Source organism: Nonomuraea sp. NPDC050310 (assembly GCF_040655795.1).
Lineage (GTDB): Bacteria > Actinomycetota > Actinomycetes > Streptosporangiales > Streptosporangiaceae > Nonomuraea.
This window is the reverse complement of sequence record NZ_JBFAKP010000003.1, coordinates 115,344-565,213: the sequence shown is the minus strand read 5'-3', so window position 1 is coordinate 565,213 and position 449,870 is coordinate 115,344. Positions and strand designations below refer to the sequence as shown.

At 72.3% G+C, this 449,870-nt stretch carries 418 protein-coding genes, 1 tRNA gene, 1 other RNA gene and 1 pseudogene (2 of these 421 cut by a window edge); 212 read left to right on the top strand and 209 right to left on the bottom strand.

Going from position 1 to position 449,870, the window contains the following annotated elements; genetic code table 11:
* From AB0I67_RS12295 to AB0I67_RS12255, 9 genes are all read right to left on the bottom strand, one after another.
* On the bottom strand, nt 1-1,324 hold the 5' portion of the coding sequence (locus AB0I67_RS12295) for a carboxyl transferase domain-containing protein (protein ID WP_357922185.1). The gene continues 80 nt to the left of window position 1, outside the view; 1,324 of the gene's 1,404 nt are visible here — the first part of the coding sequence; its start codon is at nt 1,322-1,324; its stop codon lies beyond the left edge, outside the window.
* A gap of 22 nt (nt 1,325-1,346) precedes the next feature.
* Nucleotides 1,347-2,579 carry a beta-ketoacyl-ACP synthase II gene (gene fabF, locus AB0I67_RS12290; RefSeq protein WP_357921803.1) on the bottom strand — a complete coding sequence of 411 codons (1,233 nt, stop codon included), beginning with the start codon at nt 2,577-2,579 and terminating at the stop codon, nt 1,347-1,349.
* A gap of 36 nt (nt 2,580-2,615) precedes the next feature.
* The gene (locus AB0I67_RS12285; protein WP_357921800.1) at nt 2,616-2,855 is read right to left on the bottom strand and encodes an acyl carrier protein; all 240 of its coding nucleotides are present in this window, start codon (nt 2,853-2,855) and stop codon (nt 2,616-2,618) included.
* A gap of 60 nt (nt 2,856-2,915) precedes the next feature.
* A complete protein-coding gene (locus AB0I67_RS12280; RefSeq protein WP_357921797.1) occupies nt 2,916-3,872 on the bottom strand; it encodes a beta-ketoacyl-ACP synthase III in 957 nt (318 codons plus the stop codon).
* Nucleotides 3,869-4,786 (bottom strand): ACP S-malonyltransferase, encoded by a 918-nt coding sequence (locus tag AB0I67_RS12275; protein ID WP_357921795.1) that lies wholly within the window; start codon nt 4,784-4,786, stop codon nt 3,869-3,871. The genes AB0I67_RS12280 and AB0I67_RS12275 overlap by 4 nt, the downstream gene beginning before the upstream one ends.
* A gap of 103 nt (nt 4,787-4,889) precedes the next feature.
* A complete protein-coding gene (locus AB0I67_RS12270; protein ID WP_357922182.1) occupies nt 4,890-6,050 on the bottom strand; it encodes a helix-turn-helix domain-containing protein in 1,161 nt (386 codons plus the stop codon).
* A gap of 121 nt (nt 6,051-6,171) precedes the next feature.
* The gene (locus AB0I67_RS12265) at nt 6,172-6,603 is read right to left on the bottom strand and encodes a DUF350 domain-containing protein (protein WP_357921792.1); all 432 of its coding nucleotides are present in this window, start codon (nt 6,601-6,603) and stop codon (nt 6,172-6,174) included.
* Entirely contained in the window at nt 6,600-7,757 is a 1,158-nt protein-coding gene (locus AB0I67_RS12260; protein WP_357921789.1) for a glutathionylspermidine synthase family protein, read from the bottom strand. The genes AB0I67_RS12265 and AB0I67_RS12260 overlap by 4 nt, the downstream gene beginning before the upstream one ends.
* A complete protein-coding gene (locus AB0I67_RS12255) occupies nt 7,754-8,149 on the bottom strand; it encodes a hypothetical protein (RefSeq protein WP_357921786.1) in 396 nt (131 codons plus the stop codon). The genes AB0I67_RS12260 and AB0I67_RS12255 overlap by 4 nt, the downstream gene beginning before the upstream one ends.
* Before the next feature lie 73 nt (nt 8,150-8,222).
* On the opposite strand from AB0I67_RS12255, the gene AB0I67_RS12250 reads away from it, so the two are divergent.
* The 3 genes from AB0I67_RS12250 to AB0I67_RS12240 all read left to right on the top strand — a co-directional run bounded on the left by AB0I67_RS12250 (nt 8,223) and on the right by AB0I67_RS12240 (nt 10,628).
* On the top strand, nt 8,223-9,245 hold the full coding sequence (locus tag AB0I67_RS12250) for a PHP domain-containing protein (RefSeq protein WP_357921783.1): 1,023 nt from the start codon (nt 8,223-8,225) through the stop codon (nt 9,243-9,245).
* 190 nt (nt 9,246-9,435) lie between these two features.
* Nucleotides 9,436-10,161 carry a YafY family protein gene (locus AB0I67_RS12245; RefSeq protein WP_357921780.1) on the top strand — a complete coding sequence of 242 codons (726 nt, stop codon included), beginning with the start codon at nt 9,436-9,438 and terminating at the stop codon, nt 10,159-10,161.
* 104 nt (nt 10,162-10,265) lie between these two features.
* Nucleotides 10,266-10,628, top strand: coding sequence for a VOC family protein (locus AB0I67_RS12240; protein ID WP_357921777.1), 363 nt, complete (start codon nt 10,266-10,268; stop codon nt 10,626-10,628).
* Nucleotides 10,629-11,029: 401 nt separating this feature from the next.
* Here AB0I67_RS12240 and AB0I67_RS12235 read toward each other — a convergent pair whose 3' ends face one another.
* From AB0I67_RS12235 to aceE, 3 genes are all read right to left on the bottom strand, one after another.
* Nucleotides 11,030-12,559 (bottom strand): alpha/beta hydrolase, encoded by a 1,530-nt coding sequence (locus AB0I67_RS12235; protein WP_357921774.1) that lies wholly within the window; start codon nt 12,557-12,559, stop codon nt 11,030-11,032.
* Nucleotides 12,560-12,679: 120 nt separating this feature from the next.
* Complete coding sequence (locus AB0I67_RS12230) at nt 12,680-14,422, bottom strand: serine protease (RefSeq protein ID WP_357921771.1); 1,743 nt, start codon at nt 14,420-14,422, stop codon at nt 12,680-12,682.
* Nucleotides 14,423-14,512: 90 nt separating this feature from the next.
* Nucleotides 14,513-17,257 carry a pyruvate dehydrogenase (acetyl-transferring), homodimeric type gene (gene aceE, locus AB0I67_RS12225; RefSeq protein WP_357921769.1) on the bottom strand — a complete coding sequence of 915 codons (2,745 nt, stop codon included), beginning with the start codon at nt 17,255-17,257 and terminating at the stop codon, nt 14,513-14,515.
* A 304-nt stretch (nt 17,258-17,561) separates the two neighbouring features.
* On the opposite strand from aceE, the gene AB0I67_RS12220 reads away from it, so the two are divergent.
* The 7 genes from AB0I67_RS12220 (at nt 17,562) to AB0I67_RS12190 (ending at nt 20,625) form a co-directional block, all read left to right on the top strand.
* Nucleotides 17,562-17,744 carry a DUF1918 domain-containing protein gene (locus AB0I67_RS12220; RefSeq protein ID WP_357921766.1) on the top strand — a complete coding sequence of 61 codons (183 nt, stop codon included), beginning with the start codon at nt 17,562-17,564 and terminating at the stop codon, nt 17,742-17,744.
* A gap of 10 nt (nt 17,745-17,754) precedes the next feature.
* The gene (locus AB0I67_RS12215) at nt 17,755-18,159 is read left to right on the top strand and encodes a YjbQ family protein (protein WP_357921763.1); all 405 of its coding nucleotides are present in this window, start codon (nt 17,755-17,757) and stop codon (nt 18,157-18,159) included.
* 70 nt (nt 18,160-18,229) lie between these two features.
* On the top strand, nt 18,230-18,658 hold the full coding sequence (locus AB0I67_RS12210) for a DUF3052 domain-containing protein (protein ID WP_357921760.1): 429 nt from the start codon (nt 18,230-18,232) through the stop codon (nt 18,656-18,658).
* Nucleotides 18,655-19,086: a peroxiredoxin gene (locus tag AB0I67_RS12205; RefSeq protein ID WP_357922179.1), complete on the top strand. Its 432-nt coding sequence runs from the start codon at nt 18,655-18,657 to the stop codon at nt 19,084-19,086. The genes AB0I67_RS12210 and AB0I67_RS12205 overlap by 4 nt, the downstream gene beginning before the upstream one ends.
* Nucleotides 19,087-19,095: 9 nt before the next feature.
* Nucleotides 19,096-19,413: a hypothetical protein gene (locus tag AB0I67_RS12200; RefSeq protein WP_357921757.1), complete on the top strand. Its 318-nt coding sequence runs from the start codon at nt 19,096-19,098 to the stop codon at nt 19,411-19,413.
* Between the two features lie 177 nt (nt 19,414-19,590).
* Nucleotides 19,591-20,532: an ROK family protein gene (locus AB0I67_RS12195; RefSeq protein WP_357921754.1), complete on the top strand. Its 942-nt coding sequence runs from the start codon at nt 19,591-19,593 to the stop codon at nt 20,530-20,532.
* A gap of 18 nt (nt 20,533-20,550) precedes the next feature.
* Nucleotides 20,551-20,625 (top strand) — tRNA-Val (locus tag AB0I67_RS12190).
* 93 nt (nt 20,626-20,718) lie between these two features.
* Here AB0I67_RS12190 and AB0I67_RS12185 read toward each other — a convergent pair.
* Nucleotides 20,719-20,937 carry a hypothetical protein gene (locus AB0I67_RS12185; protein ID WP_357921751.1) on the bottom strand — a complete coding sequence of 73 codons (219 nt, stop codon included), beginning with the start codon at nt 20,935-20,937 and terminating at the stop codon, nt 20,719-20,721.
* A 1,281-nt stretch (nt 20,938-22,218) separates the two neighbouring features.
* Between AB0I67_RS12185 and AB0I67_RS12180 the strand changes: the two genes are divergently transcribed.
* Nucleotides 22,219-22,611, top strand: coding sequence for a VOC family protein (locus tag AB0I67_RS12180; RefSeq protein WP_357921748.1), 393 nt, complete (start codon nt 22,219-22,221; stop codon nt 22,609-22,611).
* A 53-nt stretch (nt 22,612-22,664) separates the two neighbouring features.
* Here the strand turns inward: AB0I67_RS12180 and AB0I67_RS12175 are convergent, their stop codons facing one another.
* Entirely contained in the window at nt 22,665-23,264 is a 600-nt protein-coding gene (locus AB0I67_RS12175; protein ID WP_357921745.1) for a TetR/AcrR family transcriptional regulator, read from the bottom strand.
* Between the two features lie 51 nt (nt 23,265-23,315).
* Between AB0I67_RS12175 and AB0I67_RS12170 the strand changes: the two genes are divergently transcribed.
* On the top strand, nt 23,316-24,245 hold the full coding sequence (locus tag AB0I67_RS12170) for an alpha/beta hydrolase (protein WP_357921742.1): 930 nt from the start codon (nt 23,316-23,318) through the stop codon (nt 24,243-24,245).
* Here AB0I67_RS12170 and AB0I67_RS12165 read toward each other — a convergent pair.
* Nucleotides 24,242-24,970, bottom strand: a complete 729-nt coding sequence (locus AB0I67_RS12165) for a LysR family substrate-binding domain-containing protein (protein WP_357921739.1) — start codon at nt 24,968-24,970, stop codon at nt 24,242-24,244. The two genes, AB0I67_RS12170 and AB0I67_RS12165, sit on opposite strands and share 4 nt — an antisense overlap.
* Before the next feature lie 54 nt (nt 24,971-25,024).
* Here AB0I67_RS12165 and AB0I67_RS12160 point away from each other — a divergent pair, with 54 nt between their 5' ends.
* The 5 genes from AB0I67_RS12160 to AB0I67_RS12140 all read left to right on the top strand — a co-directional run bounded on the left by AB0I67_RS12160 (nt 25,025) and on the right by AB0I67_RS12140 (nt 28,733).
* Entirely contained in the window at nt 25,025-25,399 is a 375-nt protein-coding gene (locus AB0I67_RS12160; RefSeq protein WP_357921736.1) for a DUF5997 family protein, read from the top strand.
* Nucleotides 25,400-25,446: 47 nt separating this feature from the next.
* Nucleotides 25,447-25,812: a DUF393 domain-containing protein gene (locus tag AB0I67_RS12155; RefSeq protein WP_357921733.1), complete on the top strand. Its 366-nt coding sequence runs from the start codon at nt 25,447-25,449 to the stop codon at nt 25,810-25,812.
* Between the two features lie 48 nt (nt 25,813-25,860).
* On the top strand, nt 25,861-27,294 hold the full coding sequence (locus tag AB0I67_RS12150; protein ID WP_357921730.1) for a carboxylesterase family protein: 1,434 nt from the start codon (nt 25,861-25,863) through the stop codon (nt 27,292-27,294).
* 84 nt (nt 27,295-27,378) lie between these two features.
* Nucleotides 27,379-27,594 carry a hypothetical protein gene (locus AB0I67_RS12145; RefSeq protein ID WP_357921727.1) on the top strand — a complete coding sequence of 72 codons (216 nt, stop codon included), beginning with the start codon at nt 27,379-27,381 and terminating at the stop codon, nt 27,592-27,594.
* 23 nt (nt 27,595-27,617) lie between these two features.
* On the top strand, nt 27,618-28,733 hold the full coding sequence (locus tag AB0I67_RS12140; RefSeq protein WP_357921724.1) for an HEXXH motif-containing putative peptide modification protein: 1,116 nt from the start codon (nt 27,618-27,620) through the stop codon (nt 28,731-28,733).
* Between the two features lie 6 nt (nt 28,734-28,739).
* Here the strand turns inward: AB0I67_RS12140 and fxsT are convergent, their stop codons facing one another.
* Nucleotides 28,740-31,271, bottom strand: coding sequence for an FxSxx-COOH system tetratricopeptide repeat protein (fxsT, locus tag AB0I67_RS12135; RefSeq protein ID WP_357921722.1), 2,532 nt, complete (start codon nt 31,269-31,271; stop codon nt 28,740-28,742).
* A 165-nt stretch (nt 31,272-31,436) separates the two neighbouring features.
* Between fxsT and AB0I67_RS12130 the strand changes: the two genes are divergently transcribed.
* Complete coding sequence (locus tag AB0I67_RS12130) at nt 31,437-32,360, top strand: SIR2 family protein (protein WP_357921719.1); 924 nt, start codon at nt 31,437-31,439, stop codon at nt 32,358-32,360.
* On the top strand, nt 32,357-34,120 hold the full coding sequence (locus AB0I67_RS12125; protein WP_357921716.1) for a hypothetical protein: 1,764 nt from the start codon (nt 32,357-32,359) through the stop codon (nt 34,118-34,120). The genes AB0I67_RS12130 and AB0I67_RS12125 overlap by 4 nt, the downstream gene beginning before the upstream one ends.
* A gap of 32 nt (nt 34,121-34,152) precedes the next feature.
* On the opposite strand, the gene AB0I67_RS12120 is transcribed toward AB0I67_RS12125, so the two are convergent.
* Genes AB0I67_RS12120 through AB0I67_RS12100 form a run of 5 tightly spaced genes read right to left on the bottom strand, consistent with a single transcriptional unit; the run spans nt 34,153 to nt 38,438 of the window.
* Nucleotides 34,153-35,187: a hypothetical protein gene (locus AB0I67_RS12120; protein ID WP_357921713.1), complete on the bottom strand. Its 1,035-nt coding sequence runs from the start codon at nt 35,185-35,187 to the stop codon at nt 34,153-34,155.
* The gene (locus tag AB0I67_RS12115; protein ID WP_357921710.1) at nt 35,184-35,693 is read right to left on the bottom strand and encodes a sigma-70 family RNA polymerase sigma factor; all 510 of its coding nucleotides are present in this window, start codon (nt 35,691-35,693) and stop codon (nt 35,184-35,186) included. Before AB0I67_RS12115 ends, AB0I67_RS12120 begins: the two co-directional genes overlap by 4 nt.
* A 29-nt stretch (nt 35,694-35,722) precedes the next feature.
* Nucleotides 35,723-36,052, bottom strand: a complete 330-nt coding sequence (locus AB0I67_RS12110; protein WP_357921707.1) for a YciI family protein — start codon at nt 36,050-36,052, stop codon at nt 35,723-35,725.
* A 56-nt stretch (nt 36,053-36,108) separates the two neighbouring features.
* Complete coding sequence (locus tag AB0I67_RS12105) at nt 36,109-37,458, bottom strand: rhamnulokinase family protein (protein WP_357921704.1); 1,350 nt, start codon at nt 37,456-37,458, stop codon at nt 36,109-36,111.
* Entirely contained in the window at nt 37,455-38,438 is a 984-nt protein-coding gene (locus AB0I67_RS12100) for a LacI family DNA-binding transcriptional regulator (RefSeq protein WP_357921703.1), read from the bottom strand. The genes AB0I67_RS12105 and AB0I67_RS12100 overlap by 4 nt, the downstream gene beginning before the upstream one ends.
* Before the next feature lie 127 nt (nt 38,439-38,565).
* On the opposite strand from AB0I67_RS12100, the gene rhaI reads away from it, so the two are divergent.
* Genes rhaI through AB0I67_RS12085 form a run of 3 tightly spaced genes read left to right on the top strand, consistent with a single transcriptional unit; the run spans nt 38,566 to nt 42,721 of the window.
* Nucleotides 38,566-39,696, top strand: a complete 1,131-nt coding sequence (gene rhaI, locus AB0I67_RS12095; RefSeq protein WP_357921701.1) for an L-rhamnose isomerase — start codon at nt 38,566-38,568, stop codon at nt 39,694-39,696.
* The gene (locus tag AB0I67_RS12090; RefSeq protein ID WP_357921699.1) at nt 39,693-41,678 is read left to right on the top strand and encodes a bifunctional aldolase/short-chain dehydrogenase; all 1,986 of its coding nucleotides are present in this window, start codon (nt 39,693-39,695) and stop codon (nt 41,676-41,678) included. Before rhaI ends, AB0I67_RS12090 begins: the two co-directional genes overlap by 4 nt.
* Before the next feature lie 26 nt (nt 41,679-41,704).
* The gene (locus AB0I67_RS12085; RefSeq protein WP_357921696.1) at nt 41,705-42,721 is read left to right on the top strand and encodes a D-cysteine desulfhydrase family protein; all 1,017 of its coding nucleotides are present in this window, start codon (nt 41,705-41,707) and stop codon (nt 42,719-42,721) included.
* Here the strand turns inward: AB0I67_RS12085 and AB0I67_RS12080 are convergent.
* Nucleotides 42,660-43,388: a TylF/MycF/NovP-related O-methyltransferase gene (locus tag AB0I67_RS12080; protein WP_357921693.1), complete on the bottom strand. Its 729-nt coding sequence runs from the start codon at nt 43,386-43,388 to the stop codon at nt 42,660-42,662. The two genes, AB0I67_RS12085 and AB0I67_RS12080, sit on opposite strands and share 62 nt — an antisense overlap.
* Before the next feature lie 114 nt (nt 43,389-43,502).
* Nucleotides 43,503-44,024 (bottom strand): tetratricopeptide repeat protein, encoded by a 522-nt coding sequence (locus AB0I67_RS12075; protein ID WP_357921690.1) that lies wholly within the window; start codon nt 44,022-44,024, stop codon nt 43,503-43,505.
* A gap of 158 nt (nt 44,025-44,182) precedes the next feature.
* Between AB0I67_RS12075 and AB0I67_RS12070 the strand changes: the two genes are divergently transcribed.
* From AB0I67_RS12070 to AB0I67_RS12020, 11 genes are all read left to right on the top strand, one after another.
* Nucleotides 44,183-45,535: an MFS transporter gene (locus AB0I67_RS12070; protein ID WP_357921687.1), complete on the top strand. Its 1,353-nt coding sequence runs from the start codon at nt 44,183-44,185 to the stop codon at nt 45,533-45,535.
* Between the two features lie 91 nt (nt 45,536-45,626).
* Nucleotides 45,627-45,908 carry a metal-sensitive transcriptional regulator gene (locus AB0I67_RS12065; protein WP_357921684.1) on the top strand — a complete coding sequence of 94 codons (282 nt, stop codon included), beginning with the start codon at nt 45,627-45,629 and terminating at the stop codon, nt 45,906-45,908.
* A 150-nt stretch (nt 45,909-46,058) separates the two neighbouring features.
* Nucleotides 46,059-47,441, top strand: a complete 1,383-nt coding sequence (locus AB0I67_RS12060) for a PLP-dependent aminotransferase family protein (protein ID WP_357921681.1) — start codon at nt 46,059-46,061, stop codon at nt 47,439-47,441.
* Nucleotides 47,442-47,503: 62 nt separating this feature from the next.
* Nucleotides 47,504-48,241: an SDR family oxidoreductase gene (locus AB0I67_RS12055; RefSeq protein WP_357921678.1), complete on the top strand. Its 738-nt coding sequence runs from the start codon at nt 47,504-47,506 to the stop codon at nt 48,239-48,241.
* Between the two features lie 75 nt (nt 48,242-48,316).
* The gene (locus AB0I67_RS12050; RefSeq protein WP_357921675.1) at nt 48,317-48,940 is read left to right on the top strand and encodes a hypothetical protein; all 624 of its coding nucleotides are present in this window, start codon (nt 48,317-48,319) and stop codon (nt 48,938-48,940) included.
* Nucleotides 48,933-49,586: a class F sortase gene (locus AB0I67_RS12045; RefSeq protein ID WP_357921672.1), complete on the top strand. Its 654-nt coding sequence runs from the start codon at nt 48,933-48,935 to the stop codon at nt 49,584-49,586. The genes AB0I67_RS12050 and AB0I67_RS12045 overlap by 8 nt, the downstream gene beginning before the upstream one ends.
* 9 nt (nt 49,587-49,595) lie before the next feature.
* The gene (locus tag AB0I67_RS12040) at nt 49,596-51,026 is read left to right on the top strand and encodes an amidohydrolase family protein (RefSeq protein ID WP_357921669.1); all 1,431 of its coding nucleotides are present in this window, start codon (nt 49,596-49,598) and stop codon (nt 51,024-51,026) included.
* A gap of 41 nt (nt 51,027-51,067) precedes the next feature.
* Entirely contained in the window at nt 51,068-52,261 is a 1,194-nt protein-coding gene (locus tag AB0I67_RS12035) for an extracellular solute-binding protein (protein WP_357921666.1), read from the top strand.
* Nucleotides 52,258-53,088: a sugar ABC transporter permease gene (locus AB0I67_RS12030; protein ID WP_357921663.1), complete on the top strand. Its 831-nt coding sequence runs from the start codon at nt 52,258-52,260 to the stop codon at nt 53,086-53,088. The genes AB0I67_RS12035 and AB0I67_RS12030 overlap by 4 nt, the downstream gene beginning before the upstream one ends.
* A complete protein-coding gene (locus AB0I67_RS12025; RefSeq protein ID WP_357921660.1) occupies nt 53,085-53,900 on the top strand; it encodes a carbohydrate ABC transporter permease in 816 nt (271 codons plus the stop codon). The genes AB0I67_RS12030 and AB0I67_RS12025 overlap by 4 nt, the downstream gene beginning before the upstream one ends.
* A gap of 49 nt (nt 53,901-53,949) precedes the next feature.
* On the top strand, nt 53,950-55,872 hold the full coding sequence (locus tag AB0I67_RS12020) for a Xaa-Pro dipeptidyl-peptidase (RefSeq protein ID WP_357921657.1): 1,923 nt from the start codon (nt 53,950-53,952) through the stop codon (nt 55,870-55,872).
* Between the two features lie 534 nt (nt 55,873-56,406).
* Here the strand turns inward: AB0I67_RS12020 and AB0I67_RS12015 are convergent.
* Nucleotides 56,407-57,063, bottom strand: coding sequence for a hypothetical protein (locus tag AB0I67_RS12015; protein ID WP_357921655.1), 657 nt, complete (start codon nt 57,061-57,063; stop codon nt 56,407-56,409).
* Entirely contained in the window at nt 57,060-57,602 is a 543-nt protein-coding gene (locus AB0I67_RS12010) for a SigE family RNA polymerase sigma factor (RefSeq protein WP_357921652.1), read from the bottom strand. Before AB0I67_RS12010 ends, AB0I67_RS12015 begins: the two co-directional genes overlap by 4 nt.
* A 225-nt stretch (nt 57,603-57,827) precedes the next feature.
* Here AB0I67_RS12010 and AB0I67_RS12005 point away from each other — a divergent pair, with 225 nt between their 5' ends.
* From AB0I67_RS12005 to AB0I67_RS11990, 4 genes are all read left to right on the top strand, one after another.
* Nucleotides 57,828-58,367, top strand: coding sequence for an RNA polymerase sigma factor (locus tag AB0I67_RS12005; RefSeq protein ID WP_357921650.1), 540 nt, complete (start codon nt 57,828-57,830; stop codon nt 58,365-58,367).
* Nucleotides 58,368-58,414: 47 nt separating this feature from the next.
* Nucleotides 58,415-58,882, top strand: coding sequence for a peroxiredoxin family protein (locus AB0I67_RS12000; protein ID WP_357921647.1), 468 nt, complete (start codon nt 58,415-58,417; stop codon nt 58,880-58,882).
* Between the two features lie 319 nt (nt 58,883-59,201).
* The gene (locus AB0I67_RS11995) at nt 59,202-59,642 is read left to right on the top strand and encodes a DUF1203 domain-containing protein (protein WP_357921644.1); all 441 of its coding nucleotides are present in this window, start codon (nt 59,202-59,204) and stop codon (nt 59,640-59,642) included.
* A gap of 165 nt (nt 59,643-59,807) precedes the next feature.
* Entirely contained in the window at nt 59,808-60,884 is a 1,077-nt protein-coding gene (locus tag AB0I67_RS11990; RefSeq protein ID WP_357921641.1) for a phosphotransferase, read from the top strand.
* Nucleotides 60,885-60,909: 25 nt separating this feature from the next.
* On the opposite strand, the gene AB0I67_RS11985 is transcribed toward AB0I67_RS11990, so the two are convergent.
* The 4 genes from AB0I67_RS11985 to AB0I67_RS11970 are packed head-to-tail and all read right to left on the bottom strand — an operon-like array spanning nt 60,910 to nt 65,255.
* Entirely contained in the window at nt 60,910-62,499 is a 1,590-nt protein-coding gene (locus AB0I67_RS11985; RefSeq protein WP_357921639.1) for an MFS transporter, read from the bottom strand.
* A 19-nt stretch (nt 62,500-62,518) separates the two neighbouring features.
* Nucleotides 62,519-62,968, bottom strand: a complete 450-nt coding sequence (locus tag AB0I67_RS11980) for a hypothetical protein (RefSeq protein WP_357921636.1) — start codon at nt 62,966-62,968, stop codon at nt 62,519-62,521.
* On the bottom strand, nt 62,935-64,434 hold the full coding sequence (locus tag AB0I67_RS11975; RefSeq protein ID WP_357921633.1) for a hypothetical protein: 1,500 nt from the start codon (nt 64,432-64,434) through the stop codon (nt 62,935-62,937). Before AB0I67_RS11975 ends, AB0I67_RS11980 begins: the two co-directional genes overlap by 34 nt.
* Nucleotides 64,435-64,460: 26 nt before the next feature.
* A complete protein-coding gene (locus AB0I67_RS11970; RefSeq protein WP_357921630.1) occupies nt 64,461-65,255 on the bottom strand; it encodes a DUF4253 domain-containing protein in 795 nt (264 codons plus the stop codon).
* Between the two features lie 56 nt (nt 65,256-65,311).
* Between AB0I67_RS11970 and AB0I67_RS11965 the strand changes: the two genes are divergently transcribed.
* Entirely contained in the window at nt 65,312-65,914 is a 603-nt protein-coding gene (locus tag AB0I67_RS11965) for an HAD-IA family hydrolase (RefSeq protein ID WP_357921627.1), read from the top strand.
* Here the strand turns inward: AB0I67_RS11965 and AB0I67_RS11960 are convergent.
* The gene (locus AB0I67_RS11960; protein WP_357921624.1) at nt 65,908-67,017 is read right to left on the bottom strand and encodes a TIGR03118 family protein; all 1,110 of its coding nucleotides are present in this window, start codon (nt 67,015-67,017) and stop codon (nt 65,908-65,910) included. The genes AB0I67_RS11965 and AB0I67_RS11960 overlap by 7 nt on opposite strands.
* A gap of 80 nt (nt 67,018-67,097) precedes the next feature.
* Between AB0I67_RS11960 and ppgK the strand changes: the two genes are divergently transcribed.
* Nucleotides 67,098-67,832, top strand: a complete 735-nt coding sequence (ppgK, locus tag AB0I67_RS11955; RefSeq protein ID WP_357921621.1) for a polyphosphate--glucose phosphotransferase — start codon at nt 67,098-67,100, stop codon at nt 67,830-67,832.
* Between the two features lie 59 nt (nt 67,833-67,891).
* Nucleotides 67,892-68,362, top strand: coding sequence for a VOC family protein (locus AB0I67_RS11950; protein ID WP_357921618.1), 471 nt, complete (start codon nt 67,892-67,894; stop codon nt 68,360-68,362).
* Between the two features lie 24 nt (nt 68,363-68,386).
* On the opposite strand, the gene AB0I67_RS11945 is transcribed toward AB0I67_RS11950, so the two are convergent.
* Nucleotides 68,387-70,183 carry a BTAD domain-containing putative transcriptional regulator gene (locus AB0I67_RS11945; RefSeq protein WP_357921615.1) on the bottom strand — a complete coding sequence of 599 codons (1,797 nt, stop codon included), beginning with the start codon at nt 70,181-70,183 and terminating at the stop codon, nt 68,387-68,389.
* A 202-nt stretch (nt 70,184-70,385) separates the two neighbouring features.
* Here AB0I67_RS11945 and AB0I67_RS11940 point away from each other — a divergent pair, with 202 nt between their 5' ends.
* From AB0I67_RS11940 to AB0I67_RS11930, 3 genes are all read left to right on the top strand, one after another.
* Entirely contained in the window at nt 70,386-70,814 is a 429-nt protein-coding gene (locus AB0I67_RS11940) for a hypothetical protein (RefSeq protein ID WP_357921612.1), read from the top strand.
* A gap of 98 nt (nt 70,815-70,912) precedes the next feature.
* The gene (gene hrpA / locus AB0I67_RS11935; protein WP_357921609.1) at nt 70,913-74,761 is read left to right on the top strand and encodes an ATP-dependent RNA helicase HrpA; all 3,849 of its coding nucleotides are present in this window, start codon (nt 70,913-70,915) and stop codon (nt 74,759-74,761) included.
* 19 nt (nt 74,762-74,780) lie between these two features.
* The gene (locus AB0I67_RS11930; RefSeq protein WP_357921606.1) at nt 74,781-75,434 is read left to right on the top strand and encodes an HAD family hydrolase; all 654 of its coding nucleotides are present in this window, start codon (nt 74,781-74,783) and stop codon (nt 75,432-75,434) included.
* 100 nt (nt 75,435-75,534) lie between these two features.
* Here the strand turns inward: AB0I67_RS11930 and AB0I67_RS11925 are convergent, their stop codons facing one another.
* From AB0I67_RS11925 to AB0I67_RS11910, 4 genes are all read right to left on the bottom strand, one after another.
* Nucleotides 75,535-75,855 carry a DUF5709 domain-containing protein gene (locus tag AB0I67_RS11925; RefSeq protein WP_357921603.1) on the bottom strand — a complete coding sequence of 107 codons (321 nt, stop codon included), beginning with the start codon at nt 75,853-75,855 and terminating at the stop codon, nt 75,535-75,537.
* 35 nt (nt 75,856-75,890) lie between these two features.
* Nucleotides 75,891-76,436: a hemerythrin domain-containing protein gene (locus AB0I67_RS11920; RefSeq protein ID WP_357921601.1), complete on the bottom strand. Its 546-nt coding sequence runs from the start codon at nt 76,434-76,436 to the stop codon at nt 75,891-75,893.
* 41 nt (nt 76,437-76,477) lie between these two features.
* A complete protein-coding gene (locus AB0I67_RS11915; protein WP_357921599.1) occupies nt 76,478-78,013 on the bottom strand; it encodes a gamma-glutamyltransferase in 1,536 nt (511 codons plus the stop codon).
* Between the two features lie 463 nt (nt 78,014-78,476).
* Complete coding sequence (locus tag AB0I67_RS11910) at nt 78,477-79,487, bottom strand: hypothetical protein (RefSeq protein ID WP_357921596.1); 1,011 nt, start codon at nt 79,485-79,487, stop codon at nt 78,477-78,479.
* A 121-nt stretch (nt 79,488-79,608) separates the two neighbouring features.
* On the opposite strand from AB0I67_RS11910, the gene AB0I67_RS11905 reads away from it, so the two are divergent.
* The 3 genes from AB0I67_RS11905 to AB0I67_RS11895 all read left to right on the top strand — a co-directional run bounded on the left by AB0I67_RS11905 (nt 79,609) and on the right by AB0I67_RS11895 (nt 86,412).
* The gene (locus tag AB0I67_RS11905) at nt 79,609-81,699 is read left to right on the top strand and encodes a M6 family metalloprotease domain-containing protein (RefSeq protein WP_357921593.1); all 2,091 of its coding nucleotides are present in this window, start codon (nt 79,609-79,611) and stop codon (nt 81,697-81,699) included.
* A 63-nt stretch (nt 81,700-81,762) separates the two neighbouring features.
* Nucleotides 81,763-83,781, top strand: a complete 2,019-nt coding sequence (locus AB0I67_RS11900) for an AAA family ATPase (protein ID WP_357921590.1) — start codon at nt 81,763-81,765, stop codon at nt 83,779-83,781.
* Nucleotides 83,782-83,880: 99 nt separating this feature from the next.
* On the top strand, nt 83,881-86,412 hold the full coding sequence (locus AB0I67_RS11895; protein ID WP_357921587.1) for a tetratricopeptide repeat protein: 2,532 nt from the start codon (nt 83,881-83,883) through the stop codon (nt 86,410-86,412).
* A 28-nt stretch (nt 86,413-86,440) separates the two neighbouring features.
* Here AB0I67_RS11895 and AB0I67_RS11890 read toward each other — a convergent pair whose 3' ends face one another.
* Nucleotides 86,441-87,259: a hypothetical protein gene (locus AB0I67_RS11890; RefSeq protein WP_357921584.1), complete on the bottom strand. Its 819-nt coding sequence runs from the start codon at nt 87,257-87,259 to the stop codon at nt 86,441-86,443.
* Between the two features lie 122 nt (nt 87,260-87,381).
* Here AB0I67_RS11890 and AB0I67_RS11885 point away from each other — a divergent pair, with 122 nt between their 5' ends.
* The gene (locus AB0I67_RS11885) at nt 87,382-88,158 is read left to right on the top strand and encodes a tyrosine-protein phosphatase (protein WP_357921581.1); all 777 of its coding nucleotides are present in this window, start codon (nt 87,382-87,384) and stop codon (nt 88,156-88,158) included.
* Between the two features lie 66 nt (nt 88,159-88,224).
* On the opposite strand, the gene AB0I67_RS11880 is transcribed toward AB0I67_RS11885, so the two are convergent.
* Entirely contained in the window at nt 88,225-88,596 is a 372-nt protein-coding gene (locus AB0I67_RS11880; RefSeq protein WP_357921579.1) for a RidA family protein, read from the bottom strand.
* Between the two features lie 53 nt (nt 88,597-88,649).
* Complete coding sequence (locus AB0I67_RS11875; RefSeq protein WP_357921576.1) at nt 88,650-89,363, bottom strand: VOC family protein; 714 nt, start codon at nt 89,361-89,363, stop codon at nt 88,650-88,652.
* A 114-nt stretch (nt 89,364-89,477) separates the two neighbouring features.
* Here AB0I67_RS11875 and AB0I67_RS11870 point away from each other — a divergent pair, with 114 nt between their 5' ends.
* The gene (locus tag AB0I67_RS11870) at nt 89,478-90,950 is read left to right on the top strand and encodes a serine/threonine-protein kinase (RefSeq protein ID WP_357921573.1); all 1,473 of its coding nucleotides are present in this window, start codon (nt 89,478-89,480) and stop codon (nt 90,948-90,950) included.
* A 208-nt stretch (nt 90,951-91,158) separates the two neighbouring features.
* Here AB0I67_RS11870 and AB0I67_RS11865 read toward each other — a convergent pair whose 3' ends face one another.
* Nucleotides 91,159-91,338 carry a DUF1508 domain-containing protein gene (locus AB0I67_RS11865; RefSeq protein ID WP_357921570.1) on the bottom strand — a complete coding sequence of 60 codons (180 nt, stop codon included), beginning with the start codon at nt 91,336-91,338 and terminating at the stop codon, nt 91,159-91,161.
* A 142-nt stretch (nt 91,339-91,480) separates the two neighbouring features.
* Here AB0I67_RS11865 and AB0I67_RS11860 point away from each other — a divergent pair, with 142 nt between their 5' ends.
* Complete coding sequence (locus AB0I67_RS11860) at nt 91,481-91,765, top strand: DUF6401 family natural product biosynthesis protein (RefSeq protein ID WP_357921568.1); 285 nt, start codon at nt 91,481-91,483, stop codon at nt 91,763-91,765.
* 54 nt (nt 91,766-91,819) lie between these two features.
* On the opposite strand, the gene AB0I67_RS11855 is transcribed toward AB0I67_RS11860, so the two are convergent.
* Nucleotides 91,820-92,689 (bottom strand): hypothetical protein, encoded by an 870-nt coding sequence (locus AB0I67_RS11855; protein ID WP_357921565.1) that lies wholly within the window; start codon nt 92,687-92,689, stop codon nt 91,820-91,822.
* 134 nt (nt 92,690-92,823) lie between these two features.
* On the opposite strand from AB0I67_RS11855, the gene AB0I67_RS11850 reads away from it, so the two are divergent.
* Genes AB0I67_RS11850 through AB0I67_RS11840 form a run of 3 tightly spaced genes read left to right on the top strand, consistent with a single transcriptional unit; the run spans nt 92,824 to nt 95,668 of the window.
* The gene (locus AB0I67_RS11850; protein WP_357921562.1) at nt 92,824-93,264 is read left to right on the top strand and encodes a hypothetical protein; all 441 of its coding nucleotides are present in this window, start codon (nt 92,824-92,826) and stop codon (nt 93,262-93,264) included.
* 53 nt (nt 93,265-93,317) lie between these two features.
* Nucleotides 93,318-94,823: a multicopper oxidase family protein gene (locus tag AB0I67_RS11845; protein ID WP_357921560.1), complete on the top strand. Its 1,506-nt coding sequence runs from the start codon at nt 93,318-93,320 to the stop codon at nt 94,821-94,823.
* Nucleotides 94,820-95,668: a F510_1955 family glycosylhydrolase gene (locus AB0I67_RS11840; protein WP_357921558.1), complete on the top strand. Its 849-nt coding sequence runs from the start codon at nt 94,820-94,822 to the stop codon at nt 95,666-95,668. Before AB0I67_RS11845 ends, AB0I67_RS11840 begins: the two co-directional genes overlap by 4 nt.
* On the opposite strand, the gene AB0I67_RS11835 is transcribed toward AB0I67_RS11840, so the two are convergent.
* Nucleotides 95,658-96,440 carry a DeoR/GlpR family DNA-binding transcription regulator gene (locus tag AB0I67_RS11835; protein WP_357921555.1) on the bottom strand — a complete coding sequence of 261 codons (783 nt, stop codon included), beginning with the start codon at nt 96,438-96,440 and terminating at the stop codon, nt 95,658-95,660. The genes AB0I67_RS11840 and AB0I67_RS11835 overlap by 11 nt on opposite strands.
* Nucleotides 96,441-96,489: 49 nt before the next feature.
* Here AB0I67_RS11835 and AB0I67_RS11830 point away from each other — a divergent pair, with 49 nt between their 5' ends.
* The gene (locus tag AB0I67_RS11830) at nt 96,490-98,436 is read left to right on the top strand and encodes a DUF5107 domain-containing protein (RefSeq protein ID WP_357921552.1); all 1,947 of its coding nucleotides are present in this window, start codon (nt 96,490-96,492) and stop codon (nt 98,434-98,436) included.
* 67 nt (nt 98,437-98,503) lie between these two features.
* Here the strand turns inward: AB0I67_RS11830 and AB0I67_RS11825 are convergent, their stop codons facing one another.
* The 7 genes from AB0I67_RS11825 to AB0I67_RS11795 form a co-directional block, all read right to left on the bottom strand.
* The gene (locus AB0I67_RS11825) at nt 98,504-99,526 is read right to left on the bottom strand and encodes a Gfo/Idh/MocA family oxidoreductase (protein ID WP_357921549.1); all 1,023 of its coding nucleotides are present in this window, start codon (nt 99,524-99,526) and stop codon (nt 98,504-98,506) included.
* On the bottom strand, nt 99,519-100,424 hold the full coding sequence (locus AB0I67_RS11820) for a PAC2 family protein (RefSeq protein WP_357921546.1): 906 nt from the start codon (nt 100,422-100,424) through the stop codon (nt 99,519-99,521). Before AB0I67_RS11820 ends, AB0I67_RS11825 begins: the two co-directional genes overlap by 8 nt.
* A gap of 101 nt (nt 100,425-100,525) precedes the next feature.
* On the bottom strand, nt 100,526-101,551 hold the full coding sequence (locus AB0I67_RS11815; RefSeq protein ID WP_357921543.1) for a hypothetical protein: 1,026 nt from the start codon (nt 101,549-101,551) through the stop codon (nt 100,526-100,528).
* A gap of 152 nt (nt 101,552-101,703) precedes the next feature.
* Complete coding sequence (locus AB0I67_RS11810; protein WP_357921540.1) at nt 101,704-103,827, bottom strand: AAA family ATPase; 2,124 nt, start codon at nt 103,825-103,827, stop codon at nt 101,704-101,706.
* Between the two features lie 222 nt (nt 103,828-104,049).
* Nucleotides 104,050-104,886, bottom strand: a complete 837-nt coding sequence (locus AB0I67_RS11805) for an ABC transporter permease subunit (protein WP_357921537.1) — start codon at nt 104,884-104,886, stop codon at nt 104,050-104,052.
* Nucleotides 104,883-107,411, bottom strand: coding sequence for an alpha/beta fold hydrolase (locus AB0I67_RS11800; protein ID WP_357921534.1), 2,529 nt, complete (start codon nt 107,409-107,411; stop codon nt 104,883-104,885). Before AB0I67_RS11800 ends, AB0I67_RS11805 begins: the two co-directional genes overlap by 4 nt.
* 62 nt (nt 107,412-107,473) lie before the next feature.
* Nucleotides 107,474-107,881, bottom strand: a complete 408-nt coding sequence (locus tag AB0I67_RS11795) for a PaaI family thioesterase (RefSeq protein ID WP_357921531.1) — start codon at nt 107,879-107,881, stop codon at nt 107,474-107,476.
* Nucleotides 107,882-107,933: 52 nt separating this feature from the next.
* On the opposite strand from AB0I67_RS11795, the gene AB0I67_RS11790 reads away from it, so the two are divergent.
* The gene (locus AB0I67_RS11790) at nt 107,934-109,235 is read left to right on the top strand and encodes a cytochrome P450 (protein WP_357921528.1); all 1,302 of its coding nucleotides are present in this window, start codon (nt 107,934-107,936) and stop codon (nt 109,233-109,235) included.
* Here the strand turns inward: AB0I67_RS11790 and AB0I67_RS11785 are convergent.
* Nucleotides 109,180-110,355, bottom strand: a complete 1,176-nt coding sequence (locus AB0I67_RS11785; protein WP_357921526.1) for an MFS transporter — start codon at nt 110,353-110,355, stop codon at nt 109,180-109,182. The two genes, AB0I67_RS11790 and AB0I67_RS11785, sit on opposite strands and share 56 nt — an antisense overlap.
* Nucleotides 110,356-110,549: 194 nt before the next feature.
* Here AB0I67_RS11785 and AB0I67_RS11780 point away from each other — a divergent pair, with 194 nt between their 5' ends.
* On the top strand, nt 110,550-111,512 hold the full coding sequence (locus AB0I67_RS11780) for a helix-turn-helix domain-containing protein (RefSeq protein ID WP_357921525.1): 963 nt from the start codon (nt 110,550-110,552) through the stop codon (nt 111,510-111,512).
* Here AB0I67_RS11780 and AB0I67_RS11775 read toward each other — a convergent pair.
* Entirely contained in the window at nt 111,467-111,991 is a 525-nt protein-coding gene (locus AB0I67_RS11775; RefSeq protein ID WP_357921522.1) for a GNAT family N-acetyltransferase, read from the bottom strand. The two genes, AB0I67_RS11780 and AB0I67_RS11775, sit on opposite strands and share 46 nt — an antisense overlap.
* A 21-nt stretch (nt 111,992-112,012) precedes the next feature.
* Between AB0I67_RS11775 and AB0I67_RS11770 the strand changes: the two genes are divergently transcribed.
* Complete coding sequence (locus tag AB0I67_RS11770; RefSeq protein WP_357921519.1) at nt 112,013-113,179, top strand: hypothetical protein; 1,167 nt, start codon at nt 112,013-112,015, stop codon at nt 113,177-113,179.
* On the opposite strand, the gene AB0I67_RS11765 is transcribed toward AB0I67_RS11770, so the two are convergent.
* Together AB0I67_RS11765 and AB0I67_RS11760 are read right to left on the bottom strand one after the other, a co-directional pair.
* Nucleotides 113,137-114,183: a CopD family protein gene (locus AB0I67_RS11765; RefSeq protein ID WP_357921516.1), complete on the bottom strand. Its 1,047-nt coding sequence runs from the start codon at nt 114,181-114,183 to the stop codon at nt 113,137-113,139. The two genes, AB0I67_RS11770 and AB0I67_RS11765, sit on opposite strands and share 43 nt — an antisense overlap.
* The gene (locus AB0I67_RS11760; RefSeq protein WP_357921513.1) at nt 114,180-114,920 is read right to left on the bottom strand and encodes a copper resistance CopC family protein; all 741 of its coding nucleotides are present in this window, start codon (nt 114,918-114,920) and stop codon (nt 114,180-114,182) included. The genes AB0I67_RS11765 and AB0I67_RS11760 overlap by 4 nt, the downstream gene beginning before the upstream one ends.
* A 51-nt stretch (nt 114,921-114,971) precedes the next feature.
* On the opposite strand from AB0I67_RS11760, the gene AB0I67_RS11755 reads away from it, so the two are divergent.
* Nucleotides 114,972-115,739: a methyltransferase domain-containing protein gene (locus tag AB0I67_RS11755; RefSeq protein ID WP_357921511.1), complete on the top strand. Its 768-nt coding sequence runs from the start codon at nt 114,972-114,974 to the stop codon at nt 115,737-115,739.
* Nucleotides 115,740-115,773: 34 nt separating this feature from the next.
* Nucleotides 115,774-117,018, top strand: a complete 1,245-nt coding sequence (locus AB0I67_RS11750; RefSeq protein WP_357921508.1) for an MFS transporter — start codon at nt 115,774-115,776, stop codon at nt 117,016-117,018.
* Nucleotides 117,019-117,139: 121 nt separating this feature from the next.
* Here the strand turns inward: AB0I67_RS11750 and AB0I67_RS11745 are convergent, their stop codons facing one another.
* Genes AB0I67_RS11745 through AB0I67_RS11730 form a run of 4 tightly spaced genes read right to left on the bottom strand, consistent with a single transcriptional unit; the run spans nt 117,140 to nt 121,038 of the window.
* Nucleotides 117,140-117,352 (bottom strand): hypothetical protein, encoded by a 213-nt coding sequence (locus AB0I67_RS11745; RefSeq protein ID WP_357921506.1) that lies wholly within the window; start codon nt 117,350-117,352, stop codon nt 117,140-117,142.
* Nucleotides 117,353-117,381: 29 nt separating this feature from the next.
* Nucleotides 117,382-118,305, bottom strand: coding sequence for a diiron oxygenase (locus AB0I67_RS11740; RefSeq protein WP_357921503.1), 924 nt, complete (start codon nt 118,303-118,305; stop codon nt 117,382-117,384).
* 58 nt (nt 118,306-118,363) lie between these two features.
* On the bottom strand, nt 118,364-119,713 hold the full coding sequence (locus AB0I67_RS11735; RefSeq protein WP_357921500.1) for a HAMP domain-containing sensor histidine kinase: 1,350 nt from the start codon (nt 119,711-119,713) through the stop codon (nt 118,364-118,366).
* Nucleotides 119,714-119,718: 5 nt separating this feature from the next.
* On the bottom strand, nt 119,719-121,038 hold the full coding sequence (locus tag AB0I67_RS11730; RefSeq protein ID WP_357921497.1) for a HAMP domain-containing sensor histidine kinase: 1,320 nt from the start codon (nt 121,036-121,038) through the stop codon (nt 119,719-119,721).
* Between the two features lie 186 nt (nt 121,039-121,224).
* Between AB0I67_RS11730 and AB0I67_RS11725 the strand changes: the two genes are divergently transcribed.
* The 3 genes from AB0I67_RS11725 to AB0I67_RS11715 are packed head-to-tail and all read left to right on the top strand — an operon-like array spanning nt 121,225 to nt 124,829.
* On the top strand, nt 121,225-122,364 hold the full coding sequence (locus tag AB0I67_RS11725; RefSeq protein WP_357921494.1) for an acyl-CoA dehydrogenase family protein: 1,140 nt from the start codon (nt 121,225-121,227) through the stop codon (nt 122,362-122,364).
* Nucleotides 122,361-123,362: an acyl-CoA dehydrogenase family protein gene (locus tag AB0I67_RS11720; protein WP_357921491.1), complete on the top strand. Its 1,002-nt coding sequence runs from the start codon at nt 122,361-122,363 to the stop codon at nt 123,360-123,362. The genes AB0I67_RS11725 and AB0I67_RS11720 overlap by 4 nt, the downstream gene beginning before the upstream one ends.
* Nucleotides 123,363-124,829 carry an AMP-binding protein gene (locus tag AB0I67_RS11715; RefSeq protein ID WP_357921488.1) on the top strand — a complete coding sequence of 489 codons (1,467 nt, stop codon included), beginning with the start codon at nt 123,363-123,365 and terminating at the stop codon, nt 124,827-124,829.
* On the opposite strand, the gene AB0I67_RS11710 is transcribed toward AB0I67_RS11715, so the two are convergent.
* Together AB0I67_RS11710 and AB0I67_RS11705 are read right to left on the bottom strand one after the other, a co-directional pair.
* Nucleotides 124,780-125,694 carry a carboxymuconolactone decarboxylase family protein gene (locus AB0I67_RS11710; protein WP_357921485.1) on the bottom strand — a complete coding sequence of 305 codons (915 nt, stop codon included), beginning with the start codon at nt 125,692-125,694 and terminating at the stop codon, nt 124,780-124,782. The two genes, AB0I67_RS11715 and AB0I67_RS11710, sit on opposite strands and share 50 nt — an antisense overlap.
* Complete coding sequence (locus tag AB0I67_RS11705) at nt 125,691-126,890, bottom strand: FAD-binding oxidoreductase (RefSeq protein WP_357921482.1); 1,200 nt, start codon at nt 126,888-126,890, stop codon at nt 125,691-125,693. The genes AB0I67_RS11710 and AB0I67_RS11705 overlap by 4 nt, the downstream gene beginning before the upstream one ends.
* A gap of 122 nt (nt 126,891-127,012) precedes the next feature.
* Here AB0I67_RS11705 and AB0I67_RS11700 point away from each other — a divergent pair, with 122 nt between their 5' ends.
* Together AB0I67_RS11700 and AB0I67_RS11695 are read left to right on the top strand one after the other, a co-directional pair.
* Entirely contained in the window at nt 127,013-128,089 is a 1,077-nt protein-coding gene (locus tag AB0I67_RS11700) for a sensor histidine kinase (RefSeq protein WP_357921479.1), read from the top strand.
* Nucleotides 128,086-128,730, top strand: a complete 645-nt coding sequence (locus tag AB0I67_RS11695; protein ID WP_357921476.1) for a response regulator transcription factor — start codon at nt 128,086-128,088, stop codon at nt 128,728-128,730. The genes AB0I67_RS11700 and AB0I67_RS11695 overlap by 4 nt, the downstream gene beginning before the upstream one ends.
* On the opposite strand, the gene AB0I67_RS11690 is transcribed toward AB0I67_RS11695, so the two are convergent.
* From AB0I67_RS11690 to AB0I67_RS11655, 8 genes and pseudogenes are all read right to left on the bottom strand, one after another.
* Nucleotides 128,714-129,805 (bottom strand): C45 family peptidase, encoded by a 1,092-nt coding sequence (locus AB0I67_RS11690; protein ID WP_357921473.1) that lies wholly within the window; start codon nt 129,803-129,805, stop codon nt 128,714-128,716. The two genes, AB0I67_RS11695 and AB0I67_RS11690, sit on opposite strands and share 17 nt — an antisense overlap.
* 3 nt (nt 129,806-129,808) lie before the next feature.
* Nucleotides 129,809-130,780, bottom strand: a complete 972-nt coding sequence (locus AB0I67_RS11685) for a WYL domain-containing protein (protein ID WP_357921470.1) — start codon at nt 130,778-130,780, stop codon at nt 129,809-129,811.
* A gap of 43 nt (nt 130,781-130,823) precedes the next feature.
* Nucleotides 130,824-132,155, bottom strand: a pseudogene (locus AB0I67_RS11680) (Nramp family divalent metal transporter).
* Nucleotides 132,156-132,293: 138 nt separating this feature from the next.
* Complete coding sequence (locus AB0I67_RS11675; RefSeq protein ID WP_357921467.1) at nt 132,294-133,028, bottom strand: GNAT family N-acetyltransferase; 735 nt, start codon at nt 133,026-133,028, stop codon at nt 132,294-132,296.
* Nucleotides 133,029-133,058: 30 nt separating this feature from the next.
* A complete protein-coding gene (locus tag AB0I67_RS11670; protein ID WP_357921465.1) occupies nt 133,059-133,895 on the bottom strand; it encodes a peptidylprolyl isomerase in 837 nt (278 codons plus the stop codon).
* A gap of 83 nt (nt 133,896-133,978) precedes the next feature.
* Nucleotides 133,979-135,079, bottom strand: coding sequence for a M20 family metallopeptidase (locus tag AB0I67_RS11665; protein ID WP_357921462.1), 1,101 nt, complete (start codon nt 135,077-135,079; stop codon nt 133,979-133,981).
* On the bottom strand, nt 135,076-136,104 hold the full coding sequence (locus tag AB0I67_RS11660; protein WP_357921459.1) for a dipeptidase: 1,029 nt from the start codon (nt 136,102-136,104) through the stop codon (nt 135,076-135,078). The genes AB0I67_RS11665 and AB0I67_RS11660 overlap by 4 nt, the downstream gene beginning before the upstream one ends.
* 57 nt (nt 136,105-136,161) lie before the next feature.
* Nucleotides 136,162-137,616: an NAD(P)/FAD-dependent oxidoreductase gene (locus AB0I67_RS11655; RefSeq protein WP_357921456.1), complete on the bottom strand. Its 1,455-nt coding sequence runs from the start codon at nt 137,614-137,616 to the stop codon at nt 136,162-136,164.
* A gap of 101 nt (nt 137,617-137,717) precedes the next feature.
* Between AB0I67_RS11655 and AB0I67_RS11650 the strand changes: the two genes are divergently transcribed.
* From AB0I67_RS11650 to AB0I67_RS11620, 7 genes are all read left to right on the top strand, one after another.
* Nucleotides 137,718-138,527, top strand: a complete 810-nt coding sequence (locus AB0I67_RS11650) for a Nif3-like dinuclear metal center hexameric protein (protein WP_357921453.1) — start codon at nt 137,718-137,720, stop codon at nt 138,525-138,527.
* Between the two features lie 110 nt (nt 138,528-138,637).
* On the top strand, nt 138,638-139,378 hold the full coding sequence (locus AB0I67_RS11645; RefSeq protein WP_357921451.1) for a C4-type zinc ribbon domain-containing protein: 741 nt from the start codon (nt 138,638-138,640) through the stop codon (nt 139,376-139,378).
* Nucleotides 139,379-139,380: 2 nt separating this feature from the next.
* Nucleotides 139,381-140,634 carry a bifunctional RNase H/acid phosphatase gene (locus AB0I67_RS11640; protein ID WP_357922176.1) on the top strand — a complete coding sequence of 418 codons (1,254 nt, stop codon included), beginning with the start codon at nt 139,381-139,383 and terminating at the stop codon, nt 140,632-140,634.
* 142 nt (nt 140,635-140,776) lie between these two features.
* An RNA gene (gene rnpB / locus AB0I67_RS11635) (RNase P RNA component class A) lies at nt 140,777-141,167 on the top strand.
* 168 nt (nt 141,168-141,335) lie between these two features.
* Complete coding sequence (locus AB0I67_RS11630) at nt 141,336-142,391, top strand: hypothetical protein (RefSeq protein WP_357921449.1); 1,056 nt, start codon at nt 141,336-141,338, stop codon at nt 142,389-142,391.
* A gap of 61 nt (nt 142,392-142,452) precedes the next feature.
* Nucleotides 142,453-143,247, top strand: coding sequence for an alpha/beta hydrolase (locus AB0I67_RS11625; RefSeq protein WP_357921446.1), 795 nt, complete (start codon nt 142,453-142,455; stop codon nt 143,245-143,247).
* Nucleotides 143,244-144,017, top strand: coding sequence for a MerR family transcriptional regulator (locus AB0I67_RS11620; RefSeq protein WP_357921444.1), 774 nt, complete (start codon nt 143,244-143,246; stop codon nt 144,015-144,017). Before AB0I67_RS11625 ends, AB0I67_RS11620 begins: the two co-directional genes overlap by 4 nt.
* A gap of 256 nt (nt 144,018-144,273) precedes the next feature.
* Here AB0I67_RS11620 and AB0I67_RS11615 read toward each other — a convergent pair whose 3' ends face one another.
* The 4 genes from AB0I67_RS11615 to AB0I67_RS11600 form a co-directional block, all read right to left on the bottom strand.
* Nucleotides 144,274-145,281 (bottom strand): NAD-dependent epimerase/dehydratase family protein, encoded by a 1,008-nt coding sequence (locus tag AB0I67_RS11615; RefSeq protein WP_357921441.1) that lies wholly within the window; start codon nt 145,279-145,281, stop codon nt 144,274-144,276.
* On the bottom strand, nt 145,278-147,671 hold the full coding sequence (locus AB0I67_RS11610) for a SulP family inorganic anion transporter (protein WP_357921439.1): 2,394 nt from the start codon (nt 147,669-147,671) through the stop codon (nt 145,278-145,280). Before AB0I67_RS11610 ends, AB0I67_RS11615 begins: the two co-directional genes overlap by 4 nt.
* A 114-nt stretch (nt 147,672-147,785) precedes the next feature.
* Nucleotides 147,786-149,150 carry a hypothetical protein gene (locus tag AB0I67_RS11605; RefSeq protein ID WP_357921436.1) on the bottom strand — a complete coding sequence of 455 codons (1,365 nt, stop codon included), beginning with the start codon at nt 149,148-149,150 and terminating at the stop codon, nt 147,786-147,788.
* Between the two features lie 179 nt (nt 149,151-149,329).
* Nucleotides 149,330-149,938: a YbhB/YbcL family Raf kinase inhibitor-like protein gene (locus AB0I67_RS11600; protein WP_357921433.1), complete on the bottom strand. Its 609-nt coding sequence runs from the start codon at nt 149,936-149,938 to the stop codon at nt 149,330-149,332.
* Nucleotides 149,939-150,091: 153 nt separating this feature from the next.
* Here AB0I67_RS11600 and AB0I67_RS11595 point away from each other — a divergent pair, with 153 nt between their 5' ends.
* Nucleotides 150,092-150,601, top strand: coding sequence for a PH domain-containing protein (locus tag AB0I67_RS11595; RefSeq protein ID WP_357921430.1), 510 nt, complete (start codon nt 150,092-150,094; stop codon nt 150,599-150,601).
* Entirely contained in the window at nt 150,598-152,049 is a 1,452-nt protein-coding gene (locus AB0I67_RS11590; RefSeq protein WP_357921427.1) for a PH domain-containing protein, read from the top strand. Before AB0I67_RS11595 ends, AB0I67_RS11590 begins: the two co-directional genes overlap by 4 nt.
* A 215-nt stretch (nt 152,050-152,264) precedes the next feature.
* Here the strand turns inward: AB0I67_RS11590 and sepH are convergent, their stop codons facing one another.
* Entirely contained in the window at nt 152,265-155,069 is a 2,805-nt protein-coding gene (gene sepH / locus AB0I67_RS11585; RefSeq protein ID WP_357921424.1) for a septation protein SepH, read from the bottom strand.
* A gap of 383 nt (nt 155,070-155,452) precedes the next feature.
* Between sepH and AB0I67_RS11580 the strand changes: the two genes are divergently transcribed.
* Nucleotides 155,453-156,361, top strand: coding sequence for a hypothetical protein (locus tag AB0I67_RS11580; RefSeq protein WP_357921422.1), 909 nt, complete (start codon nt 155,453-155,455; stop codon nt 156,359-156,361).
* Nucleotides 156,362-156,366: 5 nt separating this feature from the next.
* Here the strand turns inward: AB0I67_RS11580 and AB0I67_RS11575 are convergent, their stop codons facing one another.
* Together AB0I67_RS11575 and AB0I67_RS11570 are read right to left on the bottom strand one after the other, a co-directional pair.
* Nucleotides 156,367-157,644: a D-arabinono-1,4-lactone oxidase gene (locus AB0I67_RS11575; RefSeq protein ID WP_357921421.1), complete on the bottom strand. Its 1,278-nt coding sequence runs from the start codon at nt 157,642-157,644 to the stop codon at nt 156,367-156,369.
* A gap of 48 nt (nt 157,645-157,692) precedes the next feature.
* Nucleotides 157,693-158,409: a polysaccharide deacetylase family protein gene (locus tag AB0I67_RS11570; protein WP_357921419.1), complete on the bottom strand. Its 717-nt coding sequence runs from the start codon at nt 158,407-158,409 to the stop codon at nt 157,693-157,695.
* Between the two features lie 143 nt (nt 158,410-158,552).
* Between AB0I67_RS11570 and AB0I67_RS11565 the strand changes: the two genes are divergently transcribed.
* Nucleotides 158,553-159,740 (top strand): lytic murein transglycosylase, encoded by a 1,188-nt coding sequence (locus AB0I67_RS11565; protein ID WP_357921416.1) that lies wholly within the window; start codon nt 158,553-158,555, stop codon nt 159,738-159,740.
* Here the strand turns inward: AB0I67_RS11565 and AB0I67_RS11560 are convergent.
* The gene (locus AB0I67_RS11560) at nt 159,731-160,657 is read right to left on the bottom strand and encodes a ferrochelatase (protein ID WP_357921413.1); all 927 of its coding nucleotides are present in this window, start codon (nt 160,655-160,657) and stop codon (nt 159,731-159,733) included. The two genes, AB0I67_RS11565 and AB0I67_RS11560, sit on opposite strands and share 10 nt — an antisense overlap.
* 38 nt (nt 160,658-160,695) lie before the next feature.
* On the opposite strand from AB0I67_RS11560, the gene AB0I67_RS11555 reads away from it, so the two are divergent.
* Both AB0I67_RS11555 and AB0I67_RS11550 read left to right on the top strand, forming a co-directional pair.
* A complete protein-coding gene (locus AB0I67_RS11555) occupies nt 160,696-162,672 on the top strand; it encodes a S9 family peptidase (RefSeq protein ID WP_357921411.1) in 1,977 nt (658 codons plus the stop codon).
* On the top strand, nt 162,669-163,442 hold the full coding sequence (locus AB0I67_RS11550; RefSeq protein ID WP_357921408.1) for an inositol monophosphatase family protein: 774 nt from the start codon (nt 162,669-162,671) through the stop codon (nt 163,440-163,442). Before AB0I67_RS11555 ends, AB0I67_RS11550 begins: the two co-directional genes overlap by 4 nt.
* A gap of 69 nt (nt 163,443-163,511) precedes the next feature.
* Here the strand turns inward: AB0I67_RS11550 and AB0I67_RS11545 are convergent, their stop codons facing one another.
* Nucleotides 163,512-163,679, bottom strand: coding sequence for a hypothetical protein (locus AB0I67_RS11545; protein WP_357921405.1), 168 nt, complete (start codon nt 163,677-163,679; stop codon nt 163,512-163,514).
* 170 nt (nt 163,680-163,849) lie between these two features.
* Here AB0I67_RS11545 and AB0I67_RS11540 point away from each other — a divergent pair, with 170 nt between their 5' ends.
* The 5 genes from AB0I67_RS11540 (at nt 163,850) to AB0I67_RS11520 (ending at nt 167,648) form a co-directional block, all read left to right on the top strand.
* Nucleotides 163,850-164,503, top strand: a complete 654-nt coding sequence (locus AB0I67_RS11540) for a response regulator transcription factor (RefSeq protein ID WP_357921402.1) — start codon at nt 163,850-163,852, stop codon at nt 164,501-164,503.
* Nucleotides 164,500-165,792: a HAMP domain-containing sensor histidine kinase gene (locus tag AB0I67_RS11535; RefSeq protein WP_357921399.1), complete on the top strand. Its 1,293-nt coding sequence runs from the start codon at nt 164,500-164,502 to the stop codon at nt 165,790-165,792. Before AB0I67_RS11540 ends, AB0I67_RS11535 begins: the two co-directional genes overlap by 4 nt.
* Before the next feature lie 284 nt (nt 165,793-166,076).
* The gene (locus tag AB0I67_RS11530; protein ID WP_020542847.1) at nt 166,077-166,376 is read left to right on the top strand and encodes a DUF4193 domain-containing protein; all 300 of its coding nucleotides are present in this window, start codon (nt 166,077-166,079) and stop codon (nt 166,374-166,376) included.
* A gap of 213 nt (nt 166,377-166,589) precedes the next feature.
* Nucleotides 166,590-167,369: a hypothetical protein gene (locus tag AB0I67_RS11525; RefSeq protein WP_357922173.1), complete on the top strand. Its 780-nt coding sequence runs from the start codon at nt 166,590-166,592 to the stop codon at nt 167,367-167,369.
* Nucleotides 167,370-167,417: 48 nt separating this feature from the next.
* A complete protein-coding gene (locus AB0I67_RS11520; RefSeq protein WP_357921396.1) occupies nt 167,418-167,648 on the top strand; it encodes a hypothetical protein in 231 nt (76 codons plus the stop codon).
* Between the two features lie 30 nt (nt 167,649-167,678).
* On the opposite strand, the gene AB0I67_RS11515 is transcribed toward AB0I67_RS11520, so the two are convergent.
* The 3 genes from AB0I67_RS11515 to paaI are packed head-to-tail and all read right to left on the bottom strand — an operon-like array spanning nt 167,679 to nt 169,919.
* Nucleotides 167,679-168,251: a TetR/AcrR family transcriptional regulator gene (locus AB0I67_RS11515; protein ID WP_357921394.1), complete on the bottom strand. Its 573-nt coding sequence runs from the start codon at nt 168,249-168,251 to the stop codon at nt 167,679-167,681.
* A 4-nt stretch (nt 168,252-168,255) separates the two neighbouring features.
* On the bottom strand, nt 168,256-169,554 hold the full coding sequence (paaK, locus tag AB0I67_RS11510; RefSeq protein WP_357921391.1) for a phenylacetate--CoA ligase PaaK: 1,299 nt from the start codon (nt 169,552-169,554) through the stop codon (nt 168,256-168,258).
* Nucleotides 169,551-169,919 carry a hydroxyphenylacetyl-CoA thioesterase PaaI gene (paaI, locus tag AB0I67_RS11505; RefSeq protein WP_357922170.1) on the bottom strand — a complete coding sequence of 123 codons (369 nt, stop codon included), beginning with the start codon at nt 169,917-169,919 and terminating at the stop codon, nt 169,551-169,553. The genes paaK and paaI overlap by 4 nt, the downstream gene beginning before the upstream one ends.
* Before the next feature lie 99 nt (nt 169,920-170,018).
* Between paaI and paaN the strand changes: the two genes are divergently transcribed.
* The 8 genes from paaN (at nt 170,019) to AB0I67_RS11465 (ending at nt 177,375) form a co-directional block, all read left to right on the top strand.
* Entirely contained in the window at nt 170,019-171,659 is a 1,641-nt protein-coding gene (paaN, locus tag AB0I67_RS11500; RefSeq protein ID WP_357921388.1) for a phenylacetic acid degradation protein PaaN, read from the top strand.
* Nucleotides 171,656-172,480, top strand: a complete 825-nt coding sequence (locus tag AB0I67_RS11495) for a 3-hydroxyacyl-CoA dehydrogenase family protein (RefSeq protein WP_357921385.1) — start codon at nt 171,656-171,658, stop codon at nt 172,478-172,480. Before paaN ends, AB0I67_RS11495 begins: the two co-directional genes overlap by 4 nt.
* Nucleotides 172,477-173,385 carry a 1,2-phenylacetyl-CoA epoxidase subunit PaaA gene (gene paaA, locus AB0I67_RS11490; RefSeq protein ID WP_357921382.1) on the top strand — a complete coding sequence of 303 codons (909 nt, stop codon included), beginning with the start codon at nt 172,477-172,479 and terminating at the stop codon, nt 173,383-173,385. Before AB0I67_RS11495 ends, paaA begins: the two co-directional genes overlap by 4 nt.
* Nucleotides 173,382-173,654 carry a 1,2-phenylacetyl-CoA epoxidase subunit PaaB gene (gene paaB, locus AB0I67_RS11485; protein WP_357921379.1) on the top strand — a complete coding sequence of 91 codons (273 nt, stop codon included), beginning with the start codon at nt 173,382-173,384 and terminating at the stop codon, nt 173,652-173,654. The genes paaA and paaB overlap by 4 nt, the downstream gene beginning before the upstream one ends.
* A complete protein-coding gene (gene paaC, locus AB0I67_RS11480; protein ID WP_357921376.1) occupies nt 173,651-174,301 on the top strand; it encodes a 1,2-phenylacetyl-CoA epoxidase subunit PaaC in 651 nt (216 codons plus the stop codon). The genes paaB and paaC overlap by 4 nt, the downstream gene beginning before the upstream one ends.
* Nucleotides 174,295-174,753 carry a 1,2-phenylacetyl-CoA epoxidase subunit PaaD gene (gene paaD / locus AB0I67_RS11475; RefSeq protein WP_357921373.1) on the top strand — a complete coding sequence of 153 codons (459 nt, stop codon included), beginning with the start codon at nt 174,295-174,297 and terminating at the stop codon, nt 174,751-174,753. The genes paaC and paaD overlap by 7 nt, the downstream gene beginning before the upstream one ends.
* Nucleotides 174,754-175,761, top strand: a complete 1,008-nt coding sequence (locus AB0I67_RS11470) for a 2Fe-2S iron-sulfur cluster-binding protein (RefSeq protein ID WP_357921370.1) — start codon at nt 174,754-174,756, stop codon at nt 175,759-175,761.
* Nucleotides 175,762-175,989: 228 nt separating this feature from the next.
* Nucleotides 175,990-177,375 (top strand): trehalose-6-phosphate synthase, encoded by a 1,386-nt coding sequence (locus tag AB0I67_RS11465; RefSeq protein WP_357921367.1) that lies wholly within the window; start codon nt 175,990-175,992, stop codon nt 177,373-177,375.
* Here the strand turns inward: AB0I67_RS11465 and AB0I67_RS11460 are convergent.
* Nucleotides 177,356-177,640 carry a DUF4235 domain-containing protein gene (locus tag AB0I67_RS11460; RefSeq protein WP_357921364.1) on the bottom strand — a complete coding sequence of 95 codons (285 nt, stop codon included), beginning with the start codon at nt 177,638-177,640 and terminating at the stop codon, nt 177,356-177,358. The two genes, AB0I67_RS11465 and AB0I67_RS11460, sit on opposite strands and share 20 nt — an antisense overlap.
* Before the next feature lie 42 nt (nt 177,641-177,682).
* Between AB0I67_RS11460 and valS the strand changes: the two genes are divergently transcribed.
* On the top strand, nt 177,683-180,160 hold the full coding sequence (valS, locus tag AB0I67_RS11455; protein WP_357921362.1) for a valine--tRNA ligase: 2,478 nt from the start codon (nt 177,683-177,685) through the stop codon (nt 180,158-180,160).
* A gap of 17 nt (nt 180,161-180,177) precedes the next feature.
* Here the strand turns inward: valS and AB0I67_RS11450 are convergent, their stop codons facing one another.
* Nucleotides 180,178-180,696 carry a winged helix-turn-helix domain-containing protein gene (locus tag AB0I67_RS11450; protein ID WP_357921360.1) on the bottom strand — a complete coding sequence of 173 codons (519 nt, stop codon included), beginning with the start codon at nt 180,694-180,696 and terminating at the stop codon, nt 180,178-180,180.
* 54 nt (nt 180,697-180,750) lie between these two features.
* On the opposite strand from AB0I67_RS11450, the gene AB0I67_RS11445 reads away from it, so the two are divergent.
* A complete protein-coding gene (locus AB0I67_RS11445) occupies nt 180,751-181,995 on the top strand; it encodes an MFS transporter (protein WP_357921358.1) in 1,245 nt (414 codons plus the stop codon).
* Here the strand turns inward: AB0I67_RS11445 and AB0I67_RS11440 are convergent.
* Nucleotides 181,973-184,126 (bottom strand): DUF6351 family protein, encoded by a 2,154-nt coding sequence (locus AB0I67_RS11440; RefSeq protein ID WP_357921355.1) that lies wholly within the window; start codon nt 184,124-184,126, stop codon nt 181,973-181,975. The genes AB0I67_RS11445 and AB0I67_RS11440 overlap by 23 nt on opposite strands.
* 101 nt (nt 184,127-184,227) lie before the next feature.
* On the opposite strand from AB0I67_RS11440, the gene AB0I67_RS11435 reads away from it, so the two are divergent.
* From AB0I67_RS11435 to AB0I67_RS11405, 7 genes are read left to right on the top strand one after another with little or no spacing between them, the layout of a single operon-like run.
* A complete protein-coding gene (locus AB0I67_RS11435; protein ID WP_357921352.1) occupies nt 184,228-185,379 on the top strand; it encodes an AI-2E family transporter in 1,152 nt (383 codons plus the stop codon).
* Nucleotides 185,380-185,390: 11 nt separating this feature from the next.
* Entirely contained in the window at nt 185,391-185,936 is a 546-nt protein-coding gene (locus AB0I67_RS11430) for a PaaI family thioesterase (RefSeq protein ID WP_357921349.1), read from the top strand.
* Nucleotides 185,933-186,373, top strand: coding sequence for a dUTP diphosphatase (gene dut / locus AB0I67_RS11425; RefSeq protein ID WP_357921346.1), 441 nt, complete (start codon nt 185,933-185,935; stop codon nt 186,371-186,373). The genes AB0I67_RS11430 and dut overlap by 4 nt, the downstream gene beginning before the upstream one ends.
* A 59-nt stretch (nt 186,374-186,432) precedes the next feature.
* On the top strand, nt 186,433-187,065 hold the full coding sequence (locus AB0I67_RS11420) for a DUF3710 domain-containing protein (RefSeq protein WP_357921343.1): 633 nt from the start codon (nt 186,433-186,435) through the stop codon (nt 187,063-187,065).
* A 27-nt stretch (nt 187,066-187,092) separates the two neighbouring features.
* Entirely contained in the window at nt 187,093-187,476 is a 384-nt protein-coding gene (locus AB0I67_RS11415) for an OB-fold nucleic acid binding domain-containing protein (RefSeq protein WP_357921341.1), read from the top strand.
* Nucleotides 187,473-188,156 (top strand): DUF3159 domain-containing protein, encoded by a 684-nt coding sequence (locus AB0I67_RS11410; RefSeq protein ID WP_357921338.1) that lies wholly within the window; start codon nt 187,473-187,475, stop codon nt 188,154-188,156. Before AB0I67_RS11415 ends, AB0I67_RS11410 begins: the two co-directional genes overlap by 4 nt.
* Before the next feature lie 18 nt (nt 188,157-188,174).
* Nucleotides 188,175-190,283, top strand: coding sequence for a protein kinase (locus AB0I67_RS11405; protein ID WP_357921335.1), 2,109 nt, complete (start codon nt 188,175-188,177; stop codon nt 190,281-190,283).
* Between the two features lie 125 nt (nt 190,284-190,408).
* Here AB0I67_RS11405 and AB0I67_RS11400 read toward each other — a convergent pair whose 3' ends face one another.
* Together AB0I67_RS11400 and AB0I67_RS11395 are read right to left on the bottom strand one after the other, a co-directional pair.
* Entirely contained in the window at nt 190,409-191,068 is a 660-nt protein-coding gene (locus AB0I67_RS11400) for a TrkA family potassium uptake protein (RefSeq protein WP_357921332.1), read from the bottom strand.
* Complete coding sequence (locus AB0I67_RS11395; protein ID WP_357921329.1) at nt 191,068-191,733, bottom strand: TrkA family potassium uptake protein; 666 nt, start codon at nt 191,731-191,733, stop codon at nt 191,068-191,070. The genes AB0I67_RS11400 and AB0I67_RS11395 overlap by 1 nt, the downstream gene beginning before the upstream one ends.
* A 49-nt stretch (nt 191,734-191,782) precedes the next feature.
* Here AB0I67_RS11395 and AB0I67_RS11390 point away from each other — a divergent pair, with 49 nt between their 5' ends.
* Both AB0I67_RS11390 and AB0I67_RS11385 read left to right on the top strand, forming a co-directional pair.
* Nucleotides 191,783-193,798, top strand: coding sequence for an APC family permease (locus AB0I67_RS11390; protein WP_357921326.1), 2,016 nt, complete (start codon nt 191,783-191,785; stop codon nt 193,796-193,798).
* Nucleotides 193,799-193,807: 9 nt separating this feature from the next.
* Nucleotides 193,808-195,049: a class I SAM-dependent RNA methyltransferase gene (locus AB0I67_RS11385; protein ID WP_357921324.1), complete on the top strand. Its 1,242-nt coding sequence runs from the start codon at nt 193,808-193,810 to the stop codon at nt 195,047-195,049.
* A 15-nt stretch (nt 195,050-195,064) separates the two neighbouring features.
* On the opposite strand, the gene AB0I67_RS11380 is transcribed toward AB0I67_RS11385, so the two are convergent.
* From AB0I67_RS11380 to AB0I67_RS11365, 4 genes are read right to left on the bottom strand one after another with little or no spacing between them, the layout of a single operon-like run.
* Nucleotides 195,065-195,661: a response regulator transcription factor gene (locus tag AB0I67_RS11380; RefSeq protein WP_357921322.1), complete on the bottom strand. Its 597-nt coding sequence runs from the start codon at nt 195,659-195,661 to the stop codon at nt 195,065-195,067.
* Nucleotides 195,658-196,788: a histidine kinase gene (locus AB0I67_RS11375; RefSeq protein WP_357921319.1), complete on the bottom strand. Its 1,131-nt coding sequence runs from the start codon at nt 196,786-196,788 to the stop codon at nt 195,658-195,660. Before AB0I67_RS11375 ends, AB0I67_RS11380 begins: the two co-directional genes overlap by 4 nt.
* A complete protein-coding gene (locus AB0I67_RS11370; protein ID WP_357921316.1) occupies nt 196,785-197,882 on the bottom strand; it encodes a histidine kinase in 1,098 nt (365 codons plus the stop codon). The genes AB0I67_RS11375 and AB0I67_RS11370 overlap by 4 nt, the downstream gene beginning before the upstream one ends.
* Before the next feature lie 10 nt (nt 197,883-197,892).
* The gene (locus AB0I67_RS11365; protein ID WP_357921313.1) at nt 197,893-199,065 is read right to left on the bottom strand and encodes a hypothetical protein; all 1,173 of its coding nucleotides are present in this window, start codon (nt 199,063-199,065) and stop codon (nt 197,893-197,895) included.
* A 78-nt stretch (nt 199,066-199,143) separates the two neighbouring features.
* On the opposite strand from AB0I67_RS11365, the gene AB0I67_RS11360 reads away from it, so the two are divergent.
* The 5 genes from AB0I67_RS11360 (at nt 199,144) to mug (ending at nt 206,342) form a co-directional block, all read left to right on the top strand.
* Nucleotides 199,144-200,058 carry an LLM class F420-dependent oxidoreductase gene (locus tag AB0I67_RS11360; protein WP_357921310.1) on the top strand — a complete coding sequence of 305 codons (915 nt, stop codon included), beginning with the start codon at nt 199,144-199,146 and terminating at the stop codon, nt 200,056-200,058.
* A 50-nt stretch (nt 200,059-200,108) separates the two neighbouring features.
* The gene (locus tag AB0I67_RS11355) at nt 200,109-201,755 is read left to right on the top strand and encodes a 3' terminal RNA ribose 2'-O-methyltransferase Hen1 (RefSeq protein ID WP_357922167.1); all 1,647 of its coding nucleotides are present in this window, start codon (nt 200,109-200,111) and stop codon (nt 201,753-201,755) included.
* Nucleotides 201,748-204,309 carry a polynucleotide kinase-phosphatase gene (locus AB0I67_RS11350; protein WP_357921307.1) on the top strand — a complete coding sequence of 854 codons (2,562 nt, stop codon included), beginning with the start codon at nt 201,748-201,750 and terminating at the stop codon, nt 204,307-204,309. Before AB0I67_RS11355 ends, AB0I67_RS11350 begins: the two co-directional genes overlap by 8 nt.
* Nucleotides 204,310-204,395: 86 nt before the next feature.
* Nucleotides 204,396-205,799 (top strand): sugar porter family MFS transporter, encoded by a 1,404-nt coding sequence (locus tag AB0I67_RS11345; RefSeq protein ID WP_357921304.1) that lies wholly within the window; start codon nt 204,396-204,398, stop codon nt 205,797-205,799.
* 30 nt (nt 205,800-205,829) lie between these two features.
* Entirely contained in the window at nt 205,830-206,342 is a 513-nt protein-coding gene (gene mug, locus AB0I67_RS11340) for a G/U mismatch-specific DNA glycosylase (RefSeq protein WP_357921301.1), read from the top strand.
* On the opposite strand, the gene AB0I67_RS11335 is transcribed toward mug, so the two are convergent.
* Both AB0I67_RS11335 and AB0I67_RS11330 read right to left on the bottom strand, forming a co-directional pair.
* Entirely contained in the window at nt 206,339-207,052 is a 714-nt protein-coding gene (locus AB0I67_RS11335; protein WP_357921298.1) for a DUF1707 domain-containing protein, read from the bottom strand. The genes mug and AB0I67_RS11335 overlap by 4 nt on opposite strands.
* A 7-nt stretch (nt 207,053-207,059) precedes the next feature.
* A complete protein-coding gene (locus AB0I67_RS11330; protein WP_357921296.1) occupies nt 207,060-207,791 on the bottom strand; it encodes a PadR family transcriptional regulator in 732 nt (243 codons plus the stop codon).
* A gap of 403 nt (nt 207,792-208,194) precedes the next feature.
* Between AB0I67_RS11330 and AB0I67_RS11325 the strand changes: the two genes are divergently transcribed.
* The gene (locus AB0I67_RS11325; protein WP_357921293.1) at nt 208,195-208,923 is read left to right on the top strand and encodes a metal-dependent hydrolase; all 729 of its coding nucleotides are present in this window, start codon (nt 208,195-208,197) and stop codon (nt 208,921-208,923) included.
* A 64-nt stretch (nt 208,924-208,987) separates the two neighbouring features.
* Here the strand turns inward: AB0I67_RS11325 and AB0I67_RS11320 are convergent, their stop codons facing one another.
* Nucleotides 208,988-209,488 carry a hypothetical protein gene (locus tag AB0I67_RS11320; protein ID WP_357921290.1) on the bottom strand — a complete coding sequence of 167 codons (501 nt, stop codon included), beginning with the start codon at nt 209,486-209,488 and terminating at the stop codon, nt 208,988-208,990.
* 302 nt (nt 209,489-209,790) lie between these two features.
* On the opposite strand from AB0I67_RS11320, the gene acnA reads away from it, so the two are divergent.
* Nucleotides 209,791-212,517, top strand: a complete 2,727-nt coding sequence (gene acnA, locus AB0I67_RS11315) for an aconitate hydratase AcnA (protein ID WP_357921287.1) — start codon at nt 209,791-209,793, stop codon at nt 212,515-212,517.
* A gap of 64 nt (nt 212,518-212,581) precedes the next feature.
* Here acnA and AB0I67_RS11310 read toward each other — a convergent pair whose 3' ends face one another.
* Nucleotides 212,582-213,310 carry a neutral zinc metallopeptidase gene (locus AB0I67_RS11310; RefSeq protein WP_357921284.1) on the bottom strand — a complete coding sequence of 243 codons (729 nt, stop codon included), beginning with the start codon at nt 213,308-213,310 and terminating at the stop codon, nt 212,582-212,584.
* A gap of 100 nt (nt 213,311-213,410) precedes the next feature.
* Here AB0I67_RS11310 and AB0I67_RS11305 point away from each other — a divergent pair, with 100 nt between their 5' ends.
* Complete coding sequence (locus AB0I67_RS11305) at nt 213,411-214,130, top strand: sulfite exporter TauE/SafE family protein (RefSeq protein WP_357921281.1); 720 nt, start codon at nt 213,411-213,413, stop codon at nt 214,128-214,130.
* A gap of 48 nt (nt 214,131-214,178) precedes the next feature.
* Here the strand turns inward: AB0I67_RS11305 and AB0I67_RS11300 are convergent, their stop codons facing one another.
* The 3 genes from AB0I67_RS11300 to AB0I67_RS11290 form a co-directional block, all read right to left on the bottom strand.
* Entirely contained in the window at nt 214,179-214,793 is a 615-nt protein-coding gene (locus AB0I67_RS11300; protein ID WP_357922164.1) for a neutral zinc metallopeptidase, read from the bottom strand.
* 260 nt (nt 214,794-215,053) lie between these two features.
* Nucleotides 215,054-215,887 (bottom strand): neutral zinc metallopeptidase, encoded by an 834-nt coding sequence (locus tag AB0I67_RS11295; protein ID WP_357921278.1) that lies wholly within the window; start codon nt 215,885-215,887, stop codon nt 215,054-215,056.
* 47 nt (nt 215,888-215,934) lie between these two features.
* Nucleotides 215,935-216,714 carry a neutral zinc metallopeptidase gene (locus AB0I67_RS11290; protein ID WP_357921275.1) on the bottom strand — a complete coding sequence of 260 codons (780 nt, stop codon included), beginning with the start codon at nt 216,712-216,714 and terminating at the stop codon, nt 215,935-215,937.
* A gap of 179 nt (nt 216,715-216,893) precedes the next feature.
* On the opposite strand from AB0I67_RS11290, the gene dxs reads away from it, so the two are divergent.
* Nucleotides 216,894-218,762 carry a 1-deoxy-D-xylulose-5-phosphate synthase gene (gene dxs / locus AB0I67_RS11285; RefSeq protein ID WP_357922161.1) on the top strand — a complete coding sequence of 623 codons (1,869 nt, stop codon included), beginning with the start codon at nt 216,894-216,896 and terminating at the stop codon, nt 218,760-218,762.
* 267 nt (nt 218,763-219,029) lie between these two features.
* On the opposite strand, the gene AB0I67_RS11280 is transcribed toward dxs, so the two are convergent.
* The 5 genes from AB0I67_RS11280 to AB0I67_RS11260 all read right to left on the bottom strand — a co-directional run bounded on the left by AB0I67_RS11280 (nt 219,030) and on the right by AB0I67_RS11260 (nt 222,769).
* The gene (locus AB0I67_RS11280; RefSeq protein ID WP_357921272.1) at nt 219,030-219,500 is read right to left on the bottom strand and encodes a hypothetical protein; all 471 of its coding nucleotides are present in this window, start codon (nt 219,498-219,500) and stop codon (nt 219,030-219,032) included.
* 33 nt (nt 219,501-219,533) lie between these two features.
* On the bottom strand, nt 219,534-220,325 hold the full coding sequence (locus AB0I67_RS11275) for a metalloregulator ArsR/SmtB family transcription factor (RefSeq protein ID WP_357921270.1): 792 nt from the start codon (nt 220,323-220,325) through the stop codon (nt 219,534-219,536).
* 51 nt (nt 220,326-220,376) lie between these two features.
* The gene (locus tag AB0I67_RS11270; protein ID WP_357921267.1) at nt 220,377-220,985 is read right to left on the bottom strand and encodes a cysteine hydrolase family protein; all 609 of its coding nucleotides are present in this window, start codon (nt 220,983-220,985) and stop codon (nt 220,377-220,379) included.
* Between the two features lie 78 nt (nt 220,986-221,063).
* On the bottom strand, nt 221,064-222,050 hold the full coding sequence (locus tag AB0I67_RS11265; protein WP_357921265.1) for a GlxA family transcriptional regulator: 987 nt from the start codon (nt 222,048-222,050) through the stop codon (nt 221,064-221,066).
* Nucleotides 222,051-222,112: 62 nt separating this feature from the next.
* Nucleotides 222,113-222,769, bottom strand: coding sequence for a VTT domain-containing protein (locus AB0I67_RS11260; RefSeq protein ID WP_357921262.1), 657 nt, complete (start codon nt 222,767-222,769; stop codon nt 222,113-222,115).
* 86 nt (nt 222,770-222,855) lie between these two features.
* Here AB0I67_RS11260 and AB0I67_RS11255 point away from each other — a divergent pair, with 86 nt between their 5' ends.
* The 6 genes from AB0I67_RS11255 (at nt 222,856) to AB0I67_RS11230 (ending at nt 229,609) form a co-directional block, all read left to right on the top strand.
* Entirely contained in the window at nt 222,856-224,331 is a 1,476-nt protein-coding gene (locus AB0I67_RS11255) for an amino acid permease (protein ID WP_357921259.1), read from the top strand.
* Nucleotides 224,332-224,438: 107 nt separating this feature from the next.
* Nucleotides 224,439-225,563: a substrate-binding domain-containing protein gene (locus tag AB0I67_RS11250; protein ID WP_357921256.1), complete on the top strand. Its 1,125-nt coding sequence runs from the start codon at nt 224,439-224,441 to the stop codon at nt 225,561-225,563.
* A 74-nt stretch (nt 225,564-225,637) separates the two neighbouring features.
* A complete protein-coding gene (locus AB0I67_RS11245; RefSeq protein ID WP_357921253.1) occupies nt 225,638-226,405 on the top strand; it encodes an ATP-binding cassette domain-containing protein in 768 nt (255 codons plus the stop codon).
* Entirely contained in the window at nt 226,402-227,628 is a 1,227-nt protein-coding gene (locus AB0I67_RS11240) for an ABC transporter permease (protein ID WP_357921250.1), read from the top strand. Before AB0I67_RS11245 ends, AB0I67_RS11240 begins: the two co-directional genes overlap by 4 nt.
* Before the next feature lie 34 nt (nt 227,629-227,662).
* The gene (locus AB0I67_RS11235; protein WP_357921247.1) at nt 227,663-228,868 is read left to right on the top strand and encodes an ROK family transcriptional regulator; all 1,206 of its coding nucleotides are present in this window, start codon (nt 227,663-227,665) and stop codon (nt 228,866-228,868) included.
* Nucleotides 228,869-228,940: 72 nt separating this feature from the next.
* Nucleotides 228,941-229,609, top strand: a complete 669-nt coding sequence (locus AB0I67_RS11230; RefSeq protein ID WP_357921244.1) for a hypothetical protein — start codon at nt 228,941-228,943, stop codon at nt 229,607-229,609.
* Here the strand turns inward: AB0I67_RS11230 and AB0I67_RS11225 are convergent.
* From AB0I67_RS11225 to AB0I67_RS11210, 4 genes are all read right to left on the bottom strand, one after another.
* Nucleotides 229,597-229,977, bottom strand: a complete 381-nt coding sequence (locus AB0I67_RS11225) for an SSI family serine proteinase inhibitor (RefSeq protein ID WP_357921241.1) — start codon at nt 229,975-229,977, stop codon at nt 229,597-229,599. The genes AB0I67_RS11230 and AB0I67_RS11225 overlap by 13 nt on opposite strands.
* Before the next feature lie 111 nt (nt 229,978-230,088).
* Nucleotides 230,089-232,179, bottom strand: coding sequence for a 3-hydroxyacyl-CoA dehydrogenase NAD-binding domain-containing protein (locus tag AB0I67_RS11220; RefSeq protein ID WP_357921238.1), 2,091 nt, complete (start codon nt 232,177-232,179; stop codon nt 230,089-230,091).
* Nucleotides 232,176-233,378, bottom strand: a complete 1,203-nt coding sequence (locus AB0I67_RS11215) for a thiolase family protein (protein WP_357921235.1) — start codon at nt 233,376-233,378, stop codon at nt 232,176-232,178. Before AB0I67_RS11215 ends, AB0I67_RS11220 begins: the two co-directional genes overlap by 4 nt.
* Nucleotides 233,379-233,511: 133 nt before the next feature.
* Nucleotides 233,512-233,823 carry a transcriptional regulator gene (locus tag AB0I67_RS11210; RefSeq protein ID WP_357921232.1) on the bottom strand — a complete coding sequence of 104 codons (312 nt, stop codon included), beginning with the start codon at nt 233,821-233,823 and terminating at the stop codon, nt 233,512-233,514.
* Between the two features lie 89 nt (nt 233,824-233,912).
* Between AB0I67_RS11210 and AB0I67_RS11205 the strand changes: the two genes are divergently transcribed.
* Genes AB0I67_RS11205 through AB0I67_RS11180 form a run of 6 tightly spaced genes read left to right on the top strand, consistent with a single transcriptional unit; the run spans nt 233,913 to nt 242,115 of the window.
* Nucleotides 233,913-235,310 carry an MFS transporter gene (locus tag AB0I67_RS11205; RefSeq protein ID WP_357921229.1) on the top strand — a complete coding sequence of 466 codons (1,398 nt, stop codon included), beginning with the start codon at nt 233,913-233,915 and terminating at the stop codon, nt 235,308-235,310.
* Nucleotides 235,307-236,716 (top strand): FAD-dependent monooxygenase, encoded by a 1,410-nt coding sequence (locus tag AB0I67_RS11200; protein ID WP_357921226.1) that lies wholly within the window; start codon nt 235,307-235,309, stop codon nt 236,714-236,716. The genes AB0I67_RS11205 and AB0I67_RS11200 overlap by 4 nt, the downstream gene beginning before the upstream one ends.
* A gap of 33 nt (nt 236,717-236,749) precedes the next feature.
* Nucleotides 236,750-237,757 (top strand): LacI family DNA-binding transcriptional regulator, encoded by a 1,008-nt coding sequence (locus AB0I67_RS11195; RefSeq protein WP_357921223.1) that lies wholly within the window; start codon nt 236,750-236,752, stop codon nt 237,755-237,757.
* A complete protein-coding gene (locus tag AB0I67_RS11190) occupies nt 237,754-238,524 on the top strand; it encodes a sugar phosphate isomerase/epimerase (RefSeq protein WP_357921220.1) in 771 nt (256 codons plus the stop codon). Before AB0I67_RS11195 ends, AB0I67_RS11190 begins: the two co-directional genes overlap by 4 nt.
* Before the next feature lie 3 nt (nt 238,525-238,527).
* Nucleotides 238,528-239,466 (top strand): alkaline phosphatase family protein, encoded by a 939-nt coding sequence (locus AB0I67_RS11185; protein WP_357921217.1) that lies wholly within the window; start codon nt 238,528-238,530, stop codon nt 239,464-239,466.
* 51 nt (nt 239,467-239,517) lie between these two features.
* Nucleotides 239,518-242,115 carry a PEP/pyruvate-binding domain-containing protein gene (locus AB0I67_RS11180; protein WP_357921214.1) on the top strand — a complete coding sequence of 866 codons (2,598 nt, stop codon included), beginning with the start codon at nt 239,518-239,520 and terminating at the stop codon, nt 242,113-242,115.
* Nucleotides 242,116-242,161: 46 nt separating this feature from the next.
* On the opposite strand, the gene AB0I67_RS11175 is transcribed toward AB0I67_RS11180, so the two are convergent.
* From AB0I67_RS11175 to AB0I67_RS11150, 6 genes are all read right to left on the bottom strand, one after another.
* Complete coding sequence (locus AB0I67_RS11175) at nt 242,162-243,166, bottom strand: hypothetical protein (RefSeq protein ID WP_357921212.1); 1,005 nt, start codon at nt 243,164-243,166, stop codon at nt 242,162-242,164.
* Between the two features lie 54 nt (nt 243,167-243,220).
* Nucleotides 243,221-244,051 carry a sugar phosphate isomerase/epimerase gene (locus tag AB0I67_RS11170; RefSeq protein WP_357921210.1) on the bottom strand — a complete coding sequence of 277 codons (831 nt, stop codon included), beginning with the start codon at nt 244,049-244,051 and terminating at the stop codon, nt 243,221-243,223.
* Nucleotides 244,048-245,145: a dihydrodipicolinate synthase family protein gene (locus AB0I67_RS11165; protein ID WP_357922158.1), complete on the bottom strand. Its 1,098-nt coding sequence runs from the start codon at nt 245,143-245,145 to the stop codon at nt 244,048-244,050. Before AB0I67_RS11165 ends, AB0I67_RS11170 begins: the two co-directional genes overlap by 4 nt.
* 32 nt (nt 245,146-245,177) lie before the next feature.
* Nucleotides 245,178-246,305 (bottom strand): Gfo/Idh/MocA family oxidoreductase, encoded by a 1,128-nt coding sequence (locus tag AB0I67_RS11160; protein ID WP_357921208.1) that lies wholly within the window; start codon nt 246,303-246,305, stop codon nt 245,178-245,180.
* Nucleotides 246,306-246,413: 108 nt separating this feature from the next.
* A complete protein-coding gene (locus AB0I67_RS11155) occupies nt 246,414-247,628 on the bottom strand; it encodes a ribonuclease D (RefSeq protein ID WP_357921205.1) in 1,215 nt (404 codons plus the stop codon).
* Nucleotides 247,629-247,641: 13 nt separating this feature from the next.
* Entirely contained in the window at nt 247,642-248,226 is a 585-nt protein-coding gene (locus AB0I67_RS11150) for a DUF3000 domain-containing protein (protein WP_357922155.1), read from the bottom strand.
* 492 nt (nt 248,227-248,718) lie between these two features.
* Between AB0I67_RS11150 and hemE the strand changes: the two genes are divergently transcribed.
* Nucleotides 248,719-249,666, top strand: a complete 948-nt coding sequence (gene hemE / locus AB0I67_RS11145) for a uroporphyrinogen decarboxylase (protein WP_357922153.1) — start codon at nt 248,719-248,721, stop codon at nt 249,664-249,666.
* Here hemE and AB0I67_RS11140 read toward each other — a convergent pair.
* Together AB0I67_RS11140 and AB0I67_RS11135 are read right to left on the bottom strand one after the other, a co-directional pair.
* Nucleotides 249,651-250,421, bottom strand: a complete 771-nt coding sequence (locus tag AB0I67_RS11140; protein ID WP_357921202.1) for a TSUP family transporter — start codon at nt 250,419-250,421, stop codon at nt 249,651-249,653. The two genes, hemE and AB0I67_RS11140, sit on opposite strands and share 16 nt — an antisense overlap.
* Before the next feature lie 66 nt (nt 250,422-250,487).
* On the bottom strand, nt 250,488-251,462 hold the full coding sequence (locus AB0I67_RS11135) for a DUF4349 domain-containing protein (RefSeq protein ID WP_357921199.1): 975 nt from the start codon (nt 251,460-251,462) through the stop codon (nt 250,488-250,490).
* Nucleotides 251,463-251,551: 89 nt separating this feature from the next.
* Here AB0I67_RS11135 and hemG point away from each other — a divergent pair, with 89 nt between their 5' ends.
* The 3 genes from hemG to AB0I67_RS11120 are packed head-to-tail and all read left to right on the top strand — an operon-like array spanning nt 251,552 to nt 254,233.
* Nucleotides 251,552-252,931, top strand: a complete 1,380-nt coding sequence (hemG, locus tag AB0I67_RS11130) for a protoporphyrinogen oxidase (RefSeq protein WP_357921196.1) — start codon at nt 251,552-251,554, stop codon at nt 252,929-252,931.
* Entirely contained in the window at nt 252,928-253,620 is a 693-nt protein-coding gene (gene hemQ, locus AB0I67_RS11125) for a hydrogen peroxide-dependent heme synthase (RefSeq protein WP_357921193.1), read from the top strand. The genes hemG and hemQ overlap by 4 nt, the downstream gene beginning before the upstream one ends.
* A gap of 55 nt (nt 253,621-253,675) precedes the next feature.
* A complete protein-coding gene (locus AB0I67_RS11120) occupies nt 253,676-254,233 on the top strand; it encodes a hypothetical protein (protein ID WP_357921190.1) in 558 nt (185 codons plus the stop codon).
* 1 nt (nt 254,234) lies between these two features.
* On the opposite strand, the gene msrB is transcribed toward AB0I67_RS11120, so the two are convergent.
* Nucleotides 254,235-254,636: a peptide-methionine (R)-S-oxide reductase MsrB gene (msrB, locus tag AB0I67_RS11115; RefSeq protein ID WP_357921187.1), complete on the bottom strand. Its 402-nt coding sequence runs from the start codon at nt 254,634-254,636 to the stop codon at nt 254,235-254,237.
* Nucleotides 254,637-255,011: 375 nt separating this feature from the next.
* Here msrB and ligD point away from each other — a divergent pair, with 375 nt between their 5' ends.
* Entirely contained in the window at nt 255,012-256,025 is a 1,014-nt protein-coding gene (gene ligD, locus AB0I67_RS11110) for a non-homologous end-joining DNA ligase (RefSeq protein ID WP_357921184.1), read from the top strand.
* Nucleotides 256,026-256,030: 5 nt separating this feature from the next.
* On the opposite strand, the gene AB0I67_RS11105 is transcribed toward ligD, so the two are convergent.
* Genes AB0I67_RS11105 through AB0I67_RS11090 form a run of 4 tightly spaced genes read right to left on the bottom strand, consistent with a single transcriptional unit; the run spans nt 256,031 to nt 261,283 of the window.
* Nucleotides 256,031-256,930: a permease-like cell division protein FtsX gene (locus AB0I67_RS11105; RefSeq protein WP_357921181.1), complete on the bottom strand. Its 900-nt coding sequence runs from the start codon at nt 256,928-256,930 to the stop codon at nt 256,031-256,033.
* Nucleotides 256,931-256,945: 15 nt separating this feature from the next.
* The gene (locus AB0I67_RS11100) at nt 256,946-258,946 is read right to left on the bottom strand and encodes an acyl-CoA dehydrogenase (protein WP_357921178.1); all 2,001 of its coding nucleotides are present in this window, start codon (nt 258,944-258,946) and stop codon (nt 256,946-256,948) included.
* Between the two features lie 40 nt (nt 258,947-258,986).
* Complete coding sequence (locus AB0I67_RS11095) at nt 258,987-259,841, bottom strand: tetratricopeptide repeat protein (RefSeq protein ID WP_357921176.1); 855 nt, start codon at nt 259,839-259,841, stop codon at nt 258,987-258,989.
* 8 nt (nt 259,842-259,849) lie between these two features.
* The gene (locus AB0I67_RS11090; RefSeq protein WP_357921173.1) at nt 259,850-261,283 is read right to left on the bottom strand and encodes an aldehyde dehydrogenase family protein; all 1,434 of its coding nucleotides are present in this window, start codon (nt 261,281-261,283) and stop codon (nt 259,850-259,852) included.
* An 81-nt stretch (nt 261,284-261,364) separates the two neighbouring features.
* On the opposite strand from AB0I67_RS11090, the gene pgeF reads away from it, so the two are divergent.
* Nucleotides 261,365-262,066, top strand: a complete 702-nt coding sequence (gene pgeF / locus AB0I67_RS11085; protein ID WP_357921170.1) for a peptidoglycan editing factor PgeF — start codon at nt 261,365-261,367, stop codon at nt 262,064-262,066.
* Between the two features lie 7 nt (nt 262,067-262,073).
* Here the strand turns inward: pgeF and AB0I67_RS11080 are convergent, their stop codons facing one another.
* The 3 genes from AB0I67_RS11080 to AB0I67_RS11070 are packed head-to-tail and all read right to left on the bottom strand — an operon-like array spanning nt 262,074 to nt 264,291.
* Nucleotides 262,074-262,424 carry a hypothetical protein gene (locus AB0I67_RS11080; protein WP_357921167.1) on the bottom strand — a complete coding sequence of 117 codons (351 nt, stop codon included), beginning with the start codon at nt 262,422-262,424 and terminating at the stop codon, nt 262,074-262,076.
* A gap of 26 nt (nt 262,425-262,450) precedes the next feature.
* Nucleotides 262,451-263,596: an ATP-dependent DNA ligase gene (locus AB0I67_RS11075; protein ID WP_357921164.1), complete on the bottom strand. Its 1,146-nt coding sequence runs from the start codon at nt 263,594-263,596 to the stop codon at nt 262,451-262,453.
* On the bottom strand, nt 263,593-264,291 hold the full coding sequence (locus AB0I67_RS11070; RefSeq protein ID WP_357921161.1) for a pyrimidine reductase family protein: 699 nt from the start codon (nt 264,289-264,291) through the stop codon (nt 263,593-263,595). Before AB0I67_RS11070 ends, AB0I67_RS11075 begins: the two co-directional genes overlap by 4 nt.
* Nucleotides 264,292-264,424: 133 nt before the next feature.
* On the opposite strand from AB0I67_RS11070, the gene AB0I67_RS11065 reads away from it, so the two are divergent.
* Nucleotides 264,425-264,820 carry a hypothetical protein gene (locus AB0I67_RS11065; RefSeq protein ID WP_357921158.1) on the top strand — a complete coding sequence of 132 codons (396 nt, stop codon included), beginning with the start codon at nt 264,425-264,427 and terminating at the stop codon, nt 264,818-264,820.
* Nucleotide 264,821: 1 nt separating this feature from the next.
* Here AB0I67_RS11065 and glgX read toward each other — a convergent pair whose 3' ends face one another.
* Both glgX and AB0I67_RS11055 read right to left on the bottom strand, forming a co-directional pair.
* Nucleotides 264,822-266,942: a glycogen debranching protein GlgX gene (glgX, locus tag AB0I67_RS11060; RefSeq protein WP_357921155.1), complete on the bottom strand. Its 2,121-nt coding sequence runs from the start codon at nt 266,940-266,942 to the stop codon at nt 264,822-264,824.
* Nucleotides 266,943-266,993: 51 nt separating this feature from the next.
* Nucleotides 266,994-267,422: an OsmC family protein gene (locus AB0I67_RS11055; RefSeq protein WP_357921152.1), complete on the bottom strand. Its 429-nt coding sequence runs from the start codon at nt 267,420-267,422 to the stop codon at nt 266,994-266,996.
* A 181-nt stretch (nt 267,423-267,603) separates the two neighbouring features.
* Here AB0I67_RS11055 and AB0I67_RS11050 point away from each other — a divergent pair, with 181 nt between their 5' ends.
* A complete protein-coding gene (locus AB0I67_RS11050; RefSeq protein WP_357921150.1) occupies nt 267,604-268,164 on the top strand; it encodes a sigma-70 family RNA polymerase sigma factor in 561 nt (186 codons plus the stop codon).
* Nucleotides 268,164-269,054 carry a maleylpyruvate isomerase family mycothiol-dependent enzyme gene (locus tag AB0I67_RS11045; protein WP_357921147.1) on the top strand — a complete coding sequence of 297 codons (891 nt, stop codon included), beginning with the start codon at nt 268,164-268,166 and terminating at the stop codon, nt 269,052-269,054. The genes AB0I67_RS11050 and AB0I67_RS11045 overlap by 1 nt, the downstream gene beginning before the upstream one ends.
* Nucleotides 269,055-269,077: 23 nt before the next feature.
* Here the strand turns inward: AB0I67_RS11045 and AB0I67_RS11040 are convergent, their stop codons facing one another.
* Nucleotides 269,078-270,436 carry an ankyrin repeat domain-containing protein gene (locus AB0I67_RS11040; protein ID WP_357921144.1) on the bottom strand — a complete coding sequence of 453 codons (1,359 nt, stop codon included), beginning with the start codon at nt 270,434-270,436 and terminating at the stop codon, nt 269,078-269,080.
* A gap of 80 nt (nt 270,437-270,516) precedes the next feature.
* On the opposite strand from AB0I67_RS11040, the gene AB0I67_RS11035 reads away from it, so the two are divergent.
* Complete coding sequence (locus tag AB0I67_RS11035; protein WP_357921141.1) at nt 270,517-271,203, top strand: DUF1707 domain-containing protein; 687 nt, start codon at nt 270,517-270,519, stop codon at nt 271,201-271,203.
* 5 nt (nt 271,204-271,208) lie between these two features.
* On the opposite strand, the gene AB0I67_RS11030 is transcribed toward AB0I67_RS11035, so the two are convergent.
* The 16 genes from AB0I67_RS11030 to AB0I67_RS10955 form a co-directional block, all read right to left on the bottom strand.
* Nucleotides 271,209-271,943, bottom strand: coding sequence for an alpha/beta hydrolase (locus tag AB0I67_RS11030; protein WP_357921140.1), 735 nt, complete (start codon nt 271,941-271,943; stop codon nt 271,209-271,211).
* Nucleotides 271,940-272,590 carry a GntR family transcriptional regulator gene (locus AB0I67_RS11025; protein ID WP_357921137.1) on the bottom strand — a complete coding sequence of 217 codons (651 nt, stop codon included), beginning with the start codon at nt 272,588-272,590 and terminating at the stop codon, nt 271,940-271,942. Before AB0I67_RS11025 ends, AB0I67_RS11030 begins: the two co-directional genes overlap by 4 nt.
* Nucleotides 272,575-273,171 (bottom strand): malonic semialdehyde reductase, encoded by a 597-nt coding sequence (locus tag AB0I67_RS11020; RefSeq protein ID WP_357921135.1) that lies wholly within the window; start codon nt 273,169-273,171, stop codon nt 272,575-272,577. Before AB0I67_RS11020 ends, AB0I67_RS11025 begins: the two co-directional genes overlap by 16 nt.
* Complete coding sequence (locus AB0I67_RS11015; protein ID WP_357921133.1) at nt 273,168-274,040, bottom strand: dihydrodipicolinate synthase family protein; 873 nt, start codon at nt 274,038-274,040, stop codon at nt 273,168-273,170. Before AB0I67_RS11015 ends, AB0I67_RS11020 begins: the two co-directional genes overlap by 4 nt.
* A gap of 1 nt (nt 274,041) precedes the next feature.
* Complete coding sequence (locus tag AB0I67_RS11010) at nt 274,042-274,752, bottom strand: ABC transporter ATP-binding protein (protein WP_357921130.1); 711 nt, start codon at nt 274,750-274,752, stop codon at nt 274,042-274,044.
* Nucleotides 274,749-275,150 (bottom strand): VOC family protein, encoded by a 402-nt coding sequence (locus AB0I67_RS11005; protein ID WP_357921127.1) that lies wholly within the window; start codon nt 275,148-275,150, stop codon nt 274,749-274,751. The genes AB0I67_RS11010 and AB0I67_RS11005 overlap by 4 nt, the downstream gene beginning before the upstream one ends.
* Nucleotides 275,151-275,161: 11 nt before the next feature.
* The gene (locus AB0I67_RS11000; RefSeq protein ID WP_357921124.1) at nt 275,162-275,908 is read right to left on the bottom strand and encodes an ABC transporter permease; all 747 of its coding nucleotides are present in this window, start codon (nt 275,906-275,908) and stop codon (nt 275,162-275,164) included.
* Nucleotides 275,905-276,435 (bottom strand): VOC family protein, encoded by a 531-nt coding sequence (locus AB0I67_RS10995; RefSeq protein ID WP_357921122.1) that lies wholly within the window; start codon nt 276,433-276,435, stop codon nt 275,905-275,907. Before AB0I67_RS10995 ends, AB0I67_RS11000 begins: the two co-directional genes overlap by 4 nt.
* 10 nt (nt 276,436-276,445) lie before the next feature.
* Nucleotides 276,446-277,411 (bottom strand): ABC transporter substrate-binding protein, encoded by a 966-nt coding sequence (locus tag AB0I67_RS10990; RefSeq protein ID WP_357921119.1) that lies wholly within the window; start codon nt 277,409-277,411, stop codon nt 276,446-276,448.
* A 2-nt stretch (nt 277,412-277,413) separates the two neighbouring features.
* The gene (locus tag AB0I67_RS10985; protein ID WP_357921116.1) at nt 277,414-278,295 is read right to left on the bottom strand and encodes a fumarylacetoacetate hydrolase family protein; all 882 of its coding nucleotides are present in this window, start codon (nt 278,293-278,295) and stop codon (nt 277,414-277,416) included.
* A 168-nt stretch (nt 278,296-278,463) separates the two neighbouring features.
* Complete coding sequence (locus AB0I67_RS10980; protein ID WP_357921113.1) at nt 278,464-279,270, bottom strand: sirohydrochlorin chelatase; 807 nt, start codon at nt 279,268-279,270, stop codon at nt 278,464-278,466.
* Nucleotides 279,252-279,980, bottom strand: coding sequence for a phosphoadenylyl-sulfate reductase (locus AB0I67_RS10975; RefSeq protein ID WP_357921110.1), 729 nt, complete (start codon nt 279,978-279,980; stop codon nt 279,252-279,254). The genes AB0I67_RS10980 and AB0I67_RS10975 overlap by 19 nt, the downstream gene beginning before the upstream one ends.
* Nucleotides 279,977-280,120, bottom strand: coding sequence for an Insertion element protein (locus tag AB0I67_RS10970; protein ID WP_357921107.1), 144 nt, complete (start codon nt 280,118-280,120; stop codon nt 279,977-279,979). Before AB0I67_RS10970 ends, AB0I67_RS10975 begins: the two co-directional genes overlap by 4 nt.
* On the bottom strand, nt 280,117-281,787 hold the full coding sequence (locus AB0I67_RS10965; protein ID WP_357921104.1) for a nitrite/sulfite reductase: 1,671 nt from the start codon (nt 281,785-281,787) through the stop codon (nt 280,117-280,119). Before AB0I67_RS10965 ends, AB0I67_RS10970 begins: the two co-directional genes overlap by 4 nt.
* Nucleotides 281,788-281,899: 112 nt before the next feature.
* The gene (locus AB0I67_RS10960; RefSeq protein WP_357922150.1) at nt 281,900-281,983 is read right to left on the bottom strand and encodes a putative leader peptide; all 84 of its coding nucleotides are present in this window, start codon (nt 281,981-281,983) and stop codon (nt 281,900-281,902) included.
* A 91-nt stretch (nt 281,984-282,074) separates the two neighbouring features.
* Nucleotides 282,075-282,716 (bottom strand): hypothetical protein, encoded by a 642-nt coding sequence (locus AB0I67_RS10955; RefSeq protein WP_357921102.1) that lies wholly within the window; start codon nt 282,714-282,716, stop codon nt 282,075-282,077.
* Between the two features lie 211 nt (nt 282,717-282,927).
* On the opposite strand from AB0I67_RS10955, the gene AB0I67_RS10950 reads away from it, so the two are divergent.
* From AB0I67_RS10950 to AB0I67_RS10925, 6 genes are all read left to right on the top strand, one after another.
* Nucleotides 282,928-283,710 carry a TIGR03084 family metal-binding protein gene (locus AB0I67_RS10950; protein WP_357921099.1) on the top strand — a complete coding sequence of 261 codons (783 nt, stop codon included), beginning with the start codon at nt 282,928-282,930 and terminating at the stop codon, nt 283,708-283,710.
* Nucleotides 283,711-283,776: 66 nt separating this feature from the next.
* Entirely contained in the window at nt 283,777-284,154 is a 378-nt protein-coding gene (locus AB0I67_RS10945) for a YccF domain-containing protein (protein WP_357921096.1), read from the top strand.
* Nucleotides 284,155-284,202: 48 nt separating this feature from the next.
* The gene (locus AB0I67_RS10940; protein WP_357921093.1) at nt 284,203-285,144 is read left to right on the top strand and encodes a YihY/virulence factor BrkB family protein; all 942 of its coding nucleotides are present in this window, start codon (nt 284,203-284,205) and stop codon (nt 285,142-285,144) included.
* Nucleotides 285,145-285,251: 107 nt separating this feature from the next.
* Nucleotides 285,252-286,502 carry a serine hydroxymethyltransferase gene (glyA, locus tag AB0I67_RS10935; protein ID WP_357921090.1) on the top strand — a complete coding sequence of 417 codons (1,251 nt, stop codon included), beginning with the start codon at nt 285,252-285,254 and terminating at the stop codon, nt 286,500-286,502.
* A gap of 197 nt (nt 286,503-286,699) precedes the next feature.
* Entirely contained in the window at nt 286,700-287,800 is a 1,101-nt protein-coding gene (rsgA, locus tag AB0I67_RS10930) for a ribosome small subunit-dependent GTPase A (RefSeq protein ID WP_357921087.1), read from the top strand.
* Nucleotides 287,801-287,919: 119 nt separating this feature from the next.
* On the top strand, nt 287,920-288,585 hold the full coding sequence (locus tag AB0I67_RS10925; RefSeq protein ID WP_357921084.1) for a phosphoribosyltransferase family protein: 666 nt from the start codon (nt 287,920-287,922) through the stop codon (nt 288,583-288,585).
* Between the two features lie 5 nt (nt 288,586-288,590).
* On the opposite strand, the gene AB0I67_RS10920 is transcribed toward AB0I67_RS10925, so the two are convergent.
* Nucleotides 288,591-288,938, bottom strand: coding sequence for an ATP-binding protein (locus AB0I67_RS10920; RefSeq protein ID WP_357921080.1), 348 nt, complete (start codon nt 288,936-288,938; stop codon nt 288,591-288,593).
* 250 nt (nt 288,939-289,188) lie between these two features.
* On the opposite strand from AB0I67_RS10920, the gene AB0I67_RS10915 reads away from it, so the two are divergent.
* Together AB0I67_RS10915 and AB0I67_RS10910 are read left to right on the top strand one after the other, a co-directional pair.
* A complete protein-coding gene (locus AB0I67_RS10915) occupies nt 289,189-290,082 on the top strand; it encodes a helix-turn-helix transcriptional regulator (protein ID WP_357921077.1) in 894 nt (297 codons plus the stop codon).
* An 88-nt stretch (nt 290,083-290,170) separates the two neighbouring features.
* Nucleotides 290,171-290,404 (top strand): DUF397 domain-containing protein, encoded by a 234-nt coding sequence (locus AB0I67_RS10910; protein WP_357921074.1) that lies wholly within the window; start codon nt 290,171-290,173, stop codon nt 290,402-290,404.
* 24 nt (nt 290,405-290,428) lie between these two features.
* Here AB0I67_RS10910 and AB0I67_RS10905 read toward each other — a convergent pair whose 3' ends face one another.
* The 4 genes from AB0I67_RS10905 to AB0I67_RS10890 are packed head-to-tail and all read right to left on the bottom strand — an operon-like array spanning nt 290,429 to nt 293,791.
* Entirely contained in the window at nt 290,429-291,028 is a 600-nt protein-coding gene (locus tag AB0I67_RS10905) for a response regulator transcription factor (protein ID WP_357921071.1), read from the bottom strand.
* Complete coding sequence (locus AB0I67_RS10900) at nt 291,025-292,125, bottom strand: histidine kinase (RefSeq protein ID WP_357921068.1); 1,101 nt, start codon at nt 292,123-292,125, stop codon at nt 291,025-291,027. The genes AB0I67_RS10905 and AB0I67_RS10900 overlap by 4 nt, the downstream gene beginning before the upstream one ends.
* Nucleotides 292,126-292,160: 35 nt before the next feature.
* Nucleotides 292,161-292,889: an ABC transporter permease gene (locus tag AB0I67_RS10895; RefSeq protein WP_357921065.1), complete on the bottom strand. Its 729-nt coding sequence runs from the start codon at nt 292,887-292,889 to the stop codon at nt 292,161-292,163.
* A 2-nt stretch (nt 292,890-292,891) separates the two neighbouring features.
* Complete coding sequence (locus tag AB0I67_RS10890; RefSeq protein ID WP_357921062.1) at nt 292,892-293,791, bottom strand: ABC transporter ATP-binding protein; 900 nt, start codon at nt 293,789-293,791, stop codon at nt 292,892-292,894.
* A gap of 122 nt (nt 293,792-293,913) precedes the next feature.
* Here AB0I67_RS10890 and AB0I67_RS10885 point away from each other — a divergent pair, with 122 nt between their 5' ends.
* Together AB0I67_RS10885 and cydB (AB0I67_RS10880) are read left to right on the top strand one after the other, a co-directional pair.
* Nucleotides 293,914-295,290, top strand: coding sequence for a cytochrome ubiquinol oxidase subunit I (locus tag AB0I67_RS10885; protein ID WP_357921059.1), 1,377 nt, complete (start codon nt 293,914-293,916; stop codon nt 295,288-295,290).
* Between the two features lie 8 nt (nt 295,291-295,298).
* Nucleotides 295,299-296,288, top strand: a complete 990-nt coding sequence (cydB, locus tag AB0I67_RS10880) for a cytochrome d ubiquinol oxidase subunit II (RefSeq protein ID WP_357921056.1) — start codon at nt 295,299-295,301, stop codon at nt 296,286-296,288.
* A gap of 188 nt (nt 296,289-296,476) precedes the next feature.
* Here the strand turns inward: cydB (AB0I67_RS10880) and AB0I67_RS10875 are convergent, their stop codons facing one another.
* The 3 genes from AB0I67_RS10875 to AB0I67_RS10865 form a co-directional block, all read right to left on the bottom strand.
* Nucleotides 296,477-296,788: a WhiB family transcriptional regulator gene (locus AB0I67_RS10875; protein WP_357921054.1), complete on the bottom strand. Its 312-nt coding sequence runs from the start codon at nt 296,786-296,788 to the stop codon at nt 296,477-296,479.
* Between the two features lie 101 nt (nt 296,789-296,889).
* Nucleotides 296,890-297,804 (bottom strand): sucrase ferredoxin, encoded by a 915-nt coding sequence (locus AB0I67_RS10870; RefSeq protein WP_357921051.1) that lies wholly within the window; start codon nt 297,802-297,804, stop codon nt 296,890-296,892.
* A gap of 102 nt (nt 297,805-297,906) precedes the next feature.
* Nucleotides 297,907-298,587, bottom strand: a complete 681-nt coding sequence (locus tag AB0I67_RS10865; RefSeq protein WP_357921048.1) for a TetR/AcrR family transcriptional regulator — start codon at nt 298,585-298,587, stop codon at nt 297,907-297,909.
* 71 nt (nt 298,588-298,658) lie between these two features.
* Here AB0I67_RS10865 and AB0I67_RS10860 point away from each other — a divergent pair, with 71 nt between their 5' ends.
* On the top strand, nt 298,659-300,452 hold the full coding sequence (locus AB0I67_RS10860) for an ABC transporter ATP-binding protein (protein ID WP_357921045.1): 1,794 nt from the start codon (nt 298,659-298,661) through the stop codon (nt 300,450-300,452).
* Nucleotides 300,449-302,215, top strand: coding sequence for an ABC transporter ATP-binding protein (locus tag AB0I67_RS10855; protein WP_357921042.1), 1,767 nt, complete (start codon nt 300,449-300,451; stop codon nt 302,213-302,215). The genes AB0I67_RS10860 and AB0I67_RS10855 overlap by 4 nt, the downstream gene beginning before the upstream one ends.
* Here the strand turns inward: AB0I67_RS10855 and AB0I67_RS10850 are convergent.
* The 3 genes from AB0I67_RS10850 to AB0I67_RS10840 form a co-directional block, all read right to left on the bottom strand.
* Nucleotides 302,173-302,928, bottom strand: a complete 756-nt coding sequence (locus AB0I67_RS10850) for a GNAT family N-acetyltransferase (protein ID WP_357921039.1) — start codon at nt 302,926-302,928, stop codon at nt 302,173-302,175. The two genes, AB0I67_RS10855 and AB0I67_RS10850, sit on opposite strands and share 43 nt — an antisense overlap.
* A 79-nt stretch (nt 302,929-303,007) precedes the next feature.
* A complete protein-coding gene (locus AB0I67_RS10845; RefSeq protein ID WP_357921036.1) occupies nt 303,008-304,510 on the bottom strand; it encodes a glycerol-3-phosphate dehydrogenase/oxidase in 1,503 nt (500 codons plus the stop codon).
* On the bottom strand, nt 304,507-305,010 hold the full coding sequence (locus tag AB0I67_RS10840) for a helix-turn-helix domain-containing protein (protein ID WP_357921033.1): 504 nt from the start codon (nt 305,008-305,010) through the stop codon (nt 304,507-304,509). Before AB0I67_RS10840 ends, AB0I67_RS10845 begins: the two co-directional genes overlap by 4 nt.
* A gap of 52 nt (nt 305,011-305,062) precedes the next feature.
* Here AB0I67_RS10840 and AB0I67_RS10835 point away from each other — a divergent pair, with 52 nt between their 5' ends.
* Both AB0I67_RS10835 and AB0I67_RS10830 read left to right on the top strand, forming a co-directional pair.
* On the top strand, nt 305,063-306,610 hold the full coding sequence (locus AB0I67_RS10835; RefSeq protein ID WP_357921030.1) for an FAD-binding oxidoreductase: 1,548 nt from the start codon (nt 305,063-305,065) through the stop codon (nt 306,608-306,610).
* 19 nt (nt 306,611-306,629) lie between these two features.
* Nucleotides 306,630-308,246, top strand: a complete 1,617-nt coding sequence (locus AB0I67_RS10830) for a serine/threonine-protein kinase (protein ID WP_357921027.1) — start codon at nt 306,630-306,632, stop codon at nt 308,244-308,246.
* Nucleotides 308,247-308,309: 63 nt separating this feature from the next.
* Here AB0I67_RS10830 and AB0I67_RS10825 read toward each other — a convergent pair whose 3' ends face one another.
* Complete coding sequence (locus AB0I67_RS10825) at nt 308,310-308,699, bottom strand: hypothetical protein (RefSeq protein WP_357921025.1); 390 nt, start codon at nt 308,697-308,699, stop codon at nt 308,310-308,312.
* A gap of 126 nt (nt 308,700-308,825) precedes the next feature.
* On the opposite strand from AB0I67_RS10825, the gene AB0I67_RS10820 reads away from it, so the two are divergent.
* Both AB0I67_RS10820 and AB0I67_RS10815 read left to right on the top strand, forming a co-directional pair.
* Nucleotides 308,826-310,316 (top strand): metallophosphoesterase, encoded by a 1,491-nt coding sequence (locus tag AB0I67_RS10820; RefSeq protein WP_357921023.1) that lies wholly within the window; start codon nt 308,826-308,828, stop codon nt 310,314-310,316.
* Nucleotides 310,317-310,355: 39 nt separating this feature from the next.
* Nucleotides 310,356-311,927, top strand: a complete 1,572-nt coding sequence (locus tag AB0I67_RS10815; protein ID WP_357921020.1) for a bifunctional 3'-5' exonuclease/DNA polymerase — start codon at nt 310,356-310,358, stop codon at nt 311,925-311,927.
* A gap of 130 nt (nt 311,928-312,057) precedes the next feature.
* On the opposite strand, the gene AB0I67_RS10810 is transcribed toward AB0I67_RS10815, so the two are convergent.
* From AB0I67_RS10810 to AB0I67_RS10785, 6 genes are all read right to left on the bottom strand, one after another.
* Nucleotides 312,058-313,317 (bottom strand): MFS transporter, encoded by a 1,260-nt coding sequence (locus AB0I67_RS10810; RefSeq protein WP_357921017.1) that lies wholly within the window; start codon nt 313,315-313,317, stop codon nt 312,058-312,060.
* A gap of 53 nt (nt 313,318-313,370) precedes the next feature.
* A complete protein-coding gene (locus AB0I67_RS10805; RefSeq protein ID WP_357921014.1) occupies nt 313,371-314,186 on the bottom strand; it encodes an MOSC N-terminal beta barrel domain-containing protein in 816 nt (271 codons plus the stop codon).
* 15 nt (nt 314,187-314,201) lie between these two features.
* The gene (locus AB0I67_RS10800) at nt 314,202-316,475 is read right to left on the bottom strand and encodes a protein kinase (protein ID WP_357921011.1); all 2,274 of its coding nucleotides are present in this window, start codon (nt 316,473-316,475) and stop codon (nt 314,202-314,204) included.
* Between the two features lie 132 nt (nt 316,476-316,607).
* Nucleotides 316,608-317,987, bottom strand: a complete 1,380-nt coding sequence (locus tag AB0I67_RS10795; RefSeq protein WP_357921008.1) for a DUF1116 domain-containing protein — start codon at nt 317,985-317,987, stop codon at nt 316,608-316,610.
* Entirely contained in the window at nt 317,984-319,513 is a 1,530-nt protein-coding gene (locus AB0I67_RS10790) for an FdrA family protein (protein ID WP_357921005.1), read from the bottom strand. Before AB0I67_RS10790 ends, AB0I67_RS10795 begins: the two co-directional genes overlap by 4 nt.
* Complete coding sequence (locus AB0I67_RS10785) at nt 319,510-320,364, bottom strand: DUF2877 domain-containing protein (protein WP_357921002.1); 855 nt, start codon at nt 320,362-320,364, stop codon at nt 319,510-319,512. Before AB0I67_RS10785 ends, AB0I67_RS10790 begins: the two co-directional genes overlap by 4 nt.
* A gap of 109 nt (nt 320,365-320,473) precedes the next feature.
* On the opposite strand from AB0I67_RS10785, the gene AB0I67_RS10780 reads away from it, so the two are divergent.
* The 8 genes from AB0I67_RS10780 (at nt 320,474) to AB0I67_RS10745 (ending at nt 329,477) form a co-directional block, all read left to right on the top strand.
* A complete protein-coding gene (locus tag AB0I67_RS10780) occupies nt 320,474-322,063 on the top strand; it encodes a PucR family transcriptional regulator ligand-binding domain-containing protein (RefSeq protein WP_357920999.1) in 1,590 nt (529 codons plus the stop codon).
* Between the two features lie 10 nt (nt 322,064-322,073).
* Nucleotides 322,074-322,283, top strand: a complete 210-nt coding sequence (locus AB0I67_RS10775; RefSeq protein WP_357920996.1) for an RNA-binding S4 domain-containing protein — start codon at nt 322,074-322,076, stop codon at nt 322,281-322,283.
* Between the two features lie 91 nt (nt 322,284-322,374).
* Entirely contained in the window at nt 322,375-323,676 is a 1,302-nt protein-coding gene (locus tag AB0I67_RS10770) for a solute carrier family 23 protein (protein WP_357920993.1), read from the top strand.
* A 201-nt stretch (nt 323,677-323,877) separates the two neighbouring features.
* The gene (locus AB0I67_RS10765; protein WP_357920990.1) at nt 323,878-325,236 is read left to right on the top strand and encodes a solute carrier family 23 protein; all 1,359 of its coding nucleotides are present in this window, start codon (nt 323,878-323,880) and stop codon (nt 325,234-325,236) included.
* Entirely contained in the window at nt 325,233-326,105 is an 873-nt protein-coding gene (locus AB0I67_RS10760) for an FAD binding domain-containing protein (protein ID WP_357920987.1), read from the top strand. Before AB0I67_RS10765 ends, AB0I67_RS10760 begins: the two co-directional genes overlap by 4 nt.
* A gap of 67 nt (nt 326,106-326,172) precedes the next feature.
* Nucleotides 326,173-326,661 carry a (2Fe-2S)-binding protein gene (locus AB0I67_RS10755; protein WP_357922148.1) on the top strand — a complete coding sequence of 163 codons (489 nt, stop codon included), beginning with the start codon at nt 326,173-326,175 and terminating at the stop codon, nt 326,659-326,661.
* Nucleotides 326,658-329,012 (top strand): aerobic carbon-monoxide dehydrogenase large subunit, encoded by a 2,355-nt coding sequence (gene cutA, locus AB0I67_RS10750; protein WP_357920984.1) that lies wholly within the window; start codon nt 326,658-326,660, stop codon nt 329,010-329,012. Before AB0I67_RS10755 ends, cutA begins: the two co-directional genes overlap by 4 nt.
* Before the next feature lie 57 nt (nt 329,013-329,069).
* On the top strand, nt 329,070-329,477 hold the full coding sequence (locus AB0I67_RS10745) for a hypothetical protein (protein ID WP_357920981.1): 408 nt from the start codon (nt 329,070-329,072) through the stop codon (nt 329,475-329,477).
* Here the strand turns inward: AB0I67_RS10745 and cydB (AB0I67_RS10740) are convergent.
* The 3 genes from cydB (AB0I67_RS10740) to AB0I67_RS10730 form a co-directional block, all read right to left on the bottom strand.
* On the bottom strand, nt 329,470-330,354 hold the full coding sequence (cydB, locus tag AB0I67_RS10740) for a cytochrome d ubiquinol oxidase subunit II (RefSeq protein WP_357920978.1): 885 nt from the start codon (nt 330,352-330,354) through the stop codon (nt 329,470-329,472). The genes AB0I67_RS10745 and cydB (AB0I67_RS10740) overlap by 8 nt on opposite strands.
* A gap of 2 nt (nt 330,355-330,356) precedes the next feature.
* On the bottom strand, nt 330,357-331,727 hold the full coding sequence (locus AB0I67_RS10735; protein WP_357920975.1) for a cytochrome ubiquinol oxidase subunit I: 1,371 nt from the start codon (nt 331,725-331,727) through the stop codon (nt 330,357-330,359).
* Nucleotides 331,728-331,930: 203 nt separating this feature from the next.
* Nucleotides 331,931-332,806, bottom strand: a complete 876-nt coding sequence (locus AB0I67_RS10730; protein ID WP_357920972.1) for a polysaccharide deacetylase family protein — start codon at nt 332,804-332,806, stop codon at nt 331,931-331,933.
* Nucleotides 332,807-332,874: 68 nt separating this feature from the next.
* On the opposite strand from AB0I67_RS10730, the gene AB0I67_RS10725 reads away from it, so the two are divergent.
* The 3 genes from AB0I67_RS10725 to AB0I67_RS10715 all read left to right on the top strand — a co-directional run bounded on the left by AB0I67_RS10725 (nt 332,875) and on the right by AB0I67_RS10715 (nt 335,349).
* Nucleotides 332,875-333,627 carry a carbon monoxide dehydrogenase subunit G gene (locus AB0I67_RS10725; protein ID WP_357920969.1) on the top strand — a complete coding sequence of 251 codons (753 nt, stop codon included), beginning with the start codon at nt 332,875-332,877 and terminating at the stop codon, nt 333,625-333,627.
* A 123-nt stretch (nt 333,628-333,750) separates the two neighbouring features.
* Complete coding sequence (locus AB0I67_RS10720; RefSeq protein ID WP_357920966.1) at nt 333,751-334,647, top strand: hypothetical protein; 897 nt, start codon at nt 333,751-333,753, stop codon at nt 334,645-334,647.
* 42 nt (nt 334,648-334,689) lie between these two features.
* On the top strand, nt 334,690-335,349 hold the full coding sequence (locus AB0I67_RS10715) for a DsbA family oxidoreductase (RefSeq protein ID WP_357920964.1): 660 nt from the start codon (nt 334,690-334,692) through the stop codon (nt 335,347-335,349).
* A gap of 28 nt (nt 335,350-335,377) precedes the next feature.
* Here AB0I67_RS10715 and AB0I67_RS10710 read toward each other — a convergent pair whose 3' ends face one another.
* On the bottom strand, nt 335,378-336,049 hold the full coding sequence (locus AB0I67_RS10710) for a thymidine kinase (RefSeq protein WP_357920961.1): 672 nt from the start codon (nt 336,047-336,049) through the stop codon (nt 335,378-335,380).
* Nucleotides 336,050-336,162: 113 nt separating this feature from the next.
* Between AB0I67_RS10710 and AB0I67_RS10705 the strand changes: the two genes are divergently transcribed.
* From AB0I67_RS10705 to AB0I67_RS10690, 4 genes are read left to right on the top strand one after another with little or no spacing between them, the layout of a single operon-like run.
* Nucleotides 336,163-336,540 (top strand): hypothetical protein, encoded by a 378-nt coding sequence (locus tag AB0I67_RS10705; protein WP_357920958.1) that lies wholly within the window; start codon nt 336,163-336,165, stop codon nt 336,538-336,540.
* Between the two features lie 60 nt (nt 336,541-336,600).
* Nucleotides 336,601-338,619 (top strand): hydantoinase/oxoprolinase family protein, encoded by a 2,019-nt coding sequence (locus tag AB0I67_RS10700; RefSeq protein WP_357920955.1) that lies wholly within the window; start codon nt 336,601-336,603, stop codon nt 338,617-338,619.
* Nucleotides 338,603-340,420, top strand: coding sequence for a hydantoinase B/oxoprolinase family protein (locus tag AB0I67_RS10695; protein ID WP_357920952.1), 1,818 nt, complete (start codon nt 338,603-338,605; stop codon nt 340,418-340,420). Before AB0I67_RS10700 ends, AB0I67_RS10695 begins: the two co-directional genes overlap by 17 nt.
* 5 nt (nt 340,421-340,425) lie before the next feature.
* On the top strand, nt 340,426-341,295 hold the full coding sequence (locus AB0I67_RS10690; RefSeq protein ID WP_357920949.1) for a Gfo/Idh/MocA family oxidoreductase: 870 nt from the start codon (nt 340,426-340,428) through the stop codon (nt 341,293-341,295).
* Here the strand turns inward: AB0I67_RS10690 and AB0I67_RS10685 are convergent.
* Nucleotides 341,292-341,843 (bottom strand): AAA family ATPase, encoded by a 552-nt coding sequence (locus tag AB0I67_RS10685; RefSeq protein WP_357920946.1) that lies wholly within the window; start codon nt 341,841-341,843, stop codon nt 341,292-341,294. The two genes, AB0I67_RS10690 and AB0I67_RS10685, sit on opposite strands and share 4 nt — an antisense overlap.
* Nucleotides 341,844-341,900: 57 nt before the next feature.
* Here AB0I67_RS10685 and AB0I67_RS10680 point away from each other — a divergent pair, with 57 nt between their 5' ends.
* A complete protein-coding gene (locus AB0I67_RS10680) occupies nt 341,901-343,076 on the top strand; it encodes a CoA transferase (RefSeq protein WP_357920944.1) in 1,176 nt (391 codons plus the stop codon).
* Complete coding sequence (locus AB0I67_RS10675; protein ID WP_357920943.1) at nt 343,073-344,548, top strand: carboxyl transferase domain-containing protein; 1,476 nt, start codon at nt 343,073-343,075, stop codon at nt 344,546-344,548. Before AB0I67_RS10680 ends, AB0I67_RS10675 begins: the two co-directional genes overlap by 4 nt.
* Before the next feature lie 169 nt (nt 344,549-344,717).
* Here AB0I67_RS10675 and AB0I67_RS10670 read toward each other — a convergent pair whose 3' ends face one another.
* The 5 genes from AB0I67_RS10670 to AB0I67_RS10650 are packed head-to-tail and all read right to left on the bottom strand — an operon-like array spanning nt 344,718 to nt 348,523.
* Nucleotides 344,718-345,104 (bottom strand): hypothetical protein, encoded by a 387-nt coding sequence (locus tag AB0I67_RS10670; protein ID WP_357920940.1) that lies wholly within the window; start codon nt 345,102-345,104, stop codon nt 344,718-344,720.
* Nucleotides 345,101-345,547 carry a hypothetical protein gene (locus AB0I67_RS10665; protein ID WP_357920937.1) on the bottom strand — a complete coding sequence of 149 codons (447 nt, stop codon included), beginning with the start codon at nt 345,545-345,547 and terminating at the stop codon, nt 345,101-345,103. The genes AB0I67_RS10670 and AB0I67_RS10665 overlap by 4 nt, the downstream gene beginning before the upstream one ends.
* Before the next feature lie 9 nt (nt 345,548-345,556).
* The gene (locus AB0I67_RS10660; protein WP_357920934.1) at nt 345,557-346,351 is read right to left on the bottom strand and encodes a carbon-nitrogen hydrolase family protein; all 795 of its coding nucleotides are present in this window, start codon (nt 346,349-346,351) and stop codon (nt 345,557-345,559) included.
* Nucleotides 346,352-346,361: 10 nt separating this feature from the next.
* On the bottom strand, nt 346,362-346,853 hold the full coding sequence (locus tag AB0I67_RS10655) for a hypothetical protein (protein ID WP_357920932.1): 492 nt from the start codon (nt 346,851-346,853) through the stop codon (nt 346,362-346,364).
* Complete coding sequence (locus AB0I67_RS10650) at nt 346,850-348,523, bottom strand: RyR domain-containing protein (RefSeq protein WP_357920929.1); 1,674 nt, start codon at nt 348,521-348,523, stop codon at nt 346,850-346,852. The genes AB0I67_RS10655 and AB0I67_RS10650 overlap by 4 nt, the downstream gene beginning before the upstream one ends.
* A 70-nt stretch (nt 348,524-348,593) precedes the next feature.
* Here AB0I67_RS10650 and AB0I67_RS10645 point away from each other — a divergent pair, with 70 nt between their 5' ends.
* A complete protein-coding gene (locus AB0I67_RS10645) occupies nt 348,594-350,537 on the top strand; it encodes a hypothetical protein (RefSeq protein WP_357920926.1) in 1,944 nt (647 codons plus the stop codon).
* Between the two features lie 4 nt (nt 350,538-350,541).
* On the opposite strand, the gene AB0I67_RS10640 is transcribed toward AB0I67_RS10645, so the two are convergent.
* The 3 genes from AB0I67_RS10640 to AB0I67_RS10630 are packed head-to-tail and all read right to left on the bottom strand — an operon-like array spanning nt 350,542 to nt 354,265.
* A complete protein-coding gene (locus AB0I67_RS10640; RefSeq protein WP_357920923.1) occupies nt 350,542-351,708 on the bottom strand; it encodes an amidohydrolase in 1,167 nt (388 codons plus the stop codon).
* Complete coding sequence (locus AB0I67_RS10635; RefSeq protein ID WP_357920920.1) at nt 351,705-352,535, bottom strand: DUF418 domain-containing protein; 831 nt, start codon at nt 352,533-352,535, stop codon at nt 351,705-351,707. The genes AB0I67_RS10640 and AB0I67_RS10635 overlap by 4 nt, the downstream gene beginning before the upstream one ends.
* A complete protein-coding gene (locus AB0I67_RS10630) occupies nt 352,532-354,265 on the bottom strand; it encodes an alpha/beta hydrolase (protein WP_357920917.1) in 1,734 nt (577 codons plus the stop codon). The genes AB0I67_RS10635 and AB0I67_RS10630 overlap by 4 nt, the downstream gene beginning before the upstream one ends.
* A gap of 26 nt (nt 354,266-354,291) precedes the next feature.
* Here AB0I67_RS10630 and AB0I67_RS10625 point away from each other — a divergent pair, with 26 nt between their 5' ends.
* Nucleotides 354,292-355,464, top strand: a complete 1,173-nt coding sequence (locus AB0I67_RS10625) for a pyridoxal phosphate-dependent aminotransferase (protein ID WP_357920914.1) — start codon at nt 354,292-354,294, stop codon at nt 355,462-355,464.
* A 12-nt stretch (nt 355,465-355,476) separates the two neighbouring features.
* Here the strand turns inward: AB0I67_RS10625 and AB0I67_RS10620 are convergent, their stop codons facing one another.
* Entirely contained in the window at nt 355,477-356,406 is a 930-nt protein-coding gene (locus AB0I67_RS10620; protein WP_357920911.1) for a LysR substrate-binding domain-containing protein, read from the bottom strand.
* 117 nt (nt 356,407-356,523) lie between these two features.
* Here AB0I67_RS10620 and AB0I67_RS10615 point away from each other — a divergent pair, with 117 nt between their 5' ends.
* Together AB0I67_RS10615 and AB0I67_RS10610 are read left to right on the top strand one after the other, a co-directional pair.
* Complete coding sequence (locus AB0I67_RS10615; protein WP_357920908.1) at nt 356,524-357,075, top strand: peroxiredoxin; 552 nt, start codon at nt 356,524-356,526, stop codon at nt 357,073-357,075.
* Nucleotides 357,076-357,078: 3 nt separating this feature from the next.
* A complete protein-coding gene (locus AB0I67_RS10610) occupies nt 357,079-357,615 on the top strand; it encodes a carboxymuconolactone decarboxylase family protein (protein WP_357920907.1) in 537 nt (178 codons plus the stop codon).
* Between the two features lie 56 nt (nt 357,616-357,671).
* On the opposite strand, the gene AB0I67_RS10605 is transcribed toward AB0I67_RS10610, so the two are convergent.
* Nucleotides 357,672-358,346, bottom strand: a complete 675-nt coding sequence (locus AB0I67_RS10605; RefSeq protein WP_357920904.1) for an alpha/beta hydrolase — start codon at nt 358,344-358,346, stop codon at nt 357,672-357,674.
* 114 nt (nt 358,347-358,460) lie between these two features.
* On the opposite strand from AB0I67_RS10605, the gene arcC reads away from it, so the two are divergent.
* Together arcC and AB0I67_RS10595 are read left to right on the top strand one after the other, a co-directional pair.
* On the top strand, nt 358,461-359,381 hold the full coding sequence (gene arcC / locus AB0I67_RS10600) for a carbamate kinase (protein ID WP_357920901.1): 921 nt from the start codon (nt 358,461-358,463) through the stop codon (nt 359,379-359,381).
* Nucleotides 359,365-360,474 (top strand): ring-opening amidohydrolase, encoded by a 1,110-nt coding sequence (locus tag AB0I67_RS10595; protein ID WP_357920898.1) that lies wholly within the window; start codon nt 359,365-359,367, stop codon nt 360,472-360,474. Before arcC ends, AB0I67_RS10595 begins: the two co-directional genes overlap by 17 nt.
* Nucleotides 360,475-360,599: 125 nt before the next feature.
* Here the strand turns inward: AB0I67_RS10595 and AB0I67_RS10590 are convergent, their stop codons facing one another.
* The 3 genes from AB0I67_RS10590 to AB0I67_RS10580 all read right to left on the bottom strand — a co-directional run bounded on the left by AB0I67_RS10590 (nt 360,600) and on the right by AB0I67_RS10580 (nt 362,608).
* On the bottom strand, nt 360,600-360,977 hold the full coding sequence (locus AB0I67_RS10590) for a nuclear transport factor 2 family protein (RefSeq protein ID WP_357920895.1): 378 nt from the start codon (nt 360,975-360,977) through the stop codon (nt 360,600-360,602).
* Between the two features lie 9 nt (nt 360,978-360,986).
* Entirely contained in the window at nt 360,987-361,247 is a 261-nt protein-coding gene (locus tag AB0I67_RS10585) for a DUF3303 family protein (RefSeq protein ID WP_357922146.1), read from the bottom strand.
* 164 nt (nt 361,248-361,411) lie between these two features.
* On the bottom strand, nt 361,412-362,608 hold the full coding sequence (locus AB0I67_RS10580) for an ROK family protein (RefSeq protein WP_357920892.1): 1,197 nt from the start codon (nt 362,606-362,608) through the stop codon (nt 361,412-361,414).
* Nucleotides 362,609-362,712: 104 nt separating this feature from the next.
* Here AB0I67_RS10580 and AB0I67_RS10575 point away from each other — a divergent pair, with 104 nt between their 5' ends.
* The gene (locus tag AB0I67_RS10575; RefSeq protein WP_357920889.1) at nt 362,713-363,885 is read left to right on the top strand and encodes an MFS transporter; all 1,173 of its coding nucleotides are present in this window, start codon (nt 362,713-362,715) and stop codon (nt 363,883-363,885) included.
* Here AB0I67_RS10575 and AB0I67_RS10570 read toward each other — a convergent pair.
* A complete protein-coding gene (locus AB0I67_RS10570) occupies nt 363,882-364,316 on the bottom strand; it encodes a DUF1579 family protein (protein WP_357920886.1) in 435 nt (144 codons plus the stop codon). The genes AB0I67_RS10575 and AB0I67_RS10570 overlap by 4 nt on opposite strands.
* A gap of 79 nt (nt 364,317-364,395) precedes the next feature.
* Between AB0I67_RS10570 and AB0I67_RS10565 the strand changes: the two genes are divergently transcribed.
* Nucleotides 364,396-365,133 (top strand): metalloregulator ArsR/SmtB family transcription factor, encoded by a 738-nt coding sequence (locus tag AB0I67_RS10565; protein ID WP_357920883.1) that lies wholly within the window; start codon nt 364,396-364,398, stop codon nt 365,131-365,133.
* A gap of 58 nt (nt 365,134-365,191) precedes the next feature.
* Here the strand turns inward: AB0I67_RS10565 and AB0I67_RS10560 are convergent, their stop codons facing one another.
* The gene (locus AB0I67_RS10560; protein WP_357920880.1) at nt 365,192-365,635 is read right to left on the bottom strand and encodes an RpiB/LacA/LacB family sugar-phosphate isomerase; all 444 of its coding nucleotides are present in this window, start codon (nt 365,633-365,635) and stop codon (nt 365,192-365,194) included.
* Between the two features lie 32 nt (nt 365,636-365,667).
* Here AB0I67_RS10560 and AB0I67_RS10555 point away from each other — a divergent pair, with 32 nt between their 5' ends.
* The 7 genes from AB0I67_RS10555 to AB0I67_RS10525 are packed head-to-tail and all read left to right on the top strand — an operon-like array spanning nt 365,668 to nt 370,869.
* Nucleotides 365,668-366,240, top strand: a complete 573-nt coding sequence (locus AB0I67_RS10555) for an SseB family protein (RefSeq protein ID WP_357920878.1) — start codon at nt 365,668-365,670, stop codon at nt 366,238-366,240.
* 20 nt (nt 366,241-366,260) lie between these two features.
* The gene (locus AB0I67_RS10550) at nt 366,261-366,908 is read left to right on the top strand and encodes an A24 family peptidase (protein ID WP_357920875.1); all 648 of its coding nucleotides are present in this window, start codon (nt 366,261-366,263) and stop codon (nt 366,906-366,908) included.
* Nucleotides 366,909-366,952: 44 nt separating this feature from the next.
* Nucleotides 366,953-368,134, top strand: coding sequence for a chorismate synthase (aroC, locus tag AB0I67_RS10545; RefSeq protein WP_357920872.1), 1,182 nt, complete (start codon nt 366,953-366,955; stop codon nt 368,132-368,134).
* Nucleotides 368,134-368,631, top strand: coding sequence for a shikimate kinase (locus AB0I67_RS10540; RefSeq protein ID WP_357922143.1), 498 nt, complete (start codon nt 368,134-368,136; stop codon nt 368,629-368,631). Before aroC ends, AB0I67_RS10540 begins: the two co-directional genes overlap by 1 nt.
* Nucleotides 368,628-369,698: a 3-dehydroquinate synthase gene (gene aroB, locus AB0I67_RS10535; RefSeq protein WP_357920869.1), complete on the top strand. Its 1,071-nt coding sequence runs from the start codon at nt 368,628-368,630 to the stop codon at nt 369,696-369,698. Before AB0I67_RS10540 ends, aroB begins: the two co-directional genes overlap by 4 nt.
* Entirely contained in the window at nt 369,695-370,111 is a 417-nt protein-coding gene (gene aroQ / locus AB0I67_RS10530) for a type II 3-dehydroquinate dehydratase (protein WP_357920866.1), read from the top strand. Before aroB ends, aroQ begins: the two co-directional genes overlap by 4 nt.
* Entirely contained in the window at nt 370,108-370,869 is a 762-nt protein-coding gene (locus AB0I67_RS10525; RefSeq protein WP_357920863.1) for an SGNH/GDSL hydrolase family protein, read from the top strand. The genes aroQ and AB0I67_RS10525 overlap by 4 nt, the downstream gene beginning before the upstream one ends.
* A 146-nt stretch (nt 370,870-371,015) precedes the next feature.
* Here AB0I67_RS10525 and AB0I67_RS10520 read toward each other — a convergent pair whose 3' ends face one another.
* The 3 genes from AB0I67_RS10520 to AB0I67_RS10510 form a co-directional block, all read right to left on the bottom strand.
* Nucleotides 371,016-373,760: a BTAD domain-containing putative transcriptional regulator gene (locus AB0I67_RS10520; protein ID WP_357920860.1), complete on the bottom strand. Its 2,745-nt coding sequence runs from the start codon at nt 373,758-373,760 to the stop codon at nt 371,016-371,018.
* A gap of 108 nt (nt 373,761-373,868) precedes the next feature.
* Entirely contained in the window at nt 373,869-374,300 is a 432-nt protein-coding gene (locus tag AB0I67_RS10515; RefSeq protein ID WP_357920857.1) for a nitroreductase family deazaflavin-dependent oxidoreductase, read from the bottom strand.
* A gap of 9 nt (nt 374,301-374,309) precedes the next feature.
* Nucleotides 374,310-374,825 (bottom strand): hypothetical protein, encoded by a 516-nt coding sequence (locus AB0I67_RS10510; RefSeq protein ID WP_357920854.1) that lies wholly within the window; start codon nt 374,823-374,825, stop codon nt 374,310-374,312.
* A gap of 100 nt (nt 374,826-374,925) precedes the next feature.
* Between AB0I67_RS10510 and AB0I67_RS10505 the strand changes: the two genes are divergently transcribed.
* Nucleotides 374,926-375,645: a DUF1707 domain-containing protein gene (locus AB0I67_RS10505; protein WP_357920851.1), complete on the top strand. Its 720-nt coding sequence runs from the start codon at nt 374,926-374,928 to the stop codon at nt 375,643-375,645.
* Between the two features lie 73 nt (nt 375,646-375,718).
* On the opposite strand, the gene AB0I67_RS10500 is transcribed toward AB0I67_RS10505, so the two are convergent.
* The gene (locus tag AB0I67_RS10500) at nt 375,719-377,704 is read right to left on the bottom strand and encodes an ATP-dependent DNA helicase (RefSeq protein ID WP_357920848.1); all 1,986 of its coding nucleotides are present in this window, start codon (nt 377,702-377,704) and stop codon (nt 375,719-375,721) included.
* A 213-nt stretch (nt 377,705-377,917) separates the two neighbouring features.
* Here AB0I67_RS10500 and AB0I67_RS10495 point away from each other — a divergent pair, with 213 nt between their 5' ends.
* From AB0I67_RS10495 to AB0I67_RS10485, 3 genes are all read left to right on the top strand, one after another.
* Nucleotides 377,918-379,354, top strand: a complete 1,437-nt coding sequence (locus AB0I67_RS10495; RefSeq protein ID WP_357920845.1) for a hypothetical protein — start codon at nt 377,918-377,920, stop codon at nt 379,352-379,354.
* An 89-nt stretch (nt 379,355-379,443) separates the two neighbouring features.
* Entirely contained in the window at nt 379,444-380,766 is a 1,323-nt protein-coding gene (locus AB0I67_RS10490; RefSeq protein ID WP_357920842.1) for a CapA family protein, read from the top strand.
* A 34-nt stretch (nt 380,767-380,800) separates the two neighbouring features.
* A complete protein-coding gene (locus tag AB0I67_RS10485; protein WP_357920839.1) occupies nt 380,801-382,333 on the top strand; it encodes a Na+/H+ antiporter in 1,533 nt (510 codons plus the stop codon).
* Here the strand turns inward: AB0I67_RS10485 and AB0I67_RS10480 are convergent.
* Nucleotides 382,330-382,596, bottom strand: a complete 267-nt coding sequence (locus AB0I67_RS10480) for a UBP-type zinc finger domain-containing protein (RefSeq protein ID WP_357920837.1) — start codon at nt 382,594-382,596, stop codon at nt 382,330-382,332. The genes AB0I67_RS10485 and AB0I67_RS10480 overlap by 4 nt on opposite strands.
* 121 nt (nt 382,597-382,717) lie before the next feature.
* Between AB0I67_RS10480 and AB0I67_RS10475 the strand changes: the two genes are divergently transcribed.
* From AB0I67_RS10475 to AB0I67_RS10430, 10 genes are read left to right on the top strand one after another with little or no spacing between them, the layout of a single operon-like run.
* A complete protein-coding gene (locus AB0I67_RS10475; protein ID WP_357920835.1) occupies nt 382,718-383,503 on the top strand; it encodes an ABC transporter ATP-binding protein in 786 nt (261 codons plus the stop codon).
* The gene (locus AB0I67_RS10470) at nt 383,491-384,255 is read left to right on the top strand and encodes an ABC transporter ATP-binding protein (protein WP_357920832.1); all 765 of its coding nucleotides are present in this window, start codon (nt 383,491-383,493) and stop codon (nt 384,253-384,255) included. Before AB0I67_RS10475 ends, AB0I67_RS10470 begins: the two co-directional genes overlap by 13 nt.
* The gene (locus AB0I67_RS10465; protein WP_357920830.1) at nt 384,252-386,096 is read left to right on the top strand and encodes an AMP-binding protein; all 1,845 of its coding nucleotides are present in this window, start codon (nt 384,252-384,254) and stop codon (nt 386,094-386,096) included. Before AB0I67_RS10470 ends, AB0I67_RS10465 begins: the two co-directional genes overlap by 4 nt.
* Nucleotides 386,093-386,980: a branched-chain amino acid ABC transporter permease gene (locus tag AB0I67_RS10460; RefSeq protein WP_357920827.1), complete on the top strand. Its 888-nt coding sequence runs from the start codon at nt 386,093-386,095 to the stop codon at nt 386,978-386,980. The genes AB0I67_RS10465 and AB0I67_RS10460 overlap by 4 nt, the downstream gene beginning before the upstream one ends.
* Nucleotides 386,977-388,128 carry a branched-chain amino acid ABC transporter permease gene (locus AB0I67_RS10455; protein WP_357920824.1) on the top strand — a complete coding sequence of 384 codons (1,152 nt, stop codon included), beginning with the start codon at nt 386,977-386,979 and terminating at the stop codon, nt 388,126-388,128. Before AB0I67_RS10460 ends, AB0I67_RS10455 begins: the two co-directional genes overlap by 4 nt.
* A gap of 13 nt (nt 388,129-388,141) precedes the next feature.
* The gene (locus AB0I67_RS10450; protein ID WP_357920821.1) at nt 388,142-389,446 is read left to right on the top strand and encodes an ABC transporter substrate-binding protein; all 1,305 of its coding nucleotides are present in this window, start codon (nt 388,142-388,144) and stop codon (nt 389,444-389,446) included.
* Between the two features lie 39 nt (nt 389,447-389,485).
* Entirely contained in the window at nt 389,486-389,863 is a 378-nt protein-coding gene (locus tag AB0I67_RS10445) for a hypothetical protein (protein WP_357920818.1), read from the top strand.
* Between the two features lie 57 nt (nt 389,864-389,920).
* Nucleotides 389,921-390,259 carry a DUF202 domain-containing protein gene (locus AB0I67_RS10440; RefSeq protein WP_357920815.1) on the top strand — a complete coding sequence of 113 codons (339 nt, stop codon included), beginning with the start codon at nt 389,921-389,923 and terminating at the stop codon, nt 390,257-390,259.
* A 1-nt stretch (nt 390,260) separates the two neighbouring features.
* Nucleotides 390,261-390,590, top strand: a complete 330-nt coding sequence (locus AB0I67_RS10435) for a DUF202 domain-containing protein (protein ID WP_357920809.1) — start codon at nt 390,261-390,263, stop codon at nt 390,588-390,590.
* Between the two features lie 58 nt (nt 390,591-390,648).
* A complete protein-coding gene (locus AB0I67_RS10430) occupies nt 390,649-390,957 on the top strand; it encodes a hypothetical protein (protein ID WP_357920806.1) in 309 nt (102 codons plus the stop codon).
* Here AB0I67_RS10430 and AB0I67_RS10425 read toward each other — a convergent pair.
* Nucleotides 390,954-392,087 (bottom strand): type III PLP-dependent enzyme, encoded by a 1,134-nt coding sequence (locus AB0I67_RS10425; RefSeq protein WP_357920804.1) that lies wholly within the window; start codon nt 392,085-392,087, stop codon nt 390,954-390,956. The two genes, AB0I67_RS10430 and AB0I67_RS10425, sit on opposite strands and share 4 nt — an antisense overlap.
* Nucleotides 392,088-392,225: 138 nt before the next feature.
* Here AB0I67_RS10425 and AB0I67_RS10420 point away from each other — a divergent pair, with 138 nt between their 5' ends.
* On the top strand, nt 392,226-393,686 hold the full coding sequence (locus AB0I67_RS10420; protein ID WP_357920802.1) for a saccharopine dehydrogenase C-terminal domain-containing protein: 1,461 nt from the start codon (nt 392,226-392,228) through the stop codon (nt 393,684-393,686).
* Between the two features lie 40 nt (nt 393,687-393,726).
* Here the strand turns inward: AB0I67_RS10420 and AB0I67_RS10415 are convergent, their stop codons facing one another.
* From AB0I67_RS10415 to AB0I67_RS10400, 4 genes are all read right to left on the bottom strand, one after another.
* On the bottom strand, nt 393,727-395,556 hold the full coding sequence (locus tag AB0I67_RS10415; protein WP_357920799.1) for an ABC transporter ATP-binding protein: 1,830 nt from the start codon (nt 395,554-395,556) through the stop codon (nt 393,727-393,729).
* The gene (locus AB0I67_RS10410; RefSeq protein ID WP_357920796.1) at nt 395,553-397,238 is read right to left on the bottom strand and encodes an ABC transporter ATP-binding protein; all 1,686 of its coding nucleotides are present in this window, start codon (nt 397,236-397,238) and stop codon (nt 395,553-395,555) included. The genes AB0I67_RS10415 and AB0I67_RS10410 overlap by 4 nt, the downstream gene beginning before the upstream one ends.
* Nucleotides 397,239-397,623: 385 nt before the next feature.
* Nucleotides 397,624-398,439: an aminoglycoside phosphotransferase family protein gene (locus AB0I67_RS10405; RefSeq protein ID WP_357920793.1), complete on the bottom strand. Its 816-nt coding sequence runs from the start codon at nt 398,437-398,439 to the stop codon at nt 397,624-397,626.
* 131 nt (nt 398,440-398,570) lie between these two features.
* Complete coding sequence (locus tag AB0I67_RS10400) at nt 398,571-399,470, bottom strand: RNA polymerase sigma-70 factor (protein ID WP_357920790.1); 900 nt, start codon at nt 399,468-399,470, stop codon at nt 398,571-398,573.
* A gap of 155 nt (nt 399,471-399,625) precedes the next feature.
* On the opposite strand from AB0I67_RS10400, the gene AB0I67_RS10395 reads away from it, so the two are divergent.
* Entirely contained in the window at nt 399,626-400,120 is a 495-nt protein-coding gene (locus tag AB0I67_RS10395; RefSeq protein ID WP_357920787.1) for a carboxymuconolactone decarboxylase family protein, read from the top strand.
* Here the strand turns inward: AB0I67_RS10395 and AB0I67_RS10390 are convergent.
* Nucleotides 400,029-402,065: an FAD-dependent oxidoreductase gene (locus AB0I67_RS10390; protein ID WP_357920784.1), complete on the bottom strand. Its 2,037-nt coding sequence runs from the start codon at nt 402,063-402,065 to the stop codon at nt 400,029-400,031. The two genes, AB0I67_RS10395 and AB0I67_RS10390, sit on opposite strands and share 92 nt — an antisense overlap.
* A gap of 200 nt (nt 402,066-402,265) precedes the next feature.
* Here AB0I67_RS10390 and AB0I67_RS10385 point away from each other — a divergent pair, with 200 nt between their 5' ends.
* Nucleotides 402,266-403,099, top strand: a complete 834-nt coding sequence (locus AB0I67_RS10385; protein ID WP_357920781.1) for a hypothetical protein — start codon at nt 402,266-402,268, stop codon at nt 403,097-403,099.
* Between the two features lie 14 nt (nt 403,100-403,113).
* Here the strand turns inward: AB0I67_RS10385 and AB0I67_RS10380 are convergent, their stop codons facing one another.
* Entirely contained in the window at nt 403,114-404,100 is a 987-nt protein-coding gene (locus AB0I67_RS10380; protein ID WP_357920779.1) for a S8 family peptidase, read from the bottom strand.
* A 72-nt stretch (nt 404,101-404,172) separates the two neighbouring features.
* The gene (locus tag AB0I67_RS10375) at nt 404,173-405,291 is read right to left on the bottom strand and encodes a ferritin-like domain-containing protein (protein ID WP_357920776.1); all 1,119 of its coding nucleotides are present in this window, start codon (nt 405,289-405,291) and stop codon (nt 404,173-404,175) included.
* A gap of 76 nt (nt 405,292-405,367) precedes the next feature.
* Here AB0I67_RS10375 and AB0I67_RS10370 point away from each other — a divergent pair, with 76 nt between their 5' ends.
* Entirely contained in the window at nt 405,368-406,000 is a 633-nt protein-coding gene (locus AB0I67_RS10370; protein ID WP_357920773.1) for a TetR/AcrR family transcriptional regulator C-terminal domain-containing protein, read from the top strand.
* 102 nt (nt 406,001-406,102) lie between these two features.
* On the opposite strand, the gene AB0I67_RS10365 is transcribed toward AB0I67_RS10370, so the two are convergent.
* Nucleotides 406,103-406,666 carry a transglycosylase SLT domain-containing protein gene (locus AB0I67_RS10365; RefSeq protein ID WP_357920770.1) on the bottom strand — a complete coding sequence of 188 codons (564 nt, stop codon included), beginning with the start codon at nt 406,664-406,666 and terminating at the stop codon, nt 406,103-406,105.
* Between the two features lie 334 nt (nt 406,667-407,000).
* Complete coding sequence (locus AB0I67_RS10360; RefSeq protein ID WP_357920768.1) at nt 407,001-407,411, bottom strand: transglycosylase SLT domain-containing protein; 411 nt, start codon at nt 407,409-407,411, stop codon at nt 407,001-407,003.
* Between the two features lie 193 nt (nt 407,412-407,604).
* On the opposite strand from AB0I67_RS10360, the gene AB0I67_RS10355 reads away from it, so the two are divergent.
* Nucleotides 407,605-408,090: a glutathione peroxidase gene (locus tag AB0I67_RS10355; protein WP_357920765.1), complete on the top strand. Its 486-nt coding sequence runs from the start codon at nt 407,605-407,607 to the stop codon at nt 408,088-408,090.
* 4 nt (nt 408,091-408,094) lie between these two features.
* Here AB0I67_RS10355 and AB0I67_RS10350 read toward each other — a convergent pair whose 3' ends face one another.
* Nucleotides 408,095-408,577 carry a nucleoside deaminase gene (locus tag AB0I67_RS10350; protein WP_357920762.1) on the bottom strand — a complete coding sequence of 161 codons (483 nt, stop codon included), beginning with the start codon at nt 408,575-408,577 and terminating at the stop codon, nt 408,095-408,097.
* 23 nt (nt 408,578-408,600) lie between these two features.
* The gene (locus tag AB0I67_RS10345) at nt 408,601-409,650 is read right to left on the bottom strand and encodes a LacI family DNA-binding transcriptional regulator (protein ID WP_357920759.1); all 1,050 of its coding nucleotides are present in this window, start codon (nt 409,648-409,650) and stop codon (nt 408,601-408,603) included.
* Between the two features lie 158 nt (nt 409,651-409,808).
* On the opposite strand from AB0I67_RS10345, the gene ugpC reads away from it, so the two are divergent.
* Both ugpC and AB0I67_RS10335 read left to right on the top strand, forming a co-directional pair.
* Nucleotides 409,809-411,026, top strand: coding sequence for a sn-glycerol-3-phosphate ABC transporter ATP-binding protein UgpC (gene ugpC / locus AB0I67_RS10340; protein WP_357920758.1), 1,218 nt, complete (start codon nt 409,809-409,811; stop codon nt 411,024-411,026).
* A 146-nt stretch (nt 411,027-411,172) separates the two neighbouring features.
* A complete protein-coding gene (locus AB0I67_RS10335) occupies nt 411,173-411,772 on the top strand; it encodes a hypothetical protein (RefSeq protein WP_357920756.1) in 600 nt (199 codons plus the stop codon).
* Nucleotides 411,773-411,785: 13 nt separating this feature from the next.
* Here the strand turns inward: AB0I67_RS10335 and AB0I67_RS10330 are convergent, their stop codons facing one another.
* The 8 genes from AB0I67_RS10330 to AB0I67_RS10295 all read right to left on the bottom strand — a co-directional run bounded on the left by AB0I67_RS10330 (nt 411,786) and on the right by AB0I67_RS10295 (nt 417,537).
* Nucleotides 411,786-412,316, bottom strand: coding sequence for a DinB family protein (locus AB0I67_RS10330; RefSeq protein ID WP_357920754.1), 531 nt, complete (start codon nt 412,314-412,316; stop codon nt 411,786-411,788).
* A gap of 47 nt (nt 412,317-412,363) precedes the next feature.
* The gene (locus AB0I67_RS10325) at nt 412,364-412,906 is read right to left on the bottom strand and encodes a hypothetical protein (protein ID WP_357920751.1); all 543 of its coding nucleotides are present in this window, start codon (nt 412,904-412,906) and stop codon (nt 412,364-412,366) included.
* 39 nt (nt 412,907-412,945) lie between these two features.
* Entirely contained in the window at nt 412,946-414,868 is a 1,923-nt protein-coding gene (locus AB0I67_RS10320; protein ID WP_357920748.1) for a multicopper oxidase family protein, read from the bottom strand.
* Nucleotides 414,865-415,290, bottom strand: a complete 426-nt coding sequence (locus AB0I67_RS10315) for a hypothetical protein (RefSeq protein WP_357920745.1) — start codon at nt 415,288-415,290, stop codon at nt 414,865-414,867. The genes AB0I67_RS10320 and AB0I67_RS10315 overlap by 4 nt, the downstream gene beginning before the upstream one ends.
* Before the next feature lie 173 nt (nt 415,291-415,463).
* Nucleotides 415,464-415,919, bottom strand: a complete 456-nt coding sequence (locus AB0I67_RS10310; RefSeq protein WP_357920743.1) for a carboxymuconolactone decarboxylase family protein — start codon at nt 415,917-415,919, stop codon at nt 415,464-415,466.
* Nucleotides 415,920-415,968: 49 nt separating this feature from the next.
* Entirely contained in the window at nt 415,969-416,433 is a 465-nt protein-coding gene (locus AB0I67_RS10305) for an Rrf2 family transcriptional regulator (protein ID WP_357920740.1), read from the bottom strand.
* Nucleotides 416,434-416,469: 36 nt separating this feature from the next.
* Nucleotides 416,470-417,219: an SDR family oxidoreductase gene (locus tag AB0I67_RS10300; RefSeq protein WP_357920737.1), complete on the bottom strand. Its 750-nt coding sequence runs from the start codon at nt 417,217-417,219 to the stop codon at nt 416,470-416,472.
* 30 nt (nt 417,220-417,249) lie between these two features.
* The gene (locus tag AB0I67_RS10295) at nt 417,250-417,537 is read right to left on the bottom strand and encodes a carboxymuconolactone decarboxylase family protein (RefSeq protein ID WP_357920734.1); all 288 of its coding nucleotides are present in this window, start codon (nt 417,535-417,537) and stop codon (nt 417,250-417,252) included.
* Between the two features lie 180 nt (nt 417,538-417,717).
* On the opposite strand from AB0I67_RS10295, the gene AB0I67_RS10290 reads away from it, so the two are divergent.
* The 4 genes from AB0I67_RS10290 to glnII all read left to right on the top strand — a co-directional run bounded on the left by AB0I67_RS10290 (nt 417,718) and on the right by glnII (nt 423,694).
* Entirely contained in the window at nt 417,718-418,410 is a 693-nt protein-coding gene (locus AB0I67_RS10290; RefSeq protein WP_357920731.1) for a hypothetical protein, read from the top strand.
* Between the two features lie 9 nt (nt 418,411-418,419).
* The gene (locus AB0I67_RS10285) at nt 418,420-421,368 is read left to right on the top strand and encodes an AAA family ATPase (protein WP_357920728.1); all 2,949 of its coding nucleotides are present in this window, start codon (nt 418,420-418,422) and stop codon (nt 421,366-421,368) included.
* 96 nt (nt 421,369-421,464) lie between these two features.
* Nucleotides 421,465-422,529 (top strand): hypothetical protein, encoded by a 1,065-nt coding sequence (locus AB0I67_RS10280; protein ID WP_357920725.1) that lies wholly within the window; start codon nt 421,465-421,467, stop codon nt 422,527-422,529.
* 145 nt (nt 422,530-422,674) lie between these two features.
* Nucleotides 422,675-423,694, top strand: a complete 1,020-nt coding sequence (gene glnII / locus AB0I67_RS10275; RefSeq protein WP_357920723.1) for a glutamine synthetase — start codon at nt 422,675-422,677, stop codon at nt 423,692-423,694.
* Between the two features lie 70 nt (nt 423,695-423,764).
* On the opposite strand, the gene AB0I67_RS10270 is transcribed toward glnII, so the two are convergent.
* From AB0I67_RS10270 to AB0I67_RS10240, 7 genes are all read right to left on the bottom strand, one after another.
* Entirely contained in the window at nt 423,765-425,060 is a 1,296-nt protein-coding gene (locus tag AB0I67_RS10270; protein WP_357920720.1) for a CehA/McbA family metallohydrolase, read from the bottom strand.
* Between the two features lie 93 nt (nt 425,061-425,153).
* Nucleotides 425,154-428,759: a tetratricopeptide repeat protein gene (locus AB0I67_RS10265; protein WP_357920717.1), complete on the bottom strand. Its 3,606-nt coding sequence runs from the start codon at nt 428,757-428,759 to the stop codon at nt 425,154-425,156.
* A complete protein-coding gene (locus tag AB0I67_RS10260) occupies nt 428,756-430,168 on the bottom strand; it encodes a hypothetical protein (RefSeq protein ID WP_357920714.1) in 1,413 nt (470 codons plus the stop codon). Before AB0I67_RS10260 ends, AB0I67_RS10265 begins: the two co-directional genes overlap by 4 nt.
* 1 nt (nt 430,169) lies before the next feature.
* A complete protein-coding gene (locus AB0I67_RS10255; RefSeq protein ID WP_357920711.1) occupies nt 430,170-431,246 on the bottom strand; it encodes a hypothetical protein in 1,077 nt (358 codons plus the stop codon).
* Nucleotides 431,247-431,349: 103 nt separating this feature from the next.
* Nucleotides 431,350-432,450 (bottom strand): hypothetical protein, encoded by a 1,101-nt coding sequence (locus AB0I67_RS10250; RefSeq protein ID WP_357920708.1) that lies wholly within the window; start codon nt 432,448-432,450, stop codon nt 431,350-431,352.
* Nucleotides 432,451-432,495: 45 nt separating this feature from the next.
* Nucleotides 432,496-434,031 carry an aldehyde dehydrogenase family protein gene (locus tag AB0I67_RS10245; RefSeq protein ID WP_357920705.1) on the bottom strand — a complete coding sequence of 512 codons (1,536 nt, stop codon included), beginning with the start codon at nt 434,029-434,031 and terminating at the stop codon, nt 432,496-432,498.
* Between the two features lie 42 nt (nt 434,032-434,073).
* A complete protein-coding gene (locus AB0I67_RS10240; protein ID WP_357920702.1) occupies nt 434,074-437,292 on the bottom strand; it encodes an NACHT domain-containing protein in 3,219 nt (1,072 codons plus the stop codon).
* A 125-nt stretch (nt 437,293-437,417) separates the two neighbouring features.
* Between AB0I67_RS10240 and AB0I67_RS10235 the strand changes: the two genes are divergently transcribed.
* The 5 genes from AB0I67_RS10235 to AB0I67_RS10215 are packed head-to-tail and all read left to right on the top strand — an operon-like array spanning nt 437,418 to nt 445,310.
* A complete protein-coding gene (locus AB0I67_RS10235) occupies nt 437,418-438,752 on the top strand; it encodes an SWIM zinc finger family protein (RefSeq protein WP_357920699.1) in 1,335 nt (444 codons plus the stop codon).
* Nucleotides 438,749-440,167 carry a DUF5691 domain-containing protein gene (locus AB0I67_RS10230; RefSeq protein ID WP_357920696.1) on the top strand — a complete coding sequence of 473 codons (1,419 nt, stop codon included), beginning with the start codon at nt 438,749-438,751 and terminating at the stop codon, nt 440,165-440,167. Before AB0I67_RS10235 ends, AB0I67_RS10230 begins: the two co-directional genes overlap by 4 nt.
* Nucleotides 440,164-441,231: an AAA family ATPase gene (locus AB0I67_RS10225; RefSeq protein ID WP_357920693.1), complete on the top strand. Its 1,068-nt coding sequence runs from the start codon at nt 440,164-440,166 to the stop codon at nt 441,229-441,231. The genes AB0I67_RS10230 and AB0I67_RS10225 overlap by 4 nt, the downstream gene beginning before the upstream one ends.
* Nucleotides 441,232-441,259: 28 nt before the next feature.
* On the top strand, nt 441,260-444,190 hold the full coding sequence (locus AB0I67_RS10220) for a DUF5682 family protein (RefSeq protein WP_357920691.1): 2,931 nt from the start codon (nt 441,260-441,262) through the stop codon (nt 444,188-444,190).
* On the top strand, nt 444,183-445,310 hold the full coding sequence (locus tag AB0I67_RS10215) for a VWA domain-containing protein (protein WP_357920689.1): 1,128 nt from the start codon (nt 444,183-444,185) through the stop codon (nt 445,308-445,310). The genes AB0I67_RS10220 and AB0I67_RS10215 overlap by 8 nt, the downstream gene beginning before the upstream one ends.
* Before the next feature lie 91 nt (nt 445,311-445,401).
* Here AB0I67_RS10215 and AB0I67_RS10210 read toward each other — a convergent pair whose 3' ends face one another.
* Entirely contained in the window at nt 445,402-446,820 is a 1,419-nt protein-coding gene (locus AB0I67_RS10210) for an MFS transporter (RefSeq protein ID WP_357920687.1), read from the bottom strand.
* A 99-nt stretch (nt 446,821-446,919) separates the two neighbouring features.
* Between AB0I67_RS10210 and AB0I67_RS10205 the strand changes: the two genes are divergently transcribed.
* The 3 genes in view from AB0I67_RS10205 to AB0I67_RS10195 are tightly spaced (at most 48 nt apart) and all read left to right on the top strand, a layout consistent with a single transcriptional unit that may run on beyond the window.
* A complete protein-coding gene (locus tag AB0I67_RS10205) occupies nt 446,920-447,630 on the top strand; it encodes a TetR/AcrR family transcriptional regulator (RefSeq protein WP_357920684.1) in 711 nt (236 codons plus the stop codon).
* A gap of 48 nt (nt 447,631-447,678) precedes the next feature.
* Nucleotides 447,679-449,037, top strand: coding sequence for an MFS transporter (locus tag AB0I67_RS10200; protein ID WP_357920681.1), 1,359 nt, complete (start codon nt 447,679-447,681; stop codon nt 449,035-449,037).
* A gap of 13 nt (nt 449,038-449,050) precedes the next feature.
* Nucleotides 449,051-449,870: the 5' portion of an enolase C-terminal domain-like protein gene (locus AB0I67_RS10195; RefSeq protein WP_357920678.1), read on the top strand. Its footprint extends 155 nt past the window's final position; 820 of the gene's 975 nt are visible here — the first part of the coding sequence; the start codon lies at nt 449,051-449,053; its stop codon lies beyond the right edge, outside the window.

The window sequence follows — 449,870 nt, the reverse complement described above, 5'->3', positions numbered from 1 at the left end:
CGGGCTTGACGACCTCGTCGATGACGCCGAGCTCCTGGGCACGTTCCAGGCCGCCGGCCTGCTCGGCGTGCTCCTCCGCCAGCCGCCGCTCCAGCTCGGCCCGCTCCTGCCCGGGAGCCGCGGCCAGCTCGCGCCGCTTCAGGACGCGTACGGCGGCCACGGCGCCCATCACGGCGACCTCGGTGGTCGGCCAGGCGAAGACCTTGGTCGCGCCCAGCGCCCGCGAGTTCATCGCGATGTAGGCCCCGCCGTACGCCTTGCGGGTCACCAGGGTGACGCGCGGCACGGAAGCCTCCGCGAAGGCGTGCAGCAGCTTGGCGCCCCGGCGCACCACGCCCTCGTGCTCCTGCGAGACGCCGGGCAGGTAGCCGGGCACGTCCACCAGAACGACCAGCGGCACCCCGAACGCATCGCACATGCGCACGAACCGGGCGGCCTTCTCCGCCGAGGTGGCGTCGAGGCAGCCGCCGAGCCGCAGCGGGTTGTTGGCCACGACGCCGACCGTACGGCCGCCGAGCCGGCCCAGCGAGGTGACGACGTTCGGCGCCCACTTGGGGTGCAGCTCCAGGCCGGGCTCGTCCAGCAGCCCGTTGACCAGCGGCTTGACGTCGTAGGCGCGGCGCGGCGAGTCGGGGAGCAGCGAGGAGAAGTCCACCTCGGCCACCTCGGCGGTGCGGACGCGGCCCTGGTGTCCCAGGAGGACGGCCAGCCGCCGGGCCTTGAGATAGGCCTCCGGCTCGGTGGGGGCGACCAGGTGCACGACGCCGCTGAGCTTGCTGTGCGGCACGGGACCGCCGAGCGAGGCGGCGTCCACGTCCTCGCCGGTGACGCTGCGGACCACGTCGGGCCCGGTCACGAAGATGCGGCCGGACTCGGCCAGGATGACCACGTCGGTGAGCGCCGGCCCGTAGGCGGCGCCTCCGGCGGCCGGGCCGACGACGACGGAGAGCTGCGGCACGACGCCGGAGGCCTTCGTCATCGCGGCGAAGACGCGGCCCACCGCGTGCAGGGAGTCGACCCCTTCGGCCAGCCGGGCGCCGCCCGAGTGCCAGATGCCGATGACCGGCACCCGCTCGCGGACGGCGACGTCGTAGGCGTGGACGATGTGCTCGCAGCCCTCGGCACCCATCGCGCCGCCCTGGATGCGGGCGTCGCTGCAGAAGGCGACGACGGGCACGCCCTCGACGCGGCCCGCCGCGGCGTAGACGCCACTGCGGTCCTCGGGCGCGAGCAGGCGGACCGAGCCCTCGTCGAGGAGGGCGGTCAACCGGACGAGCGGGTCGCGGGGATCGGCGGGCTCCTCGTCGGAGCCCGCCGGGAGCACCCGGCTGCCCGCGACCGTCACGTCAGGCGCCCTGGAAGACGACGGTGACGTTGTGGCCGCCGAACCCGAAGGAGTTGTTGATCGCGGCGAGGTCGCCGTCCGGCAGCGCGCGGCTCTGGCCGTGGACCAGGTCGACCTCGATGCCGTCGTCGGGGTTGTTCAGGTTGATGGTCGCCGGGACGATGCGCTCGCGCAGGGCCAGGACGGTGAAGACCGACTCGATGCCGCCGGCGCCGCCCAGCAGGTGGCCGGTCATCGACTTGGTCGAGGTGACCAGCGGGTGGGTGCCGATGGCCTTGGCCACCGCCTGCACCTCGATCACGTCACCGGCCGGCGTGGAGGTGCCGTGCGCGTTGAGGTGCTTGATGTCCTGGCCGCTCAGCCCGGCGTCCTTCAGGGCCATCGTCATCGCCATGCTGATGCCGCGGCCCTCGGGCTCGGGCTGGGTGATGTGGTGGCCGTCGGAGGAGTAGCCGACGCCGGAGGCGTAGGCGTGGATGCGCGCGCCGCGGGCGCGGGCGTGCTCCTCGGACTCCAGGACGACGATGCCCGCGCCCTCGCCCAGGACGAAGCCGTCCCGCTCGCGGTCCCACGGGCGGGAGGCGCCCTGCGGGTCGTCGTTGCGGGTGGACATCGCGCGCGCCGCGGCGAAGGCGGCGATGTTGAGCGGGTGGATGGCCGCCTCGGTGCCGCCGGCGACGACGACGTCGGCACGGCCGGAGCGGATCATGTCCATCGCGTAGCCGATGGCCTCGGCGCCGGAGGCGCAGGCCGACACGGTCGCGTGCACGCCCGCCATGGCGCCCAGGTCGAGCCCGATCCAGGCGGCCGGGCCGTTCGGCATGAGCATCGGGACGGTGAAGGGCGAAAGGCGGTTCCAGCCCTTCTCCTTGAAGACGTCGTAGGCCGAGAGCGTGGTGCCGATGCCGCCGATGCCGCTGGACACCACGACGCCGAGCCGCTCGGGGGCGACCTCGGGCTTGCCCGCGTCGGCCCAGGCCTCACGGGCCGCGACCAGGGCGAACTGCTCGCTCCGGTCGAGCCGGCGGGCCTCCGGCCGGGGGAGCACCTCGGCCGGGTCGACGGCGGCCATGCCCGCGAACTTCACGGGGACGCTGTCGACCCAGTCCTCGGTGATGCTCTCCACCCCGGACCGACCGGCGAGGAGCGCCGACCAGGTCGAGGTGACGTCTCCGCCCAATGGCGTCGTCGCGCCAAGCCCGGTGACGACGACTCGTGCCCGGTTCGCACTCACGTGGTTACGCTCCTTGCTGGTCAGAAATGGGGTTGATCAGGCGTTGATGAAGTTGATGACGTCCTTGACCGTCTTCAGGTTCTTGAGCTGGTCGTCGGGGATCTCGACGCCGAACTCGTCCTGAGCGGCCACGGCGATCTCGACCATGGACAGGGAGTCGATGTCGAGGTCGTCCACGAAGCTCTTCTCCGGGGTGACCTCGGACGCCGGGATCCCGGTGATCTCGTTGACGATCTTGCCGAGGCCCTCGAGGATCTCCTGCTCGCTGACTGCCATGTCGGTGGTTCTCCTTTGGTTGAATATTCGGTCCGTACGGCATGCGTCGCCGTACGAAGCCTAGGGAATCTCGATCACTTGCCCGGCGTAGGTCAGACCCGCGCCGAACCCGAGCAACAATGCCAGACCTCCGGACTGGACCTCACCCCGCTCGATCATCCTGGAGATGGCCAGCGGGATGGAGGCGGCCGAGGTGTTGCCCGCGAGCACGATGTCTCGGGCGATCACCGCGTCATCGGCGCCGATCTTGCGGGCGATCGCCTCGATGATGCGCAGGTTGGCCTGGTGAGGGACGAAGGCGGCCAGCTCCGACGGGTCGACCCCGGCTCGCTCGCACGCCTCCTTGGCCACCGGGTGGAGCGAGGTGGTCGCCCACCGGAAGACCGTCTGCCCTTCCTGGTAGAGGAAGGAGTTGCGGTCCGCGACGCTGATGACCTCGGCCTTGTCGCCTGAGCTGCCCCAGACGACCGGGCCGATGCGCGGAGTGTCGGAAGGGCCGACGACCGCGGCGCCGGCGCCGTCGGCGAAGATCACCGCGGTGGCGCGGTCGGTCCAGTCGACCCACTGCGACAGCTTCTCCGCGCCGATGACCAGCACGTGCCGGGCGGCGCCGCCGCGCACCGCCGCCGAGGCGGTGGCCAGCGCGTAGCAGAAGCCGGCGCAGGCGGCGTTGACGTCGAAGGCGCCGGGGGAGTCGATGCCGAGGCGGTGGGCGACCGTGGCCGAGACGTTGGGGATCTGGGTCTCGCCCGTGCAGGTGGCGACGATGACCAGGTCGATGTCGGCCGCCGACAGGCCGCTGGCGGCCAGCGCCTTGGCGGCGGCCTGGGTGGCCATGTCGGCGAGGGACTCCTCGGGACCGGCGACGCGGCGTTCCTTGATCCCGACGCGGGACTGGATCCACTCGTCGTTGGTCTCCATGGTCTTGGCGAGGTCGTCGTTGGTGACGATGCCGGCCGGCTGGTAGCCGCCGAACGCCAGGATCCGTGCCCCTGCCGCGACGTCGGGAATCCTCACTTGACCAGCTCCTTAGCCGCTTCGAGATCGTCGGGTGTCTTCAGTGCCACGGTCTCGACCCCGCGCAGCCCGCGCTTGGCCAGACCGGTCAACGTACCGCCGGGCAGCAGCTCGATCATCCTGGTGACGCCGAGCGAGGCCATGGTCTCCATGCAGAGGTCCCAGCGGACCGGGTTGCTGACCTGGTCGATGAGGCGGGCGACGAAGTCGGCGCCGCTCTCCACGACCGTGCCGTCGCGGTTGGACAGGACCTTGATCCGCGGGTCGCGCGGGGTGAGCTCGGCCGCGGCGGCGCGGAGGTCGTCCACGGCGGGGGCCATGTGGCTGGTGTGGAACGCTCCCGCCACCTGGAGCGGGATGAGCCGGGCCCGGGCGGGCGGCTCCTCCTTGAAGGTGGCGAGCTGCTCCAGCGTGCCGCCGGCGACGATCTGGCCGGCGCCGTTGATGTTGGCGGGGGTCAGGCCGTGCTTGTCGATCGACTCGAGCACGTCGGTGCCGCCCAGGACGGCGGTCATGCCGGTCCGGGTGACGGCGGCGGCGCGGGCCATGGCCTGGCCGCGCTCGCGGACGAGGCCGAGGGCCTCCTCCGGGGTCAGGACGCCGGCCAGCGCGCCCGCGGCCAGCTCGCCGACGCTGTGCCCGGCCAGCAGGTCAGGGGTCGCGCCCTTGCCGTCGGCCGACAGGCTCAGCCCGAGCGTCTCGGCGGCGGCCAGCGCGGCGGCGACCAGCAGCGGCTGGGCGACGGCGGTGTCACGGATCTCGTCGGCGTCGGCGGTGGTGCCGTAGGCGATCAGGTCCAGCCGGACGATCTCCGACCAGGCGGACAGCCGGTCGGCGACCCCCGGCAGGTCGAGCCACGGGGTCAGGAAGCCTGGAGTTTGGGCGCCTTGGCCAGGCGCGACGATGACGAGCACAAAATCCACCATGCACTGTGGAAGTCCGACACGAGGATCACGATCCGTACGAACTTTGTCCCGTCGATTTTGTAGGGAACCTACAGTGGGGCTTGCTCGGGGGCTAGGTTAGTGACCGCCATGTTATGGGTTTGGCGCCCATGCTCCGTTGCGCCTCGGTCGGGGCGTTCTCGGCGAGTCGCCCGAGAATGAGACCCACCTGGAGGGTGAAGGCCGAGCGGCCCTCGGTCGGCTGGTAGCCGGTCAGTTCGGTGATCTTCTTGAGCCGGTACCTGACGGTGTTCGGATGCACGAACAGCAGCCGGGCGGTGGCCTCCAGCGAGGTGCCCTGCTCCAGGTAGGTGGCCAGCGTGTCGAGCAGCGGGGTGCCGGCCAGCGGCAGGTAGACGTTCTCCACGAGCTGCTCGCGGGCGTCGAGGTCGCCGTCCAGCGCACGCTCGGCCAGCAGGTCCTCGGCGTGCACCGGGCGCGGCGCGTCCGGCCAGCCGCTGGAGGCGCGCAGCCCCGCGATGGCCGCCCGCGCGCTGCGGGTGGCGGCGTGCAGGTCGGGCACCTCCGGGCCGATGACGATGGGTCCCGGCCCGAACTGCCGCACCACGTGCTTGGCCGCCTCGTCCACGCTGCCCGCGCCGCCCACGATCACGATCAGCCGGTCGGCCTGGACGCCGGCCAGCAGGTCGAGCCCGATGCGCCGGCCGCGCTCGCGCAGCCCGTCGATCACGGCGCGCGGGTCGTCGTCGGGCGCCTCTCCGGCGATCACCACCACGGGGGAGGAGGTCCAGCCGAGCGCCGCCGCCCACGAGTGCAGGCCGTCGTCGACCTCGCCGCGCACCAGCGCGTCCACGATCAGCGCCTCCAGCCGGGCGTCCCACGCGCCGCGCACCTCGGCCTCGCGGGCGTAGACCTGGGCCGCGGCGAAGGCGACGTCGCGGGTGTAGCGGAGCATGGCCTGCTCGAGCTGGTCGCGGCCGTCGGGCGCGGCCAGGTCGTCCACCTGCGCCTCGACCACCTCGACGATCATGCGGATGATGTCGACGGTCTGCTGGAGCGAGATCGAGCGCTTCAGCTCGCGCGGGGCCGTGCCGAAGAAGGCGATGCTCGGCGTCGGGCGGCCCTCCCCGGCGTGCTGGAACCACTCCACGAAGGCTGCGATGCCCGCCTGGGCCACCAGGCCCACCCAGGACCTGTCCTCCGCGCTCAGGGCGCGGAACCAGGCCAGGCGCTCCTCCATGCGGCCCATGGCCGCGGTGCCCAGGGCGCCCATGTTGCGCTCCAGGCGCCGGGTGGTGTCCAGGCGGGTCTGTTCTTGGTCCTTCACGCTACTAAGAGTGCCAGCCTGTTCGCGATGACCGGAACAGCGGTTACGGTCACGCCGCCGGGGCGGCTCAGATGACCGCGACCGCGGTGATCAGGCCGATCGCCAGGTGGGTGGTGGCCAGCAGCTTCGCGCCCGGCTGCAGCTCGGCCTCCGCGGCCAGCTCGCGGATCGAGATGCCGATCAGCTTGTCGAAGACCACCATGGAGATGGTCTGGACGGCGATGCCCACCAGGCCGAAGACCGCCGTCGCGGCCAGGCCCTCGGCCAGCCGGCCGCCGGAGGCGAAGATCGAGGCGGCCACGATCAGTCCGACCGCGGCCAGGCCGCTGGAGGTGAGCAGGGTGGCGTTGGGGTTGCGCTCGACCTTGATGATCTGGCTGAGCTTGCCGGGGATCGCCCAGTCGATGACGTAGAAGCCGATGATGAGCAGGATCAGGCCGACGGCGGCGTACGCGGCGATCGCGCCCGCACCCCGGGCGAGGGTCTCGAAGATGGTCATGGTTGCTCTATTCGATGGGGTACGAACGACGAGGTGTCATCGGTGATCAAACCACTGGTCTCACGGATTCCCAAGCCTGCGGACTCGTCGGCGACCATCCAGGCGCCCAGCACCGGGTGCTGGCCCTCGAAGTCGGGCAGCGGCTCGAAGGCCTGGTGGACGTAGCCCTCGACGCCGTAGGAGCCTGGCGTCTCGATCGTGCCCTGCGGGGTGACCACGCGCATCGACGCGCCCTCGCGGCCGAGCAGCGGCTTGGCGATGTACGACGACAGCTCGCGCGGGCCGTCGAGGTAGGCGGGCAGCAGGTTGGGGTGGCCGGGGTACAGCTCCCACAGGATCGCCAGCAGCGCCTTGTTCGACAGCAGCGTCTTCCACAGCGGCTCGATCCACGTGGTCGAGGCCGCGTGCCGTACGGCATGCTGGCCGAACCCGTCGCCCAGCATCCACTCCCACGGGTAGAGCTTGAACGCCGAGCGGATCACCCGGCCCTCCAGGTCGACGAAGCGGCGGTTGGCGGGGTCCCAGCCCACGTCCTCCATCGCGATCTCCAGCGCGTACAGGCCCGCCTGCGTGGCGGTGTCCTGGAGGTAGGCCACGGTCATGGCCTCCTCGCCGGTCTCGTCGCGGTTGGTCCAGGCGAAGTGGGTGGGGCCGGTGGGCAGCACCAGCTCGCCCCAGCGCTCGATCAGCCGCTCGTGGATGGAGTTCCACTGGTCGTCGGCGGGGAAGACGTCCTGCTTCCAGAACCACTGGACGACCGAGGCCTCCAGCAGCGAGGTCGGGGTGTCGGCGTTGTACTCCAGCAGCTTGGCCGGGCCGTCGCCGTCGTAACGCAGGTCGAAGCGGCCGTAGACGTGCGGGTCGCGCCGCTGCCACGACTGGGCGATCTCCGGGGCCGCCCACGCCGGGATGGCGAAGTCCTTGAACCGGTCACGCTCGATGACGTGCTCGACCGCGGCCAGGCACATCCGGTGGAGCTCCTCGACCTGCTCCTCCAGCGCCTCGACCTCGGCCAGGCTGAAGACGTAGTGGACCGACTCGTCCCAGTACGGCCGGGGCGACCCGGTGGGGTGGGCGACGCGGTGGAAGGCCAGGCCCTGGCTCTCGACGATCTGCTCCCAGCCCTCGCGGGGGGCCGAGCGGGCTCTTCTCAACTGCCGCTGCCCCCGCGTCCGCCGAAGCCGCCGCGCTGGATCGTGGTGCCCTGCCGGGTGTTGATCGTCACGCCGGACGGGCGGATGGTCGTGCCTCTGGCCACCCGCGCGCCGATGCGCGTGCCGGCGTAGTACCACAGGAAGGCGCTGCCGGCCCCGCCGCGGTAGTGGGTGGTGTCGCAGAAGTCGTCGTCGACCACGGCGTAGGACCCGTCGGGCTGCATGGTGCTGGTGTCCACGCAGTCGGCCGTGACCTCTTCGTCGTCGTCCATCTGCGCGGCGCAGAAGCCGATGAGCAGCACGCCCACGGCCCCCACGATGGTCAGCTTCACGACCTTGGAGGACTTGCCGGACTTGGGCGGCGGCGGCTGCTGAACGGTCTGATTTGTCATCGTGCTCCCGACACTCTGTGCCTCAAGCCTACGCCTGCTTCAATGAAGGTACGGCTCCTGCTTGCATGGTGCTATGAGACCACTTGCGGCCCTTGAGGAGATCGCCCTCCTGCTGGAAGAAGCAGGTGAGGCGGCTCACCGGGTCCGCGCCTTCCGGCGCGCGGCCGCCGCCATCGCCGACCTGCCCGACGACGAGCTGGTACGGCTGGCGCACAGCGGCGAACTGACGGGGCTGGCGGGCATCGGCAAAGTCACCTCATTGGCTATAAACGAGGCACTCGACGGCCAGGTTCCCACCTACCTGCGCCGCCTGCGCGCCACGGCCGAGGTCGACCTGGGCTCCGCCGCGGGCGAACTGCGCGCGGCGCTCAAGGGCGACCTGCACAGCCACTCCGACTGGTCGGACGGCGGCTCGCCGATCGCCGAGATGGCCGCCGCCGCGCAGGACCAGGGGCACGCCTACCTCGCGCTCACCGACCACTCGCCCCGGCTGACCGTCGCCAACGGCCTGTCGCCCGAGCGGCTGCGCGAGCAGCTCCGCGTGGTGGCCGAGCTGAACGAGCGGCTGGCGCCGTTCCGCATCCTGACCGGGATCGAGGTGGACATCCTCGCCGACGGGCGGCTCGACCAGGAGCCGGAGCTGCTGGCGCGGCTCGACGTGGTGGTGGCCAGCGTGCACTCCCAGCTCCGGATGGACCGCGAGTCGATGACCCGGCGCATGGTCACCGCCATCGCCAACCCGCACGTGGACGTGCTCGGCCACTGCACCGGACGGATCGTCAAGGCCGGGAGCCGGCGGGGCGGGCTGCGGCCGGAGTCCGACTTCGACCCCGAGCTGGTCTTCGAGGCCTGCCGGCGGTTCGGGGTGGCGGTCGAGATCAACTCGCGGCCGGACCGGCTGGACCCGCCCAAGCGGCTGCTGCGGCAGGCGTACGAGTGGGGGTGCCTGTTCTCGATCGACTCCGACGCGCACGCGCCCGGGCAGCTCGCCTGGCAGCGGTTCGGGTGCGAGCGGGCGGCGCTGTGCGGGGTGGGGGCCGACCGGGTGGTGAACACCTGGGCGGTGGCCGACCTGCTGGCCTGGACCACCTCCTGAACCTCTCGCCGGAGCTCTGGCGGGCTGTACGCCCGGCGGGTTTGTACGGCGGGGCGGCCCGGCGGGGTGTCCGGGGTGTCCGGCGGGCTTGTACGGCGGGGCCGCGCGGCGGGTATCCGGTGGGGGAGAAGTGCCTGGCCACGGCTCCTGAACCGGGCAACTGTCGGTGGCGCGGCGTAGCGTCGCGCATGTGAACCGTACCGACCGGCTCTACGCGCTCGTCGAGGACCTGCGCGCGATCTCCCCCAGGCCACGCTCGGCACGAGAGCTGGCCGAACGTTACGGCGTGAGCGTGCGGACCATCGAGCGCGACATCATCGCCCTGCAGGGATCCGGCGTCCCCATCTACGCCGAGGCGGGCCGGCGGGGCGGCTACGCGCTGGACAAGGCGATGTCGCTGCCGCCGCTCAACTTCACCCCGGCCGAGGCCGTGGCCATCGCCCTCGCCCTGTCGCGGGCCGGTGACCAGCCCTTCGGGCAGCAGGCCCGCTCGGCGTTGCGCAAGGTCGTGGCGGCGATGCCGGGACGGGAGGGCGAGCTGGCCAGGGAACTGGCCCGCCGCGTGCAGGTGATGGCGCCCGCCGAGCCGGTCGAGGAGGTCCGCCCCCTGGGGCCGGCCGGGGTGTCCCGCTCGATCGAGGACGCTTTACTCCACCGGCGCGTCCTCAAGCTCGAATACGCCGACCGCAAGGGCATGCTGACCGTCCGCGACGTCGAACCCGGCGTGTTCCTGGGCGGCCGGGGCGGGTTCTGGTACCTCGTGGCGTGGTGCCGGCTCCGGGACGACGTGCGGGTCTTCCGGCTCGACCGGATCATGTCCGCGCTGGTCACCCCCGAGCGGGCGCCGGACCGGCCGTTGGAGGGCTACGTCTCGGACGTCCCGGAGATGCTCGTCCAGGGCGCGGTGCTCGACTAGATTCTCGAGAAGTCAATCGAAAACACCGACATAGTGCTGTCGCTTGGCCGTCATATCGTTCTCTTGTTCGAGGAAAGTCGTTCGTTCAAGAGGGAGGGACGGTCATGGACAACACCGTCACGTGGTTCGAGGTCGCCACCGATGACCCGGCCGGGGTCGAGCAGTTCTACGGCGACCTGTTCGGCTGGACGTTCGCGCCCGCCGACGGGCCGATCGACTACCGGACGATCAGCTACCCCGGCGGCGGGCAGCCGGCCGGAGGCCTTTACAACACCGAGGGCCGCTTCCCCAACCACGCCCTCTTCCACGTGCAGGTCCCCGACGTCGCCGCCGCCTGCGCCCGCTCGGAGTCACTCGGCGGGAAGGTCTTGTTCCAGGAGATCGGGGGCGAGGGGCCGGGCACCGACTTCGCCTACGTCAGCGACACCTCGGGCAACCTCTTCGGCATCTTCCACCAGCGCTCGTGACCCCCGGGCCTCCCGTTCCCCTCCGACCCAGCTCCCCCACGCTCCAAGCCCCGCTGCAACGGTGACCCGCTGCAACGGTGACCCGAGAGCACGGGTTCCCCAGCGTCGGTCCGCAGCCTTCTGACCCGCGACGTGGATGTCCGCCGGCCGGCGTTCCCCCGCCCGGCCTTCCCCCGGACCCGTTCGTCGCGTCCTGACCCGGGCTCGCCGCCCCCCGCCGAGCGGCGGCGCGCCCGGGTTAACCCCCTCGCCCCCATCCACCTCAGCCTCAGGCTCCCCAGCCTCAGGTTCACCCGAGCCCCCGGTCCACCCGAGTCCCGGGTCCCCCCGGCCTCAGGTCCACCCCATCACCCGGGCTCACCTCATCCCCCGGCTCCTGGGCGAGCGGCCTGGGGAAGCCGTCAGGCGGCGCAGGTGGTGGCGGCGGCGGGGACCTTGCCGTCCAGCAGATAGGAGTTGACCGTCTTCATCACGCACGGGTTCCCGCTCAGGTAGGCCCCGTGCCCCTCACCCTCGAAGGTGACCAGCACAGCGGTCTTGAGCTGCTCGGTGAGCTTGGGCGCCCACTCGTACGGCGTCGCCGGGTCCCCCTTGCCGCCGACGACGAGGATGGGCCCCGACCCGGTGGCGTCCACCCGCTTGGCCTCGTCGCTCCCCGGCACCGGCCAGACGCTGCACAGCGAGCCCGCCCCCGCACTGCCGAACAGCGGCGAGATCTTGAGCGCCGCCTCCTCGGTTCGGAGCAGCGTCTCCCGGTCCGGCCGCTCGGCGCTGTCCACGCAGGTGATCGCCGGGAAGGCGCTCATCTGGGTGTTGTACTGCCCGTCGGCGGTCCGCCCGGTGTAGGAGTCGGCCAGGTACATCAGGCCACCTCCGTCGCCCTGCGTGGCCTGCGCGAGCGCCTCCTCCAGCAACGGCCAGCTGTACTCGGAGTACAGCGCCGCGGCGATCCCGGTGGAGGCCAGACCCTGGGTGAGCTGCCGCCCGCGCACGGCCAGCGGCTGGCCGACCAGCTTGGTCATCAGCGCCGCGATCTTGTCGTCGGCGGCATCGACGGTCTTGCCGAGCTGGCAGCCCTCAGCCACGCACGCCTTGAGGAAGCTCTCGTAGGCCTGCTGGAATCCCTTGGTCTGGGCGAGGGTGCGCTCCTCGAAGCTGACCGTCGGGTCGAGCGGCGCGTCGAGCACGGTCCGCCCGACCTGGGCCGGGAAGAGCGTCGCGTAGACGCCGCCGAGCTGCGTGCCGTACGACATGCCGAAGTAGTTGAGCTTGGCGTCGCCGAGGGCGGCGCGCAGGCGGTCCATGTCCTTGGCGGCGTTCACCGTGCCGACGTAGGGCAGGACCTTGCCGGAGTCCTGCTGGCAGAGCCCGGCGAAGGTCTTGTTGGCCGCCTCGTTGCGGGTGCGGGTCTCGGCGTTGGCGGGCAGCGTGTTGAGCGCCATGAAGGTGTCCATCTGCTTGCCGTCGCCGCACCGCACCCCGTCGCTGCGCTCGACGCCCCGCGGGTCGAAGCTGACCAGGTCGTAGCGGGCGTTGAGCGGGCCGAAGGCCTTGGCGGCCTGGGCGAGGGTGTCGACGCCGGAGCCGCCCGGGCCGCCGAAGTTGAAGACGAGCGAGCCGATGCGCTTGCTCTTGTCGGTGGCCGCGACGCGGATGAGGGCCAGGTTGAGCTGCTCGCCGTCCGGCTTGGCGTAGTCGAGCGGCACCGCCAGCTTGCCGCACTGCAGGCTGGGGTCGGGCTTGGCGGGAGTGCCGCCGTCGGGGCGCGTGAGGTCGGTGCACGCGCCCCACTCGATCTGGCCGCCCTGGGCGGACGTGGCGGGCGGTTGGGTCCCGGCCGCCGACGGCGTGGGTGTGCCGCTGGTTCCGGCGCTGCTGCCGCAGGCGGCCACGGTGACGAGCACCGCGGTGGCGGTCAGGAGTCTGCGCATGGTCTTCCCCTCTCTCAGGGGGGAAGTTCTACCCACAATACGAGTGAGGCGGCGAGCACCCCTCCAGAACTCGCCGCCTCATTCCTCAAAGACGGAGCCCCCGGTTGTCTATGACGCGATTCAGCCACCGGAATTTTGCTGGCGGCGCAGATCGGCAAGCTTACGCTCAAGCTCGGCGATCTCCTGCTGACTCGGATCATAGGGGGACGGCTGGCGCCGCACGTACTGGGTCTGCACCGGCTGCTGCCCGGACTGCGGGTGGTCCGGCTGCGGCGGGTACTGCTGCGGGTACTGCGGCGGCTGCGGCTGGGAGTGCGGCTGCTGCTGGTAGGGCGCCGGCGGAAGCTGCCGCGCGGGCTGCTGCTGCAGCGGCGCGTGCTGGCCCGGCCCGCCCGGCACCTGCGGCGGCGACCACGTGCCGGGCTGCCAGCCGGGCGGCGGTCCCTGCACGACCGGCGGCCGGGCCGCCGAACGCCGGCCGCGGCGCTTGAGGATCATCAGGAAGAGCAGCCCGAGCACGACCAGCAGCAGGATGCCGCCGCCGAGCACGATCCAGAACCACATCGGCTGCGGCGTCTGGTCCTTGCCCGAGGTGATCGCGAGCTGGGTGTCGGTGATGTACTTGGCCACGTAGGAGTGGTTCGGCTGCAGCGCCTGGACCTCACGGAACTTCGGCAGCGCCGCCTCGTAGTGGTGGCGGAAGAAGTCGTCCAGCGCCTCGTTGTACTTCGTGGTCGTCGCCGAGACCGAGGGCTGGATGTTCTTCTCGTTCAGCTTCTCCTTGACCACGCTGACCGGCAGCACGAAGCTCTCCGACTCCGAGCTGGTGCCGTTGGCGTCCACGGTGCCGGCGATCAGCATGCCGATCACCTTGCCGTTGGCCGCGAAGACCGGTCCGCCGGAGTTGCCGTGGTAGGAGGGGGCCTGGGTCTGGATGTACGGCACGCCGGACTTGGTGGCCCGCATGGCGTTGAACGGGCCCTCCGTGAGCGCGGGCTCCAGGCGCGACTCCAGGCTGAAGAAGTCGGTGTTGGTGACCAGGCCGGGGAAGCCGCTGATGTAGAGCGTGTCGCCGGTGCGCACGTCGGAGTCCTCGCCGAGGGAGACCGTCGGCAGGTTCTTCTGCCCGTTGATCTTCAGCAGGGCGAAGTCCTTGCCCGGGTAGTCCTCACCGACCGAGACGAGCTCGGCGGGCACGAACTTGGCGCTCTTGTCCACGCCGCCGCCGGGGAGCGTCTGGACCACGTCCAGGCTCTGCTGCAGGCCGGTGATCTGCAGGTTGGTGGCGTTGAAGGTGGCGAAGATCTGCGCGGCGAGGTTGAGCAGCTCGGGGTCGGCGCTCTTGCCGAGGTCGGCGACGAGCGCCTTGGCGTCCTCGTCGTTGAACTTCTTCAGCGCCTGGGTGGAGAACTGGGTGGCCAGGGCGCGCTCGCTGAGCTGCACGCAGTGGGCGCCGGTGACCATGTACCCGTCCGGGGTGACCCACCAGCCGGTGCACATGCCGCCCACCTCGCCGTCCACGGTGCGGTACGGCTCGATGGCGGTGAGGTACTGGTCCGGGTTCTTGGCGATCTGCTGGAAGGCCCAGCGCATGATGCTCTGCTCGTCGGAGGGGATCTTCCCGGCGAGGGCCTGCTGCCCGGCCTGGGTGCCGATCTCCTCGAGGGCCGCCTGGTTGAACTGCGGCGTGGGGACGCTCACCTTGGCCGTGTAGGTGAGGCTGGTGAGCATGATGGCGGGGTGCGTCTGCGCGGCGATCCTGGTGCCGGTCGGGACCGGGGGCGGATCGTCGGCCATCGCGGGTCCGGCGGAGAGTCCGACGGTCAGGGAAGCCGCCAGGAGAATGCTGACATAACGGTTCACAGCCTCCAACCCTCGCGAAGACGACTTGGCGCTCGCTTGTGAGAGGCTTGGACGGCCCTTGGATCCAAGGGCCGTCCAGGTCAGCGCAGGTCAGACGCCCATCGACTCGGCGTCGTTGCTCTCGGCGCCACCGGCCTCGGTGACACCGTTCTTCAGGTGGTACTTCGCGATCGCCTCGCGCAGCACCTCGGCCTGCAGCTCGCCGCGCTTGACGAGCTGCGTGAGGACCGCGAGCGTGATCGAGGCGGCGTCCACGTGGAAGTGGCGGCGCAGCGCCGAGCGGGTGTCGGACAGGCCGAACCCGTCGGTGCCCAGCGAGCTCCAGTCGCCCGGAACCCACTGCGCGATCTGGTCCTGCACAGCGCGCATGTAGTCGCTGACGCCGACGAACGGCCCGCTCGCCCCGCTGAGCTTCTGCGTGACGTACGGCACGCGCGGCTCGGACTCGGGGTTGAGCAGGTTGTGCTCCTCGGCGGCCAGCGCGTCCCGGCGCAGCTCCGACCAGGAGGTCGCCGACCAGACGTCCGCGGAGACGTTCCAGTCCTCGGCCAGCATGCGCTGCGCCTCGACCGCCCACGGTCCGGCGACGCCGGAGGCCAGGATGTTGGCCTTCAGGCCCTCCTTGTCGCTGGGCGCGTAGAGGTAGAGGCCCTTGAGCAAGCCCTCCACGTCCAGGTTGGCCGGCTCGGCGGGCTGCACGTACGGCTCGTTGTAGACGGTGAGGTAGTAGAACACGTTCTCCGGCTGCTCGCCGTACATCCGCCGCAGGCCGTCCTTGATGATGTAGGACGTCTCGAAGGCCCAGCTCGGGTCGTAGGAGAGCGCGGCCGGGTTGGTCGAGGCGATCAGCGGCGTGTGCCCGTCCTCGTGCTGCAGGCCCTCGCCGTTCAGCGTCGTACGGCCGGCGGTGGCGCCCAGCAGGAAGCCGCGCGTCATCTGGTCGGCGGCCTGCCACATCTGGTCGCCGGTCCGCTGCCAGCCGAACATCGAGTAGAAGATGTAGAACGGGATCATGTGCTCGCCGTGCGTGGCGTAGCTGGAGCCGACGGCGGTGAAGCTGGCCATCGAGCCGGCCTCGTTGATGCCCTCGTGCAGGATCTGGCCCTGCTCGGACTCCTTGTAGCTGAGCAGCAGCTCCCGGTCGACGGCCTCGTAGGTCTGGCCGTGCGGGTTGTAGATCTTCGCGGTCGGGAACATCGCGTCGAGGCCGAAGGTGCGGGCCTCGTCGGGGATGATCGGCACGATGCGGTGGCCGATCTCCTTGTCCCGCATGAGGTCCTTGAGCAGGCGCGCGAAGGCCATCGTGGTGGCGACCGACTGCTTGCCCGAGCCCTTGGCGAACTGCTTGTAGACCTCGTCGCCGGGGAGCTTGAGCGCCTTGGCCCGCACGACGCGCTTGGGCAGCACGCCGCCGAGCGCCGCGCGGCGCTCCTTCATGTAGGCGATCTCTTCGTCGTTCTCGCCCGGGTGGAAGTAGGGCGGCAGGTCGCCTTCCAGCGCGGAGTCGGGGATCGGCAGGTAGAGCCGGTCGCGGAACTCCTTGAGCTCGGTCTTGCTGAGCTTCTTCATCTGGTGGGTGGCGTTGCGCGCCTCGAAGTCCTTGCCCAGCGTCCAGCCCTTGATGGTCTGGGCGAGGATGACGGTCGGCTGGCCGACGTGCTCGCGGGCCGCCTTGAAGGCCGCGTAGACCTTGCGGTAGTCGTGGCCGCCGCGCGACAGCTTGCGGATGTCGTCGTCGGTGAGGTGCTCGACCATCTTGCGCAGGCGGGGGTCGCCGCTGAAGAAGTTCTCGCGGATGTACTCGCCGGACTCGACGGAGTAGGTCTGGAACTGGCCGTCGGGCGTGGTGTTCATCTGGTTGACCAGCACGCCGTCGACGTCGGCGGCCAGGAGCGGGTCCCAGTCGCGGCCCCAGACGACCTTGATGACGTTCCAGCCCGCGCCGCGGAAGAACGACTCGAGCTCCTGGATGATCTTGCCGTTGCCGCGCACCGGGCCGTCGAGCCGCTGCAGGTTGCAGTTGATGACGAAGGTGAGGTTGTCGAGCTCCTCACGCGCGGCGATGCCGATGGGGCCGAGCGACTCGGGCTCGTCCATCTCGCCGTCGCCCAGGAAGGCCCAGACGTGGCTGCGGCTGGTGTCCTTGATCTTGCGGTTCAGCAGGTAGCGGTTGAACCGCGCCTGGTAGATCGCGCCGATCGGGCCGAGGCCCATGGAGACGGTCGGGAACTCCCAGAAGTCGGGCATGAGCCGCGGGTGCGGGTAGCTGGGCAGGCCGTGGAAGCCGTGCGACAGCTCCTGCCGGAAGGCGTCGAGCTGCGCCTCGTTGAGGCGGCCCTCCAGGAAGGCGCGGGCGTAGATGCCCGGCGCGGCGTGGCCCTGGAAGAAGACCTGGTCGCCCGACTCGCCGTGGTCCTTGCCGCGGAAGAAGTGGTTGAAGCCGACCTCGTAGAGCGAGGCGGCGCTCGCGTACGTGGCGATGTGCCCGCCGACGTTCGTGCGGGCGTTCGCGCGGGAGACCATGACGGCGGCGTTCCACCGGACATAGGCGCGGATGCGCCGCTCCACGTGCTCGTCGCCGGGGAACCAGGGCTCGCGCTCCGGCGGGATCGTGTTGATGTAGTCGGTGCTGCGCAGGCCGGGCACGCCGACCTGGTGCTCACGCGCCCTCTCCAGGAGGCGGAGCATCAGGTAGCGGGCCCGGGTTCGGCCCTCCGTCTTGACGACGTTGTCGAGCGACTCGAGCCACTCGTTGGTCTCGCTGGGGTCGACATCAGGTAGCTGGCTGGGTAGGCCGTCGCTGATGATCGAGAAACGCTGGCGTCCGGAAGCCACTGGGTCTCGCCTTCCGAGGTGGACGGATGTCTGCTTGTCGTGGGTCGTCTTCCATCCTGGTCTCTGGCTGCGGAAAGTGCGACTCTACTCACCGGTAACCAGAACGTCCCTGCTGGCAGGACCAGTAAGGTGGCCTAGACCACCGATGGTAGGACGAATCCCCGCAAAGGTTACACGTAGCCACCCGTTTAACAAGACCGCAAAACCTACGAAAATTCTCAACGTTCCGTATGGTTCGGCGGATCATGGTAGCTGTCGCATTTAGGGCCTTTCCTTCGGCCGCCTGCCGTACCAGATTGAAGAGATGAACGCGACGGTAGGAGACCGGCTCCTGATGCACGGCAACGTCGTCGGGCGGAAGGACCGAGCCGGGGAGATCGTGGAGATCCGCGGGCCGGACGGCGGCCCCCCGTACCTGGTGCGCTTCGACGACGGGCATACCGGGCTGATCTATCCCGGACCGGATGCCGTGCTGCAGCCCAGGTAGAATCGTCTTCGTGAGATCAGAGGTCGTCAGGCTGACCACGGGGTCGCACGAGGCGGTGCACGACATCACCGGCCGGTGCGCCGAGTTCGTGCGCGGTGCCGGCGACGGGCTGCTGCACGTCTTCGTGCCGCACGCCACCGCGGGCGTGGCCCTGATCGAACTCGGCGCGGGCAGCGACGACGACCTGCTCTCCGCGCTGCGCGACCTGCTGCCGGCCGACTCCCGGTGGCAGCACAGCCACGGGTCGCCCGGGCACGGCCGATCTCACGTGATGCCCGCCTTTATCCCCCCATACGCGACCGTTCCCGTTCTCGGCGGACGGCTCGCGCTTGGCACCTGGCAGTCCATCGCCGTCGTCGATCTGAACGTGGACAACCCTGAGCGTGAGGTCAGGTTGTCGTTCATCGGCGGTTGACCGTTGACGACTGAGGGTCACAGCGTGTGGACTGTCCCGAAGCGATAACCGCATACCAGGAGGGATACAAGTGAGCGCGACCGCGGGTCAGGCGCAGGGCGAGCGCGGCCTGGCCGAACGACTCGGACTCAAGCCGGGTCAGGTGGTGCAGGAGATCGGTTGGGACGAGGACGTCGACGACGAGCTTCGCGAGTCCATCGAGAACCTGACCGGCAACGAACTGCTCGACGAGGACACCGACGACGTCGTGGACGTCGTGCTGCTGTGGTGGCGTGACGGTGACGGCGACCTGTTCGACGTGTTGAGCGACGCCATGCGAGGTCTCGCCGAAGGCGGCCAGATCTGGCTGCTGACTCCGAAGGCCGGACGAGACGGCCACGTGGAGCCGAGCGACATCGGCGAGGACGCCGCCACCGCGGGTCTCTCGCAGACCAGCAGCATCTCCGCTGCGCCCGACTGGTCCGGCACGAGGCTGGCCACGCCCAAGGGGCGACGCTGACCGTCGCGCCCGACTTCGAGCTGAAGGACCAGCACGGCGCGCCCGTCCGGCTCTCCGGGCTGCGCGGCCGCCGTGTCGTGCTGGTCTTCTTCCCTCTGGCCTTCACCGGGGTGTGCCAGGGCGAGCTCACCGAACTCGCCGAACGACGCGACGAGTTCCCGGCCGACGTCGAGATCCTGGCCGTCTCGGTCGACTCGCTGTTCACCTTGCGTGCCTGGGCGGACCAGAAGGGCTTTCCCTTCCCGCTTCTCTCCGATTTCTGGCCACACGGACAGGTCGCGCGGGCGTACGGTGTGTTCGACGATGACAAGGGGGTCGCCCGGCGGGGGACCTTCGTCATCGACGGCGACGGCGTGATCCTCTGGTCGATCGTCACCCCGATCACCGAGCCACGTGACGTCGGCGCGTATCTCAAGGCCTTGTCGTAGGAGGTTCCCATGCCCTGCTATCGCTGCGGGGCCCGGCAGACGGACCCCGTGCGCGGCGCCTCGCCCTGGCGGCGGGGGGTGAGCAACGAGGTGCAGGTGCTGATCTGCCCCGACTGCCAACGGCTGCACGACCTTGCCCTCGACACCTGCTCCACCTGTGCCTCCACGGCGCTCATCTGCCGGCTCGGCGAGGTGGAGTGCCGGGGGTGCGGTGCGGTACGGCAGGCGTCGGGGGGCGCGGGGGAGCGGCGCGAACTGGTCACCACGGTGCCTGGGTTGTCGGCCGAGGTCGAGGCGGCCCTGGAGCGCGTCCTCGGCCGCCGCTGACGCTCTGCCGGCTTCCTGCGTGCCGCGGCCCTCGTGGGCCGGCTTCGACTTCGCGGGCTGGGCTCCTGGTGGGACCCTGGGGAAACGGGTGCTCAGCCCCATTTCGTGACATGCGCTATCTTCTGGTGTCGTGAGCGGACTCCTGCCTGGGTCCCTCGCGCGCCTGAAGGAGAGCACGTGAGTTCGTTCGTTGTCGCCCTCGATGTCGGTGGTACGTCCATGAAGGGCGGCCTGGTCGACGAGACCGGCGTCGTGTTGCTGACCGAGCGCCGGCCCACCCCCCGGGGCGAGGGCGGCCACGCGGCCGTCGAAGCGATCCGCACCTTCGTGAGCGACCTCGCCGCCTCCGGCGACGGCACCCCCTCCGGCGTCGGCGTCGCCGTACCCGGACTCGTCTCGCCCGGCACCGCCCACTACTCGGCCAACATCGGCTGGCGCGACGTCCCCGCCACCGCCTTCACCGCGCTCGACCTGCCGGTCATCCTCGGCCACGACGTCCAGACCGGCGGCCTCGCCGAGAGCGTCCTGGGCGCCGGACGTGGCGTCTCCGACTTCCTCTTCCTCCCCATCGGCACCGGCATCGCCGGCGCCATGATCCTTCGCGGGGCACCGTACGGCGGAGCCTCCGGCTGGGGCGGCGAGATCGGCCACATCCCCGTCTTCCCCGACGGCGAGCAGTGCGCCTGCGGGCAGTTCGGCTGCCTGGAGCAGTACGCCTCCGCCTCTGCCGTCGGCCGCCGCTACTCCCAGCGCTCCGGCCTCCCCGACGTCCGCGCCGAGCAGGTCGTCGCCTCGGACGACCCCCTGGCCATCGAGGTCTGGGACGAGGCCGTCGAGGCCCTCTCCCTCGCCCTGGCCACCTACACCCTCCTCCTCGACCCCTCGGTCATCGTCCTCGGCGGTGGCCTGGCCGAGGCCGGCCCGGCCCTCTTCGACCCGGTCCGTACCCGCCTCGTCAAGCGCCTCGCCTTCCGCGACGCCCCGCCCCTCGTCCCGGCCGCCCTCGGCGTCGACGCCGGCATGCTCGGCGCCGCCCTCCTCGGCTGGCGCGCCGCCGGCCATCCCGCCATCGGCGAGGGCTGGAGTTTGGATGTGCGATCGGGGCCTGTCGTGTCGTAAGGTGTAGTGCCGATCAGGGGACGGTTAGCTCAGCGGTAGAGCATCCGCCTTACAAGCGGAGGGTCACTGGTTCGAACCCAGTACCGTCCACCAGCGCATCGAAGCCCAGTAGCTTGACTGCTACTGGGCTTTCGCGTCATCGGCTCGCACGGGGCTGGTGGGTTTCTGGCCGGCTTCCCACGCAGCTCAGCTCGTGGCGTTGGCGGCCATGAAGAGCAGGACAACGCCGACGGCGACACCGGCAACGGCCATCGCGCCAAGGGTGCTGACCGGTTTGGACTCCTTCGTGTTCTTGCTCGCATGCTGGATCAGCGCAGCCAGCACGACCCAGCCAATCGCTGCGAAGGCCAAAAGGTAGGCAGCGCCGTAGGTATCGGTCAAGCTGCGGGTGATCTCATCTCTCATGGTGCGTGTGATCCTTTCGGAATCGCCGGCAAGGGACAAGACCGTGCCGACCCCCGCCGCCCTAGGGCGGTATCCGGCAATAGCGCTTTATGGCGGCGCGGCGAGCTGCGACAGGGTGTCCCCGGAGTGCCGTCGAGGGCTCTTCGTTGGCGTCCCAGATCCGGCACGGGGATGAACTGGACGTCGGCTGTCGTCATGGGACCGGGCAGCTCTCAGAATCAATGCGACTTGACGGTCTCCGGTGCACCGAGGCCCTTGTCGGAACGTGCCCGCGGGGGTGGTGCGGGAGTCCCCACACTCATAGGCTGCTGGTCTTGATCTTCGGAAGGTGCCAGGTGCGTAAAGTCGCTGCAGCCATCGCCATCGTCTTGCCTCTGGCGGGTTGTGTGCCATTGGGTGGGGTCGTGGAGCGGCGTCAAAGTGTTTTCGATTTACCTCCGAGCACACGGGCTCTTGCGGATCTCACGCAGGGGGTCAAGGGCAAGGTGCTGCTTCATCACATCGACGATCAAGGCATAAGCCAGGGCTGGACGAAAAGACTCAGGATGGGGACATCGTTTTGGGTCCAACTTGATTGCGTCGGGGTGACTGGAACGATGATCGTCCGCATTGGAGGGTCTCAGGTTCCTCATCGGTGCTCTTCAAAGGGACCCCGCGGTATACGGATCAGCGCATCCCCTGACACGGTTGCTCTTCGTGAGGTCACGGTGGAGGTGCCGGACAAGGCCAAGTGGGCCGTTCTCATTTGGAAGCTTCCGAAGGCCAGGTAGGGGCCAAGCGGTCGTTTTCTGAAGCCGGTGAACAGGGGTGGAACGGTCACCCTGTCGGGCTCCTGCAAGCTCCAAGGGTGGTCCGTGTGGCTTGAGTCGCTTGCCGTACAGATGGAAGAGCAACAGGTTCGTGCACGAGCTTCAGGGATGATGGGTTATCCAGCCGGGAATCGGATTGACCTTGGATGGCGGTTGGTGCAAGGACCGTGGGCTGAGGGCGCTACGTCGCGAGGGGCGTTTCCGGGGCTAGAGGATCTCGGACAACAGGGTTCGGCGTTGGTGGGGTGGCCAGTGATCACGACAAGGTCACCGCTCTTCTCAAGCGATGGAGAGACCTCAAGCGGTGAGTGAGGAGTTCCCGGCCGAGAGTCCGAGCGCTGGTCGAATACGGTTCCAGGCGGGTGTGGTGCTGCTCGTCGCGATCACCTGCCACCTGTGGAAGCTCTTCTGCGGTGCAGACGAGGGCGTGGAGCTCCCGGGAAATCACGGAACGTAGCGATACCATCACCGCATGAGCGGAAGAGTCGTGCACTTCGAGATTCCTGCTGACAACGTCGACCGGGCCAGTGCGTTCTATCGGGAGGCCTTCGGGTGGCAGCTTCAGCCGGTGCCCGAGATGGACTACACCATGGTCATGACCACGCCCATCGACGAGCAGGGCATGCCGACCGAGGCCGGGGGGATCAACGGCGGGATGTTCGATCGGAGCGGCGAGGGGGGCAAGTTCAAGACGCCGGTGATCGTGATCGACGTGTCGAGCGTCGATGAGGCGCTGGAGAAGGTCGAGTCACTCGGCGGCCAGGTCGTCTCGCCCAAGATGGCGGTCGGGGACATGGGCTTCGCCGGCTACTTCACCGACTCGGAGGGCAACATCATGGGGTTGTGGGAGTCGGCGCAGGGCTGACCTGTGAACGGTGGAAAGGCGATCTCCCTGGGTGGGAGGTCGCCTTTGGCGTGTCAGTGGTGGATCAGGGCCTCGACGAGGGGGCGGATGGTGGTTTCCATGTCCTGGCGGGCGGCGGTCGGGTCGGGGGCGGCGCTGATGTAGAGGGCGGCCTCGTCGGCGACGGCGAGGAGGAGGTGGGCCAGGGGCCGGGCGGGGAGCGGGGAGAGGGTTCCGTCGCGCATGCCCTGGGCGAGGACGTGCTCGATGAGGCCGAGGATGTGCGGCTGGCAGATGTCGCGCCAGCGGGCCCAGCCCAGCACGGAGGGGCCGTCGATCAGGACGATGCGCCGCACCTCGGGACGCTGGCAGGCGTCGAGCCAAGCCCGGAGGCTGGCCATCATCAGCGTGACGAAGTCGGCCTCGGCGTCGACGGCGGCGGCGAGCTGGGTGGTGACCTCGCCTTCCACGTCCGCGAGGACGGCGGCGAAGAGTTCGGTCTTGTCGCCGAAGTGGTGGTAGAGCGCGCCACGGCTGACGGCGGCGTCGCGGACGATGGCCTCGGTGCCGACGCCGGCGAATCCGTGCTCGGCGAAGAGCCTCCGGCCTGCGGCGATGAGGGCGGTGCGGGTGGCGGCGGTGCGGTCCGCTTGCGTGCGGCGGGATATTTGCATACAGTCTGTCCGTAAGTTACATGCAGGTTGTATCTTTCTGAGGATTCTCGCATGCCGATCATCGAGCTTCCGCAAGGACCTGTCAGTTACCGAATCGCCGGGCCGGAGAACGCGCCGGAAAAAGGTGAGGTGGCCGCGCCGCCGGTGGTGTTCGTGCACGCGTTCTTGGTGGACGGCTCGGTCTGGTCCGCCGTCGCCGAACGGCTGGCCGAGCAGGGGATCCGCTCCTACGCCCCCGACTGGCCCCTCGGGGCCCACCGCACCCCGCTCAAGAACGACGCCGACCAGTCGCCGCGCGGCGTGGCGGGCCAGATCCTCGCCTTTCTGGAGGCGCTCGACCTGCACGACGTCACCCTCGTCGGCAACGACACCGGGGGAGCGCTCTGCCAGTACGTGCTCGACCTCGACGCCCGGCGGATCGGGCGGGTCGTGCTCACCAACTGCGACGCGTTCGACACCTTCCCGCCCTTCCCGTTCAACGTGATCTTCCGGCTGCTCGGCGGGGAAGGCCGGATGTGGTTCAACCTGCAGCCCATGCGCTGGCGCCTCTTCCGGCACTCGCCGCTCGGCCTGGGGCTGCTCGCCAACAAGCTGGACCCGGTCCAGAGCAGGAGCTGGATGGAGCCGAGCCTGAGCAGCCGGGAGATCCGGCGCGACGCCACCCGCTTCCTGCGGGCCATCGATCCGAAGGAACTGCTCGACGTGTCCACCCGGCTCAAGGAGTTCGCCGGGCCGGTGAAGATCGTCTGGGGGATGGCCGACCCGGCGTTCAAGCCCGCGCTCGGCCGGCGGCTGCGGGCGGCCTTCCGTGACGCCACGCTGGTCGAGGTGCCCGGTGCGCGGACCTTCGTCCAGCTCGACGCGCCCGACGTGCTCGCTGCGGAGATCGCCGCGCTGGCTCCGCCGTACGGGCAGGAGACAGGGTACGGCGAAGCGCAACGGGCGGCGGCTCCGGCGAGTAGGGCGCGATCGCTGGGTTAGCGGGGTCGGGGGCCCTTCTTCTTGCCCTGGTTGCTCTGTCGGCCGGGCGGCACGGACCGGCGGTTGGGCGCGGGCTTGCGCTGAGCCGGCTTCTTCCCGGCGGCGGCCGGCGGGGTACGGCCGCGCGAGCTGTTGGCCGTACGGCCGCGGACGATCCCGATGAAGTCCTCCACCAGGTCGGTCGTCGCCTCGGCCGGCCAGGCGAGCGCGACCTGCGACTGCGGGCAGTCCAGGACCGGCCGGTAGGTGAGGTCGCGCCGGTGGTACAGCCGGGCCAGCGACTGCGGCACCAGCAGCAGCCCAGCCCCGGACGCCACCAGCTCGACCGCCTCGGCCGTGGTCTCGGGCCGGGTGAAGGCGGGCTGGCCCGGACGGGACGGCCACTCGATGGTGTCGTCCAGCGGGTGGAAGACGTCGTCGTCGGCCAGGTCGGCGACCTCCACCTCGTCGGCCGCGGCCACCGCGTGGTCCTTGGGCACGACGACCACCGTGGTCTCGACGTACAGGGGGATCACGCTGAGCCCCTCCCGGTCCACCGGCAACCGGACGAACCCCGCGTCGGCCCCGCCGTTCCGCAGCAGGTCGGCCACCTCGCCGACGGTGGCCGCGACCAGCGTGAGCGGCACGTCGGGCAGCCGCTCCGTCCAGACGTTCACCCATTTGGCCGGCGTCACGCCGGGCACGTACGCCAGCCGGAACGTCCTGCCGCTCTCCCCATCAGTCACCTCACCAGGGTATCGATGTCAAGGGGACCGCCTCCGACTGATTACCCTTGACCCATGACCTCGCTCAAGCCCAAGACGACCCAGACGATGAAGCCCGCGACCGCGGCCAAGAAGCTGGGTGTCCTCCTGTCGGCCACGCCGGCCGAGTTCCAGGAGGGCGTGGTCTCCCGGGACGAGCTCAACGCCATGCAGGCCACCCCGCCCGCCTGGCTCACCGACCTGCGCCGCAACGGCCCCCACCCCCGGCAGGTCGTGGCCGCCAAGCTCGGGGTCTCCATCTCCGGCCTGGCCCGGGCGGGCATCACCGAGCCGCTCACCACCGCCGAGATCGACGCGCTCAAGGCGGAGAACCCGGAGTGGCTGGAGCGCGAGCGGACCATCCAGGCCGAGGCCCGCAAGGAAGCACTCCGTCTCAAGGACCGAGCCTGACGAACCTGCCGGGCGGCCCTGGGAGGAGTCTGCGTAGACTCCGGTACATGGCCCCTGTGCTGGTGTTCGACGGTGATTGCGGCTTCTGTGCCACCTGTGTCCGCTTCGTCGAGCGGCGGTTGCGGACCTCGGCGCGGATCACCGCCTGGCAGTTCGCCGACCTGGGTGAGCTGGGCGTCACCGCCGAGCGGGCCACCTACGAGCTGCTGTGGATCGACGGCCCAAGGGTGTACGGCGGAGCCCAGGCGGTGGCGAAGCTGCTGATCGACGCCGGGCTGCCGTGGAGCCTGGCGGGCTGGGCGCTGCGGGTGCCGCCGCTGCGGTGGGTGGCGCACGCCGTGTACCGGCTGGTGGCGCGGAACCGGCATCGGCTGCCGGGCGGGACGCCGGCCTGCGCGTTGCCGCCGAGATGACTCTCCAGAGCGAGCAGAATTATGCTCTAAAGCGCTATGGTTATACGTATGAGCAACGATGACGCAGTCGTGGTCCCCACCGCCTCCGGCCTGGTCAAAGGGATGAAGACCACCCAGGGCGCGCGCTTCCTCGGCATCCCCTACGCGAAGCCCCCGGTGGGTGAGCTCCGCTTCGCGGCTCCCCAGCCGCCGGAGCCCTGGCAGGAGCCGCTGGAGGCGTACGAGTACGGTCCGACCGCCCAGCGCAAGCCGCTGTCGGAGATGACGATCATCCCCGAGCCCAGCATCCCGGGCGAAGGCATCCTCAACCTCAACGTCTTCACCCCGGACGTCACCGGCAAGCGCCCGGTCCTGGTGTGGATCCACGGCGGCGGCTTCGTCGGCGGCTCGGCCGCGAGCCCGTGGTACGACGGCGCGTCGTTCAACCGGGACGGCGTCGTGCTGGTCTCGGTCGGCTACCGGCTGGGCGTCGAGGGCTTCCTGCACCTGGAGGGCGCGCCGGACAACCGGGGCGTGCTCGACTGGGTCGCGGCCCTGGAGTGGGTGCGCGACAACATCGCCGCCTTCGGCGGCGACCCCGCGCAGGTCACCATCGCCGGGCAGTCCGCCGGTGGCGGCGCGGTGCTCACCCTGCTGGCCACGCCCGCCGCGCAGGGGTTGTTCCGGGCGGCGATCTCGGTCTCCGGCGCGGTCATGCACGAGCAGGACCGCGCCGCCGGGCTGCGGGTGGCCGAGCTGTTCACCAGGCGCACCGGCGTGCCCGCCACCGTCGAGGCACTGCGCGGCCTGACCGACGACGAACTGCTCGCGCTGCAGGACAAGCTGACCGCGCCCGGACCCGACAACGTCCTCCCGCTGACCGTCGCGCCGTTCGCCGACGGGCAGGTCGTGCCGGTCCCGGTCCGTGACGCCCTGCGGTCCGGGGCGGCCGGGCGAGTCCCGCTGGTGCTCGGCTTCACCAGGGACGAGTTCAGCATGATCCCGATGCCGGACGAGCACGCGTTGCCCGTCCTGGCCGGGTTCGGGCTGGTCGGCGAGCGGGCCGAGGCCTTCGCCGCGCACTACGGGCCGGGGCGGCTGCTGGGGCAGGCGCTGACCGACGGGCTGTTCCGGTCCTTCGGCGTGGACCTCGCCGACGGGCGGGCCGAGCAGGGGTTGCCGACCTGGCTGTACGAGTTCGACTGGAGCTCGGGGGAGGCGGGCGGGTTCCTGCCGGGGGACCTGGCGTTGCACTGCCTGGACCTGCCGTTCGCCTTCGACCTGCTCGGCGCGCCCGGTGTGGCGGCGGTCGCGGGGGGCAATCCGCCGCAGGCGCTGGCCGATGCCATGCACGGGGCCTGGGTGTCGTTCATCCGCGACCTCGACCCGGGGCGTTCGTGGCCGCGCTACACCGTGGAGGAGCGGGCCACCATGATCTGGGACGTCGAGCCTCAGGTCCGTCCCGATGCGCTCGGCGGGGTGCGGGAGCTCTGGGGGCGGTAGCCGTACCGGATCACCGGGCGGGCGTATCTTCGGGGCGAGTGGGCGGCGTATCATCCCGGTTAACGGGGTTCTAGGAGGGCCTGGATGGCGGCTGCGAGTCTTGATCCCGGCGAGGGGCTGGTCGATCTCACCCGGATGTCCCTGTCCGAGCTCGCCGAGCTGGACGACGACGTCGTGGCCCGAGCGGTGGACCGGCTGGTCGGCCGCTGCGACACCGGCGACCGCCTCTGGCAAGCCGACCCCACCCCGCCCCGTGACCGCCCCCAGGAAGCCGACTTCGCCCCGCCCGGCGGCCGGTGATCCACCGGCTCGACGAGACCGAGGTGACCGAGCTCGCCACCGGCCGCCCCTCCGTGGCGACCGTACGCAAGCTCACCCAAGCCCAGCGCAGCAAACAACGCCTGCTGCTGGAGGCCGTCCGCCGGGGCTGCCCGGCGGCCGAGCCCGCCTTCACCCTCCTGGCCGAGGTGGAACACACCGAACCCCGCCTGGTTGCCAAGCTGCTGGACCTCCCGCAACTAGGCCTCTGGGCGGTCGAGGGCCTGGCCCGATTACGCCGGGGCGAGACCCCCGACCCCGGCTACCTGAACGCGGTCGCCGCGGTGGCCGCGATCCGCGCGCACCGCCCCTGCGACCTCCCCGGAGACCCCCTGCTCCTGCCCGGCGTGGGCCGGTGGGCCGACGGCCGCTGGACCCCCGTGCCCCGCCTGACCCTGGCCGGCGACGGCCTCGAACTCCGCCTCGCCGTCGACGCCCTCGACCCCCGCTTCGCCGTCTTCGGCGACCGCCTCACGCCCGGCCCCGCGGAGCTGGAGACCCTCCGGGCGAGACTCGCCGAAGCCTGGCACCTCCTCGTCCGCCTCGACCGCAGGGCCGCCGCCGCCCTGGCCGCCGGCGTCCGCACCCTCGTGCCCCTGCGCGAACCGGGAGCGGGTGCGAGCTCCGGCTGGGCCTGGGGCACCGTCGCCCTCTACGTCCCACCCGACCCGGTACGGCTGGCCGAAGCCCTCCTGCACGAGTTCCAGCACCTCGTGCTCGGCGCCGTGGACGACCTGGCCCCGCTGACCAGCCCGGCCGACACCTCCCGCCGGTACGTGCCGTGGCGCGCCGACCCCCGCCCCGTCGCCGGCGTGCTCCAGGGCTGCTACGCCTTCCTGGCCGTCACCGCGTTCTGGCGCCGGATCGTGCGCACCGGCCCCCCGCCCGGCCGCCGGCAGGAGGCCGAGACCGAGTACGCCCGCTGGCGCGAGGCCACCCACGCCACCGCCGAGGCCCTGGCCGAGGGGCCCGGCCTCACCCCGGCCGGCGAACAGTTCGCCCGGGGCATCGCCCGCCGCATCCGCCCCTGGCTGGCCGAGCCCCTGCCCCCCGAGTCCGTACGGCAAGCCGAGACCCTGCGCCACGCCCACCACGAACGCTGGCGCCTGACCCAGGAGTGACCCCGATCAGTCGCTCATCGGCTCGATGTCCACGTTGATGCGATTGTGCTGCTGGAACAGCCGGACGTCGGGATGGTCGGGCAACAGCGAGCCCTGGTAGGCCGCCAGCGTCTCGGCCCGCAGCTCGGCCGCCCCCCGCTCGTCGCGGTCGGCGCGCCGGTCCAGGGAGAGGTTGGCCATGATCGCCAGGGTCATCCAGTGCTCGGCCCCGCGCGACCTGCGGCTGAGTTCGAGGATCTCCTCGCCCAGCTCGCGCGCCTCCGCGCTCTGCCCCATGACGGCCAGGTCGCTGGCCAGGTTGGTGCCCGCCAGCAACGAACTCGGATGCTCCGGGCCGAGCATGCCGATCAGCCCCTCGCGGGCGCGCCGGTCCAGCTCGGAGGCCCGGACGGGATTGCCGCGCAGGCGCACCACCACGGCGAGGTTGACGCAGGTCCCCCACGTGTTGGGGTGGTCGCGCCCGGCGATCCGCTCCCACCCGGCGAGCGTCTCCTCGCCGAGCTTCTGCGCTTCGGCCAGGTCCTCCACGCAGCGGTAGTCGTTGATCGTGTTGGTCGCCGCCTGGAGCGTCTGCCGGTGCAGCGGCCCGAACAGGCTGCGGTGCCGCCGCAGCGCCATCGTCGCCTGCTGGAAGGCGTCGGGGTAGTACCCCATCCGGCGCAACGCCACCGACAGGTCGAGCGCGGACAGGAGCCGGAAGAGGTTCCACGGCTCGTGCTTGCTCTCCATGATGTCGTTGACCTCGGTGATGAGGTCGAGGGCCTCCTCGTAGCGGCCGAGGCGGCGAAGATCGCGGGCGATGCCGAACTTGGAGATCAGGGTGGCCTTGGCCTCCGGGCCGATCGTCCGCAGCCGCTCGGCGAGGTTCTCCTGGTCCTGTTGCAGCGCCTCCTCGAAGCGGCCCAGGCAGCGCAGGTTGATCGCGATGTTGTTGCGCAGCCATAGGACGCTCTGGTCCTCGTGGCCGAACTCGCGGGTGTAGGGGGCAAGGAGGCTCTGGTCGAGGTCGAGCGCCTCCTGGTAGCGGCCGAGCATGCGCAGCACGACGCTGTAGGCGTGCGCGCAGTTGAGCGTGATCGGGTCGGTCTCGCCGTACACGCGGCGCAGCCGGGCGAGGGTGTCGGCGGTGAGGCTGTGGGCTCCGGGCCAGTCGCCGTCCTTGCGCCGGGCGATTGCCACCTGCAGGGCGAGCGCCAGCGTCTGGCGGTCGTCGGGGCCGAACCGCTCGGTCCAGACCTCCAGGGTCGGCTCGCCCAGGCGCAGGCTCTCCTTGTAACCGCCGTGCGCGTGCAGGGCCTGGACCTGGTTGATGATCAGGCGGCGGAGCTGCGGCATCGCGGAGGTGAGCGCGCCGCTGGGCACCAGGTGCTGGCGCGAGCGCTGGTACAGCAGCTCGGCGTCCTCGCGGTCGGGGGAGCTCGGGTCGGAGGCGGCCAGCAGGAGGTGCGCGTGGTTGGTCGACTCCCGGGCGGCGGCCGGGTCCTCGCGCTCCAGGCGGTCCTTGGTGATCGCCTGGACGACCCGGTGGAGCTGCACGATGTTGCGGGCGGCGTCCATCTTGACCAGCGAGAACCTGGTCAGCTCGCGCACCGCGCGGCGGTAGGCGGACATGCCGCTGAGCGCCTGGTCGAGCGGCGAGGGCAGGTCCTTGGTGACCGTCGGCTGGACCAGGATCTCCGCCGAGATCGGTTCGGGCGAGATGAACGCCAGCAGGGTGAACAGCGCTCGCGCCTCCGGAGACAACCGGGCGCTGGCCAGGCTCCAGGTGGTCGCCACCGCGCGCGGGTAAGGCATGTCGAGCGCTTCCGAGGTCAGCTCGCTGGCCCCCTTGCGGAAGGCGGCCACGTAGTCGGCGGCCGACGACCCGGTCTCGACGAGGTAGGCGCCGGCGTGGTCCACCGCGAGCGGCAGGTTGCCCAGCTCGGCGGCGAGCAGGGTGGCGTCCTCCTCGCTCATCCCGGGCACGCGCTTGCGCAGGAAGGCGATGGTCTCGCCGGTCTCGAACTCGCCGACCTCGATGCCGGTCAGGTTGAGCGCCTTGCGCCAGTGCTGGTCGCGCGAGGTGATGATCACGTGCCCGCCGCCCCGGGGCAGGTAGGGGGCGACGTCGGCGGCGGTCTGGGCGTTGTCGAAGACGAGCAGCCAGTCGCGGAACGGATCGCGGGCGTAGAGGGCGTCGAGGACCATGTCGGTGGAGATGTCGCGCTCGGCCGGGGTGAAGTCGGTCAGCCGCATCCGCTTGCCCAGCGCGATGAGCGAGTCGACGATGGTCTCCTCCTGCTCGGCGCGGATCCACCAGACGAGGTCGTACTGGTCGCGGAAGCGGTGCGCGTACTCCGTGGCGATCTCCGTCTTGCCGATCCCGCCCATGCCGTACACGGGCTGGGCGGGCTGGCTGAGCAAAGCCTTCTCGTGATCGACCAGCCGGGTGCGAAGTTCGGCCAGTTCGCGCTCGCGGCCGGTGAAATTCACGTTGTGAAAGGGAACCTCTCGGCCCCAGACCACCCTGCGGGAGCGGGGGATTCCGGCTTCGCTCATGGTCCGACGATACCCCTGCGGACCTGTTTCTGAAGATCGAAACGATCCAGGCGCGGCTGCCCGGCGTATTTTCGTGATAAGACGCCTTTTATAGCTGTGTCGAGCTCGCCAGATTGACTACTCAGGGTGATTAATGGAACCTCGAAGTATCGGGCTGCTGCGGTCATGAGGGAGGCGGATCGTCATGCGGACGCGTGGAAGTTGCTCATCGGCGACTTGCGTCGCGGCGACTGCGTCCCCTTTCTCGGCGCCGGGGTGAGCGTGAAACGCCTGCCGCTCGGGGGAAAGCTCGCCGCCAAGTGGCACGCGAAGGTGGAGTGCCCGCTGGATGAGTCGGCCAGTCTTTCCTCGGTCATGCAATATGCGGCGACGATTACCTACCGTGACCCGAATCGGCTCAAAAGGGAGTTTGTCGAGGAAGAGGGGTTCGCGAACGTGCAGCCCCCGGACCCGCAGAGCGACTATCCGGTGCACTCGCTCCTGGCCCAGCTCGATCTTCCTCTCTACGTGACCACGAATTACGATGACTTCATGTATCTGGCACTCCGCCAGGAGCGTGGCAAGAACCCCTCCTGGGCGTTGTGCCCGTGGTATTCGGACGACCCGGAAGAAGTGCCGGACAGCCCCTTCCACGACCCGCACTACGTGCCGACGCCGAGCTCGCCTCTCGTCTTCCATCTGCACGGCCACCACAGCGAGCCGCGCTCGCTGGTGCTCACCGACGACGACTACATCGACTTCATGGTCCGCCTGGCCGACGACGCCTCCCCGCGCAGCCTCGCCCGCGCCCAGCCGCTGGCCATGCTGCCCGGCCCGATCAGGCTCCGGCTGCGCAAGTCCCCGCTGCTCTTCCTCGGCTACAGCCTCAGCGACTGGAACTTCCTGGTCCTGTTCCGCACCCTGATGAAGGGTCTCAGCCACGGGCAGCGCCGTGAGCACGTGAGCGTGCAGATCGACCCCGACGAGCGCATCTCGCCCGAGCGGCGGCGCTTCTTCGACCAGTACTGCGCCGACCAGCGGATCAGGGTCCTCTGGGAGAGCCCGGAGAGCTTCACCGCCCACCTGCGTTCGGCGCTGGAGGTCGCGTGACCCTAGGCCCCTACCTCGGTCCCCGCCCGTACGGCGAAGCCGACGCCGACGTCTTCTTCGGCCGGGACCTGGAGATCCGCCAGCTCCGCGAGGCGTGGCTGGCCGAGCGCCTGGTCGTCCTGCACGGACCGTCAGCCGTCGGGAAGACCTCCCTGCTCAGGGCGGGAGTCGTCCCGCGGCTGAGCCGGGAGCCCGGGGTCCGCGTCCTGCCGGTGGGCCGGGTCGTCCACCAGGCCGCCCGGCCGCTGGCCCGCTCCGGCCCGCACAACTCCTACCGCTACGCGCTGCTGAGCGGTTGGGCCCGGCCCGGCCCGGCGCCCGAGCCCGGCACCGGGCTGGTGGAGTTCCTGGAGCGCGTCCTGGCCGGCGGCGAGGACGACGACCTGCTGCTGGCGATCGACCAGTTCGAGGAGGTCTTCACCGCGATGCCCGCCCGGCTGGCCGAGCGCGAGGACTTCCTGGCCGAGCTGGGCCGCGTGGTCCGCGAGCTGCCGGTCAACCTGCTGCTCACCGTCCGCGACGATCAGCTCGGCGTGGTGACCTCCCACGAGTGGCGGCTGTCCGGCGGGCACCCGATCACCCGCCTGCGACTGGAAGGTCTCACCCGGGACGGAGCGGTGGCCGCGGTGACCGGGCCGCTGGCCGGCACCGGCCGGCGCTTCGCCGCGGGCAGCGCCGAGCGGCTGGTGGAGCGCATGCTGGCGAGCACCTACGTGGACGCGCTCGGGGAGTCGGTGACCATCCACCGCGACCGGGTCGAACCGCTGCTGCTCCAGCTCGAATGTGTCAGACTCTGGCGCACGCTGCCGCCGGACGTGATGGTGGTGGAAGGCGGTGACGAGGTGGGGCCGGGCGACGCGAGGGCGGTCATGGCGGAGTTCTACACCGAAGCGGTGCGGGAGGTCGCGCTGCTGACCGGGCGGTCGGAGCCGGAGATCCGCCGATGGGTGGCCCAGACCTTCATCACCGAGCACGGCACGCGCGGCACCGCCTACCGGGGGATCGCGCTCACCGCCGACATGCCGAACGGGGTCGCCGACGCGCTGGTCGAGCGGCACGTCCTCACCGCCGAGCAACGCGCCTCCGCCACCTGGTACCAGCTCGGGCAGGATCTGCTGGCGGCAGCCGTACGGCATGCCGACAGCGGGCAGGTGACCACCGCGCGGGCCACGCCGGCCGACTACCGGTCGGCGGCCGAGGCCGCGTTCGGCGAGGGCAACTTCGACTCCGCCCGCCGCTTCGCCCAGACCGCCGCCCAGCAGTACCGCGCCAGCGGCGACGAGTTGCGCGCGGCGCACGCCATGGCGCTGAGCGGGACCATCGCCCGGGTGGAGGGCGATCTGGTGTCGGCGCGCGACAGCTTCACCGCGGCCAAGTCGGAGTTCGAGACGATCGAGGACCGGCGCTCGGCCGCCCGCATGCTGGCCGAGCTCGGCCGGATCGCGCTGGCGCTGGGCGAGCCTGCGGAGGCCGGTGAGCTGTTGCAGCGGGCGGTGGAGCGGCTGCCAGGGGATCTCGGGCTCCGGATGGAGCTCGGTCACGCCCTGCTGCGGAGCGGGGCGGCGATCGACGCGCTGGCGGTGTTCAACCAGGCCGTCGACCTGAGCCCGATGGCCGGGTCGGGCTATGCCGGACGCGCCTGCGCCCGCCTGGCGCTCGGGGAGCGCGAGGCGGGCGAGGCCGACCTGGCCCGGGCCGTACGGCTCGGGCTGGAGCCGGCGGACCGCGAACTGCTGCGGGAGTTCGGCGCGGAAGCCTGATCCGCCTGGCGGGCGGGACTCCAGCCCGGGGATCAGGGACGGGCGCCCAGGGTGTCCACCCAGCCGGAGGAGAGGATGGCGACCTTGCGGCCGCTGACCTGGGCCGCGCGCACCGAGGTGCCGGCGCGCTTCTCGGGGACGTCCGGGCCGGTGTAGGTGAAGGCGAGCAGCTTGGCGCCGGTGGGGTCGACGGTGAGCTGGACCGGGCTGCCGGCCAGGCCGATCTGGACGCCGGAGCGGCCGGCCGGGTCGGTGACGCCCTGCTGCATGGTGAGGCCGGGCTGGGCGGCGAGCAGGCGCAGAACGGCGGCACGCGTGGCCGGGGTGGCGGGGGAGTCGAGCAGGAAGCGAGCGGCGCCCAGGACGAAGGCGGGGTAGGTCTCCGCGCGCGCCTCGGCGGCGGCCTCGGCGGGGAGGTCCTCGCCCCGGCCCTGGTAGGCGTCGCGGAGCCAGCGGTCGAGGGCCGCCTGGCCGCTGGGCAGGGCGGCGACGTCGGCGTCGCTGACGAGCGCGCCGCCGATCGCGGTCTTCAGCAGCATGGGCCCGTGGTCGAGGCTCTTCTCCTCGGGCAGGGCGGCGCCGGGCCGGGCGGGCAGGTATTCGGCGTCCTTGCCGGTGACCAGGCGGCCGCCACGCGGGCTGCTCCAGACCTCGTCGGTGACGGCGAGCACCCCGCCGCCCTTGACCGGGTCGTAGGTGCGGGTGCTGGAGAACCAGTAACGGGCCGAGGCCGCGGGCGTCTTGGCGAGGGTCTCGGCGCCGGCCAGCAGGAAGGAGCGGGCGTCGACGGTCTCGGCCGGGGCCGGGACGGCCGCCACGCCGGCCGATCCGCCAGGACTCGCCACCGATGGGGGAGCGGTCGCGGGGGAGCTGCTGACCACGTACGGCACGCCGACCGCCGCGGCGGCGGCCAGGCCGAGCCCGGCCTTGAGCAGCCGCGCGGGCAGCGGGGACCGGGGCCGCCGGGCGGCGAAGGCGGCCGCCAGGTCACGCTCGCGGCGCAGCCGGTGGCTATCCTCGGTGAGGGCGTCGGGGCGCAGGCTGAGCATCAGGTCGTCGGGGGTCATCGTCGTTCCTCCAGGGTGAGTGCGGCTCGGTCGAGCGCGTGCGACAGGCGGCGGCGGGCACGGTGCAGGCGGACGGCGAAGGCCTTGGCCGAGCAGCCCGCCACGCGGGCCGCCTCGGCCGGGGTCAGCCCGTACCAGCTCGCCAGGACCAGGGCTTCGACGTCCTGGTCGCCGAGTTCGGCGAGGGCGGCCAGGGCGGCCTCGCGCTGGGCGACGCGTTCTGCGACGTCGTCCTCGGGCGGAGGGGCCAGGTCGGCCAGCCGGGTGGCGAGGGCCTGCCCGCGCAGCCCGGAGTCGCGCTGCTTGCGCAGCAGGTTCCGGGCCACGCCGAGCAGCCACGGCAGCGCGGGGTCGGGGACCTCGCGCAGCCGTCGCCAGGCGATCAGGAAGGTCTCGCCCGCCACGTCCTCGGCGGCCTGCCGTTCGGCGCGCAGCAGCGCGTAGCCGAGGACGCCGCGGTAGTGCCGGTCGTAGAGCTCGGTGAAGCGTTGTTGGGGTTGGTCCACACCCATAAGTCCCTGGAGGGGCCCGCGGATTACAGCGTTCCGAAAGCTCGTACCTCGATCCGGCCGCCGCGTGCCATCGGGTGGGCGGCGGCGACCTCGACGGCTTCGTCGATCGAGGCGCATTCGAGGATGTCGTAGCCCACGATGACCTCACGGGTCTCGGTGAACGGCCCGTCGGAGACGAGCAGCCTGCCCTCGCGCACCCGGACCGTCCTGGCCTCGGCGGGGGCGGCCAGGACGTCGCCGTCGAGGCGGCGGCCGAGCTTGTCGTTCTCGCCCACCCACTGCTCGATGTCGGGGTAGGCGCTCTGGTCGGTGTCGGGCGCGAGGTCGGTGCAGACGAACATCATGAACTTCATGCTGACTCCTTCGAGGTGTCGTTTCACCAGCATGACGAAGGGGCCGGACCGCTTTTCTACACCGGCGGGAAAAAACTCCGGGGTTCGTAGGCGACGATCTCCTGCGTCTCGCGGACCAGCGCGCGCATCTCGGCCAGCCCGCCGACCTTTCCGGCGGCCCGCAGTTGCACCAGCAGGTTGCCCAGCGCGGTGGCCTCGGCGGGGCCGGCGAGGACCGGCAGGCCGCAGGCGTCCGCGGTGAGCTGGCACAGCAACGCGTTGCGCGCCCCGCCGCCGACCAGGTGGATCACGTCCACCTCCTGACCGGACAGCCGCTGGGCGTCGCGCAGCGCGTCGCGGTGGGCCAGGGCGAGGCTGGCCAGGACGCAACGCACGGTCTCCGCGGGGGTGCGCGGCTCGGGCCGCCCGGTGCGGCGGCATTCGGCGGCGATGCGCGCGGGCATGTCGCCGGGGGCCAGGAAGAGCCCCGGATCGACGACCGCCCGGGTGGGCAGCTCGGCCGCGGCGGCCAGCAGGGGGCCAAGCTCGGGATCGCCCCACTCGCGCAGGCACTCTTGCAGGATCCACAGGCCCATGACGTTGCGCAGGTAGCGGACGGTGCCGTCGAGACCGGCCTCGTTGGTGAAGTCGGCCAGCCGGCTCTCCTCGGTCAGCACCGGCGCCGCCAGCTCGACCCCGGCCAGCGACCACGTGCCGCACGACAGGTAGGCGAAACGCGGCCCCTCGGCGGGGACGGCGACGACCGCGGAGGCGGTGTCGTGCGAGGCGACCGCGACCACCGGCGTGCCCGAGGCGGTCGTGCCGATGGTGTCGCCCGGGTGCCGGAGCGCAGGGAAGAGCCCGGCGTCGAGGCCGAGCCGGCCGATCAGCTCGGCCGACCACCGGCGGGTGCGGGCGTCGAGCAGGCCGGTGGTGGAGGCGTTGGTCACCTCCGCGCCGCTTTCGCCGGTCAGGTGGTGCGCGATCAGGTCGGGGACGAGCAGCATGGTCGCGGCCTGCCGTACCAGAGGGTCGGCCCGGAGCTGGTAGAGCGTGTTGAAGGGCAGGAACTGCAGGCCGGAGCGGGCGTAGAGCTCGGCGTCGCCGAGTTCGGCGGCCACCTGCTCGCGCACCCCGTCGGTACGGCTGTCGCGGTAGGACACCGGGTCGGCCAGCAGCCTGCCGGCGGCGTCGAGCAGCCCGTAGTCGACCGCCCAGGAGTCGATGCCCAGCGAGGTCAGCGGCCCCGCGGCGGCCAGCCCGGCCTCGATCTCGGCCAGCAGCCGGGGCAGGTCCCAGCGGAGCGCTCCGCCCCGCCGCAGCGGGCCGTTGGGGAAGCGGCGCACCTCGACCGGCCGCAGCCGTTCGTCGGCGACGATCACGCGCCCGCTGGAGGCGCCCAGGTCGACGGCGGCGAAGGTGGTCATGGGGCCGACTCCCTGACGACGAGTTCGGGCTGGAACATGATCTGCCGGTGCGCGTGCGTCTCGGGGTGGTCGCACTCGTCGAGCAGGAGCTCGGCGGCGACCTGCCCGAGGCGGCGGATGGGCTGGCGGACGGAGGTGAGCGCGACGACGGAGGCCCCGGCCAGGTCGATGTCGTCGTAGCCGACCACCCGGACCTGCTCGGGGACGCGGACGCCGGCTTGGAGCAGGCCGCGCAGCAGGCCCAGGGCGAGCAGGTCGTTGGCGCAGAAGACCGCCTCGGGCAGCGGTCCCGCGGCGAGCAGGTCGGCCGCCGCCCGCTCGCCGCCGCGCGCGTTCATGGCGGGGACGATCAGCTCGGTCACCGGTGCTCCGGCCCGGCGCGCGCCGTCGAGGCGGTCGCGGCACTGCCGGATGCCGAGCGGGCCGCTGACGTAGGTGAGCGCGCGGGCGCCGGAGGCGAGCAGGTGGGTGGCGGCCAGGGTGCCGCCGGCGACGTCGTTGACCGCGACCGCGCACTGGTCGGGCCGGTGCGCGGGATGGTCGACGAGCACGACGTTGATGCCGCGTTCGCGCAGCAGGTCGAGCTGGTGCAGCTCGTCGCCGACCGGGGTGATGAGCACGCCGCCCACCCGCTGTTCGGCCAGCACGCGCAGCACGCGTTCCTGCTTGGCCGGGTCGGCGGCCGAGTTGGCCAGCAGCACCGCGTACCCCTCGGCGCTGGCGACGTCCTCCGCCCCGGCGGCGACCTCGGTGAAGAACGGGTTGGCGATGTCGATCACGGCCAGCCCGAGCGAGCGGCTGCGCCCGGCGCGCAGCGAGGAGGCCGAGCCGTGCCGGACGAAGCCGAGCTCCTGCACGGCGCGTTCCACGCGCAGCCGGGTCTCCTCGGCGACCTTGCCGGGCCGGTTGAGCACGTTGGAGACCGTGCCGGCGGAGACGCCCGCGCGGGCGGCAACGTCCTTGATGGAGACGTCCTTCATCGGGCCTCTTGAAACGTGTTAAGGAATCGAGCAGTGGGAGGCAGGATAGCGGCCCCGATTGACACCTGCCAGTCAGCCGCTCTAGCCTCGGCGCATCTGTTAAAACGTTTTTACACGAGGTGATGCGATGAGCCTGGACGAGCTCGCCGTCGAGACCTGTTCGTGGGCGTTCGGCAACTCCGGCACCCGCTTCAAGGTCTTCGCCCAGCCGGGCGTGCCGAGGGATCCGTACGAGAAGCTGGCCGACGCCGCCCAGGTGCACGCCTACACCGGCGCCGCCCCCAGCGTCGCCCTGCACATCCCGTGGGACCGGGTCGACGACTACGCCCACCTGGCGCGGTACGCCGGGGAGCTCGGCCTGCGCATCGGCGCGATCAACTCCAACACCTTCCAGGACGACGGCTACCGCCTGGGCAGCGTCTGCCACCCGGACCCGGCGATCCGCCGCCAGGCCGTCGACCACCTGCTGGAGTGCGTGGACATCATGGACGCCACCGGCTCGCCTGAGCTCAAGCTCTGGTTCGCCGACGGCACCAACTACCCCGGCCAGGACGACATCCGCGCCCGCCAGGACCGCCTGGCCGAGGCGCTGGCCGAGGTCTACGGGCGGCTCGGCGAGGGCCAGCGCCTGCTGCTGGAGTACAAGCTGTTCGAGCCCAGCTTCTACACCACCGACGTGCCGGACTGGGGCACCGCCTACGCGCACTGCCTCAAGCTCGGGCCGAAGGCGCAGGTCGTGGTGGACACCGGCCACCACGCGCCGGGGGTGAACATCGAGTTCATCGTGGCCTTCCTGCTGCGCGAGGGCCGGCTGGGCGGGTTCGACTTCAACTCGCGCTTCTACGCCGACGACGATTTGATGGTCGGCGCAGCCGACCCCTTCCAGCTCTTCCGCATCCTGGCCGAGGTGCTGCGCGAGCCGTCCGGCGGCATCGCCTTCATGCTCGACCAGTGCCACAACATCGAGCCCAAGATCCCCGGTCAGATCCGCTCGGTGCTCAACGTGCAGGAGGCGGCGGCCAAGGTGCTGCGCATCGACCGCGCGGCCCTGTCGGCCGCGCAGCGTGAGGGCGACGTGCTGGCGGCCAACGCCGTGCTCATGGACGCCTTCAACACCGACGTACGGCCCGCACTGGCCGAGTTCCGTGCGGCCAAGGGCCTCGACCCGGACCCGATGGCGGCCTACGCCAGGTCCGGATATTTCGCGAAGATCTGCGCCGAGCGGGTGGGCGGCGCGCAGGCAGGGTGGGGAGCATGACGCGACCGCAGGACGAGCTGCTGGAGCGGGCGCACCGGCTGGGCGCCGACCCGCGCAACACCAACTACGCCGGCGGCAACGCCTCGGCCAAGGGCGAGGCGCCCGATCCTGTCAGCGGCGAGCCGATCCCGCTGATGTGGGTCAAGGGCTCCGGCGGCGACCTCGGCACGCTGACCGAGGCCGGTCTGGCCGTGCTGCGGCTCGACCGGCTGCGGGCGCTGGCCGGCCGCTATCCCGGCGTCGAGCACGAGGACGAGATGGTCGCCGCCTTCGACTTCTGCCTGCACGGCCGGGGCGGCGCCGCGCCCTCCATCGACACCGCGATGCACGGCCTGGTGGACGCCCCGCACGTCGACCACCTGCACCCCGACTCCGGTATCGCGCTGGCCTGCGCCGCCGACGGCGAGGAGCTGACCCGGCGGATCTTCGGCGAGCGGGTGGCGTGGGTCCCGTGGCGGCGGCCCGGGTTCCAGCTCGGCGTCGACATCGCCGCGATCAAGGCGGCCAACCCGGCGGCCATCGGCTGCGTCCTGGGCGGCCACGGCATCACCGCGTGGGGCGAGAGCTCCGCCGAGTGCGAGGCACACTCCCTGGAGATCATCCGCACCGCCGAGTCCTACCTCGCCGAGCACGGCCGGCCCGACCCGTTCGGCCCGGTGGTGCGCCAGACGCTGCCCGAGGCCGAGCGGCGGATCCGCGCCGCCGAGCTCTTCCCGGTGCTGCGCGGCCTGGCCTCCAGCGCCCACCCGGTCGTCGGGCGGTTCACCGACAGCGCCGAGGTGCTCGACTTCGTCTCCCGCGCCGAGCTGGAGCGGCTGGCCGCGCTGGGCACCTCCTGCCCCGACCACTTCCTGCGCACCAAGGTCGCGCCGCTCGTCCTCGACCCGGAAGCCGCGATCGAGCCCCAGTTCGAGGCCTACCGCGCGGCCTACACCGCCTACTACGAGCGCCACGCCGTGCCCGGCTCGCCGCCCATGCGCGGCGCGGACCCGGCGATCGTGCTGGCGCCCGGCGTCGGCATGTTCTCCTTCGGCAAGGACGCGCAGACCGCCCGGGTGGCCGGCGAGTTCTACGTCAACGCGATCAACGTGATGCGGGGCGCGGAGTCGGTCTCCCGCTACCGGCCGATCGAGGAGGCGGAGAAGTTCCGCATCGAGTACTGGGAGCTGGAGGAGGCCAAGCTGCGCCGCATGACGCCGCCGAAGCCGCTGGCCGGGCGGGTCGCCCTGGTCACCGGCGGCGGCTCGGGCATCGGCGCGGCCACCTGCCGGCGGCTGGCCGCCGAGGGGGCCTGCGTGGTGGTCGCCGACCGTGACCCGGCCGCCGCCGAGAAGGTCGCCGCCGAGCTCGGCGACGCGCTGGCCGTCCGCATGGACGTCACCGCCGAGTCCGAGGTCGTCGAGGGCGTACGGCAGGCGGTCCTCGCCTTCGGCGGCCTCGACCTGGTCGTCAACAACGCGGGCCTGTCGCTGTCGCGCCCGCTGCTGGAGACGACCGTCGCCGACTGGGACCTCCAGCACGACGTGATGGCCCGCGGCTCCTTCCTCGTCTCCCGCGAGAGCGCCCGTGTGATGATCGCCCAGGGGCTGGGCGGCGACCTCGTCTACATCTCCTCCAAGAACGCCGTCTTCGCCGGGCCCAGCAACCTGGCCTACGGCGCGGCCAAGGCCGACCAGGCCCACCAGGTCCGGCTGCTCGCCGCCGAGCTGGGCGAGCACGGCATCCGGGTCAACGGCGTCAACCCCGACGGGGTGGTGCGCGGCTCGGGCATCTTCGCCTCCGGCTGGGGCGCCAACCGCGCGGCCGTCTACGGCGTGCCGGAGGCCGAGCTGGGCGCCTTCTACGCGCAGCGGACGCTGCTCAAGCGTGAGGTGCTGCCCGAGCACATCGCCCAGGCGGTCTTCCTGCTCACCCAGCTCTCCCACACCACCGGGCTGCACATCCCGGTGGACGCGGGCGTGGCCGCCGCCTTCCTCCGCTGAGGCCGCCGGGCTGGCAGAGTGGCGGCATGCGAGACAGTGACGACGCCCTGCTCCCCATCGCCGGCACGCCGCTCCACCGGCTGCCCGGCCTGGCCGGTGAGCTCGGCCTGAGCGACCTGTGGGTCAAACGCGAGGACCTGACCGGGCTGGCCGGCGGCGGCAACAAGGCGCGCAAGCTGGCCGCGCTGGTGGCCGAGGCCCGGCGGCAGGGGTGCGACCACCTGGTCACCGGGGGCGGGGCGCAGAGCAACCACGCCCGGATGACCGCGGCCGCGGCCAACGTCGCCGGGCTGGGCTGCGACCTGGTCCTGACCCGGCTGGCCGCGGAGCCGGTCGCGAGCGGGAACGTGCTGCTCGACGAGGTGCTCGGGGCCCGGGTGCGGTGGCTGGAGGGGGCGGCTCTGCCGTACGAGGAGCTGGAGGAGGCGATCCGGGCGCGGGCCCGGGAGCTGGCGGAGCAGGGGCGCAAGCCGTACGCGCTGCCGATCGGCGGCTCCAGCCCCGAGGGCGTCGCCTGCTACGCCGAGGTGGCCCGCGAACTGGACGAGGCGCTGCGCCCGGACCTGGTGGTCGTGGCCAGCGGCTCGGGCGGGACGCACGCCGGGCTCGTGGCGGGACTCGGTGAGCACGCCCGCGTGCTCGGGGTGGACGTCGGCGCCCGCCCCGATCTGGCGCGGGCGGTCGAGGAGCTGGCGGCGCAGGTGGCCGCGCGCACCGGCCGGCCCGAGCCGACCGGCCGGTGCGCCCTGGACACCGGCCGGATCGGCGCGGGTTACGGCGAGCCGACCGGCCCGGCGCTGGAGGCCCTGCTGCTGGCGGCCCGCACCGACGGGCTGCTGCTCGACCCGGTCTACACGGCCAAGGCGATGGCCGGGCTGGTCGCGGCGGTCCGCGAGGGGCGGATCGCGCGCGGCGACCGGGTGGTCTTCCTGCACACCGGCGGGCTGCCGGGGCTGTTCGCCACGCGTTACGCGGGCTGGCTCACCACTTCGACGCCAGCCGGCGGCGCCACCGGGTCGGGAGCAGGGGCGGCGACTTCTTGAGCGTCCGGCTGCCGATCACCTGGAACAGGGCGCGGCGGTCGGTCATCGCGCCCTTGCCGCTCGGCTCGCGGCCGAACAGCGCCAGCAGCGCGGTTCTGGTGCCGGTGCGCTCCTGCCAGTCGCGGAAGGCGCGGAACTCGGCCGGGTCCTCGCCCAGGAACTCGTCGAACAGCAGCAGGCTGCCGCCGGTGAGCATCGGGGTCAGCCAGTCGAGCACGCAGGTGGTGGCCGACTCCAGATCGGCGTCCAGGTGGGCGAGGCTGATGGTGCCGATCTCGGCGGCCAGGGCCGGCGTCAGGGTGTCCTCGAAGAAGCCGTCGACCACGCGCACCCCCTTCAGCCGGGGGATCGGGGTGGCGAAGGTGCCGGCGGGAAGGTGCTCGTAGCCCTCGGGCAGGCCCTGGAAGGAGTCGAAGGCGTAGATGCGCTTGCGGCGCTGGCGCAGGTCCCATAACCGGGCGCGCCACAGCTCATCGCGGATCACCCGCGTCGAATAGCCCTTCCAGACGCCGAATTCGGCGATGTGCCCCGGGACCGAGCGCGAGAGCTGGACGGCGAGTTCGAGAACCTGAGCACGTGCAGGAAAAGTGACTTTTGACCGCGATTCATGCCAATCGCCGGGATTGCCGCGGAACCATTCATCGAGCAGTTGCTGATCATCGGCCATCAACGTCTCCCATGATCGGAGGGGGAAAGGACGATGATGTCATGAAAGCGGCGATTTGAATGGCGAAAAAGACATACATGGGAATGGCTCACCTTTAGTCGGTGCGCATTCACGCTACGCCGCGGGCGGGGCCTCCACCTCGATCAGGATCGCCACCGCCTGCGGGCTGCCGAGCCCCGACGCCGACTCCGCCAGCGCGAGCGCCCGCCGGTACCACGCCTCGGCCTGATCGTGCTCGCCCGCGCCGCGCCGGGTCGCGCCCAGCTCGTTCAGGACCAGCACCGCGTCGAGCGACTCGGGCTCGACCGCGTCCAGCGCCTGGCGCAGCTCGCGCTCGGCCTCGCGGTGCCGGCCTGAGCGCCGGTGGACGCGGCCGAGGGCGATCCGCACCTGCGCCCACAGCCGCGTCGCCTCCGGGCCGCACTCGCCGGCCAGCAGCCCGAGGGCCTCCTCCAGCCGGGGCAGGGCGTGGTCGGGGCGCGGCGTCTCGGTCGTCAGCAGGCCCTCGACCAGCAAGGCGGAGGCCAGGTGCAGCCGTGACGCGGTCCGAGCCGCGCCGACCGCGTGCCGGGCGCGTTCCAGGGCTCCGTCGCCGTGCCGGTGCAGGACCGGCGCCTCCGCGAGTCTCACGCTCATGGCTCCAGCAAAGCCGCCGGGACGCCTGCCGTACCAGGACCACTCGGCCGGGAGAAGCGCGGCGGAGCGGTCCGGCGTTGCAAACCCTAGGGGGGTATGTTACGTTCCCCGTCATCGAATCAAGGTACCCCCATGGGGTATGAGGGAAGGAGACGGCCATGTCACCCGATCCGCGTCGCTGGTGGGCCCTGCTGGTGCTCGCCGCCGCGCAGTTCATGGTCATCATGGACACGTCGATCATCGGCGTCGCGCTGCCGGACATGCAGCGTGACCTCGGGTTCACCGACAGCGGCCTGCAGTGGGTGTTCAACGCCTACGTAGTGGCCTTCGGCGGGCTGCTCCTGCTGGGCGGGCGCCTGTCCGACCTGTTCGGCGCCCGCAAGATCTTCTCCATCGGCTGGCTCGTGCTCGTCGCCGGCTCGGTGGTCGCCGCGGCGGCCGGGACGGCGTGGGTGGAGATCCTCGGCCGCGGCATCCAGGGCGTCGGCGGCGCGCTCATCGCGCCCGCCTCGATGACCCTGCTCATGATGCTCTTCGGCGGCCAGCCCCGCGAGCTGGGCCGGGCCATGGCCCTGTACGGCGCGGCGGCCCCCGCGGGCGGCACGGCCGGCGTCTTCCTGGGCGGCGTGATCACCGAGTACCTGAGCTGGCCCTGGGTCTTCATCATCTACGTGCCGATCGGCCTGGCCACCCTGGCCGCGGTCCCGGCGCTGCTCCCGGCGACCAAGGGCGGGCGCGGCTCGGTCGACCTGCTCGGCGGCCTGGCCGCCACGGCCGGCATCGCGCTGCTGGTCTTCGGCATTGTCGGCGAGAACTGGGCGGCCGTCGGCGGCGGCGTGGTGCTGCTGGCCCTGTTCCTGCTGCTGCAGCGCAGCATCCGCACCCCGCTGATGCCGCTGTCGATCTGGCGCGCCCCGGGCCTGGCCCCGGCCAACCTGGCGATGACGCTGCTGGGCGCGGCGTGGATCCCGATGTGGTACTTCCTCAACCTCTACCTGCAGCAGGGGCTCGGCTTCGGCGCCTTCCCGAGCGGCGCGGCGCTGCTGCCGATGACCGTGGCCATCATGATCTTCATGATCGGCATCACCTCCCGTCTGCTGGCCCGCTTCGGGGCCAAGCCGCTCATCGTGCTCGGCCTGCTGGTGCTCGCGGCCGGTGTGGCGTGGCTGTCCTTCGCCCGGCCCGGCGGCTCATTCGTGGTGGACGTGCTCCCGGCCAGCCTGGTGGCGGCGATCGGCATGTCGCTGGCCTACATCCCGGCGATGATGTCGGCGATGTCCGGCGCGAAGCCGGAGGAGGCCGGTCTGGCCTCGGGCATCGTGAACACCACCTACAACGTGGGTTCGGCGCTCGGCCTGGCGGTCATGACCGCGATCGCCACCTCCTCGGCCGGCTTCTCCGGCGCCTTCACCGGGGCGGCCGTGACCGCGCTGGCCGGCGCGGTGCTCTCGATGGTGTTCATGCGCCGGCCGCGACCGGTGGGGGCGGAGGCGGAGCCCGCGCGTGTGTGAGACCGTTCGGGAGGCGGGCGCGGCAGTCCGCCTCCGGAATACGGTAGGGGGGTACGGTGTTATGCTGCACAACCGGGGAGAGGACGGGGCGATGGCGGGATACACCACCAACAAGCAGGACCACAACCGGCGGCTGCGCCGGATCGAAGGCCAGGTCCGCGGCCTGCAGCGCATGGTCGAGGACGACAAGTACTGTATCGACATCCTGACCCAGGTCTCCGCGGCCAGCAGCGCGCTCCAGTCCTTCGCCCTCTCCCTCCTGGAGGAGCACCTGGCGCACTGCGTCGCCGAGGCGGCGGCCAAGGGCGGCCCCGAGGCCGACGCCAAGGTCAAGGAAGCCAGCGACGCCATCGCGCGGCTCGTCCGCTCGTAACCCCACCGCTCATGGGCCACTCGCCCGGGCACGCCGCCCGGCCGGTGGCCCTGGTGCGTTCACCGGCCAGGTTGTCCTCGCGTGCCGGGCGATGGAACGGGATGTCACGCCCCTTGGTGGAAAGCTCGGCCGGCGACGGGGGAAGACGACATGCGCAGCCCAAGGAGGCTTCTGGTACCGATCCATCTGGACCGCGAGGGGGATCGGCCGCTGCAGGACCAGCTCGCCGCACAGCTTCGCGAGGCCATCGACGCCGGACGGCTGGGACAGGGGACCCGCATGCCGTCCACGCGGACGCTGGCCGGGATCCTGCGGGTCTCGCGCGGCGTCGTGGTGACGGCTTACGAGCGGCTCCACGCCGCCGGGTACGTGACCGGCAGAACAGGCTCGGGGACCTACGTGGCCCGGCGCGGGGCGAGCACCGGTCCGGGCGCGGTCCACGAGCCGGACGAACTGCCGCTCATCAGCCTCGAACCCGACCGGCCGAGCCCGGAGGGCTTCCCGCTGGCCGCCTGGCGCGCGGCCTGGCGGCGGGCCAGCCACCACGCGCCGCCGGTCGAGGACCTGCCCGCCGCGGGCCTGCCCGAGCTGCGCGCCGCCGTGGCCGGCCACCTGCGCGACTCGCGCGGCCTGGTCACGGACGGGCACGAGGTGATCATCACCCTCGGCTACGGCCACGCGCTCCAGCTCCTGCTCAGCGCGGCCGGCGCCCGCCTGGTCGCGGTCGAGGACCCGGCCCCGCCGCCGGTCCGGGCCGCCGTCCGCCGGCACGCCCGCGTGCTGCCGCTGCCGGTGGACCGCGACGGCGCCCAGGTCGGCCTGATCCCGAAGGACTGCGACGTGGCCGTCGTCATGCCCGAGCGCAACGACCCGCTGGGCGTGCGGATGTCGCGCGAGCGCCGCCGGGCGATGGCCGAGCACGGCTGCCTGGTCCTCGAACCCGGCTTCGACGGGCACGCCGACGCCTCGCTCGGCCCCGAGCCGAGCATCCTCAGCCTCGGCGACCCCGGCCGCACCGCGATGATCGGGACCTTCGGCGCCCTGCTCACCAACGCCCTGCCGATGGCCTACCTGCTCGTCCCGCGCCGGCTGGCCCCGCTCATCCGTGCGCAGATCGCGGCGGCCGGCGAGCAGCCCGCCTTCCTCGCCCAGCGCGCGCTGGCCGACCTGCTGGCCACCGGCTGCGTCGCCCGGCGCATCGACCGGCTGTCGGCGCTGTACGCGGCTAAGCGCACGCTGGTACGGCACGCGCTGGCCGGCCGGCCCGGCGTACGGCTGGCCGGGGCCGACGGCGGCTCCTCCGTGACCCTCCTGCTGCCCGAGGACCTCCCGGCCGAGCGCTTCGCCGGGCTGCTGCGCGAGCGCAACGTCCAGGTCGCGACGCTGGACCGCTACTGCGACGCCCGGCCGCGCAACGGGCTCGTGCTCGGCTACGGGCACCTGGACGACATGGCGTTGCACCGGGCCCTGCGCGTCCTCACCAGAACCCTCGCCGAGCAGGGGCTCCCCGGCTTCCGCCACGATGCCGCCTGAACCACCGTTTTCAGCCCTGATGGTGATATCTGGCGCTATCTTGCCCTCATGGAGGTAGGTCGGTGACGGATCGTCGGCTCGCGGAACAGGTCGCCCTCGTCGTCGGCGCGGGCCGGGGGATCGGCCGCGCGATGGCCCTGGCGCTGGCCGGGGCCGGAGCCAAGGTGCTGGTCACCGCCCGCACCCGGGACGAGGTGGAGGAGACCGCCGAGTTCGCCCGCGGCGTCGCCCTGGTCGGCGACGCGGCCGACCCCGGGCACGCCCGCGCCGCGGTGGGACGCGCCATCCGGCTGCACGGGCGGCTCGACCTGCTGGTCTGCGCCGCCGGGCGGCTGGGCGCGGTCGGGCCGCTGAGCCTCACCGACCCGGCGCAGTGGTGGCGCGACGTGGAGGTCAACCTGCGCTCGGCCATGCAGTTCACCCGCGAGGCGCTGCCGTACATGACCGAGCGCGGGCAGGGCCGGGTGGTCTACCTGGCCGGCGGCGGCGGGCCGTACCTCACCGCCTACGGCGTGGCCAAGCAGGGGCTGAGCTTCCTGGCGCGCAGCGTCGACGAGGAGGTCGGCAAGAGCGGCGTGCGGGTCTTCGAGCTGTTCCCCGGCACGGTCGACACTCGGCTCGGGCGCCGCTTCGCCGAGTCGGAGGAGGCCAAGCTCTGGCTGCCCGGCCTGGTCGCCTCGGTGACCGCGCGGCGGGCCGGCCCGGAGGCGGCGGCCACCGCGGTGGTCCGGCTGGCAGCGGGGGAGCTCGACCACCTCGCCGGCGGGCTGGTGCGAGCCGATGCGCTGGACGAGGGGTGAATGCTTGATCACTCTCGGTGAAGATTTGCCGTTGGCGGGACGGGAGTGACCGGTGGGGCCGGGTAGAAGCCCGGCATGGGCTTTCTCTACCGTGCGGTGGTCACCGCGGCGGTCCTGGTCACCGGCGTGGCGGGACCGGCGGCGGCGGACGTGGACATCTCTCCTTACAAGGTCGAACCGGGCGACAGCGTGCGCATCACCGTCGACTACGACTTCGGCCCCGACTGCGGCGACTCCGAGTGCGGCGATGACGAGTGCGGCGACAGCGGATGCGGCGACGACGAATGCGGCGTCGCCGAGCTGATCGCCGAGTCCGAGGCGTTCGAGGAGGAGGGCGTGGTGCTGCGGGACCGCGGTGACGTGGCGGTCGGGCGCGCCGACATCGACTGGGACGCCGAGCCCGGCCGCTACGACGTGGAGGTCTCCTGCGACGGCGGCTCCTACGTCGACTCCGGGACGCTGATCGTGGTCGGCGGCTGGGGGCCGGACACCGGAGGCGGCGGCCTGGCGCTCACCGCGCGGGACACCGCCACCGCGACCAACGCCGCGACCAGCGCCGTGGCCAACACCGCGACGAGCGCCGAGCCCGCCGGCGTGCCCGGCGCGCTGCTGGCCGGCGGCGGGGCCCTGCTCCTGCTGGCCGGAGCCGCCGCCGGGTCGGTGATCGTGGTCCGCCGCCGCGCCCGCGGACGTGGCTGAGCGAACGGTCCCGGGGATTCTGGCTGAGCGGGTGGTGCTGGCGACGGCGGGTGTCGCGGTGCTGGTGCTCGGGCTGGGTGGGTGCAAGCCGGCCGGGCGGGCTCCGGCGCTGACGCTGCCGGCCACGGTGCAGGCGCGTGGCTGGCCGTCGCCGGCTCCGGGCGGGTCGCGGCTGGTCCGGCCGCTGCGGGTGCTGGTGCCCGCGGTCAAGGTGGACGCCCCGGTGCTCGCCGTGAACAGCGGCGACAAGGGCCGGCTGCAGGCCCCGCCGCTGGGCGAGGCCAATCTGGCCGGCTGGGACCGGCAGAGCCCGGTGCCCGGTCAGCCGGGCGCGAGCGTGCTGGTCGGCCACCTGGACACCAAGACAGGACCGGCCGTCTTCGCCAGGCTGCGCCAGGTCAAACCCGGCGACACCCTGGCCGTCCTGCGCTCCGACGACCGGGTCGTGGTCTTCCGCGCCACCGGCACCGAGCAGATCGGCAAGGCCGCCTTCCCGGTGCACAAGGTCTTCGCCGGCTCGGCCGCGCCCGCCATCCGGCTGGTGACCTGCGGCGGCCGGTACGACCACGCCAGGCACTCCTACGAAGACAACCTCATCGTGTACGGCGAGCACGCCGGAACCTTCCGGGTGGCCGACCTGCGATAGTGGTATACCGTGAGCACCCTCATCAAAGCCTCCCATGTCGTCGGCTTCGACGGCACCGACCACGTCATCCACCGCGACGGCTGCGTCGTCTACTCCGGCGACACCGTCGTCCACGCCGGCGGGCCGTACGACGGGCCCGTCGACGAGGTGATCGACGCCGGCCTGGCCCTGGTGGGGCCGGGCTTCATCGACCTCGACGCGCTGGCCGACATCGACCACGCCATCCTCGACACCTGGCACGGCCCCGGCACCGCCGGCGGCCTGGCCTGGTCGGAGGACTACTTCGCGCGGCGGCACGCGGTCTTCCCGCCGCACGACACGCTCTTCATGCGCGAGTACGCGCTCACCCAGCTCATCCGCAACGGCATCACCACCGCGATGCCCATCGCCGCCGAGACGCACAGCGCCTGGGCCGAGTCCTACGAGGAGTTCGCCGGCGTCGCCGAGATCGCCGGGCGGCTCGGCCTGCGCATGTACCTCGGCCCCTCCTACCGCTCCGGCGTGCCCGTGCTGCGCGCGGACGGCAGCCGCGACGTGCTCTGGGAACCCGAGCTCGGCGAGCGCGGCCTGGCCGACGCGATCCGCTTCGCCCGCGACTTCGACGGCGCCCACGACGGGCGGCTGCGCGGCGTCCTGCTGCCCTGCCGCATCGAGACGCTCACCCCCGGCCTGCTGCGCGCCACCGCCGAGGCCGCCGCCGAGCTCGACTGCCTGGTGCGCCTGCACTGCATGCAGGGCGAGACCGAGCTGGCCCTGCTGTCCCGCTGGTACGGCAAGCACCCGCTGGAGGTGCTGGAGGAGGCCGGACTGCTCGGCCCGAGGCTGATCGTCCCGCACGCCCGCTACCTCGACCCCGGCCAGGTCGGCCGGCTCGCCGCGCTGGCCGGGATCGCGCACTGCCCGCTGACCTCGGTGCGCTACGGCGACGCGCTGCACGACTTCGACGCCTACCGCGCGGCGGGGGTCAACGTGGCGCTGGGCACCGACTCCTTCCCGCCGGACATGATCCGCAACATGGACTACGGCAACAACCTGGCCAAGCTGGTCACCGGGCGGCTCGACGCCGGCTCGGCGGCCGACTACTACCGGGCGGCCACCCTGGGCGGCGCGCGGGCGCTGGGCCGCGAGGACCTCGGCCGGCTGGCGCCGGGCGCCAAGGCGGACCTGACGGTGGTGGACCTGTCCGGGCCCCGCGTCGGGCCGGTGGACGACCCGATCCGCACCCTGCTGATGAACTGCGGCGGCGCCGACGTCACCACCGTGGTCATCGACGGGCGCGTCGTCATGCGCGACCGGGTGATCCCGGGCGTGGACGAAAGCGCGATGCGGGAGCGGGCCCAGGACTACTTCGACCGGATGAAGGCCGCCTACTCCGAGCGCGACCACCTCCGGCGGCCGGGTGCGGAGCTGTTCCCGGCCTCGTTTCGCGAGGTCAGCTGAGCCCTCGTCATAGCCGGCGAATCGCTGGGCAGCGGGGTGGCATGCCCCGCCGTACCGCAGCCCTGGTCGCCCTCTCCCTCCTGCTGACCGGCTGCGGTGCGGACGGCCGGGTGACCCTGGACTTCTTCCAGTTCAAGCCCGAGGCGACCGAGGTCTTCGACCGGATCATCGCCGGGTTCGAGCGGGAGCACCCGGGCATCCGGGTCGTGCAGAACCACGTGCCGAACGCCGAGACGGCGGTGCGGGCCCGGCTGGTGCGCGGGGACGTGCCGGACGTCCTGGCGCTCAACGGGTCGAGCGTGTTTGGGGAACTGGCACGGGCCGGGGTCTTCCACGACTTCTCCCGCCACCCGGCCCGCGAGGCGATCAACCCGGCGGTGCAGCGCATCCTCGACGACCTCGGCACCCACCGGCCCGGCGAGGTCAACGGGCTGCCCTTCGCCAGCAACGCCAACGGGATCATCTACAACAAGTCCCTGTTCGACGCGCACGGCGTGCGCCCGCCCACCTCGTGGCCGGACCTGCTCACGGCGGCCCGCCGGTTCGAGGCCGCCGGGGTCACGCCCTTCTACCTCACGCTCAAGGACGCCTGGACGGCGCTGCCCACCTTCAACGCGCTGGCCGCCAACCTCGCGCCCGGCGACTTCTTCGCGCGGCGGGCTGCCGGCCGTACCAGCTTCGGCGCGGCCTACGGCGAGGTGACCGCGCGCCTGGCCGAGCTCTACCGGTACGGCCAGCCCGACCGCTTCTCACGCGGCTACGACGAGGGCAACCGCGAGTTCGCTCAGGGCCGGTCGGCCATGTACCTGCAGGGCAGCTACGCCATCCCGGCGATCAGGAAGGCCGGGCCGCGCTTCGAGATCGGCACCTTCAACCCCCACGACAAGCTGGTCGCGGGCGTGGACGTGGCGATCACCATGCCGCGCGAGCCGCGCCGGCCGAAGGAGGCCGCGCTCTTCGTGGACTACCTGATGCGCCCCGCGGTGCTGCGCGCCTACGCCCGCGAACAGGTCGCCGTGCCGCCGCTGCGCGAGGCCACGCCCGACGACCCGGCCCTGCAGGGCGTGATGCCCTTCTTCGCCGAGGGCCGGCTGACCGGCTACCCCGACCACCAGATCCCGCTGGCGGTCGGGCTGGAGCGGATCATCCAGCAGTTCCTGATCGACGGCGACCGGCGCGCCTTCCTGGCCGAACTGGACAGCGAGTACGACAAGGTCATGGAGCGCCGCTCATGAGGACGTACTACTGGATGGTCTTACCCGCGCTCGTGCTCTTCCTGCTCTTCCACACCGTGCCGGTGCTGCAGGGGCTCTACTACTCCTTCACCGACTACCCGGGGTACGGCGAGCACGCCTTCGTCGGCCTGCGCAACTACCTCAACCTGGTCAAGGACGACCGCATCCTCGACGCCTACCTGTTCACCTTCAAGTTCGCGCTGGTCGCGACCGTCCTGACCAACGTGCTCGCGCTGGCGGTGGCGCTCGGGCTGAACGCGCGCATCCGGTTCAGGACGGCGCTGCGCGGGATCTACTTCATCCCGAACGTCCTGGCGATCCTGATCGTCGGCTACATCTTCAACTACCTGTTCGCCAACTCGGTGCCGGCCGTCTTCGGCGGCACGAACATCCTGGCCGACCCCGCGCTGGCGTGGATCGGCATCGTCCTGGTCGCGGTGTGGCAGGCGGTCGCCTTCAACATCGTGATCTACCTGGCGGGCCTGCAGACCATCCCGGCCGACCTGCACGAAGCCGCGATGATCGACGGCGCGGGCACCTGGCGGCGCTTCCTGTCGGTGGTCTTCCCCCTGATCGCGCCGTTCTTCACCATCAACATGGTGCTCTCGCTCAAGAACTTCCTGCAGGTCTTCGACCACATCGTCGCCCTCACCAACGGCGGGCCCGGCACCTCGACCACCTCGGTGTCGCTGCTCATCTACACCGGCGGCTTCCAGGGCGGGGAGTACGCCTACCAGACGGCCAACGCGATCGTCTACTTCGTGGTGATCGTGCTGGTCTCGCTGGTCCAGCTCAGGATCCTGCAACGCAGGGAGGCGACGCTGTGAAGCCGCGCTGGTGGCTGACCGCCCTGATGGCCGCGGGCTCGCTGACCGTGCTCGTGCCGCTCTACTTCACCGCGGTCACCGCGCTCAAGACCCCCGCCGAGCTCGCCGGCGCCGGATTCGACCTGCCGGACAGCCCCGCCTGGGGCAACTTCGCGCAGGCCTGGGAACTCACGAACTACCCCAAGGCCGCGCTCAACAGCGCGCTGATCACCGTCGGCGCGGTGGCGCTCACCCTGCTCACCAACTCGATGGTCGCCTACGCCATCGCGCGCAACTTCCGGCGTCGGCTGTTCAAGGGGCTGTACTACTACTTCGTCTCCGCGCTGTTCGTGCCCTTCCCGATCATCATGCTGCCGGTGATCAAGCAGACCTCGCTGCTCGGGATGGACAACCAGGCGGGACTGATCCTGCTCTACGTGGTGTACGGCCTGGCCTTCAACATCTTCCTCTACGTCGGCTACATCCGGTCCATCCCGGTCTCGCTGGAGGAGGCCGCCCGCGTCGACGGCGCCGGAACCTGGACGGTGTTCTGGCGCGTGATCTTCCCGCTGCTCGCGCCGATGAACGCCACCGTCGGCATCCTCACCTTCCTGTGGGCCTGGAACGACTTCCTGCTGCCGCTGGTCGTGCTCTCCAGCCCGGACGCCCAGACGTTGCCGCTGGTCCAGTACGTCTTCCAGGCGCAGTTCAACACCGACCACACCCTCGCCTTCGCCTCCTACCTGATGGCGCTGGCCCCGGTCCTGCTCGTCTACCTCTTCGCCCAGCGCTGGGTCATCTCCGGCGTGCTGCGGGGTTCCGTCAAAGGGTGATCTCTGAGACATTGCGAGTGGTATTTCACTCCCTTTCCGGAGGTCACGCGTGCCACAGTTACGCCCGGCCCTCGCCGCGGTCGTCCTCACCCTGACGATCACCACCCCCGCCCAGGCGTCCGCCACCACCCCGGCCGTCACCGTCGCCGACGGCCGCACCCAGCCCGTCTTCTCCTACGCCGACGCCGTCCGCGAGCACGTCTACGTGCAGGCGCCGATCGACAGCGACGCCGACGGCGCCCTCGACCGCGTGCGCGTCGACATCATCCGGCCCAAGGAGTCCGGGCCCGGGCTCAAGGTCCCGGTGATCATCGACGAGAGCCCCTACTACGACAACTCCGGACGCGGCCCCGAGCGGGAGCGCAAGGAGTACGACGCGGCCGGGAACCCGGTGAAGTTCCCGCTGTTCTACGACAACTACTTCGTGCCGCGCGGCTACGCCGTGCTCAACGTGGACATGCTCGGCACCACCAAGTCCGACGGCTGCCCCGACACCGGCGGCCGGGCCGACGTGCTGGGCGGCAAGGCCGTCATCGACTGGCTCAACGGCCGCGCCCCCGGCTTCCGCGCCGACGGCACCCCGGTCGCCGCCGACTGGACCACCGGCAAGGCCGCCATGATCGGCAAGTCGTACGACGGCACCCTCGCCAACGCGGTCGCCGCCACCGGCGTGCGCGGGCTGGAGACCATCGTGCCCATCTCGGCGATCAGCTCGTGGTACGAGTACCAGCGCTCCAACGGCATGCTCTACAACAGCCTGAACTACGCCGGATGGCTGGCCAATGCGGTGGACACCGACGGGGCGGTGAAATGCGCCGCCGTACGGGACCGGATGAACGCCGAGGACGCCGACGAGACGGGCAACTACACGCCCTTCTGGGCCCTTCGCGACCACCGCGCGGACCTGTCGAAGATGCGGGCCTCGGTCTTCGCCGTGCACACCGTCAACGACCTCAACGTCAAGCCCGACACCTGGTCGGAATGGTGGGACGCGCTCGCCCAGCGCGGCATCCCGCGCAAGGTCTGGGTCGGCCAGTACGAGCACGTCGACCCGTTCGACTTCGAAGGCCGCCGCGACATCTGGGTGGACACGCTGCACCGCTGGTTCGACTATTGGCTGCACGGGGTGCGCAACGGCATCCTGCGCGAGCCGCGCGCCGACGTCCAGCTCGCCCCCGGCCGCTGGATCACCCAGCGCGACTGGCCCGCGCCCAACGCCCTGCCCGTCGCCCTGCGGCCCTCCGCCGACGGCTCCCTCGGCCTGCTGCCCGCCCGCCCCGGCGCCACCGGCAGCTTCACCGACCTGCGCCTCAGCGAGACCGCCATGGTCGCCGACGTCGGCACCCCGGCGCCCGGCCGTCTCGCCTACACGACCGGGCCGCTTCCCCTCGACCTGCGCCTGTCCGGCACCCCCGTGGTCGACCTGCGGGTCACCCTCGACAAGCCCGCCGCCAACCTGACCGCCCTGCTCGTCGACTTCGGCGAGACCCCGCGCGTGGACTGGCGCACCGGTCAGGGCATCGTCCAGCAGGCCACCGAGTCCTGCCACGGCGACGCCTCGGCCCTCGACGACGGGTGCTACAAGACCTTCGGTACAGCTGTCGCCACCCGGCCGCTGGAGATCGTGGCGCGGGGCTGGATCGACACCTCCAACCGGGACTCCCTGTCCGTCTCCACACCGGTGACGCCCGGCACCTCCGTGCGGGTGCGGTGGGAGACGTTGCCGCAGGAGTACGTCTTCCGGAAGGGCAACCGGATCGGGCTGGTCCTTGCGGGGACCGACAACACCTACACCCGGGCCGAGAACCCCACCGGGACGCTTGTCACGGTTGACCTTGCCCGTAGCAAGATCGTCGTCCCGCTGGTCCTGACCGCGCCGCCCACCGAGAACGACCTTCCGGCCGCCGCCCGCTCCACCTGGACCGGCCCGGCCGAACTCACCCTCCCCGAACCGCAGTCCGAGTTCTACTAGCGAGGTCCTCGCCCTTCGGGCTCGGGCAGCGCTTGGTGTGGGGGGCCGCCTCCGGCGTCCCCCCACACCCCCCTTTTCGAGGGGCCTCCCGGCCCCTCGCGCTCCCCGAGTCTGGGGCGGTCGCCGGAGGTCGAGTCGATTTGTGCGTTCGCCGGGCTCTGCCATAGAAGGCGGCTGGACCGTTGGGCAGGCGGCGGGGGCACTTGCTGACCCCATCGGTAGGCGCGGGCCTGTCTCTGAGCCGAGAGGCCGACCGGTCAGGTCGTGCCCAGTGGGTACCGCGCGAATTCGGGATCGGCGTCGCCGAGCTCGATGTCGTTCTCGTCCAAGGCGTTGACGATGCGGAAGCGGCCGGACCCCGTCCTCGACGAAACGGACCAGGGCGAAGCCGGTCAGACGCCTGCCAAGGAGCGCCGCCGGAGCGGGTCCATGGTCGGCGCGGACGGCTTCCAGGCCGACCAGGAACGTCGGCTCGAAGCCGGGAATGCCCATCACGGGAGGAGATTGTCCAAGTTCCTCACCTGGCAGCCAATGTCAGAGCGGGATCCGCTGCAGGACCTTGCCCTTGGCGTCGGTGAAGACCAGGCTACGCATAGCGACGTCCCGGGGATACTCGACCGCCCACAATCCCAGGCCAGGGCTGACCTCGCGGGTGAGGGAGCCGGGGAACTTGCGGCCGTCCTTGGCGTGGGCGGTGACGCCGTGGACGGCGGACTTGGCGATGCCGAACCAGACGTTCACGACACGGAGCTTGCCCTGCCGCCTGGCGTACTCCTCGGCAGTGAAGGGCGGGAAGGAGGAGCAGGAGCTTCCGGTGGGGCCGCTGCTGCAGAGGAAGAGGTGGTCGGGGCGGGGGCTGTGGCTCACCCACATGAGCAGGGGCGGCACGGAGGCGATCCGGCCCTTGGGCGGGTACTTCTTCTTCAGTTCCGCGAAGCCCCGGTAGGTGGGGGTGGCGGAGGGGGAGGGGACGGCGACGGCGACGTCGGGTCGAGGGGTGGGGCGGTCGGGAGTGATGGTGAGGGTCGCGAGGACAGCGGCGGCTGCGGTGACGGCGGTGGTGGCGGCCAGGGCGGCGCGACAGCGGCGGCGCACGGCACGTCCCTCCGCCATGGCGCGGTCGACGTCGATCGAGGTGGGCGGCTGCTCGCGGGTGGCCAGCGAGTCGAACAGCTCCTTGACATCCGTCACGGCTTCTCCGTCCAGGCGAGAGGGGACTGCGGGGCGTCGAGCATCGAGCGCAGGGTGGCGAGACCGCGGGCGGTCTGGCTCTTGACGGTTCCGGCGGAGCAGCCGAGCGCCGCGGCGGTCTGCTCGACGCTCAGGTCGCAGTGGAAGCGGAGGACGAGGGTGGCGCGCTGGCGGGGTGGGACGGCGGCGAGGGCTCGGGTGAGGTCCATGGCCAGGTCCCGGTCGCCGGAGTCGGACACCCCGGAAGCGCCGGGCGAGCGAGGGAGCGCCGGGTCGGGAGGGGTGCCGGATGCCAGCCGTACCCGGGAGAACCAGCCCCCGCGCTGCTCGGCGAGGAAGACGCGGATCAGCATCACGCGCACATAGGCGTCGAGGTCGTCGGCGGCCCGGGCCTGACGCCACTTGACGTACAGCCGGGTGATCGTCGTCTGGACCAGGTCGTCGGCGCGGTGCCAGTCGTGGCACAACGGGTAGGCGATCCGCCGCAACCAGGACAACCGGCCCCGCACGTAGGCGGTGTACTCCTCGTCAGCGTTCATGGATCTCCCAGATGGATGGCTTCACACTCAGGGGATGCGTCCAGCCCGGGAGCGGGTTGCACGGGTCCGAAACCCGTATGACGGGGGCCCGGCGAAATTGGTTGCCGCGAAGGTGAATCCTTTTGTACGGCGGTGCCCTCTTATGGGGTGATAGTCACACGGAAGGGGACACAGGCATGGCAGAAGCCACGGCACGGGCCTGGGCCGAGCGGCTGGAGGACGGGCGTGAGTGACCGCGCCTGGGCGAGCGAGCAGCTCATCGAGGCCGCGCAGGCGGGCGACCGGGAGTCGATCACCGCGGTGATCCACGGCGCCCACTCCCACGTGCGGCGCTTCGCCGAGCACCTGTGCGCCACCCCGCAGGACGCCGAGGACGCGGCGCAGGAAGCGCTGATCACGCTGTACCGGAAGATCGGCACGCTCCGGGCGACCGGGGCGCTGGCGTCGTGGATGTTCCGCATCGTGCGCAACGAGTGCCTGCGCCGGGCGCGGCTGCTGTTCGAGCGGGACGCCGACTTCGGTGCGGGGGCGGCGACCTCGGCCGAGGACGAGGTCATCCGGCGGATGGAGGCCGAACTGGTCGCCCAGGCGATCAGGGAACTGCCGGACGTCCAGCGGCGCGTGCTGATCATGCGTGACGTCCTGGGCCATCCCGGCCGGCGGGTCGCGGAGTCGCTCGGGCTGAGCAACGCCGCGATGAAGTCCCACCTGCACCGGGCCCGTGCCCGGCTCCGGCTGAGCCTGACCGGATCCGCCGGCCGCTGAGCCTGGGTCGCCTTCCATCACCCGTTTTCGCGAAGAGGAGTTCCACCATGCTCACCATCGGATCGACCGCGCCCGACCTCGTCCTGGAGGACACCGACGGGCAGGCCGTACGCCTGTCCGACCATCGGGGACGGCAGGCCGTACTCGTGTACTTCATGCGGTCGACGTCCTGCCCGATCTGCAACCGCCACGTGCAGGACCTCGTCCGCAGCCGGGGCGAGTTCGCGGCGGCGAACGTCCAGGTGTTCGTCGCGGTGCCCGAGGAACGGGCGGAGGCGGCGGCTTGGAAGACCAGGCGGCAGGTGCCGTTCCCGGTCCTGACCGGACGCCGGGGGACGCCGCACGAGATGGTCGGGCTGAGCAGGAAGATCTTCGGGTCCATGCAGCAGTCGGGCGATGTGCTGGTCGACGCCCAGGGCGTCGTCCGGCATGCGCACGGCGCGACCATGCCCACCGGGGCGTACGACAGGAAGGGGATCATGGCGGCGATCCAGGAGCTGCGCGCGCACGCGTAGGCGCGGGTTGGACGGGGCCGGATGTGGGTGGCGGGCTGGGGACTGCCACGGCTTCGACGTGCCGCCGGAACGTTCGCGCCGGTTGGGGCAGGAGGCGGAGGCGGCGGGGTTCGACGGCCGGACGGGTGAGCCTGGCCATTGGGCAGGGGGAGGGTGGGCGCGCCGCCGAGGCGGAAGGGTGGGGGCGCCAGGACCTTGGAGGGTGGTGCGCCGCCGACCGGGGAGGGCATGCGATGTCCGAAGGGCGCCAGCGGGGGGTGAGCTGGGGCGTCACGCTGGGGGTATGACATTTACGATTGCTGCGATTCCCCGGGAGATCGTGACGGAGCTGCTTCGGCGGGACGATGCGGGTAACCCGCCGCGGCTGCTGATCGATGACGAGGGTGGCAGTCCGTTGCGGTGCTGTCTGACCAAGGCTGAGGCGGGGGCGGAGATCGCCCTGGTGTCGTACGCGCCGCTGCGGCGGTGGGCGGTGGAGAACGGGGTGGAGCCGGGGGCGTACGACGAGGTGGGGCCGGTGTTCGTGCACGCCGGGGAGTGTCCGGGGCAGGAGGGGGAGGGATGGCCGGTGGCTCACACCGCGCAGCGGGTGCTGCGGGCGTACACCGCTAAGGGGACTATTCACTCGGGGCGGCTCCTTCCCGCCGGGGCGGATCCGGAGGCGTGGCTGGAGGAGCTGTTCGCTGAGCCGGAGGTGGCGGTGGTGCACGTACGGGCGGTGGAGTTCGGCTGCTTCCAGTTCGCCGCACACCGCTCCTAACCGACACCAGCCCCAGCCCGGCACCAGCCCGGCCCCAGACCGGCACCAGCCCCAGAACCACAGCAGCCACCACCCCACGGCAGCCACCACGCCACAGCCTCACGGCCCCGCGTCCGCCGCTTCAGCGGACTGGGACGTGCGGCGGCACGGCCTAGCATCGCTCGGATGGATGAGTTGGCCGATGAGGTCGAGCGGCTCCTGCCCGGCACTGCCCCCTGGTCCCTGCACCCCCTGACGCACAACCCGCTGAACGCGGTCACCGCCGGGATCTGGCGGGTCGTGAGGGGTGATCGGTCGGCGGTGGTCAAGGTGTTGTCGCCGGACCCGGGCGGGCACCCGGACTGGCAGGCGTCCAGAGACCCGAGGCACTGGAACTACTGGCGCCGCGAGGCCGAGGTGTACGCGGACGGCCTGCCGTACCTGTGGGAGAAGGCCGGGATCCGGGCGCCCCGGCTGCTGGAGGTGGTGGAGCGCGACGGCGGGAAGCTGGCGCTGTGGACCGAGGACGTGGCCGGGCAGCCCGGCGCGGCCTGGTCCGCCGAGCGGCACGTACGGCTGGCCGGGCAACTGGGCCGGGCGCAGGGCGGCACCGGGCCGGTGGAGCGGCCGTGGCTGAGCCGGGGCTTCCTGCGCGGCTACACGGGAGCGAAGAGCGTCGACTGGTCGCTGCTGGACGACGACGAGGCGTGGGCGCAGCCGATGGTCAGGGAGCACTTCCCGCCCGGCCTGCGGGCCGAGATGGTCCGGCTGCATCGTGACCGGGAGTGGTTCCTGGCCACGCTGGAGGGCCTGCCCCGGGTGTGGTGCCACCTGGACCTGTGGCCCAACAACGTGATCGCCGACGGGAGCGGGTCGGTCCTGCTCGACTGGGCGTTCACCGGGGAGGGCGCGCTCGGCGAGGATCTGGGCAACCACCTGCCCGACAGCGTCTTCGACCTGTTCCTTCCGGCGGCGCGGCTGCCGGAGCTGGACGGGCGGCTGTTCGGGGCCTACCTCGACGGGCTGCGGGAGGCGGGGTGGCGCGGGGATCCCCGGCAGGTACGGCTGGCGGTGTGCGCGTCGGCGGTGAAGTACGACTGGCTCGTGCCGGCGCTGCTCCGGCGGGCGGGTGAGGCGGTGCAGCTCGACTACGGCGGCGGCCGGCCGGTGGATGTGGCGCGGCGATATCGCGAGCGCGGGGCGGCGCTGATGTTCCTGGCGGGCTGGGCCGAGGAGGCCCGCGGACTGGGCGGCTACGCCTGATCCGCGGGCCCCGCAACAACGCGGGTCAGGTGGCGGTGGCCGGTTCCGGGGAGTCGGCCGTCGCGGTGGTCTCCACCCCGAACACCAGCACGATCACCACCGCCAGCAGCAACGGCACCGCCCCGAGCAGCGCGGTCGTCCCGATGGACGGCACGGCGGCCCCGGCCACCAGCACCGCGGTGACCGCGACGCCGCCGAACTTGCCCATCCCGGCCGACAGCCCCGAGCCGCGCGAGCGGATCCGGGTCGGGTAGATCTCCGAGGCGTAGGCGGCCAGCACGGCGGAGATGGCCGCGGTGCCCACGATGGGCCCGGCCAGCAGCAGGTACAGCCAGGTGCTGTCCTGCGCCAGCGTCTCACCGGCGAACGACAGCGCCACCAGGGCGACCCCGACCAGCGTGGACAGCACCACGATGGTCTTCTTCGCGCTCCACAGCCCGTACATCGCCGCCGAGACGAAGATGAGCGGCAGCCCCAGCAGCGTCGAGTCGCGCAGCGCCCGGTCGGCGGTGACCTGGTCGAGCCCGAGGGTGCGCAGGTTGGACGGGATCCAGAGCTGGAAGCCGAAGGTGACCAGGCCGATCGCCAGCCCCAGGATGACCACCGCGGAGGTGAGCCCGGTGTACGGCGCGCGGAACAGCCGGGAGTAACCGCCGGAGGTGGGGTCGGCGACCGTCTCCACCTCCTCGCCGCGTACTGCGGCGGCGCCGTACCGCTGGAGGATCTCCGAGGCCTCCTCGTGCCGCCCGTGGGCCAGCAGGAAGCGCGGCGACTCGGGGATCCAGCGGTTGAGCAGGATGAGGAAGACCCCGGTGGGCAGCCCGACCAGCCACAGCACCCGCCAGGAGTAGGTGGGCGCGAGCGAGGCCGACAGCCAGCTCGCGGCGAGGTAGGCGATGGCCAGGTTGCCGCCGATCAGCACCATGACCCAGCCCTTGTGCCGCGCCGGGATGGTCTCGGCCAGCAGGGAGAAGGCGATGGGCAGCATGCCGCCCGCGCCCAGGCCCATGACCAGGCACATGATCAGGTTCCACTCGAACGACGGCATCGCGCCGCAGATCGCGGTGGCCACGAAGATCACTCCGGCGAACAGGATGGAGGGCTTGCGCCCGATCCGGTCGCCCATCCAGCCCCAGATCAGCGAGCCGAGCACGGTCCCGGTGAGCCCGAACAGCGGCAGCAGCGCCACCGGCAGCTCCCCGGTCGGTACGGCAGGCCGCAACGCGTACTCCTTGGCCATCTCCGGCGCCACGAAGCCCAGCGTGATCGGCTTCATCGCGTCGATGATCACCGCGGTCGACATGACCACGATGAGGCCGATGTGCGCCGGCCGCAGCTTCGCGCCGTCGAGCGCCTTGATCTTGACGTCCGCGGCCGGCTTGGCGGTGAGCCAGCCGCGCGGCACGAGCCCGTAGGCCGTCGCCGCGATGCCCGCGACGATCAGCACCATGCCGATCGTCATCGGCAGGTCCATCGGCATCCCGGCCATCCGGTAGCCCATGTGCGAGGCGTGCAGGTACATCGGCAGGTGGAGTGCCACCCCCGCGACGCATAACACCACACCCGCCCAGAAGGCCAGCGGGTGGGCGAAGTGGATTCCCCCGGCTCTACGCATGCGCGTCTTGCCCTTTCGATCAGATCAGGCGCCCGCCTCGCAAGCGCCAGCGGACGGACAGCACCCTCATGGGGCCGTTCGCGAACAACCACTGGCCCAGCCAGACGACCAAGAACATGATCGTGAAGGCGCCCCCGCGAACCGGGCCGGTGACGAGCGGGACCAGCTCCGCCTGGAGCAGGCCCCACAGCAGCAGTCCCTCGGGGAGGCCGGTGAGCAGGCCGAACAGCGTCGGCCAGTCCTTGTCCCAGCGGAACTGCATCAACAGGTGGTACAGCAGCTCCCAGCCGGCGCCGAGCACGGTGGCGGCCAGGAGGATCACGAAGGCGTCGGCCAGGCCCATGGGCAGGACGAGCGCCAGCAGCGCGGTCAGTGGTGCGCCGACCGCGAAGGCGAGGAACAGGCGGGTCTGCAGCCGCCCGCCGAGGGTGGGGATCACACCGGCCGCCCGCCGGCCCAGCGCAGCCACTGCGCCACCGACCGCAGCGGCCCGAGGCGCCGGCCGAAGCCGCGCCGCGCGAGGTCGTCGGCGATCTCGTGCGCCGCGGTCTGCAGGCCGAGGAAGCTGTCGACGGCCAGGAAGTGGTTGCCCGCGACCGCCGCGCCGGAGGCGTACAGCGCCCCGTCGCCGCTTCCGGCGCCGAGCACCTCGAAGCTGGGGCTCACCGCCAGGCGGCCGGCGCGGTTGCGGGTGGCTCCGCCGAAGCGCAGCAGGTCGTCCAGGACCCGGTGCTCGGACATGTCCGCCTCCAGGCCGGTGCAGTCGATGATGAAGTCCGACAGGTAGGTGAGGTGGCCGTAGTGGGTGACCAGGCGGCCGTCCGGGGCGCGCTCGATCTTGTCGACGGTGGCCTGGACCGGGTGGTACCAGCCGCCGGAGCGGGCCCGCGCCATCTGGTCCTGCCAGCGGCGCAGCTTGGGGGTGGTGGTCCCGGCCACCAGCTTGGCGAGCTCGGCCCGGCGCTCGGGCGTGGCCGCGGCGAAGTCGGCCTTGAGCTGGCCGCCGAAGGCCGACTTGGGCATGGTGAAGGCCTGGTAGGCCCAGCCGTCGCCGCCCTTGCGGCGCATCCGGGCGTTGGGGCCGTGCGAGCCGGTGACGTAGGTGCGGAACAGGTGCACGATCTGGGTCCGCAGGCCGTACCGTTCCACGTCGTCCATGAGGCGCTGCAGCACCCGCGAGGCGACGATGCCCGCGCCGCGCACGATGACCGTTCCAGGCCGGCGGCGCAGGGTGTCGTAGACGTGCTCGTGCGGCTCGTAGGCGTTGACGACCTGGTGGCCGCCGCCGTGCTCCTCGCGGAAGCGCTGCAGGTCGTCGAGGAACTTCAGCCCGGGGTAGCCGACCGCCAGGTGCACGTGGCTGGAGCGCAGGATCACCCGCTTGGTCGGCGCGGCCCCCGGCGGCGGGGTCAGGACGGTGAAGTAGCCGCCGCCGTGCCGCTTCCTGACCATGCGGACCTGGCCCTTGGCCAGCATGCTCCAGTAGCCGATGCGGTGCGCCTCCTTGGCGATCGAGGCGCTCACCAGGCCGGCCGGCGGGCTGTAGAAGTCGCTCAGCACCGGCTCGACCAGCACCTGCAGCAGCGGCTTGAGGCTGACCTCGCGCCACGACTCGGCGACGGCGTAGGACGGGAAGCCCCAGATGTTGTCCGGCCTGGCCCCGGCGTCGGAACGGATGCGCTCGGTGGCCGGGAGCTGGGAGGCCCGGCACAGGTAGTCCCAGGTCTGCCAGGGGGTGTCGTTGACCGACAGCACGCGCATCCACTCGGCCGGGACGCCGCGGATGCGCAGGACGTCGAGCAGGGTGAACGAGCCGATGCCGCCGCCGACGGAGACGAGCGGCACGTCGAACACCGGGATGCCCGCCCGCTCCGGCAGCCCGTCCCCCCAGACAGGGGTGTTCAGTAACTCTGGTGTGAGATCGCCCCGAATCATGCCAAGGACACGTTAATGGAGAACGATCAGTCCCACCAGAAAGACCACGAATACGCCGAGACGAGCTCCTCGGCGTAGCCGCGCAGGTCACCGGCGCCCTGCACGATGTTGTCCGGGCAGAACGCCCAGTGCTCGGCGGCCACGTGCAGCGCGTGCTCCAGGTCGGTCGGCGGCGCGGCGATGCTCAGATCGAGGGTGTTGAAGCCCACGCACACCACCCGCGCCCCGAACCGCTCCTCCCAGCTCCGCACGACCGCCGCCATCGGCACCGCCCACTCGTTGTGGTGGATGGCGCCCTGCCAGCCCATCGCCACCAGCGCGTCGGCGCCCCGGGCCGCGGGCGCGAGGCCGAGGCACATGCCGCGCTCCTCCAGTTGCTTGGCGAACCACTCGGCCACCTCGTCGGGGTCGCCCGCGGGCACGCCGGGGTCGGCCAGGCCGGGGCAGAGCACGCCGAACGGCTCGATCTCCGCCAGCGCCTCGGGCGGCGCCTGCATCACCCACTCCTGCCACACCTCGGCCATGAAGCCTTCGGCGGTGAAGTGCCCGATCAGCACGGGGTTGTCCGGTTCGACGCGGGCGGCGGCCCACGGCTGCGCGGTCTCCTCCAGCAACATCGGCCACAGCCCCGAGCGCGGATGCTCGGCCCGTAACGCCGACCACTGCGTGGCGGTCGCCGGGTCGAGACTCATCCAGAACGCGGGACGGCCGTCCTCCGCGCACAGGAGCTCGCCGGAAGGCAGCCCGACGGAGAGCGTGCGACCCCTGCCGCCGTCGGCGAACAGCCGGCGCAGCTCCTGGGGAAGCTGATGATCCGTCATCTCGGGGCTTATCGTAGTGGCCTCGACTTTGCCGCACCCAGGGACGGAATCGACTCGTGCTTGCCTTTGACGCTGTGCTCTGCGACCTCGACGGCGTGCTCCGGCACCACGACCCGGCCGCCCAGGCGGCCCTCGACGAGCGGTACGGCCTGGCCCCCGGTGAGCTGCTGAAACTCGCCCTCGCCCCGGAGACGATCGGCCCGGCGCTGCTCGGCCGGGTGAGCGACGAGCAGTGGCTGGAGTCGGTCGCCGAGGCCCTCGGCGGCGACGAGCGGGCCCGTGCCATCGTCGCCGAGTTCGCCGCCGTGCCCACCTCGGTGGACGAGGAGGTGCGGGCGCTGCTGGCCGGGATCCAGGCGCACGTCCCGGTCGTGCTGGTGACCAACGCGACGACCGCGCTGGAGGAGGCGCTCGCCGGGCTCGGGCTCGCCTACTTCGCCGACGAGGTGGTCAGCAGCGCGCGGGTCGGCGTGGCCAAGCCCGACCCGCGCATCTACGAGATCGCCGCCGAGCGGGCCGGGGTGCCCGCCGGCCGCTGCCTGTTCGTGGACGACCGGGCCGAGAACGTCGAGGCCGCTGTACGGCTGGGCATGATCGGCCTGCACTACACCGGTCCCTCGGCGCTGGCGGCGGCGCTTGCCGTACCGGACGGTCAGTAGCCGCCGGAAACCGGCGGCGAGGTGACCGGGGCGGCCGGTGAGGTCGGCGTGGCCGGTTGGCCGGTCGCCGGGGCGCGCGCGCCCGCGGGCCGGATCAGCCCGACCAGGCCGTGCCGGGCGCCGTCGATCCCGGCGGAGAACCACAGCGCGTTCTCCCCGCCGGTCGCCGCGGTGCCCGGTTCGAGGTCCCACAGGCCGGGCAGCACGATCGGCCGGCCGGCCGAGTCCCGCAGCGGGCCGAGGTGCCGCCCGCGCTTGAAGACCTGCACGGTGCCGTCGCCGAAGTTGCCGACCAGCAGCGCGCCCGCGTAGGCGCCGAAGCCGCGCGGCGCGACGGTGACCGCCCAGGGCGCGTTGAGCGCCCCGCGCGACAACCGCCCGGTCAGCCGGCCGTCCGGGCTGAAGCGGGAGACGAAGCCCTTGCCCCGGGTGGCGACCGCCTTGCCGGTGGCCGAGTCCCGCAGCGCGTAGGAGACCCAGACCGCGCCCGCCACGGCCGAGACGTTGAACGGCGCGTAGCCGCGCGGCACGAACGGATCCCTGAACTGCCAGCGGCCCAGCCGCAGCCGCCGGAAGTCGGCGTCGAAGGCGTGCACCCGGCCGCCGGCGAAGTCGGCGGCCAGCAGGAGCGAGTCGCCGACCATGGCCAGGCCCTTGTAGTCGGCGCCGCGGGTGAAGGCGCCGATGACCGCGCCGGCCGGGTCGGCCTCGGCGTTCCAGCCGGTGATCGCGCCGCTCGGGCTGGCGAACAGGAAGGTCGCCGGCTTGCCCTTGACGGTGAAGCCGTCGCCGGGATTGAGCACCTGCCCGGTCGGGGCGCCGCCCGGGACGGCCACCTCGGTGGCCTCCTTCCTGATCGCGCCCGGGACGCCGGAGTAGACGGTGGCCGAGCCGGTGCCGGTGTTGGCCACCCAGAGCGTCTTGCCCAGGGCCAGCCCCCAGGGGTTGACCACGCGTGGATCGTGGACCGCGGCGCGGCCCTTGACGTCGGAGACGAGGCCGACCACCTCGAACCTGGGCCGGGTCTGCGCGGCCTCGACGGGAGCGGCGGCGGTGAACAGGACGAGTGTCCCGGCGCAGAGTGTCATGATGCGGTGCTGCATCCGTGCCTCCTCGATGTGCGCTTGTGCCGCGAGATACGCCAGGGGCTGACGGTGGGTTCATTTCGGGGTATAGGGGCCTCATGAACGTTCTGGGCATCGACATCGGCGGATCCGGCATCAAGGGGGCGCCGGTCGACCTCGCCACCGGCGAACTGGCCGCCGACCGGCTCCGCATCCCCACCCCCCACCCGGCCAAGCCCGACGCGGTCGCGGAGGTGGTCGGCCAGATCGTGGCGCACTTCGGCTACACCGGGCCGGTCGGCGTCACCTTCCCCGGCATCGTGATCGACAACGTGGTGAAGAGCGCCGCCAACGTGCACCACAGCTGGATCGGCGTGGACGCCGGGACCCTGTTCGGCGGGGCGGTGGTGCTCAACGACGCGGACGCGGCCGGCGTCGCGGAGCTGACCTTCGGCGAGGGCCGGGGCCGGACCGGCACCGTGCTGATGCTGACCTTCGGCACCGGCATCGGCAGCGCGTTGTTCGTGGACGGCCTCCTGGTGCCCAACACCGAGCTCGGCCACCTGGAGCTGCACGGCAAGGACGCCGAGCACCGCGCCTCCGACCGCGCCCGCGAGGAGGAGGACCTGAGCTGGGAGAAGTGGGCAGGCCGGGTCGAGGAGTACCTGCGCCACGTGGCCATGCTCTTCTCGCCGTCGCTGATCATCATCGGCGGCGGGGTCTCCAAGAAGGCCGAGAAGTTCCTGCCGCACATCCGGCTGGACGTCCCGATCGTCCCCGCCGGCCTGCAGAACCAGGCGGGGATCGTCGGGGCGGCGATGGCCGCGGCGAAAAAGCTGCCGCCGCCGCGATGAGTCCGGCGCCGGGCGCCGGTCTGTACAGGCAGGAACCGACGCTCACCGAGGAGACCACCATGCAGAAGATCGCCACGCATCTCTGGTTCGACACCCAGGCCGTCGAGGCCGCGGAGTTCTACACCTCGATCTTCCCGAACTCGCGGATCGTCGAGGTGCAGCGCTTCCCGGGCGGCACGCCGGACGGCGGCGAGATCTCGGTCGTCGTCTTCGAGCTCGAGGGCCAGCTCTACTACGGGCTCAACGCCGGGCCGGAGTTCAAGTTCAACGAGGCCATCTCGCTGTACGTGCACTGCGAGACGCAGGAGGAGGTCGACACCTACTGGGACCGGCTGCTCGAAGGCGGCGGCGAGCCCGGCCCGTGCGGCTGGCTCAAGGACCGCTACGGCCTGTCCTGGCAGATCGTGCCGAACGCGCTCACCCGCATGGGCACCGACCCGGACAAGGAGAAGGCCACCCGCGTCATGCAGGCCATGATGAGGATGTCCAAGCTGGACATCAAGGAGCTGGAGGCCGCCTACCACGGCTGAACCCCGACCGGCTGGTACGGCGGGTCAGGCCGGCACGTCCTTCAGGAGCGCCGGATTGTCCACCCCGGCGGCGAACAGCCGCGCCGAGGCCAGCGCCCGGCCCTCGCCCAGCCGCCAGTGGTGCAGGTGGGCCCGGACCACGAGCTCGCGCATGTCGCACCGGGCGGCCAGCGCCGCCAGGGCCCTCGCCAGCGGGCGGGCCCGCTCGTGCTCGTCCCGGCCGAGCGCGGCGGTGATCGCCGTGTCCAGCACGTGGGCGTGGATCCACTGGTAGCGGTCGGGCACCCGGGTGGAGCGGGCCAGCGCCTCGTCCAGCCAGCGCGCCGCCGCCCGGTGCTCGCCCTTGGCGGCGTGCAGCAGCCCGAGCCCGCGCGCGGCCATGCCCTCCCAGCAGGGGTCGTCGAGCCGGCAGGCCAGCACCCAGGCGTGCTCCAGCCGCTCACCGGCGCCCTCCAGGTCGCCGCCGAGCAGGTCCGCCTCGGCGCGCAGGGTCTGCGGCCAGGGCAGGAAGGCCATCCAGCGCTGCTGCCGCACCAATTCCAGCGAGCGCGACAACGCCACCGACGCCTGGCTGCGCTCGGCGCGCAGCAGGTGGGCCCGGGCGGCGATCGACAGCGACCAGGCCTGCTGGCGCTGGTCGCCGCACCGGTGGGCCCGTTCGGCGGACTCGCCGAGCAACTCGAAGGCGGCCGGGTAGTCGCCGCGGTCGGAGGCGTTCATGCCGCGCACGCCGAGGATCGGCGCGAGCTCGTCGTCGGTCTCGGCCAGCGCCTGCGCCCGGCCCAGCCAGCTCTCCGCGGTGCCGCGCCGCCCGGCCTGCACCTCGGCGAAGCCCAGCACCCGGTAGGCGGTCACCGCGGTGGCCCGCTCGCCCTCCTGCCCGGCGAGCTGGATCGCCTCGTGCAGGACCACGACGCCCTCCTCGTCGCGGCCCCGGGCCGAGTGCACCAGCGCCTTGCCCAGCTCCAGCAGCGCGGTGGCGCGTAACCTCTCGTCCTGGCAGCGGGCCGCCTCGGCGACCGCCTGGCGCAGGCACTCCAGACCGGCGTCCACCGCCCCGGCGAGAAGGGCCGCCCGGCCCGCCTCCAGCTGTCCCGCCGCCGCGGCCCGCCCACCCAGCGGCAGCACGGTCGCGCGCCCCGGACCGGCCGAGGCCGCCTCCCGCAGCGCGGGCGAGACGGCCAGGCCCAGCTCGTTGCGCAGGAGGTCCTCGCAGACCGCGACCTGCCGGGCCGCCGCCGCCCGGTCCCCGGCCAGGGCCAGGCTGCGCACCAGCAGCTCGTGGTTGCCCTCCTCCAGCGGGTTGCGGGCCACCGCGCGCGAGGCGTACGGCACGGCCTCCCGGGCCCGGCCCGCCGCGAGCAACGCGTAGGCCGCCTGGCGCAGCCGCGCCTCGACGACCGCCGACACGCGATGGCGCTCCACCAGCAGCCAGGAGTCGAACGCCGGGCTGGAGGCGAGCTGCACCCCCTCCAGCAGCTCGCCGCCCAGCTCCAGCAGCGCGGCCGGGTCGGCCGGGTCGCGGCCCAGCAGGAGCACGTCCACCTCGATGTCCGCCGGGAAGGAGGCCACCAGCGGATCCCCGCCCAGCGACGCCGCCGGCCCGAGAGCCCGGCGCAGCTCGGCCAGCGTCCACCGCAACGCCGCCAGCGGGTCGTCGGCGTCGCCGAACAGCAGCTCCGCCAGGTGCCTGCGGCCCGGCGGGCGGTCGGTCAGCACCAGGTAGGCGAGCAGCGCCCAGGACTTGCGGCCCCGCGGCGGCCTGGCCGGGGCGCCGTCCCGCTCGATCGCCGGGGGGCCGAGCAGCCGGATGCGCACCATCGGGCTCCACCTCCTCCGCTCAGCTAAACACGCGGGACCGGCGACGCGGACCGCTCGCCGGGGGCCGGGCCGGCTTCGCTGTCGCGTTCGGCCGGGGCTCCACTGTGGCGTTCGGCCGGGGCTCCACTGTGGCGTTCGGCCGGGTGACGGGGCGTGTGATACACCTGACGTGCACTTATCCCCTTCCTTCGGATGTCGTCTCATGCGCTGGCCATGGTGGGCTGCGGCCCTGGTGTCGTCCTGCCTGCCGTACCTGCTGCCGGGGCAGGAGGAGAGCTTCGGCTGGTTCGCCTACGGCGAGTGCCGCGGGTTCGGGGCCTACCTGCGCTCGACCGAGGTGCTCCGGCCGCTGACGGCGCTCCCGGCGCCGCTGGTGGTGCTCGCCGCGCTGGCCGCGTGGTGGCTGCTGCGCCGGCGCGGACGGGTGCGGGCGGCGCGCGGGGCGGCCTGGGCGGGAGCGGCGCTGATCGGGGCCTACCCGCTGACCGTGCTCGCGCTGGCGGCCTACGACGCGGTCAACGGGTGCGGCGGGGTGTGGAGCCGGCTGGTCTGGGGGCTCGTCTTCCAGGTGGCCGTGGCGGCGCTGGTCGTGGTGGCGGGAAGCGGCGGCGCCCGGCGCGCGTTGAGGTAGGCGTCGGGACTCGGCCGCGATATTGGGATGCGGTCACCCCCGCCGCCGGTGCACCATGAGCGGTTGGTCCTGCCGCCACGAATATCCTTGAAAGCAACATGGGAACATCCGACCTTCACTCACGCCTGTCCGAGCTGATGCCGCGCGACCAGCGGCGGATTTCGCGCAGGTTGGACGGCATCCGCCGGGTTCGCGGCCGCGAGGCGCGAGAGAAGATCACCGCTGAGATCACCGCCGACGTCGAACGGGCCGAGCAACGCGTCGCCCGCCGCCGCGAGGCCGTCCCGGCGGTCAGCTATCCGGAGAACCTGCCGGTCTCGCAGCGCAAGGACGACATCCTCGCGGCGATCCGCGACCACCAGGTCGTGATCATCGCGGGGGAGACCGGCTCCGGCAAGACCACCCAGATCCCCAAGATCTGCCTGGAGCTCGGCCGCGGCGTCCGCGGCCTGATCGGGCACACCCAGCCGCGCCGCATCGCCGCCCGCACGGTCGCCGAGCGCGTGGCCGAGGAGCTCGGCACCGACCTCGGCGAGGTGGTCGGCTACAAGGTACGCTTCACCGACCAGGGCAGCGACCGCACCCTGGTCAAGCTGATGACCGACGGCATCCTGCTGGCCGAGCTGCAGCACGACCGGATGCTGGAGCAGTACGACACGATCATCGTGGACGAGGCGCACGAACGCAGCCTCAACATCGACTTCATCCTCGGCTACCTCAAGCAGCTCCTGCCCAAGCGCCCCGACCTCAAGGTCATCATCACCTCGGCGACGATCGACCCCGACCGCTTCTCCCGCCACTTCGGCGATGCCCCGATCATCGAGGTCTCCGGCCGGACCTACCCGGTCGAGGTGCGCTACCGGCCGCTCGACGAGGACGACGACCAGGCCCAGGGCATCGTCGAGGCCTGCCGCGAGCTGACCTCGGAGGGTCCCGGCGACATCCTGGTCTTCCTGTCCGGCGAGCGCGAGATCCGCGACACCGCCGACGCGCTGACCAAGGCCGACTTCCGCAACACCGAGATCCTGCCGCTCTACGCCCGGCTGTCGGCGGCCGAGCAGCACAAGGTCTTCCAGCGGCACACCGGCCGGCGCATCGTGCTGGCCACCAACGTCGCCGAGACCTCGCTGACCGTGCCCGGCATCAAGTACGTGGTCGACCCCGGCTTCGCCCGGATCAGCCGCTACAGCCACCGCACCAAGGTGCAGCGCCTGCCCATCGAGGCGATCTCCCAGGCCAGCGCCAACCAGCGCAAGGGCCGCTGCGGCCGCACCAGCGACGGCGTCTGCATCCGGCTGTACGAGGAGGAGGACTTCCTCGCCCGGCCGGAGTTCACCGACCCCGAGATCCTGCGCACCAACCTGGCCAGCGTCATCCTGCAGATGACCTCCATCGGCCTGGGTGACATCGAGGCCTTCCCCTTCGTCGAGCCGCCGGACAAGCGCCAGGTCAAGGACGGCGTCAACCTGCTCCACGAGCTCAACGCCTTCGACGACAAGGGGCAGATCACCCCGATCGGCCGCAAGCTCGCCCAGCTCCCGGTGGACCCGCGGCTGGCCCGCATGGTCCTGGAGGCGGAGAAGAACGGCTGCCTGCGCGAGGTCATGGTCATCGTCTCGGCGCTGTCCATTCAGGACCCGCGCGAGCGCCCGGCCGACAAGCAGCAGCAGGCCGACGAGAAGCACCGCCGCTTCGCCGACCCCGAGTCGGACTTCCTCAGCTACCTCAACCTCTGGACCTACCTGAAGGACAGGCAGAAGGAGCTGTCCTCCAGCGCCTTCCGCCGGATGTGCAAGGCCGAGTTCCTCAACTACCTGCGCGTGCGCGAGTGGCAGGACATCTTCAGCCAGCTCCGCCACTCCCTCGGCGCGCAGCCCAACACCACCGACGCCGAGCCGTACACCATCCACGCCTCGCTGCTGGCCGGGCTGCTGTCGCACCTGGGCGTCAAGGACGTCGTGGACAAGCAGCAGCCCGCCGAGCGCGGGCGCCGGCCGCTGACCGAGTACATCGGCGCGCGCAACGCCCGCTTCGCCATCTGGCCCGGCTCCGCGCTGGCCAAGAAGCAGCCCGCCTGGGTGATGTCGGCCGAGCTCGTCGAGACCTCCCGGCTCTGGGCGCGGGTCAACGCCAAGATCGAGCCCGACTGGGTCGAGCCGCTGGCCCAGCACCTGCTCAAGCGCACCTACTCCGAGCCGCACTGGGAGAAGGACCAGGGCGCGGTGATCGCCCTGGAGAAGGTCACCCTGTACGGCATGCCGCTCGTGGTCGGCCGCAAGGTCAACTACGGCCGCATCGATCCGGAGACCTCCCGCGAGCTGTTCATCCGGCACGCGCTGGTGCAGGGCGAGTGGGACAGCCACCACGCCTTCCTCAAGGAGAACCGCCGCCTCCTGGAGGAGGTCGAGGAGCTGGAGAACCGCGCCCGCCGCCGCGACATCATGGTCGACGACGAGGCGCTGTTCGACTTCTACGACCGCCGGGTCCCGGCCGACGTGGTCTCGGCGCGGCACTTCGACGCCTGGTGGAAGAAGGTCGAGGACAAGACGTCCCTGACCTACACGCCGGAGATGCTGGTCAACGAGAACGCCGACGTCAGCGTCCAGGACTACCCGGACACCTGGCGGCATCTCAACCAGCGGATGAAGCTGACCTACCAGTTCGAGCCGGGCGCCGACGCCGACGGCGTCACCGTGCACGTGCCGCTGCAGATGCTCAACCAGTTCGACTCCGACGGCTTCGACTGGCAGATCCCGGGCCTGCGCGAGGAGCTGGTCACCGCGCTCATCCGCTCGCTGCCCAAGCACCTGCGGCGCAACTTCGTGCCCGCGCCCAACTACGCCAAGCAGGTGCTGGCCGCCGCCAAGCCCGGCCAGGAGCCGCTGCTGGAGGCGCTGGAGCGCGAGCTGCGCCGGCTGACCGGCGTCCAGGTGCCGCGCGACGCCTGGCAGCTCGACCAGATCCCCGACCACCTGCGCGTCACCTACCGGGTCGTGGACGAGCGCAAGCGCAAGCTCGCCGAGGACAAGGACCTCGACACGCTCAAGAAGCGCCTCGCGCCCAAGCTGCGCCAGCGCCTGTCGGCCGCCGCCGACGACCTGGAGCGCACCGGCCTGACCGCCTGGACCTTCGGCACCCTGCCCAAGGTCTTCGAGCAGGGCCGGATGAAGGGCTTCCCCGCCCTGGTGGACGCGGGCGACTCGGTGTCGATCAAGATCTTCGACACCGAGGCCGAGCAGCGCCGCGCCATGTGGACCGGCACCCGGCGGCTGCTCCTGCTCAACGTGGTCAACCCGGCCCGCCAGCTCCTCGGCACCCTGTCCAACCAGGCCAAGCTCGCCCTGTCGCGCTCACCGCACGGCGGCGCGGTGGCGTTGTTCGACGACATCGTCAACGCCGCGGTCGACACCCTCGTGCACGACCTCGGCGGCCCCGCCTGGGACCCGGTCGGCTTCGACCGGCTCTACCAGCACGTGCGCGCCGAGCTCTACGACACCGCGCGCGAGGTGCTGGCCAAGGTCGAGCAGATCCTGTCGGTCTGGCACACCGTCGGCGGCCTGCTCGACGGCGCCCGCGCCACCGAGGCCGCGGCCGACGTGCGCCACCAGCTCTCCACGCTCATCTACCCCGGCTTCGTCACCGCCACCGGCGCCCGGCGGCTGCCGGACGTCTCCCGCTACATCCGCGCGATCGAACGCCGCCTGGTCAAGCTGCCCGACGAGCCCCGGCGCGACCTGGAGTGGATGGACCGGGTGCACAAGGTCGAGGACGACTACCAGGACCTGCTCGACTCGCTGCCGCCCGCCCGCCGCGGCGACCCCGACGTGCGGGAGATCCGCTGGATGATCGAGGAACTGCGGGTCAGCTTCTTCGCCCAGACCCTCGGCACCCCCACGCCCATCTCCGAGAAGCGCATCGCCAAGGCGATGGAGAAGCTCAAGCCCTGAGGATCCGAGGACGGCCAGAATGATCAAAGCTGTGGTGTTCGACGTCGGCGAGACCCTGATCGACGAGACGCGCATCTGGTCCCGCTGGGCCGACCGGCTCGGCGTCACCAGGCTCACCTTCCAGGGCGTGCTCGGCGGCATGGCGGCCCTGGGGCGCTCGCACCGCGACGCCTTCGAGGTGGTGCGGCCGGGGCTCGACGTCGAGGCCGAGATCGAGGCGTGGAAGGCCGACGACCCGGAGGGGCTGCGCAACAACTTCGACGCCGACGACCTCTACCCGGACGTGCGGGAGGGCCTGGCCGCCCTGCGCGCGGCCGGCTTCCAGGTGATCATCGCCGGCAACCAGCCGGTGGAGGCGTTCGAGGCGCTGCGGCTCATGGAACTGCCGGTGGACTCGGTGCACACCTCCGACGGCTGGGGCGTGGCCAAGCCGGCGCCGGAGTTCTTCGCCAAGGTGGCGGCGGTCGCGGGGGTGGCGCCCGGCGAGATCCTCTACGTGGGCGACCGGCTCGACAACGACGTACGGCCCGCGCGCGCGGCCGGGATGCGCACGGCGCTCCTGCGGCGCGGGCCGTGGGGCTTCCTGCACGCCGAGCGGCCGGAGGCGGCCGAGGCCGACCTGGTCCTGGACGGACTGGCCGGCCTCCCGGGCCTGGCTCGCGAGCTCGGCTGACGGGGCGCGCTCGGCTGAGAGCTCGCGCTCGGCTGAGAGCTCGCGCTCGGTCGAGGGCTCGCGCTCAGTGGAGGGCCCGCGCTCGGTCGAGGCCCCGCCCTCAGCGTTCCTTCTCGATGTGGATGGCCCGTTCCTCGGCGGACAGGTCATCCCCGGCCTCGGCCCCCCAGTCCTCGCCCACCAGCTCCGGCTCCACGTCGGGCCCGAGCCCCTCGTCGGGGTCGGTGAGCCGGTGCCCCTCGCGCGGCACCCTGGAGGGTCCGTCGGGCAGCTCCTGGTCGAGCCGCTCGGCGAGCGAGTCACGCTGCCCGTCGTCCACCTGCTCGATCGTGTGGTCGCGGCCGAGGTCGGTGTTCCACTCGGCGTACTCCAGCTCCTGATCGTCGTCGGTGTCGAACGGGTCGTCCGGATTCTTGGTCATACGCGCTCCGTACCCAGAGATCGGCTGGTCTCCCGCTACTTGGACTCGCCGAGAGCCTTGGCCAACTCTTCCTTGGTCATCTGCGAGCGGCCGGGCAGGTCCTGCTCCTTGGCCTGCTCGTAGAGCTCCTCCTTGGTCGGCGCCGCCGCGTGCCCGCGCAGCGCGAGCAGTTCCTCCTCCTCGCGCTCCTTGAACGCCTTGCCGAGCCGCTCCAGACCTTCCTTGCTCATGCTCTTGGCCAGCGCGGGGAGGATCTCGCTCTCCTCCTCCTCGACGTGGTGCGTCACGGCCTCGATCAGCTCGGCCAGCCGTCCGTCGAACTCGGGGCTCGCCGGGTCGGTCTTCTTGAGCGTGTCGAGCAGGACCTCGGCCTCCTTGTGCTCCTCCACGCCGTGGTGGGCCTTCTTGTCGGAGACCGAGTCGTAGACCCGGTCCTCCTCGGCGCGGGCGTGCGCGGTCAACAGCGCGGCCAGTTCGGCCACGTCGGCCGCGCGGTCGCCCTTGTTGGTCTTGAGCCGCTCGAAGAGCGCCTCGACTTTGCGGTGGTCACTGGTGATCAGGGTGATGACGTCGGTTGCCATGGGGGCAGCGCTACCCACGAGGTCCGCCTCCAAGCGTGGGCCTACCGTCCCAGAGCCGCTCCCACCAGCGAACGAGGGTCGGCCGCACCCGCCTGGGCGCCGCTCCCCAGCACGTCGATGAGATGCGCGTGCCCGAAGGAGGACCCGTACGGCAGAGCCGAGACGGGATGGCCGAGCGAGCTCAGCCCGTCCGCCCACGGCGCGCCCGCCTCCAGTTCGACCACGGTCGACTCGGGGGAGTTCCAGGTGTCGAAGCCGGTCGTCGAGCCCAGCCGCCAGCGCGGCGCGGCCACGGCCGTGCCCGGGTCCTGGCCGTACTTCAGCAGCCTGGTGATGATCTGCAGCAGGATCTGCGGCTGCGCGTCGCCGCCCATGGTGCCCACGACCGAGCGCATCGAGCCGTCCGGCCGGGTGATCAGCGCCGGGGTGAGCGTGTGCGGCGGGCGGCGGCCCGGCGCGTACTCGGCCGCGTGGCCGGGCAGCAGGGAGAAGCCGATGCCGCGGTTGTGCAGGTTGATCCCGGTGCGCGGCTCCCACAGGTGGCTGCCGAAGCCGGAGGCGTTGGACTGGATGAGCGAGACGCCCATGCCGTCGCCGTCCACCGCGCACAGGTAGGTGGTGTCGCCCGCCGCGGTCAGGCCGGGCAGCGCGCCGCGGGCGGCCGGGTCGACCAGGGCGCGGCGGCGGGCGATCTCGGCCTCGGTGACCAGGTTCGTGGCGTGCTCGTGCAGCAGCGCGGGGCGGTCGTACCCGGCGACGCGGGAGGCCTCGGCCAGCAGGTGGGCGAAGAGCGTGTCGTCCGGCGAGCCGGGCAGTTCCAGGCCGTCGACCACGCCGAGCGCGAGCAGCAGCAGGTAGCCCTGGGAGTTGGGCGGCATCGACCAGACGTCGTGCCCGAAGGCCCGCACCGACCACGGCTCCACCCAGTCGGCCAGCGGCTTGCCCAGGTCCTCCGGGGCGTACTCGCCGGCGCCGAGCTCCAGCAGGCCCTCGCCGAACTCGCCGCCGTAGAAGCCGTCGCGGCCCTCGCGGGCGATCGCCTCCAGGGTGCGGGCCACGCCGGGCCGCCGGACCAGGTCGCCGGACGCCTTCATCTGGGCGAAGTCGCCGCCGACGAGCTGGCCGGAGGGGGCCAGCAGGGGCGAGGCGGGAAAGCCCTCGGCGGCCAGCCGTACGGCGGGCTCGATCAGGTCGGCGAAGGGCACGCGGCCGTAGCGGGCGTGCAGGCCCAGCCAGCCGTCCACGCAGCCGGGCACCGGGACCGAGCGGATGTCGCGCAGGTGCGGCATCCGCTCGTGGCCCTCGGCGCGCAGCCGTTCGGGGTCGGCGCCGGAGCCGGCGCGGCCGGAGGCGTTGAGCGCGGTGACCGTGCCGCCTGGAGCGCCCGGGTGGACGAGGGCGAACAGGTCGCCGCCCATCCCGCACATGTGCGGCGCGGTGACGGAGAGCACGGCGTTGGTGGCGATGGCGGCGTCGGCGGCGCTGCCACCGAGGTCCAGCGCGCGCACGCCCGCCGCGGAGGCGAGGTGGTCCACGCTGCAAACCATGCCGTAGCGGGCATACCGGGTGTTGAGCACGAAGCTGAGCCTAGGGGCAGACTGCTCTTACCCCAAGCGTGTGGCTCCCGTGGTGTGGGTAGGGGGCCGGACGGATGGGGGAGATGTGGATATGACGTATATGGGAGACGTGACGGTTAGACCACGACCTGAGCAGGTGCGCGAGACGCTGCGTGCCTTCCCGTCCGAGGGACTGATCACCGCGCGGCAGTTCGCCGGTGCCCTCGGCTCGGAGCTGGGCGGAGCCGTGGTGCGGGCGCTGGCCCTCCTGGCCTGCCGGCCGCACGACAGCGTGCGCGCCGCCCGCGAGATCGCGGCCGGCGGAGAGACCCCGTTCGTCCGGCAATGCCTGCTGGAGGGGCTGAGCCTGCCCGGCGCACCGGCCTTCTACGACGACGAGCTGCTCGAACTCGGCGAGGTGGCGCTGGCGGAGCTGTTGCGCCGGCGCGGCTGGGAACTGCTCGACCAGCACCTGGGCGACCCGCTACCGGCGCGGATCCGCCCGGCCCGCTTCCGCTTCGCGGTGCATCCCGTCGGGCCCGCGCACGTCCCGGGGTCCGCGGCGCCGCTTCCCCGGTACCAGGTCCCCAGGCAACGTTCCGGCTCCGGCCAGTCCGCCGCGCACGGTGCCCAGACAGGGCGCTTGGTCGAGCAGCGCGGAGTACGGGTGGCGGCCGCGGGCGTCGAAGACGGCCAGGTCCGCCCGGCTGCCGGGGCCGAGTGAGCCGACGCGGCCGGGCCCGTGGCCGAGCCCGAGCGCCCGCGCCGGCACCAGGGTGAGCGCCTCGACCAGGCGCCCGGCCTGGGTCGGCCGGGCCCGGCGCAGCGTGCCGGCCAGCGGCAGGGACAGGGCGACGGGCTCGCCGTCGTCGAACAGCGGGAGCGGGTCGCCGTCGCCGTGGAAGGCGGGCACCACGCGGCGCAGCCGCAGGAGCTTGCGCTCGCCCGGCCCGAGTCGCCCGGAGCAGGCCACGTGGCAGTGCGGGCCGAGGATGCCGGCGTCGTCGAGCGCCTCCAGCGGGTGGCGCTCCAGGTCGGCCAGCAGCCGCAGGCCGAAGGTGCGGGCCAGGATCGCCAGGTCCTCCTGCACGGCCGGGTCGGGGGAGTGGGCGGCCACGCCGACCGGCTGCTCGGCCTCGCGGATCGCGGTGATCAGGGCGTCGCGCTCGTGCTCCTCCCACGCCTGCTCGGACGGGCACCGTACGTCCAGGTAACGCAGGTCCGGCCCGGAGAGGCCGGCCCGGGTGGTGACCCCGGTGACCGGGGCCGTCGCGAAGGCGTCGACCAGGCCCGGCACGATCAGGCCCCGCCAGTGGATCTCCTCGGCGACCTCGTAGCGGCTCAGCAGCTCCCGGCGCGGGCCGACCCGCAGCACCCGGTCGCCGCGCACCGCCACCGCGCCGCCGCGGACGGGTTCGGACTCCATCGGCGCGACCAGCGGGGCGGAGTGCAGCACGACGGGTAAGCGCGTGCTCAGGGCCTGTCCGGTCGGCATTCGATCTCCCGTGCTTCTTCCCTTCTGGGCATTAAACCGGGGAAGACCGGTGACAGGCGAGAAAGAACGGGCGGATTTCGCCCGTTGATCTCCGACAATCCGCTCTATAGCGTCAGAAGTCGTGACAAGGCCGAAGAAGCCGCTGACGGCGCTCCTGGCGGGATTGGTCGCGATCCCGTTATGCCTGACAGCCACCCCCGCTTCCGCAGATCCGGACCCGGAGCATCCGTGGCGCCAGAACCACTGGCCCCAGACCCAGCCCTGGCAGCAGGACGGCGACACCGCCAAACGCGGGCGTCCCACTGCCGACCTCGAGCCCATCGACCCGCAGAACTGGGAGAACCCCGACCACATGACGTGGGCGGACTACAAGAAGATCCCGGGCACGAACTGGGCCGACCCCGCCGTGAAGGGCTCGGTGCGCACCTTCAAGGGCGCGCTCGTCCTTCTCGACTACCCCAACCAGCCGTTCGTCGTGACCCAGCCCAAGGGCTCGACGATCTTCCGCAACCCGAGCGCCGAAGCGCACGACGTCCCGCGTGAGCAGGTGGCGAAGTTCTACCAGGACTTCCTCAACACCCCCAGCGCGCTCAACCGCGGGCACACCATCCACGAGTACTGGATGGAGGACTCCGGCGGGCGCATCGGCGTCGAGCTGACCGGGTTCGGCCCCTACCAGATGTCCGGCAAGGACCACGAGTACGCCATGGAGATGCAGGGCGGCACCGGCTGCCCGGCCGGCGACACCTGCACCAAGAACCTCCGCACCGAGGGCAACGCGCTGTGGGTCGGCGCGATCGGCGCCGAGGAGGCGGCCAAGTACGACTTCATCTTCTACCTCAGCGCCGGCCAGGACGAGTCGTCCACCTGGCAGGAGTTCGGGATGATGAAGTTCCCGACCCAGGACGACGTCCCGGACGAGTGGGGACCGCCCGACCCGGCGCTGCCGAACTGGGTCCGCACCCGGTACGTGCCCTGGACCTCCTGGCAGGCCGGCTCCACCTTCTGGCCCAACGCCCAGATCGGCGTCGACTCCGTCCAGGCCGAGTCCTCCGGCATGGGCGTCTACGCGCACGAGCTCAGCCACATCCTCGGCGTGCTCGACAACTACAACAATCCCTACGCCAACCCGGTGCGGCGGGCCTATACCGGCATCTGGGAGATGCTCAGCCGCGGCAGCTTCAACGGGCCCGGCGGCCCGCACAGCCGGTGGCTCATCCCGCCCACCGGCGGCGGCTCCATGGGCGCCCAGCACATGCTCCGCAACAAGATCAAGCTTGGCCTGGTGGACGAGAAGCACGTGTTGCGGCTCTCCCGTGAGGCCCTGGACGAGTCCGGCCTGGTCACCGCCCGGGTGACGGCGCGAGCCGTACAGCCGGGGGAGAACGGGCTGGCCGGCATCAACGTCGCCTTCGACGGCCTCGACAAGTCGCCGTCCTGCCGCTGGCAGGAGGACCCGATGTGCGACGGCGGCGGCTACGAGAACTACACCGTCGAGGTCGTCGACCGGATGGGCACCGACTCCTTCACCCCCGACGCCGGCGTGCTCCTGGCCAAGACCAAGAACCGCGACTCCGCGCCGTTCGAGTGGGTGATCGACGCCAACCCGCAGGACATCCAGATGACCGACTACGTCCTGCCGGACGGCACCGCCGTGCCGATCACCATCGGCGACTACCGGCAGCTCTCCGACGCGCTCTTCCACGCCGGCACCGACTCGGGCAGCGAGTACGAGTACGTGGACGAGGCCAACCGCCTGCACTTCTACATCACCGACGTGCACCGCGACCGCCAGGGCGTGCTCAGCTACACCGTCGCCGTCCGCTCCCTGGACGGCGCGGGGCCGCACCGGCGCGGCCTGCGGCTGCTCCCGGCCGCCGGCATCCCCGCCGGCAAGGGCGTCTCGCGCTGCACCTTCCCGCTGTTCAACACCGGCCGGAGCGCCGCCACCCAGGCGGCCCACCCCGAGGACGTGACCGCCTACCTGGGCGGCGACGTCTACCGGCTCTCGGCCAAGGTCGACGGGCGCGGCTGGACGGTCCAGCTCCCCAACGCCCTGGCCGCCGTGGACAACCGGGCCCACGAACTGGTCACCGTCAACGCCGTCCGCGCCGACGGCGGCAGCCGGCTGGCCAAGGTCACGCTGACCGCCACCTCGGAGAGCGACCCGACCAAGACGATGACCGCGACCTGTACCGCAATAGGTCTGTAACCAGTACAAGATGGGGTACGGCTGGCGCCAGCCGTACCCCATTTCCACCCCCTAGCATGAGGTGTGACCATCCCCGGCAGGCACCCCGGCACGCTCCCTGCCGAACCGACGAGCTTCGTCGGCAGGCATCGGGAGAGCCTCCAGCTCGTCCGCCTGCTGCGCGAGTCGCGGCTGGTCACGCTGACCGGCGTCGGCGGCGTGGGCAAGACCCGGCTGGCCTTACGCGTCGCCCGGCTCATGCACGCGCGCTTCCCCGACGGGGCCTGGCTGGTCGAGCTGTCCGCGCTCACCGACCCGCACCTGATCGCGCACACCGTCGTCGCCGCGCTCAGGGTCAGCGAGCCGCGCGTCCGCGACCAGCGCGAGCTCCTGGCCGAGCACCTGCGCGAGCGCACCCTCCTGCTCGTCCTCGACACCTGCGAGCACCTCGCCCAGGCGTGCGCCGACCTGATCGCCGAGCTGCTGCGGGCCGCTCCCGGCCTGTCGGTCCTGGCCACCAGCCGCGTCCCGCTCGGCGTGCCCGGCGAGCGCCGCTACCCGGTCGACCCGCTGCCCGCCGCCGACGCCCTGGCCCTGCTGGACGCCCGCGCACCCGGCCACGGCGACTCCGCCGACGCCGCCCTGCTGGTGACCCGCCTCGAAGGCATCCCGCTGGCCATCGAACTGGCCGCGGTACGGCTGCGCACCCTGTCGCCCACCGAGATCGTCGAGCGCCTCGACGACCGCTTCCACGTGCTGCTCGGCGGCGCCGGCGAGCCCGCCAGGCACCAGACCCTGCTCACCGCGATCGGCTGGAGCCACGAGCTGTGCGAGCCGCTCGAACGGCTGCTGTGGGCCCGGCTGTCGGTCTTCGCCGGCGAGTTCGACCTGGAGGCCGCCCAGACCGTCTGCGGCGACGCCAGCCTGCCCGCCGCGGGCATCGCCGGGCTGCTCAACAGCCTGGCCGACAAGTCGATCCTGACCCGGCTGCCCGAAGGCCGCTTCGGCATGCTCGACACCCTGCGCGACTACGGCGCCGAGTGGTCGCGCCGGCTGGGCGAGGACGGGCTGATGCGGCTCAACCACCGCGACTTCTACCTCGGCCTGGCCCGGCAGTTCGACGACGAGTGGTTCGGGCCCAACCAGCTCGCCTGGTGCCGGCGCATGCGCCGCGACCTGCCCAACCTGCGCAGCGCCATCGACCTGTGCCTGACCCAGACCGCCGAGCAGGACCTCGGCCTCGACCTGGTGGCCCGGCTCGGCTACCTCTGGCAGGCCTGCGGCTACGCCGCCGAGGGCCGCCACCACCTGGCCCGCGCCCTGAGCGCCGCCGGCCACGGCGGGCCCGCGCCGTCGCTGCACCGCGCGCTGTGGGCCGGCGCCTGGCTGGCGAACTTCCAGGGCGACCTCGACGAGGCCGACGACCTGGCCACCGAGTGCCTCACCCGCGCGCTGGCCTCCGGCGACCGCGCCGCGGCCGGCTGGTCCACCGCCTGCTGCGCGATCACCGCCATCTACCTCGGCCGCATCCAAGAGGCCTTCGCCCTCTACGAGCGGGCCGAGGCCCTGCACACCGACGGCGGCGACCGCGGCGCGGGCCTGGCCTACGCGCTGATCGGCCAGGCCTACCTCCACCACGAGCTGGGCCGGCCCGAGGAGGCCCTGGCCGTCCTCGCCCGGCAGCGGCGGATCAGCGCCGAGCACGGCGAGATCTGGCTCGACTCCTACGGCGACTGGATCCGCGCCCTCATCGAACTCGACCGGGGCAACCCGGCCGGGGCCGACGAGTGCGCGCGCGGCACCCTGTGGGTCAAGCACCACCTGTTCGACACCCTCGGCATGACCTTCACCCTCGGCACCCTCGCCGGCTGCGCCGCCCAGCTCGGCCAGGCCGAACGGGCGGCCCGGCTGCTGGGCATCGTGGCGCTCGCCGAGCACACCTACGGCCTGCGCACCTCGGTGGCCCAGCTCGAAGTCATGCGCAAGCGGACCGAACGCGAGGTCCGCGCGGTCATGGGCGGCAGCGCCTTCGCCACCGCCTACATGGACGGCTTCGCGCTCTCCATCGAGCAGGCCGTCCGCTACGCCGTGGAGGCCAAGTAACGCGGGCGTTCTCCGGGCCCTCTTCTCCGGGCCCTCGGGGCAGAATGGAGTCGGACTCACTCAGGCGGTCCCGCGGGGGAGCCGCCGGGAAAAGGAGCGATGACGGGACCCTTACCGGCCGCCACGGGGAAACGGAAGCCGGCCCGCCGGCGCGTACGGCTGGCCGCACCACTGGCCGCGGGGGCGGCCGCCGGCGCGGCGAGCATCCTGGCCGCCTCCCTCGAATGGGACATCCCGGTCGGCGCCAAGATCGGCGTGACCCTCGCCGCCGCCCTCCTGGTCGGCCTCACCACCTGGGCGACCACCGGCCAGCGGGCCGTCGAGAGCGACGCCGGGGAGCCCGCCGCGCTGCCCGCCCCCGAGCAGTGGCCGCCCGGCCCCGAACACTTCACCGGCCGCCGCGAGGCCCTCGCCGAGCTGCACCGCGTCTTCGACGAGCACGGCCGCCGGGTCACCCCGCTGGTCGTCTCTGTGTACGGCAGGGGCGGCGTCGGCAAGTCCGCGCTGATGGCGCGCTTCGGCCAGGAGATCGCCGACTGGTTCCCCGACGGCCGCCTCTACGCCGACCTGCGCGGCGCCGCCGACTCGCCGATCCGGCCCGAGGAGGTGCTGACCGGCTTCCTGCGCGCCCTCGGCGTCCGCCTCACCACCGACCCCGGCGGCACGGAGGACCTGCGCAAGCTCTGGCGCACCTGGACCAAGGGCAAGCGCATCCTCATCGGCCTCGACAACGCCCGCGACGGCGACCAGGTCCGCACGCTCATCCCCGCCGAGGCCGGCTGCGCGGTCATCGTCACCTCGCGCCAGCCGCTCTTCCTGATGAACGCCTTCGACACCCAGCTCTCGGTCTTCAGCGAGGCCCAGGGCGTCGAGCTCCTGGCCCGGCTGGCCGGCGGCGCCCGCGTCGCCGACGACCTGCCCGCGGCCAAGGAGATCGTCCAGCTCTGCGACCACCTGCCGCTGGCCATCGGCATCTGCGGCGCCCGCCTGGCCACCCGGCCCGCCTGGAGCCTGCGCCAGCTCGCCGACCGGCTGCGCGACGCCCGCCGCCGCCTCGACCAGCTCGAACTGCCCGGCTCCATCGACAAGAGCGTGCGCGCCTCGGTCCAGCTCAGCTACGACGACTGCACCGGCATCCAGCGCCGCCTGCTGCGCCTGCTGTCCGGGCTCACCGCCCCCGACGTGCCCGGCTGGGTCGCCGGCGAGCTCCTCGACGTCTCCGAGCTCGACGGCGCCGACCAGCTCGAAGCCCTCATCGACACCCAGCTCGCCGAGTCCTCCGGCACCGACCAGACCGGCGCGCTCCGCTACCGGCTGCACGACCTCGTCCGCGTCTTCGCCCAGGAGCTCGCCACCGACGACGACCGGCTGCGCCCCGCCGTCGAACGGGTCGTGTACGGCTACCGCCGCCGCGCCGAGGAAGCCGCCCAGGACCGCTGGCCGCAGGACTGGGGCCGCACCGGCCGCCGCTCCGACGGCCTCGGCCAGGCCCGCGCCGCCGCCTGGCTCAACGCCGAACGGCTCAGCGTGGTCGCGATGGTCACCCTGGCCCGCGACCTCAAGCTCTGGGACCACGCCTGGGGGCTGGCCCGCGCCTTCAACTCGCTGTGCCACTCGATGCGGGCCTACTGGGTCGACTGGCGCGAGGTCGCCGAGATCGCCTGCGAGGCGGCCGAGAAGACCGGCGACCGGCGCGCCCTGGCCATCTCCCTGCTCGACCAGTCCGCCGCGCTCGGCGGCTTCGGCGCGCACGACCGGGCCCGCGCCTGCGCCGAGGAGGCCCTGGAGATCTTCGAGGAGCTCGGCGAACGCTGGTGGGCCGCCCGCGCGATGCGGACCGTCGGGATGGCGCTGTTCAACGACGGGCACCTCGACCGGGCCCAGGTCCACCTGCTGGACGCCATCGCCTCCTTCCAGACCGCCGAGGACCCCTGGTGGACCGCCCGCACCCGGCGCAACCTCGCCGAACTGCGGTTGGCGCAGCGGCGCTACGACGAGGCGCGCGAACTGCTGGAGGACGCGCTGCGGGTGTTCGAGAGCGAGGGCAACCGCTACTCCGAGGCGCAGACCCTGCGCGCCTACGGCGAGGTGCTCGGCGCCCAGGCCCGCGCCCTCAACCGGGAAGGCGCCGGGCACGCCGCGCGCGAGCTGTTCGCCCTGGCCGGGTTCAACCTCGACCGGGCCGCCGAGATGTTCCGCCGCCGGGGCGAGGACTGGGAGGAGGCCCGCTGCCTGCGCGCCGCCGGCGGCGTGGGCAACCCGGACAACCGGCTCCAGGAGCTCGCCTTCGTCCAGGAGGCCGAGGCGATGCTCACCGCGCTCGGCGACTCCTGGGGAGTCGCCAGGACCACCCTGTCCACCGGCCGCGCGCTGGCGCGGCTCCAGCGGTGGGAGGAGGCCTTCACCGCGCTGGGGCGGGCGGTCGAGGCCTTCGAGGCGCTCGACGACCGGTGGTGGAAGGCGCGGAGCCTCACCTACCTGGGTGAGGCACGACTCGACTCGGGGGGCGGGGCGCTTGCCGTACCGGACCTGGAGGAGGCCCGGGAGCTCTATCGGACGCTGGGGAACGAGGCGGGCATGCGCCGCACCCTCGAACTCCTGCGCCGCGCCGAAACCCAGACCGCCGGCTGAACCGTCCGGCCGGGGTCGTGCCCGGCGGTCACTTGTCCAGCGGCTGGCGCATCAGGTGGCCGGCGGCGAGCTTGGCCTGGTCGATGCTCTCCTCGAACATCCGCCGCGCGCTGGCCGCCTGCTCGGCCAGCTCCCTGATGTGCGCCCGGGCCATGTCGTCCTGCACCGTGTCGGCCACCAGCGCCTGGTAGTCGGGCGTGCGCGCGGCCAGCGCCTCCAGCCGCCGGTGCACCCGGAAGACCTCGTCGGCCTTGCGCACCTGCACCGCGTACCGTTCCAGGTTCTTCACCCGCTTGGACAGCGACGTCCACGCCGCGTCCAGCGCGCTGGAGTACGGCTTGAACGCCTCGTCCATGCCCGGCGGCAACTCCTTGGGCACCAGCTTGCCGTGCTCGTGGTGCATCGCGCTCAGCCGGGCCAGCCGCGTGGCGATCTGCCACACCTCCTCGGGCAACGTCACCCGGTTGTCGATCGTGTCGATGTACCCCGCCCGGTTGACATCGGAGGCGAGTACGGCGTCCGCGGCGTCCTGCGCGCGCTTGAGCAACTGCTGGCACGGATAGTCGAGGTCCGACGGCAACACGAACCGGTCGGCGTTCTCGTAGGCCAGCTTCAGCCTGCGCCGCGCGCTGCGCCCGTTCAGGTCGGTCGCCATCCACCGCAGCAGCAGGATCAGCGACATGCCCACCCCCGCCACCATCGCGCCGCCCAGATCCGTCATCATCCAGATCAGCAGCAGGAACCCCGGCAGGATGAACAGCAGCGCCAGGCTCTTCTCCGAACCGGCGTCCCGGCCCTGCCGGGCCTGGTACAGGAAGTGCGGACTCTCGCGAAGAAGGACGGACACCTGCGGCTCCAGGGACGGATCAACCACCAGCCGCGGCGGCAACCTACGCGGATCCACCTGACCTCCCTTCGCCTCTGTTTCTTCATACTGCGTTATGAATCGTCTGGTTAGGGTGGAGAGCGATGAAGAACTTGCAGAGATGGATCGAGCTCGAAGGCGCCGTCAACGTCCGCGACCTGGGCGGCCTGGAGACCACCGACGGCTCCGCCACCGTCCACGGCCGCATCCTCCGATCGGACAACCTCCAAGGCCTCACCCCCGCCGACATCGCCACTCTGGTCGAGACCCACAAGGTACGGCACGTCGTCGATCTCCGCTCAACCGCCGAGGTCACCCTCGAAGGGCCCGGCCCGCTCACCACGGTGCCAGAGGTCACCATCCACCACCACACCCTCTTCGCCGAGGGCGGCCGCTACACCGACGTCGAGGCCGACCGCGTCCTGCCCTGGCAGGACCGCGCCGCCGACGACGAACTGCGGGTCACCGGGTTCTACTACGGCTACCTGCGCGACCGGCCCGACTCCGTCGTGCGTGCCCTGCGCGTCATGGCGCACGACGACGGCGCGGTCATCGTGCACTGCGCCGCCGGCAAGGACCGCACCGGCGTGCTGTGCGCCCTGGCCCTCACCGTCGCCGGCGCCACCCGTGAGGCGATCCTGGCCGACTACGTGGCCACCGGGGACCGGCTGGAGCGGATCCTGGTGCGGCTGCGCGCCAGTGACACCTACCGCCGCGACCTCGACTCCCGCCCCGCCGACGACCACCTGCCCCGGCCGTCCTACATGGAGCACTTCCTCGACATCCTCGACACCCGCTTCGGGGGGCCGCTGGGCTGGCTCGACGCCCACGGCTGGACCCCGGACGACACCACCGCCCTCCGCGCCCGCCTCCTGTCCTAACCCAGGTGCCGCCCACCCGCGCGGCACCGGGGTCGCCGCGCGGCGCCCCCAGGCCACGGACGGGGGCTAGCGGGCGGCGATGGCCTCGATCTCCAGGAGCCAAGCCTCCTCGTAGATCCCGGTGATGACGACCGTGAGGGCGGGGGCGTGGTCGCCGAGGATCTCCCGGCGCAGGGCCGAGTTCTCCGCCCGGTACGCCCGGTCGCCGAGGAACGTGGTGACCTTGACCAGGTCGGCCAGCGTCATGTCGTGCTGCGCCAGGACGTCGGCCACGTTGGCCCAGACCTGACGGCACTGGGCCGCGAAGCCCTCGGGCACGCTGCCGTCGGGAGCCACGGGGATCTGCCCGCTGAGGTGCACCACGCGGGCAGGGGAGGTGATCTCGTACGAGTGGACGTACCCGCCGCCACCGGGCACCACGGGTCCAGGGGTGATCATGCGGGAATGATCACAGCGTCCGGGTCCGACGGCAACCGGTTTGCCGGCCAGGCTCAGAGGGTGAGGTCGAAGGGGTGGCCCACCGGGTCGGCGAAGGTGCGGAACTGGTCGGAGTCGCCGTCGAGCAGGGTGGCGCCCAGCTCGAGGGCCAGCGCGTGCCCGGCCTCGAGGTCGTCCACGAGGATGTCGAGGTGCGCCTGCTGCGGGTGGGCGGGATCGGGCCAGCGGGGCGCGGTGTAGCCGGCGACCTCCTGGAACATGAGGCGCTTGCCGTACCCGGAGATGAGCAGGCCCTCGGGCCCGTCGTAGGTGACCTCCATGCCCAGCAGCGCCGAGTAGAACCGGGCGGAGCCGGCGGCCGACGGCGTGTCGAAGGTGACGGCGAAGAGGGAGACGCCGGGGCCGTGGCCGTCCTTCTGGCAGAGGTCGATGGGGTGCCCGGCGGGGTCGGCGAGGGTGATCCAGGTGGGACCGTCGGCCAGGTGGGTGGCGCCGAGGGCGAGGGCCCGGGCGGCGGCGGCCTGGTGGTCGTCGACGAGGAGGTCGAGGTGGACCTGCTGGGGCCGCTCCTGACCGGGCCAGCTCGGCGGCCGGTGCTCGGGCACGAGCTGGAAGGCGATCTCCTGGCCGTCGGGGGCCTGGAGGGTGATCCAGTCGGTGATCCGGCGGACCACCTGCCAGCCGGTGAGCTCGCGGTAGAAGGCGGCGACCCGCTCGATGTCGGCGGCGTCGAAGGCGACGAGTTCGAGACGTCCTGCGGTGGTCATGGGGCCATGATGCGCTACGCCTCCGACAGAATCCCGCCGCGCCCGGGGAACCCGCGTTCGGGTATTTCGCCACATCGGTGCGTGAAGAAGGAGATCGCGGGTAGCCAGGCTTTCATGTCCAAGCTCCTCGCCGGCCGCTACCGGCTCCTCACCAAGCTGGGACACGGCGGCATGGGCACGGTCTGGCGCGGACGTGACGAGCTGCTCGACCGGGAAGTCGCGATCAAGGAGATCAACCGGGGGCAGAACGCCACCGACGACGAGCTGATGGTCCGGCGCAGCCTGCGCGAGGCGCGCATCGCCGCCAGGCTGAGCCATCCGAACATCGCCGACGTCTACGACGTGATCGAGGAGGACGCCCGGCCCTGGATCATCATGCGGCTGGTGCCGTCCCGCTCCCTGGGGCAGGTGATCGCCGAGGACGGCCCGCTGCCGCACGCGGTCGCCGCCCGGGTGGCGCTGGACATCCTGGCCGCGCTGGAGGCGGCGCACGCGGCGGGGATCGTGCACCGGGACGTGAAACCGGACAACATCCTCATCCCCGAGTACGGCGGAGCCGTCCTGACCGACTTCGGCATCGCGGCGTCCGGCGACGACGACTGGGCGCTCACCCGCACCGGCGCGGTGTTCGGCACCCCGGCGTTCATCGCCCCCGAGCGGGCGACGGGGGAGGGGGCCGATCCGGCGTCCGACCTGTGGTCGCTCGGAGCGACCCTGTACACGGCGGTCGAGGGGCGGCCGCCGTTCGCCAAGCGGAACGGGATGGCGACCCTGCTGGCGGTGGTGACCGAGGAGCCGGAGCCGTTCCAGCGGGCCGGCGTCCTGGCGCCGGTGATCAGCGGGCTGCTGCGCAAGGACCCCGGGGCCCGGCTGGGCATCGGCCAGGCCCGGGTCCTGCTGGGCGCGGTGCTGGCCCTGGCCCGTACCGGCGACAGCGGGGCCACCGCGGCCGAGGCCGGGAGCGGCGGACCGGCCCTGGCCGGGGCTTCGGCGCCCACCGGTGCCGCGCCGGCCCTGGCGGGGGTCTCGGTGGCGACCGGGGTTGCGGCGGTCGTGGACGAGGATTCGCTGGCCCGGGTGTCGACCGGGGCGCTGGCGGGCGCGGTCGGGGTGGCGCCGGTGCCGCGCTGGCTCGACGGGCTGCGGCTCCGGACCAGGCAGGCGGTGGTGGCGGGCGCGGTGCTGGCGGTGGGGGCGGCGGCGGCTCTGGCCCTGGAGCGGCCGGCCGTACCGCGGCAGACCGAGATCGCCAAGGCGGCCGTGCCGTCCGTGGAGCAGCCCGTGGAGCAGCCCGTGCAGGAGCACGGGGCCGAGCCGGAGGAGGAACCCCGGCTGGCCGTTCCGATCAAGCGGACCGAACGGGTGGAGGAACGGCCCACCCCGGGCAAGGGCGGTTCCAGGGACACCACCCGGCCGCGGCGGTACGGGAACGGCTTCGTCGCGCCCGACCCGGGCGGCACCACGGTGACCATGACCAGCGACTCCGGCCGCGACCCAGGCTGGTCGGGCCCGGGCGGCAACGACAAGCCCGGCAAGGACAAGAAGGGCAAGGGCAACCGGGGCCGCGGCGACTCCGGACGCGGCTGACCCCCCACGCCCTCAGGCTCCCAGACCTTCAAGCCTCCGGGCCCCGGACCCTCACGTCCCCAGGCCCCCAGACCCTCAAATTCCCAGGCTCTCAGGCCCCCAGACCCTCACGTTCCGGGAGAAAAGCCGGCGCCCGGCGACCCCCACGTGATCACGATCGTGGAGCTCGCCGGGCGCCGGCGAATCACGGGTGCGAGAGTGAGATAGGTCACCCGTCGGTCTGGTCGTCGAGCGGAGCGGAGGCGTTCGAGCGGACCGAATCGATGCCCTTCAACGCCCCTGCCTTGGTCTTGTAGGACTCGCTCGTGGCGATAATCTCCCCGTTCCCGGCGACGAGATTGAACCGGAACCCGGCGGAGGTCTTCTTCAGCACATAGCGCGCTGCCATGATCAAGCCTTCCTCGAAGTGGATCGTGGTCCGTACCCCTCTTTCCCGGACCGGCCTCCGTATGCTTACGAGTCGCTTATCGTGGCGGTCGTATCGGTCGGGTGCGAGTGTTTCGAGGCGCGTGGTGTCGGATCTTCTGTGGGTGGGGCGAGTCCGGGCGGAGTTCGCCCAGTGGGTGCTGGATCTGCAGGCGGATCATCCGGGCGTCACCGCCCTCCTCGACCAGCACATGGCCGCGGTCCGGCAGGCGATCACCTCGCTGGGGGAGCAGCTCAGCCCGCCCGCGCTGATCGGCTACCTGATCGGGTTCTGGGACGGCGCCCACGAGAAGGGCTGGCGGGTCCCCGACCAGGGCGAGCCGCTGGACTTCGCGACGTTGCGGATGAGCGCGGTCTGCCTGATGCTCGAACCCGCGCCCACGCACTGACGGGTGACATGAGAGATGCCCGGCCGTGACCGGCCGGGCATCCCCGCGTGCCGGTCACAACTCGCCGGGCCGCCGCTCCGACGGGTAGCGCGGCACTTCCTGCGTGTCGCCCGGGGCCGGGCCGGCGGTCGAGGACGGGCTCGCCCCCGAGCCGGGACCCGCGGGCGCCGAGGCCGGGGCGGGACGCGGCGCGGCCGGTTCGGTCTCGGCCATCGCGTCACGGCGTCCACGGTCGTAGGTCGCCGCCTGGGTCTTCAGCGCGCTGGTCTCCTCCTCGGCGCGGTTCAGCCAGCCCTCCCAGCGCTGCTGCATGGGCTTGACCAGGCCGCCGCCGACGCCGACGATCAGGATTCCGGCCACCGCGGCCAGGAAGGCGATCAGGATCGGCGTGGTCACCGTGGTGGCCACCTCGATCTGGTTCAGCGCGGCGATCACGCCGAGGGCGAGGATGAACACCGAGGCCAGCGTGGCCAGCGTGTTGCCGTAGGACAGCCCGCCGAGCGCGGAGCCGACCAGGTCCTTCACCGCCTTGGCGATGGCCGCCGCCACGACGACGATGACCAGGGCCACGGCCAGCTTCGGCAGCCAGGCCACGACGTTGCCCAGCAGCGTGCTGATCGGATTCGGCCCGAACACCGAGAACGAGATCTGCAGCGTGATCAGGAGGACGGCATAGTAGACGAGCTTGGCGACCAGGCCTGATGCGTCGTACTTGCTGCGCGAGAGCATCCGCCCGATGCCGCCGCGCTCGACCCAGCGGTCGAACCCGACCCGGCCCAGGAGCGCGTTCACGCCTTTGGCCAGCAGCTTCGCGATCAGCCAGCCCACCAGCAGGATCACCAGGAAGGCGATGAACTTCGGGACGAAGGTGGCGATCGACGACCACGCGTCGGTTAGGCCCCTCCGCCAATCATCGGGATTCATGGCTGAGAATCCTCCTCAATCGTAATCGAACGGGGTATTCACCTGGACTGCCCGCTCCCGTGGTAACTATGCGTTAAGGGTGGTGACGGTAGTCCCAGGTAATCCCAGGTACCGCCGGGGAGTATGGTGGCTGCGTGCGGGATTGGGACCACCTCCGGAGCGGCGGGCACGTGCTGCCGAGGTGGCTGCTGCTCGCCGCGGTCCTGCTGGGCCTGGGTTTGAGCCAGGCGACCGCGCATTTCTGCGCCGCTCCGGCCGCCGCCGAGGCTGTGGCCTGCGCGCATGCCGTACCTTCCGGAAGTGCGGTAAACGCCGCGGAAGGCAAGATCGGCCCACATCCGGCCCAACAAGCACCCTCGATCGCGCCAGGAACCTCACCCGGCGGCGACGAGCTCGTCGTGGTCTGCCTGGCCGCGCTCGGAGCGCTGGCCGCCGCGGCCGTGCTGCTGCTCCTGGGCCCGGCCATGGCTCCGACCAGGGCCTCAACGCCCGACCGGCCGGTACGGCTGCCGCCGTCGCGGGGTTCGCCCGCCTTCGCCCTGACCCTCCGGCGCACCACGGTTCTGCGGATCTAGAAGCTCGCCGCCAACGACGATCTTCCAGACTTTCGACGAACCGTGAGCGATCCATGACCAGAATCGATCGACGGTTCCTCCTGCGCGGCGCCCTGGCCGCCGTGGGAGGAGCCCTGCTGGGCGCGTGCGCCCCCGGCACCACCCTCGTCCAACCGGCCGGCCCCGAGGTGCGGGCCGCCGAGCAGGCCCGCCGCCCCGGCCGGGCCCGCGAGTTCGTGATCACCGCCCGGCAGGGCCGCGTCGACCTCGGCGGCCCTGTGGTGGACACCTGGCTGTACGGCGAGCGCCTGCCCGGCACGCCGGTCCAGGTCACCGCCGGCGAGCGGGTGCGGGCCCGGCTGCGCAACGAGCTGCCCGCCGAGACCACCGTCCACTGGCACGGCCTGGCCCTGCGCAACGACGCCGACGGCGTCCCCGGCGTCACCCAGCCGCCGGTGGCCGCGGGCGCCGAGCACCTGTACGAGTTCACCGCCCCGCACCCCGGCACCTACTGGTTCCATCCCCACCACGGCACGCAGCTCGACCGCGGCCTGTACGCGCCGCTGATCGTGGCCGACCCGGCCGAGCCGCTCGGCTACGACCACGAGTGGACGATCGTCCTCGACGACTGGATGGACGGCGTCACCGGCACCCCTGACGAGGTGCTCGCCGAGCTGAGCGCGATGTCCGGCGGCGAGGGCGGGCACGGCGGCCACAGCATGCCCGCGCCAGGCCCTTCGGCGAGCCCGAAATGGCCGCACATGATGATGAACGCCGAGAGCGACCTGCTCGGCGGCGACGCCGGTGACGTGCGCTACCCGCACTTCCTGCTCAACGGCCGCGTCCCGGCCGCGCCGGAGACCCTCACCGTCACGCCGGGCGCCCGCGTGCGGCTGCGCGTCGTCAACGCCGGGGCCGACACCGCCTTCCGGCTGGCCCTGGGCGACCACCCGCTGACCGTCACGCACGCCGACGGCTTCCCTGTCACGCCGGTCGAGACCGACGCGCTGCTATTGGGCATGGGCGAGCGCTACGACGTCCTGGTCACCGTCAAGGACGGCGCCTTCCCCCTGGTCGCCGAGGCCGAGGGCAAGCGCGGCCTGGCCCGGGCGATCCTGCGCAGCTCGCCGTCGGCCGCGCCGCCCGACCCGGAGGCCCGGCCCGGCGAGAGCGCCGCCCGCCTGCTCACCTACGACCAGCTCGAACCGCTGCCTGCCGTACGGCTGGCGCCGCGGAAGCCCGACCGCACGCTGACCCTGCGGCTGACCGGCACCATGGCCCGCTACGACTGGGCGATCAACGGCAGAACGTACGACCCCGAGGTCGTCGAGCCGATCTCGGCGGGCGAGCGGGTGCGGTTGTCGTTCGTCAACGACAGCCTGATGTGGCACCCGATGCACCTGCACGGCCACACCTTCGCGCTGCCCGGCGGCGCCCGCAAGGACACCGCGATCGTGCTGCCCGGCAAGCGGCTCGACGTGGACTTCGACACCGACAACCCGGGGATCTGGATGATCCACTGCCACAACCTCTACCACGCCGAGGCGGGGATGATGAGCCTGATCGGATACCGCCGATGAGCCGCCGCGCGACCCTTTCCCTGGCCCTGGCCCTGGCCTTGACCCTGCTGGCCGGCTGCGCCGCCGAGACCCCACCGGCCACCGCGCCCGCGGCGGCCGATCCCGGGCACATCCACGGCCTCGGCGCCGACCCGGCCACCGGCAAGATCTACGTCGCCGGGCACTTCGGCCTGTTCACCCTGGAGGGCGGCCGGCCGCAGCGGGTGGGCGACGGCACCGCCGACCACATGGGCTTCACCGTCGCCAGCCCGGGCACCTTCTACGCCAGCGGGCACCCGCCCGCCGACCGGATCGCCGCCGGGAGCGCTCCGCACCTCGGCCTGATCCGCTCCACCGACGCCGGACGGAGCTGGACGCAGGTCGCGCTGGCCGGCACGGCCGACTTCCACGCGCTCCAGGTGGCGGGGGAGCGGGTCTACGGCTACGACAGCCAGACCGGCAAGGTGTGGCGCGGCGAGGGCGGCAAGCTGGTCGCGGCCGGTCGCCTCGACCTGCTCGACCTGGCCGCGGGCGCCGACGACCCCGACCGGCTGCTGGCCACCACCCCCGACGGGGTCAAGGTCAGCACGGACGGAGGCGAGCGCTTCGAGCCGCTGGCCGGCGCGCCGCTGCTGTCGTTCGTGGATGTGACCGGCAGGGACGCGCTCACCGCGATCGCCCCCGACGGGCGCATCCACGCCAGCACCGATGGCGGCAGGACCTGGCGCGCGGGCGGACGGCTCGACCAGCAGGCGGTCGCCTTCACCGCGGTCAGCGCCACCCACCTGCTGGCCGCCGCGATGGACGGCTCCGTCCACGAGTCGACGGACGGGGGAGCGAGCTTCCGCGCCATCCTCAGACCGTGACCACCTTCACCCCGGCGTCGGCCAGCCTGCGCAGCAGGTCGTCCGGCGCCGTGGAGTCGGTCACCAGGACGTCGATCCGGCCCAGCGGGCAGATCCGGGCGAAGGCCCGCCGGCCCAGCTTGGAACCGTCCGTCACGACGATCACCTGCCGGGCCTTCAGCGCCATGAGCTGGTTGATCGCCGCCTCGGCCTCGTTGTGCGCGCTGGCTCCGTGCTCCACGTCCAGCGCGTCGACGCCGAGCACCGCCACGTCCAGCGCGACCTCCTCCAGCATCCGCATCGCGACCGGCCCCACCAGCTCGTAGGACTGCGTGCGGGCCGAGCCGCCGGTCGTCACCACGTGCAGATGGGGACGGACGACCAGCTCGTGGGCGATGTTGAGCGCGTTGGTGACCACGGTGAGCGCGGGGCCGCGCTGGTCGGGCCGCACGTCGCGGGTGGCCAGCGCCCGCGCCACCTCGGTCGTCGTCGTGCCGCCGTTCAGCCCCACGGTCGAGCCCTCCGGCACCAGCGCGGCGGCCGCGGCCCCGATGCGCTGCTTCTCCGGCGCGTGCTGGGCGACTTTGTACAGCAGCGGCAGGTCGTAGGAGACGCTGTGCGCCACCACCCCGCCGCGGGTGCGGGTGAGCATCTGCCGGGTGGCCAGCTCGTCGAAGTCGCGCCGGATCGTCGCCGTCGAGACCCCCAGGCGCTCGGCCGTCTCGACCACGTCGAGCTGGCCGCTCTCGGCGAGCAGCTCCAGGAGCACGTTCCAGCGTTCGTACCGGTTCACGGGCCCAATCATGCAGTCATTGCGTGCACTGTGCAAAAATGTGTCACAAATGCTGAGCATCTCCTCCATCAGCCTCCCGGTCTCCCCGCTCGGCCCGGAGAACCCGCTGCCGCCCCTGCGGACCCTGCCCGATCCGCGCGGAGGGCTCGACACCGAGGCCGCCGACGCCGAGATGGCCGCTCAGCTCGCCTACGGGCACGCCGGATCGCTGCTGCCGTACACCTTCCAGGACGGCTACGGGCGCGAGCGGAGCGAGCGCGAGCTGAAGACGGCGGTGCTGGACAACGGGGTGCTGCGCGCGGAGTTCCTGCTGGAGTACGGCGGGCGGCTGCGCTCGCTGGTGCACCTGCCGACCGGCCGCGAGCTGCTGCACAAACCGCCGCACCTGCAACTGGCCAACCTCGGCCTGCGCAACGCGTGGTTCGCCGGGGGAGTGGAGTGGAACCTCGGCACCTTCGGGCACACCGCGCTGGCCTGCGCGCCGCTGCACGCCGCCCGGGTGCGGCGGCCGGACGGGGTGACCGTGCTGCGGATGTACGAGTGGGAGCGGATGCGGCGGCTGGTCTACCAGATCGACGCCTGCCTGCCGCCCGGCTCGCCGGTGCTGCTCGTGCACGTCAAGATCCTCAACCCGTTCGGCGAGGACGCGCCGGTCTACTGGTGGTCCAACGCCGCGGTGCCCCAGACGCCCGGCACCCGCGTGCTGGCCCCGGCCACGAGCGCCTACCACTTCTCCTACGACGGTCGGCTGCGCCGCGTGCCGGTGCCGCACTGGCAGGACACCGACCAGTCGTATCCGGGCCGCAACGGGCAGGCCGCCGACTTCTTCTACGAGCTGCCGGACGGCGAGCGCCGCTGGAGCGCCGTGGTCGACGAGGCCGGCGCGGGCCTGGCACAGGTCACCACCGACCTGCTGCGCGGCCGCAAGACCTTCCGCTGGGGCACCAACACCGCGGGCCGCAACTGGCAGGACTGGCTGTCCGGTCCGGGCCGCGAGTACCTGGAGATCCAGGCGGGGCTGGCTCGCACCCAGCTCGAGCACGTACGGCTGGCGCCGCGCTCGTCGTTCTCCTGGACCGAGGCCTACGGCCTGGTCGAGGTCGAGGGCGCGCACGAGGAGTGGGCGGCGGCGACCGGCCACGCGAGCCGGGCCGTCGAGCGGCTCATCCCCGCCGACCGGCTGGCCGCCGAACACGAACTGGCCGTCGCGACGGCCGTCCTGCCGCCGGAGGAGAGCCTGCACGCCGGCAGCGGCTGGGGCGCGCTCGAACGCAAGGCGCTGGGCCGGATCCGCGCGCTGACCCTGCCCGCCACGCCCTTCCCCGACTCGACCATCGGCCGCGACCAGCAGTCGTGGCTGGCGCTGGTCCGCAAGGGCACCATGCCCACGCCCGCGCCCGCCCTGCCGCCCTCGTCCTACGCCGTCGGCCCGGCCTGGACCCGCGCCCTCGAAGCCTGCGTCCAACAGCACGGGCCGACCTGGTTCACCCTCTTCCACCTCGGCATCAACCGCTACTACGTGGGCGACCACGACGGGGCGCGCAAGGCGTGGGAGGAGTCGCTGGAACTGGCCGAGAACGCCTGGGCGCTGCGCAGCCTGGCCGTCCTCGAACCCGAGCCGGGCCGGGCCGCCGAGCTCTACCTGCGGGCGCACGCCCTGGCCCCGCGGCTGCGGCCGCTGACCATCGAGACGGTGAAGGCCCTGGTGACGGCCGGGCGGCCGGTGGAGGCGCTCGCGCTGATCGACCGGCTGGGCGCGGCCGACCGCTGGCACGGCCGGGTGCGGCTGCTGGAGTGCCGGGCGGCGCTCGACGCCGGCGACCGGGTTCGGGCGCGGCACATCCTGGACACCGGCCTGGTCGTGGACGACCTGCGCGAGGGCGAGGACTCCCTGGACGAGCTCTGGTGGGACTACCACAACCCGGACGGCGAACCCCGCGACCGCTCGGGCGTGCGGCTGCCGTGCCGCTACGACTACGGCGTCAGCCAGTACTGAGTCTCACGCTTGGAGCCGGACGGTCCTCCGCTCCGGTCAGTTGGTGGTGAGCCGGACGACGCGCCGGTCAGTTGGTGGTGAGCCGGACGACGCGCCGCTCGGTCGCTGACCGTTTGGCCGCCTCCAGCACCCGCAACATCTCGACCGCGTCCCTGGGGTCCACCGGCTGCTCCCCCCGGGCGACGGCCTGGTAGAACGCCAGGTAGTCCCCGGTCTCGGTGGCCAGCGGCTCGGCCTTGCCGTCCTCGGCGGTGAGCGTGCCCCAGCGCTCCTCGGGCTCGTCCCCGAATCCCGGCGCGTCCGGCGACCACCCCGCCCGCAGCCGCTCCTCCTGAACGTCCAGCCCGAACTTCACGTAGGCCCCCGCGGACCCCAGCACCCGGAAGCGCGGCCCCAGATCAGCGGCGACCGAACTCACCCACAGATGCGACCGCGTCCCGCCGGCATGGGCGAGCGCGATGAAGGTGTCGTCGTCGGAGGCCACCCCCGCCCGCCGCACGTCACTCTCCGCGTAGACGTCACTCACCGGCCCGAAGAGCCGCAACGCCTGGTCCACCAGATGCGGCCCCAGGTCGTACAGCAGCCCGCCGGTCGGCGAGGACTCGCGCCAGCCGCCCTTGGGCACCGGACGCCAGCGCTCGAACCGGCTCTCGAACCGCGTCACCGTGCCGAGCGAGGGCAGCACCTTGGCCACCGTGCGGAAGTCCCCGTCCCAGCGGCGGTTCTGGAACGGCGTCAGCGCCACCCCTCGCGCCTCGGCCAGCCGCACCAGCTCCTCGGCCTCGGCGGCGGTCATGGCCAGCGGCTTGTCCACCACCACCGGCAGCCCCGCCTCCAGAGCCGCCTTCGCCAGCGGCACGTGGGTGTCGTTCGGCGTGGCCACCACGATCAGGTCGCACCGATCGAACAGCGCCTCCGCCTCGGGAACGACGGCCGCGCCGTACCGCTCCCCGACCTCGGCGGCCCGCTCCTCGGAGCGGGTCACCACCGCGGCCAGCCGCAGACCGGGCGTGGCGGCGATCAGCGGTGCGTGGAAGAACGCCCCCGCCGGCCCGTAACCCGCCAGACCCACCCGCAGCTCATCACTCACGATCGTCCCTCTCGGCCAGGAAGCGCTCGAACTGGGCGGCCAGCTCGTCGCCCGTCGGCATCGGCGTACTCTCCGCCAGCAGGCTTTCCCGCTCCGCGCCCTCGGCGAACGCGTCGTACTGCTGCTCCAGCCCGCTGATCGCGGTGGACAGCTCGGTGGAGGCCTGGATCTGCTCCTCGATCTCCTCGTTCGTGCGCTCCGCCGCGGTGCGCAGCGACTCCATCGGGAAGACCAGCCCGGTGCTCTTCGTCACCGCCTCCAGCGCGGCCACCGCCGCCTGCGGGTACTCGGCCTGCGACAGGTAGTGCGGCACGTGCACCGCGTACCCGAGCGCGTCGTGGCCCTTGGCGCCCAGCCGGAACTCGATCAGCGCCGCCACGCTCCCCGGCACCTGCACCCGGCCGAACGCGCTCACCTGCGAATTGATCAGCTCCGGACGGCTCGCGTGCGCCGTCACCCCCAGCGGCCGCGTGTGTGGCACCGCCATCGGGATTCCGTGCACGGTGATCATCCTGCTCACCCCGAACCGGTCGGCCAGCTCGCCCACCGCCTCGGTGAACCGCTCCCACTCCCGGTCCGGCTCAGGCCCGCTCAGCACCAGGAACGGCGTGCCCGTCGCATCCTCCGCGGCGTACACCGCCAGCTCCGGCGTATCCACCGACACCCAGCGATCGGTGTCGAACGTCATGACCGGCCGCCGCGAACGGTAGTCCAGCAGCCGGTCCACGTCGAAGGTCGCCACCGTGCGGTGCTCCAGCTCCGCCAGCAGATGCCCCACAGCCAGCCGGCCGGCCCCACCGGCATCCACGAAACCCTCGAAGTGATAGAGCAGCACGGGCCCGTCTTCCCCGTGACCGTCGTGCTCGGGCGCGTCCTCGGCGAGGGTGTAGAGATCCATGTCAGCCTTTCATCGTTACTCAACACGAACCTACGATGAAGGCGCATCATTCCGCACACCAGGATGCGAGCGCTCGCCTGCCCGCATCCTGGCGCTCCGGATCAGTCGACGAGCTCGCGGTGGAAGCTGGTGACCTCGCCCCGGAGGATGGGGTCGGCGAAGCGCCGGGTCTCCAGCGCCCAGTCGAGGTATCCGCGCATCCAGTTCTCCAGGCCGCCCACGCAGCGCATGGTGCCCTCCCGCCGGTGCTCGTCGACGCCGAGCTCGTCGAAGGCGGTCTGCAGGTCCTGCTTGGCCGCCATGAAGACGCCGAGCCGCTCGGAGATCTTCTCGTTGACCAGTTCCACCGCCTCGGGCAGCGAGCACCCTAGAGCGTTCCAGAAGACGATGACGAGATTGTGGAACTCGCCCTGCGCCAGCTCGCGCCGCAGCCCGATGAGATCGTTGGTGCAGACGACCACGTGCCCGGCCTCGTGCACCAGTTGCCGGTACGGCTCGCAGGACCGCACCTCGTCCGGCACCTCGAACTGCTCGGCCAGTTCGACCAGGTCGAAGGAGGGCGGCACGTAGGCGATGTTGAGCTTGTGCTCGACATAGCTGTCCGGATCGGGGATGCGGCCCCGGGTGCGGTTGTCGACCTCCCACTGGGCGGTCTCGAAGCAGTCCTGCAGGTGCGTGGCGAAGCGCTCCCACCAGGTGGGCGAGGCGTGCAGCCGCATCCGGTCGCGGATGTCGGCCAGGCCGTGCAGGATCGGCCCCGCGCTCCGCTCCAGGGGCTCGCCCTGCAGCACGGCACGGAACTTGTCGGCCATCCGGCGGGCCAGGTGGGGGTCGGAGCCCACCTCGGCCAGCTCGAACTGGTCGTCGTAGACGTGGAACCAGCTGTTGAGGTCGGCCGCGAGGGCCAGGACGGGAACGGAGGCCTCCGGATAGAGCCGCGCGACCAGCCGCGAGTAGGACTCGCCCGCGAACCGAGAGGTAGCGCTCTCCCCTTCGATGAGACGGAGCCTCCTGGCCCAGCCGATGGTGTGTTCAGCCGCGACCGTTTCGAAGGGGTTGAGCCTGGAAGGGAAGGGAATGTGAGGGGTGGGGATCGGGATGGAGACCCCGGCCGGAATTTCGTGCATGAGTGCGCAGCCTCTCCACGAGAAACCTTGAGCGTTTGTCCCAACGTTCGGGACGATTTTCCGATCTCTCCGGCTTACCCGTGGGTTCACTAATTCAATCTTTTGCGAACTTCCGGCGAATACGTGCGAGACGTTGCGGTCTGGGCGAATTTCTAGAGGCTTGACTCCCCATCCAGCTCGCCGAGCGCGAGCGTGGCCGCCTCGTCCAGATCGAGCCTGGCACCAGCCTCGAAGGCCTCCTTGTAGACGTCCTCGCCCAGCGCCTTCTTACATTCCTTGACGCACTTCTCGTGGTCGGCAGTCAAGAACGGCGCGCCCAGCATCGGCATGCCGGAGGCCCGCCAGTTCTGGTTCAGCGCGCCCAGCAACCGCGCCGAGCGGTCCGCCTGACCGAGCGAGGAGAAGATCTTGGCCACGGTCTCCAGCACCATCAGGGAACCGGTGGTGTCGTGGAAGTGGCGCTTGATGCGCAGGCCCTCCTGGGCCGTGGTCAGGGCTTCGGCGGCGCGGCCCATGGCGAGGCGGGGCAGGGAGAGGGCCCAGTGGGCGTAGGAGCTGAGCCACAGTTCGCCGCGTTCGCGGCAGACCTGGAGGCAGTCGATCAGTAGGGACTCGGCCTCGTACAGCTCGCCCTGGCTGGTGAGCACGATGGACAGTTCGACGATCGCGGGCAGCAGGCCGGGGTTGAGTTCCTTGTTGTCGGTGTTGAACTCGATCGCCACACCCAGCAGCGCGCTGGCCTTCTGCAGGTCGCCCTGGAGCAGCGCGGAGGTGCCCTGCATCTTGGAGGCCAGGATGACGGCCTTGGAGTCGCCGACGCGTACGGCCTCGGTGGAGCACTGTTCGGCGGCCTGCTGGGCGCCGACGCTGTCACCCTGGGCGCTGCGCACGTAGGACAGCACCCACAACGCCTTGCAGCGCTCCTTGCTGGGCGTCGGGTTGGCCTGGAGGGCCCGCTCCAGGTAGGTGCGGCCCTCGCGGACGAAGCCGCAGCAGATCCACATGAACCACAACGAGCCGAGCAGCTTGAGCGCCAGCACCGTCTCGCCGGGCGTGCGCAGGGCGTGCTCCAGCGCGATGCGGACGTTGTCGTGCTCCTGGCGCATGCGGACGAACCAGTAGATCTGCCTCGGCCCGGACCAGGCATCCTCGCTGCGTTCGGCCAGGCTGAGGTAGTACATCAGGTGCTTGTGGCGCATCTCCTCGGTCTCGCCGAGCTTGGCCAGCCACTCCTCGCCGTACTCGGCCAGGGTGTCGATCAGTTTGTACCGCACGCCGGCATGGTTGCTGCGGATGAGCAGGATGGACTTCTCCACCAGCCCGATCACCAGGTCGGTGATGTCCTCCTCGCGCAGCCGCGAGTCGGCGCAGACCGCCCGCGCCGCGTCGAGCTCGAAGTCGCCGGCGAAGACCGACAGGCGGGCCCAGAGCAGCCGCTCCTCGGGCGCGCACAGCTCGTGGCTCCAGCCGATCGCCGCGCGCAACGTCTGGTGCCGCGGCAGTGCCGTACGGCTGGCACCGGCCAGCAGGCTGAACCGGTCGGCGAGCAGCCCGAGGATCTGGTCCACCGAGAGCGCGCGCAGCCGTACCGCGGCCAGCTCGATGGCCAGCGGGATGCCGTCGAGCCGACGGCACAGCTCGGCCACCGACCCGATGTTGGACTCGTCGAGCACGAAGTCGGGCACCACGCCACCGGCCCGGGCGGCGAACAGCTGCACCGACTCGTTGGTGAACAGGCTCTCGGCCGGGTCGTCGCCGGGCACCTGGAGCGGCGGCACCGGCACGACCTGCTCGTAGGCCAGGTGCAGCGACTGGCGGCTGGTGGCCAGGATGGTGAGCTTCTGGTTGGCCTCCAGCAGCTCCTCGACCAGCTCGGCGCAGCCCTGGATGAGGTGCTCGCAGGTGTCGAGGATGAGCAGCATGTGCCGCTCGCCCACCCACTCCGACAGCGACTCGGAGGCGGTGCGGGAGGACTGGTCGGCGATGCCGAGCGCCGAGGCGATGGTCTGCCTGACCATCCCGGCGTCCTGCAGGCGCGCCAGGTCGGCGAACCAGACGCCGTCGGCGTACTGCCCGCGCACCTGGTGCGCCAGCCGCAGCACGGTGCGGGACTTGCCCACACCGCCGATCCCGGTCACGGTGACCAGCCTGGACGTGGCCAGGTGGCGTTTCAGGTTGGCGAGCAGGCGCGTTCGACCCACGAAGCTGGTCAGCTCCGCGGGCAGATTGCCCTCTCGCCGCCAGCCGGACGCGGTGGCCATCATGGGCAGCCTCACGGGGGTAGAGGACACCTGACCCATGCATCGTACCCCTGTGCGCTTTCGCTGTCCCTTGAGGTTGCGTGCGGCACGGGTGGTGTTTTGTTCCACCGGATAGCATGTCGGGGTGAGTGAATTCCTCCCCGAACAGACCGCCGACGACACCGACCTCGGCTGGGGCGAGTGGCGCGAGCACGACGCCGACGCCTTCTACCTGGAGAACCGCCCCCCGCACTGGGGCTAGGACACCACGTCCTTCCTGCGGAAACGCCGGAAGGCTAGGGCGATGAGGAGCGCGGCGTAGGTCACCGAGATCGCCGCGCCCTTGGCCATCCCGCTCAGGTCGGGTTCCGGCGCGATGGCGTCGAGCCAGGCGTTGTTCCAGAAGGTGGGAAGGAACTCCCGCACCACGCCGAGCGCCTCGACCGCCTGCAGGATCGTGCAGACGATCCACAGCCCGACCGCGCCGCCGACCGCGCCCAGCGGCGAGTCGGTCAGCGTGGACAGCAGGAACGCCAGCGCCGCGGTGACGAGCTGGCTGACCAGCGCGTAACCGACCACCAGCCCGAAGCGCGGCAGCACGTCGAACGCCGGGATGGTCTCGCCGGTGCCGGGCACCTGGATGTCGTTCCAGCCGAAGGCCAGTGTGCCGGCCAGCATCGCCATCAGCGGCATGCAGACCACCGCCGCCGCGGCGAAGCCCACCGCCACGATCAGCTTCTGCCGCAGCAGCCGGTCACGTGGCACCGGGGCCGCCAGCAGGTAGCGCAGCGACGACCAGCTCGCCTCGCTGGCCACCGTGTCGCCGCAGAACAACGCGACCGCCACCACCAGCAGGAAGACCGACACCGACAGGGCGAAGGCGGCGAAGTTGAGGCCGCCCGCGGTGGCCAGGTCGGACATCCGCAGGCCGCCACCCTGCCCGCTCGGCTGCGGCCCCACCTTGAACGCGATCACGAGGATCCACGGCAGGGCCAGCAGCAGGCCGAACATCACCAGGGTGCGGCGGCGCTTGAACTGCCGCACGATCTCCACCCGGAGCGGGAGCGTCCGGCCGGGGCTGTACGTGGTGCTCATTTCTCCCCGATCAGGTCCAGGAACACGTCCTCCAGGCGCGGGCCGTGCCCGTTGGTGCTCGCGGTGGAGTGGGCCAGCAGCTTGGCCACCGGGCCCTCCGACACGAGCCGGCCGCGGTGCATCACGACCACATGGCTGCACGTCTGCTCGACCTCCGCCAGCAGGTGGCTGGAGACGATCACCGTGCGGCCGTCGGCGGCGTAGCGCTTGAGCACCTCGCGCATCTCCCGGATCTGGGGCGGGTCGAGACCGTTGGTCGGCTCGTCCAGCACCAGCAGGTCGGGCAGGCCCAGCATCGCCTGGGCGATGGCCAGGCGCTGGCGCATGCCCTGGGAGTAGGTGCGGGTGGCGCGCTCGACCGCCTTGCCGAGCCCGGCGATCTCCAGCGCCTCGGCGAAGTGCGCCTCCTCCGGCGGGCGGCCGGTGGCGGCCCAGTAGAGCTCCAGGTTGTCGCGCCCGGACAGGTGCGGCAGGAAGCCGGGGCCCTCGACGAAGCTGCCCAGCCGCGACAGCACCGGTGCGCCCGGCGTCACGCGCTGGCCGTAGATGCGGATCTCGCCGTCGTCGGGATGGATCAGGCCCATCATCATCCGCATGGTCGTGGTCTTGCCGGCGCCGTTGGGGCCGAGCAGGCCCAGCACCTGGCCCCGCTCGACGCGGAAGGACAGGCCGTCCACGGCCTTCTCGCCGTTGCGGTAGGCCTTGGTCAGGCCGCTGATCTGCAGCGGGGGCGCGTCGGGGTCGATCTCCTCGACGCGGCCGCGCCGTACCCGGCCCGTGGCCAGGAGCGCGCCGGCCAGGGCCACGGCGGCCAGCGGCATCGCCCAGACCCACCAGGGCAGGCCCGGCGGCGGCTCGGCGAGACCGGCCACCGACGGCACGCTCACCGTCGCCCCGGCGAGTTCGACCTGGTAGGAGGCCGGGTCGGCGGGGGTGGCGAAACCCATGTCGGTCGTGGTCAGCGTCAGCCGCAGCCGGTGCCCGGCCGGGAAGAGGTGGTCGACGGCCGGGAGCGTAATCGTGGCCTGGGCGGCCGGCTGGTCGTCCGGGATGATCAGTTTCACCGGCGAGACCAGGCTGGCCGGCAGCGTGGGCGGCTGGATGGAGTCGGAGACGTCGTAGAGCTTGGCGAAGAGCGTCACCTCGCCGGGCTGGCCGGTCACCCGCACCGAGACGCTCGGCGAGCCGGTGAGCTGCAGCGGCTTGGCCAGCGGCGCCGACTCGAAACTCGCGCTCTGGCCGGGCATGTCCAGCGAGAGGCCGCCGAGCGCGCTCTGCCCGCCCGCGCCGCCCAGCAGGCCGCCGGTGCCGGGCAGGGTGGAGATCGAGGCCGGGGAGCCGCCGGGCGGGTTGACCACGTTCTGCACGCCGCCGGTGAGCGGCACCTGGGTCAGCGTGGTGCCGGCCAGGCCGGGGTAGGCGGCGGTCTCGGGGTGGAGCCGGATGCGCTGGCGGGTGCCGGGGTCACGGCCGCCGTCGCGGGTGATCGTGAAGCCCTCGTCGTGGCGGCCTCCGGCCACCTGCGGCTTGTCCTTCAGCCAGTCGGCCAGCCAGCCGAGCGTCAGGTCGGTGAGGTAGTCGGCCTCGCCGTTGCCGCCGTCGTGGCCGCCGTCGAACCAGACCACCTTCACCGGTCCGGCCACCGCCCGCGCGTTGGCGTCGGCCTGCGCCAGGGTGAACAGCGAGTCGCGCTGCCCCTGGATCAGCAGGGTCGGTGCGGTGATTTTGCCCTGCACGGAGACCGGGCTCGACCGGCGCAGCAGTTCGACCGCGTCGGTGGTCGGCCGGCCGGTGGCCGCGATGGCCTGGTAGACCTCGCAGATCTCCGGCAGGAAGCGGCCGCAGCGCGCCTCCTCCGCCGACAGCGGGCGCTGCGGCTCGACGAGCGCGCGCAGACCCTGCTGCGTCACCCCGCCGCGGCCGAAGAAGTAGCCCGCCCAGGCGCGCTTGAAGACGCCCTCGCCGTCGCCGCCCGCGTTGGGGAACAGCGCGTCGGCCAGGTCGTGCCAGGTCACCTGCGGGACGATGGTGTCGACGCGCCGGTCGTGCGCGGCGGTCATCAGCGCGATGGCCCCGCCGTAGGAGGCCCCGACGATGCCCACCCGGGGGTCGCCGCCCGCGTCGAGCAGCACCTCGGGCCGCTTGGCGAGCCAGTCGATGAGCTGCTTGACGTCCTTGACCTCGTAGTCGGGGGAGTTGAGCGCGATCTGGCCGGTGGAGCGTCCGAAGCCGCGCGCCGACCAGGTCAGCACCGCGTAGCCCTCCTCGGCCAGGCGCTCGGCCTGGTCGCGCACGCTCTCCTTGGCCGCGCCGAACCCGTGCGCGAGCAGCACCGCGGGCGCCTTGCCGCCGCCGGCCGGCGGGAAGAAGGTGGTGTCGAGCTCCACCCGCTGGTCGTCATCGGGCCCGTCCATGACGGGGATCACCTGCTCCTGCGCCCGGACCCCGGGCCCGGACGGCCACACCAGCCACGCCGCCAACCCGAGCACGGCAAGCACCACGACCAGCGTGGCCACACGTCTCATGGGCCAGAGCCTAGGGGCGGCTCCTGAGAAAACGCTGAGACGCGGCACGGGACCGACGCCGCTCAGCCGAGGATGGCGTAGACCGTGCTGGCCTGGGCCGACGGCTCCTCGGCGCCCTCGGCGGTGAGGGTCGCCTCGCAGAAGGCCAGACTGCGGCCCAGCTTGGTGATCCGCACGTTCACCAGCAGGTCACGGCCGGTGACCGGGCGCTGGAAGGTGGTGGACTGCTGGACGGTGGTCATCGGCACGAAACCGCCGCGCGCCGACGACAGGGCGATGACGGTGGCGGTGTCGGCCGCGGCCATCATGGCCTGGCCGCACAACCCGCCGCCCTCGCGGGCCAGCCGGTCGGACCAGGGGAGCCGGAGGACGGCGTGGCGCTCGCCGGTCTCGACCACGCTGAGCCCGAGCTCCTGGATCCAGGGGGCGAAGCAGTCGCGGAGAATCTTGTCTCCCTCTTCAGGTGTCACGCGCCCATCATGCACGCTGGAGCACATGGCCGAGGAGACGCGGAGCCGTCCTGTGGATAACCTCGCTGAGGTCTTCCTGCCCGCCACCTATGCCCGGGGCGTGCCGTACGAGCTGTTCGCCCGGTTGCGGGAGCGGAGCCCGGTCTGCCGGGTGCCCGAACCGGCGGTGGGGCCGTGGCGGGCCGGGCCGGGGTACTGGGCGGTGTTCCGGCATCGCGACGTCCGGCACGTGCTGCGCACGCCCGCCGACTTCTCCTCGCACACCGGCGCGACCCAGATCCGCGACCCGGACACCCCCGGCGACCTGGCCTTCGTCCAGGCGATGATGCTCAACACCGACCCGCCCGAGCACTCCAGGCTGCGGCGCATCGTCTCGGGGGCGTTCACGCCGCGTGCCGTACGGGCGCTGGAGGAGACCGTCGCCGCGCGGGCCGCCGGGCTGTTCCGCGCCGGGCGGATCGACTTCGTGACGGTCGCGGCGGACCTGCCGGTCTGGACGCTCGCGCACGTGATGGGCGTGCCCGAGCAGGACCGCGCGCTGCTGTACGACTGGGCGTCGCGGGTGATCGGCTACCAGGACGAGGAGTACGCCGGGACGGCGACGGCGACCGGCCTGACCGAGATCGGACGGCAGGCCGCGCGGCTCAGGCCCGTGTTGGAACCCGGCGCCAACCCGCGGTCGCGGGCGGCGCTGCGGGACATGTTCGCCTACGCCCACGCGCTGGCCGGGCAGGTGCGCGGCGGGGAGGGCGAGTCGGTGCTGGCCGCGATGTTGCGCGGCGGGCTGACCGAGGCGGAGTTCGAGAACATGTTCTTCCTCTTCGCCGTCGCCGGGAACGAGACCCTGCGCAACGGCATCCCCGGCGGGCTGCTCACCCTGCTGGAGCATCCCGGGCAGTTCGCCCGGCTCCGGGACGATCCTGACCTGCTGGGCGGCGCGGTCGAGGAGATGCTGCGGTACTGGCCGCCCGTCCTGCACTTCCGCCGCACGGCCACCCGCGACCTGGAGCTCGGCGGGCAGCGCATCCGGGCGGGGGAGAAGGTGGTGGTCTACCACGCCTCGGCCAACCGCGACCCGGCGGTGTTCGACCGCCCGGACGTCTTCGACGTCGGGCGCGCTCCCAACGAGCACCTGAGCTTCGGCGACGGCCCGCACGTCTGCCTGGGCGCACACCTGGCGCGGGTGCAGATGCGCGCGGTCTTCCGCGAGCTGCTGCGCTGGCGGGTCGAGCTCGACGGGCCGCCGGTCCGGCTGACCTCCAACTTCCAGAACGGCCTCAAGCACCTCCCGGTCCGGCTCACACCCCGGCGAGTACGGCGGAGCGTCGCAGCCGGGGCGCCAGGGCCAGGGTGACCGCGGCCGAGAGCACGGCCATCGTGCCCATCGCCAGCGCCGGCGAGGAGAGCTGGGCCACCCCGCCGGCCAGCGCCGCCCCCACCCCCTGCATGGCCATCGTCCCGGACGACTGCAGCCCCAGCGCCTGCCCGCTGAGCTCGGCCGGCGTCAGCGCGAGCAACTGCTCCTGCAGCAGCAGCCCGGCCGCGAACCCGGCCGAGGCCAGCGTCACCAGCGCCACCGCGACCGGCAGCGGCGGGTGCAGGAAGAAACCGAGGTACGGCACGGCCAGCAGCAATCGCAGCGGAGCGCCGAGCCGTCCACGCCAGAAGCGGGGGATGAAGCGCCCGGCGAGCAGGTCGCCGGCCAGCATGCCGAGCGCCGCGAAGGCGAACAACGCGCCCGCCCGGACCGGGTCGTAGGCGACGAACAGCGACTCCGCCCCCACGATCAGGCCGTTCGGCACCCACAACGCCACCAGGAGCACGCGGCGCGGCGGAGCCGACCACAGCGCCCGGTTGGCGCGCCAGGTCTCGGCCACCGACGGGCGGCCCTTGGCCCGTGGCGGCCTGGCCGACAGGCCGAACCGGGAGGTGAGGGCCGCGACCAGGTACAACGCCGCTCCGGCCAGCAGGGCGCCGCGTGGCGACAGCAGGCTGACCAGTAGCCCGCCCACGGCGTACCCGCAGATCTGGAGCACGCCTGTCGACATGTTCAGCACCGAGCGGCCCAGGAGGTAGCCGTCCTCGGGGAGGATCTCGTTCAGCAGGCCCAGCCGGACGCCGCCGCCCAGCGAGGCCGCGAGGCCCTGGCCCAGGACCACCGCGAACAGCGCCCACACCGGCAGGCCGGGCACCGCCAGCACCAGCGTGCCCAGGGCGAACCACACCGCCACCCCGGTGAGGGCGGCGCGTGGCGCCAGGCGGTCGGCGGCGGACATCAGGGTGGTCGCGCCCACCAGCTGGGCCAGTGACGGGCCGAACATGCTCAGGGCGGACAGCAGCGGGGAGCCGGTGGCCGAGTACACCAGCACGCCCAGCGCCAGCCCGCTCACCGTCGAGCCCGCCACCTGGGCGGACGAGACGGCGAAGAGGGGGGCGAACTCCTTGACGGCCAGCAGTTCCCGGTAGGTGCGCATGACGGTCAGTCTCTGAGCGGCCGGATCGGCATCGGTAGAGTTTCGTGTCACGGCGAAAGGTCAGAATGAGGAGACCCGCGGGATTCCGGGCTTCTCGCGGGTGGGGGCCACCGAACTGTAGGGCCGCCGGACTCCCCGGTTCACCGGTTCCCTGGGGTTCAGGGGGCCTGGGGTGGCAGGAAGGAGGGCGGGCGGTGGGGTGGTGGCAGGTGGACGCCGACACGCTCGCGTCCAGCCGCTTCGTGATCTCCGAGGCCGCCGAAGCCACCGCCTGCCTGTTCGCCCTGCACCGCCCCTCGGCCGCCCGCCCCGGCGACCGCGAGTGGCTGGACGCCCACCTGCCCGCCTACCGCGCCCGGCTGGCCGCCGACCCGGTGACCGCCCTGCTGGTGCGGACCGCGCTGGGCCGGGCCTGGATCGCCGACTTCGTCACCCCCACCCCGCCGCTCGACGCCCACCTCGACGAGGAGCTCGACCGCATCCGGGCGACGCCGCCGGAGACCGCCTGGGCCGATCTGGAGGTGGCCGCCCGGGGACAGATCCCGGCCGAGCTCCGCCGGGGCGACCTGGGCGACCGGCTCGCCGACCTGCTGGCCTGGGTGTGGGCCGAGTCCGCCCTGCCGTACTGGCCGAAACGCCGCCGGGTGCTCGAAGCGGACGTGGTGGCGCGCACCGGGCACCTCACCCAGGGCGGCTGGGCCGCCGCCCTCGACGACCTGCGGCCGGGCATGCGCTGGCTGGGCGGCAGCCGCCTGCAGATCAACACCCACGACTACCCGCCACGCGACGTGAAGGGCGCGCAGCTCCTCTTCGTGCCGGTCACCCCCAGGCAGGCCTGGGTCTCCTGGGACGCCGCCCAGCGCCGCTTCGCGGTGATCTACCCGTGTTCGGGACTGCTCGCCGCCCCGGCCGCCACCCCGGTCCCGCGCGCCCTGGCCCGGCTGGTCGGTACGGCCCGCGCCGCGGTCCTGATGCTCCTGGACTCGCCCAAGAGCACCACCCAGCTCGTCGCCCTCACCGGCCAGAGCCTCGGCTCCGTCGGCGGCCACCTCAAGGTCCTGCGCGACGCCGGCCTGGTGGAACGCCGCCGGGCCGGCCGCTCGGTCCTCTACTACCGCGCCCCGGCGGGCGAGACCTTGGTCAACGCCAGCCGGTAGTGCACCTCGGGCACCTCGTCGCGCCACAGGTTCCGCCGCCCGGTCGGCTCGAAGCCGCAGCGCTCGTAGAACCGCCGGGCCCGCGCGTTGTCCTCCAGCACCCAGAGCCCCACTTCGCGCTCACCCCGGTCCCTCAAATCGTCGAGGGCCTCGGCCATCAGCCTGCCGCCCATCCCGGTCGAGAACCGCGCCGGAAGCAGGTAGATCGCGTAGATCTCGGCTCCCGAGATGTCCGCGTCCCGGGAGGCCCCGTAGGAGCAGAAACCGTGCACCTCACCCGAGGTCTCCGCGACCCGGACACTGACCTCGCCCGTGCCGATCGCCTCGGTCCACCACCGCACCCGCTCCTCGGTCACGGTCAGCCCGTCGAGGAGATCTGAGGCCAGGATCCCGCGGTAGGCGGTCTTCCAGGACGTGATGCGCACGGTCTCGACGGCTTCGGCGTCGGCCGGGACGCCAGGACGAACTGTGGAAGTCATACGACGGTAAAGTACCTCCTCGTGAAAGCACTGATCAGGCGTGCCCTGCCGTACTGGACCCGGGGTCCGGCGGGCCGTGAGACGCCGCGCGAGGTCTTCATGGCCCTTTACGCGGCCTGGCTGGTCGCGCTGAGCCTGAAGGTGCTCGGCTCGGCGTGGGACGTCTCGTGGCACTTCAAGTGGCTGCGCGACGACCTCGCGCCCCCGCATCTGCTCAACTCGGCCGGGACGGCGCTGGTCGTGGTGCTGACCGTGATCCACGGCTACACCGGCTACGGCGTCGACCGCACGGCGCTGCGGCTGATCCAGTGGGGGACCGGCACCTTCCTCGTGGCGGTGCCGCTCGACCTGATCAACCACCAGATCAACGGGCTCGACATCACCTCGTGGAGCCCGTCGCACATGCTGCTGTACATCGGCACGTTCTTCATGATCGCCGGAGTGATCCGCGGCTGGTTCATGGGCGGCGGCGGCAAGCTCGTGCTGGGCGCCTTCTTCGCCTTCTTCCTGGAGAACGTGCACTTCCCCGAGCAGCACCAGGAGTACGGCATCCTGTCGGTCGGCGCGTGGGACAACGGCGCGACCTACGCCGAGCCGATCCTGCTGCAGTTCGCCGCCGAGCAGATGGGCCGGCCGGTCGACCGGGAGACGCTGGTCAACTTCTCGCTGCCGGTGCCGGAATGGCTCTACCCGAGCTATGCGGTGATCGTCACGATCGCGGTGCTGGCGGTGGCGCGGCTGATGATCGGCCGGTTCGGCGCGGCCACCCTGGTCGCGGGCTCCTACGTCGCCTTCCGCGCGCTGGCGTGGCCGCTGCTCACGGTGAGCGACTTCCCGCCGTCCGCCGTGCCGTTCTTCCTGGTCGTCGGCGGGCTCGCGGTGGACGTGGCGTTCCTGCTGCGGCACCCGGCCCTGCGGGCCGTCCTCGGATCCGCGCTGGTCACCGGCGCCGTCTACCTGGCACTCTCGCTCCAGCACAGCCTCTTCGGCAGCCTGTACGGCACGCTGATGGGCCAGAACGGGCTGCAGGGCGCCCCGCCCCTGGTGCCCGGCTCGGCGCTCTACGCCGGGGCCGGGCTCCTGGTGGTCTGGCTGGCCTGCGAGTGGCTGGCGGGGCGGTTCGACCTGCGGGCCGACGACCAGCCTCAGCCGATCGACGCCCGGGTGATCGCCACCGCGACCCCGTAGGCCAGACCCATGATCGCGACCTCACCCACGGCCCACCGGGCGACGGGGGTGGGGTCGCGGCGCATCAGCCGGAACCGGATCACCGCGGCCAGCGGCAGCAGCAGGACGGTCAGCGCCACCTTGGCCAGGAACAGCACGCCGTAGTCGGTGCCCAGCAGCGAGCCGGGCAGTTCGCCGCCCGGGGTGAGGGCCAGCGTGCCCAGCCCGCTGACCAGGCCGGAGGCCGACACCAGCAGCAGGCAGACGGTGGCCAGCCGGGAGAACTTCGGCAGCACCCGGTCCAGCAGCGGCCGGGCGAAGACGATCACCGCGATCAGCCCGCCGGTCCACAGGGCCGCGCCCATGACGTGCAGCTCCATCGAGATCATCAGCGGGTCGTGCCAGACCGAGTCGACCGCGTGGCCGGTCACCGGGATCGGCAGCAGGCCGAACAGCGCGACGATGACGCGCAGCTCGGCCGGGACCTTCTCGCCGAACCGCACCGCCATCAGGCCGATGCCCGCGGCGGCCAGGGCGCAGGCGGCGCTGAACAGCATGCCCTGGCCCGCGCCCACGGTGTCCACGTACGCGACGATCATGTCCAGGGTGGGGACGCCGCCGGGGTTGAGCTCGGCGGTGGCGAACACGATCGTCAGCAGGGCGCAGATCGCCCACGCCCAGGCGGCGGTGACCGCCAGGGGGCGGACCCTGCGCATCACCGGCTCGGTGGCGTCGGGGTCGTCGAAGCCCAGCAGCTTGGGCAGCACGCTCAGGCCGACCACCGCGACGGCCGCCACGTCGAGCAGGACGCGGACGACGGGGAGGCCGTAGGCCACCACCGGGCCCGGCATGGGCAGGCCGGGCACCGCCTCCTCGGCGGTGAACGAGCTGGCGGCCACCACCGCGACCAGGGATGTCAGGAGGAAGACGCCGGGAAGCACCAGGCTCTTGGGCACCCGGCCGCCCGCTGCGGGTGCCCGGTCGTCGGTGGCGGAGGCCGAGTGGGTGTCGGGGGGAGCGGTCATGGAGTGGACTCCCCGGCGACCGGGCCGGTCGGGCCGGTCGGGCCGGTCGGGCTGGCCGGGTCGGAGGGGCGGCCGGAGCGGCGGAGGGCCACCACGGTGCCGGCGGCGAGGATGACGAGGGCGGCGCCGATCCAGATGACGGCCATGCCCGCGCCGCCGTTGGCCGCGGCCTCGGCGGCCTGGGCGCCCAGATCCACCGTCCCCGGCCCCGAGCCGCCCGCCACGGGCGCACCAGAAGAACCGGGCGAACCGTCCGAGGACCCACCGGAGGAGCCGGGCACCGCCGTACCGGAGGCAGCCGGGTCAGCGGTGGGGGAGGGGGTGGCCGCCGAAGCCGAGGTGGAGGCCGGGGCCGGGGTGGTGGCGGCGGGTCCGGGCTCGGTGAGGGTGAAGGAGATCTTCCCCGAAACCGGGTGCCCGTCCGACGAAAGGATCCGGTACCCCACCACGTACTCCCCAGCCGCCCCCAGCTCCCGGAGCTTGACGCTGACGCGTTCGGCCCGCACGGTGGGCGCGCCCTCGGCCCAGGCGGTGCCGCCGGGACCGGTGACGATGACGTGCGCGTACCCCTGCCGCACCGTCGTGTTGAACACGAGCGTGACCGCCCGGGGCCCCTGGGAGAGCCGCGCGCCGTCGGTGGGATCGCTGCCGACGAGCACGTCGTGCGCCCAAGCCGTCCCGGGCAGGAGCCACCCGGCGGCGAAGGCGACCAGCAGGACCGTGAGCAACCGCCTCACAGTTCTTTGACCTTCCGTAGAACGAACCAGAACTCGTCTATGGTCCCACCCGTGACAGACCTTTTCGGCGGCGCCGCCTCCTACTACGCCCGATTCCGCCTGGACCACGGCCCTGAGGCGATCGAACTGCTCGCCGGCCGCTTCGGCCCGGAGGCCCGCGTGCTGGACCTGGGCTGCGGCCCGGGGACGATCGCGATCCCGCTGGCGGAGCACGTCCGTGAGGTGGTCGCGGTGGATCCGGACGCGGGCATGCTGGCCGAGGGCCGCGAGCGCGCGAAGGACGTGCCCACCATCCGATGGGTGCAGGGCGATTCGAGCGGCCTGCGGGAGTTCGCGCCGTTCGACCACGTGACGATGGGCCGCTCCTTCCACTGGATGGACCGCGACGCCGTCCTGGCCGAGCTGGACGAGCTGCTGCCGCCCGGCGGGTCGGTCGCCCTGCTGGCGCATCCGCCGGACGAGCCCGAACCGGCCTGGAACGCCGCCGCCGCCCGGGTCTGCGACCGCTTCGGCCTGGCCTGGCCGCACATGCGGGGCTCGTTCCAGGACTCCGGCCTGCACCACCCCGCGGTCCTGGCCCGCTCGCCCTTCTCCCGGGTGAGCACCTGGGTCTTCCCCCGCACGGTCCGGTTCGATCTGGCGCACGTCGTCGGCCTGCAGTTGTCGTTGTCGGTGTCCACGCCCGCCCGGCTCGGCGACCGGCTGCCCGCCTTCGTCGCGGAGCTGGAGGCCGAGCTGCTCGCCGAGAACCCGGCGGGCGTCTGGGTCGAGCATCCCCGCACCGAGGTGCTGGTGGCCGAGCGCCCGACCGAGGAGTAACATCCGCTCAACCCCGATCATGAGGCGGGTTCATATGAGCCTGGACGTCCCTCCCGCGCTGGCCGAGCCCGTCACCAGAGTGCGCCCGTGGTGGATCGCCGCGCTCGCCCTGGCGAACCTCGGCCTCTTCATGGGCTACCTGGCCCCGCTCCAGGTGCTGCTCCCGCAACAGGTGGCCGAGGTCGCCCCGCAGAGCAAGGAGGAGGCGCTCGCCTGGGTCGCCGGCATCGGCGCCCTGGTCGCCATGGTCGGCAACCCGATCGCCGGCGCGCTCTCCGACCGCACCACCTCCAGGTACGGCAGGCGCCGCCCGTGGATGCTGGCCGGCGGCCTGCTGGGCGGGGCGGCGCTGGCCTTCCTGGCCTTCCAGACCTCGGTGGTGTGGATCGCGGCCGGCTGGTGCCTGGCCCAGGCCGCGCTCAACTCGCTCCAGGCCGCCGCCACCGCGGCCGTCCCCGACCACGTGCCGGTACGGCAGCGCGGCGAGGTGTCGGGCTGGATCGGCATCCCGCAGACGCTCGGCGTCGTGCTGGGCGTGGTGCTGGTCACCGTGGTCGTCTCGACCACGACCTCGGGCTACCTGCTCATCGCCGCGATCATCCCGCTGCTCGTGCTGCCGTTCGTGCTGACCGCGCCCGACCCGCGCCTGCCGTACAAGCCGAAGTTCACCCTGGCCAGCTTCTGGATCAGCCCGCGCGAGCACCCGGACTTCTTCTGGGCCTGGATCACGCGCTTCCTGATGAACCTCGGCAACTCGGTCGTGCTGCTCTACCTGCTCTACTTCCTGCAGGACGCGGTCGGCTACGAGCGGCTGTTCCCGGGCGAGCAGGTGGCCGACGGGCTGTTGCTGCTGATCCTGATCTACACCGCGTTCGCCGTGCTGACCACGGTGACCGCGGGGATCATCTCCGACCGGCTGGGGCGGCGCAAGACCCTGGTGACCGTCTCGGGCGTCATCAGCGCGCTCCCGGCGCTGGCGTTGGCGTTCTGGCCGGAGTGGACGGTCGTCATGATCGGCGCGGGCGTGCTGGGGGTCGGCTTCGGCGTCTACATGTCGGTGGACAACGCCCTGGTGACGCAGGTGCTGCCGGCCGCGGACGGGCGGGCCAAGGACCTGGGCGTGATCAACATCGCGAGTTCGGGGCCGCAGGTGGTCGCGCCGGTCATCGCCGGGCCGATCGTGGCCGGGCTGGGCGGCTACCCGGTGCTCTTCCTGACCTCGGCGCTGCTGGCGCTGCTGGGCGCGAGCCTGGTGTGGAAGATCCGGGGTGTGCCGTAAAAGGCCCTGAACACCGGTGTACCGGTCCCGTGCCGCGGCGAGACGGGGCACGGGACCGGCCTCGCGGATCCTGCCGCAGCAGGGTTATTTCGCCTGAGCCGGGGGCCGTCGCCAGGAAGGTCTACGACTGCCGTCCGCCGCGCTGGCCCCGGCGCAGCGGGAGCGAGTCCTTGGCGATGCGGTGCGAGCGCGAGCGCTTCTCGGTGGTGAGCTCGGTCCGGGGCGGCGCGGCCCCCTTGACCTTCCCCGAGGGTTTCGGCGTGACCCGCTCCGTCTCGCCCGAGGCGGCCCGCTGTTCGTGCTGCTCTCTACTCTGTCGGGATTTAGAACTCATACAGGCTTAATGTCCGGTATGACCGTTTCTCAAACGGCCAGGCCCATCAGCGCCCAGAGCCGCCGGCTGGCCGGGTTCATCAGCCCGAGCTCGGTGCACAGCTCGCGGGTGCGGCCGACCGAGTCGCTGAGCTGCCGCCGGGCCGCGGTGTTGTGCTTCCAGCACTGGTCGACCACGCTGCGCGGGATGCGGAAGTGGGCCACCATCGCGCCGGGCGGCGCCAGCATGATGCGCGCCATGACGCCGAGCACGAGCGGCGCGAGCAGGCTGAGCGCGAACCGCCGCCCCCGCGGCAGCCGCGGCACCCGCTCACGCAGGTAGAGCCGCGCGAAGGACATGTGCCGGGCCTCTTCGGCGACGTGGATGCGGATGATCAGCTCTTCCAGCGGATGGTGCTCGCGCCCGTCCTTGAGCATCTTGCGCTGCACGTGGTCGATCGGGTCCTCGCCGCCGAGCACGAAGACGAAGAAGAGCTCGGTCGAGATCAGCGGGATCCACGGCACCGCCTGGACGAGGGCCGACAGCGGGCCGGGCAGCCCGCGCACGGGCAGCTTGGTGCGGTTGACGAACTCCTGGAACATCAGCCCGTGCTGCCCCTCCTCGATGGTCTCGTGGTAGACGTACCGGAACTCAGGAGCGCCGTTCGGCAGCCGGTAGGCGTAGTTGAGCAGGCCGCGCTTGAGCAGGTTCTCGAACTGCAGCCCGATCTTCATCGCGGTCGCCACCCGCCACAGCCCGATCCTGGCCCGCAGCTCCGGCGGCCGCGACAGGTACCACGGGTGCGCGCCGAGCTGTTCGACCGGCGGCAGCTCCCAGCGCGGGTCGTCCTGCCTGATCTCGAAGGCGGGATCGTCCCACGGGATGTCGCGGTAGGGCTCGCAGTGCTTGTCGACCGAGGCCTGCGACAGGCGCTCGATGACGGCCTCGTAGGAGCGGGGGGCGGACGCCGGCACAGGGGGCTCCTCTCGTCGCCCCTACTGTACGAAGCATCCAATAGCCCGAGAAGCGGGTTCAGGGAAGAAGTGGGAGCCGCAACACGAACCGCGCGCCGCGCCAGGAGTCGGCGATGACCAGCTCGCCGCCGTGCGAGCGCGCGATCTCCCGGGCGATCGGGAGCCCCAGGCCGGTGCCGCCGGCGTCCCGGTTGCGCGAGGCGTCCAGCCGGGTGAATCGCCGGAAGACCACCTCCCGCTGGGCCGGGTCGATGCCGGCGCCGTCGTCCAGCACCTCCAGGACCGCGCAGCCGCCCGACCGCGAGACCTCGACGGTGATCTCCTCCTCGGCGTGCCGTTCGGCGTTGTCCAGCAGGTTGGTCAGCAGCCGCGCCAGCCGCAGCCGGTCGCCCGCGACCATGACGCCCGGCTGCAGGTGCCGGTCGATGCGCTTGCGCTCGGGCCGCCGGTCGAGCTCGGACTCCACCAGCGCCGCCAGGTCCACCGGTTCCTCCTTGCCCGGCGCACCGGAGTCGAGCTTGGCCAGCGTCAGCAGGTCGGTGACGATCGCCTGGAGCCGGTCGATGCTCTCCAGCAGCGCCCGGCTGGTGTGCGCCCAGTCGGTCTCCTCCGGGTGCAGCATCGCCTCCTCCACCTGGGCGCGCATCGCGGTGACCGGGCTGCGCAGGTCGTGCGAGGCGTCGGAGGCGAAGCGGCGCTGCTGCACCACGGCGGTCTCCAGCCGGTCGAGGGTCTCGTTGATGGTCCGGGCCAGGTCGTCGAACTCGTCCTGCCGCTCGGTGCGCGGCACCCGGCGGCCCAGATCGGTCGCGGTGATCTCGGCCAGCTCGTTCTTGATCACGTTCACCGGCCGCAGTGCCTTGCGCACGCTGAAGGAGGCGACCGCCGCGGTCAGCAGGGCCAGCACCAGGATGGCCAGGCCCATGAAGAGCAGGTAGGCCGGCCCGATGTACCACGGGACCGGATGCGTGTAGGCGTAGATCATCCAGTCCTGGCCGGCGACCAGGACGCGGAAGCCCACCGTGATCAGGCACGGCCGGTCCGGCAGCCGGTCGGTGCAGGTCTCGGCGTCGACCCGGCCGTCCTCGTCGTCGGGCAGCACGCGGGTCAGCGGCGGCTGCCCGGCCAGGGTCGCGCTGGCCTGCCGGATGACGCCGCGCTGGTCGACCACCTGGATCAGGTCGATGCCCTCGGTCGGGGTCAGGGTCTTGAGCTCGCCGGCGGCGGCGTACCGCTCGACGTTGTAGGTCACCCGGCGCGCCGCCTTGGCCACCTGCTCGGTCAGGTAGTCGGTGAGCAGCAGGTGCACCAGCGGCGTGATCAGCAGCGCGACCACCAGATTGATGATCAGCGCCGTGCACGCGGAAGACGCGGTCAGCCGCCCTCGCACGGACCAGTCGCGCAGCATCGGCCTCACCCCCTGTCCAGCGGCAGTCGCAGCACGAAGCAGGCGCCGCGGTCGGAGTCCTCGATGCCCAGCGTCCCGCCGTGGGCGTGGGCGATCTCGCGGGCGATGGGCAGGCCCAGCCCGGTGCCGCCGGCGTCGCGGGCGCGGGAGGCGTCGAGCCGCGCGAAGCGCCGGAAGACCACCTCCCGCTGCTCGGGCGCGATGCCGGCGCCGTCGTCGACGACCTTGAGTACGGCCCAGCCGTCCGAGCCCTTGACCGAGACCGCCACCCGGGTGTCGGCGTGCCGCTCGGCGTTGTCCAGGATGTTGGTCAGCAGCCGCAGCAGCCGCAGCCGGTCGCCCTTGACGATCACTCCCGAGGCCATGTCCCGCTCGATCTCCTTTCCGGCCACCCGCCGGTCGAGTTCGGCGCAGACCAGGTCGCCGAGGTCGAGTCGCTCGTCCTGGCCGGGCGCCCCGGCGTCCAGCTTGGCCAGGATGAGCAGGTCGGTGACGATGGCCTGGAGCCGGTCGATGCTCTCCAGCACGCTCGCGCCGGTGCGGGGCCAGTCGGTGTCGGTGGGGTGCATCAGCGCCTCCTCCACCTGGGTGCGCATCGCGGTGATCGGGCTGCGCAGGTCGTGCGAGGCGTCGGAGGCGAAGCGGCGCTGCTGCTCGACGGCCTGTTCGAGGCGGTCGAGGGTGGCGTTGGCGGTCTCGGCCAGGGCGTGGATCTCGTCGTCGGTGGCGGGGACGGGGACCCGCTGGCCCAGGTCGCTGGCGGTGATGTCGGCCAGCTTGACCCGGATGGCGTCCACCGGCGCGAGCGTCCTGGCGATCGTGCGGGAGGTGCCCCACCAGGTCAGCGCGACCAGGCCGACGGAGACGCCGATCAGGAAGGCGAGCACGCCGGGGTGCACGTACCAGGGGACCGAGGCGGAGGCGGCGTAGACGATCCAGTCCCCGTCGTCCTGATAGATGCGGAAAGTGGAGACCACCATGCACGCGCCGCCGAAAGCCGGCATTCCGCAAAGGATGTCCGTGCGATTGGAATTGTCCGCGTCGGGCTGCAGGTCGGTGATGGGCGGCTTGCCCACCAGGTTGGGGGAGGCGGCGACGACCCGGCCCGCGGCGTTGATCACCTGTACCGCGTCGACGTCCGTGGTCAGCTCGGCGGGCAGTGTCCCGCGCTTGGCCAGGTGCACCACGCGCAGCGCCGCGCTCAGCACCTCGTTGGTGCGGTAGTCGTCGGCGGCGGCGTGCACGCCGTACAGGACCAGGCTGTTGAGGACAAGGCAGATCAGCGCCATGACGACGCTGGCGATCAGTGTCAGTTTTGTGCGCACGGACCCCGCGAACCGTGTGATCACGCCTCTCCCCCTGGTAATCAGGTGATCACACTAGGTGGAGTTCGGCCTAATTAAGGGAGATTCGGTAGTAAAACCTGACAAAAAACCCAACCGAATAGCGCTCTATACTCCGACGTTTTCCCTGATTAGAGTAAGTGAGCACTTGTTTCGGAGGAGGCAGAGTTGGACCTTGCCGAATATCGCCGTGCCGCCCGCGAGTGGCTGGACGCGAACGTCGCGATCGAGGATCCGCACGAGTTCATGGCCAAGCTGTACGACGCGGGCTACTCCGGGATCACCTGGCCGGCCGCGTGGGGCGGCCAGGGACTGACCCAGGCGGAGGAGGCCGCCTTCGCCGAGGTGGCCCGCGACTACACGCTCCCGCTGCAACGCTTCTCCATCGGGCTGGGCATGTGCGGGCCCACCGTGGTCGACCGGGGCGACGACGAGCAGCGCCGGCGCTGGATCCGGCCGCTGCTGCGCGGCGAGGAGATCTGGTGCCAGCTCTTCTCCGAGCCGGGCGCCGGCAGCGACGTGGCCAGCCTGCAGACGCGGGCCGTACGCGACGGCGAGGGCTGGGTGGTCAACGGGCAGAAGGTCTGGACGACCAACGCGCAGTACGCCGACTGGGGCCTGCTGCTGGCCCGCACCAACGTGGACGCGCCCAAGCACAAGGGCCTGACCATGTTCGCGGTGAACATGCGCCACCCCGGCGTCACCGTCCGGCCGCTGCGCGACATGACCGGCCGCGCGCACTTCAACGAGATCTTCTTCGACGACGTGCCCATCCCGGACACCGATCGCATCGGCGCGGTCGACGACGGCTGGAGCGTCGCGGTCACCACCCTGCTGCACGAGCGGCTGTCCATCTCAGCCGGCGTGGGCATGGGCGGCTCCAAGGGCAACCCGACCACCGTCGAGGCGCTGCGCGAGCGGCTCGACACCACCGACCCCTACGTCCGCGACCGCCTGGTCGAGCTGCACCTGCGCACCCAGGCGCTGCACCTGTTCAACCAGCGCCTGGCGCAGGAGACCAAGGCCGGGATCTTCCCCGGCGCCCGCGGCAGCGCCGCCAAGCTCCTGCTCGCCGAGCTCACCATGTTCCAGGCCGACCTGGCCACCTCGCTGGTCGGCCCCGAGGCGGCGCTCGGCGACACGCCGCTGGCCTTCACCTTCTCCTGGGCGCCCGCGATGGCGCTGGGCGGCGGCACCAACGAGATCATGCGCGGCATCGTCGGCGACCGCGTGCTCGGCCTGCCGCCCGAGCCCCGCGTGGACAAGACCGTGCCGTTCAAGGAGCTGAAGGTGGGGACCCAGACGTGAACCTGCTGCTCAACGAGGAACAACAGCAGCTCAGGGCGGCCGTGCGCGGCTTCCTCGCCGCCCACTCCCGCCCGCGCGAGGGCTACTCGCCGGAGGTCTACGCCCGCCTCAACGGCGAGCTCGGCCTGTCCGGCCTGATCGTCCCCGAGGAGTACGGCGGAGCCGGCGCGGGCTACGCCGAGCTGGCGGTGGTCATGGAGGAGACCGGCGCGGCCCTGCTGCCCGGCCCGTTCCTGGCCACGGTCTTCGCCACCGTGGCGCTGACCAGGATCGGCGACAAGGAACTGCTCACCCGCCTCGCCGAGGGCCGGGTCGTCACCGTGGCCGAGGGCGAGCTGAGCGGCGACGGCGCCTCGGTCAGCGGCGAGCTGGCCCAGGTGCTGGGCGGCATGGAGGCCGAGACCATCGTCGTGCGGGCCGGTGCGGCGATGTACGCGGTCGAGCTGACCGGCCCCGGCGTCAGCCGCAGCCCGCTCGAAACCCTCGACCTCACCCGCGGCCAGGCCCGGATCGTCCTCGACGCCGCCCCGGCCCGCGAGCTGGGACCGGCGCGGGCCGCGCTCGGCATCGGCGACCGGCTGGCCGTGGTGCTGGCCGCCGAGCAGCTCGGCGTGATGCGCGCCGCGCTGGACGCGATCGTGGCCTACGCCAAGATCAGGGCCGCCTTCGGCCGGCTGGTCGGCTCCTTCCAGGCGGTCAAGCACAAGCTGGCGGAGATGCACTGCAAGGTCGAGCAGGCCGAGTCGATCGTGCGCTACGCCGCGTGGGCCGCCGACGAGGCGCCCGGCGAGCTGCCGATGGCGGCGGCGCTGGCCCAGGCCTACGTGGGCCGGGCCTGTTACGAGGTCGCCGCCGACCATCTGCTGCTGCACGGCGGCATCGGCTTCACCTGGGAGCACGACGCCCACCTGTACGTCAAGCGGGCCAAGGCCGACGAGGTGCTGCTCGGCCCGCCCCGCGAGCACCGGGCCAGGATCGCCGAGCTATTGGAGCTCTAGATGGACATCAGCCAGTTCCCAGGGTTCTACGCCATCGCCGAGGCCGACCCCGGCCGCCTCGCGGTGATCGACACCGACGGCACCCGCACGACCTACGGCGAGCTGCTGGCCAGGGTGAACCGGGTCACCCACGGCCTGCGCGCCCGTGGCCTCGGCACCGGGGACGTGGTCGCCGGGGTGCTGCGCAACGGCATCGATCCGGTGGTCATGCTGATGGCCACCGGGCAGGCCGGGATGTACTACGTGCCGATCAACTGGCACCTGGCCCAGCCGGAGATCGACTACATCGTCGGCGACTGCGACGCCAAGGTCGTGCTCACCGGCCCGGCCGACGTCGCCGCCCTGGCCGAGGGCCAGCCCGACACCACCCCGGGCGACCGTACGGCGGGCGCGGTCATGTGGTACACCTCCGGCACCACCGGCTTCCCCAAGGGCGTGCAGCGCCCGCTGTCGGGGTCGGCCCCCGAGGCGGTCGTCCCGTTGTACGTCTGGTTCCTGGGCGAGGTCTGCGACCTGCGGCCGGGCGACGGCGTGCACCTGGTGACCTCGCCGATGTACCACTCGGCGCCCTGCGCGCACACCTCCTTCGCCCTGCACTTCGGCCACACGCTGGTGCTGGCCCCGCGCTTCGACCCCGAGCCGATCCTCGAACTCATCGAACGCCACCGCGTGACCAACGCGATGATGGTGCCGACCATGTTCCACCGGATGCTCCAGCTCCCGGCCGAGGTGCGCGAGCGGTACGACGTCAGCAGCCTGGCCCAGGTGATCCACACGGCCGCCGCCTGCCCGGTCGCGGTCAAGCAGGGGATCATGGACTGGTGGGGCCCGGTGCTGTACGAGTACTACGGCTCCACCGAGTCGGCCATCGCCTTCGCCGTCAAGCCGCACGAGTGGCTGGCCCGCCCCGGCACCGTCGGCCGGCCCGCGCCCGCCTTCGAGGCGAAGATCCTCGACGAGCTCGGCAACGAGCTGCCGCCGGGCGAGCCGGGCATGATCTACGTCAAGTCGGGGCTGGGCGGCTTCCAGTACCGCAAGGACCCGGCCAAGACCGCGGCCAGCATGCGCGGCGAGTTGTACACCCCCGGCGACATCGGCTACCTCGACAAGGAGGGCTACCTGTTCCTCTGCGACCGCCGGACCGACCTGATCATCTCCGGCGGGGTCAACATCTACCCCGCCGAGATCGAGGCGGCCCTGCTGGAGCACCCGGCCGTGGCCGACGCCGCGGTGATCGGGGTCCCGGACGAGGAGTGGGGGCACAACGTCGTCGCCCTGGTCCAGCCGGCCTCGCCGGTGAGCGCCGAGGACCTGCTGGAGCACCTCGAACCCCGGCTGGCGCGGTTCAAGCACCCCAAGGTGATCGAGTTCCGGGACCTGCCGCGCACCCCGACCGGCAAGCTGTCGCGCTCGAAGGTCAAAGCCGAATACCTGGGAGAAGCGACTCCTGACGCCGGACCGCGGTGATCGCGCCGAAGGCCAGGACCCGTACCAGCTCCGCGTCGTCGAGCCCGGCGGCGGCCACGTCGCGCTCGCCGATCCGGTAGGGGGCCAGGGCCGCCAGCGCCGCCAGCCGGAAGCGCGGGCCGTGCTCCTCGGACAGGGCCGGACCGGCCAGGCCGGGGTGCGCGCCGTCCCAGGCGGCGACCTCGGCGCGCACCGCCTCGCACCACGGGCCGAGGGGCCGGCCGGCCAGCTCCACGAGGGCGGCGTAAGCCGTACCGGCGGGGGAGTCACCGGCCCAGGCGGGCGCTTCGGGGCGGACCGGCAGCAGGCGCAGGCTGTCGCCCGGTGGCGCGACGCGCCGGGCGGCTCCCGCGAGGGAGCGCCCGGCCAGGGAGCGCACCGGGCGCAGCCGGGCCAGGCCCGCGGGCAACACCTCGGGCGTGTGCAGGGCCGAGACCATCCGGTTGATGAAGTGGAAGGTCAGCGCGACCGCGACCAGCTCGGGCGCGTCCAGCCCCCGGCCGTCCAGCAGCGCCGCCTGGCGGGGATCGGCGGGCCGCTCGCCGCGGGCGATCGACTCGGCCAGCCGGTGATCGCCCGTGGCGTGCAGGAGCATGGTGTGCGCGTCCACGCAGAACGGGCACTGGTTGCGCATCGAGACGCCCAGCGCGACCAGCTCCCGCTCGGTGCGCGAGACCGGTCCGGCGACCAGCGACTCGCGCAGCAACGACCAGGTGGCGGCCAGCAGCTCGGGCACGGGGGACAGCGTCATCAGCGCGGGCATCCGCGACAGGCCCATGTCGCGGGCCTGCTGGCTGTAGACCTCGGTGACCAGCCCCGAGGCGTCCCGCGGTTCGACGGGGGTGATGTGGCGGAAGGGCATCATGCTCCGATCAGCAGGCCGGGACGGAAGAGCGTGGCCGGGTCCCACCGCCGCTTCAGCGCCACCAGCCGGGCGTACGCGTCGGGGGTGAAGGCGTCGGCGACCCGGCCGGGGTCGGTCAGGAAGTTCAGGAAGGTGCCGCCGGTGGCGTGCGGCAGCTCGACGTCCTGGCTGAGCGTGATGGAGAAGGGCACGTCGCGGTGGGCGGCCGGGCCGCCGGGCTTGGTCATCGCGCCGCCCCAGTGGCGGATCTCGGCGCCGTCCACCGGCGCCTCCAGCAGCGCCGCGATCAGGTCGCCGGGCAGCGAGCGGAACAGCTCGAAGCGGTGGCGCAGCGGCATCGGCGGGTGGTCGGGGCCGAGCGCCGCCGACGCCTCGGCGAAGCTCATCGCCCGGTGCGCCCCGGAGAGCACCGGGCCGGCCGCGGCCAGCAGCGGTTCGAGCGCCCGCTCCGAGCCCTCGGCGGCGAAGGCGCGCAGGCCCAGCAGCCGGCCGCCGTCGGGACCGCGCATGAGCAGCACGGCGGTGCTGAGCGCGTCCGGCGCGGTCGCCGCCCACTCGCCGTAGGTCTCCAGGAGCCGCCCGGCGTGCTCGAACGGGTGGAAGGTCATGCCGGCCACGACCTCGCGGACCGGGTGGAGGCGGAAGGTCAGCTCGGTGACCACGCCGAAGTTGCCGCCGCCGCCGCGCAGGGCCCACAGCAGGTCGCCCTCCGCCTCGCGCAGCTCGCCGTCGGCGGTGACCAGCCGCGCGCCGACCAGGCTGTCGGCGGCCAGGCCGTGCAGGCGCGACAGGTAGCCCGCGCCGCCGCCCAGCGTGTAGCCGGTCACGCCGATGCCCGGCGTCCCGGACATCGGGGCCAGGCCGTACCACGCGGCCTCGGGGAGCACCTCCGACCACAGCGTGCCCGCGCCGACGGTGGCCTCCCGGCGGGCGGGGTCGATCCGCACCCCCTTCAGCCGGCTGGTCCGGAGCAGCAGCGCGCCCTCGTTGCCGGTCACGGTCCCGTGGCCGGTGCTCTGGACGGCCAGCGGCAGCTCGCGCTCGGCGGCGGTCCGCACCGCCACCCGCACGTCCTCGGCGGTCAGCGCCTCGGCGACCAGCGCGGGCTTGGGGTCGACGGCCCGGTTCCAGGCCAGCCGCTCGTTCTCGTAGCCGTCGGTGCCGGGCAGGTGAACAGGTCCGGTGAAGTTCTGCATGCCCTTCACGATGCTCCGGCGCACCGGGCCCGGTCGTCGCGCCAGAAGAGGCATCGCCTACTCCAATGGGAGTAGTCGGTACAGATGACGCGTTCGCCGCCCGGGTGGCGTAGTTTGCCACCATGAAGAGGCTGGACCTGGTGGTCGCCCCCGCCGTCGGGCTGGTCATGGTGTCGGCCACGCTGATCAACGGCGTGGCCGGGCCGGGCGGTTACGCGCTGCTCGCCGCCGCCGCCGTCGCGCTGCACTGGCACCGGGTGGCCCCCCAGCAGGTGCTGGTCGTCACCACCGGCTGCGCCCTGCTGTACGCCCTGTTCGTCGAGCCGGAGCTCACCGCGGGCCTGCCCGCCCTGATCTCCCTGGCCAGCACGGTACGGCACGGCCACCGCCGGCTCTCCCAGGTCGCCGCGCTCGCCCTCATCCTGGCCATGATCGCCGCCTACCTGCTGGCCGGCCAGGACCCGCTGGCCGCGGTCAAGGGCGGCATCCTGGTCACCGGCTGGTTCGTCGCCGCGGTCGCCATGGGAGTGGCGCTCCAGCAGGCCGACCAGCGCGCCCAGGAGGCCGAGCACAACCGCGAGGAGGCCGCGCTGCGCCGCGCCGGCGAGGAGCGCCTGCGCATCGCCCGCGACCTGCACGACTCGCTCACCCACACCATCTCGGTGATCAAGGTCCAGGCCGGCGTCGCCGCGCACCTGGCCGCCAAGCGCGGCGAGCAGGTGCCGCCCGCGCTCGCCGCCATCCAGGAGGCCAGCGGCGAGGCCATGCGCGAGCTGCGCGAGACCCTGGAGGTCCTGCGCGACGAGAGCGTCTCCCTCGCCCGCCTCCCCGAACTGGCCGAACGGCTGCGCGCCGCCGGCCTGCCGCTCGACCTGCGCATCGAAGGCGACCCGGGCGCGCTGCCGGCCGAGGTCGACCAGGCCGCCTACCGCATCGTGCAGGAGGCGCTCACCAACGTCGCCAGGCACGCCCCCGGCGCGCGCGCCGAGGTCACCCTCGCGTACGGCAGGCGCGCGGTCACCGTCACGGTCGCCGACGACGGGGCCGGCACGGCGCCTGCCGTACCGGGGAAGGGGCTGACCGGGATGCGCGAACGGGCGGAGGCGCTCGGCGGGAAGCTGCAGGCCGGCCCGGGGGAGCGGGGCTTCCTGGTGCGGGCCGAGCTGCCGGTTCCAAGCCGGATGCGGCAGCCGGCATGATCCGCGTGCTGCTCGCCGACGACCAGGCGCTGATCAGGGCCGGCTTCCGCGCGCTGCTGGAGGCAGAGGACGGCATCGAGGTGGCCGGCGAGGCCGCCGACGGGCAGCGGGCGGTCGCGCTGGCCACCGAGCTGCGGCCCGACGTGGTGCTGCTGGACATCCAGATGCCGGTCATGGACGGCATCGAGGCCACCCGGCGGCTGGCCGGCCTGGACGGCACGCACATCGTCATCCTGACCAACTTCGGCCTGGACGAGTACGTCTACCAGGCTCTACGGGCCGGCGCGGCCGGGTTCCTGCTCAAGGACACCGACCCCGCCGACCTGCTGCACGGCGTGCGCGTGGCGGCGCGCGGCGACGCGCTGCTGTCGCCGGGCATCACCCGGCGGCTGATCGAGCAGTTCGTCTCCCAGGCGCCCGCCCCGGCCGGCGACATGGCCGTGCTGACCGGCCGCGAGCGGGAGATCGTCGGCCTGGTCGCCCGAGGGCTCAGCAACGACCAGATCGCCGCGCACCTGGTGGTCAGCCCGTTCACCGCCAAGACGCACGTCAGCCGCGCCATGACCAAGCTGGGCGCGCGCGACCGCGCCCAGCTCGTCGTGCTCGCCTACGAGTCGGGGCTGGTCACACCCCGCAGGTGAACAGCAGTTCCTCGCTGTAGCGCGGCTCCTTCTCGCCGTCGCCCAGGTAGAAGCGGACGGCCATGGTGCGCTCGGTGGTGTCGAAGACCGTGGTCCACAGCGTGCGCAACACCTGGTCCTGCCCGCAGCTCACCTCGGCGAGCGAGGCGCGCAGCTCCTCCGGCGACATGAGCCCGCCCCGGCTCGCCTCGTACAGCGAGCGCAGCCGGCCGAAGGAGCCGAAGGTCCGCGCGGTGTCCGGCGGCAGGGCCAGGGGGTCGGGGTGCTCGTGCAGCGGGTGGTTGGTCACGCACAGCGGGCCGCCGCCGGTCTCGAAGGCCCGGCCGCCCTCCCAGACGAACGCCTCGCCCGCGGCGTCGGCCACGATGTAGTGCAGCGGCATGCCGAAGTCGTAGTGCCGCAGGCCGGCCAGCGCGCGCTTGGCCTCGGCCGCGCTCTCGCAGGTGTCCAGCAGGAACCGGGGGAGCTGCACGGAGTTGACCCCGACCTGGGCGCCGGTCTCCTCCGGCGGCTCTGCGCCGGCGAAGTCCTGGATGAGCAGCGCCACCGCCAGCCCGGCCTCGTTCACGCCGTCCATGCAGCCGTCCAGGTCGCTCATGGACACCACGGTGGAGGCCAGGCCGTCGTCCGGCACCGTGGTGATCACGTGCGGGCGGGAGGCCATCGGCAGCTCGCCCGGCAGCGGGAAGGTCTCGTGCATGATCTCGCTGGTGGTCCAGGGGAAGAAGTCATAGGTGCGGCCGATGCGGCCGTGCCCGTCGGTCGAGGCCGACGGCGGCACCCACAACGCGGAGCACCCCTGCGGCAGCCCGCTCAGGCCGTCGTACTCCAGGTCGTCCCGCAGCCGCCCGCCGGCCAGACCGCGCAGCCGCGCGTGGTGCTGGGGCCAGTGCTCGGCGAACCACTCGTGCCGGGCCCGGCCCAGCTCCGGGTCGATCGGCCGGGGCTGCCAGCCGTACGCCGCCTCGGCGCGCCGGCCCAGCACGCGGCCGATGCCCTCCTGCGAACCGGCGGCGTGGATCCGGGTCACGAGCTGGAAGTCCTGCTCGCTCCCGGCGATCTGCTTCGTCGTCATGCCTCACACGGTGGACTCGCGCGCTGACGAGCCGCTGACCGCGCGCTGGTAGCGGGCGGCCAGCCGGTCGAGCGCGGCGACCAGCTCGGGGGAGTCGAGCACCTCGAAGTCGGCCCCGAGGAAGCCGAGCCAGACCGCCATGCCCTCCGGGTCGTCGGCGCCGGTGCGCAGCAGGCAGGTCTGCTCCGTCTCCGGCTCCACCACCAGGCCCAGCGGCAGCCCGGCCAGCCGCTCGGCGGGCGCGTGGATCCGCACGGTCGCGCGATAGCGCCACATCGCCGTGTTCACCCCCTGCTCCACGTGCTCGGCCACGTCGAACGGCACCTCGCGCGGGGTGAACCGGCGGCCGTTGGGCGTGCGCGGCTTCAGCCGGTCCACCCGGTAGGTCCGCCAGTCCTCCCGCGTCACGTCCCACGCCACCAGGTACCAGCGCCCCCGCCGGTGCACCAGCTTGTACGGCTCCGCCTCCCGCAGGCTGGCCGCCCCGTCGTGGCCCACGTAGTCGAAGCGCAGCCGCTCGTGGTCGCGGGCGGCGTTGGCGATCACCGTCAGCGTCTCCGGCGGCACCTGGGGGCTGGCGCCGGGGATGTGCACGGTGTGGCTGTTCAGGGCCGAGACCCGGTGCCGGAGCCGGCTGGGCAGCACCTGCTCCAGCTTGGCCAGCGCCCGGACCGAGCTCTCCTCGATGCCCGCCACCCCGCCGCCCGCCGCCCGGCCCAGCCCGACCGCGACCGCCACGGCCTCCTCGTCGTCGAGCAGCAGCGGCGGCAGCGCCGCGCCCGCCCCCAGCCGGTACCCGCCGGCCACCCCCGGCGTGGCATGCACCGGATAGCCGAGGGTGCGCAGCCGTTCCACGTCGTTGCGGACCGTGCGGGTGGAGACGTTCAGCCGGGAGGCCAGCTCCGGGCCGGACCACTCCTTGTGGGCCTGGAGCAGGGAGAGCAGGCGCAGCAGACGGGCCGAGGTTTCGAGCATGCCTCCAGTGTGCCGGGTATCGAGGAAAGCCTGCTTCCGCGATTCAGAACAGCTTCTGGGCCTGCTGGATCAGCACCAGCACGGTCAGCGTCCCGAAGAAGGCCACCGACCACACCAGCGCCGCCAGCCGGTAGGAGCGCACCTTGAGCTCCTTCGGCAGCGCCCGCCGGTTGAGGATGATCAGCAGGATCGAGTAGACGAACATCATCACCGCGGCGAAGCTGGCCGACAGCACCAGCAGGATGAGCGGCTGGTCGAAGCCGATCAGCAGGACGAGCACGCCCACCGCCGCCATCGCCCACACGATGATCGAGTAGATCCGGCTCTCCGACGCCTGCCGCGCGTAGACCGTCTTGATCATGTCCGCGGCCAGCCGGGAGGTGTAGTCCACGATCCCCATCGCCGAGGCGAACAGCGACAGCGCCCCGATCACCCAGAACAGGACCCCGAACCACGGCGCCACCGTCTCCTGCAGCACCTGCCCCTCGGTCTCCAGGAAGGCGATGCTGTTGGCCAGCCCCTCCCGCCCGAACACCGTGGAGTAGGCGAGCATCGACATCAGCGCGATGGTGACGAAGCTGACCAGCGCGAAGGTGGTGCCCTGCTCCAGGTTGGCGAAGCGCCACCACTGCCTCCACCGGGCCAGGTTCTCCCGCGTCGGCGCGAACTGGAAGCCGGTGGACGGCGCCGCCTCCTCGTGCCCGGTCACCGGGCTGACCAGCCGCGGCACGTACTAGCCCATGCCGAAGCCCTTGTCGCGGATCCAGTTGCTCTGGCACAGGTTCTGGCCGCCGCCCGCGCCCGCGTACGCGATCGCGCCCATCAGGACGGCCAGCTCCAGCGGCGGCACCGGGAAGGTGGCGTCCACCGTCAGCCCGCGGCCCAGGCTCACCCAGGCGTCCGAGGTGATCGCGAAGATCAGCGCGACGACGATCAGGGTGACGACCAGCGCGATCTTGACGAAGATGACCCGCTCCAGCGCGGTGTAGATCACCGGGGCCAGCGTCAGGCCGAGCGCGATCACCACCAGCATGCCGATGGCGATGTAACGCGGCGTGCCGCCGGTGAGGTAGGTGACCATCGTCGCCGAGGTGGTCACCCAGCCGGGCCACAGGTTCGACAACAGCGTCATCAGCACGAAGACCAGGCCCCAGTGCTTCCACAACCGGCTGAACCCGGTCAGCGCGGTCTCGCCGGTGGCCAGCGTGTAACGCTCGATCTCCATGTTGAGGAACCACTGGGTGAGGATGCCGATCGCGGCGCCCCAGATGAAGACCAGGCCGACTAGCGAGGCGATGTAGGGCCACAGGATGAACTCGCCCGAGGCGAGGCCGACGCCGGCGCCGACCAGGCCGGGTCCGATGATCCGCCACATGCTGCTCGGCGGCTCGGGCAGGTCGCGAACCGTCACGGGCGGCAGCCGCCGGTCCGGGACGGTGGGGGTGAACTCCGCTGTCATGCAGCAGTGCTACCCGCCCACCACCACATAGTGCTCCGGATCGGACAATCCGCGTTACCCGCGCACCACCACGTAGTCCCCGGCGTCGGTGAAGCCCACGACCTTGCCGCCGGTGGCCATCAGCCCGCCCAGGGCCTGCCGCATGGCCGGCCGCCAGGCCCGGGCCCGCTCCGGCTCCCGCCGCCGCAGCGCCTCGATGTCCCGGGGCGTGGCCACCAGCACCACGGGCGTGTCGGCCTCGTGCGCCCGCCCGTCCTCGTCGAGCACCACCCCGGCCCCGCCCGGCACCGGCCTGGCCCCCGCCTCCTCGGTCAGCCGCCACACCGCCAGCAGCCGATCCGACCGGTCACCCGCGTTGAGCTCGTCCCGCAGCTCCCCGTAGAAGTCCTCCAGGTACTCCTCCGGCCGGGCACCCAGCTTGGTGAGGTTGAAGTGCGCGTTCCGCCGCACCAGCGGATCGAACGTCCACTTGATCGTCTCCAGCCCCCGCTCCAGGCACCACTCCCGCTGGTGCCGCTTCAGCGCGTACCCCACCCCGCGCCCCGCCGCCCGGACCCCGGTGACATGCGAGTGCAGGCTCGCCCCCGCGCCCAGGAAGCCGACCGAGGCCCCGACGAGCTCCTGCCCGTCGAAGGCCCCGGCCACGTAGCAGCCCGCGTGCGCGAAGGCCACCATGAGGTCCAGCGGCACCGGCGGGTTGCCCGGCTCCGGCTTCCAGACCTCGTCGAAGAGGTCGGCCACCCGCTGGAGGTCGTGGATCTCGCGGAGTTCGCGAATGCTGAGGCTCACCCCACGGTTCTACCCGCCGGACCGGCGCGGCTAGCGGCGGACCCGGGCGTCGAGGATGTCCGCCGGGAGCACCGGCCGCCCGTCCACCGGCGGGGTCGGCCCGTCGGGCGTCGGCTGGATGCCGCCGGCCGCGATCCGGTCGAGGACGGCGAGGCCGCCCGCGTCCACCGTGCCGAAGATCGTGTAGTGGGGCCGCAGTCCCGAGTCGCCGTACACCAGGAAGAACTGGCTCCCGTTCGTGTCCGGTCCCGCGTTGGCCATGGCCAGGACGCCTCGGGCGTAGGTCTTGCGCTCGCCGGTCGGGTCGCCGGGCCACGGCGGCAGGTCGGTGGGCAGCTCGTCCTTGTAGCGGTAGCCCGGCCCGCCTTCGCCGGTGAAGCTCGGGTCGCCGCACTGCAGCACCTTCAGCCGGTCGTAGGCGGTGAGCCGGTGGCACGACGTCCGGTCGTAGAAGCGGTGCCGGACCAGGTGCACGAAGCTCTGCACCGTGCAGGGGGCCTTGGCCGGGTCTAGGGTCAGCACGATCCGGCCGTGGTTGGTGTCCAGCGTCACCGACACCGGCCGGGTGGGGGTGCGCCGGGGGTCGGGCGGCAGGTGCACCTTGCGGGCCGGCGGCTCGTCCGGGGTCTCGGTGTAGCCGCACGGCCCCTTGGTCGTCCGCGGCGGCCGCCCCGCCCCGTCCACAGCCGGGGCCGCGCTCGAATCCACTGTGGGAGCCCCGCCTGGATCCACCGTGGGGACTCCCCAGCCTCCTGAGCCGGCGGTCTGGGCCGTGGCGGGCGTGCTGCCCGCCGCCGCCAGGACTCCGGCCGCCACCACGGCTAACCCGCCTTTGACGACCCCTCGCACGGCTGCTCTACCCGACATCGGCCCTCCTGCGGAATGATCGAATGATCCCCTGTGGGTCTATTCGATCTGACACGCCGAGTCAACCCCCGCCGGCCCGCCGATCAAGCCGCCCCGGCCAGCACCTCCCGCACCAGCTCCCGCAGCAGTGCCGTACGCCGGGGCAGTTCGGCCACGATCACGTGCTCGTGGTCGGCGTGGGCGCCGCCGCCCACCCCGCCGAGCCCGTCGAGCGTGGGACAGCCCAGCCCGGCGGTGAAGTTCCCGTCCGAGGCCCCGCCCACCGCGGCCGAGCTCAGCGGTTCGAGCCCCAGCCGTCCTGCCACCGACTGGGCCAGGGCGAAGAGCGAGGCGGACATGGCCTCCTCCATGGGCGGCCGGTTGGGACCGCCCGCGACCTCCAGCCGGGTGCCGGGCACCACCGGCGACAACGACCGCATGGCCGCGTCCACCCGGGCCTGCTCGGCCAGCGTGGCGACCCGCACGTCCACTCCCACCCAGGCCTCGGCGGGCACGGTGTTGACCGTGCTCCCGCCGGCCAGCACGGTCGGCGTGACGGTGGTGGCCGAGAAGCCCGGCGCCCCGGCGCCCAGGCCGGCGATGGCCAGGATCTGGTGGGCGAGCTCGATCCCGGCGTTGGCGCCCTTCTCCGGTTCGAGACCGGCGTGGGCGGCCTTGCCGTACACGGTGACGCGGTAGTCGGAGGTGCCCTTGCGCGCGGTCTTGAGCGCGCCGCCGTCGGCGCTGGCCTCCAGCACGAAGGTGGCCGCCAGCCCGCGCGCGCTCTCCTCGATGAGCGGGGCGGAGGTGGTGGAGCCGACCTCCTCGTCCCCGGTGATCAGCACCGAGACGCCGTCGAGCGGGTCCAGCCCGGCGAGGGCGTGGAAGATCTGGACGAGCCCGGACTTCATGTCGAAGACGCCCGGCCCCCTGGCCACCCCGTCCACCACCGACCACGGGTGGGTGCGCAGGGTGCCGATCGGCCAGACGGTGTCGTGGTGGCCCAGCAGGAGCACCTTCGGCGTGCCGAAGGTCCAGCGCAGGTGCGTCACCCCGTCGATCACCAGGTACTCGGGCTCGGCCCCGAGCAGCCGCCGCCCCATCGCCCCGACGACCTTGGCGCTGCGCGCCACCGCCTCCAGGTCGGCCGAGAAGGACTCGCAGGTGACGAGCTCCTCCAGATCCGCCAGCATCGTCTCGATCATCCCAGCCGCTCCTTGAAGAACCGGTGCATGTTCCCGCCCATGATCTTGAGGACGTCGTCCTCGGCCAGCCCGCGCTTGAGCAGCCCCTCGGTGACCAGCGGCAGCCCGGCGGGCCCCTCCAGCCCCTCGACGTAGCCGAACGGGTCGACGCCGCGCGAGTTGGCGTCGCCCTCGCAGCACCACGGCGGCGTGAGGTCGAGCATGACCTCGCGGACGAAGTCGGCGCCGATGCCCACGTGGTCGATCCCGGCGACGGCGGCGATGTGCTCGAAGTGGTCGAGCAGGTCGTCGAAGGTCGCCTTGGTCTCGGACAGGAAGGCGTGGAAGAAGTTCACGCAGATGATGCCGCCGGTGGCCGCGACCGCGCGCAACTGCTCGTCGGTGAGGTTGCGGTGGTGGTCGCGCAGCGCCCGCGCCGAGGAGTGGGTGGCCATGACCGGCTTGGTGGCCAGCTCCAGCACGTGGGCAACGCCGGTGGCGCCCAGGTGGGAGATGTCGAAGATGATGCCGAGCCGTTCCATCTCGGCCAGCGCGGCGACGCCGTCGGAGGTCAGGCCGCTGCCGGTGGCGTCCTCCCCGCTGCCGTCGGCCAGCGGGGTGCGGCCCCAGTGCGCGATCGAGGCGATGCGCACGCCCAGCCGGTGCACCGTGGAGATCAGCTCCACGCTGGCGTCGAGGCCGGGCATGCTCTCCAGGGCCAGGACCAGCGCGATCAGCCCGTCGGCGAGGGCGGCGTCGATCTCGGCGCCGGTACTGCACAGCCGTACCGCGTCGGGGTTGCCCTCGGCGATCACGTGGGCGCACTCGATCATGCGCAGCGTCTGGCGCAGCGCGCCCTCGGGCCGGAACTCGTCGTCGATGAAGACCGGCAGCACCTGCAGCCTGACCCCGCCCGCGCGCAGTTGCGGAAGCCACTGGCGGCGGAAGAACTCCGCCCATTGCTCGTGCGGCCGGGCCGCGACGGCCATCAAGAGGTCGTTGTGCGCGTCGGCGACGATCGCCTGCTGGTGGAGGGGGAGCGTCATGCCAGTGACGTTATCGCGCCGGGCCGGCGAAACCCTTGTGCCGTCCGACCAACCCGGTCAGCCGAATTTGTACGCCCCGCCGGGAGGGCGCGCGGTGAGCCTCCGGTAGAGGGTGGTCGGGCCGGGCCAGTTGTTGGTGACGCGGCCGGTGGCCGTCTTGTACCAGCTCTGGCAGCCCTCGCCCCACACCATCCCGTCCATCGCCCGCGCGAGCTGCGCGCGCCACGCCGCCATGGTCTCCGCCCGCACCTCCATGGGTCCTCTGCTCGTGAGGTACGGCAGGCAGCGCATGATGTGCTCGACCTGGCACTCCAGCATGTAGACGATCGAGTTGTGCCCGAGGTTGGTGTTGGGTCCGTAGAGCAGGAACAGGTTCGGGAAGCCGGGGACGGCGATGCCGAGATAGGCCTCGGCGCCCTCGCGCCACTGCTCACGCAGGGACCGGCCGTCGCGCCCGGCGAAGTCGACCGGCGCCAGGAACTCGGTGCTGCGGAAACCGGTTCCATAGACGATGGTGTCCACCTCGTGCAGCCGGCCGTCGGAGGTCTCCACGCCGCCCGGCGCGATCCGGGTGATCTTGTCGGTGACGACCTCCACGTTGGGCCTGGTGAGCGCGGGGTAGAAGCGGCTGTCGATCACCACGCGCTTGCAGCCCGGCGGGTAGTCGGGGGTGAGCTTCGCGCGCAGGGCGGGATCGCGCACCTGCGCGTGGAGGTGGCCGAGCGCGCGCTTGCGCAGCAGGTCCGCGCTCCAGCCGCCGGCCAGCGCGGGGTAGAGGGTGCCCTCGGCGTAGCGGTAGATCCACTCGCGGTAGAGGCGCTGGAGGCCGGGGACGAAGTGGAAGGCCCGTTGCGTCCTGGGCGAGAACTCGGCGTCGGGCTTGGGGATCACCCAGTTCGGGGTGCGCTGGAAGACGGTGAGGCGGGCGGCGCGCTCGGCGACCGGCGGGATGAACTGCGCGGCGGAGGAGCCGGTGCCGATGACCGCGACGCGGCGGCCGGTGAGGTCGTGGCCGTGGTTCCAGCGGGCCGAGTGGAAGGCGACGCCGTCGAAGGTGGACCGGCCCGGGATGTCGGGCAGGTGCGGCCGGTTGAGCTGGCCGACCGCCGCCACGACGACGTCGAACTCCTCGACCCGCGGCTCCGCCGTACCGGTGGAGGGGCGGAAGGTGACGCGCCAGCCCGTGCCGTCGAAGGCGGCGGCGGTGACCGCGGTGTCGAATCTGATTTTTCGCCTGACGTCATATTTATCGGTGCAATGGGCTAAATAGCCGAGAATCTCGGGCTGGCCGGGATAGCGGCGGGTCCAGCTCGTGTACTTCTCGAAGGAGTACGAGTACAAATGGGAGGGAATGTCGCATCCGGCGCCCGGATACGTGTTGTCGCGCCACGTCCCGCCGAGCCCGGAAGCCTGCTCGAAGACGGTGTAAGAGGTGATCCCCGCCCGTTCCAGCCGAATCGCCATGCACAACCCGCCGAACCCGGCGCCGATGATCGCGATTCTTGGCGTCATGCCGTCCCTCCCGCGTCAGGATTCACTTACAGTACGCCGAACCACGTTCGGGCGACAGCCCCGGATATCCTCTTACGCACACAGAGGGTGAAGGAGGCTGCGTGACGCGGCTCGCGGAGGTCATCAAGCAGCTCGAAACGGCCTATCCGCCCGACCGGGCCGAGTCGTGGGACGCGGTGGGCCTGGTCAGCGGCGACCTCGAGCAGCCGGTGCGCCGGGTGCTGTTCGCGGTCGACCCCGTGCCGGCGGTGGCCGAGGAGGCGCTCGCCTGGGGCGCCGACCTGATCGTCGTGCACCACCCGCTCTACCTGCGCGGCACCACCTCGGTGGCGACGACCTCCTACAAGGGCCGGATGCTCCACGGGCTCATCAAGCGCGACATCGCCCTCTACACCGCGCACACCAACGCCGACGTGGCCAATCCCGGCGTCTCCGACGCGCTGGCCCGGGCCGTGGGCCTGGTGGGCGACCTCGTGCCGCTGCAGCCCTTCCCCGACGACCCGTGGCGCGGCCTCGGCCGCATCGGTGACCTGCCCGCGCAGGTCACGCTGGCCGAGTTCGCGCAGGCGGCGCTCGGCGGGCTGCCCGAGACCGCGCGCGGCGTCTGGTTCGCCGGCGACCCCGACCGGCCGGTACGCCGCGTCGCGGTCAGCGGCGGCTCCGGCGACTCGCTGCTCGGCGCGGCCCGCGCGGCCGGCGTCGACGCCTTCCTCACCGCCGACCTGCGGCACCACCCCGCCAGCGAGTTCGTGGAGACCGGCGGCCCCGCCCTGCTCGACGCGCCGCACTGGGCGACCGAGTGGCCCTGGCTCCCCACCGCCGCCGCCCTGCTCGACGGCTCCGGGCTCCAGGTGGAGACCCGCGTCTCCACCTTGGTCACCGACGCCTGGACCCAGGCCGCCAGGACCTGACCCCGCACGACCCGGCCGCCCTGCGATTTGCCGCCGTAGGCGTGGTCGCCAATGATGATGGTGCCGAGTTCGGGCGCCCTTCGACGACGATGACAAGAGGGAAATTGACCATGAAAGCCGCTCCCGCCGCTCAGCAGCGCCTCCTCGACCTCGCCGAGCTCGACGCCGTCGCCGACCGCCTCGCGCACCGCCGCCGCACCCTGCCCGAGCTCGCCGAGATCGACGAGCTGACGAAGAACTACGCGCGCATCGCGCCGCAGGTCATCTCCGCCGAGACCGAGGCCGGCGACCTGGCCCGCGAGCAGACCAAGGCCGAGAGCGACGTCGACACCGTGCGCCAGCGCGCCGAGCGCGACCAGAAGCGGCTCGACTCCGGCCAGGTCACCTCGCCGAAGGACCTCGCCAACCTGCAGTCCGAGATCGTCTCCCTCCAGCGCCGCCAGGGCGACCTGGAGGAGGTCGTGCTGGAGATCATGGAGCGCCGCGAGGCCGCCGACGCCCAGGTCGCCGAGCTCACCGCCGCCCGCGACGAGATCGGCGCCGCCCGCGCCACGGTCGAGGCCCGCCGCGACGCCGCCTACGCGGAGATCGACAAGGAGGCCGGGGAGAACCAGACGCGCCGCGCCGAGGTCGCCGCCGAGATCCCCGCCGACCTGCTCGCCCTCTACCAGAAGCTGCGCGAGCAGTACGGCGTCGGCGCCGCGATGCTCCACGCCGGGCGCTGCCAGGGCTGCAAGGTGTCGCTGTCCATCGCGGACATGAACCGCATCAAGGCCGCCGCCGCCGACGAGGTGCTGCGCTGCGAGGAGTGCCGCCGGATCCTGGTGCGCACGCCCAACTCGGGGCTGTGAGCGTGCCCTCGTTCGTCATCGAGGCCGACGGCGGCTCCCGCGGCAACCCCGGCCCGGCCGGGTACGGCGCGGTGGTGCGTGACGCCGCCGACGGCCAGGTGCTGGCCGAGGTCGCCGAGGCCATCGGCACGGCGACCAACAACGTCGCCGAGTACCGCGGCCTCATCGCCGGGCTACGGGCCGTGCTCGACCTGGGCGGGGACGGGGCCTCCGTCGCCGTCCGCATGGACTCCAAGCTGGTCGTCGAGCAGATGGCCGGGCGCTGGAAGATCAAGAACGAGGGGTTGCGGCCGCTGGCCGACGAGGCCGCCGGGCTGGCCCGGCGGTTGCGCGTCACCGAGTGGACCTGGATCCCGCGCGAGCGCAACGCCCACGCCGACCGGCTGGCCAACGAGGCCATGGACGCCGCCGCCAAGGGCCTCACCTGGAGCGCGGGCGGCTCCGCCGTACCGTCCGGCCCATCGGGTACGGCACTCGGCTCCGCCGTACCCGCCGGCCCATCAGGTACGGCACGCGGCTCCGCCGTACCGGCCGGCCCCTCGGACCGGGCCTCCGCGCTATCGGGCAGTCCTTTGGCTACGGCGAGCGCCTCCGTCGGTGGGCAGGCCCCGGTCACCGGGGGGTGGCGTCCCCCCACGACGACCTCCACCACCTTCCTCCTCCTCCGGCACGGCGAGACCCCGCTGTCGGTGGAGCGCCGCTTCTCCGGCACCGGAGACCCCGAACTCACCCCCACGGGCCTCGACCAGGCCGCCCGAGCCGCCGCCCGCCTGGCGACCGGCGAACCCCCCGACGTGATCGTCTCCTCCCCGCTCAAGCGCGCCCGCCAGACCGCAGAAGCCGTGGCCAAGGCCTGCGGGGGCCTCGACGTCGAGATCGACGAGGGCCTGCGAGAAACGGATTTCGGCGCCTGGGAAGGCCACACCTTCACCGAGATCCAGCGCCGCTGGCCCGGCGAGCTGGCCGCGTGGCTGGCCGATCCTGCCGTCGCGCCGCCGGGTGGGGAGAGCTTCGGGGTGGCGGCGCGACGTGTCCAGAGGACCAGAGACCGCCTGGTCGAGCGGTACGAGGGGCGCACGATCGCGCTCGTCTCGCACGTCACGCCGATCAAGATGCTCCTGCGCTTCGCGCTGCTGGCTCCGCCCGCCGCGCTCTACCGGCTGCACCTCGACCTGGCCTGCCTGTCCAGGATCGAGTACTACGTGGACGGGCAGGCGGTCGTGAAGTCGATGAACGACACTTCCCACCTGCGTTGATCGGCCGTGCCAGGCGCCGCCAGAACACCTGGCACGGCCGATGTGCGCCACCAGCCCCCTCAGCCGGTGACAGGTCCCATTCTTCGCTCTCGATCTTGTCGTTCAGTTGGAGATCGCTTGGGATTTGGTAGTCTCACTTGGACGAGCCGGCCGGGCGGCCGCGTCGGGCCTCCGGGCCCGCCGAGGAAGGTCCGGGCTCCACAGGGCAGGGTGGTCGGTAACGCCGACCCGGGGCGACCCGCGGGACAGTGCCACAGAAAGCAAACCGCCTCCGGTTTCCGGAGGTAAGGGTGAAACGGTGGTGTAAGAGACCACCAGCGCCCACGGCGACGTGGGCGGCTAGGTAAACCCCACCTGGAGCAAGGTCAAGAAGGGACGTCTCAGCGAGACGTCCCGCGCGCGACGTCCGAGGGCTGCCCGCCCGAGCCGCGCGGGTAGACCGCTTGAGGCCGCCGGCAACGACGGCCCTAGATGGATGGTCGCCCCTTCGCACCAGCGAAGGACAGAACCCGGCCTACAGGCCGGCTCGTCACCCTCACCAAGGCGGCCAAGCCTTTGTGTCGCCATGAGACAGGAAGACGATCAGACCATTCCCTATCAGGGGATAACGGCTCCGACTAATCGGGCGTTATGAGATCGTTGCCGGTGAATCAAAAGGACCGGAAAGAAAGCCGCCCGGCGCTTGTATTACGCTCAGGCGCGTGGATGCTCAGGGCTCCGAAGAAGAAGATCGGGAGACCGAGGAGGTCTCAGACGCCTTGAGCGCCGTGGACGTCGGCGAGCGAGTTCCCGCACTCACCGGCCCGGCCGAGGGCGACGACTATATATGGGTACGCACTTCCGCGCTCGCCCAGTTCCTGCGAACCGAGTCGGCCAAGAACCTGCCCAGGGTGGAGAAGTGGTTCGGGCGGCAGTTCCAGATCGACGAGTCCTTCTTGAGAAAGCTCGACAAGCGCATCAGGGAACATCTGGACGAAGACTCCTCGCAGAGCATCGCCCTCTACATACTGGTCGGCTACTCCGACAAATCATCAGAGTCCTTCAGTGACCTGGACGAATGCTTCGACCGAGCAGGCGAGGAAAAGGACGCCGAGCGGATCTCGCTCACCTGGGCCTGCTTCGTCCCCGATTCCGGATTCCATGAAGTCGGCTTGGAGTTCGTCACCGAGCGGCCGTTCGACGCCTCGAAATTCCGTCGCCCGATCCCGGCGGAAGCCGGTATCCTGCTCAGCGTTTCGGGGGCGACACGGACCTGGGTCAAGAGCGTCTCGCGCAACCTCGAGCTTCTCCTGGACAACACCAAGCTGTCGCTCATTCTGCGTCCGTTGGAAGTCTTCCGCCACGAGACGTTCACGTCGGTCATCTCCTGGCTGGTCGGAGCGCTGGGCTGGTTCGCCGCGTTCCGGGTCATCGGCGCCCTCTACAGTGAGCCGGCCCGCGGCGACGCGCTCTCCAGAATTCTGCAGAAGCAGGACGTGGCGGCTCGATTCGAGCAGTACATGCGCGAGACGTACTCGCCGAGCAGTCCGTTCATCGTCGGACTGCTGGTTTTTATGATTCCCTATTTCTTCCTGTTCCTGGGACAGTTCCTCGGCACGAGATTCCTGGTCTACCTCGTGCCTCGATCGGGTATACAGATCGGTTTGTCGACCCGTCGTTATGGTGATTACATCAACGCGTTCAAGTTCGTCGTCTTCACTCTTCTCCTGGGCTCGGCGATCGCCGTCATCGTGAACCTCTTCACCGAGATCCTCTGATCGCTTGAGCCAGCGGAGCCGGGTTTGACCTTGACCTTGGGTCAGGCCGCAGGCTGAACGGGTGACCACCACTTCACCTTGGACCGGGATGGTCCCCATCGACGACACGGCGCTGGCCGTCACCGACACCGGTGGCCAGGGTCGCCCCATTCTCTACCTCAACGGACAGTTCGCCAGCCAGCGGCACTGGCGGCGGGTCGTGGCCGAGCTCGGGAGCGGTTACCGGCACCTCACCTACGACATGCGAGCACGCGGCGGGTCGGGGCGGTCCGCCGAAGCGGCCTCGTTCGAGGCACACGTAAGGGACGTCAGCACCGTCCTGGCCGCCCGGGAGGTGGAGCGGCCGTTGCTGGTCGGGTGGTCGTACGGCGGGCCGGTGGCGCTGCACTGGGCGGCACGGAACCCGGGGCGCGTCCTGGGCGTGGTGTGCGTGGACGGGGGCTACCCGTACGAGTTCGCCCTGACCGAGGAGCAGGTGCGGCGGTGGTGGCTGCGGTCGCGGTGGCTGCTGCCGTTGCTGGCGAAGGTGGGCATGGCCGGGAGGATGTCCGCCGAGCAGCACGCCCGGAGCAACATCGAGCTGAACGAGATCTACGCCGCCCTCGGGCCGGTCCTGGACGGCCTGACCTGCCCGGTTCGCTACGTGGTGGCCACCGGGGGCAACATCGGCGGCGGCCATGATGAGATGGAGAGCATGCGCGCCAGCCTCGGCCCGGTGCTCGCCCGCAAGCCGAACATCGAGGTGAGCGCCAAGGTGGCGAGCAACCACGGCAGCATCCTGCGCAAGGACTTCCGCGCCGTCGCGGACGCGGTACGCGAGCTGGCGCAACGATCGGCAGACCGGGGGAGCGGATGACCGAGGGCGTCACGATCGGGCAGGCGGCGGCGTTCGCCGGCCTCAGCGTGAAGGCCATCCGGCACTACCACAAGCACGGCCTGATCGACGAGCCCCGCCGGGACGTCTCCGGCTACCGGCGCTACGGCTCGGCCGACCTGCTCCGGCTGGTGCAGATCCGGACGCTGGCCGCCGCCGGAGTGGCACTGGCCGAGGTGAAGGCGATCCTCGACACCGACCCGGAGACGTTCGCCGTCGCCCTGGAGGACGCCGGGCAGCGCCTGACCGAGCGGATCGACGACCTGATCGCGCGGCGGGACATGCTGCACCGGCTGGCCACCGGCGACCGCGCCCTGCTGCCCGACGGGGTGCTCGCGAGGCTGGACAAGGCCGCCGCGGAGTTCGGCCTGAGCCCCGAGGACGTCACGGTGGCCCGCGAGGGCCTGGTGCTGATCAGGGCCCTGGTGCCGGAGGGCTTCGACGACTACGTGGCCAGGGTCGAGCGCGCGCTCGACGATCCTCACTACGTCTCGCTGGTCAAGCGCATGTGGCAGGCCGCCGAGTGGCCGGCCGACGACCCGCGCGTCGACGAGCTCGCCACCGACATGGCCGGCTACTTCCTCGCCCACCCCGCCCTGCTGCCCGTCCCGCCCGGCCTGCGGGCCCGGCCGGACGCCGCCCTGCGCTACAGCCTGCTCAGCCGGCACGGCCAGGAGGAGAAGCCGGGCTGGCGCCGGCTGACGGCACTGGTGGAGGCGAGGATGCGGGCCGCGGGCGTGGATCTCGCCTGAACACCGGCTCGCCAGGGCCGGGCCATGCCGGTTGATCAGTACGTCTACTTCGCGGTGAAGAGCGAGACCATGACGGCGGCCCAGATGACCGCCCGGCCGGCGTGGACGACATGCCTGAAGCCCCGGGGGAGGGCGGGGGAGGCACAGTCCCCCGCCTTCCCGGGCCCTGGGAGCGGGTCCGGCGCCCCGAAGGGCACGGCCCCGACGTTAGGCCCCGGCCCGTACGGCTACCGCGGAAAAATACACACCGCCGGCATCAGCGGGCGGCCCAGGCGGCCAGGACGGCCTGTTCCTTCTCCGGAGCGATCCCGTGCTGCATCTTCCCCCCGTAGACCCGCTCGTCCTCCGGGATCTCCCGCAACCACGCCCACGTGTCCGCCACGGTCTCGGCCACCGGCCGGGAGCGCAGCCCGGCGGCGAAGGCCTTGTCCGTCGAAGCGTTCCAGAAGTTCTCCCGGTCGTCGCTGGGCGCCGACCACAGGGGCAGCTCGACGAACTGCCCCACGCCCTGGTCGATCAGGAACTGGTCGTCCACCCAGACGAACTCCGCGTCCGACCCGGTGACCTGCTTGCACAGCTCCAGCCACTCGCCGTAGGTGGTGTTCCCGGCGGGTCCGGTGACGATGAACCGGTCGGCCACCCCGGCCTCGGCCTGGTCGAGGGTGAACTCGGCGATGTCGCGCGCGTCGATGAGCTGCATCGGCACCGAGGGGTCGCCGGGGGCGAGCACCTGGCCGCCGTGCGAGATGCGGGTCAGCCACCACGGCAGCCGGGCGACGTTCTCGTACGGCCCGAGGATCAGCCCGGGCTGGATGATCAGGGCGTTGCCGTCGAAGGCCTCCTCGACCGCCCGCTCGCAGCCGGCCTTGAGCACGCCGTAGTCGCCGTCCTCGGGCCCGGCGTCGGAGGCGCACGGCCACAGGCCGGACTCGTCGGTGCCGGGCTTGGCGGGGAAGCCGTCGAGGGCGGAGATGGTGGAGATGAAGGCGTAGGTCTGCGCGTGCCCGGACAGCGCCTCGGCGGAGGCGAGCACGACGCGCGGCACGTAGCCGGAGGTGTCGATGACGAAGTCCCAGGTCCGGCCCTCGACCAGCGCGGCGAGGTCCTCGGGACGCTCGCGGTCGCCGTGCACCTCCTCGACCCCGGCGACGCCCGGGCCGGAGACGCCGCGGGTGAACGTGGTGACCTCGTGCCCTCGCCGCAGCGCCGCCTCGACCAGGGCACGGCCGAGGAAACGTGATCCACCTAGCACCAGAATTCTCATGTGCCCATATTTCCGGAAATGCGGTCTTCCGCGAAACCGCCCGCGCTCTCCAGCACCTCGACCCGGGCCGCCCCGATGTCGAAGTACAGCCCCACCAGCTCCAGCCGCCCGGCCCGGACCAGCTCGTCCACCCGCCGGTAGGTGCGCAGGTTGTCGAGCTGCTGCCGCACGTTGACCCGGCACAGCCGATCCAGCGGCCCGGACCCGAGCCCGGGCGTCCCGGCCCGATCGGCGATCCCCACCCGGCCGGCCACCCGGACCCCACCCGCCGGAAGCTCGGCCACCGGAAGCCCACCGGCCGGAAAAGCGTCCCCCACCGGCAGCGGGTCCCCGACCGGCAGCACGTCCCGCACCGGCAGGACGCCCTTGACCGGCCGGACCTCCCCGCCCGCCGCGAGCGCCCCCGCCCCCGGCTCACCGCCCGGCAGCAGGTCCCCCGAGATGTACCGCGCCAGGCTGTGGTTCCCGTGCCGCAGCCAGCGCTGCAGCCCCGGCATCCCGCCCGCCTTGATCCCCCCGCTGAGCAGCCCGGCCATCGCCCCGCACCCCGAGTGCCCGCAGACGGTGATCGTCCGCACCTGGAGCACCTCCGTGGCGTACTCGATCGCCGCCACCACCGAGTCGTCCGTCGGCCCGGTCCCGCACCGCGGCACCAGGTTCCCGATGTTCCGGACGGTGAACAGGTCTCCGGGCCCGCTCGCCGTGATCAGGCTCGGCACCACCCGCGAGTCGGCGCAGGTGATGAACAGCTGCCCCGGCCTCTGCTGCCGTGCCAGCTCGGTGAAGATCGGCCTCACCAGCGGAGCCGTACGCTCGTGGAACTCCTTGGCCCCGGACCGCAGCGCCCCCGGCCCGCCGTGTCGGGGCAGCAGCCGCCGGTGCGTCCACGGCAGCCACCACCGGTCGGGGGTCTTGGGCGGCGACTTCGCCGGATACATCCGCGACCCGCTGGCCGCCAGCGAGTACCACTCGTCGTGCAGCTCGTCGATCTCGACCGTCCCGCCGCCGCCCTCGTGCTCCAGCCGCCAGGAGTGCAGGGCCTCGAAGGCGGCGTTGTCCATGAAGTCGATGTTGAGATCGAGGTCCACCGGCACCCCCGCCGGTACGGCACGCAGCCCCGACGTCAGCCGCGGCACCCCCAGGAAGGTCAGCGAGCCGTCCACGGTGACGTGCCAGTGCCCGTCGGCCTTGGGCCGTACCCGCACGCTCACCCACGTCAGCCGGCGCAGCGCCAGCAGCGCGGCCAGCGCGAGCCCCATCAGGATGCCCTCGCCGAGCCCGACCAGGACCACCCCGAGCAGGGTCACCACGTAGACCGGCACCTCGCCGTGCCCGTGCACCTTCCGCACGTGCCCGAGGTTGATCATCTGGATGCCGATGAAGACCAGGAGCGCCGCCAGCGACTCCATCGGGATCAGCCGCACGGTCCAGCCGAGCCCCGACATGAACACCAGCACCCAGCAGCCGTGCAGGATCGTCGACCAGCGGCTGCGCGCTCCCGCCACCTTGTTGGCGGTGGTGCGCACGATCACCCCGGCGATCGGCAGCCCGCCGAGCGCCCCGGCGACCACGTTGGCCACGCCCTGGCCGGTCAGCTCGCGGTCGAGGTTGACGCTGCGCCCCTCGACGGCCACCGCCGACAGCAGCGACTGCACCGCCGACAGCACCGCGATCAGCATCACCGCGCCGACGACGTCGTGCCAGTCGCCCGCGGGCCACAGCGGCGAGGTCCACTCCGACATGCTGTTCGACAGGTCGACCCGGGTGACCTGCCAGCCGAACGCCCACGCGGCCAGCGCCGCGATCACCAGGGCGGCCAGCGGGGCGGGCACCGTCCGGACCGACTTCGGCAGCCGCCCCCACACCAGCAGCACCGCGATGGTGAGCAGCCCGGCCGCGACCCCGTGCCCCTCCAGGTGGATGAGCTGGTCGGGCAGCTCGATCAGGTTGTCGACCGCCGAGCGTTGCGGGCTGCCGCCGAGCACGATGTGCAACTGCGACAGCGCGATCACCACGCCGACCCCGGCGAGCATGCCGTGCACGACGGCGGGGGAGACGGCGAGCGTGGCCCGTGCCACCCGGAACAGGCCCAGGACGAGCTGGAAGCCCCCGGCCAGCAGCGTGATCATGCAGGTCGCGCGCCAGCCGAACGTCTGGACGAGGTCGATGACCACCACGGAGAGCCCGGCGGCCGGTCCGCTCACCTGGATCGCCGAGCCGCCGAGCGCGCCGGCGACGATGCCGCCGACGGCCGCGGCCACCAGCCCCGCGGCGAGCGGAGCGCCGGAGGCGACCGCGATGCCCAGCGACAGCGGAATGGCTATGAGGAAGACGACCAGCGATGCCGGAAGATCGTGACGGAGAGTATCGGCGAAGCCACCCTGAGTCATGGGGTGACTGTAACGGGGCATCACCGATACCCATAAGGCGTGATCAGCGGTTTTTACATGATCGTGGTCCCGGGGTCGCCGCACCTCCCTCGCGCGCCGACCCGTCCGCCTCGATCAGCGGTAGTAGTCCGGGAGATCCTTGTCCGCGCCCCGTCGCTCGCCCGCGCGCGCAGCCGCTTCCTGCTGCTGCTGCGAGCCGTACATCTCGCCGTAGGACGGCCAGGCGTTGGCGGGCGGTTCCGGCCACGCGGCCGGGGTGGCGGGCGCGGCCGGCGTGCTGTAGCCGCCGGAGAGCACGTCGTCGTACGGCGTGACCGCCCGGCCGGGCGCGGTGGGCGTGCCGACCGCGGGCGACGGGCCGGTGAGCGCGTCGTTGTCGGGGGCGGCGTAGCCGGGACGCACCTCGTAGGAGGCGAAGGTGGGCGCGGGCGAGCTGTAGGCGCCCTCGAAGGCCGGCCACGAGCCGCCGGCGGGCGCCGGGTCGTCGAGGATGTCCGGCGAGGCGGCGGGCCAGGAGCCCGAGGTGGTCCCCGAGGTGCCGGCCGCAGGCGTGGGCTGCTGCCAGGTGGTCTCCAGCGCGTCCGCGGCGTTGTAGGCCGGGAACGGGTCGCTGGTCGGCGCGCTGTGCAGGCCCGGCGGGACGGCGAAGGTGCCGGTGCTGGCGATGGCGGAGAAGGAGTCGGAGGCCGGTCCGGCCGCGGGGGTGAAGGACCCGCCGGCGCTCGGCGCGGCGGCGAAGGAACCGGTGCCGGTGGCCGAGGCCGCCGGGAACGAGCCGCTGGTCGCCGGGAACGAACCGCTCGTGGCGGCGAAGGAGCCGGAGGAGGCCTCGGCGGCGACGGGCTTGCTGCCCGGCGCGAGGATGCTCATCACGTCGTGCGTCGGCGCCGCGAAGGTCACGGTGCGCTGGTCGGACAGGTCCTTCTGGCTCGGCGGCTCCACCAGGGCGCCCAGCCCGGCCGCGGGGGCCAGCGGCGCGGCGGCCGGCTGGGCCGCGGGCTCAGGAGTGCTCGGGGCGGCCTGCGGGCGCTGCGGCAGCGGCGCCTGGACGGTCGCGGCGTGCGGGTCGTCGACCCGGGGACGGCTGGCCGCCTGCCGCGGCTTGACCGTGCCGCCGGCGCCGAACCCGCCCTCGGCGGCGTCGCTGCGGATGCTCGCCCAGAACTCCTCGTCCTCGTCGTCGGAGGTCGCGTTGCCCCACTCGTCCACCCCGCGCTTGCCGCGCTGGCCGGTGCGGACCGGCTTGGGCTTCTCCTCGTCGAGGGGGCTGAAGTCCGGACTGAAATTCGTCATCCGCGGCTCGTGAGCGGCGAACTCGTCCGTGGACCGGACCTGGGTGCGCTCCTCACGCTCCATGAGCTCCCGCATCCGCTCGGGCGGCAGGTTGCTCTCCCGCTTGTTCATGGACCTCATGCCCAGCGCCACGACTACGAGCACGAGGAGCACGACTGCGACCAATATCACGACGACCGCGAACATTGCACCACCTCAGCCATGGCCTTCCTGTGACGCCAGCGGGATCGCGCGGCCATCGACGCAATCCCTCCCCTTTGATCACTAACGCCTAACAATTGGATCTGATTGTGCCGACCCCAGGGAGCGTTGTCACACCCTAAGTGAAGAATTGGTAACCACTACTACCTGCAGTGTCCGAGCTCTCACTCGATGTCGACCGCGGTCAACCGGCCACGGGCGATGGTGAGCTCCGCGATCTTGTGCAGGATCTTGGAGATCGTGTCGCCCTCTTCCGTGGCCACCTTGCCGCTGAGCGCGTAGACGCTGAAGCGGTAGTTGCCCGGACCCTCGCCGGCCGGCTTGCGGCACGGCGCGGAGTAGCCCCGCGTGCCGTCCAGGAGCTGGGCCTGGGTGGCCTCCTCCGGAGCCTTGGTCCCGTCGGGCGAGGTCGCCCCCTCCGCCGGGATGCCCGCGGCCAGCACGGTCGTGCGGTGGTCGATGTTGTAGATGATCCAGTGCACGGCCTGGTCGGGCGCGGAGTTGTCGTCGACGACGACGGCGAAGGTCTTCGCGTCCTTGAGCGGCTGGCTCGACCAGGTGAGCATCGGGCTGCCCTTGCCGCCCTCGCAGGTGTATTCGGCAGGCAGCGGACCGCCTGGCCTGATCTCCGGGCTGGAGACGTTGATCTGGAGAAGCTCCCGGGCGGCGGAGGCGTTGCCCCGCAGCACCGAGCATCCGGCGACGCAGACCACGAGCACCGCCGCCGCCAGTGTGGCGATGGCGCGGCGTGCCGAGGGGATGCGCAGCCTCATGTCGCACGATGCTACGCGTCCTACGGCGATGCGCAGACCGTTTCGCGGTGCACGAGGACCGGAACTCGCCCCGAAACGTCCCTAAATCGCAGGACAAGTGGGGTGAAGGCGGACGGGTGATCGCCCTGTCCCGGTGCGGCATAGTGTGGAACCGTGAACGTCCGTGAGCCCGCCCACCAGGTCTCGCCCAGGGCCCGGCACCTCTGGCTGCTGCACTCGCTCGTCGGTTTCGTCCTGCTCGCCGGGGGCTCCTTCCTGCTGGCCCGCTGGATCGGCCGCAGCGAGTGGGGCTGGGTGCCCGAGTGGTTCGCCGGCTCCTGGTGGGTGCTGCCCGCGCTGGTCGTGGTGATCTCGCTGCCGCTGCTGGTCGCCGAGCCGTTCGTCCGCTACGCCGTCCACCGCTGGGAGCTGGCGGGCGACGTGGTCTACGCCCGCTCCGGCTTCCTCACCCGCGAATGGGTCTTCGTCCCGGTCAGCCGCATCCAGACCGTCGACAAGAGCCAGGGCTGGTTCGAGCGCATGCTGCGCCTGGCGACGCTGGAGATCCGCACCGCCTCCCACGCCGGCTCCTCGACCGTCAAGGGCCTCGACCACCAGGTCGCCGCCGCCCTGGCCGACGAGCTCGCCCGCCGCGCGGAAGAGCTCAGGGACGACGCCACGTGAACCGGCTCAGCCCCAAGGTGCTGGTCATCGACCCGGTGCGGATGCTGCCCTCCCTGCTGGTGCCGCTCATCGGCCTGCTGTTCGCCAGCGGGTTCTCCGCGCGCTCCTACCTGTGGGCCTCGCTGGGCGTCGCCGGCACCGTCGTCTTCGCCGTCGTGCGCTGGCTGACCTTCACCTACGGCATCGTCGGCGACCGGCTGGAGCTGCGCCGCTCGCTGATCAGCCGCTCGGTCCGCACCATCCCGCTCGAACGGGTGCGCGGCGTCGACATCACCACCCCGCCCATGCACCGGCTCCTCGGCCTGGCCGTCCTGCGCATCGACACCGGCGCCAGCGGCGGCGGGCAGCAGGAGGGCGAGCTCAACGGCGTCACCCTGGCCGAGGCCGAACACCTCAAGAACCTCCTCCTCCGCCGCGCCCCCGCCGCCGCTTCGCCCGCTTCCGTCGCCGAGGCTCCACCGGCGCCGGTCCCCGATGATGTGATCATCAAGGTCCCGCGCGCCTGGCTCATCTACGGCCCGCTCTCCGGCGCCTACCTCCTCACCCCCTTCGCCATCGCCGGCGGCGCCATCGGCCTGGCCTTCCAGTGGGGTGACGACCTCGGGTACGGCAGAGCCGCCTTTGGGGCGGGCCGCTGGCTCTGGGACCGGCCGCACCTCCTGCTCATCGCCGTCCTCGCGCTCGTCGTCCTCATGCCGTTCGCCGGCGGCATCATGTACGCGCTGTTCAACTGGGACTTCACCCTCAAGCGCCGCGACGGCCACCTGGTCGCCGAACGCGGGCTCATCACCCGGCGCAGCGTCTCCCTCGAAGCCGCCCGTGTGCGGGGCTACGAGGTCGTCGACGCGCTCTTCGAGCGGTGGGCCGGGGTGGTGCGCGTCTGGGCCATCGTCACCGGCCTGGGGGACTCTGAGACGCGTGGGCAGCTCCTTCCCGACGTCCCCCGCGCCGTCGCCCTCGACCTCACCGCCCGGGCCATCGGGCCCTACACCGGGCCCCTCGTCCCGCACCCGCCCGCCGCCCGGCAGCGCCGCGTCTTCCGAGCCGTCTTCCCCTGGCTCCTGCTGGCCCTCGCCGCCGTCGTCCTCAACCCGCCCTTCTGGGGTGCCCTGCTCGGCGTCTCCCTGCTGTTCGCCGTCCTAGGTGTGCCCCTCGGGCTGGACCGCTACCGCTCGCTGGGGCACGGCTACGACGGCGTACGGCTCGCCGTCCGCTCCGGCTCCCTCCGTCGCTCCCAGGCCGTCGTGGAGCGCCGGGCCGTGGTCGGATGGCGGTTGCGCCAGACCTTCTTCCAGCGCCGGGCCGGCGTCTTCACCGTCATCGCGGGTGCCGGCGCCGGCAAGGGCGGCTACGCGGCCCTCGACGTCTCCCCCGACCAGGCCACCGCCTTTCCCACCTCGGTCACCCCGGAATGGCTCGCCCCTTTCCTCAAGCCACCCCCTTCCTGAGCGCTTCGGGTGGGGTACGGCAGGCCGGAGTTTTCCCGAGCCCCCGTGCCGAGCACGGCAGACACCTCCCCTGAGCTCGCTACCGGGTCGACCGGCCGCCCACGGTTACCAGCTCCCGGTGGAGTACGGCAGGCCGTCCAGAGCCTGCCGGCCGTACACGCCGAAGGGGCGGACCACCCGGCCCGCCCCTTCACGCTCACCCGACTACTTCTCGCTCAATCCTGCCGCCGTGCGCCGAACATGATCTCGTCCCAGCTCGGCACCGAAGCCCGCCTGCCCCGCGCGTTCTTCTTGGCCTGCCTGGCCGCCGGAGCCGGAGGAGGCGAGGCCACGGGAGCCACCGGCTCGGGCTTGGCCTTCCCGTCCTCCCCGCTCGCCCGCGCCGCCGGCACCGCAGGCTCCGGCACCACCGGCTCCTCGGGCTCTCCGGCGGCCTTGGGCTCGACGTCCTTCACCTCGGCCGACTCCACCTCAACGGGCTTCGCCGGGGCGGACTCCACCTCGGTCGGCTTCGCCTCAGCGGGCTCCGTAGCCTGGGCCACTTCCTGCTCGGCCGTCTTCTCGGAGCTCGTGTCGACCTTGACCGACTCCTGGGGAGCCGACTCCTGGGGAGCGACCTCCGCAGCGGCCACCTCCTTGACGGCTTCCTTCGCGGCCTCCGCCGTCGGACCCTCTGTCTTCGGGGCCTCCGTCTGGGGCGCGGTGGTGGCGGTCGCCGACTTCTCGGCGACGGGTGCCTCGGCCGTGCCCTTGGGGGTCTCCGGCTTGGCCTCCTCAACTGCGGGTGCCGGGGTGGCCTCGGTCTTCACGGCCTCCGCAGACGCGGCAACTTCGCTGGGAGCGGCAACCGCATCGGGAGCGGCAAGCTCGGGAGCTGCGGCTTCAGCGGGAGCGGCGGTCTCAACGTCGGCCTTGAGCACCTCGGCTTCGGACACCTCCACCTTGGGCGCCTCTGCCTTAGGCACCTCGGCTGCGGTCGCCTCCACCTTAGGCGTCTCAGCCTCGGACCCCTCCGCTGAAGGTGCCTCTGCCTGCCGTACGGGCGCGGGGTCGGTGACCGCAGCCGCTGGCGTGGGCACCGGGGTGCTCGCCTCGGATGCCGGGGGCACCTCCGCCTCCACCACAGGCTCGGCAGCCTTGGCCACCTCGGCCACGGGCTCGGCGGTGTGGGTGAGCTCGGCCGGGGGAGCCTCCTCGACCTTGGCCGCGGGGGCCTCGGTGGCGGACTCGGCGGGCCTGGTGGCGGGCTCCTCCGGCTTGGCAGCCTCGATGGAGGGCTCCACGGCAGGGGCCGCAGCGGTGTGATCAGGCTTGTTGGGCTCGACGGTGGCCGTGGCTGCCGGCTCAGCAGGCGGGGCCGGCGCGTCCACCGCAACGGTCTCGGGGGCCTGGGCTGCGGGCTCGGCGGCGGGCGTCCCCGACACGGGCCTCTCCGCCACGGGTGGCGCGACGACGGGAGCCTCGGCCGCCGGGGCGACCGTCTCGGCGGGCGGCGTGGGCACGGTGGCCGAAGGTTGCGCGGGGGAGGCCGCTGGCTGAGCGGAGGAACCGGCGGGCTGGGAGGCAGCGGCCGGGACAGGGGTGGACGGGAGGGAAGGGCGAGCGGGGACCTGGTCGATCATGGCTTCTAGGGACGCACTCTGGTCGAAAACCACCGACGACCCGCCCGCAACGTCAGCGACGGACGACTCGTCCGCAGCACCAGTGACGGACGACTCGACCGCAGCACCAGTGACCGACGACTCGACCGCAACGTCAGCGACCGACGACCCGTCCGCAACGTCAGCGACGGACGGCTCGTCCGGGCGGCCGGAGACCGGCGACCCGTCGGTTCCGCCGAAGACAGGGGAGCCGCTCGCGGCACCGGCGGCCGGCGACCCGGGCTGGTCGGCGACGGCAGGTGAAGGGGTGCCGGCGACAGGTGAAGAGAGGCCGGCGGCCGGGGAGGGGGTGGCGGCGGGCAACGCAGGGGTGGCGGCGGGCGACGCAGGGGTGGCGGCGGGCGACGCAGGGGTGGCGGCGGGCGACGCAGGGGTGGCGGCGGGCGACGCAGGGGTGGCGGCGGGGGGCGCAGGGGTGGCGGCCGGGGGTTCGGGGGTGGAAGAGGAGTCGGGGTCGCGGAGGGTGCCGCGGGTGGGGCCGAAGTCGGGCAGCCAGGGCGCCGGCTCACGGCGAGGCGGTTCGACGGGGCGGACACGGGAGGGGTCGCCGTCGCGGTAGGCGGCGGGCACGCCACGGCCGGGCACCCCCGGGAAGGAGCCGTCGCCGGAGGCGCTGGGCAGGGCAGGGCGCGGCAGAGCCGCCGGCTCTTCGGCGGGCGGCTCGCGGCGGATGACGGAGGGGAACGGCACGGGGTCCGCGCCCAGGGGCGGGACGGGCTGGAGTTTGGTCACCCGCGGCGGGAACGGGGTGACGGTGGTCTCCTCGATCGGCGGCTCGGGGTCGAAGTCGGCCTGGGACAGCCGGTGGGACTCGTCGTCGTGCGGGCTGACGTGCCGGCGGCGCGGGTCGAACAGCCACTCGGCGTGCCGCGTGTGACCGTTCCACACGTAGCCCAGCTTGACCCGCCACAGCCCGTCGTCGCGCTTGGCGGAGTCCCAGTCGATCTCCTCGGCGGGGACGCCGCGGCGGGTGAGGCGTTCGGCGACGAGCTCGCCGAGGGTGGGGCCGGGGGCGGACTCCCCGGGCATGCGGACCGCGACCCGCTGCGCCTGCTGGGCGACGTACTCGCGCTCCTGGAGCACGGGACCCTCGAACCAGCGGACCCGCTCGACCGGGATGCCGGCGGTCGCGGCGATCTCCTCCGCGGTCTCACCGGCACGGATGCGAGCCTGGATCTCCTTGGGGCGCAACGGACTCTCCACTTCGATCTCGTACTGGCCGAGACGGGAGAAGTTTCCGCGGACGGCAGCACGGAGCCGGTCGTCGACGGGCAGCGTGAAACGGGTACCCCGGCCGGCTGTCGCCAAGACGAGATACGTGCCGTCCTCGCTCACCGCGACGAGTCGGAGCTCCTGCATGCGGGTCCTTTCGTCAGCGTCGTGCTCATTCTTCCCCCGGACCCTTGAGTCTCTCGCGTGTGCCGGTTGCCTGCCAGCACCGTACCCGGCATGTCCGAACATCGCCTTCCTGGGATAGCTCCCAGATGATGTGACGCCGGTCACATTTAGTGGATCCATCCGGGTTCACACCTCGGCGCGGTGCAGCAGGAGGTTAGGGGTCCTCGTCGGATTCTGACGAATCCGCATCCGCGTCGCCGTGGACTTGGGGCAAGTGCTTCTGGTTCGGCCCGACACGAGCCGAGAATCTGCCTGTCACGCACGTCACAGGAACAACAGGACACGCGGTCGCGTCTATTCACGAGAAAGGTCTTTACCTGCGCGAGAGAGGACTGGTTCGGGGGATGAGCGGCGAGCAGCGGAAGTTCGAGCTGAGCGTGCCGCAGATCGCCGGAGGTGCGCTGGCGGCGGTCACCGCCGCGGTCGCGGCCTCCTACCTGGGGGTGGCGGGGACGTTCATCGGCGCGGCCGTGGCGAGCGTGGCCAGCACGGTCGGGGGCGCGGTCTACACGCACTACCTGAAGCGCACCGGTGAGGCGGTCAAGGAGCACACGCTGGGCACGTGGCGCCGCCAGGACCAGGAGGAGGGCCAGGGCGAGCTGGCCACCGCCGTCCACGCGACCCCCGCCGCGGCCACGAGCGGTGAGCCGCAGTCCCCGGCCTCCGTTGCCCCTGTCCTGGCCGCGCCGGTGGATCCGCACGCCGAGACCGGTCCGATGGGCGTGGTGGACCCGGGCGCCGAGACCGTCCAGCTCGCCGCCGTTCCCAGTGGTCGGGGCAGCGGTGACACGCTGGTGATGACTCCCGTGTCCGGGGACGGCGGCCGCCGGCCGCTGCCCTGGCTGAAGCTCGTCCTGGCCGCGGCCCTGGTCTTCGCGATCAGCGTCGGCGGCATCCTCACCTTCCAGGCCCTCGCCCACCGCACCGTGCACGAGGCGGTCACCGGCAAGACCCCGGTGGCGAAGAAGGCACCAAAGGACGACGAGCGCAGGGAGCGCCAGCGCGAGGAGGAGCGGCCCCGGCAGACCGCTGACCCCACCCCCGAGCGCACGCAGGAGCGAGAGCCGACTCCCACGCCGACCCCCACGCCGACCGACGAGCCCACGAACGAGCCGACGCAGGAGCCGACGACCGAGCCGACCACCGAGGCGCCGATCGAACCGTCAGGTGAGCCCGAGGCGACCGTACCGCCCGAAGATGTGGCCCCCGAGCAAGGCGACGGCCTGTTCCAGGAGCCGGGCGGAGACTCGTAGGCGGCCTAGCCGAGCACGCCGTCCAGATAGGGGTTGGTGAACAGCCGCTGCGGGTCCAGCCGGTCGCGCAGCGCGACGAAGTCCCCGAAGCGCGGATAGACCTTCGACAGGTAGGAGGCGTCGCGGGTGTGCAGCTTCCCCCAGTGCGGCCGGCCCTCCAGCCGGGTCATGATCTCCTCGACGCCCTCGAAGTAGGCCGGGTTGGGGGTGGGCCGGTAGATGTGGCAGGCCACGTAGGCCGACGGCCTGCCGTACGCCGTGGAGAGCCAGACCTCGCTCGGCGGGGTCACCCGGACCTCGATCGGGAAGGTGATCTTCCAGTCCATCCGGTCGATCAGGTCGCGGGTCTCGCGCAGGGCGCGGCCGAGGTGCTCGCGGGGGACGGCGTACTCCATCTCCAGGAAGCGCACGTCCCGCACCGAGGTGAAGATCTTGTAAGAGGTGTCGACCGACGAGGAGTCGCCCAGGGCTTTGGCGCTGATCGAGTTGAGCGTGGGGATCAGGCCGGGCAGCCGCCCGCCGAGCGCGCACATCGCGCCGAAGAGCTTGTTCTCCAGCAGCACGTTGTCCAGCCAGTGCTTGAGCGGGCTGGGCGGCGCGGCCGGTCCGGGGTGCCGGTTGTTGGTCTTGACCAGGCACGCGTCGGTGTGCGGCAGCCAGAAGAAGTCGAGGTGCTCGTTGCTCGCGGTGAGCTCGTCGAGCGAGTCGAGAATGCCGGTCAGCGACATCACGCGGCGCACGTTGCGCAGCAGGAAGGCGGGTTCGACGCGCAGGGTCACGGAGGTGAGCACGCCGAGCGCGCCCAGGCCGACGCGGGCGGCGTCGAAGAGGTCCTCGCCCGGTACGGCTCGCGTCACGCTCCCGTCGGCGAGGACGAGTTCGAGGGCCAGGACCTGGTCGGCGAGGCCGCCGGTGTCGCGGCCGGTGCCGTGCGTGCCGGTCTGGATGGCGCCGGCGACGGTCTGGGCGGTGATGTCGCCCATGTTGGCCAGGGCGAGGCCGCGGCGGTCGAGTTCCTCGTTGAGCGTGTGCAGCGGGGTGCCCGCGGCGACGGTGACCGAGCCGGGGCCGGCGTCGAGGATGCCGGTCAGCCCGTGCGGGCGGAGCATGATCCCGTCGGTGAGGGCCACGCCGGTGAAGGAGTGGCCCGTGCCGACCATGCGCACGCGGCGCCCGTCGCGGGCGGCGTCGCGCACGGCACGCACCACGTCGTCGGCCGACGACGGGGTGCGCACCTCGGCGGGGGTGCCGGTCTGGTTTCGAGCCCAGTTGGTGAAGGCCATGTGAGCACCCCTTGCAGAGCGTCGTTCCCTAATTAACGTGAACGATACTCATCTCTCCCAGCCTTCGGGAACCGGGAAGGTGTCCCCGGGCTTCAGGTCGTACTGCTTGATGATGTCGGAGACGGTCACCAGGTGGTAGCCACGCTTCTTGAGCAGCGTGACGATGTTCGGCATGACGTCGACGGTCTCCTTGACCCAGTCGTGCATCAGGATGATGCCGTTGGGCGCGGCGACGTCCAGGACCTGCTGCTTGATCGAGTCCGCGTTCTTGGAGGACCAGTCCTTGGACCCCGCGGTCCAGAGCACGACCGGCATGCCGAAGTCGGCGGCGATCTCGCTGGTCGGCATGTCCACCAGCCCGTACGGCGGGCGCAGCAGCTTGGGTTCGACGCCGGTGACCTGCTTGACCAGGTCCTGCGTCTTCTGGATCTCGCTCCGAATGGCCCACGGCTCGAGATCGGTGAACTTGGGGTGGGAGTAGCTGTGGTTGCCCAGCTCGTGGCCTTCGGCGGCCATGCGCTTGGCGAAGGCCGGCCGCAGCTTCACGTACTGGCCCTCCAGGAAGAAGGTGGCCTTGGCCTTCTCCTTCTTCAGGGTGTCCAGCAGCTTGTCGGCGTACTTGCCTGGGCCGTCGTCGAAGGTCAGTGCGATGCACTTGACCTGGGTGCAGTCGACAGGTTCGTCCTTCGCCGCTGCTGAAGCCGGTGTGGCCAGAGTGACGGCAACACAGGCGGCAGCCAGGAGTGAAGTGATTTGTCGGGACATAGGAAAACTTTCACGAGTGACGGATGGTACGAGGGTTCACAGCAACCTAGCCGATGCCTCCGGAAGGAGTCAGGTCCGCCCGGAAAGTCCCAGCAAATCCGAACCTCCTGATCTCTGGGCCTCCGTCCACTACGCTTGCCGGAGTGTCCGCCCCGTCATCCCTGCGCCTGATCGTGCCGGTCCTGGCGGCCGCGATCGTGCTCACCGCGCTCGGCGGCGCCCTCGGCCTCACCCTCTGGCACGAGCCGCCCGGCCTCGAACCGGCCGCTTCCCGGCAGCTCGCCGCGGGCTCCGGCAACGCCGGCGCCGAGCGCCTGGAGAGCCTCGTCCCCGAGACTCAGCCCATGGCCGAGCAGCCCACCGGCGGCACGCGGCGGCCGGTGAAGGAGTTCGGCCGCGGCGGCCCCGGCATCACCCCGTCCCCGCCGCGCGTCCTGGCCATCGCCCCGGCGGCGGTCCCGGCCAGGACCCGGCACGCGCTGTCCGCGCTTCCGCACGTGGAGAAGGTGCTCACCGTCGACGCCGGGGTGATCACCATCGCCGGCACCCGGCTCAACCTGCTCGCCGTCGATCCCGTGGACTTCCGCTCCTGGACCCCGAAGGCGGTGGCCGACGAGCCCGCGGTCTGGAGCGCGCTGGAACGCGGCGAACTGGTCGCCGACCCGGGCGCGGTGCGCAGGTTCGGGCTGATCCTCGGCGCCGAGTACCAGGTGGACGCCGGTCCGCGGCTGCGCGTGGCCGCCTCGGCGACGCTCGGCCTCAGCGGCATCGACGGCCTGGTCAGCACCACGGCCGGGCAGAGCCTCGGCCTGGCGGCCGACGTGGTCGTGCTGCTGCACGGCAAGGAGGGGAAGATCGGCACCGGCGAGGTCGGCCGGGTCCTGGGCCAGGGCGCGCAGGTGGTCTCCCTGGAGCCCCGCCGTACCGAGGCTCCGCCCGCGCAGGAGGTGACGGTCGGCCGGCCGGGCAGCTACCTGGAGCTCTACAAGGCGGCGGCCACCCGCTGCCCGGGCCTGTCCTGGACGGTGCTGGCGGCGATCGGGCAGGTGGAGAGCTCGCACGGCCGCAACAACGGCCCCTCCAGCGCGGGGGCGCTCGGCCCGATGCAGTTCATGCCGCGCACCTGGAAGCACTACGGCGTGGACGGCGACGGCGACGGCGTCAAGGACATCTGGAGCCCCTACGACGCCGTGCCCGGCGCGGCCAACTACCTGTGCGCCACCGGCGCGCCCGGCAACCTGCGCAAGGCGGTCTACGCCTACAACCACTCCTGGTCGTACGTGGACAAGGTGCTGAACCTGGCCGCCGCCTACGCCCGCGACTACGCCTGACGCCGCACCGGCGGCGGGCAGCAGGTCAGCGCGCAGGCGACCGGCTCGGGGCCGGCCATCAGCTCGCCGACCATCCGGACGAAGCGCGGGTGCGTGCCGACGGTGGCCGCGCGCTCCAGCGGCAGGCCGAGCTCGGCGGCGAGCTGGCGGGCCTCGGTGTCGAGGTCGTAGACGACCTCCATGTGGTCGGAGACGAAGCCGATCGGCACCAGCACCACCGGCCCGTCCACCTTCGGCAGGTGGTCGAGCACGTCCGGCTCCAGCCACGGCACCTCGGGCGGGCCGCTGCGCGACTGCCAGACCAGATCCCAGTCCTCCTCGCGGCCCAGCGCGGCGTTGACCAGCCCGGCCGAGCGGCGGATCTGCTCCTCGTAGCGGCTGGTCGACGCCATCGAGACCGGGATGCTGTGCGCGGTGAAGACCAGCCGCGCCGGCCGGCCCAGCGCGGCCAGCGCGTCACGCACCCGGTCGGCCTGCGCCTCGACGAAGCCGGGGTGGTCGCCGAAGTGCGGCAGCTTGACCAGCTCGGGCCCGTCGTCGAGGGAGATGCGGGCGATGTCCTCGTAGTACTGGCGGCAGGAGGAGTAGCCGGCGAAGGCGGAGGTGGCGAAGACCGCCGCGCGGCGGACGCCGTCCTCCCGCATCTGCCGGACGGTGTCCTCGCCGAACGGGTGCCAGTTTCGGTTACCCCAGTAGACCGGGACGTCGAGCTCGGCCCGCAGCGCCTCGACCAGCGCGCGGTTCTGCGCGTTGATCGGGCTGACCCCGCCGAATCCCAGGTAGTGCTCGGCCACCTGCTCCAGGCGGGCGCGCGGCACCCCCCGGCCGCGTACCACGTTCTCCAGGAACGGCATGACGTCCTCGGGACCTTCCGGCCCCCCGAAAGAAAGCACCAGCAGTGCGTCGTAGCTCCCCACGGCGACAACCCTATGTCCTGCCAGGTAGGTTCCATCGAGTGAGCGCATTCAACGACATTCGTGAATATGTGGCCATTCCCCGGCTCGCGTCCCTGCGGTTGTCGCCCGACGGCACCCGGCTGGTGGCCGTGGTGCAGTCCCTCAACCCCGACGGCAAGTCGTACGGCACGGCCCTGTGGGAGATCCCCGCGAGCGGCGAGGGTGAGGCGGTCCGGCTGACCAGGTCGGCCAAGGGCGAGTCCAGCGCCGAGTTCACCGGCTCCGGCGACGTCCTGTTCACCTCCCGCCGCCCCGACCCCACCGTCCAGGACTCCTCCGACGAGGTGCCCGCGCTCTGGCAGCTCCCGCGCTCCGGCGAGGCCCGCCAGATCGCCACCCGGCCGGGCGGCGTGGCCGCGCTCGCCACCGCCGCGAGCACCGTCGTCTTCGTCTCCGACGTGCTCGGCGACGACGAGGCCACCGAGGAGGAGCGCCGCAAGGCCCGCAAGGAGGCCGGGATCAGCGCGATCCTGCACGAGGGCTACCCGGTGCGCTTCTGGGACCACGACCTCGGGCCCGACCAGCCCCGGCTGTTCGCCGGCCGGCTGACCGGCGACCGGCTGGCCGAGGTGCGCGACCTGACCCCCGACGCGGGGTCCGCGCTGACCGAGGCGAGCTTCGACCTGACCCCCGACGGCACCGCGGTGATCAGCACCTGGACCGTGGCCCTGCCGCTCGGCGAGAGCCGTACCGAACTGGTCCGCATCGAGGTGCCCTCCGGCGAGCGCAGCACGCTGCTGTCGGACGAGGAGCACAGCTTCTATGCGCCCAAGGTCTCCCCGGACGGCACCAAGGTGGCCTTCACCCGCGAGCGGCTGACCACCCCCGAGCTCTCGGCCCGGGCGGAGCTGTGGATCGCCGACCTCGCCACCGGCGAGGGCCGCGCTTACGCCGGCGACCTGTTCCCCGGCGGCTACGAGTGGGCGCCCGACTCCGGCTCGCTCTACCTGTTCGCCGACGAGCAGGGCCGCCGCCCGATCTTCCGCGTCCCGGTCGACGGCGAGGTGACCCGGCTGACGACGGGCGACGGCGCCTACTCCAACCTCAACGTCACCGCCGACGGCAGCGCGATCTACGCCTTGCGCAGCGGCTACGACGGCCCGGCCGCGCCGGTCCGCGTGGACGCGGCCACCGGCGAGGTCACCGAGCTGCCCTCGCCCGCGCCGAAGCTGGAGCTGCCCGGCACGCTCACCGAGATCAGCGCCACCGCCGACGACGGCCAGGAGATCCGCGGCTGGCTGGTCCTGCCCCGCGGCGCCTCCGCCGACAGCCCGGCGCCGTTCCTGCTGTGGATCCACGGCGGCCCGATCGGCTCCTGGAACGACTGGTCCTGGCGCTGGAACCCGTGGATCATGGCCGAGGCCGGCTACGCCGTCCTCATGCCCGACCCCTGCATGTCCACCGGGTACGGCCAGCACCACATCGACCGCGGCTGGGCCAACTGGGGCCCGCGCACCATGGCCGACCTCGACGCCATCGTGGACGTCGCGCTCGCGCGGGACGACATCGACGGCGGGCGCACCGCCGCGATGGGCGGCTCCTACGGCGGCTACATGGCCAACTGGGTGGCCGGGCACACCGACCGCTACCAGGCCATCGTCACCCACGCCGCGCTCTGGAACCTCGACCAGTTCAGCGGCACCACCGACGGCGCCAACTACTGGCAGCGCGAGCTCGGCGCCCCCGGCTCCCCGCTGAACGAGAAGCTCTCCCCGCACCACTCGCTGGAGGCGATCACCACCCCGATGCTCGTCATCCACGGCGACCGCGACTACCGGGTGCCGATCGGCGAGGCGCTGCGCCTGTGGTGGGACCTGCAGCGCACCGGCGTGGAGTCGAAGTTCCTCTACTTCCCGGACGAGAACCACTGGATCCTCAAGCCCGGCAACGTCGTCGCCTGGTACGAGACGGTCCTGGCCTTCCTGGCCCAGCACGTGCTCGGCCAGGAGTGGAAGCGCCCGGACTCGCTGGCATGACCCATCTCGAACTGGCCGAGGAGATCGCGCGCGAGGCGGGCGAGATGTTGCTCGCCGAGCGCGGCTCCAAGCCCGTCGTGGCCGCGACCAAGTCGAGTCCCACCGACGTCGTCACCGAGCTCGACCGGGCGGCCGAGGAGCTGATCCGCGCCCGCATCCCGGCCGGGCACGCCGTGCTCGGCGAGGAGGAGGGCGCGACCGGCTCGGGCTCGGTCCGGTGGATCGTCGACCCCATCGACGGCACGGTCAACTTCCTGTACGGCCTGCCGGACTGGGCGGTCTCGATCGCGGTCGAGGTCGACGGCGTGATCGTCGCGGGCGTGGTGCACAACGTGCCGCGCGGCGAGGTGTTCACCGCCTCGCTGGGCGGCGGCGCGTGGCTGGCGGGGGAGCGGCTGAGCTGCACCACCGGCGTCCCGCTGGAGCGGGCGCTGGTCGCCACCGGCTTCGGCTACTCGGCGGGGCGGCGGGCCGTACAGGCGGAGGTCGTGGCGCGGGTGCTGCCCAGGGTCAGGGACATCCGGCGCGGCGGCTCGTGCGCGGTGGACCTGTGCTCGGTGGCGGCGGGCCGGGTGGACGCCTACTACGAGCGCGGCACCAACCTGTGGGACCACGCGGCCGGCGGCCTCATCGCCCAGGAGGCCGGTGCGGTGCTGGGCGGCCTGCACGGCCGGCCGGCGAGCCAGGAGATGGCCATCTGCGCCGCTCCGGAGCTCTTCGCCGAGCTGCACGACCTGATCGCGCCCCTGGATCCGGAGCGTGACCTTTAGGAGCGATCCGTAGCAGGGCCCGGACAGGGAAACGCCCGCGAGAGGGGGATCTCGCGGGCGTTCCGGGTGCTACGCGCGGGGCAAGGCGACGCCGTTATCGTCTGCCAGTCGGCGCAGATCCTCGATCTCGGCGGTGAGGGTGTCGGCGAGGAAGTCGTCCCCGGCCGTCCTGGCCTCGTCCAGATTGCGCCGAGCCTGGTCGAGACGCCGCTCGATGGTCGTCGTGAACTCGCCCATCTCACCTACTCTCAGGGGGTTCCAGTGGGTGTTCGGGTTGGTTTACCCACCTCCTGACTCCCGCCAAACCTCCGGATCGCTGTGCGGTGCGTCACCCGCGCCCGTCGATGCCTTACCGTGCGCTTATCGGCCGTGCGGCCACAATGGGCTATCGACTTGAGGAGTGAGCTGTGCGGGTTCTGGTGGTCGAGGACGAGCGGGTGCTCGCCGACGCGATCGCGACCGGGCTGCGGCGGGAGGCCATGGCGGTGGACGTCGCCTACGACGGCGGGAGCGCTCTGGAGAAGACCTCGTACATCGACTACGACGTGATCGTCCTCGACCGCGACCTGCCGGTGGTGCACGGCGACGAGGTGGCCCGCCGGCTGGTGGAGTCCCGCTCGGCGACGCGCATCCTGATGCTGACCGCGGCCGGCGACGTGGACGACAAGGTGGCGGGCCTGGGCCTGGGCGCCGACGACTACCTGGCCAAGCCGTTCGTCTTCATCGAGCTGGTCGCCCGGGTGCGCGCGCTGGGCCGTCGTTCGGCGCCTGCGCTGCCGCCGGTGCTGGAGCGCTCCGGCATCCGGCTCGACCCGGGCAAGCGGCTGGTGCAGCGCGAGGGCAAGGAGATCGTGCTCACCAAGAAGGAGTTCGCGGTCCTGGAGGAGCTGATGCGCGCCGAGGGCGCCGTGGTCAGCCAGGAGGACCTGCTGGACAAGGCGTGGGACGAGAACATCGACCCGTTCACGAATGTCGTGCGGGTCACCATGATGACGCTGCGCAAGAAGCTGGGGGAGCCGCAGGTGATCGAGACGGTGCCCGGGGTGGGGTACAAGTTGTGAGCGAGCGGCCAGAGCGCCGGGCCGAACCGACGCACCCCATGATCCGGCCGCACACCGAGGTGCTCGCCTCCGGAGGCCGGGACCGGCAGCCGCCACCTCCCACCGGGCCGCCCGCCTGGGACGGCCCGCCGCCGCCGCACCCCGCGCCCCTGAAGGTCTCGGCGCGGGAGCGGATGCGGCAACTGCCTCATCAGGTGAGCATCCGCTGGCGCCTGACGCTGACCTACGCCGCGCTCTTCTTCGTCGCCGCCCTGGCCCTGCTGCTCGTGATCTACGTGATCGTCGGCTGGGCGATCGAGGCCGCCTGGATCGGGTCGTACAACCCGGAGGTCCAGGAGGTGCTGACCAAGCTGCAGGACGCGGCCATCGACGCGGCGCGGGCCGAGCTGGTGCGGCGGTCGGTGATGGTGCTCATCGGCATGGGCCTGATCGCGATGATCCTGGGCTACGTGGTCGCCGACCGGGCGCTGAAACCGGTGGCCAAGATGACCGCCACCGCGCGCAAGCTCTCCGAGAGCAACCTGGCCCACCAGCGCATCGACCTGAAGGGCCCGGACGACGAGCTCAAGGAGCTGGCCGACACCTTCGACGAGATGCTGACCCGGCTGAACCTCGCCTTCGACTCCCAGCGGCGCTTCGTGGCCAACGCCTCGCACGAGCTGCGCACCCCGCTGACGATCAACCGCACGGTCCTGGAGATCGCGCTGACCGATCCGGAGGCGTCGCAGGACCTCAAGGCGCTGGGCCGTACCCTCCTGGAGGTCAACGCCCGCAACGAGAAGCTCATCGAGGGCCTGCTGCTGCTGGCGCGCAGCGAGCGCGAGCTGGCCGTGCGCAAGCCGGTGGACGTCAAGGACGTCGCCGCCACGGCCGTGGAGCAGGTGCTGCCCTTCGCCGAGGAGCACGGGGTGACGGTCACGACGGACCTCGCCAGGGCGGGGACGGTCGGCGACCCGGTGCTCCTGGAGCGGTCGGTCAGCAACCTGCTGGAGAACGCCGTCAAGTACAACCTGCCCGAATCCGGAAAAGTCTGGATCCAGGTGGGAATGTCGGACGGGGGGGCCGTTGTTCAGGTGGCCAACACCGGGCAACACGTCCCGGCGTACGAGGTGAACAGCCTGTTCGAGCCGTTCCGGAGGCTCCACGCCGACCGCGTGGACTCGGCCAAGGGAGCGGGTCTGGGGCTGTCCATCGTGCGAGCGGTCGTCCAAGCCCATGGCGGGTCGGTGACTGCCGCGCCACGCGAGGGCGGAGGCCTGGTCGTCACCGTCCGGCTCCCCGGGCGTTGATCCGGCGTGTTGATCTGGCGCGGAAGTCTCCTAGCCGCCGTACATGTGGTTGGATGTGCCGTCGAACACGGTGGTGCATGACGCCAAAGCTGTGAGTTTGGCCATATTTGGCTTACCGCCGCTTCCGGCAGAAGGCACTGGCGTGTAGGGAGGTTCGGCAACCACTCCAGAGGGGTACCGATTGCAAAATCTCCCGGATGGAATCGGGCACAAGAAGGGCCTCTCGGACGTTACACGACGCGCAATCCCGCGTGCAGACATATGAGGGGGATGGAGTAAGCACAATGGCAACCGACTACGACAGCCCGCGCAAGACGGACGACGACCTGGGGGAAGACTCCCTTCAGGAGCTCCAGGCGCGGCGTACCGACAAGTCCTCCGGCAGCATCGACATCGACGAGACCGACCTCGCCGAGTCGCTCGAGCTGCCCGGCGCGGACCTGTCGAACGAGGAGCTCTCGCTGCGGGTCATCCCGCGGCAGGCGGACGAGTTCACCTGTTCGCGATGCTTCCTAGTGCACCACCGGAGCCAGCTGGCCAGCGAGAAGAACGGCCAGCAGGTCTGCCGCGAATGCGCCGCCTGACGATCCAAGGGCGACGCTCGGGGTAGGGAAGCAGACCGAGGGAGGCTTCGCGTCGTGACCAAGGACAAAGAGCAGCACAACGAGCACAAGCTGGAGCGCGGTGCCCGGCCGGACGACGGCCGGGCGACCACACCCGACGGCGGTCCCGATCCGGTAGGGGCCGGATCGCCGCCCGAGGGGACGGGCACCGGGCTCGGCGACGCCGGCGGCGGGATCGAGGCCGGCGACGCCGACCACGGCCGCGAGGTCGGCGAGCTCGTCGGCAGGCTGACCGGCGAGGACGGGATCGAGCCGGCCGAGCGGCGCAGGCTGCTCGGCCGTCTCGCCAGATCGCTGGCGTCCGGAGCGAAGAAGGCCGGCGCCTCCGGCGTGGGCCGCGGCCGATGGCTGGCCGACGTCTTCCTCAGCATCGCCCCCCGCATCCCCATTCGTGATCTTCAGACCCTCTCCGAGCACCACCACGGCCTCACCGGCGAGGCGCTGGCCGACGATCTCGTCCGCACCGCGATGAAGGCGACGATGACGGTCGGCGCGGTCGGCGGAGCCCTGTCGGCGGCCGAGTTCGCCGCTCCACCCCTTCTCCTGTCCGCACCCGCGCAGCTCGTGGCCGAGACCATCGTGGTGGCCGCCATCGAGGTCAAGCTCCTGGCCGAGCTGCACGAGGTGTACGGCGTGCGCATCGACGGCACCGGCACGCAGCGCGCCGCCGCCTTCACCTCCGCCTGGGCCCGCCAGCGTGGTCTCGACCCGCTGGCGCCGGCCACCGTCACCCTGGCGCTGGGCGCCGCCGCCAAGACCGCGCTGCGCAAGCGCCTCATGCGCGTGCTCGGCCGGCACCTCACCACGCTGGGCCCGTTCCTCACCGGCGCGGTCGCCGGCGGCGCGCTCAACCGGGCGGCGACCAAGAAGCTCGGCGAGGCGATCCGCACCGATCTGCGGGGCAAGCTGCCGCCGTTGCCGAAAGCCAAGGATCGCGAGCAGATCCAGCGATGAGTCCGGGCCTCTTCACGAGTCTGTATGGATAGTGGAGAGGAGCCCCCGATGACGACCACCGAACTCGCCCAGATCCTGTTCAGCTCGCCCCTGCAGCCGTCGCAGGCGCTGTCGGCCTCGGAGATCCGCCGGGCCGTGGAGAACCACTCGTGCGACCTGTCGCGGTGTGCCGCGCTGGTCGCGCAGGAGGCCGGCGACCACCCCGAGAGCTACGCCGCGCGCATGCGCTGGGCGCTCACCGCCGTCGAGCGCGCCTTCGCCCCCGCGCTGGCCGCCTAGACCCCGCAGCCCGCTCAGACCACTGGCGGCTTAGACCCGCAGGCCGTCGAAGGCGATCTTCAGGACCGCCTCGGCCAGCGCGTCCGGGCTGCCCCCGCGGGCCGGCTGGTACCACTCGGCGATCGAGTTGACCATGCCGAACAGCAGCCGGGTGACCAGCGCAGGATCCACGTCCGGCCGCACGTCCCCGTCGGCCGCCGCCTCCTTCACCAGCGCGCTGACGAAGCGGTCGAACTCCCGCCGCCGCTCCAGCGCTCCCAGCTCCGTCGGGCTGTTGCCGTGCACCCGCAACAGCAACGTCACGTACGGCAGGCGTTCGGCCAGGATGGCCACGCTGCGCCGTACCACCCATTCCAGCCGGTCGATGGCCCGGCCGGACCGCGCCCGCTCGTCGCCGATCATCGCGAAGAGCCCGTCGAGCGCCCGGTCGAGCGCCCGGCCGAGCAGTTGCTCCTTGCCGGGCACGTGGTAGTAGATGGCCGACTTGGTCACGCCGAGGGCGCGGGCCAGATCCTCCATGCTGGTGCCGTCGTAGCCCCGCTCGTTGAACACGCCGACGGCGGTGTGCAGGACGGACTCCGGATCGTGGCCACGCTTCTTCATGGCGTCAATTATCCCGTTTGTCGATGAGGCGCTTGAGCTTGCCCATGCTCCGCTCCAGCGTCTCCGGGTCGGTGACCGCCACCTCGACGCTCACCCCCACGTGGTCCTTGACCGCCCGGCGCAGCGTCTCGGCGGCCTGGTCGCGGGCCTCGAACCCGGGCCGGGCCTCCACCCGCACGGTCAGCACGTCGAGCCGCGCGGGCCGGGTGAGCTCGACCTGGAAGTGCGGCGACAGGCCGGGGACGCGCAGGATGAGCTCCTCGATCTGGGTCGGGAAGAGGTTGACGCCGCGCAGGATGATCATGTCGTCGGTGCGGCCGGTGACCTTCTCCATGCGCCGGAAGGCGGGCCTGGCCGTACCGGGGAGCAGGCGGGTCAGGTCGCGGGTGCGGTAGCGGATGATCGGCAGGGCCTGCTTGGTGAGCGAGGTGAAGACCAGCTCGCCGGCGCCGTCGGTGACCTGGCCGGTGAAGGGGTCGACGGTCTCGGGGTAGAAGTGGTCCTCCCACACGTGCAGGCCGTCCTTGCTCTCCACGCACTCCTGCGCGACGCCCGGCCCCATCACCTCCGACAGGCCGTAGATGTCCACCGCGTGCAGGCCGAAGCGCTCCTCGATCTCCTTGCGCATCTCCTCGGTCCAAGGCTCGGCGCCGAAGACGCCGATCTCCAGGGAGCTGGCCCGCGGGTCGAGCCCCTGCGCCTCGAACTCGTCGAGCAGGGCGAGCAGGTAGCTCGGCGTGACCATGATCACGCGGGGCCGGAAGTCGGTGATGAGCTGCACCTGGCGCGGCGTCATGCCGCCCGAGACCGGTACCACGGTGCAGCCCAGCCGCTCGGCTCCGTAGTGCGCGCCGAGGCCGCCGGTGAACAGGCCGTAGCCGTAGGCCACGTGCACCAGGTCGCCGGGCCGGCCGCCGGCGGCGCGGATCGAGCGGGCCATGACCTCCGCCCAGACGTCCAGGTCGGCCTGCGTGTAGCCGACGACGGTGGGCTTGCCGGTGGTGCCGGAGGAGGCGTGGATGCGGGCCACCCGCTCGCGGGGGACGGCGAACATGCCGAACGGGTAACTCTCGCGCAGGTCCTGCTTGGTGGTGAAGGGGAAGGCGGCCAGGTCGCCCGGCTCCTTCAGGTCGTCGGGGTGCACGCCGTGCCGGTCGAACTTCTCGCGGTAGCGCGGCACGTTCTCGTAGGCGTGCCGGACACTCCAGCGGAGCCGGTCGAGCTGCAGCGCCCGCAGCTCGTCGACGGACATCCGCTCGGCGGGGTCGAGCTCGCCCGGGGCGGGGGGAGGGCCGTATCTCATCTCAACTCCCTGCTGCGGCCGCGGAACTCCGCGACCACGTCGCCGCCGGACCTGCGCACGGTGATGTCGTAGACGCCGCTGCGGCCGTAGCGGGTGCGCTCGGCCGCCTCGGCGACCAGCATGTCGCCGGTGTGGGCCGGGGCGACGAAGACGATCTCCGCGCCGGCCGCCACGGTGACCGGGCCGTGGCTGTTGCACGCGCAGGCGAAGGCGGTGTCGGCCAGCAGGAAGACGTACCCGCCGTGACACAGGCCGTGCCCGTTGATCATCTTGTCGGTCACGGCCATGCGACACACCGCACGGCCCGGGCCCAGTTCGGTGAGCTCGATGCCCAGCGCGGCCGAGGCGGCGTCGGCCTCCATCATGCGGCGCGCGTTGTCCAACGGAAGTCTCCCTTGTCAACTGACCGAATGTTCGGTAAACAGTCCATCGTCCGGCCGATCCCTGTCAAGAGAGGGACGAACATGTTCGAGCAGCACCGGGAGACCCTCGACCAGGCGCTCTCCGCGATCGCCGAACGCGGCTACTGGAGCGCCTATCCCGAGTCGCCCAGCCCCCGCGTGTACGGCGAGGGCGCGGCGGAGCAGGGGAAGGCGGCCTTCGAGTCCTACCTGGGCCGGCCCTTCCCGACCGACCAGCCGGGGACCGGCTCGTGGGTCGGGGCGGAACGCTCGCCGTACGGGATCGAGCTGGGGGTGACCTACCCCGCGCCGGACACCGAGACCCTGGTCGGCGCGGCCCGCGCGGCGATGCCCGCCTGGCGCGACGCCGGGCCGCTGGCCCGCGCACTGGCCTGCGTGGAGATCCTGCACCGGGTCAACCAGCGCAGCTTCGAGATCGCCAACGCCGTCCAGCACACCAGCGGCCAGGCCTTCGTCATGGCCTTCCAGGCCGGCGGCCCGCACGCGCAGGACCGCGCCCTGGAGGCGGTCGCCTACGGCTACGCCGCCCAGACCTCCTCGGCCGGGCAGGCGCGCTGGGAGAAGCCGGCCAAGGGCGAGCCGCTGGTCATGGACAAGCGTTTCACCGTCGTGCCGCGCGGCGTGGCCGTGGTGATCGGCTGCACCACCTTCCCGACCTGGAACTCCTACCCGGGCCTGTTCGCCTCGCTGGTCACCGGCAACCCGGTGATCGTCAAGCCGCACCCGCGGGCGATCCTGCCGCTGGCGATCACCGTGCAGATCGCCCGCGACGTCCTGGCCGAGGCCGGGTTCGACCCCGCGCTGGTGCAGCTCGCCGTGGAGGAGGGCACCGGCCTGGCCACCGAGCTGGCCACCCACCCGGCGGTGCGGATCGTCGACTTCACCGGCTCCACCTCCTACGGCGACTGGCTGGAGGCCAACGCCCGCCAGGCGCTCGTGCACACCGAGAAGGCCGGGCTCAACACGGTCGTCATCGACTCCACCGACTCCTTCAAGGGCATGCTCGGCAACCTGGCCTTCTCGTTGTCGCTGTACAGCGGGCAGATGTGCACCGCGCCGCAGAACCTGCTCATCCCGGCCGGCGGCATCGAGACCGACGAGGGGCACAAGAGCTTCGACGAGGTCGCCGCCGGGCTGGCCGCCGCGGTCGGCAAGCTCCTGGGCGACGACGCGCGCGCGGTCGAGCTGACCGGCGCGCTGGCCAACCCCGAGGTGCTGGCCCGGGTGGAGGCCGCGCCCTCGCTCGGCGAGGTGGTGCTGGAGTCGCGGGCGCTCAAGCACCCGGCCTTCCCCGGCGCGGTGGTGCGCACCCCGGTCATCGTCCGGGTGGACCCGGACCGCGACGACGTCTACACCAGCGAGCACTTCGGGCCGATCTCCTTCGTCATCCCGACCGCCTCGACCGCCGACAGCCTCCGGCTGCTGCGCGAGACGGTCAGCGCCCACGGCGCGCTGACCGCGTCGGTCTACTCCACCTCCGAGGAGGTGCTGGAGCAGGCCGAGAAGGCGGCCATCGACGCCGGGGTCAACCTGTCCTGCAACCTCACCGGCGGCGTCTTCGTCAACCAGTCGGCGGCCTTCAGCGACTTCCACGGCACCGGGGCCAACCCGGCGGCCACCGCCTCGCTGACCGATCCCGGCTACGTCGCCGGCCGCTTCCACGTGGTGCAGTCGCGGCGATGAGCGTCCCGAGCCAGGTCGCGGTCATCGGCGGAGGCCGCATGGGGGCCGGCATCGCCCAGGTCTTCCTGCTGGCGGGCGCGTCCGTCACCGTCCAGGAGCCGCGGGCCGAGGCCGCCCGCGCGGCCGTCGCCCGCGGCCTGGCCATCGCCGAGTCCAAGGGCGCGGCCCCCGGCGCGCTCGACCGGCTGACCCTCGGGCCGGTCCCGGCCGAGGCCGAGCTGGTCGTCGAGGCCGTGCCGGAGGACCCCAAGCTCAAGGTCGAGGTGCTGTCCGAGGCCGAGCGCCGCGCGCCCGGCGCGGTCCTGGCCTCCAACACCAGCTCCCTGTCCATCGGCGAGCTCGCCGCGGTGCTGGAGCGGCCCGGCCGGCTGATCGGTCTGCACTTCTTCAACCCCGTCCCGGTGCAGCGCCTGGTCGAGATCGTCGTCACGCCGGAGACGCCCGCCGAGCTGCTCCAGCGGGCGAAGGGCTGGGTGGGGGCGCTCGGCAAGACCGGGATCGTCGTGCGCGACTCGCCCGGCTTCGCCTCCAGCCGCCTCGGCGTGCTGCTCGGCCTGGAGGCGATGCGCATGGTCGAGGAGGGCGTGGCCGCCCCCGAGGACATCGACACCGCGATGGAGCTCGGCTACCGCCACCCGATGGGACCGATCCGGCTGGGCGACCTGGTCGGCCTGGACGTCCGGCTGGCCATCGCCGACTACCTGCGCGACCGCCTCGGCCCGCGCTTCGAGGCGCCGGAAATCCTCCGAGAAAAGGTGGCGAAAGGGGAATTGGGGCGCAAGACCGGGAAGGGGTTCTACACGTGGGAGGAGGAGCGATGACCACGTTCCAGCAGATCATCGACGCCGACGAACGCATCGAACCGCGCGACGAGATGCCCGAGGCCTACCGCAAGACGCTGATCAGGCAGATCGCGCAGCACGCCCATTCCGAGATCATCGGCATGCAGCCCGAGGGGAGCTGGATCACCCGCGCGCCCTCGCTGAAGCGCAAGGCGATCCTGCTGGCGAAGGTCCAGGACGAGGCCGGGCACGGGCTCTACCTGTACGGCGCCGCCGAGACGCTCGGCGTCAGCCGCGACGAGCTGCTCGACGCCCTGCACGACGGCCGGCAACGCTACTCGTCGATCTTCAACTACCCCACGCCCACCTGGGCGGACATGGGGGCGATCGGCTGGCTGGTGGACGGCGCGGCGATCGTCAACCAGGTGCCGCTGTGCCGGTGCTCGTACGGGCCCTACGCGCGGGCGATGGTGCGCATCTGCAAGGAGGAGAGCTTCCACCAGCGCCAGGGCTACGAGCTGCTGCACACCCTCGCGCACGGCACCCCCGCCCAGAAGCGGATGGCGCAGGAGGCCGTGAACCGCTGGTGGTGGCCGTCGCTGATGATGTTCGGGCCGCCCGACACCGAGTCGACGCACTCCGCGCAGTCGATGGCCTGGAAGATCAAGCGGCACTCCAACGACGAGCTGCGCCAGCGCTTCGTCGACATGTGCGTGCCGCAGGCGGAGATCCTCGGGCTCACGCTGCCCGACCCCGACCTGCGCTGGAACCCCGAGCGCGGGCACTACGACTTCGGTGAGATCGACTGGACCGAGTTCAAGCGGGTGCTGTCCGGCGACGGGCCCTGCAACGCCGAGCGGATCGCGCACCGGCGGCGGGCGCACGAGGAGGGCGCCTGGGTCCGCGAGGCCGCCCAGGCCTATGCCGCCCGGGAGACGGCATGACGCTCTGGGAGGTCTTCGTGCGCCCCAAGCGGGGCCTGTCGCACGTGCACGCCGGCAGCCTGCACGCCGAGGACGCCGAGCTCGCCCTGCGGCACGCCCGCGACCTGTACACCCGCCGCCAGGAGGGCGTCAGCATCTGGGTCGTGCCCGCCGACCAGATCAGCGCCTCCTCCCCAGACGAGAAGGACGCCTTCTTCGACCCCGCGGCCGACAAGCCCTACCGCCACCCCACCTTCTACGAGCTGCCCGAAGGGGTGAAACACCTGTGAACTCGCTCGAGACCGGCGACGACTGCCTCGTCCTGGCCCAGCGGCTGGCCGAGTGGGTCACCCTGGCACCCACCCTCGAAGAGGACGTCGCCCTCGCCAACCTCGCCCTCGACCTGCTCGGCCAGGCCCGGGCGCTGCTGGCGCGCGAGGGCGACGAGGACGCGCTCGCCTACCTGCGCCCCCCGGGCCAGTTCCGCAACTGCCTGCTGGTCGAGCAGCCGAACGGCGACTTCGCGCACACCGTCGTCCGGCACCTGCTGTTCGCGAGCTACCTGTACGAGCTCTACCGCGCCCACCCCGGCGACGAGGTGGCCGCCAAGGGCGTCAAGGAGCTCGCCTACCACCGCGACTACGCGCGGGTGTGGACGCTGCGGCTGGGTCTCGGCACCGAGGAGAGCCGCCGTCGCACCATGGCCGCGCTGGAGGCGCTGTGGCCCTTCGTGGACGAGCTGTTCGAGAGCCGGGCCGAGCTGCGCGGGCCGTGGGAGCAGTACGTGCTGGCGACGCTGGCGGAGGCTTCGCTGGCCGTACCGGAAGGCGTGGAGCAACGCTCCGGCGGGCGGCGCGGCGAGCACGGCCCGCACCTGGCGGCGTTGCTGGCGGAGATGCAGGCGCTGCACCGCGAGCACTCGGGGGCCACATGGTGACCGTGTCACTGGAGGAGGCGAGGGCGGCCGCCGCGGCCGTCCCCGACCCGGAGCTGCCCATGCTCACCCTCGGCGACCTGGGCATCCTGCGCGACGTCGTACGGCGGGCCGACGGCGGGGTCGAGGTGGTGATCACGCCCACCTACTCCGGCTGCCCCGCCATGGACGCCATCCGCGAGGACATCCAGCGCGTCCTGCCCGGGGTGAGCGTCCGCACCGTGCTCGCGCCGCCCTGGACCACCGACTGGATCACCGACGAGGGCCGCCGCAAGCTGGCCGAGCACGGCATCTCCCCGCCGGGCCGCACCCCCGTCCTGCAGCTCAACCCCCGCTGCCCGCGCTGCCGCTCGCCCCGCACCCGGCTGGTCAGCCGGTACGGCTCGACCTCCTGCAAGGCCATGTTCGCCTGCCGCGACTGCCTGGAGCCCTTCGACCACTTCAAGGAGTTCTGATTGAGCCGATTCCAGCCGTTGACCGTCGCGGCCGTGGACCGGCTCACCGACGACGCGGTGGCCGTCACGTTCGCCGAGCGGCTGCCCTTCGTGCAGGGCCAGCACCTCACCGTCCGCACCTTCCTGGGCGGTGAGGAGGTACGGCGCAGCTACTCGATCTGCTCCCCGGTCGGCGGTCCCCTGCGCATCGGCGTCAAACGCCTGCCCGGCGGCGCCTTCTCCGAGTGGGCCAACCGCGACCTCAAGCCCGGCGACGTCGTCGAGGCGATGCCGCCCCTGGGGCGCTTCCACGTCGAGCTCCGCCCCGAGCTGGCCCGCCACCACGTGGCCATCGCGGCGGGAAGCGGCATCACGCCGGTCTTCTCGCTCATCGCCACGACGCTGGCCGTCGAGCCGTCCAGCCGGTTCAGCCTCGTCTACGGCAACCGCACCGCCCGCGAGGTGATGTTCGCCGAGGAGCTGGCCGACCTGAAGGACCGGTACGGCCCGCGCTTCACCCTGCTGCACGTGCTCAGCCAGGAGCCGATGGAGGCGCCGATCTCCAGCGGCCGGATCGACGCGGCCAAGCTCCGGACGCTGCTGCCGCTGCTGGGGGAGGGCGACGAGTACTACCTCTGCGGCCCCATCGGCCTGGTCGAGGCCGCCCGCGAGGCGCTCGGGCCGGGCCGCCGGGTGCACTTCGAGCTCTTCTACGCCGGGGAGCCGGTCGTCCGGCCGCACTCCGTGCCCTCGGGCGCCGTGTTCACCTTCACCCTGGACGGACGGACCACCCGCGTCTCCCTCGACGGCGACGAGCCCCTGCTCACCGCGGCGCTCCGCGTCCGCGCCGACGCGCCCTACGCCTGCCGCGGCGGGGTCTGCGGCACGTGCCGGATGCGCCTGGAGACCGGCGAGGTGTCCATGGACCAGAACTACGCCCTCGAACCGGCCGAGCTGGCCGCCGGTTACGTCCTGGCCTGTCAGAGCCATCCGGTCACGCCCGAGGTCACCGGAGACTTCGACGCCTGAGCGCGCGCCCTGTGACGGGAGTGACGGATGAGGCGCGGTGGCATTGTGAGCCTTGTGGGCGAAATGCTCGGTTCGGGTTTGTTTCGCCATGTTCTGGGCAGGGTGTATACGGCACCGCTCGCCGTGCGCCGGCTGATGAGCTGGAACGTCCCCCGGGCGGGGGCCGAGAGCGGCTGCCAGTGAACCGGCCATCCGGCCGGTTCCCGTGAACACGTGGGAGGGACGTACGTGGGTGGCCGTAGCTCGTTCTTGATTGTGGCCAACCGGCTGCCGGTGGACCGCTCGATCGAGCCCGACGGCACGGCGACGTGGCGACGGAGCCCGGGCGGGCTGGTCACCGCGATCGCGCCGGTCATGCAGCGCCGCGACGGCGCCTGGCTCGGCTGGGCCGGAGCGCCCGACGAACAGATCGAGCCGTTCCGTGACGACGGCATGAACCTCATCCCGATCCCGCTGTCGCGCGAGGAGATCGAGCTCTACTACGAGGGCTTCTCCAACGCGACCCTGTGGCCGCTCTACCACGACGTGGTCGCGCCGCCGGTCTTCTCCCGCGAGATGTGGGAGACCTACCGGGCGGTCAACGAGCGCTTCGCCGACGCCACCGCCGAGGCGGCGGCGGAGAACGCGGTGGTCTGGGTGCAGGACTACCAGCTCCAGCTCGTCCCGGCGATGCTCCGCGAGCGCCGCCCGGACCTGCGCATCGGGTTCTTCCTGCACATCCCCTTCCCGCCGGTCGAGCTGTTCTGGCGGCTGCCGTGGCGCACCGAGCTGGTCAAGGGCCTGCTCGGCGCCGACCTGGTGGGCTTCCAGCTCTCCGGCGGCGCCTCGAACTTCATCCGGCTGTGCCGGCGGCTGCTCGGCGTGCCGTACAAGGGGAACGAGATCTACCACGAGGACCGCACGATCACCGCGCGGGCCTTCCCGATCTCGGTGGACTTCGGCGAGCTCGACGCGCTCGCCCGCGACCCGCAGATCGTGCACCGGGCCAAGGAGATCCGCTTCGAGCTCGGCGACCCCGAGCACCTGCTGCTGGGCGTGGACCGGCTCGACTACACCAAGGGCATCGGGCAGCGCCTGGAGGCCTTCGGCGAGCTGCTGGACGAGAAGCGGGTGCAGCCGGGGGAGGCGGTCTTCGTGCAGATCGCCACGCCCAGCCGGGAACGGGTGGACGAGTACCGAAGGCTGCGCGACGACATCGAGCTGCAGGTCGGCCGGATCAACGGCGAGCACTCGCTGCTGGGCCACCAGCCGATCCAGTACCTCCACCAGTCCTACGACCGGCGCGAGCTGACCGCGCTCTACCTGGCCGCTGACCTGATGGTGGTGACCCCGCTGCGCGACGGCATGAACCTGGTAGCCAAGGAGTACGTGGCCTGCCACCACGACCTGCGCGGGGCGCTGGTGCTGAGCGAGTTCGCCGGCGCCGCCGACGAGCTGAAACAGGCCTTCCGCGTCAACCCCTACGACGTCGAGGGGCTGAAATCCACCCTCATCACGGCGATGCGGGCCACCCCGCACGAGATGGCCCGCAGGATGCGGACGTTGCGCCGCCGCGTGGCGACCTACGACGTCGACCGGTGGGCGGGGGACTTCCTCACGGCTTTGGAGTCTTGAGCTTCAGCGCCCGCCACGCGTCGTAGCGCTTCTTCGCGGTCTTGTTGACCACGATCTGCGCGACGGACATGCCGACGCCCATGACCACCGCGTAGCCGATGGCCTCCCCCATGCTGACCTCGGGAGCCTCCGAATCGAGCGGAGGCTCCTTGCCAGTCGCCTTGACCCAGGCCCAGCCCAGAACCTTCTTGGCGCCCCACGCGGTGGCCAGACCGAGAAGTCCGCCTACCACCCGCCATGCGACGTCCGGCTTGTCATCTGCCATGTGTGAACCCTATTCCTTCCAGAGGCCTTACCATCAGGAGGCATGACTCATCAGCGACCCGTTCCTGTCTTCGTGCCCGAGAAACCCACTCTCGACGGGCTCGAGCAGGTATGGGTAGAGCGCTGGGAGGCCTACGGCACCTACCGTTTCGACCGCACCAGGACCCGCGCCGAGGTCTACGCGATCGACACGCCGCCCCCCACGGTCTCGGGGTCGCTGCACGTCGGCCACGTCTTCTCCTACACCCATACGGACACCGTCGCGCGATTCCAGCGGATGCGCGGGCGCGAGGTCTTCTACCCGATGGGCTGGGACGATAACGGCCTGCCCACCGAACGGCGGGTCCAGAACTACTTCGGCGTGCGCTGCGACCCGTCGGTGCCCTACGACCCCGACTTCGAGCCGCCCGCCAAGCCGGGTAAAAACCAGATCTCCATCTCCCGGCGCAACTTCATCGAGCTGTGCGAGCGGCTGACGCAGGAGGACGAGAAGGCGTTCGAGGCGCTGTGGCGGCGCCTGGGCCTGTCCATCGACTGGTCCAAGACCTACGCCACCATCGACGCCAACGCCCGGCGCGCCTCTCAGCTCGCCTTCCTGCGCAACCTGGAGCGCGGCGAGGCCTACCAGGCCGAGGCGCCGACGCTCTGGGACGTCACCTTCCGTACGGCTGTCGCGCAGGCGGAGCTGGAGGACCGCGAGTGGCCCGGCGCCTTCCACCGCGTCTCCTTCTACGGCGACGCCGGCCCGGTGCACATCGAGACCACCCGGCCCGAGCTCATCCCGGCCTGCGTCGCCCTGGTCGCGCACCCGGACGACGAGCGGTACCGGCCGCTGTTCGGCACGACCGTGCTCACCCCGCTGTTCGGCGTCGAGGTGCCGGTCCTGGCCCACCACCTGGCCGAGCCGGACAAGGGCTCGGGCATCGCGATGATCTGCACCTTCGGCGACCTGACCGACGTCACCTGGTGGCGCGAGCTCGACCTGCCCACCCGGGCGGTCATCGGCTGGGACGGCCGGCTGCTGGCCGAGCCGCCGCAGGGCGTCGACGCCGAGCCGTACAAGGAACTGGCCGGCAAGACGGTGCACAGCGCGCGCGAGCGCATCGTGGAGATGTTGCGCGAGTCCGGCGACCTCGTCGGCGACCCGCGGCCGGTCACCCGCGCGGTGAAGTTCTACGAGAAGGGCGACAAGCCCCTCGAGATCGTCACCACCCGGCAGTGGTACATCCGCAACGGCGGCCGCGACGCGGCGCTGCGCGAGCGGCTGCTGGAGCGCGGCGCCCAGCTCCACTGGCACCCGCCGCACATGCGGGTGCGCTACGACAACTGGGTGGAGGGCCTGGCCGGCGACTGGCTCGTCTCGCGCCAGCGCTTCTTCGGCGTGCCGTTCCCGGTGTGGTACGCCAAGGACGGCTCGCTGATCGTGCCCAGCGAGGACATGCTGCCCATCGACCCGCAGTCGGACGTGCCGCCCGGCTACACCGAGGAGCAGCGCGGCATCGACTTCACCGGCGACCCGGACGTCATGGACACCTGGGCCACCTCCTCGCTGACCCCGCAGATCGCCGGCGGCTGGGAGCGCGACCCCGACCTGTTCGCCCGCGTCTACCCGATGGACCTGCGGCCGCAGTCGCACGAGATCATCCGCACCTGGCTGTTCTCCACTGTGGTCCGGGCCGACCAGGAGCTCGGCACGCTGCCGTGGAGCGACGTGTCGATCTCGGGGTGGATCCTCGACCCCGACCGCAAGAAGATGTCCAAGTCGAAGGGGAACGTCACCACCCCGCTCGGCCTGCTGGAGGAGTACGGCTCCGACGGCGTGCGCTACTGGGCGGCCAGCGGCCGTCCCGGCACCGACACCGCCTTCGACACCGGGCAGATGAAGGTCGGCCGCCGCCTGGCCATCAAGATCCTCAACGCCTCCAAGTTCGTGCTCGGCTTCCCCGACTCCGACGCCGAGGTGGGCGAGCCGGTGGACCGCTCGATGCTGGCCCAGCTCGACCAGGCGATCCGGGAGGCGACCGAGGCCTTCGAGGGCTACGACTACGCTCGCGCGCTGGAGGTCACCGAGCGCTTCTTCTGGGCGTTCTGCGACGACTACCTGGAGCTGGTCAAGGCGCGTGCTTACGGCGAGGGGCCGGAGGCCGCCTCCGCGCACTCGGCGCTGCGGCTGGCGCTCGACGCGCAGTTGCGGCTGTTCGCGCCGTTCCTGCCGTTCGTGACCGAGGAGGTCTGGTCGTGGTGGCGGGCCGGTTCGGTGCACCGCGCCTCCTGGCCGGTCCCCGGTGACGCGGCCGGCGACCCGGCGGTGCTGGCGGTGGCCGCCGAGGTGCTCGGCCGCATCCGCAAGGCCAAGTCGGAGGCCAAGCTCTCCATGCGGGCCGAGGTCTCCCTGCTGGAGGTCTCGGGGCCCGAGCACGCGCTGGTCCGGCTGGCCGCCGACGACCTGTGCGGGGCGGGCAACGTCGAGGAGTTCGTGCTGGAGCCGGGCGACCACCTCACGGTCCGCGTATCGCTCTGAGGGCCGCCGGCCCCGGCTCAGGGGTCGCGGGTCACGTCCCGGTGCAGCGTGTAGAACAGCGAGTACGGCGTCGCCCCGGGCGTGGCGGGCCGGGCGAGGAACTCCTCGAAGACCTCGTGCAGCCGCCGGTCGAGCTCCTCGACCTCCTCGGCGGTGAGCCGCAGGCCGAGCCGGGCCAGCCTGGCCTCGGCCAGGTCGGCCAGCCGTACCTCCTGGAGGAAGGCGTCCAGCATCGCCTCGCGCGTGCCAGGGACGCCTGACTCCTCCACGTCCATCAGCCACGACTTGCCGGTGGCCCGGTAGGGGATCTCGGTGGAGCCGCGCGGGCCGGGCCGGGCCGGTCCCGCGGCCAGGAAACCGGTGTCGACCAGCTTGCGGACATGGTGCAGCACGGTCGCCGGGTTGGCGTCGAGCCGCTGGGCGATCTCCTTGTTGGTCAGCGCCGTGTCGAGGCACAGCCGCAGGATGCGCAGCCGGATCGCCGAGGCCAGCGCGCGGGCCTCGGCCTCGGTGGCGGGTCGCCGGGTGGTCGCCATGACGGACAGCATACCGATTGACATTTCCCAATCGGTTGCTTCACGCTGGGCGACGTGACCAGATTCGCCCTGCTCCGCGAGCACGACTTCCGCGGGCTGTTCCTCGCCGACACCGCCAGCCAGGTCGGCTCGCAGGTGCTCATGCTCGCCCTGCCGCTGATCGCGGCGAGCGCCCTGCGGGCCAGCCCGGTCGAGATGGGCCTGCTGGTGATGTTCGAGACGCTCCCGTTCATCCTGGTCGGCCTGCCCGCGGGGGCGATCGTGGACCGGCTGCGCAAGCGCACGGTGATGATCGTCGCGGACTGGGGCCGCGCGCTGCTGCTGGTCACCGTGCCGCTCGCCTGGTGGGCCGAGGCGCTGACCATCTGGCAGTTGTACGGCGTGGCCCTGCTGGTCGGCTGCTTCACCGTCTTCTTCGACGTCTCCTACCAGAGCTACCTGCCCTTCCTGGTCGGCCGCGAGCACCTGGTCCAGGGCAACTCGGCCCTGGAAGTGGTCAGGACGGTCTCCCAGCTCGGCGGCCCGACCGCCGCGGGCTTCCTCATCCAGGCCGTCACCGCGCCCTTCGCGATGATCGCCACCGTCTTCGGCCTGGTGTGGTCGGCGCTCTTCCTCAACGGCATCCGCAAGCGCGAGCAGCCGCCGGAGCGCGGCCCGGACGCGCACCTCGGACGGGAGATCGTCGAGGGGCTGAAGTTCGTGCTCGGCCACCCGCTGCTGCGCCGGATCGCCGGTTCGACCGGCACCTTCAACCTGTTCGGCTCGATGCTCATGCCGATGGGCATCCTCCTGCTCACCCAGGACCTCGGCCTGAGCGAGGGCACGATCGGGCTGCTCTTCGCCGCGAGCGGGCTCGGCGGGCTCGTGGGCGCGGCCCTGACCGGGAGGATGGTGGCGCGCTTCGGCCAGGGGCCCACCATCTGGATGTCGTCGCTGCTCGGCGCGCCCCTGACCTTCGTGCTGCCGTGGACGGAGGCCGACTGGCGGCTCGGCCTCTTCGTGCTCTACGAGTTCGTGCTGGGCGTGAGCGTGGTCGTCTACAACGTCACCCAGCTCAGCTTCCGGCAGGCCGCCACCCCCGAGCCGCTGCTGGGCCGGATGAACGCGACCATGCGCTTCCTGGTGTGGGGGACCATGCCGCTGGGCGGCTTGCTCGGCGGCCTGCTGGGCGAGGTGATCGGGGTCCGCGCCACCCTGCTCGTCGGAGCGTGCGGGGTGTCGCTGGCCTTCCTGTGGGTCTTCACCTCGCCCATGCGGACCATGCGCGAGCTGCCGGTCAGTAGTCACACACCCCGGTAGGGAAGATCTGCTCCAGCCGCGCCCGCTCGGCCGGCGACGGCTTCCACGAGCCGTACAGGCCGCGGGCGACGGCCCGGGAGACCGGCTGCAGGTCGCACTTGTAGACGCCGCCCTCGATCGGGCCGCCCGCGACGATGCGGGAGGTCGAGTAGAGCGGGAACGCCTTCGTGCACGCGCCCGGCGCCCGGCGGTCGAGCACGCCCGCCCAGACGTCGGGTCCCGCGGCCAGCTGGGAGCCGTCGGTGGCGAAGCAGCGGTCCACGGCGAGGGCCGGCTTGTTCCGCGCCACCCCCTTGTGCGGATGTTTCCGTATGTTGGCCATCCACTCGTCCATCACCGCGAGCGCCTCCGGCGTCTGGTCGAACCGCGCCCCGTCGGGCCGCGCGTCGGTGAACCAGATCACCTGGTTGCGGGCGTCGCGGTCATGGTCGAGCATCCGCTGCCGGGTGGCGAAGGACTGGTGGCTGTTGTGCATGTCCAGCTCCTCCTCCAGGTAGTGCCGCCAGTCGATGATCGGCAGGTCGATGTCGCCACGGAAGACCAGCCCGCTGCGCTGCACGTTGCGGATGGCCACCGGGTCGCCGGTACGGCGCGGCGCGGGGTCGCCGAGGTTCATGTTCCGGGCGCTCCACGGGTCGAAGTCGCCCGGGCAGGCCGACGGGACGAAGGGACAGCCCTCCTGGACCATCTGCCCGGCCTCCTTCCACGACCCCGCCTTGGCGTTGAGGTCGAGGAACTCGGCCGGGGTGAGCACCCCGTCGGTCAGCGCCTTCAGCCCGTACTGCACGCCGACGTTGTCCCAGGTCGAGCGGGCGTAGCCGTCAGGGCCGACGCCGTAGACGTGCTTGACGTCCTCCCAGTGCGTCCAGTGCACGGTGTCCTTGACGCCCGGCGGGTCCATCTTGGCCCACTCGGGATCGTTGTCGTCGGTCCACTTCGGATTCATGGACAGCGGCGTCAGGCCACGCCAGCCGATCACGCACTCGGTGGCGCCGGGCCGCCGGGTGTAGGGGTTGGCGACGGTGTCGGAGGCGTTGAGGCCGATCAGCGCGGTGCGGTCGTCCCAGCGGGCCCAGCGCTGCGGGTTCTGGTCCATGTAGCGTTCGAGCAGCTCGCAGTCGCCGACGTGGATGGTCTGGGTGACCATGTCGGGATAGGAGTACTGCGGGATCGCCGCGTCGATCACCCGGCTGCCGTGGTTCTGGCCGTAGATGTACTGCTGGATCCCGCCGCCGGAGCCGCCCACGCCGACGGTGTAGAGCGGCTCGCCGTACCGCTCGACGAAGCGTTCCTTGACCATCAGCGCGGTCTCGCCGCCGAGGATCAGGTTGTAGTGCGTCGAGGTGCGCGTGCCGGAGGAGTGCAGGATGGCGTAACCCTTGCCCAGGCCGTGGGCGTCGAGGTGGCTGCCGCCGAGGGTGCCCTGGTCGTGGCCGATCGCCACGCCGCCGTCGAAGCGGTAGATCGCCCGCTTGTTCCAGGCGTCCTCGAGGACGGCGATGGAGTAGAGGAACCGGTTGATCACGCCGCGCTCGCGGGCGACGACGAAGTCGACCGTGCGGCCGTCGAGCGTGGTGGTCCGGCTCATGTCCTCGGGCCGGCCCTCGGCGGGCATCGGCTTGAACTGGCCGCCGGTGCTCCGGTAGAGCCGGTCGGTGACGGTCGGCGCGAAGCAGTCGCGGCTCCAGCCGCCCTCGACGCGGTAGCCCTGCCCGGCGGTGTTGTCGGCGACCGGCGGGCCGAGCCCGGCGCGCTCGGTCTTGCAGACGAACGGGTACTGCTTGGGCCCGGCGAAGATCGGGCCGCTGATCGGGTGGTTGCGCAGGGTGAGCGAGCCGCTGAAGGGCCGGGCCCGCGCGGTGATCGTGTTGCGGCCCTCGACCAGGCCGCCGACCAGGCCCACGAGCGCGCCGCCGGCCGGCTTGAAGGCCGAGGTGACGTCCTCGCCGTTGCGCAGGATCGTCAGGCGGGAGGGCCGGGCGCCGTGGCCCAGCCGTACCCGGACCAGAGCGTCGCCGCCGCTCACCTGCTCGGGGTGGCTGGAGACCACCTCGACGTCGATCCCGCCGTGGCCGGCGGGCATCGCGGGCAGGCCGAGGAGCAGCGTGGAGACCAGAATAATCGTCCGCACCCCCCGAAGGTGACACGCCCGGCCCCGCTTGCCCAGGCCCGATCTTCCGCCTGTCGAATAACCGTGCGCGTCCGGCCCCCGCACATGACAGTCTTGAACTCGTGCGCTCCCAATCTCCGACCAAACTCGTGCCGCCCTTCCTGGCCAAGGCCGCCGCCTGGAGCGCCTGCCTGATCGTGGTCGGAGTCGTCGTCTACTTCTTCTCCCAGATCGTCGCCAGGCTGAGCTTCGTCGCCCTGCCTGTCGCCATCGCGCTCCTGCTGACCGCGCTGCTCTACCCGGTCACCCGCTGGCTGCGCAACGCGGGCATGCGGCCCATCTACGCCACCTGGCTGACCATGCTGATCGCGCTCGCGGTCCTGGTCGGCACCGGCTGGCTGGTCGGGGCCCGCGCCAACGAGGAGTTCCCCCGGCTGGCCGAGCAGATCACCACGACCGTCACCGAGGTGCGCGACTGGCTGCTCACCGGCCCCTGGCACCTCAGCCAGCAGCAGCTCAACGACTGGACCAAGCAGATCACCGACCTGGTCAGCCAGCAGCAGCAGGCGCTGACCAGCACGGTCATCACCGCCGGGCAGGTGGCGGTGGAGGTCCTGGCCTCGATCGTGCTGCTGCTGTTCGTCACCTTCTTCCTGCTCAAGGACGGCGACCGGATCTGGGGCTGGTTCCTCAAGGCCTTCGGCACGATGGCGCCGCGCGTCGACCGGGCGGGCAAGGCGGCCTGGACCACGATCTCCCACTACGTGCAGGGCACCGTCGCCGTCGCCGCGGTGCACGGCGTGATCATGGGCATCGTCCTGGCCGGGCTGGGCGTCCCGCTCTGGGCCGCGCTGGCCGTGCTGATCTTCCTGGCCAGCTTCATCCCGCTCGTCGGCATCTTCTTCGCCGGCACCGTCGCCACCCTCGTCACGCTGGGCTCGGTCGGGCCGTGGAAGGCCCTGGTCTTCCTCATCGTGCTCATCATCGAGCAGCAACTGGAGAACCACGTGCTCCAGCCGCTGATCGTGGGCCGGGCGCTCAACTTCCACCCGCTGGCGATCATCCTGGTCCTGGCGATCGGCGGCATCCTGGGCGGCATCGCCGGCGCCGCCGTGGCCGTGCCCATTGCCGCGGTCATCTACCGGGCGATACCGGAGCTCCGCCACGACACCCCCGAACTACCACCTCCACCTCCTCATCCGAAGGAACCGGAACAAGTGGATCAAGAGGAGGAAGCGGCACCTGCGCAGCGGGGTCCCGCCCAGGCAGAGTAACCTCGTCGCCCGTGACTCGTTCCTCCTTGACCACCCCGCCGCCCGGCGCCGAACTCCCCGCTCCGCACCCCGCAGGCCCCAAAGAGCTCGGCTCCCACTACAGCAGGTGCTTCGGCTGCGGCGCCGACCACCCGACCGGCCTGCACCTGGCGGCCCGCACCCCCGACGGCTCGACCGTCGAGGCGGAGTTCACCGTCGCCGAGGCCCACCAGGGCGCGCCGGGCCTCGCGCACGGCGGCGTGCTGGCGGCGGCCATGGACGAGATCATCGGCATGTCCGTCTGGCTCTTCCAGCGCCCCTACGTCACCGGCCGCCTGGAGACCGACTTCCGGCTGCCGGTCCCGGTGGGTGCGACACTCCACCTCCGCGCCTGGTGCACCGGCGTCTCCGGCCGGAAGGCGTACCTTGAGGCTGAGGGGCGGCTCGGCGGCCCCGACGGTCCGGTCGCCGTCCGCGCGGCGGCGTTGTTCATCGAGGTGGCGATGGAACACTTCGCCAAGCACGGCGACGTGGCCACCCTGGCCGCCGAGCACCACGACTTCGAGGTGAACCCATGACCGCGGTAGAGGTCCTGATCCAGCGGCTCGACCCCGAGCTGCCGGTGCCGTCCTACGCCCATCCGGGCGACGCCGGCGCCGACCTGCACAGCGCCGAGGACGTCGAGCTGCAGCCGGGGGAGCGGGCGATCGTCCGCACCGGGCTGTCCATCGCGCTCCCCGACGGCTACGCCGCCTTCGTCCACCCCCGCTCGGGGCTGGCCGCCAAGCACGGCGTCACCGTCGTCAACGCCCCGGGCACCATCGACGCGGGCTACCGTGGCGAGATCATGGTCATCCTGCTCAACACCGACGCCAAGGAGCCGGTACGGCTGCGCCGCGGCGACCGGATCGCGCAACTGGTGGTCCAGCGGGTGGAGCGCGTGCGCTTCGCCGAGGTGGAGCAGCTTCCCGGCTCGGCGCGCGGCGCCGGCGGGCACGGATCGACAGGACGCTAGAGCTCACCAGAGCTCGGCCGCCAGAGCTCACCCGAGCTCGGCAGAGGGAGTGATTAGACGTGTTCCGACGTCGCCGGCGTGACGAAGCCAAGCAGGCCGAACAGGCCGTAGAAGAGACCATGCGCGAGTCGGGCCCCTGGGACGCCGACGAGCCCCACCCCGACCACGAGCGCATCGACCTGGGCGGGCTGCGCGTGCCGCAGGCCGACGACCTCGACGTACGGCTCGCCTCCATGGGCGACCAGCACGTCGGCGTGCTCGTCCTGCTCGGCGACAGCACCCTGCAGCTCCAGGCGCTGGCCGCGCCCAAGTCCGGCGGCATCTGGAGCGAGGTCCGCACCAAGGTCGCCGGCCAGCTCAAGACGGCCAACGAGCGGGAGGGCGTCTTCGGCCCCGAACTCGTCGGCGAGGTCGAGTCGGAGGGCGAGACCCGGCCGATCCGCTACCTCGGCGTCGACGGGCCGCGCTGGCTGCTCCTGGGCGTCGTCAGCGGCCCCGCCGCGCAGGACGAGACGATCGCCGCCCGCTTCGAGGACTACCTGCGCGATGTGGTGGTAGTCCGGGGGCAGGAGCCGATGGCCCGGGAGGAGACGATTCCGCTGCGGCGGCCCAACGAACGGCCTCAGCAAGAGGACGAAACACCCCAGCTAGACCCGTTCCGCCGCGGACCAGAAATTAGCGAAATCCGCTGACAATTTCATCGCTTAAGCTGATTCATCATGACTGAGCCTCCGAAACGCGGCTTGCGGGCATTCTTCAACCGGCTGGCAACGAGCCAGTCGGAGCTTGAGGCCGCCGAACTGCGAGAAGACGCCGAGAACACCGGCGCGACCCCCATCGTGTCGTGCGCCAACCGCCGCCGGTTCTGCGTGGCCGGTACGCTACGTACCGTGACCTTGCGGCCCCGGGGCGGCGCCCCCGCCCTAGAGGCGGAGCTGTACGACGGCTCCGACGTCATCGACCTGGTCTGGCTCGGCCGGCGCAGGATCGCCGGCATCGAACCCGGGCGCATCGTCAAGGCGGAAGGCCTGGTCAGCCTGCAGGACGGCCGCAAGGTGATGTTCAACCCGCGCTACGAGCTGCGCCCAGGAGGAACCACGTGACGTCGGACGCGAAGTCGCTGCAGCCGACGGCCTACGACACCGTCGAGGCCGCCGTACGCCACCAGCTCATGAAGGCGCTCGGCGGCAAGCGCGGCATGATCGAGGCGGCCGTGCCCACCCTCGCGTTCACCATCTCCTGGCTCGCCACCAAGGACATGAAGCAGTCCCTGCTCATCAGCGGCGCCTTCGCGGCGGTCCTCCTGCTGGTACGGCTGGCGCAGAAGCAGAGCGTGCAGTTCGTGCTCAACAGCGTCTTCGGCATCGCGATCGCCGCCTTCTTCGTCTCCCGCAGCGGCGACGCGGCCGACATCGCCCTGCCGGGCATCCTGGTCAACGCGCTGTGGGCGGCGGGCATGCTGCTGTCCATCGTCACCCGCTGGCCCGTGGTGGGCTTCATGGTCGGCTCGGTGGCCGGCGACCCCGTGGAGTGGCGCAAGGACCCGGGCATGGTCAAGCTCTGCACCAAGCTGACCTGGCTCCTGCTGGCCCCCAACCTGATCCGGCTGGTCGTGCAGGTCCCGCTCTATCTGGCGGTCTCCAACGGCATGCTGTCCGAGAACTGGGTCGTGGTCCAGCTCGTGGTCAAGTACGCCATGGGGTGGCCCTTGCAGATCGCCGCGTTCGCCGCCATGGGGTGGGTGCTCGCTCGCGGGCGCACCCCCGTGAACGCGTCGGCGTAGCGGGGTACGCTTCGCCTCGTGCCCGATTCACCTCCGCAGCTCGTCGGCGGCCGCTACCGGCTGGCCGATGAGCTCGGCCGTGGCGGCATGGGCGTCGTCTGGCGGGCCCGTGACGAGATCCTCGACCGCGCGGTGGCGCTCAAGCAGGTGCTGCTGCCCGACTGGGTGAGCGGCAAGGAACGCGAGCGCGCCTTCGAACGCGTCCTGCGCGAGGCCCGCTCGGCCGCCCGGCTGCGCCACGCCGGCGTCGTCACCATCCACGACGTGGTCCTCGACGAGGGCTACCCGTGGATCGTCATGGAACTCCTGCCCGCCGAGTCGCTGCACGAGGTCGTCGACCGCTGGGGGCCGCTCACCGAGGAGGTCGCGGTCGAGATCGGCGTCAAGCTGCTCGACGCGCTCCAGGCCGCGCACAACGCCGGGATCACCCACCGCGACGTCAAGCCGGGCAACGTGCTGCTGCTCGACGACGGAGGCGTCGTGCTCACCGACTTCGGTGTCGCGCACGTCGCCGACTCGCCGACCATCACCGGCACCGGGATGTTGCTCGGCTCGCCCGCCTTCATGGCGCCCGAACGGCTCGAAGGCAAGCCCGCCACCGCCGCGTCCGACCTCTGGGCGCTGGGGGCGACGCTCTACAACGCGGTCGAGGGGGCTCCGCCGTACCGGGGGCCGACGCCGGTGGCGGTGCTGGCGGCCATCCTCATGTCCGAGCCCCGGCCCCCGCAGCGGGCCGGGCGGTTGCGGCCGGTCATCGAGGGGCTGATGGCCCGTGACCCCGCCGACCGGATGTCCCACGGTGCCGCCCGTGCCGCCCTCATCCGCGCCGGCGGCCACCCCGAACGCACCGGCTCCCGCGCCCTGGCCGACCTCGTACGGCAGGCCGACGAGGCAGAAGCCGGTCTCGCCGGCCGCCCGGGCACCACTCCCGGCTCCCGAACCTCCCGCCCGGCGCAGTCGCGGGCGCCGGGGGAGAAGGCCCGGGGCGAGGGGGCCTCGGCCGGGCGGCCCTCACCAGGAGAGCGGCCCTCCGTGGGGGAGTGGCACTCCTCGAGCGAGCAGTCCGCGATCGAGCAGTCCTCCAGCGGGCGCCCTTCGTCGGGCCGGCCTTCGTCGGGGCAGCGGTCCTCCGGGCAGTCGTCTTCTGGGCAGCCGTCTTCTGGGCAGTCGTCTTCTGGGGACCGGTCCCCTGGAGAGCGGTCTTCCGTGGGACGGGCCTTGTCGGGTGAGGGCTCCTCTGGGGAACGCTCGTCCAGGGTGGCCGACACGCCCGGGCTCTTTCCGGCCCTCAGCCGCTCCGAGCCCCCGTCCGCCATCCCGCCGACCCGCGTCTCCCCGGAAACCGGAGCCGTCCGGCCCGAGCCCAGCCGGGCCGACGCCGCACGCCCGGGAGATCCCCAGGCCGCCGACCACCTGCCCACCGGGAAGACCCGATCCGAGGACTCACGGGCGGGTGAGGTGTCCCGGCCCACGCTGGTGCTCCGGCCCGAGGCCCTCCAGCGTGCGGGCGGGGGGAACCCCGAGGCGGCCCGGTCGAAGGGCGGCGGTCGTCCGGCAGGCCTGGGCGACACGGCCGAGGGCCCGAGCGTGCGGCCCACGCCTCCGGCCACCACAACGGACAAGGTGCGCGGCGTCGTGGCAGGAGTGGCGGCGGCCACGGTGATCGCCGGTCTGGCGGCCCACGTGGCGAGCAAGGTCACCGACCGGCTCGTCGGCCGCTCGATGGTGGACTTCCCGCCCGAGGTGGCGCTGCTGCTGATCCTGGCCGGCCTGCTGGTGACCGTCCTGGCGGTCCCGGCCCGGCTGCTCGCCCGGAGCAGGACGGGGGCGATGGCGGTGCGCCTGAGCCTGGTCCCGGCGCTCTACGGAGCCACCGGGCAGGCACTGCCGTACGTGGCGGGGCTGCTGGCGGTGTGGACGGCGGTGGTCGCGGTGCGGACCTGGCAGAACGCGGCCAAGCCGGTGGCCGTCACCCTGATCGGGGCGGCGGCCGGTTTCGCGGTATCCGGGCTGCTGGCGGCGGACGTGGGCCCGGACGAGCTGCTCTCGAAGACGTTCACCGGGGGAGCCCTGCTGACGGTGCCCTGGCTGATCTGGGCAGCCCGCCGCACCCGCCCCCGCCCCTGAGCCCGCTCCCACGGCACCGGCCGGCCCGCCGTACCCCGGCCCCGCCGTATCGGTGGCCCGCCGTACCTTGCCTTGCCGTACCTGACCTTCCATACGGCGGCCTGCCGTACAGCGGGACGGTGGGTTTAGTGCGGCGAGAGGAGCTGGCCGAGCTCCTCCTCGACCTCCTGGGAGGCGACGAAGAGCAGTTCGTCCCCCGCCTCCAGCGGGTCGTCGGCGGTGGGCACGAGCACCCGCCCCTCCCGCAGGATCGCCACGAGCGCCGAGTCGGTCGGCCACGGCACGGAGCCGGCGCGCTGACCGACGACGGGGGCGTCCTCGGGCAGGGTGAGCTCGACCAGGTTGGCCTGCCCCTGCCGGAAGGTCATGAGCCGGACCAGGTCGCCCACGCTGACCGCTTCCTCGACGAGGGCGGAGAGCAGGCGCGGGGTGGAGACGGCGACGTCCACGCCCCAGGACTCGTTGAACAGCCACTCGTTCGACGGGTGGTTGATCCGCGCCACCACGCGCGGCACGCCGTACTCGGTCTTGGCCAGCAGGGAGACGACCAGGTTGACCTTGTCGTCGCCGGAGGAGGCGACCACCACGTGGCAGTTGGACAGCCCGGCCTCGTCGAGCGAGGAGATCTCGCAGGCGTCGGCGAGCAGCCACTCGGCCCGCGGCACCGAGTCGATCTTGATGGCCTTGGGGTCGATGTCGATGAGCAGGACCTGGTGGCCGTTCTCCAGGAGTTCGGCGGCGATGGAGCGGCCGACGGCGCCCGCCCCGGCGATGGCGACGCGCATCAGTGGTCCTCTTCCGGTGCGGTGGCGAACACCTTGTTGATCCGGTCCATGTCGTCCTCGGCGGCGATCACGTGCAGGACGTCGCCCTCCTGAACCACGGTGTCGTTCTTGGTGACCAGGGCCTCGCCCATCCGGTTGAGGAAGCCGACCCGGACGCCGGCGGCCTCCTCCAGGCGGGTGACCTGGGTGCCGATCCAGCCGGGGTGCACGGCGACCTCGGCCAGGACGACCTCGCCGGTGGGGTCGCGCCAGAGCGGCTCGGCGCCCTCGGGCAGGACGCGGCGCAGGATCTGGTCGGCGGTCCAGCGCACCGTGGCCACGGTGGGGATGCCCAGGCGCTGGTAGACCTCGGCGCGGCGGGGGTCGTAGATGCGGGCCACGACGTTGTCGACGCCGAAGGTCTCGCGGGCGACGCGCGCGGAGATGATGTTGGAGTTGTCGCCGCTGCTGACGGCGACGAAGGCGGCGGCGGACTCGATGCCCGCTTCCTGGAGCACCTCGCGGTCGAAGCCGACGCCGGTCACCCGGCGGCCGCGGAAACCGGCGCGCAGCCGGCGGAAGGCCTGGGGGTCGCGGTCGATGATCGCGACCGAGTGGCCGTTGTCCTCAAGGATGTGCGCGATCGTCGAACCGACGCGCCCACACCCCATTATCACGATGTGCATACGCTCCCCACCAGCTTGCCTGGTAGTCAGCGTACTAGCATCTGGATACGTGGCGAAGATGACGGATCTTGTCAAGCGCGTGCTCGTCGGACGAGCGCTGCGCAGCGGGCAGTTGCACGAGCAACTCCTGCCCAAGCGCGTCGCGCTGCCGGTCTTCGCCAGCGACGCGCTCTCCTCGGTGGCCTACGCACCGCAGGAGATCCTCGTCATCCTCTCGCTGGCCGGGATCTCGTTCTACCACTACAGCCCGTGGGTGGCCGTGGCGGTGGTCGTGGTCATGCTGACCGTCGTCGCCTCCTACCGGCAGAACGTGCACGCCTACCCGAGCGGCGGCGGCGACTACGAGGTCGCCACCGTCAACCTGGGCAAGAACGCCGGGCTCACCGTCGCCAGCGCGCTGATGGTCGACTACGTGCTCACCGTGGCGGTGTCGGTGGCCAACGGCGTCGACTACGTCGGCGCGACCATCCCGTACGTCGCCGAGCACAAGCCGACCGTGGCCATCGTGATCGTGATCCTGCTGACGGTGGTGAACCTGCGCGGCATCCGGGAGTCGGGCGCGGCCTTCGCGATCCCGACCTACGCCTTCATGATCTCGGTGCTGGGCATGGTGGCGTGGGGCGCGTTCAAGTACTTCGCGCTGGGCGACGAGCTGCGGGCGCCGACCGCCGACTACGAGATCGTCGCCGAGCAGACCAACCTCACCTCCTTCGCCGCCGCCTTCCTGATCCTGCGCGCCTTCTCCTCCGGCTGCGCGGCCCTCACCGGCGTCGAGGCGATCAGCAACGGAGTGCCCGCCTTCCGCAAGCCCAAGAGCCGGAACGCGGCGACCACGCTGCTGATGATGGGCCTGGTCGCGGTGAGCATGTTCAGCGGCATCATCGCCCTCGGCCTGGTCTCCGGGGTGAAGGTCGCCGAGCACCCGGCCATCGACATCGTGATCGACGGCAAGCCGGCGGGCGAGGGCTACTACCAGCAGCCGATCATCTCCCAGGTCGCCGACGCGGTCTTCGGCGGCGGCTCGCTGCTGTTCGTGGTGATCTCGGCGGTGACCGCGCTCATCCTGTTCCTCGCCGCCAACACCGCCTTCAACGGCTTCCCGGTGCTCGGCTCGATCCTGGCCCAGGACCGCTACCTGCCGCGCCAGCTCCACACCCGCGGCGACCGGCTGGCCTTCTCCAACGGCATCGTCATCCTGGCGCTCGGCGCCTGCCTGCTGCTGTGGGGCTTCCAGGCCGACGTGAGCAAGCTGCTGAACCTGTACATCGTCGGCGTCTTCGTCTCCTTCACCCTCAGCCAGACCGGCATGGTCATCCACTGGACGCGCCACCTGCGCACCCAGGCCGACCCGCGGCTGCGCTTCCAGATGCAGCGCTCGCGCGTGATCAACTTCTTCGGCGCGGTGATGACGGGGCTGGTCCTGATCGTCGTGCTGATGACCAAGTTCCTGGTCGGCGCGTGGATCGTCTGCCTGGCCATGCCGGTGCTGTTCCTGATGATGAAGGGCATCCGCCGGCACTACGACAACGTGGCCAAGGAGCTGTCCATCACCGAGGACTTCGACTCCTCGATGCTGCCCTCGCGCAACCACTCCATCGTGCTGGTCTCCAAGCTGCACAAGCCCACCCTGCGCGCCCTGGCCTACGCCCGCGCCACCCGGCCCTCCACGCTGGAGGCGGTCACCGTCGGCGTCGAGGGCGAGGAGGCCAGGCAACTGCAGGAGGAGTGGGAGCGGCTGGGGATTCCGGTGCCGCTCAAGATGCTCGACTCGCCCTACCGCGAGATCACCCAGCCGGTCCTCGACTACGTCAAGAACCTGCGCAAGCGCTCGCCGCGGGACGTGGTGACCGTGTTCATCCCGGAGTACGTGGTCGGCCACTGGTGGGAGCACCTGCTGCACAACCAGAGCGCGTTGCGGCTCAAGGCGCGGCTGCTGTTCAAGCCGGGCGTGATGGTGACCAGCGTGCCGTGGCAGCTGCACTCCTCCGACCGGCTGCGCAAGCGGCGCGAGCCGTACGCCCCGGGTTCGGTACGGCGGGCCGGAGCGGACACGTCCAAGCAATAGGCTGGTCTGATGCTTCTCGAATTGACGATCGGTCCGGCCGCGCACGGTGGCTGGTGCGTCGCGCGCCATGACGACGGGCGCGTGGTCTTCGTACGGCACGCCCTGCCCGGGGAGCGCGTGCGAGCGGAGGTCACCGAGGAGACCGCCAGATTCCTGCGCGCCGACGCGGTCGAGGTCCTGGAGGCCTCGCCCGACCGGGTCGTGCCGCCCTGCCCCTTCGCCGGCCCCGGCCGCTGCGGCGGCTGCGACTGGCAGCACGCCTCGCTGCCCGCCCAGCACGAGATCAAGGCCGCGATCGTCGAGGAGCAGCTCCGCCGGCTGGCCGGCCTGGAGCGCAAGGTCGTGGTCGAGGAACTGCCCGGCACGCCCGACGGCCTCGGCTGGCGTACCCGCGTGCAGTTCGCCGCGCGGCCCGACGGCGTGCTCGGCCTGCGCCGGCACCGCTCCCACGACATCGAGGCGATCGACGCCTGCCTGATCGCGCATCCCGAGGTCGAGTCGGTCGGCGTGCTCGCCGACGCCTGGCCGGGCGCGGCCGGGGTCGAGGTCATCGCCTCCTCCACCGGCGAGCACGCGGTCGTCGTGCGGCCCAGGCCGCGCCGCTCGGTCGCCGTCCCGCCGCTGGAGTCGCCCGCGTCCATCCTGGTCGACCAGGGCAAGGGCCGCACCGAACCCCGGCACGGCTCCGGCCTGCTGCACGAGCAGGTCGACGAGCGCCGGTTCCAGGTGACCGGCAGCGGCTTCTGGCAGGTCCATCCCGGCGCCGCGGTCACCCTGCTCGACGCGGTCATGTCCTATGCCGCGCCCGCGCCCGGCGAGTGGGCGCTCGACCTCTACTGCGGCGTCGGCCTGTTCGCCGCCGCCCTGGCCGAGGCGGTCGGGCCCGAGGGCGCGGTGCTCGGCGTCGAGTCCGAGGCCAGCGCCGTGCGTGACGCCCGCCGCAACCTCCGCGACCTGCCCCAGGCGCAGGTGGAGAAGTCGCGGGTGGAGTCGGCGTTCGACCGTTTCGGGATCGAGCGCGCCGACCTCGTCGTGGTCGACCCGCCCCGCTCCGGGCTCGGCCGCGAGGTCGTCGCCCGCGTGTCCGGCCTGGAGGCCTCCCGGATCGTCTACGTCTCCTGCGACCCGGCCACCCTCGCCCGCGACCTGGCCTGGTTCGCCGAACTCGGCTACGACCTGGCCGACCTGCGCGCCTTCGACGCCTTCCCGATGACCCACCACGTGGAGTGCGTGGCGCTGCTGGTCAGGTGATCGGGCGCGAGGCGGTCACAGCCAGCCCATGCGCTGGGCCGTGCGGATCGCCTCCAGGCGGTTCTGGGCGTTGAGCTTGGTCATCGCGCTGGACAGGTAGTTGCGCACGGTGCCCTCGGTGAGGTGCAGCTCTGTGGCGATCTTGGAGACGGCGGCGCCGTCGGCGGCCAGGCGCAGGGCGTCGGTCTCACGGTCGGTGAGCGGGCTGTCCCCGGCGGTCATCGCGGCGGCGGCCAGGTCGGCGTCGAGGTAGCGCCCGCCGCCGTGCACCTTGCGGATCGCGCGGGCGAGTTCCTCGGCGGAGGCGTCCTTGCCCAGGAAGCCGCTCACGCCCGCGGCCATGGCCCGGCGCAGGTAGCCCGGCCGGCCGAGACTGGTCAGGATGACGATGGAGCACTGGCCGCTGATCCGTTCCGCGGCGGCCAGGCCGTCCATGCCGGGCATCTCGATGTCGAGCACCGCCACGTCCGGCCGGTGCTCGGCGACCGCGGCGGCGACCTCGTCGCCCCGGCCCACCTGGGCGATGACCTGGATGCCGTCCTCCAGGTCGAGCAGGGCGGCGATGGCGCCGCGGATGAGGTGCTCGTCGTCGGCGAGCAGGACGCGGATCATGCGGCCACCTTCAGGATGAAGCCGGCCCCGGGGCCGGGCAGGGGAGTGAGGGCGGCGCCCGCGGCAGCCGCGCGTTCGGCCAGGGCGTCGAGGTCGCCCGGCTCCCGCGTGCCGTCGTTGGTCATCTCCAGCACTCCCTTCTCGATCGATATCACGCACCGCTTCGCCGTACCGTGGCGGAGGATCACGGTGGTGCCCTCGCGGACGGCGGCGGCCAGCAGGGTGAGGCCGGCGGCCGGCAGGCCGGCCGCCCGCACCCGCACGGCGCACTCCACGCCCGCCGCCTCCAGGACCGCGCGCACGCTGGCGAGCGTCTCGTCCAGGCTGAGCGCCCGGTAGTCCTGTACGGCGGCGCGGACTTCCTTGAGCGAGACCCGCGCCCGGTCCCGCACCTCGAACATCTGCCGCGCGGCGGCCTCGCCCTCGCCCTCGTCGGCCAGCGTGGCGGCCTGGTAGCTCTTGACGGAGATGTCCGACAGGCTCTGCCCGAGCAGCGCGTTCAGCTCGCGGGCCAGGCGCAGCCGCTCCTCGGAGACGGCCAGCTTGGCCTTGGCCTCCTCGCCGTCGTGCGCCTCGACCGCGATCCGCCACAGCCACAGGTTGGCCAGGACGCTGCCGACGAGCACGGCCTCGGCGATGACGAGCAGCAGGGCGACGTCGGGGGCGGCCTCCGGCGCGTAGATCATCAGCATGGCGGTGGCACCGGCGAGGAACAGGCCGCCGAGCAGCAGGATCACCCGCTTGCGGACGAACGGGGCGAGCATCGCCAGGTACACCGGGAACGTCACGATCAGCCCGAGCGCGGTGAGGCAGAGGGTGATCACCCCGGCGATCACCAGCAGCCGGACCGGCGTCGGGCGGCCGGCCACGAGGATCCGGAACGGCCGGGTGGCCAGCGCGTACAGCACGGCCAGCAGGAGCGCGGCGGCGACGGCCAGCGGGGTGGGGTAGCCGTCGATGTCGGCCATGGCGAGGAGCTGGACGAAGCCGAGGCCGAGCACCAGCATCATGACGTCGACCGAATAGACCATCAGCCAGCGGATCTTGTCCAGCCGGGAGGCCTCGCGCACCCGGGCGCGCAGGGAGCGCCGCCGAGCGGGGGCGGAGGTGGCGACGGCGGAGGTCATGCGGGGACCGCCGCTCTGAGCACGAACTCGGTCTCGCCCACCTGCTCGGCCCGGAGCGAGCCGCCCCCCGTGGTCAGCCGCTCGGCGAGGCCTTCCAAGCCCGACCCGTGCTGGTCGGAGGCGGGCCGTACGCCGTCGTTGCGGATCTCCAGCACGCCGCCGTCCAGTTTGATCAGGCAGTGGGTCGGGGTGCTGTGCTTGAGGATGTTCGTGGTGCCCTCGCGCACCACCCAGGCCAGCAGGTCGCGCGAGTGCGGGGGGAGCTGCGCGGCGGCGCCGGTCTCGACCGTGCAGCGCACGCCGATGGACTCCAGCACGCCGCGTCCCTCGGCCAGTTCCTCGTCGAGGTCGAGTGCGCGCAGCCCGGTGGCGGTGGCGTGGAGCTGGCTCAGCGCCTCGCCGGCCAGCCGGTGCACCTGGCGCATCTCCTCGGCCGAGCCGAGCTTGCCGGCCAGCTCGCTCTTCAGCGAGAGCATGACGAGGCTGCGGCCCAGCAGGTCGTGCAGGTCGCGGGAGAAACGCAGCCGTTCCTCGGTCACCGCGAGCCGGGCCTTGGCCTCCTTGCTCTCGTACGCCTCCCTGATCGTGCGCCACAGCCAGAGCCAGAGCCACAGCCCGAAGGTCATCGCGATCATGGCGATGGAGAGCACGATCGCCTGGGCGAGCCAGTCATGGCCGCCGACGAGGTGCAGCCGCACGGTCGTCCCGGCGACGGCGGCCACCGCGAGGGCCGCGGTGATGCCCCGGTGCAGGAACAGGCCGCTGATCGACACCCACAGCAGGACGATGGTGTCCCAGCCCGACGCCGCGGCGCCGCCCGGTGGGACGAGCGCCACCGCGGTCACCGCCAGCACGCCCATGACGGCCAGCAGCAGGGTGGGACGGGGGCGGCCGGCGAAGGCGATGCGCAGCACGAGCGCGAAGATCACGCAGACGCCGGCGAGGCAGACGGTCAGCACGCCCGCGACGGCGAGGGAGATCGTGCCGCTCATGGCCGCGCCGAGCACGGACATCAGGTAGAGGAGGCCCAGGAAGGCCACGGTGCCGTCCATCCAGTACACGAGGATTTTTCGTGCTACTTCGGGACGGGTCACACGGGCCAGTCTAGCCGCGGGCGCGAGCCAGAATGCCGGGTATATCCCCTGATGGTACGGCTCCGCGCACCGAGAGCCACGCCAGGCCGTACCGCGCGGCGAACACCGCCAGCTTGCGCGCGTCCAGCTCGCTGAGGTCGCCCGGCGCGGCCAGGACCGGCGTCACCGCGATCCGCCGCCACGCCTGGGCCGGGTCGTCGCCCGTCGCCAGCGCCACCGCGGCGTTCGCCTTCCGCAGGTCCGCGGCCAGGCGGCGCATCCGGCCGTCGGGAGCCGACTGCGGCTCCATGGGGGCGAGCAGGTTCACCGTGTCCACGGTCGCGCCCGCCTGGGTGGTGAGGCGCACGACCTGTCCGGCCTGGTCGAGGGGGAGGGTGAAGGTGACGTGCAGCCGCTTGCCCTGGGTCCTGGCCTCGGTCTGGAGTGCGCGCAGGGCTTCGGCGCGGCGGAGGGTGGTCCTGGTGGAGGTGTCGTGGATCTCGAACGCGGCGTGGGCGGCGGTGAACGCCTGGAGGACCCGGCGGTAGGCGTTGGCCAGCAAGGGGGGCTTCGCGCAGGCGTCGGCCAGATCGCGGCTGGAGGCCGGTGAGGTGAGGGAGGCGGGTGAGGTGAGGGAGGCGGGTGAGGTGAGGGAGGCGGGTGAGGTGAGGGAGGCGGTGGAGGGGCGGGTGCGCGTTTGCGGGGAGCGGCGGGTGCCGGTCTGGGGGGATGCGGGGGTGGCCGCCGGCGGGGCGCCGAAGGCGATCAGGGGCTCGCCGCCCGCGGCCCGCAGCCGCCGGACGGTCTCGGCCAGCCGTACGCCGCTCTGGTCGGTGCGCCCGCGCCACACCGGCGCGCACCCGCCGTCGCCGGCCACGACGTGGCCGAGCATGAACCAGCGCACGCCGCCGCGGCGGGCCTCGCCGGGCAGGTCGGGCACGGGCGTCCGCCCGGTGTCCACGTAGGACACGAACGTCCCGGGCACCCGCGCCACGGCCGCGCCGGACGGTAACGGCACGGGACCCGAGCGCGCGCTCACGCTGGGCCTGGGCGGCGCCCCGGCCTGGGACGCGCCCGCCCGGTCCGGCTGCGCCTGGGACGGCAGCATCCAGACGGCCGCCCCGGTCGCCCCCGCGAGCGCCAGCCCCGCGAGGATGGCGAGCGAGCGGGGCAGGGTGCCGGGAGCCCGGCGATGCTCAGCCATGGCCACTCCTAGTGGCTATCCGATTACGGACCGGAACCATAGCAAGGCTTGCCGTGATACGCCCGGATAATGGGGAACATGAAGCTGCGGATCTTCACCGAGCCCCAGCAAGGGGCCACCTACGACGACCTGCTCGCCGTCGCGCAAGCCACCGAGCGCCTCGGATTCGACGCCTTCTTCCGCTCCGACCACTACCAGCGCATCGGCCAGGGCGACCCGGGCCCCGGCTCCACGGACGCCTGGATCACCCTCGCCGGGCTGGCCCGGGAGACCTCGCGCATCCGCCTCGGCACCCTGGTCACCCCGGCCACCTTCCGGCTGCCCGGCCCGCTGGCGATCAGCGTCGCGCAGGTCGACCAGATGAGCGGCGGCCGGGTCGAGTTCGGCTTCGGCACGGGCTGGTTCGACACCGAGCACAGCTCCTACGGCGTCCCGTTCCCGCCGGTCGGCGAGCGGTTCGCCCGCTTCGAGGAGCAGGTGGAGATCATCAAGGGCCTGTGGGCCGCGGAGAAGCCGTACTCCTTCGACGGCGCCCACTACCGCCTGGTCGACTCGCCCGCCCTGCCGAAGCCCGTCCAGCCCGGCGGCCCGCCGCTCATCATCGGCGGCTTCGGCCCCAAGCGCACCCCGCGCCTGGCGGCCCGGTACGCCGACGAGTACAACGTGCCCTTCCAGGCGCTGGAGACCACCGGCACCCACTTCTCCCGCGTACGGCAGGCCGCCACCGACGCCGGCCGCACCCTGGAGTACTCGGCCGCCCAGACCGTCTGCGTGGGCCGGGACGCCGCCGAACTCGACCGCCGCGCCGCGGCCATCGGCCAGCCCCTCGACGCCCTGCGCGCCACCGGCCTGGCCGGCACGCCCGCGGAGGTCGTGGACAAGATCGGCCGCTTCGGGGAGCTGGGCGCGTCCCGGATCTACCTGCAGGTTCTCGACCTGGCCGACCTGGACCACCTCGAACTCCTCGCCGCGGAGGTCCTCCCACAGGTCTGAGCACGGAAACCCGTTGGCCGCACCGCTCGCCGGTGCGGCAGACTGTGGACGTGCTGCTGACGATCTCGACGACCCGGAAACCCGCCACCGACCTGGGCTTTCTCCTGCACAAGCATCCCGGCAGAGTGCAGGAGTTCAGCCAGTCCTTCGGCACGGCCGCGGTGTTCTACCCAGAGGCCGGCGACGAACGCTGCACCGCCGCGCTCCTGCTGGACGTCGACCCCGTCAAGCTGGTCCGCAGCCGCGGGGCCTCCTCGCCGGACTTCAGCCTGTCGCAGTACGTCAACGACCGCCCCTACGCCGCCTCCTCGCTGCTCGCGGTCGCGCTGGGCGACGTCTTCCGCACGGCCCGCGCCGGGCGGTGCAAGGCCAAGCCCGAGCTCCCGGACACCGCGCTGCCCCTGGAACTCACCCTGCCCGCGCTGCCCTGCCGGGGCGGCGCGGACCTGGCGCGGCGGTTGTTCGAGCCGCTCGGGTGGGCGGTGGAGGCGGTCGCCGTGCCGCTCGACGAGCGGTTCCCCGAGTGGGGCGACTCGCGGTACCTGTCCCTGACCCTGCGCGGGACGCTGCGGCTGGCCGATGCGCTCAACCACCTGTACGTGCTGTTGCCGGTGCTCGACGACGCCAAGCACTACTGGATCGCGCCGGACGAGGTGGACAAGCTCATCCGGGCCGCGGGCGGCTGGCTGGGGGCGCACCCCGAGCGGGGGCTGATCACGCGGCGGTACCTCGGCCGCCGGCCCACGCTGGCCCGGGCCGCGCTGGCCCGGCTGGCCGAGCTGGGCGACGAGACCGAGGAGTCGCTGGAGCCCGCCGTCGCCGAGGACGCCGCACCCGGCGAGACCGCCCTCGACGAGGCCACCGCCTCCGAAACCGCAGCCGCCGAGCCTTCGGACGGGTCCGCCGAGCCTTCGAGCGGGTCCGCGGAGCCTTCGAGCGGGTCCGCGGAGCCTTCGAGCGGGTCCGCGGAGCCTTCGAGCGGGTCCGCGGAGCCTTCGAGCGGGTCCGCGGAGCCCGCGGACGGGTCCGCCGAGCCTGGGGTCAGGCCCAAGTCGCTCAGCCTCCAGCGCCGCGAGAGCGTCGTGGCGATGCTGGCCGAGCTGGGCGCGAGCAGCGTGCTCGACCTGGGCTGCGGCGGCGGCGAACTGGTCGGCGCCCTGCTCGCCGACCGCCGCTTCGCCCGCGTGGCCGGCACGGACGTCTCGGTCCTGGCCCTGACGATCGCCGCCCGCAAGCTCCGCCTGGACCGCATGCCCGACAGCAAGCGCGCCCGCCTGACCCTCTTCCAGTCCGCGCTGACCTACACCGACAAGCGGTTCACCGGCTACGACGCCGCGGTGCTCATGGAGGTGATCGAGCACGTCGACCCGCCCAGGCTGGCCGCGCTCGAACGTGTGGTCTTCGGCCACGCCGCCCCCGGCCACGTGCTCGTCACGACCCCGAACGTCGAGTACAACGTCCGGTACGAGTCCCTCGTCGGCCTGCGGCACAAGGACCACCGCTTCGAGTGGTCCCGGGCCGAGTTCCGCGACTGGGCCGGCCGGGCCGCCGCGCAGTACGGCTACCAGGTGAGCTACCGCCCGGTCGGCGAGGAGGACCCCGAGCTGGGCCCGCCCACCCAGATGGCGGTGTTCAGCAAGCTGACCCCGGCCGACGCCGAGACGGTCACCGACACGAAGGACGGCTCCCGTGGCTGAGATCCGAGTCCCCGAGCTCTCCCTGGTCGTCCTGGTGGGAGTCTCCGGCAGCGGCAAGTCCACCTTCGCCGCGAAGCACTTCAAGCCCACCCAGGTGATCTCCTCGGACTACTGCCGTGGCCTGGTCTCCGACGACGAGAACGACCAGAGCGCCACCCCGCAGGCGTTCGAGCTGCTGCACCACATCGTGGGCGTCCGCCTGGCCAGGGGCCTGCTGACCGTGGTCGACGCCACCAACGTGCAGTACGAGGCCCGCAAATCCCTGATCGACCTGGCCAAGCGGCACGACGTGCTGGCCGAGGCGATCGTCCTGGACGTCTCCGACGAGATCGCCATCGCCCGCAACGAGTCCCGGCCCGACCGCGACTTCGGCGCGGGCGTGGTGATCCGCCAGCGCAAGGACCTGCGCCGCTCGCTCAGCCGGATCAACCGCGACGGCTTCCGCAAGGTGCACGTCCTGCGCGGCCAGGAGCAGATCGACGCCACCACGATCGGCTACGACAAGTCCTGGTCGAACAAGAAGGACCTCACCGGGCCGTTCGACATCATCGGTGACGTGCACGGCTGCCGCTCGGAGCTGGAGACGCTGCTGGAGCGGCTCGGCTGGGAGCCCGTGCGCGACGCCGAGGGCAGGTGGACCGACGCCTCGCACCCCGCCGGCCGCACCGCGGTGTTCGTCGGCGACCTGGTCGACCGCGGACCGGACACGCCGGGCGTGCTGCGCCTGGTGATGTCCATGGTCGCCGCGGGCCGGGCGATCTGCGTCGCGGGCAACCACGAGCAGAAGCTGGTGCGCGCGCTCAACGGCCGCAAGGTCCGGGTCGCGCACGGCCTGCAGGAGTCGCTCGACCAGCTCGCCGCGGCCGATCCGGTCTTCGTCGAGGACGCCCGGATCTTCATGGACGGCCTGCTCAGCCACTACCTGCTCGACGGCGGCAACCTGGTCGTCGCGCACGCGGGGCTCAAGGAGTCCTACCACGGGCGCGCGTCGGGCCGCGTGCGCAGCTTCGCGCTGTACGGGGACACGACCGGGGAGACCGACGAGTACGGCCTGCCGGTGCGTTACCCGTGGGCGCAGGAGTACCGCGGCCGGGCGATGGTCGTCTACGGGCACACGCCCACGACCAAGCCGGAGTGGATCAACAACACGATCTGCCTCGACACCGGGGTGGTCTTCGGCGGCGAGCTCACCGCGCTGCGCTACCCGGAGCGCGAGCTGGTCTCGGTGCCCGCCGAGCAGATGTGGTACGAGCCGGTCAAGCCGCTGTCCGCGCCCGGCTACCGCGACCCCGGCACCCTGGACATCAACGACGTCCAGGGCACCCGGCACATCGAGACCAGGTACGGCGGCCGCATCAAGATCCAGGAGGAGAACGCGGCGACCGCGCTGGAGGTCATGAGCCGGTTCGCCGTCGACCCGCGCTGGCTGCTGTATCTGCCGCCGACCATGGCCCCGCCCCAGACCTCCCCGCTCGACGGCTACCTGGAGCACCCGCACGAGGCGTTCGAGGAGTTCGCCGCCGCGGGGGTGACGGAGGTCGTGTGCGAGGAGAAGCACATGGGCTCGCGGGCGATAGCCGTACTGACCAGGACCCCCGAGGTCGCGGCGGCGCGCTTCGGGATCACCGACGGCAGCAGCGGCTCGGTCTACACCCGCACCGGGCGGCCCTTCTTCGCCGACACCGGCCCTCTGGTCGAGCGGCTGCGGGAGGCGGTCGCGCCGCTCTGGAAGGCGCTCGACTCCGACTGGGTGATCCTGGACTGCGAGCTCCTGCCCTGGTCGGCCAAGGCGCTCGACCTGATCCGCACGCAGTACGCCTCCGTCGGCGCCGCCGCCGGGGCCGCGCTGCCCGAGGCGGTCGCCGCGCTCACGGCGGCAGCCGGACGCGGCCTGGATGTGGGCGGGTTGCTGGACCGCGCCCGACGTCGCCAGGACAACGCTGCCCTGTTCCGCGACGCCTATGCGCGTTACTGCTGGCCCGTCGACGGGCTGGAGGGGATACGGCTGGCGCCCTTCCAGATCCTGGCGTGCGAGGGGCGGGCGAGCGCGCTGGAGCCGCACGCCTGGCACCTGTCGACGCTCGGGCTGCTCGACCACGAGCTGATCACGCCCACCCGCCACCGTTTCGTCACCCTCGGCTCGGCCGAGTCGAGGGCGGCGGCCACCGCGTGGTGGGAGGAGCTCACCGCGGGCGGCGGCGAGGGCATGGTCGTCAAGCCCGCCGTGCAGCCGCCGACCGGCCGCGTCCAGCCCGCCGAGGGCACTCACCCGGACGGCGCGCCGCCCAAGCGTCCGCCCGCGCGGGTGCAGCCTGGGGTCAAGGTTCGTGGCCGCGAGTACCTGCGGATCATCTACGGCCCCGACTACACCGACTCCCTCGACCTGCTGCGCCGGCGTTTCCTCGGCAAGAAGCGCTCGCTCGCCCTGCGCGAGCACGCGCTGGGTCTGGAGGCGCTGGCCCGCCTGGCCGACGGCGACCCGCTGTGGCGGATCCACGAGCCGGTCTTCGGCGTGCTGGCCCTGGAGTCGGAGCCGGTCGACCCGCGCCTGTGAACCCGCGGCCGGGTGTGGTCAAGGTTCGGTCATCGATCACGTACAGAGAGTGACGAACGGGTAGGTCCCTCGCGAGGGGGACCTACATGGCAACGACTCAGCCCGGCCGGCAGGAGCACCTGCGGCACGTCGTGTTCATCGCAGCGGCGGCCGCGTTGGGCGGTTTCCTGTTCGGCTACGACAGCTCGGTGATCAACGGCGCGGTCACCGGCATCCAGAAGCACTTCGACGTGGGCGCGGTCGAGACCGGCTTCGTGGTCGCCATCGCGTTGCTGGGCTCGGCGGTCGGCGCGTGGTTCGCGGGCGGGCTGGCCGACCGGTGGGGCCGCACCCGGACGATGCAGATCGCCGCCGTGCTGTTCGCGGTGAGCTCGATCGGGCAGATGCTGCCGTTCGCGATCTGGGACCTGGCGATCTGGCGCGTGCTGGCCGGCGCGGCGATCGGCATGGCCTCGGTGCTGGGCCCGGCCTACATCGCGGAGGTGGCCCCGGCGGCCTACCGCGGGCGGTTGGGCTCCTTCCAGCAACTGGCGATCGTGCTGGGCATCGCGGTGTCGCAGCTCGTCAACTACGGCATCGCCCAGGTGGCGGGCGGGAACGTGAACAACGTCCTGTGGGGCCTGGAGGCCTGGCAGTGGATGCTGGGCGCGTGCCTGATCCCGGCGCTGGCCTACCTGCTGTTCGCGTCGATCATCCCGGAGTCCCCGCGCTTCCTGGTCTCGGTGGGGCGCAACGCCGAGGCCCGCGAGGTGCTGGCCAAGGTCGAGAACAGCGACGTGGACCTCGACGCCCAGGTGCGCGAGATCCAGAGCGTGCTGCTGCGCTCGAAGGCGCCGACCCTGCGCGACCTGCGCGGCTCGGCGCTGGGCCTGCTGCCGATCGTCTGGATCGGCATCGGCCTCTCGGTCTTCCAGCAGCTCGTCGGCATCAACGTGATCTTCTACTACTCCTCGTCGCTGTGGCAGTCGGTCGGCATCGACCAGAGCCAGTCGCTGCTGATCAGCGTGATCAGCGCGGCGATCAACATCGTCGGCACGCTGATCGCGATCTCGCTGGTGGACCGGGTCGGGCGCAAGCCGCTGCTGCTGATCGGCTCGGCGGGCATGGCCCTGTCCCTGGGCACGGCGGCGTGGGCGTTCAGCGCGGCGGTCGGCACGGGCGACGACGTGCGGCTGCCCGACCCGCAGGGCACGATCGCGCTGGTGGCGGCCAACCTGTTCGTGCTGTTCTTCGCCCTGTCGTGGGGTGTGGTGGTCTGGGTGCTGCTGGGGGAGATGTTCCCCAACCGGATCCGCGCCGCCGCGCTCTCGGTCGCGGCGGCCGCGCAGTGGGTGGCCAACTGGGCGGTCACCGTGTCGTTCCCGCGGCTGTCGGAGTGGAACCTGCCGATGACCTACCTGGGGTACGCGATCTTCGCCGCGCTCTCCTTCCTCTTCGTGACGAAGTTCGTGAAGGAGACGAAGGGCCGCAGGCTCGAAGACATGGGCTGAACCCCGGCGGCCGGCCCGTAGGCTGGGACGGTGATCGAGGATGTGCTGGGGCCCGACCTGGACGTGCTGTTCTGCGGCATCAACCCCGGGCTGATGTCCGAGGCCACCGGGCACCACTTCGCCCGGCCGGGCAACCGCTTCTGGCCCGCCCTGCACCTCAGCGGCTTCACCCCGCGCCGCCTCACGCCCGCCGAGCAGCACCTGCTGCCGGGCTTCGGGCTCGGCATCACCAACATCGTCGCCCGGCCCAGCGCCACCGCCGCCGAGCTGACCGCCGAGGAGCTGCGCGAGGGCGGGGTACGGCTGGCGCGGCTCGTGGCGGAGGTCCGGCCCGTGGTGCTCGCCGTGCTCGGGATCTCGGCGTACCGTACGGCTTTCGCCCGGCCCAAGGCGGCGATCGGGCCCCAGGACGTGGAGGTCGGCGGGGCGAAGGTGTGGGTCCTGCCCAACCCCAGCGGGCTCAACGCGCACTGGCGGCTGGAGGGGATCGCGGACCAGCTCCGGCTGCTCAGGAAGCAGGTCGAGCTGGCCCGCGGCCGTTAGGACCTGGCCTGCCGTACCCGGCGGACGGTGTGGAAGACCATCGAGCCGATCCACAGCACCAGCAGGACCTTGAGCACCCCGAACCCGCCGAAGATCAGCCCGGCGGCCAGGGCGAGGAGCAGGAGGGGCACGAACGGGCCCGGCCCGCGGCGGGGTCCCCACGGATACCCCGGCCGGCCGCGACGGCGGCTCATGGGGCCGCCCCAGCCTGCGCCCTGACTCCAGGCGGCCGCGTCGTGGGGCCAGGGGGTGTGCCGGCGCCGGGCGTGGGCCTCGTGGCGGAGGCGGCGCATCTCCTGGCGGTGGGCGCGCAGGGCCGCGCGCCAGGCGTCCCGGTCGGCGGGGGGCCAGGCCAGCCCGTGGCGCTCGGCCTCCTCCCGCCAGGCGGCGAACCGCTCCGGCGCGTGCTGCCACGGCCCGGCAAGGTCTGGGAAGCCGGACGAGCCGGGGGACCCGGGGAGACCGGGGAGACCGGGGAGACCGGGGAGCGGGGGAGGCCCGGAGTGGAAGGGGCGCGCGCCGGGACCGGAGGTGGGACCGGGGAGGTCGGTGGTGGCGCGGGAGAGCTCGCTCGCGGTCTTGGACGTGAGCGCGAGTTCGAGCCGTTCGTCGAGTTCCTCACGAGTGAGGCGGCCCTGCGCGTAGTGCTCGCGCAGGGCGGCCGTCACCTGGTCGCGCTCGGCGTCGCCGATGCGCAGCTCGCCGCTCATGCCGCGGTCACTCCTCGTCGCCGTCGCCGTCGGCGAGGGTCTGGTAGAGCTTGCGCCGCGTGTCGCTGAGCGCCTTGCGGGCCTCGCGGATCTGGGCCTCGGACCCGGTCTGCAGGATCTGCATCATCGCGAACGCCGACTGGCGGGCGATGTCCCACAGGTCGGCGGTGTTGTCGTCGATGTCGGGCCGCATCTCGTCCCAGGGCGCGCGGACCTCGTCGGCGTGCTCGGCGATGTAGGCCAGCCCGGTCTCGGTGAGGCGGAAGGTCTTGCGGCCCTCGGCCTCCTCCGCGATGACGAGGCCCTCGTCGGTGAGCTGCTGGAGGGCCGGGTAGACGGCGCCGGGGCTGGGCTTCCAGCCGCCTTCGCTGCGCTGGGCGATCTCCTGGATGATCTGGTACCCGTTGCGCGGCTCCTCCGACAGCAGGGCGAGGATCGCGGCGCGCACGTCGCCGCGCTTGGCTTTGCGGCCCCGCCCGCCCCAGCCGCCGTGGCGGGGACCGAACGGCCCGCCCGGTCCGCCCCAGGGCCCGCGACCGAAGTCGAACGGGAAGGGGCCGGGTCCGCGCCGGCCGCGGTGCCGGTGCTCGTGCGGCCCGCCCTCGTGGTGCGGGTGCGGACGCGGCCCCGGCGCGCCGCGCTCCCAGCTCTCGGCGATGGACCTGACGGCCTCGCGGGCCGCCCGGCGCAGTTCGCGCGGGTCGGGCCAGTGGCCTCCCATGGCGTGTGTGTGGTTCATGGTGATACTCCTTCGATCGTTCTCGATGCTTCAAAGATATATCGCTAACCAGTCGTTCGCAAGCAATCGTGTCCGAATGGATCCCGAAAAGCGGCCAACGTGAGCTACATCACGAAAAAGTCGCGGAATTGGGGAACAAGACCCGGGACGGTACCGTTGGACCAGTCAGACGAGGTCGTTCCGCGTCGGCAGGGCTGGGGGGTGCTGTCGCTGCGGTAACGACCTCGTCTTTGTTTTGCCCGGAAGACGGTCCGTCCGGGAGGTCCGGGAATCACCGGGTCGCCCCGAACGCGGGGGAGTGCTCGGGAGTGGCCGGGAAGTGACCCCGAGGTGACCGGAAAGCCTTGTGGCTAGGGCGTGCGGGGCCCGCCGGCTGTCGGTCCGGTGTCGTAGAGTGCCGATCATGATGGGGCACTCGCACGCCATGACCGGCGCGATCGGCTGGTTAGCGCTGGCGCCGGCGCTCGCGGCACTTCCGCTGCTGAACGAGTCGAGCCGGTTCATCGAGTCCGGGATCATGGCCACCGCGCTGACCCCGGCCGAGCTGATCGCCGGGGCGTTGATCTGCGCCGGCGCCGCGATGCTGCCCGACCTCGACCATCCCAGCGCGACGATCGCCCAGACCTTCGGCCCGGTCACCTGGCTGCTGAGCAAGATCGTCAACTGGGTGGCCGGCGGGCATCGCGGGATGACGCACTCCTTCGCCTTCGCCATCGGCATGGGATTCGGCGCGCACTGGCTGGCCAACACCTACCCGATCGGGCGCGACATCCTGGTGGTGCTGATGGTCGGGCTGGCGTTAAGGGCCATCGGCATCGGCATCCCGGGCAACAAGCTGGGCTCGGCGATGGTGAACGTGGGCCTGACCGCGGGCATCTACGTCGTCTTCCGCTCGCTCGACGTGGGCTACGCGTGGATGGGCCTGGCCATCGGGCTGGGCTGCCTGATGCACGTGATCGGCGACTGCATGACGGAGAAGGGCTGCCCGGTGCTCTGGCCGCTCGGCGCCCGCTTCGTGCTGCCGTGGAAGATCGGCATCAAGACCGGGAAGAAGTTCGAGACCAAGGTGCTGGCGCCGGTGCTGTCCGTCGCCATCGTGGGGCTGCTGTTCGTCCGGCTGGCCCCCATCTAGCGGTCCGGAAGAGCGGAGGTCGGGCGCTGAGCGTGCCCGGCCTCCGGCCTTCGCGGTGCGCCGGTCAGGACAGGCGGGCGTAGAGCGTGTAGTCCGCGCCGCTCCGGGTGCCCCGGAAGACCAGCTCCTGGTAGGGCTCCTCGCCCACGGTGAAGGACTCGCGCAGGATGAGGTCGTCGGACGAGGTGACGTCGTCCTCCCAGATCTCGAAGGTCCAGGTCTCGCCGGTGGTGAAGTACATCGGCAGCGGGCCCTGCTCGCCCACCGACTTGTTGGTGTACCCGTTCGGGCAGCCCCGGACCAGGTTGATGTACCAGCAGTCGCCGGCGTTGACGTTCATCCGGTCGCGGTCGTCCGGCCACATGAGGTACTTCTTGCCCGGCGCCACCGGCGCGATGAAGAAGATGCCGATCTCGTCGTTGCCGCTCTCGTTCTGGTCGTCGACGACCAGCAGTTCGAGAGTGAGCTGGAGCCGGACGCTCGCCGAGGCCGGAGCCGGGGTGAGCGTGGTGAGCGAGAGCACGAGGGCGGTGAGCGCCGCCGCCCAGCGGGTGAGTGATCTCATGGCCCGACCGTAGGAAAGACGGCTTGGGGACCGGTTGGGCCTGGCTGGGACGGCCGCTCCGGATGAGCTCCGCAGGCCGCTGGGCCGGTGTCCGGCCAGGTGGCGGGGGCGGCGGGGGAGAGGCGCGGGCTGCTCGTGATCCAGGGTGGCGGCATTTAACTTGATGTCGAGATACTTTCCGGGATATCTTGACGTCGAGACATCCGCTGCGGCCTGCGGGTTAGGGTTACCTAACGTCGTAACACCCTCCGAGGTGCGGCAGGATTTGACTGAACACAGGTCCACCGAGGAGGCGATTCACCGTGTCCGCGAACAGCTTCGGCAGCCGTGACACGCTACGCGTAGGCGATGCGTCATACGAGATTTTCCGGCTTGACGCCGTCGAGGGCTCGGCGCGCCTGCCGTACAGCCTGAAGATCCTGCTGGAGAACCTCCTCCGCACCGAGGACGGCGCCAACATCACCGCCGACCACATCCGGGCGCTGGGTGAGTGGGACCCGAACGCGGCCCCGAGCGTGGAGATCCAGTTCACGCCCGCTCGCGTGATCATGCAGGACTTCACCGGCGTGCCGTGCGTGGTGGACCTGGCGACGATGCGCGAGGCCGTGCGCGACCTGGGCGGCGACCCGTCCAAGGTCAACCCGCTGGCCCCGGCCGAGCTGGTCATTGACCACTCGGTCATCGTCGACTACTTCGGCCACCCCGACTCTTTCCAGCGCAACGTGGAGCGGGAGTACGAGCGCAACCGCGAGCGCTACCAGTTCCTGCGCTGGGGCCAGACGGCCTTCGACGAGTTCAAGGTCGTGCCGCCCGGCACCGGCATCGTGCACCAGGTCAACATCGAGCACCTCGCCCGCGTCGTCATGGTCCGCGACGGCAAGGCCTACCCCGACACCTGCGTCGGCACCGACTCCCACACCACGATGGAGAACGGCATCGGCGTGCTGGGCTGGGGCGTCGGCGGCATCGAGGCCGAGGCCGCGATGCTCGGCCAGCCGATCTCCATGCTCATCCCGCGGGTGGTCGGCTTCAAGCTGACCGGCCAGCTCCCGGCCGGCGCGACCGCGACCGACCTGGTGCTGACCGTCACCGAGATGCTGCGCAAGCACGGCGTGGTCGGCAAGTTCGTCGAGTTCTACGGCGAGGGCGTCTCCAGCGTGCCGCTGGCCAACCGCGCCACGATCGGCAACATGAGCCCCGAGTTCGGCTCGACCTGCGCGATCTTCCCGATCGACGGCCAGACCACCGACTACCTGCGCCTGACCGGCCGCAGCGAGGAGCAGATCGCCCTCGTCGAGGCCTACGCCAAGGCGCAGGGCATGTGGCTGGACAGCGCGAACGAGCCGGTCTTCTCCGAGTACCTCGAGCTCGACCTCGGCACCGTCGTGCCGTCGATCGCCGGCCCGAAGCGCCCGCAGGACCGCATCGCGCTGACCGACGCCAAGGAGACCTGGCGCCGCGACGTGCAGGTCTTCGTGCCCGACGCGCTCGACGAGGAGGGCGTGGAGTCCTTCCCGGCCTCCGACCCGCCCGCGTCCAACGCGCAGGCCAACGGCTTCCGGCCGCACAAGCCGGTCCCGGTGACGCTGGCCGACGGCACGAGCTTCGAGATCGACCACGGCATCGTCTCGATCGCCGCGATCACGAGCTGCACCAACACCTCCAACCCGTACGTGATGCTGGGCGCGGCGCTGCTGGCCCGCAACGCGGTGGAGAAGGGCCTGACCCGCAAGCCGTGGGTCAAGACCTCGCTCGCCCCGGGCTCCCAGGTCGTCACCGGCTACTTCGAGCGCTCCGGCCTCCAGCCGTACCTCGACAAGATCGGCTTCAACCTGGTCGGCTACGGCTGCACCACCTGCATCGGCAACTCGGGCCCGCTGCCCGAGGAGATCTCGGCGGCCATCCAGCAGCACGACCTCGCGGTCACCGCGGTGCTGTCGGGCAACCGCAACTTCGAGGGCCGCATCAACCCCGACGTGAAGATGAACTACCTGGCCTCGCCGCCGCTGGTGGTCGCCTACGCGCTGGCCGGCACGATGGACATCGACCTCGACAACGAGCCGCTGGGCGTCGGCTCCGACGGCGAGCCGGTCTTCCTCAAGGACATCTGGCCCTCCCCGCAGGAGGTGTCCGAGGTCGTGAGCACCTCGATCGACCGCGAGATGTTCGCCGCCGACTACGCCGACGTCTTCAAGGGCGACGAGACCTGGCGCTCGCTGCCGATCCCGACCGGCAACACCTTCGAGTGGGACGCCGAGTCGACCTACGTCCGCAAGCCCCCGTACTTCGAGGGCATGCCGGAGAAGCCGGAGCCGGTGACCGACATCGCCGGCGCGCGCGTGCTGGTCAAGGTGGGCGACTCGGTCACCACCGACCACATCTCCCCGGCCGGTTCGATCAAGGTCGGCACCCCGGCCGCGACGTACCTCCAGGAGAACGGCGTCGCCGTCAAGGACTTCAACTCGTACGGCTCGCGCCGGGGCAACCACGAGGTGATGATCCGCGGCACCTTCGCCAACATCCGGCTGCGCAACCAGATCGCGCCGGGCACCGAGGGCGGCTACACCCGCGACTTCACCCAGGGCGAGGGCCCGGTGTCGTTCATCTACGACGCCTCGGTCAACTACCAGGCCGCCGGCACCCCGCTGGTCGTCCTGGCGGGCAAGGAGTACGGCTCGGGTTCGAGCCGTGACTGGGCGGCCAAGGGCACCGCGCTGCTCGGCGTCCGCGCCGTCATCGCCGAGTCCTACGAGCGCATCCACCGCTCGAACCTGATCGGCATGGGCGTGCTGCCGCTGCAGTACCCCGAGGGCCAGAGCGCCGAGACGCTCGGTTTGACCGGCGAGGAGGTCTTCGACATCACCGGTGTCGAGGAGCTCAACTCCGGCACCATCCCCTCGACCGTCCACGTCAAGGCGGGTGACGTCGAGTTCGACGCGGTCGTGCGCATCGACACCCCCGGCGAGGCCGACTACTACCGGCACGGCGGCATCATGCAGTACGTGCTGCGCTCGCTGCTGGCCAAGTAGCCACGTCCGACGGCGATGGCCCGGCGCGCACCGCGCCGGGCCATCGGTGTGTCCGGGGCCGGAATCAGGTGATCTTGGCGGCGGGGGCGCTCCACGTGTCGCACGAGCCGCCCGCGAAGCCGCGCTTGAGCCACGCGCCGCGGGTCTTGCCCGAGCCGTGCGTGGGCTGGTCGTCCAGCCAGTCGCCGCGGCTCGACTCCTCGACCAGCGCCGCCCAGTCCGCGGCCGTGCCGCCCGTGGACGCCCACACCGAGCCCAGGAACGCCCCGGCCAGGCAGTCGGCCTGCAGCTCGTAACGGCGGCGGAACTCCAGGGCCTTGGGCTTGGCCACCGGTCTGGCCGGGGACCAGATGCCGGCGAGCCGCTGGAGGTGGTGACCGTACTCGTGGGCCATGACCTTGAGCGGGAACAGGTCCTCGCGGCCCTCGATCCACGGGCCGAACAGCGGCAGCACCAGGGTGCGCGGCTTGATGCAGTAGAAGGCCCAGGCGCCCTCGGGCCACGCGCCGCCGCAGATCTCCGAGCGCGGCTCGGCCAGGTAGAGCACCTTCGGCCGGGCGAAGCTCGCGCCCGCCCGCTTGAAATGGGCCGACCACGCGCGTTCCAGGCACTTCAAGACCGCCCGCGCGTACGGCTCCGCCTCGGTGACGCCGCCCTGCGTCAAGGCGGGCGTACGGCAGGCCGTGGCGGGCGGTTTCCCGGCCAGCGGGTCCCGGGCGGCCGCGGCGGGCCCGGCGGGCAGGAGGACGACGAGGGAGCCGGCCGCGGCCAGCAGGGGGAGTCGGCGAAGCACGGCGGGGAGCCTATCGGACCTTTCCCCCGCGACGGCAGCCCCGGCCGGACAGGGCCCCGCGCGATCGTCGGGTGGGGCGGGCGGACTAGGCTCGCGGGACATGGAGTCGTTTGTCCTGATTGCAGCGGGTTTGGCAGTGCTGGTCGGGGCGATCGTCCAAGGCGGCGTCGGATTCGGGCTGGGCCTGGTGGCCGCGCCGGTGGTGACGATGCTGGACCCGGGGCTGATGCCGGGCGCGATCCAGATCGTCAACGTCACCCTGCCGCTGTTCACCCTGGCCGCCGAGTGGCGCAGGATCGACTGGCGCGGCCTCGGCTGGGCCCTGCTCGGCCGGCTGCCCGGCAGCGCGATCGGCGCGCTGATCGTGGTCTACGTCTCCGCTCAGACCCTCGGCGTGCTGGTCGGCGTGATGGTGCTGGTCGCGGTCGTGCTGACCGCCCGGTCGCTCTCGGTGCCGCGCAACGGCGCCACCCTGACCGCCGCCGGATTCCTCTCGGGGATCACCGGCACCGCGACCGGCATCGGCGGGCCGCCGATCGCGCTGGTCTACCAGTCGGCCAAGGGCCCGCAGATCCGGGCGACGCTGGCCGCCTTCTTCTGCCTGAGCGCCGCGCAGTCGCTCGTGCTGCTGTGGGCGGTGGACCGGCTGCCCCGCGAGGCGGTGGTGGCGGGGCTGTCACTGGTCCCGTTCATGATCGTCGGGTTTCTGGTCTCGGGGCCGCTGCGCCGCTACCTCGACGGCGGGCGGGTGCGCGCGGCGGTGCTGGTCGTCGCCGCGGTCTCGGCCCTGGCCCTGGTGGGGCAGAGCGTGCTGCGCTAGCCGTACCGGACGGGTGGCGACCGGAGCCGCCGCCCGCCCGTCCGGAGGTCAGGCGACGCGGCTGGAGGGGGCGGTGAAGGTGTTGCACGCCCCCGGGTCGGCCGCGCGGAAGCCGCGGGAGACCCAGTAGGCCCTGCTCCGGCCCTTGCCGTGGTCCTTGACCTTGCTGTTCTCGTCGCCGCTCTCGCGCATGATGTCCAGGAGGTAGTCCCAGTCGGCGGCCGAGCGGTCGAGGGAGTCCCAGATGCTGCCGATGAAGGCGGCGCCGAGGCAGTCGGCCTGCAGCTCGAGCCGCCGCCACTGCTCCAGTTCCTCCTTGCGGTGGCGGTAGGGGATGTACTGCCAGGCCTTGGTGATCCCGGTCAGGTCCTGGAGGTGGTGGCCGTACTCGTGGCCGATGAGGTGCATGAGGTAGAGGTCGGACGGGTCTTCCAAGGCGTTCTTGTCCAGCAGCACCACGAAGTGGTCGCTCTCGTGGCAGTAGGCGGCGCCGGCGTCGCCCCACTTGCTGCCGCAGAAACGCTTGGGCTTGGTGATGAAGCCGATGGTGGGCCGCGTGAACCGGATGCCGGCGGCCTTGAAGTGCGCGCCCCAGGTACGGCCCAGGCAGTCGAACACCTTGCGGGAGTACGCCTTCGCCTGGGTGAGGTTCTGCGACTCCAGCGGGGGCTCGGCGCAGGCCGTCGAGGGCAGGTCGCCGCTCTTGTAGAGCTTGTTGTGCGTCAGGACGCGGTTCTTGATCGGGTAGGCGGCTTCAGCAGGGGCGACCGAGCCGGTGGCGCTGAGGGCGAGCGTCAGAACGAAAGGGGAGCATCATGAGAGCAGTGTGCTGGCTCGCCATCAATATGCGATTAAAACGCGAAAAATGGGGGCGATGTCACAGACATCGCCCCCATGTTCAACCAGGGAGGCCGGGAAGGGCGTCAGGCGACGCGCTTCTTGGAGGCCGTCCAGGTGTTGCAGGAGCCCGGCTCCGGCTTGGTGAAGCCGCGGTAGAGCCAGTAGCGCTGGCTGGTCAGCCGGCCGTGGGTGGGCGAGCCGGTGATCAGGTCGGGGGAGTTGCCGTAGCCGGTGACGGCGTCGCTGGTGCCGCCCAGCTCGTGCTCGGCCATGTCCTTGAAGTCGGCCTTGCTGCGGCCCAGGGACGGCCACACGCTGCCGATGAAGGCGCCCGCCCAGCAGTCGGCCTGCAGCTCGGTGCGGCGGCTGATCTCGTACCAGGTGTTGTCGGTGTACTTGCCGTAGGCGTAGGCCTTCCAGATGCCCGCCTGGTTCTGCACGTGGTGACCGTACTCGTGGGCCAGCACGCCCATGAGCGTCATGTCGTCCGGGTCGAGCAGCGCGTCCGGGTTGAGCAGGACGGTGAAGGTCTGGTCGAGGTGGCAGTACACGGCGAGCATCGCCGGGTTGTCGATCTTGCCGCAGCGGCCGATCGGGTCGCCGATCCGCTGGGCGATGGCGAACTTGGGCTCCTTGAACTTCAGCCCGGCCTTCTTGAACTGCTTGGACCAGGTGGTGTTGAGGCAGTCCAGGAGGCCTTCCAGGTACGCCTGGGCGCCGGCCACGTCGCCGCGCGAGTAGCGGCCCTCCTCACAGGTCTTCAGCGGGAAGGCGCCGACCCGGTAGATGGGGTTGGCGATCAGGGCCTTGACCTTGGGGATGGGGTCGGCGCTCGCGGCCTGGGCGGCGCCGCCGGTGAGGCCGGCGCTGAGCGCGAGAGCCACTCCGCACACCAGCGCCTTAACGGAATTACGCATGGCAAGGGACCCTATATCAAGGTAAAGCAGGGGCAAAGAACGGTAATTCACGAAACGGCGGCGGATTTCGCCGCCCAGGTGTTGCACGACAGCGGCGAGGCGGAGGCGAAACCCCGTTCCATCCACACCGCCTGGGTGGCGCCCTTGCCGTGGTCGTTCTGCGCCCAGCCCTTGTGCCCGTTGCGCCGGAACCAGTTGACCGCGTAGTCCCACTCGTCCTGGTCGACGGGGAAACTCTCCTTGATGCTGCTCATGAAGACCGCCGACAGGCACTCGGCCTGCAATTCCGACCGCCTCGACAACTGCAGCCGGGTGGCCACCCCGGCGGCCGAACGGGCGGTCCAGTAGTAGTGCCAGATCCCGGCGCTCTCCTGGACGTGGTGACCGTACTCGTGGGCCAGCAGCCGGGCCACCCCCAGCGCGAACGGCTGGCGCAGCGCGGCCTGGTTGATCAGCATGTAGATGGTGCGGTCCTCGGAGCAGTAGACGCCGTCGGCGCCGGTGGCCCAGGGGCCGCACCCGGTGGTCACGGGCGCGGTCACGAAACGCAGGGCGGGCGGGGCGAAGGAGAGGTTCGCCTGGCGGAACTCCGCGCCCCATGCGCGGTTCAGGCAGCCGGTGAGGTTCACCAGGAAGCGCTTGTAGCCCTCGACGTCGTCCTTCTCCAGCGTCCCCGGCGCGCAGCCGGTGCGGGCCAGCTTGCCGGTCCGGTACAGCGGGCTGTGCGTGGCCACCCGGGCGGCCTGCGCGCGCTGGCCCGCCCCCGCCGGCTCGGCGGCGGCGCGGGTCGCGGGGGCGTGCGCGGTTCCGGCACTGATCGCCAGCATCGCCAACACGAGCGCGGCCAGTGAAGAAACTCGTCTTATGGGGCGAGTGTTCATCTTGAGGGAAAGACTAGGTCAAGATCAGACATACGCTCGTTAAGTCCGGTCAAGTGGGGTCCCGGCCCCTCCACGAACTAGACTCTGGGTGTCGGCTAGCAGGAGGGGACCTATCCGTGAGCGACTTGCTTGCCTCTGTCCGGGGGCCGCACGACGTCAAACGGCTCGACGTGGAGGAGCTCGCGACACTCGCGGCGGAGATACGCGACCTGCTCGTCGACTCGTGCGCCAGGACCGGCGGCCACCTCGGCCCCAACCTCGGCGTGGTGGAGCTGACCATCGCGCTCCACCGGGTCTTCGACTCGCCGCGCGACCCGATCATCTGGGACACCGGCCACCAGGCGTATGTGCACAAGATGCTCACCGGACGCACCACCGGCTGGGACCGCCTCAAGCAGGAGGGCGGCCTGTCCGGCTACCCGAGCCAGGCCGAGTCCGAGCACGACTTCGTGGAGAACTCCCACGCCTCCACCGCGCTGTCCTACGCCGACGGCCTGGCCAAGGCCTTCCGGCTGCGCGGCGACGACGAGCGCACGGTGGTCGCCGTCATCGGCGACGGCGCCCTGACCGGCGGCATGGCCTGGGAGGCGCTCAACAACATCGCCGAGACCGACGACCTGCGGGTCGTCATCGTCGTCAACGACAACGGCCGCTCCTACTCGCCGACCATCGGCGGGCTCGGCCGCCACCTCGCCTCGCTGCGCGTCACCCGCCGCTACGAGGACATGCTGGAGTACTTCAAGGGCAAGCTGGAGAACGTCCCGCTGGTCTACGACGCGCTCCACGGGTTCAAGAAGGGCGTCAAGGACATCGTCTCGCCGCAGGTGATGTTCGAGGACCTCGGCCTGAAGTACGTCGGGCCCATCGACGGCCACGACGAGCAGGCGATGGAGGCGGCCCTGCGCAAGGCCCGCGACTTCGGCGGCCCGGTGATCGTGCACACCCTCACCCAGAAGGGCCGCGGCTACGCCCCCGCGGAGAACCACGAGGAAGACCAGTTCCACTCGCCCGGCGCCTTCGACCGGGCCACCGGCCTGGAGAAGCCCAAGGGCCGCATCTGGACCAACGTCTTCAGCGAGGAACTCGTCAAGCTCGGCCGCGAGCGCGAGGACCTCGTCGCGATCACCGCGGCGATGCTGCACCCGACCGGGCTCAACGAGTTCGCCGCCGCCTACCCCGAGCGCATCTTCGACGTCGGCATCGCCGAGCAGCACGCGCTGACCAGCGCCGCCGGCCTGGCCCTCGGCGGGCTCCACCCGGTCGTCGCGGTCTACGCCACCTTCCTCAACCGGGCCTTCGACCAGCTCCTGATGGACGTGGCGCTGCACAAGCTGCCGGTCACCGTGGTGCTCGACCGCGCCGGCGTCACCGGCGACGACGGCGCCTCGCACAACGGCATGTGGGACCTGTCGATCCTCCAGGTCGTCCCCGGGCTGGAGATCGCGGTGCCGCGGGACGGCGAGCGGGTGCGCGAACTGCTGCGCGAGGCCGTCGCCAAGGACGTGCCGACCGTGCTGCGCTTCCCCAAGGGACCGGTCGCCGAGACGCTGGAGGCGGTCGGCAAGCTCGGCGAGATGGACGTGCTGCGCGCCGGCGACCCCGACGTGCTGCTGGTCGCCGTGGGGCCGATGGCGCACGCGGCGATGGAGGCGGCCGTGCTGCTCGACGCGCAGGGCATCTCGGCGACCGTGGTCGACCCCCGGTGGGTCAAGCCGCTCGACCCGGCGCTCGTGCTGGCGGCGGGGGCGCACAAGCTGGTCGCGGTGGTCGAGGACAACGGGCGGGTCGGGGGCGTCGGCGACGCGGTCGCGCGGATGTTGCGGGATGCGGATGTGGACGTGCCGGTGCGGACGTTCGGGATTCCGCAGCGGTTCCTGGATCATGCGAAGCGGGCGGCGATTCTGGGGCAGATCGGGCTTACTGGGCAGGATTTGGCTCGGGAGATCACTGAGGCGGTTGCTCGGCGGTCTGCGCCTATTGATGCTCCTCGGTAGTTTCGCCGTAGGGGGCGGGGCGCCGTACTGGGGCATGGGCCTGATGCTGGGGTTCTCGCCGCATAGGTGAAACGGCGGGCGGTGCAGCGGCGGCGGGCCGTCCTTTCAGGGGGCCCGCCGTACAAGTGGAATGGCGTACGGCGGGCCCCTCCAATCGAGGGGCCCGCCGTACGCCATTTACCGGTGGGCTCCGTCTAACCGAGGGGCCCGCCGTACGCCGGTTACCGGCAGGCTCCTCTCTGGCCGAGGGGCCCGCCGTAAGTCCGCTTACCGGAGGGTGAGGAGTTGGCGGGTGTGGGTGGGGAGTTCCACCTCGGCCAGCCCGGTGAGCAGGTCACGCAGCGGCATGAGCTGGTCCACCAGCACCTTCCCGTCGGACAGCAACAGGGTGGGGACCTGGGTGTCGAGCTCGGCCGGGGTCAGCGCGGCCCCGGTGGTGAGGGCGCAGAGCGCGGCGCCCTGGGCGCGGAGCCGCTCGGTCAAGCCGGTCCCGCCGCCGGAGCGGTCGATCAGGCGGTCGATGGTCCAGAGGTCGAGAGCGACGCGGTTGTCGTAGACGGCCCCGGTCCCCGAGGCGATGGCGGAGGCGGTGGTGAGAGTGGTGGCGGTGACCAGCGACACGTGCGCCAGGATCTGCTCCGCGTTCCACCCGCCGTCCGAGGGCGCCGGGCCCGGGAAACCGGCCGCGTCCGCCTCGGCGGCGGCCTCCAGCAGAGCCCGGAAAGCCTGCTCCAGCATGTCTGCTCCCTTCGCTGATCGAAGACGCGGTGGTCAGGCGTGCTGGTCGTCCATCTCCCAGGGCGCCTGAGGCAGCACGTCGCCCGTCTCCAGCAGCGACTTGAGGTTGGACAGGACGGCGGGCCAGCCCTTGGAGATGCCGTTGAACATCTCGACGTTCGGCAGGTTCTCATGCGTGACGGTGAGCCGGACGATGTCCTCGTGCGGCTCGATCAGGAAGGTCACGACCGACGGGTCGCGCCGCGCCTCCAGGTCGTCCTCGAAGGTGACGACCAGGCGGTGGGGCGGGTCGGTCGTCAGCACCTTCCCGATGATGTCGAGGTGGCCGGACTCGTCGGCCCGCCGGTGCTCCCAGGTCGAGCCTTCCTGCCAGTCGGAGATGTTGGCGTGTGCCCAGTACCGGGCGGTCAGGTCGGCGTCGGTCAGGGCCTTCCACACCTGCTCGGCGCTCGCGCGGATGTAGGTGACGTAGACGTAGCTGGGCAAGGTGCTGGTCTCGGTGGTCATGGCGTACTCCTCTGCCTGGCGTTTGATGGCGCCGAGGGCTCGCAGCCGGGGCTGGTCGAAACCGGAGATCCAGCGTTCCTGGATCTCGTTGATCGGTGCCGGGTTCAGGTAGTGCAGCCGTTCGCGGCCCCGCCGGACGACGGTGACGAGGCCGGCGGCGACCAGCACGTCGAGGTGCTGGGTCGCCGCCTGCCGGGTCATCCCGAGCCGGGCGCTGAGTTCGTTCAGCGTCTGGCCGTTGTGCTCCCGTAGCCGGTCGAGCAGGAGTCGCCTGGTCGGATCGGCGAGCGCTTTGAAAATCGCATCGATGGCGGCCACCTCTCCATTATGCAGGCATTCACTTGCCTATTGTCAACGGCGCGCCCTCGCTCAGGCGGGCAGGTCATCGGCCGTGGCCGCGACCAGGCCGAACAGGTCGCCGATGGTGACCAGCGCGGCGTCGTGCAGCGCCTCGGCGCTGACCGCGCCACCGCCGTGCCGGGCCAGCGGCCGGGTGGCGCAGGCGTCGGCCACGACCGTGGGCCGGTAGCCCAGGTTGAAGGCGCCCTGTGCGGTGAAGCTGACGCACATGTGCGTCATGAACCCGGCCAGCACCAGGTCGGGCCCGGCGTCCAGGCCCTTGAGCACCTCCAGCAGCTCGGTCTCGTGGAAGGCGTTCGGGAAGGTCTTGACGACGACCGGCTCGCCGTCGCGCGGGGCGACCTGCGGGCTGATCGAGCCGATCTCGGCCCGGATGTCGTACGGCGAGCCGGGCCCGCCGTCGTTGACGACGTGCACGACGCGGGCCCCGGCGGCACGGGCCCGCTCCAGCAGCCGCGCCCCGGCCTCGAGTGCCCGCTCGGCGTCGGGCAGGGCCATGACGCCGGTGCGGTAGGTGTTCTGGTAGTCGATGAGGACGAGGGTGGCCCCGGCCAGGCTGGGCAGCTCGGCGGGCAGGCCGACGACCTCGCGGAGGGTGGGTGAGACGGTGCCGGTCATGGTGGTTCCTTTCGATGGAAGGGCAGGCTCGCGCCGCCGCGGGGCGGCTGAAGAACGAGCGGGAGAAGAGGGGCCGGGTCAGACGGGGATGGTGCGGAAGCGCCGGCGGTAGGTGCCCGGCCCGGTGCCGAGGCGGCGGCGGAAGGCCCGGTGCAGCGTCTCCACCGAGCCGAGCCCGCTGTCGGCCGCCACCCGCTCCAGCGGCAGGTCGGTGGTCTCCAGCAGCCGCCGGGCCACCTCCACCCGGGCCGTCTCGATGTAGGCACCCGGAGTCGTCCCGGTCTGCTGCCGGAAGACCCGGGCGAACTGCCGCTGGCTGAGCCCCATCCGGGCGGCGAGCTCGACCGGGGTGAGCTCCTCGGCGAGATGCTCGGCGATCCACAACCGCAGCTCGTCGATGCCCCGCCGCCCGGAGGGGGCCTGCGCGAGCGGCACGCTGAACTGGCTCTGGCCGCCCTGGCGCTTGAGGTAGATCACCAGCTCGCGTGCCACGCCGAGGGCCAGTTCCTCGCCGTGGTCCTCGGCCACCAGCGCCAGGCTGAGGTCGAGGCAGGTGCTGATGCCGGCGCCGGTCCAGACCCGCCCGCTGGAGCGCACGAAGATCGGGTCGGGGTCGACGGTCACCTCGGGATGCTCGGCCGCCAGCTGTGCGGCCGTGGACCAGTGCGTGGTGGCGGTCAGCCCGTCCAGCAGCCCGGCGTCGGCCAGGATGTGCGCGCCGACGCACACCGAGGCCACCCGCCGGGCCAGCGGGGCGGTCCGGCGCACCCAGGCCACGACCTCGGGAGCGCTGAGCGCCCGCGGTCCCGACCCGGTGAGCTCCACGGCACCCGGGACCAGCAGGGTGTCGACCTGGTCGCCGACCTCGTCGAACCGCAGGTCGGCGAGGATCCGGACGCCGGCCGAGGTGGTCACCGTGCCGCCCTCGGGCCCGGCCAGCCGCACGTCGTACAGCGGGCGCCCGCTCACCCGGTTGGCCAGGGCGAAGACCTCGGCCGGGCCGGTCACGTCGAGCAGATCGACGTGCGGGAAGAGCGTGATGACCACGCGGTGTGCGGCTGACATGCGGATATTCTCGCCGAACGGAGCGAATGACGGCAACGACAGTTCTCTGTCAGTTAAGGACATCAGCCTCGGCGCGGGCCGGCGGCTCGCCGTACCCTGAAGACGCGGCGGGCCAGCAGCGAGCCGGCGGTGATGACCAGGACGACCGTGCCGAGCACCGGGATGAGCAGCTCGGCGTGCTCGCGGACGACCTGCCCGGCGGCGGCGCCGAGGGTGAGGTAGGCGCCGACCCAGCTCACCGCCCCGGCCATCGCCCAGGGCAGGAAGCGGCGGTAGGGGACGCCGAGCATGCCGGCGACCGCGGGCGTCAGGGCGTGGACCACCGGCAGGAAGTACGCCAGGGCGACCGCCCAGCCGCTGCGGGCGAACAGGGACTCGGCCTGCGCCCAGCGCTCCTCGCCCACCCGGCGGCCCAGGCGGCCCTCGCGCAGCCGCCTGCCGTACCGGCGGCCGAGCCAGTGACCCGCGCTCGCGCCCAGGAAGCAGGCGCTCACCCCGGCGAGGGTCAGGCCGGCGACCTCCCAGGGGCTGTCGGCGGTCGTCCCGGCGACCAGGAGCAGGCCGTCGCCGGGGATGACCAGCCCGACGCCGACGGAGGCGTCGAGCGTGAGGAAGGCCAGCAGCAGCGGCCACACCACGCCCGCCTCCTGCCGGGCGAGGAGGTCGAGCAGGTCGATGAGCATCATCCCAGCCTGCCGCCGGGGAAAGGGCCAGGTCATCGGGGGTTGTCCCTGGGATGTCCCTGAGACCGACCGGCCGGAGGGAGGAGGCGCATGATCACCGCAAGTGTGGGCAGCATCACAACGTGGAGACCTTTCGCACCCGGAGTCTTTTTCGCACCAAGAGTGTCGAACAGTCGATTCGCGACACCGAGGAGCCGGAACACCGGCTGCACAAGCGCCTGTCCGCCGTCGACCTGACGGTCTTCGGCATCGGCGTGATCATCGGCACCGGCATCTTCGTGCTCACCGGCCAGGTGGCCAAGGACACGGCCGGCCCGGCGGTGGCCGTGTCGTTCCTGGTCGCGGGCGTGGTGTGCGCGCTGGCGGCACTCTGCTACGCCGAGTTCGCCTCGACGGTGCCGGTGGCCGGGTCGGCCTACACCTTCTCCTTCGCCACGCTCGGCGAGTTCCCGGCCTGGATCATCGGCTGGGACCTGATGCTGGAGATGGCCCTGGCGGCGGCGGTGGTGGCGGTCGGCTGGTCGGGCTACCTCAACTCGCTGCTGGGCACCGCGGGCATCCACCTGCCCGACGTGATCGCCAGCGCGGAGACCGGTTTCATCAACCTGCCCGCGATGGCGGTGGTGGCGCTGCTGACGCTGGTCCTGGTGGCCGGGATCAAGCTGTCCTCGCGCGTCAACCTGGTCATCGTGGTGATCAAGGTGGCGGTGGTGCTGCTCGTCATCCTGGCGGGGCTGTTCTTCATCAAGGGCGCCAACTACACGCCGTTCATCCCGCCGGCGCAGCCGTTGCCGCCGGGCAGCGGGTTGCAGGCGCCGCTGATCCAGGTGCTCTTCGGCATCAGCCCGGTGGCCTTCGGCGTGATCGGCATCTTCTCGGCCGCGGCCATCGTCTTCTTCGCCTTCATCGGCTTCGACATCGTCGCCACCGCCGCGGAGGAGACCATCGAGCCGCAGCGTGACCTGCCGCGCGGCATCATCGGCTCGCTGCTGATCTGCACGCTCCTCTACGTCGCGGTGTCGCTGGTGGTGGTGGGCATGCAGCCCTACACCCAGCTCAGCGAGGAGGCGCCGCTGGCCGACGCGTTCACCTCGGTCGGGCAGCCGTGGATCGCCTCGCTGATCAGCCTGGGCGCCATCGCCGGTCTGACCACCGTGGTGATGATCCTGCTGCTGGGCCAGACCCGGGTGCTGTTCGCGATGAGCCGCGACGGGTTGCTGCCGCGCTCGCTGGCCCGGGTGCATCCCAAGTACGGCACGCCGGCGCGCGCCACCCTGCTGGTCGGCGCGGTCTCGATGGTGCTGGCCGGGTTCATCTCGCTGGGCGCGCTGGCCGAGCTGGTCAACATCGGCACGCTGTTCGCCTTCGTGGTCGTCTCGCTCGGCGTGATCGTGCTCCGCCGGACCCGCCCGGACCTGCCGCGCGCCTTCCGCACCCCGTTGGTGCCGTTCATCCCGGTGCTGTCGATGCTGGCCTGCCTCTACCTGATGCTCAACCTGCCGGTGGAGACCTGGCTGCGCTTCCTGGTCTGGATGGTGATCGGCATCGCGATCTACTTCGTGTACGGCCGCCACCACAGCAGGGTGCTCGGCCGATAAGTTCTTCCGGACAACAAACGTTACAGTCCTGTGTCTGGCATCTCTCGTGGGCGCGAATTACGTTGTGCCAAACAACATTCACCCCCCATGAGAAAGGCCCACGCGTCATGCGCAAGGGGATCTTCACAACCGGCGCCGCCCTGGTGGCGCTCTCCCTCGGTCTCACCGCCTGCGGGGGCGAAAGCGGTGAGACCACCGCCGGCACCGGCACCTCACCGGCCGCCTCGGCGCCGGCCGCGGGCAAGGCCGGCAAGATCGGCGTCATCCTCCCGGACAGCAAGTCGAGCGCCCGCTGGGAGACCGCCGACCGCAAGTACCTGGAGGAGGCCTTCAAAGCCGCGGGCGTCGAGTACGACATCCAGAACGCCCAGGGTGACAAGGCCGCCTTCCAGACCATCGCCGACCAGATGATCACCGGCGGTGTCACCGTGCTCGCCATCGTCAACCTCGACAGCGGCACCGGCAAGGCCGTCCTCGACAAGGCCAAGGCCCAGGGCATCGCCACCATCGACTACGACCGCCTCACCCTCGGCGGCAACGCCGACTACTACGTCAGCTTCGACAACACCGCCGTCGGCCGGCTGCAGGGCGAGGGCCTGGTCAAGTGCCTGACCGACCTCAAGGCCGACAAGCCGGTCGTCTCGCGGCTGAACGGCTCGCCCACCGACAACAACGCCACGCTCTTCAAGCAGGGCTACGACGGCGTGCTGCAGCCCAAGTTCGACGCCGGCGAGTACGTCGCCGGGCCGGACGACTCGGTGCCCGACTGGGACAACGCCCAGGCCGGCACCATCTTCGAGCAGCAGCTCACCAAGGAGCCGAAGATCGCCGGCGTGCTGGCCGCCAACGACGGCCTCGGCAACGCCGCCATCTCGGTGCTGAAGAAGAACAACCTCAACGGCAAGGTCCCGGTCACCGGCCAGGACGCCACCGTCCAGGGCCTGCAGAACATCCTCAACGGCGACCAGTGCATGACCGTCTACAAGGCCGTCAAGCAGGAGGCCGAGGCCACCGCCAAGCTCGCGATCGAGCTGGCCAAGGGCGGCAAGCCCGCCGCGACCGGCACCGTGAAGGACACCGAGTCCGGCAAGGACGTCCCCGCGGTCCTGCTCACCCCCGTCGCCATCTTCAAGGACAACGTCAAGGACGTCGTCGCCGACGGCTACGTGTCCAAGGACGAGCTGTGCGCCGGCGAATTCGCCGCCAAGTGCACCGAAGCCGGAATCAGCTAGTTCCCCCGCGTACGGCTACCGCGTAGAAAGAGGCGGTAGCCGTACGCACCCCCTTCTGCAAGGAGCAGCCCACCGTGACCACCCCGGTCCTGGAGCTGCGCGGGATCGACAAGAGCTTCGGTCCCGTGCAGGTCCTTCACGACGTCGCCTTCTCGGCGTATCCCGGAGAGGTGACCGCCCTCGTGGGCGACAACGGAGCCGGCAAGTCCACGCTGGTGAAGTGCATCGGCGGCATCTACCCGATCGACTCCGGCGAGTACTTCTTCGAGGGCGTGCCCGTGCAGGTGAGCAGCCCGCGCGACGCCGCCGCCCTCGGCGTGGAGATCGTCTACCAGGACCTGGCGCTCTGCGACAACCTGGACATCGTGCAGAACATGTTCCTGGGCCGGGAGCGCAAGAGCGGCCTGGTCCTGGACGAGGCGACGATGGAGGAACTCGCCGCCAAGACGCTGGCGAGCCTGTCGATCCGCACCGTCAAGTCGCTGCGCCAGCACGTCGCCAGCCTGTCCGGCGGCCAGCGGCAGACCGTGGCCATCGCCAAGGCCGTGCTGTGGAACAGCAAGGTCGTCGTCCTGGACGAGCCGACCGCCGCGCTCGGCGTGGCCCAGACCGCGCAGGTGCTCGAACTGGTGCGGCAACTGGCCGACAAGGGCCTGTCGGTCGTGCTCATCTCGCACAACCTCAACGACGTCTTCGCCGTCTCCGACCGGATCGCGGCGCTCTACCTCGGTCGCATGGCGGCCCAGGTCAAGGCCTCCGAGGTCACTCACTCGCAGGTCGTCGAACTGATCACCTCCGGCCGCAGCGGCTCGCTCGGCCTGACGAACGGCAGTGGCTCATGAGCGTCGACACCCTGCCCAAGAAGGCCGAGTCGCAGGTCATCGTCCAGGACTACGTCGAACGCGTGCGCGGCGGCGACCTGGGCGCGCTCCCGGCGATCTTCGGCCTGGTCGTGCTCGTCGCCGTCTTCTCGGTGCTGCGGCCGATCTTCTTCTCGCCCGGCAACTTCGCCAACCTGCTCACCCAGGGCGCGGTCTACGTCGTCATCGCGATGGGCCTGATCTTCGTGCTGCTGCTGGGCGAGATCGACCTGTCGGCGGGCTTCGCCAGCGGCGTCTGCGCGGCCATCCTGGCCATCACGCTGACCAACCTGGGCTGGCCCTGGTACCTGTCCGTGCTGGCCGCCATGATCACCGGCGCCTTCATCGGACTGATCCTCGGCACCCTGGTGGCCAAACTCGGCATCCCGTCCTTCGTGGTGACGCTGGCCGCCTTCATCGCCTTCCAGGGCATCGTGCTGCTGCTGCTCAAGCAGGGCACCAACATCTCGGTGCGCGACGAGATCATCTTCGCCGTCGCCAACAAGAACCTGCCGCCGTGGCTGGGCTGGGCGCTGGCCGGCGCCGCCGTGGCGGGCTACGCCGCGGTGCAGCTCGTCCAGGTGCGCAACCGCAGCCGGCGGGGGCTGGCGACCGCCCCGGCGCTGGTGATCGGCGGCCGCATCGCCGCGGTCGCGCTGGTCATCGGGCTGGCCGTCTACGTGCTCAACCTGGACCGCGGGCGGCTCATCCCGCTCATGGGCGTGCCGATCGTGGTGCCGGTCATCCTGTTCTTCCTGCTGGTGTGGACCTTCGTGCTGCGCCGTACCGCCTTCGGGCGGCACATCTACGCGGTCGGCGGCAACGCCGAGGCGGCCCGCCGCGCGGGCATCTCGGTGGACCGGGTGAAGATCGCCTGCTTCGTGATCTGCTCCTTCATGGCCTCGGTCGGCGGCGTGCTGGCCGCCTCGCGCGCCGCGTCGGTGGACCCCAACACCGGCGGCAGCAACGTGCTGCTCTTCTCGGTGGGCGCGGCGGTCATCGGCGGCACCAGCCTGTTCGGCGGCAAGGGCCGGGCGCTGGACGCGATCCTCGGCGGCGCGGTGGTCGCCGTGGTGGAGAACGGCATGGGCCTGATGGGCTACGGCGCGGGCCAGAAGTTCGTCGTCACCGGCTCGGTGCTGCTGCTGGCCGCCAGCGTGGACGCCCTTTCGCGTAAGCGGGCCGCCGCCACCGGCCACCGATAGGGTGGACCTCTCCCACCACCCGAAGGACGGAACGATGCGTGCTGGTCCCTCTCAGGAGGAGATCCGCCGGTACAACCTGGGCACCCTGCTCCGCCACGTGCACCTCGGCGGTCCCACCTCCCGGTCCGAGCTCACCAGCCGGATGGGGCTGAACCGCAGCACGATCATGGCGCTCACCGCCGACCTGGCCGCCGCCGGGCTGGTGCGCGAGGAACTGCCCAGGGAGACCGGCCGCGCCGGCCGTCCGTCGCTGGTCGTGCGGCCGGAGTCGGCCCGCATCTACGTGCTCGCCTTCGACGTGGGCGTCGACCGGCTGGTCGCGGCCCGCGTCGGGCTGGGCGGGGTGGTCCTCGACCGCCGCGAGGCCGTCCGGCCGCGCGGCACCTTCGACCTGGCCGAGGTGGTCGCCACCCTGGCCGGCTTCGCCCGGCAGATGCACCGCAAGACCCGTCCCGACACCGTCTGCGTCGGCGCCGCCGCCGCCTTCTGCGGGGCGGTCCGCGAGTCCGACGGGACGGTGCACTTCAGCCCCAACCTGGCCGGCTCGCTGGCCGACGTGCCCTTCGGCCAGGAGCTGAGCCGCAAGCTGGCCATGGGCCTGCCGGTCACCGTCGGCAACGACGCCAACCTGGGCGCGCTGGCCGAGCACAGCCGGGGCGTGGGCGCCGGCAGCCGCAACCTCATCTACCTGCACGGCGACGTCGGCATCGGCGGCGGCATCATCGCCGGCGGCAACCTGCTCGGCGGGCACGACGGCTACTCGGGCGAGGTCGGCCACATGATCGTCAACCCGGGCGGGCGGCTGTGCGGCTGCGGCTCGCGCGGCTGCCTGGAGGCCGAGGTGGGCGAGCGGGCGCTGATGGACCACGCCGGCCAGAGCGGCGCGGTCGGCCGGCAGGCGGTCCGCACCCTGGTCGACGCGGCCGACCGGGGCGACATCGCCGCCCGCGACTCGGTGCACCGCGTGGGCGACTGGCTGGGCATCGGGGTGGCCAACCTGGTCAACATCTTCAACCCCGAGATCGTCATCTTCGGCGGCATGCTCCGCGAGCTCTACCTCGGCTCCGCCGCGCAGGTGCGCAGCCAGATCAACACCAGCGGGCTGCCCGTCGCCCGTGACGGCCTGCGCCTGCGCACCTCCGCGCTGGGCGACGACGTCACCCTCGTGGGCGCCGCCGAACTGGCCTTCGCGCAGATGCTGGCCGACCCGCTGGAAGTGCTGGCCCGCTCCAGCAACTGACCCGCTCCGGCAACTGACCGCTCCGGCCGCATCATCGGAGAACCCCGGGGCGCCGGCCGGTGTAGTCCTGGCATGAGACGACTGCTGGTCCTCCTCGCCCTGCTCGCCCCCGTGCTGGCCCTGGCGGCGCCCGCCCGGGCGGGCGGCTGGGCGGTCACCTACCTCGACCCGGTGCCCCCGACCTTCCAGCCGGGCACCTCCTACACCCTCGGCTCGTGGCTGCTGCAGCACGGCAACCACCCCTACGGCGGCGCCGAGTCCGACCTCAAGGTCGGGCTGCGCTTCACCGACGGCAAGCGCAGCCTCGCCTTCGACGCCGTCAAGCTCAAGGAGCCCGCCCACTACGCCACCGCCGTCGCACTGCCCGCGGGCACCTGGCAGGTCGTCGGCGTGCAGGAGTGGTTCGCGCCGTTCGAGCTCGGCACGCTCACCGTGCCCGGAGCCTTCACCGCCAAGCCGCTGCCCGCCGAGGCCAAGGCCGCCGCGGCCGACTGGCTGAACGGCAACGGCGGCAAGGACCCGTGGGGCGCGGTCCGCCCGCCGGGCCTGGGCGGCAAGGCGCCCGCCGCCGCTGCCCCGGCCCAGCCGGCCGCGCCCGCCGCGCTCGCGCCGGTGTCACCGGTCGCGGCCGCGGTCGAGGCGCCGTGGTGGCGCTCGCCGTACGCCGGCCTGCTCGGGGTGCTCGCCGTGGGCGGGCTCGCCCTCCTGGCAGTACGGCGGAGCAGACGTCAGAGCTTGTAGAGCGCCCGCCCCTCGGCGGTCATCAGGCAGCCGTTGCCGAAGGTGCGGGTGAAGTCGACCCGCTTGCCGTACCAGCGGCCACGGACGGTCACCGTGTGCGGCCGGTACTCCTTGGTGCAGATCGTGCCGGGGTCGGTGAGCCGGGCCGGGTTGCCGCGCACCGAGCGCAGCACCTTGCAGGCGGCCTTGGGCGTCGGGTGCGAGCCGCCCGCACGGCCGCAGGTGAGCCGGGCGTGCTTGACCGGCAGGCCCTCCACCGCGACGGTGATCTTGAGGGACGCGCCGGGCCGGTGGTGGTCGGCCAGGGCGGGGGCGGCGGAGCCCAGGGCGACGGCCCCGGCCATGGCGAGAACGGTGAGGATCTTCATGGGTCTGGTCTTCCCCCGGTGACTCGATGACAGGTGTCCTACACCTCACAGGACGGCAAAGGCCCGCCGGAGGTTCACTCCGGCGGGCCTTTCGCACCGATTCGCCGAGAACTACGACGGCATCGTCGCGCCTTCGGCCTTCGGCTCGGGCAGCGAGGCCACCCCCGGCGGCAGGAAGCGCGGCTGCGCGACGCCCGCGCGGTCGAGGTAGGGCGTGATCCCGCCCAGGTGGAAGGGCCACCCGGCGCCGAGGATCATGCACAGGTCGATGTCCTGTGCCGCCGCGACCACGCCCTCGTCGAGCATGAGCCGGATCTCCTCGGCCAGGGCCTCCAGCACGCGCACCCGGACCTGCTCGGCGGTGGAGGCGTGGTCGCCGCCGGCGAACAGCGCGACCGCCTCCTCGTCGAGGGTGAAGTCCGGCTTGTAGACGCCCGGCTTGCCGGAGGCGACCAGCTCGGCCATGTTCGCCGAGACGCCGAAGCGGTCGGGGAAGGCGGCGTGCAGCGTCTCGGACACGTGGTGGCCGACGGCCGGCCCGACGAGCTGGAGCAGCGCGAACGGGGTCATCGGCAGCCCGAGGTCGTCGAGAGCGTGCTCGGCGACCGGCAGCGGGGTGCCCTCGTCCACGGCGGCGATGACCTCGCCCATGAAGCGGGTCAGCAGCCGGTTGACCACGAACGCGGGCGCGTCCTTGACCAGCACCGAGGACTTCTTCAGCGTCTTGCCGACCGCGAAGGCGGTGGCCAGGGTGGCCGCGTCGGTCGAGGCGCCCTTGATGATCTCCAGCAGCGGCATGACCGCGACCGGGTTGAAGAAGTGGAAGCCGACCAGCCGCTCGGGGTGCTTCAGCTCCGAGCCCATCTCGCTGAGCGAGAGCGAGGAGGTGTTGGTGGCCAGCACGCACGTCTCCGAGACGTGCTCCTCGACCTCGGCGAAGACCTTCTTCTTGACCGCCATGTCCTCGAAGACGGCCTCGATGACGAAGTCGGCGTCGGCGAAGGCGTCCTTGGTCAGCGACCCGGTGACCAGGCCCTTGAGCCGGTTGGCCTGGTCGCCGCTGATGCGCTTCTTGGCCAGCAGCTTGTCGACCTCGGCGTGCACGTAGCCGACGCCCTTGTCCAGGCGGGCCTGGTCGAGGTCGGTCAGCACGACCGGGACCTCCAGGCGGCGGGCGAACAGCAGCGCCATCTGGGAGGCCATCAGGCCCGCGCCGACGACACCGACCTTGGTCACCTTGCGGGCCAGCGCCTTGTCGGGCGCGCCCGCCGGCCGCTTGGCGCGGCGCTGGACCAGGTCGAAGGCGTACAGGCCGGCACGCAGCTCGTTGCCCATGAGCAGGTCGGCCAGGGCCTCGTCCTCGGCGTCGAAGTCGACGCCGTCCTTCGCGCTCAGGATCAGGTCGAGCGCGCGGTAGGGGGCCGGGGCCGCGCCGCGCAGCTTCATGTCGACCAGGAAGCGGGCGTCGCCGACGACCTTCTCCCAGTCCTCCTGCGGCAGGGTCCGCTCGACCGTGATCTCGCCGCGGACGACCTTGGAGGCCCAGCGCAGCGACTCCTCCAGGAAGTCGGCCGGCTCGAAGATCGCGTCGGCGACGCCGAGCTCGAAGGCGTCGCGGCCCTTGATCATGCGGTTCTGGGCCAGCGGGTTCTCGATGATCAGCTTGATCGCCTTGGCCGGGCCGATCAGGCGGGGGAGGAGCTGCGTGCCGCCCCAGCCGGGTACCAGGCCGAGGAAGCACTCGGGCAGCGCGATGGCCGGCACGCCGCTGGAGACGGTCCGGTAGGCGCAGTGCAGCGCGATCTCCAGGCCGCCGCCCATGGCCGCGCCGTTGACGAAGGCGAAGGTCGGCACCTGCAGCGCGCCCAGGCGCTTGAAGACGTCGTGGCCGAGCCTGCCGATCTGCAGGGCCTGGTCGCGGTTGCGCACCAGGGCGGCGCCCTTGAGGTCGGCGCCGACGGCGAAGATGAACGGCTTGCCGATCACGCCCACCGCGGCCAGGTCGGTGCGCGCCTCGATGGCGTCGAGCGCCTGGGCGAGCAGCGTCAGGCCGCCGGGGCCGAAGGTGTTGGGCTTGGTGTGGTCGAAGCCGTTGTCGAGGGTGATCAGCGCCATGGTGCCGGCGCCGCCGGGCAGCTCCACGTCGCGGACCAGGGCCTTGGTGACGACCTCGTCCTTGAACAGCTCGCTGATGTCGCTCATGCCGCGGCTCCCTCGAAGGCGCAGTTCTCCCAGATCACGGTGCCGCCCATGCCCATGCCGACGCACATCGTGGTGATGCCGTAGCGCACCTCGGGGCGCTCGGCGAACTGGCGGGCGAGCTGGGTCATCAGCCGCACGCCGCTGGAGGCCAGGGGGTGTCCGAAGGCGATGGCGCCGCCGTACTGGTTGACCTTGTCGGAGTCGTCGGGCAGGCCGAAGTGCTCCAGGAAGGCCAGCACCTGGACGGCGAAGGCCTCGTTGATCTCGAACAGCCCGATATCCGAAATTTCCAGACCTGCGAGCTTGAGTGCCTTCTCCGTCGACGGGATCGGGCCGACGCCCATCACCTCGGGGTCGACGCCGGCGAAGGCGTAGGAGACCAGGCGCATCCGCGGGGTCAGGCCCAGGTCCTCGGCCGCCTGCCGCTCGGCCACGATGCAGCCGGTGGCGCCGTCGTTGATGCCGGAGGAGTTGCCCGCCGTCACGTTGCCGTGCGGGCGGAACGGGGTCTTCAGCGCGGCCAGGCCGTCGAGCGTGGTGCCGGGCCGCATCGACTCGTCGGCCGTGGCCAGGCCCCAGCCCTGCTCGGCGGTGCGGATGGCGGTCTCGACCAGGTCGGGCTGGATCTTGCCGTCGGCGTAGGCCTTGGCGGCCTTCTCCTGGCTCAGCACGGCGTAGGCGTCCGCGCGCTTCTTGGTGATGCCCGGGTAGCGGTCGTGCAGGTTCTCCGCCGTCATGCCCATGACCAGCGCGCTGGGATCGACCAGCTTGTCGGCGAGGAAGCGCGGGTTCGGGTCGACGCCCTCGCCCATCGGGTGGCGGCCCATGTGCTCGACGCCGCCGGCGATGGCCACGTCGTAGGCGCCGAACGCGATGCCGCCCGCGACGCTGGTGACCGCGGTCATCGCCCCGGCGCACATGCGGTCGATGGCGTAGCCGGGCACGCTCTTGGGCAGCCCGGCCAGGACCGCGGCGCTGCGGCCGATGGTCAGGCCCTGGTCGCCGATCTGGGTGGTGGCCGCGATGGCGACCTCGTCCACCCGCTCGGGCGGCAGGTTCGGGTTGCGCCGCATCAGCTCACGGATCACCCGCACGACCATGTCGTCGGCCCGCGTCTCCGCGTACTGCCCCTTCGGGCCCGACCTGCCGAAAGGCGTGCGTACGCCGTCGACGAACACGACGTCACGAGAGGAAGGCACTCTTTCGCTCCTCGCTGGATGGAAGCTTTCCCCTCCATGCTACTCGCCGGTAACTATCGGCTTCGCTTGGGCGGGTAAGGCGGCGTGGCGCGCCCCGCCGATCAAGAGCCGATCAGGGGCCGATCGGCGGCGATCAGGGGCCGGTGAGTTCGCGGTCCTCGGCGAAGACCAGGTCCAGCAGGCCGGGGAAGCGGGCGTTGATGTCGTCCAGGCGCAGCCGCTTGAAGTTGTTGCGGCCCTGGCTGCGCTCCCAGACCAGGCCGCTCTCGCGCAGCACGCGCCAGTGGCCGGTCTGGGTGGACTTGGGGACCTCCGGCATGACCAGGCCGCAGGCCATCTCCTCGCCGGAGGCGAGCGCGCGGACCATGCGGGCGCGGATGGGGTGGCCGAGCGCGGCGAGCACGTCGATCAGGTCGATCTGGTCGCGAGTGGGGTGGAGCGCCATGGAGCCATCCTATGCGGCTTGACGAGATTGGTTCGATAATACGAGAATCACGAACTGTTCGTGTTTACCGTACTGACGTAAGGACCCTCGTGACCGCGCAACGCAAGGGCTGGGTGCTGGCCCTGCTGGCCCTCTCCCAGCTCATCACCGCCCTCGACTTCTACATCGTGATCGTCGCCCTGCCCGACATAGCCGCCGACCTCGGCTTCTCACCCCAGACGTTGCAATGGGTGGCCAGCGCCTACGCGGTGACCTACGGCGGGTTCCTGCTGCTGGGCGGCCGGGCGGCCGACCTGCTGGGCCGCCGCCGGATGTTCGTCCTGGCCATGGCCCTGTTCGCCGGGTCCTCGCTGGCCGGCGGGCTGGCCACCGGCCAGGAACTGCTGGTCGCGGCCCGCGCGGTGCAGGGACTGGGCGGCGCGCTGCTCTTCCCGGCCACGCTCTCCCTGGTGAACACCCTGTTCGCCGAGGGCAGCGCACGCAACCGGGCCCTGTCGGTGTGGAGCGGCGCCGGCGCCAGCGGCCTGGCGATCGGCTCCCTGCTGGGCGGGCTGCTCACCGGCTGGTGGGGCTGGGAGGGCGTGTTCTTCGTGAACGTGCCGCTGGCCGTGCTCGCCATCGCCGCCGCCTACCGGCTGCTCCCGGCCGACGCGCCCCGCGAGCGCGGCCGCCGCTTCGACCTGCCGGGCGCGGTGCTGGCCACCGGCGGCGTCACGCTGCTGGCCTTCGCGCTGATCCAGGGCCCGGAGTCCGGCTGGGGCTCGCCGCTCGTCCTGGGCGCCTTCGCCGCCGCGGCGATCCTGCTCGGCGCGTTCGTCGCCGTCGAGCGGGCCAGCCGTGACCCGCTCATGCCGCTGAGCCTGCTGGCCAACCGCAGCCTGCGGCCGGCCATCCTGGTCATCCTCATCTTCGGCGCCACCTTCAACGCCCAGCCGTACTTCCTGACCATCTACTTCCAGAACGTCCTGGGCTACGGCGCCATCACCACCGGCCTGGCCTTCCTGGTGCCCTCGCTGCTCATCATGATCGGCACGCAGCTCGGCGGGCGGCTGGCCGGCCGGCTCGGCATGCGCACGCTCCTGCTGGCCGGCACGGTCGGCGGCGCGCTCGGCTCGGCGGTGCTCGCCCTCGGCGTGCTGGCCGACAGCTCCTACTGGAGCATCCTGCCCGGCGTGCTCGTCCTGAGCGTCAGCCAGGGCTTCACCTGGACCGGGATGTGGATCGCCTCGGCCACCGGGGTCGCCGCGGGCGAGCAGGGCGTCGCCTCCGGCATGGCCTCCACCGCGCTCCAGGTCGGCTCGGCGCTGGGCCTGGCCGTGCTGGTCGCCGCCGGCGGCATCGGCGAGGCCGCGCCCGGGGCGGAGCTGGCCGGCGGGGTCCGGCTGGCGCTGTTCCTGACCGCCGCGGGCATCCTCGCCGGGAGCCTGGTGTCGCTCACCTTCGCCAGGAAGAGCGCGCCGGCCGAACCGGTGCTGGTGTCGGCATGATCGACGTCGCCATCGCGGGCGGCGGGCCCGTGGGGATGCTGCTCGCCGCCGAACTCGCCCTGCAGGGGGTGCGGCCGGTGGTGTTCGAGCGGCTTGCCGTACCGACCGGGGAGTCCAAGGCGGGCACCCTGCACGCCAGGACCGCGCAGAGCCTGCTGCGGCGTGGCCTGCTGGAGGAGACGGGCTGGCCGACCTACGGCAGCCAGCGCTTCCACTTCTCCGGCATGTTCGGGCTCGACCTGGGCGCGGTCGCCACCGACGGGCCGTCCATCGTGGGCAGCCCGCAGGCCCACGCCGAGCAGGTCTTCGCCGACCGCGCCACCCGGCTCGGGGCGCGGATCCGGCGCGGCGCCGAGGTCACCGGCCTGGTCCAGCACCCCACGCACGTCACCCTCACCGTCGGCGGCGAGGAGGTTCAGGCCCGCTACGTGGTCGGCGCGGACGGCGCCCGCAGCGCCGTCCGCAAGGCCGCGGGCATCGCCTTCGAAGGCACGCCCGCGCGGGTGGCCGCCCTGATGGGCGAGGTACGGCTCGCGCCGGACGTGCCCGGCGGCTGGCACCGCACCCCGCGCGGCTGGCTGCTGGTGTGGCCGGGCGCGGGCGGCCGGGCCCGGGTGACGACCTACGACTTCCGCGCCCCGCACCCTGACCGCGAGGCCCCGGTCACCCTGGAGGAACTGCGCGAGACGGCCTCCTACATCGCCGGGTTCCCGGTCGGCATGAGCCACCCCCGCACCCTCACCCGGTACGGCGACGCCGCCCTCCAGGCCGCCGCCTACCGCAAGGGCCGGGTGTTCGTCGCCGGGGACGCCGCCCACGTGCACTTCCCGTGGGGCGGCCAGGGCCTCAACACCGGCCTGGAGGACGCCATGAACCTCGGCTGGAAGCTGGCCTACGCGCTGGCCGGGCGCGGGGGCCCCGGCCTGCTGGACAGCTACCACGCCGAGCGGCACCCGGTGGCGGCGCGGGTGCTGTGGAACGTCCGCGCGCAGAACGCCCTGGCCGCGCCGGACCCGGCGCTCGACCCGCTGCGCGAGCTGTTCGCCTCGCTGATGGAGCTCGACCAGGTCAACGCCTACCTGAGCGGGATGATCAGCGGCCTGGACACCGTCTACGACGTGGGCGTGCCCGGCGCGGGGCGGATGGTGCCCGACCTCGCGGTCAAGACCGCCGCGGGCGAGGTGCGAGTGGCCGAGCTGCTACAGCAGGGGCAGCCGCTCTTCCTCGACCTCGGCGGCCACGACGACCTCGTGGAGCTGGTCGCCGAGCGGGTGCCGGTGGTCCGGGGCGTGACCTCCGGCGAGGCGCCCTCGGCGGTGCTGGTCCGCCCGGACGGCTACTCCGCCTGGACCGCCGGGGCCGGGGCCGCGGCACTGGAGGAGGCCCTGACGCGCTGGTTCCTGTGACAGACTGGGAAATCGCTTTCCCAGGAGGTGTGCGTGGTCACGTTGGAGGAGGTCGCGAAGCTCGCGGGGGTGTCGCTCGCCACCGCGTCCCGCGTGCTCAACGGCAGCACTCGCCAGGTCGGCGCGGGCCTGCGCAGCCGCGTCGAGCAGGCCGCCGACCAGCTCGGCTACCGCACGAACGTGGCCGCCCAGACGCTGGCCAAGGGGGCGAGCAACGTCATCGGGCTGGTCGTGCACGACCTGACCGACCCGTACTTCGCCGCGCTGGCCGACGGCGTGATGCGGGCGGCCGAGGGGGAGGGGCTGCTGGTCATGGTGGGCACCACCCACCGCGACCCGGAGCGGGAGATCGCCTACGTCGCCACCCTGCACACCCAGCGGGTGCGGGCGGTGCTCCTGGCCGGCTCCCGCGTGGCCGACCCGGACAGCACCGCCCGGCTGAAGGCCGAGCTGGAGAACTACCGGCAGGCCGGGGGACACGTGGCGGTGATCGGCCAGGACCTGCTCGGCGTGGACACCGTCGCGCCGGGCAACCGGGCCGGGGCCGCCGCCCTCGCCCGCGAGCTGGCCGCGCTCGGCCACACCCGCTTCGCCGTCCTGGCCGGGCCGGAACGGCTGCTCACCGCCCGTGACCGGTGCGAGGGCTTCACCGCCGCGCTGGCCGAGCTCGGGCTGCCCGCGCCCCGGGTGATCCACGGCGCGTTCGACCGGGACGGCGGGCACGCCGCCGCCCAGGAGAGCGGCGAGGCCACCTGCGTCTTCGCGGTCAACGACGTGATGGCCGTGGGCGCGCTGGCCGCCTACCGCGAGCGGGGCCTCCGGGTGCCGGAGGACGTCTCGGTGGCCGGTTTCGACGACATCAGCACGCTGCGCGACCACGTGCCCGCCCTCACCACTGTCCGGCTGCCGCTGGCCGCCATGGGGGCGCGAGCCCTCGAACTGGCCCTGCGTCCGGGGGAGGAGCCGAGGGTGGAGCGAGTGACGGGCGAGGTGGTGCTGCGCGAGAGCGTCCGTGCCCTGGAGGAGGGGAAGGTCCGATGAGACTGGCCGTCAGCACGCTCGGGATGCCCGGCGACGGGCTCGACCGGGCCGTCGAGATCGCGGTCGCCGCCGGGTGCGCCGGGCTCGAACTGCGCCTGCACCCCGACACCGGCGTGCACGCGGGACTGGACGAAGCCGAGCGGGCCTCGGTGCGCGAGCGGGTCGCCGCGGCCGGGCTGGAGATCGCGGCCCTGGCCGGCTACACCCGGATCTGCGCCGCCGGCGACCCGGGGACGCCCGGCCTGCTGGCCGACCTCGAACTGGCCGCCGACCTGGGCGCTCCCGGCGTCCGGGTGTTCCCCGGCGGCGACGACCTCGACCTCGGGGCGCGGCGGCTGCGCGAGGTGGCTCCCCGCGCGCTGGAGCTGGGCGTGCGGGTGCTGGTGGAGACGCACGACGCCCTGCCCACCGGACGGGCGGTCGCCGCCCTGCTGGAGCGGGCCGCCCTGCCGGAGGCGACCGCCGCGCTGTGGGACGCGCTGCACCCCTGGCGGCACGGCGAGGCGCCGGCCGAGACCCTGGACCGGCTCGGCCCCTGGCTGGCCTACGTGCAGATCAAGGACGCCGTCTCCGCCGCCGACACCACGCCCGTCCCGCTCGGCACGGGGTCGGTCCCGCTGCGGGAGTGCGGCGAGCTGCTGCGTACGGCAGGCTACGGAGGCTGGGTGTCCCTGGAGTGGGAGCGCACCTGGTACCCCCGGGTGGCCCCGGTCGAGGAGATCCTGCCGGGCGCCTCGGCCTGGGTGGCGACGTACGCGAAGGAATGACGCATGACAGTGAACGACGTGCCGGTGAACGACGTGCCGGTGAACAAGGTGCTCGTCGTCGGCATGGACGGGCTGCGCTTCGACCGCCTCGCCGAGATCGGCCCGCCGGTGTTGCGCGGCCTGATGGAGACCGGCGCGTACGGCACCGGCAAGCTGCCCTACGGCGAGGCCGGCGCGCCCCGCACCGAGTCGCCGGGCGAGGTCGTCGAGGCCCACCACGAGGGCGGCGGGAGCGGGCGGGAGATCCGGGCCAGGACCGACTCCGGGCCGGGCTGGTCGTCGATCGCCACCGGGGTGTGGCCCGACAAGCACGGCGTCGTGGACAACGGCTTCGCCGGAGCCCAGTTCACGAAATATCCGGACTTCCTGGTGCGGGCGACCGCCGCCGGCCACCAAACCTACGCGATCTTCTCCTGGGCGGCCCTGGCCGAGCACGGCGCCTTCGGCCCGGCCATCACCGACCGCACCGTCCTGGACGGCTATGCCGACACCTTCGCCGCCTGCGACAAGCGGGTGGCCGACCTGGCCGAACGCCACCTGGCCACCCAGGACCCGGACGCGGCCTTCGTCTACTTCGGCGACACCGACGAGGTCGCCCACGACCTCGGCCCGTGGTGCCCGGAGTACACCGACGCGCTGCTGCTCCAGGACGCCTTCCTGGGCCGCCTGCTGGACGCCGTGCGCGCCCGGCCCGCCTACGCCGCCGAGCGCTGGACCGTGCTGGTCACCACCGACCACGGGCACGTGGACGCGGGCGGCCACGGCGGCATCTCCGACGAGGAGCGCACCACCTTCGTCATCCTCAACGAGCTCGACCGGGCGCGGCCGGCGCCGCTGGAGTCGCCGATGCTGGTGGACCTCGCCCCGACGGTCCTGGACCGGCTCGGCGTCGCGCTCGACCCGGCGTGGGGCCTGGACGGAAAGGTCCTTCCTGCGGGGTAACTTTTTCATCACGTGATGAATTCTTGGTGGGCGGCGGGGCACACTGAGGACATGAAGCTCGCGTTCACCTTCGCCGAGATCGACGCCTCGATGCTCGCCGACGTGGGCGGCAAGGCCGCCAACCTGGGCGAACTGGCCCGCGCCGGGCTCCCGGTCCCGCCCGGCGGCTGCCTCACGACCGAGGCCTACCGGCAGGTCGCCGCGGCGGCCGGGCTGACGGACCTGCTCGCGAGCCCCGCCGCTCCGACCGGGCAGGAGCTCGCCGGGCAGGCCCGCGAGCTGCTGCTGGCCGCCCCCGTCCCCGACGAGGTGCGGGCCGCCGTCGCCGGGCTCTACCACGGCGGCCCGGTCGCGGTCCGCTCCTCGGCCACCGCCGAGGACCTCCCGCACGCCAGCTTCGCCGGCCAGCAGGACACCTACCTCAACGTCGTGGGCGAACGGGAGGTGATGACGGCGGTCCGCCACTGCTGGGCCTCGCTCTGGACCGACCGCGCGGTCGCCTACCGCGAGGCCAACGGCATCGAGCACGCCGCCGTCCGGCTGGCCGTGGTCGTCCAGGACATGGTCGACGCCGAGGTCGCCGGGGTGATGTTCACCGCCAACCCGGTCACCGGCCGCCGCCGCGAACTGGTCATCGACGCCGGCCCCGGACTCGGAGAGGCGGTCGTGTCCGGCGCGGTGAACCCCGACCGGTTCGTGGTCTTCGGCGGCGAGATCCTCGACCGGCACGCCGGCGACAAGCGCCTGGCCGTGCGCTCCCTGCCGGGCGGCGGCACCGAGCGGGTCGAGACCTCCGGCGCGGAGCTCTGCCTGGGCGACCGGCAGGTCCTCGACCTGGCCGAGCTGGGCCTGCGCGTGGAGGACCACTACGGCAGCCCCCAGGACACCGAGTGGGCGATCGACGCCGACGGCCGGCTCTGGCTGACCCAGGCCCGCCCGATCACCACGCTCTACCCGGTGCCCGACGCCACCGCGCCGGGCCTGCGCGCCTACCTGTCGGTCAACGTCGCCCAGGGCGTGCTCGGCCCGCTCACCCCGCTCGGCCTGTCCGCCTTCCGGCTGCTCACCTCCGGCGCCGCCGGGCTCTTCGGCGTGCCCGTCGCCGACCGCCACCGGGGCGCGCCCGCCTTCCACGTCGCGGGCGAGCGCATGTGGCTCGACATCACCCCGGCCCTGCGCAGCCGCGCCGGCCGGACCGTCCTGCCGCGCCTGCTCGCCGTCGGCGAGGCCCGCGCCGGAGTGATCTTCGACCGGCTGGCCGGCGACCCCCGGCTCTCGCTCACCCAGCACTCCCGCCGCCCGTTCCTGCGCGCCGTGCGCCGCTTCGCGCGCCGCGTGCACGCCCCCAGGCTGGTACGGCTCGCCCTGACCAACCCGCGCCGCGCCCACGCGCACGCCCGCCGCGTCGAGGCCGACCTCGCCCGTAGGCTGGCGGTCCCGCCCGGCAGCACCCCGCTGCAGCGCCTCGACCACGCCGAGCGGATCCTGTACGGCACGCCGCCGGTGCTGGCGTCGATCGCGCCTATGGCGGTGGCCGGCTACGCCATGCTCGGCCTGGCCGCCCGCCTGTCCGGCCGTTCCCTCGGCGACCTCCAGGACGTGCTGCGCAGCGTGCCGGACAACCCGACCACCGAGATGGACCTCGAACTGTGGCGGCTGTCCACCCGCATCGAACCGCTCGGCGACGCCACCGCCGAACAGCTCGCCGAGCGCTTCCGCGCCGGGACGCTGCCCGAGCGCACGCAGCGGGAGGTGGCCGCCTTCCTGGCCAAGTACGGTCACCGCGGGGTGGCCGAGATCGACCTCGGGGTGGCGCGGTGGGCGGACGACCCGTCGCACATCTTCGGCGTGCTGGCCAACTACCGGCGGGCGGGGGGCTCCGCCGTACCGGCTGACGAGCTGTTCGCGCGGGGCGCGCGGGCGGCGCAGGAGGCGGTCGAGCAGGCGGCGGCCGGTGCGGGCCGGCTCAAGGGGCCGGTGGTGCGCTGGGCGCTCGGCCGGGCGCGCTCGCTGGTCGGGCTGCGTGAGATGCCCAAGTATTTGGCCGTCCTGACCCTGGCCGGGGTGCGGTCAAGCATGTTCGTGGTCGGCGAGCACCTGGTGAAGGAAGGGCTGCTCGACGAGGCCGGGGACGTCTACTTCCTCACCTTCCCCGAGCTGCGTGCCGCGCTCACCGAGCCCGACGGCGGGCTGGGCCACCTGGTGGCCGAGCGGCGCGAGCGGTACCTGCGGGAGCGGCGGCGCCGGCACGTGCCCCGGATGCTGCTGTCGGACGGCACCGAGCCCGAGGCGCTGGCCGCGGTCGCCGCCGGCGCCTCCGCCTCGGAGGGCGTGCTGACCGGCACCCCGGCGTCGGCGGGCACGGTGACCGGGATCGCGCGGGTGGTGCTCGACCCGGTCGGGGCGCACCTCGAACCGGGGGAGATCCTGGTCTGCCCGTCCACCGACCCGGGCTGGACACCGCTCTTCCTCACCGCGGGCGGCCTGGTCATGGAGATGGGCGGCGCGATGTCGCACGGGGCCGTGGTGGCGCGGGAGTACGGCATCCCGGCCGTGGCGGGCGTCCCGCACGCCACCGAACGCCTCACCAGCGGGCAGCGCGTGACCGTGGACGGCGCCACCGGCACCGTCCGTCCCGACCCCGCCTAGCCGCCTTCGTCCCGGCCCGCCGTGCCCGGGCCCCGGCGTGACCCCCTCACCAGCTCAGCAGGTGGACGAGGGTGCGCGTCCCGTCCCGTGCCGCCACCCACAGGCGGCCGGTGCCGGGCTCGGGCACGATCCGGGTGATCCCGCTGCCGCCCGGCACCACGGCCACCCGCCACCGGCCCTCCACCCACCGGCCCTTCGCCTCCCGGCCCTTCGCCCACCGGAAGACGGTCTGCCCGCCCGCCAGCCAGACCCCGCCCCCATCCACGGCCAGCCCCGACACCCCGCCGAGCCCCGGAGGCGGCGCGACGGGGATCCAGGCAGTGCCGTCCCAACGGAGTAGTTCCCGCCGCCCGGCCGCACAGGAGCCGGTGGGCACGGCCGGCGCGGACACGGCCACCACCCACGCCTCACCCGCCCGAGCGGCCAGGTGCTCGACCTTGTAGTCCTCCCACGACCCACACCCGGTGACAGGCGGCGACGCGGGATGCAGCCGCGTGCCGTCCCAACGGTGAGGCCCGCGATGGTTGACCACCCAGGGCGGCGCGAGCAACGCGAACTGGGTGTCGAACGTATGAGCCCCACCGGTGGCCAGGTCCACCCACCGCGTCCCGTCCCACGACCGGATCCCGACGCAGTGGCAGTCCTCCGGCCCGCCCATCTCCCCGACCCACACCCGATCCCGGGCCGGCACGGCATAGGACGCGTCGTAGAAGGGTCCTCGCGGAAAGGGCCGCCCCACCCACCGCCCACCGGCCCACTGCCACGGCGAGCCGGCACCGAACAACCACAGGTCGTCCCCGGCGGGCGAGGCCACCAGCATGCCGTACGGCCCGGGCGGACGCGCCGGCACGGCCGCCCGCCCCCAGGCCCGCCCGTCCCAGCGCCGGAGCTCCCCGCCCCGCCCGAGCAGCCAGGCCTCCCCGCCGCCGGTCGCCGCCAGCGACCGGATCTCCCCCGGCCAGGCGAGCGTCAGCAGCCACCGAGGACCACCCTGCGGCGCTCCCGCCGCCAGGCAGCCCAGCAGCAGGACGAGCACGACACCCACCCGCACGCGGCACCTCCCGGTCCAGGAGGTGATCACCCTACCCGGGCGAGTCCCGGCGGATCACCCGATCAGCGCGGCGAACCGCTCCTTCACGGTGGCCAGCACCTCGTCCGGGTCGGCCGCCCACACCTCGGCGTTGAAGATCTCCACCTCGATGTCGCCGGTGTACCCGGCCTCCAGCACGGCCCGGGTGAGCGGGCCGAAGTCGATCACCCCGTCGCCCATGACGCCCCGGCCCAGCAGGACGTCGGCCGGCAGCGGGTGCAGGTAGTCGCAGACCTGGTAGGACGCGATCCGCGCCCCCGCCCGGGCGATCTGCTCGAACACCTGCGGGTCCCACCACACGTGGAAGGTGTCGACGACCACCCCCACCTGCGCCACCGGGTACGGCTCGGCCAGGTCGAGCGCCTGCCCGAGGGTGGACAGCACGGCCCGGTCGGCGCAGTACATCGGATGCAGCGGCTCCAGCGCCAGCCGTACCCCGCGCTCCCCGGCGTAGGGCGCCAGGACGGCCAGCGCCTCGGCCACCCGCTCCCGCGCCCCGGCCAGGTCCCGGCCCGCCCCGGAGTCGAGCGGCTCGCCGGGCACCACGCCCGGCAGGCCGCCCACCACCAGCACCAGGCAGGCGGCCCCCAGCTCGGCCGCCTCCTCGATCGCCCGGCGGTTGTCGTCGAGCGCCTCGGCGGAGCCGGTGGTGAGGAAGCCGCCCCGGCACAGCGACGACACCCGCAGCCCGGCCTCGCGCACCAGCCTGGCCGACTCGGCCAGGCCCTGCGCGGCGACGTCCTGCCGCCACAGGCCGATCGCCTCGACGCCGTGCCGGACGCAGCCGTCCACCGCTTCGGCGACGCTCCACCGCTTGGTGGTCCACTGGTTCAGCGACAGGCTCACCGGCCGTTCACCGCCAGCAGGGCGCGCATCCGGTGCACGGCCAGCTCCGGATCGGCCAGCAGCCCGGCCCGGTCGGCCAGGCGGAAGACCTCGGCCAGGTGCGGCAGGGAGCGGGCCGCCTGGGCGCCGTTGACCATGGCGAAGGCGTCCTGGTGACCGTTGAGCCAGGCCAGGAAGACGATGCCGGTCTTGTAGTGGTAGGTGGGCGCCTCGAAGATCTTGCGGGACAACGCGACGGTCGGCTCGAAGATCTCGTCGTAGCGGGCCAGGTCGCCCGCGTCGAGCGCCTGGAGCGCCGCGGCCGCCGCCGGGGCGATGGCGTCGAAGATGCCGAGCAGCGCGTGCGAGCCCGACTTGATCAGCGAGGGGTAGTTGAAGTCGTCGCCGGTGTAGAGCCGCACGCCGTCGGGGAGCGCGGCGCGCAGCCGTACCTCGTGCTCCTCGTCCAGCAGGGAGACCTTGACGCCGTCGACCGAGGCGGCGTGCGCGTGGATCAGCTCCAGGAACGACTCGGTCGCCTCGGCCACGTCGGGCGAGCCCCAGTAGCCGGCGAGCTGCGGGTCGAACATCTCGCCCAGCCAGTGCAGGATGACCGGGCGGTCGGCCTGGGCGAACAGCTCGCCGTACACGCGGTGGTAGTCCTTGGGCGAGGCGGCCGCGCGGGCGAGCTGGCGCGAGGCCATGACGATGACGCCCGCGCCCGCCTCCTGCACCACCGCGAGCTGCTCGGCGTAGGCGGCGGTGATCTCGTCGAAGGTGGCCGCCTCGGGGCGGTGGTCGGTGCCCGCGCCGCAGGCCACCAGCTCGGCGGGGTCGCCGAAGGCGCGGGCCTCGGCGGCGCTGCGCCGGATCAGCGTGCGGGTGGCGGCCCAGTCGAGGCCCATGTTGCGTTGCGCGGTGTCCATCGCGTCGGCCACGCGCAGGCCGTAGGACCACAGGTGGCGGCGGAAGCGCAGCGTGGCGTCCCAGTCGACGGCGGCGGGGGAGCCGGGGGTGTTGTCGCCCAGCGGGTCGGCGACGACGTGCGCGGCGGCGTAGACGACGCGGCCGGCGGGCGGGCCGGAGGGGACCGGCCAGGCGACCGGCTCGCGCAGGGTGTGCGGGCCGCCGGGGAGGTCGATCGTGGTCACAGCGAGCCCACCTCGACGCGGCGGCCCTCGGCGGAGGAGCGCAGGCCCAGCTCGGCGAGCTGCACGCCGCGGGCGCCGGCGGCGAAGTCGTAGGGGAAGGGCGCGTCCTCCAGCACGTGCCGGACGAAGAGCTCCCACTGGATCTTGAAGCCGTTGTCGAACTCGCCGTTGTCCGGGACCTCCTGCCAGTCGTCGCGGAAGCGGTGGGTGACCGGCAGGTCGGGGTTCCAGACCGGCTTGGGGGTGCCCGCGCGGTGCTGGAAGCGGCAGTTGCGCAGCCCGGCGACGGCGCTGCCCTCGGTGCCGTCCACCTGGAACTCCACCAGCTCCTCGCGGTTGACCCGGACCGCCCAGGAGGAGTTGATCTGCGCGACGACGCCCCCGGCCAGCTCGAAGATGCCGTAGGCGGCGTCGTCCGCGGTCGCCTCGTAGCTCGCGCCCTGCTCGTCCACGCGGGCGGGGATGTGCGTGACCGCCTTGGCGTAGACCGACTCGACCCGGCCGAACAGGTTCTCCAGCACGTAGTGCCAGTGCGGGAACATGTCGAGGATGATGCCGCCGCCGTCGGCCGCCCGGTAGTTCCACGACGGGCGCTGCGCGGCCTGCCAGTCGCCCTCGAAGACCCAGTAGCCGAACTCGCCGCGCACCGACAGGATCCGGCCGAAGAAGCCGCCGTCGATCAGCCGCTTGAGCTTGAGCAGGCCCGGCAGGAACAGCTTGTCCTGGACCACGCCGTTCTTGACGCCCTTGGCCTGCGCGGCGGTGGCCAGCGCGACCGCGTCCTCGACCGTCTCGGCGGTCGGCTTCTCGGCGTAGACGTGCTTGCCCGCCTCGATCGCCTTCAGCACCGCCTTGACCCGGGCCTGGGTGACCTGGGCGTCGAAGTAGACGTCGCAGCCCTCGATCGCGGCGTCGAGGTCGGTGGTGTACTCGGCGATGCCGTGCCGGGCGGCCAGGTCGGCCAGCTTGGCCTCGCTGCGGCCGACCAGGACGGGCTCCAGCCTGACCCGCGAGCCGTCCGACAGCGCGACGCCGCCCTGCTCGTTGATGGCCAGGATCGACCTGACCAGGTGCTGGCGGTATCCCATCCGTCCGGTGACGCCGTTCATCGCAACGCGGATCATGACTGCCCTCTCTGGAAAGCGCTTTCCCAGACGGTACGGCTCGCGCCGGGCACGCGTCAACCGGGAAGGCCGGGCAGGGGCGCAGGGGGCGCCGAGAGGGGTGCGGGGTCAGAGATCCTTGATCTCGAGCCGCTGCAGCGCCTTGGCCAGCGGCCGCGCGGTCAGCTCGACCTGCCACGACCGGGCCCCGAGCTCACGCAGCCGCGCCGCGACGCTCTCGTCGGACAGCTCGTCCGGCGGCTGCCAGGTGAGCCGGCGCACCGCGTCGGGCTGCAGCAGGTTTTCGGTCGGCATGCGGTGCGCGTCGGCCAGCGCCGCGATGACCGCCCGGGCGGCGGCCAGCCGCTTGGCGGCGGCCGGGTCGCGATCGGCCCACCGGTTGGCCGGCGGCGGCCCGTCGCCGGGCACGCTGGGCGCGGGCAGTTGCGAGTCGGGCAACGAGCGGGCCCGGGTGACCGCGGCCAGCCAGTCGTTCATGTGCCGCCGGGCCGAGCGCGCGGTGAACGCGGTGATCTCGGTCAGCGCCTTCTTGGTGCGCGGCGCCTCCAGCGCGGCGGCGACGATCGCGCCGTCCGGCAGCACCCGCCCCGGCGCCAGGTCGCCCTCGCGGGCGATCTGGTCGCGCATGTTCCACAGCTCCCGCACCACGGCCAGCGCGCGGGCGTTGCGCACCTTGTGGATGCCGGAGGTGCGCCGCCACGGGTCGTGCCGCGGCTCGGGCGCCGGGGCGTGCAGCACCGCCTCGAACTCCTCGACCGCCCACGCCAGCTTGCCGCTCTCCACCAGCTCCTCGTGCAGCACGTCCCGCAGCTCGACGAGCACCTCGACGTCGAGCGCGGCGTAGCGCAGCCAGTCCTCGGGCAGCGGCCGGGTCGACCAGTCGGCGGCCGAGTGCCCCTTCTCCAGCCGCAGCCCCAGCACCGTCTCGACCATCGTGCCGAGGCCGACCCGCTCGTAGCCGAGCAGCCGCCCGGCCAGCTCGGTGTCGAACATGTCGCGCGGCCGGAACCCGACCTCCGACAGGCACGGCAGGTCCTGGGAGGCGGCGTGCAGCACGACCTCGGTGCCGGCCAGGGCGGCGTCGAGACCGGACAGGTCCGGGCAGGCGATCGGGTCGATCAGCGCCGTGCCCGCGCCGCTGCGCCGCAACTGCACCAGGTACGCGCGACCGCCGTAGCGGTAACCCGAGGCACGCTCGGCGTCGACCGCTACGGGCCCGCTCCCGGCGGCGAAAGCCGCCACTGTCCTGGCCAGCTCCTCGGCATCCGCGATCACCGGGGGGATACCCTCGCGCGGTTCGAGGAGCGGGACGACGTCGTTCATCTTGCTTAGCCTACTAACGACGATCATCTTCGCGACGCCGAGGCAGTGCCGCGACGTCGGGCGGCAATGGGGGGATACCCGCCGCCAGGCACATCAGATCACACCAAGCCGCCACGTGTCCCGACAGATCTGCTTCGAGCGGCGACCAGGAGGCCCGCAGTTCGAGCTCGGTCGAGACCGGATCGTCCGACTTGTTGCCGAATCCTTCGGAAACCGCACGGGTGACCGTGCCGCCGGCCGCGCTGTAGGCGGCCTCGCGCAGATCGAGGGCCTCGGTGAGCCAGCTCCACGCCACCGGGCCGAGCAGCGGGTCGGAGGTGATCTCCGGCTCCATGTCCGCCCGGACGTAGGCGACCAGCCGGAAGGAGCCCTCCCAGCCGCGCTGGCCCTCGGGATCGTAGAGCAGGATCAGCCGGCCCACCGCCAGCTCCTCGTCGTCCCGGTAGATCGAGGCGCCGATGGCGGCCGAGTACGGGGCCAGGCGCTGCGGCGCCGGCAGGTCCTCCAGCTCGATCTCCGGCCGCACCTCGGCCAGGCGCAGGCTCTCGGCCGCGCGCTGGAACTCGGGCGGGGCCGGCGGGCGCTCACCGGCGGGCATGGCGGCGGCGCGGGTCGGTGCCGGACGGAAGGGGGCCACGGGGGTGCTCGTCACAGTGGATCAAGCCGTCGCCACTAGCTCTCGAACCCGGGCCGGGAGCGTCCCGATGAAGTACGCGCTGTCGCACGAAACACAGACCCAGTCGGGGCAGTGGCCCGGCTCGTGCCCCTCGTGGCACGGCGGCTGCTCCAGCAGCCGCTCCTCCGCACAGCCGGCGCAGAACCCGTCCATCGCAAGCGTTGCCTTTCTTCGCGGTCGTGCTCTGACGTTGGCACGGGTCGTCGACAATTCCGCGCATCGTGCTCGGCGTGTCCCGAAAGTGGTCCTGAATCGATGCGGGGGAAGGCTTTGCCGCGCGTTGGGACTCCAGGTAGCCGGCCGCCGGGACTCCGCGAGCCGGGCGGGCACCCGGCATGGGACCCTTGACGGGTGACTTCAGCCTTCCTCGCCGCCTGCCGCCGCCAGCCCGTCCCGCACACCCCCGTGTGGTTCATGCGCCAAGCCGGGCGCTCGCTGCCGGAGTACCTCAAGGTCCGCGAGGGCGTGCCCATGCTCCAGGCCTGCGCGACGCCGGAGCTGGTCGTGGAGATCACCATGCAGCCGGTGCGCCGCTACGGCGTCGACGCGGCCATCTTCTTCAGCGACATCGTCGTCCCGCTCAAGGCGATCGGCGTCGACCTCGACATCAAGCCCGGCGTCGGCCCGGTCGTGGCGCAGCCCATCCGCGACGCCCGCGGCCTTGAGGTGCTGCGCGAGCTCACCCCCGACGACGTGCCCTACGTCAGCGAGTCGATCCGCGCCCTGACCGGCGAGCTGGCCGGCACCCCGCTGATCGGCTTCGCCGGGGCCCCGTTCACCCTGGCCTCCTACCTCATCGAGGGCGGGCCGTCGAAGAACCACGATCACACCAAGGCCATGATGTACGGCGAGCCGCAGCTCTGGCACGCCCTGATGGCGCGGCTGACCGACATCGTCGCCACGCACCTGCGCATCCAGATCGACGCCGGCGCCGAGGCGATCCAGCTCTTCGACTCCTGGGTGGGCGCGGTCGCGCCGGCCGACTACCGCGAGTTCGTCCTCCCGTACACCTCCAAGATCTTCGCGGCGGTGGCCGACGTGCCGCGCATCCACTTCGGCGTCGGCACCGGCGAGCTGCTCGGCCTGCTCGGCGAGGCCGGGGCGGACGTGGTGGGCGTCGACTGGCGGGTGCCGCTGGACGAGGCGGCCCGCCGGGTGGGGCCGGGCAAGGCCCTGCAGGGCAACCTCGACCCGGCCGTGCTGCTGGCGCCGTGGGAGGCGGTCGAGCGCAAGGCGCTCGACATCCTGGAGCGCGGCAAGGCGGCCGAGGGGCACGTGTTCAACCTCGGCCACGGCGTCCTGCCCAGCACCGACCCCGACCAGCTCAAGCGGCTGACCGACCTGGTTCACGAGAACAGGTAGTCCCCGCCGAGCTTCGCGATCAGCGCGGCCACCACGCACAGCAGCACGATCCGGATGAACCCCGCACCCCGCCGCAGCGCGGTGCGGGTGCCGACGCGCGCGCCCAGCACGTTGCAGGCGGCCATCGCCAGGCCCAGCAGCCAGAAGGCCTGGCCGTGCACGGCGAAGACGGCCAGCGCGCCGACGTTCGCGCCCAGGTTGACCAGCTTGGCGGTCGCCGAGCCGGTGACGAAGTCCAGGCCGAGCAGGCCGGTCAGGGCCAGCAGGATCATCGCGCCGGTGCCCGGCCCGACCAGGCCGTTGTAGAACGGCAGCACCACGCCGGTGACCGCCACCGCCGCGACGGCTCGGTGGCGGGCCGGCCGTACCTGCCGGGGGCTGGTGCCGAGTCCCGGCCGCAGGATGACGACGGCGGCCACCACGACCAGCGCCCCGAGCACGAACGGGCGGAAGGCGGCGGCCGGGATGAGCCCGGCGGTGGCCGCTCCCGCGCCGGAGACGACCACCGCCAGGAGCGCGGCGGGCGCGGCCACCCGCAGGTCGGGGCGGGTGCCCCGGGCGAAGGTGATCGCCGAGGCGGTCGTGCCCGAGATCGAGGAGAGCTTGTCGGTGGCCAGGATGGTGGCCGGCGGCGCGACGGGGAAGGCCAGCAGCAGCGTGGGCAACTGCACCAGCCCGCCCCCGCCGACGACCGCGTCCACCCAGCCCGCGGCCAGCGCCACCAGCAACAGCAGCACGATGAGTTCGGTCTTCACGCGTGGATCCCCCGATGCCGAGATAACTACGGCATACGGAGTATCGCGTCGCGTTATGGATTCGCTTTAGACGGGTTCCTTCTCCTGCACCGCGGGCGGCCCGCCGGGCTCCTCGGGCGCCGGGTCGGGAGCGGGCGCGGGCGGCGCGGGCGGGGCCGGATAGGCGGGGCGGCGGCGCCGTACCAGCCAGGACACCAGCAGGAACACCGGCACGATCACCAGCAGCCAGGGCAGGACCACGCCGAGCACGGTCACCACGATCTTCAGGAAGGCCACCAGGGCGTCCCAGCCGTCGCGCAGGCCCTCCAGGAAGCCGGCCGGGTCCTCCTCCGGCTCGGGAGCGGGCACGACCGGGCCGATGAGCTGGAGCGTCACGGTGGCCATGCCGGTCTGCCTGGCGAGCTCCTTCTGCTGGGCCTGGAGCGACTCCAGCTCCGACTCGCGGTTGCGGATCTCGCGCTCGACCTCCAGCACCTGGCCGATGGTCTTGGCCTGGCCGAGCAGGGTGCGCAGCGAGGCCAGCGCCTCCTCGGCCGACTTCAGCCGGCTGTCCACGTCGGCGACCTGGAGGGTCACGTCCTCGGTGTTCTGGTTGAGTGAGAGCTGCTGGCCCAGGTCCTTGCCGAAGGCGGTCAGCACCTCCTGGTAGCGCTCGGGCGGGATCTTGAACTCCAGCGTCGCCCGGCCCTCGTTCTGATCGGCCGAGCTGGAGTCCTCCTTGGACAGGTAGCCGCCGGCGGCGGTGACGATCGTCTTGGACTTGGCCGAGGCGGCGGCGACGTCCTTGGCGCGGATGGTGATCCTCGCCACATAGATGATCTTCCGTTCCTGCTGGGTCACCTTGACGTCTGTGGTGATCGACTCACCCCGCGGGGCCTTGGCCTGCTCCTCGGGCGCCGCGGGCGGGGCGGTGGCCATCGCCGGGGCTCCGGCCTCGGAGGAGGCGCCGCCGAAGGAGGTGCCGCCGCCTCCGCAGGCGGCCAGCGTCAGGGCCGCGCACACCCCCGTGAGCGCCAGTTGCGTGGACCGTAATCTGCTCATGTCTCTAATGACGGCTCCGGCGCGGGCGGTGCCGTCACGGACTGATCACGGTACGCACTCCACTGCATCACGCGATAGCGTCGGATTCCGTGGACGCGCATGTGGTTATCGTCGGTGGCGGCATCTCGGGACTGGCCGCGGCATGGTATCTCCGGGAGAGCGCGGGAGTCCGCGTCACGGTCCTGGAGTCCTCGCCGCGCATCGGCGGCAAGCTCCACGCCGGCGAGGTCGCCGGGGTGATGGTCGACGCGGGCGCCGAGGCGATGCTGGCCCGCCGCCCGGAGGGCAAGGAGCTGGCCAAACTGGTCGGCCTCGGCGACGAGCTGATGGACCCGGGCACCACCAGCTCGGCCGTTTACAGCCGCGGCGAGCTGCGCTCGCTGCCCAAGGGCCAGGTCATGGGCGTGCCCTCCGACCTCACCGAGCTGGTCCGCTCGGGCGTGCTCTCGCCGGCCGGGGTGGCCCGCGTGCCGCTCGACCAGATCCTGCCCGCGACCCTGGTCCGCACCGACGTCTCGGTGGCCGCCTACATCCGCGCCCGGATGGGCGCAGAAGTGGTCGAGCGGCTGGTCGAGCCGCTGCTCGGCGGCGTCTACGCGGGCCGGGCCGACATGCTCTCGCTGGACGCCACCATGCCCCGCGTGGCCACCCTCGCCCGCTCCGAGCGCTCGCTGCTGGCCGCCGCCCGGCAGATCGCCGGCGAGACGCCCAAGGACGCCGGGCCGGTCTTCACCACCCTGCGGCACGGCATGGGCAGCCTGCCCGCCGCCGTCGCCCGCGCCTCCGGCGCCGAGATCCGCACCGGCGTCACCGTCCGCGAGCTGCGCCGTACCGAAAGCGGCTGGCGGCTGGTCGCCGGGCCGGTGCCGCGGCCCGAGGTGATCGAGGCCGACGCGGTCATCCTGGCCGTGCCCGCCGCCCCCGCCGCCCGGCTGCTGCGCGCTGAGGTGCCCAAGGCCGCCGACGAGCTGGCCCGCATCGAGTACGCCAGCATGGCCGTCGTCACCCTCGCCTACCCGCGCGACGCCTTCCCGCAGGTCCCCGAGCGCAGCGGCTACCTCGTGCCGGCCGTCGAGCGCCGCCCGGTCAAGGCGGTCACCTTCAGCTCGGTCAAGTGGCCCCACCTCGGCAAGGACTTCGTCATCCTGCGCTGCTCCATCGGCCGCATCGGCGAGGAGCACCTCCTGCAGCGCACCGACGCCGAGCTCATCTCGCTGGCCACCGCCGAGATGGCCGACGTCATGGGCGTGCGCGGGCTGCCCGCCGACAGCCGCGTCACCCGCTGGGGCGGCGGGCTGCCGCAGTACAACGTGGGTCACCTCGACCGCGTGGCGCGCATCCGCGCGGCGGTCGCCGTCCAGCCGGGCCTGGCCCTGTGCGGCGCGGCCTACGACGGCTTGGGCGTGCCGGCCTGCATCGCCACCGCGAGTAAGGCGGCGGCGCGGATCTCAGTAGGCTTGAAGGCATGACTGAACGGCTCAAGGCGCGCGACCTCAACCAGGTGATCCGCTACACGATGTGGTCGGTCTTCCGCGTGACCGAACCCTGCCCAGGCAACCGCGAAGGCATGGCCGACGAGGTCGAGGAGCTGCTGGAGCAGGCGGCTGGCAAGGACGTGGTCACCCGCGGCGCCTACGACGTGGCCGGCTTCCGCGCCGACGCCGACTTCATGTTCTGGTGGCACGCCCCCACGCCCGAGGACCTGCAGGACGTCTACACCCGCTTCCGCCGCACCAGCCTCGGCCGCCGCACCGAGCCGGTCTGGTCGGCGATGGCCCTGCACCGCCCGGCCGAGTTCAACAAGTCGCACATCCCGGCCTTCCTGGCCGAGGAGGAGCCGCGCGGCTACGTCTGCGTCTACCCGTTCGTGCGCTCGCTCGACTGGTACCTCCTCGACGACACCGAGCGCCGCACGATGCTCGCCGAGCACGGCAAGATGGCCCGCGACTACCCCGACGTGCGCTCCAACACGGTGGCCTGCTTCGCGCTCAACGACTACGAGTGGATGCTCGCCTTCGAGGCCGACGAGCTGCACCGCATCGTCGACCTCATGCGGCACCTGCGCGGCGCCGAGGCCCGCCGGCACACCCGCATCGAGGTGCCGTTCTACACCGGCGTGCGCAAGGCCGTCCGCGAGCTGCTCACCACGCTGCCCTAAGACCCGTTTGGTCGTACGGCAGGCGGCGCCGGACGGCTTTTGCCACAATCGGCAGGTGGCACGTTCCAGTGGTGGACGCCGTCGTCGGGCGGCGCGTGGTCGCTGGGGGCTCGCTCTGTCCGTCCTGACGGCGGCGGGCCTCGCCGGAGGCGGATACCTCGTCCTCGGCACGGTGGAGCAGTCCGGCCCGGCCGTCGCGGCGGCGGCCCCCGGCCGGGTGGTCCCGGTGATCGTCGACGAGACCCCCGCTCCGGCGGCCTCCAAGACGCCGGACAAGCCGGCCCGAGCGTCCAAGCACACCGACCGCAAGGCCGCGGCCTACTTCACCCGGCGGTGGGGCCCGGCGGACAAGGCGGTCAAGCGCATCAAGGACGTGCGCACGGTCGGCGGATATTTACGCATCTACACCGATCTGCCGGAGTCGGCGAACAACTCCGCACCCGCGCTCACGTTGTGCGAGCGCGGGGTCGATTACCTGAAGGAACAGGGCGTCGCCGACCCCGTGGTCTTCGTCCAGGCCGAGTTCGGCGAGAACGGCAACCCCGTCCTGGCCAACATCCTCGGCCCCGGCGACGGCAACTGCCGGGTCACCCACCCCGAACCGGGCCGGTGACCTACTCGGCCGGCACCAGCCGCAGCGACACCGAGTTGATGCAGTACCGGTCGTCGGTCGGCGTCGAATAGCCCTCGCCGTGGAAGACGTGCCCGAGATGCGAGTCGCAGCGGGCGCAGCGCACCTCGGTGCGGACCATGCCGTGGCTGCGGTCCTCGATCAGCCGGACCGCCTCGGAATCGCCCGGCTCGAAGAAGCTGGGCCAGCCGCAGTGCGAGTCGAACTTGGCGTCCGAGCGGAACAGTTCGGCCCCGCAGGCGCGGCATTCGTAGACGCCCTCGGTCTTGGTGTCCACGTACTCGCCGGAGAACGGCCGTTCGGTGCCGGCCTGCCGGAGCACGTGGAACTCCTCTGGCGAGAGCTGGACCCGCCACTCGGCGTCGGTCTTGACCACCTTGTCCATGACCTCAGCCTACGGTGTCCGCAAAAAGAGATCTCCATCGGACAAGCATCCATTCCGGGGGGATTCTGCGTCTTTATCGTCATGGAGGGGTTGAGTGCCTCTCCAAGGGGACCATCGGCGGATCCGCCGAGCGGCACAGCCCACGCCCGTGCTGGAGCCGACGGCAGGATCGACAGGCCGGCCGGGCGGCGCGCCAGCGTCCGGAACGGCGGGACCGAGTGGTCGCCTGGGGTCCGGCCCGTCGAGCCCCGGTCCCGCCATCGTGCGGCTCCGGGCCGGACCCGCCTTCCGCCGCCCCGCCCCGCCGTGAACACCCGCGTGCCCGGCGGCCACCACAAGGGGGCCTTGCGATGATCCTGGGGGTAGGTTGCTGCCATGGCCTCGCCGTACATTGAGCTGGAAGTGGGGGAACGGACCGTCAAGGTCACCAACCCCGACAAGGTGTACTTCCCGGAAGCCGGGATCACCAAGCGCGAACTGGTCGAGTACTACATCGCCGTCGGCGAGGGCGCCCTGCGCGCCATGCGCGACCGCCCGACCAACCTCAAACGGCACCCGGACGGGATCCACACCGACGCGATCTACCAGAAGCGCATGCCGCCCAAGCACCCCGACTGGCTGCAGACGGTCACCGTGCGCTTCCCCAGCGGGCGCACCGCCGACTCGCTGCGCGTCACCGAGGTGGCCTCGATCGCCTACTGCGCCAACCTGGGCACGATCGACTTCCACCCCTGGCAGGTGCGTGCCGCCGACGTCGAGCACCCGGACGAGCTGCGCGTCGACCTCGACCCGCAGCCCGGCCTCGGCTTCGACGCCGTCCGCGAGGCCGCCTTCCTCTGCCGTGACGTCCTCGCCGACCTCGGCATGACCGGCTACCCCAAGACTTCGGGCAGCCGCGGCGTGCACGTGGCCGTGCGGATCGAGCCGCGCTGGGACTTCGTCCAGGTACGGCACGCCGGCATCGCCCTGGCCCGCGCCATCGCCGACCGGGCCCCCGACCGGGTCACCACCGCCTGGTGGAAGGAGGAGCGCGGCGAGCGCGTCTTCATCGACTTCAACCAGAACGCCCGCGACCGCACCGTCGTGGCCGCCTACTCCGTGCGCGCCAAGCCCAACGCCCAGGTCTCCACGCCCGTCACCTGGGAGGAACTGGAGACCGTGGACCCCGAGTCCTTCACCGTCCGCACCGTCCCGGCCCGCTTCGCCGAGCTCGGCGACGTCCACGCCACCATCGACGACCAGGCCTACTCCCTCGATCCCCTCCTCGACCTGTTCGCCAAGGACGACCGCGGCGACCTCCCCTACCCGCCCAACTACCCGAAGATGCCCGGCGAGCCCATGCGCGTCCAGCCCAGCCGCGCCCGCCACCAGGAGGACGAGTCAGGCTGAGCTTGTCACCACCATTCGGGATCCTTGTCGTCCTCGACCTCGTCGATGCCGGGCAGTCCGGCCATGGCACCACGAACCGCCTGCGCTCCCGCCGGATCGGTCAGCTTGACGTGGAAGGAGGAGCCGGGCAGGTAGTCGGCGCCTTCCATGAACCCGGGTGAGGTGGGCGCCTGGTTCTCCAGGTCCTTGGTCGCGTGCTCGGCGTTCTCCAGGTAGAGCTCCGCGATCTCCGGCAGAGCCTGGAGACGATCCAGGATCACCTGCCGCTCGGCGTCGGTCGCCAGGCTGCGGCCCTCGCAGTGGGAGTCGACGCGAGCCGTGGTCCCATAACCGCACAGCTTCACTCGGAGGTCGGTCATTCCTGCCCAGAAGCCGGTCCGGCGCCACGAGACCTCGGCCACGCCCGGGAGGGCCTCGAAGGGCTTCGCGGTGGCCTCCGAAACTTCGGAGAGATCCGCCCGGAACGCCTCCGGGATGTCCTGTTGCGTGATCGATCCCGGCCAGCCGGCGTCGATCGCCGGCTTGTAGAGCCCTGCCCAGATCATGGCCTGATCCTCGAAGCGGACGGCTGTGATGCCGGGTAGCGCGCGAAGCTGCGCTTCCACGGCCTGCTTCTGCTCAAGGGTGATCGACTGCCCGTCGCACGGCTCTCCCCTGACGTCGCCGACACAGAGGAAGACACGCAAGGCGCCGCCCTTGGGAAGGGGCAGGTCCGGGGGCGACTGGGCCACCACGCCGGCCGCGTGGCGTTGCCACAGGAGCGTGCCGGCGCCGAGGCCGAGCACCGCCACCGCCGCGAGCACTGCGGCCGGCCAGCGCCGGCGGCGTTTCGCGCGTTGTACGGGACTCGTCTCGTCTATCAACTCGGTCGACATCGGGCGAATATCCCAAACCTGCACGTCCACCGCAAGATCGCGTCATCACGGATCGCGGGGCAGGCCGAGGGCTCGTTCGGCGATGATGTTGAGCTGGATCTCGGTGGTGCCGCCGCCGATGGTGAAGGCGCGGGTGGCGAGGATCATGCGGGACCAGTGCGGGTCGTCCGGGGCGAGGGACCAGCAGAACTCGGCGACGGCCTGGAAGTGGCGCATGCCGAGGAGCTTGCGGACGCTGGAGGCCGGGCCGGGGTCGGCGCCGGCGAGCTGGGACAGGGTGACGCGCAGGCCCAGGGCCGAGGTGGCCTGACCCTCGGCCCAGAGGCGGCCGGCGCGCTCGCGGTCGGCCTGGCGGGTGCCGGGGAGCTCGGCGAGCAGGCGGGCGAGGTCGGTGTGCCGGGCGCCGGGGCCCCAGGAGTCGCCGAGGGCGACACGCTCGTGGGAGAGGGTGTCGCGGGCGACCCGCCAGCCCTGGTCGACCTCGCCGACCACGAGGTCGTCGGGGACGAAGACGTCGTCCAGGAAGACCTCGTTGAAGATCTCCTCGCCGTTGATCTCGCGCAGCGGGCGGACGGTGACGCCGGGGTCGGCCATGTCGACGAGGAAGTAGGTGAGGCCCTCGTGCTTGGGCCGGTCGGGGCTGGTACGGGCCAGGCAGATGCCCCAGTGGGCGTACTGGGCCAGCGAGGTCCAGACCTTCTGGCCGGTCAGCGACCAGCCGCCCTCGACCCGCACCGCCCTGGTGGACAGCCCGGCCAGGTCGGAGCCGGCGCCGGGCTCGCTGAAGAGCTGGCACCAGACCAGCTCGCCGGTGAAGGTGCGGGGCAGGAAACGGTCCTGCTGCTCGGGCGTGCCGTACCGGACGATGGAGGGGACGGCCCAGGCGGCGATGCCGAGGTTGGGGCGCTTGGGGAACTCCTGGTGGATGATCACCTGTTCCAGCGGGGTGGCGGCGCGGCCCCAGGGGCGGGGCAGGTGGGGCATGATCCAGCCATCCCGGGCGAAGCGGGCCAGCCGGTCGAGGGGTTCGGCGGCGCGCAGCTCGGCGGCGATCCCGGCCAGCTCCTCGCGCAACGGCTCGGCCTCGGGCGGCAGGTCCGGGTCCATGCTCCGCCGTACCCCGGAGAGGGCCAGATCGAGGGCCTGCTCGGCCCACGGGCCCGCGGTGAGGCGGCGGGTGGTCAGGGCGCGGCGGTAGTAGCGGTGGGCGGGGTGCTCGAAGGTGTAGCCGAGGCCGCCGAGCACCTGGATGGCGTCGGCGCAGCAGCCGACGGCCGCGTCAGGGGCGAGGACGGCGGCGACGGCGGTGGCCAGGCGGGTCTGCGGGGTGTCGCCCTCGTCCCAGGCCCGGGCGGCGTCCCAGACCGCGGCCCGCGCCTGTTCGAGGGCGACGAAGGCGGCGGCGACGCGGTGCTTGACGCCCTTGAACTGGCCGATCGGGCGGCCGAACTGCTCGCGGACCTTGGCGTGGCCGGTCGCGGTGCGCACCGCCCAGGCGGCCACCCCGCACGCCTCCGCGCCCAGCAGCACGGCTGCCAGCTCCTTCACCGGCGCCTCACCGACCAGCCGCTCCGCCGGTACGGCCAGCGGCACGGCGGCGAAGAACGGCCGGTCCAGATCGAGCCCGTTCTCCGCCCTGTCCGAGGTGGCGGCGTCCGGCCGGTCGAGCAGGGCCCAGCCGTTCGGGGTCGGCAGCAGGAACAGGTCGGCGTCGGGGGAGCCGAGCGCGCGGCCCGGCAGCAGGCCGGCGGCGGCGGTGAGCGTGCCCCCGGCCAGGCCGCCGAGCTGCGCGGCCCAGCGGGCGGGCTCGGCGGTGCGGGTCAGGACGGCGGAGACCAGGGCGGTGGCCAGGAACGGGCCGGAGTCGAGGTCCTCGCCGACCGCTTCGAGCGCCACGCAGAGCTCCAGCAGCCCGAACCCCTGCCCGCCGAACTCCTCAGGCACGTGCAGGCCCGTCCATTCGGGCCGCAGCAGGTCGCCCTTGCGGGCCGATCCGGCGGCGGAGGCGGCCAGCGCGCGGTGTTCGTCGGTCAGTCCGATGCCCATGCGGCGAATCTAGAACCTTGTTCGGTCCTTGTCCACGTGTCTACGCCTCACCGAACTCCAGCTCCAGCGCCCGCGAGAAGTCGGCGATCGCCTCCTCGTGCCGGTCGAGCTCCTGCAGGATCTCCCCGCGCACCCGGAAGGCCCACACGTACCCGGGGTCGAGCTCCACCGCCCGGTCGAGGTCGGCCAGCGCCTCCTCCGGCCGTCCCAGGTCGCTGAGCACCGCGCCCCGGCTGCCCAGGGTGCGCTCGTTGTCGGGGTCGAGCTCCAGCGAGCGGTTGAGGTCGGCCAGCGCCTCCTCGTCCCGGCCGAGCATGCGCAGCGACTCCCCGCGCTGCGCGTAGGCCCGGGCATGGGCGGGGTCGGCCTCGACGGCCCGGGTGAAGTCCTCGATCGCCTCGGGGTAGAGGTCCATGCTCTGGTAGAGGTCGCCCCGGTGCGCGTAGGCGTCGGCGGTGCCGTACCGGCCGATGATCCGCTTGTGCACCGCCAGGGCGTCCTCGAAACGGCCGAGGTCGGCCAGGACGTCGGCGTAGGAGGTCAGGATCCACGCCGTCTCCGGCTCCAGCGCCAGCGCCCGCTCGAAGTCGGCGACCGCCGCGGCGGCGTTGCCGAGCGCGGCGTACGCCTGACCGCGCGAGCCCAGCGCGTAGGCGCTGTCCGGGTCCAGCTTGAGCGCCTGGCCGAAGTCGGCGAGCGCCGCCTCGTACTCGCCGCTGAGCCGGTGGCACTCGCCCCGGCTGCGCCAGGCGCGCGGGTCGTCCGGAACCAGCTCGATCGCCTGGCTCAGGTCGGCGAGGGCGTCGTCGTGGCGGTGCAGGGCGAGATAGGACTCGGCGCGGAAACGCAGCAGCGATGCCCGCGACTGGGCTTCCGCCACGGAAAGCTCGGCCATGGCACGGACTATATCTGGATGATCGCCGCCTTTTCCCGGGTGTACTCGATCATCGCGTCGTGCCCGTAGCCGCTGTCCTTGACGCCGCCGAAGGGCAGCCCGGGCGGCATCTGCCGGTGGGTGTTCACCCAGACCGTGCCGGCCTCCAGATCGCGGATCATCCGGTGGGCCCGGCCCAGGTCACGGGTCCAGACCCCGGCGGCCAGGCCGTAGCGGGAGTCGTTGGCCAGCCGTACGGCCTCGGCCTCGGTGTCGAACGGCAGGGCCACCGCGACCGGGCCGAAGATCTCCTCCTGGCAGATCCGCAGGCCGTTGTCGGTGGTGGTGTAGAGCGCCGGCTCGACCCAGTAGCCGCCCGGCAGCGCCTCGACCACCGCCGCGCCGTACCGCCCGCCGAACACCCGCTCCGCGCCCTCCGCCTCGGCCAGCTCCAGGTAGGAGACCACCCGCCGGTACTGCTCGCGCGAGACGATCGGGCCCATCTCGGTGGCCAGGTCCAGCGGCTCGCCCAGGACGAGCTTGCCGGCCCGCTCGGCGATGCGCTGGATCAGCTCCGCCCAGATCGGGCGGTGGATCAGGATGCGGCTGCCGGCCACGCAGACCTGGCCGGCGTTGCCGGTGTAGATCGAGTTGACCGTCACCCCGTCCACGGCGCGGTCGAGGTCGGCGTCGTCGAAGACGATCACCGGGGACTTGCCGCCGAGCTCGAAGGTCATCGGCTTGACGCCGGCCGTACGGGTGATGCGCAGGGCGGTCTCGGTGGAGCCGGTCAGGCTGACCTTCTGCACGCCGCGGTGCCCCACCAGCGCCTCGCCCACCTCCTCGCCCAGGCCCGCGACGATGTTGAGCACGCCGGGCGGGAAGACCTCCGCCAGCAGTTCGGCCAGGCGCAGCACCGACGCGCTGGCCTGCTCGGCGGGTTTGACCACCACGGTGTTGCCCGCGGCCAGCGCGAAGGCCGCCTTGGCGGAGAAGGTGGAGACGGGGGAGTTCCAGGGGATCACGCAGGCCACCACCCCGTACGGCTCGCGCCGGGTCAGCCCGAGCGCGTCCGGGCCGAGCAGGACGGTGTCGCCCTTGACCGCGTCCAGCACCTGGCCGGCGGCGAGCTGCCACAGGAAGGCCATGCCGGGCAGGTCGCGGTGCAGGGTGTCGCGGAGCACGCGGCCGTTGTCGGTCGTCTCCAGCCTGGCCAGCTCGTCGGCGTGCCGGGTGAACAGGTCGGCCACCTGGCGCAGGTACCGGGCCCTGCCCAGGGCGGGCATGGCCGCCCAGCGGGGGAGGGCCGCCCTGGCCGCGGCCACCGCCGCCTCGGCCTCGGCGGGTCCGCTGCGGGGGATGCGGGCCCAGGTCTCGCCGGTGGCGGGGTTGACCGAGTCGAGTGTGCGGCCGTCGGCGGCGGGCCGGAGCTCGCCGCCGATCAGGTTACGGTAGACGATCACGTCGCCAAGCATACGCTTGCTTGTCAGTGCGAGGGAGAGGCTGGGCCAGGCGATCGGCGGGCGCGTTCTATGCTGGGCGGCATGCTTCTCGCACCCGGCGTGCAGGTGGCCGTCACCGATCGGCACGGCGGCCTGTCCACCCCGCCCTACGGCTCACGGAACCTGGGCGGGCTGGTGGGCGACACCCCCGAGGCCGTCCGCGGCAACCGCGAGGCCCTGGCCGCCGAGCTGGGCGTGCACGGCATCGTGTTCATGCGCCAGGTCCACGGCGCGGACATCGCCTACGCCGCCCAGCCCTTCGGCGCCGACCCGCCCCCGGTGGACGGCGTCTTCACCGACGTGCCCGGCCTGGCCCTGGCCTCGCTGGGCGCCGACTGCCCGGCGATCCTGATCGGGGACCCGGTGGCCCGCCTGGTGGGCGCGGCCCACTCCGGCCGCCCGGGCACCGAGGCGGGCATCGCCACCGCCCTGGTCGAGGCCATGCGGGCCAAGGGCGCCCGCGACCTGGTCGCCCTGGTGGGCCCGGGGGCGTGCGGGCGCTGCTACGAGGTGCCCGAGGACCTGCGCGCCCGGGTGGCCGCCAAGGTGCCGGAGACCTGGTCCACGACGTCCTGGGGCACCCCCGCCCTCGACCTGCGGGCCGGCATCGAGGCCCAGCTGCGCGCCGCGGGCGTCTCCGACGTCCGGCACGACGCGCGCTGCACCATCGAGGACGAGGCGCTCTACTCCCACCGCCGGGAGCAGGTAACCGGCCGGTTCGCCGGCCTGGTCTGGCTCACCTGAGCGCGGGCTACGGCTTGCGGGTGGACTGGGTGAACACCACGTTCACCAGCACGATCCCCGCCCACACCGGGATCAGCGCCAGCGCGCCCTTGGTGGTCGCGAGGATGGCGATGGTGACGATCGTGCCCAGCGCCAGCGAGACGATCGCCAGCGCCAGCCGCATGCCGTCGGACCGGCCGTCGCGGGTGGCCGGGGTGGCGACCTCGGCGGCGGCGACCCGCTGATCGACGCGCCGGTCGACCTCGCTGCCGAGTTTGTCGAGGAAGGACTCCACCAAGGCGTCCTCGAACTCGGGTCCGAGGTCGCGGCGAGCGGAGACGGCGGCCCGGAGCTCGTCCCCGGGCGAGGGGGTGGTCATGCCGCGAGCCTACGTCGGCCGGGCGATCACCGCGCGAGGATGTCGTCGAGCTGGTACCCCACCGGCCGTTCGAGCTGCTCGTAGGTGCAGGACTCGGGGGTGCGGTCGGGCCGCCAGCGCCGGAAGTGGGCGGTGTGCCGGAACCGGTCGCCCTCCATCTGGTCGTAGGCGACCTCCATCACCAGCTCGGGCCGGAGCGGGATGAACGACAGGTCCTTCTTGGCGTTCCACCGCGACACCGCGCCGGGCATGCGCTGCCCGCCGCGCGAGGGGGTGGCCGCCGCCTCGCCCATGTTGCGGATCGCCTGGTCGGCCCACTCGCCCCACGGGTGCTCGCCCAGCTCGGCCCGGTAGGGCGCGAGCTCCTCGACGAGTTCGGCCCGGCGCGCCATCGGGAAGGAGGCGGCCACGCCCACGTGGTGGAGCTTGCCGTCCGGGCTGTAGAGCCCGAGCAGGATGGAGCCGACGATCGGCCCGCTCTTGTGCTCGCGGTACCCGCAGACCACCACGTCGGCGGTGCGGTCGTGCTTGACCTTGAACATGGTGCGCTTGTCCGGCACGTACGGCTCGGTGCCGGGCTTGACGATGATGCCGTCGAGGCCGGCGCCCTCGAACATCTCGAACCACTCGCCGGCGCGCTCCTCGTTGGTGGTGACCGGCGTCAGCCGTACCGACCGGGCAGGGTCGGACTCGCCGGGGAAGATCGTCACGAGCCGGGCGCGGCGCTCGGCGAAGGGCGTCTCCATCAGCGACTCCTCGCCCAGCGCGAGCAGGTCGAAGGCGATGTAGGAGGCCGGGTAGGTCTCGGCCAGCATCTTCACCCGCGAGGCGGCCGGGTGGATGCGCTGCTGGAGCATCTCGAAGTCGAGCTCCTGCCCCTGCCGCAGGACGATCTCGCCGTCCAGCACGCACTTGTCCGGCAGCTCCTTGCGGATCGCCTCGACGAGTTCGGGGAAGTAGCGGGTGAAGGGCCGCTCGTTGCGGCTGCCCAGGAAGACCTCGTCGCCGTCGCGGAAGACGATGCAGCGGAAGCCGTCCCACTTGGGCTCGTAGAACAGCGTGCCGTCCTGCTTGGGCATCGCCTTGACCGCCTTGGCCAGCATCGGCGCGACCGGCGGCATGACCGGCAGGTCGAGCTGGAGGTCCTCGTACGGGTCGATCGGCTGGGTCATCGGGCACGCTCCCGTACATATCGCTGGAAGAGGACCCCATCCTCCTCCAAGACCTGGGTGAGGCGGAGCGGCACGTGCGACGCCTCGCCGTTCAGGATGCGGGCCGCGACGCCGCCGATCAACAGCGGGCTCACCGTCAGGCACAGCTCGTCGATCAGGTCGTCGGCGGCGAGCTGGGCGTTGATCCGGGGGCCGCCCTCGCACAGGATGCGGGTCAGCCCGCGCATCCGCAGGAACTCCACGGCCGCGGGGAAGTCCACCCGGTCGCCACCGGCGACGATCACGTCGGCCAGCTCGGCCGCCGCCTCGACCCGGTCGCGCGGCGCCGCCTCGCAGGTGATCACGATCGTCCGGGTGCGGGCCTCGGTGAACAGCGTGCCGCCCAGGTCGAGGTCCATCCGCCGGGTCACCACCGCGATCGGCGGCGGCACCTCCCGGCCCTCGCGCGGCTTGGCCGGGCCGTACCCCTCGGCGCGGACGGTCGCGGCGCCGGCGACGATCACGTCGGCCAGCCCGCGCAGGACCCCGAAGATGCGCCGGTCGCCCTTGCCGGACAGGCCACCGGACAGGCCCTTCACCCATGCGGCCCCGTCGGCGCTGGCCACCATGTTGACCCGCAGCCAGTGGTCGACCGGATAGGCGTAGGCCTGGATCAGGTCGGGGTCCTCGGCCGGGTCGGGAAAGATTCGACGCACCCGTCTACCTTGACACACGGCCACGGACCGGTGGCTTTTCGGGGCGGCCATAGCACTTTGCCCGTATCTCGTGACGTACGTGCGCTGATGTGCTTACGTGGCGAGTGAGATCAGGGACTCCAGGGAGGCTCGGTTGGGGCTGGTCACTCTCGTGCCGTGGTTGGTCGCCGCGCTGGTCGGGGTCTACCTGCTCTACATCTGGCTCTCCGGGGGCGGTTTACGGCAGCAGGCCACGAAGGTCACGCGCTTCCCGGTGCTGCTGATCTTCTCCCACCCCGTCTTCGCGGTCAGCGCGCTGGTCTGCTGGGGGATCTTCCTGGTCACCGGCGCCGGCTCCATGGCGTGGGCCGCCTTCGGCGTCCTGACCGTCGCCGCGCTGCTGGGCTTCACCATGTTCACCCGCTGGCTCGGCGCCGGACGGCACGCCAAGGGCGCCGAGCGCGGCTTCCCGCTGGTGGCCGTGGCGGTGCACGGCCTGGCCGGGCTGACCACGTTCGTGCTGGTGCTGCTGACCGCCGCGCGGGTCTAGCTCAGGCGCGCCCGGAGCGCGGGTGGCGCAGCACCTGGACGCTGCGCGAGGTGACCGCGACCAGCGAGCCGGGCGTCCAGTGCTCGTCCGGGAACGGCTCGTCGCGGGAGAGCTCGTCGCTGGTGTCGAGCTCGGTCACCCAGAACGCGCCGAACTCCTCGCCCGGCAGGGTGAAGGTCATGTCCTCGTGGTGGGCGTTGATCAGCAGCAGGAACGAGTCGTCCACGATGCGCTCGCCGCGCGGTCCCGGCTCGGTGATCGCCTCGCCGTTGAGGAAGGCCCCCATCGCGCGGGCGTAGCCGGTCTGCCAGTCGCCGGCGCTCATCTCCCGCCCGGCCGGGGTCAGCCAGACCAGGTCGCGCAGCCCGCGCGCGCTGCCGCGGAAGAAGCGGCGGCGCTGGAAGACCGGGTGCTCGCGGCGCAGCTTCGCCAGGTTGCGGACGAAGGCCAGCAGGTCGCCCTCGCGCTCGATCATCGACCAGTCCACCCAGGTCAGCTCGTTGTCCTGGCAGTAGCCGTTGTTGTTGCCGAGCTGGGTGCGCCCGAGCTCGTCGCCGTGCGAGAGCATCGGGACGCCCTGCGACAGGAAGAGCGTGGCCAGCAGGTTGCGGCGCTGGCGGCGGCGCAGCCGGACGATGTCCGGGTCCTCGACCGGGCCCTCCGCGCCGCAGTTCCAGGAGCGGTTGTCGTCGGTGCCGTCGCGGTTGTCCTCGCCGTTGTCCTCGTTGTGCTTGCGGTCGTAGGAGACCAGGTCGGTGAGGGTGAAGCCGTCGTGGCAGGTGACGAAGTTGATCGAGGCCACCGGGCGGCGGCCCGAGGAGGCGTACAGGTCGGAGGAGCCCGACAGCCGCGAGGCGAACTCCGGCAGTACGGCATGCCCCCGCCAGAAGTCGCGGACCGCGTCGCGGTACTTGCCGTTCCACTCCGTCCACAGCGGCGGGAAGTTGCCCACCTGGTAGCCGCCCGGCCCCACGTCCCACGGCTCGGCGATCAGCTTCACCTGCGAGATCACCGGGTCCTGCTGGATCAGGTCGAAGAAGGCGCTGAGCCGGTCGACGTCGTGCAGCTCGCGCGCCAGCGCCGCGGCCAGGTCGAAGCGGAAGCCGTCCACGTGCATGTCCAGCACCCAGTAGCGCAGGCTGTCCATGATGAGCTGCAGCGCGTGCGGCGAGCGCACGTTGAGCGAGTTGCCGCAGCCGGTGTAGTCGAGGTAGTAGCGCCGGTCCCCGTCGTGCAGCCGGTAGTAGGCCGGGTTGTCGATGCCGCGGAAGCCCAGCGTCGGGCCCATGTGGTCGCCCTCGGCGGTGTGGTTGTAGACCACGTCCAGGATGACCTCGATGCCCGCCTCGTGCAGCGCGCGCACCATCGCCTTGAACTCCAGCACCTGCTCGCCGCGGGTGCCCGCGCTGGAGTAGGCGGCGTGCGGGGCCAGGTAGGCCATCGTGTTGTAGCCCCAGTAGTTCGTCAGCCCGCGCGCCACCAGGAAGTGCTCGGGCACGAAGTGGTGCACCGGCATGAGCTCGACCGCGGTCACGCCCATGGCCAGCAGATGCTCGATGATCGCCGGGTGCGCGAGGCCCGCGTAGGTGCCGCGCTGCTCCTCGGGCACGGCCGGGTGACGCATCGTCAGGCCGCGCACGTGCGCCTCGTAGATGACCGTCTGGTGGTACGGCGTGCGGGGCGGGCGGTCGTTGCCCCACTCGAAGAACGGGTTGATCACCACGTTCTTCGGCATGTACGGGGCGCTGTCGGCGGTGTTGCGCTTGGCGGGGTCGGTGAAGTGGTAGGAGAACAGCGCCTCGTTCCACTCCAGGTCGCCGTCGATGGCCTTGCCGTACGGGTCGATGAGCAGCTTGGCGGGGTTGCACCGCCCGCCTCGGGACGGCTCGTAGGGCCCGTGGACGCGGTAGCCGTACCGCTGCCCGGGGACGATGCCCGGCAGGTAGCCGTGCCAGACGAAGCCGTCGACCTCGGGCAGGTCGACCCGCTCCTCAGTGCCGTCGTCGTGGAACAGGCACAGCTCGACCCGCTCGGCGACCTCGGAGAACACCGAGAACCCGGTGCCGACCCCGTCCCAGGTGGCGCCGAGTGGATAGGGCTCGCCCGGCCAAACCTCTCGCATGTGTCCCGATTGTCGCACGCGAGAGCCGCCGGGCGAGCGCCACCCGCGGAATCAGCCGACGAGCTCGGCGTCGAGCGTGATGGTCGTGCCGGTCAGCGCCTTGCTGACCGGGCAGTTGGCCTTGGCCGTCTCGGCGGCCTGCTGGAACTGCTCGGCGGTGATGCCGGGCACCTGGCCCTTGACGGTGATCACGATGCCGGTGATGCCCTCACCCGGCTGGAAGGTCACGTCCGCGCGGGTCTCCAGCGACTGCGGCGGGGTGCCGGCGCCGTTGAGGCCGTGCGACAGCGCCATCGAGAAGCAGGAGGAGTGCGCCGCGGCGATGAGCTCCTCGGGGGAGGTCTTGCCGTTGGCCGCCTCGGCCCGGGAGGGCCAGGAGACGTCGAAGGTGCCGACGCCGGAGGAGTCGAGTGAGACGGTGCCGGAGCCGTCGAGCAGGGCGCCCTTCCACTGGGTGGTGGCGGTGCGAGTCGTCGCCATGCCTTATATCCCTTCAAGAGCTTTCGCGTACGACTCCGAACATATCGCGATCGCCGGGACCACCTGCGCCTTCACTCACGGCTTGAGACGCGTCCCTGAGTAGGTCATCCGCCTCAACTTTTCCGGCGAATAGTGACATGCTCAGACAGTGGCGTCAGCGGATCACCGGAACGCTGGGAGTGTGGTGCCAGTGGAGGCGCCGGACGACGACCGCCTGCTGCACCAGCGCGTGGTCGGCGGCGAGGAGGCGGCGCTCGGGGAGGCCTACGACCGCTTCTCCGCGCTGATCTTCGGCCTCGCCGCGCGCGTCACCCGCGACCGGGTGGTCGCCGAGGACATCACCCAGGAGGTCTTCCTGATCTTCTGGGAGCGCCCGCTGGCCTACGACCCCGGCCGCGGTTCCTTACGCGCCTGGCTGGCCACCATCGCGCACCGCCGCGCGGTCGACCACGTGCGGTCCGAGGAGCGCCGCCGGGTGTCGGTGCTGGGTCCCCGGCTCTTCGAGCCGGAACCGGCGCGGCTGGAGGAGCGCGTGCTGGCCGCCGACGAGGCCCAGCGGGTACGGCAGGCGGTCACCCGGCTGCCCGGCGCCCTGCGCGAGGTCGTGGAACTGGCCTACTACGGCGGCCGGAGCTACCGCCAGGTCGGGCAGGAGCTGGGCGTGCCGGAGGGCACGGCGAAGTCGCGGATCCGGCTGGCGCTGCGGCGCCTGGCCGAGGAGCTCACCGAGGAGGAGGGGTGATGGACCCCGTCGAGCGGCTGTACCTCGACGCCCTGACGGCCGAGCCGGCCGAGCCGGGCCGTTCGCTGCGGCCCCAGCTCCTGGCCGGGGCGCGGGCGCGACGCCGGCCCGCCGAGCGCACCGCCCCCTGGGCCGAGCCGTTCGCCGGGCGCGTGGCGGCGATGGACGCGCTGCTGGCCGCGGCGGTCGACGACGACTGGCACCGCGTCATCGTCGAGGGCTGGACGCTGCAGGAGCTCGTGGCGCATTTGGCGGCCAAGGACGGGCTGCTGGCGCACGCGGTGGGGGCTCCGGTGCTGGGGCCGCCGCTCGGCGTGCTCGACGCGGCGGGCCGTACCGCGCAGGTCCAGGAGCACGAGCGGGCCCGCAGCCCCGAGCAGACGCGGCGCGACTGGCGGGCGCAGGCCGACGCGCTGTGCCGGCACCTGGCGACCCTGGACCCGGCGGCCCCGGTCCGGGTGGACGGGCTGGAGGCCCCGCTGGGCGACCAGGTGCTCGCCCGGAGCCTGGAGACGTGGGTGCACGCCGACGACGCGGCGCGCACGGCGAGGCTGGCGCTGCCGCACCCGGTGCCCGAGCACATCCACCCGACGGCCGACCTGTGCGCGCGGCTGCTGCCGTGGACGCTGGCGGTGTCGGGGCTCGACGGCTCGGGGCACGTGCTGGAGCTGACGCTGACCGGGCCCGGCGGCGGGCGGTGGCAGGTCCCGCTCGGCCTGGGCGACCCGCCCGGGACGGACGCCGACGTGTCGATCAGCGCGGACGTGGTCGAGTTCTGCTTCCTGCTGGGCGGGCGCGGGTCGGCCGAGAGCCTGCCCGCCCGGCTCGGCGGCGACACCGAGCTGGCCAGGCAGGTCCTCCGGAGCGCCCCGGCCCTGTCCGGCCCCTGACCCGCCCTCAGGAGAGCCGGCGGTCAGGCGCCGAGCTGGGCCTGGGCCTCCACGGCCAGTTCGCGGTCGTACGGGTCGTCGCTCTCGGCCAGCACCCGCTTGATCCCCGCCTCGGCGCGCGCGTCGCCCCGCTGGGCGAGCCCGCGCGAGGCCTCGGCGACGGTGTGCAGGTCGCTGTCGTCCAGCCGCGCGGCCAGCGCCTCCCGGATGGCCGGGGTGTCGGCCGCCTGGTTGGCGAGCCCGGCGGTCGCCCAGTCGCGCACCTCGTCGGACTCGTCGGCGGTCATCTCGATCAGCAGCTCCAGCCCCTCGCCGCCGTCGGGAGGCAGCACGTCGGCCAGCGCGATGGCGTCGGTCATGGTCCGCTTGTGGCCGGGCCGGCCGATGATCTCCAGCACCTGCGGCAGCGCCCGCGGGTCGCCCTGGTGGCCGAGCGCGGACAGGACCGAGCGCAGCACCTGCGGGTTGCCCTCGGTGGTGGCCATCTTCTGCAGCAGCGGCAGCGTGCGCTCGCGGTAGGGCTTGTCGCCGTCCTCGGTCACGCCGAACTGGGCGATGGCGTCGACGCCGAACTCCCGCTCGCGCGCGTCCTCGCTCACGCACAGGGTGGACAGCGCCTCGTAGGTCTCCTCGGCGTCGCTCGTGCCGGCCCGCCGGCCCAGCGAGTCGGCCACCACCCACCACGTCTCGGCGTCCTCGTCCACGTCGCGGTGCGCCAGCGCCCGTGCCACGAGCTGCGCGACCGGGGTGTAGAGGCCGGTGGCGTCCTCCAGCAGCGTCGCGACCGCCGCGTGCCCGCGCTGGGCCTGCACCTGCTCGCTGTCGCCCTCGGCCGAGCGGCCGTGCACGGTGACCAGCTCGGTGCCGTCCTTGGCGAACTGGCGGGTCACCACGTACTCCCAGCCCTCCTGCCCGATCTGGTCGAGCAGCGCGGTCTCCAGGTGCACGCCCACCCACGCCGAGGCGATGTCGAGCGGGGTGTCCCCGTCGCCGTCGGCCTTCTCGGGGTCGGCCCCGGCGTCCAGCAGCACCCGCACCGCGCCCAGCGCGCCGCGGCGCGCGGCCAGCGTCAACGGCGTCTCGCCGCCCTCGCTCGGCTCGTCCACCGGCGCCCCGGCCTCGATCAGCGCGTGGGCGGCGTCGGCGTTGCCGTTGGCCGCCGCCCACATCAGCGGGTGCCAGCCGTCGGCCTCCCGGGCCGCCACCTCGGCGCCGCCCTCCAGCAGGGCGGCGATGACGTCCAGCCGGTCCCAGGCCGCCGCCGCGCACAGCGGCAGGCCCTCCTCGACGGGCTGGTTCGGATCGGCGCCCCGCTCCAGCAGCCCGCGGACCTTCGTCAGATCGCCGGACAGCGCCGCCTGGTAGAGCTCTTCCTCATGCATAGCTCAGGACCCTAGTAGCAAACGGAAGTCCTTCCTTCGGAGGACGCGCAGCGGGCGGCAAACGCGATATGTTGCGTCTTATGGACGAAGTGCGCGCGTCTGACGCCGAGCGCGAGGCCGTGGTGGAGCTCCTCAAGCAGGCCTCCGTGGACGGCCGGTTGACCCTGGTCGAGCTCACCGAACGCACGGGGGCGGCCTACACGGCCAGCACGCAGGCCGAACTCGCCCTGCTCACCCAGGACCTGCCCGCCGTCTCGGCCGCGTCGTACGCGCCGCAGCCGGTGGACACCGAGCGCAAGCGGCGCTGGTTCGTGGCGGTGATGGGCGACTCCAAGCGGCGCGGGAAGTGGCGGGTGGAGTCGGAGATCGGGGCCGTCGCGGTCATGGGCGACGTGCTGCTCGACCTGCGCGAGGCGGAGGTGCGCGGCAACCGGATCGACATCGTGGCCACCGCGGTCATGGGCGACGTGAAGATCATCGTGCCGGACGGGGTGGACGTCGACCTCGAAGGCATCGCGATCATGGGGGACAAGAAGGTCGACGTCATGGAGGCCGAGCCCGGCCGTGACGTCCCGGTCGTGCACGTCAAGGCCTACGCCGTGATGGGCGACGTCAAGATCATCGGTGACTCCAAGGCCGAGCCGATCCGCCGCGGCCTGTCCGCCTGGCGGGAGCACTGGCGCGCCCTCGTCGGCGACGACGGCCTCCACGGCCTGCACGGCGGCCAGTACAACCCGTGGACGGGCCGCCGCCGCGAGATCGACTAGCGGTCTCAGGCCGGCGCGGCCCCGTCCGGGAGGGTGGCGGCGATCAGCCGGGCCAGCTCCGCCGCGACCGCCTCCGGGGCTTCGAGCTCGGGCACGTGGCCGCAGCCCGGCACCACGGTCAGCCGCGCGCCGGGGATCGCCGCCGCCACCGGCCGGGCGCAGGTCGCCACCGGCGTGACCGCGTCCAGCTCCCCGCCCAGCACCCCCACCGGTACGGCAGGCACCCCCGCCAGCCACCGGTGGATGTCGCCGAACGCCAGCAGCCGGGCCGCCCGCAGATAGGCCGAGGCGTCCAGGGCCAGCGTCGCGGCCCGCGCGGCGGCCAGCGCCCGCGGGGATCCGGAGGCGATGAGCACGGGCACCCGCTCGGCCGCCATCCGCTCCGGCCCGAGCGCGATCAGCGCCTCCCGCGCCGCCAGTTCGGCCGCGCCCCCGCCACCGGGCGCCGGAGCGCACAGCAGCAGCGACCGCACCCGCTCGGGGAAGCGCGCGGCGGTCTCGGCGGCGATGAGCGCGCCGATGGAGCTGCCGACCAGGTGGCAGGACCCGATCCCGCGCTCGTCCAGGAAGGCGGCGAGCGCGTCGGCATAGCTCCCGGACTCGGCGAGCGGCGGCGTGCCCGCGTACCCCGGCAGGGTCCAGGACACCCCGCGCACCCCGGCGGGCAGCAGCTCGACGACCTGGTCGAAGGCCGCCGCGTCCGACCCGATGCCGTGCAGGAACACCGCGACGTCCGTCATTTGAAGAACTCGATCACGTGAACCGAGGAGTTGGTGATGTGCTCGTGCATCGCGGTGTAGGCCGCCTCCGCCTCCCCGGCGAGGATGGCCGTCACGAGCTGACCGTGCTCGGTGAAGGAGGCCCGCATCCGCTCGTTGCGCACGTAGAACTGCGGCAGCCGGAAGGGCGAGGCGCGCTGCCGCAGCCCGCGCGCGATCTCGACCAGCGGCCGGTTGCGGCTGCCCTGGTAGACCAGGTCGTGCAGCCGCTCGTTGCAGACCGCGTAGCCGGCGTCGTCGCCGGTGCTGACGAACGCCGACGACTGGCTGTGGGCCAGCTCAAGCTGCCGGCGCTCGATGCCGGTGAGCCGGACCGCGGCCAGCTTGGCGCACAGGGCGTCGATCTCGGCGCACGCCTCGAAGAGCTCCTCCAGTTGCTGCGGGTCGATCTCGGCCACCCACGCGCCCCTGTTGGGCAGGATGCGCACCAACCCCGTGCCGCTGAGCTGGCGCAACGCGTCGCGGACGGGGGTGCGGGAGACTTGGTAGCGCTCGGCGAGCGCGGGCTCGTCGAGCTTCTGGCCCGGCCGGAGCCGCCCCGACACGATGTCGTCGGCGATGCGCTGCCGGATCTCCTCCGACCGGGTCTGGCCTACAGAAGCGTGCATGCGTCCTCGAATGAGAGCCGGGGCAGGCGGGGATAGAGTGCCTCCCGGTCGGCGCGGCCCAGGTTGCACAGGAAGTTGACCCGGATCCGGCCGTCGGGGAAGAACTCCGCCTCCAGCCGCTCGCGGTCGAATCCCGACATGGGCCCGCAGTCGAGGCCGAGCGCCCGTGCGGCCATGATGAGATACGCCCCCTGGAGGCTGGAGTTGCGGAGCGCCACCTCGTGGCGGTGGCTGCTCCTATTGTCCCCCTCGTGGGCCGTTATCAGATCATCCCGGCCGGGGAAAAGCACCGGTGCCATGTGGTGGAACCGCTCGTCCCAGCCGATGATCACGGTGACCGGGGCCTCGCGGGTGCGCACCACGTTGCCCGGGTCGAGGCAGCGCAGCAGCCGCTCCTTGGCCTCGGGGGTGCGGACGAAGACGAAACGGGCCGGGCACAGGTTGCCCGCGGTGGGGCCGAGCCGTACCAAATCGTAGAGTTCGCGCAGCACCTCCTCGGCGACCGGTTCGGCGGTGAACCGGTTGGCCGTGCGGGCCTGCCGGAACAGGCGGTCGAGGACGGTCCCGGTCTCGGCTCTCACGCGAGCTCCGCCTCGAAGGCCTGGATCTTGGCGACGACCTCCGCCAGCTTGGCGCGGGCCGGTTCGGTGAGCGGGGCGACGGGCAGGCGCGCCGGGCCGGGGTCGTGGCCGGTCAGGGCCATCGCCTCCTTGATGACGACCGGGAAGGAGCCCAGCTCCCAGGCCCGGCGCAGCGGCGCGAGGGCGTCGCTGATCGCCAGCGCCTCCTCCAGCCGCCCGGACTTGGCCGCGCCGTACATCCGGACCAGCAGGCGCGGGAAGACGCAGGCGGCCGGGGAGATGGCGCCGGCGCCGCCGTGCAGCAGCAGGGCCAGGGTGATGGTGTCGCGGCCGGAGAAGACCAGCGCGCCGCCGCGCAGGTACTCGACGGCCTGGGTGAGGTCGCCGCTGCTGTCCTTGATGCCGACGACGTTGCCGAACGGGGTGAAGCCGGTGAGGTTGACGCCGGTGCGCGGCGGGTTGTTGTAGGCCAGGACCGGCAGGTCGGTGGCGGCGGCGACCTGGCGGTAGTGCGAGGCCAGCTCGGCGGGGGAGGGCGACAGGAAGTAGGGGGTGATGATCATGGCCACGTCCGCGCCGATCGACTGGGCGGCCCTGGTCAGCTCGATGCTCTCGCGGGTGGAGATCGCGCCGGTGCCGGCGTAGACGGGCACCCGGCCGGCCGCCTCCTCGACCGCGATCTCGATCAGCCGCAGCCGCTCGGTGCGGTCCAGGACGGCGAACTCGCCCTGGCTGCCGGCCACCGAGACGCCGTGCACGCCCTCGCTCAGCAGGTGGCGGACCAGCTCGCGGAACCGGGTCTCGTCCAGGTCCCCGTCCTTGGTGAAGGCGGTCGGCGTGGCGGTGACGATGCCCTGCAACACGGCCATCTCAGACCACTCCCATCAGCTTGCTCAGGTGCAGGACGGCCTCGGCGAACTCCGGCAGGCCGCGGGTGACGGCCGGGTCGCGGGGCCGGGGGATCTCCACGCGCATCTCCTCGGCGACCGCGCCCGGCCGGCCGGTCATCACGACCACGCGGTCGGCCAGGAAGACCGCCTCGGGGATGCTGTGCGTGATCAGCACGACCGTCTGGCGCAGGTCCTGCCACAACCGCAGCAGTTCCACGTTGAGCCGGTCGCGGGTGAGCGCGTCGAGCGCGCCGAACGGCTCGTCCAGCAGGACGATGCGCGGCTCGCAGATCAGGGTCTGGCCGAGCGCGGCACGCTGGCGCATGCCGCCGGACAGCTCGTGCGGATATTTCCTGGCGAAGGCCGACAGGCCCAGCGTCTCCAGCATGGGCGCGGTGTCCACCTTGCGGCCCTTGAGCTGGGCGCCCAGCCCGACGTTCTGCTCGACGGTCAGCCAGGGCAGCAGGTTGGAGGTCTGGAAGACCACGCCGATCCCGTCGCCGGTCTCGACGCGGCCGGAGCTCGCCTCCTCCAGCCCGGCCACGATGCGCAGCAGGGTGCTCTTGCCGCAGCCGCTGGGGCCGAGGATGGCCACGAACTCGCCCTCGCCGACCTCCAGGTCGACCGAGTCGAGCGCGTGCACCCCGCCGGGGAAGGTCTTGGAGACCCTCCCCAGCGAGATCGCCGTCACTTGCGCGCCCCGACCCACCCGTTCTGGGTGATGTCGAAGACGATGCCGTCCGGGTCGCGGTACTTGGCCTCGTAGTAGAGCGAGTCCTTCTCCAGCGGCAGGTCCATGAAGTACACCCCGCCCCGGTCGGTGATCGCCTTGGCCTGCTCGTCGAGGTCCTCGCACCAGAAGCCGAAGTGGTGCACGCCCACGTAGTCCTTGCCGCGCTCCAGGCCGGCCGCCTCGTCGGTCTTGTAGTTGAGCAGCGCCAGGCAGACCGTCCCGTCGCTCAGGTAGAGACCCGAGGCGATCGGCGACTCGGTCTCGCCGACGACCTCCATCTCGAAGGCCTCGCAGTAGAACTTGGCCGACGCCTCGAGGTCCTGGACCGCCAGCGCGACGTGCCGCAGCTTTGCCATGATCGAACTCCTTAGGTGATGGACCGGCCGCGCCACCAGACGAGGCGGCCGAGCAACTCGATGACTCCGTAGAGCAGGAACGACAACGCGCTGACCAGCACCAGCGCGGCGAACACCAGGTCGGTGCGGTTGCTGGAGGCGGCGAACTGGATCTGGCTGCCCAGCCCTTTCTCCGCGCCCACGAACTCGCCGACGATGGCGCCGATGACCGCCAGCGGCATGGCCACCTTGCAGCCGTCCACCACCGCCGGCAGCGCGTACGGCACGCGCAGCCGGGCGAAGGTCTGCCAGCGCGTGGCCTTCAGCGCCCGGAAGTGCTCCTCCAGGTGGCTGGGGGTGCCGGCCAGCCCGCCCAGGGTGGCGATGGCCACCGGGAAGAAGGCGAACAGGAAGGCCATCAGCGCCTTCGACCCCAGCCCGTAGCCGAACCAGACGACGAACAGCGGCGCGAGCGCCACCTTCGGCAGCCCCTGCAACGCCACCAGCAGCGGGTAGAGCGTGCGGCGCAGCGGGGGCCAGCCGTGGATGAGCACCGCCAGGACCACCCCGCCGAGCGCGGCGGCGGCGAAGCCCAGCAGCACCTCCCAGGTGGTGATCAGCAGGTACTCGCCCAGCGTGGCCCGCGACTCCCAGCCCGCCGCGAGCACCTCGCTGAGCCGGGGCAGCAGGTAGGACTTCAGGCCCAGCAGGCCCGGCAGCCACTCCCACAGCGCCAGCAGGGCCACGACCAGCAGCGCGGGTTCGACCCAGCGCCTCACGCCTTCTCCTGGTAGAGGGCGGGGGCGGTGACGCGGAAGCGGCTGAAGTGCCACTGGTCGTAGGCGTCCAGGTTGTCCTCCCAGACGGCCGGCTCGTAGGGGTGCTCGGCGTCGATCCGCACCATGTCGGCGTAGAACTCCACGAAGTTGCCGTCGGGGTCGCGGAAGACTAGGAAGAGGTTCTCGCCGGGCCCGTGCTTCCCGATGCCGCGGACGATGTCGACGTTCTTCTCCTCCAGGAAGTCGGCGATGCCCTCCAGCTCCTCCAGGCCGCCGACCTCGTAGGAGAAGTGCTCCAGCCCGGCGCGCTCGCCGACCTCGCGCGGCGGCAGGGCGGCGGTCTCCGGCGGGAGCTGGGCCAGGCCCAGGTCGTGGTGGTCGGTCCCGCAGCGCAGGAAGACCATGGAGTCGCCGATCCAGTCCGACAGGGTCAGGCCGACGATCTCGGTGTAGAACTCGTACGACTTCTGGATGTCGCGCACCTGCAGGACCAGGTGGCCGAGCTTGCGGGGGCGGGGCTTGGGCATGGGGGTCGCCTCACTTCAGGTAGTCGTTGCTGTAGACGTCGGTGGGTGGGACCCGCACCTGGTAGGCGGTCCCGATGATCTCGGCGGTGCTGGCCATCCGGGCCGGGTCGAAGCGGCCGCTGCCGTCGCCGAGGAGCTGGTTCATGTCCTCGACCTGCCGGGTCAGCACGTCGGACTTGAGCTCCGGGTAGCGCTTGAGCATGATCTCGACGACCTTGGCCGGGTTGTCCTTCATGAAGGCGTAGCCCTTGTAGGTCGCCCGCAGGAACTTCCTGACCTGCTCGGGGTCCTTGCTCAGCCGCTCGGCCGAGGTGACGATGCCGTTGCCGTACATGTCGAGGCCGTGCTCGCGGTAGTCGAGCCACTTGATCTCACGCCCGGCCGCCTTGGCCAGGTCGAGCACGGTCGCGCGGTTGCTGCCGGCCCAGCAGTCGGACAGGTCGATCTTGCCCTGGACCAGCGAGGCGTCGACCACGGCCGGGTCCATCTTGAGCAGCTTGATGTGCTCCTTGGGCAACTGGTTGCGCTCCAGCCAGACCGGCAGCAGGCTCTGGATCGGCGAGGTCGCGCCGCCGCCGAGCACCAGGCCCTTCAGGTCGGCCAGGCCGTTGACCGAGTGCTTGCCGGCGTCGTAGCACAGGCCGCCGGGCCAGACGGTGTTGAGCGCGCCGACCATCACGGTCTTGCCGTTCTTGGCGCGGTTGAGGATGACGCTGATCGGGTCGCCGTAGCCGTAGTCCCACTGGCCCTGGTCGATCTCGTTGACCGTGCGCGTGCCGCCGTACCCCCGGACGGGCTCCACGCTGAGGCCCTCGGCCTCGTAGTACCCCTGGTCGATGGCGGCGAAGACGCCGCCGAGGCTGCCCTGCGGGAACCAGGCGAGGTTGAAGGTGACCTTCGTCCCACCCCCGCCGCCGGCCGAGCCGCACGCGACGAGCAACGCTGTCAGGGCGGCCGCGGCCACTGCATGCTTCATGGCTACTCCTGGATCACGGGGTTCTCCAGGACGCCGATGCCGTCGATCTCGGCTCGCATGACGTCTCCGGAGGAGAGGTAGACGCCGCGGCCCATGCCGACGCCGTCTGGGGTGCCGGTGGCGATCACGTCGCCGGGCCGGAGGGTGAGGATGCTCGACAGGTAGGCGATCTGCTCGGCCAGCGTGAAGATCATCTCGTTCGTCTTGCCGTCCTGCATGATCTGGCCGTTGACGGCCAGGCGCAGCGCGACGTGCTGCGGGTCGCGGATGAAGCGCGCCGGCACCACCCACGGCCCGAAGGGCGCGAAGGTGTCGAAGCACTTGCCGCGGAACCAGTCGAAGGTGAAGGGGAAGTCGTCGCGCATGTTGAGGTCGCGCGCCGAGACGTCGTTGAGGATGCTGTAGCCGGCCACGTGCTCCAGCGCCCGCTCGGCCGGGATGTGCCGGCCGCCGCGGCCGATCACCGCGGCCAGCTCGACCTCCCAGTCGAGCTGCCGCGTGCCGGCCGGCATCACCACGTCCCGTCCGGGGCCGACCACCGCGGAGTCGGCCTTCATGAAGACGTACGGCTGGCTGTCGGCCTTGGCGGCGAGCACCGTGCCCATCTCGTCGGCGTGGTCGACGAAGTTGGAGGCGGCGGCGAAGATCCGGCCCGGCCGGTACGGCTCGGCCAGCTCGGCGCTGTGGTCGGGCAGGTCGGTCCGGGCGGCGGCGGCCTCGGCGAGGCGGACGAGCTCCTCCTCGTGCCCGGTCAGCAGGGTGACCAGGTCGGGGAGCGGGCCCTTCCACAGCGCGGCCAGGTCGTGGACCCGGTCGGGCGCCAGGACCAGCGCCGGTCTCAGCTCCGCGCCGGCCCGATACGAACCCAGGGCAAACCAGCTCACGCATGCCTCCTCGGTGGTGTGCGCTTTCTTGATGAGATGTATACACATCGAGCGCAAGGCATGCAATAGTGCGTTTCATGTGGACAACATGGGACCGGCCCCGGGTTGCGGCGTGCCCGGGGCCGGAAGTGGGGAGCTCAGTGAGAAGAGCTGCAGAAGGTCATCGTGCTATCGGCCGGCCGCCTGCAGAAGTAGCTCCGGCGTGACACCTTGGCTACGTTGCGTAGTCTCGTCGTAACGCTGAAGCAGCACCGCGGCCAGCTCAGGCGCCGCGCCCAGCACGTCCGCGGTCACGTCCGCGCCCGACGTGCGCCGCACCTTGTCCGCGAAATACCCGGGAGCCAGCAAGTACGGCACGCAGACCACCCGGGCGGCCCCGGCCTGACGCGCCCGCGCCACGGCCTCCTCCGGCGACGGCCCGGCCGCCGAGGCGTAGGCCGCGCCGACCGACCGCCAGCCGGCCGGCCACTCCCGCGCCATCCGCGCGATGACGGCGTTGGCCCGGGCGTCGCTCGACCCCGCCGACACCAGCACCAGCGCGGTCTCCGCGTCGCGCGCCACCCCGGCCTCGGCCAGGCGGCGCTCCATGATCTGCGTCATGAGCGGGTGCGGCCCCAGCGTGCGGCCGTACCGCACCCGCACGCCCGTGCGGGCCCGCACCTCGGCCAGCGCCGACGGCAGGTCCACCCGGCTGTGGTAGGCCTCGGTCAGCAGCAGCGGCAGCACCACCGCCTCCGCCAGGCCGCCCAGCGCCTCGGGCAGCCGGGGCCCGGCATGGTCGAGGTAGGCCGCGCGCACCTCCAGGCCGGGGCGCGCCAGCCGTACCAGATCGAGCAGAGCCGCCACCGTCGCGGCGGCACGCGGATCACGCGACCCGTGCGCCACCGCGACGAGGGGCGCGGCCGAAGGCCCGGCCGCGGGGGAGGAGCCCGGCCCGCCTGCCAACGGGCCGGGACTCACGTGTGCAGGCCGCATTCGATCTTCCCCAGGCCGGCCCAGCGGCCACTGCGCGGGTCCTCGCCCTCGGCCACCTGCCGGGTGCACGGGGCGCAGCCGATCGACGGGTAGTTGTCGTAGTGCAGCGGGTTGATCAGCACGCCGTTGTCGGCGATGTAGTTGTCGACCTCCTCCTGCGTCCAGGCGGCGATCGGGTTGACCTTCACCATCTGCCGCTTGGCGTCCCACTCGACCACCTTGGTGCCGGTGCGGGTGGGCGACTCGTCGCGCCGGATCCCTGAGATCCAGGCGAGGTACGGCTCCAGCGCCCGGTTGAGCGGCTCGACCTTGCGCAGGTAGCAGCACAGGTCCGGGTTGCGGCCGAACAGCCGCGGGCCCAGGTCACGCTCCTGCTCGGCCACGCTGCGGCTCGGGTAGATGTCGATCACGTTGACGTCGTAGACCGCCCGCACCGCGTCGCGCGTGCCGATGGTCTCGGCGAAGTGGTAGCCGGTGTCCAGGAAGAGCACGTCCACGCCCGGCTTGACCCGGCTGACCAGGTCGATGAGGAGCGCGTCGCTCATCGACGAGGTCAGGCACAGCCGGTCGCCGAAGGTGGCCGCGGCCCAGCGGATGATCTCCCGGGCCGGCGCGCCCTCCAGGAAGACCGCGGCGGACTCCACGATGCTCTGCAGGTCGAGCGTGCCGCGTTGCTCTCGCAGGCCGAGCTCGATGTCGACGAGCGTCATATCTTTACCCCGATCCCCAGAAAGGTCAGCTTGAAGGCGCGAGCGCAGGAGCGGCAGTACCAGCCGCCGTCGCGCTCGTAGGGCTCCAGGTCCTCGTCACCGCAGTAGGGGCAGTGGAAAGGCACCGCGCGCTCGCTCACGAGAGATCACCCTCGTCCGCGCGCTGGACCCAGTCGGCGAACCGCTCGCCGTCCTTCTTCTGGGACTCGAAGTTGCGCAGCACCCGCTCGACGTAGTCGGGCAGGTCCTCGGCCGTGGTCTTGAGACCGCGCACCTTGCGGCCGAAGCCGGGGTTGACGCCCAGCGAGCCGCCCAGGTGGATCTGGAAGCCCTCCTTGCCGTCGACGAGCTGGCCCTTCAGCCCGATGTCGGCGACCTGGATGCGGGCGCAGGAGTTGGGGCAGCCGTTGAGGTTGATGGTCAGCGGCTCGGCGAAGTCCGGCAGGCGGCGCTCCAGCTCGTCGATGAGATTGGCCCCCGCGGCCTTGGTCTCGACGATGGCCAGCTTGCAGAACTCGATGCCGGTGCAGGCCATCGTCTGGCGGCGGAAGGTGGACGGGTTGACCTTCAGGTCGTTGGCCTCCAGCTCGGCCACCAGGCCGTCCACCTGGTCGGGGGCGACGTCGAGGATGACCATCTTCTGCTCGACCGTGGTGCGCACCCGGGCCGAGCCGTACTTCTCGGCCAGGTCGGCGATCAGGTGCAGCCGGTCGCCGTCCAGGCGGCCGACCTTGGGCGCGAAACCGACGTAGAAGTTGCCGTCCTTCTGCGGGAAGACGCCGACGTGGTCACGCCGGTGTGCGCGCGGCTCGACCGGAGCCGGGCCGTCGGGCAGCGGCTCCTTGAGGTACTCCGTCTCCAGCACCTCGCGGAACTTCTCCACGCCCCAGTCGTTGACCAGGAACTTGATCCGCGCCCGGTGCCGCAGCCGGCGGTAGCCGTAGTCGCGGAAGATGCCGATCACGCCGCCGTAGACGTCGGCCACCTGGTCCGGGCGGACGAAGACGCCGATGCGCTTGGCGAACATCGGGTTGGTCGACAGGCCGCCGCCGACCCACAGGTCGAAGCCCTTCTCGCCGTCCTTGTCCACCGCGACGAAGGCCACGTCGTTGATCTCGTGCACCGTGCAGTGCGCCGGGCAGCCGGACAGCGCCGACTTGAACTTGCGCGGCAGGTTGGAGTAGGCCGGGTCACCGATGAACCGGTCGTGGATCTCCCGCACCTGCGGCGTCGCGTCGAGCAGCTCGTCCTGGTCGATCCCGGCCAGCGGGCACCCCATGATCACTCGCGGGGTGTCGCCGCACGCCTCGGTCGTCGACAGGCCCACGGCCTCCAGCCGCTCCCAGATGTCCGGGACCGACTCGATCTCCACCCAGTGGAGCTGGATGTTCTGCCGGTCGGTGACGTCCGCGGTGCCCCTGGCGTACTCGTTGGCCAGGTCGGCCACCACCCGGAGCTGCTCCAGGCTGAGCTGGCCGCCGTCGATCCGGACCCGCAGCATGAAGTAGCGGTCGTCCAGTTCCTCCGGCTCCAGGATCGCCGTCTTCCCGCCGTCGATGCCGGGCTTGCGCTGGGTGTACAGCCCGTACCAGCGCATCCGCCCGCGCAGGTCGGCGGGATCGATCGAGTCGAAACCGCGCTTGCTGTAGATGTCGATGATCCGCTGGCGGACGTTGAGGCCGTCGTCGTTCTTCTTGTTCTCTTCGTTCTTGTTGAGCGGCTCGTGGTAGCCGAGCGCCCACTGGCCCTCGCCGCGCGGGCGCTTGTGGTGGCGGCTGGCGTTTCCCTTGATCGGGCTGGTCGTCATTGCGCGTCCTTTGGGTTCTTCGGGCGCGCACGGCGATCCTCCTGCCTCGTCATCGAGTGCAGGGGTTCAGGGTGGGGTGGCGTGCGACGAGCCCGGCTTCGGCAGGAAGGGGTTAGCGGGCGTCGCAACAGATGGCACTGCGGACACGCTGAAGGTCGACGTGGCGTCGACCGGTGAGCATGGGGTCCGCTGGCATGGTCATGACGATACCCCGGCGATTACGGATGTCCAAGGCGGGGTCCACACTTTGGACTCTTCCGGCCATTCCCCTTTCCCCGCCCTCCGGGTCACGGGGCGGGGTGCGGGACCGCTGGTTTCGTGGCTGTCGTTCGCACGGTGAGCGCCACCAGCCCCAGCGCCACCGCGGCCAGCGGCGGCCCGAGCGCCCTCACGTAGTCGAGAGCCAGCTCCACGTGGAAGGGCACCACCACCGACGCCGGCAGGTACGAGACCCGGCTCACCGGCCCCGCCACGAACCCCGGCCCGATCAGGGTGGGCAACGCCGCCGCCACCGCCGCCCCACCCCAGAGCCCCGGCTGACGCCCGCTCAACCCCGCCGGCGTGCCGCCTCGCCTCATCGCCAGAACCACCAGGGCCGAGGCCGCCAGATAAGGCCCCAGCACCTCCCAGGGCAACCCCCAGCCCCGCGCCCCCGGCATGGGCAGCAACCACCTCTGCGCGACCAGCAGCCCGGCGGCCACCAGCGGCACCCCCGCCGCCACCCGCCCGGCCCCGCTCCGAAGCGCCACCGCCAGCACGATCGGCACGAACACCGGCACCAGCCGCCCGGCATCCCATGCGAGCAGCACCCCGAACCCGACCTCACCCGGCGCCACGGCAGCAGACCCGTCCGGCGGACTGAACAACCACCGCAACGCCGCCACCAGCGGCGCAACCGTCACAGAAACGGCCAGGAACCGTAAACCCACGCGAGGACCCTAGCCCCGCCCGCGGTGGCCGAGAAAGACCCGTCAGCCCTGCCGCTTCCAGTTCAGGTCGGGCTCGCCCTCCGAACGGCGGTCCTCCCGGCCCTCCGGGCGGGCGCGCGGCTGATGCTGGCAGTCGCACCAGGACCCACCACGGCACTCCTGGTGCCGTTTGTCCTTGCAATGCTCGCAGATCATAGGTACAGCATCCCTCATGGACTTAATCGCCGGCCTGCTGGCCGACCTGCGCGCCGAGACCGAGTCGCTGGTCGAGATCCTGCGCCCGCTGCGGGCCCAGGACTGGGAGACCGGCACCCCCGCGGAAGGCTGGACGATCCGCGACCAGGTGGCCCACCTGGCGTGGTTCGACGAGGCCGCCACCCGTGCGGTGGCCGACCCGTTCGGCTTCCGGCGCTCGCTCGCCTCGCTCGACCCGGGCTTCGTGGACACCGTCACCGAGGACTCCAGGACGTTGCTCCCGCACGAGGTGCTGGAGTGGTTCCTGCGCGCCCGCGCGACCATGCTGGAGACCTTCGCCACGCTCGCGCCGCGCGACCGCGTGCCCTGGTACGGGCCGGACATGTCGGCCGCCTCGTTCGTCACCGCCCGGCTGATGGAGACCTGGGCCCACGGCCAGGACGTCGCCGACGCGGCCGGCGTCACCCGACGCCCCACCGCCCGGCTCCGGCACGTCGCGACGATCGGCTTCAGGGCCATGCCGTACGGCTTCGCCGTACGCGGCCTGCCCGTGCCCACGGGCCCCGTCCGGGTGGAGCTCACCCTGCCCGACGGCACCCTGTGGGCCGCGGGCCCTGCGGACGCCGCCGACGTGGTCAGGGGCCCGGCCCTCGACTTCTGCCTGCTGGTGACCCAGCGCGTCCACCGCTCCGACACCGCCCTCGACGTCACCGGCCCCACCGCCGACGCCTGGATGGACGTGGCCCAGGCCTTCGCCGGCCCTCCCGGACCGGGACGCCCGCCCCGTGACCCTGAGTAGCGGATCAGGGTCTGACCAGGGGGATGCCGGATGATCCCGGCGAAAGGGCGATGACATCCTGAAGGTATGCGGACCATCCTGAACGTCATCTGGCTGATCTTCGCCGGGATCTGGCTGGCGGCCGGTTACGCCCTCGCCGGCGTCATCTGCTGCATCCTGATCATCACGATCCCGTTCGGCATCGCCTCGTTCCGGATCGCGGGGTACGCGTTGTGGCCGTTCGGCAGGACGGTCGTCCGCGACCCGGAGGCCGGGATCATGTCCACGATCGGGAACGTCATCTGGGTGGTGGTCGCCGGGATCTGGCTGGCGATCGGGCACGTCCTGACCAGTATCCCGCTGTTCGTCTCGATCATCGGGATTCCGCTGGGCATCGCCAACCTCAAGATGATTCCGATCTCCTTGCTGCCGCTGGGGGCGAAAGTGGTGGACATCGACCGGTAAACGGCGCGCATCGGGGTAGCGATGTCCCCAGGTCATATGCTGAGCGAGATGACGTCCACCGATGCGCGCACGCGAGCGCCGAAACCCAAACGCTCGCCTCTGCGAGAGGCCAGGGCCCGGTTGAGCTGGGTGCTCGACACCAGGTCCTGGTCCATCGTGCGCGCGACCGTCAACGCGGGCGTCACCTACCGGGTGACCGGATTGGCGGGGGAGGCGGCGTTCTTCGCGCTGCTGTCGCTGCCGCCGTTCGTGCTGGGGCTGCTGGCCGTGCTCGCGCCGCTGAGCACGCTGCTCGGCCCCGACACCATCACCACGGTCAAGGACGCGGTCCTCGACCAGGCCCAGTACCTGTTCACCGAGGACGCGATCGAGCGGGTGCTGAAACCGCTCATCGACGACGTGCTCAATCCCAACCACAGCGTGCCGCTGATCTCGCTGGGTTTCCTGCTGTCGCTCTGGTCGGGCTCGAGGGCGTTGTACGTCTACGTGGACCTGATCTCGGTGGCCTACGGGCTGGGGGAGGAGCGCGGGATCATCAGGACCCGGCTCATGTCCTTCGGCCTGTACGTGGTGGCGCTGCTGATCGGCGTGGTGGTGATGCCGGTCATGCTGATCGGCCCCGACCTGCTGCGGGCCGCCTTCCGCGAGTACGACGTGCTGGTGGACGTGCTCTACTGGCCGGTGGTGGTCATCGGGTCGGTGCTGTTCCTGACGATGCTCTACCACGTGAGCGTGCCGGTGCGGACGAAGTGGTTCCGCGAGCTGCCGGGCGCGATCCTGGCGCTGTTCCTGTGGATCGTCTGCGCCGCCGTCCTGCGCGCGGTGCTGGCCTCGTGGCTGTCCCCGATGAGCGTGTACGGCTCGCTGGCCGCCCCCATCGCGGTGCTTTTGTGGCTGTACATCACGGCCTTGGCGGTTCTGATCGGCGCGCTGCTGAACGCCGAGGTGGACCGGCTGTGGCCGCACGCCGCCAGCCGTACCGGCCGCTGATAGTGTCTAGGGCGCGACTGGCGCGTGGGTGGGGCACCACCGGGGAGCGAGCGGGCGGAGGCCGGGCGCCTGGGTCTTCGCCGATGATCACCACTGACAGGAGTGTCATGAGTTCTCTCGCTAACGTCGACCCCCAGCTCGCCGAGCTGATCAAGGCCGAGGAGCGGCGTCAGGCCGACACCGTCAAGCTCATCGCCTCGGAGAACTATGTCTCCAAGGCCGTGCTCGAGGCCACCGGCACGGTGCTGACCAACAAGTACTCCGAGGGCTACGCGGGCAAGCGTTACTACGAGGGCCAGCAGGTCATCGACCAGATCGAGACTCTCGCCCAGGAGCGGGCCAAGGCCGTCTTCGGCGTCAACCACGCCAACGTGCAGCCCTACTCCGGCTCGCCCGCCAACCTGGCGATCTACATGGCCTTCCTGCAGCCGGGCGACACGGTCATGGGCATGGGCCTGCCCTTTGGCGGCCACCTGACGCACGGCTGGTCGGTCAGCGCCACCGGCAAGTGGTTCAACCCGGTCCGGTACGGCGTGCGCCAGGACACCGGCCGCGTCGACCTGGACGAGGTCCGCGAGCTGGCCCTGGAGCACCGGCCCAAGCTGATCTTCTGCGGCGGCACCGCCATCCCGCGCACCATCGACTTCGAGGGCTTCGCCGCCATCGCCCGCGAGGTGGGCGCCGTGCTGGCCGCCGACATCGCGCACATCGCCGGCCTGGTCGCCGGTGGCGCGCACCCCTCGCCGGTCGGCCACGCCGACGTCATCTCCACCACGACGCACAAGACCCTGCGCGGCCCGCGCGGCGCCATGCTCATGGCCACCACCGACGAGCACGCCACCGCGCTCAACAAGGCGGTCTTCCCCGGCCTGCAGGGCGGCCCACACAACCACACCACCGCGGCCATCGCGGTGGCGCTGCACGAGGCGGCCCAGCCGGAGTTCAAGACCTACGCCCACCAGGTCGTCGCCAACGCCAAGGCGCTGGCCGAGGAGCTGTCCGCGCGCGGCTTCGACCTGGTCTCCGGCGGCACGGACAACCACCTGATCCTGCTCGACCTGACCCCCAAGGGCATCGGCGGCAAGCCCGCCGCCCAGGCGCTCGACCGGGCCGGGCTGGAGACGAACTACAACACCGTGCCGTTCGACACCCGCAAGCCGTTCGACCCCTCCGGCATCCGCATCGGCACCCCCTCGGTCACCTCGCGCGGCATGAAGGAGGGCGAGATGCGGCAGATCGGCGCCTGGATCGACGAGGTCGTCACCGCGCTGGCCAAGGGCGACGCCGAGGACGTGATCTCCCGCGTGCACCACGAGGTCAGCGAGCTGACCGCGCAGTTCCCGGCCCCGGGCCTGTAAGCACCAGGACAGCCCCGCCGTACCGGCCCGCTGGCGGTACGGCGGGGCTTCGCCGTACCGGCTGTGGTGCTACAGTGAGCGCAGGCACATCGACCGAGGAGGTGAGGACATGCGGGTCTTTCTGACGATCCTGCCGTCGTCCAACAACCTCCGGGTGGTCGCCTGACACACCCGGGTTCATCCAAGGGTGTTCCACAGTGTCTTTTGATCTTTCTCTGCTCGGCTGGACCGACTCTCTCGCCGCCGAGTTGCCCAACGACACCATCCCGGCCCGGGTGGCCCGCGTCGACCGCGGTGCCGCCGAGGTCATCGCCGAGGACGGTACCCACCAGGCCCGATACAGCGCGGACGTGCGGCGGGCCGCCGCGCACGACCCCGTGGCCCTGCCCTGCGTGGGCGACTGGGCGGCGGTGCGCCTGCTGCCCGAGGGCCGCTACGAGCTCGTCGCGGTCCTGCCGCGCCGCAGCGCCTTCGTGCGGGGCGGCGTGGCCCGCGACTCGCGAGGCGGGTTGTCCGGCGACAGCCAGGGGCAGGTGCTGGCCGCCAACGTCGACCTCGTCTTCGTGGCCGAACCCGCCCTGCACGCCACCGACTTCGCCGACCTCGGGCGCATCGAGCGCCTGGTGGCGCTGGCGTGGGAGAGCGGCGGCACGCCCGTCGTGCTGATCACCAAGTCGGACCTGTTCGAGCAGGGGCTCGACGACCTGCTCGACGACGTGCGCGGAGCCGCGCCCGGCGTCGAGGTGCACGCGGTCTCCTCGCTGCAGGGCGAGGGCGTGGACCTGGTGCGCGACTACCTCGCCGGCTCGCTGACCGCGGTGGTGCTCGGGCCTTCCGGCGCGGGCAAGTCCACCCTGGTCAACGCGCTGGCCGGGGGCGAGGTCATGGAGACCCAGCAGGTCAGGGCCGGCGACGGCCGCGGCCGGCACACCACCGTGCACCGGGAGCTCATCCCGCTGCCCGGGGGCGGGCTGGTCATCGACACGCCGGGTATCCGCCGGGTCGGCCTGTACGGCATGTCGGACGGGGTGGACCTGGTCTTCGCCGACATCGACGAGCTGGCCCAGCAGTGCCGGTTCGACGACTGCGCGCACGACAGCGAGCCCGGCTGTGCCGTACTGGCGGCGCTGGAGAGCGGCGAGCTGCCCGAGCGGCGGCTGGAGAGCTGGCGCAAGCTCCAGCGGGAGGCGGCCTGGATGGCGGCGCGCGGCGACGCGCGGCTGCGCAAGGAGCACGTCGGCCGGTGGAAGAGCGTCACCAAGCAACTGCGCCAGCACTACAAGAACCAGGGTCGCTGACCCCGGCACGCCGGCTTCCCCATGGGCCGGGCGGGTTCTGGCGGGTGACCCGCCGGACCTGCCTTCCCCGTGGGGTGGGTTTCGGCGTGTCGTGGGGGTGGCCGGGGTAGCACCCTTTCATGGGGCCCCTGTTCACCGACCGCTCCGAGGCCGGCGCACTGCTCGCCGAGCGCCTGCTCCATCTCGGTCTCGGGCACCCCGGCCACGGCCGGCGCGACCCGGTCGTGCTGGCCCTGCCGCGCGGCGGGGTGCCGGTGGCCGTCCCGGTGGTGCGCCGGGTCGGCGGCACGCTCGACGTGCTGGTGGCCAGGAAGATCGGCTATCCCCCCTCGCCCGAGCTGGGCGTGGGGGCGATCTGCGAGGGCGGCGAGCCCGTCCTCGACCAGGCGATGCTGAACCGGCTCGGGCTCACCCCCGAGTCGGTGGCCGAGGTGGTCGAGGCCGAGCGGCGGGAGCTGGAGCGCCGGGTGCGGGTCTACCGGGCCGACCGGAGGCTGCCGTCGCTGACCGGCCGCGAGGTCGTGGTGATCGACGACGGCCTGGCCACCGGCGGGACGGCGCGGGCCGCGCTCCGGGCGGTCAGCGGCGCCAAGCCGGGCCGGCTCACCCTCGCGGTGCCGGTGGCCGCGCCGGAGACGGTCCGGGCGTTGCGCGCGGAGGCCGACGAGGTGGTCGTGCTGGCCACACCGGGGGACTTCCGCTCGGTGGGGCAGTGGTACGGGAGTTTCGACCAGCTCAGCGACGAGGACGTGGTCGAACTGCTCGGCCGCGACGGGCCGGGCTGACAGGGTCAGCGCAGAACGGCCCAGACCCGCTTGCCGGGCGTCGACTGGTACCAGCCCCAGCACAGCGAGAGCGCCTGGATGAGGTGGAGCCCCCGGCCGAACTCGGCGAAGTGGTCGGCCTCGGCCGCCGCGACCGGCGGCAGGTGGTTGTAGTCGCTCACCGAGCAGCCCACGTGCGCGCCCCGCACCACCAGGGACAGGCTCTGCGCGCCGCCGCCGTGCCGCATCGCGTTGGTGATCAGTTCCGACACGATGAGCTGGGCGTCGAAGACCGCGTCGGCGTTGCGCCACTCGGTCAGCACGGTGGCCACGAACACCCGGGCCGCCGAAACCGGCGCGGGGTGCTCGAACACGGCCAGATGCCCGTCCGCGTCGGTGTCGGACAGGACTGCCTGTAACCACTCTGGCGGTGCCTGACCGGCAGCGGCGGCATGCGGTCGGGCGGCGGAGGTCGTCATCCCAGTCCCCGGTCGTCGCGTGATCTCAGGGACCATACTTATGTGGCGGGATTCACGATGCAAGACTTTTCGTGATTTACCAATGCATATTCCTTTTGCACGTGCAGCGTGGAACACTTGAGCCCTGTTGATCAAGGAGAGGCCCATGGGCGCGGCGGCGGAGAACATCGGGGAGGGCCGGCTCCTGGCCCTCGACCAGGGCAGCCCGACAGTCCTGCGCATCCTGCTGGGCACGCAACTGCGCAAGCTGCGGTCCGCCCGCGGCATCTCCCGCGAGGACGCCGGCTACTCCATCCGTGCCTCGCACGCCAAGATCAGCCGCCTGGAGCTCGGCCAGGTCAGCTTCAAGGAACGCGACGTCGCCGACCTGCTCACCCTCTACGGCGTCACCGACGAGGCCGAGCGCGCCCCGCTGCTGGAGCTCGCCCGCCAGGCGAACGCGCCCGGCTGGTGGCACAAGTACGGCGACGTGCTGCCCGGCTGGTTCGAGGTCTACATCGGCCTGGAGGGCGCGGCCTCGGTCATCCGCACCTACGAGAACCAGTTCGTGCCCGGCCTGCTGCAGACCCCGGCCTACGCCCGCGCGGTGATCGTGCTGGACAACGCGCACGCCTCCACCGAGGAGCTCGACCGGCGCGTCTCGGTCCGGATGACCCGCCAGCGCCGGCTCACCGCCGCCCAGCCGCTGACCCTGTGGGCCGTGGTGGACGAGGCCGTCGTACGGCGCAGCCACGGCGGCCCCGGCGTGATGCGCGAGCAGATCGAACACCTGCTGACCATGGCCGCGCTGCCGAACGTGACCATCCAGATCATGTCCTTCGAGCGCGGCGCCCACGCCGCCGCCGGCGGCCCCTTCTCGCTGCTGCGCTTCCCCCAGCCCGAGCTGCCCGACGTGGTCTACATGGAGCAGCTCACCTCGGCCCTCTACCTGGACAAGCCGGTGGAGACCGAGCACTACATCCAGGTCATGGACCGGCTCAGCGCCCAGGCGCTCACTCCCGACGACTCCACGCGCTTCCTGCGCAACCTCCTCGCCTGACCCTTTTTGGTCGTCCTGTATATGAAGATCGGCACTCTGCCCTATTCTCGGATGCACGTGCATTCGTAATCGCGAGGAGCCATCCCCCATGCAGGGCATCCAGAACGGCATCTCCGCCAGCCGTCTCCCCGTCGCCTGGCGTAAGAGCGCGCGCAGCAACCCGAACGGCAACTGCGTCGAGCTCGCCCCGCTCCCCACCGGCGAGGTCGCCATGCGAAACTCCCGGTTCCCGGACGGTCCGGCGCTCGTCTACACGCGCGCGGAGATCGAGGCCTTCGTTCTCGGCACCAAGGACGGCGAGTTCGACGACCTGATCGCCTGAGCCCTGACCGCCGCCGGTGAGCGGTCAGAGCCAGCCCTGTTCGTCGGCGATCCGGATCGCCTCGGCCCGGGTTCGGGCCCCGGTCTTGCCGATCGCCGCCGACAGGTGGTTGCGCACGGTCCCTTCCGCCAGGCGCAGCCGCCTGGCCAGGTCGCCCACGGTGCTGCCGTCGGCGGCGGCGAGCAGGACCTCGCGTTCCCGCCCGGTGAGCGGGCTCGGGCCGCCGCTGAGCGAGGCGGCGGCCAGGTGCGGGTCGACCACGCGCAGCCCCGCGTGCACCCGGCGGACCGTGTCGACGAGCTGCTCGGGCGGGATGTCCTTCACCACGAAGCCGGACGCGCCGGCGGCCATGGCCCGGCTGAGGTAGCCGGGCTTGCCGAAGGTGGTGAGCATCACCACCCGGCAGCCCAGCGCCGTCAGCGCGGTGACCGTGGCCAGCCCGTCGCGGCCGGGCATCTGGATGTCGAGCAGGACGACGTCCGGACGGGTCCGGCCGGCGAGCGCCAGCGCGGCCTCACCGTCGCCGGCCTCGCCGACCACCTCGATGTCGCGCTCCAGCCGGAGCACCATCGCCAGCGCCCCGCGCAGCAACGCCTGGTCGTCGGCGAGCAGGACCCGGATCACGACGGCAGCTCGGCGCGCAGCAGGTAGCCGCCGGCCGGTCCGGAGCCCGCGCTCAGCGTGCCGCCGAGCGCGCCGAGCCGGGTGGCCAGCCCGGACAGCCCGCGGCCCAGCGGCTCCGCCGAGCCGGTTCCGTCGTCGCGCACCTCGATGAAGCCGGGGCCGAGCCGTACCTCGCAGGTGCGGGCGGAGCTGTGCCGGATCACGTTGGTCACCCCCTCGCGCAGCACGTAGGCGAAGATCTCCGGCGTGCCGTCGGCCGGTTCGGGCAGCCGCGCGCCGATCCCGGCGGCCCCGAGGGCCCGCCGCGCGTCGGCGAGCGCGGTGGCCATGGACAGCTCCCCGGTCGCCCGTACGGCGGCGCGGACGTCGTCGAGCACCCGCCGCCCGAGCTCCTCCACCTCGCGCAGTTCGGTGGTCGCCGCCTGCGGCTCGCCGCTCTCCAGCAGCCGCCGGGCCAGCCCGGCCTTGACGATCAGCGTCGTCAGCCCCGCGCCCAGCGCGTCGTGCAGGTCGCGGGCGATGCGCTCGCGGTCCTCGTGCACGGCCAGCGCGGCGATGGTGGCGTTGGCCTCCTTGAGCTGCTGCGCCATCCGGAAGAAGCCGCCGATGCCCATCCCGCTGAGCGCGACCAGCAGCAGGAGCATGTGCTTGGTGGGCACCCCGCCGGTCCGTACGGCCAGCACGGCGACGACCACCAGGGCCAGGCCGCCGCCGCACAGCGCGGCCCAGTGCCAGGGCAGCAGGATCGCCATGAGCACGATCGAGTAGGAGTAGGTCATCGCGTCGTGGCCGAAGGCGAACACGTGCGCGCTGTTGATCGCGGTGACCACCAGGCAGGCGGCCACCCGCCAGGACAGCGGCCGGTAGACGGTCAGCGGGCAGGCCAGCGAGTAGGCGGCGATGAAGGCCAGGCAGACCGCGCGAGCCGCGAAGCCGGTGGAGCCCGCCAGGTCGAACCAGAGCGCGACGGTGAACGGGAAGGAGAAGGCCAGCCAGACCCACGGCGGGCTGGCCGGCTGCACGAGCTCGTCGGCGGCCGCCCGCTTGATCCGGGCCGCCGGGCCGGTGCGGGGGGTTGCGTGGTTGGTCCGGCTCATGGCGATCACACCATATGTGGGTGATCGCCGGTTGCCTAGGCGCGGGCGGCGTCGCGCCGGTACAGCCGGCCCACCACCAGCCCGCACACCACCAGCCAGACGGCCACCACGGCCACCCCGGCCAGGTCGAGCGGGCGCCCGGCGACCAGCTCGCGGGCGCTCTCGGCCATCCAGTAGCTGGGCAGCGCGCGGGCGAGCGCGGCCATGACCGAGGGCAGGATCTCGACCGGCATCCACAACCCGCCCAGCATCGACAGCAGCAGGAAGGCCATCACGCTCAGCGGCGCGACCGCCTCGGGCTTGGCCGCCAGCCCGATCAGCAGGCCGAGCAGCGCGAAAGGGATCGAGCCCACCCAGGTGGCCAGCACGATCACCAGCCAGTGCCACGGTTCGAGCGTCACGCCCTTGACCAGGAAGCCGACCAGCAGGATCAGGGCCACGCACGGCAGGACCACGACCATCGCGGCGACCACCTTGCTGAGCACGTACGACCAGCCGGGCAGCGGCGTCAGCCGCAACTGCCGGTTCCAGCCCGCCTGCTTCTCCTGGGCGACGCGCTGGCCGACGTTGACCGCGCCGCAGACCGCGCCGAAGGCGGCCATGCTGATCATCATGTAGGTGGACATGTCGAAGCCGGCCGGCGGCATCGTGCCGAAGACCTCCGACATGACCAGGAAGAACACGGCCGGGAAGAGCACGGCCACGACCAGGAACTCGCCGCTGCGCAGGAGCAGCTTGACCTCGGTGCCGATCAGGGTGCCCATCGTCAGACCTGCTCCTTGTCCGTGCTGGTGGTCAACGCGACGAAGGCGTCTTCCAGGGTCATCGCGCTCACCACGACGTCGCGGGCGGCGGGGAAGTCGCGCAGCAGCGCCCGCAGCGCCCGGTCGGAGTCGAGGCAGTGCATCGTCACCAGGTCCTCGCGCACCTCGACCAGGTCGACGCCGGGCAGGCCGCGCAGCCGTACCGGATCTGCTCCCGGGAGCACGGCGGCGATGGTACGGCCGGCCACCCGGGAGGTGATCTCGGCGACCGAGCCGTCGGCGATGATGCGTCCCCGGCGCAACAGGACCACGCGGTCGGCGAAGTCCTGGGCCTCGGCCAGGTAGTGGGTGGCGAACACCACGGTCTTGCCGCCCTCGGTGTAGGCGCGCATCGCGGCCCAGAACTCGTGCCGGCCGCGCACGTCCATGGCGACCGTGGGCTCGTCCAGCACCAGCAGGTCCGGGTCGCAGACCAGCGCGGCGGCGAAGCGCACCCGCTGCTGCTGGCCGCCGGACAGCCCGCCGTACCGGAGCTTGGCGTGCTCGGCGACACCGGCCCGGGTCAGGGCCTCCTCCACCTTGAGCGGCCGGGGGAACTGGGCCGCCATGACCTGGACGATCTCTCGCCCGGTCATCTCGCGCAGGAAGCCGCCCGACTGGAGCATGGCGCCGACCAGGCCCTCGGCCATGGCTCTGGCCGGGGGGCGGCCGAACAGCCGGACCTCGCCGGCGTCGGGGGTGGTGAGGCCGAGCATCATCTCCATCGTGGTGGTCTTGCCCGCGCCGTTGGGGCCGAGCAGGGCCACCACCTCGCCGGGGGCGATCTCCAGGTCGATCCCGTCCACGGCGTGCACCTGGCCGAAGGTCTTGCGCAGCCCGCTGAGGCCGATCGCGCTCGTCATGCTGCCGATCATCCAGCGGGCGGGGGAGCGGCGCCTGGTCCGGACGTCACGGAAGGATCCATGACAGATGTCACGCGCGTGTCCTGACATGGCGTGTTCGTCAGGACACCTAGGGTGATCACATGGATGTGGTGGATCTGGCGCGCTGGCAGTTCGGCATCACGACGGTGTACCACTTCCTGTTCGTGCCGATCACCATCGGGCTGTCGCTGCTGGTCGCGCTCATCCAGACCGCGTGGGTCCGCACCGGCAACCCGGCCTACCGGCGGGCCACCAAGTTCTGGGGCAAGCTGCTCCTGATCAACTTCGCGATGGGCGTGGTCACCGGCATCGTCCAGGAGTTCCAGTTCGGCATGAACTGGAGCGCCTACTCCCGCTATGTCGGCGACATCTTCGGCGCGCCGCTGGCGCTGGAGGCCCTGCTCGCCTTCTTCCTGGAGTCGACCTTCCTGGGGCTGTGGATCTTCGGCTGGGACCGGCTGCCGAAGCGGCTGCACCTGATGTGCATCTGGCTGGTCGCCATCGGCACCGCGCTGTCGGCCTACTTCATCCTGGCCGCCAACTCCTTCATGCAGTGGCCGGTCGGCCACCACCTGGCCGGCGGCCGGGCCGAGCTCACCGACTTCGGGGCGGTCCTGACCAACAAGGTGCTGCTGGCCACCTTCCCGCACACGATCTTCGCCTCCTGGCTGTCCGGCGGCATCCTGCTCGTGGCGGTCTCCGCCTGGCATCTCGCCCGGCGCCGGGACCTGGACGTCTTCCGCCCGTCGATGAAGCTGGGGCTCTGGACCGCGCTGGTCTCCTTCGCGCTGATCTTCGTCTCCGGCGACGTGCTCGGGAAGATCATGACCGACACGCAGCCGATGAAGATGGCCGCCGCCGAGGCCCTCTACGAGACCCAGCAGCCGGCCCCCTTCTCGTTGTTCACCATCGGGACCCTCGACGGCACCGAGCCGGTCTTCCGGCTGGAGCTGCCCAACGTGCTGTCGTGGCTGGCCACCGGCAGCTTCGACGGCAGGGTCGAGGGCATCAACGACCTGCAGGCGCAGTACCAGGACCGGTTCGGGCCCGGCGACTACCGCCCCTACATCCCGATCACTTACTGGGGCTTCCGCCTCATGATCGGCTGCGGGGCGCTGGCGGCGCTGATCGCGCTGGCCATGCTCTGGCTCACCCGCCGCGGCCGGCTGCCCGAACGCGCGTGGCTCTGGCGGCTGACCGTCTGGTCGGTGGCCCTGCCCGTGCTCGCGCACAGCTTCGGCTGGATCTTCACCGAGATGGGCCGCCAGCCGTGGATCGTCTTCAGCCTGATGCGGACCGCCTCCGGCGTCTCGCCGTCGGTCCCGGCCGGCACCGTGCTGTTCTCCATGATCGGCTTCACCCTGCTGTACGGCGCGCTGGCCGTCATCGAGCTCGGGCTCATGATCAAGTACGGCAAGGCCGCCCCACCCCCCGACGAGCAACCGCGTGATCGGGAACAACTGGCCTTCGCGTACTAGGAGCCGCCTTGGAGACCATCTGGTTCGTCGCGATCGTCGTGCTCTGGGTCGGCTACTTCGTCCTGGAGGGCTTCGACTTCGGCGTGGGCATGCTGCTGCCCGTGCTGGCGCGCAACGGCGTCGAGCGGCGGGTGATGATCAACACGATCGGGCCGGTGTGGGACGGCAACGAGGTCTGGCTGATCACCGCGGGAGGGGCGACCTTCGCCGCCTTCCCCGAGTGGTACGCCAGCCTGTTCAGCGCCCTCTACCTGCCGTTCTTCCTGATCCTGGTGGCGCTGATCCTGCGCGGCGTGGCCTTCGAGTACCGCGGCACGCGCGAGTCGGCCAGGTGGCGGGCGAACTGGGACCGGGCGATCGTCTTCGGCTCGTTCGTGCCGGCGTTGCTGTGGGGCGTGGGGTTCGCCAACATCCTGCGCGGGCTCGAACTGGACGCCTCGCACGAGTACGTGGGCGGCTTCTGGGACCTGCTCAACCCGTACGCGTTGCTCGGCGGACTGGTCACGCTCACGCTCTTCGCCGCGCACGGCGCGATCTTCCTGGCGCTCAAGACGCGCGGCGACATCCGGGCCCGCGCCCGCAGACTGGGCGTGCGCGTGGGCATGGTGGCCGCGGTGCTGGCGGTGTGCTTCCTGGCGTGGACGCAGTTCATGGGTGGCACGCCGCTGACCGTGCTGGTCTCGGCGCTGGCCGCGCTGGCCTTCGTCGCCGCGCTCGGGTTGCTGTTCAGCGGGCGGGAGGGGTGGGCCTTCGGCCTGTCGGCAGGCGCGGTCGGGCTCGCGGTGATCAGCCTGTTCGCGGTGCTCTACCCCGACGTGCTGCCCTCGACGATCGATCCGGCCTACAGCCTGACCGTCGAGAACGCCGCCGCGAGCGCCAAGACCTTGACGATCATGACGTGGGTGGCGGTGATCTTCCTGCCGGTGGTGTTGCTCTACCAGAGCTGGACCTACTGGGTGTTCCGCCGCCGGATCGGCGTTCAGGACATACCCACCTGATCAGGCAGTTGTCCCGACCGGGTTCGCGCCCGCCGCCAGGACGGGCATCATCGGGACAACTGCGTGATCACGTAACTTCTGAAGGGGTCACTGATGTTCCGGAATCCACGCTCACGCGGGGATTTCGGTTATCGGCCGGCGAAACGAGACGGCCGGGGTTCGACCCGTGAAAACGTGCCGGGAGAAACTCAGGCGGCGGAGATGCCGGCGCTGGCGGCGCGCCGCATACGACGACGACGCTCGGAAGCGCGCTCGTCCTCGTTCAGTCCGCCCCACGTGCCGTACTTCTCCGGACGGGACAGCGCGTAGTCCAGGCACTCGTTGCGTACCGGGCAGCCGCCACAGATCGCCTTGGCCTTCTTCTCGCGGTTGTCACGCTCGGGCTGCCGCTCCCCATCGGGGCCGAAGAACAGCACGAGGTCCTCACCCCGGCACGCGGCATCATCCTGCCAACCCCAACTGGGGCGCGGGCGGGTGAGCTGCCGACGTACCTGAGACATGAGAAATCCACCTTTTTGAGAGTATTTCGGTCTTTTTGAGCCGCATTGGACGCTTTTGGCGTCACTGGTCCAACGCAAGGTCTGGCCGGGATGTTCCCATGTCAGGTGAGGGCGGGCGTGACGTACCGCACAGGGGTGAGCCTGTCCAGCGAGATCAGCCGATAGGTTGTGATCGTTTCGGCGCAAGCCGTACCACACGGTGCTTGGAACACCGATGGCTCAACCACAACCCGGAGCCGCACGTCACCGCAGCGCACGAGGGCTTCGGTGACGTCGCCGTCCAACCTGGAGGATTCCACGGCCACTCCGCCGACCGAGAGCTCTCCCGTGTGGAGGCGGGCGAAATGCTCGGCGGCTTGCAGTGGCTCAGGGATGCCTGCGCGTCCCCGGTAGCGGTCGAGGATGACCTCGCCCGACCGGTACGCGTTAGCCGCCGACAACGCGGCAGCCTGAGACATGCTGCCGTAATAAAGTCCGTGTGGCAAGCACACGAGGTTGGCGGCGTAGCGATCGCCGCCAACGTGTGACGTTTCCCACACTCTGTCCGGCAAAATTTCTGCCAGCGACCGAGCGAGGGGTAGTCCAATGCGGGCGCAGCACGCGTTGCGCTTGGCGTGCGTGCAGACCAGAAATACCGGCTCGTCATCAAGTATGCAGGACTCTGGGACCACTCCGGCCATCAGCGCGTCCAGGTCAAGATCATCCGGACCTGCGATGATGCCCTGCGCCATCCAGGGGTCGGGGCCTGCGGCGTAGGCCACTATCACACGGATTCCCTGGTCCAGCGGGCGGGTCCGGCGTCCGGGCCGGCGGATGAGTTGCGGCCTGATACCGCGTTCGGCGGCCCTGCGCACGAGTTTGGCGATTCCCTCGGGGAGAGTTGAATTCTCCACCCGGTCCGCCCAGGGGCCCTGGTACTCGACGAGCAGCCACGTCCTGGCTCCGACCGTCGCGCTGGCGAAGGTCGGCAGGATGCCCTCGTGGCACCCCACCGGATGGTCGCAGCCTCTGGCCACCGTCTTGCCTCCCCCGACGCCTCCTTCTGACTTAGGCAAGCCTAACCTAGGAGACGCGTGGGACGGGCGGGAGGGGCGTAAACCTCTCGGAAAGCCGGGCGCTCAGCCGGATCGGGCGGCCCGCCCGAGCAGGCCGTCCACGAACGCCTCCAGGGCCTCGGCGAAGGTGTCGCGGGCGGCGAGCTCCTCCCACCGCTCGGCCAGGGCGGAGAGGTGGGGCAGGCGCGAGGTGTCCACGTCCGGGCCGAAGAAGCCGTCACCGGGCGGCTGGGCCGCCGGTCGCCCGGCCGAGTGCACCCGGACCAGGATCTCGCCGACGGTGTAGTACCAGACGCTGCGGAAGACCGCCACGGCCTGCTCCGGCGTGCAGCCGCAGTCGAGCGCCCCGGAGACGATGGCCTCGACCAGCCGCAGCGCGGGCTCGCCGAGACGGCCGAGGAAGCCGTCGGTGGTGAGGATCTCCGGGGCCCACGGCACGGCGGCCAGCGAGTCGTGGATCGAGGTCGCCGCGGCGATGACGCGCTCGCGCGGGTCGGCGGGCAGGTCCAGGCGCAGCGTCGGCTCGGCCAGCTCGTTGATGAGCTGGACCAGCAGGTCCTCCCGGTCGCGGATGTGGTGGTACAGGGTGGTCGTCCCGATGCCGAGCTCGCCCGCGAGCCGGCGCGCGGTCAGCTTCTCCCAGCCGTCGCGCTCCAGGATGCGGCGGGCCGCCGCCAGGATCTGCGCGCGGGAGGTGACCGGGGGGCGGCCGGTGCGGCCGTTCGGTGCTTCGGATCGGGTCATCGGTCCCATCATGCCGTCCGTTCGTGGCTGCCGGGTTGGCAGCCGGTGCGGTTTGAGCTTACTTTAGGAACATGTTCCGAAACTCCGGCGGTCCGGTGGCCGCCCTCGACCCGGCCGAGACGGAAGCCGGCTCCACGGGCCTGGGCGGGCTGCTGCGCCCGCACCTCGGGACGTTCGCGGCCGTGGTGCTCCTCCAGGTGGTCGGCGCGGTGGCGGGCCTGGCCCCGCTGCTGGCCGTCGTCGAACTGGGCCGCGTCCTGCTCTCGCCCGGACCCCTCGATCCCGGGCACGTGTGGGCGATCGTGCTCGCCGGCGCGGCCGGCCTGTTCGTCCGGCTGGTGTTCACCGCCGCCTCCTCCGCCACCGGGCACCTGCTCGACGGCCGGGTCCAGCTCGGCTTCCGGCGGCGGCTGGCCGCCCGGCTCGGCCGGGTGCCGATCGGCTGGTTCTCCCGGCGGCGCACCGGCGAGCTGGCCAAGGTGGTGGGGGAGGACGTGAGCGCGGTGCACCCGTTCATCGCCCACGCGCCCGGCGAGCTGGTCTCCGCGTTCGTGGTGCCGCTGGTCTCGCTGGCCTACCTGTTCGCCGTCGACTGGCGCCTCACCCTGATCACGCTCATCCCGGTCGTCCTGGCCATGGCTCTGGTGCCGTTGATGATGACCCCGGCGCGGCTGCGCGAGCAGGAGGAGTTCGACGCGGGCATGGGACGCATCGCCGGCTCCGCGATCGAGTTCGTGCAGGGGATCGCCGTGGTCAAGGCGTTCGGCGGCGGCGGGCGGGCGCACCGGCGCTTCCGCGCGGCCGCCGACGAGTTCGCCGGCACCTTCCTGCGCTGGGCGCACGGGCTGTCGCCGATCGCCGCGGCGATGCAGCTCGCGCTGTCCCCGGTGTTCGTGCTCCTGGTCGTGCTGATCGGCGGCGCGGCCCTGATCACGGGCGGCGGCCTGCCCGCCGCCGACCTGCTGCCCTTCCTGCTGCTGGGTCTGGGCCTGACCGCGCCGGTGGCCGCCCTCGGCCACGGCTTCGACGACCTGCGGGCCGCGCGCCAGGCCGTGGGCCGCATCCGCGACGTGCTCGCCGTCCCGTCCCTGCCCGAGCCGGCCCGCCCGGTGCCGCCGCGCGGCCACCGGGTGGAACTGCGCGGGGTGCGCTTCGGCTACGAGGAGGGCCACGAGGTGCTGCGCGGCATCGACCTGGTGCTCGAACCCGGCACGGTCACCGCGCTCGTCGGGCCCTCCGGCAGCGGCAAGTCCACGCTGGTCCGGCTGCTGCCCCGGTTCTTCGACCCGGTCCAGGGCTCGATCCTGCTGGGCGGGGCCGACCTGCGGGAGATCGGCAGCGCCCGGCTGCACCGCACGGTCGCCTTCGTCTTCCAGGACGTGCGCCTGCTGCGCGCCTCGGCCGCCGACAACATCGCGCTGGCCGTACCCGAAGCGAGCCGCGACCAGGTGATCCGCGCCGCGAAGCTGGCCGGCGTCCACGAGCGGATCCTGCGGCTGCCCCGCGGCTACGACACGGTGATCGGCGAGGAGGCCGTCCTGTCCGGCGGCGAGGCGCAGCGCGTGTCGCTGGCCCGCGCGCTGCTCGCCGACGCCCCCGTCCTGGTGCTGGACGAGGCGACCGCCTTCGCCGACCCGCACACCGAACGGGCCGTGCGCCGGGCCCTGGCGACGCTGGCCGGCGAGCGGACGATCCTGGTCATCGCCCACCGGCTGGAGACGATCGCCGACGCCGACACCGTCGTCCTGCTGGAGGACGGCGTGGTCGCCGAACGCGGGCGGCCCGCCGACCTGCTCGCCCGCGGCGGCCGGTTCGCCGCCTTCTGGCAGACCCACCACACCGCCGCCCGGGGAGGCTCGCGATGATCCGCATGCTGGTACGCGTCCTGGGGGAGCACTACGCCGGGCCGGTGCGCCGCACCATCGCCCTCATGACCGCGGCGGCCATCGCCGAGGGCCTCGCCTACGCGCTGCTGGTCCCGGTGCTGCGGGCGCTGCTCGGCGACGAGCCGGGGTCCGCCTGGCCCTGGCTGGCCGGCTTCGGCGGCGCGTTCGCCGGGTACGCGGTGCTCCGCTACCTCAGCGACCTGGCCGGGTTCCGGGTCGGCACCACGATGTTGCGCGGCATGTACCACCGGCTCGGCGACCACCTGGCCCGGTTGCCCGTCGGCTGGTACGGCGGAGCCCGCGTCGGCCAGGTGTCCGTCCTGGCCAGCAAGGGCCTGCTGCAGGCGATGAGCATCCTCGCCCACCTGCTGGGCCCGTTCGTCTCGGCCGTCGTGACGCCCCTGACCATCGTGGCCGTGATGCTCGCCTACGACGTGCGGATGGGCCTGGCCGCGCTGCTCGGCGTGCCGATCGTCGCCGCGGTCGACCGCTGGGCGGGGCGCGCGGTCGCCGCGGCCGACGCCGAGCGGCACGAACGCGACCACGAGGCGGCCGGGCGGGTCATCGAGTACCTCCAGGCGCAGCCGGTGCTGCGCGCGGGCGGCCGGACCGCCGAACGGTTCGGGCTGCTGGACGAGGCGCTCGCCGGGCTCCAGCGGGCGGCCCGCCGCAGTGTGGTGGCGGCGGTCCCGGGTGCGGTGGGGCTGACCCTCGCGGTGCAGGCGGTGTTCACCGGCGTGCTGGTCCTGGGCGCCTACCTCGCGCTCGGCGGAGCGGTCGAGGCGGCCGAGGTGCTGGCGATCCTGCTGCTGGCCGCCCGGTGCGCCGACCCGGTGCTGTCGCTGGCCGAGCTCGGCGGCAAGGTGCGGGCGGCCAAGGCCGAGCTGAGCCGGCTGGAGACGCTTCTGGCGACCGAGCCGCTGCCCGAGCCCGCCCGCCCGGTGCAGCCGGCCGGCTCCGGGCTGGAGTTCGAGTCCGTCACCTTCCGCCGCGACGGCCGCCCGGTCCTCGACGAGCTGTCGCTGCGGGTGCCCCCCGGCGGGCGGCTGGCCGTCGTCGGGCCCTCCGGCTCCGGCAAGACGACGCTGCTGCACCTGCTGGCCCGCTTCCACGACGTCGACTCGGGCTCGGTGCGCGTCGGCGGCGTGGACGTGCGGGAGGTCAGCACCGAGGCGCTGATGGCCCAGTTCGCCATCGTCTTCCAGGACGTCTACCTCTTCGACGGCAGCATCGAGGAGAACATCCGGCTCGGCCGCCCGGAGGCGAGCGCCGAGGAGGTTCGGGCCGCGGCGAGCGCCGCCGGGCTGGACGAGGTGATCGAGCGGCTGCCCGGCGGCTGGGCGGCCGGCGTCGGCGAGGGCGGCGCGCTGCTGTCCGGCGGCGAGCGTCAGCGGGTCTCGATCGCCCGGGCGCTGCTGAAAGACGCCCCCGTCGTGCTGCTCGACGAGGTGACCTCGGCGCTGGACCCGGTCAACGAGGCCGCCGTGCACGCGGGCATCGACCGGCTGATGGCCGGCCGGACCGTCGTCCTGGTCGCGCACCGGCTGCGGACCGTCCAGCGGGCCGACCAGATCGTCTACCTGGAGGACGGCCGGATCGCCGAGGCCGGCACGCACGACGACCTGCTCCGCCTCGGCGGCCGTTACGCCGCGATGTGGCAGCTCTCGGCGGCCGATCCGCAGGCCGATCCGCCGGTGGGTCAGGGCAGGGAGATGAACAGCGCCTCGCCGACCTTGCGGTAGCCGACGCGGGCGTACACGCGGGCGGCGTGGTCGTCGGCCGGGGTGAGGAACGGCGTGCCGACGCCCTGGGCCGCGCCGGCGCGGGTGAGCAGGGCGGTGAGCGCGCCGGCCAGGCCGCGCCGGCGGTGCGAGGGCAGGACGGCGATCCCCGCGACCTCGGCCACGCCCTCATGGGGCCCGCCGAGCTGCCCGGCCGCCACCGCCTGGCCGGTCGTGGTGTCGGTGCCGACGGCGACCAGGCCGCCCTTGTCCAGGACCCCGCGCAGGCGGGCCACGTCGTGCTCGGTGGCCTCGGGAGCCTCGAAGGCGGCGTTCATGACGCGGGCGGCCGACCAGAGGCCGGCGTCGGAGGTCACGGTGGCGAGCCGGACCGAGGCGTCGGCCGGGGCGTCCACCGCCGTCTCCGGCGGGCAGACCAGCAGGGGGAAGCGCCCTTCGACGGCGAACCCGGCCGCCAGCAGCGCCGGCTCCACCCCGGGCGCGGCCTGCGGCACGTACTCCAGGCGCGGCGTGCGGCCCCGGTCGCGGAAGGTCTCGACCAGCGCGGCGACCTCTTCCGCGGTCGGGTCGGTGCCGTCGTCCGGGACGGCGTAGTTGAACGGCAGCGCGGCGTCGTGCTCGTCGAAGCGGATCACGAACGGCCCGGAGCGATGGGCCCGAGGCCCGGCCACGGACCGCTGGTAGGCATGGACGGCGGCTGCGAACACGGACACGTTCCCTCTTCCCCGATGGCGACCGCCACACGCTAGTGGGACGGCCGCCGCCGCGACAATCGGTTTTGTCCCCGGCCGCTCAGAGGCCGAAGGCCTGCGCCGCCAGGGCCGCGGCGGCCTCACGGTCGGCGGCGACCAGGCCCAGCCGGGTGCGGCGGTCGAGAAGGTCGGCGGGGTCGAGGGCGCCCTCGTGCCGCACCGACCACACCAGCTCGCCCAGGGTGAGGCCGAGCCCGGCCTCCTGCGGGAACTCGCGCGCCAAAGCCCAGATCTCGGCGGCCTCGCTGCCGTACCGCTCGGCCAGGCGGCGCGGCACCCCCTCGGGGACGGGCCCGGCGCCGATGAGCGGGAGGGCCGCCGTGATGGAGGGACCGGCGGACAGGCCGCGCAGCGCCACGGCGTGGTCGATCGCGTCCTCTGCCATCCGGCGGTAGGTGGTGAGCTTGCCGCCCACCACCGTGACGACGCCGCTCCGCGACAGGACGGCGTGCCGCCGCGACAGGTCGGCCGTGGCCGCCCGGCCGCCGGCGGAGGTGTCCAGGAGCGGGCGCAGCCCGGCGAAGGCGCCGGTCACCGCCGAGCGCTCCAGCGGGGTGTCCAGGACCGAGTTGAGCAGGGCCAGCAGCGCCGAGACGTCGGATTCGGGTGCGACGGGCACGTCCGGCACCGGCCCGTCCACCGGCTCGTCGGTCAGTCCCACGTACACCCGCCCGTCGGCCTGCGGCAGCACCAGCGCGAACCGGTTGAGCGAGCCGGGCATCGGCAGGTGCAGCCCGCTCCGCAGCCCCTCCAGGCCGCGGACCACCAGGTGGGTGCCCCGCGAGGGGCGCAGGCGCACCGAGGGGTCGAGGTTGCCGGCCCACACGCCGGTGGCGTTGACGACGACGCGGGCCCGGATGGTGAGGCGCTCGCCGGTCAGCGTGTCCTCCACCACCGCGCCGCCGGGCTCCAGGCTGAGCGCCCGGCAGCGGGTCAGGACGCGGGCGCCGCACCAGGCGGCGGTCCTGGCCAGGGCGACGACCAGGCGGGCGTCGTCCAGGAGGCGGCCGTCCCACGACAGCAGGCCGCCGCGCAGGCCGTACGGGGAGATCATGGGGGCGAGCTCGCGCACCCGGGCGGCGGGCAGCCGGGAGGGGCCGGGCAGGAGCGGGCGCGGGGTGCGCGCGCCGGTGCGCAGGGCGTCGCCCAGGCGGTAGCCGGTCATGGTGAGCGCCGCCTGGGCGCGGCCGACCTCGGGGGTGAGCGGCAGGACGTACGGCTGCGCGCGGACCAGGTGGGTGTTGCGCAGCAGGAGGCCCCGCTCGACCGCGCTCTCGTAGGCCACGTCCACCTGGCCCTTGGCGAGGTAGCGCAGGCCGCCGTGGATCATCTTCGAGCTCCACCGCGAGGTGCCGAAGGCCAGGTCGTGCGCGTCGATCGCGGCGACGGACAGGCCGCGCGCGGCGGCGTCCAGGGCCGCGCCCGCGCCGGTGGCGCCGAGCCCGACGACCAGGACGTCGACCTGTTCCTCGGCCACGCGCCGCAGGTCGCGGGCGCGCCGCCCGGCGTTGAGCGAGCCGGCGGAACCGGTGGGCGAGGTCATGGCGACTCCGGTGTCGAAGGGGACAGGTAGCGCTCCAGCAGGAGGGTGAGCTCGGCGTCCAGCTCGTCCAGGGTCACCGGGCCGAGCATCGTCGGCGCGGAGATCAGGAACGACTGCGCGACCAGCAGCAGCGCCCGCGCCTGGGCGGGGGAGCCGGCGGCGGGTTCGAGCGCGGCGAGGATCGCCTCGTGCGTGCCGCCGCGCCGGTCGAGCAGGTACGGCAGGAGCAGCTCGGGGTCCGCCTCGACGATCTTGCGCCACAGCGGGTGCGCCCGCATGGCCCGCACCCCGGCGACGATCGCCCGGACCGGGTCGGACAGGTCGAGCCCGTCGAGCACGGCGGTCCACTCGCGGGTCATCAGGTCGCCGACCAGGCTGCGCACGTCCGGCCAGCCCCGGTAGAGCGTCATGCGCGACACCCCGGCCCGGCGGGCGACATCGGTCAGCGTGGTGCGGCGCACGCCGTAGGCGAGCACGCACTCGCGGGCCGCGTCCAGCACTCGGTCATTGTGACGAATTGCCACCATGTGTCACAGTGTAGAGGTGCATGCGATGAACTGGCGAGGTTGGGGCGATCCGGACAAGGCGCGAGAGCTGCCGGAGCCGGTGGTCAAGCTGCTGCAGGACCTGTTCGGGATCCGCGAGATCCCGGCGGTGGAGCTCGGCGAGGTACGGCTCACGCCGCCCGCGCTCCCGAAGGGCGCCCGCGAACGGCTGGCCGCGGTCGTGGGCGAGGCGCACGTGCGCGACGACCACGAGACCCGGGTCCGGCACACCCGCGGCAAGTCCACGCCCGACCTGATGCGGATGCGCGCCGGGGACGGCTCGGCCGCGCCCGACGTCGTGGTGTCGCCCGGCTCGCACGAGGAGGTGCTCGACCTGCTCGCGGCCTGCGAGGCCGCGCGCCTGGCCGTCGTCCCCTTCGGCGGCGGCACCTCGGTGGTCGGCGGCCTGACACCGGAGCGGACCGGCTTCGCCGGGGTGGTCGCGCTCGACCTGGCCCGGCTGGACCGGCTGCTCGCGGTGGACGCCGACAGCATGATCGCCACGCTGGAGCCCGGCCTGCGCGCCCCGGAGGCCGAACGGCTGCTGGCCGAGCACGGCCTGACCCTCGGGCACTTCCCGCAGTCCTTCGAGTACGCCACCCTCGGCGGGTTCGCCGCCGCGCGCTCCAGCGGCCAGGCCTCGGCCGGCTACGGGCGCTTCGACGACATGGTCGCCGGGCTCAAGGTCGCCACCCCGCGCGGCACCCTCGACCTCGGCCGCGCGCCCAAGTCCGCGGCCGGCCCGGACCTGCGCCAGCTCGTCCTGGGCTCCGAAGGCGCGTTCGGCGTCATCACCGAACTGCGCCTGCGGGTACGGCCCCGCCCGGTACGGCAGGCCTACGAGGGCTGGCGCTTCGACAGCTTCGCCCAGGGCTCGGCGGCCCTGCGCGCGCTCGCCCAGCGCGGGCCGCTGCCGACCGTGCTGCGGCTGTCCGACGAGACCGAGACGATGATCGGCCTGGCCAAGCCGGACGCCATCGGCCAGGACGCCCCGGGCGGCTGCCTGGCCGTCCTCGGCTTCGACAGCCTCCAGGAGTCCGAGCCCCGGGCCGAGGGCGCGCGAGCCGTGCTGGCCGCCCACGGCGGCACGCCGCTCGGCGAGGAGCCCGGAACGGCCTGGGCGCACGGCCGCTTCTCCGCCCCGTACCTGCGCGACTCCCTCCTGGCCGCCGGCGCGACCGTCGAGACGCTGGAGACGGCCGGATTCTGGGCGAACCTGCCCAGGCTCTACGACGCCGTCCGGCTGGCCCTGCTCGGCGCGCTCGGGAGCCCGCTCGTGATGTGCCACATCTCGCACGTCTACGAGACCGGCGCCTCGCTCTACTTCACCGTCGTCACCAACGCCGACCTGCCCGGATGGGAGCAGGCCAAGCGGGAGGTGAACGCGGCGATCGTGGCGGCGGGCGGCACGATCTCCCACCACCACGGGGTCGGGCGCGACCACCGCGACGCCTACGCGGCGGAGATCGGGCCGCTGGGGGTGGAGATCCTGCGGGGGGTGAAGGAGCGGCTGGACCCGGCGGGGATCCTGAACCCTGGGGTGCTCGTTCCCTAATCAACTAACATGTCCGCCCATGAGTGCCTACGGTCCGCCTGCCGTACAAGACCTGCGTGAAGGCGACCCCGCCGCGCTGGGCCCCTACCGGATCGCCGGACGGCTCGGCCAGGGCGGCATGGGCGCGGTCTACCTGGCGGAGGGCCCGCAGGGGCCGGTCGCGGTGAAGGTGATCAACCCGCACCTGGCGGCCGACCCCGAGTTCGCCGGCCGCTTCCGCCGCGAGGTGGCCGCGGCCAGCCGGGTGCGGCGCTTCTGCACCGCGCCCGTGCTCGACCACCAGCTCGACGTGGCCCCCTTCTGGGTGGTCACCGAGTACGTGGCCGGGCCCGACCTCGGCCGGGTGCTGCGCGACAGCGGGCCGCTGACCGGCTCGAACCTGGAGGCGCTGGCCGTCGGCGTGGCCACCGCGCTGACTGCGATCCACGGCGCGGGCGTGGTGCACTGCGACCTCAAGCCGGGCAACGTGCTGCTGTCGCCGCTCGGCCCGCGCGTGATCGACTTCGGCATCGCCCGCGCGCTCGACCTCGGCGGCGGCAAGACGGTCACCGGGCGGCTGCTCGGCACACCGGAGTACATGGCGCCCGAGGTGATCAACTCCAACCACCTCACCCCGGCCGCGGACGTCTTCGCCTGGGGCTGCGTGGTCTACGCGGCGGCGACCGGGGTGTCGCCGTTCGCCGCCAGGACCGTGCCCGAGGCGCTGATGCGCGTGGTCAACACCCACCCCGACCTGGACGTGGTCGAGCCGGGGCTGCGCCCGCTGGTGGCCGCGGCCCTGGACAAGGACCCGGCCAAGCGGCCCAGCGCCCAGGACCTGCTCACCCGCCTGGTCGGGCACACCCGGGTGGACGCCGAGCAGCTCGCCGGGACGATCCGGCTCGACCTGGCCTCCCTGTCGGCGCCGCAGCAGGCGCCCAGGACCGCCGTCGCGACGGCCCCGGCGAAGCCGGCCGGGCGGCGCGGCGTGTGGCTCGCCGCCGGCGCCGGCGCGCTCGCCGTGCTGGCCGCGGCGGGCACCCTCGCGGTCACCACCCTGTCTCCGGGCGCGCCGCCGAGCGTGGACGGGGTCCTGTACGAGGACGGCTTCGACAACGCCGAGTCCGGCTGGAACACCGACCAGGGCGGCAGCTACAGCGACCCGGCCGGCAGCCTGGTGCTCACCGCGGGCGCGAACGCCGGGGCGTGGTCCCGGCCGCCGATCAACGCGCGCTTCCAGCCCAGGCTGCTCATCGAGTCCACCATGCGGCTGGAGGGCGACCCCGGCGTGCGGGCGGGGATCTACTGCAACTTCTCCGGCGACGACGGCAAGGGCGCCTCCTACGACCTGGAGATCCGCCGCGACGGCAAGGCGCGGATCCGCAAGACGGTGGACAAGGACGGCTGGAACCTCACCGCCGACGTGCCGGTGCCGGAGTTCAAGCAGGGCAAGCAGCGGCTGCAGGCCGAGTGCGCGCGGGAGGGCGGGGACCGGATCCGGCTCGTGCTCTGGGTGGACGGGCAGAAGGCCGTCGAGGTCACCGACCTGCAGGCGCTGCCCGAGTCGCGGCAGCCGAGCATCGGCATCCAGGTCAGCAACCAGACGCCCAACGAGGGCAAGGCCACCGTGGACGAGTTCAAGGTCTCCTGGTACTGACCCGCACCCGGGCCTCCCGCTGTCACCTTTCCGGGGTACGGCAGGCGGCCCTGAGTGTCGTGGTCAGGCGAGGAGGTCGGCCTCGGCGAGGGCGGCCTTGGCCTCGGCGTGCCGGCCCTCGGCGGCCAGCGCGGCCGACAGGCAGGCCAGCGCCTGGATCAGGTGCCCCTCACCCACCCGGCGGGCCAGCGCGACCGCCTCCTGAGCCAGCGGCAGCGCCTCGGCCGCCCGGTTACGGGCGAGCAGCAACCGCGCGGCGGTGCGCAGCGAGCGCACCAGCAGCCCGGTGTGCGCGGCCGGATCGGCCGCCGCCAGCTCCGAACTGATCACGATCGCCCGGTGCGCGCTCTCCAGCGCCCGCCGGCTCCAGCGCGACTTGCTGGCGGCGTACGCGAGCAATCCCTCGACCGCGGCGACGCGCGCCGACATGCGTTCGTTCGAGCGGACCATCATGGAGTCCACCCCATTCGTGTCCCACCCGGGCCCCTGACCGTTGAGAGTATCGCGGCGTGTCCTTGGATGCACGCAGAGTTCGGGGGAAAAGGTGCGTCGAAGCAAGATCAAGGTAAAGATAGTCCCATGGTGGACGTGGCGGCCGAGCGCGGGAGACACCTGTCCTCCCGGGTGTCGGAGGCGGGCGCGGGCTGGCGGTGCCAGGCCGTCGGGACCTTCAAGGACCTGCGCCCCAACGATCAGAGCTTCTCGTGGCTGAACCCGGCGACCTTGTGGCGCTCGCGCAACGAGATCCTGGCCGGGCTGTTCGGCGACCCGTCGGGCGAGGTGCGCAAGCGCTGGATGGCCTACCAGCGCGACAAGGGCGTCGACCCGGAGCTCAGGATCCGGCCGCCGGTGGGGGACGACTTCTCCTTCCTGCTGCTGGGCGACCCCGGGGAGGGTGACGCCTCGCAGTACGCGCTGGTGCCCGGCATGCTCAAGATCGGCGAGGACACCGACTTCGCGGTCATCGCCAGCGACGTGATCTACCCGACCGGCTCGGGGAACGAGTACTGCGACAAGTTCTTCCGCCCCTACCAGCACTACCGCGCGCCGATCTACGCCATCCCCGGCAACCACGACTGGTACGACGGGCTCGGCGGCTTCATGCGGGTCTTCTGCGACGCGCCGCCGCTCAAGCCCCAGCCCGACCGGGGGCTGCGCGGGCTGCTGTGGCGCAAGCCGGAACGCATCGACGAGCAGGCGCTGGCCAAGGCGCGCGAGCTGCGCGGGCTGCCGGAGCAGCAGGCGGTCCAGCCGGCGCCGTACTGGGCGATCGAGACGCCCAAGCTGCTGCTGGTCGGGGTCGACACCGGCATCCGCGGCGAACTCGACGCCGACCAGGTGGCGTGGCTCCGCCGTACCTCCCTGGATCCCAGGCCCAAGGTGCTGATCACCGGCAAGCCGATCTACCGGCGCAACGACTACACCCCCTCGCCGCTGGAGGGCGGCGGGACGATCGACGACATCGTGCGCGACCCGGCGCACCGCTACGTCGCGGCGATCGGCGGGGACGTGCACAACTACCAGCGCTACCCGGTCGACGTGGACGGGCGGGTGATCCAGTACTTCGTCGCCGGCGGCTCGGGGGCGTTCATGCACGCCACCCACACCGTGCAGCGGGTGGACGTGGGCGGGGTGCGCGAGGAGGACTACCGCTGCTACCCGCTGCGCGGCGACTCGCTGTCGTTCTACAGCCAGCTCTACGCGCGGCGGCTGCGGATGCGCTGGCTCTACCTGACGCCGCGGGAGGCGGTCTGCATCATGGCCGAGCGGATCGGCATCAAGCCGGTCCGGCCGCTGGACGGGCCGGTGCGGATCACCCGCCGGATGCGCTGGGCCGCCCGCGTGCTCGGCGCGTGGCCCTGGCCGTTCCGGCTGCCGGTGGACAAGGTCTTCCACCGCTTCCTGTCGGAGCTGTCGGACTGGGACACCCCGCCGTTCTTCAAGAGCTTCCTGCACGTGTCGGTGCGCGGCTCCGAGCTGCGCATCCGCTGCTTCGCCGCGACCGGCTGCCTGCCCCAGGAGCAGGACCCGCCGATGGAGGACGAGGTCGTCATCAGCCTGCCGGCGTGACCTGCACGCTGGGGGCGAGGTCGTCGGCAGATTGTCGGTGTGACCTGGCACGCTGGGGACGTGTTCGTCCCGTACAGCTCCGGCGCCGTGCCGGTCGAGACCGTGCTCGCCCGTGAGCCGGACCGGCCGCGCTGGGTGTGGGCCGACACCCGCGAGTCCTACCCGGCCCTGCTGCGCCAGGGCGTGCGGGTGGCGCGCTGCCACGACCTGGCGCTGACCGAGGGATTGCTGCTGGCCGCGGAGGGCCGGTACGGCGAGCCGCGCTCGGCCCGGGCGGCGCACGCCCGGCTGCACGGCCTGCCGCCGCCCGACGACGACCAAGGCCCGGCCGCGCGCCAGGACACCCTGTTCGGCCTGGGCGAGGAGCCGCCCGAGCTGAGCGAGGCCGAGCTGGCCGCGCTCGCCGACGACCAGCTCCGCCGCGTGCGCGCCCGGCCCGAGCCCGGCCGGTTCCGGCTCCTGGTGGCCGCCGAGTCGGCCGGCGCCCTGATCGCGGCCGAGATGGCCCACGAGGGCATGCCCTGGAACCGTGAGATCCACGACCGGCTGCTCACCGAGGCGCTCGGTCCCCGGCCGGTGCACGGCATGCGCCCGGCCAAGCTGCAGGCGCTGGCCGACGAGGTGACCGCCGCCTTCGGCCACCCGGTCAACCCCGACTCGGTGCAGCAGATCGTCAAGGCCTTCAAGGGGGCCGGGATCACGCTGAAGTCGACCCGCTCGCGCGAGCTGAAGGAGATCGACCACCCCGCCGTGGGGCCGCTGCTGGCCTACAAGGAGCTCGCCCGGCTGCACAGCTTCCACGGGTGGGTCTGGGCCGACCAGTGGGTGCAGGACGGCCGGTTCCGGCCCGAGTACGTCGTGGGCGGCGTGGTCACCGGCCGCTGGGCCACCAACGGCGGCGGGGCGCTGCAGATCCACCGGGCGATGCGCAAGGTCGTGGTCGCCGAGCCGGGCTGGACGCTCGTGGTCGCCGACGCGGCCCAGCTCGAGCCGCGGGTGCTGGCCGCGATGGCCGGTGACGTCGGGCTCGCGCGGGCCGCGGGGGAGATCGACCTGTACGCGGCGCTGGCCAAGTCCTTCGGCGGCGAGCGGGACCACGCGAAGATCGCCATGCTGTCCGCCATGTACGGCGGGACCAGCGGTGACGCGCCCAAGCTCCTGGCCGTGATGCGGCAGCGCTTCCCGGAGGCCTACCGCTTCGTGGAGGACGCCGCGCGGGCGGGGGAGGAGGGGCGGGTCGTGCGGTCCTGGCTGGGCCGGACCTCACCGCCGCCCTCCGCACGCTGGCGTGAACTGGTGTCGGGGCCGGAGGGCTCTCGGGCCGCCCGCGACCGGGGACGGTTCACCCGCAACTTCGTGGTGCAGGGCACGGCGGCGGAGTGGGCGCTGGTGATGATGGCCCTCCTGCGCGGGCTCCTGCCCGAGCCGGCGCGGCTGGTCTTCTTCCAGCACGACGAGGTCATGGTGCACTGCCCGCTGGACCAGGCGGCCGAGGTCAGCGAGGCGGTCGGCCAGGCTGCGCGGGAGGCGACCTCGCTGCTGTTCGGGGACACGCCGGTGCGCATCCCCATGGAGGCGGTCGCCGTCACCTGCTACGCCGACGCCAAGTAACCACGCTGAGCATCGGGCGGAGCCGATGAACCGCCTCGGCTGACCCGCCTCGGCTCCCAAAGGACAGCCCGCCCCCTCGGCTTCCCAGTGGCTGCCCACCTTCCGGCCGCGCAATCCCCCAGACGGTGGGTCAGGCGGGGGTGGGGGTGGTGCGGTGGCGGGTGGTGAGGAGCCAGAGGCCGGTCAGGGTGACGAGGACGCCGACGGCCGCGCCCAGCACCCCGTAGGACAGCCAGCCGACGATGAACCCGGCCAGCACGGTCCCGCCCGCACCGCAGACGTTCATCAGCAGGTCGGAGAACCCCTGCACGGAGGGTCGCCGCTCGACCGGCACGGACTCGGTGAGCAGGGCGGACCCGGCGACGAGCCCGCACGACCAGCCCAGGCCGAGCAACACCAGCGCCACGGCGATCTGGACGGTCCCGTGCCCGGCGGTGGCCGCGAGCACGGCCGCGGCCAGCAGGATGACCATGCCGAGCACGAGCACCGGCACCGTCCCGGCCTTGTCGGCCAGCTTGCCGACCACCGGCGAGAGCACGTACATGCCCGCGATGTGCAGGCTCAGCGTGAGGCCGATGATCTCCAGCGAGGCCCCGCCGTGGTTGAGGTGGACCGGCGTCATCGACATGATCGAAACCATTGCCGTCTGGCTGACCGCGATGGCCACCAACGCCCGCATGGCCGCCGGAGACGAGCGCAGCACCTGCCACGACTCGCGCAGGTTGAACCGCCGGGCGCTCGCGCCGGGGGCGGCGCCGTCCAGACGGCGGGCCAGCAGGAGCGGGTCGGGGCGGAGCGCGGCCTGGATGATGACCAGCGCGAGCACGAAGGCCAGCGCCGACAGTGCGAAGGGCCCGGCGGTCTCGGCCAGCCCGAGGTCCTGCCCGAGCCGGTCGGCGGGACCGGCCAGGTTGGGCCCGGTGACCGAGCCGATGGTGGTCATCCACACCACGAGGGACAGGTGCCGGGCGGTGTGCCCGGGCGGCGACAGGTCGGTCGCCGAGTAGCGGGCCGCGAGGTTACCCGCGCTGCCGCCGCCGAGCAGCAGGAAGCCGAAGAGCAGCACCGGCCAGTTGGCGATCGTGATGCCCAGCACCGAGATGACCGCGCCGACCGCCGCGCCCGCGTAGGCCAGCGAGAGCGCCGCCCGCCGCCCCCACCGGTCGGCGGCGCGCGCGATCGGCAACGCCATCAGGGCGGCGCCGAGCACCATCGAGGTGCCCGCGTAGCCGCTGATGACGGCCGATCCGGACAGTTCCGCCACGACCAGGGCGCTGAACGCCACACCTACGGCCACGCCCACGCCACCGATGATCTGCGCGAGGGACAGGACGGCGAGCGTACGGCGCTGCACCCGCTGGGGGTGCAGCTTGTCGGGGAGGGTCGTCACCCGTGCAGTGTGTCATATGTGGCGAAATGGGATAATTCGCGATTATAGGTAGGTTAAACCGGGATTACCGGATCACCGGCACGAATCTCCCCGGTGGTGTCGGGAATGAGGTTCATGCCGAACCACACCTTTCCCGCCCAGCGCCGGTGCCGGGCCAGCGTCCTGGTCGGCTCCTTCGACTTGCGCAACGTGGACAGGTCGATCGTCGGCAGCGCGCAGCGGTCGCAGCCCTTCACCACCCGGAACTCCACCTCGCCCACCCGCACCCGCGTCCAGGAGTCCTCCGCGAACGGCTCGTCCACGCCCTCGACGACCAGGTTGGCGCGGAAGCGCTCGATCGGCAGCGGCGGCTGCGGCTCCTCGCCGAGTTCGAGGGCGGTCTCGGCGATCCAGTCGTTGAGCCGCGCCATCGAGGCCGTGCTGGCCAGCAGGACCGGGTAGCCGTCGGCCAGGCTCACCCGGTCGTCCGCCCTGCCGTACTCCGGGTCGACCGGACGGCGGGTCGGGTCGTCGAGCCACGCCAGCCGCGCGGGCAGGCCGAGCAGCTCGCCCAGCCACGCGGCCGCCTCCTCGCCGCAGTCGGTGAGCTCGACCGGGTCGTCCCAGACGTCGATCGTGCGGGTCGCGGCCGACGGGCTCACCTTCAGCGGGCTCAGGCCGGGCGCGGTCAGCGTGATCGTGTCGCCGTCGAGGTCGGCGCGGCAGGTCAGCAGGCGCGGGTGGACGCGCGCGGTGAGCATGCGCCCGTCGGCGTCGGTGACGAGGTAACGCCGGTCGCCGGCCAGGCCCCAGGGCAGGACCTCGGCCGAGCGCACCTCGTGTCCCATGGTGGATTTGACGGGATACCGGTGGATGCTGGCCAGCTTCATGAAGGCACGTTACCGCTAGCCGGTCGGGCCGAAGCTGTCCAGGAAGACCTTGCGGATCTCGGCCTGCTCGTCCCACCTGAGCTCGGGCATGCTGAACACGATCTTGAAGGCCCGCTCGTCGTTCATCGTGACGTACCGGGTCAGGGTGTGCATCGGGACGCCGTTCGGCAGCGACCAGGTGTACTCCCAATCGGCGGCGCTCCAGCCGCGGAAGTCGACGTTCTCCAGCTTCACCTGGATGTAGGCCTCCACGCCGCCGTTGCGCTCCTCGGCGGTCAGCGCGGCCAGGCCGCCGTCGCGGTCGGGGCGGGCGCTGCGGACGGTGATCTTCGAGCCGGAGTCCTTCGGGCCGGTGAACGTGGTCTCGCCGCCGGTCGTGGTGACCTTCCACGCGGTGGGCGCGGCGGCGGTGAAGCCGCCGGCCGAGTGCTCCTTGTAGCCCTTGGGGATCTCGTTGACCACCGCGGGCGGCTCCTGCGAGCCTTCGGCGGCCGAGGCCGAGGGCTGGAGGACGGGCTGGACCGCCGGGTCGTCGCCGCCCGAGGTCAGCAGCACCACGGCCAGCACCACCGCGCCCACGCCCGCGCCGCCGATCAGCAGCAGACGGCCGGACAGGCCCTTGGGCTTGCCGCGGCCCGGGCTCTCCTCGGGGGCGCGGCGGCGGCCCGTACGGATGCGGGTGCCGGTGGTGGCCGGGCCCATCTCGCGGGAGAGGTCCTGGGAGTGCTCGCGCAGGTCGTCCGGCGAGGCCAGCGGCCAGGGGCTCGCGCCGGAGGCGCTACGGACGTCGGTGGTCAGGGGGAGGATCGGCTGCGGCTTGGCCGCCGGGGTCCTGGGCGGCTCGTTCGCTCCCGACGCGCTGCGCAAGGCGTCATACGGGTCCGGCGCCGGCCCCGAGGGACTGCGGGGAGAGTCGAAGGACGCCTGCGGGCCCGACGCGCTCCGCAGGGAGTCGTAGCTCTGCGGGCCGGAGGCGCTGCGGAGCGAGTCGTACGACGGCTGCGGGCCGGACGCGCTGCGCAGGGAGTCATAGGGCGGCTGCGGGCTCGACGGGCTGCGGAGGGAGTCGTAGCTCTGCGGGCCGGAGGCGCTCTGGAAGGAGTCGAAAGGCTGCTGCGGGCCGGAGGGGCCGCGGAGGGAGTCGTAGGGGTCGGCGGGGGCGCGCAGCAGGTCGGTCGGGTGGCTGCCGGACGGGCTGGCCAAGGGATCGGCGCCGGGCCCGCGGACCGGCTGCCCGCCGGAGGGTCCGGCCAGGGGGTCGAACCCCGCCTGCGGGTCGTACGGCACGCGCACCGGCCCGGAAGGCGTCTCGATGACCCGTGAAGGCATCGGCCCGGAAGGCGGGTCGAGCGGCGGCAGGAGCTGGATCGGCGTGGCGTTCCCCGCGGTCGGGATCGCGTCGGCACCGGGCCGCCCCGAGGGCGAGCCGTGCGCGCGCAACACCCGTTCGAGCTGGTCGGCCACGTGCGCCGCGCTCATCCGCTCGGCCGGGTTCTTGCGCAGCAGCCCCTCGATGACCGGCAGCAGGGCCCCGGCCCGCTGCGGCCGGATGGGCTCCTGGGTCAGCACCGCCCCGAGCACCGCGATCGCGTCGGGTCCCTCGTACGGCGGCCGCCCCTCGACCGCGGCGTAGAGGGTGGCGCCGAAGGACCACAGGTCGGCCGCGGCGGTCAGCGGCTGCCCGGACAGCCGCTCCGGCGGGATGTAGGCCGGCGAGCCCATGAGCAGCCCGGTCTGCGTGATGGTGACGTCGCCCTCGATGGCCGCGATGCCGAAGTCGGTGAGCACCACCCGGTCGGCGGTGAGCAGCACGTTGCCGGGCTTGACGTCGCGGTGCAGGATGCCCGCGGCGTGCGCGTGGCGCAGGGCGTCGAGCACCCGGACGCCGATCTCGGCCGCCTGGATCACCGGCAGCGGGCCGCTCTGCCGTACCGCCTGTTCCAGGGACCAGGCGCGGACCAGCTCCATGACGATCCAGGGCCGGCCGTCCTCCTCGACCACGTCGTGCACGGTGACGATGCCGGGGTGGGTCAGCCGGGCGGCCGAGCGCGCCTCGCGCAGCATGCGCCGGTGCGCGCCCTGCTTGCCGGCCTGGTCGAGCCCGTAGGGCAGCAGGAGCTCCTTGACCGCGACGTCGCGGTCGAGCAGGACGTCGTGGGCGTGCCAGACCATGCCCATGCCGCCCCGGCCCACGGGCGACATCAGGCGGTAGCGCCCGCCCACGAGCCGTCCCTGGCTTGACGTGTGCCCGTGCGCGTCAGGCCCGCTGAGCATGCGGTCGGCCGCCATCCCAGCCCCCCATTCCCTCCGCGTCGCAAAGGATTCATCAAGATTGGTTGGCTGGTCACGATATCGGCTTTGCCGCTACATGTGAAAGTTGCTCCACATATATCGTCCGATCTCGCGAAATAAGCAGATCATTTACGGAATTACGGCATTCTCCGCCAATGCCGACAGAGCGGCGGTGAACGCCTCGACCGGCGGCTCGACCAGACCCGCGCCCACCTGCCCGGTTCCGGCCACCCGCCCGGCGATGCCGGTGTTCACCACCGGAAGGATGCCGGTGCGGGCGACCAAGGTGACGTCGATGCCGACCGGCGTGCCGCGGAATCCGAGCCCGGGGATCTGGTAGGCGGGATGTTCGGCGAGCGTGATCTCGTACATCGAGCGAGTGGCGTTGATCGCGTCGGCCACCTCGCCGCCGACGAAGCGCACGATGGCCGGCGCCGCGGCCATGGCGAAGCCGCCCAGCCCCGAGGTCTCGGTGATGGTCGAGTCGCCGATGTCGGGGTTGGCGTCCGCCGGGCCGTACGCGCCGAGATACAGCCCGTCGGGCACGCCCGCGGGCCCGGTGAACCAGCGCCCGCCCAGCCCCGAGACCTGCACGCCGAAGTCGGTGCCGTTGCGCGCCATGGCCACCACCAGGCTGGAGCCGGGGATGTCGCGGGCGGCGTCGGTGCAGACCTTGCCGGCGGCCATGCCGGCGTTGAGGAAGAAGTGGTCGTTGCCGTTGACGAAGCGCAGCACCTCGGCGGCGTGCTCCGGCGCGGCCTCCACGATCGCCGGGGCCAGCTCGCGCAGCAGCAGCGAGGTGGCCGCGCGGTTGCGGTTGTGCAGCTCGTCGCCCATCTGCAGCGCCTGGGCGATCAGCGCGCGCAGGTCGATCGGCCCGGTGCGGGCCAGCGCGGCGGCCAGCGCCGGGCCGAGGACCGCGTCCATCCATCGGAGCCGCTCCAGCACCTCCGGGCCGTAGGCGCCGTAGCGGAGCACCTTGCCCAGGCCCTCGTTGAGCGAGCAGTAGGCGGTGCCGCCATGCTCGGCGTCCACGACCTCGAACAACCACATCGACGGGGTGACCAGCCCGGCCATCGGGCCGACCGTCCGGTGGTGGTGGCAGGGTTCGAGGGTGAGCGTGCCGATGCGTTCCTCGGCCTGCTCGGGGGTGTCGGCGTGGCCCTCCAGGAGCATCGCGCCGATCAGCGCGCCGCGCATCGGGCCGGAGGCGCGTTCCCAGGTGATCGGGGGTCCGGCGTGCAGGAAGGTGCGTTCCGGCAGCACCTCCGAGGCTCGCCGCACGGCGACCAGTTGCGGGTGCGCGGTGGTCAGCCGGCGGACCGCCAGGGCGTTGGCCTCGGCGCGGCGCGGGTCGGCCAGCACCCGGTCGAGCGCCCCGGCCGTGCCCGGCAGGGGCGGTCGCCAGGCCACCGGCACCGTCTCCACCGCCTGCGCGCGCAGCGCCTCCTCCAGCAGCGCGGCCCCTGCCGTGATCACCCTCGGCGCGCCGCCCAGCAACCCGCTCATCCCGTCACCCTCCCCGCCCCGTTTCCGCCCGCCCCGTTTCCGCCTGCCCCGCTTCCTTCCGCCCCGCTTCCTTCCGCCCCGTTTCCGCCCGGCCCGGTGCGGCCTGGCACCAAGCCGGTCGCCGAGCCGGTCACCAGGGCGGCCGCGTGGGCGGCGGCCTGGGCGTTGGAGCCGAAGACCCGCGCGCCCGCGGCGGCCAGGGCGGCGGCCTGCCGGTTGAGGTCCTGCGGGTCGCCCTCGGAGCCGACCAGGCTGACCACCACCCGGGCGGGACAGGCCGCCACGGCCGGGGCCAGGGCCGCCGCCGGGTCGGCGTCCGCGCCGTGCCCGAGCACCACGTCCATCAGCACCACATCGCCCGCGCCGACGCCGGCGAGGGCGTCCAGCCGGAGGGTGTGGTCGATCATCGGGTGCGCGCGTCCCCGGGTGTACTCGTCGTCCCCGAAGTCGGTGAACTCGCCGAACCCCGCCACCCGCCGGGCCTCCTCGCACAACGTGCCCCCGGCGAACAGCCCGACCAGCCGCGCCCCCGTGCCCGCCCGCCCGGCCTCCGAGTCCGCCCGCCCGGCCTCCGTGCCCGTCCGCCCGGTCTCGGACACCGGCGCGGGAGGCCAGACCGGCCACTCGGGGACCGGCCGGCCGAGCGCGCGGAGGGCCTGCTCGGCCGCCCCGGTCAGGTCCACCCCGCCGAAGACCACCGGCGTCCGCAGCCCCTCCGCCACCGCCCGTACGGCTGCCGCCGTCTCCGGCGAGCCGGGCTTGGCCACGACCACGATGAGCTCGGTGGCCGGATCGTCGTCCAGCAGGCGCAGCGCCCGGATGCTCGCCCGCCCCCCGACCTCGGCCGACAGATCGCGCCCGCCCACGCCCAGGACGTGGGAGACGCCCACCCCGGCGAGGTCCAGCAGGCAGGTGACCTGCTGGGCCCCGGTCCCGGAGGCGGCGACGAGCCCGACGGGCCCGGGTTTCAGCACGTTGGCGAACCCGAGCCCGGCCCCCGCGACGACCGCGGTCCCGCAGTCGGGGCCCATGACGAGCAGCCCGCGCCGGTCGGCGAGGGTCTTGAGCAGGACTTCCCGCTCCAGCGGCATCCCGTCGCTGAAGATCATCACGTGCAGGCCCGCCTCCAGCGCGTCGAGCGCCTCGGCGAAGGCGTGCTCGCCGGGCACCGACACCAGGGCCAGCCCGGCGGGAGCCCGCAGCGCCGCCGCCCGGGTGGTGCGCGGCGGCCGCTCGGCGGCGTCCCCCGGAGACGCCGGTGCGGCCAGCGCGGCGAGCAGCCGGTCGAGCTCGGCCAGCGCCGCCGGCGGCTCGGCCGCGCGCAGGGCGACCAGCAGGGCCGACGGGTCCGGCTCCGGCACGTCGAAGCCGAGGTCGCGGGCCAGGTCGAGGTTGAGCCCTGTGGCCATGGCCACGATCGCGACCTCCACGCCGTCCAGCCCGGACAGCGCCTTGCTGACCCGCATCAGGCTCACCGAGTCGTGGTAGACGCCGGGCCGCAGGGCCACCACGTCCCGCGCGCTCATGCCGCGCTCCCGCTGAGTTCGAGCACCGAGTCGAGCCCGATGGAGATGCCCTGCGCCAGGTCGGCGCCGGAGGTGTGCCCGACCGCGCGCAACCGGCGCACGGCGGCCTCCAGCGGCGCCCGCCCGGTCAGGCCGCGCAGGACGCCGGAGACCTCGGGCGAGGCCGCCCCGGCCGCGGCGCAGTGCAGGAGCGTGGCCGACAGGGGCGTGGTCCGGGTGCGCGCGTCGAAGGTGACCGTCGGGGCCAGCCAGTCGGCCAGCCACATCGCCCGCGGCACCCGCGCCGCCCGGCCCAGGTGGCGGAGGGTGACCAGCAGGCCGCACAGCACGTCGTCGCCGCTCGGGGTCAGGCCGGGACCGAGGCCCACGAGCTGCTCGGCCGAGGTGAGCGCGCCCAGCAGCCAGCCGCGCCGGCACGACTGGGCGAGCCGGTCGACCGTGCCGTTCCCGGCCAGGCCCTGGCTGCCGTCGGGCGCGAGATCGGGGACGGCGCGCGCCAGCCGTACCAGATCGGTCTGGCCCGGCGGCGGCGCGGGATCCCACCAGCGGCGCACCCGCAGGCTCAGCGGGCCCAGCTCGATGGAGCCGTCGCCGACACCGGCCTCGTCACCCACGGTGAGGTGCGGCAGCGGCACGGTCAGCAGCACGGAGTTGGGCAGCCGGGTCGCCTCGCCGGTCAGCACGGCGATCACCGACGGTTCGAGTTCGGTCCTGACCTCGAGATACGCGCCGGCCGGGAAGACGGCCAGCACCCGCGCGGGCCGGCGCGGCGCCTCCAGCACCGGGCGGATCGCCGCGCTCGCGGCCAGGCTCACGGGGGTGCGTACGCGCCTGAGGGCACTCACTGTCACCTGTGCAACGTAGAACGGTCCCAGGGGTGTCCGTACGGAAAAAGCTGCCAACACTCCGGCGGGGTGTTGGCTCTTCCTGACAGACGGTTTCTCAGGTCACAATCGCCTCATGGAGCCCCCCGTCCGTCTGGCCAGCACCGGAACGATCATCCATGGGATCACCGTGGGTGAGGTGCTCGGCGTGTCGACTCTCGCGGAGGCCGAACTGATCGCGGGGGAGACCGGGCTTGGCCGCATCGTGCAACGCCTCAACGTCATGGAGGTCCCCGACATCCTGGCGTGGGTCAAACCGCACGAACTCCTGCTGACCACCGGATATCCGCTGCGCAACACGCCGCAGTCGCTCGGCCGCCTGGTCGCCGACCTCGACGAGCGCGGCCTGGCGGCGCTGGCCATCAAGCTCGGGCGTTACGTGGACGAGCTGCCCGGCGAGATGGTCGAGCAGGCCGACCGGCTGGGCTTCCCGCTGATCCTGCTGCCCAACGACGTCGGCTTCGACGACATCCTCAACCAGGTGCTCACCGACATCCTCAACCGCCAGGCCGCGATGCTGGTGCGGGCCGAGGAGGCGCACCGCGCGCTGGTGCAGGTCGTGCTGGCCGGCGGCGGGCTCAACGAGGTCACCGCCGAGGTCTCCGGCCTGCTCAACGTGGCCGTCGCCGCCGTCGACGGCACCGGCCGCGTGCTGGCCGCCGCCGGGCCCGCCGACCACGTCGCCGCGCTGCGCCAGGGCCTGGGCCGGCTGTCCGGTACGGCAGGCAGCACCCCCGCCTTCGCCTGGGTCCCCGTCGTCGCCGGCGGCCACCACCACGGCCGGATCGTCGCGCACAGCCCGGCCGGATCGATCCACGACAGCGACATCGGCATCCTGGAACGTGCCGCCACCGTCGCCGCGCTGGTCGTCACCCGCCAGGACGCGGTCAACGCGGTCGAGTCGAAGTACCGCGCCGACTTCCTGCGCGACGTGCTCACCGGCCGCGCCGGGGCCGCCGAGCGGGTGGCCGCCCGCGCCCGCGCCTTCGGCTGGGACCTCGAACGCCCGGTCACCGTCCTGGTCGCCGAGCTCGACCCGGCGGGCGAGGAACGCGCCGCCCAGGACCGGCTGATCGTCGCCTGGACCGGCGCGCTGCGCAGGCACGACGCCCGCGGCGCGGTCGCGGGCTTCTCCAACGAGGTCGTCGCCGTGCTGGACGCCGCGGTGGACGCCGCCAAGGTGGCCCGCGACGCCGCCTCCGCCTTCGCCGACGCGCTGCCGGCCACCTTCTCCACCGGCACCTCGCGCCTGTGCGCCCGCCCGGCCGCCCTGCCCGAGGCCTACGGCCAGGCGCTCAAGGCCGCGCGCGTCGGTCGCCAGTTGCACGGCCCCGGCGCGGTCGCGCACTTCGACCAGCTCGGCGTCTACCGGCTGTTATCGCTGGTCAACGACACCGAGGAGCTCCACGCCTTCGTGCGCGAGACCCTCGGACCGCTGGCCGGCGACGACGACGCCGAGAACGCCGACCTGCGGCGCACCCTCCAGGTGCTGCTGGAGACCAATCTCAACGTGGCCGAGACCGCGCGCCGGCTGCACTTCCACTACAACACCCTGCGCTACCGCATCGGGAAGCTGGAGCGGTTGCTGGGCAACTTCACCGCCGACCACCACCTGCGGCTCAACCTCACCCTGGCCCTGCACGTGTTACGCATGCGCGGCATCTAAGGTGGGGGCCGTGGACCTGGACTTCGAGCTCGAAACCGACTACATCCCGCTGTGCGACCTGCTGAAGTACTGCGGCGTGACCGAGACCGGCGGCATGGCCAAGCAACTGATCGCCGAGGGGGAGGTCTCGGTGGACGGTGAGGTCGAGCTGCGCAAGACCCGCAAGGTGCGGTCCGGGTCGGTCGTCAGCGGCGACGGCTTCACCATCCACGTGTCCTGACACGCCCCCCTACCTGCGGCCTTACGCCCGCGACCCTCTACCCTTCTCTCCGGCATCAGATCGATGCGGTCTCGGGGTAAGGAGCGGCGCGATGGCGCTGGGGTGGAAGCTGCACGGCGACGGCAAGAGGCTGGCGCCGGGCGAGGTGGTCAAGCCGGACGAGCGGCTGTCGTGGCCGCGGATGATCGGGTTCGGTGCCCAGCACGTGATCGCGATGTTCGGGGCGACCTTCGTCTTCCCGCTCCTCATGGGGCTGGACGCCAACCTCGCGGTGATGATGTCGGGCGTCGCCACGATCATCTTCCTGCTGGTCGTCAAGGGCCGGATCCCCAGCTACGTGGGCTCCAGCGCCTCCTTCGTGGGCGCGGTCGTGGCCATCCGGGCCGCCGGCGGCGACAGCGGCACGGTGACCGGCTCGCTGCTGGTGGTGGGTGCGGTGCTGGCCCTGGTCGGCCTGGTCATCCACCTGCTGGGCATCCGCGTCATCCACCGGGTCTTCCCGCCGGCGGTCACCGGCGGCGTGGTGATGCTCATCGGCTTCGGCATGGCCTACGTCGCCGCCGACGTCTACTGGCCCAAGGACCCGTGGGTCGCGCTGATCACGATGCTCGCCGGCTTCGTCTTCATCGGCGTCTTCAAGGGCTTCCTCGGCCGCATCGGCGTGCTGCTCGCCCTGGTCTTCGGCTTCGTGCTCTCCTGGGTCTGGGACCGGGTCGGCGGCATGGTCTCCGTGCCCGGCGGCGAGCCGCACTACCGGGTGAACTTCGACAAGGTGGCCGAGGCCGACTGGATCGGCCTGCCGTCGCTGCACGGCCCCTCCTTCGAGGTCTCCGCGATCATCCTGGTGCTGCCGGTGGTGATCGCGCTGATCGCCGAGAACGTCGGGCACGTCAAGGCGGTCGGCGAGATGACCGGCGCGGACGTGGACGGCATGATGGGCCGCGCGGTCATGGCCGACGGCGTCGGCACCGTCGTCGCCACCGCCGTCGGCGGCCCGGCGACCACCACCTACGCCGAGAACATCGGCGTCATGGCGGCCACCCGGGTCTACTCCACCGCCGCCTACTACATCGCCGCGGTCATCGCGATCCTGTTCGGCCTGTGCCCGAAGTTCGGGGCGCTGATCGCGGCCACCCCGGACGGGGTGCTCGGCGGCGTCACCACCATCCTGTACGGCATGATCGGCCTGCTCGGCGCCAAGATCTGGAGCGAGAACAAGGTGGACCTGGCGAAGCCGGCCACCATGGTCCCGGTCGGCGCGGGCATCATCTGCGCCATCGGGCCGGTCGCCTTCCCGATCACCGGCACCTTCGCGCTCAGCGGCATCGCGCTGGGCACCATCGTGTTGCTGGCCGGTTACCACTTCCTGCACGCGCTCGACCGGGAGAAGTGAGCCCTCGTACGGCGTGCCCCGCCGTACGAGATCACGACAACTACCCCCCTGGTCACGACCGCAGATTTGGCAGATCATGCCGGTGTAGGCGTGCGCGAACGGGCCTAATGTGCCCGCAACAGCACGAAGCACAGGGGTGCGGGAGGAGCCTGCGGGGCGGCCACCGAACCGACAACCCGACAGTGACCAAGAGGGGCACTCATGGTTATGGGTTGGACCAAACACGGCGACGGCAAACATCTGGCCCCTGACGAGGTCGTCAGACCGGACGAGCGGCTCACCTGGCCGCGCATGATCGGCTTCGGCGCGCAGCACGTCGTCGCCATGTTCGGCGCGACGTTCGTGTTCCCGCTGGTCATGGGGCTCAACGCGAATGTCGCGATCATGATGTCGGGGGTCGCGACGATCCTCTTCCTGCTGATCGTGAAGGGCAAGGTGCCCAGCTACCTGGGCACCAGCGCCTCCTTCGTGGGCGGCGTGATCGCGATCCGCGCCCTGTTCGGCGGGGACACCCCGGCGGTGGACGCCATCGTCACCGGGGCGATCCTCATCGCCGGCCTGGTGCTGGCGCTGGCCGGGCTCGCGGTGCACTTCATGGGCGTGCAGATCATCCACAAGATCTTCCCGCCGGTGGTCACCGGCGCGGTGGTCATGCTGATCGGCTTCGGCCTGGCCTTCGTGGTGGCCGACGTCTACTGGCCGCAGGACCAGTGGCTCGCGCTGGTGACCATGGTGATCACCTTCCTGGTCATCGTGGTCTTCCGCGGCTTCATCGGCCGCATCGGCATCCTCATCGGCCTGGTGCTCGGCTTCGTCCTGTCGTGGGGCGCCGACCGGGTCTTCGGCGCCATCACGGCGTTCAACGCCGGCACCGGCAAGGTGGACACGCACTTCCGGGTCGACTTCTCCACCGTGGAGAAGGCCCCGTGGATCGGCCTGCCCGACTTCCACGCGCCCGACCTGCGCCTGGGCGCGGTCCTCCTGGTGCTCCCGGCGGTGATCGCGCTGATCGCGGAGAACATCGGGCACGTCAAGGCGGTCGGCGAGATGACCAAGACCGACGTGGACCCGTACGTGGGGCGCGCGGTCATGGCCGACGGCATCGGCACCATGGTCACCAGCGCGGTCGGCGGCTCGCCCACCACCACCTACGCCGAGAACATCGGCGTCATGGCGGCCACCCGCGTCTACTCCACCGCGGCTTATTACATCGCGGGCGTCATCGCGATCCTGTTCGGCCTGTGCCCGAAGTTCGGGGCCCTGGTCGCGGCCACCCCCGGCGGCGTGCTCGGCGGCGTCACGGTGATCCTCTACGGCATGATCGGCCTGCTCGGGGCAAAGATCTGGGTGGAGAACCGGGTGGACTTCGCCGATCCCGTCAACATGGTGCCGGTCGGCGCGGGCATCATTCTGGCCATCGGGCCGGTCAAACACATGATCACCGAGGAGTTCACGCTGGAGGGCATCGCGCTCGGCACGATCGTCGTGGTGGGCGGGTACCACCTCCTGCGGGTGATCGCCCGGCGACCATCGTCCACCATCAGGGAGCGCACCGGGTGAAACCACCCCCCTTCGAGTACCACTCGCCCCGCGACCTCGCCTCGGCGCTCGCCGCCCTGGACGAGGCCGGGGCGGGCGGCAAGGTCCTCGCCGGCGGGCAGAGCCTGATCCCGCTGCTCAACATGCGCCTGGCCGCGCCCGCGCACCTGGTCGACATCAACCGGCTGGCCGAGCTCGACCACGTGGGAGCCGAGCCGGGCGGGGTGCGGGTGGGGGCGCTGGCCCGGCACTCGCGGGTGGAGCGTTCCGGGGCGCACCCGCTGCTGACGCGGGCGCTGCGGCTGGTGGCCCATCCGGTGATCCGCAACCGCGGGACCGTGGTCGGCAGCCTCGTGCACGCCGACCCGGCCGCCGAACTGCCCGCCGTCCTGGCCGTTCTCGGCGGTTCGGTACGGCTGGCGCGCCACCCCGGCGGGCCGGGCCGGGAGCCGCTGGTGCGGGAGGTGGCGGCGCGGGACTTCTTCACCGGGCCGCTGGAGTCGGCCGCCGAGCCCGGCGAGCTGGCCGTCTCGGCGTTCTTCCCGGATCTGCCGCCCCGGTCGGGCGCGGCCTTCCACGAGGTGGCCCGGCGGCACGGCGACTACGCCCTGGCCGGGGTCTGCGCGGTGGTCACCCTGGACGAGGCCGGCGCGGTCGCCGTGGCCAGGGCGGCGTGCGTCGGCGTCGCCCCCGTCCCGCTCGTGGTCGACGTGAGCGAGCAGGCCCGGGCCGGCTGGCCCGCGGCGGCGCAGGCCGTACGGCAGGCGACCGAGCCGGAGGAGGACATCCACGCGAGCGCGGACTACCGCCGCCACCTGGTCGGCGTGCTGGCGGAACGGGCCTTCGAACAGGCGGCCCGCGAGGCGACCGAAGGGCAGCGGCATGGCTGAGGGCGGCAGGGCTGAGGGCGGCAGGGCTGAGGGCGGCAGGGCTGAGGGCGGCAGGGCTGAGGGCGGCATGGGGCGGGAGCGGCGGCATCAGGTGAGCCTGGTCGTCAACGGCGTGGAGCGCGGGGCGGAGGTGCCGGCCCGGCGGCTGCTGTCCGACTTCCTCCGGCACGACCTCGGCCTGACCGGCACGCACGTGGGCTGCGAGCACGGCGTCTGCGGCTGCTGCACGGTGCTCCTGGACGGCGAGCCGGTGCGCTCGTGCCTGACCTTCGCGGTGAGCGTGGACGGCCGGGCGGTGACCACGGTCGAGGGCCTGGCCGGCCCCGAGGGCATGTCCCCGGTGCAGCGCGCCTTCGCTGAGTGCCACGGCCTGCAGTGCGGCTTCTGCACCCCGGGCTTCCTGTGCACGGTGACCGCGCTGCTGGCCGAGAACCCGGCCCCCACCGACGAGGAGGTCGTCGAGGGCATCTCCGGCAACCTGTGCCGCTGCACGGGGTACCAGAACATCGTCAAGGCGGTGCACCGCGCGGCCGAGCTGATCGCGGAGGAGTCGTGACCACGAGCGTGTTCGGCGAGGGCGTGCAGCGGCGGGAGGACCCGAGGCTGCTCACCGGGCAGGGCCGCTACCTCGACGACCTGGGGCGCGGCGCGCTGGCGGTGGCGTTCGTGCGCTCGCCGCACGCCCACGCCCGCATCCGCGACATCGACGTGAGCGGCGCGCTGGACGCCCCGGGCCTGGTCGCCGTCTACACCTGGGAGGACCTGCCGGACCTGCTGGCCCAGCCGCTGCCGCTGCTCATCCCGCACCCGGCGCTCACCCACGGCCGGACCGCCTACCCGCTGGCCCGCGAGGTGGTCCGGCACGTCGGCGAGCCCGTGGTCATGGTCGTCGCCGAGGACCGCTACCTCGCCGAGGACGCCTGCGGCCTGATCGAGGTCGACTACGAGGTGCTCAAGCCGGTCGTCGGCATCGAGGAGGCCGCGCAGAGCGCGCAGCTCGTGCACGAGGACGTGCCCGGCAACGTCGGCGCGCACCTGGTGCAGGAGGTCCCCGCGCTCGACGGCCGGGGCGCGCGCGAGCGCATCGAGACCGCCCCGCACACGCTGGCCTTCCGCCTCGACATCGAGCGCAGCGCCTCGATGCCGCTGGAGGGCCGTGGCGTCTACGCCCGCTGGGACGGCGCCGACCTGCGCGTCTACAGCAGCACGCAGACCTCGACCAGCGTGCGCATGGCCCTGGCCGCCAAGCTGGGGCTGCCGCTGCCGAACGTCGAGGTGATCGCCCCGGACGTGGGCGGCGGCTTCGGCGTGAAGATCGTGCACCCGTGGCCGGAGGAGATCCTGGTCCCGTGGGCGGCGATGACGCTCGGGCGCGAGGTCAAGTGGGCCGAGGACCGGCGCGAGCACTTCGTCTCCAGCGCCCACGAGCGCGGCCAGGTGCACTTCGTGCGGGTCGGCTTCGACGACGAGGGCCGCGTCGAGGGGCTGGAGGTCACCATCCTGCACGACCACGGCGCCTACACGCCCTACGGCATCATCGTGCCGATCATCAGCTCGACGCAGTTGCTCGGGCCGTACCGGATCGGCGCCTACCGGGTGGAGTTCTCCTCGATCTACACCAACACCGTGCAGGTCACCCCGTACCGCGGCGCCGGCCGGCCGCAGGGCGTGTTCTGCATGGAACGCACGATGGACAAGATCGCGCAGTACCTCGGCCTCGACCGCACCGTGGTGCGCGAGCGCAACTTCATCCAGCCCGACGAGTTCCCCTACGACCAGGGCATGATCTTCCAGGACGGCCGGCCGCTGATCTACGACAGCGGGAACTACCCCGAGATGCTCCGCATGCTCAAGGAGCTGATCGGCTGGGACGCCTTCGAGCGCCGCCCCGGCATCGGCCTGGGCCTCGGCTGCTACGTCGAGGGCACCGGCGTCGGCCCCTACGAGGGCGGCCACGTGCAGATCACCTCCGACGGCCGGGTGCACGTCTCGACCGGGCTGACCAGCCAGGGCCAGGGCCACGAGACCGTCTTCGCGCAGATCGCGGCGAGCGAGCTGGGCGTGCCGATCGAACGGGTCAGCGTGGTCACCGGCGACACCCGGCGCTTCGGGTACGCGGTCGGCACCTTCGCCTCACGGGCGGCGGTGATGAGCGGCAACGCCATCGCGCTGGCCTGCCGGAAGGTGCGCGAGAAGGCGCTGCGCATCGCCGCCGACGCGCTGGAGGCCGACCCCGCCGACCTGGAGATCACCGAGGGGGAGGTGCACGTCAAGGGGGCGCCGGGCGCCGCCGTACCGCTGGCCACCGTGGCGGTGCTCGCCAACCCACTGCGGTACGCCTTCGACGAGGAGACCAAGCGGGCCACCCAGTTCGCCACCGCCGCCTCCCCCGACCGGCCGCCGGTCGCGGCGGGGGAGGAGCCGGGCCTGGAGGGGCGCGACTACTACTCGCCGATCCGCTCGACCTTCGCCTCCGGCATGCACGCCGCGATCGTCGAGACCGACCCGGAGACCGCGGAGATCCGCATCCTGCGGTACGCGGTCGTGCACGACTGCGGGCGGCTGATCAACCCGATGATCGTCGAAGGGCAGATCCACGGCGGCGTCGCGCAGGGCGTGGGCGGCGCGCTGTACGAGCGGATGGTCTACGACTCGCACGGGCAGTTGCTCAACGCCTCGTTCATGGACTTCCTCATGCCGTACGCGACCGAGGTGCCGAGGATCGAGACGGCGCACCTGGAGACGCCCTCGCCGCTCAACCCGCTGGGCATCAAGGGGGCGGGGGAGGCCGGGGTCATCCCGGTCTCGGCGGTGCTGGCCAGCGCGATCGAGGACGCCGAGGGCTTCCCGATCGACCGCATGCCCCTGTCGCCGTCGGAGCTGTGGCACCTGCGCCGCGAGCGCTGAACCGGGCCCGCGCCGCGAGCGCTGAACCTGGCCTGCGGGCGGTGCGTACCTCGGGGCATGACGACCCTTCGGCGGCCTGCCGCCCTTCTCGTCCTGCTCTGCGCGGCGGCCTGCTCGCCGGGCGCCGAGGCCGTGCCGCAGAGCGCGCCCAGTGGCCGGCCGCTCTCCGTCGAGCAGCTCGCCGCGCAGGTGGGCTGCCGGCCGCACATCCAGGTGGACGCCGCGGACATGCGCACCGGCCACTGCCGGACCGCCGACGGCGAGTTCTTCCTGAGCACCTTCGTCTCCCAGGCCGGCAAGGACGCCTGGATGGACGTCGCGCCGGAGTACAACCCGCACCTCGTCGGCCCCCTGTGGACCGCGCTGGCCGACCGCGCGGTCCTCGACCGGCTCCGGGCGAAGCTGGGCGGCGAGCTCCATCTCAAGGATCACCGCACCGGCACGCCTGGGGCGAGCCCTACTTGACCGGGTGCAGCCGCCGGGCCATCGAGGCCGGCGGCGCCGGCGGGGCCAGGCGCTTCCTGAACACCCAGTACGTCCATGCCTGGTAGGCCAGGACGAAGGGCAGGAACGCCAGCCCGATCCAGGTGAGCACGCCCAGCGTGTACTCGCCCGAGGCGGCCACCGCCAGCGTCAGGCCGGGCAGCGGCTCGGCGTGCAGCCCGGTGAACAGCGCGGCCGAGACGCCGATGATGGCGAGCGCGGTCGAGGTGAAGGCCCAGCCCTCGCGGCGGAACCAGATCAGGACCAGCGCCGCCGCCAGCGGGACGAGCGCGATCCACGAGACGAACGCGGCCAGCGGCAGGGCCAGGGCCCCCGCGGCGAGGGCGGCGGCCCGGGCGCGCCGCCGTACCGCGCCCTCGGTCTTGAGCGCCAGGAAGACCGCGCCGTGCAGCAGGCTGACCAGCAGGGCGAAGAAGCCGCCCAGCACCGCGTTGACGCCGGCGGTCGAGGCGAACAGCGCGCCCCACACGAAGGCCGGCAGCGCGCTGCCGAGCACGATGCCCAGGTCGCACCAGCGCGGGTTGTCCACCTTGCCGCGCCACTCCAGGCCGACGCCGCGCACGATCAGGCCGACCAGCACCAGCAGCAGCGGGATGTAGAAGGACGACAGCAGCCCGGCGTACCAGGCGGGGAAGGCGGCGAAGGTGGCGCCCACGGCGGTGATCAGCCACACCTCGTTGCCGTCCCAGACCGGGCCGATGGTGCTCAGGGCCTGCTTCTGCTCCTCGTCGTCGGCGCTGACGAAGGGCGCCAGCACGCCGACCCCGAAGTCGAATCCCTCCAGGACGAAGTAGCCGGTCCACAGGAAGGCGATGATGAAGAACCACAGCTCGATCATGATCAGTACCCCATCAGGACGGGTTCGCGGCGCTCGGCGGGCTTGGCCGGGCGGTCGGGGCCGCGCTTGACGTGCTTGACCAGCAGGACGGCCTCCGCCACGGCCAGCGCGCCGTACAGCAGGGTGAAGACGGCCAGCGAGGTGGCCACCTCGGCCAGCGTGACGCCGGGCGAGACGCTGGAGGCGGTGAGCAGCTCGCCCATGACCGTCCAGGGCTGGCGGCCGATCTCGCTGACCAGCCAGCCGGCGATCACCGCGATGAGCGGCAGCGGGAGGGCCAGGACCAGCAGGCGGGCGAACCAGCTCGGCGCGGGCCGCCGGCGGCGGGTCAGCCAGAGGCCGAGCAGCGCCAGGCCGACCGTGCTGAGGCCGAAGCCCTGCATGATGCGGTAGGACCAGAAGGTGACCGCCATGTCGGGCCGGTAGTCGCCGGGGCCGAACCTGGCCTCCATCTCCTTCTGCAGGTCCTCGCTGCCGCGGATGACGGCGTCCGGGTCGTTGGTGGCCAGGATGCTGAGCAGCTTGGGGATCTCGACGCCGGGCACGACGTGGAACGGCGCCCCCGCGGTGTCGCGCTCCAGGCCCTCGGCGGCGGCCAGCTTCATCGGCTGCTGGGTGTGCAGGAGCTTGGCGGACATGTCGCCCGTGCCGGCGACGACCGCCCCCGCGATCGCCGTCATGACCAGGGCGCCGCGCATGGCGCTGCGCCAGGGGCTGACCGCCGTCTCGACCGTGCGGTCGGGGTCCCTGCGCTCCTTGAGCAGGTGGTAGCCGCAGACCGCGAGCACGAAGCCGCCGGCCACGACGAAGCTGGCGGCCACCACGTGCGGCACCTGGGCCAGCGCGGTCGAGTTGGTCAGCACCGCCCAGATGTCGGTCATCCTGGCCCGGCCGTTCTCGACCGTGTAGCCGACCGGGTGCTTCATCCACGCATTAGCAGCAAGGATGAAATATGCCGACAAATTGGACCCGATGACCGCGGCCCAGATCGTCGCCAGGTGCACCCGCTTGGGCAGCTTGTCCCAGCCGAAGATCCACAGCCCCAGGAAGGTCGACTCCAGGAAGAAGGCGAGCAGGGCCTCCAGCGCCAGCGGTGCGCCGAAGACGTCGCCGACGAAGATCGAGTACTCGCTCCAGTTCATGCCGAACTGGAACTCCTGCACGATGCCGGTGACCACGCCCATCGCGAAGTTGATCAGGAACAGCTTGCCGAAGAACTTCGTCAGCCGCAGGTAGTGCTCCTTGCCGGTGCGGTGCCACGCGGTCTGCAGGGACGCCACGAACACGCCGAGGCCGATGGTCAGCGGCACGAAGAGAAAGTGATAGACGGTGGTCACTCCGAACTGCCACCGCGCGAGATCCAGCGCGTCCATGCGTCCCCTTGCTCTACGACGTGTAGTAGGTCTATCCCCAGTAGTACTACGGCTTGTAGAGCAATGCGAGGAGAGAAGACTGCGATCTTCCTCACATGGCGCCCCCCGCCGGGCACAACCCTCTCCCGTACGGCAGGCCGAAGACGTCACCCGGCGGGCGGAACCTCGCTCAACCGCTGGGCGGACAGGGGATCACCAGGGGATCAGCGGACGCCGGCCGCCTTCAGATAGGCCTGGAGGTCGCCCAGCTCGTAACCCCGGCGCTTGATCTTGCTCACCAGGATCCGGAAGTCGCGCTCCAGATTGGGCCGGAAGTGCAGGAGCAGGATGTCGCCTGGCCGCAGCCGCTTGTCCGGCACCTGGTAGGCGATCTTGCCACCCGGCTGCACGGTCGCGGTCCACAGCAGCACGGCGGTCATGCCGCAGGCCTTGGCCGCCTGCAGCGTGGCGTCGTTGTAGTTGCCGAACGGCGGCCGGAACAGCACCGGCCGCGCGCCGATCTCGCGGCGGATCACCTTGGAGGCGCCGCAGATCTCCTGCCGTTGCGCCGCCTCGCCGAGCAGGCGCAGGTTGGGGTGGGTGAGGGTGTGGTTCTCGATCGGCGCGCCGGCCTCGGCGAGCTGCCGGAAGTAGTCCCACTTGCCGGCCCCGACGAACCGCGCCTGCCCGCCGGACCGGTCGGGGGTGCCGACCGCCTCGACCGCCTGGCGCATGGCGAACACGGTGATCGGGATGCGCTGCTCGCGCACCTGGCGGACGAAGCCGGGGTCCTGCTCCCAGCCGTCGTCGATGGTCAGGAAGACGACCTTCCGCTTGGTCGGGATCGAGCTGATCACCGGCGGCAGCGCGCCGGCCTTGATCCGGCCGACCTCGCCGGGGCGGGGGAGCGCGCCGGCCGGGCCGCTCCCGGCTCCCTGGGAGCCCTGCGGCCTGGCCTGCGGGGAACCGTCCGAGCCGGCACCGGGCCGGGCCGGGCCGCCGGGCGCCGCCTGCGAGGTGGCGCACCCGGCCGCCAGGGCCGTCGCCGCCAACGCCGCCGTGATCCTGCCGCAACCCCGCCGCCCCCAGAACATGGTCATGGAGTCTAGGCGCGCCTGGCACATGTTGCCCTTAAGGCAGCGCCCGGGCTCCCCCTAGAGTTGACCAGGTGAAGGTCGCAGGCAGCGCCTTGATCGGCGTCGACAGAGAGCGGGTCTGGGCAGCGCTCCAGGACCCGGCGGTGCTCGTGCGCACCATCCCCGGCTGCGAGCGGCTGGAGGAGACCGGACCCGACACCTACCGGATGACGGTGACCGCCGGGGTGGCGAGCATCAAGGGCGTCTACCACGGCGAGGTCGTCCTCGCCGAGCCGGTCGAGCCCGAGCGGTTCACCCTCAAGGCGCGCGGCCAGGGGGCGCCGGGGACGGTCGAGGCCACCGTGCTGGTACGGCTCACGCCCGAGGGGGCGGCCACGCGGGTGGACTACGACGCCGAGGCCGTGGTGGGCGGGCCGGTGGGCGGGGTCGGGCAGCGCATGCTCGGCGCGGTGGCCAAGCGGACCGCCGGTGAGTTCTTCACCGCCGTCGACCGCCACCTGACCGCCACAGCCTCCTCCTCGGCCGCCGCCGACGCCCACGCGACCCCCACCGACGCCCACGCGACCGCCGCCGACCCCCACTTGCCGGCCTCCGACGCTCGGTCTGCGGCCGGTGACCCGCGCCTGGCCGCCGCGGGGGACCTGCCGGTGGCCGAGGCCCGGCCGGTGCGCCTGTCCTCGCCGGGCGCGGTCTACGAGCGGCCTGCCGTACCCCGGCAGGAAGGCGGGGGACTGCCCGTGACGGCGGCCTTCGCCCTCGGCGCGGTCACCGCGCTGGCGGGCGTCGCGGTCGGCTGGGCCCTCGCCCGCCGCCCCCGCCACTGACACCCGCCACTGACACCCGGCACTGACACCCCGGCACCGGCACCGGGATCGGCCGGAAGCGCGCGTGTCGGGCTCATGGCTTATGGGCTCGCCGAAAAGGATCTCCCGGCGTAGCGTGGGCCTATGCGCCAGGCACGTGCGGAAGACGCCAGGACAGAGGCCAGACGAGTCATCCAGAACCTGCTCGGCGAGGAACGTCCCACCTCGTCGACGCTGATCGAGCAGGCCCGCCCGGTCATCGGGCAGGACCGGACGGCGCGCTGCGTCGAGCTGGCGCTGGGCGCCTCGCTCACCAGGCGCTCGGCCGAGCTGGCGTCGCTCGCGGCGCTGCTGGTGGGCACCCGGGAGCTGGGCGAGGAGTGGTGGCGGCGCGAGCGCGGCCCCAAGCTCCCGGCCCCGCAGGAGGTGCTGGACACCGCGACCGCGATCGACCCGTGGACGGATCTCACCGTCCTGGAGATGCTCGCCGCCTGGATCGCCGACGACGCGGCCGACGCGTTGTGGGGTCCGGCGGTGGCCCAGGTGGACCTCAACTCCTGGCAGGCCGAGGACCGCTTCGACCTGCCCGAGGGCGTCAAGCCGGGCGCCCGGCTGGTGGTGCACTTCGACGCGGGCGGCCGGCTGGACGCGGTGGTGACCCGCCGTCCGGACGAGGAGCTCGGCTCCAACCTCGACTTCCAGTCGCTGCGCTACTCCCGCCCCGCCGAGACGCAGTGGAGCTGGGGCGTGGCCGCCGGCCTCGGCCCGCACCGGCTGCCCGGCGAGGACCCCGACCCGTACGCGCGCGAGGTGGACCCCGAGGCCGTGGAGATCCTGTACGGCTGGGCAACCCGCCACGGCGCCACCCCCGAGCTGCTGGGCGAGCCGTGGCGCACCGTCGGCGACGTGGTGACCGCGATCGAGCGGGTGGACTGGATGTGGCGCAGCGCGGAGTGGTTCGGCTGGTGGCGCGGCGCCTCCGCGCTGGTGGACGACTCCGGCTACCTGCCGCACCGCCTGGCCGAGCTGGCCGCCGGGTGACCGCGCGGAATCACCGCCTGAGCTGCGTGGTTACTGCAAGGCGTGAAAGTCGACATCTTCTCTGACGTAGCGTGCCCCTGGTGTTACATCGGGCACGCCCGCTTCGCCAAGGCCGCCGAGCGCTTCCGCGCCAAGGGCGGCCGCCTCGAAGTGACGATGCGCCCGTTCCTCCTCAACCCGGACGCGCCGCAGACCGGTGAGCCGCTGATGGAGGCGCTGGAGCGCAAGTTCGGCCCGAACTTCCGCGCGATGAGCGGCCGGGTGGCCGAGGCCGGCGCGGAGGAGGGCCTGGAGTTCGACTTCGAGCACGCCGTGCACACCTCGACCGCCGAGGCGCACCGCCTGATCGAGGTGGCCGGCCGGCAGGGTCTCGGCCACGAGATGGCCGACCGGCTGTTCCGCGCGTACTTCACCGAGGGCCTGAACGTCGGCGACGCCGGGGTGCTGGCCCGGCTGGCCGCCGAGGTCGGCGTCGAGGACACCGGCGAGGGCGCGGACGAGGTGCGCTCGCAGCTCCAGCGGGCCCGGGCGCTGGGCATCACCGGCGTGCCGCTGTTCCTGTTCGAGGACAAGTACTCCGTCTCCGGCGCGCAGCCGGCCGAGGTCTTCGACCAGGTCCTGGACGAGGTGGCCGAACGCACCGGCCAGGTCCCGCTGGCCCCCGCCGCCGACGGCTGCGACGACGGCTACTGCGCCGTCTAGGGCTCACTCAAAGCCGTCCGGAGCTGCCTCAGAGCTGCTGCGCGCCCGGCCCGAGGTCGCCCTCGCGATGGTGCCTGCGGCACAGCACCTGGTAGCGCACGGCCGCCTCGCCGATCTCCAGGTCGGGCAGCGGGTCGGGCGCCGGTTCGCCGGCGCCCGAGTCCGGCACGGTGTCCCCGATGACGACCTGCTCGCCGGTGCGGACCATGCGCCCGTCGACGACCCGCGCGTTGAGCTGCCCGGCGCGCCCGCACCAGCACAGCACCTCGACCTGCAGCCGCGACACCTCGTCGGCCAGCTCGAACAGCCGCTGCGCCGCCGGGAACATCACCGAGCGGAAGTCGGAGGCCAGCCCGAAGGCGTAGACGTCCACGCCGTGCGTGTCGACCAGGTCGGCGAGCTGCTCGATCTGCTCCACGCTGTAGAAGCACGCCTCGTCGCAGATCAGGTAGTCGACCTTGGCGTGCCGCTCGACGAGCCGGACCAGGTCGAGCCCGTCGGTGACCTCGATCGCCTCCTGGTCGAGCCCGATGCGCGTGGTGACCTGCGGCCCGCCGGAGCGGTCGTGCTTGGTCAGCACCAGCCCGCGCCGGCCCTGGCGGCCGTGGTTGTAGTTCATCTGCAGCGCCAGGGTGGACTTTCCGCAGTCCATCGGACCGTAGAAGAAGCGCAACTGCGCTACGCGCTCGACGACCTGCACTGATCCCCCTCGTCCCGGCTTGGTGCGTCCTGGAGACTACCGGAGATCGCGATCCGGTTGGCTCCGGCCTTTCGGGCATGGGAGATTTCTCCCACGAGTAAACAGGAGGAACCGTGGTCACCGAGAGCAAGCCCCCGGCGCTGGACGCCATGATGAAGACCGACGAAGTGACGGCTCAGCAGGCCGAGCAGCTCAGATGGCGCTACGGCTTCCTCGTCGTGGTGATCGGCATCGTCGCGATCCTGGTCGCCTTCGGCGCCGCGATCTGGGCGACGCAGGAGTCGGCGATGTTGTTCGCCGGCCTGGCCGGGGTGATCGGCACCATCATCGGCGCCTATTTCGGCATCCAGGCCGGCCAGTCGGGAAAGGCCCGCGTCGAGGCCGAGCTGGCCAAGTCGCAGGAATTGGTGGTACGCCTGGCCGCCTACGTGGGCACCGACCGCGCGCCGCGCATCCTGGACGAGGTGCTGGGCAAGAGGCGGACCCCGTGACGATCATTCGGCAGTTTTCGCCAGTGCAGGGCCCCGCCGAGAGGAAGTAGACAACTGGTCATGCGGAGCGTTCGTATCGGAGTGGACACCGGCGGCACCTTCACCGACGTGGTGGCGGTGGACGAGCACACCGGCGAGCTCTTCACGACCAAGACCCCGTCCACCCCCGCCAATCCGGCCGACGGGTTCGTCGCCGGGATCGAGAAGCTGGCCCAGAGCCGCGAGGAGGTCACCGGCGTGGTGCACGGCACCACGGTGGCCACCAACCAGCTCCTGGAGGACCGGATCGAGGACCTCGGCTTCGTCACCACCGAGGGCTTCGAGTTCATCCTGGAGATCGCCAGGCAGAGCGTGCCCGACGGGTACGGCAACTCCTACTTCTGGGTGAAGCCGCCGCGGATCGTCCCGGTGGACCGGATCCGCACCGTCGGCGGCCGGCTCGACCACCGGGGCGCCGAGGTGCGGCCCTTCGACGAGGCCCAGGCGGTCGAGGTCGCCCGCTGGCTGCGCTCGCGCAACATCACCGCGGTCGGCGTCTGCTTCCTGCACGCCTACGCCAACCCCGCGCACGAGCGGCGGATGCGGGAGGTGCTGGCCCGGGAGTACCCGGAGGCGGTCGTCTCGATCTCCAGCGACGTGCTGCGTGAGTACCGCGAGTACGAGCGGTCCATGACCACCCTGGTCGACGCCGCGGTCAAGCCGACCATGCAGCGCTACATCGCCAACCTGTCCGGCCGCCTGGGCCGGCAGTTCTCGGTGATGAAGTCCAACGGCGGCATCCTGTCGGCGACCGAGGTGGTGCACCAGCCGATCACCACCGTGCTCTCCGGGCCCGCCGCCGGTGCGCTGGGCGCGGCGCTGATCGCCGGCACGGCCGGGCACGCCTCGGTCATCACCCTCGACGGCGGCGGCACCTCGACCGACGTCGCCGTCGTCGTCGAGGGCGAGCCGTCGATCACCACCGAGGGCTCGGTGGGCCGCTACCCGTGCAAGATCCCGATGATCGACATCGTGACGGTCGGCGCGGGCGGTGGCTCGGTCGCCTGGATCTCGCCGGAGGGCAGCCTCAAGGTCGGCCCGCGCAGCGCCGGCGCCGACCCCGGCCCGCTCTGCTACGGCCGCGGCGGCACCGAGGTCACCGTCACCGACGCGCACGTCTTCCTCGGCCGCGTCCCGCCGCACCTGCTGGGCGGGGAGATCCCGCTGGACGCCGAGGCCGCCGCCAAGGGCGTCGCCGCCCTGGCCGCCAGGCTCAACCTCACCCCGGAACGGCTGGCCGAGGGCATCCTGGAGATCAGCGCCTTCAACCAGTCCAACGCCATCCGGCAGATCACCGTCAAGCGCGGCCTGGACGTGCGCGACTTCCCGCTGGTCACCTTCGGCGGCTCAGGACCCCTGCTGGCCTGCCGGCTGATGGACATCCTCGGCCTGCCCGCCGTGCTCGTCCCGCCGGACCCCGGCACCGTGTCGGCCTTCGGCCTGCTCACCGTGGACGTCAAGAACGACTACGTCCGCACGCACGTCACCCGCGAGCTGGCCCTGGAGACCGCCGCCGAGATCTTCGGCGCGCTGGAGCGCGAGGCCGCCGACGCCCTCGACCGCGAGGGCTTCGACGAGCCGGTCTTCGCCCGCAGCGCCGACCTGCGCTACTACGGCCAGGCCTACGAGGTGCGAGTGCCGGCCCCCGCCGGGCCGCTCGACGAGGCGTGGCGGGCCGAGGTGCTCGCCCGCTTCCACGAGGCGCACGAGAAGCTGTACGGCTACGCCTACCGCTCCGACGCGCGGCACGCCGTCGAGTGGGTCAACCTGCGCGTCTCCGGCATCGGGCCGATCACCCGCCCGGCGATCCGCCGCCGCGAGGCCAGGGGCGGCGACAGCCGTACCGGCAGCAGGAAGGTGCACTTCGAGGGCTACCACGACGCGCCGGTCCACTGGCGGGCCGCGCTCGACCCCGGCGCGGCCGTCACCGGCCCCGCGGTCATCGAGGAGTACGGCTCCACCATCCCGATCCACCCCGGCTTCACCGCGACCGTGGACGACTTCGGCAACCTGGAGATCCGCCGTGACCGTGAGCGCTGACCCGATCCTGGTCGAGATCGTCGAAGGCACGCTGGCGAGCGTCGAGCGCGAGGTCGAGACGGCCATCGCCCGCACCGCGCGCTCGCCGATGATCCGCGACGCGCACGACTTTCGCGCCGGCATCCACGACGTGCGGCTGCGCAAGCTCACCGGCCGCTCCTACAGCGCGCTCGTGCAGCCGGTCGTGCGCGACTTCCCGGTCGAGACGATGAACCCGGGCGACGTCTTCTTCCACAACGACGTCTACCTCTCCGAGGGCGGCATCGGCCACCTGCCCGACCTGTGCGTCACCGTCCCGGTCTTCCACGAGGGCGAGGTCGTCGCGTTCGTCCAGGCCTTCGGCCACCACGACGACATCGGCGGCTCGGTGCCCGGCTCGATGCCCTCGCACGCCCGCAGCGTCTTCGAGGAGGGCCTGATGGTCCCCCCGATCAAGCTGTGGGACCGGGGCGTGCCCAACGAGGCGGCCCTGCGGATCATGACCCGCAACTCCCGCATGCCCGACTCGCTGGCCGGCGACCTGGACGCCGAGTGCTCGGCCTGCCTGATGGGCGCGCGGCGGCTCACCGAGCTCTTCGACCGGTACGGCAGGCAGGCCGTCGAGGCCTGCTTCGACGCCATCATCGGCAAGACCACCGAGGTCTTCCGCACCGAACTGCTGGCGAAGGTCCCCGAAGGCGTCTACGTGTGGGAGGACTACGCCGAGCACGACGGCGTGGACGAGCCCCGCCTGCACGCCCAGCGCATCACCCTCACCGTCGACCACGCCGCCGAGGCGCCGCTGACCATCGACTTCACCGGCACCTCGCCCCAGGCCAAGGGCCCCATCAATCACGCCGGCGACTACGCCGACGGCGTCTTCCTGAAGAAGTGGCTCGCGCCCATCCTGCGCAACCTGGCCGACACCCCCGAGCGCATGGCCGAGCTCGACGTCAACGAGGGCGTCGTGCCGCTGATCAAGATGGTCTTCCCGGAGAAGGGCACGCTGCTCACGCCGATCTTCCCGGCGCCGACCAACGCCCGCACCTTCGTCATCCTGCGCCTGCTGGGCGTGCTGGCCGGGGCGCTGGCCAAGGCGACCGGCGGGCGGATGCCGGCCGACCAGGAGACCATCCGCTACACCGGCGTCTACGGCACCGACGCGAGCGGCGTGCCGTACCTGATGCGCGAGGTCCTGGGCGGCGGCTCCGGCGGGCGCTGGTACGCCGACGGCGAGGACACCATCCACGTGGTGCCCGACTCGCGCAACATCCCGGTGGAGTTCGCCGAGTCGCGCTGGCCGCTGCGGGTGGAGCGGCTCGGGCTGGCCTGCGACTCGGGCGGGCCGGGGGAGTTCAGGGGCGGGCTCGGCTACGACAAGCACGTGCGCGTGCTGCGCGACGCCTCCTACATGTCCATCGCCGACCGCTCGATCCTGTCGTGCTGGGGCGTCAACGGCGGGCTGGCCGGCCGGCCGTTCCGGGTGGACGTCAACGGGCGGGAGATGGACGGGCTGGTCGACGACTACCCGGTCAAGGCGGGCGAGGTCATCCGCATCCGCACCACCGGCGGCGGCGGGTGGGGCTCGCCGTACGACCGCGATCCGCGCAAGGTGGCCGCGGACGTGCGCGACGGCAAGGTCTCCATCGCCGGCGCGCTGGGCGACTACGGTGTGGTGCTGCAGGACGGCCGGGTGGACGAGGTCGGCACGGCCGAACTGCGCGCCACGTTGCGCGCCGGCCGGCGCGCCTTCTTCGACCGTGGCCCCGGCTACCCCAAGCTGGCCGGCGGCCGCAGCCACGCGGAGGTGGACGAACTCTGAGCCGCATGCGCATCGCCCTCGCCGGGCTGGCCACCAGCCACCCCTACGCCGACGCCAGGGTGCTGGCCCGGCACGCCGAGCTGGCGGTCTGGGAGCCCGACCCGGAGCGGCTGGCCCGCTTCACCGCCGAACACCCGGCGGCCACGGTCTGCGCCGGCCTGCCCGAGCTGCTGGACACCGCCCCGGACGGCGTCGTGCTCACCGTGCCCACCCCGCTGGTGGCCGGCGCGCTGGAGCCGATCCTGGAGCTCGGCGTGCCCGTCTACGTCAACAAGCCCGCCGCGGCCACCCGCGAGCAACTCCTGGCCCTCGACCGGCTGCGGCCGGGCGAGCACGTGCTCACCGGCTCGGTGCTCCGCTTCGCGCCCGCCTTCCGCGCGCTGCGCGTCGACCCCGCCGAGGTGCTGGCGGTCCGGGTCACCGTACGGCACGACGTGGGCCAGTGGGCGCGCGGCCACAACCCCTGGCAGGACGCCCCCGAGGAGGGCGGCGGCACCCTGGTCACCATGGGACTGCACGGCGTCGAGCTCCTGGTCGCGCTGCTCGGCCCGGACGCCCGGCTGATCGGCGCGGGCGGGGCCGTGCGCGGCTACGACACCCTGCGCTCGGAGGACACCGGCCTGCTGGCCCTGCAGTGGTGGGGGAGCGGCATCCTCGGCACCGTCGAGATCCTCGGCGTCACCGACGACGACTCCTACACCGTCACCGTGCACACCAGGAAGGGCTCGGAGGAGGTCGTCCTGCACGACGACCTCGGCTTCGAGGCCACCGTCGAGGCCTTCCTGTCCATGGTCGGCGGCGCCCCGAGCCCGGTGCCGTGGCCGGAGGCCAGAGCCGTCCTCGACCTGCTGATCAGCGCCCGCGAGAGCGCCTAGGTGTTCACCACGAGGTCGGCGCGCTCCCGGGTGCCGTCCGCGGCGAACCACGCGCGCTCGGCCTCGAACCACGCCTGCCAGCGCTCCTCCAGCCCCGGCCCGTCGCGGTCGAGCACCCGCCGGCGGCGGACCGCCTCCGGCGCCTCGACCCACACCGTGTACGCCAGCAGGTGGGCGACGGACCGGCGGGCGGTGCCGACGCCCTCGACGAGCACGACCGGGGCGGGCGGGACGAGCACCTGCTCGCCATACCGGCCGGCCACCCAGTCGTAACGCCGGAAGGAGCCGGGACGATCTTCGGACAGCGGCACCAGCACGGCCTCCTCCAGCGCGGCGAACCAGCCGCCGGGACCCTCCTCCCACGGCACCGGGAAGTCGTCGCTGCGCACGACCTGCGCGCCGAGCTCGGCGCCCAGGGCCAGGGCGAAGGTGGTCTTGCCCGAGCCGGCCGGCCCGTCCACGGCGACCAGCCGGGCCGGGCCGCAGGAGGGCGGGCGGGCCAGGATCGCGGCGGCGGCGCCGGCGAGCCGGGCGGCGAAGGTCGTCATCGATCCGATCCTGCCATGGTGGATGATGGAGGCTCCGACTTGACGTGGAGGCTGACCTTGCACGGACCCCTGGGTGACATCGTCGTCCTCGATCTGTCGCGGGCCCTGGCCGGTCCGCACGCGGCCCAGATGCTCGGGGACCTGGGCGCCAGAGTGATCAAGGTGGAGCACCCGGCGGGCGGGGACGAGTCGCGCGGCTGGGGGCCGCCCTTCGTCGGCCCGTCGGGGGATATTTCGACGTATTTTCTGGCGGCCAACCGCAACAAGCAGTCGATCGCGGTCGACCTGAAGTCGGCCGAGGGCAAGGCGCTGGTCGAACGGCTGGTCCGGCAGAGCGACGTGCTGATCGAGAACTTCCGCACCGGCGTGCTCGACCGGCTGGGCTTCCCGGTCGAGCGGCTGCACGAGCTCAACCCCCGGCTGGTCGTGCTCTCCATCACCGGCTTCGGCCACGACGGGCCCGAGGGCGGGCGGCCGGGCTACGACCAGATCGCCCAGGGCGAGGCCGGGCTGATGTCGCTGACCGGGCCCGGGCCGGGCGAGCCGTACCGGGTGGGGGCCTCCATCGCCGACCTGCTGGCCGGCATCCACGGCGCGTACGGCGTCGCCGCCGCCCTGTACGAGCGCGAGCGCACCGGCAGGGGCACGGTCGTGCGCACCTCGCTGCTGGCCGCGGTGACCGGCGTGCACTCCTACCACGGCACCGCCTGGACCGTCGGCGGCCAGGTGCCCGTGGCGGGCGGCAACCACCACGCCTCCATCGCCCCCTACGGCGCCTTCCGCTGCGCCGACGGCCTGTTGCAGATCGCGGTCGCCAACGAGGGCCAGTGGCGCAAGGTCGCCACCCTGCTCGGCCTCGACCCCGCAGACCCGCGCTACGCCTCCAACCCGGCCCGGTTCGCGCACCGGGAGGAGCTGATCGGCGACATGGAGAAGGCGCTGGCCGCGCACGGGCGGGCGCACTGGCTGGCCGCGCTCGGCGAGCTGGGCGTGCCGGCCGGCGCGATCAGGTCGATCGACGAGGTCTACGCCTGGGAGCAGACCCGCTCGCAGGGACTGCTGGTCACCGTCGAGCACCCCGTGCTCGGCCCGATCGAGCTGCCCGGGCCGCCGCTGCGCTTCGACGACCACCCGGAGGCGGTCCACACCGCCCCGCCGGCGCTCGGCCAGCACGACGAGGCCGTGCTGGCCTGGCTGGAGGCCCGGGAGGGCGTCGCGGGGGAGCAGGGGTGAGCCGTCCCGACGCCCGCACGCTGATCGGGACGGTCCTCGACGCCGGGTCGTGGCGCTCCTGGGACGTCCCGCCGGAGGACCCGGCCCCGCCGGGCAGCTCCTACGCCGAGGAACTGGCCGCGATGCGCGCCAAGTCCGGCTACGACGAGTCCGTGATCAGCGGCGAAGGCCGCCTCGGCGGCCGTCGCGTGGCCCTGGTGGCCTGCGAGTTCTCCTTCATGGCCGGCTCCATCGGGGTGGCCGCCGCGCGCCGCCTCATCGACGCCGTCGAGCGCGCGACCGCCGAGGGGCTGCCCCTGCTCGCCGCTCCGGCCAGCGGCGGCACCCGGATGCAGGAGGGCGCGCTCGCCTTCGTGCAGATGGTCAAGATCACCGCGGCGGTCCAGCGGCATCGCGCGGCGGGCCTGCCGTACGTGGTCTACCTGCGCCACCCGACCACCGGCGGGGTGTTCGCGAGCTGGGGCTCGCTCGGCCACGTCACCGCGGCCGAGCCCGGCGCGCTGATCGGCTTCCTGGGCCCGCGGGTCTTCGAGTCGCTGCACGGCTACCCCTTCCCGGAAGGCGTCCAGACCGCGGAGAACCTGTTCGCGCACGGCCTGGTCGACGCGGTCGTCGACGCCCCCGACGTGCGGCAGATCGCCATCCGCGCGCTGTCGGTGCTCTGCCGCGAAGGCAAGACCGCCGAGCAGGGCCCCGAGCCGGAGGAGGACCTGCGCCCGGTCGAGGCGTGGGAGGCGATCACCCGCTCCCGCCGCGACGACCGGCCCGGCGTGCGCGCCCTGCTCAAGCTGGCCGCGCACGACGTCACCCCGCTCAACGGCACCGGCGAGGGCGAGCACGACCCCGGCCTGCTGCTGGCGCTGGCCCGCTTCGGCACCGCGCCAGCCGTCGTGCTCGGCCAGGACCGCCGCCGCCAGCGCGCGGTCGCCCCGCTCGGCCCGGCCGGGCTGCGCATGGCCCGCCGCGGCATGCGCCTGGCGGCCGAGCTCGGCCTGCCGCTGGTCACCGTGATCGACACCGCGGGCGCGGCGATGTCCAAGGCCGCCGAGGAGGGCGGCCTGGCCGCCGAGATCGCCCGATGCCTGGCCGACCTGGTCACCCTGCCCGCGCCCACGGTCTGCCTGCTGCTCGGCGAGGGCGCCGGCGGCGGCGCGCTGGCCCTGCTGCCCGCCGACCGGGTCGTCGCCGCGCAGCACGCCTGGCTGTCGCCGCTGCCGCCGGAAGGCGCCTCGGCCATCCTCTACCGCAGCGTCGACTTCGCGCCCGAGATCGCCCAGGCGCAGGGCGTCCGCGCCACCGACCTGCGGCGCGACGGCATCGTCGACCGCGTCGTGCCCGAACGGCCCGACGCCGCCTACGAGCCGCGCACCTTCTGCCAGCGTGTCGCGCGCACGCTGGAGTACGAGATCGCCGGCCTGCTCGGCCAGGATCCAGCGGTACGGCAAGCCGCCCGCACCGCCCGCTACCGGTGACGGAACCAGCGCATCAGCCGCCAGCCGCGCCGCCGGCGCCGGACCTCGTCCCATCGCGCCTGTGTGATGGGGTAAGCGTGCGCCCGCGCTCGCAGGGCCTCACGCAGGCGCCCTTCCAGCTCGTCCACACCTGTGAGACACCCGAAGGGCTACGCTGCGTTGGCAGACCCTACGGAACGGGTATGCGTTCGATGCGGATGGAGAAGACCTCCTCGGGCGGGACGATCACCTCGTAGGCGCCGTGGTCGACCATCCAGTAGCCCAGGGCCTCGGCCTTCATCCCGCTGTGGCCGGTGTAGGCGATGTGCAGGCCGTTCTCGTCCTCGTCGAGGACCAGGCACGGCTCGCCGCCGAACGCGCCGACGGTGCGGACCAGCACCAGCCACTCCAGCTCCGTCCGCCGGACGGTGCGCCGCCAGTAGCCCGAGGCGGCCTCGAAGCCGTCGGCGGCCTCCTCGCTGAAGAGCACCACCTGGTCGCTCTCCGGCCCCAGCGCGGCGGGATAGGTGGTCTCGCGGTAGCGGGCGACGAACCCGTTGGAGATGGGGACACTCATGCGGCGGGCCGCCAGGTCAGCCCGTCGTACTCGGCGAACGGCCGCCAGTCCGACCCGGTCACGTGGGTGATCTCCGCGCCCGCCGGGATGGGCATCGGCATCGTGTGGAACTGCGGCACCACGTGCTCGCGCGAGGTGGTGAAGCCGTTGCCCGCGAACGGGGCCACGTCGCTCCAGTCGCCGCCCATGTGCGGCCCGTAGGGCACGGCGTAGGTGTCCACGTCGCGCGCGTACCACCGCATCACGTACAGCTCGGGGACGTCGGCCGTCAGGTGCGACCCGTCGAAGGACAGATCTAACCCCTGGTAGAGCAGGCGCGGGCTGGTCAGCCGCGCGCAGTCCTGGACGCGGTAGACATAGCCCGAGATCACCGTGCGCCTGCCCGACAGGTACGGCACGAGCAGGTGCGGCGGCACCACTTTCTGCATCTGCGTCCTGCTCATGGATCTACCTTACTTTTCGATCGACCCGAGCACTCGATGTTCCAGGCATGGCAGGGTAGCCCGGGCCGAAGCGGTGAAATCGGTGTCGATCCGGACCACCCCCACGCCCGGTCCGCTGCCCAGATCGCTGCGGACCACGCCTAGCGGATCGACCAGGAGGCTGCGGCCGATGCCGAACCCGTCGGAGGACTCGGCCGGGTTGGGCGCCTGGCCCACGGCGGCGGTCCACGTCGTGTTCTCCAGGGCGCGGGCGCGCACCAGGGTGAGCCAGTGGTCCTCCTTGAGCACCCCCGACCCCCACGCGGCGATCACCGCGAACAGCTCGGCGCCGCGGTCGACCAGGGCTCTGGTCAGCTCGGGGAAGCGCACGTCGTAGCAGGTCACCAGGCCGACCCGGAGCCCGGCCAGCTCGACCACGACCGGCTCGTCCCCGCGGGCGACCAGCGTGGACTCCTGGGCGCCGAAGGAGTCGAACAGGTGGATCTTGCGGTAGGCGGCGGCCAGCGAGCCGTCGGGGCGCAGCGCGACCGCGGTGTTGTGGACGCGGCCGTCGGCGCCGGGCTCGAAGGTGCCGGCGATCACCGCGACGCCGTGCTCGCGGGCGGCTTCGGCCAGGCCGGCGACGAAGGGGCCGTCGAGCGGCTCGGCGAGCTCGGTGATCCGCTTGCCGTACCGGGTCAGGGCGGCCTCGGGGAAGATCGCCAGGTCGGCGCCCTCGGCGGCGGCCAGCGCCTCGCGGGCCCGCTCCAGGTTGACGGCGGGATCGGGGGAGACAGGGATCTGACAGAGGGCGATGCTCGTCACGCTGCCGAGCCTAGCGCTCCGCGGGCTCCTCCCTGGCGGCGCCCGGCGGCCAGATCACCCGCACCCGCATGCCCCGCCGCCGCGCCGCCTCGACCACCTCGGCGGTGCCGCCCGGGCCGCGGGAGGGCCCGCCGTCCCAGACCGCGATCAGCTCGTCGGCGCGGGCCAGCAGTTCCTCGGCCGCGGCCTGGTAGGCGGCCTCGCCCGCGGTGCGGAAGGGCAGCGGGTGCACCAGGCTGGCCTTGCCGAGCAGGGTGTCGTAGCACTCGCGTGCGGCCGGCGGCAGCGACTGGCGGTAGTCCTCGGCGGGCAGCACCACCTGGAGCTCGCCGCCGGCCCAGATCATGGCGTCGGCGAAGATCTGGTCGGCCCCCTCGGCCAGGCAGGACACGCCGACCAGCGGGCGCTGCTCGGCGTCCAGCAGCTCCTGCAGCCGCCTGGCCACCAGCCCCGCGGTGCCGGCGCTCAGCTTACGGTGCCCGGTGACGGCGATGACCGTCATCGCGCGTCCCGCTTCATCCGCACCACCTGGAAGCCCGCGACGGCCAGGATGTTCGGGATGGCCTGCACCGCGTTGCGGTCCTTCGTCCGCGCCTCCTCCGACAGGTTCGACCAGTCGCAGACGTCGGGATGGCTCTTGCGCTCGTCGTCACGGGCGGGACCGTGCTTCCATCCGGCGTCCAGCATCATGATCACCCATCGGTCGTGTTCGGCCTTCGCCATGCTCTCGATGTCCTGGTCGGTGAAGGTGTACTCCACCTCAGGATCCACCCGTGGCCCCAGGGTGCAGCGCACCCCCCGCAGCTTCCTCCCGATGTCGGCGGCGAGCTGGCGGTTCGACTCCTTCTTCTCCGCGGGCAGATCATCCCATGGCACCATCGAGGGGTTGAACATGACATGATCGCCCAGCGCGTACTGAGCCGTGAGGTAGTGCTTGTGCAGCCAGCGGGCGAGCGTCTCGACGAGGTCCTCGCCGATCAGCCGCGGGTCGCCGGCCGCCTCGGCGACGGCGAAGATGCGCAGCGCGCCGTCCAGGCCCTCCAGCAGCGCGGTGTCGTGCACCGCGTCGCGCAGCGCGGTGGCGTGCTCGACCCGGATCACCAGCGAGCCCACGCCGCCCAGCCACAGCCGCGGCGAGGTGAGCGCGATCTTGAGCGCGAGGTTCTGGTCGTCGTAACACACGTAGACGCGCTCGGGCGGGTCCATCGGCAGGTTGCCCGGGAGCTGCACCTCGTCGGCGTCCAGGTTGAGCGGGGTGATGTCCAGCTTGGCCAGGGTGGCGGCGTGCCGGGCGGTCAGGAGCGCCACCTCCTCGCTCGCGCGGGCGTCCACGACGGTGACGGCGAGGTTGTCCTTGGCCTGCTCGCGCTGGTGCCACTGGCGGGCCATCTCCAGCAGCAGCATCTGCCCGAAGCGCGACAGGCCGAGGATGATCACCGGGCCTCTGACCGGGTCGCGTTCCAGCAGCACGCGGGCGGCCAGCGCGTCGGGGCTGAAGAAGTCGAGCCGCCCGGCGCTCTCCGGCAGGCCGAGGCGGCGGGCGCGCAGGGCCAGGCACAGGTCGGGGTCGGGGATCAGCGCGTAGGTGGCCACGTGACGGCCGGCGAGGGCGTGGGCGGCCTGGGCGATGCCGATGTTGGTGGCGCTCTCCTCCTCGCAGGCGTAGAGCGTGGCGGCTCGCGGCAGGCCCGCCGTGCGCAGCACCTCGGGGTCGCGGGCGTCCCCGGCCACGTGCAGGATCGCGCTCGTGGGAGGCGCGGTCCTGCTCACCATCACCACGCGCCGGTGCTCGGCGCGCAGCCGCTCGGCGAGCACGATCGCCAGCGGTCCCGACCCGCACACCACCGCGTGCCCGCGCGAGCGGCGGGCGCGGAAGCGGCGCAGCTCCGTCGAGAACAGCAGCACGCCACCGGCGACCAGCACGTAGATGGTGGTGGCCGGCGCGGTGAAGCGGGCGATCTCCAGGCTGAGCGGCAGTGCCGGCGCGGCCATGTCGAGCGGCAGCGGATCCAGCACGAACAACTGCAGGTCGTAATAAAGCAGATCCAGGAAGGTGTACGGCTGCCGCAGCGCGTCGAGGTGCTGGGCGAATCCCCGCAGGCCGAGAAGTAAGGACGCGATGGTGAGCGTCACGAAAGAGGCCCGCAACAACCAGGGAGCGGGATTCCTCATATAAAGGACGATATCTTGCGCACCCGTCGCGCAAAAGGATCGGCCGGGGTTTGATTGGGGGGTGAACTCCGTGAACGCCTTTCTGGCCTGGTCCTCCGAGGCGGAGGGTTTCGAGGCCGTGAGCCGCGCCGTGCAGGCGGTCAAGGACATCCTGCGGGAACGCCAGTACGGGTGTTACGACTGGGCGGAACAGCCCCACAGCCGTAATATCGGCACGGAAATCCAGGAGCAGATCCGGAAATCGGACATCCTTATTCTCGAAGGCAGCACTATTCGCCCGAATCTCGCCTTCGAGGTGGGATTCGCCCGCGCGCTCGACCTGCCGGTCGTGGTGATCAAACAGGAGGGCACCAAAGAACTGCCCGAGGACTTCGGCGCCCCCCGCTACCTCAACTACCCCAGCGAGGCGGGCAACGAGGCCGGCTTCGCCAAGTTCGAGCTCGACTTCGGCCGCCAGCTCGAACGGCTGGAGGAGGGCTCGCTCAGCCGCGGCCACCGCGCCCTGCGCAGCCGGCTGACGCTGCTCAACCGCAACATCCAGGACGTGCTCAACGGGCACGACCTCGACCACCCGCAGCTCCACCTGCGCAGCGGCTGGCTGCAGGCGCTGGCCTCCGAGGTGGGCAAGTCGGGCCGCCAGAACCTCATCACCGACGCCGACTACTACTCGCACTGCTTCGCCGAGCTGCGCGAGTGGAACGGCGGCCCGATCCACGCCATCGCCGACCTGACCGACGACACCGAGACCTTCTGGCAGTCCGACCTCGAACACCCCGAACAGATGAGCGCCCAGGTGACCGAGCGCATCTTCCTGGTCGACTGGCGGCTGTTCTTCCAGGAGGAGGGCGAGCTGTCGCGCTACATCACCATGTGGGCGCAGCAGAAGGCGAGCCTGGCCGAGAGCGACTACGAGATCTACGTGGCCGCGGTGGACGACGTCATGCCCGGCCGCGCCCTGCAGCACCCCTTCGGCGACGCCGCCGTCGGCCGCCACCTGCTGCTGCTCAACCCCGACTGCATCGGCGGCTACCGCAAGCGCAGCGAGGGCGGTCCCGGCGAGCGCCGCATGCTGCACATCGAGCGCGACGCCCACCGCTTCAACGCCGCCCGCCGCTACTACGAGTCGATCAAGAACAGGGCGGTCCGCTTCGAGCTCACCCACGACTTCCACTCGCTCAAGCGCGACTGGCTGGCCAAGCTGCAGATCGGCCGCTGGGACCCGCACTGGACGGTCCGCACCGAGCGCCGCTCGCCGGCCTACTTCGACCGCTACGACCAGCACATCCGCTGCTGGATCCCGAGCTACGACCAGATGGTCCAGGACTGCTCGGCGCTGGTCGCCAGCGAGATCATGCGCATCTTCCAGGAGCTGGACAAGTCGGTGTCCATCCTGGAGATCGGGTACGGCACCGGCAGCCTCACCGAGGCGATCATGCCCTGGATCCGCACCCTCTGCGAGCCCTTCGACCGGCTCGGCCTCGACTACCCGGTCGACCACTACCGCGCGGTCGACCGCGCCGGTCAGATGCGCCGCCTGGCGCTGACCAAGCTCGGCTCCGGCACCACGCACGTGCTGCGGCTGATGGAGAAGAAGGCCTGGGAGGACATCGAGGAGAACATCCAGCACAACGTGATCTTCGGCTCGCTGGTCACCCACTTCCTGCTCGGCATGGAGCCGGACGAGAAGAAGGTGGACACCTTCTTCGCCGAGTGCGTGCAGCGGCTGGCGCCGGGCGGCAGCCTGGTCTTCGCCGACTGCTTCGGCCCGGACACGCCCGAGGAGCGCGAGCTGGAGGTGGAGAACTGGCGGCTGTGGATGATCGACAACGGGCTGTCGGAGGAGTACGTGGACGCGTACCTGGCCGGCAACCAGGACATGGTCAACGCCGTCGCGGTGGGCGAGCTGGAGTCGGCGGCGGCGCGGTACGGGTTGCGGAAGGTCAAGGAGAAGGTGGTGGGCGGCACGCAGATGTTCCGGCTGCTCGTCTTCCGGCACGATCCGGCCGCGCGGTGAGCGCCTAGCCGAGGAGGCGGGCGGCGGCGGTGTAGGCCAGGGCGAGCGCTCGGGCCACCGCGCCCACCGCCGCGTCCGGCGGGAGGAACGTGGGCTCGTGCAGCCCCGCCCGGGCGAAGCCGGGCGCCCCGCGCAGGCCCGCGAAGATCATCAGGGTGGGCAGCTTCCCGCCGTAGTGCGCGAAGTCGTCGCCGCCGCACGAGCGCCACGGCGGGGCCGCCGCGAAACCGGCCGCGGGCAGGCCGCGCCGTACCTCCTCGGTCAGGGCGGGGTCGTTGACCAGCGGCGGCTCGCTCTTGGTGACGGTCAACCGGGCCCGGCAGCCGTGCGCCGCGGCCACGTGCTCGACCGTCTCCCACACCGCTTGGCGCAGCGCCGCCTGGTCGGCCTCGGTCATCGAGCGGATGGTCAGCCGGGCCTGCGCCAGCCCCGGGATGACGTTCTCGGTGTGCCCCGCGGCCACCATGCCGACGCTGAGCGTGCCGCCCTCGACCGGGTCGAGCCGCCGGCCGACCAGCGTGTGCAGCGCCACCACGGTCTGGCAGAGCGCCAGCACCGGGTCGCGGGTCCGGTGCGGGTAGGCGGCGTGCCCGCCGGAGCCCTCGATCTCGACCAGCACCGCGTCCGCCGCCGCGTTGACCGTGCCGGGCTCGGCGCCCAGGCTGCCCCACGGCAGGTCGGGGTGGACGTGCACGGCCGAGACCGACGCCACCTGCTCGGCGGCCAACTCCCCGGCCCGCAGCACCGCCACCGCCCCGGACGGATGGCGTTCCTCGCACGGCTGGAAGAGCGCCACCAGCGGCGCGGGCAGCCCGTCCCGCACCGCCACCCGGGCCGCCGCCCGCACCACCGCGGCCAGCGCCGCCGCGTGCACGTCGTGCCCGCAGGCGTGCATGTGCCCGTTGGCGGCGGCGAACGCGGCCCCGGTCGCCTCGGTCATCGCGAGCCCGTCCAGCTCGGCCCGTAACGCCACCGCCGGACCCGCCGCCCCCACCCGGGCCAGCAGGCCGGTCCCGGCCACCACCCGGTGCCCGGGCAGTTCGCCGGCGATCAGCGCGGCCGTGCGGTGCTCCTCCCCGCCCAGTTCCGGGCAGGCGTGCAGGCGGTGGCGGAGGTCCAGGGCGCGGGGGATCTCGTCGTCGAGCGCGTGCAGGAGCGCGGCGAGGGTCACTCCTGGAGTATCCGCCGGTTCGGCACCCGCTCCAAGCGGGTCAGGCAGCGCCAGACCCACTCCAGCGGTCCGTAGCGGAAGGCCGACAGCCACCACCAGCTCACCGCCGCCTGGACGGCGAGGGTGAGCCCGGCGACCGTCCAGACCGGGCCGTGGGTCAGCGCGATCACCACGGTGCCGGACAGGTAGTTGGTCAGCGCCATCCGGCCCATCCGCTCCAGCGGCGGGAACGGCGGCAGCAGCAGGAAACCGGTGGCGTAGGCCGCCGCGCCGCTGAGCGCCGACAGGGTGAACAGCAACCACGAGCCGGTGCTGAGCCAGCCCCACACCAGGCAGCCGGACAGCAGCGCCGAGGACACGAACGCGTACGGCAGGAGCCGCCCCGGCGGGCGCAACTCCATGATCGCCATCCCGACGAGCAGCAGCCCCGGGATGAGCGCCGCGCCGCCGCCCTGCCAGATCGCCACGCCGACGGCCGCCACGCCCAGCGCCAGCACGGCGAGCCCGGGCAGGAACGACGCCGGCAGCAGGGCGAGCGCGCCCCAGAAGGCGTAGTCGGTCAGCACCTCGCCCGGGTAGAAGGTGTGCTGGATCACCCCGAAGCAGAACAGCCACAGCAGCCGCCGCAGCAGCATCCAGCGGGAGCTGCCGCGCAGGATGAGCACGAAGCTCACCCCGAACAGCGCCGAGAAGATCGGGTAGAAGCGCCCCTGCAGGAAGCCCTCGATCAGCCGTTCCTGCGTGCCGCTGTGCTGCCAGGTGTTGACCACCATGATCCCGCACACCGCGAAGCCGCGGAGCGCGTCCAGCCGCCTGATCCTCGTCACAGCATCCAGAGCACCCACCATAGGAGAAAACCGGTCGCCACCGTGGCAGACGCGAGGTGCGGCCAGCCGCGCCGCCGGGTCAGGGCCAGCAGCGACAGCCCGGCCGAGACCGCCAGCAGGACGGTCAGCTCGCGGGCCACCACGCTCGGCACGCCCAGCCCGAGCACCACCTGGTTCGTCTTGAACTGGGCGTAGAGCACCTGGAAGCTCAGCCCGAGGAAGGCCAGCCCGCTCAGCCCGGCGAACGCGGTCAGCGCCCAGCCCCGGCCGCCCCCGGCCACGAGCTGCAGCACCGAGAAGAGCGCGAACAGCGCGAGCGGAAAGCCCAGCCAGGGCGTGCCGAGCAACCGGTACGGCGCCGCCGTCAGGTGCACCTCCTCCGGCCCCACCCGCTCGTACGGCGCGGCACACCCGACCGGCTGCGCGGCGGCGGCCGGATCGGCCACGAAGGCCCCGATGACCCGCCGCCCGCACGCGCCGGAAAGGAAGACCGCGTGCCCCACCCCGGGAAACTCCGCGAACCGCGCGTTCGGCAGCGCGGCCGCGGCCGGGCGGGCGGTGCGCGGCGGCGTGGTCGGGTCGAGCTCGCCGCCCACCACCAGCACCGGGGCCTGCGTCGTCGCCTTCGCGGGCTTGCCCTTCGGCAGTGCCCACTCCCGGCACAGCGCCCGGTCCACCTTCACGGTGAACAGCCTGGGTTCGGCCGGGAAGGCGTTGAAGGGCACCTCGTCCTGGCACTGCACGGCGTGGTAGAGGCCCCAGTCGTGGGAGACCAGCGCGGGCGCGATCTGGTCCATCAGCGGGCGCAGCACCTCGGTGCGCCCGTCGGCGAGCGCGCCGACCAGGACGGGCGCGACGGCCAGCACCGGCGCCTCGTGCAGCGCCTCGGCGAGGAAGGCCTTGAGATCGTCGCCGGTCAGCCGGGTGGTGAAGGACGTGCCGCGGACCGGATCGAGCGCGGGCAGCTCGATCGGGTGGGCGTCGGCCTGCCGTACCGCCTGGTCGAACTGTTCGCGCAGGCCCAGCCTGGTCAGGGTGTCGAGCAGGTTGCGCTCGGCGTCGTCGTACCACGCGACCTGCTCGGGCAGGAAGGAGTCGAGCACGACCGCGCGGGTGCCCTCCGGGTCGAGGGCGGCGGCCTGGAGCATCGAGCGGGTGGAGTAGCTGACGCCGAACAGGTTCCACTGCGGATAGCCCAGCGCGGCGCGCAACGCGGGCACGTCGGCGGCGATCTCGGCGGTGGTGTAGCCCCGCGGGTCGACGCCCTCCTCACGCAGCCGCGCCAGGCACGAGCCCGCGCCGGACGGCCGGGCGCGCAGCTCGTCGAGCAGGAGCTGGGCGGTCTCGGGACAGCCGAGGCTCGGCTCCGACCAGCGGCTGCCGCGCTGTTCGAGGGCGATCACGTCGCGGTCGGGGAAGGCCTGCCGGAGCAGGCCGAGCAACTGGAGCGAGGCCGAGCCGGGGCCGCCGCTGGTGTAGACGACCGGGTCGGGCTTGCGCTGCATCGAGGTGGACATGTGCCGGGCGAAGCCGACCTTGATCGTGCGATCGGGCGCGTCGCGGCGTTCGGGGACGATCAGGAAGCCGCAGCGGGCCCCGCTGGGCACCCGGACCGGGCAGGCCGACCACTCGATCCCGGCGGGCTCGGGTAACTCCCCGGCCGAAGCGGGCCGCGCCGCGGCCGCGAGGGAGAACAGACAGGCGAGCGCGAGCAGGACCCGGGAGAGCACGGGGCGAGCCTATTAGGGTGGCGTCCGTGAGCGAACCCCTTGTCACCCGCATGCGCGGCTTCGGCACCACGATCTTCGCCGAGATGAGCGCCCTGGCCCTGCGCACCGGCTCGATCAACCTCGGGCAGGGCTTCCCGGACACCGACGGCCCCGACTCGATGTTGCGCCGCGCGGTCGAGGCGATCGGGTCGGGCGCCAACCAGTACCCGCCGGGTCCGGGCCTGCCGGAGCTGCGCCAGGCGGTCGCCGAGCACCGGCTGCGGCACTACGGGCTGGAGTACGACCCCGACGGGGAGATCCTGATCACCGTGGGCGCCACCGAGGCCATCGCGGCCAGTGTGCTGGCGTTGTGCGAGCCGGGCGACGAGGTGATCGCCTTCGAGCCGTACTACGACTCCTACGCCGCCTCCATCGCGCTGGCCGGGGCCCGGCTGGTGGCGGTGACGCTGCGGCCGGACGAGACCGGCCGGTTCACCTTCGACCCCGCCGAACTGCGCGCCGCGGTCACCCCGCGCACCCGGGCGATCCTCGTCAACTCCCCGCACAATCCCACCGGCACCGTCCTGACCCGCGCCGAGCTGGGCGAGATCGCCGCGCTCTGCCAGGAGGCCGGCCTGATCGCGATCACCGACGAGGTCTACGAGCACCTCACCTTCGACGGCGTCGAGCACGTGCCGCTGGCCACCCTGCCCGGCATGCGCGAGCGCACGGTCATGATCTCCTCGGCGGGCAAGACCTTCTCGGTCACCGGCTGGAAGACCGGCTGGATCTGCGCCCCCGCGCCGCTGGTGCGGGCCGTGCAGACGGTGAAGCAGTTCCTCACCTTCACCGTCGGCGGCCCCTGGCAGCTCGCCGTCGCGCACGGGCTGCGCCACGAGCTCGGCTGGGTCGCCGAGCTGCGCGCCGGGCTCGAAGGCAAGCGCGACCGCCTCATGGAGGGCCTGGCCGCCGCCGGGTTCGGCGTGCTCAAGCCGCTGGGCACCTACTTCGTGCAGACCGACATCCGGCCGCTCGGCCACGCCGACGGGCTCGACCTCACCCGCCGGCTGCCGGAACTGGCCGGGGTGGTCGCCATCCCGACGCAGGTCTTCTACGACCACCCCGAGCGCGGCCGGCACTTCGTGCGCTTCGCCTTCTGCAAGAAGGACGAGGTGATCGACGAGGCCGCGGCGCGGCTCAAGCGGCTGAGCGCCTCCTGAGCTCCCGGCCGGTCAGGCGGACGGCACCACGGTCACCGGCAGCTTGCGCTGCCTGACCGCCGTCCGCACCGCCTTGGCGAGCTGGCTGTACTCCGCCGCCCGGGCCGAGGAGGCGCGGTAGGCCAGGCCGATCGTCCGGCCCGGCGCGGGCGGCGCGAACCGGCGCAGCGCCAGCCGTACCCGCTTGCCCGTCTCCACCGGCACCGCCGACTCGGGCAGCAGGGTCACGCCCAGCCCGCCCGCCACGAGCTGGACCAGCGTGGGCAGGCTGGTGGCGTAGGTGGTCGCGGTGGCGCGCGCGCCGACCTCCCGGCACACGTCTATGGCCTGCTCGCGCAGGCAGTGCCCCTGGTTGAGCAGCACGATGTCGAGGTTCTTGAGCGCCTCGCGGGAGATCGGCCCCTCGCCGCCGGCCAGCGGATGCCCTTCCGGTACGGCCAGCAGGAAGTCCTCGTCGTAGAGCGGCTCCTCCACCAGCCCGCCCAGCTCGGTGGGCAGCGCGAGCAGCACCAAGTCGAGCCGCCCCTCCCGCACCTCCTCCAGGATCGTCTCCGTCTTGGCCTCGTGCACGGTGAGCTTGAGATTGGGGAAGCGCCGCGCGAACATGGGCAGCAACGCGGGCAGGACGTACGGGGCGACGGTCGGGATGACGCCCAGATGCGCCGGGCCGCTGAACGGCTCCCGCCCCGAAGCCACCTCGGCGACCAGCTCCTCCATCTGCGCCAGCACCCGCTCGGCCCGCCGCGCCACCCGCTCGCCCGCGGGCGTCAGCAGCACCTTGCGGGTGGTGCGTTCGAGGAGCTGGGTGTCGAGGATCTCCTCCAGCGCCGAGACCGCCCCGGACAGCGCCGGCTGGCTCATCCGGAGCGCGGTGGCCGCCTCCCGGAAGTGGAGATGGTCGGCTACCGCGAGGAATGCCCGCAGTTGAGCGAGGGTGGGCATGGGCTCACTGATAGGAAACACCTCTCAGATTGGTCCGACTGCTCGATTTCTCGAATCAATGCTACGTGGGGGAGGGTGGGGGCACGGACCACGAATCCACAGCAAGGAGATACCGAGTTGCTCACCGTCGGTGACCACTTCCCCGAGTACGAGCTGACCGCCTGCGTCGACCTCGACCCCGACAAGGCGTTCGCGCAGATCGACCACAAGACCTACGAGGGCAAGTGGCGCGTGGTGTTCTTCTGGCCGAAGGACTTCACCTTCGTCTGCCCGACCGAGATCGCCGAGTTCGGCCGGCTCAACGGCGAGTTCGCCGACCGTGACGCGCAGGTGCTGGGCGTCTCCGTCGACTCCGAGTACGTCCACCACGCCTGGCGCAAGGACCACGCCGACCTGCGTGACCTGCCCTTCCCGATGCTCTCCGACATCAAGCGCGAGCTGTCGGCCGACTGCGGCGTGCTGGGCAAGGACGGCGTCTCGCAGCGCGCCACCTTCATCGTGGACCCGAACAACGAGATCCAGTTCGTCATGGTGACCGCCGGGTCGGTCGGCCGCAACGTCAAGGAGGTCCTGCGGGTCCTCGACGCGCTGCAGTCCGACGAGCTGTGCCCCTGCAACTGGAACAAGGGCGAGTCCGGCCTGGACGCCAAGGCCCTGCTGGGCGGCTGACCCATGAGCGTCGAATCCCTCCGCGAGGCTCTTCCCGCCTACGCCAAGGACACCAAGCTGAACCTCGGCTCGGTCACGACCACCTCGTCGCTGACCGACCAGCAGCTCTGGGGCGCCGTCCTGGCCTGCGCGCTGACCACCCGCTCGGCGCGGGTCATCGCGGCGGTCTCGGCCGAGGCCGGGGCGAAGCTGTCGGCCGAGGCGTTCACCGCGGCCAAGGCGGCGGCCTCGATCATGGCCATGAACAACGTGTACTACCGGTCCACGCACCTCATCGGTGACGAGACCTACAGCACGCTCCCGGCCAAGCTCCGCATGACGGTCATCGGCAACCCCGGCGTCGACAAGGTCGACTTCGAGCTGTGGTGCCTGGCCGTCTCCGCGATCAACGGCTGCGGGCGCTGCCTGGAGTCGCACGAGCAGGTCCTGCGCGGCTCCGGCATGCCGCGCGAGCAGATCCAGGAGGCGCTCAGGATCGCCGCGGTGATCAACGCCACCGCGGCGACCCTGGAGGCCGAGGCCGCGCTCGTCACGGTCTGACCCCTCCCACGGGACGCCCTCTTCCTTCCGGAAGGGGGCGTTCCGTCGTTTGCTCGCTAGGCGGGCAAGGCGGCCAAGAAGTCCGTCACCGCAGCCAGGAAGGCGGCCGGCTGGGTGAAGTGGACCAGATGACCGGCCTCGATGGTGACCAGGCGGGCGCCCGGGATGAGCTCGGCGGTGCGCGGGGCCGGGACGTGGCTGGTGGCGCCGCCGGAGACGACCAGGGTGGGTGCGGTGATGCGCTGCAGCCCGGGCGCCCAGGCGGGGTCGGGGGCGGTGAACTGGCGCTCGGTCTGGACGAGCATCTCGCGGTCGAAGTTCGGGTCGCCGGTGTCCTCCTCCAGCGGCGGGCGGGTCAGCGGCAACGGCGGCGGGGGGTCCTCCATGACGAGGGCGGAGACCCGCTCCGGGTGGGCGGCGGCCAGGTGGTAGGCGACCATGCCGCCCAGGGAGTGCCCGACGACGACCGCGCGCTCGATGCCCAGCGCGTCCAGGAAGGCCCGGACGTCCTCGGCCATCTCGGGCAGCGCGTAAGCGCCCGGCCGGGAGCTCTCCCCGTGACCTCGCAGGTCGAGCGTGTACACCCGGTAGGTGGCGGCGAGGTCGCGGACGATGCCGTTCCAGTCGTTCCGGTTGGCGCACCGCCCGTGCAGCAACACCATCGGCGGCGCGTCCGCCGCGCCCAGCGCCCGATAGGCCAGGGTCACCCCGCCGGCCGAAATGTTGGTCACCGCGCCCGCCTCCGCTCTCCGTGAGATCCGCCCGTCAGCATAGGACGAAGAATCGGCCCGGACTGGGCAGAGATTGCCCATGAACGCCGCCCGCCGCCTGGATAGCGTCACAGCGTGGGTGAACGGCTCCTCATCGCGCTCGGCGGCAACGCCATGACCGCCCCGGACGGCACCGCCTCCCCGGCCGACCAGCAGGCCGCGGTCGAGCAGGCCATGCGGCACGTGCGCGGCTTCATCGACGCCGGGCACCAGGTGATCCTCACCCACGGCAACGGCCCCCAGGTCGGCAACCTGCTGCTGAAGAACCAGCTCGCCGCCGAGACGGTGCCGCCGGTGCCGCTCGACTGGTGCGGCGCCCAGACGCAGGCCACCATCGGCACGCTCATCCTCAACGCGCTCGGCGGGCGCACCGCCACCGTCGTCACCCGCACCCTGGTCGACGCCGGCGACCCCGGGTTCGCCGACCCGGTCAAGCCGATCGGCCGCTACTTCACCGAGGCCGAGGCCCGGCGCTTCGAGAAGCTGGGTCAGAGCTGGCGGCGGTTCGAACGCGGCTGGCGGCGCGTGGTCGCCTCGCCCGAACCGCTGGAGATCCTCGACGCCCCCGCCGCGGTCGCGCTCATGGAGGCCGGCTTCACCGTCGTCGCCGCCGGGGGCGGGGGAGTGCCCGTGGTACGGCGGGGCGGCTCGCCGGTCGGCGTCGAGGCGGTCGTCGACAAGGACCTCGCCGCCGCCCGCCTGGCACGGGACGTCGGGGCGACCGTACTGATCATCGCCACCGACGTGCCCAACGCGGTCATCGGGTACGGCGGGCCGGACCCCAGGCCGATCGGCCGGATCAGCGCCCAGGAGTTGCGCGTGTTGCACGCCGCCGGGCACTTCGCGGGCGGCAGCATGGGCCCGAAGGTCGAGGCGGCGCTGCGCTTCGTGACCGGAGGCGGCACCCGGGCGATCATCGTCGCCCTGCGCGACCTCGCGGACGCATTGTCGGGAACTGTAGGAACGAGAGTGGAGAACGATGCCGGATCCCATTGAAGTGCGCAAAGTCATGATCGATAGCGTCACCGACGCCTCCGGGCTCGAACGCCTCATCGAGGACGGCGTGATCGAGGCGCACCGGGTGCTCGCGGTGATCGGCAAGACCGAGGGCAACGGGGGAGTCAACGACTACACCCGGATCCTGGCCGACATGGCCTTCCGCGGCGTGCTCGCCCGCCACGGCCACCCCGCCCCGGACAGCGTGCCGCTGGTGTGGTCCGGCGGCACCGATGGCGTGCTCAGCCCGCACGCCACCGTCTTCGCCACCGTCGACCCGGCCGCCGTCGAGGCCGCGGGGTACGCCACCGACGAGCCGCGGCTGTCGGTCGGCGTGGCGATGAGCGACGTGATCCTGCCCGAGGACATCGGCCGCCCGGCCATGGTCTCCAAGGTCGCCGCCGGGGTGCTGGAGGCCATGAAGGTCGCCGGCATCGAGGACCCGGCCGACGTGCACTACGTCCAGACCAAGACGCCGCTGCTCACCCTCGCCACCATCGCCGACGCGCGCAGCCGCGGCAAGGAGACGGTGATCGAGGACACCGGGCCGTCCATGGACCTGTCGAACGCGACCACCGCCCTCGGCATCGCGGTCGCGCTCGGCGAGATCGAGATGCCGGCCGAGGAGCAGATCTTCCGCGACCTGTCCCTGTACAGCAGCGTCGCCTCCTGCTCCTCCGGCGTCGAGCTCGACCGGGCGCAGATCGTGCTGGTCGGCAACGTGCGGGGCATCGGAGGGCGCTACCGGATCGGGCACTCGGTGATGAAGGACGCGCTCGACGCCGACGGCATCTGGGCGGCCATCCGCTCGGCCGGCCTCGACCTGCCCGAACGGCCGCACTCCAGCGATCTGGGCGGGCGGCTGGTCAACGTCTTCCTCAAGTGCGAGGCCGACCCCTCGGGGCACGTGCGCGGGCGGCGCAACATCATGCTCGACGACTCCGACGTGCACTGGCACCGGCAGATCAAGGCCGCGGTGGGCGGGGTCACGGCCTCGGTCACCGGTGACCCCGCGGTCTTCGTCTCCGTCGCCGCCGTCCACCAGGGCCCGTCGGGCGGCGGCCCGGTCGCGGCCATCGCCGACCTGGGCTGAGCCCCACCCGACCGGGCCGGGACCCGAAAAGGCCCCGGCCCCGTCGTCCTCGGGCTCAGGAGGGTCGGGCGGCTTCCTTCGTCCTCCGGCTCAGGAGGGTCGGACGGCTTTCTTCGGGCTTCGGCTCAGGTGAGCGGGCCGGCGAACACCACGATCTCGTCGATGTCCCCCTCGGCGGTGACGTGCACCACGTCCATCCCCTGCAGCAGGGTGCGCCCCTCGCCGTCCTCGTACCGCCAGCCGTAGCGTGCCCACTCCTCCGGCGCGTCCACCCGGGTGGCGCGGACCATGCGGCACGGGCCGGACGGATGCGCCTGCATCACCTCGGTGATGAAGTCCTCGACCGCCTTACGTCCCACGCCGCGACCCAGCGGCCCCCAGAACACGACGTCGGCCGACAGCGCCAGGCTCAGCAAGGTCGCGCGCCGGTCGGCGTCCGCGGCGTTGGCGGCGGCTATGAAGGCGTCGATGGCACGGACGTGCGCAGAATCGTGATCCGTCACGGCCCGAGCCTAGCCACCGAGGACCCGGGCGGCGGCCTCGGCCGAGCCGGTCACCGGGACGATCTCGAAGTCGACCAGGTCGCTCCAGGCGGCCACCCAGGTGTCCAGCAGGGCCGGGTCGTCGGTCTCCATGAGCTGGTAGCAGCGGTCCAGCCGGTCGGCCGCCACCCAGCTGTCCAGGTAGACCAGGCCCGGCGGCAACATCCGGCCGCGGTCGGCGGCCCGTTCGTAGACGGGGCGCGCACCGTGCGGGAACGTCTCGATGACCATGTAACGCACGCCTGGCAGCCTAGTTCCCCGCAGCCCACCCCGGGCGGCCCAACCACAGCCCCAGCCATCCGGGCGGGCCAGCCGAAGTCCCAGCCCTCCGGGCGGGCCAACTAAAGCCGCAGCCGTCCGGGCGGGCCAGCCGAAGTGGTGACTGCCCGGGTGGGTCAGCCGAAGACCTCGTCGCGGACGCGGTCCAAGGCGGTCAGGACGGCGCCTTCGAGGATGGCGTTGCCCTCCACGGTGCTGGCCCGCACCTGGGTAGGCGGCGGGTAGAGCTCGGCCAGCCGCCCCTGCACCAGCTCGGCCAGTCCCGCCCCACGCTCCCGGCCGGTGGCGCCGCCGAGCACGATCAGCCCGGGGTCGACGACCGCGGCGAGCGAGAACGCCCCGTGCACCACGCACTCGGCCAGGGCCGCGTCGGCGAGCCCGGCCCCGACGCTCTCCTGGACCAGGCAGCAGATCGGCTCGCCGCCGACCTCGATGAGGCCGACCTCGCCCGCGCCGCCCGAGGCGCCACGCCGCAGCCGCCCGTCCAGGACGAGCGCCGCGCCCACGCCGTCGTCGAGCCACAGCAGGGCGAAGTCGTCGTGCCCGGCCCCGGCGCCGAGGCGGTGCTCGGCGATGGCGGCGAGGTTGACCTCGTTCTCCATCGCCACGCGGGTCGCGGCCGGGTCGGTGAGCAGGCCGGACAGGCTCCGCCGTACCGCGTCGAGCAGGTCGGGACGCCAGCCGGGCAGGCCCTCGATGGTGGACAGGCCGGTGTGCGGGTGGACCACGCCGGGCGCGCCGATCACCACGTGGTGCAGCGGCCGGCCCTGCGCGGCCCGCGCCACCGCGGCGGCGAGCAGCCCGGGCAGGTCCACCTCGGGTGGAGAGCCGGGCGGGGAAACAGAGGCCGAGTCGGGCGGGAAGACGGAGGCGGAGCCGGGCGGGAAGACAGAGGCGGAGCCGGGCGATGAAACAGGGGCCGGGCCTGGCGGGGAAAGAGGGGCCGGGCCTGGCAGGGGGACGGAGGCCGGGCCGGGCAGGGGGATGGAGGCCGAGCCGAGGACCTGGCCGGTGATGTCGGCGACGGTGGCGTGGACGGCGTTCCGCCGCAGGTCCACCCCCGCGACGTAGGCGCGCGCCGCGACCAGGCCGTAGACCCGCGCGTTCGGCCCGCGCCGCTCCTCGCCGCGCTCGCCGGTGACCTCGATGAGCCCCTCGCCCTGCAGCCGCTCGATGAGGTCGGAGACGGTCGGGCGCGACAGACCGGTCAGGTCCCGGAGCTGGGGAGCGGTCAACGGCCCCCGGGTCAGGAAGAGGTCGAGCGCGAGCCGGTCGTTGATGGCCCTGGCCAGGGCGGGGGTGGCGGTCCTCACGCCAGCCATAGTAGTCAGCCACGTTCCGTCAGGCCATGGTATTCATCAGGAAACCTTCCTGATAGCTCTTTTCATCAGGAAGGCTACCTGTTAATTTCACTCCCATGAGCTTCCACCGATCGATCGCCTTCGTCTTCGCGCTGCACGGCGCCGCCGCCGGAAGTCTGGCCACCCGCATCCCCTGGCTCCAGGAGCGTCTCGACCTGGGGGCGGGCGTGCTCGGGCTGATCCTGTTGTGTCCCGCCGTGGGGGCGTTCATCGGCATGCCCACCGCCGGCCACCTGGCCCACCGCTTCAGCGGCCGGACCACCACGCGGGTCCTGCTCGCGTTCTGGTGCGCGGTGCTGGCCCTGCCCGCGCTGGCCCCCTCGGTGCCGGTCCTGTTCGTGATCTTCTTGCTGTACGGCGTCGCCGCCGGCATGTGCGACGTGGTGATGAACGCCGAAGGGGTGGCCCTGGAGCGACACCTCGGCAAGCCGATCGTCTCCGGCCTGCACGGCATGTGGTCGGTCGGCAGCCTGGTGGCCGGCGCCGCGGGCGTGCTGGCGGCGCACCTGGAGGTCGACGCCCGGCTGCACCTGGGCGGGCTGGCCCTGGTGCTGGTGGTCGTCGGGGTGTTCGCCGGACGCGGCCTGATGCCGGCCGGTCCCGAGGCCGCCGCCGCGCCGGCCCCCCGCCGCTTCGCCCTGCCCACCAAGGCGATCCTGGCGATCGGCGTGGTCGGCTTCTGCGGCACCTTCGCCGAGGGCGCCAGCTCCAACTGGGCCGCGGTGTACATGACCGAGGTGACCGGCGCGGGACCGGGCCTCGCGGCGGCGGCCTACACCGTCTTCATGCTCTTCATGGCCGGCACGCGCCTGGCCGGCGACACGCTGGTGCGGAGGATGGGCGCGGTGGCGGTCGCCAGGAGCGGCGGCGCGCTGGCGGCCCTCGGCGGCCTGCTCGTCGCCACCGGAGCCTCGCAGGCGGTCTGCGTGGCCGGGTTCGCGCTGCTCGGGCTGGGGCTGGCGACGGTCGTGCCGCTGGTCTTCGCGACCGCCGGGCACATCGGCCGGACCCCCGGCGAGGGCATCGCGGGCGTCGCGACGATCACCTACCTGTCCGGGCTGACCGCGCCGGCGGTCACCGGCATGGTCGCCGACGGGGTGTCCTACCAGGCGGCCTTCGGGCTGATCGCGGTGATGGCCCTGCTCGTGGTCGTGCGGGCCGGCGCCCTGCGGCACCGCCCGTCCGGGCGTCCGGCGGCCGTCGCGGAGCCGGTGCTGGCGAAGGGCTAGGACTCCCTGGTGAAGGTCATGTCCATCCAGGGTTCCCAGGCCGAGCCGTCCTCGGTGCGCTCCCAGGCGGCGGCCATCGCCGAGCCGTCGGCGGCGAGGGTGAGGGTGGCCCGCTCGGCCGGGCCGGCGAAGGCCCAGACGCCGTCGGCGTCCACGCTGGCGGTCATGGTGGTGAAGGCGCCCTGGTTGTCGAAGGCGCGCATGGGATAGGTCCCGGTCGCCGGGTCGTAGGGGCCGATCAGCTCCAGGACCGCGACGGGCTCCCCGCCCATCACGACGTCGGCGCGGTGGACGAGGAAGTGCTCGCCGGCCAGCCACTCGTAATGGTCGGTTCCGCTGATCGCAGCCGCCGGGCCGCTGACGGTCCTGCCCGCCGTACGCCAGTGGCCGACCAGGGCGTCCAGGCGGCGGTTCTCCGGATGAGGTGCCATGGGCGTGCTCCCTATGTAAGATGTTGCTTAACAACTTACATACTGCCTCGACGGGACGGCGAAGGGAAGCGGTGACCGGATGGACGACGCGCTGCGCGCGGTGGCCGACCCCACCCGGCGTGCCATCCTCCTGCTGGTGCGCGACGGCGAGGTCTCCGCGGGGGAGATCGCCGGCCGTTTCCCCGGGATGAGCCGCCCGGCGGTCTCCCAGCACCTGCGCACGCTGGTCGCCGCCGGTCTGGTGGAGATGCGCCGGGCGGGAAACCGGCGCTTCTACCGGCTGCGGCCCGAGGGCCTGGCCGACGCGGTGAGCTTCGTGGACGGCATGTGGTCGGCCGCGCTGGGCCGGCTGCGCCAGGCCGCCGAGCAGGAGGCCGAGCAGGAGGCCGAGCGGGAGGAACGGGAGGGCGGCGTCGTGACCGAGCAGCGGGTGCGCATCCAGGCCCGGCCGGAGACGGTCTGGCGGTTCCTCGTCGACCCGGCCCGGCTGGCGGCCTGGTGGGGCGAGGCCGAGGTGGACGCCCGGCCCGGAGGGGACCTGCGGGTGGCCATGGAGGGCGGGCCGCGGCCGGTGATGCGCGGGCAGTTCGTGGAGTTGGTGCCGTACGAGCGGCTGGTGTTCACCTTCGGGTGGGAGCCCACGCCTGGAGCGCCCGATCTGGCGCCCGGCGCGTCCCAGGTGGAGATCACCTTGGTCGCGGAGGACGGGGGCACCACGCTGACCCTGCGGCACACCGGGCTGCCCGCCGTCCTGGAGGGGGAGACCGGGGCGGGGTGGGCGCACCTGCTGCGGCGGCTCGGCTCAGCGGCGCGCTGAAGGCCGGTGGAGGCCGATGGAGGCCGATGGAGGCCGGTCGCGCGGAGAAGGCCGGAGGTCAGCCGCGCTGGATGTCGGTGAGGTGACCGATGTTGGCCACGTCGGCCGGGTCGGCGCTCGGCTCGGCGGCGAACCACGCGTCGAGGATCTCGCGCAGCACGACCTCGGAGGTGAGCCGCAGGCTGAGCGCGAGCGCGTTCGCGTCGTTCCAGCGGCGGGCGCCGCGCGCGGTCTCGGCGTCGGTGCACAGCGCAGCCCGCACCCCGGCCACCTTGTTGGCCGCGATGCTCGCCCCGGTGCCGGTCCAGCAGCACACCACCGCCTGCTCGGCCCGCCCCTCGGCGACCGCGCGCGCCGCGGCCTCCGCCGCCCACGCCCAGTCGGCCCGCGCCCCCGGGTCGAGCGCGCCGTGCACGGCCACCTCGTGCCCCCGCGCGCGCAGCTCGGCCACCACCTTCTCCGCCACGCCGTCCAGGCTGTCGGCGGCCACCGCGATCCGCATACCAGCCATTATCAGCGGTAGCCTCGATGGTCGTGCCGAGCATTCCGCAACCTCTCGTCCCAGGTGACGACGGCAGCGCCGACGCCGCCCTCACCGCCGCCCTCGCCGCCCACGCCGCCGGGACGGCCGACGCCACCGCCGTGCTGACCGCGCTCGGCGAGGCGCGGCTGCTGGTGCCGGTGGTCGCCCTGCTGACCTCGTCCGAGGTCGGGCCCAACGGGCTCAAGCAGGAGAAGGAGAGCGAGATGGCGCTCCCCAAGCTGGTCGGCCAGGACGGGCGGGAGGCGGTGCTGGCCTTCACCGGCGCCGAGGCCCTGGCCCGCTGGCGGCCGGACGCCCGGCCGATCCAGGCCACCGCGCTCCAGGTCTGCCAGGCCGCCGCGCACGAGGGCGCCGCGGCGGTGGTCATCGACGTCGCGGGGCCGAGGCCGTTCGTCATCGAGGGCACCATGCTGGAGGTCATGGCGGCGGTGGAGTCCGGGACGGTCGACCAGCTCGACTCCGTCACCGTCGCCCGCGTCACGGAGGCCCCGCCCAAGCCGGAGGCCCCGCCCAAGCCGGAGGGCCGCAGGTGGTTCGGCCGGCTTCGCCGGTCCGGCTCGTGAGGCTCGGCTAGGGTCGGGCCGTGCTCGTCCTCCTCTGCGGCGTGCTCGGCTTCCTGGCCGGGGTGTACGTCCGCGCCGCCGCCGGGGCCTTCGAGGCCGACCCGCCCGACACCAAGGCCGAGGCCCGGCGGGCGCTGGCGGCGCTGCGCCGGTGGCCGGTGCCGGCCCGGGTCCCGGTCGTCGAACTGCTCACCGGGGCGGTGTGCGCGCTGGTGGCGTGGCGGGCGGCTCCGCCGTACCTGCCGGGGTTGCTGTTCGCGGGGCTGCTCGGCACCCTGCTCGCGGTGGTCGACTGGCGCACCTTCCGGCTGCCTGACGTGCTCACCCTGCCCGCCTACCCGATCCTGGCCCTGCTGCTGATCCCGACCGGCGAGCTGCTCCGCGCCCTGCTGGGCGCGCTCGCGCTCGGGCTGCTGTACGGCGTGCTGTGGTTCGTCCGCCCGGCGGCGATGGGCCTGGGCGACGTGAAGCTGGCCGGCCTGATCGGGCTGGCGACGGCGGCGCTCGGCTGGCAGAGCTGGGCCGTCGCCGCGGTCGGCGGCCAGGTGCTGGGCGCCTGCTACGCCGTCGGCCTGCTCCTGGCCAGGAAGGCCGACCGGTCCACCGAGTTCCCCTTCGGCCCCTTCATGCTCCTGGGCGGCCTGGCGGCCATCTGTCTCATCCAGTGACCGCAGGGACGGTGCACCTGGCCGGATCTGGAAGACTTGACGGCATGTTGCGCTGGTTGACCGCCGGAGAGTCCCACGGCCCCGAACTCGTCGCGATCCTGGAAGGCCTCCCCGCAGGGGTAGAGGTCACCACGGCGGCGATCGACGAGGCGCTGCGCCGCCGCAGGCTCGGCTACGGCCGCGGCGCGCGGATGAAGTTCGAGGAGGACAAGGTCTCCATCGTCGGCGGCGTACGGCACGGCCGCTCGATGGGCAGCCCGGTGGCCGTCCGCGTGGGCAACACCGAGTGGCCCAAGTGGGAGAAGGTCATGGCGGCCGACCCGGTCGACCCGGCCGAGCTGGAGGGCATGGCGCGCAACGCGCCCCGCTCCCGCCCGCGTCCCGGCCACGCCGATCTGGCCGGCATGCAGAAGTACGGCTTCGACGACGCCCGCAACGTCCTCGACCGCGCCAGCGCCCGCGAGACCGCGGCGCGCGTCGCGCTCGGCGAGGTCGCCCGGCGCTTCCTCAAGCAGGCGCTCGGCGTCGAGATCCTCAGCCACGTCGTCTCCATCGGCGGCACCCGCACGCCCGCCGAGGCCCTGCCGCTCCCGGCCGACCTGGCCCGCATCGACGACGACCCGGTGCGCTGCTTCGACGCCGCCGGCAGCGCGGCCATGGTCGAGACGATCGACAAGGCGCACAAGGACGGCGACACGCTCGGCGGCGTCGTCGAGGTGCTGGCCTACGGCCTGCCGCCCGGCCTGGGCAGCTACACGCACTGGGACCGCAGGCTCGACGCCCGGCTGGCCGCCGCGCTGATGGGCATCCAGGCGATCAAGGGCGTCGGCGTCGGCGACGGCTTCGAGACCGCCGACCGGCCCGGCTCCCGCGCCCACGACGAGATCGAGTACACCACCGCCGACGGCGTCAAGCGCATCACCAACCGCGCGGGCGGCGTCGAGGGCGGCATGAGCAACGGCGAGGTCCTGCGGGTCAGCGCCGCGATGAAGCCGATCTCCACCGTGCCGCGGGCGCTGGCCACCATCGACGTCAAGACCGGCGAGGCGGCCAAGGCCCACCACGAGCGCTCCGACGTCTGCGCGGTGCCGGCCGCGGGCATCGTCGCCGAGGCGATGGTCGCCCTGGTGCTGGCCGACGCGGCGCTGGAGAAGTTCGGCGGCGACTCGGTCGAGGAAGTCGCGCGCAACCTGTCCGGATACCTCTCTTCGATGGTGATCAAGTGATGAAGGCCGTCCTGATCGGCGCCCCCGGGTCGGGCAAGACCACCGTGGGCCGCCTGCTCGCCGCCAAGCTCGGCGTGGGCTTCCGCGACACCGACGCCGACGTCGAGGCGGTGGCGGGCAAACCGGTGAGCGACATCTTCGTCGAGGACGGCGAGGAGCGTTTCCGCGAGCTGGAGGCCGAGGCGGTCCGCCAGGCGCTGGCCGAGCACGACGGCGTGCTGTCGCTCGGCGGCGGCGCGGTGCTGCGCGAGGCGACCCAGGCCCTGCTCGACGGCCACCCCGTCGTCTACCTGCAGGTGGGGCTGTCCGACGCGGTCCAGCGGGTCGGCCTGGGTTCGGCCCGGCCGCTGCTGGTGCTCAACCCGCGCAGCCAGCTCAAGAAGCTGATGGAGGAGCGCCGCCCGATCTACGAGCGGCTGGCCGTGCTGACCGTGGCCACCGACGGGCGCGCCCCGCAGGAGCTGGCCGAGGAGATCGTGGAAGGGCTGGCCTCGTGAGCGCGACCCGGATCACCGTGCGCGGCGATCAGCCGTACGACGTGGTGGTCGGCACCGACGTGCTGGGCGAGCTGCCCTCGCTGGTCGGCGAGGGGGTGCGCACGGTGGCGGTGATCCACCCCGCGACCCTGCCCGAGATCACTCGCCCGGTCGTCGCGTCGCTGACCGAGGCGGGCTACGAGGTCGTCGCGCTGCCGGTGCCCGACGGCGAGGCGGCCAAGTCCGTCGAGGTCGCCGCCCAGCTCTGGTCGGCGCTCGGCCGCTACGGCATCACCCGCTCCGACGCGGTCGTGGGCGTGGGCGGCGGTGCGACCACCGACCTGGCCGGCTTCATCGCCGGCACCTGGCTGCGCGGCATCAAGGTCGTGCTCGTGCCGACCACGCTGCTGGCCATGGTCGACGCCGCGGTCGGCGGCAAGAACGGCATCGACACCCCCGAGGGCAAGAACCTCGTCGGCACCTTCCTGCCGCCCGCCGGCGTGCTCTGCGACCTGACCACGCTGACCTCGCTGCCCCGCGCCGACTACGTCGCCGGTCTCGCCGAGATCATCAAGGGCGGCTTCATCGCCGACCCGACCATCCTCATGCTGGTCGAGGACGACCCCGCCGCCGCCACCCGGCCCGAGGGCGAGCACACCCGGGAGCTGATCGAGCGCAAGATCCGCGTCAAGGCCGACGTGGTCGGCGCCGACCTGCGCGAGGCCGGGCTGCGCGAGATCCTCAACTACGGCCACACCCTCGCCCACGCCATCGAGCGGCACGAGGACTACCGCATGCGGCACGGCGAGGCCGTGGCGATCGGCATGGTCTACGCCGCCGAGCTGTCGCGCCTGTCCGGCCGCGCCGACCTGGTCGACCGCACCCGCGACATCCTCACCTCGGTCGGGCTGCCCACCTTCTACCGGCGCGACGCCTGGCCGGCGCTGCGCGACCACATGCGGCTCGACAAGAAGAACCGCGGCGCCAAGCAGCGCTTCGTCGTCCTCGACGACCTGGCCAAGCCGGCCCGGCTCGAAGGGCCGTCGGAGGAACTGCTGCAGGCGGCCTACTGGGAGGTCTCGCGATGAGGGTCCTGGTCCTGAACGGCCCCAACCTGCGCCGCCTCGGCACCCGCGAACCCGACGTCTACGGCGCCGACACCTATGATGACCTGGTGAAACTCTGCGAGCAGACCGGCGCGGAGCTCGGCTACGAGGTCGAGGTGCGCCAGACCGACGACGAGGCCACGATGATCGGGTGGCTGCACGAGGCCGCCGACGGGAAGATCCCGGTCGTCATCAACCCGGCCGCCTTCACCCACTACTCCTACGGCCTGCGCGACGCCGCCGCGCAGCGCACCGCGCCGCTGATCGAGGTGCACATCTCCAACCCGGCCACCCGGGAGGAGTTCCGTCACCTGTCGGTCGTCGCCGGCGTGGCCACCGGCACCATCGCCGGCTTCGGCCTCAACTCCTACGTGCTGGCACTGAAGGCGCTGTGAAGTTCGTCGCGCTGGGGGACAGCTTCACCGAGGGGCTCAACGACCCGGGCCCCGACGGGCACTTCCGCGGCTGGGCCGACCGCGTCGCCGAACGGCTGGCGCAGGTGCACCCCGACTTCGAGTACGCCAACCTCGCGGTGCGCGGCAAGCTGCTGGCGCAGATCGTCGAGGAGCAGGTGCCGCTGGCCGTCAAGATGCGGCCCGACCTGGTCAGCTTCTGCGCGGGCGGCAACGACCTGATGCGGCCGGGCAGCGACCCCGACCAGATGGCCAAGACGCTGGCCGGCGCGGTGCGCGAGCTGCGCGCCACCGGGGCCGAGGTGCTGCTGTTCACCGGGGTGGACGTGCGCGACACCCCGCTGATGCGCCGGATGCGCGGCAAGTTCGCGATCTTCTACCTGCACATCCGTTCCATCGCCGACCTGTACGGCTGCCGCGTGGTCGACCAGTGGTCGATGCAGGCCATCCGCGACTGGCGGGCCTGGAGCTCCGACCGGATCCACCTCAACGAGGAGGGGCACCGGCTGGTCGCCGCCAAGGTGCTCGACGTGCTCGGGGTGGCGGGGGAGGACACCTGGCGTTACTCCTGGCCGCCGCGTGACGACGTCGATCCGCGGGCGCGGCGCAAGGAGGACGCGCGGTGGGTGCGCGAGTTCCTGGTGCCGTGGATCTCGCGGCGGCTGCGGGGCACCTCGTCGGGGGACGGGCTCGACCCCAAGCGCCCCGGCCTCGGCCCCTGGCCCGGCGCGGGCTCATAGCGGGCTGACCGGCCCGCTCGTGGAGGGCGGGCCGGCCCGCGCATAGAGGGTTGGCCGGCCCGCTCATAGAGGATCCATATCGCCGGCCGCTACCGTGAGACACGGTGAACGGCCGGTGTGACCGGGGGTCCGGCGGTTCACCGGGCCTACATCCCGCGGCCGATCGGCCCGGGAGGGCCCGGACGCGGCTGGGCCAGGTGCGCCTCACCCTCGTCGGCGGTCATCAGGCCGCTGTCCACGAGGATCGCGACGCTCCCGGCCCAGGCCAGCCGGGCCTCGGGCTCGTCACCGAGTTCTGCCCGGGTGTCACCGAGCTGCCACTGGATGGCCGCCTCGGTGAGCTGGTCGCCATGGGTTCTGGCCAGGGCGAGCGCCTCATCGAGGCAGCCGAGCCCGAGCCGGGGTTCGCCGCGCATCCGGTACAGGTCGGCGAGGTTGGTGTAGGAGACGCCCTGCGCGCGGGTCAGGCGGAGTCCGCGCCGCAGGTCCAGCGCCTCCTGCGCCAGCACCAGGGCTCGGTCCAGGTCGCCCGTCCTGGCGTGCAGGATGCCGAGGTTGTCCAGCGCGTCGGCCAGGCCCTCGCCGTCGCCCGCTTCGCGGCGGATGGCGACGGCCTCGTCCATCGCCGCGATGGCGCGGTCAGGGCGGCCCATGCGCAGGTGTGCCATGGCCATGTTGCTGAGCGCCGACGCCTGGCGGGGGCGGTCGTCGAGCGCCTTCCACAACGCGGTCGCGCTCTCCACCTGCGCCACACCCTCGGCCAGGCGGCCGGTGATGAGCAGGGCCACGCCGTACATGTTGTGCGACTCGGCGAGCTGCTCGGTGTCGCCGGCGGCCCGGGCGGCGGCCACGCTCTCCCCGGCCAGCAGGGTCAGCTCGCGGATGCCGCCCCGGTGCAGGAGCACCCGGCCCAGCGTGCGGGCCAGGCGCACGCCGAGCGGGTACCAGCGCGGCTCGCGCAGCAGCTGCAGCGAGGCCGTGACCAGGTCGGGGGTCTCGGCGTCGAGCCAGGCGACGGCCTGCTCGGCGGTGGCGAGCGGCAGGCCGGGGTGGGTGGGCTCATGGCCTTCCAGGCCGGTGAGCTCGCCGGCCTGCATCGCGGCGTGCACGGTGATCGTGGTGGCGAAGTAGCAGTTCGCGCCCCGGTCGAGCAGCTCGTCGCGGTCGTCGAGGGCGGCGGCCAGCTCGCGGGCGTGCAGCAGGATCAGGTCGTGCGTGCCGTACCGCAGGGAGCCGGACCCGCCGGGGCCGAGCGGTTCGAGCAGCCCGGCGGCGGTCAGCCGGGCGAAACCGGACTCGGTCTCGCGGCCGAGCATCGCGCCGGCCAGCGCCGGGGTGAAGGTGTAGGCATCCAGCACGCCGAGCGCGGCGAACAGCCGGGCGTCCTCGGGGGCGAGCCGCTGCACGCTGAGCGCGAGCCCGGCCCGGACGGCGAGGTCGTCCTGCTGGAGCGCGTCGAGGCGGCGGCGCTCGTCGGCCAGCTTGACGATCAGATCGGCGGGCGCGGTGCCGGGGTCGGCGGCGAGCTGCGCGGCCACGATGCGCAACGCCAGCGGCAGGCCCCCGCACAGCCGGACCAGCTCCGCGCGCTCGGCGGGGGAGCCCGGCACCATCGCGGCGGCCTCCTCCTCGGCCAGCGGCGTGAGGCGCAGGTGCGTCGCGCCGTCGAGCGTGGAGAGCACGCCGCGGCTGGTCACCACGACCGCGCAGCCGGCCCCGGCGGGCAGCAGCGGCCGGACCTGCGCGCTGTCGAGCGCGTTGTCGAGGACCACCAGCACCCGCCGCCGGCTGGTCAGCGAGCGGAACCGGCCCGCCGCCTCGTCCGGGTTGTCCGGGACCTCGTCGGGCGGGACGCCGAACGAGCGCAGGAAGCGCCCGAGCACCTCCACCGGCTGCACCGGCTCCACGCCCGGCGTCGAACCGTGCAGGTTGACGTAGAGGTGGCCGTCCGGGAACTCGTGCGCGGCCAGATGGGCGGCCTTGACCGCCAGCGCCGACTTGCCCATCCCGCCCGCACCGGCGATGGCGGCGATGACCGCCCGGCCCTCGCCCAGCAGCGTGGCCAGCCGCTTGAGCTCCTCGGTCCGCCCGGTGAAGGCGGCCGGGTCGGCGGGCAGCTCCGACGGCACCGGGCCGCCCCTGTCGTCCCTGCGCGCCTGCAGGCCGGGGTCGTCGAGCAGGATCGCCTGGTGCAGCTCGCGCAGTTCCGTCCCCGGTTCGAGCCCCAGCTCCTCGGCGAGCAACTGGTGGCCGCTCCGGTAGAGCTCCAGCGCCTCGGCCCGGCGGCCGCAACGGTGCAGCGCCAGCATGAGCTGCGCTCGGGACCGCTCGCGCAGCGGGTGCTCGGCGACGAACGCCGCCAGCCGGTCGATCACCTCGGCGTGCCGGCCCAGCTCCAGCTCCAGCCCGGCCCACTCCTCGTGCACCGCCGGGCGCAGCTCCGACCAGCGTTCGGCCGCGTCGGTGACCCGGCCCAGGCCCTCCAGCACCGGCCCGCGCCAGAGCCCCAGCGCCTGTTCCAGCAGGGGCGCGCCCTGCTCGGGAGCCGAGCGGCGGGCGCGCGCGATCAGCTCCTCCGCCTCCCGCGCGTCGAGACTCGGCGCGAGCACGCGGTAGCCCGCGCCGACCGTCTCGATCAGCGCCGGATCGGCGCCGGCCAGTTTCAGCGCCCGGCGCAGCCCCGAGACCGCGATCGCCACCTGGCCCCTGGCCGACTGCGGCGGGTCGTCGCCCCACACCAGGTCGATCAGGCGCTCGACGGAGACCGCGTGGCCGTCGTTGAGCAGCAGGAGAGCCATGGTCGCGCGCGGGCGCGGGCCGCCCAGATGCACCGGCCGGCCGCCGGCGAGCACCTCGAGCGGGCCGAGGATGTTGAAGCGCACTGCGTTCACGAGGAGGGACCGGTTTCGGTGAGGGGGATTCGGCGGCGAACGGTCTGGTGAACGATCTGCCGCCGGCGAGTCCTGGCGGAGCCGCGCCGGCGGGTCTGGGCGGTCCGGTCAGCGGCGGGTGAGGATCACCACCGGGATGTCCCGGGTGGTCTTCCGCTGGTAGGACTCGTAGTTCGGGAAGATCTTCACCAGCCCCGGCCACAGCCGGGCCTTCTCCTCGGGCGTGGCCGTGCGGGCCGTCGCCTCGAACCGCTCGGCCTTCACCTGCACCTCCACCCTGGGGTCGGCCTCCAGGTTGAGGTACCACAGCGGGTGCGTCGGCGAGCCGCCCAGCGAGGCGACGATCACGTAGTCGTCCCCGTCCCTGCCGTAGATCAGCGCGGTACGGCGGCGCAGCCCGCTCTTGCGTCCCGTGGTGGTCAGCAGCAGCGTCGGCGCGCCGTGGAAGGAGTGGCCCTTGGCCCCGTCGCTCTCGACGTAGCTCTGGATGTGCTTGGCGACCCAGCCGGTCGGACTGTCGTGGATCTCCTCATCGGACATGGTCCGATCTTAGGCATCCGCAAGGTTCCTGCCCGCTGGAGCGAAACCTTGGAACAGTCCATAGACAAACAGCGCACGATATTTCCGGCTTTCATGGGAGAAATCCACCGCCCAGTGGTTCGGTGCCGCGCCCTCCCGCTGCTCCGCGCCCGGGAAACTCGCCACCACGTCCGCCACCACGCACGTCCACGGCACCAGCTCCGCGAACCCCACCCGCCTGACCTCGCCCGGCCGGACCAGCCACTGGTGCCACACCCCGCCGCCCGGTCCCGCCACCGCCTCGAACTCCAGCTCCGGCCAGTACGGCAGGCGCCACCTGGCCACCTTGCAGCTCAACGCCCCGAACTCCGCCGTCCCCTCCGACACCGGACTCCCCAGCACCGCGCGCAACCCCCGCAGCCCTCGGGGCGCCCGGGCCGAGTACGCCATCTTCGTCCACTGCGTCTGCGCCGCCCGCACCTCCGCCGCCGAGGCGTGCAGTTCCTTCAGCGCCTCCTCCACCCGTGGGGCGTTCACGTCACGCATGCGATGCATCAGGACCAGTTGGAACTGGCGTGGGCCGAAAGTCACGCCTCACAGTCTCGCCCATCGTCTTGGCCGGGGTGCCCGATCTAGGGTGACACCCATGCCCGATCCCACCCCTCACCCTCACCCCCCGCCTTCTCCCGCCGGTTCCCAGCCACCCGACCCGGCCGCCCCCGGGCCGGCCGCCTCGTCCGCGGCTCATGAGACCGAGTCCCACCAGGGTGCCCCTCACCGGGACGAGTCCTCCCACGAGGTCGAGATCTCCCCTGGAGTCCGGGCCGGGGACGCCGACCGGGAAGAGGCGGCCGACCGGCTGCGGGCCGCCGTGGAGGAGGGCCGGATCAGCGTGGACGAACTGGTCGCCCGAGTGGACCGCGTCTACACCGCCCGCACGATCGCCGAGCTGAGCGACCTCCTCGCCGACCTCCCGACCGGCGAGCCACCGTCCACCACCCCGCAGAGGGACTCCGTCCTGGAGCTCACCCGCGGCAAGCTGGTCCGCGACGGCCGCTGGACCGTCCCACCCCTGATCAAGGTCGGGATCGGCGGCACCGGCAAGGTCCGGCTCGACTTCACCGCCGCCGACTGCCGCCACCGCGAGATCGTGGTGGACCTGGAGGTGCGGTCGTGGTTCAACGACGTCACCATCCTCGTGCCGCGGGGCTGGCAGGTGCGGGCCGAGGAGGTGCGCCGCCAAGCCCTCGGCGCCGTCTTCAACCGCCCCCCGATCCCCCTGGCCCCGGACGGCGTGGTGGTGCACCTGACCGGCTACGTCCGGGCGGGCGACATCTGGATCAAATACCGCCGCCCCCGCCCCTGACCGATGCGCGTGTCCAACCCGCCTCCGGCCGCCCGGCGGTCTCCCCCTGAGTCGGCGGGCAGCCCCGGGTGGGTTAACCGGCGAGGCGTTTGAGGGCGGCGCGGGGGATGGCGGGGTCGGTGGTGCGCCAGAAGGGGGGCAGCGAGTTGAGCAAGAACCCGCTGTACCGGGCGGTGGCCAGCCTCGGGTCGAGGACGGCGACGACGCCCTTGTCGTCCTGGGAGCGGATGAGCCGGCCGACCCCCTGCGCGAGGAACAGCGCGGCGTGGTTGGCGGCGACGGCCATGAAGCCGTTGCCGCCCCGCGCGGCGACGTGCCGCTGGCGGGCCGAGGTGAGCGGGTCGTCAGGCCGGGGGAAGGGCACGCGGTCGATGATGACCAGCCGGAGCGAGGGCCCGGGCACGTCCACGCCCTGCCACAGCGACAGGGTGCCGAACAGGCAGGTGGGCTCGTCCTCGGCGAACTGCCGGACCAGGAGCATCGTCGAGTCGTCACCCTGGCACAGCAGCGGGACGTCGAGCCGGTCACGGAGCGCCTCGGTGGCGGCCTTGGCGGCCCGCATGGAGGAGAAGAGCCCGAGGGTACGCCCCCCGGCGGCCTGGATCAGCTCGGTGATCTCATCGAGGTAGGCCTCGGGCAGCCCGTCGCGGCCGGGCTGGGGGAGGTGCTTGGCGACGTACAGGATGCCGGCGCGGGGGTGGTCGAAGGGCGAGCCGACGTCGATGCCCTGCCATTCGCCGTCGCCCAGCCCCCACTGGCGGGCCAGGCCGTCGAAGGTGCCGCCGAGGGCGAGGGTGGCCGAGGTGAGGACGACGGTACGGTCGCCGAAGAGCTTGTCGCGCAACATGCCGCCGACGCCGAGCGGGGCGACGCGCAGGATGGGCGGGCGGCGGTCGGTGCCGGCCTCCAGCCAGACGACCTCCGCCCGGTCGACCTCGGACTCGTGGCCGAAGGCGTCGAGCATGCGCACGGCGGTGTCGTGGACCTCGTCGAGGGCGGCGAAGGCCATCTTGCGCTGGCCGCCCTTCTCCGGGTCGTCCTTGTCGGCGTTGCGCGAGCCCATGGCGGTGATGCAAGCGTGGGCGGAGTCACGGACCAGGGCGAGCGTCAGGCCGAGGACCTGGGGCAGCTCGTCGATGCGGCCGTCGGGCGCGGCGGCCAGGAGCGCCTTGAGGTCTTCCCCGGCCTCCTGGAGGCGGTCGGCGACCGGCTGTTCGATGAGCCGGCCTGCTCGCCGTACGGCAAGGAAGACGGAGTTCTCGGAGAGCTCGTCGGTGACGACGGAGGTGACGCGGTCGACGAGCTCGTGGGCCTCGTCTACGACGACCACGTCGTGCTCGGGGAGGATGGACATCTCCTCCATGGCGTCGATGGCCAGCAGCGCGTGGTTGGTGACCACGACGTCGACCTCGCCGGCGCGGGCCTTGGCGGCCTCGGCGAAGCACTCGGCGGCGCTGGGACAGCGGGAGGAGCCCAGGCACTCGCGGGCGCTGACCGAGAACTGCCGCCAGGCGGACTCGTTGACGCCCGGGACGAGCTCGTCACGGTCGCCGGTCTCGGTCTCCTCGGCCCACTCCTGGATGCGCTGGACCATCCGGCCGGTGGCGCTGACCTCGCGCGGGTCGAAGAGCTGGTCCTGCTCCTCTTCCTCCGGCCAGCCGGCGGTGAGCTTGTAGCGGCACAGGTAGTTGCGGCGGCCCTTGAGGATCGCGAAGGTCGGCTCGTGCGGCAGCTCCTTGGCGAGCGTCTCGGCCAGCCGGGGCAGGTCGCGGTCGACGAGCTGGCGCTGGAGCGCGATGGTGGCGGTGGAGATCACCACGGTGGTGTCGGACTCCATCGCGTGCCGGATCGCGGGCACCAGGTAGGCCAGCGACTTGCCGGTGCCGGTGCCGGCCTGCACGGCCAGATGCTCTTCCTTGTCGATCGCATGCTGGACGGCACGCGTCATGGTCACCTGACCAGGTCTCTCGCTTCCGCCCAGCGAGCTGACGGCGGCCTTGAGAAGTTCTTCGACTGGGGGAAGGAGGGAGTCCGGCACGGGAGTAAACGGTACCCGCATCCGGGGGGCGGACCGGCTCGCATTGTGGATAACTTCCCGTGGCGAGGCATGCGCATCCCGGCGTTCCAGAGCCCGTCCGACGGCTCGCGTGGCACACTGGCGACGTCCGGAGGTCAAGAAAGATCTTTCTTGGGGTCCGGGTGAGGCCCGGTTTTGCTGGGGTTTCCGTGGCTGAGTGGACGAATACGGGTTGGTTACTCAAAAATGTCCAACATGTCGGAAGTTGTGCCGCTGCCGTCGTTCGGCGAAGTGTTCTTCGATGCCCGAGGCCAGGAGCGGTGCCTCCGGGTCACCTGGCACGAGGGCACCCTCGTGCTCAGTCTGTGGCGAGGGGAGATGTGCACCGCCAGCTTCCGCATGCCCATGGACGATGTCGGACGCCTTCTCGACACCCTCGACGACGGGCTGGCCGAGCTCCAGGGCGAGCAGGCGGCGCCCGCCGAAGCCCCCGTGATCCCCGGGACCGGCCAGTACAACCGGCCCCCCGACCCCTTCCCCGGCGTGCAGCCGGTGGCCGACGAGCGGCCGACGGCGACGATGTCGCCCTCGGACGTCCTGGTCGCGCGCGGCACCCCGCCGCCGCCCCCGGACAAGCTCGTCGCCTCCTTCGGCGAGAGCACCGGGCCGGGCGGGTATCCCGCCGGGTCGGGGTACGCCGAGCCGATGGCGGCCTCGTCGTCCGGTGACCCCGTCTACCAGCTTCCGGGCGAGTCGCCGCAGCCGCAGTACCGCACGGACGCGCTCGGGCTGCCCATCGCCGAGCCGTACTCGCCGCCGCCCATGGACGGCGGATACGGCCAGCAGCCCCGCTACCAGCAGGACCCCTTCGCCCAGCAGCCGTCCGACCCGTTCGCCCAGCAGCCGTCCGACCCCTACGGGCAGGCGCAGCCGGACCCGTTCGGTCAGCCGCACTCCGACCCGTTCGCGCAGCAGGACCGGCAGGGGCAGGCCGATCCGTTCGGCCGGCAGCAGGACCCGTTCGGACAGCAGGACCCCTTCGCGCCCGCCACGCAGCCGTCCTACTCCGGCCAGCCTGCCCACCAGGGCCAGGGCCAGGGGCAGGGCCAGGGCCAGCAGTACGGCGAGGCGCCCGTGGCCCCGCCCGCGCCGGGCCTCGGCACGCCCATGCACGGCATCCCCGGCGCCGGCCGCCGCCGCCAGCACCCCGGCACCAGCAGCGGCACCGGCGGCGCCGGGGCAGCGGGTGGCACTGGCGGCACCGGTGGGTTCGGCGGTGGCGGCGCCGGCGGGGGACCGCAGACCGGCCCGATGTCCGGGCACCCGCTCCAGACCGGCCCCCAGCCGGCCGTCTCCCCGCACCACGGCCAGCAGCACGGCCAGCAGCACGGCCAGCAGCACGGCCAGCACCCCCAGCAGCACGGTGGCCAGCACAACGGCCAGCCCGGCGCCCAGCACGGCCAGCAGTTGGGCGGGCAGAGCAACGGGCAGCCCCACGGCGCCCAGCACCCTCACCAGCACAACGGGCAGCCGCACCAGGCTCAGCCGAGCCCGCTCGACCCGCTGCTGGCGCTCAGCACCCCGCAGCCCGACCCGCAGCAGCCCATCTCCCGCCCCTACATCCCGGACGAGATGTTCGTCACCGGCGAGCGGCTCCGTCCCGACCAGCAGTACGACGACCGCACCTGGTAAACCGCACCTGGCGACCGCACCTGGCGAGCGCACCTGGTGGCCGCCTGGGGATGTTCGCGGGGAGCGCGCCGAGCGCGTAACCTGCGTCCGTGCGTAAGGATCTTGCGCGCCTCGCCCTCGCGGCGGTGGCGTGCGCCCCCGCCTGCCTGGCGCCCGCCACCGCCCCGCCGCCCGACCGCCTCCGAGCAGCAAGTGTCCCTGCCTCCGTCCAGGCCGCCCCCCGCCCGCCCATCCCGGCACACGACAGGCCCATCCCGGCGCGGGTGCGCACGATGGCCGCCCTGCCGTCCATCACCGGACACCCGGCCGTGCCCACGATCCGGCTCCAGGCGATCGCCCCAGGACCCGCCGCCCCGCCAAGACCCGGCAACCCGGCCGACCCCCACCTGGCCGCTCCGGACAGTGCCGGGACCCACCCGGCCGCTCCGGACGATGCCGGGAGCCATGCGGCCGGCCCCCGCCCCGAGTCGTTCACCGTCGTCGCGACCGGCGACATCCTGCTCCACCGCCCCCTGATCCTCCAGGCCCGGCACGACGGCGGTGGCGAGCTCGACTTCCTGCCGATGTTCCGAGGCGTACGCAAGCAGGTAGCCGCCGCCGACCTGGCCCTGTGCCACCTGGAGACCCCGCTGGCGCCCAGACGCGGCCCGTACACCGGCTACCCGCTGTTCAGCGCCCCACCCCAGGTGCTGACCGCCCTGGTCCGGGTCGGATACGACGGCTGCTCGACCGCCTCCAACCACACCCTGGACCAGGGCGAGCCCGGCGTCCGCCGCACGCTGCAGGCCCTGGACCGGGCCGGCCTGGCCCACACCGGCTCCGCCCGAAACGCCCGCGAATCCCGAAAAAACGTGATCTACGATGTAAAGGGGGTGCGCGTGGCCCACCTGTCCTACACCTACGGCACCAACGGCATCCCGGTCCCGAAAGGCCGCCCCTGGCTGGTCAACGACAGCCTGGACCCCGCCCGCATCACCGCCGCCGCCCGCCGCGCCAAGGCCAGGGGCGCCGACGTGGTGATCGTGAGCCTGCACTGGGGCGAGGAGTACCAGCACGCCCCCAGCGCCCAGCAGCGCGCCGTCGCCAAGGCCGTGCTCGCCTCGCCCGCCGTGGACCTGATCGTCGGCCACCACGCCCACGTCGTCCAGCCGTTCGACCGCATCCGCGGCAAATGGGTGGCCTACGGGCTGGGCAACCAGGTCGCCAACCCCTCCGCCAACCTGGCCGCGACCCACGAGGGCGTCCTGGCCCGGTTCCGCTTCGAGCGAACCGGGGATGGCTGGCGGGCCCGTCCCGCGTTCGTGCCCACGAAAATCGTGGCGGGGCCGCCGATCCGGTTGCGGCCGGCCGTACTCCCGGGTGTGGCCGAGGTGGTTCGCTCGCTGGGGGAGCGGGTCCCGATCCTGAAATGAAGCAGATCCGTCCTGAGGAGTGCGTGTGGACCCGATGACCGGCCTTCGCCTGCTGTTGCTGGCCGGCGGCGCCCTGGCGGTGGCCGGGCTGGCCAGGCGCAAGGGCTGGCCCGCGCCGCTGCTGCTCGTGCTGGCCGGCCTGCTGGCCTCGCCCCTGGCGCCGACCGAGTTCAAGCTCCAGCCGGAGCTGGTGCTGCTGGTCTTCCTGCCGCCGCTGCTCTACTCGGCCGCCTGGGACGCCTCCTACCTGCGCCTGCGCGACGTGACCCGGCCGGTGGCGCTGCTGTCGGTGGGCCTGGTGCTGTTCACCATGACCGCGGTCGGCCTCACCGTGCACTGGATGATCCCGAACGTCTCGATGGCCGCCGCCTTCGTGCTGGGCGCGATCATCGCCCCGCCGGACGCGGTCGCCGCGGTCGCCGTCGGCCGCCGGCTCGGCCTGCCGCGCAAGGCGCTGACCATCCTGGTCGGGGAGAGCCTGTTCAACGACGCCACCGCGCTGACCGCGTTCCGGGTGGCGCTGGGCGCGGTCACCGGCACCGGGTTCGAGCTGCTCGACGCGACCGGCGAGTTCCTCTACTCGGCCGCGGTCGGCGCGGCGATCGGCGTCGGCCTGGCCCTGGTGTTCGGCTGGGTGATGGAGCGGCTGCGCGACGCGCTGGTGGAGAACACGGTGATGTTGCTCATCCCGTTCGCCTCCTACCTGGCCGCCGAGATCGTGCACGCCTCGGGCGTCATCTCGGTCGTGATCGTCGGCCTGTACCTGGGCAACCGCATGCACCGCATGGGGTTCGGCACCCGGCTGGTGGCCGACGGGGTGTGGAAGCTGCTCGACTTCTTCCTGGAGACGATCGTCTTCGCGCTGATCGGCCTGCAGTTGATCACCGTGCTGCCCAAGGACTACTCCGCGGGCCAGCTCACGCTCTACGCGGTCGTGGTCTTCCTGGTGACCGTGCTGGCGCGGTTCGTGTGGGTCTTCATCTTCGGCAACCTGACGCGCCAGCGCCCGCCCGCCTCGCACATCGTGCTGGTCGGCTGGGCGGGCATGCGCGGGGTGGTCTCACTGGCCGCGGCCTTCGTGGTGATCGAGATGCCGGGCATGAGCCTGGTCGCCTTTCTGACCTTCACCACGGTGATCGGCACCCTGCTGGTGCAGGGGCTGACCTTCCCGATGCTGATCCGCCGGCTGCGCGTCTCCAGCACCGAGGAGGAGTTCCAGGACACCCTCGCCGAGGCGGCGGCCAAGCAGGAGGCGCTGGCCGCCGGGCTGGCCGCGCTGGAGCGCGCCGCGCCCGGGGAACCGGACGAGATCACCCAGGACGTGCTCGACCAGCTCCGGACCAAGACCGAGCGCCGGGCGCTGACCGCCTGGGAGCGGCTGGGCGGCGGCACCGGCCAGGACGGCTCGGAGACGCCCAGCGCCATCTACCGGCGCCTGCGCCAGGAGATGCTGCTGGCCGAGCGTGAGGTCTTCGTCCGGCTGCGCGACCAGCGCCGCATCGACGACGAGGTGTTGCGCAAGGTGATGGCCGAGCTCGACTTCGAGGAGGCCATCCTGGAGCGCTAGCCGACCTGGTTGTCCACGAAGCACCACCGCCACGACTCGCCCGGCTCGAACGACTGCATCACCGGGTGGCCGTCGGCCTGGAAGTGCTTGGAGGCGTGCTTGTTCGGCGAGGAGTCGCAGCAGCCGATGTGCCCGCAGTCCAGGCAGCGGCGCAGGTGCACCCAGCGTGAACCGGAGGCCAGGCACTCCTCGCAGCCCTCGGGCGTGCGCGCGGGCGGGCCGTCGACCTTGGAAAGCTTGGAAAGATGCTCGCAAGTTGTCATGCGTAGAAGATTACGACCAGAGCTAGATTCCAATTCGGTCGCGCCTATTGATCGAGCGCTTGGTGGCGTGGAACCTGCTCCTACGGGGGAGTGACGCAGGCCACACTGGCGAGGAGCTCATGTGCTCGACGTGCGCAACCTCGAGGTCGTCTACGACGACGTCATGCTCGTACTGCGGGGCGTGAGCCTCACGGTCCCCAAGGGCTCGATCGTCGCGCTGCTGGGCGCGAACGGCGCGGGCAAGTCCACCCTGCTGCGTGCCCTGTCCGGCCTGCTGGACGTGCACGACGGCGAGATCACCAAGGGCTCGATCACCTTCAACGGCGAGCCCATCCACCACCTCCGGCCCGCCGCGATCGTCCGCCGCGGCATCAGCCAGGTCATGGAGGGCCGCCGCATCCTGGCCGAGCTCACCGTCGAGGACAACCTCAAGGTCGGCGCGCACACCGCGCCCAAGGACCTCAAGGCCAACCTCGACCGGGTCTACGGGCTGTTCCCGGTGCTGAAGGAGCGGCCGCGGCACGTCGCCGGCTACCTGTCCGGCGGCGAGCAGCAGATGCTGGCGGTGGGCCGGGCGCTGATGGCCGGTCCGGAGTGCCTGCTGCTGGACGAGCCCAGCCTGGGTCTGGCCCCGGCGCTGGTCGGCCGCATCCGCGAGCTGATCGTCGAGATCAACCGGCAGGGCACCACCGTCCTGTTGGTGGAGCAGAACGCGACCATGGCGCTGTCGATCGCCACCCACGGCTACGTGATGGAGACCGGCAAGGTCGTCATGGACAAGCCCGCCGCCGCCCTGCTCGGCGACGAGGACATCAAGGAGTTCTACCTCGGGCTCGGCGCCGAGGGAGCCGCCAAGTCGTTCCGCGAGGTCAAGCACTACAAGAGGCGGAAGCGATGGCTGTCCTGAAATTCCAAGACGTGCACCTGAGCTTCGCCGGGGTGAAAGCCATCGGCGGGGTCAGCTTCGAGGTCGGCGAGCGCGAGCTGCTGGCGGTCATCGGCCCCAACGGCGCCGGCAAGACCTCGATCTTCAACGTGCTGTCCGGCGTCTACCGGCCGCAGCAGGGCGAGGTCACCTTCCTGGGCCACAACCTGCTCGGCCGCGCCCCGCACGAGATCGCCGCCCTGGGCATGGCACGCACCTTCCAGAACGTCGAGCTCTTCCACAACCTCACCGTCCTGGACAACCTGATGCTCGGCCGCCACCACCACATCCGTTACGGCGTGCTGTCGGCGGTCCTCTGGTACGGCAGAGCCCGCCGGGCCGAGCTGGCCGCCCGCGCCGAGGTGGAGGAGATCATCGACTTCCTGGAGCTGGAGGCCTGGCGCCGGCATCCGGTCCGGCTCCTGCCGTACGGGATCCAGAAACGGGTGGAGCTCGGCCGCGCGCTGGCGATGGGACCCAAGCTGCTGCTCCTGGACGAGCCCGTGGCCGGCATGAACCTGGAGGAGACCGAGGACATGGCCAGGTTCGTCCTGGACATCCGCGACGAGCTCGGCATCCCGATCGTGCTCGTCGACCACGACATGGGACTGGTCATGGACCTGGCCGACCGGGTGCTGGTGCTCGACTTCGGCCGGCCCGTCGCGCTCGGCACCCCGGCCGAGGTCCAGGCCGATCCCAAGGTCATCGAGGCGTACCTGGGAGGGGCCGCATGACAGTCACCACGGTCAAGGACGTCGAGACCCTCGTCACCCGGGTCCGGCGGCGGGCGGTGCGCTCGCCGGGCGCGGTGGCGATGCGGCACAAGGACTACGGCGTCTGGCAGGAGATCGGCTGGGCGGAGTACTGGACCAACGTCGAGCTGGTCGCGCACGCGCTGCTGGCGCTCGGCCTGGAGCCGGGCGACCGGGTGGCGGTGCACTCGGAGAACCGGCCCGAGTGGCTCTACGCCGACCTCGGCACGGTCGCCGCCCGCGGCATCACCGTGGGCCTCTACCCGACCAACCCGGCCGCCGAGGTGGCCTACCTGCTGGCCGACTCCGGGGCCCGCATCCTGATCGCCGAGGACCAGGAGCAGGTGGACAAGGCGCTGGCGGTGCTGGAGGAGTGCCCGGCGCTGGAGCGCATCGTCTACCTGGAGCCGCGCGGCGTGCGGGGCCGCTACGCCGATCCGAAGCTGCTGCACTGGGACGAGTTCCTGTTCCTCGGCGTCGAGCACCGCAACCAGCACCCCGGCGCGGTGGCGGAGCGGATGGCCGAGGCCACGCCGGCCGACGTGATGACGCTGATCTACACCTCCGGCACGACCGGCCCGCCCAAGGGCGTGATGCTCACCGTCGGCAACGTCGAGTTCGCGGTCAGGACGCTGGTCGAGGAGGGCGGCTTCACCTCGCCGCCGCCGTCGGAGCGCGACCAGACCCTGTCCTACCTGCCGTTGTGCCACGTGGCCGAGCGCGCCTTCACCGTGTGGTTCAACGCCGCCGCCGGGGTGCAGGTGAACTTCGCCGAGTCGATCGAGACCGTGCAGGCCAACCTGCGCGAGGTGCAGCCGACCATCCTGTTCGGCGTGCCGCGCATCTGGGAGAAGGTGCTGGCGCAGGTCAACATCAAGCTCGACTCGGCCTCCCGGTTCAAGCGGCTGACCAGCCGGTTCTGGCTGCGGGTGGCCGACCGCATCGGCGACGACCTGGTGCGCAACGGCGGCACGCACACGGCATCCACCCGGCTGCGGTACGCGCTCGGCTGGCTGTTCTGCTACCGGGCGCTGCGCGAGCGGCTGGGCATGCGGCGGGTGCGCTACGCCTCCTCCGGGGCCGCGCCGATCGCCCCCGACGTGCTCAAGTTCTTCATGGGCATCGGCGTGCGCATGCACGAGGTGTACGGCATGAGCGAGAACACCGCCATCGCGACGGCCAACCGCCCGGGCCGGGTCAAGCTCGGCACCGTGGGCGAGCCGCAGGAGGGCATCGAGCTGAAGATCGACGAGGCCACCGGCGAGATCCTCACCCGCCACCCCGGCACCTTCGCCGGCTACTGGGGCCGCCCGGAGGCGACCGCCGCCGTGCTCGACCCGGACGGCTGGCTGCACACCGGCGACGTGGGCGAGTGGGTGGACGGCACGCACGTGCGGATCACCGACCGGATGAAGGACATCATCATCACCGCGGGCGGCAAGAACGTGGCGCCCAGCGAGATGGAGAACGCGCTGAAGGCCTCGCCGTACATCAAGGAGGCGGTGGTCGTCGGGGACCGCCGGCCGTACCTGACGGCGCTGATCGGGATCGAGCTGGACGTGGTGGGGGAGTGGGCGCGGCGGCGGCGCCTGCCGTACACGACCTACCGCGACCTGTCGGAGAAACCGGAGGTCAGGGAGCTGGTGCAGGGCCTGGTCAACGAGGTCAACAAGGGCTTCAACCCGGTCGAGCAGATCAAGCGCTTCGCCTTCCTGCCCAAGGAGCTCGACCACGAGGACGGCGAGCTGACGCCGACGCAGAAGGTCAAGCGCTCGGCCGTCGCCCGGCTGTTCGAGGACCTGGTCGAGGGGATGTACCGGTGACGGGGTTCATCGAGTCTGTCTTACGAGGCCTGGGCAACGGGTCGGTCTACGCGTTGCTCGCGCTCGGCTTCGTGATCATCTACAAGGCGACGAAGGTGATCAGTTTCGCCCAGCCGTCGCTGATGCTGGCGGGCGCGGTCGCGGTCTCCTACCTGGCCGAGCTCACCGGCTTCTACCTGGCGGTGCCGCTGGCGGCGCTGCTGATCGCGGGGCTGGCGCTGGGCATCGAGCGGGTCGCGATCCGGCCCATGGTGGGGCGGCCGGTCTTCGTGGTGGCGATCATCACGCTGGGCATCGACGTGGTGGTCCGGGTCGTGGTCAACGGCTTCATCGGGCGCGACGTGCGCCAGATGGGCGATCCGTGGGGCTTCGAGCAGGTCAGCCTGGGTCCGCTGGTGGTGCAGGAGCGCTGGCTGGCGATGCTCGGTGTAACCGCGGTGCTGGTCGCGCTGTTGTTCGCCTTCTTCCGCTTCACCCGGTACGGCCTGGCCATGCGGGCGGCGGCCTACGACCAGGAGACGGCGCTGGCGCAGGGCGTCTCGGTGGGCGCGGTGTTCGCGCTGAGCTGGGGGCTGGCCGGCTTCCTGGCGGCGATCGCCGGGATGTTCGTCGGCACCGGCCAGGGCGTGGAGCAGCTCACCTGGATCATCGCGCTGAAGGCGCTGCCGGCGATCATCCTGGGCGGGCTCGACTCGCTCGGCGGCGCGGTGGTGGGCGGGCTGACCATCGGCGTGGTCGAGTCGCTGTTCCAGAGCTACCAGGGCGACGTGGCGCCGTGGCTCGGGCAGAACTTCGCGGTGGTCTCGCCGTACGTGGTGATGCTGCTGGTGCTGCTCGTGCGGCCGTACGGGCTCTTCGGCACGAGAGAGGTCGAGCGCGTATGACGGACCTTCGCCAGACCCCTGCCATACCGACCGGACGGTCTCGCCGTCCGCGCGGGCGGCCCCTGCTCTACACCAGCTACGCGCAGGACATGGCGTTGCTGGACACCCCGGCCAAGCGGGTCTGGACGCTGGTGCTGATCGTCCTGGCCTTCCTGCTGTCGGCGGTGCTGCAGGACCGCTCGCTGGAGGTGCTGGCCGGGGCCTACGCGCTGGCCATCGGCGCGATCGGCCTCAACCTCGTCGCGGGCTACGCCGGGCAGATCTCCCTCGGGCACGCCTTCTTCGTGGCCATAGGCGCCTACACCGCGGCGGCGCTGTCCGGCCCGCCGGACGGCCGCAACCTGGGCTTCGGCCTGGCCGAGATCTGGATCTGGCTGCCGGCCGCCGGCCTGGTCGCGGCGGCGGCCGGGGTGCTGGTCGCGCCGCTGGCCGCCCGGCTGCGCGGGCTCTACCTGGCCGTCGTCACCCTCGGCCTGGTCTTCCTCGGCGAGCACGTGTTCAAGGAGTGGGACCACCTGACCGGCGGGCCGGGCGTGGGCCGGCAGGCCGCGGTGCCGGAGCTGTTCGGCACCCGGCTCGACCAGGACGGCCTGCTGGGCACCCGCGAGCAGTCGCTCTACCTGGTCATGCTGGTGCTGCTGATCGTCTTCGCGCTCGCCGCGCGCAACCTGGCCCGCTCGCGGGTCGGCCGGGCCTTCGCCGCGATCCGCGACCGCGACATCGCCGCCGAGGTCATCGGCGTGCCGCTGACCCGCTACAAGGTGCTGGCCTTCGGCGCCTCCTCCTTCTACGCGGGGATCGCCGGCGGGCTGCTCTACACGATCACCGGGTTCGTCGAGCCGGGCTCCTTCAGCCTGCTGCTGTCGGTGCAGTTCATCGCGATGGTGCTGATCGGCGGGGTGGCGACGGTGTCGGGCTCGATCATGGGCGCGCTGTTCATCGTGCTCATCCAGCCGCTGACCCGTTCGCTGCCCGCGCTGGTGCCGGTGATCAGCAGCGACACCACCGCCACACCGAACGTCTTCCAGGTCGAGACGGTCCTGTACGGCCTGCTGATCATCCTGTTCCTCGTCTTCGAACCGCGCGGCCTGTACGGGATCTGGATCCGCGTGCGCACGTACTGGAAGAGCTGGCCCTTCTCCTACTAGCGGAGGCTGAACCATGAAAAGTCGCGCGTTAATCGGATATCTGGCGATAGCCGGGCTGCTGGCGGGCTGCGGGGTGTTCCGCGGCGGCGAGGAAGGCGGCGGCACGACCGGCGGCTCGGCCGCCCCCGCCGCACCGGGCGTCACCAAGGAGCCCTGCCCGATGGCGGTGGACAAGGCCAAGGGCTGCATCTACCTCGGCACCATCTCCGACCTCACCCAGGGCCCCTTCGCCGCGCTGGCCGTCCCGATCACCGAGGCGCAGAAGGCCTTCTGGGCGCGGGTCAACAAGGCCGGCGGCATCGGCGGCAAGTACGAGGTGGACGTGCAGGCCTACGTCCGCGACAACAAGTACAACCCCGAGACCCACCGCCAGGTCTACAACGAGATCAAGGACAAGGTCCTGGGCCTGGCCCAGACGCTGGGCTCGCCCACCACCGCCGCGATCATCGACGACCTCAAGGCCTCCAGCATCGTCTCCGCCCCCGCCTCCTGGACCTCGGCCTGGGAGTTCGAGGACGTCATCATCGAGACCGGCTCCAACTACTGCGTCGAGTCGATGAACGCCGTCGACTACGCGATGGAGGTCTACAAGCCCAAGTCGATCATGGCCGTGCACCTGGCCGGCGACTACGGCGCGGACGCCGCCGCGGGCGCCAAGGTCGCCGCCGAGAAGAACGGCGTCGCCTTCACCGCGATCGAGACCCCGCCCGGCGCCACCGAGCAGGGCCGCGCCATCACCGAGATCGTCAAGAACAAGCCCGACGTGGTCATCATCACCACCGGCCCCGCCGACGCGGCGGCGGTCATCGGCCAGGCCGCCGCGGCCGGCTTCAAGGGCCGCTTCATCGGCACCGGGCCCACCTGGAACCCGGCGCTGCTCAAGTCGCCCGCCGCCCCGGCGATCAAGGCGCTCTACGAGCAGTCCTCGCCCGGCAAGCCGTTCGGCGCCGACACCGCGGGCCACAAGGCCATGCGCGAGGCGCTGCCCGGCGTCAGCCCCAACGACGGCTACACCTCGGGCTGGGCCTGGTCCTATCCGATGAAGGCCGCGCTGGAGAAGATGGTCGCCGGCGGCGACGTCTCCCGCAAGGGCCTGCTGGCCGCGGTCAAGTCCCTGGCCACCGTCGACTACGAGGGCATGCTCCCGCCCGAGGCCGGCAACTTCGCCGGCGACGCCAACGCCGCCACCTTCCGGCAGACGCTGATCAACAAGGTCGACGAGGGCGCCCCCACCGGCGTGTCGATCGTCAAGGACTTCTTCACCGGCCCGACCGCGCAGGGCTACACGATGGACGGGCCCTGCTTCCAGAAGCTCTGATCCCCGCATCCAGGCCGCCCGCCGGGTAGGGTCCGAGGCATGAGGCGAATGTTCGCACCGGTCGTATTCTTCGCCGCCGCGGTCTTCCTGGCGGGCTGCAGCGAGATCAATAGCGGCATCGACAAGGCTCAGGCCTGCCTGGAGGCGCCCCGGATCATCAAGGATCTGGTCGCCGACGTCGCGACGCTCACCGACGACCCCAAGGCGATGGAGAAGGCGCTCAACGACTCCTCCGCCCAGCTGGGTCAGCTCGCCGACAAGGCGGCCAACACCACGCTCAAGGAGGCCACCGACAGCCTGGCCACCACGCTGGGCAACATCAACGTGACCACCGTCAACGACGCCGTGGACGCCGCCCAGAAGGTCGGCACCGAGACCACCGCCTACCTGCAGAAGCTCGCGCAGGCCTGCAGCTGACCTCGGCCGATAACCCGCCTTCTCTAGGGGAAATGCTGCCGAACTAGCGTTTCCCCTATGGACGGCAAGGAACCAGACCCGCGCTTCACGCTCGCCAACGAGCGCACCTTCCTCACCTGGCTGAGCACCGCGCTCGCGCTGAGCGCGGGCGGGGTGGCCATCGCGGCCGTTCCCGACCACGTCTTCGTCCCCTGGATCCGCACCGCGCTGGCCGTCCTGCTGGTCAGCCTCGCCGCGCTGGCCGCCGGGCTGGCCTACCCGCGCTGGCGCAACATCCAGCGCGCCCTGCGCAACCAGGCCCCGCTCCCGCCGCCCGCCCTCGCCGCGGTCTTCGGGTACGGCGTGGCCGCCGTGGCCGTCGTCGCGCTCGTCCTGGTGATCCTCGCGGCGGCCTGACATGTCCATGCAGATCTGGGACCCCGGCCTGCAGAGCGAGCGCACCCGCCTGGCCTGGGTGCGCACCGCGGTGGCGCTGTCCACCGGCGGGCTCGGCGCCGCCGGGGCGGCCTTCCGGCTGCACCTGCCGCTCCCGGCCGTCGCCGCCTTCGCCCTGGCCGCGCTCTGCGGCGGCGTCCTGCTCGTCCGCACCGCCCGGCGCTTCCGCCGCGTCCAGGAGGCGCTGCACGCCGGCCGGCCGGTCGAGGGCACCCGCGATGCCGTGGTGGCGTGGGCCGGCACCCTCGCCGTCGTGCTCGGCGCGCTGATCTTCGTGCTGGTCAGGGCCTGAGAGCGGGGGTTGCGAGCCCGCCGGGACGGGCGGACACTCGGAGGTAGGGGGTGAGACAGTGAACGAGGAGCGCAGGACCATACCCTTCGAGTGCCGGCGCTGCTGGCACGTCTGGGAGGAGGACTACCTCGTCCGGGTCGTGCCCGACCGGCACGGCAACGACAACCTCACCTGGCTGCGCGACGGCTGGCCGGTCCCGCCGCCCGCGACCGGCGTCGTCTGCCTGAAGTGCGGGTGCGCGCAGGTGACCACCTTCCCCGACGGCTACCTCGCCCGCCACCCCGAGGTGGTACGGCAGGCCGGGCCGCCGGAGCTCAGCGACGAGCCCCTGCGCAGCCCGGTGCCCAGGAAGCTGCCCTGGCCCTAGTCCAGGCAGATCACCTCCGGCGGCGTGAAGCCGTTGAAGCAGATCGAGGCGTAGCTGGTCGTGTACGCCCCGGCGCTCAGCACGTCCACGTGGTCGCCTGAGGACAGCGCGAGCGGCAGCGTGTACGGCTCGCGCTCGAACAGGATGTCCGCGCTGTCGCACGTCGGCCCCGCCAGCACCGCCGGCCCCTCCGGCCCGCCGTCGAACGCGGTGGCCACCCGGTAGCGGATCGCCTCGCCCTCGGTCTCGGCCAGCCCGCCGAACCGGCCGATGTCCAGGTAGATCCAGCGGTCCTGGTTGCGCTCGGCCGACACCAGCACGATCTCGGTGCGCAGCACCCCGGCGTCGGCGACCAGGCAGCGGCCCGGCTCCATCGCCAGATCCAGCTCGGCGCCCGGGAAGCAGCGCGCCACCGCGCCCAGGATGGTCTCGCCGTAGGCGCTCATCGGCGGCTGCTCGCCCTGGTAGCGGGCGGGCAGGCCGCCGCCCATGTTGAGCAGCCGCAGCGGCAGCCCGGCCTCGGCGAACACCTGGGCCGCGGCCGCGATCGGGACCACCCAGCCGGACGGGTCGAGCTGCTGGGAGCCGACGTGGAAGGAGATCCCGACCGGCTCCAGGCCCAGCCCGAGCGCCTGGCGCAGCAGCCCGGCGGCCTGCTCGGGCGGGCAGCCGAACTTGCGGCCCAGCGGCCACAACGCACCCGCACTGGCGGCGGCGATGCGGCAGAACACCTGCGCGCCTGGCGCGTGCTCGGCGAGTTTGGCCAGCTCCTGGGGGCTGTCGAAGACGAACAGGCGCACGCCTCGGGCGTAGGCATAGGCGATGTCGCGGGCCTTCTTGGCCGGATTCCCGTAGGACAACGACTCCGGGCGGGCGCCGGCGGCCAGGCACAGGTCGATCTCGGCGGTGCTCGCCACGTCGAAGGAGGCGCCCAGCCGTACCAGCAGGGAGATGATTTCCGGCTGCGGATTGGCTTTCACCGCATAAAAGCACGTGACGCCGGGGAAATTGGCGCTGAACTCGGCATGACGTTCGGCGACGACCTTCAGGTCCATGACGAGGACGGGGGTCGCGGGGGCCTGCTCGGCCAGGTAGGACCGAGCGCGGTCGAAGGTCTGGAGCGTGGTCACGAGCGACAAGTATGGGGCCGTTTTTTCCTTCGTGCGTTGACTGATTAACCACTCAATGACTGAGTAATCATTCAATTAGTCGGGGCTCGGGAAGGGTGCTAAATTCGCCGCGTTTCTCTTACTGGAAGGGCTCTCTCCATGACCGACTTCTCCGGCAGGCTCCCCGTCAAGGGGCGGGTCCTGCTGCTCGGCTCGGGCTCCGTCTCCCGCTGCCTGCAGCCGCTGCTGCTGCGTCACCTCGACATGGACTTCGCCAAGCTCACGGTCATGGACTTCGAGGACTACGCGGGCCTGATCCCCGAGACGCTGGCGGCCGGCGCCCGCTACGTCCGCGAGCGCATCACGCCGGAGAACATGGCCGAGACCCTGGGCCGCTACGTCGGCGACGGCGACCTGCTGATCAACCTGAGCTGGAACATCGGCACCGAGGACATCATCGACTGGTGCCAGGACCACGGCGTGCGCTACGTCGACACCTCCGTCGAGCAGTGGGACCCCTACGCCGACCAGGCCACCACCCCGCCGGTCGAGCGCACCCTCTACCACCGCCACATGGGCCTGCGGAAGAAGGCCCAGGGCTGGAAGAAGAACGGCCCCACCGCCGTCGTCGAGCACGGCGCCAACCCCGGCCTGGTCAGCCACTGGACCAAGGTCGCCCTGGAGGACATCGCCCGCGCGCTGCTCAAGCAGGGCGTCTCCGACGAGCGCCAGTTCCGGCTGGAGGAGCACCTCGGCACCGGCGACTACCCGCGCCTCGCGCAGGAGCTGGGCGTCAAGGTCATCCACATCTCCGAGCGCGACACCCAGATCAGCGACCGGCCCAAGCAGGTCGGCGAGTTCGTGAACACCTGGTCCATCGAGGGCTTCTACGAGGAGGGCGTCGCCCCCGCCGAGATGGGCTGGGGCACCCACGAGCGCACCCTGCCCGCCGGCGCGCACGAGCACGCCAGCGGCCCCAAGAACCAGATCTGCCTGGCCCAGGCCGGGCACTCGACCTGGGTCCGGTCCTGGGTCCCCACCTACGGCTCGATCCACGGCATGGTCGTACGGCACGGCGAGGCCATGACCATCAGCGACTACCTCACCGTCCGCGACGGCGAGCAGGCCGTGTACCGGCCCACCGTCCACTACGCCTACCTGCCGACCGACGCGGCCATCGCCTCCTGGCTGGAGTGCCGGATGAACGGCTACCGCCTCCAGCAGGACCAGCGCATCATGACCGACGAGATCGTCTCCGGCCGCGACGAGCTGGGCGTGCTGCTCATGGGTCACGACCTCACCTCCTGGTGGGTCGGCTCGCAGCTCGACATCGACGAGGCCCGCACCCTGGTGCCCGGCCAGAACGCCACCACCCTCCAGGTGGCCGCCTCGGTGCTCGGCGCCGTCGCCTGGATCCTCGACAACCCCGACGAGGGGCTGTGCACGCCGGAGGACCTCGACCACCGGACCGTCCTGGGCTGGGCCAACCCCTACCTCGGGCCGACGCCGTCGGTGCAGTCGGACTGGACCCCGCTCACCGACCGCTACCAGCCGTTCGAGAAGTTCGCGCCCGAGCCCGGCGCGGACGACGTCTGGCAGTTCGGCACCTTCCTGGTGTGACCTGCGGGGGCCTCGCCGGTGGGCGAGGCCCCCTGGCCGGTCAGGCCAGGCTGTCCAGCCAGGCCCGGTGCAGATCGGCGTAGCGCCCGTCGGCGCCGATCAGCTCACCGGGCGGGCCGTCCTCGACGATCCGGCCGCCCTCCATGACCAGCACCCGGTCGGCGATCTCGACCGTGGTCAGCCGGTGCGCGATGATCAGCGCGGTGCGCTCGGCCAGGATCGTGCGCAGCGCCCGCTGCACCAGCCGCTCGCTGGGCACGTCGAGGCTGGAGGTCGCCTCGTCCAGGATCAGCACCGCCGGATCGGCCAGGAACGCCCGGGCGAAGGCGACGAGCTGCCGCTGCCCGGCCGACATCCGGCCGCCGCGCTTGCCCACCTCGGTGGCGTAGCCGTCGGGCAGGGACTCGATGAACTCGTGCGCGCCGATCGCCTCGGCCGCCTGCCGTACCTCCTGGTCGGAGGCTTCGGGGCGGCCGAACCGGATGTTGTCGGCGACGGTGCCGGTGAACAGGAAGTTCTCCTGCGTCACCATGACCACCGAACGGCGCAGCGTGTCCTCGCTCAGCTCGCGCAGGTCCACCCCGTCGAGCAGCACGCGGCCCTCGGTCGGGTCGTAGAAGCGGGAGATCAGCTTGGCCAGCGTGGTCTTGCCCGCGCCGGTCGCGCCGACCAGCGCCACCGTCTGCCCCGCCGGCACGGTCAGCTCCAGCCGCGGCAGGATCGGCCGGTCCTCGACGTAGGCGAAGCGCACCTGGTCGAAGTGCACGCGCCCGCGGCCCGCGGTCAGCTCGGCCGGCCGGTCCGGTTCGGGGACGCTCGGCTCCTCCTCCAGCACGCCGGACAGCTTCTCCAGCGCCGCGCCCGCCGACTGGAAGGTGTTGTAGAACTGGCTGATCTCCTGCATCGGCTCGTAGAACTGGCGCAGGTAGAGCAGGAACGAGGTGAGCACACCCGGCGTGAGGTCGCCGTCGAACATCAGCCAGGAGCCGTAGACCAGGATCCCGGTGATGGTCAGGTTGCCCAGTAGCTTCACCCCCGGCATGAACAGGGCGATGAGCTGCATGGCACGGGCGTTGGCGTCGCGGTAGTCGGTGTTGAGCTGCCCGAAGATCTGCCGGTTGCGCGGCTCGCGGCGGAAGGCCTGCACCGCCCGCATGCCGGTCATCGACTCCACGAAGTGGATGATCACCAGTGCGACCGTCTCCGAGGTGCGCCGGTAGGCCTTGGCCGACTCGTCGCGGAACCAGCGGGTGAACAGCAGCAGGATCGGCAGCGGCACCAGCGCGATCAGCCCGAGCGGCAGGTCGAGCACAAGCAGCATCACCGCGGTGCCGACCATGGTCAGCACGGCCGTGATCAGCCCGTCGAACCCCTGCTGCAGCAGCGCCGCGATGGCCTCGATGTCGCTGGTCAGCCGGGAGATCACCCGGCCCGAGGTGTACTTCTCGTGGAAGGACAGCGACAGCCGCTGGAAGTGGTCGAAGACGCGGCGCCGCAGCTCCAGCAGGATGTCCTGGCCGATCCGGCCCGACAGCTTCAGGAAGGCCATCCGGGTCAGCGCCTGCGTCGTCGCGCACACCACGATCGTGCCGACGATGACCAGCAGCGTGCCCGGGCCCTCGCCGCGCAGCAGCGGCGGGATGGCGTAGTCGATGCCCGCCTTGCCGACCAGCGCCGGAATCGCCAGGCCCGCCGCGCTGGACAGCACGATCAGCCCGACCAGCAGCGCGATCTTCGCCTTGTACGGCCGCAGCAGGTCGATCAGCAACGAGCGGGAGCGCTCCCGCAGCCGCAGCGAGACCTTGTCCGGCAGCTTGTCCTTCTCCTCGGAGGCGACGCCGCGCCAGCTCTTCGTCTCGACGGTGCTCACGTCAGCACCTCCTCGGCGGCCAGCAGCTCGCGGTACTCCGGTACGGTCGCCAGCAGCTCCTGGTGGGTGCCGACATGCGTGATCGTGCCCTCGCGCAGCAGCGCGACCTTGTCGGCCAGCAGCACGGTCGAGGCCCGATGCGCCACCACGATGCCGGTGGCGTCACGCAGCACGTGCCTGAGCGCCTCCTCCACCAGCGCCTCGGTCTCCACGTCCAGCGCCGACAGGGTGTCGTCGAGCACCAGGATCTTGGGCTTCGCGAGTACGGCACGCGCCAGGGCCAGCCGCTGGCGCTGCCCGCCGGACAGGGACATGCCCTGCTCGCCGATCCGGGTGTCCAGGCCCCAGGGCAGGTCGTGCACGAACGTCGCCTGCGCCACCTCCAGCGCCTGGTGCAGCTCCTCGTCCGAAGCCTCGAAGTGGCCGAGCGTCAGGTTCTCCCGCACGCTCATCGAGAACAGCGTCGGCTCCTCGAACGCCGTCGCCACCACCTCGCGCACGCTCTCCAGCCGCAGGTCCCGCAGGTCGTGGCCGTCGATCGTCACGCGGCCCTCGGTCGGGTCCAGCAGGCGGGGGATCAGCGCGGTCAGCGTCGTCTTGCCCGATCCGGTCGCGCCCACGACCGCCACCGTCTCGCCGGGCCGTACCTCCAGCCACAGGTCACGCAGCACCGGCGGGTCGTCGTCACCGAACCGGAAACCCACGCCCTCCAGCCGCAGATGGCCGCGCGGCTCGGCGATCCGGCCCGGGCCGTCCACGATCGCCGGGACGGTGTCCATGACCTCCATCACCCGGTCGGCCGAGGTCATCGACTCCTGCGCCATCGCCAGGATGTAACCCATGCTCGCGATCGGCCACACCAGTTGCAGCGCCAGCAGCGTGAAGGCCATCAGCGCGCCCGGCGTCAGCGAACCCGACCCCACCGCCAGCGCGCCCAGCAGCAGCACCAGGGCGAGCGTCAGGTTCGGGATCACCTCCAGGAAGGTGAAGAACCGCGCCGACAGGTCCACCCGCGCCAGCGACGAGGAGTGCAACTGGCGGGCGCTGTCCATGTACTGCCCGTGGATGTGCCGGCGGCGGCCGAACGCCTTGATGGTCCTGATCCCGATCGCCGACTCCTCGACGAGCGTGGCCAGGTCACCCTGCTCGTCCTGCACCTGGCGGGAGACCTTGATGTACTTCTTCTCGAAGCGCATGCTGAGCCAGATGATCGGCACCGCCGACACCGCGACCAGCACGCCCAGCGGCCAGTACATGTTCAGCAGGACGATGATCACCGTGGTCATCTGGAGCACGTTCATGACCAGGAATAGCAGGCCGAAGCCCAGGAACCGGCGGATCGTCGACAGGTCCGTCGTCGCGCGCGACAGGAGCTGGCCCGACTGCCACTCGCCGTGGAACCGCATGGGCAGGCGCTGCAGGTGCTCGTACAGGTCGTCGCGGATCCTGGTCTCCAGGCCCAGCACCGGGCCCACCTGGACCCACCGGCGCAGGAAGATCAGCGCCGCCTCGGCGACCCCGACGCCCAGGGCCAGCAGGCCCAGCGGCAGGAGGGTGTCGCGGCTCCCGTCGACCACTTGCTGGCCGACCAGGGGGAAGGAGATCGTGGTGGCTATGCCCAGCAGAGCGACCAGCCAGATGGCGATCAGCTTGGGGACATAGGGGCGGAGGTAGGACCTCATCCGCCACAATGAGTTCGAAGCGAGCAGGGGACGTCTGGGGGTAGGGGTATCGGGAGGCATCCCTTCTAGGCTACTTCCCTCGATCAACCCGTTTTTGGCCAGGCCACAGGCGGGGAAAAGGTCCTACGCTTCGCTCCGGCCTCCTCTTTCGTGGGGGCAGAACCCCCCATACCCCCACCGGCCCACCCATGCCGCGCTTGGACCACTACGCGCCTGACGCCCGCCCCGGCGGTCCTCGCCCTCCGGGCTCGGGCTGCTTTTTGTGGGGGCAGAGCCCCCACACCCCACACAAGCCCGCGGAGATGAAGGGTGAGCCTTTGGTGCGACCGAGCGGTTGCCCGCTGCAGAGTTGATCCGCCGATCACGCGTTCCCGCCGCCGAAATCTCACATCCTGGCGTTCAGCTTTCTGATCGCCTTAGCGAGAGGCAGATCGAGCGGCTCGTCGTTCAGCAGTGCGGCGCCGACCCCTTCGATGACGAAGGTCGCCTCCCAGACGCGCGCCCTCCGGTAGGTCTCCGTGTCGACGGCTGCCGCAACCGCCTCCCACCCGTGCCACGCGAGGCAGGCGGCGTCGACCGCAGGGTCGAAGGGGGAGGCGAGATCCCAGTCGAGGACGCCTACGACGGCGCCGTCCGGCCCCCAATGCACGTTGTCGCCTGCCAGGTCTCCGTGGACAAGCCGGGGTGGCACCGGCGGCAGTTCGGCAGCGGCCTCGATCCGGCGCCGCGCCTCACCGCGCACGTGACCGGGGAGCCGAGGCAGGACCTCCTCCAGAAGCAGCTTTTCCCAGTGCTCGCGTCCCGCGTAGGCGTGAGGGACGTCCAGGACGTCCTGCAATGCGGCGACATCCACGGCCGCGAGGCCGTCGATGAGCTCGCGCAGCCGTACGGGATCGCCGCTGCCCTTGGGGTGCGCGGCACCGCCGACCCAGCTCAACGCCACAGCCGCGAGGCCGTCGACCGTCGCCACCGGACCAAGGGGCTCGGGAACGCGGAAGGGCAGGTCGAGCGCGGCGAGCCGGGACAACAAGGCTGTGCGTCTGGGCAACTCGGCTGCGCTGCTCCGGCTGCGCGCCACCCGCACGGCTGCAGTGCCCGGCAGCAGCACGACGTCGTGGAACTGCCCACCGGTCAGGACGGCGTTGTCCATGGGCCTGCCGGGCAGGAGCGTTGCGGCGATCTGCAGGAGCCGATCTCTCATGGGCCCAGCGCCTGTGAGGTCGCCGGCATGCAACCTGCTGGTGTGACCCACCTGGCCTCCGGTCATGTCGGGAAGGGATCTTGAATGGCCCCGGGCTCGCTCACCAGGGGTAATGGTACGCCTGGGCAGGGTCAGCGGCGGAGGGTGGTTTCGTGGTGCAGGCGGGACAGCTTCTCCGGGTTGCGCACCGCGTAGAGCCCGGTGATGAGGCCGTGATGGACGTGCAGGGCCAGGACGGTGTCGATCTGGCCGTCGATGCGGACGACGAGCGCAGGGTGGCCGTTGATCTGGGCCGGGGTCAGGGTGGCGGCGGCGAAGCCGGCCAGCCCGGCGGTCAGGACGGCGGCGACGGATGCGGCGCCGTGCACGGGGGAGAGCAGGGCCTGCTTGATGCCGCCACCGTCGCCGAGGAAGACGACGTCGGGGGCCAGGCGGTCGAGCAGTTCCCGCAGGTCGCCGGTGGTGATCGCGCGCTGGAAGGCCGCGAGTGCGTCCCGGGCCTCGGCCGGGGAGGCCACGCCGCGGGGGCGGCGGGCGGCGACGTGGGCTCGGGCCCGGTAGGCGAGCTGGCGGACGGCGGCGGGGGACTTGCCGACGGCGTCGGCGATCTCGTCGTAGTCCAGGTCGAACACCTCGCGCAGCACGAAGACGGCCCGCTCGATCGGGATGAGCGTCTCGAGCACCAGCATCATCGCCATCGACACGCTGTCGGCCAGCTCGACGTCCTCGGCCACGTCGGGCGCGGTCAGCAACGGCTCGGGCAGCCACGGCCCGACGTAGGACTCCTTGCGGCGGGCGAGGGCGCGCAACCGGTCGAGCGCCTGGCGGGTGGTGATCCGTACGAGGTAGGCCCGCTGGTCCCGCACGGCGGCGAGGTCGACGCCCGACCAGCGCAGCCAGGTCTCCTGCAGCACGTCCTCCGCGTCGGCGGCCGAGCCGAGCATCTCGTAGGCCACGGTGAACAGCAGGTTGCGGTGCGCCACGAAGGCGGCGGTGGCGCTCTGTGGACCTGTTTCGGCCGGACTCGGCATGGCGGCTCCTTTCGTTCCCATGTCACGCACAGGACGACGGGACCGGGTCCTTTGTAACACCGGCCTGGGTCACGTTCCACGCGGTGTTACGCCGGGCGGGCCGGCCGCGTCTGGTGTTCGTCCGCAAAGGCACGACACCAAGGAATGAGCACGAGATGAGTGACCTGCGTTTCGACCTGACCGCCAACGAGCTCGGCGCCAAGCTCGGCAAGCGGTTCCAGAGCGTCAGCATGGCGATCATGGGGTCCACGTTGCCGAAGCCGCTGATGGAGATGCTGGAGCTGCGCGCCAGCCAGATCAACGGCTGCGGCTACTGCGTGGACGCCCACGCCAAGGAGCTGGCGGCGGCGGGAGAGTCCGCGACCCGGATCAACTTGGTCGCCGCCTGGCGTGAGGCGAGCGTCTTCACCGGCGCCGAGCGCGCGGCGCTGGCCCTGGCCGAGGAGGGCACCCGGCTCGCCGACGCGCACACCGGCGTGTCCGACGAGACGTGGGCCGAGGTGCGTGAGCACTTCGACGACGACCAGATCGCCGCGCTGGTCTACCTGGTCGCGATGATCAACGCGGCCAACCGGCTGCTGGTGATCGTGCGCCAGAAGGGCGGCTCGTACCAGGCCGGAGGGTTCGCCGCCATGGCGAACACCCGGTAGGGCCGCGCGCTAGGCGTCCGTGGGCGGGGCGGAGGCGTTCGGCGCCGGTGAGGGGCTGGGCGCCGAGGGCGGTCTCGAGTTGTTCCCACCGCCGCACCAGGTCGGCCAGCATCGACATCAGCACTTCAGGGAAGGCGCTGAGAAAGGTGCGGTAGCGGTACTCGTCGAGTGAGTAGACGCAGACTTCGCCGACCGCGGTGACGGAGGCGGTGCGGGCGTCGAAGAACAGGTCGTGCGCGCCCAGCACCGCGCCCCGGCCCAGGACGGCGGGCTGGTAGACGCCGCCGAAGTCCACCTCGACCTCGCCGCCGGCGACCAGGAAGAGGCCGTTGCCGTGGTCGTCCTCGCGGCAGACGCGCTCGCCGGCGGCGAAGCCGAGCTCGTCGAGCATCGAGGCCAGCGTCTCCAGTTCGGCCTCGGCCAGCGACTCGAACAGCCGCACGCCGTACGGGTCGCTGCCCGCGCGCAGGCACTCGACCCGGCGGCGGAGCTCGGCGTCGTTGACGGTGCCGATCCGCAGCCGCGCGAAGCGCTTCATCCGGTCGATGTCGCGCCGCTGGCGTCGCGGGGTCTCGGTCGCGGGCGGGCTGTACAGGGCGGCGTCGCCGCTGATCCGGGCGGCTTCGCGCAGGCCCGACTCGTAGGCGCTGTGCACGCACCCCCAGTGGTGGCTGTTGGTCGCCTCGCCGGCGAAGTAGAGGCGCCCGGCGACGGGCTCGGCCAGGACGTCGAGGTCGGCGGGGGAGGAGCCGACGCCGATGCAGGTGTAGGAGCCGCGCGCGAACGGATCGGCCGACCAGGCGGTGCGCGAGATCGACTCCGGGGCGGGGACGGCGGGCCCGAAGATGTCCTCGATCACCGTGCTGGCGTAGCCGGCCACCCGCCGCTCGCTCCAGGACTCGATCTCCCGGCCGAGGGAGGCGCCGACCAGCAGGACGAGGATCGGCCGGCCGTGCGTCTTCCACATGTTCACGACCACGGTCGGGTAGCGGTCGGTGTCGCGGCACAGGTAGCCGAAGACGTACCGGTCGTCGGGCCAGAACCGCTCGCGGTAGTGCAGGGCGATCTTGTTGAGGGTGCCGAAGCCGAGCCGGTCGATCGCCGCCCGCTTCGCGGCGGGCAGCGGCGGCCGGAACTCCACCGTCCCGGCTTTGAGCACCCCGAGCGGTACGGTCACCAGCACCTTCTCCGCCTCGAAGTCCCCCAGGCCGGTCGTGACGCGCACCGGCAGGGAGCCGGCGTCGACGCCGGTCACCACGTGCCCCAGCCTGATGTCCTGCCCGGCGGCCAGGGAGTCGGCGACCGCTTGGTAGCCCTGGTGCAGCACGCTGTCGCCGTGGCCGTAGACCAGGTAGCCCTCCTCCCAGAACTTGAACGACAGCCTGGCCGCGTCCTCCGCGACGTCCTCGCGCAGGATGACGTTGAGGTGGTAGCGGACGGCCTGCTCGTCCTCCGGCCCGTAGGCCCGAGCCGCGAGGACCTCGCCGATCACCTCGCCGAGCGGCTGGTCGGGCCGGCCGTGCCGGCGGGCGAGCAGGGCGCGCTGCTCGACCTCGTGCAGCACCTCGTCGGCCAGCTCCTGGGTGCGGTTCTTGGCGCTCTGGCTGGTCAGCCGCCGGTCCGGGCCGAACAGGTGGAGGCTGTCGAGCCCGCCGGTGTAGGAGCTGTCGCCGCCGACGTAGCTGTAGGGCAGGTCGAGCTGCTCGACCAGGGCGGTCACCGGGTTGCCCTCGGTGCCGTGGATCCAGTGCGCGCCAAGGTCGACGCCGTGGCCGTCGGTCCAGATCCGGCCGCCGACGCGGTCGCGGGCCTCCAGGATGGTGACCGGGTGCCCTCGTTCGCTGAGCGCGCGGCCGGCCGCCAGCCCGGCGATCCCCGCGCCGATGATCAGGACGCGCTCCCGGCGAGCCGAGGCCTGGGCGGGAATCCGCGGGAAACCGTCCACCGGGAGACTCCTTTGAACACTTTGAGTATCGCTCTTTAACTCTCCGTAGTATTGCGTCGGCAAACGCGGCTTGTACGGCGAAGCCCGCCGTAGCCTGGCCGTGATCCCCGGCGGGCATAGTCGCGAAGATGCCCGCCCCTTTGCGAAGCCGCTCCCAAGCCGGGTATATGGCCATGCACGGCAGCGGTCATGAGACCCGTGTGCTGAGAAAAGTCCTGGCCGCCCTGCTGCTCGTCGCCGGGTGCGTGCTGGCGCCCGTGGCGGTGGCAGGGTTCTGGGCGGCCAACGAGATCGTCGACTCCGACCGTTACGCCGCCGCCGTCGGCCCGCTGGCGGACGATCCGGCCGTCCAGTCGGCCGTCACCGAGCGGCTCACCGACGAGATCGTCCAGTACCTCCCGCTCGACCGGGCGGTGCGGGGCGCGGTGCAGCGGGTGGTCACCAGCGACGCCTTCGCCCGCGCCTGGACCGAGGCCAACCGCGTCGCGCACGACCAGCTCGACGCGCTGCTGTCGGGGGAGGGAGGCGGCTCCCTGGTCACGGAGGACGGGACCACGGTGAGCCTGGACCTCGGGCCGCTGATCAACGGGATCAAGCAGCAGCTCGTCGCCTCGGGGCTGACCTTCGCGGGGCGGATCCCCGCGGCGCATCCCACGATCGAGCTGGTTCAGGTGGAGGATCTGGCGTTCTACCAGAGCCTTTATCAGTGGGCGGCGAAGCTGAAGTGGGTCTTGCCCGGGCTTACGGTGGTCCTGCTGGTGCTGGGAGTGCTGGCCGCGCGGCGGCGGTCGCGGGCGCTGGTGTGGACCGGGCTCGGGCTGGCGCTGGGCATGGCGGTGCTGGCCGGGGTGCTGGCGTGGGCCCGGTCTGGCTATCTCGGGGCGACCGGGACCAAGGGGCTCGATCCCGCGGCGGCGGCGGCCTTCTTCGACGCGCTCACCCGGTCGTTGTGGATCGGGCTGCTGGTGATCGGGGTCGCCGGCCTGCTCCTGGGGGTCGGGGCCTGGCTCGCCGGCCGCCACCGCCGGGCCTGACCCGCCACAAGGTCTTACGGGTGGGCGGGCCGGCCCAGGCCGGCCGTCGCCTCCGAGAGGGCCGCGCGGGCGTCCACAACCCCCGCGCCCAGCCGCGGGTCGCCGGAGGGGTTGCGGGCCGTCGTCCGGATGGCCTGCACGGCCTCCGCCGGGGTGCGCCCCTGGGCCAGGAGCAACGCCACCACCGCCGACACGTACGGCGCGGCCATCGAGGTCCCGTCCAGCTTGCCGTACCCCGAGGTGTTCTTGACCGTCTCCGGCGTGGCGTAGGTGGGCAGGGTGGACAGGATCCCCACCCCCGGCGCGCTGACCTGCCCCTCGGCCCCGACGTTGGTGAACGACGCGGGCCGGCCCTGCGGGTCGCTCGCCCCGACGACCAGGACCGGCGTGCCCACCTTGTACGGCTGCTTGATCGTCGCGTCGTTGCCGGCCGCCGCGACGACCACCGCGCCCTTGTTCCACGCGTACTGGATCGCCTGGTTCAGCACCCCGCCCTTGAGCAGCCGCGACATCAGCCCCGACTCGCCCAGCGACAGGTTGATCACCTTGGCGCCGTGGTCGGCCGCCCACATGACGCCCTTGATGATGGTCGCGTTGTCGCCCGCGCCCAGCGTGGACAGCACCCGCACCGGCATGATCTTCGCCTCCGGCGCCCCGCCCGCCACGCCGACGCCGTTGTCGGTCACCGCGGCCGCGATCCCGGCCACGTGCGTGCCGTGCCCGTTCTGGTCGGCGGCCTCCTCGTCGCCGGCGACGAAGTCGTACCCGTCCACCAGGTGGTCCTTCAGGTCGGGATGCCCGAGGTCCACCCCGGTGTCCACCACCGCCACGACGATGTCACCGCCCCTGCTCTGGTCCCAGGCGCCGGGCAGGTTCAGCCCGCCCAGCGCCCACTGCTGGCCGCGCAGCGGATCCGGCCCGTCCGACCCGCACCCCGCCAGCCCCGCCGCCAGCCCTGCCACCAGCCCCGTCACGGCCACCAGGGCCAACGCTCGTCTCATGTTCGTCCGGTACCCACGGCGGGGGCCGCAGGTGGCGGGGCTGGTGAGGATTTGACCGGCCGCAGAGCGGGCTCAGGCCTCGGCCGCGCCGGTCGCGATCGTCTCGGCGACCTCCTCGGCGCGTTCGGCCTCCTCGGCCGCGAAGCGTTCCCGGTCGAGGCGGTCGGCGATGTCCTCGTCCTGCTTCATGAGCGCCTCCAGCGACTGGCCGGCCATCTCCAGCACGCCCATGTCCGCGTACGCCTGCTGCAGCCGCGGCGACCACAGGCCGATGTCCTTGACGCACGGCACGATCCGGCTGAACAGCAGGGAGCGGAACAGCCGCAGGTACTCGGAGTTGTCCACGGCGGTCATCGCCTCGGCGACCTCGGTCTTGGACAGGCCGAGCGACTCCCAGCTCTCCTGCCCGCGCAGCCGGTCGCGCATGAGGTAGCAGCCCTCGATGACGAAGTCCTCGCGCTCGCGCAGCTCGCTGTCGGAGAGGTTCTTGTAGTAGTCGCGCAACGCCATGCGGCCGAAGGCGACGTGGCGGGCCTCGTCCTGCATGACGTAGGCGAGGATCTGCTTGGGCAGCGGCTGGGTGGTGATGTCGCGCATGACGCCGAAGGCGGCCAGGGCCAGGCCCTCGATGAGCACCTGCATGCCGAGGTAGGGCATGTCCCAGCGGGAGTCGGACAGCGTGGAGTCAAGCAGCGCCTTGAGGTGCTCGTTGATCGGGAAGGCCAGGCCGACCTTCTCCTGTAAGAAGCGGGCGTAGGTCTCGGCGTGCCGCGCCTCGTCCATGGTCTGCGTGGCGGCGTAGAACTTGGAGTCGAGGTCGGGCACCGATTCGACGATCTTCGCCGAGCAGATCATCGCGCCCTGCTCGCCGTGCAGGAACTGGGAGAACTGCCAGGCGGCGCCGTGCCGGCGGACCTCGTTGCGCATCTCGGGCGACATGCGGTGCCACAGCGGGGTGTCGTAGATGGCGATCGTCTGGTCGGGGATGCCCAGGACGTTGTAGGGGTTCACCTCCAGCGACCAGTCGATGCGCTTGGTGGAGTCCCACTGCTTGTCCTTGCCCTTCTGGTAGAGGGCGAGCATGCGGTCCCGGCCGTCGTCGTACTCCCAGGTGAACCTGGAAGCGCCGGACATCTCGACGTCCCAGGTCGCGAGCGAGGCGGGGATCGTGTACAGGTCATGGGTCGACATGCGGGGGCCTCCCAGATACGTACGCTGTACGTGCACGGTGACACGTACGGTGTACGTACGTCAATAGAATGGCGGGGTGGCCCTGAATCGCAGCACCATCGTCGAGACGGCGATCGAGCTCATCGAACGCGAGGGCGCCGACGCGGTCTCGATGCGCCGCATCGCGGCCGACCTGGGGGTGGGCGTGATGACGCTCTACAACCACGTGCCGAACAAGGCCGCGCTGCTCGAAGGCGTCGCCGAGACGGTGCTGTCGAAGATCGAGTTCAGGGACGACCCCGACGCCCCCTGGCCCGACCGCGTCCGCATGCAGGCGCACGCCTTCCGGCAGATCGCCAGCCACTACCCGCGCTCGACCATGGTCGTGGTCAGCCGCCAGCTCAACTCCACCGCCGGGCTGCTGCCGGTGGAGCGGGCCCTGGCGACGTTGCGCAGCGCCGGCTTCGACGGGCCCGACTCGGTGCGCATGCTGCGGATCTTCATCGCCTACATCGTCGGCTCGTTGCTGCGCGAGGTGGGCGTCACCCCGACCTTCGCGCCCGCCCACGGCTCGGCGGTGCGGCCGCAGGAGGTCGACCGGGCGTTGTTCCCGCAGGTGGGGGAGCTGGCGTCGTTGCTCAACGTCTGCGACCACGAGGAGGAGTTCGCCTTCGGCGTCGAACTGCTCATCCAGGCGATAGCCGTACATCCGCGCAGGAAGCCCGTCTGACCGGGCTTCGGTGGGATGATCGGCCCAGGTGCACGAAAGGGCCGGTCGCCCAGGCGACCGGCCCCCTCGCACGCGCACCCGCACCTTCCCCTGAGCGGCTGCCTAGTACCAGTTGTGCGATCTGAAATGACCCCAGGCCCCGCAGGGGCGGCCGTAGCGGTCCTTGATGTACCTCAGGCCCCAGCGGATCTGGGTGGCCGGATTGTGCCGCCAGTCCCGTCCCGCCCCGGACATCTTGCCCGCGGGCAGCGCCTGCGGGATGCCGTAGGCGCCGGAGGACGGGTTCTGGGCCCGGTGGTTCCAGTTGCTCTCCCGGGTCCAGAGGCTGTCCAGGCACCGGAACTCCTGGAAGGACCACGCCCGCTGCTGGAGCATGTCGCGCGCGATCCGCTTGTTGGTGTCCTTGCCCGGACGCCTGACCGGGGTCTTCGGCCGGACGCCGGTCCGCCACGACCCCACGTGCTCGGCCGGCCCGGCGTCGGTGCGCCAGGTCCGGGTGGCCCCGGGCTTGTCGTGGGCGGCCTCGGCGGTCGCCCGGACGATGACGGTGCCTGGCCCGGAGTCCGCGGCCGTTCCTGTCTCCGTGTCCGCCGCTGCGGTCGCGGTGCTCGCACAGGTGAAGGCCACCACGGCGAACGTTCCGCACAGAGCGCTTTTGCTGTTCAAATCGATCCTTGCTGTCCGGTCGCGTGCGGACAGGGCCCCGGTTCCTCCTGCAGGGCCCGTCTCCGGCGCGCCCGTGGCTCGGGCGAGCGGGGTCCGCGCGGCCTGGCCGGGATCTGGTACCGCCCAGCGTTCTGACGGCCCGGCAGGCCCGCGACGTGCTCTGTAGGCGGTTCTAGTACGGCTTCGCCCCACCGGGACACGAATGCCGAGGGCGACAGACAGGTGTTTGCCGGACCATTCGGTACGGCAGGCGGCCTCGCGGGTTCGCCTTGGGCCGCCCCGGTGGCTGACCTACCCGGGCTTCACCGCGCCTTGGCGGCGGCGTGGGGCGGGCTCAGTACCAGCCCCGTGCGAGGAACTGCGACCAAGCCCCGCACGGCGTGCCGTACCGCTGCTTGATGTAGCTCAGCCCCCACGCGATCTGGGTGCGGGGGTTGGTGCGCCAGTCGCGGCCGTGGGTGGACATCTTGTGCGCGGGCACCGCCTGCGGGATGCCGTAGGCGCCCGAGGAGCGGTTGCCGGCGCGGTGGTGCCAGTTGCTCTCCCGGGTCCACAGGCGCTCCAGGCAGCGGAACTGCGCGCGGCTCCAGCCGCGCTGGGCGACCATGGGCCGCGCGATCGCCTTGTTGCGGGCCTTGACGCTGCTGGTCTCTGCCTCCGCGGCGGTCGCGGTCGTGCCCGTGGTCCCCGCTGCCGCCAGCGCGGCGGCGGCGAAGAGGGCACTCGTACGGCGGAGCTTCGGCATGGGGGATTTCCCTTTCGGATGGCTCACGAGGGACTGCGACACCGTCGCGCATGTGGGCGTTCCGTCGCGAATTGACCTTGAAAGGGAAGGGGCTTACCGATCTTCGCCCTTTAGTGGATGTTCAGGCGATATGTCGGGAAATTGTGGACTGCGTCACACTTTGCGGGAGAGGGTGATTCTGTAGGCTCGCAGGATGAGTCTTCGCGACATCCCGCTGCGCACCCTTGCCGACGAACCCACCACCCTGGCCGAGCTGGCCGGCGACGGTCCCGTCCTGATCGTCAACGTGGCCTCCCGCTGCGGCCTGACCCCGCAGTACACCGGCCTGGTCGCGCTCCAGCGCACCTACGGGCCGCGCGGTTTCACCGTGGTCGGCGTGCCCTGCAACCAGTTCATGGGACAGGAGCCCGGCAGCGCCGAGGAGATCCAGGAGTTCTGCTCGGCGACCTACGGCGTCGACTTCCCGCTGCTGGAGAAGACCGAGGTCAACGGCGACGGGCGGCACCCGCTCTACGCCGGGCTGGTCGGCACGGCCGACGCCGCGGGCGAGGCCGGCGACGTGCAGTGGAACTTCGAGAAGTTCCTGCTCGACCGCGACGGCTCGGTGGTCGCGCGGTTCCGACCCGGCACCGAGCCGGAGGACCCGGAGGTCACCGGGGCGATCGAGAAGCTGCTCTGAGTCCTCAGGCCGGGTGCCGCGCCGCGTACCTGCGGTGCAGCTCCCGGACCTGCTCGGCCAGCTCGGGGACCGGCCCCTCCACGGGGACGCCCGGGGCCACCTCGTTGATCGCCAGGGCGCGCACCGGAGCGGCGGGCGCGCCCAGCTCGGTCCGCCAGGCCACGAGCTGCTCGGTCGAGCTGGCGTAGACGATGCGGCCCAGCCCCACCCAGGCGTGCGCCGCCGCGCACATCGCGCAGTGCTCACCGGAGGTGTAGACCGTCGCCGCCGCGCGCTCGGCCGGGGTCAGGTGCCCGGCCGCCCAGCGCGCCAGCATGAACTCCGGGTGCCGGGTCTGGTCGCCGCCGGAGACCTCGTTGTGGCCCTCGTTCAGCGCGACGCCGTCCGCCGAGACCAGCACCGAGCCGAAGGGCTGGTCGCCCTTGTCCAGGGCGAGCTCGGCCAGCTCGACGCAGCGGCGCAGGAAGCGCAGATCAGCCTCGTTCATGCGGCCCAGTCTAGGGAGCCGCCTCAGCCCTGTGATCGTCTGGGGGCGCAGCTCCCGCGCACGACCAGCTCGGTCGGCAGCAGCACGCTCCTGGCCCGGCGCAGGTCCGGGCGGAGCGCCAGCTCGGCCGCCCGGTAGCCGATCTCCCGCGCGGGCTGGGCGATCACCGTCAGCGGCGGCGCCGACAGCTCGGCCCACGGCACGTCGTCGTACATCACCAGCGACAGGTCCTTCGGCAGCCGCAGATCCAGCTCCCGCGCCGCCAGCAGCGCCGCCTCGCCCAGCAGGTTGCCGCCCGCGACCACCGCCGTCAGGTCCGTACGGCTCTGCAGCAGCCCGGCCGCCGCGGCGTAGGCCGAGTCCCGGCTCGTCTCGGCCAGCACGACGAGCTCGTCGTCGAACAGCGGGCCCAGCGCCTCGCCGAAGGCCGCCACCCGGCGGGCGTGGCCGGCGCCGCCCAGGTAGGCGATGCGGCGATGGCCCAGGCCGGTCAGGTAACGCACCGCCGTACGCATGCCGGTGCGGTCGTCGGCCAGGACCGAGGGCACCTCCACCGGCCGGCGCGGCGGCCGGAGCCCGTCGAGCACCTCCAGGTCGCCGAGCGACTCGGTGTCGGCTTCGGCCGCCTCCGGCAGGCGGTCGGCGAAGACCACGCGCATGCCCGCGCGGGCCACCGGCGTCCAGCTCTCCTGGCTGCCCGACGGCACCGCGACCACCCGGTCGATGCTCTGCTCCAGCAGCGCGCCGACCAGCTCGGCCTCCTGCTCGGGGTCGCCGCCGGTCGAGCCCACCTGTACCGGCTCGCCCACCGCCCGCGCGCACGCCAGCACGCCTTCGGCCAGTGCCCCGTAGAACGCGTCGGTCAGATCGGGCAGCAGCAGCCCCAGCCCGCCGGTCCGCCGCTGGCGCAGGTTGCGGCCCAGCGCGGAGGGCCGGTAGTCGAGCTGCGCGGCGACCGCCAGCACCCGCTCGCGCGTCTCGGGACTCGCCGAACCGCCCGACAGCACCCGCGAGACCGTCGCCACCCCGACCCCGGCCGCCTCGGCCACGTCCTTGATCGTCACACGCTGCATGGAAACGATTCCATCATGCCGTTCCAGACTAGTCGAGTACGGCGGGATAACGGCGCAGCTCATTGCCCAGGACTCTTGACATTAATGTCCGTTTCGGGTGAGATGCATGAAAACGTATCCATGCCGGGGTCACCCTCCCGGTTGCGCGAAGGACTGTTATGGCATCCATCGTTCTGAGCAACGTCGACAAGGTGTACGCCGGCGGTGTCAAGGCCGTCAACGGCCTCAACCTTGAGATCCGGGATGGCGAGTTCATGGTGCTCGTCGGCCCCTCCGGATGCGGTAAGTCCACCGCGCTCCGGATGATCGCCGGGCTGGAGGACATCAGCGGCGGCGAGATCTCCATCGGCGACAAGGTCGTCAACCACCTGCCGCCCAAGGACCGCGACATCGCGATGGTCTTCCAGAACTACGCGCTCTACCCGCACATGACGGTCGAGGAGAACCTCGCCTTCGGCCTCAAGCTTCGCAAGATGCCCAAGCCGGAGATCCAGAAGCGGGTCAACGAGGCCGCCAAGATGCTCGGCCTGGAGACCTACCTCAAGCGCAAGCCGGCCGCCCTGTCCGGTGGTCAGCGCCAGCGTGTCGCCATGGGCCGCGCCATCGTCCGCGAGCCGCAGGCCTTCCTCATGGACGAGCCGCTGTCCAACCTGGACGCCAAGCTCCGCGTCTCCATGCGCGCCTCGCTGAACCAGATGCACGAGCGCCTCGGCGTCACCACCGTGTACGTCACCCACGACCAGGTCGAGGCCATGACCCTCGGCGACCGCGTCTGCGTCCTGCGCGACGGCCTCCTGCAGCAGGTCGACACCCCGCAGAACCTGTTCGACAAGCCGGTCAACCTGTTCGTCGCCGGCTTCATGGGCTCGCCGTCCATGAACTTCGTCACCGCCGACATCGTCCGCGACGGCGGCGCCGCGGTGTCCTTCGCCGGCTACAAGCTGCCGATCCCGGACTCCACCTTCGCCGACAAGCCGGGCCTCGACAAGTACATCGGCCGCCAGGTCATCCTCGGCATCCGGCCCTCCGACTTCGAGGACGCCGCCTCCGCCGGCCAGCACGCCAACGGCTGGGCGACCATCCCGGCCAAGGCCGAGGTCACCGAGGAGCTCGGCTCCGAGATCAACGTCCTGTTCCTGATCGACGCCCCGCCCGTCGAGCACAAGGACACCGTCGCCGCCCAGGACACCGGCGACGACGAAGAGGCGGCCCTGCCGCTGGTCGGCGACAAGTCCCTGTGGACCGCGCGCGTCAACGCCCGCTCGCACGTCCGCCCGGGCCAGTCCATCGACCTCGTCGTGGACACCCACAACCTGCACTTCTTCGACAAGGAGTCGGGCCTGGCCATCGGCCACGCGGCCAACATCGGCCGCTAGTCCCCCTCCGCGTCACCCCACGCGTTCAGGCCCTCGCCGCAACCCCCTCCTGCGGCGGGGGCCTGACGTCTTTCCGCCTCTCGACCGCGGCGAAGATCGGACGTACCTTCTGGGGGCGCGACGTGCGCCGGCCCTGAGGAGCGTGCATGAGATTCGAAGTCATCCCGGTGGCGAGATACGGCATCGACCCGCGGACGATCCCCGCGATGGACCTGCGGGCCAGGAACAAGGGGGTCACCGCCGGCATGAACGTCGCGACCTTCCACCTGGGCCTGCGCGCTCCCGGGAAGGCGGCCGAGGGCTTCAAGCCGCTGCGGTTCACCAAGGCCAGCCAGGGAGTGGGCTACTACCTGGACGCCAACACCCGCGGCGTGCAGGTCCGGACCAACGACAGCCACTCCGAGTCGGTCTTCTACCGCAGCGACGAGTTCACCGGGCTGCGCCAGTCCGAGCAGTGGCCCACCGCCAACGTCATCGAGTGGGTGTTCACCGAGCGCCCGGCTTGCGGCGGCGCCTGGTGGGGCAACAAGCGCATCCAGGGCGGCTGCGCGGACATTCTCTACAACCTCGACGACGCCCAGCGGCTGCGCAAGTGGGACCGGGACCCCGCCGAGCCCGAGCCCTACGCCGTCCGCCCCGACCTGGAGATCACCGTGATCTGCCTCCAACTGGATCCCGAGCTGACCTTCCTGCAGAACATCAAGCCCGCCCTGACGGCCTACAAGAAGGCGAACGACATCAGGTGACCCGCCGGGCGGGTCACTCCGCCTCGGCGATCCGGTCGAGCGCGGGCAGGTAGGCCCGCCACGGGCCCACGTCGTCCCGGTAGCGGCGGGCCAGGACTTCGCCGATCTGCCCGAGGTGGGTCAGGTCGTGGGCGACCCAGGTGGCGAGGAGCTGGCCGAGGGTGACGGTGCCGAACTCGGGGTGGGTGCCGGTGCGGGCCAGGTCGTCGGGGCGGAGGCCGAGGCCGTCCAGCTCGGCGAGGCTCCGGGCGCGCACCTCGCGGAAGCGGGCCAGCACGTCGGCCAGCGGCTCGCGCTCGCGCCGCAACATGGCCTCGCGGTCGAACGCCTCGAAGGTGTGCCCGGCGCCGCGGTCGAGGATCACCCGGGCCCGGGGCAGCCAGTTGGCGAGGTCGCCGGTCTCCAGGTGGCCCAGGATGTCGTAGGCGCTCCACGTCCCCGGCCCGTCGTTGCGATGGACCCAGTCGTCGGGGAGCCCGCCCAGGAGGCTCTCCAGGGTGGACGGCGTGCGGGACAACATCGAGACGGCCTCGCGCAGCTCCATGCCTGGATCGTAGCCCGCGGCCGCGGCCTGTCGACCGGCTGCGCGGCTCAGTCTGCCCGGCTGCTCTGGAAGTGCCGGTAGTCCTCCGGTACGGCGAGACCGAACCGCTCGCACAGGGCGGAGACGTCGGCCCAGTCGTCGGCGTCCACGGCGTAGCCGGTGTGGAAGCGCACCAGCCACTCCGGGCTGACGCAGGCCACCTCCCGCCCGCCGATGCGGCCCTTGCCGGTCAGGGCGTCGGCCGGATAGCGCTCGCCGTTCTCGGGCGGGCCGTACACGCCGTGGCCGTCCTCGTCGAGGACGATCACGTGGAAGTCGATCAGGTGGCCTGCCGGGTCGCCCAGCACGAAGTTCCACGGCGTGGCGTCGTCCCGGGGGACCGGCTCGTAGCCTTCGGCGTGCAGGGCGGCGAGCACGGCCGGCAGGTCGGTCTGCTGGATGGCGAGGTCGAGGTCGCCGTGCGGCCGGGTCTGGACGCCCAGGCAGGCGTCCACCGCCCAGCCGCCGTCGAGCCAGACCCGGACGCCCAGGCGGTCCGTCAGGTCGAGGAAGGCGTGGACGTCGGCCGCGGTCATCTCCGATGCGGGCACAGGGTCATGATGCCCGAACGGGGCCGGGGAAGTAGTGGATCACTCGGGGTGGTTGCCCGAGGACCGGCCCGCGTCGAACGGCGTGCCGACGCCCTCGTAGGCCAGGTGGAAGGTCATCCCCAGCGCGGCGTGCGACAGGTCGTGGCAGTGCGACATCCACACGCCCGGGTTGTCCGCGCGCAGCGCCACCTCCCAGACCTCGCCCGGGGCGACGTCGAAGGTGTCCATCCGCAGGTGCCCGGCGGGCCGGCCGTTGCGGGAGAGCACCAGGACCTCGTGGCCGTGCGGGTGCATGGGGTGGGTGTCCCGGCCGCGGTTCGCCACGGTGATCTTGATGAGCTCGCCCTCGCGGACCACCGGGGCCTCGATGTCCGGCCACACCCGGCCGTTGACCGTGTGGGCCGGCCTGGGCAGCCCGTCCAGCAGGGTGAGCCGCCGATCCAGCACCCAGGTCACCTCCCGGTCGAACCGCCGCGGCGGCGGCGGCCCGGCGGGGGCGTAGGCGGTGATGTCCAGCAGCGCCCCCGCCGGCGGCGCGGGCGCGGGGCCGTCGCCCAGCACCAGGAGCCGGTTTCCGGCCGAGAGCGCCACCGCCCCGGCGGGCGGCATGGTGAACACCAGGTCGTACCGGCCGCCCGCCGCCAGCCGCAACCGCTCCCCACGCAACTGCCCGGGTCGCGTCAGCTCGCGGCCGTCCACGGCCGCCAGCCGGTACGGCACGCCGCTCAGGCCGAGCAGGGCCGGGGTGTTGGCGGTCACCGCGACACGCAGCCGCACCCGGCTCCCCGGCTCGGCGGCCTGCCGGACGACCCCCTCGGCGGGCGCCGATCCGTCCACCGCGAGCACCGGCGCCCCGCCCAGCTCGTGCAGGACCACGGTGTGCTCCACCGCCTCCGACGCCCCGCCGGACACCACCAGCAGGCCGAACAACCCCATCCGCACCGCAGGGTCGGACAGGTCGTGGCTGTGGTACCAGAACGTCCCCGGCTGCGTGGCACGGAAGCGGTACACGAACTCCCCGCCGGGCCGTACCGCGTCCTGGGTGACGCCGGCCACCCCGTCGTCCCCGGCCCGCACGGGATACCCGTGCCAGTGCAGGGTGACCGCGAGCTCCGGCATCCGGTTGACCAGCCGCACCTCCACCAGCTCCCCGACCTCGGCACGGAGCGTCGGGCCGGGCACCGTCCCGTCGAACGTCCAGGCCGGCACCCGCCGGCCGGAGGCGAGGGTGATCGTGGCCTCCCGCGCGGTGAGGGTGAATCGCCGGTCCGGCGCGCCCGGCGGCTCGCGCAACGTGGAGACCTGCCGGACGGGCGCCCCCGCGGCCCGCCCGGCGGCCAGCACCGTGGGACGGCCACGGGTCAGCGGCTGCGCCATGGCGTGCGCGCCGAGGTTGAGCCGCTCGGGCACCCGGCTGGCCGAGACCGCCGCCACCGCCCACACCAGGGCGAAGCACAGCAGGGCCACGCCGGCCGCGGTGCCCGCCTTGCCGGGGCGGCGCGGACCGCGCCAGGTGAGCGCCCCCGCCCCGGCGACCAGCGCGACGACCAGCCCGGCGTGGACGGGGCGCACCGGGTGCGTGACGACCAGCGCGACCAGAACCCCGGCCAGCCCGCCGTAGGCGGCCAGCAGTACCACGCGCGGGTCCACGCCGGGCCCCGGGCCGGGGGCCGCCTGCCGGAGGAGGCCGGGGGCGGCGGCTTGCCGTACGAGCTGGTAGAGGACGACGAGGGCGGGCAATGAGACGAGCGGCACCGCCAGCAACAGCCGATCGGCGGCGAACCACCAGCCGGAACCCGCCAGCGCGACCGCCACCCCCACGCGCGCGGCGGTCAGCACGAGCGCGGGAGCCAGCGCCCACCAGCGGCCGCCGCGCCGCAGGGCGTAGGCGGCGACCGGCCAGGCGACGGCCACCGCCGCGACGAGCACGTCGTCGAGCAGCAGGAGCGCGGCGGTGCTCACGCGGTGACCTGCCGGGCCAGCCGCCGCGCGTCACGCAACTGCGCCAGCACCGACCAGAGCAGGAGCAGCCCGAGGATGGCGTGGAAGCCCAGCACCACGTCGGTGCCGAGGCTGAAGGACCCCGGCGTCTCGGAGACCAGCTCGGCCAGCGGGAAGAGCACGAACAACTGCCCGACGACCACGCCCAGCGGCGCGAGCGCGAGGCCGATCTGCCGGCCGCCGGCCTTGGCGAGGGCGGCGACGAGCGCCAGCAGCAGGGCGAGCACCGGGATGACGATGACGCCGTTGACGAAGTGCGGGACCATCGGGCCGGTCAGCGGCGCGGGCTGCGGCCGGTGGAAGGCGCCGAAGGTGGCCAGGTAGAACTGCACGATCACCGCCGCCACCTGGAGGGCGGCCAGGATCAGCAGGATTCTGCGCATGGGATGCCTTTCTGGGGAGCGCGCCGCGGAGTGCGGGCACCGCCCAGGGTGCCCGCGCCCGCTTGGCTCCCTCTTGGCACCGACCGCGACACCGCCACGGGCGCGCGCCAAGTGAAAGGCAAGTCGCCCCGCCGTACCGCGGGTGCACGGCCCGCGGTACGGCGAAGCAGCCGTCAGCGGCGGTAGTGCCCGGCGGGCAGCCGGAGGGTGACGCCGAGCCGGTTCCAAGCGTTGATCATCGCGATCCCGAACACCAGCGCCGACAGCGTCTCGTCGTCGTAGTGCTTGGCAGCCCGCTCCCACACCTCGTCCGGCACCCCGTGCGGGTTGTCGGCGATCCGGGTGGCCGCCTCGGCGAGGTCGAGGGCGGCCCGCTCGGCGTCGGTGTAGTAGGGCGCCTCGCGCCAGGCGGCCAGCGACCAGAGCCGCTCGTCGCTCTCGCCCTGCTTCTTGAGGTCGTGGGCGTGCATGTCGACGCAGAGGGCGCAGCCGTTGATCTGGCTGACGCGCACCTTCACCAGCTCGTAGGTGGTGAGGGGCAGCGTGCTGCGGCGCACGGCCGCCTCGGCGCTCTGGAGCGCCTGGTAGGCGGCGGGCACGTGGTCGGAGGCGTTCAGCCGGGGGTCCATGTTCTCTCCAAACTAGATATTTGATATCCAGAATTAAGGCAGCGGACGATCACGACAGCCAGCCGCGCACCCGCTCCGGGGCGCCCGGGCTGCGCCGGTCCACCTGCGCCATGAGGTCGGCGAGGGACTGGTCGGCCAGCTCCCGCCGCCAGGCCAGCTCGGCCCGGCGCATGCCGGTCGAGATCGGGCACAGCTTGCGGTAGTCGACGCCCTCCTCGCCGTTGGGCGCCTGGCGCAGGATCTGCATGCAGCGGAAGGCGTCCTCCCGGCCCTCGATGGCCACGACCACGTCGAGCAGGGTGATCGCGCCCGGCTCGCGGGCCAGCCGGAAGCCGCCGCGCGGCCCGGAGACCGAGCTGAGCAGCCCCGCCTTGACCAGCAGCTGGAGCTGCTTGTTCAGGTAGGCGGCGGGCAGGTCGTAGAGCGCGGCGAGCTTGGCGGCGGTGACCGCCTTGCCCTCCGTCCAGGCCAGGTTGAGGCAGCAGTGCACCGCCCACTCGACCCCTTCGCTCATCCGCATATCCTGGATACTACACCTCCAGGATTACGGTCACCTCCCCAGGCGGGCGTTGACCGCGTGCTGGACCCGGCGCGGCACCAGCCCGCCGATCGCGACGATCGCCTTGTACACCGCGCCCGGCACGCTGACGGTCACGCCGCGGGCCAGGTCGCGCATCGCGGCGGCGGCCACCCGGTCGGCGTCCAGCCACAGGAACTCCGGGATCCCCGACATGTCCATCGAGGCCCGCCGGTGGAACTCGGTGTGCACGAAGCCCGGGCACAACGCCATCACCTTGATCCGCGGGTTGCCCAGCTCCCCGGCGACCGACTCGGTGAAGTTGACCACCCACGCCTTGGAGGCGCTGTAGGAGCCGCGGTTGAAGAAGGCGGCCACGGAGGCGACGTTGATGATCCCGCCCCGGCCCCGGCTGCGCAGCACCGGCAGGGCGGCCAGCGTCAGCCGGAGCACGGCCTCGCAGTGCACCTTCAGCATGGTCACCTCGTCCTCGGCCGGGGTGCTCAGGAAGGGCGTGCCGTGCCCGAATCCGGCGTTGTTGACCAGCAGGTCGATGCCGTCGCGCACCCGCGACTCGACCCGCTCCAGGCCCTCCTCGGTGGCCAGGTCGGCGGGCAGCGTCTCGGCGGCCACGCCGTACCGGAGCTTGAGCGTCTCGGCGCTCTCGGCCAGACGCTGGGCGTCGCGGGCCACCAGGACCAGGGAGAAGCCGTCGGCGGCCAGGCGGCGGGCGAACGCGGCGCCGATGCCCGCGGTCGCGCCGGTGATCAGTGCGGTTGGCATGCCTCACCCTAACGCGGGCGAAGCCGGGACTTATCGCCTGGTCTGCGGGTCGATGCGGTCGATCAGTTCCTCGGCCTGCCGCGACAGCCGTGCCCCGCGCGACCAGCCGGCGTAGTGGGTGAGGAAGGCGACCGCCGCCCGCAGCTCGCCCGGGGTCAGGTCGCCGGTGCGCAGGGCGGCGTCGAGCTGGATCTCGATCTCCTCGTCCAGCCCCTGGGCCACCAGCAGGCCGGTGAGGAGCAGCCTGCGGTCGCGGTCGCTGAGCTCCGGCCGGGACCAGACCTCCAGGTAGCGCCGTTCGGCGACGGGATCAGTCATACCTAGGAGTCGGACGTGAGCGGACCACGCGTTACACGTGCCGGCACCAGCGGGCATCCGATCACAGAAAAACCAAGGTTTAGCCAAGATTTGGTCAAATTTCCCAACATCTGGCCCGGGCTATTCCTCCCGAAACAGGGCACAAAGACCTCGTTGGGTCTAAAGCGGAGGTAAGCCCTGGTGAAAGGTGCATGGGCTTGGCAGCGGCTGACCGCGACCACGGTCGCGGTCTTTGTGATGTCAGGGGTCGCCGCATGCGGCCAGAACGAGTTCACCTACATTCGCGACCGTGAGGGCACCACGTACTTCAAGGTGCCGTCCTCCTTCTCCAAAGTCGACTCCTACCCGATCGACCTCTTCCTGAACGGGCACGACCCCGCCTCGGCGGCAGCCGCCGAGGCACGGAACCGCGTCTGGTCGACCGCCTTCGACCGGGCCGAGGAACCGAACGCGGCCCACCTGCTCGGCTCGGCGGAACCGTTCGTCTACGCCACCGTGCACAAGCTGGACGACGAGGAACGCGGCTGGGTCTCCCTGAACCGCCTGCGCGACTTCTTCCTGCCCGTGACCAAGGAACGCCGCGCGATGCTCGCCGAGCAGGCCCAGGCCTTCGGCCAGCAACCGCCCTTCACCAACTTCGAGCTGCTCCTGGACGAGCCGGTCACCCGGGACGGCGGGCGAGGCGTGCATGTGCGCTTCAACTACCGGTTCAAGGACACCGTCCAGACGTTCGACCTCACCTCGCTGCTCGACGAGGCGGGCGACACGGTCTCCGCCCTGGTCATCAGCTGCCAGACGCAGTGCTTCCAGGCGCGCATGGCCGAGATCGACCGAATCAAGGACTCCTTCAAACTGATCCGGCTGCCGGGTTAAGGGGCGCAGGTGAAGCAAACGATCTACCACGAGGGACTGCGCGCACCCGACAGCGGTCCCGACGACTCCGCCGTGCTCACCAGGAAGCGCCTGCCGCTCTGGGACCGGATCAAGTTCCTCGTCCTGCTCGGCGTCGCCTTCCTGGTGCTGACCTGGAAGACCATGGCCGACTACGAGGGCATCATGCCCTTCGTCGAGGCCATGCGCGCCATCGCCGCCGAACACCAGTGGATCTTCTGGTTCATCGGCCTCGAACTGGTCCGGCAGACGCACTTCCTGATCAGCGAGCGCTCCTCCGGCTACCACCGCTTCTGGAGCAAGACCGTCTTCGGCGGCACCGAACGCTGGAGCCACCGCCGCTTCAGCGACTGGACCCGCTTCCGCGTCTCGCGGGTGCTGAAGATCGCCTTCTTCGTCACCGTGCTGGCCCTGGTGCTGGGCGCGGTGCTGGACACCAGCCCGTTCATCGCGCTGTTCCAGGCGCCCGCGCTGCTGTTCATGGCGCTGCCGTACGTGGCGCAACTGGCCTTCGCCTTCTTCTTCGTCATCTTCCAGTTCGTCGGCCTGTTCTGGTTCCTGTCGCGCGGCGGCATCGAGACCTACTACCCCGACGACATCAAGACCCGCTTCAAGGACGTGTGGGGCCAGGACCACGTGGTCGAGCGCGTCCGGGAGAACATCGTCTTCCTGGAGCGGCCCACCGAGATCGAGGACCGCGGCGGCTACGTGCCCGGCGGCCTGCTGCTGTGGGGACCGCCCGGCACCGGCAAGACGCTGATGGCCGAGGCCGTGGCGGGCGAGACCGGCAAGCCGTACGTCTTCGTGGACCCCGGCGCCTTCATCAACATGTTCATGGGCATCGGCATCCTCAAGGTCAAGTCGCTCTTCCGCAAGCTGCGCAAGCTGGCCCTGCGCTACGGCGGCGTGATCGTCTTCTTCGACGAGGCGGACTCGCTGGGCCGCCGCGGCCGGCTGGCCGGCCAGCCGCAACCGGGCGCGGGCTTCCAGCAGAACGGCTGCCACGGCTTCAACTACCTCAGCGAGCAGACCCGCTCCACGCTCGCCTTCCGTACCCCGCAGGCCGACGAGCCGGTGGAGAGACGCCGCTTCATCATGGGCGGCGGCATGAACGGCGGCGGCGGCGACATGGGCACCCTGCAGGCCCTGCTCACCGAGCTGTCCGGCCTGAAGAAGCCGCGCGGCTTCTTCAACCGCCTGGTACGGCGAGCCCTCGGCATGCGGCCCAAGCCCCCGCCCAAGTACCGGATCCTGGTCATGATGGCCACGAACATGCCAGACGCGCTCGACGAGGCCCTGCTGCGCCCCGGCCGCATCGACCGCATCTACAAGGTCGGCTACCCGTCCAAGGCCGGCCGGGTGCGGACCTACGAGGGCTACTTCGCCAAGGTCGAGCACGACCTCACCGCCGAGCAGATCGACAAGCTGGCCACGATCACCCCCTACGCCACCGGCGCGACGATCAAGGACCTGGTCAACGAGTCCCTGATCACCGCCATCCGCGACGGCCGCGAGGTGATCACCTGGGGCGACGTGCTCAAGGCCAAGCGGCTCAAGCAGCTCGGCCCGCCCGAGGACGTCGAGTACATCGAGCGCGAGCGGCACGCGGTCGCGGTGCACGAGGCCTGCCACGCGGTGATCGCCTACCGCACCCGCTACCACCTCGAGATCGACATCGCCACGATCGAGAAGGGCGCCGACTACCTCGGCATGGTCGCCTCGATCAAGCCGGAGGACCAGTTCACCCGGTGGAAGTCGGAGTACGAGGCGGACATCATGGTCTCCCTGGCCTCGCTGGCCGGCGAGCGCATGTTCTTCAGCGAGGACAACTCCTCCGGCGTCTCCGGCGACCTGCACTCGGCGACCTTCCTGACCGCGCTGATGGAGTCGTACTGGGGCATGGGCTCGGGCGTCACCTCGCTGCCCGCGCTCCAGCAACTGGAGATCATGGGCGGCAAGGCGATGCCGCGCCAGCGGCCCACCGGCGGGCCGGTCTCGATCACCGACCCCGACCCCGGCCGGCCGAAGCCGGACCTGACGCCCGACGTGCTCGGCGAGCGCATCGAGTACAACCTGGTCCGGCTGCTGGACAAGACCGAGGCGTTGCTGCGCGAGCACCGGCGTGACGTGCTGTGCCTGGCGCACGCGCTGGAGACGCACAAGACGCTCAACGGCGACGACGTGGTGGCGATCTTCGAGCAGCGGCGCGGGCCGCTGATCGACGGCACGGTCTACTCCTCCGACGAGCTCTTCGAGGAGATCGAGGAGTACCACGTGGAGGCGGCGCGGGCGCACCGGGAGCACAGCCGGGTCATGCGCGAGCTGCCCGGGCCGCAGCCGGAGCCGGTCGTGCCGGCCGAGACCGGGGCCGCCGCGACGGTCGCGGTGCTCGCCGCACCGGCGGCCACGCCGTACGCGACGCCGGTGCCGGACGCCTCCCCGGGGACCGCTCCGGTGGTGGAGGCCGAGGTGGTCACCCAGCCGGAGTTCGTGCCGTGGGCGCCGGAGACCTCCGCGCCCGGCCCGGCCGTGCCCGACGCGGCCGGCATCGCCTCGCCGTGGCCGGCGGACTCGCCCGCCGAAGCGCCCGTACGCCGGCGCGGCAGGGGCGTGCTGGTGGTCGTGGCCAGCCTGTGCGCTCTGATCGCCGTCGCGGTGATCGGCGCGCTGCTGACCACGGGAGCGCTGCCCGGAGCGGGCGCCTCGGCCGCGGGACTGGCCTCGCCGGGGCTGCTCATGGCGTTGTTCGTGGTCGTGCTGGCCGTGGTCGCGGGCCTCGGCGTGACGATGATCGTGGTCAGGGCCATGCGGGCCGCCCAGGCCCGGGCCGAGCAGGACCGCGACCGGGCCAACGCCCGCGCGCAGCTCCTGGCGGCGGCCATGGACCCGGAGACGGCCATGCGCCTGCTCGGCTACGACGGGAGGAAGGACCAGCCCTAGCCCGGCGTGCTTCCGGCCGCCGTCGCGGATCTCCCGCGGCGGCGGCCACGTCGTCGCTCCCAGAGAGTGTCCAGGTCGGCTCGATAGGGTTTCCCTATGATCAAGTGGGAAATGGTGGTGCCTCCTGTCGCTCTGGCTGTGCTCGTCCTGACCTGGGGACGGGAACCCGGTGGGGTCATGGTCGCCTTCGTGGCGGCCGCGCTGATCGGCGCGGTCATCGCCGCCGTCCACCACGCCGAGGTGGTGGCGCACCGCGTGGGCGAGCCCTTCGGGACGCTGATCCTGGCCGTCGCGGTCACCGTGATCGAGGTCGGGCTGATCCTCATGCTGATGTCCAGCGGCGGGCCCGACACCAGCTCCCTGGCCCGTGACACCGTCTTCGCCGCCTTCATGATCGTCTGTAACGGCGTGGTCGGCCTGTGTCTCCTGGTGGGCGCGCTGCGCCACCGGGTGGTGGAGTTCAAGGTCGAGGGCGTCACCGCGGCGCTCGCGACGCTCTGCGCGGTCGCCACGCTCTCCCTGGTGCTGCCGTCCTTCACCACCTCGACGCCCGGCCCCACCTTCTCCGCCGCGCAGCTCGCCTTCGCCGGCGTGGCCTCGCTGATCCTCTACGCCGTCTTCGTCGTCATGCAGACGGTGCGCCACCGCGACTACTTCCTGCCGCCGGGCTACGGCGACGAGGACATGCACGCCGACCCCCCGAGCTCCCGCCGGACCGGGCTCAGCCTCGGCCTGCTGCTGGTCTGCCTGGTCACCGTGGTGGGCCTGGCCAAGACCGCCTCCCCGGCGATCGAGCAGGCGGTCGCCGCGGCCGGGGCGCCGCGCGCCGTGGTCGGCGTCGCCATCGCGCTGCTGGTGCTGGCGCCCGAGACCGTCGCGGCCGTGCGCGCGGCCCGCCGCAACCGGCTCCAGACCAGCTTCAACCTGGCCCTCGGCTCCGCCCTGGCCAGCATCGGCCTCACCATCCCGGCGATCGCCGTCTCCTCGCTCTGGCTGGACGGCTCGCTCACCCTCGGGCTGGGGCCGAAGGAGATGGTGCTGCTCGCGCTGACCGTGATCGTCTCCACGCTCACCATCGCGCCCGGCCGGGCCACCCTGATGCAGGGCACGGTGCACCTGACGGTCTTCGGCGCCTTCCTCTTCCTCACCGTGACCCCGTAGGACTTCGTCACCGTGACTCCTTCGGAAACCTTCGCGTAACACGGGGAGCACGATTAACACCACGTTCACATCCGGGCAAAAGTTGGGAAACGGCCCAGCGGTTGACTCGGCGTGGCTGGACGACACGCTGAAAGGGACCACCGCCGTGAGCTACAAGGCTGAGTACATCTGGATTGACGGCACCGAGCCCACGGCTCTGCTCCGCTCCAAGACGAAGATCGTCGCCGACGGCGAGCAGCCGCCGGTGTGGGGTTTCGACGGCTCCAGCACCAACCAGGCCGAGGGCCACGCCTCCGACCGCGTGCTCCGCCCCGTCTTCACCTGTCCCGACCCGATCCGCGGCGGCGACGCCATGCTGGTGCTGTGCGAGGTCGACGAGATCGACGGCACCCCGCACAAGAGCAACACCCGTGCGCTCGCCCGCGAGGTCGCCGAGCGTTACGCCGACCAGGAGTCGTGGTTCGGCATCGAGCAGGAGTACACCTTCTTCAAGGGCAGCCGCCCGCTCGGCTTCCCCGAGGGTGGTTTCCCGGCCCCGCAGGGCCACTACTACTGCGGCGTGGGCGCCGAGGCCGCCTTCGGCCGTGAGATCGTCGAGCTGCACATGGACCGCTGCCTGGCCGCCGGCCTGAAGCTGTCCGGCATCAACGCCGAGGTCATGCCCGGCCAGTGGGAGTTCCAGATCGGCCCGGCCGGCACCCTCGAGGTCGCCGACCACCTGTGGGTGGCCCGCTGGCTGCTCTACCGCACCGCCGAGGAGTTCGGCATCGAGGCCACCCTCGACGCCAAGCCCGCCCGCGGCGACTGGAACGGCGCCGGCGCGCACACCAACTTCTCCACCAAGAAGATGCGCGAGAACTACGACGCGATCATCGTGGCCTGCGAGTCGCTCGGCGAGGGCGACAAGCCGCTGGAGCACGTCAAGAACTACGGCGCCGACATCGAGTCCCGCCTGACCGGCCACCACGAGACCGCGCCGTGGAACAAGTACAGCTACGGCGTCTCCAACCGCGGCGCCTCCGTGCGCATCCCGTGGCAGGTCGAGAAGGACCAGAAGGGCTACATCGAGGACCGCCGCCCGAACGCCAACGTCGACCCGTACGTGGTCACCCGCCTGCTGGTGGACACCTGCTGCGCCGCCCTGGAGAAGGCCGGCCTGGTCTGATCCGGTCCCTGACGCTGTCGCCGTCTCGAAAGCCCTCGCCGGTCGTGCCCGGCGGGGGCTTTCCCGTCGCTCAGACCAGGCGGGACTCGTAGACGCGCCTGGCCTCGGCCACCAGCGCGAGCCGGCCCGGGCTCGCGCTGTCCTCGATCAGCTCCTCCAGCAGGTCGAGCCAGCGCAGGCAGAACGTCACGTCCTCCTCCCGCGCCACCCGGCGGTGGTCGACGTCGAGGTAGACCGGGCTGGTGTGCGCCCGGACCAGTCCGTCGCCCTCGGCCACCGCGACCACGTACGTCGGCCAGATCACCGGCAGCGCGCCGGAGACCTCCTGCGGCTCGCCGGCCAGCAGTTCGCCGTCGGCGGTCAGCAGCCGGACCCGCTCGACGCCCGGGCCGATCACCTTGGCCGAGACGTTCACCAGGTCGCCGGGCACCAGGTTCAGGGTCGCGCCCGGGCCGTGGCCCTCGACCTCCAGCTCGATGAAGGGGCCCGTGGTGGCGAAGGTGCGGCCTCGCCGTACCGCCCGGGTGTAGGACTCGGCGGTGAGCGGGCCGTCCACGTGCGCGTAGGTGCGCTCGCGGCCGATGGGCCCGATGCGGTGCGCGTACCCGGCGACCGCGGCCACGCGGTTGCCGGCGCCGATCAGCCGCCGGTAGGCGGCGGCCGAGGCGATCACCGAGGAGTAGCTGTCCACCAGGCCGAGCGCGGCGTCGACGACGGCCATGCGGGCGTCGTGGCCCGGGTTGCCGGTGCGCACGAGCTGCTCGGGCGTCTCGACCGGCCCGCGGAAGGCGTTGGCGTAGCCGATCAGCGCGCCCCGCTCGCGCAGCCGGCCCAGCGAGTCGGAGGGCGGCGGCCACTCGGGGAAGGCCTGCGGGCTGCGCGCCAGGCCAACCCGGGCCACGTGCGTGTCGTCCGACCACGGCAGGTTCTGGCCCGCCCAGCGCTCGGCCGCCTCGTCGTCGGCCGACATCAGGTTCACCACGTGCAGGTCCTCGCCGTGCTGGGAGGCGGCCACCCACGACGAGGGCCGGCTGACGTGCACGTTGAGGTCCCCGCCGTACCAGCCGCGCGCGGCGGCGTCGTAGATCCGGGCCGGCGCGAGCTCCACCAGCGTCTCGCCCTCGCCCGGCGTCAGCGTCGTCTGCGCGTAGCCGTACTCCATGCCCCTGGCCGCCCGTACGGTCACCCGCTCGGCCGGCACGTGCAGCACCACGTCGTCCCCGTGGAAGTACGGCAGGCCGTCCGGATCCACCGCGGGCGTCACGCCCGCCGGGTACCAGCCGCGCCCGTCCTCGCTCCAGACGCTCCACCGGCACGGGAAACCGGCACGGAGGCGGAGGCTGGCCAGTATCACATCGTTACGCATCGGTCTCTCCCCGTAATCGACGGCGATCGTCATCGTGACACGGGCCTGACCCGCCGGGAAGGCCCCTGACTCCGGGCGGGGTGGAGATTCTTACTATCCGGGTGGGGTCAGTTGGTACCGGGGAAGGGCATCCCGTGCCTGGACGAGCGTGGCGAGCAACTCGGCGCGGGTCTCGGGGTCGCCCCGGGTGTCGTGCCGGAGGTCGCACAGGGCGATGTCCAGGGTGCCGCGCCGGGTGAGCGGCACCTCCTGCTCGGCCAGCCGCAGAGCGTAGGCGTAGGAGTCGCGGCACGACTCGTCCTCGCCCTGCGTCCAGGCCAGCAGGCCCATGTCGAAGGCGGCCCAGGCGGGCGTCTCGGCCCGCGTGGCGAGGTAACGCTGGTAGCAGTCGCGGGCCTCGGCGAAGCGGCCCAGCCGCATCAGGCACCAGCCGCGCCGGGCCAGCCGGGCCCGCTCGTGCCGGGCCAGCTCGGCGGAGGTCTCGTAGGCGGCCGCCGCCTCCTCGGCCCGGCCGAGCACGAACAGGCAGTTGGCGCGGCCGGAGTGCAGGTCGGGGTTGAGCGCGTTGAGTCCGATGCCGGTGTCGTAGGCGGCCAGCGCCCGCTCCGGGTCGGGTTCGTGGTGGTGGAGCAGGGCGAAGCCGAGCGTCTCCCAGCCCTCGGCGGTGACGCGCCGGCCTTCGGCAGTGGCCTCGCGGGCCGTGGCCACCGCGCCGTCCCAGTCGCCGATGCTGGACAGCAGCGAGGAGAAGCCGATCCACACCCAGGCCGCCTCCGGGTCGGTCTCGGTCGCGCCGGCGAAGACCGTGGCGGCCTGCTCCGGCTCGCCGTTGACCGAGAGCATCGAGGCCAGCGCGTACTGGGCCTCCAGGTCGGCCGGGTCGAGCTCGGCGGCGTCCCGGGCGGCGGCCAGCGCCTCGCGCTTGCGGTTCCTGGCCAGCTCGTTCCAGGCCAGCGCGGCCGGGATCTGCACGTCGGGCGGGAGGGTGTCGGCGGCGAGCTGGAGCAGCTCGGCGCTCTCGTCGGCGCGGCCGACGGCCTGCAGCGCCTCGCACAGGATGACGAGGGCCTGCGGGTCGAGGTCGGCGCGCGGCTGGCCCTCCTCGCTCAGCACGGCCTCGCGCAGCAGCTCCACCGCCTCCTCGCCGCGCCCGTCGCCGCGCAGCAGGTCGCGCAGGTTGCGCATGGCCACGAGGTTCTCGCTGAAGGCGGCGCGCAGGTCCGGTTCGGCCTCGGCGACCCGGCCACGGGCCAGCAGCGCCGAGCCGCGCAGCGCCAGGAGCCAGGGCTCGGGCTCCGGCACCTCGGCCAGCACCCGATCGGCCTCCTCGATCGTCGCCTCGAACTCGCCCAGCGAGTACAGCACGTCGATCAGCGAGGCCCGCGCCCACGTCTGGCCGGGATCCAGGGCCAGGGCGCGCTCGAAGCCGGCCCTGGACTCCAGCAGCCGGCCGAGGGTGAAGTAGATCTCCGCCCGGACGGCCAGGGTGAAGCCGGTCTCGCTCAGCGCGACCGCGCGGTCGGCGCACTCCAGGGCCTCGGCCGGCCGGTTCATGACGCGCAGCGCGTCGGCCAGCAGCGTCGGCGCGTCGGCGTCCCGGGGGTCGAGCTCCGCGGCGCGGCGCAGGTGCGGCTCGGCCTCCTCCACCCGGTTCTGGGCGTGCAGCAGCGCGCCGAGCTGGTAGCGGGCGAGGAACAGGTCGGGGGCGAGGGCGAGCACGGCTTCGAGGGCCTGCTCGGCCTCATCCGGCCGGTCCAGCTCCAGCAGGGTCAGGGCGCGGAACATGCGCAGCGGCGCGTGCTCGGGCCCGAGCCGCAGCCCCTCGTCGAAGGCGGCCAGGGCCGCCTCCATGTCGCCGCGCTCGGCGCGGGCCGTGCCGTACACCTCCCAGTCGTCGGGGGAGTGGGGCGTCATCGTGAGGATCCGGCTCACCTCGGCCTCGGTCTCCTCGGCCATGCCCGAGGCCTGCAGGATCGCGGCGTAGGCGCGGTGCAGCCGGAAGTGGCCGGGCCGGGCCTCGATCGCCTCGGCCACGGTGAGCCGCGCGTCCTCCAGCGCCTGGCCCTCCCAGCTCTCCAGCCAGTAGTCGGTCATCGCGGCCAGCGCCTCGGGGTTGTGCACGTCCAGCCGCTGGGCGGTGGCGTAGGCGTCCTGCGCCTGCTCCTGCCGGCCCTCCTCCGACAGCAGCTCGGCGCGGACGGTGTAGGCGGAGGCCAGCTCCGGGTCGAGCTCCAGCGCCCGGTCCAGCAGCCGGTGCGCCTCCTCGGGATCGTCGAGCACCAGCGCCTGGGCCAGCGCCCGCAGCACCCAGCCGAGCTCGAAGCCGAGCTCCAGCGCCCGGCGCAGGTCCTCGCGGGCGCCCGGCAGGTCGTAGAGCCTGCGGCGCAGCTCGCCGCGTACGGCCAGCACCCACGCGTCGTCCGGGTCGGCCTCCAGCGTCTGGTCGATCAGCTCCTTGGCGTCCTCCAGCAGGCCGAGGTGGTAGCGCGTGACGCCGAGGTAGCGGGGAATGACCGGCTCGTCGGGCAGGAGCTCGCGGGCGGCGACGAGCAGGGCCTCGCACTCCCGGTCGCGGTTGAGCCCGAACAGCGCCAGGGCCTTGACCACGGTCAGCCGGGGGTTGGCGCTGGCGTCGCCGATCTCCTCGACCAGGTCGAGGGCGCGCTGGTGCTCGCCGAGGTTGAGGCAGAGCTGGGCGGCGTAGAAGCGGATCACGTGGTCGGCGCCGGCCAGCGCGGTGTCCAGGTGCTCCTGGACCTGCTCCAGGCGGTCGGCGTAGCAGGAGAAGAGGGCGGCGTCGATCGCCGGATTCGGCTCGCCGGTCTTGCTCGCCAGGACGGCGAACAGGGCGGCCGCCTGCTCGTGCCGGTCGAGGCGGGCGCAGCACTGCGCGCGGCCGAGCAGGGCGTCCAGGTCGTCGGGGTCGGCGTGGGACAGCGCCCGCTCCGCCTCCGCCCATCGGCCGGACAGGCGCAGCGCGTGGCCCAGGGCGGCCCAGGCGCCCGGGTCGGCGCCGTCCTCGCCGCCGGCCAGGTGGTGGCGCAGGCGGGCCAGGCGCAGGTCGTTCTCCCAGCGGTCGGTGGCGCTCACCAGGGTGGCCAGCGCGGCGGCGGGGTCGCGCTCGCGCTGGGCGTGGGCCAGGGCGAGGGCGTGGGTGGGGGTGGCGGCCTCGGCCATCAGCTCCTCGGCGCGGGCCGCCTGGCCGGTGTGCGCCAGCGCCATCGCGTACAGGCCCGGGGTCAGCCACTGGGCGCCCTCGGTCGCCGCCGCCCGGAGCAGCCCGAGAACCGCCTCCTGGTCGGGGGCCTCGGGGGTCTCCCCGGTCTCCCCGGTGTCGCCGGTCTCGCCGGTCTCGCCGGTCTCGCCGGTCTCGCCGGTCTCGCGGGTTTCGCGGGTGAGCAGGCCGAGTAGCAGGGTGGCGGAGTCGCGGACCGCCTCCATGCGGTCGCGGTCGAGCTGCCAGGAGGGCAGGGCGGCCTCGACCCGCGCGATCAGGTCCTTGACCGGCTGGATCAGGTCGGCGGCCTCGACGCCACGGGCCCAGCCGTCGATCAGCTCGGTCAGGGCCGGGTCCAGGTCGGCGAAGCCGGGTTCGAGCTCGGCGATCCGGCTGTCGCGCCACAGCCGGCTGATGGGGAGGTAGTGCTTGTACGGGTCGATCACCGAAGGGACTTCGGAGGCGGGAGGCGTCTCGGTCATCGCCAGTCCCTCCCGCGCCGGTCGGCCGGGAGCGGCGCGTGCACGGCGCGCGTGGCCGCCGAGGTCGTCCCCGACCGCCTGAGCAGCACCATCAGCTCCTCGCCGAGATCGGACTCCAGCCCGGGCGCGGCGCTCCTGGCCAGCCACCCGGCGTTGAGCAACGTCGCCACCCGGTCGACCTCCTCCACCGGCGGCTCGTCCTCGCTGCCCCGGCGGCGCAGCAGGTGGTCGCGCCAGGCGACCACCGAGTCCCACTGCCCGGCCGCGAAGCCGCGCAGCCGCCAGTCGCCGCTCAGCACCTCGTGCACCGCCTTGGTGAAGGCGGGGTCCAGCCGGTCGGCGGGCTCGGCCGACAGGTCGGCCACCGCCCGCTCCCAGAAGTGCCGCAGGCTGGTCACCTCGTCGGCGAAGTCGTCGTGGTCGTCCGGATCGTGCTGGAGCGTCAGCACCTGCAGGATCACCTCGGCGCGCCGGTTGTCGGCCGGCAGGTCCGGTCCGGGCCGCCAGCCCGGCCGCAGCCGGAAGGTGAACATCGCCCGCGCGTACGCCGGCCCCAGGGTGTAGGCGCCGATGGCGTCCTCCACCAGCCGCCTGGTCTCCATGATCGGCAGCCCGCCCGGCGGGTCGGCCAGCACCTGGCTGAGCATGGTGCGCTGCCCGGCGTGCCGGACGATGCTCGCCCCCGCCTCCCGCGCGGCCAGCGGCACGCTCCAGATGCCCCACTCGGGGAAGCCCAGCTTGACGATGGCGTCCATGCTCAGCGCCGCCTCGCGGGCGGGCAGCGACAGTGCCGCGTTCGTGCCGAGCAGCCCGTCCACCAGCCGGTCGCTGATCGCGCAGATGCTCCCGTCGAGGTCGTTGTCCCGTACGGCGAGGCCGCTGATGAAGTCCACGTAGGCGTCGAACAGCGGCCTGGCCTCCCTGTCGACGAACTCCAGGTAGCGGGCCCAGTGGCTGGCCAGGTCGGCCGGGTGCTCGTCCAGCGCCCGGCGGCTGTCCTTCACCTTCCCGGCCAGCTTGGTGCAGTCGCCGTGCAGCGCGCTCTTGAGCGCGCCCTGCCCCTCGATGGCGACCATCCGCTCGCTGATCGGCTGCAGCAGCCGGATCACCGCCTCCACGTGCTCGGCCGCCTCCCGCGACTTGGCCGGCAGGCCGCGCAGCCCGAAGAAGAGGATCTCGTTCTGCTGGGCCGCCTCCAGCGCGCCGAAGGCGTCCTGGCGCAGCTCCTCGTCCACCTCGCGGCCGACCGAGGCGATGGCCTTGATCTGCCGCCGCGCCCGCTGCAGCGACTCGATCGCCTCCAGGATGTGCCGGCGCCCGGCGCTGGCGGTGGCGACCGCGGTCTTGACCTTCTCCAGGTCGTCCAGGAGCGTGTCGAGCCTGGCCTCCAGGATCTCGCGTCCGGCCATCTCAGTCCTTCCTCGCCAGCAACGTCAGCACGCGCGCGTCGAGCCCGGCGACCCGCTCGCCGCGCAACCGCAGGCTCCACGCGGCGTTCAGCAGGTGCGCGGGTGTCACACCCGGCGGAGGTACGGCACGCGTCCGCAACGCCTCGCGGGCCCGCACCAGCAGCGAACCGGCCTCGTAGCGGGCGGCGGGCAGGTGCCGGTCGAGCTGGGCCAGGATGCTCGCCGCCGGGCTCGGGCCGCCGTCGCGGTCCGGTTCTGGTCGGCCGGTCAGGCGGGCCCACAACGTCTTGACCCGGTCGGCCCCCGCGCCGTACTGGCCGGTGCCGTAGCGGGCGTCCATCGCGGCCAGCAGGTGCAGCAGCACGTGGACGCGGCGGTCCCAGCTCGGGTGGGTCGGACCGGACAGGTGCGCGGTGGTCGGGTCGATGCGCAGCGCCACGCAGGACAGGGGGTAGGCGGGGCCGAGGGCGTAGGTGGCGAAGGCGTCGGCGACCAGTTCCTCGGCGTGGGCCGGAGCGGCCTCGCCGCCCTCGATCAGCTCGATCAGCTCGCGCAGGGGGCGGCGGTCCTTGTCGGCGGCGTGCCGTACCTCGCGGACGGCGTAGTGGCCGCTCTCGTGGGCCACGACCGGCAGGTGCCAGACGTCCGGGTGCGGGGGGAGGAGGACGAGGTCGAGGTCGCGGGTGAAGGACTCGGGGCCGGCGTCCACGCCCAGCACGATGCGGTTGTCCAGGCCCGCCGCGCGGCACAGGAAGGCCACCAGCGCTTCGGCGGCCTCGCCCGCGCCGCCGTCCAGCCCGGCTCGGCGCAGGAGCAGTGCCTGGGCGTAGCTCAGGGCCTGGGCGCGCAGCCGGGCGGCCTCCTGCCGTAACCCGGCCAGCCGCTCCCACGCGGTGGGGTCGGCGGGTCCGGCGGTGGGGGACTGGGTGGTGGCGGCGATCCTGGCCAGCTCGGCGATCAGGTGGTCGGCGTGCCGGCGCAGGTCCGTCTCGGCGGGCGCGCCCTCGGCCAGACCGGCCAGCAGGTCGGCCGACCGCCGCAACGCCTCGGCCTCCGCGGCGGCATGCTCGCCGATCACGGAACGCCCCCGACGGCGGCGTGGCCGGCGTCCACGGCACGTCCCTGATCGCTGGTGAGGCCGATGTTCTCGGGGCGGCCCTGCTCCGGTTTGGGGTCATGGATCATGTGGCGGCCTCGACGATCAGGCGGACGCCGCGGACGCCCGTGGTCAGCGGCCACGCGTCGGCGTAGTCCGCGGCGAGCACCACGCAGACCGCCAGCAGCAACGCCCCCGCCGCGGTGGCGAGCCCCGCCACCACCGGCGCCGCCAACGCCACGGCCAGCCCCCCGAGCACGGCCCCGCACAACGCGATCAGCCCGGCGATCTGATCCATCCGCTTGCGAAAGCGCGTCTCCAGCTCCACCAGCTCACCCGCCGCCCGATCCAGCCGCTCCACCACGTCCGGCCCACCCGCCGTCTCCCCGGCCTGGTCGAGACGCCGCCCCAGGTCGGTCTTGGTGGGCTCGCACCGCAGCACCCGGCCCATCAGCAGGACCGTGGCCTTGACCTCCCGCTCCAGCCCGGCGCCGAACTCCGCCACCGCCTGCCTGGCCCGTTCCACCGCCTCGGCGGGCAGGAGCCGCCCGAGCCCCGCCAGCGCCCGCTCCAGAGCCTTGACCGCCAGCGTGGCGAACTGCCCCTGGACCGGCCCGATCCCGATCCTGTCCCCGAGCTGCCTGGCCCCCTCGACGAGCGACCCGGCGAACGGGATCGAGGTGAGCGAGTCCCAGGCCACCCCCGCCGACCGCTCGGCGATCGAGTCGAGACAGCCCCCGGCCCGCTCCCGCACCGCCGCCACCGCGGTGGCCAGGTCGGGGGAGCGGACCACCGGCGCGGAGAACCCGTGCTCGGCGGGCTCCGTGGCCCGCGACTCCAGCAGGCCCGCGGCCCGCCCGACCCGGGCGGCGGCCAGGTCGAGCGGCACAGTGTCGCCTGTCTTGAGCGCCCGGTCAGCCGACAACAACGCCTCGGAAAGGGCCAGATCGTGCAACGCCCCGGCCAGCACGTCGTCATCGACCGGCCCGCCCGCACCTGGAGCCGGGGCCGCCTGCTCGAAACCGAGCGGGCGGCTCGGATCCAGCGCGGCGGCGGCGAGGCGGGCCAGGCTGTCCCGGGCGTAGGCCAGGGCCTCCTCGTCCCGCCCGGCCAGCGCGCCGCGGAGTTCCCCGACGGTCGCGTGCAGAGACCTCGCCGAGCGGGCGAGCCGTTCGCTGTGCTTCACGTGGACTCCTCCGGAGCACATTGTGGGTGATCCAGAGGAGACACGCTATAGGCGGAAATCCTGGTCCGGGGTGATGTCCACGACGTCCATCTGCGCTTTCTGCAGCCGGCCCGAATGGTCCCAGTTCATCGCCTGCCAGCGGGTGAACTGGTCGAGCACCCAGATGCCCGACTGCCGGCTGCCGTTGCCCGACTTGCCGTTGCCGCCGAACGGCAGGTGCGCCTCGGCGCCGCTGGTGGAGTTGTTGACGCTGACCATGCCGGCCGAGATGCCCTCGCGGAAGCGGAAGGCCGACTGCGGGCTGGTGGTGTAGATCGAGCTCGACAGCCCGTACCCGGGCCGGTTGGCCAGCTCGATCGCCTCGTCGAGGGTGGTGAAGGTGGTCACGCCGACGATCGGGCCGAACGTCTCCTCCAGGAAGAGCTCGTCGTCCGGGCGCACCCCGTCTACCACGACCGGGTGGTAGAACAGCCCGCCCTCGCCGGTGAACTCGTGCCGCGGGTTCTGCTCGGTGATCCGCCCGGTCGGGCCGGAGATGACCGTGTGGTGCGGCTGGATCCAGGTCAGGAACTCCTCGTACCGCTCGGCGAACTTGCGGTCGAGCAGCGGCCCGGCCAGCACGTCCGTCGCCGGGTCGCCGATCTTGGCGTTCTGGACCGCCCGGGCGAAGCGCTCGGTGAACTCCTCGTGCACCTCCTCGTGCACGATCAGCGTGCCGAGGCTGGTGCAGCGCTGGCCTGCCGTACCGAAACCGGAGAACAGCGCGCCCTCCACGGCCAGGTCGAGGTCGGCGTCGGGCATGATCACCATCGGGTTCTTGCCGCCGAGCTCCAGGCACGGCGACTGCAGGTGCCGCCCGGCCAGCTCGCCGATCCGGCGGCCGACCTCGCTGGAGCCGGTGAAACCGATCTTGTCCACCGTGCCCTCGGTGAGCGCCTGCTCCAGGCCCTCGAAGGTCTCCTTGCCGTCGGCGAACACCACGTTCAGCACGCCCTCGGGCAGGCCCGCCTTGACGAACAGCAGGTAGAGCGCGTGCGCCGACGCCGCGCTGTACTCCGCCGGCTTCCACACCACCGCGTTGCCCGAGACCAGCGCGGGCACCAGGTACCAGCTCGGCACCGCGACCGGGAAGTTCCCCGCCGTGATCACCGTGGCCACGCCCACCGGGTTGCGGAAGGTGAACAGGTTCTTGTCCGGCATCTCGCTGGGCACCGTCTGCCCGTACAGCCTGCGACCCTCGCCCAGGAAGAAGTCGCAGGTGTCGACGATCTCCCTGACCTCGCCGAGCGCCTCCGCGTACGGCTTGCCGATCTCCTGGCTCACGAGCCGGGCCAGCGCCTCTGCGTTGGCCTCCACCAGGCGGCCGATGTTCGCCACCACCCGCCCGCGCACCGGCGCGGGCACCCTGGCCCACTCCCGCTGCGCCTCTTTGGCGGTACGGCAGGCAGCCGCGAAGGTCGCCGCGTCGGCCATGCCCACCTGGGCGACGATCTCGGTGAGCTTGGCGGGGTTGGTCGAGGTGTAGGTGGTGGTGCTGGGGGCGTCTTTGCCCCCGATGACGGAGACGATGTGCCGAGTCATGGTCCCATCCTCACATTCGCGGGCGACAGAAGTCGAAGGCGGTCAGTGGATGAGCACTTTGTTCCGGCCACGCAGCAGTTCCGCGTTGCCGACCTTGCCGCATTCCACGAGCTCGACGAGCAGGCCACTTCGGTCGGCCAGGGGCGCCAGATCGACGACGGGGCAGTGGAAGAGGAGCAGGTGGCGCAGGCGGGGGAGGCCGGCGACCTCCTGGAGGTCGAGGCCGTTGACGTTGAGCAGGACGACCTCCTCCAGGGAGGTGAGTGCCCCTATCCCTCCCGTGCTCCCGGATCGCAGGTTGATCCGGCGCAGATCGAGGGAGTCCAACGGGGAGAGGTCGGTGGGTCTGTCCTCCGTCCGCAGGAACAGCGAGCGCAGCGAGGGGTAGGCCGCGGCGAGGGCGTGGTAGCCACCGTGGATGCCGGTGGCGAACCACAGGCTGAGCGAGGTGAGGCCCGGGTGCTCGAAGGGGACGAAAGGCCGGCCATTGATCTCCAGGCTGAGCCGCCTGAGCTCGGTCTGCCGGGCGATCGGAGCCGGGTCGGCCTCGGAAAGGGTGAGGTGAAGCCGCTCCAGCCGGGGGAGGTCGTCGAGGAAGAGCAGGTCCGGCAGGTCGGGCACCAGGTAATCGAGGCTGGTGAGCGCGGGCAGCCCGATCAGGACACGGACGTCCTCGGTATGGGCGTGGTCCGCGCTCACGGTGAGCCACTCCAGCCGGTCCAGCCCGCGGATCGGGCCCAAGGCGGGGGCTCGACGCGAGCCGAGGAGGAGAGACTCCAGGTCGCGCAGCCCGGCCAGCGGGGAGAGGTCCACCTCAGGCCCAAGGTCGCGCGCCGTGACTCCTGTAGCTCGCGGCAGGTGGCGCAGGGCGCGGAGCTGTCGTTCGGATCTGACCGTCACCTGCAGTGCGCCGGCGGGTGCCAGGACGGTCCTGGCGTAGGTGTCGGCGTCGAAGTATTGCCAGCCATCGTCGAGCGCGTCCCGCACGTGCCACCGCGGGTCGCTCGCATAGCCTGCGAGCCGATCCAGCGCCTCCGGCCCGTTGATCCTCCAGACCGTCCGTACGCACCGCGCCGCCTGCCGTCCCGTCATGCCCGACAAATCCGTCGGCAGCCGATCCAGCGCGTCCCGTCCCAGCGCCGCCAACGCCCGGGCCTCGTCCTCGCTGCGCGGCGGGATGGCGGCCCGCAGACAAGCCTCGACCTCGTCCCGCACCTCGGCCGGGATGGCCTGCATGGTCTCCACGCAGGCCGCCACCAGCAGCCGCATCCGCCGAGCCCCCGGACCGACGGCCCGCGCCAGCAGCCCGGCGATCAGCTCCCGCCGTACCCGGCCGGTGGCGTGCCCGGCGGCCATGACGACGACCTCGCGCCACTGGTCGAGGTGCGCTTTCTCGACCGCGGCGTCCACATCGTCGTCCTCGACGAGCTGCGCCGCCGCCAAGTACTCCTGGAGGGTCCGGTGCGCGAAGTCGATCCGACCGTCCACCGGCTCGCGAAGCACGCCGCTGCGGCGCAGCAGGTGGTCCAGCACGTCCGCCGCGCCGTACGGCATCCGGGTCATGTCCGCCAGCCGCTGCTCGATCCGGCGCAGTGCGGTGGCCTTGGACAGTTCGGCCCGCCCGGTCGAGACCAGCCGCCAGGCCAGGTCGCGCAGGATCCACACCTTCTGGTCGAGGTCCAGGTCGACGGTGTCCTCGATCTTGCGCTCGCTGTCGCGCCGCTCCAGCAGCATGTCCAGGACCGCCCGGTACAGCTCCATCCGGCTGCGCGGCAACTGCCGGCGCCGGTCGAGGTTGAGCGCGCAGAGCATGGCCGCGAGCAGCGGCGTGACCGCCAGGGCGCGCAGGTGGCCGCGGCTCTCCAGCCCGGCCAGCAGCGCGCCCTCGAACCCGTCGAGCTCGTCCGGCGCGCACGGCAGGCTTGGGCACTCGCGCATCGCGACGTGCCACTGGTGGATGAGTTCGCGCAGGTCGGCGGGGGTCATCGGCTCCAGCAGGGCGGCGGAGAAGCCCCCGTCGGCCAGCCAGCGCTCGTCGGCGGCGGTGGCACGTGAGGTGACGATCACCCGCATCGAGGGGTAGGCGACCAGCATGCGCCCCACCCAGTGCCGGACGGTGCCGCGATGCCGGGGCACCAGCTCGTCGACCCCGTCGACCAGCAGCAGCCCGCGCCCGGAGTCGAGCACGCGCTCGACCCAGCCGCGCGGCATGCGCCCGGCCACCTCGCGCGCGACGTCGTCCAGCAGCTCGGCGGGCGCGGGCAGCACGCCGTCGCCGTGGCTGCGCAGCTTGACCAGCAGCGGGACGCAGCCGTTCCACTCGCGCAGCTCGCCGGTGAACGCGCCGCGCGCCGCGGTCACCGCCAGCCAGCGCAGCAGCGTGGACTTGCCGGACCCGGCGTCGCCGCGCACCAGCGTGCGCCGTGCCCGGCCCAGCGCGGCCTCCACCCGCTGCGTGCCCGGCTCGGCGGCCGCCGAGGCGGTGATCGAGTCGAGCGGCAGCCGCTCGGCCGCCGCCCGCCGCGCCCGGCCGCCCGAGGAGACGCTCAGGCTGATGTAGCTCAGGCTGAGCGAGGTGCGCGGCCGGTAGCTCTCCACGCGCACCCCCAGCAGCTCGACCTCGTCGAGGGTGCGGCTGACGAAGTCGAGGTAGCGCCGCTCGAACGCGGCGTCGTCCTGCTCGCCCTCGGGGGCGTCGAGGGTACGGCGGGGCATCCGGGCGAGGGTCTGCTCGGCGAGCTGGGTCAGCCCGGACACCCGCTGCAGCGTCTCGGTGCTCAGCCGCGGCAGGTAGAGGGGGAGCTGCTGCATCATGCGGACCGCGCACTCGACCGCTTCCGCCAGCAGGACCTCGTACAGGCGGTCCTCGGCCGTGCCGAGCCGCCGGGGCGGGAGGGCGGCCACGATGCGCTCGGCCACCCGGAGCGGATCGGCGTCCGCCACGAACACCGCCTCGTCCGACAGGTCGGCCTCGGCGAGGGCGGCGGTGACCTCCAGCACCACCGCGGCCCTGGCCGCCTCGTCCAGGCCGCCGAACTCCTGCTCGGCCAGCGGACGCAACCGCTCCTCGACGGCGAGCGCGATGCCGTCCACCTGGTTGCCGAACTTGCGCGGCGCGGCCACCTGGTCGCGGAAGGAGCTCCTGATCAGATCCTTCAGCTCGGCGCCGCGCTCCGCTTTCGCGCCGCGGGCGGCGAGCCAGCCGCGCACCGCCCGGTCGGCCACCGCCTGCCCGGCTTTCGCCAGCACCGGCTCCAGCATCCGCCACCTCCCTGACCTCGATGGTGCCCGCCGCGATCGGGCGGATCCAAGATCGTGACTGATTCGCAACGCCCCGCGAATTCGGGGGACGGCAATTGTCGGTCGGGATGGCTAGTCTCGCCGACGTGATCGAACGGTGGAGCCGTGATCAGGTGCTCGCCCTCGCCCCCGACGCGTCCTCGCAGAAGGCGGCCCAGGGCTTGTCGTCGCCGGCCAAATGGCTGGTCCGGGGGATGTCGGGGGAGGTGTTGTTCGGCGAGTGCAAGGGCAGCGGCGCCAAGCCGTACCAATCGTGCGTCGACCTGTCCGAGCCGGCCTACCGGTGCAGTTGCCCGAGCCGGAAGTTCCCGTGCAAGCACTGCCTGGGGCTGCTGCTGTCCTGGTCGGCCGACGGGGTGCCCGACCTGGCGGTCCCGCCGTGGGCGGCGGAGTGGATCGACCAGCGGGCCGCCCGCGCGGCCAAGGCCGAGGCCCGGGTGGAGGCGGCTCGCGCCGCCGCCTCGGCCGAGCCGCCGGAGCCGGGCGGCTCCGGCGCGGTCCCGTCCGGGGCGCGCGCCGAGCAGGCGTCCGGGCGTCCCGACACCCGGACGGTACGGCAGGCGCGCGTGGCCGCCGGCCTGTCGGAGCTCGAACGCTGGCTGGGCGACCAGGTCCGCCACGGCCTGGCCGGCGCCGATCCGGCCGACTGGCAGGGCCTGGCCAAACGCCTGGTCGACGCGCAGGCGCCCGGGGTGGCGTCGATCGCCTCCCGGCTGGCCCGCGTGCCCGGCCAGGAAGGGTGGCCGGCGCGGCTCCTGGAGGAGTACGCGCTGCTCAAACTCCTGGTCGTCGCCTACACCCGGCGGGCCGAGCTGCCCGCGCCGCTGGCCCAGACCGTGCTGCAGCGCGTCGGCTTCCCCGTGGCGCGCGAGGACGTCCTGGCCGGGCAGCCGGTCCGCGACGAGTGGGACGTCATCGGCACCCGCGACGAGGAGGTCGACCGGCTGCTGACCCGCCGCGTCTGGCTGCGTGGCCGGGCCAGCGGGCGGGCCGCGGTGGTGCTCTCCTTCGCGCCGCCCGGCCAGCCGCTCGACGCCTCCCTGGTCGCGGGCACCACGGTCGAGGCGGACCTCGCCTTCTACCCGGGGGCGGCTCCGCTGCGTGCCCTCGTCGCGGTCCGGCACCGGATGGCCGAGCCGCACACCGCCGCCCCGCCGGGCCTCACCCCTGACGCCGCCCTCGACGAGCTCGCCGCGGCCATCGCGGGCGACCCTTGGGTGGATTCGTGGCCGCTGCTGCTGTCCGGGGTGGTTCCCGGATCCGCGCAGGTCGGCGGCCTGCCTCTGCATCCTCGCCACCGCGATCCGTGGCGGCTGCTCGCCGTGTCTGGAGGACACCCTGTGACCATGTCCGCCGAGTGGACACCCCAGGGCCTGCGCCCGCTCATGACCTGGGACGAGGGCCGGGCGGTGCTGCTGTGAAGTGGGAAGACCTGGTCTCGGCCGCCCTGGTCGGCACCGACCGCCGCGCCTACCCGGGCGACCTGCTGGGCGACGCGGCCCTGGAAGTCATCCGCCGCCGCGCCGGCCACCCGACCCCTGCCCCCGCCACGGCCCCGTCTGCGGTCCCTGGCTCAGGCGAGGAGGCGGTCTCTTCCGGTGAGGCGCTCGCCCCCGGGGGTGCTGCACCCCCTGAGGGGACCGCGCCTCCCGAGGAGCGGGAGGCCGTGCCGAGGAAGGCTGCCGATCGCCTGCGGCGTGTGCTGGGCGGGGAACAGCCCCGCCTGCTCGCCGAGTGGCTGCGCCTGGCCGCCGGGAGCGGCCGGAGGGTTCCCGCGCACGTCCTCCCCGACCTGCTCGACCGGGGCGACCGCGACCGCTCGATCCGCGAACACCTGGGCCTGCTGGCCGGCCACCGCGGCCGCTGGCTGGCGGCCCGCAACCCGGCCTGGGCCTACCTGCTCGACGAGCCGACCGGCGAGACCTGGGAGCTGGGCAGCAGCGGCGACCGCCGCGCCTACCTGAAACACCTGCGCGAGAGCGACCCGGAAGCGGCTCGCACGCTGGTGGAGGCCACCTGGACCCAGGAGACGCCCGACGATCGCGCCGCCTTCCTGGAGCTGTTCGAGTCCGGCCTGTCCATCGCCGACGAGCCGTTCCTGGAGCAGGCGCTCGACGACCGCCGCCGCGAGGTCCGCCAGCAGGCGGCGAACCTGCTCTCCAGGCTGCCCGGGTCGAGGCTGGCCCGGCGCATGGCGGCCAGAATCGAGCAGGCGGTCCGGGTGGGCAAGCACGAGATCACCGTCACCCCGCCCACCGAATGCGACCGTGCCATGGAACGCGACGGCATCCGCGCCAAGGCCCCGGCCGGCACCGGCGCGCGGGCGTGGTGGCTGCAGCAGCTCGTCGCCCGGGCCCCGCTGTCGGTCTGGCCGGGCCCGCCCGCCGAGCTGCTGGCCAAGCGCATCCCCGACTGGGACACCGAGCTGCGCCTGGGCTGGGTGCGCGCCGCGATCGTGCAGCGCGACCCGGAGTGGGCGCGGGCGATGTTCGAGTGGGACCCGATCGCCGACCTGCTGGTGGCGCTCCCGCCGTGGGAGCAGCAGCGGCTGGCGGCCGAGTTCGCCGAGCGGCACGAGCTCGACAATCAGTTGATCATGGTGCTGGGCGGCGTCGAACCGCCCTGGGGAGCCGGGCTGGCGGCAGCCGTACTGAACAAGATCGTGAAAATGGCGGCGGTGCAGCCCTGGAACCTGGGCGAGTTGTCCAGGATCGCCGGGGAGCGGATCGATCCGGCCCTGCACCACCTGGCCGAGCGGGCCTCGGCCGAGCAGGCGGTCCAGGAGGTCGCCGCGTTGTTGCGGTTCCGCGCAGAGATGAGGGAGGAGCTGTCATGAGCACCGTGTTGCGCCCGCACGCGGAAGACCAGTACGCCGAGGAGCTGGCGCTGCTGGCCAAGGAGGACGACCGGCCGAGGCCGCCGGGCTGGAAGTTGTCGCCGTGGGCGGTGACGACCTATCTGCTGGGCGACGGCGACAAGATCACGCCCAAGTACGTGGGTGCGCGGCGGATCGTGGAGGTGGCGGTCGCGACCCTCGCCACCGACCGGGCGTTGTTGCTGCTCGGCGTGCCGGGCACGGCCAAGACGTGGTTGTCGGAGCACCTCGCCGCGGCGATCAGCGGCGACTCGACGCTCCTGGTGCAGGGCACCGCGGGCACGGCAGAGGAGGCGATCCGCTACGGCTGGAACTACGCGCGGCTGCTGGCCGAGGGGCCGTCGCAGGAGGCGATGACGCCCAGCCCGATCATGCGCGCGATGGCCGAGGGCCGGCTGGCCCGGGTCGAGGAGCTGACGCGCATGCCGTCCGACGTCCAGGACGCGCTGATCACGGTGCTGTCGGAGAAGACGCTGCCGGTGCCCGAGCTCAACATCGAGGTGCAGGCGCAGCGCGGGTTCAACGTCATCGCCACCGCCAACGACCGTGACCGCGGCGTCAACGAGCTGTCCAGCGCGTTGCGGCGGCGCTTCAACACCGTCGTGCTGCCCGTCCCGGCGACCGCCGAGGAGGAGGTCGACATCGTCTCGCGCCGCGTCGAGCAGCTCGGTAGCGCGCTTCGCCTGCCGGAGACGGTGACCGGCATGACGGAGATCCAGCGGGTCGTCACCGTCTTCCGCGAACTGCGCAACGGGATGACCGAGGACGGCCGCACCAAGGTCAAGTCGCCGAGTGGCACCCTGTCCACGGCCGAGGCGATCTCGGTGCTGACCAGCGGCATCGCCCTGGCCGCCCACTTCGGCGACGGCGTCCTGCGGCCCTCCGACGTGGCCGCCGGCATCGTCGGCGCGGTGGTGCAGGAGCCGGTGTCGGACCGGGTCGTCTGGCACGAGTACCTCGAGACCGTGGTCCGCGAGCGGGCCGACTGGCGTGACTTCTACCGCGCCTGCCGCGAGGTGTCATGAGCGCGCCTCACGCCTGGAGGGAGGCGGCATGAGCCTGCACGTGCTCGGCGTGCGCCACCACGGGCCTGGGTCGGCGCGTGCCGTACGGGCCGAGCTGGAGCGGTTGCGGCCCGACGCGATCCTCATCGAGGGGCCGCCAGAGGCCAACGCGCTCATCCCGCTCCTGCCCGAGCTCGAACCGCCCGTGGCGTTGCTGGCGCACGTCCCGGGCGACCCGTCGCGTGCGGCTTTCTGGCCGTTCGCGGCGTTCTCGCCGGAGTGGCAGGCCATGGCGTACGGCGTGGCGGCCGGGGCCGAGGTGCGCTTCATCGACGTCCCGGCTGCGACCACCCTCGCCATGCCCTCCCGCGACGACCAGCCGCCTGCCCGCCCCGCTCCTGGGGTGCCGGGGGCGGGGGGCGACGCCGTACCCGGAGGTTTGCCGGGAGACGCTCTGCCGGGAGGTTCGCCGGGGCAGGGAGGCGGCCTCGCGCCGGGAGGCGTGCCGGGGGCGGCGGGGGACGCCGCGCCCGAAGGGGAGGCGCTGCCTGGTGACGGCGGGCCGGGGCGGGGGCTGGAGGAGCCGGGGCTGGCCGATCCGCTCGGGTGGCTCGCCGCCGCGGCCGGGTACGACGATCCAGAACGTTGGTGGGAGGACGTCGTCGAACACCGGGGCGACACCCCCTTCCAGGTGATCGCCGAGGCGATGGCCGCCGTCCGCGAGGGCCACGAGCCCGGCGAGCGGGAGGCCCGCCGGGAGGCCCACATGCGGCGCGCGGTGCGAGCCGCGATGCGCGAGGGCTTCGAGACCGTCGTGGTCGTCTGCGGCGCGTGGCACGCCCCCGCCATCTGGCTCGACGGCGCGCAGGCCGACAACGCGCTCCTGCGCGGGCTGCCCAAGGTCAAGGTCGAGCTCACCTGGGTGCCGTGGACGTACGGGCGACTGGCGGCGTGGAGCGGTTACGGCGCGGGCATCACCTCGCCCGGCTGGTACCACCACCTGTTCACCGCCCCCGACCGCCCCGTCGAGCGCTGGCTCGCCGCCGCCGCCGGGGTGCTGCGGCAGGAGGGCCTGGCCGTCTCCTCGGCGCACGTCATCGAGGCGGTACGGCTGGCGCACAGCCTCGCCGGGCTGCGCGGGCGACCGCTCGCCGGGCTCGGGGAGGTCAGCGAGGCCGCCCTCGCGGTGTTGTGCGAGGGCGACGCGTTGCCGCTCGACCTCATCCAGCGGCAGCTCGTCGTCGGCGACCGGATCGGGCACGTGGGCGACGGGGTGCCCATGGTGCCCCTCCAGCGTGACCTGCGCGACCAGCAACGGCGGTTGCGGCTTCCCGCCGAGGCGTTGGTGCGGGAGCTCGACCTCGACCTCCGCAAGCCGCTCGACCTCGACCGGAGCCGGCTGCTGCACCGCCTGCGGCTGCTCGGCGTCGAGTGGGGGACGCCGCGGGAGGCGCGGGGCAAGGGCACCTTCCGGGAGAGCTGGTCGCTGTCCTGGGACCCGGAGTTCGACCTGCGCCTGATCGAACTGGCCGCCCTTGGGGTCACCGTGGAGTCGGCTGCGGTCCGTTACGCCTGCGACCTGGCCGGCCAGACGTCGCCGGGCGTGCTCGGGGGTGGCGGGAGGGGCGCCGGGCTCCCCGCCGGGTCCGTCCCGACGTCCGGGCTGCCGGGCTCGGCCGGGTCTGGGGGCGGACTGCCTGGCTCGGCCGGGCCCGGGGGCGGACTGCCTGGCTCGGCCGGGCCCGGGGGCGGCGTGCCCGGCTCAGTCGGCCCCGGCGGTGGGAGCCAGGCCGGGTCCGGGGGTGGGGGCCAGGCCGGGTCGCTGGCCGACCTGGCCGGGCTGGTCGAGCGGTGTCTGCTGGCCGACCTGCCCGCTGCCATGCCCGCAGTTCTGGCGGCGTTGTCGGCGCGGGCAGCGCTGGACACCGATGTCACCCACCTCATGGCCGCCCTGCCCGCCATGGTCCGCGCCCAGCGGTACGGGGATGTGCGGGGGACCTCCGCCGAGGGACTGGCGGTGATCGCGAGCTCCTTGCTCGACCGGATCTGTGTCGGGTTGCCGGTGGCGGTCACCTCGCTGGACGACGACTCCGCCGCCGCCCTGCTCAAGGAGGTCGACGGCGTCCACTCGGCAGTGGCCCTCCTGGAGGAGAGCCGCACCGACCAACACCCCGTTCCCGCTCAGCAACACCCAGTTGGTCAGCCGCCCGGCATCGATCAGCCCGCCTCGGTCCAGCCTCGGCCCGAGTCGGTGGCCGGGCCCCCGGCCGGGGCGGAAGCCGAGCCCCAGGCGGGTGTGGATGCCGGGCTCCTCGGTGAGCTTCAGCCCCCAGCTTCACCCTCCGCCCACCCCGCAGACCAGCCCCCCACAGAGGCGCCCCCTTCCGCGGGAGTCCCGGCCCACCCCGACGACGCGGCCCAGGCGGCGGAGGCTGCGGACCGGACTGCGGCTGAGGCCCCGCGAATGGCTGAGGCGGAAAGCGGAGTCCCCCGGGAAAGGCGGAGTGGGGGAGGGGCCAGTCCGGAGAGCCGGTGGCTGGTGACGCTGCGAGGGGTGTGCGACCGGCGAGACCTCCACGGCCTGATCGAAGGGCGCCTGACCCGCATCCTGCTGGACGCCGGTGAGATCGACGACGCCGAGAGCCGGATGGCCAGGGCGATGTCACGAGGAAACGAACCGGCCCGCGCCGCGGCGTGGGTGGAGGGGTTCCTGGCGGGCGGCGGGTTGCTGCTGGTGCACGATCCGACCCTGCTCCCCCTGCTGGACAGGTGGCTGGCCGGTCTGGGCCCCGAGGAGTTCGTGCAGGTGCTGCCCCTGCTCCGCCGTACGTTCGGCAAGTTCGCCACTCCCGAGCGGCGGTCGATCGGGCAGCGGGTGAAGGGCGAGCGCAAGGAGCAGGCGGCGCACGAGGTGGACGAGCGGAGGGCCGCACCGGCGGTCAGGACGGTGCTGGACATCCTGGGGAGGTCCGATGGATGAGCGGTTGCGACGCTGGCGGCTGGTGCTCGGCGGCGGCGAGGCGGACGGCACGGGCGTGAGCCTCCAGGCCGGCGACGCCCGGATGGACGGCGCGCTGGACGCGGTCTACGAGGGCAAGGGCGGCCTGGGCGCCTCGGCGCCGAAGGTGGCCAGGTGGCTGGGCGACATCCGGGAGTTCTTCCCGTCGAGCGTGGTCCAGGTGATGCAGAAGGACGCGATCGACCGGCTGGATCTGACCAGGCTGCTGCTGGAGCCGGAGATGCTGGAGGCGGTCGAGCCGGACGTGCACCTGGTGGGCACGCTGCTGTCGTTGAACAGGCTGATGCCCGACCAGGCCAGGGAGTCGGCCCGGCGGGTGGTGCGGCACGTCGTGCAGGAGCTCGAACGGCGGCTGCAGCAACGTACCCGGGCAGCGGTCACCGGGGCGCTCGACCGGGCGTCACGGACCAATCGCCCGAAACGCCCGTCGGAGATCGATTGGGACCGCACTATCCGGGCGAACCTGAAGAACTACCTGCCCGAGCAGAACACCGTGGTGCCCGAGCGGCTGATCGGCTACGCGCGCCGGCAGCAGGCGGTGCAACGCGAGGTGACGTTGTGCGTCGACCAGAGCGGGTCGATGGCGGCGTCGGTGGTGTACTCGGGCGTGTTCGGGGCGGTGCTCGCCTCGATGCGGACGCTCAGGACCCGGCTGGTGGTGTTCGACACCGCGGTGGTGGACCTCACCGAGCAGTTGCACGATCCGGTGGAGGTGCTGTTCGGGACGCAGCTCGGCGGCGGGACGGACATCAACCGGGCGATCGCCTACTGCCAGGGGCTGATCACCCGGCCCACGGAGTCGATCTTCATCCTGATCAGCGACCTGTACGAGGGCGGGGTCCGGGAGGAGATGTTGCGCCGGGTGGCGCAGCTCACCGCTTCGGGAGTGCAGGTGGTGGTGTTGCTGGCGCTGTCGGACGAGGGGGCGCCGTTCTACGACCACGACAACGCGGCGGCGCTGGCGGCGATGGGGGTGCCGGCCTTCGCCTGCACGCCGGACGCCTTCCCGGACCTGATGGCCGCGGCGATCGAACGCCGCGACCTGAACCGCTGGGCCGAACTCCAGGCCACCGGCCGCTGACCCGGCACGCCCCTGGGCACCCGCCCACGGGCGTGCCCCGGCGCCGGCCGTACCCGAAAACCAGCCCCAACCATGCCGGCCGTACCCCGGGTCAGTGGGCGGAGAGCTCGGGGCGGGCGTGCCGGGGCAGCAGGAACGACAGCAGGAAGGTGAGCCCGAGCAGCCCGATCTCCACCCCGATGACCACCTGGAAGGCCCCCGCGAAGTCCCAGCCCGATTTGAGCAGGTTGAACAGCAGCGTGAGCAGGATCGCCGCCCCCAGCGCGCTGCCGAGCTGCTGCACCGCGGTGAGGGTGCCCGACGCCGAGCCGGACTCGTGGTCCTCCACCCCGGCGAGGATGATGTCGAAGAAGGGCGCCATCGTGATGCCCATCCCGATGCCGACCAGGGCGAGGCCGGGGGCGAGCTGCCACGGCCCGGCCTCGAGGCCGGCCAGGTGCACGGTGACGCCGAGGATGACCGCGCCGACGGTCATCACGCCGGTGCCAAGCTGGAGCAGCGTACGGCCGAGCCGCGCCTGCAACGCCATCGCGATGCCGAACCCGGCGACGCCCCCGAGGGCCTGGGGCAGGCTGGTGAGTCCGGCCTTGAGCGGGCTGTAGCCGAGCCCCTGCTGCATGTAGAGCATGAAGACGAGCCCGAGCCCGATCATGCCGGTGAAGAAGGCGAGCCCGGCGACCAGCCCGCCGGTGAAGGCGCGCTTGCGGAACAGGCTCGGGGTGACCAGCGGATCGCCCTTCTTGCGCGCCTCGTACCGGCCGAAGACCCAGAACATCACGATCGAGCCGGCCATCGAGACCCAGGTCCAGGCGGGCCAGTCCTGCTCCTGCCCTTGGATCAGCGGGAAGATCAGCAGGAAGGCGGCGAGCGAGACGAGGAGCATGCCGACCAGGTCGAGGCGGGTGGCGTCGGTGGAGCGGTGCTCGGGCAGGTACTTGATCGCGGCCAGGACGGCCAGCAGCCCGACGGGCAGGTTGATCAGGAAGATCATGCGCCAGCCGGTGCCGAACAGGTCGGCGCTGACCAGCCAGCCGGCCAGCACGGGCCCGCCGACGGAGGAGATGGTCATCACCGGGCCGAAGGCGCTGAAGGCCTTGCCCATCTCCTGCGGCGGGAACATCGCCTTGATCAGCCCGAGGCCCTGCGGCAGCATGACGGCGCCGAACAGGCCCTGCAGCACGCGGGCGCCGATGAGCATCTCGGGGCTGACGGCCACGCCGCACAGCAGGGAGGCGACGGTGAAGCCGGCGGCGCCGACGATGAACATGCGCTTGCGGCCGTAGAGGTCGCCGAGGCGGCCGCCGGTGATCAGGCCGACGGCCATGGCCAGGGTGTAGCCGGCCACGAGCCATTGCAGCATGCCTTCGGTGCCGCCGAGGTCGGCCTGGATGGAGGGGCCGGCGATCTGGGTGATCAGGGCGTCGAGCAGGTCCATCACCTCGGCGGCGAGGATCACGAAGAGGGCGGTCCAACGCCAGCGGTAGGCGGGCGGGCTTTCGACGGTCGTCATGGGGGACTCCTGACAGAACGGGGTTCTCTCAACGAACGGCGTTCGTTACGAACACCGTTTTATTGGCGAACGCTGTTCGTGTCAAGTACATTGTTCGTCATGGAGACGCCCGCCCCGCCCTGGCGCACCGCCCGCAAGCAACCCCGCCGCCAGCTCAGCCAGGAGCTCATCGTCGAAACCGGGCTGCGCATCCTCGACGACGAGGGCCTCGAAGCGGTGAGCATGCGCCGCGTGGCCCAGGAGCTGAACACCGGCCCGGCCTCCCTCTACGCCCACGTGGCCAATAAGGAGGAGCTGCTGGAGCTGATGTACGAGCAGGTCATCGGCGAGATCGAGCTGCCCGCGCCGGACGATCCGCGCCCGTGGCAGGAGCAGATCCGCGAGATCGTCCGCAACAGCCAGCGCACTCTGGCCCGGCACGGCTCGATCGCGGCCACGGTCATGGCGGGCGTGCCCACCGGCCCCAACTCGATGCGGATGGCCGAGCGCATGCTGGGCGTCATGCTCGGCGGCGGCATCCCCAAGCGGGTGGCCACGATGGCCATGGACCGGCTGGCGATGTACATCACCGCCGACGTCTACGAGTCCTCGCTCTACCAGTCCATGTGGCGGGCCAGCGGCAAGGAGCGCGAGCAGTTCGTCACCGACTACTTCGGCCAGATCCGCGAGTACTTCCTGAGCCTGCCCCCCGAGCGTTTCCCGCACCTGTCGGCCAGCGTCGAGGAGATGCTGGAGGGCGACGGGGACGAGCGGTTCGAGTTCGGGCTCGACCTGATCATCGCCGGGATCGAGGCGCGGCTAAAGTCCTAGGACTCCGGCCCGATGTGCCGGACCCGGGCTCCGCCGTACCTTCTGCGCATGACAGCAGTGATGGCAGCGCCGGTTGCGCCCCCCGAGACGATTTTCTCCCCCAGATACCGGGCGATCAGCTTCGGGCTGGTCGCCCTCGTCACCCTGGTCGCCTTCGAGGCGATGGCGGTGGCCACCGCGATGCCGAAGGTCGCCGACGACCTCGGCGGCCGGCATCTGTACAACCTGGCCTTCAGCGGCGCGCTCGCGGCCAGCGTGATCGCCACCGTGCTGGGCGGGCGCTGGGCCGACCTGAAGGGCGCGCTCACCCCGATGTGGTCCGGTCTGGCCGCCTTCGTCGCCGGGTTGCTGATCGCGGGCACCGCGCCGACCATGGAGCTGTTCGTGGCCGGCCGGTTCGTCCAGGGCTTCGGCGGTGGCCTGTTCAACGTCGCCCTCTATGTCTTGATCGCCCGTGCCTACCCCGGGGAGCTGCATCCCAAGGTCTTCTCCCTCTTCTCCACCGCGTGGGTCGTGCCGTCGCTGGTCGGGCCGCTGATCGCCGGCGTCATCGCGGCCGAGCTCGACTGGCGGCTGGTCTTCCTCGGCGTCCCGGTGCTCGCCGCCCCCGCCGCCCTCGCGTTGTGGCGCGGCACCGTGCGCGCCGACGTGCGCGGCGGCCGGGGCGAACCCGGCTCCGGTCTCGGCCGCCAGCTCCTCTGGGCCGTGCTCACCGCCGTCTCGGCGGCTCTGATCCAGTACGGCAGCGCCCTCAAGCTGGCCGGGCTGCCCCTCCTGATCGGCGGCCTGGTGCTGCTGGCCGTCGCGCTGCCCCGCCTGCTGCCGCCCGGCACCATGCGCGCCGCGCCCGGCCTGCCCACCGCGGTCATCCTGCGCGGCCTGGCCGCCGGTTCGATGTTCGCCGCCGAGGTGCTCGTCCCGCTGCTGCTCATCGACGAGCGCGGCATGACCTACGCCGGAGCCGGCGTCGTCCTGACCGTCGGCGCGCTCGGCTGGGCCGCGGGCTCCTGGATCAAGGGCAAGGGCTGGATCAGCCACGCGTTCGCCCTGCGCGGCGGCATCGCCGGCATCGGCATCGGCATCGCGATCATGTCCCTCGTGCTGATCGACGGCGCCCCCATCGCGCTGGCCTACCTCGCCTGGATCGTCACCGGCCTGGGCATCGGCGCGCTCTACCCGACCGTCTCGATCCTCGTCCTCGAACTGTCCAGCCCCGGCGAGGAAGGCAAGAACAGCGGCGCGCTCGGCGTCGGCGAATCGGTCTTCGTCGTGGTCGCCGTCGCCCTCACCGGCGCCCTGTTCACCGCCACCAACGGCCTCTACGTCGTCGGCTTCGCCCTCACCTTCGCGCTGACCGTGCTGGGCTTCGTCCTCGCGCCACGCTTTACCCTGAGAAGGAGTCAGTGACCTAGGGGGATGCATGCCGCGAGTCCGGGAGCTGGAGTTCTTCCGCGTCGTCCTGCCGTACGGCAGGCGGGTGGAGAGCCTGCTCGTCAAGCTCACCGACCACGGCGGGATGACCGGCTGGGGGGAACTCGTCGGCCCGGACGGCGACCCCCCGGACAGCGATCTGCCCGGCCTCGACTGGGAGCACCCCGACTCCGTCCCCTTCGAGCATCCCGCCATCGACATGGCCTGCTGGGACCTCTGGACCCGGATGCGCGGCGTCCCCCTGGCGCACGCGCTCGGCGGCAGCCGTACCTCCGTGGTGGCGACCGTCCGCCTGGGCCTCGACCCCAACCCCGAGCACCTGGTCACCCGGGTCAACCAGCAGGTCTGCGGCGGCTACACGCACGTCACCCTGGACATCCGGCCGGGCTGGGACATCGAACCCGTCCGCGCGGTACGGCAGGCGTTCCCGGCCCTCACCCTGGCCGTCGACGCCGCCGAGACCTACACCTCCGAAGAGCAGCTCATCGCCCTCGACTCCTACGACATCGAGGTCATCGAGCGGCCCTTCCCCATCGCCGACGTCGGCGCGCACGCCTCGCTCCAGGACCAGGTCGCCGCCAAGGTCGCCGTCGAGGGCCCGCTGCTCGACGACTACCTCACCCTGCGCGCCGCCCGCGCTCTCATCCTGCGCCCGGCCGCCTACCCCCGCCTCAGCGACGCCCGCCGCGCCCACGACCGTGCGGCGGCGGCCGGCTGGGACATCGTCTGCGCCGGCGGCCGTGGCACCGGCCTGGCCCGCGCCGCCGCCGTCGCGGTCGCCAGCCTGCCGGGCTGCACCCTGCCCTGCG

What these genes read in the sequence shown, in the direction of transcription:
- AB0I67_RS10900 (WP_357921068.1), bottom strand. Translation starts at nt 292,125, where the DNA reads ATGAGCCGGACCAACCACGCAACCCCCCGCACCGGCCCGGCGGCCCGG.
- AB0I67_RS11240 (WP_357921250.1), top strand. Translation starts at nt 226,402, where the DNA reads ATGAGCGTCGACACCCTGCCCAAGAAGGCCGAGTCGCAGGTCATCGTC.
- AB0I67_RS10435 (WP_357920809.1), top strand. Translation starts at nt 390,261, where the DNA reads ATGTCCATGCAGATCTGGGACCCCGGCCTGCAGAGCGAGCGCACCCGC.
- hemQ (WP_357921193.1), top strand. Translation starts at nt 252,928, where the DNA reads ATGACTGAACGGCTCAAGGCGCGCGACCTCAACCAGGTGATCCGCTAC.
- AB0I67_RS11210 (WP_357921232.1), bottom strand. Translation starts at nt 233,823, where the DNA reads ATGGCGCTCCACCCCACTCGCGACCAGATCGACCTGATCGACGTGCTC.
- AB0I67_RS11280 (WP_357921272.1), bottom strand. Translation starts at nt 219,500, where the DNA reads ATGCTGGAGCAGGCTTTCCGGGCTCTGCTGGAGGCCGCCGCCGAGGCG.
- AB0I67_RS11815 (WP_357921543.1), bottom strand. Translation starts at nt 101,551, where the DNA reads ATGCACGAAATTCCGGCCGGGGTCTCCATCCCGATCCCCACCCCTCAC.
- AB0I67_RS10865 (WP_357921048.1), bottom strand. Translation starts at nt 298,587, where the DNA reads ATGACCCGATCCGAAGCACCGAACGGCCGCACCGGCCGCCCCCCGGTC.
- AB0I67_RS12085 (WP_357921696.1), top strand. Translation starts at nt 41,705, where the DNA reads ATGCGAGACAGTGACGACGCCCTGCTCCCCATCGCCGGCACGCCGCTC.
- AB0I67_RS10575 (WP_357920889.1), top strand. Translation starts at nt 362,713, where the DNA reads ATGAGCTTCCACCGATCGATCGCCTTCGTCTTCGCGCTGCACGGCGCC.
- AB0I67_RS12160 (WP_357921736.1), top strand. Translation starts at nt 25,025, where the DNA reads ATGACCTCGCTCAAGCCCAAGACGACCCAGACGATGAAGCCCGCGACC.
- AB0I67_RS11335 (WP_357921298.1), bottom strand. Translation starts at nt 207,052, where the DNA reads ATGAGCGGCGAGCTGCGCATCGGCGACGCCGAGCGCGACCAGGTGACG.
- AB0I67_RS12105 (WP_357921704.1), bottom strand. Translation starts at nt 37,458, where the DNA reads ATGACCACCTTCGCCGCCGTCGACCTGGGCGCCTCCAGCGGGCGCGTG.
- AB0I67_RS11660 (WP_357921459.1), bottom strand. Translation starts at nt 136,104, where the DNA reads ATGACGCTCCCCCTCCACCAGCAGGCGATCGTCGCCGACGCGCACAAC.
- AB0I67_RS11785 (WP_357921526.1), bottom strand. Translation starts at nt 110,355, where the DNA reads ATGCGCACCTACCGGGAACTGCTGGCCGTCAAGGAGTTCGCCCCCCTC.
- AB0I67_RS10795 (WP_357921008.1), bottom strand. Translation starts at nt 317,987, where the DNA reads ATGAGCGGGTTGCTGGGCGGCGCGCCGAGGGTGATCACGGCAGGGGCC.
- AB0I67_RS10310 (WP_357920743.1), bottom strand. Translation starts at nt 415,919, where the DNA reads ATGGACCCCCGGCTGAACGCCTCCGACCACGTGCCCGCCGCCTACCAG.
- AB0I67_RS10950 (WP_357921099.1), top strand. Translation starts at nt 282,928, where the DNA reads ATGGACTTAATCGCCGGCCTGCTGGCCGACCTGCGCGCCGAGACCGAG.
- AB0I67_RS11545 (WP_357921405.1), bottom strand. Translation starts at nt 163,679, where the DNA reads ATGGGCGAGTTCACGACGACCATCGAGCGGCGTCTCGACCAGGCTCGG.
- valS (WP_357921362.1), top strand. Translation starts at nt 177,683, where the DNA reads ATGACTCATCAGCGACCCGTTCCTGTCTTCGTGCCCGAGAAACCCACT.
- AB0I67_RS12100 (WP_357921703.1), bottom strand. Translation starts at nt 38,438, where the DNA reads ATGAAGGACGTCTCCATCAAGGACGTTGCCGCCCGCGCGGGCGTCTCC.
- AB0I67_RS10270 (WP_357920720.1), bottom strand. Translation starts at nt 425,060, where the DNA reads ATGCGTAACGATGTGATACTGGCCAGCCTCCGCCTCCGTGCCGGTTTC.
- AB0I67_RS10345 (WP_357920759.1), bottom strand. Translation starts at nt 409,650, where the DNA reads ATGCAGCGTGTGACGATCAAGGACGTGGCCGAGGCGGCCGGGGTCGGG.
- dut (WP_357921346.1), top strand. Translation starts at nt 185,933, where the DNA reads ATGACCGCGGTAGAGGTCCTGATCCAGCGGCTCGACCCCGAGCTGCCG.
- AB0I67_RS11655 (WP_357921456.1), bottom strand. Translation starts at nt 137,616, where the DNA reads ATGACGCCAAGAATCGCGATCATCGGCGCCGGGTTCGGCGGGTTGTGC.
- AB0I67_RS11855 (WP_357921565.1), bottom strand. Translation starts at nt 92,689, where the DNA reads ATGAATCCCGATGATTGGCGGAGGGGCCTAACCGACGCGTGGTCGTCG.
- AB0I67_RS10910 (WP_357921074.1), top strand. Translation starts at nt 290,171, where the DNA reads ATGCAGGGCATCCAGAACGGCATCTCCGCCAGCCGTCTCCCCGTCGCC.
- AB0I67_RS12150 (WP_357921730.1), top strand. Translation starts at nt 25,861, where the DNA reads ATGAGCAACGATGACGCAGTCGTGGTCCCCACCGCCTCCGGCCTGGTC.
- AB0I67_RS11415 (WP_357921341.1), top strand. Translation starts at nt 187,093, where the DNA reads ATGACTGAGCCTCCGAAACGCGGCTTGCGGGCATTCTTCAACCGGCTG.
- AB0I67_RS10515 (WP_357920857.1), bottom strand. Translation starts at nt 374,300, where the DNA reads ATGTCCGATGAGGAGATCCACGACAGTCCGACCGGCTGGGTCGCCAAG.
- AB0I67_RS10720 (WP_357920966.1), top strand. Translation starts at nt 333,751, where the DNA reads ATGCGCCAGGCACGTGCGGAAGACGCCAGGACAGAGGCCAGACGAGTC.
- AB0I67_RS11495 (WP_357921385.1), top strand. Translation starts at nt 171,656, where the DNA reads ATGAGCGTCCCGAGCCAGGTCGCGGTCATCGGCGGAGGCCGCATGGGG.
- AB0I67_RS11775 (WP_357921522.1), bottom strand. Translation starts at nt 111,991, where the DNA reads ATGACTTCCACAGTTCGTCCTGGCGTCCCGGCCGACGCCGAAGCCGTC.
- AB0I67_RS11135 (WP_357921199.1), bottom strand. Translation starts at nt 251,462, where the DNA reads ATGAGCAGATTACGGTCCACGCAACTGGCGCTCACGGGGGTGTGCGCG.
- AB0I67_RS10780 (WP_357920999.1), top strand. Translation starts at nt 320,474, where the DNA reads ATGGAGCCCCCCGTCCGTCTGGCCAGCACCGGAACGATCATCCATGGG.
- AB0I67_RS10860 (WP_357921045.1), top strand. Translation starts at nt 298,659, where the DNA reads ATGTTCCGAAACTCCGGCGGTCCGGTGGCCGCCCTCGACCCGGCCGAG.
- AB0I67_RS10845 (WP_357921036.1), bottom strand. Translation starts at nt 304,510, where the DNA reads ATGACCTCGCCCACCGGTTCCGCCGGCTCGCTCAACGCCGGGCGGCGC.
- AB0I67_RS11840 (WP_357921558.1), top strand. Translation starts at nt 94,820, where the DNA reads ATGAGCCGCCGCGCGACCCTTTCCCTGGCCCTGGCCCTGGCCTTGACC.
- AB0I67_RS10745 (WP_357920981.1), top strand. Translation starts at nt 329,070, where the DNA reads ATGACGACCCTTCGGCGGCCTGCCGCCCTTCTCGTCCTGCTCTGCGCG.
- AB0I67_RS11820 (WP_357921546.1), bottom strand. Translation starts at nt 100,424, where the DNA reads ATGGATCTCTACACCCTCGCCGAGGACGCGCCCGAGCACGACGGTCAC.
- AB0I67_RS10480 (WP_357920837.1), bottom strand. Translation starts at nt 382,596, where the DNA reads ATGACAACTTGCGAGCATCTTTCCAAGCTTTCCAAGGTCGACGGCCCG.
- AB0I67_RS11600 (WP_357921433.1), bottom strand. Translation starts at nt 149,938, where the DNA reads ATGAGGCTGCGCATCCCCTCGGCACGCCGCGCCATCGCCACACTGGCG.
- paaI (WP_357922170.1), bottom strand. Translation starts at nt 169,919, where the DNA reads ATGATGGAGGCCGACGCCGCCTCGGCCGCGCTGGGCATCGAGCTCACC.
- AB0I67_RS10540 (WP_357922143.1), top strand. Translation starts at nt 368,134, where the DNA reads ATGAAGGCCGTCCTGATCGGCGCCCCCGGGTCGGGCAAGACCACCGTG.
- AB0I67_RS10595 (WP_357920898.1), top strand. Translation starts at nt 359,365, where the DNA reads ATGCCGGATCCCATTGAAGTGCGCAAAGTCATGATCGATAGCGTCACC.
- AB0I67_RS11645 (WP_357921451.1), top strand. Translation starts at nt 138,638, where the DNA reads ATGAAAGCCGCTCCCGCCGCTCAGCAGCGCCTCCTCGACCTCGCCGAG.
- AB0I67_RS10610 (WP_357920907.1), top strand. Translation starts at nt 357,079, where the DNA reads ATGAGCGTCGAATCCCTCCGCGAGGCTCTTCCCGCCTACGCCAAGGAC.
- AB0I67_RS11380 (WP_357921322.1), bottom strand. Translation starts at nt 195,661, where the DNA reads ATGATCCGCGTCCTGCTCGCCGACGACGAGCACCTCATCCGCGGCGCC.
- AB0I67_RS11325 (WP_357921293.1), top strand. Translation starts at nt 208,195, where the DNA reads ATGATGGGGCACTCGCACGCCATGACCGGCGCGATCGGCTGGTTAGCG.
- AB0I67_RS10355 (WP_357920765.1), top strand. Translation starts at nt 407,605, where the DNA reads ATGAGTCTTCGCGACATCCCGCTGCGCACCCTTGCCGACGAACCCACC.
- AB0I67_RS10360 (WP_357920768.1), bottom strand. Translation starts at nt 407,411, where the DNA reads ATGCCGAAGCTCCGCCGTACGAGTGCCCTCTTCGCCGCCGCCGCGCTG.
- AB0I67_RS11665 (WP_357921462.1), bottom strand. Translation starts at nt 135,079, where the DNA reads ATGATCGAGACGATGCTGGCGGATCTGGAGGAGCTCGTCACCTGCGAG.
- glgX (WP_357921155.1), bottom strand. Translation starts at nt 266,942, where the DNA reads ATGCGAGAGGTTTGGCCGGGCGAGCCCTATCCACTCGGCGCCACCTGG.
- AB0I67_RS10940 (WP_357921093.1), top strand. Translation starts at nt 284,203, where the DNA reads ATGACGTCCACCGATGCGCGCACGCGAGCGCCGAAACCCAAACGCTCG.
- AB0I67_RS10225 (WP_357920693.1), top strand. Translation starts at nt 440,164, where the DNA reads ATGAGCACCGTGTTGCGCCCGCACGCGGAAGACCAGTACGCCGAGGAG.
- AB0I67_RS11975 (WP_357921633.1), bottom strand. Translation starts at nt 64,434, where the DNA reads ATGATTCGGGGCGATCTCACACCAGAGTTACTGAACACCCCTGTCTGG.
- AB0I67_RS11045 (WP_357921147.1), top strand. Translation starts at nt 268,164, where the DNA reads ATGGACCCCGTCGAGCGGCTGTACCTCGACGCCCTGACGGCCGAGCCG.
- AB0I67_RS11220 (WP_357921238.1), bottom strand. Translation starts at nt 232,179, where the DNA reads ATGAGCGACATCAGCGAGCTGTTCAAGGACGAGGTCGTCACCAAGGCC.
- AB0I67_RS12145 (WP_357921727.1), top strand. Translation starts at nt 27,379, where the DNA reads ATGGCGGCTGCGAGTCTTGATCCCGGCGAGGGGCTGGTCGATCTCACC.
- AB0I67_RS11695 (WP_357921476.1), top strand. Translation starts at nt 128,086, where the DNA reads ATGATCCGCGTGCTGCTCGCCGACGACCAGGCGCTGATCAGGGCCGGC.
- AB0I67_RS11620 (WP_357921444.1), top strand. Translation starts at nt 143,244, where the DNA reads ATGACCGAGGGCGTCACGATCGGGCAGGCGGCGGCGTTCGCCGGCCTC.
- AB0I67_RS11895 (WP_357921587.1), top strand. Translation starts at nt 83,881, where the DNA reads ATGACGGGACCCTTACCGGCCGCCACGGGGAAACGGAAGCCGGCCCGC.
- AB0I67_RS10500 (WP_357920848.1), bottom strand. Translation starts at nt 377,704, where the DNA reads ATGCGGGTACCGTTTACTCCCGTGCCGGACTCCCTCCTTCCCCCAGTC.
- AB0I67_RS11605 (WP_357921436.1), bottom strand. Translation starts at nt 149,150, where the DNA reads ATGTTCGCGGTCGTCGTGATATTGGTCGCAGTCGTGCTCCTCGTGCTC.
- AB0I67_RS10240 (WP_357920702.1), bottom strand. Translation starts at nt 437,292, where the DNA reads ATGCTGGAGCCGGTGCTGGCGAAAGCCGGGCAGGCGGTGGCCGACCGG.
- paaN (WP_357921388.1), top strand. Translation starts at nt 170,019, where the DNA reads ATGTTCGAGCAGCACCGGGAGACCCTCGACCAGGCGCTCTCCGCGATC.
- AB0I67_RS11515 (WP_357921394.1), bottom strand. Translation starts at nt 168,251, where the DNA reads ATGAAGAAGCGTGGCCACGATCCGGAGTCCGTCCTGCACACCGCCGTC.
- AB0I67_RS11200 (WP_357921226.1), top strand. Translation starts at nt 235,307, where the DNA reads ATGATCGACGTCGCCATCGCGGGCGGCGGGCCCGTGGGGATGCTGCTC.
- AB0I67_RS10975 (WP_357921110.1), bottom strand. Translation starts at nt 279,980, where the DNA reads ATGACGCTCGTCGACATCGAGCTCGGCCTGCGAGAGCAACGCGGCACG.
- AB0I67_RS10295 (WP_357920734.1), bottom strand. Translation starts at nt 417,537, where the DNA reads ATGACTGATCCCGTCGCCGAACGGCGCTACCTGGAGGTCTGGTCCCGG.
- AB0I67_RS10455 (WP_357920824.1), top strand. Translation starts at nt 386,977, where the DNA reads ATGACGGACCTTCGCCAGACCCCTGCCATACCGACCGGACGGTCTCGC.
- AB0I67_RS10380 (WP_357920779.1), bottom strand. Translation starts at nt 404,100, where the DNA reads ATGAGACGAGCGTTGGCCCTGGTGGCCGTGACGGGGCTGGTGGCAGGG.
- AB0I67_RS10330 (WP_357920754.1), bottom strand. Translation starts at nt 412,316, where the DNA reads ATGGAGCTGCGCGAGGCCGTCTCGATGTTGTCCCGCACGCCGTCCACC.
- AB0I67_RS11375 (WP_357921319.1), bottom strand. Translation starts at nt 196,788, where the DNA reads ATGACCTCCGCCGTCGCCACCTCCGCCCCCGCTCGGCGGCGCTCCCTG.
- AB0I67_RS12070 (WP_357921687.1), top strand. Translation starts at nt 44,183, where the DNA reads ATGTCACCCGATCCGCGTCGCTGGTGGGCCCTGCTGGTGCTCGCCGCC.
- AB0I67_RS11095 (WP_357921176.1), bottom strand. Translation starts at nt 259,841, where the DNA reads ATGGCCGAGCTTTCCGTGGCGGAAGCCCAGTCGCGGGCATCGCTGCTG.
- AB0I67_RS10650 (WP_357920929.1), bottom strand. Translation starts at nt 348,523, where the DNA reads ATGAGGAATCCCGCTCCCTGGTTGTTGCGGGCCTCTTTCGTGACGCTC.
- AB0I67_RS12035 (WP_357921666.1), top strand. Translation starts at nt 51,068, where the DNA reads ATGCCCCGCCGTACCGCAGCCCTGGTCGCCCTCTCCCTCCTGCTGACC.
- AB0I67_RS10205 (WP_357920684.1), top strand. Translation starts at nt 446,920, where the DNA reads ATGGAGACGCCCGCCCCGCCCTGGCGCACCGCCCGCAAGCAACCCCGC.
- AB0I67_RS11870 (WP_357921573.1), top strand. Translation starts at nt 89,478, where the DNA reads ATGTCCAAGCTCCTCGCCGGCCGCTACCGGCTCCTCACCAAGCTGGGA.
- aroC (WP_357920872.1), top strand. Translation starts at nt 366,953, where the DNA reads ATGTTGCGCTGGTTGACCGCCGGAGAGTCCCACGGCCCCGAACTCGTC.
- AB0I67_RS11875 (WP_357921576.1), bottom strand. Translation starts at nt 89,363, where the DNA reads ATGACCACCGCAGGACGTCTCGAACTCGTCGCCTTCGACGCCGCCGAC.
- AB0I67_RS11925 (WP_357921603.1), bottom strand. Translation starts at nt 75,855, where the DNA reads ATGACCAAGAATCCGGACGACCCGTTCGACACCGACGACGATCAGGAG.
- AB0I67_RS11615 (WP_357921441.1), bottom strand. Translation starts at nt 145,281, where the DNA reads ATGAGAATTCTGGTGCTAGGTGGATCACGTTTCCTCGGCCGTGCCCTG.
- AB0I67_RS10765 (WP_357920990.1), top strand. Translation starts at nt 323,878, where the DNA reads ATGGTTATGGGTTGGACCAAACACGGCGACGGCAAACATCTGGCCCCT.
- AB0I67_RS10830 (WP_357921027.1), top strand. Translation starts at nt 306,630, where the DNA reads ATGAGTGCCTACGGTCCGCCTGCCGTACAAGACCTGCGTGAAGGCGAC.
- AB0I67_RS11460 (WP_357921364.1), bottom strand. Translation starts at nt 177,640, where the DNA reads ATGGCAGATGACAAGCCGGACGTCGCATGGCGGGTGGTAGGCGGACTT.
- AB0I67_RS11290 (WP_357921275.1), bottom strand. Translation starts at nt 216,714, where the DNA reads ATGCTGGCGATCAGTGCCGGAACCGCGCACGCCCCCGCGACCCGCGCC.
- AB0I67_RS12010 (WP_357921652.1), bottom strand. Translation starts at nt 57,602, where the DNA reads ATGAACGCTGACGAGGAGTACACCGCCTACGTGCGGGGCCGGTTGTCC.
- AB0I67_RS11185 (WP_357921217.1), top strand. Translation starts at nt 238,528, where the DNA reads ATGACAGTGAACGACGTGCCGGTGAACGACGTGCCGGTGAACAAGGTG.
- paaA (WP_357921382.1), top strand. Translation starts at nt 172,477, where the DNA reads ATGACCACGTTCCAGCAGATCATCGACGCCGACGAACGCATCGAACCG.
- hemE (WP_357922153.1), top strand. Translation starts at nt 248,719, where the DNA reads ATGCGCCAAGCCGGGCGCTCGCTGCCGGAGTACCTCAAGGTCCGCGAG.
- AB0I67_RS10350 (WP_357920762.1), bottom strand. Translation starts at nt 408,577, where the DNA reads ATGAACGAGGCTGATCTGCGCTTCCTGCGCCGCTGCGTCGAGCTGGCC.
- AB0I67_RS10560 (WP_357920880.1), bottom strand. Translation starts at nt 365,635, where the DNA reads ATGCGGATCGCGGTGGCCGCCGACAGCCTGGACGGCGTGGCGGAGAAG.
- AB0I67_RS12250 (WP_357921783.1), top strand. Translation starts at nt 8,223, where the DNA reads ATGAGACCACTTGCGGCCCTTGAGGAGATCGCCCTCCTGCTGGAAGAA.
- AB0I67_RS11015 (WP_357921133.1), bottom strand. Translation starts at nt 274,040, where the DNA reads ATGGCCGTGTTGCAGGGCATCGTCACCGCCACGCCGACCGCCTTCACC.
- AB0I67_RS12180 (WP_357921748.1), top strand. Translation starts at nt 22,219, where the DNA reads ATGAGCGGAAGAGTCGTGCACTTCGAGATTCCTGCTGACAACGTCGAC.
- AB0I67_RS12265 (WP_357921792.1), bottom strand. Translation starts at nt 6,603, where the DNA reads ATGACCATCTTCGAGACCCTCGCCCGGGGTGCGGGCGCGATCGCCGCG.
- AB0I67_RS10915 (WP_357921077.1), top strand. Translation starts at nt 289,189, where the DNA reads ATGGGCGCGGCGGCGGAGAACATCGGGGAGGGCCGGCTCCTGGCCCTC.
- aroQ (WP_357920866.1), top strand. Translation starts at nt 369,695, where the DNA reads ATGAGGGTCCTGGTCCTGAACGGCCCCAACCTGCGCCGCCTCGGCACC.
- AB0I67_RS12080 (WP_357921693.1), bottom strand. Translation starts at nt 43,388, where the DNA reads ATGGCCGATGATCAGCAACTGCTCGATGAATGGTTCCGCGGCAATCCC.
- AB0I67_RS11570 (WP_357921419.1), bottom strand. Translation starts at nt 158,409, where the DNA reads ATGTCCCGACAAATCACTTCACTCCTGGCTGCCGCCTGTGTTGCCGTC.
- AB0I67_RS12285 (WP_357921800.1), bottom strand. Translation starts at nt 2,855, where the DNA reads ATGGCAGTCAGCGAGCAGGAGATCCTCGAGGGCCTCGGCAAGATCGTC.
- AB0I67_RS11035 (WP_357921141.1), top strand. Translation starts at nt 270,517, where the DNA reads ATGGACGAAGTGCGCGCGTCTGACGCCGAGCGCGAGGCCGTGGTGGAG.
- AB0I67_RS10770 (WP_357920993.1), top strand. Translation starts at nt 322,375, where the DNA reads ATGGCGCTGGGGTGGAAGCTGCACGGCGACGGCAAGAGGCTGGCGCCG.
- AB0I67_RS12175 (WP_357921745.1), bottom strand. Translation starts at nt 23,264, where the DNA reads ATGCAAATATCCCGCCGCACGCAAGCGGACCGCACCGCCGCCACCCGC.
- AB0I67_RS10465 (WP_357920830.1), top strand. Translation starts at nt 384,252, where the DNA reads ATGACAGTCACCACGGTCAAGGACGTCGAGACCCTCGTCACCCGGGTC.
- AB0I67_RS10980 (WP_357921113.1), bottom strand. Translation starts at nt 279,270, where the DNA reads ATGCGGCCTGCACACGTGAGTCCCGGCCCGTTGGCAGGCGGGCCGGGC.
- AB0I67_RS11945 (WP_357921615.1), bottom strand. Translation starts at nt 70,183, where the DNA reads ATGGTGCGCATCCGGCTGCTCGGCCCCCCGGCGATCGAGCGGGACGGC.
- AB0I67_RS10485 (WP_357920839.1), top strand. Translation starts at nt 380,801, where the DNA reads ATGACCGGCCTTCGCCTGCTGTTGCTGGCCGGCGGCGCCCTGGCGGTG.
- paaD (WP_357921373.1), top strand. Translation starts at nt 174,295, where the DNA reads ATGGTGACCGTGTCACTGGAGGAGGCGAGGGCGGCCGCCGCGGCCGTC.
- AB0I67_RS12075 (WP_357921690.1), bottom strand. Translation starts at nt 44,024, where the DNA reads ATGAGCGTGAGACTCGCGGAGGCGCCGGTCCTGCACCGGCACGGCGAC.
- AB0I67_RS10735 (WP_357920975.1), bottom strand. Translation starts at nt 331,727, where the DNA reads ATGGACGCGCTGGATCTCGCGCGGTGGCAGTTCGGAGTGACCACCGTC.
- ugpC (WP_357920758.1), top strand. Translation starts at nt 409,809, where the DNA reads ATGGCATCCATCGTTCTGAGCAACGTCGACAAGGTGTACGCCGGCGGT.
- AB0I67_RS10800 (WP_357921011.1), bottom strand. Translation starts at nt 316,475, where the DNA reads ATGGCGGCCGACCGCATGCTCAGCGGGCCTGACGCGCACGGGCACACG.
- AB0I67_RS10890 (WP_357921062.1), bottom strand. Translation starts at nt 293,791, where the DNA reads ATGACGAGCGCGATCGGCCTCAGCGGGCTGCGCAAGACCTTCGGCCAG.
- AB0I67_RS11845 (WP_357921560.1), top strand. Translation starts at nt 93,318, where the DNA reads ATGACCAGAATCGATCGACGGTTCCTCCTGCGCGGCGCCCTGGCCGCC.
- AB0I67_RS10395 (WP_357920787.1), top strand. Translation starts at nt 399,626, where the DNA reads ATGAGTGACCTGCGTTTCGACCTGACCGCCAACGAGCTCGGCGCCAAG.
- AB0I67_RS10375 (WP_357920776.1), bottom strand. Translation starts at nt 405,291, where the DNA reads ATGTCGACCCATGACCTGTACACGATCCCCGCCTCGCTCGCGACCTGG.
- AB0I67_RS11800 (WP_357921534.1), bottom strand. Translation starts at nt 107,411, where the DNA reads ATGAGACGTGTGGCCACGCTGGTCGTGGTGCTTGCCGTGCTCGGGTTG.
- AB0I67_RS10215 (WP_357920689.1), top strand. Translation starts at nt 444,183, where the DNA reads ATGGATGAGCGGTTGCGACGCTGGCGGCTGGTGCTCGGCGGCGGCGAG.
- AB0I67_RS10440 (WP_357920815.1), top strand. Translation starts at nt 389,921, where the DNA reads ATGGACGGCAAGGAACCAGACCCGCGCTTCACGCTCGCCAACGAGCGC.
- AB0I67_RS12255 (WP_357921786.1), bottom strand. Translation starts at nt 8,149, where the DNA reads ATGACAAATCAGACCGTTCAGCAGCCGCCGCCGCCCAAGTCCGGCAAG.
- AB0I67_RS12170 (WP_357921742.1), top strand. Translation starts at nt 23,316, where the DNA reads ATGCCGATCATCGAGCTTCCGCAAGGACCTGTCAGTTACCGAATCGCC.
- AB0I67_RS12240 (WP_357921777.1), top strand. Translation starts at nt 10,266, where the DNA reads ATGGACAACACCGTCACGTGGTTCGAGGTCGCCACCGATGACCCGGCC.
- AB0I67_RS11235 (WP_357921247.1), top strand. Translation starts at nt 227,663, where the DNA reads ATGCGTGCTGGTCCCTCTCAGGAGGAGATCCGCCGGTACAACCTGGGC.
- AB0I67_RS11705 (WP_357921482.1), bottom strand. Translation starts at nt 126,890, where the DNA reads ATGCAGAACTTCACCGGACCTGTTCACCTGCCCGGCACCGACGGCTAC.
- AB0I67_RS11075 (WP_357921164.1), bottom strand. Translation starts at nt 263,596, where the DNA reads ATGACCCAGCCGATCGACCCGTACGAGGACCTCCAGCTCGACCTGCCG.
- AB0I67_RS10420 (WP_357920802.1), top strand. Translation starts at nt 392,226, where the DNA reads ATGACCGACTTCTCCGGCAGGCTCCCCGTCAAGGGGCGGGTCCTGCTG.
- AB0I67_RS10300 (WP_357920737.1), bottom strand. Translation starts at nt 417,219, where the DNA reads ATGCCAACCGCACTGATCACCGGCGCGACCGCGGGCATCGGCGCCGCG.
- AB0I67_RS11365 (WP_357921313.1), bottom strand. Translation starts at nt 199,065, where the DNA reads ATGGCTGAGCATCGCCGGGCTCCCGGCACCCTGCCCCGCTCGCTCGCC.
- AB0I67_RS11805 (WP_357921537.1), bottom strand. Translation starts at nt 104,886, where the DNA reads ATGAGCACCACGTACAGCCCCGGCCGGACGCTCCCGCTCCGGGTGGAG.
- AB0I67_RS11250 (WP_357921256.1), top strand. Translation starts at nt 224,439, where the DNA reads ATGCGCAAGGGGATCTTCACAACCGGCGCCGCCCTGGTGGCGCTCTCC.
- AB0I67_RS11710 (WP_357921485.1), bottom strand. Translation starts at nt 125,694, where the DNA reads ATGATGCCCTTCCGCCACATCACCCCCGTCGAACCGCGGGACGCCTCG.
- AB0I67_RS11040 (WP_357921144.1), bottom strand. Translation starts at nt 270,436, where the DNA reads ATGCATGAGGAAGAGCTCTACCAGGCGGCGCTGTCCGGCGATCTGACG.
- AB0I67_RS11670 (WP_357921465.1), bottom strand. Translation starts at nt 133,895, where the DNA reads ATGTCGGGTAGAGCAGCCGTGCGAGGGGTCGTCAAAGGCGGGTTAGCC.
- AB0I67_RS10450 (WP_357920821.1), top strand. Translation starts at nt 388,142, where the DNA reads ATGAAAAGTCGCGCGTTAATCGGATATCTGGCGATAGCCGGGCTGCTG.
- AB0I67_RS11865 (WP_357921570.1), bottom strand. Translation starts at nt 91,338, where the DNA reads ATGGCAGCGCGCTATGTGCTGAAGAAGACCTCCGCCGGGTTCCGGTTC.
- AB0I67_RS11270 (WP_357921267.1), bottom strand. Translation starts at nt 220,985, where the DNA reads ATGACCGGCACCGTCTCACCCACCCTCCGCGAGGTCGTCGGCCTGCCC.
- AB0I67_RS10315 (WP_357920745.1), bottom strand. Translation starts at nt 415,290, where the DNA reads ATGCGCAGAATCCTGCTGATCCTGGCCGCCCTCCAGGTGGCGGCGGTG.
- AB0I67_RS12270 (WP_357922182.1), bottom strand. Translation starts at nt 6,050, where the DNA reads ATGGGCGCCCTGGGCACCGCGGCCATGGGCCGCATGGAGGAGCGCCTG.
- AB0I67_RS10245 (WP_357920705.1), bottom strand. Translation starts at nt 434,031, where the DNA reads ATGACTCGGCACATCGTCTCCGTCATCGGGGGCAAAGACGCCCCCAGC.
- AB0I67_RS12235 (WP_357921774.1), bottom strand. Translation starts at nt 12,559, where the DNA reads ATGCGCAGACTCCTGACCGCCACCGCGGTGCTCGTCACCGTGGCCGCC.
- AB0I67_RS10820 (WP_357921023.1), top strand. Translation starts at nt 308,826, where the DNA reads ATGGTGGACGTGGCGGCCGAGCGCGGGAGACACCTGTCCTCCCGGGTG.
- AB0I67_RS10470 (WP_357920832.1), top strand. Translation starts at nt 383,491, where the DNA reads ATGGCTGTCCTGAAATTCCAAGACGTGCACCTGAGCTTCGCCGGGGTG.
- AB0I67_RS12060 (WP_357921681.1), top strand. Translation starts at nt 46,059, where the DNA reads ATGCGCAGCCCAAGGAGGCTTCTGGTACCGATCCATCTGGACCGCGAG.
- AB0I67_RS11360 (WP_357921310.1), top strand. Translation starts at nt 199,144, where the DNA reads ATGAAGCTGCGGATCTTCACCGAGCCCCAGCAAGGGGCCACCTACGAC.
- AB0I67_RS11295 (WP_357921278.1), bottom strand. Translation starts at nt 215,887, where the DNA reads ATGCGTAATTCCGTTAAGGCGCTGGTGTGCGGAGTGGCTCTCGCGCTC.
- AB0I67_RS10945 (WP_357921096.1), top strand. Translation starts at nt 283,777, where the DNA reads ATGCGGACCATCCTGAACGTCATCTGGCTGATCTTCGCCGGGATCTGG.
- AB0I67_RS11520 (WP_357921396.1), top strand. Translation starts at nt 167,418, where the DNA reads ATGACGACCACCGAACTCGCCCAGATCCTGTTCAGCTCGCCCCTGCAG.
- glyA (WP_357921090.1), top strand. Translation starts at nt 285,252, where the DNA reads ATGAGTTCTCTCGCTAACGTCGACCCCCAGCTCGCCGAGCTGATCAAG.
- AB0I67_RS10995 (WP_357921122.1), bottom strand. Translation starts at nt 276,435, where the DNA reads ATGCCCAAGCCCCGCCCCCGCAAGCTCGGCCACCTGGTCCTGCAGGTG.
- ppgK (WP_357921621.1), top strand. Translation starts at nt 67,098, where the DNA reads ATGAACGTTCTGGGCATCGACATCGGCGGATCCGGCATCAAGGGGGCG.
- AB0I67_RS10305 (WP_357920740.1), bottom strand. Translation starts at nt 416,433, where the DNA reads ATGAGCGAAGGGGTCGAGTGGGCGGTGCACTGCTGCCTCAACCTGGCC.
- AB0I67_RS10655 (WP_357920932.1), bottom strand. Translation starts at nt 346,853, where the DNA reads ATGACGGTCATCGCCGTCACCGGGCACCGTAAGCTGAGCGCCGGCACC.
- AB0I67_RS11750 (WP_357921508.1), top strand. Translation starts at nt 115,774, where the DNA reads ATGAGCCTGGACGTCCCTCCCGCGCTGGCCGAGCCCGTCACCAGAGTG.
- AB0I67_RS10565 (WP_357920883.1), top strand. Translation starts at nt 364,396, where the DNA reads ATGGACGACGCGCTGCGCGCGGTGGCCGACCCCACCCGGCGTGCCATC.
- AB0I67_RS11765 (WP_357921516.1), bottom strand. Translation starts at nt 114,183, where the DNA reads ATGACCGCTCCCCCCGACACCCACTCGGCCTCCGCCACCGACGACCGG.
- AB0I67_RS11395 (WP_357921329.1), bottom strand. Translation starts at nt 191,733, where the DNA reads ATGCACATCGTGATAATGGGGTGTGGGCGCGTCGGTTCGACGATCGCG.
- AB0I67_RS10990 (WP_357921119.1), bottom strand. Translation starts at nt 277,411, where the DNA reads ATGAAGCATGCAGTGGCCGCGGCCGCCCTGACAGCGTTGCTCGTCGCG.
- AB0I67_RS10960 (WP_357922150.1), bottom strand. Translation starts at nt 281,983, where the DNA reads ATGCCAGCGGACCCCATGCTCACCGGTCGACGCCACGTCGACCTTCAG.
- AB0I67_RS11940 (WP_357921612.1), top strand. Translation starts at nt 70,386, where the DNA reads ATGCGCTGGCCATGGTGGGCTGCGGCCCTGGTGTCGTCCTGCCTGCCG.
- AB0I67_RS10825 (WP_357921025.1), bottom strand. Translation starts at nt 308,699, where the DNA reads ATGATGGTCCGCTCGAACGAACGCATGTCGGCGCGCGTCGCCGCGGTC.
- AB0I67_RS12090 (WP_357921699.1), top strand. Translation starts at nt 39,693, where the DNA reads ATGACGCGACCGCAGGACGAGCTGCTGGAGCGGGCGCACCGGCTGGGC.
- AB0I67_RS10755 (WP_357922148.1), top strand. Translation starts at nt 326,173, where the DNA reads ATGGGGCGGGAGCGGCGGCATCAGGTGAGCCTGGTCGTCAACGGCGTG.
- AB0I67_RS11320 (WP_357921290.1), bottom strand. Translation starts at nt 209,488, where the DNA reads ATGAGATCACTCACCCGCTGGGCGGCGGCGCTCACCGCCCTCGTGCTC.
- AB0I67_RS11030 (WP_357921140.1), bottom strand. Translation starts at nt 271,943, where the DNA reads ATGACGGACGTCGCGGTGTTCCTGCACGGCATCGGGTCGGACGCGGCG.
- AB0I67_RS10260 (WP_357920714.1), bottom strand. Translation starts at nt 430,168, where the DNA reads ATGGCCGGACGCGAGATCCTGGAGGCCAGGCTCGACACGCTCCTGGAC.
- AB0I67_RS12110 (WP_357921707.1), bottom strand. Translation starts at nt 36,052, where the DNA reads ATGAAGTTCATGATGTTCGTCTGCACCGACCTCGCGCCCGACACCGAC.
- AB0I67_RS10620 (WP_357920911.1), bottom strand. Translation starts at nt 356,406, where the DNA reads ATGCCCACCCTCGCTCAACTGCGGGCATTCCTCGCGGTAGCCGACCAT.
- AB0I67_RS10835 (WP_357921030.1), top strand. Translation starts at nt 305,063, where the DNA reads ATGAACTGGCGAGGTTGGGGCGATCCGGACAAGGCGCGAGAGCTGCCG.
- AB0I67_RS11960 (WP_357921624.1), bottom strand. Translation starts at nt 67,017, where the DNA reads ATGCAGCACCGCATCATGACACTCTGCGCCGGGACACTCGTCCTGTTC.
- AB0I67_RS11265 (WP_357921265.1), bottom strand. Translation starts at nt 222,050, where the DNA reads ATGTCAGCCGCACACCGCGTGGTCATCACGCTCTTCCCGCACGTCGAT.
- AB0I67_RS10895 (WP_357921065.1), bottom strand. Translation starts at nt 292,889, where the DNA reads ATGGGCACCCTGATCGGCACCGAGGTCAAGCTGCTCCTGCGCAGCGGC.
- AB0I67_RS11150 (WP_357922155.1), bottom strand. Translation starts at nt 248,226, where the DNA reads ATGCCCGCCGGTGAGCGCCCGCCGGCCCCGCCCGAGTTCCAGCGCGCG.
- AB0I67_RS11180 (WP_357921214.1), top strand. Translation starts at nt 239,518, where the DNA reads ATGAAGCTCGCGTTCACCTTCGCCGAGATCGACGCCTCGATGCTCGCC.
- AB0I67_RS10220 (WP_357920691.1), top strand. Translation starts at nt 441,260, where the DNA reads ATGAGCCTGCACGTGCTCGGCGTGCGCCACCACGGGCCTGGGTCGGCG.
- AB0I67_RS11910 (WP_357921596.1), bottom strand. Translation starts at nt 79,487, where the DNA reads ATGCCGACCGGACAGGCCCTGAGCACGCGCTTACCCGTCGTGCTGCAC.
- AB0I67_RS10690 (WP_357920949.1), top strand. Translation starts at nt 340,426, where the DNA reads ATGCGCATCGCCCTCGCCGGGCTGGCCACCAGCCACCCCTACGCCGAC.
- AB0I67_RS10400 (WP_357920790.1), bottom strand. Translation starts at nt 399,470, where the DNA reads ATGCCGAGTCCGGCCGAAACAGGTCCACAGAGCGCCACCGCCGCCTTC.
- AB0I67_RS10730 (WP_357920972.1), bottom strand. Translation starts at nt 332,806, where the DNA reads ATGACCATGTTCTGGGGGCGGCGGGGTTGCGGCAGGATCACGGCGGCG.
- AB0I67_RS12065 (WP_357921684.1), top strand. Translation starts at nt 45,627, where the DNA reads ATGGCGGGATACACCACCAACAAGCAGGACCACAACCGGCGGCTGCGC.
- AB0I67_RS10685 (WP_357920946.1), bottom strand. Translation starts at nt 341,843, where the DNA reads ATGACGACCTTCGCCGCCCGGCTCGCCGGCGCCGCCGCCGCGATCCTG.
- cydB (WP_357920978.1), bottom strand. Translation starts at nt 330,354, where the DNA reads ATGATCGAGCTGTGGTTCTTCATCATCGCCTTCCTGTGGACCGGCTAC.
- AB0I67_RS10875 (WP_357921054.1), bottom strand. Translation starts at nt 296,788, where the DNA reads ATGTCTCAGGTACGTCGGCAGCTCACCCGCCCGCGCCCCAGTTGGGGT.
- AB0I67_RS11400 (WP_357921332.1), bottom strand. Translation starts at nt 191,068, where the DNA reads ATGCGCGTCGCCATCGCCGGGGCGGGCGCCGTCGGCCGCTCCATCGCC.
- AB0I67_RS11230 (WP_357921244.1), top strand. Translation starts at nt 228,941, where the DNA reads ATGAGACGACTGCTGGTCCTCCTCGCCCTGCTCGCCCCCGTGCTGGCC.
- pgeF (WP_357921170.1), top strand. Translation starts at nt 261,365, where the DNA reads ATGCTTCTCGCACCCGGCGTGCAGGTGGCCGTCACCGATCGGCACGGC.
- paaK (WP_357921391.1), bottom strand. Translation starts at nt 169,554, where the DNA reads ATGAGATACGGCCCTCCCCCCGCCCCGGGCGAGCTCGACCCCGCCGAG.
- AB0I67_RS11385 (WP_357921324.1), top strand. Translation starts at nt 193,808, where the DNA reads ATGCTTCTCGAATTGACGATCGGTCCGGCCGCGCACGGTGGCTGGTGC.
- AB0I67_RS10505 (WP_357920851.1), top strand. Translation starts at nt 374,926, where the DNA reads ATGCCCGATCCCACCCCTCACCCTCACCCCCCGCCTTCTCCCGCCGGT.
- AB0I67_RS12200 (WP_357921757.1), top strand. Translation starts at nt 19,096, where the DNA reads ATGCCCTGCTATCGCTGCGGGGCCCGGCAGACGGACCCCGTGCGCGGC.
- AB0I67_RS12155 (WP_357921733.1), top strand. Translation starts at nt 25,447, where the DNA reads ATGGCCCCTGTGCTGGTGTTCGACGGTGATTGCGGCTTCTGTGCCACC.
- AB0I67_RS11745 (WP_357921506.1), bottom strand. Translation starts at nt 117,352, where the DNA reads ATGAGTTCTAAATCCCGACAGAGTAGAGAGCAGCACGAACAGCGGGCC.
- AB0I67_RS11055 (WP_357921152.1), bottom strand. Translation starts at nt 267,422, where the DNA reads ATGGCGACGACTCGCACCGCCACCACCCAGTGGAAGGGCGCCCTGCTC.
- AB0I67_RS11880 (WP_357921579.1), bottom strand. Translation starts at nt 88,596, where the DNA reads ATGATCACCCCTGGACCCGTGGTGCCCGGTGGCGGCGGGTACGTCCAC.
- AB0I67_RS10510 (WP_357920854.1), bottom strand. Translation starts at nt 374,825, where the DNA reads ATGCGTGACGTGAACGCCCCACGGGTGGAGGAGGCGCTGAAGGAACTG.
- AB0I67_RS10585 (WP_357922146.1), bottom strand. Translation starts at nt 361,247, where the DNA reads ATGGTCATCGAGACGTTCCCGCACGGTGCGCGCCCCGTCTACGAACGG.
- AB0I67_RS12130 (WP_357921719.1), top strand. Translation starts at nt 31,437, where the DNA reads ATGAGGGAGGCGGATCGTCATGCGGACGCGTGGAAGTTGCTCATCGGC.
- AB0I67_RS10885 (WP_357921059.1), top strand. Translation starts at nt 293,914, where the DNA reads ATGGATGTGGTGGATCTGGCGCGCTGGCAGTTCGGCATCACGACGGTG.
- AB0I67_RS10670 (WP_357920940.1), bottom strand. Translation starts at nt 345,104, where the DNA reads ATGAGTGTCCCCATCTCCAACGGGTTCGTCGCCCGCTACCGCGAGACC.
- AB0I67_RS10855 (WP_357921042.1), top strand. Translation starts at nt 300,449, where the DNA reads ATGATCCGCATGCTGGTACGCGTCCTGGGGGAGCACTACGCCGGGCCG.
- fxsT (WP_357921722.1), bottom strand. Translation starts at nt 31,271, where the DNA reads ATGAGCGAAGCCGGAATCCCCCGCTCCCGCAGGGTGGTCTGGGGCCGA.
- AB0I67_RS11830 (WP_357921552.1), top strand. Translation starts at nt 96,490, where the DNA reads ATGCTGAGCATCTCCTCCATCAGCCTCCCGGTCTCCCCGCTCGGCCCG.
- AB0I67_RS11920 (WP_357921601.1), bottom strand. Translation starts at nt 76,436, where the DNA reads ATGGCAACCGACGTCATCACCCTGATCACCAGTGACCACCGCAAAGTC.
- AB0I67_RS10210 (WP_357920687.1), bottom strand. Translation starts at nt 446,820, where the DNA reads ATGACGACCGTCGAAAGCCCGCCCGCCTACCGCTGGCGTTGGACCGCC.
- ligD (WP_357921184.1), top strand. Translation starts at nt 255,012, where the DNA reads ATGGCCTCGCCGTACATTGAGCTGGAAGTGGGGGAACGGACCGTCAAG.
- AB0I67_RS10965 (WP_357921104.1), bottom strand. Translation starts at nt 281,787, where the DNA reads ATGACGACCAGCCCGATCAAGGGAAACGCCAGCCGCCACCACAAGCGC.
- AB0I67_RS11735 (WP_357921500.1), bottom strand. Translation starts at nt 119,713, where the DNA reads ATGCTGCGCGACTGGTCCGTGCGAGGGCGGCTGACCGCGTCTTCCGCG.
- AB0I67_RS11985 (WP_357921639.1), bottom strand. Translation starts at nt 62,499, where the DNA reads ATGCGTAGAGCCGGGGGAATCCACTTCGCCCACCCGCTGGCCTTCTGG.
- paaB (WP_357921379.1), top strand. Translation starts at nt 173,382, where the DNA reads ATGACGCTCTGGGAGGTCTTCGTGCGCCCCAAGCGGGGCCTGTCGCAC.
- AB0I67_RS11160 (WP_357921208.1), bottom strand. Translation starts at nt 246,305, where the DNA reads ATGATCCGCGTTGCGATGAACGGCGTCACCGGACGGATGGGATACCGC.
- AB0I67_RS11990 (WP_357921641.1), top strand. Translation starts at nt 59,808, where the DNA reads ATGGATGAGTTGGCCGATGAGGTCGAGCGGCTCCTGCCCGGCACTGCC.
- rhaI (WP_357921701.1), top strand. Translation starts at nt 38,566, where the DNA reads ATGAGCCTGGACGAGCTCGCCGTCGAGACCTGTTCGTGGGCGTTCGGC.
- AB0I67_RS11260 (WP_357921262.1), bottom strand. Translation starts at nt 222,769, where the DNA reads ATGACCTGGCCCTTTCCCCGGCGGCAGGCTGGGATGATGCTCATCGAC.
- AB0I67_RS11685 (WP_357921470.1), bottom strand. Translation starts at nt 130,780, where the DNA reads ATGCTCGAAACCTCGGCCCGTCTGCTGCGCCTGCTCTCCCTGCTCCAG.
- AB0I67_RS11225 (WP_357921241.1), bottom strand. Translation starts at nt 229,977, where the DNA reads ATGAAGATCCTCACCGTTCTCGCCATGGCCGGGGCCGTCGCCCTGGGC.
- AB0I67_RS10265 (WP_357920717.1), bottom strand. Translation starts at nt 428,759, where the DNA reads ATGACCGAGACGCCTCCCGCCTCCGAAGTCCCTTCGGTGATCGACCCG.
- AB0I67_RS10200 (WP_357920681.1), top strand. Translation starts at nt 447,679, where the DNA reads ATGACAGCAGTGATGGCAGCGCCGGTTGCGCCCCCCGAGACGATTTTC.
- AB0I67_RS11950 (WP_357921618.1), top strand. Translation starts at nt 67,892, where the DNA reads ATGCAGAAGATCGCCACGCATCTCTGGTTCGACACCCAGGCCGTCGAG.
- AB0I67_RS11190 (WP_357921220.1), top strand. Translation starts at nt 237,754, where the DNA reads ATGAGACTGGCCGTCAGCACGCTCGGGATGCCCGGCGACGGGCTCGAC.
- AB0I67_RS10570 (WP_357920886.1), bottom strand. Translation starts at nt 364,316, where the DNA reads ATGGCACCTCATCCGGAGAACCGCCGCCTGGACGCCCTGGTCGGCCAC.
- AB0I67_RS12000 (WP_357921647.1), top strand. Translation starts at nt 58,415, where the DNA reads ATGCTCACCATCGGATCGACCGCGCCCGACCTCGTCCTGGAGGACACC.
- AB0I67_RS12185 (WP_357921751.1), bottom strand. Translation starts at nt 20,937, where the DNA reads ATGAGAGATGAGATCACCCGCAGCTTGACCGATACCTACGGCGCTGCC.
- AB0I67_RS10405 (WP_357920793.1), bottom strand. Translation starts at nt 398,439, where the DNA reads ATGAGAGATCGGCTCCTGCAGATCGCCGCAACGCTCCTGCCCGGCAGG.
- AB0I67_RS10445 (WP_357920818.1), top strand. Translation starts at nt 389,486, where the DNA reads ATGAGGCGAATGTTCGCACCGGTCGTATTCTTCGCCGCCGCGGTCTTC.
- AB0I67_RS11610 (WP_357921439.1), bottom strand. Translation starts at nt 147,671, where the DNA reads ATGACTCAGGGTGGCTTCGCCGATACTCTCCGTCACGATCTTCCGGCA.
- AB0I67_RS12030 (WP_357921663.1), top strand. Translation starts at nt 52,258, where the DNA reads ATGAGGACGTACTACTGGATGGTCTTACCCGCGCTCGTGCTCTTCCTG.
- AB0I67_RS11450 (WP_357921360.1), bottom strand. Translation starts at nt 180,696, where the DNA reads ATGGCGACCACCCGGCGACCCGCCACCGAGGCCGAGGCCCGCGCGCTG.
- AB0I67_RS10410 (WP_357920796.1), bottom strand. Translation starts at nt 397,238, where the DNA reads ATGAGGTCCTACCTCCGCCCCTATGTCCCCAAGCTGATCGCCATCTGG.
- AB0I67_RS11970 (WP_357921630.1), bottom strand. Translation starts at nt 65,255, where the DNA reads ATGACGGATCATCAGCTTCCCCAGGAGCTGCGCCGGCTGTTCGCCGAC.
- AB0I67_RS10280 (WP_357920725.1), top strand. Translation starts at nt 421,465, where the DNA reads ATGATCAAGTGGGAAATGGTGGTGCCTCCTGTCGCTCTGGCTGTGCTC.
- AB0I67_RS11025 (WP_357921137.1), bottom strand. Translation starts at nt 272,590, where the DNA reads ATGCACGCTTCTGTAGGCCAGACCCGGTCGGAGGAGATCCGGCAGCGC.
- AB0I67_RS11345 (WP_357921304.1), top strand. Translation starts at nt 204,396, where the DNA reads ATGGCAACGACTCAGCCCGGCCGGCAGGAGCACCTGCGGCACGTCGTG.
- AB0I67_RS11330 (WP_357921296.1), bottom strand. Translation starts at nt 207,791, where the DNA reads ATGAACCACACACACGCCATGGGAGGCCACTGGCCCGACCCGCGCGAA.
- AB0I67_RS10925 (WP_357921084.1), top strand. Translation starts at nt 287,920, where the DNA reads ATGGGGCCCCTGTTCACCGACCGCTCCGAGGCCGGCGCACTGCTCGCC.
- AB0I67_RS10665 (WP_357920937.1), bottom strand. Translation starts at nt 345,547, where the DNA reads ATGAGCAGGACGCAGATGCAGAAAGTGGTGCCGCCGCACCTGCTCGTG.
- AB0I67_RS11580 (WP_357921422.1), top strand. Translation starts at nt 155,453, where the DNA reads ATGAGCGGCGAGCAGCGGAAGTTCGAGCTGAGCGTGCCGCAGATCGCC.
- AB0I67_RS11930 (WP_357921606.1), top strand. Translation starts at nt 74,781, where the DNA reads ATGATCAAAGCTGTGGTGTTCGACGTCGGCGAGACCCTGATCGACGAG.
- AB0I67_RS11885 (WP_357921581.1), top strand. Translation starts at nt 87,382, where the DNA reads ATGAAGAACTTGCAGAGATGGATCGAGCTCGAAGGCGCCGTCAACGTC.
- AB0I67_RS12050 (WP_357921675.1), top strand. Translation starts at nt 48,317, where the DNA reads ATGGGCTTTCTCTACCGTGCGGTGGTCACCGCGGCGGTCCTGGTCACC.
- AB0I67_RS10805 (WP_357921014.1), bottom strand. Translation starts at nt 314,186, where the DNA reads ATGAAGCTGGCCAGCATCCACCGGTATCCCGTCAAATCCACCATGGGA.
- AB0I67_RS11690 (WP_357921473.1), bottom strand. Translation starts at nt 129,805, where the DNA reads ATGACGACGAAGCAGATCGCCGGGAGCGAGCAGGACTTCCAGCTCGTG.
- AB0I67_RS11155 (WP_357921205.1), bottom strand. Translation starts at nt 247,628, where the DNA reads ATGAACGACGTCGTCCCGCTCCTCGAACCGCGCGAGGGTATCCCCCCG.
- AB0I67_RS11550 (WP_357921408.1), top strand. Translation starts at nt 162,669, where the DNA reads ATGACCCATCTCGAACTGGCCGAGGAGATCGCGCGCGAGGCGGGCGAG.
- AB0I67_RS10790 (WP_357921005.1), bottom strand. Translation starts at nt 319,513, where the DNA reads ATGAGCGCGCGGGACGTGGTGGCCCTGCGGCCCGGCGTCTACCACGAC.
- hrpA (WP_357921609.1), top strand. Translation starts at nt 70,913, where the DNA reads ATGGGAACATCCGACCTTCACTCACGCCTGTCCGAGCTGATGCCGCGC.
- AB0I67_RS11100 (WP_357921178.1), bottom strand. Translation starts at nt 258,946, where the DNA reads ATGGGCATCGGACTGACCGACGAACACCGCGCGCTGGCCGCCTCCGCC.
- sepH (WP_357921424.1), bottom strand. Translation starts at nt 155,069, where the DNA reads ATGCAGGAGCTCCGACTCGTCGCGGTGAGCGAGGACGGCACGTATCTC.
- msrB (WP_357921187.1), bottom strand. Translation starts at nt 254,636, where the DNA reads ATGGACAAGGTGGTCAAGACCGACGCCGAGTGGCGGGTCCAGCTCTCG.
- AB0I67_RS11080 (WP_357921167.1), bottom strand. Translation starts at nt 262,424, where the DNA reads ATGACCACCCCCTCGCCCGGGGACGAGCTCCGGGCCGCCGTCTCCGCT.
- AB0I67_RS11700 (WP_357921479.1), top strand. Translation starts at nt 127,013, where the DNA reads ATGAAGAGGCTGGACCTGGTGGTCGCCCCCGCCGTCGGGCTGGTCATG.
- AB0I67_RS11575 (WP_357921421.1), bottom strand. Translation starts at nt 157,644, where the DNA reads ATGGCCTTCACCAACTGGGCTCGAAACCAGACCGGCACCCCCGCCGAG.
- AB0I67_RS10495 (WP_357920845.1), top strand. Translation starts at nt 377,918, where the DNA reads ATGTCGGAAGTTGTGCCGCTGCCGTCGTTCGGCGAAGTGTTCTTCGAT.
- AB0I67_RS11005 (WP_357921127.1), bottom strand. Translation starts at nt 275,150, where the DNA reads ATGGCAAAGCTGCGGCACGTCGCGCTGGCGGTCCAGGACCTCGAGGCG.
- AB0I67_RS11530 (WP_020542847.1), top strand. Translation starts at nt 166,077, where the DNA reads ATGGCAACCGACTACGACAGCCCGCGCAAGACGGACGACGACCTGGGG.
- AB0I67_RS11715 (WP_357921488.1), top strand. Translation starts at nt 123,363, where the DNA reads ATGGACATCAGCCAGTTCCCAGGGTTCTACGCCATCGCCGAGGCCGAC.
- AB0I67_RS12220 (WP_357921766.1), top strand. Translation starts at nt 17,562, where the DNA reads ATGAACGCGACGGTAGGAGACCGGCTCCTGATGCACGGCAACGTCGTC.
- AB0I67_RS10335 (WP_357920756.1), top strand. Translation starts at nt 411,173, where the DNA reads ATGAGATTCGAAGTCATCCCGGTGGCGAGATACGGCATCGACCCGCGG.
- AB0I67_RS11305 (WP_357921281.1), top strand. Translation starts at nt 213,411, where the DNA reads ATGGAGTCGTTTGTCCTGATTGCAGCGGGTTTGGCAGTGCTGGTCGGG.
- AB0I67_RS10700 (WP_357920955.1), top strand. Translation starts at nt 336,601, where the DNA reads ATGCGGAGCGTTCGTATCGGAGTGGACACCGGCGGCACCTTCACCGAC.
- AB0I67_RS12120 (WP_357921713.1), bottom strand. Translation starts at nt 35,187, where the DNA reads ATGACCCCCGACGACCTGATGCTCAGCCTGCGCCCCGACGCCCTCACC.